The sequence below is a fragment of the Nocardiopsis ganjiahuensis DSM 45031 genome, assembly GCF_000341085.1.
GTDB lineage: Bacteria > Actinomycetota > Actinomycetes > Streptosporangiales > Streptosporangiaceae > Nocardiopsis > Nocardiopsis ganjiahuensis.
Window position 1 is genome coordinate 1 of the sequence record NZ_ANBA01000007.1, and the last position, 406,679, is coordinate 406,679.

The 406,679-nt window shown below is 71.4% G+C and carries 365 protein-coding genes, 4 pseudogenes, 1 CRISPR repeat array and 1 riboswitch; of the genes and pseudogenes, 200 read left to right on the forward strand and 169 right to left on the reverse strand.

Annotation, left to right across the window (positions count from 1 at the left end):
• Positions 1–409: 409 nt before the first annotated feature.
• A complete protein-coding gene (locus D458_RS0106695) occupies positions 410–1,780 on the reverse strand; it encodes a sensor histidine kinase (protein WP_017585952.1) in 1,371 nt (456 codons plus the stop codon).
• On the reverse strand, positions 1,777–2,472 hold the full coding sequence (locus tag D458_RS0106700; RefSeq protein ID WP_017585953.1) for a response regulator transcription factor: 696 nt from the start codon (positions 2,470–2,472) through the stop codon (positions 1,777–1,779). The genes D458_RS0106695 and D458_RS0106700 overlap by 4 nt, the downstream gene beginning before the upstream one ends.
• Positions 2,473–2,730: 258 nt before the next feature.
• Here D458_RS0106700 and D458_RS0106705 point away from each other — a divergent pair, with 258 nt between their 5' ends.
• The 4 genes from D458_RS0106705 (at position 2,731) to D458_RS0106720 (ending at position 7,672) form a co-directional block, all read left to right on the forward strand.
• On the forward strand, positions 2,731–3,927 hold the full coding sequence (locus D458_RS0106705; RefSeq protein WP_026119059.1) for an ABC transporter ATP-binding protein: 1,197 nt from the start codon (positions 2,731–2,733) through the stop codon (positions 3,925–3,927).
• 14 nt (positions 3,928–3,941) lie between these two features.
• Positions 3,942–5,285, forward strand: a complete 1,344-nt coding sequence (locus tag D458_RS0106710; RefSeq protein WP_017585955.1) for an ABC transporter substrate-binding protein — start codon at positions 3,942–3,944, stop codon at positions 5,283–5,285.
• A gap of 99 nt (positions 5,286–5,384) precedes the next feature.
• A complete protein-coding gene (locus D458_RS0106715; protein WP_017585956.1) occupies positions 5,385–6,764 on the forward strand; it encodes an ABC transporter permease in 1,380 nt (459 codons plus the stop codon).
• On the forward strand, positions 6,761–7,672 hold the full coding sequence (locus tag D458_RS0106720) for a carbohydrate ABC transporter permease (RefSeq protein WP_017585957.1): 912 nt from the start codon (positions 6,761–6,763) through the stop codon (positions 7,670–7,672). The genes D458_RS0106715 and D458_RS0106720 overlap by 4 nt, the downstream gene beginning before the upstream one ends.
• Before the next feature lie 216 nt (positions 7,673–7,888).
• Here D458_RS0106720 and D458_RS0106725 read toward each other — a convergent pair whose 3' ends face one another.
• Positions 7,889–8,452: a restriction endonuclease gene (locus D458_RS0106725; RefSeq protein ID WP_017585958.1), complete on the reverse strand. Its 564-nt coding sequence runs from the start codon at positions 8,450–8,452 to the stop codon at positions 7,889–7,891.
• Positions 8,453–8,687: 235 nt separating this feature from the next.
• Here D458_RS0106725 and D458_RS0106730 point away from each other — a divergent pair, with 235 nt between their 5' ends.
• Both D458_RS0106730 and D458_RS36920 read left to right on the forward strand, forming a co-directional pair.
• Positions 8,688–9,650, forward strand: coding sequence for a bile acid:sodium symporter family protein (locus D458_RS0106730; protein ID WP_017585959.1), 963 nt, complete (start codon positions 8,688–8,690; stop codon positions 9,648–9,650).
• Between the two features lie 81 nt (positions 9,651–9,731).
• Positions 9,732–9,896: a hypothetical protein gene (locus D458_RS36920; protein WP_017585960.1), complete on the forward strand. Its 165-nt coding sequence runs from the start codon at positions 9,732–9,734 to the stop codon at positions 9,894–9,896.
• An 809-nt stretch (positions 9,897–10,705) separates the two neighbouring features.
• On the opposite strand, the gene D458_RS0106740 is transcribed toward D458_RS36920, so the two are convergent.
• On the reverse strand, positions 10,706–11,347 hold the full coding sequence (locus D458_RS0106740) for a restriction endonuclease (RefSeq protein WP_017585961.1): 642 nt from the start codon (positions 11,345–11,347) through the stop codon (positions 10,706–10,708).
• Between the two features lie 384 nt (positions 11,348–11,731).
• Between D458_RS0106740 and D458_RS0106745 the strand changes: the two genes are divergently transcribed.
• Together D458_RS0106745 and D458_RS0106750 are read left to right on the forward strand one after the other, a co-directional pair.
• Positions 11,732–12,163, forward strand: a complete 432-nt coding sequence (locus D458_RS0106745; RefSeq protein WP_239647918.1) for a CU044_2847 family protein — start codon at positions 11,732–11,734, stop codon at positions 12,161–12,163.
• Between the two features lie 68 nt (positions 12,164–12,231).
• On the forward strand, positions 12,232–16,533 hold the full coding sequence (locus D458_RS0106750) for an nSTAND1 domain-containing NTPase (RefSeq protein ID WP_017585963.1): 4,302 nt from the start codon (positions 12,232–12,234) through the stop codon (positions 16,531–16,533).
• Positions 16,534–16,615: 82 nt separating this feature from the next.
• Here D458_RS0106750 and D458_RS0106755 read toward each other — a convergent pair whose 3' ends face one another.
• From D458_RS0106755 to D458_RS33100, 5 genes are all read right to left on the reverse strand, one after another.
• Positions 16,616–18,892, reverse strand: a complete 2,277-nt coding sequence (locus tag D458_RS0106755; RefSeq protein ID WP_017585964.1) for a GmrSD restriction endonuclease domain-containing protein — start codon at positions 18,890–18,892, stop codon at positions 16,616–16,618.
• A 98-nt stretch (positions 18,893–18,990) separates the two neighbouring features.
• Positions 18,991–21,099, reverse strand: coding sequence for a UvrD-helicase domain-containing protein (locus tag D458_RS0106760; protein ID WP_017585965.1), 2,109 nt, complete (start codon positions 21,097–21,099; stop codon positions 18,991–18,993).
• Between the two features lie 209 nt (positions 21,100–21,308).
• Complete coding sequence (locus tag D458_RS0106765) at positions 21,309–22,910, reverse strand: serine/threonine-protein kinase (protein ID WP_017585966.1); 1,602 nt, start codon at positions 22,908–22,910, stop codon at positions 21,309–21,311.
• Positions 22,907–24,826, reverse strand: a complete 1,920-nt coding sequence (locus tag D458_RS0106770) for an N-6 DNA methylase (protein WP_017585967.1) — start codon at positions 24,824–24,826, stop codon at positions 22,907–22,909. Before D458_RS0106770 ends, D458_RS0106765 begins: the two co-directional genes overlap by 4 nt.
• Positions 24,826–25,224 (reverse strand): phospholipase D-like domain-containing protein, encoded by a 399-nt coding sequence (locus D458_RS33100; protein WP_083936255.1) that lies wholly within the window; start codon positions 25,222–25,224, stop codon positions 24,826–24,828. The genes D458_RS0106770 and D458_RS33100 overlap by 1 nt, the downstream gene beginning before the upstream one ends.
• Before the next feature lie 485 nt (positions 25,225–25,709).
• On the opposite strand from D458_RS33100, the gene D458_RS0106780 reads away from it, so the two are divergent.
• On the forward strand, positions 25,710–26,792 hold the full coding sequence (locus D458_RS0106780) for a type I restriction endonuclease (protein ID WP_017585969.1): 1,083 nt from the start codon (positions 25,710–25,712) through the stop codon (positions 26,790–26,792).
• A gap of 618 nt (positions 26,793–27,410) precedes the next feature.
• Positions 27,411–28,193 carry a DUF4253 domain-containing protein gene (locus D458_RS0106785; RefSeq protein WP_017585970.1) on the forward strand — a complete coding sequence of 261 codons (783 nt, stop codon included), beginning with the start codon at positions 27,411–27,413 and terminating at the stop codon, positions 28,191–28,193.
• A 292-nt stretch (positions 28,194–28,485) separates the two neighbouring features.
• Here the strand turns inward: D458_RS0106785 and D458_RS0106790 are convergent, their stop codons facing one another.
• Complete coding sequence (locus D458_RS0106790; RefSeq protein ID WP_017585971.1) at positions 28,486–29,358, reverse strand: helix-turn-helix domain-containing protein; 873 nt, start codon at positions 29,356–29,358, stop codon at positions 28,486–28,488.
• 182 nt (positions 29,359–29,540) lie between these two features.
• Between D458_RS0106790 and D458_RS0106795 the strand changes: the two genes are divergently transcribed.
• From D458_RS0106795 to D458_RS0106830, 7 genes are all read left to right on the forward strand, one after another.
• On the forward strand, positions 29,541–30,404 hold the full coding sequence (locus tag D458_RS0106795; RefSeq protein WP_017585972.1) for an SDR family NAD(P)-dependent oxidoreductase: 864 nt from the start codon (positions 29,541–29,543) through the stop codon (positions 30,402–30,404).
• Between the two features lie 824 nt (positions 30,405–31,228).
• Entirely contained in the window at positions 31,229–31,684 is a 456-nt protein-coding gene (locus tag D458_RS0106800) for a hypothetical protein (protein WP_017585973.1), read from the forward strand.
• A gap of 189 nt (positions 31,685–31,873) precedes the next feature.
• Positions 31,874–33,778 (forward strand): NHL repeat-containing protein, encoded by a 1,905-nt coding sequence (locus tag D458_RS0106805; RefSeq protein ID WP_040702243.1) that lies wholly within the window; start codon positions 31,874–31,876, stop codon positions 33,776–33,778.
• A 694-nt stretch (positions 33,779–34,472) separates the two neighbouring features.
• Positions 34,473–34,724, forward strand: coding sequence for a metal-sensitive transcriptional regulator (locus tag D458_RS0106815; RefSeq protein WP_017585976.1), 252 nt, complete (start codon positions 34,473–34,475; stop codon positions 34,722–34,724).
• A 245-nt stretch (positions 34,725–34,969) separates the two neighbouring features.
• The gene (locus D458_RS0106820; protein ID WP_017585977.1) at positions 34,970–35,542 is read left to right on the forward strand and encodes a rhodanese-like domain-containing protein; all 573 of its coding nucleotides are present in this window, start codon (positions 34,970–34,972) and stop codon (positions 35,540–35,542) included.
• An 88-nt stretch (positions 35,543–35,630) separates the two neighbouring features.
• On the forward strand, positions 35,631–37,049 hold the full coding sequence (locus tag D458_RS0106825) for an MBL fold metallo-hydrolase (protein WP_017585978.1): 1,419 nt from the start codon (positions 35,631–35,633) through the stop codon (positions 37,047–37,049).
• A gap of 147 nt (positions 37,050–37,196) precedes the next feature.
• Positions 37,197–38,069 (forward strand): sulfite exporter TauE/SafE family protein, encoded by an 873-nt coding sequence (locus D458_RS0106830; RefSeq protein ID WP_017585979.1) that lies wholly within the window; start codon positions 37,197–37,199, stop codon positions 38,067–38,069.
• Between the two features lie 255 nt (positions 38,070–38,324).
• Here D458_RS0106830 and D458_RS35330 read toward each other — a convergent pair.
• Positions 38,325–39,332 (reverse strand): annotated as a pseudogene (locus D458_RS35330) (MFS transporter); the annotation flags it as partial.
• A 565-nt stretch (positions 39,333–39,897) separates the two neighbouring features.
• On the opposite strand from D458_RS35330, the gene D458_RS0106845 reads away from it, so the two are divergent.
• Complete coding sequence (locus D458_RS0106845) at positions 39,898–40,413, forward strand: lytic polysaccharide monooxygenase auxiliary activity family 9 protein (protein WP_017585982.1); 516 nt, start codon at positions 39,898–39,900, stop codon at positions 40,411–40,413.
• A 428-nt stretch (positions 40,414–40,841) separates the two neighbouring features.
• Here D458_RS0106845 and D458_RS37400 read toward each other — a convergent pair whose 3' ends face one another.
• Entirely contained in the window at positions 40,842–41,051 is a 210-nt protein-coding gene (locus tag D458_RS37400) for a hypothetical protein (RefSeq protein WP_239647907.1), read from the reverse strand.
• Positions 41,052–41,479: 428 nt separating this feature from the next.
• On the opposite strand from D458_RS37400, the gene D458_RS0106855 reads away from it, so the two are divergent.
• From D458_RS0106855 to D458_RS0106890, 8 genes are all read left to right on the forward strand, one after another.
• Positions 41,480–41,695, forward strand: a complete 216-nt coding sequence (locus tag D458_RS0106855) for a hypothetical protein (RefSeq protein WP_017585984.1) — start codon at positions 41,480–41,482, stop codon at positions 41,693–41,695.
• Positions 41,696–41,787: 92 nt separating this feature from the next.
• Positions 41,788–42,351: a MauE/DoxX family redox-associated membrane protein gene (locus tag D458_RS0106860; RefSeq protein WP_017585985.1), complete on the forward strand. Its 564-nt coding sequence runs from the start codon at positions 41,788–41,790 to the stop codon at positions 42,349–42,351.
• Positions 42,352–42,366: 15 nt separating this feature from the next.
• Positions 42,367–42,924, forward strand: a complete 558-nt coding sequence (locus tag D458_RS0106865; protein WP_017585986.1) for a TlpA family protein disulfide reductase — start codon at positions 42,367–42,369, stop codon at positions 42,922–42,924.
• Positions 42,924–44,846 (forward strand): ABC transporter ATP-binding protein, encoded by a 1,923-nt coding sequence (locus tag D458_RS0106870; RefSeq protein ID WP_017585987.1) that lies wholly within the window; start codon positions 42,924–42,926, stop codon positions 44,844–44,846. Before D458_RS0106865 ends, D458_RS0106870 begins: the two co-directional genes overlap by 1 nt.
• Positions 44,843–45,337: a S24/S26 family peptidase gene (locus D458_RS33105; RefSeq protein ID WP_017585988.1), complete on the forward strand. Its 495-nt coding sequence runs from the start codon at positions 44,843–44,845 to the stop codon at positions 45,335–45,337. The genes D458_RS0106870 and D458_RS33105 overlap by 4 nt, the downstream gene beginning before the upstream one ends.
• Positions 45,338–45,617: 280 nt before the next feature.
• Positions 45,618–46,430 carry an alpha/beta fold hydrolase gene (locus D458_RS0106880; protein WP_026119062.1) on the forward strand — a complete coding sequence of 271 codons (813 nt, stop codon included), beginning with the start codon at positions 45,618–45,620 and terminating at the stop codon, positions 46,428–46,430.
• A complete protein-coding gene (locus D458_RS0106885; RefSeq protein ID WP_017585990.1) occupies positions 46,427–47,776 on the forward strand; it encodes a PP2C family protein-serine/threonine phosphatase in 1,350 nt (449 codons plus the stop codon). Before D458_RS0106880 ends, D458_RS0106885 begins: the two co-directional genes overlap by 4 nt.
• A 92-nt stretch (positions 47,777–47,868) precedes the next feature.
• The gene (locus tag D458_RS0106890) at positions 47,869–48,228 is read left to right on the forward strand and encodes an MmcQ/YjbR family DNA-binding protein (RefSeq protein WP_026119063.1); all 360 of its coding nucleotides are present in this window, start codon (positions 47,869–47,871) and stop codon (positions 48,226–48,228) included.
• 30 nt (positions 48,229–48,258) lie between these two features.
• Here D458_RS0106890 and D458_RS0106895 read toward each other — a convergent pair whose 3' ends face one another.
• On the reverse strand, positions 48,259–49,902 hold the full coding sequence (locus tag D458_RS0106895; RefSeq protein WP_040702245.1) for an N-6 DNA methylase: 1,644 nt from the start codon (positions 49,900–49,902) through the stop codon (positions 48,259–48,261).
• Positions 49,903–50,067: 165 nt separating this feature from the next.
• Complete coding sequence (locus D458_RS34770; RefSeq protein ID WP_017585993.1) at positions 50,068–50,880, reverse strand: hypothetical protein; 813 nt, start codon at positions 50,878–50,880, stop codon at positions 50,068–50,070.
• 444 nt (positions 50,881–51,324) lie between these two features.
• Between D458_RS34770 and D458_RS0106905 the strand changes: the two genes are divergently transcribed.
• Both D458_RS0106905 and D458_RS0106910 read left to right on the forward strand, forming a co-directional pair.
• Complete coding sequence (locus D458_RS0106905) at positions 51,325–51,873, forward strand: hypothetical protein (protein ID WP_239647908.1); 549 nt, start codon at positions 51,325–51,327, stop codon at positions 51,871–51,873.
• Positions 51,874–52,005: 132 nt separating this feature from the next.
• Positions 52,006–52,569, forward strand: coding sequence for a maltokinase N-terminal cap-like domain-containing protein (locus tag D458_RS0106910; RefSeq protein WP_026119064.1), 564 nt, complete (start codon positions 52,006–52,008; stop codon positions 52,567–52,569).
• Between the two features lie 40 nt (positions 52,570–52,609).
• Here the strand turns inward: D458_RS0106910 and D458_RS0106915 are convergent, their stop codons facing one another.
• Both D458_RS0106915 and D458_RS0106920 read right to left on the reverse strand, forming a co-directional pair.
• Positions 52,610–53,149 carry a YdeI/OmpD-associated family protein gene (locus D458_RS0106915; protein WP_017585996.1) on the reverse strand — a complete coding sequence of 180 codons (540 nt, stop codon included), beginning with the start codon at positions 53,147–53,149 and terminating at the stop codon, positions 52,610–52,612.
• The gene (locus tag D458_RS0106920; RefSeq protein WP_017585997.1) at positions 53,146–53,553 is read right to left on the reverse strand and encodes a VOC family protein; all 408 of its coding nucleotides are present in this window, start codon (positions 53,551–53,553) and stop codon (positions 53,146–53,148) included. Before D458_RS0106920 ends, D458_RS0106915 begins: the two co-directional genes overlap by 4 nt.
• Positions 53,554–53,649: 96 nt before the next feature.
• Here D458_RS0106920 and D458_RS0106925 point away from each other — a divergent pair, with 96 nt between their 5' ends.
• Positions 53,650–54,606, forward strand: a complete 957-nt coding sequence (locus D458_RS0106925) for a helix-turn-helix transcriptional regulator (RefSeq protein ID WP_017585998.1) — start codon at positions 53,650–53,652, stop codon at positions 54,604–54,606.
• A 401-nt stretch (positions 54,607–55,007) separates the two neighbouring features.
• Positions 55,008–55,697, forward strand: a complete 690-nt coding sequence (locus tag D458_RS0106930) for a glycoside hydrolase family 11 protein (protein WP_017585999.1) — start codon at positions 55,008–55,010, stop codon at positions 55,695–55,697.
• 149 nt (positions 55,698–55,846) lie between these two features.
• Here D458_RS0106930 and D458_RS0106935 read toward each other — a convergent pair whose 3' ends face one another.
• The gene (locus D458_RS0106935) at positions 55,847–56,281 is read right to left on the reverse strand and encodes a hypothetical protein (protein ID WP_017586000.1); all 435 of its coding nucleotides are present in this window, start codon (positions 56,279–56,281) and stop codon (positions 55,847–55,849) included.
• A 189-nt stretch (positions 56,282–56,470) separates the two neighbouring features.
• Entirely contained in the window at positions 56,471–57,277 is an 807-nt protein-coding gene (locus tag D458_RS0106940; protein ID WP_017586001.1) for a hypothetical protein, read from the reverse strand.
• 223 nt (positions 57,278–57,500) lie between these two features.
• On the opposite strand from D458_RS0106940, the gene D458_RS0106945 reads away from it, so the two are divergent.
• Positions 57,501–58,358, forward strand: coding sequence for a poly(ethylene terephthalate) hydrolase family protein (locus D458_RS0106945; RefSeq protein WP_017586002.1), 858 nt, complete (start codon positions 57,501–57,503; stop codon positions 58,356–58,358).
• Between the two features lie 126 nt (positions 58,359–58,484).
• On the opposite strand, the gene D458_RS0106950 is transcribed toward D458_RS0106945, so the two are convergent.
• From D458_RS0106950 to D458_RS0106960, 3 genes are all read right to left on the reverse strand, one after another.
• Positions 58,485–59,147: a response regulator gene (locus D458_RS0106950; RefSeq protein WP_017586003.1), complete on the reverse strand. Its 663-nt coding sequence runs from the start codon at positions 59,145–59,147 to the stop codon at positions 58,485–58,487.
• Positions 59,129–60,532: a sensor histidine kinase gene (locus D458_RS0106955; protein WP_239647909.1), complete on the reverse strand. Its 1,404-nt coding sequence runs from the start codon at positions 60,530–60,532 to the stop codon at positions 59,129–59,131. The genes D458_RS0106950 and D458_RS0106955 overlap by 19 nt, the downstream gene beginning before the upstream one ends.
• A gap of 98 nt (positions 60,533–60,630) precedes the next feature.
• Positions 60,631–62,406 (reverse strand): PhoX family protein, encoded by a 1,776-nt coding sequence (locus tag D458_RS0106960; protein WP_017586005.1) that lies wholly within the window; start codon positions 62,404–62,406, stop codon positions 60,631–60,633.
• 178 nt (positions 62,407–62,584) lie between these two features.
• Between D458_RS0106960 and rpmG the strand changes: the two genes are divergently transcribed.
• The 7 genes from rpmG to D458_RS0106995 all read left to right on the forward strand — a co-directional run bounded on the left by rpmG (position 62,585) and on the right by D458_RS0106995 (position 67,724).
• On the forward strand, positions 62,585–62,749 hold the full coding sequence (gene rpmG / locus D458_RS0106965) for a 50S ribosomal protein L33 (protein WP_017582317.1): 165 nt from the start codon (positions 62,585–62,587) through the stop codon (positions 62,747–62,749).
• A gap of 47 nt (positions 62,750–62,796) precedes the next feature.
• Entirely contained in the window at positions 62,797–63,042 is a 246-nt protein-coding gene (locus D458_RS0106970) for a type B 50S ribosomal protein L31 (protein WP_017586006.1), read from the forward strand.
• A 228-nt stretch (positions 63,043–63,270) separates the two neighbouring features.
• A complete protein-coding gene (gene rpmF, locus D458_RS0106975) occupies positions 63,271–63,441 on the forward strand; it encodes a 50S ribosomal protein L32 (protein ID WP_017586007.1) in 171 nt (56 codons plus the stop codon).
• A gap of 188 nt (positions 63,442–63,629) precedes the next feature.
• Positions 63,630–66,020, forward strand: a complete 2,391-nt coding sequence (locus tag D458_RS0106980) for a lysylphosphatidylglycerol synthase transmembrane domain-containing protein (protein ID WP_017586008.1) — start codon at positions 63,630–63,632, stop codon at positions 66,018–66,020.
• 128 nt (positions 66,021–66,148) lie between these two features.
• Positions 66,149–66,919, forward strand: coding sequence for a MerR family transcriptional regulator (locus tag D458_RS0106985; protein WP_017586009.1), 771 nt, complete (start codon positions 66,149–66,151; stop codon positions 66,917–66,919).
• A complete protein-coding gene (locus D458_RS0106990) occupies positions 66,916–67,269 on the forward strand; it encodes a hypothetical protein (RefSeq protein ID WP_017586010.1) in 354 nt (117 codons plus the stop codon). Before D458_RS0106985 ends, D458_RS0106990 begins: the two co-directional genes overlap by 4 nt.
• A 41-nt stretch (positions 67,270–67,310) precedes the next feature.
• Positions 67,311–67,724: a hypothetical protein gene (locus D458_RS0106995; RefSeq protein WP_017586011.1), complete on the forward strand. Its 414-nt coding sequence runs from the start codon at positions 67,311–67,313 to the stop codon at positions 67,722–67,724.
• An 11-nt stretch (positions 67,725–67,735) separates the two neighbouring features.
• Here D458_RS0106995 and D458_RS0107000 read toward each other — a convergent pair whose 3' ends face one another.
• Complete coding sequence (locus D458_RS0107000; protein ID WP_017586012.1) at positions 67,736–69,532, reverse strand: acyl-CoA dehydrogenase; 1,797 nt, start codon at positions 69,530–69,532, stop codon at positions 67,736–67,738.
• 130 nt (positions 69,533–69,662) lie between these two features.
• Here D458_RS0107000 and aroQ point away from each other — a divergent pair, with 130 nt between their 5' ends.
• On the forward strand, positions 69,663–70,130 hold the full coding sequence (gene aroQ, locus D458_RS0107005; RefSeq protein WP_017586013.1) for a type II 3-dehydroquinate dehydratase: 468 nt from the start codon (positions 69,663–69,665) through the stop codon (positions 70,128–70,130).
• Between the two features lie 43 nt (positions 70,131–70,173).
• Here the strand turns inward: aroQ and D458_RS0107010 are convergent, their stop codons facing one another.
• The gene (locus D458_RS0107010) at positions 70,174–70,509 is read right to left on the reverse strand and encodes a hypothetical protein (RefSeq protein WP_017586014.1); all 336 of its coding nucleotides are present in this window, start codon (positions 70,507–70,509) and stop codon (positions 70,174–70,176) included.
• Between the two features lie 185 nt (positions 70,510–70,694).
• On the reverse strand, positions 70,695–71,330 hold the full coding sequence (locus D458_RS0107015) for a histidine phosphatase family protein (protein WP_017586015.1): 636 nt from the start codon (positions 71,328–71,330) through the stop codon (positions 70,695–70,697).
• 137 nt (positions 71,331–71,467) lie between these two features.
• Between D458_RS0107015 and D458_RS0107020 the strand changes: the two genes are divergently transcribed.
• Positions 71,468–72,706: an FUSC family protein gene (locus tag D458_RS0107020; RefSeq protein WP_051049621.1), complete on the forward strand. Its 1,239-nt coding sequence runs from the start codon at positions 71,468–71,470 to the stop codon at positions 72,704–72,706.
• Between the two features lie 384 nt (positions 72,707–73,090).
• Entirely contained in the window at positions 73,091–73,762 is a 672-nt protein-coding gene (locus D458_RS0107025; protein WP_239647910.1) for a hypothetical protein, read from the forward strand.
• Positions 73,763–73,785: 23 nt separating this feature from the next.
• On the opposite strand, the gene D458_RS34775 is transcribed toward D458_RS0107025, so the two are convergent.
• Positions 73,786–74,370 carry an SRPBCC family protein gene (locus D458_RS34775; protein ID WP_017586018.1) on the reverse strand — a complete coding sequence of 195 codons (585 nt, stop codon included), beginning with the start codon at positions 74,368–74,370 and terminating at the stop codon, positions 73,786–73,788.
• 136 nt (positions 74,371–74,506) lie between these two features.
• On the opposite strand from D458_RS34775, the gene D458_RS0107035 reads away from it, so the two are divergent.
• From D458_RS0107035 to D458_RS0107045, 3 genes are all read left to right on the forward strand, one after another.
• Positions 74,507–75,406 (forward strand): helix-turn-helix domain-containing protein, encoded by a 900-nt coding sequence (locus D458_RS0107035; protein ID WP_017586019.1) that lies wholly within the window; start codon positions 74,507–74,509, stop codon positions 75,404–75,406.
• A 233-nt stretch (positions 75,407–75,639) separates the two neighbouring features.
• On the forward strand, positions 75,640–76,539 hold the full coding sequence (locus tag D458_RS0107040) for an MBL fold metallo-hydrolase (RefSeq protein WP_026119065.1): 900 nt from the start codon (positions 75,640–75,642) through the stop codon (positions 76,537–76,539).
• A gap of 113 nt (positions 76,540–76,652) precedes the next feature.
• The gene (locus D458_RS0107045) at positions 76,653–78,158 is read left to right on the forward strand and encodes a carboxylesterase/lipase family protein (protein ID WP_026119066.1); all 1,506 of its coding nucleotides are present in this window, start codon (positions 76,653–76,655) and stop codon (positions 78,156–78,158) included.
• Here the strand turns inward: D458_RS0107045 and D458_RS0107050 are convergent.
• The gene (locus tag D458_RS0107050; RefSeq protein WP_193374599.1) at positions 78,155–80,440 is read right to left on the reverse strand and encodes an FdhF/YdeP family oxidoreductase; all 2,286 of its coding nucleotides are present in this window, start codon (positions 80,438–80,440) and stop codon (positions 78,155–78,157) included. The two genes, D458_RS0107045 and D458_RS0107050, sit on opposite strands and share 4 nt — an antisense overlap.
• A gap of 151 nt (positions 80,441–80,591) precedes the next feature.
• Here D458_RS0107050 and D458_RS0107055 point away from each other — a divergent pair, with 151 nt between their 5' ends.
• From D458_RS0107055 to D458_RS0107065, 3 genes are all read left to right on the forward strand, one after another.
• On the forward strand, positions 80,592–81,530 hold the full coding sequence (locus D458_RS0107055; protein ID WP_017586023.1) for a LysR family transcriptional regulator: 939 nt from the start codon (positions 80,592–80,594) through the stop codon (positions 81,528–81,530).
• A 211-nt stretch (positions 81,531–81,741) separates the two neighbouring features.
• On the forward strand, positions 81,742–83,130 hold the full coding sequence (locus D458_RS0107060) for an L-lactate MFS transporter (RefSeq protein ID WP_026119068.1): 1,389 nt from the start codon (positions 81,742–81,744) through the stop codon (positions 83,128–83,130).
• A 76-nt stretch (positions 83,131–83,206) separates the two neighbouring features.
• Positions 83,207–83,389, forward strand: a complete 183-nt coding sequence (locus D458_RS0107065) for an MFS transporter small subunit (protein WP_017586025.1) — start codon at positions 83,207–83,209, stop codon at positions 83,387–83,389.
• Between the two features lie 36 nt (positions 83,390–83,425).
• Here D458_RS0107065 and D458_RS0107070 read toward each other — a convergent pair whose 3' ends face one another.
• Positions 83,426–84,016: a hypothetical protein gene (locus D458_RS0107070; protein ID WP_017586026.1), complete on the reverse strand. Its 591-nt coding sequence runs from the start codon at positions 84,014–84,016 to the stop codon at positions 83,426–83,428.
• A gap of 193 nt (positions 84,017–84,209) precedes the next feature.
• On the opposite strand from D458_RS0107070, the gene D458_RS0107075 reads away from it, so the two are divergent.
• Both D458_RS0107075 and D458_RS0107080 read left to right on the forward strand, forming a co-directional pair.
• Positions 84,210–84,689 (forward strand): hypothetical protein, encoded by a 480-nt coding sequence (locus D458_RS0107075; protein WP_017586027.1) that lies wholly within the window; start codon positions 84,210–84,212, stop codon positions 84,687–84,689.
• Between the two features lie 103 nt (positions 84,690–84,792).
• Positions 84,793–85,155 (forward strand): hypothetical protein, encoded by a 363-nt coding sequence (locus tag D458_RS0107080; protein ID WP_026119069.1) that lies wholly within the window; start codon positions 84,793–84,795, stop codon positions 85,153–85,155.
• Between the two features lie 179 nt (positions 85,156–85,334).
• Here the strand turns inward: D458_RS0107080 and D458_RS0107085 are convergent, their stop codons facing one another.
• From D458_RS0107085 to D458_RS0107095, 3 genes are all read right to left on the reverse strand, one after another.
• Complete coding sequence (locus D458_RS0107085; protein ID WP_017586028.1) at positions 85,335–85,817, reverse strand: YbaK/EbsC family protein; 483 nt, start codon at positions 85,815–85,817, stop codon at positions 85,335–85,337.
• Between the two features lie 30 nt (positions 85,818–85,847).
• The gene (gene rox, locus D458_RS0107090) at positions 85,848–87,320 is read right to left on the reverse strand and encodes a rifampin monooxygenase (RefSeq protein ID WP_017586029.1); all 1,473 of its coding nucleotides are present in this window, start codon (positions 87,318–87,320) and stop codon (positions 85,848–85,850) included.
• A gap of 284 nt (positions 87,321–87,604) precedes the next feature.
• The gene (locus D458_RS0107095; protein WP_017586030.1) at positions 87,605–88,150 is read right to left on the reverse strand and encodes an AAA family ATPase; all 546 of its coding nucleotides are present in this window, start codon (positions 88,148–88,150) and stop codon (positions 87,605–87,607) included.
• Between the two features lie 555 nt (positions 88,151–88,705).
• Between D458_RS0107095 and D458_RS0107100 the strand changes: the two genes are divergently transcribed.
• On the forward strand, positions 88,706–89,491 hold the full coding sequence (locus D458_RS0107100) for a sporulation protein (protein ID WP_017586031.1): 786 nt from the start codon (positions 88,706–88,708) through the stop codon (positions 89,489–89,491).
• Positions 89,492–89,636: 145 nt separating this feature from the next.
• On the opposite strand, the gene D458_RS0107105 is transcribed toward D458_RS0107100, so the two are convergent.
• The 10 genes from D458_RS0107105 to D458_RS0107160 form a co-directional block, all read right to left on the reverse strand.
• A complete protein-coding gene (locus D458_RS0107105) occupies positions 89,637–90,326 on the reverse strand; it encodes an ElyC/SanA/YdcF family protein (RefSeq protein WP_017586032.1) in 690 nt (229 codons plus the stop codon).
• 53 nt (positions 90,327–90,379) lie between these two features.
• Positions 90,380–91,165 carry a 2-keto-4-pentenoate hydratase gene (locus tag D458_RS0107110; RefSeq protein WP_017586033.1) on the reverse strand — a complete coding sequence of 262 codons (786 nt, stop codon included), beginning with the start codon at positions 91,163–91,165 and terminating at the stop codon, positions 90,380–90,382.
• Between the two features lie 175 nt (positions 91,166–91,340).
• Complete coding sequence (locus D458_RS0107120) at positions 91,341–92,654, reverse strand: YeeE/YedE family protein (RefSeq protein WP_017586035.1); 1,314 nt, start codon at positions 92,652–92,654, stop codon at positions 91,341–91,343.
• A 1,686-nt stretch (positions 92,655–94,340) separates the two neighbouring features.
• Positions 94,341–94,781 carry a hypothetical protein gene (locus D458_RS0107130; RefSeq protein ID WP_017586037.1) on the reverse strand — a complete coding sequence of 147 codons (441 nt, stop codon included), beginning with the start codon at positions 94,779–94,781 and terminating at the stop codon, positions 94,341–94,343.
• A gap of 265 nt (positions 94,782–95,046) precedes the next feature.
• Positions 95,047–95,784: a DUF4097 family beta strand repeat-containing protein gene (locus D458_RS0107135; protein WP_017586038.1), complete on the reverse strand. Its 738-nt coding sequence runs from the start codon at positions 95,782–95,784 to the stop codon at positions 95,047–95,049.
• The gene (locus D458_RS0107140; RefSeq protein WP_017586039.1) at positions 95,781–96,065 is read right to left on the reverse strand and encodes a hypothetical protein; all 285 of its coding nucleotides are present in this window, start codon (positions 96,063–96,065) and stop codon (positions 95,781–95,783) included. Before D458_RS0107140 ends, D458_RS0107135 begins: the two co-directional genes overlap by 4 nt.
• A gap of 189 nt (positions 96,066–96,254) precedes the next feature.
• The gene (locus D458_RS0107145; protein ID WP_026119071.1) at positions 96,255–97,157 is read right to left on the reverse strand and encodes a glycoside hydrolase family 16 protein; all 903 of its coding nucleotides are present in this window, start codon (positions 97,155–97,157) and stop codon (positions 96,255–96,257) included.
• Between the two features lie 308 nt (positions 97,158–97,465).
• Positions 97,466–98,293, reverse strand: a complete 828-nt coding sequence (locus D458_RS0107150) for a class I SAM-dependent methyltransferase (protein ID WP_017586042.1) — start codon at positions 98,291–98,293, stop codon at positions 97,466–97,468.
• A 153-nt stretch (positions 98,294–98,446) separates the two neighbouring features.
• A complete protein-coding gene (locus tag D458_RS34780) occupies positions 98,447–99,199 on the reverse strand; it encodes a methyltransferase domain-containing protein (RefSeq protein ID WP_017586043.1) in 753 nt (250 codons plus the stop codon).
• Between the two features lie 147 nt (positions 99,200–99,346).
• Positions 99,347–100,603: an MFS transporter gene (locus D458_RS0107160; RefSeq protein WP_026119072.1), complete on the reverse strand. Its 1,257-nt coding sequence runs from the start codon at positions 100,601–100,603 to the stop codon at positions 99,347–99,349.
• A 285-nt stretch (positions 100,604–100,888) separates the two neighbouring features.
• On the opposite strand from D458_RS0107160, the gene D458_RS36035 reads away from it, so the two are divergent.
• The gene (locus D458_RS36035) at positions 100,889–101,284 is read left to right on the forward strand and encodes an ArsR/SmtB family transcription factor (RefSeq protein WP_051049615.1); all 396 of its coding nucleotides are present in this window, start codon (positions 100,889–100,891) and stop codon (positions 101,282–101,284) included.
• Positions 101,281–103,209 carry a heavy metal translocating P-type ATPase gene (locus D458_RS0107170; protein ID WP_017586047.1) on the forward strand — a complete coding sequence of 643 codons (1,929 nt, stop codon included), beginning with the start codon at positions 101,281–101,283 and terminating at the stop codon, positions 103,207–103,209. Before D458_RS36035 ends, D458_RS0107170 begins: the two co-directional genes overlap by 4 nt.
• Positions 103,210–103,366: 157 nt before the next feature.
• Here D458_RS0107170 and D458_RS0107175 read toward each other — a convergent pair whose 3' ends face one another.
• The 3 genes from D458_RS0107175 to D458_RS0107185 are packed head-to-tail and all read right to left on the reverse strand — an operon-like array spanning position 103,367 to position 106,571.
• Positions 103,367–104,428, reverse strand: a complete 1,062-nt coding sequence (locus tag D458_RS0107175; RefSeq protein ID WP_040702234.1) for a FecCD family ABC transporter permease — start codon at positions 104,426–104,428, stop codon at positions 103,367–103,369.
• Positions 104,425–105,516 (reverse strand): FecCD family ABC transporter permease, encoded by a 1,092-nt coding sequence (locus D458_RS0107180; protein ID WP_026119073.1) that lies wholly within the window; start codon positions 105,514–105,516, stop codon positions 104,425–104,427. Before D458_RS0107180 ends, D458_RS0107175 begins: the two co-directional genes overlap by 4 nt.
• 8 nt (positions 105,517–105,524) lie before the next feature.
• Positions 105,525–106,571: an ABC transporter substrate-binding protein gene (locus D458_RS0107185; RefSeq protein ID WP_017586050.1), complete on the reverse strand. Its 1,047-nt coding sequence runs from the start codon at positions 106,569–106,571 to the stop codon at positions 105,525–105,527.
• Positions 106,572–106,596: 25 nt separating this feature from the next.
• A riboswitch (cobalamin riboswitch) is annotated at positions 106,597–106,778 on the reverse strand.
• A 232-nt stretch (positions 106,779–107,010) separates the two neighbouring features.
• On the opposite strand from D458_RS0107185, the gene D458_RS0107190 reads away from it, so the two are divergent.
• Positions 107,011–108,066: a S41 family peptidase gene (locus D458_RS0107190; protein ID WP_026119074.1), complete on the forward strand. Its 1,056-nt coding sequence runs from the start codon at positions 107,011–107,013 to the stop codon at positions 108,064–108,066.
• Between the two features lie 15 nt (positions 108,067–108,081).
• Here the strand turns inward: D458_RS0107190 and D458_RS0107195 are convergent, their stop codons facing one another.
• Positions 108,082–108,729: a TetR/AcrR family transcriptional regulator gene (locus D458_RS0107195; protein ID WP_026119075.1), complete on the reverse strand. Its 648-nt coding sequence runs from the start codon at positions 108,727–108,729 to the stop codon at positions 108,082–108,084.
• A gap of 78 nt (positions 108,730–108,807) precedes the next feature.
• On the opposite strand from D458_RS0107195, the gene D458_RS33130 reads away from it, so the two are divergent.
• The 3 genes from D458_RS33130 (at position 108,808) to D458_RS0107210 (ending at position 111,510) form a co-directional block, all read left to right on the forward strand.
• Entirely contained in the window at positions 108,808–109,647 is an 840-nt protein-coding gene (locus D458_RS33130; RefSeq protein ID WP_152521072.1) for an arylamine N-acetyltransferase family protein, read from the forward strand.
• Positions 109,648–109,995: 348 nt separating this feature from the next.
• Positions 109,996–110,592: a hypothetical protein gene (locus D458_RS0107205; RefSeq protein WP_152521073.1), complete on the forward strand. Its 597-nt coding sequence runs from the start codon at positions 109,996–109,998 to the stop codon at positions 110,590–110,592.
• Positions 110,593–110,655: 63 nt separating this feature from the next.
• Complete coding sequence (locus D458_RS0107210) at positions 110,656–111,510, forward strand: transporter substrate-binding domain-containing protein (protein ID WP_017586055.1); 855 nt, start codon at positions 110,656–110,658, stop codon at positions 111,508–111,510.
• 12 nt (positions 111,511–111,522) lie between these two features.
• On the opposite strand, the gene D458_RS0107215 is transcribed toward D458_RS0107210, so the two are convergent.
• From D458_RS0107215 to D458_RS0107240, 6 genes are all read right to left on the reverse strand, one after another.
• Positions 111,523–112,950 (reverse strand): acyl-CoA synthetase, encoded by a 1,428-nt coding sequence (locus tag D458_RS0107215; RefSeq protein ID WP_017586056.1) that lies wholly within the window; start codon positions 112,948–112,950, stop codon positions 111,523–111,525.
• 119 nt (positions 112,951–113,069) lie between these two features.
• Positions 113,070–113,981: a shikimate dehydrogenase gene (locus D458_RS0107220; RefSeq protein ID WP_017586057.1), complete on the reverse strand. Its 912-nt coding sequence runs from the start codon at positions 113,979–113,981 to the stop codon at positions 113,070–113,072.
• Entirely contained in the window at positions 113,978–115,909 is a 1,932-nt protein-coding gene (locus D458_RS0107225; RefSeq protein WP_017586058.1) for a sugar phosphate isomerase/epimerase and 4-hydroxyphenylpyruvate domain-containing protein, read from the reverse strand. Before D458_RS0107225 ends, D458_RS0107220 begins: the two co-directional genes overlap by 4 nt.
• 137 nt (positions 115,910–116,046) lie before the next feature.
• A complete protein-coding gene (locus D458_RS0107230; protein ID WP_017586059.1) occupies positions 116,047–117,042 on the reverse strand; it encodes a DctP family TRAP transporter solute-binding subunit in 996 nt (331 codons plus the stop codon).
• 56 nt (positions 117,043–117,098) lie between these two features.
• Positions 117,099–118,373, reverse strand: coding sequence for a TRAP transporter large permease (locus D458_RS0107235; RefSeq protein ID WP_017586060.1), 1,275 nt, complete (start codon positions 118,371–118,373; stop codon positions 117,099–117,101).
• On the reverse strand, positions 118,370–118,909 hold the full coding sequence (locus D458_RS0107240) for a TRAP transporter small permease (RefSeq protein WP_239647911.1): 540 nt from the start codon (positions 118,907–118,909) through the stop codon (positions 118,370–118,372). The genes D458_RS0107235 and D458_RS0107240 overlap by 4 nt, the downstream gene beginning before the upstream one ends.
• Before the next feature lie 152 nt (positions 118,910–119,061).
• Between D458_RS0107240 and D458_RS0107245 the strand changes: the two genes are divergently transcribed.
• Entirely contained in the window at positions 119,062–120,066 is a 1,005-nt protein-coding gene (locus D458_RS0107245; RefSeq protein WP_017586062.1) for a LacI family DNA-binding transcriptional regulator, read from the forward strand.
• A gap of 9 nt (positions 120,067–120,075) precedes the next feature.
• Here D458_RS0107245 and D458_RS0107250 read toward each other — a convergent pair whose 3' ends face one another.
• On the reverse strand, positions 120,076–121,056 hold the full coding sequence (locus D458_RS0107250) for an NAD(P)-dependent alcohol dehydrogenase (protein ID WP_017586063.1): 981 nt from the start codon (positions 121,054–121,056) through the stop codon (positions 120,076–120,078).
• Between the two features lie 211 nt (positions 121,057–121,267).
• Here D458_RS0107250 and D458_RS33135 point away from each other — a divergent pair, with 211 nt between their 5' ends.
• Positions 121,268–121,810, forward strand: a complete 543-nt coding sequence (locus D458_RS33135) for a TetR/AcrR family transcriptional regulator (protein ID WP_083936258.1) — start codon at positions 121,268–121,270, stop codon at positions 121,808–121,810.
• Positions 121,811–121,840: 30 nt separating this feature from the next.
• Here D458_RS33135 and D458_RS0107260 read toward each other — a convergent pair whose 3' ends face one another.
• The 5 genes from D458_RS0107260 to aztB all read right to left on the reverse strand — a co-directional run bounded on the left by D458_RS0107260 (position 121,841) and on the right by aztB (position 126,960).
• Positions 121,841–122,347, reverse strand: a complete 507-nt coding sequence (locus D458_RS0107260; RefSeq protein WP_017586065.1) for a hypothetical protein — start codon at positions 122,345–122,347, stop codon at positions 121,841–121,843.
• A 299-nt stretch (positions 122,348–122,646) separates the two neighbouring features.
• Complete coding sequence (gene aztD, locus D458_RS0107265) at positions 122,647–123,840, reverse strand: zinc metallochaperone AztD (protein WP_017586066.1); 1,194 nt, start codon at positions 123,838–123,840, stop codon at positions 122,647–122,649.
• 80 nt (positions 123,841–123,920) lie between these two features.
• Complete coding sequence (aztC, locus tag D458_RS0107270) at positions 123,921–124,853, reverse strand: zinc ABC transporter substrate-binding protein AztC (protein ID WP_040702259.1); 933 nt, start codon at positions 124,851–124,853, stop codon at positions 123,921–123,923.
• 5 nt (positions 124,854–124,858) lie between these two features.
• On the reverse strand, positions 124,859–126,046 hold the full coding sequence (locus D458_RS0107275; protein ID WP_017586068.1) for a YncE family protein: 1,188 nt from the start codon (positions 126,044–126,046) through the stop codon (positions 124,859–124,861).
• A complete protein-coding gene (gene aztB / locus D458_RS0107280; RefSeq protein ID WP_017586069.1) occupies positions 126,043–126,960 on the reverse strand; it encodes a zinc ABC transporter permease AztB in 918 nt (305 codons plus the stop codon). Before aztB ends, D458_RS0107275 begins: the two co-directional genes overlap by 4 nt.
• A gap of 92 nt (positions 126,961–127,052) precedes the next feature.
• Between aztB and aztA the strand changes: the two genes are divergently transcribed.
• Both aztA and D458_RS0107290 read left to right on the forward strand, forming a co-directional pair.
• Entirely contained in the window at positions 127,053–127,757 is a 705-nt protein-coding gene (gene aztA, locus D458_RS0107285) for a zinc ABC transporter ATP-binding protein AztA (protein ID WP_017586070.1), read from the forward strand.
• Between the two features lie 149 nt (positions 127,758–127,906).
• Positions 127,907–128,293: a VOC family protein gene (locus D458_RS0107290; protein ID WP_017586071.1), complete on the forward strand. Its 387-nt coding sequence runs from the start codon at positions 127,907–127,909 to the stop codon at positions 128,291–128,293.
• A 28-nt stretch (positions 128,294–128,321) separates the two neighbouring features.
• On the opposite strand, the gene D458_RS0107295 is transcribed toward D458_RS0107290, so the two are convergent.
• Positions 128,322–129,320, reverse strand: a complete 999-nt coding sequence (locus tag D458_RS0107295; protein WP_017586072.1) for an ABC transporter substrate-binding protein — start codon at positions 129,318–129,320, stop codon at positions 128,322–128,324.
• Between the two features lie 112 nt (positions 129,321–129,432).
• Between D458_RS0107295 and D458_RS0107300 the strand changes: the two genes are divergently transcribed.
• Entirely contained in the window at positions 129,433–130,230 is a 798-nt protein-coding gene (locus D458_RS0107300) for a helix-turn-helix domain-containing protein (RefSeq protein WP_017586073.1), read from the forward strand.
• 144 nt (positions 130,231–130,374) lie between these two features.
• Here D458_RS0107300 and D458_RS0107305 read toward each other — a convergent pair whose 3' ends face one another.
• Positions 130,375–131,559, reverse strand: coding sequence for an RNA-guided endonuclease InsQ/TnpB family protein (locus D458_RS0107305; protein WP_017586074.1), 1,185 nt, complete (start codon positions 131,557–131,559; stop codon positions 130,375–130,377).
• Between the two features lie 287 nt (positions 131,560–131,846).
• On the opposite strand from D458_RS0107305, the gene D458_RS0107310 reads away from it, so the two are divergent.
• The 10 genes from D458_RS0107310 (at position 131,847) to D458_RS0107355 (ending at position 144,047) form a co-directional block, all read left to right on the forward strand.
• Complete coding sequence (locus D458_RS0107310; protein ID WP_017586075.1) at positions 131,847–132,872, forward strand: iron-siderophore ABC transporter substrate-binding protein; 1,026 nt, start codon at positions 131,847–131,849, stop codon at positions 132,870–132,872.
• On the forward strand, positions 132,869–133,912 hold the full coding sequence (locus D458_RS0107315) for a FecCD family ABC transporter permease (protein ID WP_017586076.1): 1,044 nt from the start codon (positions 132,869–132,871) through the stop codon (positions 133,910–133,912). Before D458_RS0107310 ends, D458_RS0107315 begins: the two co-directional genes overlap by 4 nt.
• Complete coding sequence (locus D458_RS0107320) at positions 133,909–134,943, forward strand: FecCD family ABC transporter permease (protein ID WP_017586077.1); 1,035 nt, start codon at positions 133,909–133,911, stop codon at positions 134,941–134,943. The genes D458_RS0107315 and D458_RS0107320 overlap by 4 nt, the downstream gene beginning before the upstream one ends.
• A complete protein-coding gene (locus D458_RS0107325; protein WP_017586078.1) occupies positions 134,940–135,752 on the forward strand; it encodes an ABC transporter ATP-binding protein in 813 nt (270 codons plus the stop codon). Before D458_RS0107320 ends, D458_RS0107325 begins: the two co-directional genes overlap by 4 nt.
• A 221-nt stretch (positions 135,753–135,973) precedes the next feature.
• Complete coding sequence (locus tag D458_RS0107330) at positions 135,974–137,572, forward strand: ABC transporter substrate-binding protein (RefSeq protein WP_017586079.1); 1,599 nt, start codon at positions 135,974–135,976, stop codon at positions 137,570–137,572.
• Entirely contained in the window at positions 137,572–138,531 is a 960-nt protein-coding gene (locus D458_RS0107335; protein ID WP_017586080.1) for an ABC transporter permease, read from the forward strand. The genes D458_RS0107330 and D458_RS0107335 overlap by 1 nt, the downstream gene beginning before the upstream one ends.
• Positions 138,528–139,439 carry an ABC transporter permease gene (locus tag D458_RS0107340; protein ID WP_017586081.1) on the forward strand — a complete coding sequence of 304 codons (912 nt, stop codon included), beginning with the start codon at positions 138,528–138,530 and terminating at the stop codon, positions 139,437–139,439. Before D458_RS0107335 ends, D458_RS0107340 begins: the two co-directional genes overlap by 4 nt.
• Positions 139,436–141,307, forward strand: coding sequence for a dipeptide ABC transporter ATP-binding protein (locus D458_RS0107345; RefSeq protein WP_017586082.1), 1,872 nt, complete (start codon positions 139,436–139,438; stop codon positions 141,305–141,307). The genes D458_RS0107340 and D458_RS0107345 overlap by 4 nt, the downstream gene beginning before the upstream one ends.
• A gap of 59 nt (positions 141,308–141,366) precedes the next feature.
• Positions 141,367–143,364, forward strand: coding sequence for a CocE/NonD family hydrolase (locus D458_RS0107350; protein ID WP_017586083.1), 1,998 nt, complete (start codon positions 141,367–141,369; stop codon positions 143,362–143,364).
• A complete protein-coding gene (locus tag D458_RS0107355; protein WP_017586084.1) occupies positions 143,361–144,047 on the forward strand; it encodes a TetR/AcrR family transcriptional regulator in 687 nt (228 codons plus the stop codon). Before D458_RS0107350 ends, D458_RS0107355 begins: the two co-directional genes overlap by 4 nt.
• Positions 144,048–144,197: 150 nt before the next feature.
• Here D458_RS0107355 and D458_RS0107360 read toward each other — a convergent pair whose 3' ends face one another.
• Genes D458_RS0107360 through D458_RS0107370 form a run of 3 tightly spaced genes read right to left on the reverse strand, consistent with a single transcriptional unit; the run spans position 144,198 to position 147,544 of the window.
• A complete protein-coding gene (locus D458_RS0107360) occupies positions 144,198–146,606 on the reverse strand; it encodes an ATP-binding cassette domain-containing protein (RefSeq protein ID WP_017586085.1) in 2,409 nt (802 codons plus the stop codon).
• Between the two features lie 58 nt (positions 146,607–146,664).
• Positions 146,665–147,075 (reverse strand): VOC family protein, encoded by a 411-nt coding sequence (locus D458_RS0107365; RefSeq protein ID WP_017586086.1) that lies wholly within the window; start codon positions 147,073–147,075, stop codon positions 146,665–146,667.
• 10 nt (positions 147,076–147,085) lie between these two features.
• Entirely contained in the window at positions 147,086–147,544 is a 459-nt protein-coding gene (locus D458_RS0107370) for a helix-turn-helix transcriptional regulator (RefSeq protein ID WP_017586087.1), read from the reverse strand.
• A gap of 175 nt (positions 147,545–147,719) precedes the next feature.
• Here D458_RS0107370 and D458_RS0107375 point away from each other — a divergent pair, with 175 nt between their 5' ends.
• Entirely contained in the window at positions 147,720–148,742 is a 1,023-nt protein-coding gene (locus D458_RS0107375) for a zinc-binding dehydrogenase (RefSeq protein WP_017586088.1), read from the forward strand.
• Positions 148,743–148,833: 91 nt separating this feature from the next.
• On the opposite strand, the gene D458_RS0107380 is transcribed toward D458_RS0107375, so the two are convergent.
• The 4 genes from D458_RS0107380 to D458_RS0107395 all read right to left on the reverse strand — a co-directional run bounded on the left by D458_RS0107380 (position 148,834) and on the right by D458_RS0107395 (position 153,565).
• Positions 148,834–149,484, reverse strand: coding sequence for a class II aldolase/adducin family protein (locus D458_RS0107380; protein WP_017586089.1), 651 nt, complete (start codon positions 149,482–149,484; stop codon positions 148,834–148,836).
• A complete protein-coding gene (gene otnK, locus D458_RS0107385; RefSeq protein WP_017586090.1) occupies positions 149,481–150,728 on the reverse strand; it encodes a 3-oxo-tetronate kinase in 1,248 nt (415 codons plus the stop codon). The genes D458_RS0107380 and otnK overlap by 4 nt, the downstream gene beginning before the upstream one ends.
• 61 nt (positions 150,729–150,789) lie before the next feature.
• Entirely contained in the window at positions 150,790–152,181 is a 1,392-nt protein-coding gene (locus D458_RS0107390) for a GntP family permease (RefSeq protein ID WP_017586091.1), read from the reverse strand.
• Position 152,182: 1 nt separating this feature from the next.
• On the reverse strand, positions 152,183–153,565 hold the full coding sequence (locus D458_RS0107395) for an NAD-binding homoserine dehydrogenase (RefSeq protein ID WP_017586092.1): 1,383 nt from the start codon (positions 153,563–153,565) through the stop codon (positions 152,183–152,185).
• Between the two features lie 162 nt (positions 153,566–153,727).
• Here D458_RS0107395 and D458_RS0107400 point away from each other — a divergent pair, with 162 nt between their 5' ends.
• Positions 153,728–154,561, forward strand: a complete 834-nt coding sequence (locus tag D458_RS0107400) for a DeoR/GlpR family DNA-binding transcription regulator (RefSeq protein ID WP_017586093.1) — start codon at positions 153,728–153,730, stop codon at positions 154,559–154,561.
• A 147-nt stretch (positions 154,562–154,708) separates the two neighbouring features.
• Here the strand turns inward: D458_RS0107400 and D458_RS0107405 are convergent, their stop codons facing one another.
• Both D458_RS0107405 and D458_RS0107415 read right to left on the reverse strand, forming a co-directional pair.
• A complete protein-coding gene (locus D458_RS0107405) occupies positions 154,709–155,137 on the reverse strand; it encodes a VOC family protein (protein WP_017586094.1) in 429 nt (142 codons plus the stop codon).
• 218 nt (positions 155,138–155,355) lie between these two features.
• Positions 155,356–156,594, reverse strand: coding sequence for an MFS transporter (locus tag D458_RS0107415; RefSeq protein WP_017586096.1), 1,239 nt, complete (start codon positions 156,592–156,594; stop codon positions 155,356–155,358).
• 392 nt (positions 156,595–156,986) lie between these two features.
• Between D458_RS0107415 and D458_RS0107420 the strand changes: the two genes are divergently transcribed.
• The 4 genes from D458_RS0107420 (at position 156,987) to D458_RS0107435 (ending at position 160,592) form a co-directional block, all read left to right on the forward strand.
• Positions 156,987–157,709 carry a class I SAM-dependent methyltransferase gene (locus D458_RS0107420; protein ID WP_017586097.1) on the forward strand — a complete coding sequence of 241 codons (723 nt, stop codon included), beginning with the start codon at positions 156,987–156,989 and terminating at the stop codon, positions 157,707–157,709.
• Positions 157,710–157,792: 83 nt separating this feature from the next.
• Positions 157,793–158,566 carry a Rossmann-like domain-containing protein gene (locus D458_RS0107425; RefSeq protein ID WP_051049624.1) on the forward strand — a complete coding sequence of 258 codons (774 nt, stop codon included), beginning with the start codon at positions 157,793–157,795 and terminating at the stop codon, positions 158,564–158,566.
• Positions 158,563–159,615, forward strand: a complete 1,053-nt coding sequence (locus tag D458_RS0107430) for a GHMP family kinase ATP-binding protein (RefSeq protein ID WP_017586099.1) — start codon at positions 158,563–158,565, stop codon at positions 159,613–159,615. Before D458_RS0107425 ends, D458_RS0107430 begins: the two co-directional genes overlap by 4 nt.
• Positions 159,573–160,592, forward strand: a complete 1,020-nt coding sequence (locus D458_RS0107435) for a pyridoxal-phosphate dependent enzyme (RefSeq protein WP_026119084.1) — start codon at positions 159,573–159,575, stop codon at positions 160,590–160,592. Before D458_RS0107430 ends, D458_RS0107435 begins: the two co-directional genes overlap by 43 nt.
• Positions 160,593–160,683: 91 nt before the next feature.
• Here D458_RS0107435 and D458_RS0107440 read toward each other — a convergent pair whose 3' ends face one another.
• Positions 160,684–161,349, reverse strand: coding sequence for a TetR/AcrR family transcriptional regulator (locus D458_RS0107440; protein WP_017586101.1), 666 nt, complete (start codon positions 161,347–161,349; stop codon positions 160,684–160,686).
• A 100-nt stretch (positions 161,350–161,449) separates the two neighbouring features.
• Between D458_RS0107440 and D458_RS0107445 the strand changes: the two genes are divergently transcribed.
• Positions 161,450–162,352: an SDR family NAD(P)-dependent oxidoreductase gene (locus D458_RS0107445; RefSeq protein WP_017586102.1), complete on the forward strand. Its 903-nt coding sequence runs from the start codon at positions 161,450–161,452 to the stop codon at positions 162,350–162,352.
• Between the two features lie 159 nt (positions 162,353–162,511).
• Here D458_RS0107445 and D458_RS0107450 read toward each other — a convergent pair whose 3' ends face one another.
• The 10 genes from D458_RS0107450 to D458_RS0107495 all read right to left on the reverse strand — a co-directional run bounded on the left by D458_RS0107450 (position 162,512) and on the right by D458_RS0107495 (position 172,806).
• Positions 162,512–163,831 (reverse strand): YjiH family protein, encoded by a 1,320-nt coding sequence (locus D458_RS0107450; protein ID WP_017586103.1) that lies wholly within the window; start codon positions 163,829–163,831, stop codon positions 162,512–162,514.
• Between the two features lie 152 nt (positions 163,832–163,983).
• Positions 163,984–165,069, reverse strand: coding sequence for an ABC transporter substrate-binding protein (locus D458_RS0107455; RefSeq protein ID WP_017586104.1), 1,086 nt, complete (start codon positions 165,067–165,069; stop codon positions 163,984–163,986).
• The gene (locus D458_RS0107460; RefSeq protein WP_017586105.1) at positions 165,066–165,851 is read right to left on the reverse strand and encodes an ABC transporter ATP-binding protein; all 786 of its coding nucleotides are present in this window, start codon (positions 165,849–165,851) and stop codon (positions 165,066–165,068) included. Before D458_RS0107460 ends, D458_RS0107455 begins: the two co-directional genes overlap by 4 nt.
• Complete coding sequence (locus D458_RS0107465; RefSeq protein ID WP_017586106.1) at positions 165,851–167,023, reverse strand: FecCD family ABC transporter permease; 1,173 nt, start codon at positions 167,021–167,023, stop codon at positions 165,851–165,853. The genes D458_RS0107460 and D458_RS0107465 overlap by 1 nt, the downstream gene beginning before the upstream one ends.
• A gap of 172 nt (positions 167,024–167,195) precedes the next feature.
• Positions 167,196–167,888 (reverse strand): haloacid dehalogenase type II, encoded by a 693-nt coding sequence (locus D458_RS0107470; protein ID WP_017586107.1) that lies wholly within the window; start codon positions 167,886–167,888, stop codon positions 167,196–167,198.
• Between the two features lie 112 nt (positions 167,889–168,000).
• Positions 168,001–169,209, reverse strand: coding sequence for a GDSL-type esterase/lipase family protein (locus D458_RS0107475; RefSeq protein ID WP_017586108.1), 1,209 nt, complete (start codon positions 169,207–169,209; stop codon positions 168,001–168,003).
• A gap of 87 nt (positions 169,210–169,296) precedes the next feature.
• Positions 169,297–169,866 carry a TetR/AcrR family transcriptional regulator gene (locus D458_RS0107480; RefSeq protein ID WP_017586109.1) on the reverse strand — a complete coding sequence of 190 codons (570 nt, stop codon included), beginning with the start codon at positions 169,864–169,866 and terminating at the stop codon, positions 169,297–169,299.
• A 267-nt stretch (positions 169,867–170,133) separates the two neighbouring features.
• On the reverse strand, positions 170,134–170,838 hold the full coding sequence (locus D458_RS0107485; RefSeq protein WP_040702236.1) for a hypothetical protein: 705 nt from the start codon (positions 170,836–170,838) through the stop codon (positions 170,134–170,136).
• Positions 170,839–170,921: 83 nt separating this feature from the next.
• Positions 170,922–171,923, reverse strand: coding sequence for an iron-siderophore ABC transporter substrate-binding protein (locus D458_RS0107490; protein WP_017586112.1), 1,002 nt, complete (start codon positions 171,921–171,923; stop codon positions 170,922–170,924).
• Positions 171,924–172,038: 115 nt separating this feature from the next.
• On the reverse strand, positions 172,039–172,806 hold the full coding sequence (locus D458_RS0107495) for a siderophore-interacting protein (RefSeq protein WP_017586113.1): 768 nt from the start codon (positions 172,804–172,806) through the stop codon (positions 172,039–172,041).
• Positions 172,807–173,095: 289 nt separating this feature from the next.
• On the opposite strand from D458_RS0107495, the gene D458_RS0107500 reads away from it, so the two are divergent.
• Positions 173,096–174,889, forward strand: coding sequence for an ABC transporter ATP-binding protein (locus D458_RS0107500; RefSeq protein WP_017586114.1), 1,794 nt, complete (start codon positions 173,096–173,098; stop codon positions 174,887–174,889).
• Entirely contained in the window at positions 174,886–176,724 is a 1,839-nt protein-coding gene (locus D458_RS0107505; RefSeq protein ID WP_017586115.1) for an ABC transporter ATP-binding protein, read from the forward strand. The genes D458_RS0107500 and D458_RS0107505 overlap by 4 nt, the downstream gene beginning before the upstream one ends.
• Before the next feature lie 42 nt (positions 176,725–176,766).
• Here D458_RS0107505 and D458_RS33140 read toward each other — a convergent pair whose 3' ends face one another.
• Together D458_RS33140 and D458_RS0107515 are read right to left on the reverse strand one after the other, a co-directional pair.
• Complete coding sequence (locus tag D458_RS33140; protein WP_017586116.1) at positions 176,767–179,565, reverse strand: tetratricopeptide repeat protein; 2,799 nt, start codon at positions 179,563–179,565, stop codon at positions 176,767–176,769.
• A gap of 85 nt (positions 179,566–179,650) precedes the next feature.
• Positions 179,651–180,130: a MarR family winged helix-turn-helix transcriptional regulator gene (locus D458_RS0107515; protein WP_017586117.1), complete on the reverse strand. Its 480-nt coding sequence runs from the start codon at positions 180,128–180,130 to the stop codon at positions 179,651–179,653.
• A 122-nt stretch (positions 180,131–180,252) separates the two neighbouring features.
• On the opposite strand from D458_RS0107515, the gene D458_RS0107520 reads away from it, so the two are divergent.
• Together D458_RS0107520 and D458_RS0107525 are read left to right on the forward strand one after the other, a co-directional pair.
• Positions 180,253–181,722 carry an MFS transporter gene (locus D458_RS0107520; protein WP_017586118.1) on the forward strand — a complete coding sequence of 490 codons (1,470 nt, stop codon included), beginning with the start codon at positions 180,253–180,255 and terminating at the stop codon, positions 181,720–181,722.
• Positions 181,723–181,727: 5 nt separating this feature from the next.
• The gene (locus tag D458_RS0107525) at positions 181,728–182,885 is read left to right on the forward strand and encodes a cytochrome P450 family protein (protein ID WP_017586119.1); all 1,158 of its coding nucleotides are present in this window, start codon (positions 181,728–181,730) and stop codon (positions 182,883–182,885) included.
• 44 nt (positions 182,886–182,929) lie between these two features.
• On the opposite strand, the gene D458_RS0107530 is transcribed toward D458_RS0107525, so the two are convergent.
• Positions 182,930–183,400: a hypothetical protein gene (locus D458_RS0107530; RefSeq protein WP_017586120.1), complete on the reverse strand. Its 471-nt coding sequence runs from the start codon at positions 183,398–183,400 to the stop codon at positions 182,930–182,932.
• Between the two features lie 342 nt (positions 183,401–183,742).
• Positions 183,743–184,141, reverse strand: coding sequence for a winged helix-turn-helix transcriptional regulator (locus D458_RS0107535; RefSeq protein ID WP_017586121.1), 399 nt, complete (start codon positions 184,139–184,141; stop codon positions 183,743–183,745).
• 115 nt (positions 184,142–184,256) lie between these two features.
• Between D458_RS0107535 and D458_RS0107540 the strand changes: the two genes are divergently transcribed.
• A complete protein-coding gene (locus tag D458_RS0107540) occupies positions 184,257–185,114 on the forward strand; it encodes an SDR family oxidoreductase (RefSeq protein ID WP_017586122.1) in 858 nt (285 codons plus the stop codon).
• A gap of 143 nt (positions 185,115–185,257) precedes the next feature.
• Here D458_RS0107540 and D458_RS0107545 read toward each other — a convergent pair whose 3' ends face one another.
• Entirely contained in the window at positions 185,258–185,779 is a 522-nt protein-coding gene (locus D458_RS0107545) for a hypothetical protein (protein WP_026119086.1), read from the reverse strand.
• A 312-nt stretch (positions 185,780–186,091) separates the two neighbouring features.
• Between D458_RS0107545 and D458_RS0107550 the strand changes: the two genes are divergently transcribed.
• The 4 genes from D458_RS0107550 (at position 186,092) to D458_RS0107565 (ending at position 190,244) form a co-directional block, all read left to right on the forward strand.
• Positions 186,092–186,886, forward strand: a complete 795-nt coding sequence (locus D458_RS0107550) for an SAM-dependent methyltransferase (RefSeq protein WP_017586124.1) — start codon at positions 186,092–186,094, stop codon at positions 186,884–186,886.
• A gap of 213 nt (positions 186,887–187,099) precedes the next feature.
• A complete protein-coding gene (locus tag D458_RS0107555; protein WP_017586125.1) occupies positions 187,100–188,368 on the forward strand; it encodes an ABC transporter substrate-binding protein in 1,269 nt (422 codons plus the stop codon).
• On the forward strand, positions 188,365–189,378 hold the full coding sequence (locus D458_RS0107560; RefSeq protein WP_026119087.1) for a carbohydrate ABC transporter permease: 1,014 nt from the start codon (positions 188,365–188,367) through the stop codon (positions 189,376–189,378). The genes D458_RS0107555 and D458_RS0107560 overlap by 4 nt, the downstream gene beginning before the upstream one ends.
• A complete protein-coding gene (locus tag D458_RS0107565; RefSeq protein WP_017586127.1) occupies positions 189,375–190,244 on the forward strand; it encodes a carbohydrate ABC transporter permease in 870 nt (289 codons plus the stop codon). The genes D458_RS0107560 and D458_RS0107565 overlap by 4 nt, the downstream gene beginning before the upstream one ends.
• Before the next feature lie 112 nt (positions 190,245–190,356).
• Here the strand turns inward: D458_RS0107565 and D458_RS0107570 are convergent, their stop codons facing one another.
• Positions 190,357–191,277, reverse strand: coding sequence for a ketopantoate reductase family protein (locus D458_RS0107570; protein WP_017586128.1), 921 nt, complete (start codon positions 191,275–191,277; stop codon positions 190,357–190,359).
• 234 nt (positions 191,278–191,511) lie between these two features.
• Between D458_RS0107570 and D458_RS0107575 the strand changes: the two genes are divergently transcribed.
• The 3 genes from D458_RS0107575 to D458_RS0107585 all read left to right on the forward strand — a co-directional run bounded on the left by D458_RS0107575 (position 191,512) and on the right by D458_RS0107585 (position 195,061).
• On the forward strand, positions 191,512–192,276 hold the full coding sequence (locus D458_RS0107575; RefSeq protein ID WP_338036974.1) for a DUF1963 domain-containing protein: 765 nt from the start codon (positions 191,512–191,514) through the stop codon (positions 192,274–192,276).
• 60 nt (positions 192,277–192,336) lie between these two features.
• Entirely contained in the window at positions 192,337–193,212 is an 876-nt protein-coding gene (locus D458_RS0107580) for a Rieske (2Fe-2S) protein (RefSeq protein ID WP_017586130.1), read from the forward strand.
• A 319-nt stretch (positions 193,213–193,531) separates the two neighbouring features.
• Positions 193,532–195,061, forward strand: a complete 1,530-nt coding sequence (locus tag D458_RS0107585) for a fatty acyl-CoA synthetase (protein WP_017586131.1) — start codon at positions 193,532–193,534, stop codon at positions 195,059–195,061.
• Positions 195,062–195,095: 34 nt separating this feature from the next.
• On the opposite strand, the gene D458_RS35340 is transcribed toward D458_RS0107585, so the two are convergent.
• On the reverse strand, positions 195,096–196,958 hold the full coding sequence (locus tag D458_RS35340; RefSeq protein WP_017586132.1) for a CPBP family glutamic-type intramembrane protease: 1,863 nt from the start codon (positions 196,956–196,958) through the stop codon (positions 195,096–195,098).
• 97 nt (positions 196,959–197,055) lie between these two features.
• Here D458_RS35340 and D458_RS0107595 point away from each other — a divergent pair, with 97 nt between their 5' ends.
• Positions 197,056–197,796 carry a TetR/AcrR family transcriptional regulator gene (locus D458_RS0107595; RefSeq protein ID WP_017586133.1) on the forward strand — a complete coding sequence of 247 codons (741 nt, stop codon included), beginning with the start codon at positions 197,056–197,058 and terminating at the stop codon, positions 197,794–197,796.
• On the opposite strand, the gene D458_RS0107600 is transcribed toward D458_RS0107595, so the two are convergent.
• Complete coding sequence (locus tag D458_RS0107600) at positions 197,768–198,679, reverse strand: LysR family transcriptional regulator (RefSeq protein WP_017586134.1); 912 nt, start codon at positions 198,677–198,679, stop codon at positions 197,768–197,770. The genes D458_RS0107595 and D458_RS0107600 overlap by 29 nt on opposite strands.
• A gap of 100 nt (positions 198,680–198,779) precedes the next feature.
• Here D458_RS0107600 and D458_RS0107605 point away from each other — a divergent pair, with 100 nt between their 5' ends.
• On the forward strand, positions 198,780–199,286 hold the full coding sequence (locus tag D458_RS0107605) for a PACE efflux transporter (protein WP_017586135.1): 507 nt from the start codon (positions 198,780–198,782) through the stop codon (positions 199,284–199,286).
• A gap of 97 nt (positions 199,287–199,383) precedes the next feature.
• On the opposite strand, the gene D458_RS0107610 is transcribed toward D458_RS0107605, so the two are convergent.
• Positions 199,384–200,295, reverse strand: coding sequence for a LysR family transcriptional regulator (locus D458_RS0107610; RefSeq protein ID WP_017586136.1), 912 nt, complete (start codon positions 200,293–200,295; stop codon positions 199,384–199,386).
• A 164-nt stretch (positions 200,296–200,459) separates the two neighbouring features.
• On the opposite strand from D458_RS0107610, the gene D458_RS0107615 reads away from it, so the two are divergent.
• The 5 genes from D458_RS0107615 to D458_RS0107630 all read left to right on the forward strand — a co-directional run bounded on the left by D458_RS0107615 (position 200,460) and on the right by D458_RS0107630 (position 203,997).
• Complete coding sequence (locus D458_RS0107615) at positions 200,460–201,194, forward strand: SDR family NAD(P)-dependent oxidoreductase (protein ID WP_026119089.1); 735 nt, start codon at positions 200,460–200,462, stop codon at positions 201,192–201,194.
• 93 nt (positions 201,195–201,287) lie between these two features.
• On the forward strand, positions 201,288–201,911 hold the full coding sequence (locus D458_RS0107620) for an NADPH-dependent F420 reductase (RefSeq protein ID WP_017586138.1): 624 nt from the start codon (positions 201,288–201,290) through the stop codon (positions 201,909–201,911).
• Between the two features lie 82 nt (positions 201,912–201,993).
• Positions 201,994–202,236, forward strand: coding sequence for a hypothetical protein (locus tag D458_RS36265; RefSeq protein ID WP_152521074.1), 243 nt, complete (start codon positions 201,994–201,996; stop codon positions 202,234–202,236).
• 139 nt (positions 202,237–202,375) lie between these two features.
• Entirely contained in the window at positions 202,376–202,999 is a 624-nt protein-coding gene (locus tag D458_RS0107625; protein WP_017586139.1) for an NADPH-dependent F420 reductase, read from the forward strand.
• 53 nt (positions 203,000–203,052) lie between these two features.
• Positions 203,053–203,997, forward strand: coding sequence for an SDR family oxidoreductase (locus tag D458_RS0107630; RefSeq protein ID WP_017586140.1), 945 nt, complete (start codon positions 203,053–203,055; stop codon positions 203,995–203,997).
• A gap of 150 nt (positions 203,998–204,147) precedes the next feature.
• Here the strand turns inward: D458_RS0107630 and D458_RS37405 are convergent, their stop codons facing one another.
• From D458_RS37405 to D458_RS0107655, 5 genes are all read right to left on the reverse strand, one after another.
• Positions 204,148–204,732 (reverse strand): hypothetical protein, encoded by a 585-nt coding sequence (locus tag D458_RS37405; RefSeq protein ID WP_026119090.1) that lies wholly within the window; start codon positions 204,730–204,732, stop codon positions 204,148–204,150.
• A gap of 241 nt (positions 204,733–204,973) precedes the next feature.
• Positions 204,974–206,176, reverse strand: coding sequence for an RNA-guided endonuclease InsQ/TnpB family protein (locus D458_RS0107640; protein WP_017586141.1), 1,203 nt, complete (start codon positions 206,174–206,176; stop codon positions 204,974–204,976).
• A 37-nt stretch (positions 206,177–206,213) separates the two neighbouring features.
• Positions 206,214–206,837 carry a hypothetical protein gene (locus tag D458_RS0107645; protein WP_026119091.1) on the reverse strand — a complete coding sequence of 208 codons (624 nt, stop codon included), beginning with the start codon at positions 206,835–206,837 and terminating at the stop codon, positions 206,214–206,216.
• Positions 206,838–207,067: 230 nt separating this feature from the next.
• The gene (locus D458_RS0107650; protein WP_026119092.1) at positions 207,068–207,808 is read right to left on the reverse strand and encodes a GntR family transcriptional regulator; all 741 of its coding nucleotides are present in this window, start codon (positions 207,806–207,808) and stop codon (positions 207,068–207,070) included.
• Between the two features lie 256 nt (positions 207,809–208,064).
• Positions 208,065–208,907 carry an alpha/beta fold hydrolase gene (locus tag D458_RS0107655; protein ID WP_017586143.1) on the reverse strand — a complete coding sequence of 281 codons (843 nt, stop codon included), beginning with the start codon at positions 208,905–208,907 and terminating at the stop codon, positions 208,065–208,067.
• Positions 208,908–209,154: 247 nt separating this feature from the next.
• On the opposite strand from D458_RS0107655, the gene D458_RS0107660 reads away from it, so the two are divergent.
• From D458_RS0107660 to D458_RS0107700, 9 genes are read left to right on the forward strand one after another with little or no spacing between them, the layout of a single operon-like run.
• Positions 209,155–210,159, forward strand: a complete 1,005-nt coding sequence (locus tag D458_RS0107660) for a Gfo/Idh/MocA family protein (protein ID WP_017586144.1) — start codon at positions 209,155–209,157, stop codon at positions 210,157–210,159.
• A gap of 44 nt (positions 210,160–210,203) precedes the next feature.
• The gene (gene iolC / locus D458_RS33145; protein WP_017586145.1) at positions 210,204–211,232 is read left to right on the forward strand and encodes a 5-dehydro-2-deoxygluconokinase; all 1,029 of its coding nucleotides are present in this window, start codon (positions 210,204–210,206) and stop codon (positions 211,230–211,232) included.
• Complete coding sequence (locus D458_RS0107670) at positions 211,222–212,097, forward strand: Cgl0159 family (beta/alpha)8-fold protein (protein WP_017586146.1); 876 nt, start codon at positions 211,222–211,224, stop codon at positions 212,095–212,097. The genes iolC and D458_RS0107670 overlap by 11 nt, the downstream gene beginning before the upstream one ends.
• A complete protein-coding gene (gene iolB, locus D458_RS0107675) occupies positions 212,094–213,047 on the forward strand; it encodes a 5-deoxy-glucuronate isomerase (protein ID WP_017586147.1) in 954 nt (317 codons plus the stop codon). Before D458_RS0107670 ends, iolB begins: the two co-directional genes overlap by 4 nt.
• Complete coding sequence (iolD, locus tag D458_RS0107680) at positions 213,044–214,936, forward strand: 3D-(3,5/4)-trihydroxycyclohexane-1,2-dione acylhydrolase (decyclizing) (protein WP_017586148.1); 1,893 nt, start codon at positions 213,044–213,046, stop codon at positions 214,934–214,936. The genes iolB and iolD overlap by 4 nt, the downstream gene beginning before the upstream one ends.
• Positions 214,937–214,954: 18 nt before the next feature.
• On the forward strand, positions 214,955–215,905 hold the full coding sequence (locus D458_RS0107685; protein ID WP_017586149.1) for a TIM barrel protein: 951 nt from the start codon (positions 214,955–214,957) through the stop codon (positions 215,903–215,905).
• Between the two features lie 58 nt (positions 215,906–215,963).
• Complete coding sequence (locus D458_RS0107690) at positions 215,964–216,941, forward strand: substrate-binding domain-containing protein (RefSeq protein ID WP_017586150.1); 978 nt, start codon at positions 215,964–215,966, stop codon at positions 216,939–216,941.
• Between the two features lie 2 nt (positions 216,942–216,943).
• On the forward strand, positions 216,944–218,032 hold the full coding sequence (locus D458_RS0107695) for an ABC transporter permease (RefSeq protein WP_083936259.1): 1,089 nt from the start codon (positions 216,944–216,946) through the stop codon (positions 218,030–218,032).
• The gene (locus D458_RS0107700; RefSeq protein WP_017586152.1) at positions 218,029–218,853 is read left to right on the forward strand and encodes an ATP-binding cassette domain-containing protein; all 825 of its coding nucleotides are present in this window, start codon (positions 218,029–218,031) and stop codon (positions 218,851–218,853) included. Before D458_RS0107695 ends, D458_RS0107700 begins: the two co-directional genes overlap by 4 nt.
• 7 nt (positions 218,854–218,860) lie before the next feature.
• Here D458_RS0107700 and D458_RS0107705 read toward each other — a convergent pair whose 3' ends face one another.
• Complete coding sequence (locus D458_RS0107705; RefSeq protein WP_017586153.1) at positions 218,861–219,478, reverse strand: stage II sporulation protein M; 618 nt, start codon at positions 219,476–219,478, stop codon at positions 218,861–218,863.
• A gap of 184 nt (positions 219,479–219,662) precedes the next feature.
• On the opposite strand from D458_RS0107705, the gene D458_RS0107710 reads away from it, so the two are divergent.
• A complete protein-coding gene (locus D458_RS0107710; protein WP_017586154.1) occupies positions 219,663–220,421 on the forward strand; it encodes a MerR family transcriptional regulator in 759 nt (252 codons plus the stop codon).
• Between the two features lie 54 nt (positions 220,422–220,475).
• Here D458_RS0107710 and D458_RS0107715 read toward each other — a convergent pair whose 3' ends face one another.
• Complete coding sequence (locus D458_RS0107715; RefSeq protein WP_239647912.1) at positions 220,476–221,075, reverse strand: hypothetical protein; 600 nt, start codon at positions 221,073–221,075, stop codon at positions 220,476–220,478.
• A 166-nt stretch (positions 221,076–221,241) separates the two neighbouring features.
• Here D458_RS0107715 and D458_RS0107720 point away from each other — a divergent pair, with 166 nt between their 5' ends.
• Complete coding sequence (locus D458_RS0107720; protein ID WP_017586156.1) at positions 221,242–222,606, forward strand: outer membrane protein assembly factor BamB family protein; 1,365 nt, start codon at positions 221,242–221,244, stop codon at positions 222,604–222,606.
• Positions 222,607–222,703: 97 nt separating this feature from the next.
• Here D458_RS0107720 and D458_RS0107725 read toward each other — a convergent pair whose 3' ends face one another.
• Complete coding sequence (locus tag D458_RS0107725; RefSeq protein ID WP_017586157.1) at positions 222,704–223,912, reverse strand: cysteine desulfurase-like protein; 1,209 nt, start codon at positions 223,910–223,912, stop codon at positions 222,704–222,706.
• Positions 223,913–224,088: 176 nt separating this feature from the next.
• Here D458_RS0107725 and D458_RS0107730 point away from each other — a divergent pair, with 176 nt between their 5' ends.
• Positions 224,089–224,673 carry a winged helix-turn-helix domain-containing protein gene (locus D458_RS0107730; RefSeq protein ID WP_017586158.1) on the forward strand — a complete coding sequence of 195 codons (585 nt, stop codon included), beginning with the start codon at positions 224,089–224,091 and terminating at the stop codon, positions 224,671–224,673.
• The gene (locus D458_RS0107735; RefSeq protein WP_017586159.1) at positions 224,670–226,037 is read left to right on the forward strand and encodes an MFS transporter; all 1,368 of its coding nucleotides are present in this window, start codon (positions 224,670–224,672) and stop codon (positions 226,035–226,037) included. Before D458_RS0107730 ends, D458_RS0107735 begins: the two co-directional genes overlap by 4 nt.
• Before the next feature lie 60 nt (positions 226,038–226,097).
• Here D458_RS0107735 and D458_RS0107740 read toward each other — a convergent pair whose 3' ends face one another.
• On the reverse strand, positions 226,098–226,562 hold the full coding sequence (locus D458_RS0107740; RefSeq protein ID WP_017586160.1) for an Lrp/AsnC family transcriptional regulator: 465 nt from the start codon (positions 226,560–226,562) through the stop codon (positions 226,098–226,100).
• An 82-nt stretch (positions 226,563–226,644) separates the two neighbouring features.
• On the opposite strand from D458_RS0107740, the gene D458_RS0107745 reads away from it, so the two are divergent.
• Positions 226,645–227,613 (forward strand): DMT family transporter, encoded by a 969-nt coding sequence (locus D458_RS0107745; RefSeq protein WP_051049616.1) that lies wholly within the window; start codon positions 226,645–226,647, stop codon positions 227,611–227,613.
• Positions 227,607–228,827, forward strand: a complete 1,221-nt coding sequence (locus D458_RS0107750; protein ID WP_017586162.1) for an aromatic amino acid transaminase — start codon at positions 227,607–227,609, stop codon at positions 228,825–228,827. The genes D458_RS0107745 and D458_RS0107750 overlap by 7 nt, the downstream gene beginning before the upstream one ends.
• Positions 228,828–228,855: 28 nt before the next feature.
• Here the strand turns inward: D458_RS0107750 and D458_RS0107755 are convergent, their stop codons facing one another.
• The 5 genes and pseudogenes from D458_RS0107755 to D458_RS37415 form a co-directional block, all read right to left on the reverse strand.
• Positions 228,856–230,130, reverse strand: coding sequence for an AI-2E family transporter (locus D458_RS0107755; protein ID WP_017586163.1), 1,275 nt, complete (start codon positions 230,128–230,130; stop codon positions 228,856–228,858).
• 197 nt (positions 230,131–230,327) lie between these two features.
• Positions 230,328–231,224, reverse strand: coding sequence for an MBL fold metallo-hydrolase (locus D458_RS0107760; protein WP_017586164.1), 897 nt, complete (start codon positions 231,222–231,224; stop codon positions 230,328–230,330).
• Between the two features lie 122 nt (positions 231,225–231,346).
• Positions 231,347–233,794 (reverse strand): hypothetical protein, encoded by a 2,448-nt coding sequence (locus tag D458_RS33150; protein ID WP_017586165.1) that lies wholly within the window; start codon positions 233,792–233,794, stop codon positions 231,347–231,349.
• A 76-nt stretch (positions 233,795–233,870) separates the two neighbouring features.
• Complete coding sequence (locus D458_RS37410) at positions 233,871–234,443, reverse strand: AMP-binding enzyme (RefSeq protein ID WP_017586166.1); 573 nt, start codon at positions 234,441–234,443, stop codon at positions 233,871–233,873.
• Positions 234,444–234,489: 46 nt separating this feature from the next.
• A pseudogene (locus D458_RS37415) lies at positions 234,490–235,497 on the reverse strand (AMP-binding protein); the annotation flags it as partial.
• Between the two features lie 193 nt (positions 235,498–235,690).
• On the opposite strand from D458_RS37415, the gene D458_RS0107790 reads away from it, so the two are divergent.
• The 3 genes from D458_RS0107790 to D458_RS0107800 are packed head-to-tail and all read left to right on the forward strand — an operon-like array spanning position 235,691 to position 239,021.
• Positions 235,691–236,938: an acyl-CoA dehydrogenase family protein gene (locus tag D458_RS0107790; protein WP_017586168.1), complete on the forward strand. Its 1,248-nt coding sequence runs from the start codon at positions 235,691–235,693 to the stop codon at positions 236,936–236,938.
• 53 nt (positions 236,939–236,991) lie between these two features.
• On the forward strand, positions 236,992–238,143 hold the full coding sequence (locus tag D458_RS0107795; RefSeq protein ID WP_017586169.1) for an acyl-CoA dehydrogenase family protein: 1,152 nt from the start codon (positions 236,992–236,994) through the stop codon (positions 238,141–238,143).
• Positions 238,140–239,021: an enoyl-CoA hydratase-related protein gene (locus tag D458_RS0107800; RefSeq protein ID WP_017586170.1), complete on the forward strand. Its 882-nt coding sequence runs from the start codon at positions 238,140–238,142 to the stop codon at positions 239,019–239,021. The genes D458_RS0107795 and D458_RS0107800 overlap by 4 nt, the downstream gene beginning before the upstream one ends.
• A gap of 50 nt (positions 239,022–239,071) precedes the next feature.
• Here D458_RS0107800 and D458_RS0107805 read toward each other — a convergent pair whose 3' ends face one another.
• Positions 239,072–239,710 (reverse strand): VOC family protein, encoded by a 639-nt coding sequence (locus tag D458_RS0107805; protein WP_040702275.1) that lies wholly within the window; start codon positions 239,708–239,710, stop codon positions 239,072–239,074.
• A gap of 154 nt (positions 239,711–239,864) precedes the next feature.
• On the opposite strand from D458_RS0107805, the gene D458_RS0107810 reads away from it, so the two are divergent.
• Positions 239,865–241,268, forward strand: coding sequence for an outer membrane protein assembly factor BamB family protein (locus tag D458_RS0107810; protein WP_239647913.1), 1,404 nt, complete (start codon positions 239,865–239,867; stop codon positions 241,266–241,268).
• Here the strand turns inward: D458_RS0107810 and D458_RS0107815 are convergent.
• The 4 genes from D458_RS0107815 to D458_RS37870 all read right to left on the reverse strand — a co-directional run bounded on the left by D458_RS0107815 (position 241,238) and on the right by D458_RS37870 (position 245,251).
• The gene (locus tag D458_RS0107815) at positions 241,238–243,691 is read right to left on the reverse strand and encodes a hypothetical protein (RefSeq protein ID WP_239647914.1); all 2,454 of its coding nucleotides are present in this window, start codon (positions 243,689–243,691) and stop codon (positions 241,238–241,240) included. The two genes, D458_RS0107810 and D458_RS0107815, sit on opposite strands and share 31 nt — an antisense overlap.
• A 175-nt stretch (positions 243,692–243,866) precedes the next feature.
• Positions 243,867–244,076, reverse strand: coding sequence for a hypothetical protein (locus tag D458_RS0107820; protein WP_026119094.1), 210 nt, complete (start codon positions 244,074–244,076; stop codon positions 243,867–243,869).
• A gap of 209 nt (positions 244,077–244,285) precedes the next feature.
• The gene (locus tag D458_RS0107825) at positions 244,286–244,585 is read right to left on the reverse strand and encodes a hypothetical protein (protein WP_017586174.1); all 300 of its coding nucleotides are present in this window, start codon (positions 244,583–244,585) and stop codon (positions 244,286–244,288) included.
• Between the two features lie 147 nt (positions 244,586–244,732).
• Positions 244,733–245,251 carry a pyridoxamine 5'-phosphate oxidase family protein gene (locus D458_RS37870; protein WP_017586175.1) on the reverse strand — a complete coding sequence of 173 codons (519 nt, stop codon included), beginning with the start codon at positions 245,249–245,251 and terminating at the stop codon, positions 244,733–244,735.
• 236 nt (positions 245,252–245,487) lie between these two features.
• Between D458_RS37870 and D458_RS0107835 the strand changes: the two genes are divergently transcribed.
• Positions 245,488–248,121 (forward strand): M14 family zinc carboxypeptidase, encoded by a 2,634-nt coding sequence (locus D458_RS0107835; RefSeq protein ID WP_017586176.1) that lies wholly within the window; start codon positions 245,488–245,490, stop codon positions 248,119–248,121.
• Between the two features lie 120 nt (positions 248,122–248,241).
• Here the strand turns inward: D458_RS0107835 and D458_RS0107840 are convergent, their stop codons facing one another.
• Positions 248,242–249,003 carry an SDR family oxidoreductase gene (locus D458_RS0107840; protein WP_017586177.1) on the reverse strand — a complete coding sequence of 254 codons (762 nt, stop codon included), beginning with the start codon at positions 249,001–249,003 and terminating at the stop codon, positions 248,242–248,244.
• 151 nt (positions 249,004–249,154) lie between these two features.
• Here D458_RS0107840 and D458_RS0107845 point away from each other — a divergent pair, with 151 nt between their 5' ends.
• The 4 genes from D458_RS0107845 (at position 249,155) to D458_RS0107860 (ending at position 255,775) form a co-directional block, all read left to right on the forward strand.
• Positions 249,155–252,310, forward strand: coding sequence for a BTAD domain-containing putative transcriptional regulator (locus D458_RS0107845; protein WP_026119095.1), 3,156 nt, complete (start codon positions 249,155–249,157; stop codon positions 252,308–252,310).
• 60 nt (positions 252,311–252,370) lie between these two features.
• Positions 252,371–252,835, forward strand: a complete 465-nt coding sequence (locus tag D458_RS0107850) for a GNAT family N-acetyltransferase (protein WP_017586179.1) — start codon at positions 252,371–252,373, stop codon at positions 252,833–252,835.
• A gap of 253 nt (positions 252,836–253,088) precedes the next feature.
• On the forward strand, positions 253,089–255,272 hold the full coding sequence (locus tag D458_RS0107855; protein WP_017586180.1) for a fibronectin type III domain-containing protein: 2,184 nt from the start codon (positions 253,089–253,091) through the stop codon (positions 255,270–255,272).
• 38 nt (positions 255,273–255,310) lie between these two features.
• Positions 255,311–255,775 carry a hypothetical protein gene (locus tag D458_RS0107860; RefSeq protein ID WP_239647915.1) on the forward strand — a complete coding sequence of 155 codons (465 nt, stop codon included), beginning with the start codon at positions 255,311–255,313 and terminating at the stop codon, positions 255,773–255,775.
• 217 nt (positions 255,776–255,992) lie between these two features.
• Here the strand turns inward: D458_RS0107860 and D458_RS0107865 are convergent, their stop codons facing one another.
• The gene (locus D458_RS0107865) at positions 255,993–259,901 is read right to left on the reverse strand and encodes a type VII secretion protein EccC (protein WP_040702237.1); all 3,909 of its coding nucleotides are present in this window, start codon (positions 259,899–259,901) and stop codon (positions 255,993–255,995) included.
• On the opposite strand from D458_RS0107865, the gene D458_RS37430 reads away from it, so the two are divergent.
• On the forward strand, positions 259,849–260,007 hold the full coding sequence (locus D458_RS37430; RefSeq protein WP_239647921.1) for a hypothetical protein: 159 nt from the start codon (positions 259,849–259,851) through the stop codon (positions 260,005–260,007). The genes D458_RS0107865 and D458_RS37430 overlap by 53 nt on opposite strands.
• Positions 260,008–260,229: 222 nt before the next feature.
• The gene (gene eccD, locus D458_RS0107875) at positions 260,230–261,576 is read left to right on the forward strand and encodes a type VII secretion integral membrane protein EccD (protein ID WP_040702238.1); all 1,347 of its coding nucleotides are present in this window, start codon (positions 260,230–260,232) and stop codon (positions 261,574–261,576) included.
• A gap of 65 nt (positions 261,577–261,641) precedes the next feature.
• Here the strand turns inward: eccD and D458_RS0107880 are convergent, their stop codons facing one another.
• Entirely contained in the window at positions 261,642–264,437 is a 2,796-nt protein-coding gene (locus D458_RS0107880) for a TPR repeat region-containing protein (protein WP_017586185.1), read from the reverse strand.
• 94 nt (positions 264,438–264,531) lie between these two features.
• Positions 264,532–264,951 (reverse strand): hypothetical protein, encoded by a 420-nt coding sequence (locus tag D458_RS0107885; protein WP_017586186.1) that lies wholly within the window; start codon positions 264,949–264,951, stop codon positions 264,532–264,534.
• Positions 264,952–265,379: 428 nt separating this feature from the next.
• Here D458_RS0107885 and D458_RS0107890 point away from each other — a divergent pair, with 428 nt between their 5' ends.
• The 8 genes from D458_RS0107890 (at position 265,380) to D458_RS35350 (ending at position 273,930) form a co-directional block, all read left to right on the forward strand.
• Positions 265,380–265,712, forward strand: coding sequence for a hypothetical protein (locus D458_RS0107890; protein WP_017586187.1), 333 nt, complete (start codon positions 265,380–265,382; stop codon positions 265,710–265,712).
• A gap of 73 nt (positions 265,713–265,785) precedes the next feature.
• Positions 265,786–266,082, forward strand: coding sequence for a WXG100 family type VII secretion target (locus D458_RS0107895; RefSeq protein ID WP_017586188.1), 297 nt, complete (start codon positions 265,786–265,788; stop codon positions 266,080–266,082).
• A gap of 23 nt (positions 266,083–266,105) precedes the next feature.
• A complete protein-coding gene (locus D458_RS0107900; RefSeq protein WP_063825705.1) occupies positions 266,106–266,486 on the forward strand; it encodes a hypothetical protein in 381 nt (126 codons plus the stop codon).
• 27 nt (positions 266,487–266,513) lie between these two features.
• On the forward strand, positions 266,514–267,548 hold the full coding sequence (locus tag D458_RS0107905; RefSeq protein ID WP_017586190.1) for an AAA family ATPase: 1,035 nt from the start codon (positions 266,514–266,516) through the stop codon (positions 267,546–267,548).
• Positions 267,548–268,678, forward strand: a complete 1,131-nt coding sequence (locus D458_RS0107910; protein ID WP_026119098.1) for a DUF58 domain-containing protein — start codon at positions 267,548–267,550, stop codon at positions 268,676–268,678. The genes D458_RS0107905 and D458_RS0107910 overlap by 1 nt, the downstream gene beginning before the upstream one ends.
• Positions 268,666–270,975 carry a transglutaminase-like domain-containing protein gene (locus tag D458_RS0107915; RefSeq protein WP_017586192.1) on the forward strand — a complete coding sequence of 770 codons (2,310 nt, stop codon included), beginning with the start codon at positions 268,666–268,668 and terminating at the stop codon, positions 270,973–270,975. The genes D458_RS0107910 and D458_RS0107915 overlap by 13 nt, the downstream gene beginning before the upstream one ends.
• Positions 270,972–272,918: a protein kinase domain-containing protein gene (locus tag D458_RS0107920; RefSeq protein WP_017586193.1), complete on the forward strand. Its 1,947-nt coding sequence runs from the start codon at positions 270,972–270,974 to the stop codon at positions 272,916–272,918. The genes D458_RS0107915 and D458_RS0107920 overlap by 4 nt, the downstream gene beginning before the upstream one ends.
• Before the next feature lie 229 nt (positions 272,919–273,147).
• Positions 273,148–273,930, forward strand: coding sequence for a DUF4352 domain-containing protein (locus D458_RS35350; protein ID WP_083936262.1), 783 nt, complete (start codon positions 273,148–273,150; stop codon positions 273,928–273,930).
• A 68-nt stretch (positions 273,931–273,998) separates the two neighbouring features.
• Here the strand turns inward: D458_RS35350 and D458_RS0107930 are convergent, their stop codons facing one another.
• The 5 genes from D458_RS0107930 to D458_RS0107950 form a co-directional block, all read right to left on the reverse strand.
• The gene (locus tag D458_RS0107930; protein WP_026119099.1) at positions 273,999–274,631 is read right to left on the reverse strand and encodes an MBL fold metallo-hydrolase; all 633 of its coding nucleotides are present in this window, start codon (positions 274,629–274,631) and stop codon (positions 273,999–274,001) included.
• Positions 274,628–275,713, reverse strand: coding sequence for an S-(hydroxymethyl)mycothiol dehydrogenase (locus tag D458_RS0107935; RefSeq protein ID WP_017586196.1), 1,086 nt, complete (start codon positions 275,711–275,713; stop codon positions 274,628–274,630). Before D458_RS0107935 ends, D458_RS0107930 begins: the two co-directional genes overlap by 4 nt.
• 105 nt (positions 275,714–275,818) lie before the next feature.
• Positions 275,819–276,709 carry a LysR family transcriptional regulator gene (locus tag D458_RS0107940; protein WP_040702239.1) on the reverse strand — a complete coding sequence of 297 codons (891 nt, stop codon included), beginning with the start codon at positions 276,707–276,709 and terminating at the stop codon, positions 275,819–275,821.
• A gap of 60 nt (positions 276,710–276,769) precedes the next feature.
• On the reverse strand, positions 276,770–277,591 hold the full coding sequence (locus D458_RS0107945; RefSeq protein ID WP_017586198.1) for an alpha/beta fold hydrolase: 822 nt from the start codon (positions 277,589–277,591) through the stop codon (positions 276,770–276,772).
• Positions 277,592–278,174: 583 nt separating this feature from the next.
• Positions 278,175–278,984, reverse strand: a complete 810-nt coding sequence (locus tag D458_RS0107950; protein ID WP_017586199.1) for a peptidoglycan recognition protein family protein — start codon at positions 278,982–278,984, stop codon at positions 278,175–278,177.
• Positions 278,985–279,371: 387 nt separating this feature from the next.
• On the opposite strand from D458_RS0107950, the pseudogene D458_RS38150 reads away from it, so the two are divergent.
• The 5 genes and pseudogenes from D458_RS38150 to D458_RS36270 all read left to right on the forward strand — a co-directional run.
• Positions 279,372–279,557 (forward strand): annotated as a pseudogene (locus D458_RS38150) (transposase); the annotation flags it as partial.
• Positions 279,558–279,570: 13 nt separating this feature from the next.
• The gene (locus D458_RS37435) at positions 279,571–279,783 is read left to right on the forward strand and encodes a hypothetical protein (protein ID WP_239647916.1); all 213 of its coding nucleotides are present in this window, start codon (positions 279,571–279,573) and stop codon (positions 279,781–279,783) included.
• Positions 279,784–280,355: 572 nt separating this feature from the next.
• The gene (locus D458_RS34785; RefSeq protein WP_160168045.1) at positions 280,356–280,559 is read left to right on the forward strand and encodes a transposase; all 204 of its coding nucleotides are present in this window, start codon (positions 280,356–280,358) and stop codon (positions 280,557–280,559) included.
• Between the two features lie 341 nt (positions 280,560–280,900).
• Positions 280,901–281,326, forward strand: coding sequence for a hypothetical protein (locus D458_RS33170; protein ID WP_017586202.1), 426 nt, complete (start codon positions 280,901–280,903; stop codon positions 281,324–281,326).
• Positions 281,327–281,421: 95 nt separating this feature from the next.
• Positions 281,422–281,967 carry a hypothetical protein gene (locus D458_RS36270; protein WP_152521079.1) on the forward strand — a complete coding sequence of 182 codons (546 nt, stop codon included), beginning with the start codon at positions 281,422–281,424 and terminating at the stop codon, positions 281,965–281,967.
• Positions 281,968–282,058: 91 nt separating this feature from the next.
• Here the strand turns inward: D458_RS36270 and D458_RS0107970 are convergent, their stop codons facing one another.
• Entirely contained in the window at positions 282,059–282,415 is a 357-nt protein-coding gene (locus D458_RS0107970) for a DUF3817 domain-containing protein (RefSeq protein WP_017586203.1), read from the reverse strand.
• A 278-nt stretch (positions 282,416–282,693) separates the two neighbouring features.
• Here D458_RS0107970 and D458_RS35360 point away from each other — a divergent pair, with 278 nt between their 5' ends.
• Positions 282,694–282,864 (forward strand): hypothetical protein, encoded by a 171-nt coding sequence (locus tag D458_RS35360; RefSeq protein WP_017586204.1) that lies wholly within the window; start codon positions 282,694–282,696, stop codon positions 282,862–282,864.
• A gap of 64 nt (positions 282,865–282,928) precedes the next feature.
• Positions 282,929–283,327 (forward strand): GNAT family N-acetyltransferase, encoded by a 399-nt coding sequence (locus D458_RS0107980; RefSeq protein ID WP_017586205.1) that lies wholly within the window; start codon positions 282,929–282,931, stop codon positions 283,325–283,327.
• A gap of 70 nt (positions 283,328–283,397) precedes the next feature.
• Here the strand turns inward: D458_RS0107980 and D458_RS0107985 are convergent, their stop codons facing one another.
• Positions 283,398–283,592: a DUF397 domain-containing protein gene (locus D458_RS0107985; RefSeq protein WP_017586206.1), complete on the reverse strand. Its 195-nt coding sequence runs from the start codon at positions 283,590–283,592 to the stop codon at positions 283,398–283,400.
• Entirely contained in the window at positions 283,589–284,041 is a 453-nt protein-coding gene (locus D458_RS36275; protein WP_152521080.1) for a DUF5753 domain-containing protein, read from the reverse strand. Before D458_RS36275 ends, D458_RS0107985 begins: the two co-directional genes overlap by 4 nt.
• 80 nt (positions 284,042–284,121) lie before the next feature.
• On the opposite strand from D458_RS36275, the gene D458_RS33175 reads away from it, so the two are divergent.
• From D458_RS33175 to D458_RS0108010, 4 genes are all read left to right on the forward strand, one after another.
• The gene (locus D458_RS33175) at positions 284,122–284,478 is read left to right on the forward strand and encodes an ATP-binding protein (RefSeq protein WP_017586208.1); all 357 of its coding nucleotides are present in this window, start codon (positions 284,122–284,124) and stop codon (positions 284,476–284,478) included.
• 2 nt (positions 284,479–284,480) lie between these two features.
• Positions 284,481–284,687: a hypothetical protein gene (locus D458_RS0108000; RefSeq protein ID WP_017586209.1), complete on the forward strand. Its 207-nt coding sequence runs from the start codon at positions 284,481–284,483 to the stop codon at positions 284,685–284,687.
• Positions 284,688–284,832: 145 nt separating this feature from the next.
• A CRISPR array of direct repeats spans positions 284,833–286,935; the repeat unit is 29 nt; unit sequence GTGAGCCCCGCGCACGCGGGGATGGACCG.
• A gap of 120 nt (positions 286,936–287,055) precedes the next feature.
• A complete protein-coding gene (locus D458_RS0108005; protein ID WP_017586210.1) occupies positions 287,056–287,433 on the forward strand; it encodes a hypothetical protein in 378 nt (125 codons plus the stop codon).
• A gap of 28 nt (positions 287,434–287,461) precedes the next feature.
• Positions 287,462–287,641 carry a hypothetical protein gene (locus D458_RS0108010; RefSeq protein ID WP_017586211.1) on the forward strand — a complete coding sequence of 60 codons (180 nt, stop codon included), beginning with the start codon at positions 287,462–287,464 and terminating at the stop codon, positions 287,639–287,641.
• A gap of 95 nt (positions 287,642–287,736) precedes the next feature.
• Here D458_RS0108010 and D458_RS35365 read toward each other — a convergent pair whose 3' ends face one another.
• Complete coding sequence (locus tag D458_RS35365; protein WP_083936264.1) at positions 287,737–288,309, reverse strand: CGNR zinc finger domain-containing protein; 573 nt, start codon at positions 288,307–288,309, stop codon at positions 287,737–287,739.
• 204 nt (positions 288,310–288,513) lie between these two features.
• Here D458_RS35365 and D458_RS0108015 point away from each other — a divergent pair, with 204 nt between their 5' ends.
• Together D458_RS0108015 and D458_RS0108020 are read left to right on the forward strand one after the other, a co-directional pair.
• Positions 288,514–289,137, forward strand: a complete 624-nt coding sequence (locus D458_RS0108015) for a LysE family translocator (RefSeq protein WP_017586212.1) — start codon at positions 288,514–288,516, stop codon at positions 289,135–289,137.
• A gap of 312 nt (positions 289,138–289,449) precedes the next feature.
• Positions 289,450–289,713 (forward strand): hypothetical protein, encoded by a 264-nt coding sequence (locus D458_RS0108020; RefSeq protein WP_017586213.1) that lies wholly within the window; start codon positions 289,450–289,452, stop codon positions 289,711–289,713.
• 112 nt (positions 289,714–289,825) lie between these two features.
• Here the strand turns inward: D458_RS0108020 and D458_RS0108025 are convergent, their stop codons facing one another.
• The 6 genes from D458_RS0108025 to D458_RS0108050 all read right to left on the reverse strand — a co-directional run bounded on the left by D458_RS0108025 (position 289,826) and on the right by D458_RS0108050 (position 295,676).
• Positions 289,826–290,509 (reverse strand): GAP family protein, encoded by a 684-nt coding sequence (locus D458_RS0108025; protein ID WP_017586214.1) that lies wholly within the window; start codon positions 290,507–290,509, stop codon positions 289,826–289,828.
• A gap of 12 nt (positions 290,510–290,521) precedes the next feature.
• Positions 290,522–292,189 (reverse strand): SulP family inorganic anion transporter, encoded by a 1,668-nt coding sequence (locus D458_RS0108030; RefSeq protein WP_017586215.1) that lies wholly within the window; start codon positions 292,187–292,189, stop codon positions 290,522–290,524.
• A 515-nt stretch (positions 292,190–292,704) separates the two neighbouring features.
• Positions 292,705–293,103, reverse strand: a complete 399-nt coding sequence (locus D458_RS0108035) for a VOC family protein (protein WP_017586216.1) — start codon at positions 293,101–293,103, stop codon at positions 292,705–292,707.
• Positions 293,100–293,393, reverse strand: coding sequence for an ArsR/SmtB family transcription factor (locus D458_RS0108040; protein WP_017586217.1), 294 nt, complete (start codon positions 293,391–293,393; stop codon positions 293,100–293,102). Before D458_RS0108040 ends, D458_RS0108035 begins: the two co-directional genes overlap by 4 nt.
• A gap of 631 nt (positions 293,394–294,024) precedes the next feature.
• Positions 294,025–294,513: a DUF4265 domain-containing protein gene (locus D458_RS0108045; RefSeq protein WP_017586218.1), complete on the reverse strand. Its 489-nt coding sequence runs from the start codon at positions 294,511–294,513 to the stop codon at positions 294,025–294,027.
• Between the two features lie 230 nt (positions 294,514–294,743).
• Positions 294,744–295,676, reverse strand: coding sequence for a sugar-binding transcriptional regulator (locus D458_RS0108050; RefSeq protein WP_017586219.1), 933 nt, complete (start codon positions 295,674–295,676; stop codon positions 294,744–294,746).
• Positions 295,677–295,852: 176 nt separating this feature from the next.
• Between D458_RS0108050 and D458_RS0108055 the strand changes: the two genes are divergently transcribed.
• The 4 genes from D458_RS0108055 (at position 295,853) to D458_RS0108070 (ending at position 300,118) form a co-directional block, all read left to right on the forward strand.
• Positions 295,853–296,854, forward strand: coding sequence for a zinc-dependent alcohol dehydrogenase family protein (locus tag D458_RS0108055; protein WP_017586220.1), 1,002 nt, complete (start codon positions 295,853–295,855; stop codon positions 296,852–296,854).
• Between the two features lie 98 nt (positions 296,855–296,952).
• Positions 296,953–298,278 carry an ABC transporter substrate-binding protein gene (locus tag D458_RS0108060; protein ID WP_026119101.1) on the forward strand — a complete coding sequence of 442 codons (1,326 nt, stop codon included), beginning with the start codon at positions 296,953–296,955 and terminating at the stop codon, positions 298,276–298,278.
• Complete coding sequence (locus tag D458_RS0108065; protein WP_026119102.1) at positions 298,275–299,231, forward strand: carbohydrate ABC transporter permease; 957 nt, start codon at positions 298,275–298,277, stop codon at positions 299,229–299,231. The genes D458_RS0108060 and D458_RS0108065 overlap by 4 nt, the downstream gene beginning before the upstream one ends.
• Positions 299,228–300,118, forward strand: a complete 891-nt coding sequence (locus tag D458_RS0108070; RefSeq protein ID WP_017586223.1) for a carbohydrate ABC transporter permease — start codon at positions 299,228–299,230, stop codon at positions 300,116–300,118. The genes D458_RS0108065 and D458_RS0108070 overlap by 4 nt, the downstream gene beginning before the upstream one ends.
• A 126-nt stretch (positions 300,119–300,244) precedes the next feature.
• Here the strand turns inward: D458_RS0108070 and D458_RS0108075 are convergent, their stop codons facing one another.
• Positions 300,245–300,916: a lysophospholipid acyltransferase family protein gene (locus D458_RS0108075; RefSeq protein ID WP_017586224.1), complete on the reverse strand. Its 672-nt coding sequence runs from the start codon at positions 300,914–300,916 to the stop codon at positions 300,245–300,247.
• Between the two features lie 304 nt (positions 300,917–301,220).
• Here D458_RS0108075 and D458_RS0108080 point away from each other — a divergent pair, with 304 nt between their 5' ends.
• Complete coding sequence (locus tag D458_RS0108080) at positions 301,221–301,631, forward strand: VOC family protein (RefSeq protein WP_017586225.1); 411 nt, start codon at positions 301,221–301,223, stop codon at positions 301,629–301,631.
• A gap of 36 nt (positions 301,632–301,667) precedes the next feature.
• Here D458_RS0108080 and D458_RS0108085 read toward each other — a convergent pair whose 3' ends face one another.
• The 6 genes from D458_RS0108085 to D458_RS0108110 all read right to left on the reverse strand — a co-directional run bounded on the left by D458_RS0108085 (position 301,668) and on the right by D458_RS0108110 (position 309,640).
• The gene (locus D458_RS0108085; protein ID WP_017586226.1) at positions 301,668–302,300 is read right to left on the reverse strand and encodes a trimeric intracellular cation channel family protein; all 633 of its coding nucleotides are present in this window, start codon (positions 302,298–302,300) and stop codon (positions 301,668–301,670) included.
• 147 nt (positions 302,301–302,447) lie between these two features.
• Positions 302,448–304,544, reverse strand: a complete 2,097-nt coding sequence (locus D458_RS33180) for a glycosyl hydrolase family 28-related protein (protein WP_017586227.1) — start codon at positions 304,542–304,544, stop codon at positions 302,448–302,450.
• Between the two features lie 73 nt (positions 304,545–304,617).
• On the reverse strand, positions 304,618–305,571 hold the full coding sequence (locus D458_RS0108095; RefSeq protein WP_204366890.1) for a carbohydrate ABC transporter permease: 954 nt from the start codon (positions 305,569–305,571) through the stop codon (positions 304,618–304,620).
• Positions 305,568–306,545, reverse strand: a complete 978-nt coding sequence (locus tag D458_RS0108100; RefSeq protein WP_017586229.1) for a carbohydrate ABC transporter permease — start codon at positions 306,543–306,545, stop codon at positions 305,568–305,570. The genes D458_RS0108095 and D458_RS0108100 overlap by 4 nt, the downstream gene beginning before the upstream one ends.
• Before the next feature lie 5 nt (positions 306,546–306,550).
• Positions 306,551–307,951 (reverse strand): ABC transporter substrate-binding protein, encoded by a 1,401-nt coding sequence (locus D458_RS0108105; RefSeq protein WP_017586230.1) that lies wholly within the window; start codon positions 307,949–307,951, stop codon positions 306,551–306,553.
• 66 nt (positions 307,952–308,017) lie between these two features.
• Positions 308,018–309,640, reverse strand: a complete 1,623-nt coding sequence (locus D458_RS0108110; RefSeq protein WP_017586231.1) for a glycoside hydrolase family 13 protein — start codon at positions 309,638–309,640, stop codon at positions 308,018–308,020.
• 253 nt (positions 309,641–309,893) lie between these two features.
• On the opposite strand from D458_RS0108110, the gene D458_RS0108115 reads away from it, so the two are divergent.
• Positions 309,894–310,934 carry a LacI family DNA-binding transcriptional regulator gene (locus tag D458_RS0108115; protein ID WP_017586232.1) on the forward strand — a complete coding sequence of 347 codons (1,041 nt, stop codon included), beginning with the start codon at positions 309,894–309,896 and terminating at the stop codon, positions 310,932–310,934.
• A 91-nt stretch (positions 310,935–311,025) separates the two neighbouring features.
• On the opposite strand, the gene D458_RS0108120 is transcribed toward D458_RS0108115, so the two are convergent.
• Positions 311,026–312,615 carry an MFS transporter gene (locus D458_RS0108120; protein ID WP_017586233.1) on the reverse strand — a complete coding sequence of 530 codons (1,590 nt, stop codon included), beginning with the start codon at positions 312,613–312,615 and terminating at the stop codon, positions 311,026–311,028.
• Between the two features lie 224 nt (positions 312,616–312,839).
• Here D458_RS0108120 and D458_RS37875 point away from each other — a divergent pair, with 224 nt between their 5' ends.
• The 4 genes from D458_RS37875 (at position 312,840) to D458_RS0108140 (ending at position 318,943) form a co-directional block, all read left to right on the forward strand.
• Positions 312,840–316,172: an AfsR/SARP family transcriptional regulator gene (locus D458_RS37875; RefSeq protein WP_017586234.1), complete on the forward strand. Its 3,333-nt coding sequence runs from the start codon at positions 312,840–312,842 to the stop codon at positions 316,170–316,172.
• Positions 316,173–316,295: 123 nt separating this feature from the next.
• The gene (locus tag D458_RS0108130) at positions 316,296–316,793 is read left to right on the forward strand and encodes a nitroreductase/quinone reductase family protein (protein WP_017586235.1); all 498 of its coding nucleotides are present in this window, start codon (positions 316,296–316,298) and stop codon (positions 316,791–316,793) included.
• Positions 316,790–317,323 carry a pyridoxamine 5'-phosphate oxidase family protein gene (locus tag D458_RS0108135; protein ID WP_017586236.1) on the forward strand — a complete coding sequence of 178 codons (534 nt, stop codon included), beginning with the start codon at positions 316,790–316,792 and terminating at the stop codon, positions 317,321–317,323. Before D458_RS0108130 ends, D458_RS0108135 begins: the two co-directional genes overlap by 4 nt.
• 261 nt (positions 317,324–317,584) lie before the next feature.
• Positions 317,585–318,943: a dihydrolipoyl dehydrogenase family protein gene (locus tag D458_RS0108140; protein WP_017586237.1), complete on the forward strand. Its 1,359-nt coding sequence runs from the start codon at positions 317,585–317,587 to the stop codon at positions 318,941–318,943.
• 119 nt (positions 318,944–319,062) lie between these two features.
• On the opposite strand, the gene D458_RS0108145 is transcribed toward D458_RS0108140, so the two are convergent.
• Together D458_RS0108145 and D458_RS0108150 are read right to left on the reverse strand one after the other, a co-directional pair.
• Positions 319,063–319,911: a siderophore-interacting protein gene (locus D458_RS0108145; RefSeq protein ID WP_026119105.1), complete on the reverse strand. Its 849-nt coding sequence runs from the start codon at positions 319,909–319,911 to the stop codon at positions 319,063–319,065.
• A gap of 218 nt (positions 319,912–320,129) precedes the next feature.
• Positions 320,130–321,110, reverse strand: coding sequence for an N-acetylglucosamine kinase (locus D458_RS0108150; protein ID WP_017586239.1), 981 nt, complete (start codon positions 321,108–321,110; stop codon positions 320,130–320,132).
• Positions 321,111–321,322: 212 nt separating this feature from the next.
• On the opposite strand from D458_RS0108150, the gene D458_RS33190 reads away from it, so the two are divergent.
• The 5 genes from D458_RS33190 to D458_RS0108170 all read left to right on the forward strand — a co-directional run bounded on the left by D458_RS33190 (position 321,323) and on the right by D458_RS0108170 (position 326,089).
• Positions 321,323–322,297 carry a GNAT family N-acetyltransferase gene (locus D458_RS33190; RefSeq protein WP_338036976.1) on the forward strand — a complete coding sequence of 325 codons (975 nt, stop codon included), beginning with the start codon at positions 321,323–321,325 and terminating at the stop codon, positions 322,295–322,297.
• Positions 322,207–322,566, forward strand: coding sequence for a sterol carrier protein domain-containing protein (locus D458_RS38060; protein ID WP_017586240.1), 360 nt, complete (start codon positions 322,207–322,209; stop codon positions 322,564–322,566). The genes D458_RS33190 and D458_RS38060 overlap by 91 nt, the downstream gene beginning before the upstream one ends.
• 101 nt (positions 322,567–322,667) lie before the next feature.
• A complete protein-coding gene (locus tag D458_RS0108160) occupies positions 322,668–323,957 on the forward strand; it encodes a GNAT family N-acetyltransferase (protein ID WP_017586241.1) in 1,290 nt (429 codons plus the stop codon).
• 151 nt (positions 323,958–324,108) lie between these two features.
• Entirely contained in the window at positions 324,109–325,431 is a 1,323-nt protein-coding gene (locus D458_RS0108165; protein WP_017586242.1) for a GNAT family N-acetyltransferase, read from the forward strand.
• 199 nt (positions 325,432–325,630) lie between these two features.
• On the forward strand, positions 325,631–326,089 hold the full coding sequence (locus D458_RS0108170) for a nitroreductase family deazaflavin-dependent oxidoreductase (protein ID WP_017586243.1): 459 nt from the start codon (positions 325,631–325,633) through the stop codon (positions 326,087–326,089).
• Between the two features lie 158 nt (positions 326,090–326,247).
• Here the strand turns inward: D458_RS0108170 and D458_RS0108175 are convergent, their stop codons facing one another.
• The gene (locus tag D458_RS0108175) at positions 326,248–327,312 is read right to left on the reverse strand and encodes an aminotransferase class V-fold PLP-dependent enzyme (RefSeq protein WP_017586244.1); all 1,065 of its coding nucleotides are present in this window, start codon (positions 327,310–327,312) and stop codon (positions 326,248–326,250) included.
• A gap of 121 nt (positions 327,313–327,433) precedes the next feature.
• A complete protein-coding gene (locus D458_RS0108180) occupies positions 327,434–327,973 on the reverse strand; it encodes a MarR family winged helix-turn-helix transcriptional regulator (protein WP_017586245.1) in 540 nt (179 codons plus the stop codon).
• 291 nt (positions 327,974–328,264) lie between these two features.
• Between D458_RS0108180 and D458_RS0108185 the strand changes: the two genes are divergently transcribed.
• The 5 genes from D458_RS0108185 to fahA all read left to right on the forward strand — a co-directional run bounded on the left by D458_RS0108185 (position 328,265) and on the right by fahA (position 334,476).
• Positions 328,265–329,227, forward strand: coding sequence for an MBL fold metallo-hydrolase (locus D458_RS0108185; RefSeq protein WP_017586246.1), 963 nt, complete (start codon positions 328,265–328,267; stop codon positions 329,225–329,227).
• 107 nt (positions 329,228–329,334) lie between these two features.
• Entirely contained in the window at positions 329,335–331,005 is a 1,671-nt protein-coding gene (locus D458_RS0108190; protein WP_017586247.1) for an FAD-dependent monooxygenase, read from the forward strand.
• A 123-nt stretch (positions 331,006–331,128) separates the two neighbouring features.
• Positions 331,129–332,358, forward strand: a complete 1,230-nt coding sequence (locus D458_RS0108195; RefSeq protein WP_017586248.1) for a homogentisate 1,2-dioxygenase — start codon at positions 331,129–331,131, stop codon at positions 332,356–332,358.
• Complete coding sequence (locus D458_RS0108200; protein WP_017586249.1) at positions 332,355–333,221, forward strand: hypothetical protein; 867 nt, start codon at positions 332,355–332,357, stop codon at positions 333,219–333,221. The genes D458_RS0108195 and D458_RS0108200 overlap by 4 nt, the downstream gene beginning before the upstream one ends.
• 40 nt (positions 333,222–333,261) lie before the next feature.
• On the forward strand, positions 333,262–334,476 hold the full coding sequence (gene fahA / locus D458_RS0108205; RefSeq protein WP_017586250.1) for a fumarylacetoacetase: 1,215 nt from the start codon (positions 333,262–333,264) through the stop codon (positions 334,474–334,476).
• A 68-nt stretch (positions 334,477–334,544) separates the two neighbouring features.
• On the opposite strand, the gene D458_RS0108210 is transcribed toward fahA, so the two are convergent.
• Positions 334,545–335,936 (reverse strand): alpha/beta hydrolase domain-containing protein, encoded by a 1,392-nt coding sequence (locus D458_RS0108210; protein ID WP_040702286.1) that lies wholly within the window; start codon positions 335,934–335,936, stop codon positions 334,545–334,547.
• 224 nt (positions 335,937–336,160) lie between these two features.
• On the opposite strand from D458_RS0108210, the gene D458_RS0108215 reads away from it, so the two are divergent.
• A complete protein-coding gene (locus D458_RS0108215) occupies positions 336,161–336,952 on the forward strand; it encodes an SAM-dependent methyltransferase (protein WP_017586252.1) in 792 nt (263 codons plus the stop codon).
• Between the two features lie 143 nt (positions 336,953–337,095).
• Here D458_RS0108215 and D458_RS0108220 read toward each other — a convergent pair whose 3' ends face one another.
• Positions 337,096–338,661 carry an alanine/glycine:cation symporter family protein gene (locus D458_RS0108220; RefSeq protein ID WP_040702287.1) on the reverse strand — a complete coding sequence of 522 codons (1,566 nt, stop codon included), beginning with the start codon at positions 338,659–338,661 and terminating at the stop codon, positions 337,096–337,098.
• Between the two features lie 604 nt (positions 338,662–339,265).
• Positions 339,266–340,153: an MmyB family transcriptional regulator gene (locus D458_RS0108225; RefSeq protein WP_017586254.1), complete on the reverse strand. Its 888-nt coding sequence runs from the start codon at positions 340,151–340,153 to the stop codon at positions 339,266–339,268.
• Between the two features lie 137 nt (positions 340,154–340,290).
• Between D458_RS0108225 and D458_RS37135 the strand changes: the two genes are divergently transcribed.
• Both D458_RS37135 and D458_RS0108235 read left to right on the forward strand, forming a co-directional pair.
• The gene (locus D458_RS37135) at positions 340,291–340,551 is read left to right on the forward strand and encodes an Atu4866 domain-containing protein (protein WP_017586255.1); all 261 of its coding nucleotides are present in this window, start codon (positions 340,291–340,293) and stop codon (positions 340,549–340,551) included.
• Positions 340,551–341,273 (forward strand): SDR family oxidoreductase, encoded by a 723-nt coding sequence (locus D458_RS0108235; RefSeq protein WP_017586256.1) that lies wholly within the window; start codon positions 340,551–340,553, stop codon positions 341,271–341,273. Before D458_RS37135 ends, D458_RS0108235 begins: the two co-directional genes overlap by 1 nt.
• Positions 341,274–341,432: 159 nt before the next feature.
• On the opposite strand, the gene D458_RS0108240 is transcribed toward D458_RS0108235, so the two are convergent.
• The 3 genes from D458_RS0108240 to D458_RS0108250 all read right to left on the reverse strand — a co-directional run bounded on the left by D458_RS0108240 (position 341,433) and on the right by D458_RS0108250 (position 343,555).
• Positions 341,433–342,674: an RNA polymerase sigma factor gene (locus D458_RS0108240; protein WP_017586257.1), complete on the reverse strand. Its 1,242-nt coding sequence runs from the start codon at positions 342,672–342,674 to the stop codon at positions 341,433–341,435.
• Between the two features lie 4 nt (positions 342,675–342,678).
• Positions 342,679–343,086, reverse strand: a complete 408-nt coding sequence (locus D458_RS0108245; protein WP_017586258.1) for a YciI family protein — start codon at positions 343,084–343,086, stop codon at positions 342,679–342,681.
• Between the two features lie 121 nt (positions 343,087–343,207).
• Positions 343,208–343,555: a VOC family protein gene (locus tag D458_RS0108250; protein WP_017586259.1), complete on the reverse strand. Its 348-nt coding sequence runs from the start codon at positions 343,553–343,555 to the stop codon at positions 343,208–343,210.
• A 230-nt stretch (positions 343,556–343,785) separates the two neighbouring features.
• Between D458_RS0108250 and D458_RS0108255 the strand changes: the two genes are divergently transcribed.
• The 9 genes from D458_RS0108255 to D458_RS0108290 all read left to right on the forward strand — a co-directional run bounded on the left by D458_RS0108255 (position 343,786) and on the right by D458_RS0108290 (position 355,863).
• Complete coding sequence (locus D458_RS0108255) at positions 343,786–344,448, forward strand: hypothetical protein (protein ID WP_026119107.1); 663 nt, start codon at positions 343,786–343,788, stop codon at positions 344,446–344,448.
• Positions 344,449–344,511: 63 nt separating this feature from the next.
• On the forward strand, positions 344,512–346,338 hold the full coding sequence (locus D458_RS37880) for a PASTA domain-containing protein (protein WP_017586261.1): 1,827 nt from the start codon (positions 344,512–344,514) through the stop codon (positions 346,336–346,338).
• A 94-nt stretch (positions 346,339–346,432) separates the two neighbouring features.
• Complete coding sequence (locus D458_RS0108265) at positions 346,433–349,132, forward strand: AAA family ATPase (RefSeq protein WP_017586262.1); 2,700 nt, start codon at positions 346,433–346,435, stop codon at positions 349,130–349,132.
• A gap of 41 nt (positions 349,133–349,173) precedes the next feature.
• On the forward strand, positions 349,174–350,013 hold the full coding sequence (locus D458_RS0108270) for a DUF2306 domain-containing protein (RefSeq protein ID WP_017586263.1): 840 nt from the start codon (positions 349,174–349,176) through the stop codon (positions 350,011–350,013).
• 314 nt (positions 350,014–350,327) lie between these two features.
• Complete coding sequence (locus tag D458_RS0108275; protein WP_017586264.1) at positions 350,328–350,897, forward strand: TetR/AcrR family transcriptional regulator; 570 nt, start codon at positions 350,328–350,330, stop codon at positions 350,895–350,897.
• A gap of 23 nt (positions 350,898–350,920) precedes the next feature.
• Positions 350,921–351,793 carry an alpha/beta fold hydrolase gene (locus D458_RS0108280; RefSeq protein WP_017586265.1) on the forward strand — a complete coding sequence of 291 codons (873 nt, stop codon included), beginning with the start codon at positions 350,921–350,923 and terminating at the stop codon, positions 351,791–351,793.
• Between the two features lie 549 nt (positions 351,794–352,342).
• On the forward strand, positions 352,343–354,523 hold the full coding sequence (locus D458_RS0108285) for a HelD family protein (RefSeq protein ID WP_017586266.1): 2,181 nt from the start codon (positions 352,343–352,345) through the stop codon (positions 354,521–354,523).
• A gap of 44 nt (positions 354,524–354,567) precedes the next feature.
• A complete protein-coding gene (locus D458_RS38155; protein WP_394296575.1) occupies positions 354,568–354,735 on the forward strand; it encodes a hypothetical protein in 168 nt (55 codons plus the stop codon).
• Between the two features lie 153 nt (positions 354,736–354,888).
• A complete protein-coding gene (locus D458_RS0108290; RefSeq protein ID WP_017586267.1) occupies positions 354,889–355,863 on the forward strand; it encodes a mechanosensitive ion channel family protein in 975 nt (324 codons plus the stop codon).
• A gap of 157 nt (positions 355,864–356,020) precedes the next feature.
• Here the strand turns inward: D458_RS0108290 and D458_RS0108295 are convergent, their stop codons facing one another.
• On the reverse strand, positions 356,021–356,461 hold the full coding sequence (locus tag D458_RS0108295) for a hypothetical protein (protein ID WP_017586268.1): 441 nt from the start codon (positions 356,459–356,461) through the stop codon (positions 356,021–356,023).
• A 546-nt stretch (positions 356,462–357,007) separates the two neighbouring features.
• Here D458_RS0108295 and D458_RS0108300 point away from each other — a divergent pair.
• The 5 genes from D458_RS0108300 (at position 357,008) to D458_RS0108320 (ending at position 361,989) form a co-directional block, all read left to right on the forward strand.
• Complete coding sequence (locus D458_RS0108300) at positions 357,008–358,285, forward strand: hypothetical protein (RefSeq protein WP_017586269.1); 1,278 nt, start codon at positions 357,008–357,010, stop codon at positions 358,283–358,285.
• A gap of 9 nt (positions 358,286–358,294) precedes the next feature.
• The gene (locus tag D458_RS0108305; protein WP_017586270.1) at positions 358,295–358,852 is read left to right on the forward strand and encodes a dihydrofolate reductase family protein; all 558 of its coding nucleotides are present in this window, start codon (positions 358,295–358,297) and stop codon (positions 358,850–358,852) included.
• 164 nt (positions 358,853–359,016) lie between these two features.
• Positions 359,017–359,673, forward strand: a complete 657-nt coding sequence (locus tag D458_RS0108310) for a DNA alkylation repair protein (protein WP_017586271.1) — start codon at positions 359,017–359,019, stop codon at positions 359,671–359,673.
• 179 nt (positions 359,674–359,852) lie between these two features.
• Positions 359,853–361,043 carry an NAD(P)/FAD-dependent oxidoreductase gene (locus D458_RS0108315; RefSeq protein WP_017586272.1) on the forward strand — a complete coding sequence of 397 codons (1,191 nt, stop codon included), beginning with the start codon at positions 359,853–359,855 and terminating at the stop codon, positions 361,041–361,043.
• Between the two features lie 10 nt (positions 361,044–361,053).
• On the forward strand, positions 361,054–361,989 hold the full coding sequence (locus D458_RS0108320; RefSeq protein WP_017586273.1) for a sigma-70 family RNA polymerase sigma factor: 936 nt from the start codon (positions 361,054–361,056) through the stop codon (positions 361,987–361,989).
• A 69-nt stretch (positions 361,990–362,058) separates the two neighbouring features.
• Here D458_RS0108320 and D458_RS0108325 read toward each other — a convergent pair whose 3' ends face one another.
• From D458_RS0108325 to D458_RS0108345, 5 genes are all read right to left on the reverse strand, one after another.
• The gene (locus D458_RS0108325; protein WP_017586274.1) at positions 362,059–362,589 is read right to left on the reverse strand and encodes a DUF3592 domain-containing protein; all 531 of its coding nucleotides are present in this window, start codon (positions 362,587–362,589) and stop codon (positions 362,059–362,061) included.
• A 116-nt stretch (positions 362,590–362,705) separates the two neighbouring features.
• Positions 362,706–363,539: a CPBP family intramembrane glutamic endopeptidase gene (locus D458_RS0108330; protein WP_017586275.1), complete on the reverse strand. Its 834-nt coding sequence runs from the start codon at positions 363,537–363,539 to the stop codon at positions 362,706–362,708.
• Positions 363,540–363,849: 310 nt separating this feature from the next.
• Complete coding sequence (locus D458_RS33195; RefSeq protein WP_017586276.1) at positions 363,850–364,527, reverse strand: radical SAM family protein; 678 nt, start codon at positions 364,525–364,527, stop codon at positions 363,850–363,852.
• A gap of 339 nt (positions 364,528–364,866) precedes the next feature.
• Positions 364,867–366,162: a glutaminase A gene (gene glsA, locus D458_RS0108340; protein ID WP_017586277.1), complete on the reverse strand. Its 1,296-nt coding sequence runs from the start codon at positions 366,160–366,162 to the stop codon at positions 364,867–364,869.
• Positions 366,163–366,301: 139 nt separating this feature from the next.
• A complete protein-coding gene (locus D458_RS0108345; protein ID WP_040702289.1) occupies positions 366,302–367,597 on the reverse strand; it encodes a glutaminase in 1,296 nt (431 codons plus the stop codon).
• 314 nt (positions 367,598–367,911) lie between these two features.
• Between D458_RS0108345 and D458_RS0108350 the strand changes: the two genes are divergently transcribed.
• Positions 367,912–368,826, forward strand: a complete 915-nt coding sequence (locus D458_RS0108350) for a YihY/virulence factor BrkB family protein (protein ID WP_017586279.1) — start codon at positions 367,912–367,914, stop codon at positions 368,824–368,826.
• Between the two features lie 129 nt (positions 368,827–368,955).
• On the opposite strand, the gene D458_RS0108355 is transcribed toward D458_RS0108350, so the two are convergent.
• Positions 368,956–369,870, reverse strand: a complete 915-nt coding sequence (locus D458_RS0108355) for an alpha/beta hydrolase (RefSeq protein ID WP_017586280.1) — start codon at positions 369,868–369,870, stop codon at positions 368,956–368,958.
• Positions 369,871–369,978: 108 nt separating this feature from the next.
• Between D458_RS0108355 and D458_RS0108360 the strand changes: the two genes are divergently transcribed.
• From D458_RS0108360 to D458_RS0108375, 3 genes are all read left to right on the forward strand, one after another.
• Positions 369,979–370,392 carry a MarR family winged helix-turn-helix transcriptional regulator gene (locus D458_RS0108360; RefSeq protein ID WP_017567935.1) on the forward strand — a complete coding sequence of 138 codons (414 nt, stop codon included), beginning with the start codon at positions 369,979–369,981 and terminating at the stop codon, positions 370,390–370,392.
• A 500-nt stretch (positions 370,393–370,892) separates the two neighbouring features.
• Positions 370,893–371,435, forward strand: coding sequence for a hypothetical protein (locus tag D458_RS0108370; RefSeq protein WP_017586282.1), 543 nt, complete (start codon positions 370,893–370,895; stop codon positions 371,433–371,435).
• 163 nt (positions 371,436–371,598) lie between these two features.
• Positions 371,599–372,045, forward strand: coding sequence for a DUF6653 family protein (locus D458_RS0108375; protein WP_017586283.1), 447 nt, complete (start codon positions 371,599–371,601; stop codon positions 372,043–372,045).
• 61 nt (positions 372,046–372,106) lie between these two features.
• On the opposite strand, the gene D458_RS0108380 is transcribed toward D458_RS0108375, so the two are convergent.
• Positions 372,107–372,748, reverse strand: a complete 642-nt coding sequence (locus D458_RS0108380; protein ID WP_017586284.1) for a TetR/AcrR family transcriptional regulator — start codon at positions 372,746–372,748, stop codon at positions 372,107–372,109.
• A 59-nt stretch (positions 372,749–372,807) separates the two neighbouring features.
• Between D458_RS0108380 and D458_RS0108385 the strand changes: the two genes are divergently transcribed.
• Positions 372,808–374,217: an aldehyde dehydrogenase family protein gene (locus D458_RS0108385; protein WP_017586285.1), complete on the forward strand. Its 1,410-nt coding sequence runs from the start codon at positions 372,808–372,810 to the stop codon at positions 374,215–374,217.
• Positions 374,218–374,268: 51 nt separating this feature from the next.
• On the opposite strand, the gene D458_RS0108390 is transcribed toward D458_RS0108385, so the two are convergent.
• From D458_RS0108390 to D458_RS0108400, 3 genes are all read right to left on the reverse strand, one after another.
• The gene (locus tag D458_RS0108390; protein ID WP_017586286.1) at positions 374,269–374,988 is read right to left on the reverse strand and encodes a polysaccharide deacetylase family protein; all 720 of its coding nucleotides are present in this window, start codon (positions 374,986–374,988) and stop codon (positions 374,269–374,271) included.
• Positions 374,989–375,199: 211 nt separating this feature from the next.
• Entirely contained in the window at positions 375,200–376,786 is a 1,587-nt protein-coding gene (locus tag D458_RS0108395) for a polysaccharide deacetylase family protein (protein WP_026119111.1), read from the reverse strand.
• Between the two features lie 179 nt (positions 376,787–376,965).
• Positions 376,966–378,075, reverse strand: coding sequence for a hypothetical protein (locus tag D458_RS0108400; protein WP_017586288.1), 1,110 nt, complete (start codon positions 378,073–378,075; stop codon positions 376,966–376,968).
• 226 nt (positions 378,076–378,301) lie between these two features.
• On the opposite strand from D458_RS0108400, the gene amaB reads away from it, so the two are divergent.
• The 3 genes from amaB (at position 378,302) to D458_RS0108415 (ending at position 380,999) form a co-directional block, all read left to right on the forward strand.
• A complete protein-coding gene (gene amaB, locus D458_RS0108405; protein ID WP_017586289.1) occupies positions 378,302–379,849 on the forward strand; it encodes an L-piperidine-6-carboxylate dehydrogenase in 1,548 nt (515 codons plus the stop codon).
• A gap of 174 nt (positions 379,850–380,023) precedes the next feature.
• Positions 380,024–380,512: a MarR family winged helix-turn-helix transcriptional regulator gene (locus D458_RS0108410; RefSeq protein WP_017586290.1), complete on the forward strand. Its 489-nt coding sequence runs from the start codon at positions 380,024–380,026 to the stop codon at positions 380,510–380,512.
• A 58-nt stretch (positions 380,513–380,570) separates the two neighbouring features.
• A complete protein-coding gene (locus D458_RS0108415; protein WP_017586291.1) occupies positions 380,571–380,999 on the forward strand; it encodes an organic hydroperoxide resistance protein in 429 nt (142 codons plus the stop codon).
• A 200-nt stretch (positions 381,000–381,199) separates the two neighbouring features.
• On the opposite strand, the gene D458_RS0108420 is transcribed toward D458_RS0108415, so the two are convergent.
• The 4 genes from D458_RS0108420 to D458_RS0108435 form a co-directional block, all read right to left on the reverse strand.
• Positions 381,200–382,210: a hemolysin family protein gene (locus D458_RS0108420; RefSeq protein ID WP_017586292.1), complete on the reverse strand. Its 1,011-nt coding sequence runs from the start codon at positions 382,208–382,210 to the stop codon at positions 381,200–381,202.
• Positions 382,207–383,595 (reverse strand): hemolysin family protein, encoded by a 1,389-nt coding sequence (locus D458_RS0108425; protein WP_017586293.1) that lies wholly within the window; start codon positions 383,593–383,595, stop codon positions 382,207–382,209. The genes D458_RS0108420 and D458_RS0108425 overlap by 4 nt, the downstream gene beginning before the upstream one ends.
• A gap of 229 nt (positions 383,596–383,824) precedes the next feature.
• Positions 383,825–384,385 (reverse strand): TrmH family RNA methyltransferase, encoded by a 561-nt coding sequence (locus D458_RS0108430; protein ID WP_051049619.1) that lies wholly within the window; start codon positions 384,383–384,385, stop codon positions 383,825–383,827.
• Between the two features lie 172 nt (positions 384,386–384,557).
• A complete protein-coding gene (locus D458_RS0108435) occupies positions 384,558–385,211 on the reverse strand; it encodes a class I SAM-dependent methyltransferase (RefSeq protein ID WP_017586295.1) in 654 nt (217 codons plus the stop codon).
• Positions 385,212–385,412: 201 nt separating this feature from the next.
• On the opposite strand from D458_RS0108435, the gene D458_RS0108440 reads away from it, so the two are divergent.
• A complete protein-coding gene (locus D458_RS0108440; protein ID WP_017586296.1) occupies positions 385,413–385,691 on the forward strand; it encodes a DUF1876 domain-containing protein in 279 nt (92 codons plus the stop codon).
• Between the two features lie 319 nt (positions 385,692–386,010).
• Positions 386,011–387,273, forward strand: coding sequence for an APC family permease (locus D458_RS0108445; protein ID WP_017586297.1), 1,263 nt, complete (start codon positions 386,011–386,013; stop codon positions 387,271–387,273).
• 6 nt (positions 387,274–387,279) lie between these two features.
• Here D458_RS0108445 and D458_RS0108450 read toward each other — a convergent pair whose 3' ends face one another.
• The 5 genes from D458_RS0108450 to D458_RS0108470 all read right to left on the reverse strand — a co-directional run bounded on the left by D458_RS0108450 (position 387,280) and on the right by D458_RS0108470 (position 392,018).
• The gene (locus D458_RS0108450) at positions 387,280–388,059 is read right to left on the reverse strand and encodes an NUDIX hydrolase (RefSeq protein ID WP_017586298.1); all 780 of its coding nucleotides are present in this window, start codon (positions 388,057–388,059) and stop codon (positions 387,280–387,282) included.
• A complete protein-coding gene (locus tag D458_RS0108455; protein ID WP_017586299.1) occupies positions 388,056–388,790 on the reverse strand; it encodes an HAD family hydrolase in 735 nt (244 codons plus the stop codon). The genes D458_RS0108450 and D458_RS0108455 overlap by 4 nt, the downstream gene beginning before the upstream one ends.
• Before the next feature lie 129 nt (positions 388,791–388,919).
• Positions 388,920–389,867, reverse strand: a complete 948-nt coding sequence (locus D458_RS0108460; protein ID WP_017586300.1) for a VWA domain-containing protein — start codon at positions 389,865–389,867, stop codon at positions 388,920–388,922.
• A 96-nt stretch (positions 389,868–389,963) separates the two neighbouring features.
• Positions 389,964–390,932, reverse strand: coding sequence for a DUF58 domain-containing protein (locus D458_RS0108465; protein WP_017586301.1), 969 nt, complete (start codon positions 390,930–390,932; stop codon positions 389,964–389,966).
• Between the two features lie 18 nt (positions 390,933–390,950).
• Positions 390,951–392,018: an AAA family ATPase gene (locus tag D458_RS0108470; RefSeq protein WP_017586302.1), complete on the reverse strand. Its 1,068-nt coding sequence runs from the start codon at positions 392,016–392,018 to the stop codon at positions 390,951–390,953.
• A gap of 258 nt (positions 392,019–392,276) precedes the next feature.
• Here D458_RS0108470 and D458_RS0108475 point away from each other — a divergent pair, with 258 nt between their 5' ends.
• Together D458_RS0108475 and D458_RS0108480 are read left to right on the forward strand one after the other, a co-directional pair.
• Positions 392,277–393,398, forward strand: coding sequence for a calcium/sodium antiporter (locus D458_RS0108475; RefSeq protein ID WP_026119112.1), 1,122 nt, complete (start codon positions 392,277–392,279; stop codon positions 393,396–393,398).
• Positions 393,399–393,678: 280 nt separating this feature from the next.
• Positions 393,679–394,395: a hypothetical protein gene (locus D458_RS0108480; protein ID WP_026119113.1), complete on the forward strand. Its 717-nt coding sequence runs from the start codon at positions 393,679–393,681 to the stop codon at positions 394,393–394,395.
• 205 nt (positions 394,396–394,600) lie between these two features.
• On the opposite strand, the gene D458_RS0108485 is transcribed toward D458_RS0108480, so the two are convergent.
• Positions 394,601–395,233, reverse strand: coding sequence for a helix-turn-helix domain-containing protein (locus D458_RS0108485; RefSeq protein WP_017586304.1), 633 nt, complete (start codon positions 395,231–395,233; stop codon positions 394,601–394,603).
• A gap of 520 nt (positions 395,234–395,753) precedes the next feature.
• Between D458_RS0108485 and D458_RS0108490 the strand changes: the two genes are divergently transcribed.
• From D458_RS0108490 to D458_RS0108505, 4 genes are all read left to right on the forward strand, one after another.
• Complete coding sequence (locus D458_RS0108490; protein ID WP_017586305.1) at positions 395,754–396,521, forward strand: HipA family kinase; 768 nt, start codon at positions 395,754–395,756, stop codon at positions 396,519–396,521.
• Positions 396,518–396,946, forward strand: coding sequence for a DUF3037 domain-containing protein (locus D458_RS0108495; protein ID WP_017586306.1), 429 nt, complete (start codon positions 396,518–396,520; stop codon positions 396,944–396,946). Before D458_RS0108490 ends, D458_RS0108495 begins: the two co-directional genes overlap by 4 nt.
• A gap of 156 nt (positions 396,947–397,102) precedes the next feature.
• Entirely contained in the window at positions 397,103–398,347 is a 1,245-nt protein-coding gene (locus D458_RS0108500; RefSeq protein WP_086002504.1) for a multidrug effflux MFS transporter, read from the forward strand.
• Positions 398,348–398,489: 142 nt separating this feature from the next.
• Positions 398,490–400,508: an AMP-binding protein gene (locus D458_RS0108505; protein WP_026119115.1), complete on the forward strand. Its 2,019-nt coding sequence runs from the start codon at positions 398,490–398,492 to the stop codon at positions 400,506–400,508.
• 68 nt (positions 400,509–400,576) lie between these two features.
• Here the strand turns inward: D458_RS0108505 and D458_RS0108510 are convergent, their stop codons facing one another.
• A complete protein-coding gene (locus D458_RS0108510; protein WP_017586309.1) occupies positions 400,577–401,224 on the reverse strand; it encodes a LuxR C-terminal-related transcriptional regulator in 648 nt (215 codons plus the stop codon).
• On the reverse strand, positions 401,176–402,447 hold the full coding sequence (locus D458_RS0108515) for a sensor histidine kinase (RefSeq protein WP_017586310.1): 1,272 nt from the start codon (positions 402,445–402,447) through the stop codon (positions 401,176–401,178). The genes D458_RS0108510 and D458_RS0108515 overlap by 49 nt, the downstream gene beginning before the upstream one ends.
• A 356-nt stretch (positions 402,448–402,803) precedes the next feature.
• Here D458_RS0108515 and D458_RS0108520 point away from each other — a divergent pair, with 356 nt between their 5' ends.
• The 3 genes from D458_RS0108520 (at position 402,804) to rnhA (ending at position 404,758) form a co-directional block, all read left to right on the forward strand.
• On the forward strand, positions 402,804–403,247 hold the full coding sequence (locus D458_RS0108520) for an SMI1/KNR4 family protein (RefSeq protein ID WP_017580370.1): 444 nt from the start codon (positions 402,804–402,806) through the stop codon (positions 403,245–403,247).
• 111 nt (positions 403,248–403,358) lie between these two features.
• The gene (gene def / locus D458_RS0108525; RefSeq protein ID WP_017586311.1) at positions 403,359–404,024 is read left to right on the forward strand and encodes a peptide deformylase; all 666 of its coding nucleotides are present in this window, start codon (positions 403,359–403,361) and stop codon (positions 404,022–404,024) included.
• A 260-nt stretch (positions 404,025–404,284) separates the two neighbouring features.
• Entirely contained in the window at positions 404,285–404,758 is a 474-nt protein-coding gene (gene rnhA / locus D458_RS0108530) for a ribonuclease HI (RefSeq protein ID WP_017586312.1), read from the forward strand.
• Positions 404,759–404,900: 142 nt separating this feature from the next.
• On the opposite strand, the gene D458_RS37885 is transcribed toward rnhA, so the two are convergent.
• The 3 genes and pseudogenes from D458_RS37885 to D458_RS0108545 form a co-directional block, all read right to left on the reverse strand.
• Entirely contained in the window at positions 404,901–405,911 is a 1,011-nt protein-coding gene (locus tag D458_RS37885; RefSeq protein WP_017586313.1) for a hypothetical protein, read from the reverse strand.
• Between the two features lie 91 nt (positions 405,912–406,002).
• A complete protein-coding gene (soxR, locus tag D458_RS0108540; RefSeq protein ID WP_017586314.1) occupies positions 406,003–406,467 on the reverse strand; it encodes a redox-sensitive transcriptional activator SoxR in 465 nt (154 codons plus the stop codon).
• A 9-nt stretch (positions 406,468–406,476) separates the two neighbouring features.
• Positions 406,477–406,679: pseudogene (locus D458_RS0108545) on the reverse strand (ABC transporter ATP-binding protein); the annotation flags it as partial.

Genomic DNA, 406,679 nt, shown 5'->3' on the forward strand with positions numbered 1-406,679 from the left:
CCCCGAGGAGTTCGACCCGGTCACCGAGCGGGCGCTGGGCAACCACCCGCAGGCCTACTCGCATCTGGGCCTGATCCGCTGCGCCCAACTCCTGGACCTGCGCCACTAGCTTCCGCGCCCGCCCCACCCCGGCCGGGGAAGGCACGCGGGCCCCACCGGTCGAAGGCGGTCGCTCTCCCCCCCCGCACCCGCGGCGGCGGGAGCGGCCGCCGTCACACAACGCAGGGCAGAAAACCCTGGACCTCTGGACCCCCGCCGGTCCAGAGGTCCAGTGGTTCCACCGTCCCCGTCGACACCGCCGGCTCCGCGTCGGCCGCCGTCCGCTGTGCCCGCCTACGCCGCCGGCTCCGCGCCGTCCGCCGTCCGCCGTGCCCGCTCCCACCCGCCTACGCCCCGACCCGCCTCCGCCTCAGCCCGAGCGGTGCAGCCGCCACGCCCGCGGCTGCTCCTCCTCGTGCGCGACGTCCAGCTGCGCGAACCGCGCCCGTACTCGGGCACCGCCCAATTTCCCGCGCTCCAGGTGCACGGTGCCTCCGGTCGCCTCCACCGCGTGCCGCACGATGTCCAACCCGAGCCCGGTCGAGCCGCCCCCGCTCGTGCCGCGCCGCAGCGCCCCCGCGGGGTCCGCGAAACCGGGCCCCGCGTCCTCCACGATGAGCGTCACCCATCCCGCGTACTCCACCAGTGCCACCGCGAACGGCCCGTCCGCCGGGGTGTACCGGAAGACGTTGCCCACCAAGGAGTCCAGGACCGCGACGCACTCGTCCTTGGTCAGCGCCACCCGGCAAGGGGACTCGGGCAGCTCCAGGGTCACTTCCCGCCCCTGGTAGGAGGCGAGCATCGACCAGAACCCCATCCGGTCGGCCACCGCTTCGGACAGGGCGCAGGCGCGCTCGGCCTCCGGCGCGGGTTCGTGGGGGCGCACGTCGCGGATGATGGCGTCCACGTCCTGCTCCAGGGTCGCGACGGCCTCCCTGATCCGCTCGCCCTCCGCTCCGGGCAGGGTTTCGGTGTCCAACCGCAGCGCGGTCAGCGGGGTGCGCAGCCGGTGTGAGACGTCGGCGGCCATCTCCCGCTCCTTGGTCAACAGCCCCTGCACACGCTCACCGATGGCGTTGATCGACTCGCCGAGCACCACCAGGTCACGCGGCCCGTGGACCCGTATCCGGGCGTTCAACCGCCCCCCGCCGATCGCCACCGCCGTGTCCGCCAGGGCGCGCAGCGCACGCCGCGCGGGCCGGCTCAGGCGGTCGGTGATCAGTACGGCCCCCAGCACCGCCAGCACCGCCACCAGCACCAGCCCGCCCAAGGCCCTGCCCAGACCGGTGGTCGCCTCCCACCGGGGCTGGTACACCTCCACCACGGACGCGCCGCCCTCGAAAGCCCCGCCTTCCCGAGCACCGTCCTCCGTGGCGACCACCGCCACCAGGTACGCCGTTCCGTCCTCGGCCTCGACCACGTCCTCGAACCCCGCGCCGGAGCCCCGCACGGCCGCCACGTCCGAACCCCGCGCCCGGCTGGCCCCCACGGTCGTGCCGTCGGGCAGGTGCACCGCCAGATGGCCGCGCGCCCCCGCCGAGGTCGAAGCCACCACGCGCCGCAACAGGGCGGGGTCGGGGTCCACCTCCGCCACCGAGGCCACCGCGCTCGCCTGGGCCCGCACGTCCGCCTCGGCCCGCTCGCGCGCCTCCCACCAGGCCCACAGCCCCGTCACGCCGATCATCACCATCGCGACCAGTACCGTGGCGAGGCTGACGGCGCGGGCCAGCAGCCGTCTCAAACCGGTTCCACCAGCTTCAACCCCACACCCCGCACCGTGTACAGGTACCGGGGCCGGCTCGCGCTCTCCCCGAGTTTGCGGCGCAGCCACGACATGTGCACGTCGATGGTCTGGTCGTGGCCCACGAACGGGTGCTGGTGCCAGACCGCCTCCACCAGTTCCCGTCGGCTCACCACCCGGCCCGTGTGCTCCGCCAGGTACGCCAACAGGTCGAACTCGCGGCGCGACAGCTCCAACGGGCGTCCCGCCAGCGTCACCTGGCGACGCGTCAGACTGATCGACAGCTCCCCGACCTTCAGGTCGCCCGGGGAGGCGGCGCCGGAGGAGGACTTGCCCGACCTGCGCAGCAGCGCGTTCATCCGCGCGGCCAACTGGGTGCTGGAGAAGGGCTTGACCACGTAGTCGTCGGCCCCGTCGTTGAGCAGGCGCACGATCGACTGCTCGTCGCCGCGCGCCGTCGCCACGATCACCGGGACGTCGCTGTGCCCGCGCAGCATCCGCAGTGCCGCCGCGCCGTCCAGGTCGGGCAGCCCCAGATCCAGGATGACCAGGTCGGGTTCGTGTTCGGCGGCCTCGCGCAGAGCGTCCAGGGCGGTGCCCACGGGCAGCACCACGTGCCCCAGACCGCTCAGCGCCCGAACCAGGGCTCCCCGCACCGTCTGGTCGTCCTCGACCAGCAAGACCGTTGCCATGCGCACACGTTAACCAACGATGAACGCCCGCACGAGCCCGGGAACCCCATCTGGGCAGGCGAAACGAAGCTGTGACCCGACCGTGGCACGGGCCGCTCGGTTTAAGTCGATAGAGATGTTGCGTTAAGGCTTCCTTAGGGAGCGCGACATTACTGTCGTCACACATCGCCGGTGGTGGTGCGCGTCACAGGGGCGCGTTCCCCCAACACCGGCCTGACCTACTACCGGGCGCTCCCGTGCCCGTTCCACGGAGGTGTCGTGGCAGAAATCGTGATCGACAGCCTGGGCAAGGTCTACCCGGACGGGACCCGCGCCGTCAACGACCTCTCGCTCGACATCCAGGACGGTGAGTTCCTGGTGCTGGTCGGCCCCTCCGGCTGCGGCAAGACCACCGCGTTGCGCATGGTCGCGGGCCTGGAACAGATCAGCGAGGGCACCGTTCGCATCGGTGAGCAGGTCGTCAACGACATGCCGGCCCGCGACCGGGACGTGGCGATGGTCTTCCAGTCCTACGCCCTCTACCCGCACCTCAACATCTTCGAGAACATCGCGTTCGGGCTGCGCCTGCGCAAGGTCCCCAAGGCCGAGATCGACAAGCGCGTCCGCGAGGTCGCGCGCGTCCTCGAACTGGAGGAGCACCTCACCCGCAAGCCGGGCAACCTCTCCGGCGGACAGCGCCAGCGGGTCGCCATGGGCCGGGCCATCGTCCGCGAGCCCCGGGCGTTCCTGATGGACGAACCCCTGTCCAACCTGGACGCCAAGCTCCGGGTACAGATGCGGGCCCAGATCGCCCGCATCCAGCGCGACCTCGGCGTCACCACGGTCTACGTCACCCACGACCAGACCGAGGCGATGACCCTGGGCGACCGGGTGGCCGTGATGAAGCGGGGCGTCCTCCAGCAGGTCGGACCGCCCCAGGAGCTGTACGACCACCCCTGCAACCTGTTCGTCGCCGGTTTCGTCGGCTCGCCCGGCATGAACCTGATCTGCGTCGAACTCCACGAGGAGGACGGCCGCTTCCGCGTCCGGATCGGCGAGCAGTACCTCGACCTGCCCGACAGCCTCCTGCACCGGCGCCCCGCCCTGCGCGGCTACGCCGGAGCCAAGGTCGTCGTGGGCATCCGGCCCGAGGACATGGAGGACGCCGAGATCGTCGGCGCCACCGAAGGGGCCACCCTCACCTCGGCGGCCGACCTCGTCGAGGCCATGGGCTCCGACGTCCTCGTGCACTTCCCCCTGGACGCCGCGCCCGTCGTCACCGAGGACACCCGCGAACTCGCCCGTGACGCCGGGACCGACGAGACCCTCCCCGCCACCGCCGACGGCGTCGTACTCGTCGGCCGCTTCAGCCCCCGCACCCATGTGTTCGAGGGCCAGACCATCTCCGTGGCCGTCGACACCGAACGACTCCAGTTCTTCGACCCGGCCACGGGCACCGCGATCCACGACTCCTGAGGAGCGTTCCCCCCATGTCAGCACGTACCACCCTTCACCACTCCCGTCTTCTCGGCGGCCACCGTCTCCTCAGCGGTGCGGCCGCGGCGCTCTGCCTCACCCTCGCCGCCACCGCGTGCGGCGACGGAGACTCCGCCGCCTCCGGCGCCGACCTCGACGGCCAGAGCCTGGAGATCGTCGGTCCCTGGGCCGGCGACGAGCAGAAGGCCTTCGAGGAGGTCCTCGCGCTCTTCGAGGAGCAGACCGGAGCCACCGTCTCCTACAGCGGTGCCGGGGACGACCTCCAGACCGTCCTCCAGACCCGCATCCAGGGCGGCGACGAGCCCGATGTGGCGCTCATCCCCCAGGCGGGGCTGATCGAGCACTTCGCGGACGAGGGCGTCCTGGTGCCGCTCTCCGACGAGGTCGTCGAGACCCTCGACCAGAACATGGCCGGGGCCTGGGCCGACATCGGCTCCGTCGACGAGACCCCCTACGGCGTCTACCTCAAGGTCGCCAACAAGTCCCTCGTCTGGTACAACGACGAGCTCTTCGCCGAGACCGGCGCCGTGCCGCCGGAGACCTGGGAGGAGTTCGTCGAGCTGTCGGAGAACCTGGCCGACGTCGGGATCAGCCCGCTGTCCGTGGCCGGCGCCGACGGCTGGGTCCTCACCGACTGGTTCGAGAACGTCTACCTCCAGACCGCGGGCCCGGAGATGTACGACCAGCTCGCCGCGCACGAGATCCCGTGGACGGACCCGAGCGTCGAGGTCGCCCTGGAGACCCTCGCCGAGGTGTGGGCCGAGGAACAGCTGATGCTGGGCGGCGGCAGCGGCAGCCTCCAGACCGACTTCCCCACCTCCGTGGTCAACGTCTACAGCGACGACCCGGACGCCGCCATGGTGGTGGGTGCCGACTTCATCGGCGGGGTCGTCACCGCCAGCACCAACGCCGCCGTGGGTGAGACCGCCCGGGTGTTCCCCTTCCCGAGCACCGGGGGCGAGGGCGACGCCGTCGTCGTGGCCGGCGACGCGGCGGTCGCGATGAGCGACAGGGAGGCCACCATGGAGCTGCTGCGCTTCCTCGCCACCGACGAGGCCGCACTGGAGTGGGCCGCCATCGGCGGGTTCGTCTCCCCGAACAAGAACCTGACCGCCGACGACTACGCCGACCCGGTCCTGGGCCAGGTCGCCGAACAGATCGTCCTCGCCGGTGACAGCGTGCGCTTCGACCTGTCCGACCTCCAGCCCGCCGCCTTCGGGGCCACCGTCGGAGACGGCATGTGGCAGACCCTCCAGGACTTCCTGTCCGACCCCTCCGACGTCGAGGGGACCATGGAGCGGCTCGAGGCCGAGGCCACCCGCGCCTACGGGAACTGACGTGCCCTCGGCAACCGACGACACGGTCACGGGAACCGACGCCCGTGCCCACGGGAACCGACTCGCGCCCATGGGAACCAACCGGAGCTCACCGACGCTATGACCACGACCAACGACCCCAAGGCCGCCGACGGCGCGACCCGCGGCGCCGGGACCCCGCCGGGGAACCCGCGCAGCGGTCCGCCGGACGGCAGCCGCCCCGGCTGGCGGCGCCTGTTCGGCCCCGCCACCCTGTTCCTGCTCCCAGCCCTGCTCTTCCTCGGCGTCTTCCTGGCCTACCCGGCCGTGTACTCCGTGGTGCGGAGCTTCTTCGACGCCTCCGGCTCGCAGTTCGTCGGACTCGACAACTACGCCCGGATGTTCACCGACGACCGCACCCTCACCGCGATCCGCAACACGGGTATCTGGGTTCTGGTCGCCCCCGCGCTGGTCACCGGCCTGGGCCTGGTCTTCGCGGTGCTCACCGAGCGCGTCCGCTGGGCCACCGCCTTCCGCGTGCTGCTGTTCATGCCCATGGCGATCTCCCTGTTCGCCTCCGGCATCATCTTCCGGCTGGTCTACGACGAGAACCCCGACCGCGGCGTGGTCAACGCCGCCGTGGTGACCGTGCACGACACGTTCGCCTCGCCCTCCGAGTACCCCGGGGCCCGGCCGCGCGGCGAGGAACTCGCCCCGGACACCACCCGCGGCGGGTTCACCACCACCCGGGGCTACGAGCCGGGGGAGACCGCCACCCTGCCGCTGGTCGGCATCCGCCCCACGGACGTGCCCGAACAGGCCGTCCAGGCCGCCGATCCCGAACCGGTCGGGGACACCATCGAGGGCGTGGTCTGGCTGGACGTGGCCCTCGGCGGCGAGGCGGGGGTCATCGAGGACGGCGAGAACGGCATGCCCCGCATGACCGTCGACGCCCTCCAGGACGGCCAGACCGTGGCCAGCACCACGAGCGGTGACGACGGCCGCTTCACCCTGACCGGGCTGGAGCCGGGCGAGTACGAGGTCCACCTGGCCGCGGACAACTTCACCGAACCCTTCCGAGGCCTGACCTGGCTGGGGCCCACACTGATCACCCCCGTGATCATCTCCTCGTGGGTGTGGATCATGACCGGCTTCGCCATCACGTTCATCGCGGCGGGACTGGCCGCCATCCCCAGGGACGCCCTGGAGGCGGCCCGGGTGGACGGCGCCACCGAGTGGCAGGTGTTCCGCAAGGTCACCATCCCCCTCCTGGGGCCGCTGCTGCTCGTGGTGTTCGTGACCCTGATGATCAACGTCCTGAAGATCTTCGACCTGGTGTTCGTGATCGCACCGGGGTCGGTCCAGTCCGAGGCCGGCGTGATCGCCCTGCAGATGTGGCAGGTGTCCTTCGGCGCCGGCGGCAACCAGGGGCTGGGCAGTGCGCTCGTGGTCCTCCTGCTGGTCCTCGTCCTGCCGATCATGTACTTCAACATCCGCCGATTCCGACGGGAGCGCTCGTGAACACCACGTCCCAGCAGTCTCCCTCCGTCGTGGAGGTGTCGGTCTCCGGCGCTCCACGCCGAGGACCGGCCTCCCGGCTCGTCTCCCGCCTGGGCTCGGGCACCCTCCAGACCGCACTGACCCTGGTCGCCCTGTTCTGGATGGTGCCGATCATCGGCCTGCTGCTGGTGTCGCTCCGCTCGGAGGCCGACAACACCAACAGCGGCTGGTGGACGGTCCTCCTCAAGCCCACCGAGTTCACGCTGGACAACTACCGGACACTGGTCGACAACGACGTCCTCGTCCAGTCGTTCCTCAACACCGTCTACATCTCGGTGCCCTCGACCCTGCTGGTCGTGGGGATCGGGGCCCTGGCCGCCTACGCACTGGTGTGGATGGACTTCCCCGGCCGGGACTGGATCATGGTGGCCGTCGTCGGCCTGCTGGTCCTGCCCATCCAGGCAGCTCTGATCCCCATCTCCCAGCTGTACGGGGCCCTGGGCATCTTCGGCTCCATCACCGGCGCGATCCTGTTCCACGTCGCCTTCGGGCTGCCGTTCGCGGTCTTCCTGCTGCGCAACTTCTTCGTGAACATCCCCCGCGACCTGCTGGAGGCGGCCCGCATGGACGGCGCCGGCGAGTGGCGGATCTTCCGCAAGGTTGTCCTGCCGGTGGCCCGCCCGGCCCTGGCCTCCCTGGCGGTCTTCCAGTTCCTGTGGGTGTGGAACGACATGCTGGTCGCCCTGGTGTTCACCAGCCCCGACTCGGCCCCGCTGACCGTGGCACTGCGTTCGCAACTGCGCCAGTTCGGCACCAACATCGACGTCCTGGCCTCGGGAGCCTTCCTGTCCATGCTGGTACCTCTGCTGGTCTTCTTCGCCTTCCAGCGCCACTTCGTCCAAGGGGTCTTCGCCGGCTCCGGGAAGTAGGTCCCCGCAGCAGACCCGGCAGAAGGCCCCCCGAACCAGACGGCCCCGGTCACACTCCCTCGTTCCCGACCGCTCCCGGCCGTCCCGGGCCCCGCGGGCTCACTCCACCCGCGGGGCCCGCCCCCGTGTCCCCGGCACCGACCCGACGCGGCGCCGCACCGGTACCGAAGGACGGGCCCACGCCCGGTACCGGCCGCTGGAGCGGATGCGCCGGCCTCAGAGCGGTGGCAGCTCCGGGGCGCGCTCCCCGGCCATCCACAGCCCCAGGTCATGCCGGTCCACGAGGACCATTCCGTCTCCGGCCTCGCGCACGGCCTCCCTGGTGAACCCGTTCGAGGCGACGAACATCCCCACGTAACCGCGGTGGCTACCGGCCAGCGCGCCGAGGAAGGCCCGGACCTCGTTGGGCGGAACCGGCTTGCGCCAGCGTTTGCACTGCACCGCCAACGGCCTGCCGCAGGGGGTCTGCGCGCGCACGTCCACCCCTCCGTCGGAGGCGCCGCCGACCACCGCCACCCGCGTGTAGCCGTGGGTGCGCAGCAGCCGCGCCACGTGTTCCTCGAACTCCGTCCCCGACATCGTGTCGATCCCCGCGATCCCGGTGCGCGAGACGATCCAGCGCTCCCGGGCCCGCCGGATCCGCGACCACGCCCACCAGCCCAGCACGGCAGCCGCGACCACGGACACCAGAGCGACGAACAGCCACACGAGCGGGCGATCGGCGTTCTCGTACAGCCACCCCAGCCCCACGAAGAGCGCCACCACCGTCAGCGGCAGCACGCCCCGGAGCCTTCGAGTCCACTTCCTCCCGCGCCGCCCCCGGCGCCTGCGTCCTCCACGTCGTACGACCACGTGCCTCCCAGCGCTCCGAAACCCGTTCGGAGGATACGGAGTCCCCGTAACGGAGCGGTGACCGTTCCTGCCCGCCCCGGTGGGGTGCCGTTCGCGGCGCGGGGAGTAGTGTGCCGTGGACTCGGACGGGACACCCCGGGTACGACGTGGGAAGAAGTGGACGATGAAGGTCATCAAGAAGGTCGCCGACTTCGTCGGCAAGTGGTTCGCGGTCCTGGTCCTGGTCGGCGCGATCGTGGGGCTCCTCGTCCCCGCGCAGACCGCCCTCATCGCCCCCCACGTGCCCCTGCTGCTGGGGATCATCATGTTCGGCATGGGTCTGACCATGCGCCCGGTGGACTTCGCGATCGTGGCCAAGCACCCCAAGGCCGTCCTGCTCGGCGTGGTCGCCCAGTACACGGTCATGCCGCTGCTGGCCTGGGGCATCGCCCACGCTTTCGCCCTGCCGCCCCTGCTGGTGGTCGGCATGATCCTGGTCGGCGCCTCACCGGGCGGCACCTCCTCCAACGTGATCGTCTACCTGGCCCGCGGTGACGTGGCGCTGTCCGTCGCGATGACCTCGATCTCCACGATGCTGGCGCCGTTCGTGACCCCGCTGCTGGTCCTGGGCCTGGCCGGTTCGACCCTGCCGGTCTCCGCGGGCGACCTGTTCCTGTCGATCCTCCAGGTCGTGCTGCTCCCCGTCGTCGCCGGCCTGCTGCTGCGCACCTTCGCCGACCGCTTCGTGACCCCGGTCCTCCCGCTGATGCCTCTGGTCTCGGTCACCGGCATCGTGCTGGTCGTCGCCGGAGTGGTGGGCGCCAACTCCGACGCCGTGCTGACCACCGGACTGCTGCTGGCCCTGGCCGTGATCCTGCACAACACCCTGGGCCTGCTCCTCGGCTACCTGGTGGGCTACTTCGGCAAGATGCCCGAAACCGCCCGCCGCGCCGTGAGCGTGGAGGTCGGCATGCAGAACTCCGGGCTTGCCGCCAGCCTGGCCACCACCCACTTCGAACCCGTCGCCGCGCTGCCCGGGGCCCTGTTCTCGGTCTGGCACAACCTGTCCGGTGCCGCCGTCGCCACCTACTGGGCCCGCAGGGCACCCAAGGACGCGGAGCCCGCGGAGGAAGCCGAGCGTTCCTGACACGCCGAGGGTTGCCCCGGCCCCGGCCCGCGTGACACGCTCTGCCTCCGGAATCCCCCGAGCAACACGAGGACGGATCACGTGGCCGCCCGAAAGAAGAAGCGCAAGCCCGGACGCGGGAAGAACGACATCCACCGCGGCCCCACCCGCGACCCGGGCCCCACGGGGAACGTGGGCTGTTACTTCATGTTCTTCGCGATGCTCGCCATCGGCCTGGTCGTGCTACTGCTGGAGCTCTTCGGCTAGGCGGCCGCGTATGCCCCACTTCACCCGGATAGGCGCACGTCAAGCGGTGCGGAGTTCCACGAATCCCGGATTCCACACCTCGTGGCCCTGACCTGAACCGGTCACCGGTGCTCACCCGAAGCAACCACGCGTGCACGCTGTGGCTGTAAGGCTGATCCCATGCCTGAGCGCCACCGACGCTTCGCCCCTTGCTCCGGGCTTCTCGTGCTCGCCCTCCTGGCGGCCCCGGGTGCCCTCGTCGAACGCCCTGTCGTGTGCATGCCGCCCCCGAACCCGCCGAACGCCTCCGCGCCCGCCCTCTGCCCGGGCCCTCGCCGCCCACCCGGACGCGTCCACGTCCCCCACCCGCGACGGCCTCCCCGCTGCGGTTACCAGTGACCCCGGAAAGGAAGAGCGTGCCGCACGCCCCCTCACCCAGAAGACCCGGCTTACCCCAACCCCGTGACGACAGATGCCCTCCGCCGACCCGCTGACCCGCCGGGCCGGGGCCCACGAGGGTCCCGGCACCTCCATGTCCCCGAACATGCCGCTGACCCCCGCCGACGGGCGGCGGGGGTACCAACACGGGAATCTGCCGGAGAAACTCGGGGCTCAAGGACCGGACGGGCCCCGCCGCGACCGGGACCCCACGGGGCACCCGAGCCAACGGCTGCCCCGTACGCCCCAACCCCTGAGCTGTGAGGAGCAGCAGAGGGACCGGGACTTCCCCGAGAGTCCCAAGGACTCCCGTGGTCGGAGTACCCCAAAGGTTTCGGAGCACCATCTCGAAAAAATCCGGAACCCTGCCCTGAACTGCGGTAAGTCCTCTGCTACCGGGATCGGCCCCGGGGCGGCTCCGGCGCCTCGATCCCCGCCATCCATCGGCGCAGACCCTCCCGGTCCACGAGCACCATGTGCGGTGACCCCTCCTGGGCCGCGGCCTCGGTGAAACCGTTCGAGGAGACGAAGAGCCCCTCGTAACCCTCGTAGCCGCTGTGGAGCACGCCGATGAAGGCGCGTACCTCGTTCGGGGGCACCGGAACGGCCCAGCGCTTGCACTGCACCACCACCGGATGTCCGTCGGGGGAGCGCCCCACCACGTCGGCGCCCCCGTCGTCGGCGCCGCCCACGACCGTCACGGCGGTGTAGCCGTGCACCCGCATCAGACCGGCCACGTGCTCCTCGAACTCCGTGCCCGGCATCAGGTCCACCTCGGACAGGTCGACCAGTTCCAGGGCCCGTCGCTGCCGCGACAGCCTCACGTACCCCCGCGCCCACCACAGCGCCGCGGCCACCACGAGCGCGCCCGCCAACCACACCCCCGGCGGTTCCGCGCTCTGCGCGATCCAGGCCCCCAGCATGAGCGCGATGACCGAGGCCAGTACCAGCGCGTACCGGTGGGCCCAGAGCCAGCGCCCCGTGTGCACGCCGATGTTCGTCCTGTCGTTCGTGGGGGAGGAGGTGTCCTTCATGTCACCCACCTTCCCTTTGTCGCCCGGTCATCACGGCCCGCGGGAAGCCGCCCCTGTGGCCCTCCCCACCGCCCCACCCCGTTTCGGGCAGGTTCCCGGGCAACGGGACAGCCGTCCCCACGGCCCTCGCTCGGGTACGGGCCCGCTGTGGCAGTGGCTCCGGTCCGAAGGAAGGATCAGCACCTGGCGAACCGACACCCGCTCCTGCCGCCTGACGCCGGAGGAGTTGTTCGGTCCGCACGGCGTCGGGATGCTTTCGCGCACGTCGGAGAGGGTGAATCGGAAAGGTTGTACCGAGGTCGTTCGTCGCTCTCCGGTTTTTCGGCCGGAGGGAGATGTCTTTCTCCCGCTTCTGGTTTTTCCGGAAAAGCGCAGGTGGAAGTGATGGCGGCTCGAGGCAGGGCTATGTTTTTCACGAATGGTGGCGCGGAGAACATCGGATTCGTTAGAATTTTCACCCCCAGACTGCTGGAGTCCGAAATGAATGAACGCTTTTCCCGCACGGTTGAAGTCCCCCTGGACGACGGTGGTACGGAAACGGTCCTTGTGCAGATCGTCGGTACGGACGACTCCCTTGTGCGGGTGGGACGTGGCGACCGTTCCGTGGCACGGGCCAAGCAGACCTTCGGGCACATGCTCGACACCGTGCGACCTGTGGCGGAGAACTTCGTCGGACGGTTCAAGGGCATGGCCGATGCTCCGGACGAGATCGCTCTGGAGTTCGGGATCTCGCTGTCCGCCGAAGCGGACGTGGTCATAGCCAGTACGACCACCGAGGCCAATTTCTCCGTGAGCCTGAAGTGGAAGAACGGGTGACCTGCCAGTTCAGCCGATGACCCGGGTTTTCGGAAACCGGGAGCCGACCCCGGAGCGTTGGGAGAACGATGACAGGGGCGTTGCCGCGGAGCACGGACCAGACTCTGGCCTCGGGAGTCGTCCGGCTCTCAGACCAGGACGGGCAGCCGTGCGGCACGGGCGCCCTTGTCGCGCCTGATCTGGTTCTGACCTGTGCCCATGTGGTGTCGGACTGCTTGGGGACTCCCCGACGGGACCTGGTGGAGTCTGGGGCCGGGGTCATGGTCGACTTTCCTCTGGCCGGACAGTACGCTCGCGACCTCGGCCCGAGGGTGGCCCAGGTGGAGCGGTGGATACCGGTCCGGGCCGACCGTACGGGGGACGTCGCGCTCCTGCGGATGCGGGAACCCGTCCCGGGTACCCACCCCCTGCCGTTGGCCGACCCCGAAGACATGTGGGAGCACCGGGCCCGGACGGTGGGGTTCACCGGTGGCGAGCCGACCGCGTTGTGGTTCCGCGGGCTGCTGAGCGGGACGACGGAGGAGGGCTGGGTTCAGCTTTCCCGAGCCGACGGGCAGACGGCGTACGCCAGGGAGGGGTTCAGCGGGGGGCCTGTCTGGGACGACGAACTGGGTGCCGTGATCGGTCTCGTGGTCGCGGCGCAGGCGGAACGGGAAGCCCAACAGGTCTTCGTGCTGCGTACCGGAACACTCCTGCGTGAGCTGCCCGAACTCGAAACCGTCCTGCTGCCGGCGGCCCCCTTCCGAGGGCTGGCCCCTCTGGGTGAGGAGGACGCGGACGTCTTCTTCGGTCGCAACGAGGACGTCGAGCGAGTGGTCACGGTGCTGCACGGCGGACATTCCGCCGTCACCGTGTACGGCCCTTCGGGGTGCGGTAAATCCTCCCTCGCCCTCGCTGGTGTGGTGCCGAGGATGCGTCAGGAGGGGCACGAGGTCCTGGTGCTCGACGCGGGGCGCACCTCCTCCACGGCGGCCGCCTTGGCGACGGAACTCTCCGCCCTGGTGGCGTCGGGCCGGTACGGTGCGCAGCGCGCGGAGCAGGCCGATCCGGACCGCATACGGCGGTGGTTGGACGAGCTGGGACCCGCGGATGCCTTCCACCGGGTGACCGGGCGTCAGGGAACGAACGTCCTGGTCGTGCTCGACCAGGCCGAAGCGCTGTTGAACCTCTCCGAACCGGAGATCGCGCGGGCCGTCGCGCTGCTCTTCCCTGAACAGCGGACGGACGGCCTTCGGGTGCTGCTCACCCTACGCGCCGATTTCATGGACACCGCTCTGAGCCATCCGGAGCTCGGCCCGGCGCTGAGGCGCGGCACCACGCTCCCGCTCACCCCGATGACGCGGGACCAACTGCGTACGGTGATCACCGAACCGGTCAGACGTGTCTCCGGGGTCGAGTACGACCCCGGGCTGGAGCAGCGCATCCTGGACGACGCGGGCCACGACCCGGGAGCCCTCCCGTTGCTCGGCTTCGTCCTGGCCAAGCTCTGGGAGAACCGGAGCGGTGGGCGGCTGCGGGCCGAGGCGTACGAGGAGCTGGGACGGGTACCGGGCGCGCTGCGCCGCCACGCCGCACAGGCGTGGCAGGCCTGTGTCAGACCGGGGGAGGAGGCCGAGGCGCGCCTGCTGCTGACCGGGCTGGTGCGCGTCCTCCCCGGCGGAGAGGCACCGCTGCGGCGCGTCCTGACCCGCGAAGAGGTCGGTGAGCGTCGCTGGGAACTGGTGCGGGCGTTCGCTCGGGCCGACTGGCGCCTGCTGGTCCTGCACGGCGGTGACGGACACCCCCAGAGCGCGGAGCTGTCCCACGAGGCACTGATCACCGCCTGGCCGGAGCTCGCCGAGGAGACCCGGGCCAGCGCCGATTTCCTCGCCGGGCGTGCGGAGGTGCAGCACGACCTGGAACGATGGCGCAGCGCGGGCCGTCCCGCGGACCTGTTACCCGGCCCTCTCCAGCTCACGGCTCTGGAGTCCAGCCTCCGCCAGCGGGAGACAGACCTGACCGGGGAAGAGCGGGAGTTCCTCGCGCAGGCGCGTCGGCGCCGTCGGCGGCACCGGAATGCCAGGAGGGGGAGCGTAGTCGCGGGCGCCCTGGCCCTCGCGCTGATCGCCGGATTGACCGTCTTCCTGGTCCAGGAGTCGAACGTGCGATCGCAACGGGAAGCCGAGGGGTTGTCGCGCTCGCTCGCCATCCAGTCGGACCAGATGGTGGAGGGCAATCCCGTCCAAGCGGCCCTGGTGGCACTCGCCGCCTACGAGGCCGCCCCGACCCAGGAGGCCCGCAGCGCGCTGATGCGCCGGTACCTGGGGTTCCAGGAGGCGGAGTGGTCCCTGTCCGGAGCGGAGGGGCAGATCCGGGAAGCGGACATGAGCGTGGACGGCATGGTGACACTGGTTCGGACCGAAGGCGGCCGCGCGACTCTGTTCGTGCGTACGGCCGAGGGCGGGGTCAGGCAGGAGCAGCTCGGACTCACCCAGAACGTCCTGGTCCCCGTGGTCAGCCGGGACGGTCGGCGGATCGCCTACGTGCACGACGTGGACGGGACCGTGGTCTGGCACGAGGTGACACCAGGAGGCCAGCGGTTGCTCGGCCCGCCGAACCGGCTCGAGGGGGCGCTGACGGAACGCTCGCTGGGAGTGACGTTCTTCGGTGACATGCACATCATGGACTTCTCCCCCGAGGGTCGGCAGCTGGTCGGGGCACCGGCAGCGGAGTCGGACCAGCCGGTCCAGGTCTGGGACCTGAAGACAGGGCGGCCACGACCGCTGCCGGAGGACACCCCCCGGCTGACGGAGGTGTGGTTCGGCCCGGACGAGGACACGCTGGTGGCTGTGACCGCCGACCCCGGTTCGATGGGAGGGTCGGTAGTGACCATCGACATCGCTACCGGGACGGTACGTGAGCTTGCGGAGGGTGCCGAAACCCAGTATGCCGGGATCGCGGGGGACGGCAGCGTGGTGGTGGTCTGCCGGGAGGAGGAGGGCATCGACGACTCTGACGGGTACGCGCCGGGCGAGGCCCGCTACCAGGCCGTACGAGTGGCGGACGGGCAGGTGCTGAGGGAGCACAGTGGAGAGGAATATTCCTCCTGTGTCGACGTAACCGTTTCAGAGCGGGGTGATCGGTTCGCGGTCCCGGACACGGACGAGGAGTGGGTGCTCGTCGACACCTCGGGGCAGGAGGAGGCAGCACGGTTCCTCGGTCCTTTGAGGTTCATGGACAAAGGTCTTCTATATATGAGAAGGGTTCCGCTGCTTCTGCTGGGGACGGCGAGTGCACCGACCCTCGTCACTTGGGAGGCGAACAGGGTTACCGGATGGCAGATGGCCGCAGACCGCGGTGAGACCGCCCACGGCAATCCGCAACTGATCGGTGACGGGAGCACCATGGTGGTCCGCCTGGGCCGGAACGGCGACAACCTGAGTGTCCTGGAGACCGAGGGCGAGAGGCGGACCCTGGCCAGCGTGGACCGTGACATCCCTGTTCCCGCGGAGATAGAGCAGGAACTCCAGGTCAACCGCACCGAGACCCTGGTGGCGGACATATCTGACCAGAACCGGATCACGGTCTACGAGCTGCCCTCGCTGCGACGGGTGAGCGAGTTCACTACAGTTCCGCCACCCTCCGACGCGGTGGAGAACGCGGATTGGCTGAGTATCCGGTTCCACGACGCGGACCAGCTCGTGACGGTCTCCGGAGGCAACCTCGAGCGCTGGGACGCTCACACCGGGCGCCGGTTGTCCTTCTTGGATCTGGACGGCCTGCAACTCACCGAAGAAGAGGAAACGTACTACACCGTCACCAGCCATCCCGAGCCAGGGCATGTGAGTGTCATCGCCGACGGGAAACAGCTCCTGCACGCGGTGGACCTGGCCAACGGTGAAAGGAAGGAAGAACTCGATGTCCGACTCGACGACGTCGAAGCGGCGATCTTCCTCGAGGATCCGCACTACATGGCCGTACTGACCACGGGCAGGATGGTGGAGCTGTGGTCGGTGCCTCCTGACCAGGACCCCGCCAGGGTGCTCGGCTCCCTAGGGCCTCTGAAGTCGAACCGGTGGTCGCTGACCACGCCTGGAGGTTCCGTGTTCTTCCTGGCCAGCGACAGCACCGCGCAGTTCCTGTGGGCGGACGACCCCACGCGCAGGGAGACCTACCAGTTCGACGAGCCCCAGGGTTTCTCAGCGGTGACCCAGGACGGCCGGGCGCTGTTGCGGACACCTCTCAAGGGTGGCTGGATGAGTCTGCTCCGCCTCGATCCGGAATTGTGGAAGCGGCACCTGTGCGTCGTCACCGGCCGCGAACTCACCGCCGACGAGGCCGGTGCGCTTCCTTCGGATGTGCCCGCCGAGGTCTGCTCCGGGGATTCCTGACCCCGGTGGACAAGATGAGGCTGGACCCGTGCTCTCCCCGCATGGGACTGCCCCGCAGAGACCCGAGCGGGGTCGATGGGCCCTACGCGTCCATGAAGCGGTACCCGAACTGCTCCAGCCGGGTCCTCGCCCTCGCCAGCTCCTCCTCGGTGAACAGCGGCGCGAACTCCGACCGCAGCACCAGCGCCTCCACGGTCAGGTCCAGACGGCCCCGTTCCCACAGGTTGGCGAACCCGTCCGAGACCGCGGGGGAGTTCAGCAGCTTGCGGGCGGTGCCCAGCGGTCCCAGTTCGGAGATCATGCCCAGGAAGAAGGAAGCGGTGTAGTCGGCCTCGTTCTTGGCCCTCTCGTACACCGACAGCATCGCCCGGCCGAAGTCGGCCGTCTCGGGACCGCTGCTGAAGTCCTCCTCCAGTTCCTCCCGCCCCGGCCCCACGGTGGCTTCCCCGGCCGCCTCCTGGCCCAGTCGGTTGACGAAGCCCAGCAGGGAGTCCACCGAGGTGAAGACCTCATAACCCAGCTCTTGCAGCCTGGGCAGATCCGCCTGTTCGGGATCCAGCTCCAGGACCACGGGCTTGCCCATGCCGTGCTGGAGCCCGTCCGGCCAGAACGCCTCCGCCTCGGCGATGGCCCTGCCCCGCTCCGGGTCGTTGATCTCGGCGTCCAGCTCCGGCTCGGCGTAGCCCTGGCGCAACAGCTCCCCGACCATCTCCCGAACCTGCACGCTGCGCGCGTCGTCGGATTCGCCGGCCACGACCGTCATCGGGCGCAGCGGAGCCTCCTCCGCCGAGGGCCGCGCCCCGGTGGCCAGCTCGTTCAGGAACGACTGGGCCGCCTGGGCCAGCAGCTCGCGGCGCGCTGCCAGGAAGTCCAGGTAGTTCTCCACCTTCCACAGTTCGGGGTCGGTGGGGATCCACTGCGAGGCCAGTACCCCCGGGTGGCGTTCCTCCACCTCCGGGAAGTACTCCTCGGGCCTGCGGTCGGACACCTCGAGGTTGGTCTGCTGGGTCAGGAAGCAGAAGTTGGCGATCGCGTTGACGTGACCTCGTTCGTACTCGTCCCGGAGAACGCGCTTGGGGAAGATGTGGTGGACCTGGAGAGAGGACAGCTTGCCGAGCGACTCCGCCTTCAGTTCGAGCCCGCTGCCGAAGTCCCGGGCACCCTTGACCCGGGTGAGCATGTACAGCAGAGGGTAGAACCGGGAGCCCCGTGTGGAACCCCCGAAGTCGTCCGGCCGGACATCCAGGTTGCCGCCCCGCCAGTGCGACAGGCGGCGGATGGCCCCCTCCACGCCGGACTCGGCGATCCCGTCGTAGTCCAGCTGGAGGAAGGTCTCCGTGGACCCCGCGTACCGCCCCCACAGGGCGCTGTGTACGTACCAGTAGAGGACCCGGTCCCGGTGGGCCGCATCGTCGAACCGGCCGCCGTTGAGCTCCAGCAGCCGGGCGGCCACCGGAAACGAGTAACGGCTCATCAGCACCCGGTCGTGGTCCAGGCCCAGACGCCCGGAGACCGCTTCCAGGAACGTCCCCACGTGGTCGACGGAGGCCTTCAACGCCCGCTGGAACTCCGAAGCCGTCACTTTTTCCAGCGACGTGAACAAGGCACGGCCGGTCGCCACGGCAGTGGCGTTGCGAAGCAGCCAGTCCAGGGTGAAGTTGAACCCCGACTCCTCCCAGTGGTTCAGGCTGGCCCGCATCGTCGAGCGCGCCTCCGGCCACTGCGCGCACAGCTTGGCCAGGGCCAGGTCGCCCTTGGACAACTTGGTACCGCCGGAGTTGACCCGGTTGAAGATGTCCACGACCTCGTCGACGGTTCGTTCGGCGCCGGTGATCTGTTCCTGCGGGAAGTCCTTGTCGAGGATCTGGCGCAGGGTGTTGAGCCGACCCAGGTAGAGGTTGGCGCTCTCCGGGTCCTCCGAGAACCGGCTCAGATAGTGGAACGGGCCCTGATCGAACAACTCGGTGACGTTCACCCAGTGCGGATTGTCGTTCATCTTCAGGGGGCGATGGAACTCGAAGACCTGGGTGTCCACGTTGAAGTACAGCCCGGTGAACGCCATGTCGTCACCCTCGAAGAACGCCGGCGCCCGCCCTCGGACCACCCCGTACAACGACGTGACCCGCTGCTGACCGTCCAGGAGGAGCAGATGGGTACCGCTCCCGGTGGTGCCTCCACGCACCGCCATCTCCTCGGCGGAGGTCTCCCACAGCAGCAGGCTGCCCACCGGGTGGCCCAGGTACATCGACCGCATCAGGCCGCGTACCTGGTCCCGATTCCACACGTAGCCGCGCTGGAACTCCGGGAGCAGGACCGTGCCCGCGTCGATCTGGTCGAGAAGGGTGGACAGTTTCGCCATAGGGCTGACTTTCTCGTCTGGGGGTTCTACGTCGGGTACGGGGGCCTCAACCAGTGTGAGGGGCAAGCACGAGGGGTCTCAATGGGCCCGGGAGGACCTCAACGTTCCAGGACCGCTTCGAGGAAAGGGCTCGGGGCGCGGTGCCAGCTCACGCTCAGCTGCTCCCGCGCCCGCGTGCACGCCACGAACAGCAGGCTCCGCTCCCGCAGCAGGTCGCGGGAGTGCGCCCCGGGGTCCTCGTCCTCGGGGGTGATGCTCCGCGGGGCGGGCAGCTGTTCCCCGCCCACGCCCACCACGGCCAGGCAGCGGAACTCCAGCCCTTTCATCCGGTGCATCGTGCCGACCGACACGCTGTCGGTGAGTTGCCCCTTGGCCAGCGACCGGGCGGAGATCCCCGCCTCCTCCAGCGCGAGGGCGGCCTGGTCCACCGCGTGGTTGGAGCGGGCGGCCACCCCGATCTCGTCGGGCAGCACGCCGGCCTCGATCCAGGACAGCACCGTCTCCTTGAGGTGCCCCAGCTCCGCCTCCCAGGTGGCGGCCCCGTGCAGGACCGGTTCGGCCCCGCGGATCTCGGACCGGCAGCCGGCGATCGAGTCCAGGCCGCCGTCCATGTCGTCGACCGGCTCTCCCAGGACCAGCCCCAGGCTCCAGCCGAGGATCTGTGCGGTGGTCCGGTAGTTGATCCGCAGCTTGCTGGACCGGCCGAGGATGTTCACGCCGACCTCGGCCAGGCTCACCTTGGGGCCGTACACCCGTTGGTGGGTGTCGCCCGCGATGAACAGGTCGTCGCGATCCTCGGGCGCCGCGGCCCGCAGCAGCCGCCACTGTCCCGCGTGCAGGTCCTGCGCCTCGTCCACCACCACGTGCCGGAACGGCTTCTCTGCACGCCCGGCCAGGATCCGGGCGGCCTCCTCGCTGACGGTCTCGTGGGTCCACAGGCCCCGTTCGGCCAGCAGGTTCCGGAAGGCGTGCACCGCCTGCCACACCCTGGCCTTGCGCGCGGCGTTCAGCCCGCGCCCGCGGCCGGTGCGCTTGGCCTCCAGGTAGGCCTGTGCGTCCCCGACCCGGCGGGTGAGCACCACCTGCCGCCACTCCTCGGCCAGGAACGAGGGGGACAGGTCCACCCCCAGGCCGTCGACGACCTCCTGCCACAGCCTGCGTTCACCCGAGTGGTCCAGCAGGTCGGGCTGGCCGTGCTCCTCCCTGAACACACGGTGTGCCAGCCGATCCACGTGCTCCACGCGGATCCGACCCATGACCTCCTCGGGGTGCTCACACCGGGACTCCACGAGGAGCCGCAGCTGGGTCTCCAGGGAGGCCGCGAGCGTGGAGGTGAAGGTGGTCAACAGGACCTCGCCGTCCCCCCGCTCCGCCAGCCTCTGGGCACGGTGCAGTGCCACCACGGTCTTGCCGGTCCCCGGGCCGCCGCTGACCCGGGCGGGGCCGCCGTAGGAGGCCTCGACCACGGCGCGCTGGGCGGGGTGCAGGTAGATCCGCCACAGGTCGAAGGGCGACTCCAGCGCGGCCACCAGTTCTTCGGGGCCCTCCACCAGCAGGACGCGGTCCGGGCTGCGCCGCACCGCCGCGTCCAGGTCCTCGGGGTCGACCTCGTCCTCGACGAGGGCCGTGCTCATCTCCTCCCAGACCTGCTCCGGGGTGAGCCCCGCCGCCAGCCCGTAGAGCACCTCCCACTGAATGGCGGGCAGCAGCCCGCGGGCCGCCTCCAGCTGGAAGACGTCGGTCAGGGTCTGGGCGAACACCATGGTCTGCTCGTCCACGCCCAGACGGCGCAGGTCGGCGTCGCTCACGTCCTCGAACAGCCGGGTCGGGACGCTTCGCGCCAGGCGTTCCAGGTGGGGAAGGCTGGCGTCCAGCGCGGCCACGTCGCGGAGCTCGATGCCGCCCGTGGCGCGGTTCACCGTTGCCCTGCGCGTCTTGGCCCAGTGGTAGGCGTCGTCGTGGGGCAGGACCTTCAGCAGCAGGTAGGTGTCGCCGCTCTCCGGAGCCAGCAGCACACCCCGGTAGAACTGGTCGATCCGGATGGTGCGGAAGCGGTCGTCGCGCGCACCGGTGATCTTCTCCAGGTGCAGGCCGGTGTGGGTGGCCTGCTCGAACTTGGCGAACACCTGGATGACGCGTTCACGGACGGGCTTCTCGAGGGCGGCGAACTCCGCCAGGAATTCCTTGGCGATGGCGAGCTGGGGCACGGCGTGCTTTCCTCGTCGTGGGGGCAGGCCCCGGAACCGCGGGGGTGCGGCCGGGAGCCACGGGGGCGTACGAGCGGTCGGGGGAGTCCGGAAAGATGGTTCCGGGTACCAACAAGTCCTTCCAACCTAGCCGGGCGTGCTCCCTCACGCACGGCCACGGTGAGATCTCCGGGCGACCCTGATGGAGAACCGACACGGCGCCCGGAGTGTCACTGCGTCAGGGATCCGTTCAACTGGTCGTTCAGCTGGGCCACGGTCGGGTGCCCCGGCCCGTGCAGCCGCACCAGGTCCTCACGCAGGTCCCGCAGGGTGTGCTCGGCGTCCTTCCGGCGCCCCGCCGCCAGCTCCAGCAGCCCGATCTGCCTGCGCAGCTCCAACGGCCGGTGGTCGTCGTGCCCGTAGACGTCGACCTCGTCGTCGAGCAGGTCGGACAGGATCGACAGGGCGGCGCCGGTCCGGCCGGAGAGGGCGTGGCAGGTGGCGTTCTGCAGGCGGCAGCGGAAGACCAGGCTCTGGTTCTCCTCGCCCTCCATCCCCTCCAGATCCTCCACCAGCTCCCCGTAGACCGGGGCGGCACCGCGGAAGTTCCCGCCCTCGAAGAGCACGTTCGCCCAGTCCATCCGGAGCCGCACCGTGTCCGGGTCAGTGGGCCCGAACGACGCGGTCGCGGAGGAGACCGCCTCCCGCAGCGTCTGTGCGGCCTGCTGGTAGCGGGCGGAGCTGCCCAGCTCCGCCGCCTCGTCGCGGGTGCGCTCGACCTCCACACGGCTCAGCGGAACCGCGTCGACCGTGCTCTCGGGGGCCTGGTCGGCGGGGGTATCGGGGGCGGCGGGCGCGCCGTCCCCGGCGCGAGAGTCGGCGGAGGTGTCGGCACCGGTGCCCGCGGGACCGAACACCCGGGCCACCGCGGCCCCGTACATCCGGTGCGGGCTGGGCAGGTGCGGCTGGTTCAGCTCTCCCGGAATGTGTTCCAGGCCGGTGGCGAAGCCGATCAGCCGCCCGTACACCTCGTCGGCGCCGGCCGGGCGGTCCTCCGGGCGCTTCTCCAACAGCGCGGAGACGACCTCCGCCAGATCCGCGGGGACGTCCGGCCGCAACCGGCGCACCCCCGTGGGAGCCTCGTTCACCTGCTTGGACGCCAGGGCGAACGAGGTCGAGGCGGTGAACACCCGCTGCCCGGTGAGCATCTCGTGCAGGGTGCAGCCCAGCGCGTACAGGTCGCTCAACGGGGTGCTGGACCCGGCCAGGAGCTGCTCCGGCGCCATGTAGGCGGGCGTCCCGGGGGTGTGACCGGTCCGGGTGATCTGCGACATGTCCGCGCGGTCCAGGGCGACCGCCAACCCGAAGTCGAGGACCTTCACGGTCCCCTCCCGCTCCAGCATCATGTTGGCCGGTTTCAGATCGCGGTGCACCAGCGAGGCGCCGTGCGCCGCGGACAGCACCGAGCACACCTGCGCGGCGACGCAGGCCGACCACCCCACGGAGAGCCGCCCCTGCTCGGAGACCAGGTCGTGCAGGCCGATCCCGTGCACGCGCTGCATCACCAGGTAGTGGTGTCCGTCCTCGGAGCCCCCGTCGAACACGGCCGGGACGCCCGGGTGCCGCAGGCCCGCGGTGATCCGCGACTCGCGCACGAACCGGCGCACCATGTCCGGATCCTGCTCGCCGTCGGGCAACCGCAGGAACTTGACCGCGATCTCCCGGTCCAGCCGGACGTCCCGGCCCACCATCACCTGGCCCATGCCGCCGCGCGCCAGTGGCGCGGTCAGCTCGTACCGATCGGCGAGCATCCGCTTCTCGGTCAACCTCATGCGTTCAACTCCCGTGGCCTCAAGTCACCCTTGCGCAGCCCATGGTGTCCCACCTGGGCCAGCTGTCCGCCCAGTTCGGCGATGTCCCGCAACAACCCCTCCATCCGCCGCAGGCGGTGCGCCGCCCCGCTGTGCGCGCGCTGCTCCACCGGGGACAGCGCGGGCAGGGACACCGCCCGCACGTCCAGCCGCCCGCTCGAGGTGCGGTCGGGGGCCTCGGCCGCCCAGGCCAGGGCCCCGGCGAGGAACTCAGGGTCCACCCCGCCCTTCGGCCTCAGGAGCAGCAGACGCGGTCCCAGCGCGGCGCCCTCCCCGACCCCTTCGGCGACCACCCGGGTGGGTGCGCCGCGCACGGTGTCGGCGACCACCACGTCTCCCGCACGGGCGCGCACGAGCCCGGGCACCTCCGAGCACCGGCCGCTGGGGGGCCGGTCCTCCCGGAGGTCACGAACCGTGAGCACCGGGATGTCCCCCTCGTCCGTGGCCGTCGCGAGCGGAGCCCGGTGCAGTTCCACCGACCCCGCGTCGACGAGGTCCCCCAACGTGGTCCGCGCCGTCTCGGCGGCCGGTGCGACCAACGTGAGGTCCCCGGTCAGCGTGCGCGCCTGCTCCAGGGCCTCGGACAGCTCCGCCAGCAGTGGCGGGTACAGGTGGGCGGCCCGGCCGGCGCGTGCGGACTCCAGGTGCCGCGCGGGCCGCAGGTCCACGTCGCCGTCCAGGAGGTCGACGGTGTCGACGCAGGTCCAGTCCGGTCCCTCCTCGCCCTCGGGAAGGCTCCCGGAGGCGAAGGACTCCCACACCCGGACCGCGTCCCCGGTCCGGGCTCCGCGCCCCACCAGCAGCAGCCGCTCCCCGGTTTCGACGCCCTCCTCGGGGCGGACCACCACCCACAGGTGGTGGCTGGCGGCCTCACCACCGGAAGGGACCTCCAACACGGCCCGCAGCACTCCCGCTCGCAGCAGGTTCGCACGGATCCTGCGGCCGCTCGGCCGCGAGGACACCGACGCGGGCAGCAGGACCACCGCGCGTCCGCCCTCGCGCAGCAGCGACAGGCAGTGCTGCACCCACGCCAGCTCGCCCTCGGTCTTGGGCGGGGTGCCGTGCGTCCAGCGCGGATCCTCGGCGAGCTCCTCGTGCCCCCACTCCCGGTCCCGGAACGGCGGGTCGCACAGGACCGCGTCGAACCCCTGACCCCGCGGGGCGGGCGCGCGCAGGGAGTCACCGACAGCGGTGGCACTGGTCCCGGGAAGCGCGGCCAACAAGGCGGTGGCCATCTGCCACAGATGGGGGTTCCGCTCCTGTCCGGACACCGAACCCGCCCCGTGCCTGACCGCCTCGGCCAACAGGCCGCCCGTCCCGCAGGCCGGGTCGTGCACCGACGAGCCCGCACCGATCCCGGCCAGGTCCGCCATCCACGAGGCCACCTCGGAGGGGACCTCGGTCCCGCCCCGCTCCCGCGTCAACCGCGCGCACAACCGCGCGTAGAGCTCCTCCGGTCCGTTCGGCTCCTGCGGTTCGAGAACGGCCTCGGCCAGGACGGTCCACGGCTCGGGGATCCCCGGCACGGACGGCCGGAGCGGGAGCTCACCGATCAGCAGCCGTCCGACATGGGCCAGGAACTCGGCCCGGCGCACGTCCGGAACCTCGGCCCGCACCCGCTGCCACAGCAGGTCGGCGTCACCGGCCTCGAACGGCTTGCCGTGCTTGCGGCACCACTCCCGGACCTGTTCCAGCGAGAACAAGGGCTGGGACGCGGCCCCCGCGACGGGTTCGGGGAAGTCGCCGAACCGCCGCCGCCAGTTGCTCACCGCGGGCCGCTTGACCCCGGTCAGCCGGGCGATGTCGGAGGCCCCGAGCAGTGCCTGCCCGGCCGGGGGTCTGTACTCGGCCTCTTCCCGGGTGTTCTCGTTCGCCATCAGTGGTCACCCACCCTGATCCGTTCCAGTACTCCCCGGGAGCGGAGTTCGGCGACGTGCTCGGCCACCCGCTGCGGGGCGGCCCCGCCGCGGACCAGCAGCCCGGCCTCCATGTTGGTGGACACCCCGGACTGGGTGAGGTTGGCGCTGGACACCAGCAGCGTCCGCCGGTCGGCCACCGCGAGCTTGGCGTGCGCCTTGGCCCCCCTGCCCTCACGCCGGCCCGCCGGCCAGTGCCACAGCCCGACCCCGCCGATTCCGGTGAAGGCCTGCCCGGGCTCGGTGCCGCTGATCGCCCCGCCCGCTCCGGCGAGGGTCTCCACCACCACCGACATCGCGACCCCGCGCGTCACGACAAGCGCACTCGATGAGGGGAGCTCGTCGGTCGTTGTCGGCATTCTTGGACTACCTCGCGCCTGTCAGAGGGCATGGAGGGCGAGGCCGGAGCTCCGAAATGGCTGCTCGGGAGGCTGCGCCGTACAGGGATAACACTAGGGCCGACGGCGGTGATCCGCCGATCACCGAGATCCTATTGTTAACCCGGTTAACAGGCAAGGCGTGTAGGTTGGGTCCGCGACGTCGCAATGAGCCCCTGACGAGCAGGACGACGAGCAAGGAAGGCGGGTTTACCCAGCCGCCGCAACTGGTGCATGTGAAGGACTTAGGGCCCGAGCCGGGCGCACGTTGTCCGCTTCGGACCGTTCCGCCGTTTTCCGCGTGGAGTCGGTGAGCGTCCATCACCCGCCTCCGTAAGAGACGGAGACGGGTTCCTTCCCGCTGGAACAAATGGCAGAACCGGTGGACATAACGAACTCGTCTATCTGTGGATACCGCCTTTTCCCCTTGCTAGGGTTCGCTGACCAGCCACGAAGAAGGGTCGTCAATGGAATTCGACGAGAAGGTCTCCGCCCTCAGCGCCAAGGTGCAGAAACAGCGGGATGTGACCCAGACGGAGGAAGCGGCGAAGAACGCGTTCGTCATGCCCTTCATCGCGACGGTTCTCGGATACGACGTCTTCGACCCCCGAGAGGTCGTCCCCGAATTCACCGCCGACGTCGGGGTGAAGAAGGGCGAGAAGGTCGACTACGCCATCATGCACGCCAACGAAGTGCAGATGCTCATCGAATGCAAGAAGGCCAACGGCGAGTTGAAGGTCGAGCACGCGTCACAGCTCTACCGGTATTTCTCCGTCACCAACGCGCGGATCGCGGTCCTCACCAACGGGGTGGAGTACCACTTCTACACCGACCTCGACGCGCCGAACCGTATGGACTCCAAGCCGTTCATGGTGCTCGACCTCAACGATGTCGACGAGAGCCTCCTGCCCGAATTGCGCAAGCTGACCAAGGCCTCCTTCGACCTGGGCTCGGTCGTCGACGCGGCGGAGAAGCTCAAGTACATCGGGGCGATCAAGCGCACGCTGACCGAACAGTTCCAGGAACCGGACGACGAATGGGTGAAGTTCCTCGCCGGCCGCGTCTACGACAAGGCCTTCACCAAGCGGGCGCGCGAGCAGTTCACACCGCTCGTCCAGGAGGCCGTCTCCGCCTTCCTCGACGACCAGGTCAACGTCCGGCTGAAGAAGGCGCTGGAGTCCACCCGCCCGCAGGCCGAGGAGGACGAGATCAGCAGCGAGGACGTCGCGGACGAGGACCTGGAGCGCGGGACGGGGATCGAGACCACCCTTGAGGAGCTCGAGGGCTACCAGGTGGTCAAGGCGATCGCGTGCAGCGAGGTCAAGCCCCAGCGGATCTCGCAGCGCGACTCCAAGAGGTACTTCGCCGTCCTGTTGGACGACAACAACCGGAGGCCGATCGCGCGCCTCCACTTCAACGCCAGGTCGAAGAAGTACCTCGGCACCTTCGACGCCGACAAGAACGAGACCCGCCACCCGCTGGCCTCCGTCGACGAGATCTACCTCCACGCCGAGAAGATCCGCGCATCGGTGCGGAACTACCTGGGCTGAGCCCTGGGCGGGGGCGGTCGCCGTGTCGCCTTTCAGGCTCCCCGAGTACCACCGCGAGTCCGTGGTTCCGCGCGAACGCTAGGCCGATTTGCCTGGCAAGGCACCGCTTCGTGCGCGGCTCAGGGACGGCCGTAGCCAGCCGGACTCCACAAGAGTGCTTGCCGCGCCGGGGCGGTGCAGTTCATGGCGGCTGGTCCTGCGGTGGCGACCACGCTCATCCAGCCCTGGCCGTTCCAGAAGGACGTGCGGCGGAGCCAGCCTTCGTTGAACTCCTCGACCACCGGTGGCAGGTCCCACTCGTCGGTGTACTCCTTGAAAAGGTCGAGCAGGACCTCACGGCGGTCGGGGAGGAAGGATTCGGGATCGCACCGGTGTTCGGCCGGTCCGGATAGGCGCCCAGCTCCTCGGACGGTCCCGTACGCTCCCCGGCGCTGAAAGAGAGTCCTGGTGGCCCCATGCGCAACCGCCGGACGAATGCCCACGCTTCATCGATCACGCGCGCCAGGTCCTCTGCCGGTTCGGGGCGCGACGGCGTCTTCCCGAACTCATTGCGCGCGGCTTGCCGCAGTGGTCAGAGGGTGCCGTTGAACGTCACCCCGGCCCTCTACCTTGGCTGCCATGAACCCTCAGGCGTCGCTGTCCGTTCCCCTTCCCGCTGGCCGCATGTTCTCCTCTCCCGAGGGGGAGCCCTTCCTCTGGGTGAGCGAGGAGCCCGTTGCGGTCGGTCTGTGGTCCCGGCTGTTCGCCGAGTCCCCGCGTTCGGGTTGGTGGCCCCTGCTGGTGGAGGGCTTCGACCGCGACCCGGACCTGCTCCTGGAGACGTCGGCGATCGAACGGTCCACCGCGCTCACGGACCACGATCCGGCCGGGCTCCTCGCCGCGTGGTGGGGGGAGTACACTGGCTCTTCCGAGCCCGGCGCGGAGGAGCCGGATCCCCACCCGGAGACCGCGCCCTTCGGGAGGACCTGGCCCGGAACGGTTCCCGCTGCTTCCCTGGCGGAGGGCGCGGCCGAGGCAACGGCCTCGGAGTGCGCCGAACTCCTCGTCGAGCACGGACGCCCCCAACGTCTGGGCCTGGTGCGCGCCTCCTCGGGAGCGCAGGCCCTCCTCTCGTGCGGATGGTCGGGGCCGGTCAACTACGACAACGACACCGCGGTGTTCGCCGCGGTCGTGGCCGACTGGGAGCGGCGTTTCGGAGCGCGCCTCCTGGGCCTGGGGTTCGACACCCTGCTGTTGAGCGTCGCCTCCGCGCCCACCGATATCGATCGGGCGCTGCGTGTGGCCGCTGAGCACTTCGCGTTCTGCCCCGACCTCGTCTGGCAGGGAAGCAGCCCTCACACGCTCCGGGGCTACGCCGAACGCCTCGTCGACCGCCCCGTCTGGAACTTCTGGTGGGACTGAGACGCGGTTGCTCGACCACGCGGTGCCGGGAGGCCGGTGTTCAGATCGCCACCGGATCCGCCGGGGCGTCAGCGCAGGACCTGGTTGCGTATGACGGTCGAAACCAGCGTCGAAGGTCGCGGGGAGACACCCGCCGGGCACCCTCATCGACCGCATCTGTCTCGAGCCAAGCCCTCCTGCGCCTGCATCCGGACGCCGGTCGGTTTTCCGTCGCGGCTCCCATCGCCTCACCCGTGCGGCCCACGCCTCGCGGGTCGCCTTCACCGCAGGCCCTATGGATCCGGAGAAGCATTCAGACCGTCGGAGTCTGAGATGCGGCCCCCGGTAGAGACCAGCTCGCGAGCAGGCCCAGGGCCCGTTCGGCCGGTGACCCGGGTTCCGCCGTGTACACGTACACCGTGGTGTCCGGGTCCCCGGGCGGGGTGAGTGTCTCGTAATCGACGGTGAGGTCTCCGACGACGGGATGGCGCAGGCGTTTCGCTCCGTAGGTGCGCTGGTAGACACGGTGTTCGTCCCACCACCGGCTGAACTCCGGGCTCTGGCCGCGCAGGTCGTCGACGAGGGCGGCCCGCTCCTCGTCGTGGGGGACGGCACCGGACTCCAGTCGCAGGCTCTCGACCACCGCGCGGGCCTGGATCTCCCAGTCGACGAACAGCGCACGTGCCGCCTCGTCGCAGAACATCCACCGTGCGTAGTTGGGCCGACCGGTGCCGAGGGCGTCGAAATCGGTGAACAGCGCGCGGGCCATCCGGTTGGTGGCCAGAACGTCGGTGCGTCGGCCGAGGGCGAGCGCCGGCTCCCCGTCGAGAGCGTCCAGGAGCTGATGGAGGCCGGGCCGGAGACGTTGCACGGTGTGGGGGAGGGCGCGCTTACCGACGCCGGCCGGCCCGATGAGGTCCTTGAGGTGGGCTCGGCCGGCCGCGTCCAGCTCCAGGGCCCGACCGATGGCGTCGAGCACCGCCGGGGTGGGAGTGATACGGCGGCCCTGTTCGAGTCGGGCGTAGTAGTCGGACGAGACCCCCGCGAGCAGTGCCACCTCCTCACGCCGGAGACCGGGGACACGGCGGATACGGGTGTCGACGGGCAGTCCGGACCGGGACGGTTCGCACTGGCTGCGGGCACGCCGCAGGAAGTCCGCGAGCTCCCGGTTCTTCTTCTCGGCCATGTCTTCCATTGTGCAGGGCGGCGGGAGGGCCCGCCTGGACCTGTGAGTCCTAGGCTGCTGCGGTCCAGGACCAGCAAGGCGTGCTGTGGCCTCCCCCGACGGCCCGCGCTGTTCCAGGGTGGAAGTCACACACCGGCGACGGGAACAGGCCCGCTCGCCGCTTCAGGAAAGAGGGATCCGCCATGAGTTACCCCGTTGACCGTCCCGCGGTCTGGTTCGTCACCGGCACCTCCCGCGGGCTCGGCCTCGAACTCGTCGCCCAGCTGCTCGAGCGCGGTGACGGCGTCGCCGCGACCACCCGGTCCGCCGAGCGGCTCTCCACCGCTCTGCGGGGGCGGCGGGTGGACACCACGCGGTTGCTTCCGCTGGAGGTCGACCTGCGCGACGAGGACGATGTCGACCGGGCGGTGCGCGAGGCCCTCGCCCGCTTCGACACACTCGATGTGGTGGTCAACAACGCCGGCTACGGTTTTCTCGCCGCGGTCGAGGAGACCGGTGCCGCCGAGGTTCGGCACATGCTCGACCTCCAGATCTGCGGTGTCTGGAACGTGCTGCGCTCGACCCTGCCGATCCTGCGCGCGAGGAACAGCGGGCACATCGTGAACGTGTCCTCGGTCCTGGGGCTGACCTCGATGCCGGGCTGGGGGTTGTACTGCGCGGGCAAGTACGCCCTCGAAGGGCTCAGCGAAGCGCTCGCCGGGGAGATCGCCGACTTCGGTGTGGAGGTCACCATCGTCGAACCGGGCTACTTCCGCACGGACTTCCTGACCCCCGACTCGCTGGTTCTGCCCGCCGCGACCTCGGACGCCTACCCCGCGATTCGCGACATGGTGCGGAGCCACCTCGATCTGCAGGGCAGCCAGCTCGGAGACCCGGTCGAGGGAGCCCGGCAGATCATCACCAACGTGGTCACCGGAGGAGGGCTGCTTCGCCAGGTGCTGGGTTCGGATTCGCACGCCTACGCAACGGCGAAGGTCGACGCACTGCGCGCCACCCTCGACGCGACGCGGGAGAGCGCACCGCTGACCGACTTCGCCTCCGCCTGAGTCTCTTCCGTGGCGTGACAACAGGGCTCGCCCGTCTGGCGGCCCGGGGTTCGACGCTTCGGCGCTGGGCGTTGGCTTCGCGATCAGGTCCAGGACCAGGTGCAGACGAGTTTCGCCGAGATGGTCGAGGCGGCAGGCGCCCCGCTGTCCGAGTCCGTCTACGACCACATCGCTGCCGTAGCCACCACAGCCACCGCAGCGCCCACGGCGAAGCGGCGCGGGGATGTTCTGTCCCGGTGCGGCCCTTCGCCGCCTTGCGGTTCAGCCGCATTCGGTGGGGATCGGAAAATAATTTGATGCACATCCGGAATCCTCGGAGATGCATGGATCATTATAATTTAACCGCATTGTCTGTTATGTCGATGCGACAAATTCGCCGAACCTATTGATTTGCTGCGTCCCCGTAGGCATGGTGGAAGAGTGATCCGCCGCCCAATGCCCCTGGGGAATCATGAAAGTCTCCGCTCTTGCCGCCCTGGAATTCCCGCCTCCGCCGAGTGTTGGGGCAGCGGTGCCTCCGGTGATCGAGGCAAACGGTCTCGGCGGTTGCCGTGGTTCGTTCGGTTCAGGCTCCTGCGGAATCAGACCCATCTTTCCTTGAGGCTGAGACGAAACGGCCCCAGGAAAACCAGGAGAACTCATTCCGTTGCCGGAGGCAGGCGCTTTTCGCAGGAGGGCAACGGGCCATTCCCTGGGCCTGGGACGGAGGGGGCCGCGGCCGGTGCGAGCTCCGGGCCCTGTCCGAAATCATTCGAGCGGGGGCGGGCGTGCCATCAGATGGAACCAGGGCTGGTCGTGTCTCGAGAAGATCATGAGGAGAATCCATGTCTTTCAAGAACATCTTCGACAACGGCGAGAACGAAGCCGGAGCCGCGGAGGAGTCGGCCCGCGCCGTGTACGACAGGATCCCGGGAGCGCGGCCCGAACGGGAGGGGATCGACCCGGAGCTCACCGAGGGGATCCCCGAGGTCGAGCGCGACCCCAAGATCGTTCGGGAGACGTCGCCTGAAGCGCTCAACGTCATGAGCAGCTTCATCTCCCCGATGTTCAGGAACACCCGGACCGCTGCCGCCGAGCAGCGGGAGACCAGCGAAGACCCCGCATCGACCACCGCGATGGCGTCCTCGGCCAAGGACGAGGCATTCGAGAAGGTGGAGGTGGAGATCAGCGACGAGGACCGCCCCGAGATCACCGATGAAGAGCGGGCGAACCTGAAGAAGGACAACCAGAAGTCCACCGGGAACCTCAAGAGGACCGAAAAAGGGTTCACCGAGGGGTGAGAGAAGTTCAACAGCCTGCTCCTCGATCCGGAGAGACGTTCACAGGGGCCGTTTTTCCGGTCTGGACCAGGTCTGAGGGAAACGGCTCGACCGCTGCCCCGGCGGTGCCGCGTCCGGTCGCGCCGGAACGGAAGTATTCCAAAGAACCGGCAGATGCTTGATTTCTGCTCTGCAAGGAGGTCGATGTTCATGGGCGAGGCCACCAAGAACCACGTGAGCACTGCTTATCTCGGTGAACGGTTCATGCGGCACCCGCTGACCGGGAGGAATCTGAAGGAGCTCGAAATCGCCGAAAAGGCGCCGGGCATCCTGGAGCGGAACAGGGAAAGGCTGAAGGCGAAGGCTGAGAGGAAGGCGCCCGACGGATCGGACCGATTCGTGTATCCCACCGGGTTCTCCCTGAACAGGGGACGGTTCGAAGAGTATCCCCATGCAGAGGACACGGCGCACCAGCGCGGGTGGCGGGCCTACATGACGGTGGGCGTTCCACTCGTCGAAGAACGAAACGACATCGTGCAGCCGCCGCCCGACGTGGTCTCCAAGCAGACGTACGTCAACCGGACGGACCCCAAGCCCACCACCTGGTCGCACACGGTGGAGTTCTCGGTCGCGAACACCATCAGCTGGTCGCTCCAGGGACAGGTGCAGCTCACCTTCGGGGCCAAGGCCATCGCGTCGCTGCAGCAGCAGCTGCAGAAGAGCATGGCGCTGAACAACTCCCAGAAGACCACCCTGAAGAACAGCAAGGACAACCAGGGTGTCGACATGGAGTCCCAGTCGCAGTCGACCAGCACGACCACGGCCACCAGCAGCGCCACGGGAACCGGAGAACTGTCGGCGCAGCTGATGCTGGGGATCACCGGTTCTGTCAGCGGTTCGCTGACGACCTCGTTCAAGACCTCGTCCACGTTGAGTGGGGAGGTCGGCAGCCGGGTCGATGTCCTGGCCACGCAGCGGCGCCAGGTGAGGAGGTTCGACTACGAATACCCCGTCTCCTTCGGCGGGGGAGTCGCTGTGTACTACCCCGAGCCGGTGGAGGTCAAGAGGGCCCGACCGGAGGGGCCACCGCCGAAGGAACCGGAGTACTCGCAGGTGATCCCGTGGGAACTCGGGGAATCCGGTGCTGCGGGAAAGACCTTCGACCTGAACGACGAGGGCAGGCCGTTCCTGCAGAAGGGCGAAGCCGAGCTGGTCTCCACGCTCGCCGGCGTGCACGAGGTCTTCGAGCTCGAGAAACTCCACTTCGAGATGAAGGACCACCCTCTGCACAAAGACGGTGGTGAAGAGGCCAGGAACCCGAAGGAGGCCCCCGTCCAGGTGCGCACCGGTCTGGGGACCGCGGACGGCCTGGCGTTGGACCCGGTGGCGCAGAAGGCCTACGTCACCGACCGGTACAACGGCGGAAAGCTCTACAAGGTGGACCTTGCCGGCGGTGGGACCGACTGGGCCCTGGAGAAACTCGGCGAAGTCAACGACGTGGCGCTGGACCTGCCCGGGAACAAGGCCTATGTGGCCGACTACGGCGGCCGGCGCGTGTTCACGGTGGACCTGTCCGACCACACCGCCTCCCCGGTCACGGTCGTCGAGGGCATCCGCGTGTACGGCCTCGCACTGGATCTGCCGGGTAACAGGCTCTTTGCCTCCGACTACGCACGTGGCGAGCTGGTCGAGTTCGATCTGAGCGGCGGAACCGCGCAGCGGCAGCGTGCCTGGGGTGTGCCGAACGCCGCCGGGGTGGCGCTGAACGGGGGAAAGGCGTACGTGGGACAGTACGACCGCGGCGGGCTGTATGAGATCGACCTGAGCACGGAGGGTGGTGCTCCGGGGGAGGTGGCCACCAACCTCGGGTACAGCGTCCGCGTGGCGCTGCACGACGGAGCCATCGCCTACGTCTGCGACTCGACCGGCAGGCTGCACGAGGTCGTCGTGGCCGAAGGCGAGGCCAAGGGCCTCCGCCGTGTCGTGGCGGACGGTCTCGGCCCGGTCTGCGGTCTCGCGCTGGACGGCGCCAACGGGCGGATCTACGTCAGTGACCGGCAGGGCAAACTGTCGCGGATCACCCGTGCGCTGCCCGACCGCTCGGCTGGATCCTAGGTGCACTGACCCCGAAACCGAAACGCTCACGGCCCGGGCGTTCGGACTCCACCGCCCAGTCCTCGCCCGCACACGACCGCCGTGACCGGCGAACCCGCGAACACGACTCCACCGAACTCAGAGCATGCCACCCGGCACCAACGCTTCGTCCTGCGTCGGTACCGAGTGGCATGCCGGCAGCCGCCTCATCAACGATGGCCAGTGGTGAACAGCGACACTGCGCGTCGTACGGCGGGTGGAACACCGTTGTTCGAGGGCGTCGGGGCCCGGCACGCGCGATCGACCGGGTTGGGGGAGCGGGAAGGCCGTCAGGATCAGCCCGTGTGGCTCGTCGGTAGCTGTGCGCGGTGCTCGCGAGCGGTGTCCATAAGGGCATCCAGGGCATTTCTGGCCTGACACGAGGGGCATGGTCGACGACCTGGTGACCCTGGGCTCGCCGCACCACGGCAGCACCGTGACCGACTGCACCACTGACGTCGAATGCCCGCCCGCGTTGTGAAGGACGACCGTCTACGTTCGGGTGCACGTGCTCAACGGCAGGGACTACGGCCTCGGGAGGCGGTGCGGCGTCCACCTCCACCACGTCGCTTCTGTGCAGGGTGTTGGAGGCCGAACCTGGGCGAGGTTTGCCTCCGGATACACCCGGGGGTATGTTGGGGCTCGCCGGTCGAAAGGAGGCCACATGAAGCCTGAAATGGTGGGCGACGCCATCACGCGACTCAAGCGCGCCCAGGGGCAGCTCTCCGGGGTCATCTCGATGATGGAGGAGGGCGAGGACTGCGCCGCCGTCCTCCAGCAGCTGGCCGCGGTCTCGCGTGCCCTGGACCGGGCCGGGTTCAAGATCGTCGCGAGCGGCATGCGGCACTGCAACACCGCGCGGGAGAACGGCGAGGAGCCGGAACTCACCGAGGCGGAGCTCGAGAAGCTCTTCCTGGCTCTGGCCTGAGGCTCCTGGGGGTCGGCGCCGGGCCGAGTGCTCGCGCCGCACCCCGGTGCGAGGGCTCTCGCGCCCTTGTCCTCGTGGTCCCTTCGGTCGCACCACGGCACACTTCTGCTCTCTGGATACTCCCCCCAGTATATGAAGATGAGTGCTCGACGGTCTGAAGTCCTCTAGATCCCGGGCCTTCCTGTGTTCGAGGGGTACCCCCGGGAGTATAAGAAGCAAATTTGTCACCACTCAAGGAGTTTCCTATGAGAGAGCACACCATCGACGCGCACACCGTGCGCGGGCTGCTCGAAACCGATCCCCACACCCTGCTCGTCGACGTGCGGACCCCCGCCGAGTACGAGAGCTCCCACATTCCCGGCGCGGTCAACCTGCCGCTGGGGCGGGTGGACGCCCACCTGGAGCGGATCGTCGCCGACGCCGGGGGCCGCCTGGTCCTGGTCTGCCAGTCGGGCGGCAGAGCGACGCAGTGCCAGGGCAAGCTGGCTTCCGCCGGTCTGGTCGACACGGTCGTCATGAACGGCGGCATGAACGCCTGGGAGTCCCAGGGCGCGCCGGTGCAACGCGGTCGCGAGCGCTGGGCCCTGGAACGCCAGGTGCGGCTGGTGGCCGGCGGAATCGTCCTGGCCTCGGTGCTCGCCTCCCTGGTCTGGCCCTCGGCGGTCGCGGTCGCGGGCTTCGTGGGAGCGGGACTGGCCTTCGCGGCCGTCACCGACACCTGCGCCATGGGCATGGCCCTGACCCGGCTGCCCTACAACCAGCCGAGCAACGACGTCGACATCGAGGAGTCCCTGGCGCGCATCGGTGCCCGCCGATGAGCGCCGCGGGCAGGGTACCCCTCTGTCTTCTGGATACTCCCCGGAGTATCTGAACAGCACGGACACATCACCTGACAAGGAGAAGGACATGCTGCTGGAACGCCTCTACGACAACGATCTCGCCCAGGCGGGCTACTTCATCGGCTGCCAGGCCAGGGGAGAGGCCCTCGTGGTCGACGCCCGCCGGGACATCGGCGACTACCTGGACCTGGCCGCCGAACACGGCATGCGGATCGTGGCCGTGACCGAGACCCACATCCACGCCGACTACCTCTCCGGCACCCGCGAACTCGCCGCTGCCACCGGCGCCACGGTGTACGTGTCCGGCGAGGGCGGCCAGGACTGGCAGTACGGGTTCGACGCCGAACGCCTCCTGGACGGCGACACCGTCACCATCGGCCGCCTCACCGTCCGGGCGCGTCACACCCCGGGGCACACCCCCGAACACCTGTCGTTCCTGATCACCGACGGAGCGTTCAGCCAGGACCCGGGTTACCTGCTCTCCGGGGACTTCGTCTTCGCCGGAGACCTGGGCCGCCCCGACCTGCTCGACGAGGCCGCCGGGGGTGTCGACACCCGGTTCGAGGGAGCGCACCAGCTGTTCACCAGCCTGCGCGAGGTCTTCCTGGAACTGCCCGACCACGTCCAGGTCCTGCCCGGGCACGGCGCGGGCAGCGCCTGCGGCAAGGCGCTCGGCGCGCTCCCGGCCACCACGGTCGGATACGAGCGGCTCAACGCCTGGTGGGGGCCCTACCTGCGCGACGACGACAGGGAGGGTTTCGTCCGGGAGCTGCTCGACGGGCAGCCCGACGCCCACGCCTACTTCGCGCGGATGAAGCGCCAGAACAAGGAGGGGCCGCGCGTCCTGGGCGCGCTGACCGCGCCGCCCGAGCTCACCGGCGAGCAGGTCCGGCGCTCCCTCGACGAGGACGCGGCCGTCCTCGTCGACACCCGAACCCACACCGAGGTGCACCGCGGCACCGTGTCAGGGGCGCTGAACATCCCCGGCCCGGCCAAGGCGGCCACCTTCGGCGCATGGGCCTGGGACCCCGAGGTCGAGACCGGGCCACTGGTGCTGTTCGCACCCGACGGGGACACGGCCCGACAGGTACGCGACCACCTGCTGCGGGTCGGTGTCGACCACGTGATCGGTTACACCACCGGCATGGAGGGACTGCCGACGGTCGTGCCGCGCCGCATCACCCCGGAACAACTGGCGGAGTCCGACCCCGAACTCGTCCTGGACGTGCGCGGCAGGAGCGAGCACGCCGAGGGGCACATCCCCGGATCACGGCAGATCAGCGCGGGCCGGGTGCTGTGGAACCTCGACGCCCTGCCGGTCGGCGGCACCGTCGTGAGCTACTGCCAGTCGGGTGCCCGCAGCTCCGTGGCGGCCTCCGCCCTGCGCCGCGCCGGACTCGACGTCGTCGAACTCGACCGCGGCTACCCGGGCTGGGCCGAGTGGAGGCGCGACTCGCAGGCCCTCGCGCAGAGCGCCGGCCGCTGAACGGGGGCAGGGGCGGTGCCTGCCGCGCCGGAGCGTGCGGGCCGGACGAAGGCGGGCACCGCCCCTGCCGTTTCCGGGGTGCTACGCCCCTTCCACTCCGTCAACGGCCGTCCGTGCGCGGCCGCGAACCATGGAAGCAGAGTCCACATGGAGTTTCAGATCGTCCTCGTCCTGGGCCTGGCCGTGGGGGTGGGACTCGCGCTCGGGCTGCTCGGGGGCGGCGGTTCCATCCTGATGGTTCCGCTCCTCACCTACGTCGCGGGGATGGAACCGAAGGAGGCCGTGGCCGCCTCCCTGTTCGTCGTGGGAGCCACCTCACTGGTCAGCGTCTTCGCGCACGCACGTGCCGGAAACGTCCGATGGCGCACCGGGCTGGTGTTCGGGGCGGCGGGCATGGCGGGCGCTTTCCTCGGCGGCCTCGCGGGCGGATATCTCCCCGGGAGCCTGTTGATGATCGCCTTCGCCCTGATGATGGTCGCCACTTCCGTGACCATGATCAGGGGCAGGCGGAAGGTGCCCGCCGGGAGCGGGGAGACCGGAGCGCTTCCGCTGCGGCGAGTCGTCCTCGACGGTCTGGCTGTGGGGGCGGTCACCGGCCTGGTCGGCGCGGGCGGCGGTTTCCTCGTCGTGCCCGCCCTGATGCTGCTCGGCGGTCTGGCGATGCGGGCCGCCGTCGCCACCTCCCTGCTCGTGATCGCGATGAAGTCCTTCGCCGGTCTCACCGGGTACCTGACGACCGTCAGCCTGGACTGGGCCCTCGTGGCCGCGGTCACGGCTCTCGCCGTCGCGGGGTCGCTCATCGGATCCCTCCTGACCTCGCGTGTGCCCGAAGCCGCCCTGCGCAAGGGTTTCGGGGTGTTCGTGCTGTTCATGGGCGTGTTCGTCCTCGCCCAGGAGCTCCCCGCCCCCTACGGCCTGCTTCCGCCCGTGCTGGTGGCCCTCCTGGCGGGCCTGGTGCTGGTGTGCCGCCTGATCGGTGAGTACTGTCCGCTGCTGCCGCTCCTGCGGCCGAGGACGTGATCGGCCCGGGTCCTCCTCGGGGAGGAGGTCGTTCGTCCCCTGATCCTCCGCCTTCCGGGCGCGAGGGCTCCGGTCGACCAGGGCGGTGCAGAACGCCGCCAGGAGCGCGAGTGAGGCCGGGACCAGAAGCAGCGCGAACAGGCCCTGGGGCGAACCCGTGCCACTGAGCCAGGGGCCGGACGCGGAGGAGATCAGCGCGCCGCCCCCGATGGACACCGCGGTGGACAGGCCCAGGGCGGTCCCCGCGAGATCGTCGCGCTCGGACATCACCCCCGTGTTCACGACGGGAGTGGTCAGACCGTTGCCGACGCCGATGGACACGCAGCAGAGGAAGAACACCAGGGGCGGGATCGCCGTCGATGCCGAAAGGAGCAGGCCGACCGACAACCCCAGGCAGGTCAGGGCGCGCGCGTGGACGAGGACGCGGCTCCTGAAGACCCTGGGGGCGAGGGTGCCGGTCAGGTAGCTGCCCAGGACGAACCCGGCCGGTACCAGCGCCATGTACAGGCCCAGCGCCGCGCTCGATCCGCCGGATCGGTCGCCCATGACCAGGGGCGCTCCGCCCAGGAACACGTAGAGCGTCCCCATCGAGCAGGCCATGCAGAGCGAATAGGCCCAGAACCGGGGCGAGCTCAGCACCTGCCGGACCGAGGAGGGGAAGTTCCCTTGGGAATTCGCTGCTGGGGAGGAGGTCTCCGTCATTCTCCGCAGCGACACCACGAGAACGGTTCCGCCGACGACCGCGAGGGCAGCGAAGATCGAACGCCATCCGAACAGTTCGTCCGCGATACCGCCCAGTGGGGCTCCGAGCATGGGGGCGAGCGCCCATCCCATGCCCGCGAAGCCCATTCTCCTTGTCGCGTCGCTCCCGTTCGATGTCTCCTTGATGGCGACCATGGCCACCGAGAAACACGCCGCGATCGACGCCTGGAGCATCCGGCAGGCGAGGAACACCCCGATGTGCGGTGCCAGCGCGCAGCCGATGGAGGAGGCGGTGAAGACCGCGACGGAGACCAGAACGACCGGTCGGCGCCCGTAGCGGTCCGACAGGGCGCCGGCGGCCGCCTCCACCAGGACGGTCGCGACCGCGTATCCGGCGATCGAGAGGTTGACCAGGGCGAAGCCGACCCCGAACGCGTCCGCGATGTCCGGCAGGGCGGGCAGGTGGACGGTGACCGGAAGTACCGAGAGCGCGGCCAGGAAGACGAGGAGCGCGCGGCTCGGCGGGGCTGTCGGCGTCTGTTTCCCGGAGGGTCTGGGCATGCCGCTTTCCTTCTCGTGTTCACCGGTCCGCCGGGGGAGTGCCCTTCCCGGGGGCCCCGTCTTCCCCGGCGGCCGGAGCGGGGGCGGCCGTGGTCAGCGGCGGGTGGAGGCTTCCTCCGAGGTAAAGGGAATCTGTCCTCGGCGCCAGTTCTTTCTGTCGGACGCGGCGCCGCGGTAAGGGAATTCGGGAAGGCTTTCCGTAGACCGGTGGGGGATCTGGCAAGAGTCTTTCCAGTTTGGCGGGCTGTGGTCCGCGAAAGTCGACAGTACCAGTGCGAATGCGACCCGGAGGGCTTCACCGGTCCGGTTCAACGGTACCCGATTACCAGGCGGGAACAGGCCTTGACCGCACAATTCGGGAATGCTTACCCTGCTCGGAAACAGGTTCGAGGAATTCCGGGGAAACTCGGAATTCCTGCGGACACCTCCCTTCACGGCACCGGGCAGAACCGAGCCCTGTGGCCGCGAACCGAGCCTTCCTGGGCCGGAGAACGGCCCCGGTCCCCCGCTACGGCTTGTCGGCACGTGCCGACAAGTCCGTGACCCCCGAGAAGGACGAAAGCCCATGATGAACCGCAAGCTCCGCTCCCTTGCCGCGACGGCCGCCTCCGCCGTGCTCATCTTCACGCTCATGCCGGCCGGTACGGCCAACGCGCACGGATACGTCTCCAACCCCGCCAGCCGCCAGGCCCAGTGCGCCGCCGGTGTCGTCCAGTGCGGCGGCATCCAGTGGGAGCCGCAGAGCGTCGAGGGCCCCAAGGGCCTGATGAGCTGCTCGGGCGGCAACGCGCGCTTCTCCGAGCTCGACGACGACAACTACGGCTGGCAGGTCGCCGACGTCGGCACCAACGCCACCTTCGACTGGATCATCACCGCCAACCACTCCACCGCCACGTGGGAGTACTTCATCAACGGCAACCTCGTGGCCAGCTTCAACGACCACGGTGCCCAGCCCCCGTCCAGGTTCAGCCACAACGTCGACCTGTCCGGGTACAGCGGCAGGCAGACCGTTCTGGCCCGGTGGAACGTGGCCGACACGGCCAACGCCTTCTACGTCTGCATCGACGTCAACATCCGGTGACCCCGAACCGCTGACTCCGAGCCCCTGACTCCGAGCCCCTGTCTCCGAGCCGCTGATTCCGGACGTGCCCCGGCCCGCAACTGTCTTGGGGCCGGGGCACGCTGTGTTCGATGAGCGCTGCCGGTCCGCCGGGTGTGAGTGGAGCTGGACCTAGGGGAAGGGAAGTTCGCTCTGGCCGTGCCTGGACGGAGCCTCGCGTGCTCTTGGGCCCACCGGAAAGACCTTGGCCCGGGTGAGATCGTCCGTGAGCGATGGCCCGCTCCCCGGGACCGCGGAGCTTGGCCTGGTCAGAGTCGGCGTTCTTCTTCCACTGCGGCTTGCCCCGGCCCTCGAACGGGCAGAACAGCACATCCGACAGGCTCACGTACCCCTTGTCCGAGGGTGGGTGCTTGCTGGGCGAGCAGGTCCGTGGCCTCGCGCACGTAGCGCTATGCGGTCGTGGTTCCCACCTCGAAACCGGCCGCGACCTGGGTGAAGGAATTGCCTTTGTACAGGTGGACTCCCGCCAGCAGTGCCTGCTGTGCGGGGCCCAAGCGGCGCCATCGGGAACCGGTGTTCTTACTATGGGTGCGGATGGTGCGGGCGGCCGAGTTCAATGTCCGGCGCGGCAACGGCAGGCAGGCGCGGTAAAACAGCATGTGGAGCGTCTGGTGCTGGGTTTTCTTGGTCGTTAACTCCTGTGCCAGGGGCTTCTTGCTGTTCAGGGGTGGTTTCGTCAGACCGGTACGGGGTGGTGACCTGCGCCTTCAGGTTGGAAAAGGCTCAGTGGAGTCATCGGCCTGACCCTCCTTTGCGGACGGGTGCGGCCACCCAGCCCAAGGAGCGGACGAGGCCCACTCGGCGAGGCGACTCAACGCCGGGCACCGACATTTCCGCACCGGCGGTCCGGATTCCGTCACGCTCCGATTGATGGGATCATCGAATGCACGGACTCCGCCACCCGTTTTCCTTGTTGCTTCTGTTAATTTCCGGTGACTGCGCCAATGGACCTGGCGCAAGGGCACATCAAACCTTTATGGTTCTGCTGTCGCCCCACAGCAGGGCGCGATGAGAGAAAGGCTGTTCCATGAAGGCTGCCCCCCTCCTTCGTCTCGCCGACCGGATTCTCGAACGCTTCATCCCCCGGGCCGAAGCCCAGGCCGCCGCCGCGCCGTGCGGCTACCAGTACCGCTGCGTCAGCAGCACCTGCACCCGCGGCGTGTACAGGCAGCGCCGCGAGTGCTGCCTGCAGGGCGGCGACGCCCGTTGCAGCTCGTGGGTGACCATCGCCTGCGACTGCTGACCCCCGGTCGGCGCGGCCCTGCCCTGTGACGGGGCAGGGCCGGCGCCGGTCCCCCTTCCTCCGATCCCCCGTGACCTGTGAAGCGGATCCCCTTGCTCGTACTCACCACGTTCTTCCTGCAGGCCGCGGTCGCCGGGATCTTCCTCACCTCCGGACTGTCCAAGGTTCGCGGTGAGGCCAACCTCCGAACCTGGGCGGACCTGGCCGAACGCCTTCCTGTTCCGCGTTTCCCCGCCCGCGCCGCCTCCCACACGCACATCGCGGTCGAACTGCTCGTGGGTGTCGCCCTGCTCGCCGGGACGTGGGTACGGGTGCCCGCCCTCGTCGCAGCCACCGTCCTGTTCGCGGTGTTCGCCCTACTCGCCCTGTACTCCGTGCGCGCGGAGAAGGCCGTCACGTGCTCGTGCTTCGGCAAGGCCGAATCCGTGCTGGGGTGGCCGCACGTGTGGCGCAACGCCGTGCTGACCGCGCTTGCCGCCGCCGGCCTGGGGTGCTCCCTCGCGCTCGGTCCCGAGCTTCCGACCCTGGGCGGGGCGGCCGTGGCGCTGGCGGCCGCCGTCGCGGTCACGGCGGCGGCGTTCTACTTCGACGACCTCGTCGACCTCTTCAGTCCCGGAGCGGGCGGTACGCCGTCCACGCCTCTCCCCCACGCATAGAACCTGGAGAACGTGATGGGAATCCTCATCGCGGCGGTCGTGGTGCTGACCGCTCTCACGCTGTTCAACCTGGTGCTGACCATGGCCCTGGTGCGCCGCCTGCGCCGGTTGGAGGACCCTGGGCATGGAGGGGCGTTCCCCGTGTTCCCGGACCTGGAGGAGGTCCCGGCCGGTAGGGCCGTGCCGGAGTTCACCGCCACGACCAAGGACGGGGTCGAGGTCTCCTCGAAGAAGCGGCTCGGCGACCGGGCGGTGTACGCGTTCTTCGACACCAGCTGCGGCACCTGCAAGAAGCAGCTCCAGCCCCTGGTGGACTTCGCCAAGGACGCGGGTCTGTCCCCCGAGCAGGTCATCGCGTTCGTGGGGCACGAGGACCCCGAGGCCGACGCGGACGCCTACACCTCCGTCCTGGAGGGGCACACCACCGTCGTCATGCAGAGCCTCGGCGACGAGGTCGGCCAGGCGTTCTCACCCGGTGGCATCCCCGCCATCATCCTCGCCGACTCCGGCGGTGTGGTGGTCCGCTCCGGTGTGGAGGTCAAGAACGTCGCGGCCGCCTTCCTGGAGACCTGATGCCCTCGGACGCACACGAGTCCGCCACCCAGGACAGGATGGGCCTGCGCACCGCGTGTGTGCGGGCCCTCCGCTCGCTGGAGATCGCCTGGCGGGCGGCCCCCTGGTCGCTGGCCCTGTACTCCGCCCTCACAGTGGTGACCGGTGTCCTCCCGGCCGGGATCACCCTCTTCACCAAGTGGCTTCTGGACGTCCTCCAAGCCGGTGACGGCGCCGGGGGTGTGCCGGGGCCGCTGGTGGAGGCGCCACTGCTGCTCGTGGTGTTCCTCGGAACGTTCACCCTGGTCTCCGCGCTGTCCGAGTACGTGTTGACCTACCTCAGCTCCCGGCTCAGGCGTGCGGTGGCGCTGCTCGTGCAGCAGCGCCTGTACGGCGCGGTCAACCGGATCGCGGGGCTGCGCCGGTTCGAGGACCCGGCGTTCCTGGACCGGTTGCGGATGGCGCAGACGTCGGCGACCACCGCACCGGAGGAGATCCTCGGGTCACTGTTCGGAACCGTGCGCTGGGCCCTGACGATCACGGGCTTCCTCGGAATCCTCCTCACCATCAGCCCGGTGATCACCGCGATCACGGTCGTGGCCGCCCTGCCGATGCTGTTCGTGCAGATGATGCTCAACCGCGAGCGGGCCGGGATGCTGTGGCAGATGAGTCCCCGCATGCGTCGGCAGATGTTCTACCAGCAGCTGATGCTGGACCCGGCAGCGATCAAGGAGACCCGTCTGTTCGGTGCCGGGGGGTTCCTGCTGGGACGGATGCGCGGTGAGCTGCTCCGGATCAACGACGCCGAGGAGCGCCTGGACCGAAAGATGGTCCTCACCCACGGGCCCCTGGCCCTGCTGGGCGCGTTGGTGTCCGCTGGCGGCCTGGTGTGGATGGTGGCGGGCGCGCTGCGCGGCGAGTTCACGATCGGTGACGTGGCGGCGTTCATCGCGGCGGTCGCGGGGGTCCAGTCGTCCCTGGGCGGCATCGTCGGGAGCCTGACCGGCGCCTACCAGTCGCTGCTGTTGATGGGCCACTACCAGGACGTGGTCTCCGCCCCGTCGGACCTTCCGGTACCGGCCGATCCACGCCCCGTCACGCGGCTGCGTGAGGGAATCGAGGTGGAGGACGTGTGGTTCCGATACACCGACGACGGACCATGGGTGCTCAAGGGGGTGTCGCTGACCATCCCCGCGGAGGGGGCGCTGGCACTGGTGGGACTCAACGGCGCAGGCAAGAGCACCCTGGTCAAGATCCTGTGCCGCATGTACGACCCAACCCGGGGCCGGGTGCTGTGGGACGGGACGGATGTACGCGAGATGGACCTCGACGCGCTGCGGAACCGGATGAGCGCGGTCTTCCAGGACTTCATGTCGTATGAACTGCCGGTACGGGAGAACATCGCGCTCGGGGCCCTGGAGGACAAGGACGACACCGACCGGGTTCGTGAGGCCGCACGGACGGCCGGTGCGGACAGGTTCATCGAGGAGATGCCGCACGGGTACGACACGGTGCTGTCCCGCGTCTTCTACCAGTCGGAGGACGGGGACGGAGACCTGGCATCGGGCACGACCCTGTCCGGCGGTCAGTGGCAGAAGCTCGCGATCGCGCGGTCGCTGATGCGGCGGGGCCGTGACCTGCTGATCGTGGACGAGCCGACCTCGGGACTGGACCCGGAGGCCGAGCGGAGGGTACAGGACCAGTTGCGGACCCTGCGCGACGGGGCCGCGACGGTGATGATCTCCCACCGGTTGGGGGCGGTACGCGGCGCGGACCGGATCGTGGTGCTGCAGGACGGTGTGATCACCGAAAGGGGCGACCACGGGGAACTGATGGAGAGGGGCGGGGAGTACGCCCGGTTGTTCTCCCTCCAGGCCGAGGGGTACACCGGCGACGACGCACCCGGCGCCCCGCCCGCGGAATCCGACGGGGTGATGGCGTGATCCTGGGTACGCTGCTGGGTCTGGTGGTGCTGGTCCTCACCGCCCTTGGGCCGGTGGCATGGTGGCTGCACCGCCACTATGTGGTGATCACCGTGCAGGGCACGAGCATGACACCGACCTACCGGCCCGGGGACCGGGTGCTGGTCCGCCGCGGCCTGTCCGGCCTGGTGACGGGCGATGTGGTGGTCGTGGGCGAGCCCGACCCGGTGACCGGTTGGCGCGAGTCGGACCCGTTGGACGGCATGGTCACCGGCCGGAGGTGGTACATCAAGCGGGTGGTCGCCATGGGAGGCGACCGGTACCCGGTGGAGGTCGGCCTCCGGGGAACCTGTCCGCGAGGGCATGTGGCACTGCTGGGCGACAACGTGCTGAGTTCGGACTCCCGCGACCACGGGTCCTGCCCCGAGAATCAGATCCTGGGGGTGGCGGTCCGACGGATGACACCCGCTCCCGGTGAACCGGAGGCGACGGGTGGATCCCCTCGGGTGTGAGGGGGGATCCGACCAATCTGGGAGGATGTGCCGCCGGCGGCTTCGGTCGGGTCCACCGGTGATTCCTGTGACAACGCCCTGGCCGAGGCGTTCAACTCGCTGTTCAAGGCCGAAGTGATCGTTCCCGGGTCGGGAGTAAACGCCGGGTTCGGTCGCGGCGTCGACTCGGAAAACCGCGTCGCCCCTCGGGATCCAACACGCGGGATTCGGTAACAAACATGGTCTGATGGGATCAGATACCTCTTCCGGTGCGCTGGACCAGGTGTGAGGGGTGAGCGGCTTGGATGTCCTCCGAAGGAACAACGTGACGATCACCGGAGCGGCCGGGGGGCCGACGGTGGTCCTCGCCCACGGGTTCGGCTGTGACCAGAACATGTGGCGCCTGATCGTGCCGGCCCTGGCCGAGCGGTACCGGGTGGTGCTCTTCGACTACGTCGGTTCCGGCGGGTCGGACCTGTCCTCCTGGAACGAGGAGAAGTACTCCTCGTTGGAGGGCTACGCCCAGGACGTGGTGGAGCTGTGCCGGGCACTGGACCTCGAAGGGGCGGTGTTCGTGGGCCATTCGGTCAGCGCCATGGTCGGTGTCCTGGCCTCTTCGGCGGTGCCGGAGCGAATCGGGGCCCTGGTGATGGTGACCCCCTCGCCCCGCTACATCGACGACGAGGGCTATCGCGGCGGTTTCACCCACCAGGACATCGACGAACTGCTGGCCTCGCTGGAGTCCAACTACCTGGGTTGGTCCTCGGCCATGGCACCGGTGATCATGGGCAACCCCGAGCGGCCCGAGCTGGGACAGGAGCTGGTCGACAGCTTCTGCGCCACCGATCCCGGCATCGCCCGGGTCTTCGCCCGGACCACCTTCCTCTCCGACAGTCGCGCGGATCTGAAGGGCGTGGAGGTGCCGACGCTTGTCCTGGAGTGCTCCCAGGACCTCATCGCCCCCCGCGGAGTCGGCGCCTTCGTCCACGAGGCGATCCCCTTCTCCCGGCTGGTCACGCTCGACGCCACCGGGCACTGCCCGCAGCTGAGCGCGCCGCAGGCCACCGCGGAGGCGATGCTGGACTTCCTCGACACCCTGCGGGACAGAGCGTGAACGGGACACCCGAACCGACCGGGGACCGCGGCCCGGCCGACACGGCCCTCGGCGCGCTGCTGGCCCAGGGCGCGGAGGAACTCTACGAGTTCGCGCCCTGCGGTTACCTGTCGACGCTCATGGACGGAACGGTCGTCCGGATCAACGCCACGCTGCTGCGATGGCTGGGCCTGGAGCGCGACGCCGTGGTGGGCCGTACGCGCTTCAGTGAACTCCTCACCGTGGGCGGCAGGCTCTACCACGAGACGCACTTCGCGCCGCTGCTGCACATGCGCGGCCAGGCCAGCGGTATCGCCCTGGAGATGAGGACGTTCGAGGGCGCACGTCTTCCCGTGCTGGTCTCCTCCGTGGTCAAGCACGACAGCGAGGGCGAGCCGCTGCTGATCCACACCAACGTCTTCGACGCCACCGAGCGCCGCGCCTACGAGGAGGAACTGCTGCGCCGCCGCAAGGAGGCCGAACGGGCCCGGAGCGAGGCGGAAGGGGCACAGGCACAAGCCGAGCGGGCCGGGGCCGAAGCCGAGCGGGCGCGGCAGCAGGCCGACACCGACCGGGCCCGTCTGCGGAACACGCTCACCGTTCTGCAGAAGGCCCTCCTCCCCGATGTCCTGCCCGCCGTGCCGGGCATGGAAGCGGCCTCCTACTACCACCCGGCCTCTCCCGACCGGTTGAGCGGGGACTTCTACGACCTCCTCCACCTGGAAGACACGCGCTGGGTGTTCTTCCTCGGCGACGTGCGCGGTAAGGGACCCGAGGCCGCGACCCTGACCTCCCGGGCCCGCTACGCGCTGCGCGCCGCGGCCCTGCACGTCCGCGATCCCGCCGAAGCCCTGAGAACGCTGAACACCGTCTTCCTGGAGGGTCACACCGACGAGGAGGAGCCCCGCTACTGCACCGTCGCCTTCGGCACCCTCGAACCCGGCGGCGACGGCGGACCCGCGCGGGTCCGCCTGGCCTCGGGTGGCCATCCCCCGGCCCTGGTCCTGCGCGCCGACGGCCGGGTCGATCTCCTGAACACCCCCGGAGGGATGCTCGTCGGTGCCCTGTCCGACGCCGACTTCGCCTCCGCAGAGACCATCCTGGAGCCGGGCGACACCCTTCTGCTCTACACCGACGGCCTGACGGAGGCCCGCACGGGACCCCGGCGCGACACCTTGTACGGCGAGGACAGCCTGCTCGCCTTCGCCGAGGAGCACGCACCCTCCAGCCCGTTCGAGGTGATCACCGCCCTGACTGATCTGCTCAGGGGTTTCGGCGAAGGCCTTGACGACGACACCGCGCTCCTCGCGTTCGGTGTCCCCGCGTCCGCGCGTATCGCCGAGGGGAGGGCGGACACCGCCCGGTGATCGGATGACCGGTACGCCACCACAGGGTCACGAGCCGACCGGGACCGGTGACAGGGGCCTGCGGTGTCGGTGGGGTGTGGTTGTCTCGTCCCATGAGTGTTGAGATCGAGCGGTTTCTGCGGTTGGTGGGCGCACTTCCGGAGAGCGCGGCCCAAGAGTCGGAGCGGTACACGACGTTCCGTGTGCGGGGCAGGCCCTTCGGCTACCTGTGGCCGCGCACCGCCACCGTGGGGTTGAAGCAGACCCTCCTGGAACAGACCGCGCTGGTGGCCGAACGGCCCGAGGTCTTCGAGGTGCAGTTCACCGCGGGCGGGTTCGGCTGGGTGGTGGTCCACCTGGACGGGATCGACCTGGACGAACTCAGCGAGCTCACTCTGGAGGCCTGGTACCTGACCGCGCCGGAGGAGCTGCTCGCCGCACCGCCGACGCCGCAGGCCCTGGTCGAAGCCTGATACCCCGGAGCCCGGTCCCGCGGGAGAGGCTCAAGGGCTCTCCTCAGGTGCCAGGGCCCCGGAGGTCAGCCCTTCCCGGGCCAGCCGGGCTGCCTGGTCGGCCAGGGCCGACAGCTCCTTGGCCCTGCGTTCGAGTTCGGCCACGGCGCGGAAGGCGGCACCGTAGCGGCGCTGCTCCTCGACACCCATCTGCGGGATCCGGGCCGCGCGGACGTCGGTGCGGAAGGTGCCGCTCGCGCTGGTGGAACGGCGGGTGTTCACCGGGCTGTGCAGGAATCCGTTGAGGAAGTCGCTGTCCACCCGGTCGTCCGTGGCGCGGAGACGGTTCCCGTCCAGTTCCACCATCCCGGCGTCGATCAGGTCGGAGACCTTGATCTGGGTGCCGGCCACCGGGGCGGTGCCGCCCTCCAGCGGAGGCAGGGTCCCGCCGAGCCCGGTGGCCGCGCGGCGCAGCTGCTCCCGGGCGTCCTCGAAGGCGCGGGGCAGGTCAGTGAGGTCCGGGGCCAGGTGTTTGGCCGGGGTCAGGTCGACCTCGTCGTCGAGCAGGTCGATGAGGGGCACCTCGGCCTCGGTGCTCTCGGAGAGATCCCAGGTGCCGTCGGGGTCGGCGCCGGTGAGGTCCCGCATGCGCACCGAGGAGGCGGTGTCGTGTTCGTGGAGGGGACGGCGCAGCAGCCACAGGTGCACGGGTTGCGAGTGGCCGGCGGCCAGTCCGGCGGGCAGGGCGATGACGCCGGTGAGCAGTCCCCGACGCACCAGCTCCGCGCGGATGCGCCGACCGGTCCTGCGGTAGGCGCAGGAGGTGGACATGACCATCGCGGTCCGGCCGCCCGGTGCGGTGTGGGCGTAGGCGTGCTGGAGCCAGGCCAGTTCGCTCTCGGCCTTGGGGGGCAGGGCCAGCTCCCACCGGGGGTCCATGAGGAGTTCCTCGCGCCCCCAGTCGGTGTGTGAGGGCGGCGGGTCGCACACCACCAGCTCGGCCTGGTGGCCGGTCCACCGGTCCGAACGCAGGGCGTCCCCCTCGCGGATCTCGACCTCACCCGAACCCTCAAGGGCGGCTCGCGCCGACGCGAAGCGGACCGCGTCCGGATCCAGGTCCTGTCCGGTCCGCCGCGCGCCGGGCCCTCCCAACGCGAACAGGAGGGCGCCGGTGCCGCAGGCCGGATCGAAGACGCTGGACGCGTCGGGACCGGTCAGCCGGGCCACCGCCCGGATCAGCCGGGTGGTCGAAGCCGACGCCGCCCCCGCGCGCTCGTTGGAGTTGAGGAAGCGCTCGGTCAGCCCGCGGACGACCTCCGCCGGGGAACCCTCCTCGGCCAGCGTGCGGATCAGGCCGACGGCCGCCTCGCTGAGCGCGCCCGGCCCCTGTCCGTCGAGGAACTCGGCGACGTCCGCCAATCCGCCGAGCATGCGGCTCGGGTAGTCGCCGCGCAGGGTGTGCCACATGCGGACCTCGGTGGACTCCTCGGTCCCCTTGTTCTGGCTGTCCAACCACGTCCGGACACCGGCGAGGGGGAAGAGCGGGCTGGAGGAGGTGCCGCCGGTGGGGGAGGGGAAATCGTCGTGCCGCCGCCGCCAGTTGGAGACGGCGGCACGGGTGACACCGGCCAGCCGGGCGATGTCAGCGGCGGTGATCTGCTGCTCGTCCGTGGTGCCGTGATCGCGGGAGTCCATGCGGTCACAGTACACGGGTGGCTAACTCCGGTTCGGAGGCGGATTGTTTGCTGTGTAAACAAGACACGGATCCGCTGCCAGCGGGGAGGGCGTCCCCTGCCTCGGCCGTCGACCCCGGGTCACGCAGCGCCGAGGCCCAGGTGTTCCAGGTGAGGCCGCGCGGATCTAGAGGACGAGATCGTCGTGGATACGGGCGATGCGCAGTGCGTCCTTCTGCGCGTCGACCAGTGAGGCCAGTGCCGCGTCCTGTTGCCGGCCACCCGCGCTCTCGGCCAGGAGTTCGTCGGCGATCCGATCGTATTCACCGACTCGCCCCAGATCATCCAGGAGGAGCTGGGCCTTGTGGACCCGGCCCGCGTAACCGCGAATCGCCTGCACCCGCCGGTCGGCTTCCGACCGGAGCTTATCGACCGCCTGGACCGCCCTTCGGTGAGCGAGGTTCGCCTGTTCCTGCTCACTGCGCGGGGCGCCGATCCTCAGCAGACCCACCGTCGCGTCCGACGCCTTGAGCAGATCGGAGGCGATCTGCCATTCGAGGTCGTGCAGTACGACGGAGTTGCGTGTGGTGTCCAGCAGTTGCCCTGACCGGTGGAGCGGGGAGTCCAGGACGGCGTCGACCGCGCGCTGCGCCTGGCCCAGCAGACTCTGGTCCTGGCCGGTGAGCATCTCGTACGTGACGTAGTCCCGGCCCGCCGCCTCTGCGAGCAGACGGAGCTGCTTGTTCCGGAGCTCCATTTGTGATTTCGGTCGGAAGTACCACCGGAACATAAGAATAATGAGTGCGACGAGAAGGACGATGATGACGGGAGCCGCTGGGGGAAGCGCTATCACGGCGAAGAAAGCGGAGGCCGAGGCGATCCAGAAAAACCAGCCGGACTTCGACTTGAAATCGATCCGGTCCTGGATCTCCTGCCTGGTGGGCGGTGCTGTGGGTTCGGGGATGTCCGCCCCCGGGCGAACGGTCATCCTGGCGCGCATGGCTTTCTCCCTCGGTGCTTCCGGAGTCCTCCCGTGCTGATCCGGCGGTGTTATTTTCCGCTCTGGTGGTTGATTGATCATACGCCGCTGTGGTTATGGGTTTCTCGGGCGGAAGCGTCAAAAGTGTTCCTGGGTTTTGTGGCCCGGGGACACGTCGGCGGGGCACGGCGCACGGCGCACGGGGTGCGGGTGTCTCGGGTGGACGGTTGGGCGAACGGGGATTCATTCGAGCCTGATGGATGCTGTTGGCGTAGTTAACAGGCTTAGGTGTATGGTGTGTGTACGAGGGTTGGAGGGGTTCGTTCCCCGAGGGGTGCTCTCCTCTCCCGTGGCGGCACCTGTCCTGACCGGCGCGCCTGGCACGCGTTCGGCTGTCCGGGCGGGCCGCATCCCTTCCGGACGACCCGACAACCGGGTCGCCCCCTACTCACACCGGAGACCACCATGACCACTCCCCAGCAGCCCCCCTTCGGCCCGCCCGTGCCGCCTGGTCCGCCGGTGCCCCCGAAGCCGGGCATGTCCACCGGTAAGAAGTTCGGCCTCGGATGCGGCGGCTGCCTCGGTCTCCTGCTCGTCCTGTTCATGTTCGCCGGCTGCGTGTCCGTCCTCAGCGGGGACACCTCCTCGACCCAGGGGGGAGACGCCGGAACGCGTGAGGAGGCCGTGAAGCCGGAGGAGGAGGCCGCCGCGGACGAGGAGGAGCCCGAGGAGGAGGCGGAGCCCGAGCCCGAACCGGAGCCCGAAGGGCCCGCCGCCATCGGTAACGGGGTCCACCGGGTCGGGGACGACATCGAGCCCGGCACCTACTCCACCGACGGGCCCGACCCCGACGACCTCCTTCCGATGTGCTACTACGCGCGGCTGTCCGGCCTGTCCGGGGAGCTGGACGACATCATCTCCAACAACAACATCGAAGGCCCCGGAACCGTGGTGGTCGCCGAAGACGATGTCGCCCTGGAACTCTCCGGGGGCTGCGAGTGGACCCTGCAGTAGCCGGTGCGACGGCTGTTGGCTGCGCTTGCCCCGTGGAGCGCGCGTTGGCGTAGTCGACAGCCCTGGTGCAGATCTCCCCGAACCCCGGCGCCGGGTCTGGGCGCGCGGCCGCGTTGGCGGATACTGGCCCCCATGGCGATCATTTACAGAGCTACCCTCACACCGAACAAGCCGACTCTGATCAGTGCCTGGCTGGACACCCGGCCAGGGTCGGGCCAGGGGCCCGACGAGGTGCTGGGCACCTACCGGTTCGACGACCCGGAGGGCGAGGTCGGCGTGGAGGCGTTCCTGCTCCGGCGCGGGGGCCGGCTGCTCCACCTTCCGCTGACCTACCGCGGCGCTCCGCTCGACGGCCACGACAGCGACCTCGTCGGTACCGTGGAGCACTCCGTCCTGGGGAAGCGATGGGTCTACGACGGAACCGCGGACGAGGTGGCTCTCGCGTGTTTCCGGCGGGCCCTGAACGGCGAGCAGGAGCAGGCGGAGCTGGAGGTCTGGGAGGGCGACCGTCCCGTGGAGCGGAGAGCGCAGCAGGTCGTGGTCACCAGGGAGAACGGCACCGGTGGTGACGACACCGGGGCGTCTCGGGGCGGGGAGCTGCTGCTGCCCCACGTGCTGGACGACGCCCCGGAGGGGCGGTCACGGTTGCGCGCGCGGTGGGCGGACCAGCAGGCGGTGGTCGCGGCACTGGTCTAGCCGGACCGGGGGCCCGGGTCCGGCCGGACCAGGGGCGGGCTCACCGCTCCAGGAGGGCTGAGACGGCCCTGTCCAGGCGGGCGGCCCTTCCGGCCGGGGTCCTGGCCTTCAGCAACGGCAGGACGAGGCCGTAACGGCTGGTCCTGTCGAGTTCGGCGAAGCGCGCGGCCGCTTCGGGCCGAGCGGCCAGGGCCTCGGCGAGGTCGGGTGGGACGGTGGCGTCGCGCTGGGCGGCGTAGGCCGAGTCCCATCGGCCGTCCGCCCGGGCGGCCTCCACCTGGGCCAGTCCGGGCGGTCGCACACGGCCCGCGCGCATCAGGGCCTCCACGCGTTCGACGTTCACCCGCGACCAGGCGCTGCCCCTGCGGCGGGGGGAGTACCGCTGCAGGTAGTGGCGCTCGTCGTGGGACCTGCGGTGGCTGTCGATCCAGCCGTGGCACAGAGCCACGTCCAGAGCCTCCCGCGCGGTGACCGAAAGGGCGCCCGAGCCCTTCTTGGCGATTTTCAGCCAGGCCTCGCCCGCGTCGTGGTGCCGGTCCAGCCACGCCTCCCACGCGGCGGCGTCGTCGAAGTGCATCATCGACCCTGAACCTCCAGGTAGTGGCGGTTGTACATGACGCCCAGCACGTTGCCGAACGGGTCGACCACCGACGCGGTGACGAAACCCGGCCCCCGCTCGGTGAGCGGCGTGTGCGGTGCGGCCCCCAGGGACAGCAGGCGGTCCAGGGCGGCCTCCACGTCGTCGACGTGCCAGTACAGGACCGCTCCGCCCGGGGCCGTGGCGGCTCCCGCCGGGGCGTAGCGCCGGTCGATGAGGCCGAGTTCGGTCTGCCGGTCGCCGATCCTGAACTCGTAGTAGGCGGCCGGCTCGCCGCCGCCGGGGCGCTCGAAGTACGGCTCCGCGCCCAGTACCTCCACGTACCAGTCCTTGGCGGCCTCCACGTCGTCGGCCCAGAAGCTGATGGTCGCGGGTCCTCGCAGCATGGTGGTTCTCCCTGTCGATTCGGTGACAGGAACGATCCTTCCTTCTAAAGTGCTCATCGACTGAGCACTTTCCACGGGAACTTTCGAGGGGGCGCGATGCGCGCGGACCGGCTCGTCGCGGGCCTGTTGTACCTGCAGTCCCGGGGGACGGTGACCGCCGCCGAGCTGGCCGAGGAGCTGGAGGTGTCCCTGGCCACCGCCCGGCGCGACCTCGAGGCCATGTCCGCCGCGGGCATCCCGGTGTACGCGCAGCCGGGGCGCGGCGGCGGCTGGTCGCTGGTCGGCGGGGCCCGAACCGATCTCACGGGCCTGACCGCACCGGAGGCGCAGGCGCTGTTCCTGCTCCTGGGGCCGGCCGCGTCCGGCTCGGACCGGACGAGGTCGGCTCTGCGCAAACTCCTGAGGGCCCTGCCCAGGACCCTGCGGGAGGACGCGGAAGCCGCGGCCGACGCCACGGTGGTCGACCCCGTGCGATGGGGTGAGCGGGACCGGCGGAGCCCCGAAACGCTGAAGGTCCTCCAGAACGCCGTGGTCCGCCGAACGGAGCTCCGCCTGACCTACGCGGGCAGGTCCGGTCAGCCCGGCGAACGCCTGGTCCACCCCTGGGGCCTCGTCGACAAGGACGGGACCTGGTACCTGCTCGCGGGGACCGAACGCGGACGTCGGACCTTCAGGGTCGATCGGATGCTCGGGGTGGAGCCGACCGGTCGTCCCGCCGAGCGCCCGGACGACTTCACGGTCGCGGCGGCCTGGGAGGAGGTCGTCGAGGAGATGGAACGACGGCGTTCACGCACCTGGGCCACGGTCCTCGCCGACGCCGGGTCCGTTCCGGTGCTGAGGTCCCACTTCGGCAGGCACTGCCACGTGGAGGCCGGGGGAGAGGGCGGTGACGGGCGTGTCCGGGTCCGCCTGGCCGCGCCGACCCCCCTGGACATCGCCCGCAACCTCGCGGGGTGGGGTTCGGCGGTCGAAGTGGTCGGGCCGCGCAGTGTCCGGGACGAGCTGGCACGGATCGGGGCGGAGCTCACCGGCCGCTACGCCGATCTGCCCTGAGCCCCCGGGCCCTCGAGCCCTTTTGGGCTCCGGAGCCCGCCCCTTCAGTGCCCGGGCAGATGTGTGATTCCGGAAGAGGTATCGAAAAGTTTCGGCAATCGACGTGGGTCGTGGACCGTTGTGGAACCGGATCTCAGTAGCGTTCCTTTTCGTGTCCCATGAGGGTGCGGATTGATCAGGGAAAACGCCAACTTAATGGTCGTTAATGTTTCCGAAATATTCCGGAAGTTATTGACGAGAGGTCCTGTGGAGCAGATACTCCGTGGCACGGCAATCCGCCACCCCCCGCCGCGCGGTAGGGCACCGACACCCGGTGAGCCTCTCCCAGGTTCCGGAGGTCCCTCCCGTCCGTACCGCGCCGTCCGGCCTCGCAGCCGGGCCACACCAGGAGGAAGCTGACCGTGAACGACATCCCCAGACCCCCGTTCAGCCGCAGGAACTTCATCGGCCTCGCCGGGGCCGGAGCCCTCGCGGCGGCGGCGCCTTCGCTGCTGCTCCCCGGCACCGCGCACGCCCAGACCATCACCGAGAACCAGACCGGCACCCACGACGGCTACTTCTACTCGTTCTGGACCGACGGAGGCGGCTCGGTGTCCATGACCCTGGGCTCCGGCGGTAACTACAGCACCTCGTGGACCGACACGGGGAACTTCGTCTGCGGCAAGGGCTGGAGCAACGGCGGGCGCAGGAACGTGAACTACTCGGGCAGCTTCAGCCCGTCCGGCAACGGCTACCTGTGCCTGTACGGCTGGACCTCGAACCCGCTCGTGGAGTACTACATCGTCGACAACTTCGGGACCTACCGGCCCGAGGGCGACTTCCGCGGCACGGTCTACAGCGACGGCGGAACCTACGACATCTACCACACGATGCGTTACGACTCGCCCTCCGTGGAAGGTGACAGCGAGACGTTCCCGCAGTTCTGGAGCGTCCGCCAATCCACCCGCACCGGAGGGACCATCACCAGCGGCAACCACTTCGACGCCTGGGGCGGCGCCGGGATGCAGCTGGGCGCGTTCAGCCACTACATGATCCTGGCGACCGAGGGCTACCAGAGCAGCGGCAGCTCCAACCTCAGCGTCAGCGGCTAGGAGCCCCGGGTCGGCAGGTCCGGTTGCCGGGGCCCGGGAGTCACCGCTCCCGGGCCCCGGGCCTGTCGACAGCGTCCCGGTACGCCTGCCCGAACCGCTGGGCCCGACGGCGGTCCGGCCTCTGCCCGCGGACGGGGCCCTCGGTCCGGTCAGGGATGGTCGAAGGCGGGCAGCTCCACCACGGGGGCACTCGTGTACTCCACACCGCGTTCGGGCGGGAGGGGTTCGCCCGAGGCCGAGTCGGTGCAGTGGGCGTCGAACATCTCCGCCTCGTCCAGGGGGATCAGGGAACGTGCCCCCAGGCGCCAGCCGCGGACCAGCTTGACCGGGACGGCGACCCCGTGGGGCAGCGTGTGGGAGGTCCGGTCGGTGAAGGTGCGCAGGACCAGGGCGGCGGGGGAGTCACCGGTGAAGGCGGTGTAGAGCCGCTCCGCCACCTCGGGGTGCTCGACCTCGAAGGCCTCTCCCCTTCGGTCGACGGCGGTGGACATCGGGTATCGGGCGTTCAGGGTGAGGATGTGGTGGTCGCCGGGCAGGTCGCGGAGGACGGCACGCAGCAGGGCGTGGGCGTTCGGGGAGAGCATCTCCCCAGTATGTGCCGGTCGCGCAGGCTGAAACGGGTTGTCCACAGGCCTGATCGGGTCGGAGCGGGGCCAGGACCCTGTGTGGGGGGACACCTCTGGTCCCGGCCCCGCCGCCTGGTGAACCGAACAGCCGGGCTGTCGTGCTGTCCGTCCCTTGTGGCTGATGCGCCCGCGGTCGGCGTTCCGGACTCAGGCGTTCGAGGCCACGTCCGACTCCGCCGGGGTCCGGAAGTACTGGTGGGGCTGGAAGACGCAGATGTTGGTCTCGCTCTGCACGTTGGCGTCGGTGACCTCGACGAAGTAGGAGTAGGGGGTCCCGGCCGCCAGGTCGGCCTCCACCCGGACCGAGGAGCGGTTCAGGCCCGCGTCGGCCCGGCCGCGCATGCGCTCGACGAAGATGTTGTCCCACCAGGTCAGGTTCTGGGTGTCGAACTCCCGGGCGGACCCGCCGGTGGACAACCGGTAGATGTAGTAGGCGTCCGGCCCCCGGGACCGGTTCAGCGTCTGCCAGGAGCACTCGAGTTCACCGCCGACCGGCACGGAGGCCAGCTCTTCGCGGGCCGCGGGGCGGAAGGACGCGACCAGCTCGTCGCGGCGGGCGGTGTAGTGCTCGACCATCGAGCGGGAGGCCGTGATGTCCTGGTGGCGCGAACGGCTCTGGACGCTGCCGTCGGTCCCCATCACTTCGATCGTGTACACGCCGCCCGGCAGGAAACCGGTGGGCAGGTTGACCATGTACCAGTAGTAGTCGAGGGTGCGGTCGTAGATGTAGCCGTCGGTGTCGGCCGGTGTGAACAGCTGGTTGGTGAACTCCACCCGGTATCCGTCCGGTCCGCGGGCGGTGATGGAGTGCACCAGCTCGGGGGTGGGTGTACCGGGGGTGGGGTGGAAGGAGACCAGGAACTTGTGCTGCTCCTTGGGAAGCGGGCTCCCGTCGAAGTCCCAGTAGACGTCGCAGGCCATGATGTCGTAGATGCGCAGAGGGCTTTCTTCCACGGTGGTTCTCCCTCGTCGGGGGCGGGTGCCGCCCAGTGTGGGGCGGGGTGGGCACCGTGCGCATCGGTGGAACGACCGTGCTTCCGAAGGCCCTGCGCGAGGGCATCGGTGATGTCACCCGTTGGCCCGGAACTCCCGTTGACACTCGTGTCAGGGCGGCGGATATTCGCTTCCCGACGCACCGGAGGACGCCGGTGCGGTCCTCCACCCGCAGGAGAACGCAATGGGAAACAGGAACCTCGCCCGACGCTGTCTGGCCGTCCTCGCAGGCCCGCTGATGGCCGCGGCACTCGTCTCGACGCCGTCGGCGGCAGCGGAGACCGAGTCCGTGGAGACCTTCGGCGGCACCGGACCCTACGAGGCCGGGTACGTCACCGACTGGCGGCTGCGCGACCACACCGTCTACCGCCCCCTGGAACTGCCCGACGACGAACCGCTGCCGGTCGTGGCCTGGGGCAACGGTGCCTGCCGTGCCGACGGGACGTGGTTCGAGAACATTCTCACCGAGTTCGCCTCGCACGGGTTCCTGGTGATCGCCAACGGCCGGCCGGGCGGCTCCGGAAGCACCGACGCCGAGATGCTCACCGAAGCCGTCGACTGGGCGGAATCCGCGAACACCCGCCTGTTCAGCGAGTACCGCGGCCGTATCGACACCGACCGGGTGGCGGTCATGGGCCAGTCGTGCGGCGGATTGGAGACCTACGAGGTCGCCGACGACCCCCGCATCACCACCACGGTGATCTGGAACAGCGGCATGTTCAGCGACCGCGATCCCCACCGGCTCTCGCACCTGCACGCGCCCGTCGCCTACTTCACCGGCGGTCCTAGCGACATCGCCTACGAGAACTCGCTGAACGACTGGCGGGACCTGCCGGAGGGGTTGCCCGCCTTCATGGGCCACCTCGACGTCGGCCACTACGGGACCTTCCCCGAGCCCGACGGCGGTGAGTACGGGCGGGTCGGGACCGCCTGGCTCAAGTGGTACCTCAAGGACGACGCCGAGGCCGCGGAACTGTTCGTCGGTGACGACTGCGGCCTGTGCGCCGACCCCGAGTGGGACGTCGAGCAGAAGAACCTGTGATCGCGCCCTGCCCCGGAACCGACTGACGGAGACGGCGCCCGGAGCGGTGCCTCCCGCCCGGGGCCGCTCCCGCGCCCCGAGGCCGCGGATCCGGTCACCCCGACCGGGTCCGCGGCCGGCCGCGCCCTACTCGGGTTGTTCGCGGAGGTAGGTGAGGACGGCCATGACGCGGCGGTCCACGTCGGTGCCGTCCGGGGGGAGGTCCAGTTTGGCGAGGATGTTGCCGATGTGCTTGCCCACGGTGGGTTCGGAGACCACGAGGTCCCGGGCGATCCTCGCGTTGGAGTGGCCCTCGGCGAGCAGGGCCAGGACCTCGCGTTCGCGTTCGGAGAGCCGTTCCAGGGGTGTGCTGCGACGGCGGACGAGCTGGCGTACGACGGCGGGGTCGATGACCGTGCCGCCTCCGTGGACGCGGCGCAGGGTGTCGGCGAAGTCGGCGACGTCGACCACGCGCTCCTTCAGCACGTAGCCGATGCCGCGGCCGTTCTGGGAGTCGAGCAGCTCCGCCGCGTAGCTGGACTCGACGTACTGGCTGAGCGCCACCACGGGCAGGGACGGGCGTCGCAGGCGCATCCGGACGGCGGCGCGCAGACCCTCGTCGCTGAAACCCGGCGGCATGCGGATGTCGGTGACCACCAGGTCGGGTTCGTGTTCGTCGACCGCCCCGACCAGGGCCTCGGCGTCCCCGACCGCGGCGGCGACCTCGAACCCGAACCTCTGGAGGAGGCCGGCCAGACCCTCGCGCAGCAGGGCGCCGTCCTCGGCCAGTACTACCCGGATGGAAGACAAGGGATCTCCGCTCGCAGCCGTGTGGGACCGCCGGGGGGACTGGACAGCCAGATCCGGCCGCCCACGACGGCGACCCGGTCGGCCAGACCGGTCAGCCCGGTGCCCCCTCCGGGGTCGGCGCCGCCCCGGCCGTCGTCGGTGGTTTCCAGGACCAGCGTGTCACCGTCGAGTACGGCGTTCAACCGGACCTCGGTGGCCCCGGCGTGTTTGGTGACGTTACTGAGTGATTCGGCGGCCACGTAGTAGGCGGTGTTCTCCACGTGCGCGGGCAGGCGCCCGGGCAGGTTCACGTGGGTGCGCACCGGGACGGCGGAGCGGTCGGCCAGCTCCGGGAGGGCCGCGGGCAGCCCTCGGTCGCTGAGGACCTTGGGGTGGATGCCGTGGACGATCTCGCGCAGGGAGCCGATGATCTCCTTGGCCTGTCCGTGCACCGAGGCGAGCGTGCGCTCCATCTCGCTGCCGGGCGGGGCGTCCATGCGGGCCAGGCCCACCTGCATGGCCAGGGAGATCAACTGCTGCTGGGCGCCGTCGTGCAGGTCGCGTTCGATGCGTCGGCGCTCGGCCTCGAAGGCGTCCACCAGGCGGGCGCGGGACCGGGTGACCTCGACCAGTTCCGAACGCAGCTCCTCGGTGCCGCGGTCGTCCAGCAGGACACGGGCCAGGGCGGCGTTCGCGTGGGCCGCGAGGGCGGCGGCGTAGGGGGTGAGCAGGAGGAGGAGGGTTCCGAGGGCGGCCAGGGGGAGCGTGCTCAGCGGGGTGTCGAACTCCCAGGGGAAGACAGCCACGGTCTCCCCGAGGGCGGTGATCACCGGGGTGGCGATCAGGAAGGGGCCCACACCGGCGAACCAGTACAGCACGGTCCAGCTGAGGACGTCGACGACGACGATCAGCAGGAGCAGGTAGGCGAACTCGCGCCAGGTCGCGGCCTCGGTGTAGCGGATCCGGGCCCAGCGGAGCACGCCCCTGCCGGTCGGCCGGTGCCCGCTGGTCAGCCGGGGGTGGACCAGGCGCAGCCGCCACCGTTCCAGTGCGGCGACGGGCACCGCGACCAGGGGGCCGAGAGCCAGCAGGAGGGCCAGCCCTGATCCCAGCAGGGCCGCCAGGAACCAGTCCGGACGGCTGTGGCCCCTGGCGATCTCCTCCACGGCGTCGGCCAGGACGAGGAGGGGGAAGGTGATCGGGACGATCAGCCCGGCGAGCACGGCCCCGACGGCCGCGGTCGAGGCCAGGTGGAGCAGGCTCCGCCAGGGCCAGGACGACAGCAGGAAGCGCCGATGCGGTAGCCGCCGCAGCGCCTCCAGGGGTGTGCGGGGCGGTGGCGGCTCCCGGCCCATCTCCGGCTGCGTTCCCCGGTACGGGTCCGGGGCGGCGCTCTCCTCACTCACGGGCCCAAACTACGGGAGCCACCGCCCCGGATGAAGACGGGACGCCCCACCCTCCGACTACGGGCCTGCCCTACCCGGGGCCTGTCGGCCCGGCCGGTTCAGGTGCCGATGATCCCGCCGTCGTCCTTGCGGACCACCACGACCGCGGACCGGGGACGCCCCGCGGGATCGAATCCGGGCCAGTTGCTCACCGCTCGGGGGTCGTCCACCGTGGGCTCGCCCAGCCGCTCCGCGGCCGAGCCCGGCCCCTGCACGGTGACGAACAGGGTGCGCCGGTCGGGTGTGGCCGTCGTCCCGGCGATCCCGCAGCCGCGCGGCCCGGTCAGGAAGCGCCGGACCTCCCCGCTCACGGGGTCGGCGCACAGCAGCGCGCTGTTGCCCGCCTGTTCGCGCGCCTCCTCGGGGATGTCGCCGAGCCGGGCCACGTCCGTGCGGATCCACAGACGGCCGTCGTCTCCGCAGTCGACCCCGCCCGGGGCGGCGAAGACCGTGCCCTGCCCGTCTCCGGACGGTGCTCCGGCCCGCGCGAACTCGTTCCAGGAGAACAGGGTCGCGCCGTGGTCGTTCGATCCCTCGGTCCACGACAGCACTCGCCCGCTCCCGCTCCCGGAGGTCTCGGGGCAGTACACCGTTCCGGTCTCGGGGTGCACGGTCGGGCCGCCCGGCCCCTGGAGTTCGGTGGCGCCCACCGAGTCGGCCGCCTCGCGGGCCCGCAACAGCACGTCGGCCTGGTCGGCGAAACCCTGGTCCGAGGTCAGACCGGACCTGCCGTGGACGAGGGGGAGCCAGGTGCCCAGGCCGTCCGTGGTCAGGCGGGCCGCGTAGAGGGTGCCCTCGGCCAACGGCCCCGGGGTGCGGCCCCGGGCCTCGCGCCAGGGCCGTTCACCCACGAACTTGTAGAGGTGGGTCCGGTCGCTCATGTAGACCACCGCGCGCCCGCGTGACTCGGTGACGGCCGTTCCGCCGTGGGCCAGCCGTCCCATCGCGGTGTGCTTGACCGGGGCCGCCGAGGGATCCATGGGGTCGACCTCGACGGTCCAGCCGAACCGGTGCGCCTCGTTGGGGTTCCGGGCCAGGTCGAACCGCTCCTGGTGGGTGTGCCAGCCGTAGGACGACCCTTCCGCGGTGAACCCGTAGCGGCGCTGGGAGGGCGTGGCGGACCAGCCCCGGGTATCGGTTCCGAAGACGTCGGCGAGGGTGTCCTCACCGGTCAGATAGGTCCCCCACGGGGTGATGGCGTGGGCGGAGCCGCCGATGACCCCGGCCGGTTCGGTGTCGCTCTCCAAGGACCTGTGGTCGGCGAGGGGGCCGGACAGGACGGTGGGTGACGTGGCTGTGAGCCGGCGGTTGAGTTCGTCGTCGATCACCCTCCAGCGCCCGTCGGTCAGCTCCACGCGGGCCACGGTCATGCCGAGGGAGGCCATCTCCTTGTCGGTGCGGGCGGCGTCGGCGGAGCGGCCGCCGTCCGCGTGCAGGAGTACCGGATCGATCCAGGAGTGGTTGACCACGAGCAGCCCGCGCCGCCCCCCGTCGTGGCCGGGGTGGAGGGGGACGTAGCGCAGCCCGCTGTGTCCGGTACCCGCCTGGCGGGCGGCGGCGGCCGCGGTGTCGGTGGCGTCGGCCCGCCATCGCGGGGAGCCGCGGTGCAGCGGTGCGCCCCAGGGGAGCAGGACCCTCGCGGTGTAGCCGGTCGGAACGGTGACCGTGTCGGCTCGGGCGACGGGGACCCCGGCGAAGGTGGGCGCGGAACCGGTGTCAGGGGAGGCCAGGGCGGGAAGGGAGGTATCACCCAGCAGAGCCGCGGCGGTGAGGGCGCCGAGCGCCGCTCCGCCGCGCAGGACCTGTCGTCGGCTGGGTCTGGATCCGGGCGCCATGGTTCTCCTCGAGCCGGGGGTGCGTGCCGCACCGACCACCATCATGTGTGATGAGATAATCACACAAAGTAGTTTTTCCCGTGTATTCGGGCATGTGGTGTCGCCGGGGTGCGTGCTCAGATGGGAATGAAAACGGTTATCATTCGGTTGACACGCTTGACACCCCGAGGAGGCGCCCATGGCACGCAACGACGTTCGGCCCATCATCAAGCTCAAGTCCACGGAGGGGACCGGGACCACCTACGTGACCCGGAAGAACCGTCGCAACACCCCCGACCGCCTGGTCCTGCGCAAGTACGACCCCAAGCTCCGCCGCCACGTCGAGTTCCGCGAGGAGCGCTGACCCCGCGAGGAACGCCGACCGACGGCCCGAAACCTACGGAGACCCGCATGCAGAAGAACATCCACCCCGAGTACCAGCACGTCGTCTTCCGCGACAAGGCAGCCGACTTCGCCTTCCTCACCCGGTCCACCCGGAGCAGCGAGAAGACCATCGAGTGGGAGGACGGCAAGACCTACCCGCTCGTCGACGTCGACATCTCCAGCGCCAGCCACCCCTTCTACACCGGTACCGCCCGCGTGGTGGACACCGCCGGCCGGGTGGAGCGCTTCCAGCGTCGCTACCAGCGCAAGTAATGGGCGCCGGCGGCAGGGTCCCTCCGGCAGGGGACCACGGGCGGTGGGCACGGACCGCTGGGTCCGTGCCCACCGCTCACCCGCTTCCCGCGCATGCCCCGGCCCTCGTGTACGGCTGAGAACCCGCCGCCGGGACGGATTCCCGCACCCTGACCCCGGGCCCGCGTCCGCGGCCCCGCTCCCGGAGTCACGCGACTCCGGAACCCCAGCAGAAAGGCAACAGGTCACATGGCCGTACCCAAGCGCAAGATGTCGCGGTCCAACACGCGCACGCGCCGCTCCCAGTGGAAGGCCAAGGCCCCCGAGCTGGTCACCGTCCGCATTCGCGGCGGCGAGTACCGCGTCCCCCGCAACCTCGTCCGCGCCTATCAGAGCGGACTCCTCCCCCTGCCCGAGTAGCTCCGCACGGGGCGAAACCGAACTCACGCCACGGCGCCGCCGGCCCTCTTCCGGCGGCGCCGCGGGTGTGCCCGGCCGCCCGCTCCGGTCCCGTCCGGGAGGGATCGGCGGAGGCTGACGGAACGGACCGGACGAAACACCCCCACCCCTGGTGCCCGAATCCCCATGAGTCGGGCAGTCTTGAACCCGTGACAACAACCCCTACCGACACACCGCCCCCCGCCCCGGGCCGTATCGCGGCACGCGCCCCGCGCAGCCCCGTCGACCTGCTGGCGGGGATCGCCGGCCTGATTCTGGTCTTCCTGGTCCTGCTCCTGGTCAGCGACGCGATCTCCGACGGCGCACCGACGGACGACGCCACCCAGCTCCGCGCGGTGATCCCGTCGTGGCTGCTCTTCGCCGCCGCTCTGGGCGCCAACCTCCTGCTCATCGTCCTGATCGTCTACGTCGTCCTGCGCACCCTGTTCGCCGGGGACCTGCGCGACCTGCTGCGAGCGATCGTCGCCGCCGTGTCGGCCTACGCCATGACGTCCTTCGTCAACTCGGTGCTGGAGACCGCCACCTACAGCGCCGACCCGCTCCCCGGGCTCCCCGACGACGTCCTGACCGCAGCCACCCTCGGCTACGTCGCCGCCGGTATCGCCTTCACCCGGACCATGCCCAGCGGACTGCCACGGGTGCGCTCCCTGCTGTGGGGCACCAACGCCGCGGTAGCGGTCACCGCGCTCATGGCCGGGGTCACCAGCATCCTCGCCGTCCTCTTCACCCTCCTCGTCGGCCTGACCTTCGCAGCCCTGGCCCGGTACACCGTCGGCTCCAGCGTGCCGCCGCCCGCCACCGGTCGCATCCACGCCGAACTCCACCGCTTCGACATGACCGCGGACCGGATCACCCTGGCGGGTACCGACCGCGAGGGAGACCCCCTCTACCTGGCCGACCTCGCCGACGGCCGCCAGATCGAGCTCTCCGTGCTCAACTCCGAGAACACCAAGGGGTTCTGGCAGCGGCTGCTGGCCCTGCTCATGCTCCGCGGCCCCGTCGCCCCCCGCATGCTCTACGGCGCGCGCAGACGCGCCGAACACGCCGCCCTGATGAGCTCCGCCGTCCGGGACGCCGGGGTGGACGCCCCCCGCGTCCTCGCGCTGGGCGAACTCGCCCCGGGCGCCGTCCTCCTGGCCCGAGAGCGTCCCCGCCTCACCAGCCTGGCCGCCCTGGACCCGCCGGAGATCACCGACGCCCTGATCGACGACCTCTGGCGCCAGCTCGGCCTGCTGCACCGGCGGCGCATCGCCCACGGCGACCTCGACAGCACCACCGTCGGCGTGCTCGCCGACACCCCCTGCACCGCGGCTCTGGCCGGGGTCGACCGGGGCGCGGTGGCCGCGCCCCAGATCCAGGCCTCCCTGGACACGGCCGCGATGATCACCCTGCTGGCGCTGCGGGTGGGTTCGGAACGCGCGGTGGCCTCGGCCGTGCGGGCGCTGGGCGTGCCCGCCACCGCCGCCGTCCTCCCCCTGCTGCAGGCACCGGGGCTGCCGCACGGGCTCCGCGCCGAACTCCGCCGCTCCGACCGGAACCTCCTGGGCGAGTTGCGGCGGCAGATCGCCGCGGTCGCCCCCGAGGCCCCCGCCCAGCCGGCACGCCTGGAACGGATGCGCCCGCGCACCATCGTCAGCGTCGTGGTCGTCACCCTGGTCGGGCTGGTGCTCGTCTACCAGCTCTCCGGGGTGGAACTGGGCGCGATCCGCAACGCCGACCCCGCCTGGGCGGCGGCCGCCCTCGCCATGGCCACCGCCTGCATGGTCGCCGCCGCGATGGTGCTGGTCGGCTTCGTTCCGGCGCCGCTGCTCTGGTGGCGGACGGTCCTGGTGCAGTACGCGGCGTCGTTCGTGCGCATCGCCGCCCCGGCCGGGCTGGGGTCGATCGCGATCAACAGCCGGTTCGTGATCAAGTCGGGCGTGCCCACCTCCCTGGCCCTGTCCGCGGTGGGCCTGACCCAGCTGGTGGGCTTCCTCGTCCACGTTCCGCTGCTCCTGGTGTGCGCCTACCTGACCGGCACCTCGTACTGGACCGGCTTCACCCCCTCTCCGACCGTGACCGGCATCGTCATCGCCGGAACCGCCTGCGTCGCCGCCGTCCTGCTGCACCCGAAGCTGCGCCGCGCCGTCGGCTCACGGCTGCGCCCCTACCTGGGCGGTGTCCTGCCCCAGGTGCTGGACCTGCTCCAGCGCCCGGCCAGCCTCCTGCTCGGAGTGGGCGGCACCCTGCTGCTGACCGTGGCGTTCGTGCTGTGCCTGCACTTCTCGGTCCTGGCCTTCGCCGGGCCCGAACTGCAGGTGAGCCTGGTCGCGGTCGCCGTGGTCTTCCTCGCGGGCAACGCGGTCGGTTCGGCCGCGCCCACCCCGGGCGGGCTCGGCGCGGTCGAGGCCGCCCTGATCGGCGGACTCACCGCGGTGGCCGCGATCCCCGCCGCCGTGGCCCTGCCCGCCGTGCTGCTGTTCCGGGTACTGACCTTCTGGTTCCCGGTCCTGCCCGGCTGGGCCGCCTTCAGTTACCTGCAGCGCCGCGAGGCGATCTGACCCCAGGGCTCGAACCCCGGTGACCACCGCTCCGGTGAGGGCGTGTTCCACCGACTTGCGGTTGACGTAACGTCAACGCCTAACGTCGTTTCCAGGCCGGACGGACCGGCCGGACGAGGGGAGACGGTATGTCGTGGTCGATGGGCGAGGTCTGCCGGATGAGCGGAGTGACCTCCCGGACACTGCGCCACTACCACCACGTGGGGCTGCTGCTCCCGGAGAGCACCGGGCCGGGCGGGCTGCGCCGGTACGGACAGCCCGAACTGCGCAGACTCCAGCGGATCCTGGTCATGCGCGAACTCGGACTGGGGCTGGCGGACATCCGTCGGGTCCTGGACTCCGAGCACGACGAGGTGGCGGCCCTGCGCCGGCACCTGCACGACCTCGAGGCCGAACGCGACCGTCTCAGCGTGCTCGTCGACACCGTGCGTCGCACCGTCGACGCCTTGGAGGGAAACGACATGGCCAGCAGACCCGAGGAGCTCTTCGCGGGCTTCGACACCGAGCACTACTCCGAGCGGGCACGCACCGAGTGGCCCGAGCAGTGGGAGCAGGCCAGGGCGGCGGGGGAGGGGGTCACCCCCGAGAACGCCGAGCGGCTCCGGGCCGAGGCGGCCGAGCAGATGGACCGGATGGCCGGACACCTCAGGACGGGGATCCCGCCCGACTCCCCGGCCGTCCAGGCGGAGATCGACCTCCACTACCGGCAGGTCTGCCTCATGTGGACCCCGGACACGGAGGCCTTCGCCCACCTGGGACAGGTCTATGCCGAGGACGGCCCCTGGCGAGAGGCGTACGAGCGGGTCGCCCCCGGGCTGGCCGACTACCAGTGCGAGGCCATGGAGGTCTACGCCGAGCAGCGACTGGGCGGCGGCCGGGACCCGGAGGGGCAGACGTGATCCCTGCTCACTGGAGGCCCCACCGCCGCGAGGAGGACGGTGAGGTACTGGGCTACCTGCGCCCTGAGGGCGGCGGCCACGTACCGGTCACCCCGTTCGGGCACCCGGTCGCCGGACCGGTCCCGGAGGCCGAGGCCAGGGCCGCCCTGGACGCACTGGGGTTGTCCTACCTGGCCGGGCCGTGGCTCCTGACCCTTCCCGGACGGGAGGAGCCGGTCACGGTCCGGATCGTGGAGGTCACCCCCGAGCGGATGCGGGTGGCCAACGCCGACTACGGGTACGAGGAGGCTGACATCGGGCACGTGTTCGTCCTCGACGTCCCCGAGCCCGGACGTCTGCGCGCCGCCTGAAGCCGACCGGGACCGACAGGAGGAGCAGAGGTGAGCGGGCGATGCTGATCACGGTGACCCGGGTACTGGAGGAACCCGGTTCCAGCGCCGGGCCCCTCGTCGAGTTCCGCTGCGCCGCAGGGAGGGCGACCGCCCGTTGGGCGGGGGCTGTGCGCCCCGGACTCGGTGATCACGACGTGGAACTGGACGTTCCCGAAACCGTTTCCGTGTTCGACCGTGGCGAGCCGGGGTTGGACCGTGTCGAGGGTGTGCTCGGCGCCCCCGGTGGAAGCCTCCCCGCCGGGGTCCGCCTCTGCGGACGTGTGGAGGAGGTCGGTGTCGGAGAGGACCCGATCGTGGTGTTGCGGGTGGGCGGCGGCCTCCTCATGACGGAGACGGACGGACCCAGACCCCTCCCCGGGGCCTGGGTCCGCCTCACCGTCACTGAGCTCGTGCTCTGTCCCACCGGTATCTGACGGAACAGGACCTAGAGGACCTCGGGGGACACGTCCAGGACGGTGCGGTCGCGGGAGGAGACCAGGTCGAACTGTGGGCCGGTGCGGGGCAGCTCGTGGCGGAAGAAGTACGCGGCGGCGGCCCGCTTGCCCTCGTAGAACCCGCCCTCCTTGCCGTGGGCGGTGACGAGCTGCTCCAGCCACAGCCAGGCCACCACCACGTGTCCGACCGCCTCCAGGTAGGGGGTCGCGTTGGCCAGGGCCACCGCCGGGTCGCCCTCGGACCAGGTGGCCGCGGCGGTCTCGGCGGTGCGGTTCAGGGCGGCGTCGAGCAGGTCGGCGTACTCGGCCTCGCGGCCGCCGAGCTTGCGGGCCCGTTCCGCGGTGGCACGGGCCGTGTCCACCAGCAGCGACAGTCGGGTGCCGCCGTCCAGGACGGCCTTGCGGCCCAGCAGGTCCAGAGCCTGGATGCCGTGGGTGCCCTCGTGGATGGCGTTGAGCCGGTTGTCCCGGTAGTGCTGCTCCACGTCGTACTCGCGGGTGTAGCCGTAGCCGCCGTGCACCTGGATGGCGAGGCTGTTGGCCTCCAGGCACCACTGGGAGGGCCAGCTCTTCACGATCGGGGTGAGCACGTCCAGCAGCAGCTGGGCGTTCTTCGCCGCCTCGGGGTCGTCGGTGCTGGCCTTCTCGTCCACGAGGCGGGCGCAGTACAGGACCAGGGCGAGGGCGCCCTCCACGTAGCTCTTCTGTGCGAGCAGCATCCGGCGCACGTCGGTGTGCTCGATGATGGGGATCTGCGGCTCCGCGGGGTCCTTCGCCCCGAGCGGGCGGCCCTGGAGGCGCTCGCGGGCGTACTGGAGCGACTTCAGGTAGGCGGTGTAGCCGACCGCCATCGCGCCCGCACCCACCCCGATCCGGGCGCCGTCCATCATGTGGAACATGTACTTCAGGCCCTGGTGGGGCTCGCCCACGAGGTAGCCGATCGCACCGGGGGAGCCGCCCGGGGTGTGCCGGCCCTCACCGAAGTTGAGGAGCGCGTTGACGGTGCCCCGGTAGCCCATCTTGTGGTTGAGCCCGGCCGGCACGACGTCGTTGCGCTCGCCGAGGGAGCCGTCCTCCTCGACGAGGTACTTCGGCACGATGAACAGCGAGATCCCCTTGACCCCGGGCGGACCGCCGGGGATCTTGGCCAGGACCAGGTGGACGATGTTCTCGGTCAGCTCGTGGTCGCCCGCCGAGATCCACATCTTGTTGCCGAAGATCCGGTAGGTGCCGTCGCCGGCGTCCTCGGCGCGGGTGGTGATGTCGGACAGGGAGCTGCCCGCCTGCGGCTCGGACAGGCACATCGTGCCGGTGAAGCGCCCTTCCACCATGGGCCGGACGAAGGTCTCGACCTGCTCGGGGGAGCCGTGCGCGACCAGCAGGGACGCGTTCCCGGAGGTGAGGAAGGGGTAGGCGGAGCTGCCCAGGTTGGCGGCCTGGAAGTAGGCGTTGCACGCGCTGGAGACGACCCGGGGGATCTGGTCGCCGCCCACGGAGGCGTCCATGGCGATGGAGGACAGCCCGGTCTCGGCGTAGACCTCCAGGGCCTTCTTCACCTCGGGGATGACGTGCACGCGCTCGCCGTCGAAGTGGGGTTCGTTGGCGTCGTTGGTCTTGTTGTGCGGGGCGAAGTGGTCGGTGGCCACGCGTTCGGCCAGCTCCAGGGCTCCGTCGAAGGTCTCCTTGGAGTGGTCCGCGTACCGGGGGCGCCGGGTGAGGGCCTCCGTGTCGAGCCATTCGTAGAGCAGGAACTGCAGGTCGCGTGCGGACAGCAGGGTGGACGCCACGGGTTGCCTCCCAAAGTGATGAACCGACTGGTCGGTATGCTACCTGGCCCGAACGATCCCCAGGTGACCGGGGCCACGCGGAGCCGCGGGTCTAACCTGGTCCCATCCGATCCGACACAGGAAGCCGCACATGACTGAGAAGACGCCCACCGTCCTGCTGCTCAACGGCCCCAACCTCAACCTGTTGGGCACCCGCGACCCCGAGCAGTACGGAACCACCACCCTCACCGAGGTCGAGCGTCGGGTGACCGCCCTGGGCAAGGAGCTGGGTGTGGAGGTCGTCTGCGCGCAGTCCAACAGCGAGGGCGGCATGGTCGACCACATCCACGCCGCGCGGCACTACGCGGGTGTGGTGATGAACCCGGGCGCCTACGCCCACTACAGCATCGCCCTGCGCGACGCCGTCGACGCGGTCGAGGCGCCCGTGGTCGAGGTGCACATCTCCAACATCTACGCCCGCGAGGAGTTCCGCCACACCTCGGTCACCGCTCCGGTCGCCGCCGGGTACGTGGCCGGGTGCGGCGTCCTCGGCTACGAACTCGGCCTGCGCGCGGCCCTCTCCCGCGCCGCCGAGCGCGCCGCGGAGTCCGGAGCCTGAGGCCGGCCGGGGCGCCGCCCGCGAGGGGCGCTCCGGAGCGGGGTCAGCTCCAGAGCCGCTCCTGGCCGGGGACCTGCTCGCCGCCGCTGCCCGACCTCCTGGAGCGGCAGCGCAGGCAGGTCACCGGGCCGCCCGAGGGGCGCAGGCGCATCGGGTCCGGGGCGGCGGCGCACACCACCGCCGGGATCTCCACGCCCACCCACACCCGGGTGGTGAGTTCGTGGACGATGCTGCCGTCGCCGATCCGGGCCGCCTTCGCCCCGGCCAGTTCGGAACGGCGGCGGCGCAGTGTGGCGGCTAGGTGTTCGACGTCGGGTCCGGCGGGGGCGGAAGCGGGGCCGGGGGCAGGGGCGGGTTCGGAGGCGGGGTGTTCGGTCATGCCCTCCAGGATGCCGTGCCGGGGCCGGACCCGCACCCGGGCACGCGGCCGGGCAGAGGCGCGGGGGAGGGGTGTGCCCCGCCTCGACCGCGCTCCTCACCCCCCAGGACGCCGAGGTCGGTTCCGGGACACCCGCAAATCCGGAACCGACTGGTCGGTATGTGATGGGCCCGAGAGAAGTCCGCTCAGCGGTAGGTCATCAGCTCCGGGCCGCCGTGTTCCAGGTGGGCGTGGTCGTTGAACGACAGCAGCTGCGTGCCGCCGCGGCCGTGCACCAGCTTGCTCACCGAACCGTTGACCACCACCCGGTTCATCGCGATGAACCCCGCGGCAGGGGTGTCCAGCAGCGTCGAGCAGACCGCGCCGATCACTCCGGCCGAGGTGAACACCAGGGCCGTCCGTCCCTTGCCCACGGCGGCCGCGACCTCGCCCAGGGCCGCCCGCACACCGTCACGGAACAGCGGCCACGAATCCTCACCCGCCTCACCCGTACCGGTCCAGGAGGTCAGGGCGGCGTCCAGCCGCTGCTGGAGCGATCCGGTTTCGATGGGATAGCGGTCCAGCAGGTTCAGGTGGTCGTACTCGTTCCACCGGTCGTCCACCACGGGCTCGACGTCGATCCCGGCCTCGGCCAGGGCGGTGGCGGCGGTCTGGCGCTGGCGACGCAGTGACCCCGACACCACGGGGCCCACGTCCAGCTCACGCCGTTTGAGCTCGGCGCCCAGCAGGCGCGCCTGTTCGTATCCGGTGGGGCTCAGTTCGTCGTAGTCCGCCGCCTCGGGGGAGGCCTTACCGTGGCGGATCAGGTAGATCGTTGGCATGCCGACACAGTACGGGTGGCCTCTCCCGACGCGAAACACCGGGCCGGGGAACCACACTTCTCCCCTTCTGGCCGGTATCAATGGAACCGGCGGCCCCCCAACCCCCGAAGGACTGTCCCTTCGTCGGTGAGGAGAACATGGGAGAGCTGCCCCCGGAGGGTCGCACCCTGCGGCACCGTGTCCGGGCCGTGGCGGTGGAGACACGCGAGCGCGTGTCCTCCCACGCCTCCCTGATCGTGCTGGCCGTCATCGCGGCCGCACTGGCCTGGACCATCGCGGGCGGTCTCATCAAGGACCACAGCCCCTTCTTCGCGCCGATCGCCGCGGTCATCGCGCTCAACGCCTCGGGCGCCGAACGCGGGGCCAACGCGCTCCGGCTGCTCATGGGGGTGTTCGTCGGCATCCTCGCGGGTGAGCTCGCGTTACTGGTCACCGACCGCAACGACGTGGCGATGGCGCTGGCCACCGCGGGCGCCATGACGGTGGCCGCGGCGATCAACGCCGAACGGATCGTGGTCGGCCAGGCCGCCGCGAGCGCCATCCTCACCACGATCTTCGTCGGGGCGGCCAGCCCCGGAATCGACCGGTTCGTGGACGCCCTCATCGGGGCGGGGGTGGCCCTCGCCTTCAGTCAGTTCTTCTTCCCGGCCCGGCTCGTGGCCATGCTGCGCCGGATCGAGGAGGACGCGCTGAAGGAGATGGCCAGCATGCTCGCCCTGGTCGGCCAGTCCCTCGGAGAGGAGGGCGACACCTCCAGCGAGCAGGTGGTCAACCGGCTCGGTGACCTCAGCAGACCGATGGCCCAGCTCAGCAAGGCCCGGGAGGGGAGCAGGTCCACGATCCGGCTCTCCACCATCCGCTGGGGCGACCCGCAGCCGGTACTGGACGAGGACGAGGTCATCGAGCGGCTCATCCTGCTGGGCGAGAGCTGCCTGTTCCTGTCCCGTACCACCACGTCCATGGGGGTGGAGGAACGCCAGGAGCTGGCGCCGATCGTGAGCGGCATGGCGGACGTGCTCGCCACCCTGGCCGACGACCTCAGCAGCCGCGAGGCCCGTGAACAGGCGGTGGAACAGGCCCTGATGGCGGCGCGCACCTACGGAGCGGGCTCCCCGGAGGACGACCCCGTCACCCACGCGACCCACCTCGCGGTGGAGATGGTCGCCAGCGACATCATGGTGTTCGCCGGGATCAGGTTCGACGAGGTCGAGGACGTCCTCCTGGGCGATCTGGAGGACCCCACGGTCCCGCATCCGCAGGGGGAGCCGTGGCTGCCCTGGCTGCGCTGGCGCCCCCGGTGGCGCCCGGAGTGGCGGCGGCCGGGCCGCCGCCGTCCCGGTCCCGATGAAGGTCCCCCGACGGAGGGATCCAGCTGAGCGGGCCCAGTTGAACGGGCACGGTCGAGCGGGCACGGTCGAGCGGGCCCTCACGAACGGTTCCCATGCCACGCGCCGAGTCGCGCCCGGGGCCCCCGGGTGCGGTACCGGGGCCCCGGGGTGGGGCAGGGACCTTGCGGCAGGACCGCTAGGCCGTGTTCTTGAAGCATTCCGGGCGCGTGACCGCCAGGCCTCTCGCTGTGCATCTGCGCTCGTGCAGCACCACCAGGCCGAACTTCGCACATCGGCTTGCGAGAGATTGCCTGACGACCGCGAGCTCATCCGAAAGCCTTCAGAAAAACACGACCTGGCCATGGTGGCCTCCGCACTCCTACAGTGGCGGAGCATCGACCAGAACAGAACGTCGGCGGAAGAGGCGGGCCCGTGCAGCGCGGAGTGGGAAAGAAGCATCCGGCGCGTCGGATGGAGCGCGGGTTCGGTTACGGCGCGCTGGCGGGCCTGGCGCTCCTCGGGCTGTCCATACCGATCGGCCTGGTGATGAACCAGGTCGAGGACGGCCTGAACAGCCCCGTGTTCGTGGTGCCGGTCCTCCTGGGCAGCGTGCTGACCATCGCGGGCTGGATCATGTGGGGTTCGTGGTCGGCGACGCTGGACCAGTACTCCGAACCGCTCAGCACGACCGCGAAGCTCACCCTGGCCGCCACCGCCGGGACCGTCCTGGGCCTGCTGTGCCTCCTGGTCGCCGGGTTTCCCCTCGCCATGTACCAAGAAACCGATCCTCCGGTCTGGGCGCTCCCCATGGTCCTCGGCGTCGGCGGCCTGGGCGTCCTCCTCTTCGGGGGCACCATCGTCGGGGCCGCCGTCTGCGGCGGGATCGCGCTGGGCGGCCCGCGGTGGTGGTGGGTGGGCGTACTCCTGTCCGGTGGCCTGGGCGCGGTCGGCGCCGGAGTGGCCCTGGCGTGGGTACCGCTCACCGTGCTGGGCGTCGTCGGTCTGGTCGCGGCCTGTTTCGGCTACCCCGCGGCGCTGCGGTCCGGCCTCAGGCAGCGCAGGCCGGACGCGGTGCGGGAGGCCCGGCGCAGGGGGGCCGGCTGACCGCCGCCCCGCGGGCCGCTCCTTCAGGCGCCACGGCCCTCCTGATCCCCGGACCGGACCGTGCCGCCGGTGGTGGCAGGCGGTGACCACCGGTGTGCCGCGATCCACTCCGCCAGGGACACCAGAGTGGTCTCCGCGCTGCTCGCCATATGGTCCCGTAGGGCACGGATGTCCTCGGGTGTGTCGCCCAGGACCGGATCTGCGCGCAGCAGGCGCCAGGACTGCTGGACGACGCTGCCGGCGCCCTGGGCGCACAGGCGCCAGTCCCAGCGAACGATGCCCTGCTCCGCGCCGCCGACGACGAAGGCGAACGCTGAGCCCGGATCGGCCTGGACCACTTCGGAGCGGGTGATCCATTCACGCCCGTCGCGGCGGTTGCGTCCGCTGAACCGGGCACCGACCCAAGGGCCGTCTCCCGGCGCGTAGCTCACGGCGCCGGCGCTCGGGCTCCAGGTCTCGATCAGGGACACGTCGCTGATCAGGGGATAGACGAAGTCCGGCGGCGCGTCGACCCAGCACCGCCTGGTGAAGGCGAAGGGCGTCAGATCGAGGTCGGCCAGCGGGTCCCGCGAGTCAGGGGTGGTGTTCTCGGATGTGGTCGTGCTCATCGGGGTCCCCAAGGGTGAAGGTGAGAGAGGGTGTGCGGCTCATCATGGCGACCGGCGCGGTGGGCGGCCACACCCTGTGGATCCGTACCCCGACAGGGTGAGGCGCGGCTCGGCGATGCCGCGCATACTCGGTCCCATGGACAAACACGGGCAGCTCGCCGACTTCCTCCAGGCACGCCGAGGCCTTCTGCGCCCCGAGGACGTCGGGCTGCGGACCTACGGCGAGCGCCGCCGGGTGCCGGGGCTGCGGAGGGAGGAGCTGGCGATGCTCGCGGGCATCAGCGCTCCGTACTACACCCGGCTCGAACAGGGGCGGTCGCGCAACGCCTCACCCGAGGTGCTCGACGCCATCGCGACCGCCCTGTGTCTGGACGGGTCCGAGCGGGCCCATCTGCACGAGCTCGCCCGTCCACCGAAACGGGGCAGGGCCGCGCCCCGGCCCCGCCCCGAGCACGTCACCCCGGCTACCAGCGCGCTGCTCACCGCCCTCGAAGGCACCCCCGCCATCGTCATGGGCCGCCGCAGTGACGTTCTGGCCTGGAACACCCAGGGCCACGCGTTGTTCGCGGGCCATCTCGACCGGGGCGGCCCCGCCGAACCGGGCACTCGGCCGAACATGGCCAGGATGGTGTTCCTCGACGCCCACACCCGCGACCTCTACGCGGACTGGCCCGCCAAGGCCAGGGCCGTGGTCGGCAATCTGCGTCTGACCGCCGGCCGCCACCCGGAGGATCCCCTGCTGGCCGGTCTCGTCGGCGAGCTGATCATTCGCAGTCCGGAGTTCGCCGCCATGTGGGCGGACCACCGGATCCTGGCCTGCGATGTCGCCGACTACGAGATGCGCCACCCCACGGTCGGGGCCCTGACCGTGACCCAGCAGACGGTCCAGAGCCCGCAGGGAAGCGGACCGGCCGTGGTGATCGCCACGGCCGCACCGGGGTCCCCGTCCGCGGCGGCCCTGGCTCTCCTCGCCCACGCCGGCGAGCCGAGCGGCGCGGCCCCGCTCCGCGAGAGCACCGGATCCCGACCAGCCTGACCCAGGAAGCCCTCACCACCCAGGAAGCCCTCACCCACCCCTTCCGCGGCCGGGCGCGCCCGAGGAGCGGGGCGACGCCGCCACGGTGCCGCCTGCGCCCGCCGGGCCCCCACCGGGCCGCGGCATGCCCGCACGCCTGACCACGGGTGCGGCACTCCGCAGGACCACCACTGAACGGTGCCGGGCCCCACTCGCCCGGCACAGGACGAACCACGGACATCAGGAGAAACGCCATGAGTAACATCACTCTCGGTGACGTAGAGATCACACGAGTCGAGGAAATGCACGGGCCGGTCGGCATGACACCGGCGGTCTTCATCCCCACGTCGACGAAACAGGAGTGGAACGAACACCGTTCCGTCCTCGCCCCGCACTTCCTCGACGAGGAGACCGATATCTGCAGGATCGCCGTGCAGACGTGGGTGCTGCGCAGCGAGGGCAAGACCATCCTGATCGACACCGGGATCGGCAACCACAAGGAACGCCCCTACGCCCCGGCCTGGGGGCACCTGGATCTGGACTTCCTCGGCAACCTGGAACGGGCGGGCGTCCAGCCCGACGATGTCGACATCGTGGTCAACACCCACCTGCACGTCGATCACGTCGGCTGGAACACACGCCTGGAGGGCCAGTCCTGGGTTCCGACCTTCCGCAACGCCTCGTACCTGATGCCCAGAGCGGACTTCGAGTTCTGGAACCCTGCGAACAACCCCAGGATCGCCGGAGGGGTCAACCAGAACGTCTTCGAGGACAGCGTCGCGCCGGTCCACGCCGCCGGCCAGGTGACGCTCTGGGAGGGGGACCACCGCATCGACGCGAACCTGCGTCTGCGGGCCGCGCCCGGCCACACCCCGGGGTCGAGCGTGGTGATGCTGGACTCCGGCACCGAGCGCGCGGTGTTCGCGGGGGACCTGCTGCACTCCCCGTTCCAGATCATGCACCCCGAACACAACAGCTGCTTCTGCGAGGACGCCCAGGCCTCCCGCAGGACCCGGCAGGAGATTCTCGGCTGGGCCGCCGATACCGGTGCGCTGGTCCTGCCCGCCCACTTCACCGGGCACGGCGCGCTGGAAGTGGAACGCAGTGGCGGCTCGTTCGGCATCAAGCGGTGGGCCGCGCTCGACCGGCTCTGACCCGAGGCCGGGTCCCGGCCTGCCGGCCGATGCCGGAGGCCGGACCCCGGTCCGGTTTCGTCTCGAACACCTTCGTTCCGGCCGCCCACCCGGGCCCGGGGAAAGGAACCGTCGTGCACCACGACACCGACGTCGTCACCACCGCTCAGGGGGCGGTCCGCGGAATGCGGAAGGACACCGCCACCGTCTTCCTCAACATTCCCTATGCCGCTCCGCCGCGCGGCGCCGGCCGATTCGCCCCGCCGAGGCCGCACGAACCATGGGACGGCGTACGGGATGCCACCGCGCCGGGGCCCAACGCACCGCAGGCCGCGCGCGGGCTCGGCGAGGTGGACATGTCCCCCTACTTCGGCACCGGCTGGAGCCGAGGGGAGGACCACCTCACCGTCAACGTCTGGAGACCCGCCGACGCGGACGGGGACCTGCCCGTCATGGTCTTCGTCCACGGCGGCGGCTTCGTCGCCGGATCGACCCGCTCCGCGCTCTACGACGGCGCCGCCTTCGCCCGCCACGGCGTCGTCCTCGTCACCGTCAACTACCGGCTCGGCATCCCGGGCTTCCTCGACCTGCCCGGGGCGCCCGCCAACCGGGGCCTGCTCGACGTGGTGGCCGCGCTGCGCTGGGTGCGGGAGAACATCACCGCTTTCGGCGGTGACCGCCGCAATGTCACGATCTTCGGTCAGTCGGCCGGGGCCACCATCGTCGGCGGGGTCCTCGCCGCCCCCGAGGCCACCGGCCTCTTCCAGCGGGCGATCGTCCAGAGCGGCAGCGGCTCGGGGGCGTTCACCCCCGAGCAGGCCCGCCGCGTCAGCGAGGCGGCGGCCGAGGCCCTGGGCGTCGAGCGCCACGCCGACGCCTTCGCGGAGGTCTCCGACGAACGGCTGGTCGAGGCCGTGGGCCGACTCGCGGCCGTCGACCTGCGGACCGGGACCCACTTCGACCCCCTGGTCGGGCTCAGCCCCGTCGGCCTGGTCCTGGACACGCAGCCCGCGCGATCCGTCGCCGCCGGCCTCGGTGCCGATGTCGACCTGCTCATCGGTACCAACGCCGAGGAGGGGAACCTCTACCTCGTCCCCGTGGGCGAGCACGCCGCCTCCACAACGGCCGACGTCCACGCGGTGGCGGCCCGCACGCACCCGGATCCGGAGCGGCTGGTCGAGGCGTACCGCGCGTCACGGCCGGAAGCGTCCCCCGGTGAGCTGAGGTCCGCGATCCTGGGTGACGCCGCGTTCGGTGCGGGCAGCCGGGCCCTGGCCGACGCGCACGCGACGCACCCCCGGTCCCGCACCTTCGGCTACGAATTCGCCTGGCGCTCCACCGCCATGGGAGGCGCACTCGGCGCCGCCCACACGGTGGAACTCCCCTTCGTCTTCGATCGCACGCACCTTCCCCGGCTGCACGGCCCGCACGGCCTGCTCGGCCCCCAGCGGCCGCCTGCCGACCTCGCCGCGCGGATGCACGGGGCCTGGGTCCGCTTCGCCCGGACCGGAGACCCCGGCTGGGAGCCGTACACCACCGAGCGCCGGGCCACCATGCGCATCGACGCGGAGTGGACCCTGATCGACGACCCCCGGGGCCAGGAACGACGAGCCTGGTCCCCCGGGAACCGCCACCCCTAGGCCGGCTGGGTGGAGGGCTCGAAGCGCACCACCACCGACTTGGACGTGGGCGTGTTGCTCACGTCCGCCGTGGAGTCCAGGGGCACCAGCACGTTGGTCTCCGGGTAGTACGCGGCCGCGCTGCCCCGGGCCGTGGGGTAGTGCACCACCCTGAAGTGCGGTGCCCGCCGTTCCCGGCCGTCCGACCACTCACCCACCAGGTCTGTGTAGGCCCCGTCGGCCAACCCCAGTTCACCGGCGTCCTCGGGGTTGACCAGCACCACCCGACGGCCGTGGTGGATGCCCCGGTAGCGGTCGTCGAGCCCGTAGATCGTGGTGTTGTACTGGTCGTGCGAGCGCAGCGTCTGCAGCAGCAGCCGCCCCTCGGGAACCTGCGGCGCGTAGGTGCCGTTCACGGTGAAGTTGGCCAGACCCGTCGCGGTCGGGAAGCGCCGGTCGTCGCGCGGGGCGTGCGGCAGCGCGAACCCCCCGCGCCGGCGCGCCTTGGCGTTGAAGTCCTCGAACCCGGGCACGACCGCGGCCACGTGGTCGCGCACCCGGTCGTAGTCGGCCATCCGGTCCCAGTCCACCGGGTCGTTCCCGAACAGCCGGCGCCCGAGTTCGCGGACGATGTCCACCTCCGAGCGCATGCCCTCCGACAGCGGTGGCAGCACCCCGTGCGAGGAGTGCACCAGCCCCATCGAGTCCTCCACCGTCACCCACCGCTGCTGGCCGTCGTACAGGTCGCGGTCGGAGCGGGCCAGCGCGGGCAGGATGAGGGCGCGCGCACCGGTCACCACGTGGGAGCGGTTCAGCTTGGTGGACACGTGCACCGTCAGCCCCACCCGGCGCATGGCCTCCTCCGTCACCTCGGTGTCCGGGCTGGCGGCCACGAAGTTGCCGCCCATCGCGAAGAAGACGCCCACCTCGCCGCGCGCCATCGCCCGGATCGCGTTCACCGTGTCGTGACCGTGCTCGCGCGGGGGCTCGATGCCGAACTCCGCGCCCAGCGCGTCCAGGAAGGACTCGGCGGGGCGCTCGAAGATGCCCATGGTGCGGTCGCCCTGGACGTTGGAGTGGCCGCGCACCGGGCACACGCCCGCGCCCGGCCGGCCCACGTTGCCGCGCAGCAGCAGGAAGTTGACCACCTCGCGGATGGTCGGCACCGAGTGCTTGTGCTGCGTCAGCCCCATCGCCCAGCAGACCACGATGCGCTCCGAGGCCACCACCATCGCGGTGATCTCCTCGACGAGCTCCCGGGAGAGCCCGGTGTCGCGTTCGGTCCGGGACCAGAACTCGTCCTCGGGCTCGGCCAGCAGCGCCTCGGCGAACTCCTCGAACCCGTGCGTGAAGGAGTTCACGAACCCGTGGTCCAGGACCTTCTCACCGCGCTGGTCGGTCTCCAGCAGCAGCCGGTTGACGGCCGAGAACAGCGCCAGGTCGCCGCCGAGCCGGATCTGCGCGAACAGGTCCGTCAGCTCGGTGCCGCGCCCCACCAGGCCCCGGGCGTACTGCGGGTTGCGGAACGCCTTCATGCCCGCCTCGGGCAGCGGGTTGACCGTGATGATCCTGGTACCGGACCGCTTGGCCTTCTCCAGCGCCGAAAGCATCCGGGGGTGGTTGGTCCCCGGGTTCTGACCGGCCACGATGATGAGGTCGGCCTGGTTGATGTCCTCCAGGGACACACTGCCCTTGCCCACCCCCAGCGTCTCGGTGAGGGCGGACCCGGACGACTCGTGGCACATGTTCGAGCAGTCGGGAAGGTTGTTGGTGCCGAGCTGGCGGGCGAACAGCTGGTAGGCGAAGGCCGCCTCGTTGCTGGTGCGCCCCGACGTGTAGAACACCGCGTTGTCGGGCGAGTCCAGCCCGCGCAGTTCGTCGGCGATCATGTCCAGGGCCCGGTCCCAGGAGACGGGTTCGTAGTGGGTGGCGCCCTCCGGCAGGTAGACCGGTTCGGTCAGGCGGCCCTGCTGCCCCAGCCAGTACCCGGAGCGGTCGAACAGCTCCGCGACCGGATGCCGGGCGAAGAAGTCCCCGGTCACGGTCTTGCGCGTGGCCTCCTCGGCGACCGCCTTGGCGCCGTTCTCGCAGAACTCCGCCTTGTGCCGCTTGTCCGGCTCGGGCCAGGCGCATCCCGGGCAGTCGAAGCCCTTCTTCTGGTTGACGGCGAGCATCGCCGGCAAGCCGCGCCGGATCCCGGCCTGGTCGTTCACGTGGCGCACGCTGTTGAGCACCGCGGGGATCCCGGCCGCACTTTCCTTCGGTAGTCCTACCTCCGGCGCGTCCTGGACGGGATCGGGCATGTCCGAGTCATGGTGTGTCACAGTTCGAATTCTCTCACCAAGTCGCCCTCTGTCCAGAGGTCCCGAATGATTGTGGCCTTGAATGGGGCGAACGATATCAAGGATTTGAACGTTGTTGTTGCAGGGGGCTCCGGCACTGTATTCTTGCGCGATGTTGCTGAGCCAGCTGAAGTACCTCACCGCGCTGGCCAAGGAACGGCATTTCGCCCGTGCGGCCCAGGCGTGCCACGTGTCCCAGCCCGCCCTGTCCGCCGCCATCCGCAAGCTCGAGGCGGAGTTCCGTGTCCCCATCGTCAGGCGGAACAACCGGTTCATGGGGTTCACCCACGAGGGGGAGCGGATCGTCGCCTGGGCCCAGCGCGTCCTGGCCGAGCACGACACCCTGGTCGAGAACGTCCGGAGCCTGCGCGAGGGGCTCAGCGGCCGCCTGCGCATCGGGGCCATACCCACGGCCCTGAGCTCGATATCCCTCATCACCGGTGCCTTCTGTGAACTCCACCCCCTGGTCACCCTGTCCGTCGTCTCCATGACCTCGAACGAGATCCAGCGGGGACTGGCCGACTTCCAGATCGACGTCGGGCTCACCTACGTCGACAACGAACCCGTGGAGCACGTGCGCAAGCAGCCGGTCTACCGGGAGCGCTACGCGCTGCTCACCGCCGAGCGGGGGCTGCTCGACGGCCGCGAGACCATCACCTGGGCCGAGGCGGCCGAGCTGCCGCTGTGCCTGCTCTCCCCGGACATGCAGAACCGCCGCATCGTCGACCAGGCGTTCCGCCGGGCGGGTGTCGAGCCCACACCCAGGGTCGAGACCAACTCGGTGACTGCGCTCTGCTCGTACGTCAACGAGAACCGCTGGTCAGCGGTCATGCCGCACGCGTGGCTGTCGCTGCACTCCGTTCCCGAGGGCATGCGCGCCATCCCCCTGGTCGAACCCGAGGTCTGCAAGGAGATCGGCCTGATCGTCGCGGACCGGGACCCCGAGCCCGTGCTGGCCCGCGCCCTCCTGGACGCGGTGGCCGCCGCCGACCTGGAGGCGCGGCTCGACCGCTACCACCCCGCCGGCCTCCCTCCGGGGGTCACCCTCTGACGCAGGCCGGATCGCGAGGCCCTCCGGAATCCGACCCCCCGACAGCACCCCGGGCAACCCTCGATAACCAACTCTTATCGCCCGACAATAAACATGTATTTGATTCTCGTCACATCAGGTGTGACGATGGCTCAGGCTTGTTCCCGCCGAAGCGGAAAAGCAGTGAAAGCGGAAGCGTATTCCGGTCGAAAAACAATCGTGAGGATGGGTTGTGCTGTCGTTTCTCGATCGTGATAAGAGTGTCGCTCCGCCCGGTTGCAGCCGTTGGTTCATTCCACCCGCCGCGCTCGCGGTCCACCTGTCCATCGGGCAGGTGTACGCGTTCAGCGTCTTCAAGACCCCGCTGGTGGAGCGCTTCGACACCACGCTGACCGCGATCGGCGTGGTCTTCAGCATCTCCATCGTCATGCTGGGCCTGTCCGCGGCCTTCGGCGGCAAGTGGGTGGAGCGCAACGGCCCCCGCAAGGCCATGTTCGTCTCCGGGCTCTGCTGGGGCGCCGGTTTCCTGGTCGGAGCACTCGGCGTGGCCACCGGCCAGCTGTGGCTGCTCTACCTCGGCTACGGCGTCCTGGGCGGGATCGGGCTCGGCATCGGTTACATCTCGCCGGTGTCCACCCTGATCAAGTGGTTCCCCGACCGCCCCGGTATGGCCACCGGCATGGCGATCATGGGGTTCGGCGGCGGTGCCCTCATCGCCTCACCCCTGTCCGCCGCGCTCCTCGAACGCTTCGGCGACACCCCCGCAGACGCCATCGTCCCGGCCTTCCTCGTCCTCGGCGCCGTCTACCTCACGGCCATGATGCTCGGCGCGATGACGGTCAAGGTTCCGCCGCCCGGGTGGCGGCCGGACGGTTGGGAGCCCCCGGCGGCCGCCGCGGGAGCTCCCACCACGGACCCGGCCACCGAGGGCGTGAGCGTGGAGAAGGCCTTCCGCACCCGCCAGTTCTGGCTGCTGTGGATCGTGCTCTTCTGCAACGTCACCGCGGGCATCGGCATCCTCGAGCAGGCCGCGCCGATGGTCCAGGACTTCTTCACCGGAGTCGGCCCCGCCGAGGCCGCGGGCTACGTCGGCTTCCTGTCGCTGTGCAACATGCTCGGACGCTTCGTGTGGTCCTCCACGTCGGACGTCCTCGGCCGCAAGCGCACCTACATCGGCTATCTGGGCATCGGCGGCCTGCTCTACCTGCTGGTCGCCGTGGCGGGCACCAACTCGGTGGTGCTCTTCGTCGCGGTCACCGGTGTCATCCTGTCCTTCTACGGCGGCGGCTTCGCGACCATCCCCGCCTACCTGAAGGACCTGTTCGGCTCCTTCAACGTCGGAGCCATCCACGGCCGCCTGCTCACCGCCTGGTCGTGCGCGGGGATCGCCGGACCGCTGATCGTCAACGTGATCGCCGACCGCCAGCTGGCGGCGGGCCACTCCGGTGCCGACCTGTACACCTTCTCGCTCTACCTCATCGTGGTCGTGATGGTGATCGGGTTCGCGGCCAACGCGCTGGTGCGCCCCCTGCCGAAGACGGCGCCCGCGATCGGGGAGGCGTCCGACCCCGAGGCCGCACCCGCCCCCGGGGCCGGCGCTCCGGCCCGTGAACGCGTGTGACGGAACCCCAGCACGCGGTGTTCCCGCCCCGGGGCGCCGTACCCGGACCCCCACCGCGCAGACAGAGGAGAGGCCGATGGAGTCGGTGAAGGAGAACCCGATGGAACAGAGCCCGCCGGAGCAGGGCCCGACCGAACGGAGGGCGCGCGACCAGGCGTCGAAGGCCGCCGCGATCTTCCTGTGGGTGGTCGTGATCGCCGCCCTGGGATACGGGGTGGTGCGGACCGCGATCCAGGCGGCCGCCCTGTTCACCGGTTAGGCGCCCCACCGGTGGCGCGGCACGGGACCGCCGGTCTCAGTCGACCGTCCCGACGAAGGTGACCGGCGGGTAGAGCGGGACGAAGTCCTGGTCGTGGAACTCGACCGTGTACTGGATCTGCCGGTCGTCCTCGTCCGCCCAACAGTCCTCGTCCCAGGACCCCGACTGGCCGGGGGCGAGGCTGTCGGGCGGGTTCACGCTGTCACCCAGGACCGGGGACCCGGACTCCCGCAGGGGGTCGCCCACCGAACACGACCTGGTCACCAGACCGGTCGGTACGGTCTCGGTGCCCTCGTTGGCGAGCTCCACCGTCCACGACAGGTAGGGCAGGTCGCCCTCCTCGCCGGTCGACGGGTCCACCCCGCCCTCCTCGACCCCGCGCTCGAAACGGCTCAGGCCGATGCTGAACCCGTCCCCGAAGTCGTGGGTCTCGTCCAGGTCGACGGTGACCGCGTCGAAGCCGCTCTCGGGCCGGTCCTCGACGTCGTCGGGGTGGGGGTTCTGGGCGGCGGACGGGGGCTCGGGCGGCTCCGAGGAGGCCTGCCGGGCCCACCAGCCGGCACCGAACCCGATGATCAGGGCGACCGCGGTGCCGACCGCGGCGACGATCCAACCGGTTCTGGTCATGTGGGGGTGTCCTTCCCGGGGCGGGCGCGCGGGCCCGAAGCTCAGGGTGACCGTATCGCACGGCGCCCGGCCGGAGCGGGTACGGCACGGGGGACGGGACGCCCGGAGGCGGGGGCCGATGACGCTCACCGGCGTAGGGGGTCGAGACCTGGGGCTGACGCGCTCCGCCCGCCGCGTTCCTAGCGTGGAGGACATGAACTCACCAGAACGCTCCACACCGTCCCGGCCCGAACGGTCCGCCCGGCGCACCGGCCTGGGCCTGCCCTTCGCGGCCGTCGTCGGCCTGGCCCTGCTGGCGGCGCCCCGGGTGGTCCTGCACGACCTCGGGATCATCCAGGAGGGCACCTTCGTCAACTCCCTGTTCGTGTTCGTGCCGCCGTTGGTGTGGATCGCGGTGGTGCTGTGGCGCCGGGTACCGAACCCGTTCCTGACGCTCCTGGTGGTGGGCGTCCTGTACGGGGTGTTCCTCATGCTCGGCCACCAGATCCTGTGGAACACGGCCTGGGAGGGCGACCCGCCGACCCTCGGCGGGAACCTCAGCGGACTCGCGCCCGGGGCGCAGGAGCTGATCGTGCGCGGCTTCGCTGGGTTGAGCAGCCTGGTCACCGGGACTCTCGTGGGCGCCGTCAGCGGCCTCGTCGCCTGGGGAGCGGGCAGGCTGATCCACCGCTGAGCGCGAGGCCGGTGGAGCCGAACCGGCCTTTCGAGGGGCGAGGGGCCGTCACGGGCAACCGGGGCGTCGGGGTCGACGTCTTCTCCAGTGACGGAGGAGACATATGCGTACGTTCCTGGTCGCCCTGGCGGCCCTCACCCTGACCCTCAGCTCCTGCGCTTCCGAATCCCCGGAGGAGGCGAAGGAACCGGAACAGGAGTTCTTCGTCGAAACCGAGGAGCGGGAGGCGCCGGAGCCGCGTGAACCGGAGGACCCGGCGGTCGCCACGGGCACGGGTTCGAGCGTGTACCGACCGCCCGCGCCACCGGTCGGGGAACCGGTCCCCGAGGAGCCGGCTCCCGAGGACCCCGCCTCCGATGATCCGTACCACCGGCCGCCGGGGATGGACCCCTGCGAGGAGGACGCCCACGGGCTGGTCGACAACGACGCCTGCCTGGAGCAGAACGGATTCCCCAGGGACGGCTGACCGGAAACCCGGGAGGACGATCCGGGGGTTTCTCGCGCCGAGCCGGTCCATCGCGGCCAGGAAGCCGTCGCGACGGGAGCGCCGCCTGCGGGTCGTCTGCCCTCCCCGCACGGACACGAAGGCTCGGCGGTCGGTGCCGGACGGGTCCTTCGCCCGGCGCCGACCGCCTCGCTGGTGGATCAGTTGACGGGGACCTCGGCGCCGCCGGTGACACGGACCAGTTCGGCGTGGTCGGTGGGGAAGATCGTGTTCGGGGTTCCGCCCGCCGCCCACAGCCGGGGGTAGTCCGCCAGGGCGGGGTCCACCACGGTCTCCACCGGGGCCGGGTGGCCGACGGGTGCGACCCCGCCGATGGCCTGGCCGGTCGCCTCCCGGACCTCCTCGGGGCGGGCGCGCCGGATCTTCGCCTTGCCGAGGCGCTCGGCCAGCAGGGCGACGTCCACCCTGTGCCGACCGCTGGTCATCACCAGCAGCGGTTTCCCGTCGGCCATGAACACCAGACTGTTGGCGATCGCGCCGACCTCGCAGCCCAGGGCCTCGGCGGCCTCCGCCGCGGTCCGGGTGGAGGCGGGCAGTTCACGGACCCGCCCGTCCATGCCGAGTGCGCTGAGGGCCTCCGCCACCCGGCGGCTGCGTTCGGGCAGGTCCTTGACCTCGTCCATGCTGATCCCTTCTTCGCTTCCGACCGCACGCTATCCGAGTGCGGCCGGGTCCGGGGCGCCGAACCAGCGCGGCAGCGCGGCGGCCAGTCCCCGCTGGTCCCCGCCGGCCCAGGCCACGTGGCCGTCCGGCCGCAGCAGCACGGCGGGCACGTCCAGTTCCTCGCCGGTGTCGACGACGAGGTCGACCCGGTCGGCCCAGCCCTCCACCGAGAGCCGTCCGGTCCGGTCGAGGAGCAGCCCGCGGCCGTCGTGCAGCAACCCGTACAGACGCCCCCGCGTCAGACCGATGTCCCGCATCCGCCTCCCGACCAGCTCGTGCCCGCCGTCCCCCGTGTTCTCCGCGTCACCCACGCCCCCGCTGAAGTCGTAGCGGACCCCGAGCGCGGTGATCTTCTCCGTCAGGAACCGGTTGACCTCGTTGCACCCGATCAACTGCGTCATCAGGCGCCGCACCGCCTGAGGGCCGGGTTCGGTGGACATCAGCTCCATCTGCGCTCGGGTGTTGTCCAGCACGTCGGCGGCGACCGGGCGGCGCTCGGTCCCGTAGCTGTCCAGCAGCCCTTCCGGAGCCCAGCCGTTGATCTCGGCGGCCAGCTTCCAGCCCAGGTTGAACGCGTCCTGGATGCCGAGGTTGAGTCCCTGGCCCCCGGTCGGCGGGTGGACGTGCGCCGCGTCGCCTGCCAGCAGCACCCGGTCGACCCGGTAGCGCTCGGCCAGCCTGGTGGCGTCGCCGAACCGGGACAGCCAGCGCGGTGAGTGCACGCCGAAGTCGGTTCCGGCGTACTTGGTCAGCTGCCGCCTGAACTCCTCCAGGGTCGGCGGGACCGCGCGGTCCTCGGCCACCCCTTCGGCGGGTACGACGACGCGGTGGACCCCGTCCCCGGAGGGCCCGACACCGAACCGCTTCTCGGTCTCGCGGACCTCGGCCGTCACCGCGGCCACCGTCTCCGGCGACGTGGTCACCTCCATCTCGCCCAGCAGTGTCTCGACCCTGGAGGGCTCACCGGGAAAGCCGACGCCGAGCAGCTTGCGCACCGTGCTTCGGCCGCCGTCGCATCCGACCAGGTAACGGGAGCGCAGCAGGGTGCCGTCGGCCAGCTCGGCGGTCACCCCGTCCTCGTCCTGGGCCAGCCCGACCAGCTCGCATCCGCGCCGGATGCCGGTGCCGAGCTCCACTGCGCGTTCGGTCAGCAGACGATCGGTGACGGGCTGGGGAAGACCGAGGACGTACGGGTGCGCGGTGTCCAGACCCTCCGGCGCCGGTGCGGCGATGCCCGCGAAGAAACCGCCGATCGGGTACTGCCGGCCGTGCTCGGTGAACCGCTCCAGGAGACCGCGCTGGTCCATCACCTCGATACTGCGCGCGTGCAGGCCGAGCGAGCGGACCACCTCGGTCGGCTCCGCGTCCCGCTCCAGCACGAGCACGTCCACGCCGTGCAGCCTCAGCTCGCCGGCCAGCATCATGCCGGTCGGACCGCCGCCGACCACGATCACGTCCATCATGGGATCCCCCGTTCGACGGGCCCGTCCCCGGGCCCGAGCAGCCGCCCCACACGCCCGCGCGCCCTTGACGGCACACGAGTCGAGCCCCCTCACCTGGGGGTTCGCGGCTGCGAAGGTCGATTGTGCGGCATGACCCGGGTCTTGCCGCAAGCCCCCGGGCGCGGTATAAATTGAGAGTGGAGAGGAGTTCTCTGAACCCCTCTCCTTTCGTGTTTTCCGGGGGTGGGTCGTCGGGAGCGCTGCGCCGGGGCGCTCTCGCGGGCGACCCGTTGCCCGTTGACCGCTCAGCCCCGGGCGCCGTGTCCGCCGCGCGGTTCCAGGCCGACCGCTCCCAGGATCTGTCGGGCGTGCTCCTCCGCTGAGGGACGCGGCCCCAGGATCTCCTCGACCCCGCCGGGCAACAGGTCCGTCTGTGCCCACCACTCGCGGAGCTCCTTCTCCCCGACGTGGTCGAGCCTCGGTTTCGTGGCGTGCCGGACCAGCGTCTCCTCGAAGGGCACGTCGAAGTAGTACATGCGTGAGGTCCCGCGGTGGTCGGCCACCAGCGACATGAGCATCTCCGCGTGCCAGCCGGCGTACATGATGCCCTCGACCACCACGTGACAGCCCTGGTCCAGGCAGTACCGGGCGGTCTGGTCGATCAGCCCGACATGGGGTGACCCCGGCCGGTCGCGCACGCGCAGGATGTCACGGCGCAGGTTGTCCTGGCCGACCACGGCCAGTCCGCGCCCGTACAGCGTGCGCAGGGCCGCGGCTGTCGTGCTCTTGCCGGAACCGGAGTTGCCTCGGAGCACGATCAGTCTGGTGTCGGGGGAACCGGTGGGTGGCATGGCCGGGAGGTTAGCTGCTGAAGGGCCCGCTCTGCTCACGACCGGGTGGAGTGCCCGCCGGGACCCGCGGCCGAACCGGTTCCGTGGAGCTTCCCCCGCGCGGCGAGGGACCCGCGCAGGCGCGGAAAACTCCTCGTCACCCGGAACCGGTACCGTCGGCGTTGCGTCCTACCGGCAGTGCCGGATTCCCCGAGGACTCCCATCGGTCCCCTCACCCGCGTTCCTTCCCAGGAAGCGGGTCCGGGTAGGAAGAGTCGCCTTGACCCTCAGGCGTGCGTTCACCAGTGTCCCCGCAGAGACGATCCCCGACGGCCCCGTCCGGGCGCCGCGGGTCGGCCGGTACGGGGCCACCTCCTTCGCAACCGTGCGCTGGTGAAGCACGACCGGGCCGAGCCCGGCACCCCCTCTCCCGACGGCCGCTCACCGGCCTGAGGGCCCCTGTCCACAGACCTCCCAGGACAGCCTGCCCGAGAGCCCTTCGCCGGACTCCGGACGCTCCACCCTCCCTGTGTCCCCGGTCGTACATCCGCCGGGAAGAACGAAAAGGAAGTATCCATGGTCATCAAGCGCCTGCTCGCCGGAATCGGGTTCGGCGGGGCAACGGTGGAAACCTCCCTGGACTCGTCGGTGTCCGTCCCGGGAGGCTCCCTCCGCGGCACCGTCGTCATCGAGGGCGGCGACATCGAACAGCAGGTCGAGCAGCTCACGGTCGGACTCCAGGCCCGGGTCGAGACGGAGGTCGGCGACCGCGAGGTCGACAACGACATGGAGTTCCACCGGGTACGCCTGGGAGAGGGTGTGACCCTGACCCCCGGACAGCGGTTCCAGGTGCCCTTCGAGCTCTCCGTGCCCTGGGAGACGCCCATCACCGCCTACCGCGGCCGGCACCTGCACCGCATGAACCTCGGTGTGAACACCCGGCTGCACGTGGCCAGGGCCGTCGACCCCGGGGACCTGGACCCGGTCGCTATCGAGCCCCTCCCCGCGCAGGCCGCGGTCCTGGACTCACTGACCTCTCTCGGATTCACCTTCAAGCACGCCGACCTGGAGCGGGGCCGCATCGCGCGGACCCGGCAGAGACTGCCCTTCTACCAGGAGCTGGAGTTCCGCTCTCCCAGCCGTTACCGGGGACTGAACGAACTGGAACTGTCCATGGTCACCGACGAGCGCGGAGTGGACGTGGTACTGGAACTGGACAAGAAGCCGGGCCTGCTCTTCTCCGAGGGACGGGACACCTTCCACCGGTTCACCGTGGACCACCACGACGGCGCCGGACGCGACTGGACGGGCCACCTGCACGGATGGATCGACTCCCTGGCCGGCCGGCGGGACCTGTTCTGAGCGTCCCCCGGCCGGGGAGAGCCCCCGGCTCCGGGCCCGGGCCCGTCTGAACACGAACCGCGGGCCGACGGCTGGTGCGGCCCCGGACGGAACCGGTCCTCTCAGCGCGGGAGCCGGTCCGGCCCGGGGCCGCCCGCGCGTCCGTTCAGTCCTGGACGAGGTGGCCGTCGAAACCGGCGGCCACCAGGTAGGCGTAGGCCTCCCTGACCTCGTGGGGGACCTCCTGGGGCACGGAGAAACCGCGGGCCGGGTACTCCATCACCCGTTGCAGGTCACCGACCATCGTGTCCATGACCAGCCGGTCGTCGCCCACGCTCCCCAGGTAGTCGTCGAACCCGGTCCGGGCCGAGGCGCACACCGTCTCCGCCTCGGGCCACAGCACCCGTGCGGTGGCGTGGGCGCGCCGCTCCATGTACGGCTTGCTCACGAGCATCACGCTCTCGGCCGCGACGCCCTCGCGTTCGAGCAGGGCGCGGGCGAAGCGGAGGTTCTCCCCGGTGTTGGTGGCCCGGTCCTCCACCAGGATCGCCTCGTCGGGGACGCCCAGCCCCAGTGCGTGTTCGCGGTAGTGCACCGCCTCGCCCCGGGGGAAGCGGGCCAGGGTCGAGGGGCTGTTGGCACCGGTGATCACCATCAAGGGGAAGAACCCCCGGTGGTACAGCTCCGCGGCGCATGCGGCCACGCCCAGATCGTGGCTGCCCAGGACCACCGCGACGTCGCACCGGCGAGGCTCCTGGTCCATGTGCTGGTAGTCCCAGACCAGCCGGGCCCGCTCCCGGATCTCCCCGGTCAGCTCGACACCCGTCCTGGAACCCGCACCGCTGTCCGACCCCACGCTGTTCCTCCTGTCGCCGTTCGCCTTCTCGTGTCCCCGGGGCGCACGAACGCTCACCCGCTCCGGACGACCTTCAGGGTGATCGATCCCAGGCCGTCGAACTCGGCGGTGAACACGTCGCCGTCGGCCATGGGCACGGCCCCGTGCAGGGAGCCGGTCATGACCAGGTGCCCCGGTTCCAGGGCCGCCCCGTGCTCACCCAGTTCGTTGGCCAGCCAGGCCACCACGGCCACCGGATCACCGAGGGCCTCCGCTCCGGTGCCGGTCCCGACGACCTCGCCGTTGCGGGTCAGCACCATCTCCACCAGTCGCGGCTCCAGGGCGTCCACCGCGACCCCGTGGCCGCTGACGGCCACGGCGGCCGTGGACGCCAGGTCGGCGATGGTGTCGGCCGACCTGATGCGCCACCCCGCGATCCGCGAGTCGACGATCTCCAGCCCCGCGTGGGCCCGGGCGATCGCCGCGCGGGCCTGTTCGAGGGTCACCCCCGGCCCCTGGAGCCGGGAACCGATCCGGAAGGCGATCTCGGCTTCGATCCTGGGCTCCACGAATCGATCCAGCGGCACGGTGGCGCCGTCGGAGAGGACCGCCGAGGCCAGCACGGGACCGTGGTCCGGGGAGTCGACCCCCATCTGCTCCCGTGCCGGCACGGAGGTCAGCCCCACCTTGTACCCGACGATCTCTTCACCGTCGGCCAGCAGCATCGACACCAGCTCGCGCTGGATCTCGTAGCCTTCGGCCGTGCCCAGGGCCGGGTCGGCGTCGGTGAACGGTTCGACGGGCTCTCGGGTGGCGCGTGCCCGGTACAGGGCACGGGCGCGTTCGCGGGAAAGCGGCATCAGGCGACTCACTCCTTCTCGGCCGTGGACCGCACGGCCGCGTCGATGAACCTGTCCTCCTGTCCGCCGACGCGGCCCGGATCGCCGCCGTGGTGCAGGATGTCGTACGCGGGCACACCCTAACGGGCGGCCGGTGCGGCCCGGCGGTCCGGTCACGGCGCAGGGGGCGAACGCCTCAGCAGACGCTGTCGCCCGGCTTGGGCACGCCCAGGCCGAAGAGGGTGCGGGCGCGCAGCCCGGCCCAGGTCCCGGCGAGCGCGAAGACCGCCCACAGCCAGCCGTGCAGGCTGCCCGAACCGATCCCGGCCAGGTAGGCGCCGATGTTGCAGCCGCCCGCCAGCCGGGCGCCGATGCCCATCAGGACACCGCCGACCAGCCCGGCCGCGACCAGCTTCCAGCTCAGTCCGCTGTGCAGCTTCCAGGTGCCCGCGGCCCCGGCGGCCACCGCGGCGCCCAGGATGATGCCGATGTTGGTCAGGCTGTTCTTGTCCTGCAGGACCGGGCCGGCCAGCTGCTCGGCCTGTCCTGGTTGGCTCCAGAACGCCCAGGTCTCGGGTTGGAGGCCGACCAGCTGGAGCGCCTTGGCGCCCCACAGGTTGAAGGCCGACGTGATGCCCCAGGCGCCACCGGAGACCGTGAGCACGGCGGCACCCAGCACGGCCAGGACCAGCGCGCCGACGAGCAGCGGCCAGCTGCCGCGCACGATCCGCAGCAGCCCTTCGGCCGAGGGCGGCGCGCCTACGGGCGGCGGGACGCGGCGGTTCTGCACGGCGCGGGTGATCACCACCAGGGCCACCAGCGCGGCGACGGTGACCAGCCAGGACCCGCCCCAGCCGACGTGGTCGGAGAGCAGGACCGGCGGGACCGCGGGCAGGTCGGCGACCAGCGGCCACGCGGCGCTGTAGATCACCGAACCCACGATGAATCCGAACAGCGTGATGAGGATGGCGGACTGGCCGGAGCCGACCGCGAAGAGCGTGCCCGAGGCGCAGGCGCCGCCGAGTTGCATGCCGATCCCGAACAGGAACGCTCCGGCGAACAGGGCGATGCCGATCGGCCCGGCCGAGGGGGCCGGTTCGTTTCCGAACAGTCCGGTGCCGGTTCCGAGGACCAGTGTGAACAGGGTGGCGGTGGTACCGAGCAGGACGGCGTGGGCGCGCAGGCCGGTGCCGTTGCCCACCGCGAGGAACTGGCGCCAGGCCGAGGTGAACCCGAACCGCGAGTGGAACAGGGTGAAGCCCAGGCCGGTGCCCAGGAGCAGCAGGACGGCGGGCAGTGCGCCGTGCTCGGACCACACGAAGGCGGCCAGGCCGAGCGCGCCCATCAGGGCGACGCCCAGCGGCCACCAGCGGACCGGTTCGGCCGCGGGGGCCCGGGGCGGCGGGACCGAGAGGGTGGGGCGCCACTTCAGTGCCAGAGCGGGTGAGACGTCGGGCGGGGTGTCGGTGGGGTCGGTGTTCCCGGTCGTTGCAGTGGGTGTTGCGGTCACAGGGATGGTGTCCAGACGTGACGGGGCGGGGACGGCCGGAAGGCAGGGGTCCGGGCCGTGAAGGAGGTCAGGGGGCGCACCGGTGCCGCGGCGGAGTGCGGGAGACGGTTCGGGTCAGCGCACGCGGAGACGACACCGGCGGCGACAGAGGCCGTCATCGGTGCTCGTGAGCGACATGGAGATCAGAGCCATGCGCAGGAAGCGTGCGGTACCGGACATGAGGAGGATTCTAGGACATAGGGCAAATGGCTTCCGCGTTCGGGGGGAGGCCTGCTCCGAACGCGGTGACGCGTTCGCCGCGGTGTCGAAACAGCTCCCACACGGGCAGCTCCCACACGCGCGGGTTCGGCCCGGGTGGGACCGTGTTTCGGGGTGGAGCGCGGACGATCTCCCCGGGTGCCCCCTTGCCCGTCCACCGAAGCACGGGGGAGCACGAAGGCCGCCGCACCTACTCCGGGGGTTCGGGAGCGCGGTGCCGGCCCGGGCGCCGACGGGGCGGTGGCTGCTCGGGTTGCCCCTGGGACGCAGGTGGAGGCTGTTGCCCGCCGGGATCCGAGAGCTCCGGAGGGGCGGGCTCGCCAGGAGCGCGGGACGCCGGACTCCAGGCAGGTCCGTACCGGTGGAGCGGTGCGGCAGGGGTCCCCGGCGCAGGTCCGGGAGGTGGTTCGGGCAGTGGTCCCGGAAAGGGCTCGTGCGGTGGTCCTGCCGTCGCCCCGGTGAACGGGCCCGCCGGTGGTGCGGAAGGTCGTTCAGGTGAGGGCTCGGGCCGCGGACCCGGGCGCGGTCCGGACGGTGCCCCCGAGGGTGCTCCGGGGGCCTGGGACCAGGCCGTGGTGTGCGGCGTGTGGGGCCTTTGTTGTCCTTGAGACCCTGACTGTTCCTGTGCCCCCTGCTGACCCTGTGGTGCCTGGGGGTCCCGGTTCCGCTGGTGCGCCTGGGATGTGGGTGGGCTCAGCCGGGCCTGGGATGTGGGTGGGCCTGACGAGGCCTGAGGAACGGGTGGGTTCGCTCGGGTCTGGGGAACGGGTGGGCCCTGCGGTCCGGACCCAGGGGTGCCGAAGTGCTCCGGCCCGCCCCGGTCCGGGCCGGAACGCGCGGGGCCGGTCCGAGGGGGCGGCGCGGCCGAAGGCCCGTGCCCGGGCGCGACCGGCTGCCGGGGCGGTCCGCCGTGGGGCGCGGGCCCCTGGGGCCGGGGACCTCGGTACTGCTCCCCGTGTGCGAGCTCCCCCTGGGGCCGACCGGCGTGGGGATCGGCCGGGTGAGGGGGCTGACCCGTGTGGGGCCCCGCGGGGTAAGGGGGCCGGGCGGCCGGGTTCGGCCGGGGCACCCTGTCCGGCGTGCGGGCTCGCAGCAGGGCGGCCAGCAGGAGCACGGCTGCGCCGAGCACCAGCAGATCGTTCGTGTGGTACCAGGCGGGTTGGAGGACGTCGTAGGTGAGATCGTGCAGCGGGGGCCGTGCCGGCACGGCAGCTTCGGGAGCGCCGAGGACCGGTGGGTACACGAGCCACAGGATCCGCATGGCCGCGGACCAGACCGCGTACAGGCAGACCAGTGCCCCCGCGGCCAGCAGGAGCCCGCGCGCCCGGGGCGCCCTTCCGGAGCGCACCAGCACCAGCACGCCCGTGACCCCGAAGAACAGTGACGCGGCCAGGGCCAGGACCGTGAAGAGCAGTGGGGACAGCACGGTCAGACACCTCCGTACGGTCGGTGCAGGCCGGGGGTGTCATCGCGCTGCCACCCGGGAGCGCGGTGCTCCTCGAAAGGACCGGAACGGACTTCGCCCCTGCTCGAGGGCCGGTCCCCGGGCGCGTGCCGGTCCTCCGGCACCCGCGTGCCGCGGGTGGCGGCCACCGCCAGGAACAGCAGCCCGGCGGCGAGGAGGAGCACGCTCAGGTGGCTCAGGGCGAAGACGGCGTCCGCCGGTCCCGCGGCGACCAGGAACCGGCCGAGCACGGTGTGGAGCAGCACGTCCGTCAGCGGCGCGGCCAGGAGCAGGACCAGGCCGGTGACCGCGGCGCCTCTGGGCCGGGGGAGCCGCCCGACCAGGCAGAGCCCGACCAGCCCGACCAGGGCGGGCAGGCAGCCGAGGGCCAGGTCGAGCACGGGTGCGGGATCGGTGGCGGACATGCGGGCTCCCGTCGGGGGCGGTCTACCGGTCAGAGCTCCGGGGGCGAAGGAGCACGCTCGGGTCGATCACGGGCACGCGCCGCGAGTCTAAGCCACCACCCGGCCCGATCCCATGGCATCCGGCCGTGCCGGGGTGGCCGGACCCGGCCGTGTCACCTCCCGGGTCCGGCGGCGAGCCCTCTCCCGGACATGCCTGCGGGGCCTTCCGCCCGGCCCGGCCGTAGGGAGGTAGCGCCCGGGACGAACCGGGTCCGGCGGGCGCGGGTCAGCCGGTCGGGGCCAGGGTGATGGCCCCGTTGTCGGTGCGGGCGTTGACGGTGTTGGCGCTGTTCGGGTCGGTCGGGAGGTCGTTGACGATCTCGCCGTTCTCGGAAGTCTCGAACACCGCGTAGGGGCCGCCGGGCAGCGCGACCGTCGCGTCGCCGTTGTTGGTGCTGATCTCCACCTCCTCCGGCTCCCTGGCGAAGGTGGCGTCGATGCCGCCGTTGTCGGTGGCCGCGCTCAGGCTCTCCGAGCCGATCCCCGAGAGGTTCATGTCCCCGTTCTCCGAGGTCAGGGCGAGGGGGCCGGTGACGTCGGAGACGTCGACGAGGCCGTTGTCCGAGGCGATCTCGACAGAGGAGCTGAACCCGGACACGGTGACGTCCCCGTTGTCGGTCCGCACCGCCAGCCCGGTGTCGGCCGGGACGAAGACCTGGTACCGGACCCGGCAGTCGGAGAGCGCGGCGCAGGTCGTCTCCAGGTTGAGGGTCTCTCCGGTCAGCTCCCAGTCCCCGCCCGCGCCGCCCGTTTCCGTGCGCGTGACCCGGACCTGTTCGGTGTCGTCGGGGACGATCTCCAGGTCGGCGTCGTCGACCTCGACGATGAGCAGCTCCGGTACGTCGTCGTAGGTCTTCTCCTCCGTCTCGTCCGGTTCGGAGCTCTGGCCGCACCCGGAGAGCAGGGCCAGGGCCAGCAGCGCTCCACCGGTGGCGAGAGCGGTGCGGGTGGAGGGCGGGTTCATACTGACTCCTCGTGCTCGGGGTGGGCCGCGAACCCGGCCGAAGTGGCGTGCGCGGCGGAGTCGAACTCGTCGGAGCGGGCGTCGAGCACGGCGGCGAAGAGGTCCTGTCGGCCTTCGGAGCCGGAGTGGACGGCACCCCGGGCGGAACACGCGGCGCGTGTGACGACCTCCGGCCGGCTGTCGGCGTGACCGTGTTCGGTGAACACGCGCGCGGCGGTGAGCAGCCCGCGCCGCACCTCCTCCCGGGGGGTGCGCGGTGTCGTGCCCGGCGGGCTGTCCATGACGTGAAACTAGCATTCCCACCGGTATCGGATACTCACGGGTGCACAAAGGAAGCGGGGACAGGGCCGAGACGGCGAGAGGTCTCCGGGCACACGGGAACGGGGCCCGCGGCGACGGCCGCGGGCCCCGTTGGGGAGTCCTGGGGTTCTTACGGGGCGGTCCGGTGCGGCGTCACCCCGCTCCGTGGATCACTCCGTGTCGTAGACGCGCACGTAGTCCACGACCATCTCCTGCGGGAACTGGGTGGATCCGTCCGGGTACCCGGGCCACTCCCCGCCCACGGCGACGTTGAGGATCATGAAGAACTCCTGGTCGAAGACCCAGTCACCGCTCACGTCGGCGGGGGTGACGGTGTTGAAGGGGACGTCGTCGACCGACCAGGTGATGGAGTCGGGCGTCCAGTCCACCGCGTACACGTGGAAGTCGTCCGGGAACGCCCCGCCGCCGGGGTGCTCGTAGGAGGCGCCGACGCCCCCGCCGCCGGAGTATCCGGGGCCGTGCACGGTGCCGTGGACGGTCCCGGGCTCGCTGCCGATGTGCTCCATGATGTCGATCTCGCCCGAGTCCGGCCACGGGGTGTCGGGGAAGTCCGCGCCGAGCATCCAGAAGGCGGGCCAGACGCCCTGTCCGGTGGGCACCTTGATCCGGGCCTCGATCCGGCCGAAGGCGTGCTGGACGTTGTTCTGGGTGGTCATGCGGGCGGAGGTGTAGCCGCCGTCGCTCTCCTGCCTGGCGGTGATGACGAGGTTGCCGTCGCCGTCCAGGGCGGAGTTCTCCCGGTCGGCGGTGTAGTTCTGGAGTTCCTGGTTGCCCCAGCCGTGGTCGCCGGTCTCGTGGTTCCAGTTCGCGGGGTCGGGGGCGGCGCCCGCCGCTCCGTCGAACTCGTCGGACCACACCAGCGCGGCCTGCGCGGTCTCTGTGGAGGTCAGTTCGCTGTTGTCGGTCACGTCACTTCCGGTCCAGGTCAGGGCGGTGGCCGTGAGAGCCGCGGCGGCTCCCAAGCCGACGGTGGCGGTCACGGTCCGCCGGGCGGTCCAGGTGTTTCCCCGGTTCCTTCCGTTCTTCCTGCTCGCGGTCGTTCGGCTGCTCATCGTTGCACTCCAGGGGGTTGCGGGGGTGCGGGAGACGAGCCCCGGGGGTACGCGCGGGCTAGCGGGTCGCGCACGGACCGAGGGGCCCGAAAGCACCTTGCTGAACAAGTGTTAAGCGACTGTACGATCGCGCTCCGTGTCGGAACAAGGGGTTTCCGGGAAGAATTTGGGAACGCTCCCATAAGTGGTATCGGGTGCCGGAGTGCCGGGCGGGACGGGAGTGAAGGGGAGCGGGACGGGGCCGTCGGGGCGGTGGTGCCCCAACGGCCCCGGGAGGCCGCGCCCGTACGGCGCGATCGACGGCTGGTCTACGGCTTGCTCGCACGCAGCGAGTACATCAGGGGGATGCGGGCGTGGGTGTCCGGGAAGCGGTAGTACCCGTCGGCCGACCGCTCGAAGGACGCGAACCGCGGGAAGAGCGAGGCGTCGTGCTCGTGGAGGAACTCCAGCCGCAGCCCGGCCGAGGCGAGCGCGGAGACCACATCGCCGAGCGGGTGCTGCCACTCCACGCTGCGGTTGTCGACGGTCTGGGCCCCCAGGTCCGCGTACGTTCCGGGCGCCTCCTCCACCTGGGCCCCTCGCGCGAAGTAGTCGCGCACGACCCGGGTGCCGGTCTCGTCGTCGAGGACGTCGGTGAGCGGGTGGAACTCGGCGAGGTACAGGAACCCGCCCGGGGCCAGCAGTGACGCCGCGGTCCGCGCCCAGCGCTCGATGTCGGGCAGCCAGCACAGCGCGCCGACACCGGTGTAGACGATGTCGTACGCCTCGTCCGGTACCGCCGCGGGGGCGTCGTACATGTCGGCCTCGACGAAGTCGGCCCGTTCGGGGGAGAGGCCGATCTCGGCGGCGAGTTCCCGGGCCGCCCGCACGGCCGGTCCGGAGAAGTCCAGGCCGACCACGCGCGCCGCTCCGTGCCGCGCCCACGACATCGTGTCCGTCCCGATGTGGCACTGGAGGTGCAGCAGGGTCTTTCCGGTGACGTCGCCGACCTCGGCGAGCTCGAAGTCCCGCAGTGCCTCCGCCCCGGCCCGGAACCCCTCCAGGTCGTAGAAGTCGCCGGCCACGTGCAGGGGGACGCGCTCGTCCCAGAGGGCCCGGTTGGCCGAGCGCCAGTCAGGCGGGGTGGGTGTGCTCATGGCGCTGCAAGCTACCAGAGGGGCGGGCGTCCGGTCCTGTGGTTTTCGCCCGGCACGAGCGCCCGTGCGTGTACCCGGAGGCCCCTTGCCGGAGGGTCTGAGACGGCAGGGGCCGAACCTCTGCCGAACCGCCCGGAGGCCGACCGGAGGCGGTCACACGGTCAGGGTGGTCACCAGGTAACCGACCGGGATCCTGAACGCGCCGCGGTGCTCCTCACCCGATGCGCGGACGACGTCGACGAGTCGGGCGCGGGCCTGCGGCCAGCGGTCTCCGATGGTGTGGGCTCCGCGGATGATGGGGGCGCTGTGACGGTGCATGAGATCGACGAACCCCTCCGGTGAGGCCACGGTCATGGTGAAGGCCTGCTCGGTGACCTCCGCACCCGGCCCGGCGACGGAGCCGATCTCCTCCGGGGTCTCGTGCCACGGCTCGGGCGAGTCGGGGAAGTAGGGCGCCAGGGTCTGGCGGATACGGCCGAAAAGGCCGGTGCCGGACCAGCTCGTGAACACGACGCGCCCGCCCGGACGGGTCAGGCGGCGCGCCTCGGACAGGGCGGCCCGCGGGTCGGCGGCGAAGATGATCCCGAAGGTCGACGTCACCAGGTCCGCGGATTCCGACGGCAGGGGGACGGAGGCCATGTCCGCCTCGAGCCAGGTGACGTCGACGCCCGCGGCGTCGGCCCGGTGCCGTGCCACCTCCAGGAGGGGCGGTGCCACGTCGACGCCCGCCACGGAGCGCGCCCGGTGCCGGGCCGCCGCGATCGCGGTCGCGCCGGTGCCCGTGGCGAGGTCGACGACGTCGCGTCCCCGGACGGGGAGGGCTGCGGCGAGGTCGCGGCCGGGGGCGCTCCACAGGTCTCCTACGACGGCGTAGTCGCCGGTGGACCAGAACTGGGCGGGGTCCATGTTCGATCGTTCCTTCGGTGGTCGGTCACGGCTCTCCGGTGGCGGAGCCGCTGTTCCCTCACGGGTGTGGGAGAGGAAGGGGGTGTGCGGGTGAGGGCCGCGCCCCGGTGCGGGTCGCACCCGCGCCGGCGCCCGAGCCGGTCCGGTTCACCGCGGTTCCTCCGACCGCCGCGTCTCGGCCGACGGCTGTCCGGGCACGCGGCGCAGCCGGGGGTGCAGCAGGACGAACGCGAAGACGCTGAGCATGACGGCCCCGCCGGTGAGGATGGGTAGAGGTGGCCAGAGGCTGTACAGAGCGGTGCTCGCGGTGGGGGCGATGATGAAGGTGAGTCCGATGTTGGCGCTGAGGAGTCCGGCCAGGCCGCCCTGTTCCTCCCGGGACACCAGCAGGGTGGGGCCCGCGGTGTAGCCGGGCATCGCGATTCCGAGACCGAGGCCGATCACGGCCATCGCGAGGACGAACCCGGTGATCCGGGCGTCGACCGCGAGGGCGGCGAACCCGACGACGGCGGTCGCGGTGCCGACCCGCAGCAGAGCCGGCGGCGACCACCGTGACAGGGGCACGATCACGGCCTGGGAGATCACGATGGCCACCCCGGCGGTCAGCAGGGCCCCGCCGGTGACCACTCCGGTGGCGGAGGCGTCGAGGCCGAACCGGTCCTGCGCGATGAACCCGGTGATCACCTGGATGAAACCGAGTGCGGTGAACATGCCGAACCCGGCGACGAGGAACGGCCACACGCGCGGATCGGCCGGCCTGACCGGGACGGGCGTCTCGATGAGCGTCGCCCTGGGCTCGCGCTCGAGCACCACCGCTGCGAGGAGGAGGCCTCCGGCCAGGAGAACGGGGACCGCGGCCAGGGAGGCCATCACGCCGAACCCGGCGAGGAGGCCGCCGATGAGGGAGCCGCCGATCATGGAGAGCCCCTGTGCGGCGCCGATGCGCGCCATGCCGGAGACCCGGCTCCGCTCGTCGTGGGTGACGTCGGCGACGTAGGCCTGCGCGGTGGGGACGGCCGCCGAGATCGCGATGCCGAACAGCGCGCCGCGCAGGAGCACGAACAGTGCGAACAGCGCGCCGCCGGCCAGCACCCCGGACATGCCCAGGTGGGCGACGAGCACGAACAGGGTCATGGCGGTCAGCGCGGTGAGCATCGAGGCGACCAGCACGGGTTTGCGGCCCCAGGTCTGGGACCGCCGCCCCCACAGGGCGGACGTGAGGACGAGCATGAGCGCGGCAGTGCTGATGGTGACCCCGATCTGCCATTCGGCCAGGCCCACCTCGCGTGCCAGCGGGGCGATGATCGGGTTGAGCGTCATCTGGCCGAGGTAGGTGACGAACACGACCGCCACCACGACGGAGACCTGGCGTGTGTCCGAGCCGTGTGCGTCGGCACTGCTCATGGTGTGCCCTCCTCGCGTTCCTGGCGGATGCGTCCGCCCCGCTCCGCCGCACGCGCCGTGCGTCGGTCACGGGGGACGTCCGCCGGGGCGGACGCGGTTCCGGGCGGGATCGGCGCCGCGGGCGACTGGGGTGAAAACGATTATCATGTTAATTTGAACGGTGTTCCCACCGCAAGGGCCTGCCGCCGGGCGGTGACCGCCGGTCGGAAGACGCTCCGGGGGGGCCGGAGCCGGTGGCGGGGGTGAAAGGTTGTCTTGTGACCTGCGTAGGCATAGTGTCTGCGTATGAACGCAGATGCGCATCCATGCAGTCTCGACGAGAACAGCCCCTACGTCGAGTACGCGGTGGAGATCCTCTCCCTCCTGGCCGACGCCACCCGGGTCCGCATCATCCTGGCCCTGCGCGGCGGTGAGCTGTCGGTCAACGAACTGGCCGCCCGCCTCGACAAACCCGGCCCCTCGGTCTCCCAGCACCTGGCCAAGCTCCGGATCGGGCGGGTCGTGGCCTGCCGCCGCGACGGCAACCGGATGTACTACAGCCTGGCCAACGAGCACGCGCGCAAGCTGGTCGCCGACGCCGTCTTCCAGGCCGAGCACGCCCTGGAGGTCGAGCCCGCCCACCACCGCGCCCGCATCGCGGCCCCGCGGCGCGACGACCAGGGAACGGACGGCCGCTCGTGACCGTCACCTCGTCCCCGGCCGCCCCCGCCTCAGAACACCCCCGGGTCCGCACTCCGTCACTGTTCACCACCGGAGCCCGCCTCGCCGAGGTGCGCTGGGCCGCCGCCGCACTGGTCCTGTTCCTGGCCGGCTGGGCCGCCCAGCTCCTGGGCGCCCCGGCCTGGGTGTGGTGGACCCTGTACCTGGCCTGCTACGCCACCGGGGGCTGGGACTCCGCCCTGTCCGGGCTGCGCGCCCTGAGGGAGCGCACCCTGGACGTGGACCTGCTGATGATCGTGGCCGCCGTCGCCGCGGCCTCCATCGGCCAGGTCTTCGACGGAGCCCTGCTCATCGTCATCTTCGCCACCTCCGGAGCGCTGGAGGCCGTGGTCACCCAGCGCACCGCCGACTCGGTCAGCGCCCTGCTCGACCTGGCACCCGAACGCGCCGTGCGGCTGAACACCGCCCCGGGCGCTCGGCAGGAGGAGCAAGAGGAGGTCGTGGAGACCTCAGAGCTGCGGGTCGGCGACACCATCCTGGTCCGCCCCGGCGAGCGCGTGGGCGCCGACGGCACCGTCGTCCACGGCCTGAGCGAGGTCGACCAGCAGGCCGTCACCGGGGAATCGGTCCCGGTGCCCCGCGGCGCGGGCGAGGAGGTCCTCTCCGGCACCGTCAACGGCACCGGAGCCCTCAGGGTGCGGGTGGACCGCCCGGCGGCGGAGTCGGTGATCGCCCGGATCGTCACCCTCGTCGAGGAGGCCTCGGCCACCAAGGCCCGGACCCAGCTGTTCATCGAGAAGATCGAACAGCGCTACTCCGTGCTGGTCGTCGTGGGCACCCTGCTCGTGCTCGGCGTCCCGCTGCTGTTCCTGGGCCATGACTTCGAGGCGGCCCTGCTGCGAGCGATCGTGTTCATGATCGTCGCCTCCCCGTGCGCGGTGGTGCTGTCCACCATGCCGCCCCTGCTGGCCTCCATCGCCAACGCCGGACGCCACGGAGTGCTCGTCAAGTCCGCCACCGTCATGGAACAGATCGGGCGCACCGACCTGGTGGCCTTCGACAAGACCGGCACCCTCACCCGGGGCGAGCCCGAGGTCGCCGAGGTGGTGCCCGAACCGGGACACACCGCACACGAGGTCCTGACCGCGGCCGCTGCCGCCGAACGCGACAGCGAGCACCCGCTGGCCCGCGCCATCCGCGCCCACGCCGACCGGCACGGCGCGGCACCGGCGGCCTCGGTGGAGGACTTCGAGTCCCTGCCGGGCATCGGGGTGAGCGCGACCGTGGACGGGGCGCGGGTCCGGGTGGAGCGCGCCCCCGTCGACCCCGAGGGGCCGGCGAGCACCCGGGTCCAGGTCAGCGTGGACGGTCGGGTACGGGGACGGATCAGCCTGACCGACACCCTGCGGCCGGAGGCCGCTCGCACGGTCGAGGAGATGGACGCGCTCACCAGCCAACCGGTACACCTGCTCACCGGGGACAACGCCGCCACCGCCGATCAGGTGGCGAGGGCCGTCGGCGTCGGCCGCGTGCACGCGGGGCTGCTGCCCCAGGACAAGGCCGCCCTGGTCAAGGAGCGGGAGGAGGCGGGCTCCCAGGTGCTGCTGGTGGGCGACGGGGTCAACGACGCCCCCGCGATGGCCGCGGCCACCACGGGTGTCGCCATGGGCAGGCGCGGCTCGGACCTGGCCCTGGACACCGCCGACGCCATCGTGGTGCGCGACGACCTGACGACCCTGCCCCGTCTGGTCGCCCTGTCCCGTCGGGCGCGCCGCTTCGTGATCGCCAACCTGTGCGTCGCGGGCACCTTCATCGTGGTGCTGGTGACCTGGGACCTGGTGGCCACCCTGCCGTTGGCGCTCGCGGTGGCCGGACACGAGGGGTCCACCGTCATCGTCGCCCTCAACGGCATCCGGTTGCTGCGCGAACGCGCCTGGACACGGTGATTCCGCCGACGTGCCGGTACCGGCCGTGGGGCGGGGCCGCACCCGCTGCCCCGCCCCACGGTGTCGGGCCCGGACCGAGGAGACCGTGCCGGACTCCGACCCGGACCCGAACCCGAATACCGACCCGAACCCGGGCCTGCGGCCGGGCCGCGTCCGCCTACCCGCTCCGGCCCACCCTGCTGCCGCGCGCCAGCAGGTAGAGCAGGTAGGGGGCGCCCATGATCCCGGTGACCACCCCGACCGGCAGCTCGCTTCCACCGAAGGCCGTACGCGCGATCAGGTCCGCGCAGACCACCAACAGCCCACCGCACGCCGCGGCGGGCCACAGCCCGGCGGAGCGCTCGCGCAGTATCCGCCGCGTGATCTGCGGGGCCACCAGCGCCACGAACGCCACCGGACCGGCGACGGCGGTGGCCATGGCCGCGAGCGCGGTCGCGGTGAGCAGCAGCGCGGCCCGGGCCGGCTGCACCCTGCCGCCCAGGGCGGTCGCGGTGTCCTCCCCGAGCTGGAGCAGGGACAGGGACCGGCCCAGCGCGAGCGCGACCGGCATCAGGACGGCGAGCGCCGCCCCGACCGTCACCGCGTGCGCCCACTCCCGGTTCGCCAGGCTTCCGGTGATCCAGAGCATGGCCCGCTGCGCCGTGGTCAGTTCCGCCCGGGTCAGCAGGTACGAGGTCGCCGCGCCCAGCATCGCGGTGAGCGCGATCCCCACCAGCACCAGCCGCTGACCGCTGACCCCGCGCCGGTAGGCCAGCAGGTACAGCAGCAGGGCGGTGGCCACGGCCCCGCCCAGCGCGCTGGCCGCGATCGACAGCGCCGTACCGCCGAAGACGACGATGGCCAGTACCGCCCCGGACGTCGCACCGGCGTTGATCCCGACGATGTCCGGACTGACCAGCGGGTTGCCCGCCAACCTCTGCAGCAGCGCCCCCGAGAGGGCCAGGGCCGCACCCACCCCCAGCCCGGTGAGAGCACGGGGCAGCCGCATCTCCACGATCACGTGCGTGGCCATCACGCTTCCGTGTCCGGTGAAGGCTCCCACCACCTCCTCCGGGCCCATCGCGAAATCACCCGCGGCCAGTGAGACCAGGGCCATGAACACGGCCAGAGCGCCGAGGAGGGCGCCGAGCGCGGCCTCGGGCCAGTGGACCCGCACCGAGAGGCCGCCGGCGCGGACGACCCCCGTGCCCGGGGGCAGCACCCCGGAAGAGCCCCTCACAGGCCCGCCGTCCTTCGCCGTCGCACCAGGAGGATGAAGAACGGCGCCCCGACGAACGCGGTGACGATACCGACCTGGAGTTCCTCCGGGCGGACCACCACACGGCCCACGATGTCGGCGGCCAGCAGCAAGGCGGGCGCCAGCACCGCCGACCAGGGCAGCACCCAGCGGTAGTCGGGGCCCACGAGGGCACGTGCGATGTGCGGCACGGCGACGCCGACGAAGCCGATCGGACCGGCCGCCGCCGTAGCGGCCCCCGCCAGCAACACCACTGCCAGCGCGCTCGCCCCGCGAACCAGCCACAGCCGCGTCCCCAACGACCGGGCGAGCTCGTCGCCGAGCGCCACCGCGTTCAACGGACGCGCCAGCGCCGCGGCCAGCAGCAGCCCGGCCCCCAGGAACGGCAGCGCCTGCAACAGCGCCGAGGTGTCGGCGCCGGCCAGGGACCCCACGATCCAGAACCGGTACTCGTCCAGGCTCGCCCGGTCACGCAGCACGATCGCCGATGTCAGCGAACCCAGCAGGGCCGTGATCGCGGCACCGGCGAGCGCGAGCCTGACCGGGCCGGCCCCGTCCGGGCCCAGCGAACCCACGGCGTACACCGCGCAGGCGGCCACGGCCGCGCCCAGGAAGGCGAACCCGACGTAGCCCAGCAGCGTCGACACCCCGAGCACGCTGATCGCGACGACAGCCGCCAGAGCGGCGCCCGCGTTGATGCCGAGGATCCCCGGGTCCCCGAGGGGGTTGCGGGTCACGCCCTGCACCAGGACTCCGGACACGCCCAGCGCCGCTCCCACGGCCAGCCCGGCGAGGGTGCGCGGTACCCGCAGGTGCCGAACGACCAGATCGGTGTCGGAACCGGTGAAAGCCGCGTAGGCGGCGTACACGTCGGCCGCGGACAGCGTCTGGTAGCCGATGAGTACGGAGGCCAGCGCGAGCGCGACGAGCACGGCCACTGCCGCGGCCAGCCCGGTGCCGCGTGCTCCGGGTCCGCTGAGCAGCCCGGTGCCGCCGGCCCGGGGCCGTGTCCGCCCCCCTGGCACGGCGGGGCCGGGGGAGGCGGGCCTTTCGGCCACGTGGTGAGCCATCGGCCGGCCTACTCGAACAGGTCGGAGTGGATGATCCCGGCGACCGTCGCCACCGCGGCTGCGCTGCGCACGCCCGCGGAGCGGTCGGCGAAGGTGAAGCCCTCCACCTGGCCCGCGGTGACCGCGGTCAGGTTGGCCAGTGCGGGATCGTCCATGATCTGCCCGATCTGGTCGGCGGCGTCGGCGGAGGTCATCTGCGCGTCGCAGCACACGTCGACCAGGATGAAGTCGGGGTCGCGCTCGATCACGTCCTCGGTGGCCACGGTGTGGTTGCGCCTGCTGTCGAGGTCGGCGAAGGCGTTGACCCCGCCGGCCAGGTCGATGATCTCGGTGGAGAAGTCCGGCCCGCCCGCGACCCGGAACCCTTCGTCGCTGGGCCGGCCGATCATCACGGTGGGCCGGTCCTCCGGCGCCACCCGGCCGTCCAGGGTCTGGGTGACCCCCTCGACGGTGGCCTCCATGTCGGCGATGACCTGTTCGGCCCGTTCCTCGGTGCCGAACACCGCGCCCAGGTCCCGCAGGTCGGCGTAGACGCTGTCCATCGTCACCGTCGCGGGATCGATGGTCTCGTCGGTGCGGCCGTCCTCGCTCGGGCACAGCGGGGACAGGATCCAGCTCTCGGCGCCCAGCTCGCGCAGGGAGGCCCGGGTGCCGAAGCTCTCGTCGGTGAACGCGTCGTTGAACCCGGAGAACACGAAGTCGGGTTCGTGGCTGAGCAGTTCCTCGCGGCTGGGCAGGTTCGGGTAGTACTCCTGGTCGGCCTGGGCACCGGTGTAGGCGTCCATGACCTGGGCGTCCAGGAACGCCGTCCCGACCAGCCGGTCGCTGATGCCCAGCGCGTGGGCGGTCTCGATGGCGGGCTGGTAGGCGGCGAACACCCGTTCCGGCGGGCCCGCCACGGCCACGTCGACGTCGCAGTTGCGGACCGTGTCCCCGGCTGCTTCGGGAGTGGGGGAGGAGGGGGTTCCACCGCAGGCGGTCAGTGCCAGCAGCAGGGCGAGGGCGGCGGCGGAACGGGCACGGCTCAGGGCCGCCCGTGCGTTGGTGGGCTTCATCGAACAAACCATCCTTCGTGGTTTGATGACGCGGACGGTCGCAGCCGGTCTCCTGGCTCCCGGAGTCGGGCTGTGCGCCCCGCGACCTCCCCCCTTCCCGGACCCGTGCGGGTCCGGTGGTGTCGGGGAGGCGCCCTCCGGTCACAGTGGCGAGGACCGCGCCGGATTTCCACCGGCTTCCCGTGCACTGCGACGTCGACGAAATGAACTTGTGTCGGTAATCAACGGATCACGGTAGTACATGGTTTCCCGTCCGGTGCTGTCCGCTCCCCCGAAGCCCGGCGGTAGGGCGGGCGGTGCCCGCGCGCCGACCGCGGACGGCGCACGTGGCCCGCGCCCCCGACCGCGTGCGGCGTATGACTTTGGATGGGGGCCGGGCATGAAAGGCCATGACTTTGGAGGGTGTCGGCGCTCGAAAGCGCCTCGTTACGCTGCCCCGGTGAAGACGATCAATGATGGTGGAGCGCCCGATCCCGTTCGTGAGGAAAGCCCGGCCAGGCCGCGGAGGAGGCTGTGGCGACGGGTCCTGGTGATCACCGCGGCCGTGGTGCTCCTGCTGGGCGGAAGCGGGGGCTGGCTGGTCCACACGTACGGTCCGTACTTCGGCTTCCACCTGTTCCCGCCCTCACCGCAGAGGTACGCGGACGTGGCACTCGACCTGATGGAGCAGGGCTACCACGCGGACGGAACGGAGTGGCGGGACGCACGGGAACGGGTGCTGGAGGCCGCTGACGGCGCCGAAGGCTACGCCGACCTCCACGGCGTCCTGGCCGAGGCCGCGGACGTCGCGGGTGGGAACCACTCGTTCTTCCTGACCCCGGACGAGGCCGTCGACTCGGCCGACTCCGCGGCCACCGGTTTCCGGGCTCCGGCGGTCACCGTGGACGGCTCGGTCGCGACCGTCGTGGTACCCGAGATCGGCAGCGTCTCCGAGGAGCTCCAGCAGCGCTACGCCGACGTGGCCGCCGCGGACGTCGCCGCAGCGGCTCCGGACGTGTGCGGGTGGGTCATCGACCTGCGCGACAACACCGGCGGCAACATGTACCCGATGCTGTCGGGGCTCTCCCCGCTGCTGCCGAACGGGACCGCGATGCACTTCCGGACGGCCTTCGGCGCGGAGATGGACGTGACCGTCCAGGACGACGGGGTCGGCATGAACGGCAACAGCATCATCAGTGTCGAGGAGGCGCCCAAGGTCACCGACCAGCCGATCGCCCTGCTCCAGAGCGAACGGACCGCTTCGAGCGGCGAGGCGGTCCTCACCGCGTTCCGAGGGCTGGATCCGGTGGAGTCCTTCGGATCCGACAGCGCCGGGTACACCTCGGGAAACACCGTGCACACCCTCTACGACGGCGCCGAGCTGGTCCTCACCAACAGCGTCTACGTCGACCGCGACGGCGTGAACCTCGACGAAAAGCCGATCCGGCCCGACCATCCCACCGACGCGGCCGAGGACGACGCCCGCCAGTGGCTCGCCGACGCGGACTGCGGGTGAGCCGCCGCCCGGGACTCAGGGCTCCAGGAACTCGGACAACGTGACGCCCTGCTCGGGCAGCCCCGAGTTCCGGGCACCCGCGCGCAGACCGTCGAGCATGAGGACGAGGTGCCGGTCCGTGCTCTGTCGTGCCAGCTCGACGGGCAGCCCCGGGACGGGCCGCAGCAGTGCGGCGAGCACCATGACGAGATCGGCCGCGTCGATGTCGGGGCGCAGGTCACCCTCCTCCTGCGCCCTGCGCACGATCCGGTCGAGGACGCGCATCAGGACACGGCGCAGCCGCTGGTTCTCGGGGTCCTCCCTGAGCTCGGCCCAGGTGCCGGCGAACCAGATCGAGAGCCAGGTCGCGAGCCGCAGCTCGGTGGCGGCCCGGCGGACGAACCGGGACAGCCCGCTCCAGGCGTCGGCCTCCTCGTCCTCGGCGGCCCGGGCGATCTCCACCACCCGCTCGAAACTGTCGAGCGCCACGCCGCGGATGAGCGCGGACCGGTCGGGGAAGTGGCGGTAGACCGTGCCGACCCCGACGCCGGCGCGGCGGGCCACCTCCTCGGTGGGGACCTCGGCTCCCCGTTCGGCGATGAGGTCACGTGCTGCCTCGACGATGCGCCGACGGTTGAGGCGGGCATCGGCCCGCATACCGCGCTGTGGTTGCTTCGTTGTCATGATCCCACTGTATCCGGAGGGATCTCTACTGTATATTGTCCATAAGTGGAGGGATGTCTATCGATTGGGGGTGTGGTCATGTTGGACGAGATGCTGACGCGGATCGACTACCACGGTGCTCTGTCCGTGCACGCGGACACGCTGAAGGCGCTCCACCGGGCGTGGCGCCGAGCGGTCCCGTACGAGAACCTCGACATCCAGCTCGGTCGGCCGATCAGGCTCGACGGGGAGGCGGTCTTCGACAAGTTCGTCCGGCGCGGGCGCGGCGGCTACTGCTACGAACAGAACGCCGCCCTCGCCATGCTGCTGCGGGCGGCCGGGTTCAGGGTGACGGTGGTCGAGGGCGCGGTTCTGCGGGAGTCGCGCGGTGAGGCCATGTGGGGGAACCACTGCGCGCTGCTGGTCGATGTCGGCGACGAGCGGTGGCTCGCGGACGCCGGGATCGGTGACGGCTTCCTGGAACCGCTGCCTCTGCGCGAGGGGCCCCATGTCCAGAGCGACCAGGAATACCGCCTCGAGCGGCTCGATCCGGACACCTGGCGCTTCCACCACCGTCCCGGCGCGACGATCGCCTCCTACGATTTCCGGCTGGAGCCGCGCGAGATCACGGACTTCGCCGAACACTCGGACCGGCTCTCCTCGTCCCCGGAGTCCGCATACGTCACCACACTGATGGCGGCGCGGCCCGTATCCCGGCACACCCACCTCCTGCTCTCGCGCACGGTCCGCGTGCTCGGCAGCGACAGCGCCCCATCGCAGATCGCGAACTCCGACGACTTCGCCGCCATCCTGCGGGACACCTTCCTCATCGCGCTCGGAGATCTCGGCCCCGGTGCGGTGGAGCGGCTCTGGGAGGCCGCCGGGAGCCAGCACGACCTGTGGCGATCGCGTGCCGCACGGGAGGCCGAGCGCGGCTGAACTTCGCTGACAGCCCGTCGTTCGGTCCCGGGGTCCAGCGCGGACCCGCGCGGGTGAAGGGAAGCAAGGCCGGCACGCCGGACCGGGCGTCTACCGGATGTGCGCCCCCCGCTGTTCCGGAATTGACGGAAACGAGCGGCCCGGGTCACCGGTCCGTGACCGCCCGGTGCTGGAGTCGGAGGAAGCCGGGAGCCGGCCCGATGGGGCAGGCCCCCGCTGACCGGACCTCGAACTGGCCCCCACCAGATCGGAGCAGCGATTTTGTCCTCCCCGCCCTCCGGCCCCAGTGACCGCCCTCCCCCGGAGGAGAACTCCGCCGAGGGGGTACCACCCGTCCCCCGATCCGCCGTGGTGGCGATCGTTCTCCAGGCGCTCCTCTACCCGGTCCTCCTGGTCTACGTGGGGAAGCTGATCGTCGGGTTCGGTGCGCTCCTGGCGCTCATGTTCCTCGTCGACCAGGTGTTCTTTCCGCTGCTCTTCGGAATCCCACTGATCCTGGTGTTCGGACCGGTGTCCTTGCTTCTCCGCCGCCACCTGAGGTCCACCGGGTTCCCGAACCCCACGCCGGCGACCGTGCTGTTGCTGTCGGCCTCGCTGCTGGGTGTGTTCCACGCGCAGAGCGCGGGCGTTCTGAGGTGGGAGGACTCCGGCTTGGCGGCCGCGGCCTGGGCCTCCGTCCACACCCTGACCGCGGCGTTCGGGCTGATCCTCGTCCGGCTCCACCTGGACTCGTACCCGATCGGCGCGATGGCCCTGATCATGGTCGGATCCGTGGCCCTGGCGGCAACGGTCTCCTGGGGAGCCACGTGGATGGCCCAGGAAAGCGAACTGGACCGCCGGGTCCAGCAGCACCCGGGCTACGAGCAGATGAGCCCGGTGGACCAGGACATGCTCCGCCAGCAGTACGAACGGGGTGAGGAGCCCGGCCGGATCGCCCCGCCGTAGCGGTGACTAACATGACCCGGATCACTCCACCGAACAGAAGCTGGGAACCCGCACGTGCCAGTCATGCCAGCCAAGTCGCGTACCGCCCTCGCCGCCTCGTTGACCGTGCTCCTCGCCGCCGGCTGCTCGGCGCCGGACACCGGAGAGGAGCCGGGCCCCGAGCTCGGGGAGGCGAGCAGGCTCGACGAGATCCTCGACCGGGGCACCCTCGACGTGTGCACGACCGGTGACTACCGGCCCTTCACCTACCTCGACCCCGACGCGGACGAGGCCGCCTACCTCGACCCGGAGGGCGACGGCTTCACCGGGATCGACGTCGACATGGCCCGCGACCTCGCCGAGGACCTGGACGTGGGGATCGAGTGGACCCAGACCAGCTGGGACGACCTCATGGACGACTTCCTCGCTCACTGCGACATCGCCGTGGGCGGCATCTCGGTCAACACCGACCGTGCCCGGCTGGCCTACTTCTCCGCCCCGCTCATGGAGGACGGCAAGACCCCGATCACCCTGTGCGAGAACGTCGACGACTACCGGACGATCGAGCAGATCAACCAGCCGGGGGTGCGCTCCATCGTGCCCAGCGGCGGAACCAACGAGATCTTCGCCGAGGAGCACTACCCGGACGGCGAGCTCATCCGCCACGACAACAACACCATCTTCGACGAGATCGTCGCGGGCAACGCCGACGTGATGACCACCGACGCCTCCGAGGTGCTCTGGGTCGCCAACGAGTACGAGGAGCTGTGCGCGGTCAACCCCGAAGAGCCCTTCGACTACTTCGAGAAGGCGTTCATGCTGCCCCGGGGCGACGACGTGTTCAAGCACTACGTCGACCAGTGGTTGAACACGGCCCTCAACGACGGCACCTACGACCGGATCACCGAGCCCTGGTTCGGGGAGGACGCGGACCTGTGACCGGCGCGCGGCTCAGGCCCGGAGCTCCCGCTTGAGGACCTTGCCCATGTCGTTGCGCGGCAGGGCCCCGACCACGCGCAGGCGGCGAGGGCGCTTGTGCGGGGCCAGCTGCGCGGCGACCAGGTCCGCGAGCTCCTCCAGGGTCGGCGGGACCGGCCCCGCCGGGACGATCCAGGCGACGACGCGCTCGCCCAGGTCGGGGTCGGGCTCTCCGGTGACCGCCGCCTCGGCGACGCCCGGGTGGGACAGGAGCGTGTTCTCGATCTCCCCGGTGCCGATCTTGTACCCGCCGCTCTTGACGAGATCGGTGCTCTTGCGTCCGACGAGCCGGACCCGCCCCTCGGTGTCCCGCACGGCCATGTCGCCGGTGCGGAACCACCCGTCGGCCATCGCCTCGGCGGTGGCCCCGGGCCGGTTGAGGTAACCGCTGAACAGGTGGGGTCCGCGCACCTGGACCTCGCCGATCTCCTCGGCGCCGGCCCGCAGGGGTACGCCGTGGTCGTCGACCAGGCGCAGCTCCACCTCGTCCAGGGGCGTGCCGACCGTGCCGGGCCGCGCCGGGTCGCCCGGGCGGACGCTGGTGTTCATGAGGGTCTCGGTCATCCCGTAGCGCTCGACCACCCGCTGCCCGGTGGCCGCGGTCAGCCGCTCGTGGTCGGGCAGCGGCAGGGCGGCCGAACCGGAGACGAGCAGGCGTGCCCGGGAGAGTTCCTTCACCAGCTCGGGGTCCTCGTCCACGGCCTCCGCGAGGCGGTGGTACATGGTCGGGACGCCGAAGAGCATGGTCGCGCCGGCCGCCAGGGCCCGGGTCAGCTCCGCCGTGTCGAACCGGCCCAGGTGGACCAGGTGGCCGCCCAGGCGCAGCGGACCGAGCACGCCCAGGACCAGGCCGTGCACGTGGAACAGGGGCAGGGCGTGCACCAGGGTGTCGTCGCCGGTCCATTCCCAGATCCGGGCGAGGGCGTCCAGGTTGGCCGCCACCGCGCGCCGGGACAGCAGCACCCCCTTGGGCGGGCCGGTGGTGCCGGAGGTGTAGACGACCAGGGCGGTCTCCTCGTCGTCCACCTCGCGTACGAACGGCGGGGCGCCCGGGGCGGGGGAGGCGTCCACCTCCAGGCGGGGCAGCGGCCCCAGGAAGCCGGGTGTCTCGGCGTCCGGAGCGCGGAGCAGGAGGCCGGGGGAGCTGTCGTCGACCACGTGCCGCAGTTCCCGCTCCCCGGAGCGCGGGTTCAACGGGACCACCGCGACCCCGGCCAGGGTCGCGGCGGTCACCGCCACGCAGGTCTCGAGCGAGGGGGTCGCCCACACCGCCACCCGGCCGTCCCGTGGGAGTTCGGCGGCCAACCGCGAGGCCGCTCCGGAGAGCTCCTCGTAGGAGAGTGTGCGTTCGCCGAAGGTCAGGGCGGGGCCGCCGCCGGGTGCGCTGACGAGAGGGAGCACGGGGCTCCTTTCCGGGGTGTGGGGCCACAGGGCGCCGGGTGTCGATCAGCACGAGCGTACGTTCCCCCGGACACCGGGTGCGGCCCCACCCGCCCCTTCCCCCTCCGGGAAGCCGGACGTCAGGCCCCGGTGACCGCGGCGAAACGGGCCATCATGCGGTCGTGGTCCGGGACCAGCCCCGTGATGAGCTCGAAGGCCTGCGCCGCCTGGAACACCGCCATGCCGCCGCCGTCCAGGGTCCGGCACCCGATCCGCTCGGCCTCGGCGAGCAGCGCGGTGCGCAGCGGCCGGTAGACGACGTCGGACACCCACAGGGACGGGCGCAGGTGTTCGGCCCCGACCGGCAGGCCGGGGTGGTGGGCCATCCCGATCGGCGTCGCGTTCACCAGCCCGTCCGCGTCGGCGAGGAGCCCGCCGACCTCGTCGGGGGAGGCCGCCCGGCAGCGGCGCCCGGGGAAGCGCTCCCCGAGGTCGAGGGCGAGACCGGTGGCGCGCCCGGTGTCGGTGTCCACGATCGCCAGGTTCCGCACTCCCGAGGTCATGAGCGCGTGGGCCACGGCCGAACCCGCTCCGCCCGCGCCCAGCAGGACCACGCTCTCCCTGCCGGCGGTCGGCAGGCCGAGTTCGAGGGACCGGGCGAACGCCGACCAGTCCGTGTTGTGCCCGACCGCCCGGTCACCGTCGAACACGACGGTGTTGACCGCTCCCAGCGCCGCGGCGTCGGGGGTGAGGTCGTCCAGGTGGGGCAGGACCAGCTGTTTGCAGGGGTGGGTGATGTTCAGGCCGTCGAACCCGTAGCGCGGGGCCGAGCGCACGAGTTCTCCCACGGCCGACGGCGGCAGGTCCCAGGTGTCGAGGTCGATCCTGCGGTAGACCAGGCGGTGCCCGAGCTCGGCGGCCTCCGCCTCGTGCATGGCCGGGGTCAGGGACGGGCCGATCCCCGAACCGATCAGCCCCACCAGGAAGGAGGGGGAGTCCTCCGCGGGGGACGGTGCTCGAACGGTTCCGCCGTTCCTCGCCCGGCCCGTCATGCCCCGCGCTCCGCACGGTGCTCCGCGCGGCGCTCCGCACGGTGCGCGGCCATCCGGACGTGCGTGTTGACCGCCCCGTACCCCTCGTACCCGTCGATCCGCTGCACCACCTCGAAGAACAGTCGGCCGTCCAGCAGGGGCGAGTAGAGGTGGAGGAACTCGCCCGCGCCGTCGCTGTCGTACAGGAGGCCCAGACCGCGCATGAGTTCGCACCGGGCCGGGGACAGGCCGGTCCTGGCGGCCAGGTCGTCGTAGTAGTTGTCGGAGACGCGGATGGGCGGTTCACCCGCGGCGGCCATCGCACGGGCGACCGCGACGATGTCGTCACAGGCCAGAGCGATGTGCTGGGCGCCCCCGGCCGCGTCGGCCTGCGGTCCGCGGCCCAGGACGGACACGTTCAGGGCGATCCGCGGCCCCGGCTCCGGGCCCGGCCGGGTCAGGACACGGCTGCGGACCAGGCCGTCGGGCGAGGCCAGGTCCGTGTTCTCCGACGGGGAGAGGCCGAACAGGGCCTGGTAGAACAGGGACGCCTCGTCGAAGTGGTCGAACGGCTGGTGCAGCCCGATGTGGTCGATCCCCGTGATCGGGGTCGGCGCCCCCTCGCGCCGGTGGTCCACCGCCGGCGCGGAGAAGTCCTCCGTCCAGTCCGCGCCCCCGGCGGATCCGGGCGGGCACAGGAACACGGCGGTGCCGTCGGGGGCGGCCACGGCTCGCAGCCGCGCCTCCGAGGGATCGCGGCGGCGGGACAGCGCGGGGGCCGACAGGCGTTCGGCCCGGGCCGCCACCTGTTCGGGGTCGGCCACGTCCACGCCCAGCGCGGTCACGGCGGCGTCGCCGCTCCAGGTGTGACCGAGCCGGGGGTCGGCGGAGTTGAGCAGAATCCGGGTACGCCCGTGCTCCCACAGCTCCACCGGCTTGGAGCGGTGGTCGCGGGTGTGCGCGAACCCCAGGGCGGACAGCACGGCGCGGGTGCGCGCCGAGGCGGGGTCGTCGGCGGCGACCTCCACGAATCCGAGCCCTTCGGCGGGTACGAGGTCCGGCAGCCGCTTCAGGCGCACGGAAGCGTTCCCGGCATCCGGGGAAGCGGCCCCGCCGCCCTGTTCGGGGGCCTCACGCGTCCGTGCCACCGCGTCCTCCAGCGCGGACAGCGACCGCAGCGCGTCCGCCGCGGTCCGGTCGGGGTCGGAGGCGCGGAAGACGTCGTTGAACACCTCCAGGGACAGCGGGCCCCGGTAGCCCGCCGCGATCACGTGGTCGGTGAAGGCGGTCAGGTCGAAGCCCCCCTGCCCGGGGAAGCAGCGGTGGTGGCGGCTCCACTGCAGGACGTTCATGTCCATCCGAGGGGCGTCGGCCAGCTGGAGGAAGAAGATCTTCTCCGCCGGGATGTCCCGGATGCCCGCGGGGTCGTCATCCCGGGACAGGATGTGGAAGCTGTCCAGGCACACGCCCAGGGAGGGGTGGTCGGCCGCCTCGACGATGCGCCACGAGTGCCCGTAGGTCGAGACGTGGCTGCCCCACGCCAGAGCCTCGTAGGCGACGCGCACACCGTAGGGTTCGGCGGTCTCGGCCAGGGCGCGCAGCTGGGTGGCGGACCGGGCGTCGTCGCCGATCGCGGAGGGTGTGGCGTTGGAGCAGACCAGGAGGGTGTCCACCCCGAGCTCGACCATGAGTGCGAACTTGGCCTCGGCGCGGCGCAGGTTGGCCGCCAGGCGGGTGTCGTCCACCCCCTCGAAGTCCCGGAAGGGCTGGTAGAGGTCGATGGTGAGCCCGAGCTCCCCGGCCAGGGCGCGGATCTCGCGCGGGGCCAGGGGCGAGGCGATGAGGTCGTTCTCGAAGATCTCCACGCCGTCGAAGCCGACCTCGGCGGCCGCGCTCAGTTTCTCTTCCAGGGTTCCGCTGAGGGAAACCGTGGCGATGGATCGCCGCATGTCGTTCAGACTCCGGTTCTGTTCGTGGGCGGCCCGGTGCGCGGGCGGCCCGTTCTGGCGCCGAAGGGGGGTGATGGTGACGGGACGAGCGGGGGGGAGGAGGGGCGGCGGTCCTGCGCGGCCGCCGCCCCGAGGGGTTACGCGGCGTCCCGGAAGGCCTCGTAGAGCTCCAGGTCCGCACCGTCGAGGTGGGACAGGAAGTACTCGTGGACCTGGTCGCGGAAGGCGTCCACGTCCACGTCGTCGACGACCTCCACGGCGCCGGAGGACTCCCACTCGGCGAGGATCTCCGTCTCGGCCTCCTCGATGCAGGCGCGGTTCTCCTCCCGGACCTCGGTCACCGCCTCCTGGAGCACCTGCTGCTGCTCCTCGGTGAGCTGTTCCCAGGTCTGGCCGGAGACCACGATCATCTGCGACCCGATCTGGTGTCCGGAGAGGCTGAGGTGGGACTGCACCTCGTCGAAGTTGTCGGCGTCGATGGTCGCGATCGGGTTCTCCTGGCCGTCGACGGTCCCCTGCTGGAGGGCCATGTAGACCTCCTCGAAGGCCACCGCCGTGGGGTTCGCGCCCATCGCCTCCGCGTTGGCCAGGTAGATGGGGGAGTCGGGGAAGCGCATGCGCAGGCCGGACAGGTCGTCGGGGGTGCGGATCGGCTGGTTGGCGGTGAAGTGCCGGTCGCCGAAGTACCAGACGTCGAGGATCTTCGCGCCGGTGGCCTCCTCGAAGCCCTGCTTCATGTCGTCGGAGGCCTCCGAGTCGAAGAAGGAGAACATGTGGTCGGCGTCGTCGAACGCGTAGGCGGCGTCGAAGACCCCGATCGGCTCGTAGGCCGAGCCCAGTGCCGCCGACCCCTGCACGTCCATGTCGATGTCGCCGGACATCACCGAGGCGAAGGTCTCGGTGTTGTCGCCGAGCTGGCTGCCGGGGAAGGTGTCGATGCCGAAGCCGGCGTCGGACTCCGCGACCCGTTCGGCCACGAGATCGATGCCGCAGCGGGTGTGCGGGTGGTCGTCGGTGTAGCTGGTGGAGAAGGTCAGGGTCGGGCCGCCGCTGTCGTCGCCGCCCGAACCGCAGGCGGTGAGGAGGAGCGCTGCGGCCGGCAGGAGTGCGGCGACACGGATTCCGGTGTTCATGGCGGAACCTTTCTCGGGGAGTGGGTGCGGGAAGGGGATCGGGGTGAGCAGTGCCCCTACAAGCCCAGGTGGCGGGGCAGGAAGAGGACGAGGTCGGGGACGAGAGTCAGCAGCACGAGCACCGCCAGGAGCGGGATCAGGAACGGCGCGGTGCCGCGGAACACCTCGTGCATCGGTGTGCGGGTCGCCGAGCCGAGCACGAAGAGCACACCGCCGAGGGGAGGCGTGAGCAGCCCGAGCATGAGGTTCACGATGGTGAGCACACCGAAGTGGACGGGGTCGACGCCGAACTGCACGGCGATCGGGAGCAGGACCGGGACCGTGATGACCAGCGCGGCGACGGGTTCCAGGACGGTGCCGACGAGAATGAGCGCCACGCTCACCATGAGCAGGAACACCACGGGGCTGTCCGTGAAGCCGAGCAGGAACGAGGCGATGTCCTGCGGCACCCGTTCGCGGGCCAGGACCCAGCCCAGCAGCCCCGAGGCGGCGAGGATCAGCGTGATCGACGCCGCGGTGGTCGCGGTCTCGACCGTGATGGACCAGAGGGAACGCAGGGTGAGGCGCCGGTAGCAGAACCCGAGGGCGAGGATGTAGGCGACACCGACGGCGGCCGCCTCGGTCGGGGTGAACAGGCCGCTGAGGATGCCTCCGAGAAGGAGGACCGGCGCGCCCAGCGGGCCGATGACGCGCACGGCCGCGGTGCGGAACTCGCCGGGCTGCGAACGGCGCCCGGCGAGCTGGGGCTGCTTGCGGCTCCAGACGAAGACGTACAGCGCCAGGCCGCCCGCGATGAGGAGGGCCGGGACCACGGCCGCGGCGAACAGCGCCGCGGTGGAGACCGCGGCCACCGAGGCGTAGATGATCGCGGGGATGCTCGGCGGCATCACCGGGCTGACCAGGCTGGAGGAGGCGGTCAGGCCGAGGGCGAAACGGCGGGGGTAGCCGCGGCTCGTCATGGCCGGGACGATCATCTTGCCCATGCCGGCGACGTCGGCCAGGGCGGTGCCGCTGATCCACGAGAAACCGACGCTGACGCCGATGTTCACATAACCCAGGCTCGCGCGGACCCGGCCGAACAGCACCTGGGCGAAGGCGAAGATGCGGTCCGCGATCCCCGTGTGGTTGGCGACCACCCCCAGCAGGATGAACAGCGGCACGGCCAGCAGGGGGAAGCTGTTGACCTCCTGTGCCGCCGTGCGCAGGCTCAGGCCCGTGGACTGGTCGGTCACGACCATGTAGAGCAGGGTGGGACCGAGGATCGCGAACGCCACGGGGACGCGCAGCAGCATGAGGACGAGGATTCCGGTGATGACCAGCGCGGCGCTCATTCGGCACGCTCCTCGGGGACGGACTCCACCACGGGAGGTGCGGGCAGGAGGGTGTTGGCCAGGGCCCGCAGTGCGGCCAGGGCCAGCCCGACCATGGGGATGACGTAGGTCCAGGACAGGGGGATGTCCAGGGCGGGTGTGGTCTGCGGGGAACCGCCGAAGACGAGTTCGGCGGCTTCGAACACGAACCCGACGGCCACCGCCGCGACGACGAGGTTGGCCAGGATCCAGACCGCGCGCAGGGCCCGGCCGCCGACCACGTGATCGACCAGCTTCAGGGTGACGTGCTCGTCCTTGCCGACCAGGTGGCCCGCCAGGGAGAAGGTCAGCCACACCAGTCCGAACCTGGCGAGCTCGCCGGTCCAGACCCAGCCGGAGACCGGCAGGTGGCGCTGCGTGGCCTGGACGAGCATCAGCGTGAAGATCACCGCCAGCAGCAGGGCACCGGTGACGAGTTCAGCGGTTTCCAGCCACCGGACCACCGCCGGTCTGGGGCGCGGCGGCCCGGTGTCGTTTGTTTCGGGGGATTGGCTCATCCCAGTCGGCTCCAGTCGGGAGAACACGGCTTTTCGCTGATCAGCGGCCGAGGGTGTGACGTGCGTCAAACTTTCGTGAACTCTAGGTTTCCGTTCGTGAGGATGGCAAGCGATTGCCAAAAGTTGTCACGAGCCGGTAGGAAGAGGAGGAGATGAACACTCCCAAACGCACGACCATCTACGACGTCGCCGCCGAGGCGGGGGTGGCGGCCTCCACGGTCTCCCGGACCTTCAGCAATCCACGCCGGGTGAACGCGGCCACCCGCGAACACGTGCTCCGGGTCGCCGAACGCCTCGGCTACCGGCCCAACCCCCTGGCCACGGCCCTGCAGTCCGGCCACAAGGCGACCATCGCCATGCTGGTCCCCGACATCACCAACCCGCACTTCTTCGGCACGATCCGAGGGGCGGAGCGGCGCGCCAGCGAAGCGGGTGTCACCTTCATCCTCGGCAACACCGAGGAGTCGGCGGCCAACGAACGCAACCAGATCGAACGACTGGACCACTCGGTGGACGGGTTCGTGCTGGCCGCCAGCCGCATGAGCGACGAGACGACCGTCGGGATCGCCCAGAGCCACAATCTGGCGCTGGTCAACCGCCAGGTCGACAGCCTGCCCAGCGTGGTGGTCGACAGCGGCCCGGGCAGCTGGCAGATCGTCGAGCACCTGGCCTCGCTGGGGCACCGGTCGATCGTCTACCTGTCGGGCCCGCACCAGTCCTGGCTGGCCGGCGAGCGCTGGAAGGCGCTGCGGGCGGCGGCGGGCCGGCGCGGGGTCGCCGTCTCCCGGCTCGGCCCGTTCCCGCCCAAGGTCGGCGGCGGCGGTGCCGCCGCCGACGCCGCCCTGGTCTCCGGTGCGACCGCGCTGGTGGCCCACAACGACCTGCTCGCCATCGGCGTCCTGCGCAGGCTCGCCGAACGCGGAGTGCCGGTGCCCGGCCGGGTCAGCGTGGTCGGCTACGACGACATCTTCGGCGCCGACCTGTGCGTCCCCGCGCTGACCACCCTCGCCGGACCGGAGGACGAGGCGGGCCGGGTGGCGGTGGAGCTCCTGTTGAGGAAGGGATCGCTGTCCGCCGACCACCCGGCGCCGCAGCGGGTGGTGCTCCCCACCCACCTGGTCATCCGCGACTCCACGGGTCCCGTTCCGGCCTCCTGACCGCGGACGTCAGCCGGTTGCCGCGTCCTCGGCCATCGACACCACGAGCTTGCCGCGGACCCCGCCCCGCTCCATGCGGTGGTGGGCGTCCCGGATCCGGCTCATCGGGAACACCTCGTCGACGTGGGGAGTGAGCCGGCCGGACTCCACGTACCGCGTGAGTTCGGCCAGGGTCTCGGGCGAGGGGTCGTTGCTGAACGGCAGGACCTGTCGGCGGTGGGCCACCGCCGACCACAGGACGTACGCGGCCGAGCGCAGGGGCCGTGAGGTGTCCATGGCCAGGGGCAGCATCCGCCCGCCGGGTCCGAGCAGCCGGCGGTACGACTCCAGGCGGGTCCCGACCACGTCCAGGACCACGTCGAACCGGCCCAGGTCCTCCGGGCCGGTCCGCCGGTGGTCGAGGGCCTCGTGCGCTCCCAGTTCGCGCACCCAGTCGAGGTTGCGCGCCCCGGCCAGCCCGGTGACGTGCGCCCCCAGCGCACGGCCGACCTCGACGGCCGCGCTTCCCACACCTCCGGACGCACCGCGCACCAGCAGCCGCTCTCCCTCCGCCAGCCGTGCCTTCTCGACCAGGGCGGTCAACACGGTGGTGCCCGTGGCCGGAAGGGCGGCGGCCCTGATCGGATCGAGGCCGCGCGGCGCGGGCGCGACCCTGCCGACGGGCACGGCGACGTACTCCGCGGTGCTTCCGAACGCCATGTGGGGCATGAGGCCCCAGACCTCCCGCCCGACCTGCTCGGGGGAGACCCCCGTCCCCACTCCGACGACACGCCCGCTGAAGTCCACACCGATCCCGCGCGGAGGCTTCGACCGCATGACCCGGCGCAGCCTGCCCTCCCGGATCGCGGTCTCACCACCGCTGACACTGGCGGCGTGCACCCGGACGAGGACCTGGCCGGGGCCGGGACGGGGGACCGTGATCCGTTCGATCTCCAGGACCTCGGGCGGGCCGAACCGGTCGTGACGGACCGCTCGCATGGTCGTCTCCATGGTGATCTCTCCTCTTGTGCGGTGGAGCCCACGATCGCCCCGCCCCCGTGTTCCGCGGTTCCCGGCGGGCGCGATCGCGCTTGCCTCCGGGCGAACACGCCGTGTTCCCGAGTCCATGGCCGAAAACGTGTAAGTGAGGGGCGGAGGCACCGTCGTCCCTCAGAACCCGAACGGCGGGAATGGGCTCCCCCGGAGAGCGGTTTCCCCGAAGATGGTGCGACGTGATGCGGTGGCGAACCGCCGACGGATTCTGAAGGCCGCCCGGGAGAGCTTCGACGCGGGCGGGCTGGACGTTCTCCTGTCCACGGTCGCCCGTCGCGCCGCGGTCGGCGAGGCGACGCTCCACCGCCGTTTCCCCACCAAGGACGCACTGGTCAGAGAGCTCTTCGAGGAGACCGTCGACTCCTACACGCGGATCTTCGACGCTGCGCGGGACCACTCCGACCCCTTGCAGGGGCTGGTGTACGCACTGCGCAGCAGCGCCGCCCTGCAGGTGCGGGGCCGGGTGTGCTCACCGGAGTTCGCGGAGCGGTTCCCCGTGCAGCAGGCGGAACACACGCGCGCGACCCGGGCGCGCATCGAGGAGATCCTGGGGCGCGCCCGGGATGCGGGCGCGGTGCGCGCGGACATCCGCCTGGACGACGTGGCCCTTCTCTTCTCCGCCGTCGCGGGAATCGTCGGGGAACCCGATCCGCATCGAAGGGCGCAGCGTGTGGTGGACCATTTCTTGGCCTCCTTCGCCGCAGGGAGGTGACCGGGGCCCGCGGGCGTGTTCCCGTGCGGGTCAGGGGGTGCGGGGACGCCGGAGGCGGTCGACCAGGAGCAGGGTCACCGACGCCGCCAGCAGGATCAGTCCCACGGGAACGAACAGGAACGCGGCGAGTCCCACCCCGATGTTGGCGCCGATCACCGGGGCGGTGGCGATCCCCCACCAGGCACCGAGCATCAGGGGCAGGGGCGCCGACAGCAGGATCGCGATCCCCGGCAGTCGGCGGAGCCGTCCGGTGGCCAGGGCCCGCACCAGCAGTGCGGCCGCGACCAGGGCGACGAGCAGCCCCGCGACGCCGACGGCGGTGACGGCCCCGTCGGGCACCGGCCAGGGTTCGAAGGCGTGGTCGGCCTCCTCCAGGGGCAGGCCCAGTTCCCGGACGGCCTGCTTCTCGGGGACGTGGGTGCTCCACCAGCCCGCGGCGGCCGATCCGACGAAGAGCGCCGCGGCCTGGAGGGCGTGCGCGGGGGAGCGCCGAAGGGCGGCGGGGGTACGGAAGGCGGTGTCGCTGGTGTCGCTCATAGGGACATGCTGCCCGTACCGGGACCGGGCCGCCTGAGTACCGGCACTCAGACGCGAGTGGGTACCCGGGCGGCCCGGCTCCGCGGCTTCCGGAGGTCCTAGGCCCTGTTTTTTGGATCATTCCGCGCTCGCGGCCACCAGGCTGCCTCTCGCTGCGCCGCCAATCCTGGCTGGCAGGTGCTCGGACAGCCAAACCCGGGCTGACCTTCGCTCATCGTCTGGCGAGAGATTGCCTGGACGGCCGCTCGCATCGATGTCGGCTCCGCCGACACGAGCGAAAGCATCCAGAAAAACAGGCCCTAGTGGGAGACCCCGCTGAGCTCGTTGGGCGCCTCGTCCAGCGTGGCCGTGCCGGTGACCTCACCGGAGCCCAGGTCCACCGAGTGGACCTGGTTGGTGGCCGGGTCGCTCACGTAGGCGGTGCCGCCGCGCACGAACAGCGCCGGACGCGGGTCCTGCCACTCCAGGGGCTCCTCCCACTCGTCCATCAGCTCGATGCTCTCGGTGATCTCCCCGGCCTCGGGGTCGATGACGTGCAGGGCGCCGTCGGTGCCCAGCACCAGGGCCTCGCCGTCCGGACCCCGGCCCAGAGAGCGGAAGGTGTAGCTGGAGGGCAGGTCGACCAGCTGCAGGTCGGCGTCGGTGGTGTCGATCAGGGCGATCTGCTCGGGGCGCTCCAGTTCGGCGTCGGGGTCGGTCTTGTAGTCGCCGAGGATGATCGGGGACTGCTCGGAGCCGGCCTGGTTGCCGATGCGCCCGTAGTCGTCGGGGCTCTCGACCTTGGTGAACTCGCCGTCCTTGTAGATCAGGGCGCCGTCCTCGCAGCCGATGGCGACGGCCTCGTCCTGGGCCGCGCTCTCGCCGTGGACGCCGGGGCAGTCCTCGCTGCGGGCGATCTCCTCCCGGTCCGCGTCGAGCACGAGCGCGCCCACACGCTCCTCCTCGTCCCCGAGGGTGAGCAGGAGCTCACCGTTCTCCAGTTCGACCGCGACCCCGTGGTGGGCCTCCTCCGCGGTGTGGACCTCGGTCTCCTCGGGCATCCCCTCGCCGAGCGCGTCGGTGTCGAAGGCGGTGATCTCCCCGGTGCCGTCGGCGAACAGGACGGTGCGGCCGCCGTGCCGCACCACGTGCCCGGGGGCGTCGGCGCTGAAGAGGGTGTCGGTCAGCTCGGCGCCCGCCGCGTCCAGGACCTGGAAGCCGTCGGACGTGGAGACGAACACGTGCCGGTCGTCCCCGGCCGGGTTGATCCGGTTGAAGCCCTCCAGCTCGATGTCGGCGACCACGTCGAGGGTCTGCCCGTCCAGGACGTACAGGCCGCCGTCGTAGGTGGTGACCACGGGCTCCGTGGCCACGATCTCCGCGGGGGTGCCCTCCGCGTCGGCGTCCGCCGCGGCGTCGTCGCTGTCGGCGCCGGTGCCGCAGGCGGTCAGCAGGAGACCTGCGGACAGCAGGGCGGGCAGGGCCGCCCCGCGGGTGATTCGGTTCGTACGCATGCTGCTTCTCTCTCAGGGGTGTGTCGTGCGGGAAACGGAAAACGGGGGGTACGTGGTGGGGCCGGGCCGCGGGGAGGGGCTCACTCGCCGCTGAGCCCGGTGGTGATGGCCTCGGTGTTGGAGCGCATCATCTCCAGGTAGGTCTCGGCACCGCCGCCCTCGGCGCTCAGGGACTCGGTGAAGAGCGGGATCACGTCGATCTCCACCCCGGCCTCCTCGGCCATGACCGTGGCCAGGCGGTCGGGTTGGGAGGAGTCGGCGAAGACGGCGGAGACGCCCGCCTCGGCGACGGCGTCCGACAGCTCCTTGAGGTCGGAGGTACTGGGCGAGGCCAGGGTGGTGCCGCTGGGGATCACCGCGCCGATGACCTCGAAGCCGTAGCGGTCGGCGAGGTAGCCGAAGACGTGGTGGTTGGTGACCAGCTTCCGGTTCTCCTCGGGCAGGGCGGCGAACTCCCCGCCCATCCAGGTGTCGAGTTCGGCCACCTCGGCCGCGTAGGCCTCGGCGTTGGCGCGCACGGTGTCGGCGTCCACGCCCGGGACCTCCTCGACCACGTTCTCGGTGATCAGGTCGATCGCCGTCAGCACCCGCTCGGGGTCGGTCCAGAAGTGCGGGTCGGGCTCGCCCTCGCTCTCGTCGGAGGTGTAGGGGAGGGGGTCCACGCCCGCGCCGACCTCCAGCGCGGGTACGCCCTCCTCCTCGGCGGCGGTGACGTTGTGCGCGACCCCTTCTTCCAGGCCGAGGCCGTTGTGGACGACGAGTGAGGCGTTCTCCAGGGTCGCGGCCTCCTGGGCGGAGATCGCGAAGGAGTGCGGGTCGGTGTCGGGTCTCATCAGAACGGTGACCTCGGCCTGGTCGCCGACGATCTGTTCGGTGATGTCACCGAGGATGTTGGTCGTCACGACGATCCCGGTGTCCTGGCCTTCGCTGGAGCACGAGGCCAGGGTGAGGGCGAGGCCGGTGGCCACGAGGGCGGGGAGGGTGCGTCCGGCGGGTGTGCGTCGGGGGCTCATGTCGGTCACTGTCCGGTCTCGACCATCAGGTGCGGTGCGATGCCCACGTCGAGGGTGCGGGCCACGCGCAGGTCGTCGTTGTAGTCGATTTCGTGGATGGTCCCGGCCTCGGGGTCGTTGACGTAGGCGCGGGAGGTGTCCACCTGGAGTGTGGGCGGGTGCTCGGGGTCCAGCCCTTCCAGCAGCGGGGTGTCGGCCTCCTGCTCGCCCGTCTCCGGGTCCAGGGAGTGCAGGGTTCCGTCCCCGGTCAGGGCCAGGAACGGCATGTCCTCACCGACCGCGGTCACCGCCACCGTGTCGTCGAGGTCGATGGAGCGCCACTCCCCGGCGGCCAGGTCCAGGACCCAGGGGTCGCCCTCGGTGGACAGCGCCGCGAGGACGGCCGAGCCGGAACGGTGGTGGAAGGCTTCGGTGCGTCCGGGCCCCGGGTAGGGGACCGTCTCGGCGTCGAGGGAGCCGTCGTCCTCGGTGAGGTGGAGGGTCCCCTCCTCGCATCCGACGACCAGGCCCCTCCGGGTGACGGCTGCTCCCTGGGGTGAGGCGCAGGTCTGGGACAGCGTCTGTCCGGGCTCGCCGTCCCGCTCCAGGGTCCGGACGGTGCCGTCAGCGGTGTCGACGGTGACCAGGACCCCCTTGTAGGGGTAGGCCGCGGTCCGCTCGTCGGGGAGGACGTCGGCGGTCTCGACCGACCCGTCCTCCAGTCCTTCGCGGGTCAGGACCAGGGAGCCGCCGTCAGCACCGGTGAGGGAGGTCAGGACGGTATCGGTGACCACCTCGGAGCCGATCGCCTCGTCCAGGGAGCCGACGCGGCCCGCACCGGTTCTGTAGTAGTGGCTGTGGTCGCCGTGGTCCACGGTCCAGGCGCCGCTGTCGAAGACCTCGGACATCCCATTACCGGATGACTGAAGATAGGCGAATCGGCTGTCCCCGGAGATGCCGTCCACCCCCGGAACGTTTCCGAGCTCGCTGATCTCCTCGGTGATCAGGTCCAACAGGACCACGTCGCCGCTGTCGCTGTCGGCCAGTACCAGCCGGGACTGCGGTTCGGCGGTCTCTTCCGCCCCCTCCACGTAGCCGTGGGGGGTCTCCTCGGCCTCGGGGGCCTCGGACTCGTCGGGCGCGCCGCCGAAGCAGCCGCCGGCGAGCAGGGTGATGAGCGCCGCCGCGAACGGGGCGATAGCGGTGTGTCTCAAGACGTCACCGGCCTCTCCGTAGTTGTGGTCAGGGAGGGGGTGGGGGCTGGGGCGGGGGAGTCGGGATACCGAGAGGGCTCGGTCCGGGGCCCGCCGGCCAGCCGTGCGTGCAGCGCCGCGGCCAGCGCGGAGACGAAGAAGAAGACCACCGCCGCGGCCGCGATGGTCGCTCCGGCCGCCGTGCCCCAGTGCCAGGACACGAGCAGACCGACAAAGGTCGCGGCGCCGCCCAGCAGGGCCGCGGTGAGCATGATCGCGGGGATGCGCCGGGCCCAGAGCAGGGCCGCGGCCGGCGGGGCGATGAGCAGACCGAACACCAGCAGGGTGCCGACCACGTGGAACGAGGCGACCACCGCGAGGGTGACCAGGCCCAGCAGGGCGAAGTGCGCCGTCCGCGGGGCCAGGCCCAGGGTGTGCGCCTTGCGGGGGTCGAAGGCCAGCGCGACGAAGGACCGGTGGCCGACGACCGCGACCACCAGCGCCACCGCGAGGGAGAGCCCCAGGTGGAGCAGGTCCTGCTCCCGTACGCCGAGGACGTCGCCGAAGAGGAAGGCGGTCAGGTCCACGGCGTAGGACGCCGAGTGCGACACCAGGATCACGCCCACGGAGAGCATGCCCACGAAGAGCAGGCCGATGCTCGTGTCCTGGGAGAGCCGGGGAGAGCGGCTCAGCGCGGTGACCCCGGCGGCCATGGCCCCCGCGGCCAGGGCGGCGCCCAGGAAGAGGCTCTGCCCGAGCAGGGAGGCCAGGGCCACCCCGGGCAGCATGCCGTGTGACATCGCGTCCCCCAGGAAGGCCATACCGCGCAGGACCACCCAGGTTCCGGCGATCGCACAGATCGCCGAGACCAGGAGCCCAGCCCACAGCGCACGCTGGACGAAGGTGACCCCGAAGGGTTCGATCAGTGCTTCCATAGTGGGACACTCTATAACGATAACCATTGTCGTTTTCACATCGGGTCGGGTCATCGTCCTCCGGGCGATCGGTGAGAAGAGGGGTGCGAGGCGTGAGACTGGACAACCTGTACGCGGGATACGGGGGGACGGACGTCCTCAGAGGTGTCACCGCCGAGATCCCCGAGGGTGCTGTCACCGCCCTCGTGGGGGCCAACGGAGCGGGTAAGTCCACGCTGCTCGGGGTCCTGGCGGGCACGCTCACCCCCAGAGCGGGCACGGTGAGTCCCGAGCGGGGCGCCCGTCCCGCCTTCGTGGTGCAGCGCAGCTCGGTTCCCGACGCCCTGCCCCTCACGGTGCGCGCCACGGTGGCCATGGGGCGCTGGGCGCACCGGGGGCTCTGGCGTCCGCTCACCCGCCGGGACCGCGCGGTGATCGCCCGCTGCATGGAGCGGGCCGGTGTCGCGGACCTGGCCGACCGGCGGCTGGGGGAGCTCTCCGGAGGCCAGCGCCAGCGCGCCCTGATCGCCCAGGGCCTGGCGCAGGAGGCGGATCTGCTGCTGCTGGACGAGCCCTCGGCGGGTCTGGACCGCGAGGCCAGGGAACGGATCCGGGAGACGGTCGCCGAGGTCGCGGCCGAGGGGGTGACGGTCGTCCACGCGACCCACTTCGCCGAGGAGGCGCGGGACGCGGACCACGTTCTCAGGCTGGAGGAGGGCCGGGCGGTCCTGTTGTCCGAGCCTTCGGCCGACCCCCTGGCCGCGGTCCCGGGCGGGGTCTCGACCGCCTCCCCGCCGCGTGTCCGTCCGGGGCTCTGAGCCCGACCGGACCGGCGCCCGGATCCGAGCCCGGGCCCCGGTACCCGGCACCGGCACCCGGGCACGGGGTCCGGCACCGCTCGAAGGACCGCCGAACCGCGTGCCGGGGGGCTTCCCCGTGCGGGGGAGGGGATGGGAGCATGCCCGGCATGGACGTTCTGAGCAGCCGCATCCTGTTGCGGCCCACCGACCTCCGGCGCAGCCGTGAGTTCTACCGCGACGTGCTGGGACTGGCGGTGCACCGTGAGTTCGGCGACCCCGAGGCCCTCGGCACGGTGTTCTTCCTGGGCAACGGGCTGCTGGAGGTCTCCGGCAGCGCCGAACCCTCCGGGGTGCCGCCGCTCTCCCTGTGGCTGCAGGTGCGCGACGTCGAGGCCGAGTACGCCCGGCTGGTGGCCTCCGGGGCCGAGGGGCTGCGCGAGCCCCGGACGGAGTTCTGGGGGTTGGTGGAGGCGTGGATCGCCGACCCCGACGGGGTGCGGATCGTCCTGGTCCAGATCCCCGAGGACCACCCCCTGCGCCGGGACCTGCGTTGAAGTCCGGGAGCAGGGGCCGGACCCGCCCCTAGCCGAGCTCCTCGACGACCGGGCGCAGCTCCTCGGCGATCCAGCGCAGGCTCATCGGGCCCGCGGAGTTGATGGCGTTGGCGAAGGCGAGGTCGGCGTAGTAGACGGTGCCCGCCTCGACCGCGGGCAGGTTCTGGAAAAGGGGGTCGTCGTCGAGCTGTTGGCGTTCCTCCTGGCTCGGCGCCCACACCGCGAGGAGGTCGGCGTCCAGGTCGGCGGTGTGCTCGCGGGACAGGGGGTCGGAGCCCTGGGTGTTGTCCTGGTTCTCGGCCGGCCGCAGTCCGAACAGTTCGAAGAGGGAGCCGTTGCCGAAGCCGTAGCCGTCCGCGTCGGCGCGGACCCACTGGTAGGTCCGCTCCTCGATGTCCGGTACGGTCGCGCCGATCTCGGTGAACTCCGCCCGGATCTGGCTGATGAGCTCCTCGGCCTCGGTGGGGCGCCCCAGTGCTTCGGCGGTCTTGAGCAGGCGCTCGTCCCAGTCCACGTTCAGGGCGTCGGTGGCGGGCAGGACGGTCGGGGCGATGGCGTTCAGGTTGTCGAAGGCCGTCTGGTCGGCCACCTGGTAGGTCTGGGCGAGGATCAGGTCCGGTTCGGCGGCGGCGATGGCCTCCAGGTTGGGCTCGCCGTCCGCGCCGAGCAGGCCCGGGTCGGCGGTGTCGGCGATCTCCTCGGCCATCCAGGGGACGCTCTGTTCGAGGGCGTCGGGGTCCTCGGCCACACTGACCGGTTCCACCCCGAGGGAGAGGGCCGCCTCGGCGGGGGCGAAGCCCAGCGCGACCACCCGCTCGGGGGTCTGCTCGACGGTGACCTCACCGAAAGCGGTCTCGACCGTCACCGGGTACGTCCCGTCCGAGGCGTTCGCCTCGGACGGGGACTCCTCCGCGTCCTGGGCCGTGCTGCACCCCGCGGCCAGCAGGACCGCGAGCGCGCCGGCTGCCGCCCCGGCCGCCGCACGGGCACCCGTCGTCCGGAATCGGCCCGTGTTCGTTCCTGTCACCGGAAACCTCCTGTTGGTGGAAATAAGGCAAGGCTAGCCTTCTTCTTTTCGGGGGTGACCATCGGGGCATAACCTTGGCGACGTGGTCATACGAGACACGGTGAAGAACCCTGTGAAAGGGCGTGGCCGGCGCGCGGGCGCGGTCGACAGCCGCAGGCTGCCCCGGTACGCCGCGGGCGAGATCGACGTGCCGTTCGTCGTCCACGGAACGGACGAGGTCATCTCCCGCGACACCTACTGGGAGGAACACTCGCACCCCACGCACGAGCTGCTCTGGAACCAGCGGGGCGCGTCCACGGCGACGGTCGGGGCGCGGGTCTGGACGATCACGCCGTCGCTCGGACTGTGGATCCCGGCCGGAACGCCCCACTCGGGGTGGACGTCGGCGGGTACGTGGCACCACGCCGCGCAGTTCGGCATCCACGCGGCCCCGGCGATCTCGGACGCCCCCGTCGCGGTGGAGGTCACCCCGCTCCTGCGGCTCCTGTTGGAGCGGCTCAACACCGAGGGCCTGACCGCCGACTCGCGTGCGAGGACCGAGGCGGTGGTGCTCGACCTGATGGCGCCCGCCCCGGTCGAACTGCTGCTGAAGATCCCCGACGCGCCGCTGCTGGCTCCCATCGTCGACGCCGTTCGCGCGGACCCCGCCGACGGCACGACCCTGGCCGCCTGGGCGTCGCGGCTCGGCGTGAGCAGCCGGACCGTCACGCGGGCCTTCCGGGCGCAGACCGGGCTCGGGTTCAGCCAGTGGCTGGCCACGGCGCGGGTGCAGCACGCGATCACGCTGCTCGCCGGGGGCGAGGAGATCGAGGAGGTCGCCGAGCGGGTCGGCTACCACTCGGCGAGCGCGTTCGGCACGGTCTTCCGGCGGGTGACGGGGATGAGTCCGGGACGCTTCCGCGCGCATTGACGTCCTCCCCGGGGTGAACCCCGGGGATTCCCACAGCCTCGCGGCTATAGGCGCGGTGCGCCTCACAGCGTCCGCTGGTTCCTGTTTCACCGGCCGGTGCCCCACCCGAAAGGATGGTGGTCTTACCCCGCCTCCGCAGGCGTTTCAACTCTCCGCTTCTCGCTCTCGGGCGAGTTTCCGTCCAGCGGCGAGCACGATCCGGGCCGCGTTCACGTCCCAGTCAAGCAGGGTCCCACAGGACCGGCACGTCCATTGGCGCACCTGCAAGGGTTTGGGTCCGTCCACCACCCAGCACACATGGCAGGTCTGCGAGGAGGCCAGAAACCGGTCCACCTTGATGAAGACCCGCCCGTACCGGGCGGCCTTGTACTCCAACATGTGCACGAACGCCGACCACCCGGCATCATGCACACTCTTGGCCAACCGGGTGCGCCCGAGCCCCTTCACACACAGATCCTCCACAAACACCGCTTGGTTCTCGCGGATGATCTGGGTGGAGAGCTGGTGGTGGAACTCGCGGCGGCAGTCAGCCACCCGCCCATGAGCGCGGGCGACCTTCACCCGGGCCTTGGCCCGGTTGGCCGACCCCTTGACCTTGCGCGACAGCGAGCGCTGGGTCTTCTTCAGTTTGCGTTCGGCGCGGCGCAGGAACCGGGGGTTGGCGACCTTGGTGCCATCGGACAGCACCGCGAAATGCGACAGGCCTAGATCGATGCCCACATCATCGGTACTCTCAGGCAGGGGCTTGTCGTCTGTTTGGACCACAAAGCTCGCGAAGTACCGCCCTGCGGCGTCCTTGATCACGGTCACCGAGGACGGGACCGAGGGCAGCGCCCTGGACCACTTCACCTTGACCTCACCGACCCTGGGCAGGGGCAGTTTGCCCTGGTCGGTGATCTTCCAGCGGGCGTTGGCGGTGAAACGGGCCGACTGGGTGCCATCACGGCGAGACTTGAACCGTGGCGCCCCCACCTTCGGCCCTTTGCGTTTTCCGGTCTTGGAGTCCTCGTAGGCCGCCCATGCCTGGTCCAGGTCCCGCAGCGCCTGCTGGAGCGGGACCGCCGACACCTCCGAAAGCCATTCCCGCTCCGGGGTCTTCTTGGCCTGGGCTATCAGCTCCCGTGACAGGTCCGCGTTCTTGGGCACCCGCTGGTAGGGGCCCTGAGCAGTCCGCGCCCGGGGCGGGCCGAGCAGCTTGTTGGAGGCCTTGATCGCGGCGGTGCGCTCCAGGGCGTCGTTGAACACCACACGCACACACCCGAACAGGCGGGCGAGCGCCAGGCGCTGCTCCCCGTCCGGGTAGATGCGGTAGGTGTATCGAAGGTGCACCCCAAAACCCTCACACCCGCCTAAGACAATCCGGGGACGACCCGTCCAGGCAGGCGGGCGGGTACGGGCTCGGATCCGCTTCACCCCCGGCGTGAACGCCGGGGCACTCTCGGACAAGACAGGTAGCAGGTGGCAGCGGGCGGAAGCGGACAGAGGTTTTGTCCGTTCTGCGAGGAACAGTGTCCTTTTCGCGCGATTGCGAACCTACTGAGTGCACCCTAAATTCGGTAAGGCAAACCTAACTCCCGGTTTCCGGGGGTGCACAGGGACACCACCGGAAGGAAACCATGCCCCGCGTCTCCAGGCTGGCCGCGCTCGCCACGGCCGCCCTCCTCCCCCTCTCCCTCGCCGCCTGTTCCTCCTCGGCCTCCGAAGGCGCCTCCGGGGACTCCGGCGACTGGACCCCCCTCACGATCGAGCACGCGCTCGGCACGACGACCATCGACTCCGAGCCGGAGCGGGTCGCCACGGTGAACTGGGCCAACCACGAGGTCCCCCTGGCCCTGGGCGTCGTCCCGGTCGGCATGGCCGCCGCCACCTTCGGCGACGACAACGACGACGGCGTCCTCCCGTGGGTCGAGGAGAAGCTCCAGGAACTGGACGCCGAGACCCCCGTGCTCTTCGACGAGACCGACGGCATCGACTTCGAGGCGGTCGCGGACACCCAGCCGGACGTCATCCTCGCCGCCTACTCCGGGCTGACCCAGGAGGACTACGACACCCTCAGCGAGATCGCCCCCGTCGTCGCCTACCCGGAGACCGCCTGGGGCACCTCCTGGCGCGACACCATCGAGCTGAACAGCGCCGCCCTCGGCATGGCCGACGAGGGCGCCGGGCTCATCGCCGAGCTGGAGACCGAGATCGAGGAGGCGGTCGCCGACCACCCGCAGATCGAGGGCTCGTCGGCGATGTTCCTGACCCACGTCGACACCAGCGACCTCAGCGAGGTCAGCTTCTACACCGTCCACGACACCCGCGCGCTGTTCTTCGAGGACATCGGCCTGACGACTCCCGACAGCGTCGCCACCGCCTCCGCCGAGACCGACCAGTTCTCCCTCACCCACAGCGCCGAGCAGGCCGACGCCTTCAACGACGTCGACATCATCGTCACCTACGGCGGCGAGGAGCTGGTGACCTCCCTCGAGGCCGACCCGCTGCTGTCCCAGATGCCCGCCGTGGAGAACTCCGCCGTCGTGAGCCTGCCCGGTGACAGCCCGCTCGGAACGGCCGCGAACCCGACCCCGCTGTCGATCTCGTGGGTCCTCGACGACTACCTGTCGCTCCTGGCCGAGGCCGCTGACGGGGCGCAGTGATCACCCGACAGGCACCCACCGACGCGGGGGCCGCCACCGTGCGGCCCCCGCGCCGGGGCAGATCCCTCTGGCTGCTCCTCGTCCTGGCCGTCCTGCTGGGGCTCATGTTCCTCTCGGTCGCGGTCGGCTCCCGCGACGTCCAGTGGGCCGACATCGTCGCCGCCTTCGGCGGTTCGGCCGAGGGCTTCAACGAGGCCGCGGTCGCCAAACGCATCCCCCGGACCCTGCTCGCCGTGATCGTCGGCGCGGCCCTCGGTGTCTCCGGCGCGGTCATGCAGGGCGTGACCCGCAACCCGCTGGCCGACCCCGGCATCCTGGGCGTGAACATGGGCGCCTCGCTCGCCGTCGTGGTGGGCATGGCGTTCTTCGGCCTGGCCACCGCCACCGGATTCATCTGGTCGGCGATCCTCGGCGCCGGGGTGACCGCGCTGTTCGTGCACGTCATCGGCTCCATGGGCCGGGGCGGCGCGACCCCGCTCAAACTCGCCCTCGCCGGTGCGGCCACCTCGGCAGCTCTGGCGTCGTTCATCCGGGCCCTCCTGCTCCCGCGCAACGACATCGCCGACGGCGCCCACTCCTGGCAGATCGGCGGGGTCGGCGGCGGCACGTTCGCGACCATCTCCCACGTGCTCCCGTTCCTGGTGGTCGGGTTCGTCGTCTGCCTGCTCTCCGCACGCGGGCTCAACCTCCTGGCCCTGGGCGACGAACTCGCCGCCGGGCTGGGCCAGCGCGTCGCGGCCTCGCGGATCACCGCCTCGGTCGGCTCCGTCGTGCTGTGCGGTGCCAGCACCGCCGTCACCGGGCCGATCGGCTTCGTCGGTCTGGTCATCCCGCACATGTGCCGCCTGCTCGTCGGTGTCGACCACCGCTGGCTGCTGCCGTTCTCGGCCCTGACCGGCGCCGCGCTGCTGACCGCGGCGGACGTGGTCGGCCGCATCGTGGCCCGCCCCGGACAGATCGACGTGGGGATCGTGACCGCCCTGATCGGCGCCCCGTTCTTCATCTACATCGTCCGCCGTCAGAAGGTTCGTTCCCTGTGAGCATCTCCACCGTCGAGACCGTCGCACGCGGTCGGGTGCGCCGCGCGCGCCGACGGCACCTCGTGATCGGCGCCCTCGCCGCCCTCATCGTCGCCGGTTTCGCCGTCACCCTCATGGTCGGGCAGACCTTCTACCCGCCCGGCGACGTCGCCCGGGTCGTCCTCGGCCAGGACGTCCCCGGGGCCTCGTTCACCGTCGGACGGCTCCGCCTGCCCCGGGCCGTGCTCGCGATCACCGCCGGGATGTGCTTCGGGCTCGCCGGGGTGACCTTCCAGACCATGCTGCGCAACCCGCTGGCCAGCCCGGACATCATCGGTATCAGCGCGGGCGCCAGCGCCGCCGCGACCTTCGCGATCGTGGTGCTCTCCCTGGACGGGGCCGGGGTGTCGGTCTTCGCGATCGCCGCCGGGCTCGGGGTGGCCCTGGTCATCTACGCGCTGTCGTACAAGGGCGGGGTCTCCGGGACCCGGCTCATCCTCATCGGCATCGGCGTCGCCGCCATGCTCGACAGCATCACGTCCTACATCCTGGACCGCGCGGCCACCTGGGACTTCCAGGAGGCGATGCGCTGGCTCACCGGCAGCCTCAACGGTGCCAGCTGGAACGCGACCCTTCCGGTCGTCGTCGCGCTGGCCGTGCTCGCCCCGATGCTGCTGGGACTGTCCGGAAACCTCTCCGCGCTCCAGCTGGGCGACGACACCGCCTCGGCGCTGGGCGTGCGCGTGGACCGCACCCGGCTCCTGGCGGTCGTCGGCGCGGTCGGGCTCATCGCCTTCGCCACCGCCGCGGCCGGCCCGATCGCCTTCGTGGCCTTCCTGTCCGGCCCCATCGCCGCCCGCCTGGTGGGCTCGGACGGGTCCCTGCTCGTGCCCTCCGCGCTGGTCGGCGCGCTCCTGGTGCTGGTGGCCGACTTCTGCGGACAGTTCCTCTTCGGGACCCGCTTCCCGGTCGGGGTCGTCACCGGCGTGCTCGGCGCTCCCTACCTCGTCTACCTGATCATCCGCAGCAACCGCGTGGGAGGCTCCCTGTGACCACGGACCACTCGCTCCTCGTCGAGGAACTGACGCTCGGCTACAAGGACCGCGACGTCATCGACTCCCTCGACCTCGCCGTCCCGCCCGGCCGGATCACCGCGATCGTCGGTGCCAACGCCTGCGGCAAGTCCACGCTGCTGCGCTCGATGTCGCGGCTCCTGGCGCCGCGGGCCGGCCGGGTCCTGCTCGACGGGGAGGAGGTCCACCGCATGCAGCCCAAAGCGGTCGCGCGCACGCTCGGACTCCTCCCGCAGTCGCCGGTCGCACCGGAGGGCATCACCGTGAGCGACCTGGTGGGGCGCGGCAGGCACCCCCACCAGCGGATGCTCGCGCGTTGGAGCAGGCAGGACGACGAGGCGGTCGCCGAGGCCCTCGAGGCGACGCAGACGGTGGAGCTGGCCGACCGACCCGTCGACGAGCTCTCCGGCGGGCAGCGCCAGCGCGTCTGGATCGCCATGGCGCTGGCCCAGCGCACGGACCTGCTGCTCCTGGACGAGCCGACCACCTTCCTGGACGTCAGCCACCAGGTCGAGGTCCTGGACCTGCTCACGGACCTCAACGCCTCGCGCGGCACCACGATCGTGCTGGTCCTGCACGACCTCAACCTCGCGGCGCGCTACGCCGACCACCTGATCGCGCTCGCCGACGGCAGGCTCCACGCGGCGGGCCCGCCCGAGCGGGTGCTCACCCCCGAGACGGTGCGGTCAGTGTTCGGGATGGAGAGCCAGATCATCACCGACCCCACCTCGGGCAAGCCGCTGATGCTGCCCATCGGCAGGCACCACCGCGCGGTTCCGGCGGGCTGACCGAGGATTTTCCGAGGACCCGTCGAGGGGCCCGCACACCCGGTGACACCGGGGAAGCGGGCCCCTCTTCGCTGTCCGGAGCCCCTCTCCGGCGCGCAGCCGACGTTGAACCCCGGCGTCCGACCCTCTATCGTTCAAGGATCGCATTAATCGTTCAATGAACGATTAATCCGTTCAGGGAACGCCAGGACAGTGAGATTCCAGGACACCGAGGGGAAGTCATGCCGCGCTCACCGGGTTCCGCGGGCAACCCGCCACAGGTCCCGCGCCGGACCGCGCTGCTGGGAGGGGCGGGCGCGTTCGGTGCCGCCGTCCTGCTGCCCGGCTGCGGTTCCTCCGGCAGGGACGAGGCACCACCGATCCCGGAGGGGGCGGCCACCGGGACCACCGCCGACGGCGGGGTGCTGAGGATGGCACGACCGCCCGCCTCCCAGGCCGAGACGCTCGATCCGGCCAGCTCGCTGTCGGCCTACGAGTACCTCGGAGCGCTGTACAACCGGCTGGTCAGGATGGACGAGTCCGGTCAGGTCACCCCCGACCTCGCCACGGAGTGGGAACCGAGCGAGGACGGCTCCACCTGGACCTTCCGGCTGCGCGACGGGGTCACCTTCCACGACGGCACGCCGTTCACCTCCGCGGACGCCGCCTACACCCTGCGCCGCATCGTGGACCCCGGCCTCGCCTCACCCCAGGGCACCGTGCTCGAGCCCCTGATAGACCCGAACGGACTCGGCACCCCCGAACCAGGTGTCCTGGTGGTCGGGCTCAAGGAACCCAACTTCGAGTTCCCCGCGCTGCTGACCAGCTATCACTGCTATGTCATCCCCGAGGACAGCGGCGACACGATCGGACGGAGCGGCATCGGAACGGGGCCGTTCCGGCTCGACACCTTCTCACCGGGCGGCCGGGGCCGGGTCGTCGCCAACGGTGACCACTGGGAGGGCCCGCCCGTCCTGGACGCCGTCGAGATGTTCGCGATGACCGACATCCAGGCCCGCGTCAACGCGCTGATGGCCGGACAGGTCGACCTCGTCTCCCAGACCAACCTGGACTTCGCCACCGCCCGCGTGGTGGGGGCCTCCGAACGGGCGACCATCGCCCGTTCGGTCAACGCCCAGTGGTACGTCCTGCCGATGCTCACCACCGCGGAGCCGTTCACCGACCCCCGGGTGCGCAGGGCCATGAAACACGCCTACGACCCCCGGCTCGTGATCGACGTCGCCCTCCAGGGCACCGGTGTGGTCGGCAACGACAACCCCGTCCCGCCCGACACCCCCTACTGGACCGACCACGCGCTCGAACACGACCCCGACCGGGCGCGCGCCCTGCTCGCCGAAGCGGGCCACGAGAACCTGCGGGTCGACCTCTACACCTCCAGCTACGACCCGGTCTTCACCCCGATGGCGCTGGCCTACCGCGACTCGGTGGCCGAGGCCGGTATCGACGTCACCGTGCGCAACGCCTCGGCCGACTCCTACTACACACAGATCTGGATGCAGCGGCCCCTGATGGCCACCTACTGGTACACCGGCCGCCCCGCCGACCAGCTGCTCAACCAGGTCTTCCGCAGCGGCTCCTCCTACAACGAGACCGCCTGGTCCAACGCGGACTTCGACACCCTCCTCGACGACGCCCGCCGCACCGCCGACGAGGACCGCCGCCGCACCCTCTACCAGGACGCCCAGCTCCTGGTCGTCGAGGAGGGCGGCGCGATGACACCGATGTTCGCCGACCGCCTGGTGGGCCTGTCCCGGGACGTCCTCAACTACCGCGAGTACGGGTTCGAGTTCGACTACCTCAACATCGGATTGAGGCCCTGATGCTGTTCTACGTCACGAGAAGACTGCTGTCCGCGGTCGTCACCGTCCTGCTCGCATCGGTCATGGTCTTCGCCGCCGTGCAGCTGCTGCCGGGCGACGTCGCCACCCAGGTGCTCGGCCAGGACGCCACCCCCGAGGCCGTGGCGGCCCTGCGCGACCAGATGGACCTGAACCGCCCCGCCGTCCTGCGTTTCCTGGACTGGATCGCCGGTGTGGTCCGGGGCGACTTCGGGGTCTCCCTGGTCTCCGGCGAAGCGGTGGCCGGGACGCTCTGGCTCCATCTGCGCAACACCATGCTGATCGCGGTGGCCACCGTGGCGGTCGCCGTCACCTCCTCCATCGTGCTGGGCGTGCTCGCCGGCCTGTACCGCGACCGCTGGCCGGACACCGTGATCTCCACCCTCACGCTGATCGGCATGAGCGTCCCGGAGTTCGTCGTGGCGACCCTGCTCGTGCTCGCCCTGTCCATCACGGTCCCCGTCCTGCCCGCCGTGGTCCTGGACGAGGCCTCCGCGCCCGTGGCCGACCTGCTGCCCGCGATCGTGCTGCCCACCGTCGCGCTGTCCGTCGTGATGACCGCCTACATCGTGCGTATGACCAGGACCAGCGTCATCGACGTGATGGCCGGCGAGTTCGTCACCACCGCCCGGCTCAAGGGCATCGGCACCGCGCGGGTGGTGGTGCGCCACGCCCTGCCCAGTGCCCTGCTGCCCACCCTCAACGTGATCGCCATGAACGTCGCCTGGCTGGTCGGCGGCGTCGCCGTGGTGGAGAACGTCTTCAACTACCCGGGCGTCGGCCAACTGATGCTGGAGGCCGTGCACAACCGCGACCTGCCGGTCCTCCAGGCCATCGCCGTGGTCAGCGCGGTCGTGTACGTCCTGTGCAACCTCGCCGCGGACCTCGGGGCGATGGCGCTCAACCCGCGCCTGCGCACCGGTGAGAGGAGCACCCGATGAGCGACCCCAGCCAGAACCGGGCCGGAGACGGCGGGCAGGGGGCCGGGCCCGCCCCGGCCACCGGAGCCCTGCGGCGGACCCTGCGATCGCTGACCCGGTCCACCCCGGCCATGGTCGGCCTGGGCCTGGTCGCCCTGCACGTCCTGCTGGCCCTGTTCGCGCCACTGCTCACCCCGTACTCACCCACAGCCAACACCCCGGACCAGGCGCTCCTCGGTCCGGGTGCCGACCACTGGGCGGGCACCGACGCCCTGGGCCGCGACGTGCTCACCCGCGTGCTCTACGGCGGGCAGTACGCGCTCGTCGTCTCCTTCGCCGCGACGGCGTGCGCCGTCGCCCTCGGCACCCTCCTGGGCTGCGTCACCGCGCTGCGGGGCGGTTGGTTCGACGACGCCCTGATGCGCGTGCTGGACGCCGTCCTGGCGATCCCGCCGATCCTGGCCCTGCTGGTGGTCGTCACCGTGCTCGGCGCAGGACCGGCGGTGATCGTCCTGGCGGTGACGATCGTCTACGCGCCCCAGGTGGTCCGCGTGGTCCGCGCCGCCGCCCTGGGCGTGGCCCCGCTCGACTACGTCACCGCGGCCCGGGCACGCGGTGAGCGCACACTCCCGATCCTCGTGCGCGAGGTCCTGCCCAACATCGTGAACGTGGTCGCCGTGGAGTTCGCGATGCGCGCCTCCTGGGTGGTCCTGCTCATCAGCTCGCTGTCGTTCCTGGGCTTCGGCGCCAACCCGCCGACCCCGGACTGGGGGCTGATGGTGTCGGAGAACCGGACCGCCATGGTCGTGGTGCCGTGGGCGAGCCTGGCCCCCATCCTGGCCCTGGCCACCCTGGTCGTCGGGCTGAACCTGTCCGCCGACGGCCTGTCCAAGGCCTGGGGCGTCGACCGCGTGAAGGAGAGCTCGTGAGCACCGCTGACCGACCCACCACAGCCGACCGGCGCACCGACGCCGCCTCCCGCGAACCGGTGGTGCGGGTGGACCGCCTCTCCGTGGCCTACCGGTCCGGCGGAGCCGACGTGACCGTCGTGCGCGAGGTGTCCTTCGAGGCCGCCGCCGGGGAGACCGTGGCCGTGGTCGGGGAGTCCGGCAGCGGCAAGTCCACCGTCGCCGGGACCCTGCTGGGGCACCTGCGGCACGGCTCCCGGGTCACCGGCGGCCGGGTCGAGGTGGCCGGCCGCGACGTACTCGCCCTCGACGCCCGCGGTCTGCGGAACCTGCGCGCCACCGACGTCGCACTCGTGGGCCAGAACGCGGGGAACGCGCTCACTCCGTCGATGCGGATCGGGCGGCAGATCGAGGAGTCGCTGCTGCCCCTGGGCCTGCCCCGCGGCCAACGGCAGGAGCGGGTCCGTTCCCTGGTCGCCAGGGTCGGGCTGCCCGACCCCGTGGGTATCGTCCGCCGCTACCCGCACCAGCTCTCCGGCGGACAGCAGCAGCGCGTGGCGATCGCCATGGCCCTGGCGGCCGAACCGCGCGTACTGGTCCTGGACGAGCCCACGACCGCGCTGGACGTGGTCACCCAGGCCCGCATCCTCGACCTGGTCGCCGGACTCAGCGACGAACTCGGCCTGACCTCGGTCCTGGTCAGCCACGATCTCGGCGTCGTGGCGCGGATGGCGGACCGGGTGGTCGTCATGCGCGAGGGCGAGGTCGTGGAATCCGCCGGCACCACCGCCCTGTTCACCGCCCCCGAGCACGCCTACACGCGGCACCTGCTCGCCAGCGTGCCCCGGATCTCCGACCACGGCCTGGCCGAGGTCGGAGAGGACGGCACCCGCACCGTACGCGCGCGCCGACCCGTACCGGACGGGGCGCCCGAAGTGGTGTCCATGCGCGACGTCACCATCGACTACGGGTCCCACCGCGCCGTGGACGGGGTCACCCTCGGTCTGCGCCGCGGAGAGGTCCTCGCTCTGGTGGGGGAGTCCGGCAGCGGCAAGTCGACCCTGGCCTGGTCCCTGGCCGGACTGCGCCCGCCCACCTCGGGGACCATGCGCCTGTTCGGCGACACCGGCGACGGAGCCGGGGACGACCTCGCCACCGGGGCGCGGGGCCGGCCCCTGGACGTCCGGCGCCGGATCCAGCTGGCCTTCCAGAACGCCGATACCTCGCTCAACCCGCGGCGCATCGTGCGCGACGCGGTGCGCAGACCCCTCCGGTTCTTCGGACTCGCCGACCGCTCCGGGGTCGACGGCCGCGCACACGAGCTGATCAGGGACGTCGCCCTGGATCCGGCACTCTCCGACCGGTTGCCCGAACAGCTCTCCGGAGGTCAGCGCCAGCGCGTGGGCATCGCCCGCGCCCTGGCCGGAGACCCGCGTGTGGTCGTCGCCGACGAGGTCACCACCGCGCTCGACGTGTCGGTCCAGGCATCGGTCCTGGCGCTCCTGGACGACCTGCGCGCCCAACGGGACCTGGCGTTCGTCTTCATCAGCCACGACCTGGCCGTCGTCCGCGGCATCGCCGACCGGGTGGCGGTCATGCGTGAGGGCCGCGTGGTCGAGGAGGGGCCGGTCGACGCCGTCTTCAACGGGCCCAACCATCCCTACACCAGTCGCCTCATGGCAGCGGTCCTGGAACCGGAACCGGTCGGGGGCGGGGGAACCGCTTCGGTTCCCGAAGAGGCGCGCCCTCTCACCGGGGCCTCGGAGGAGGTGCCTGCCGGGTCGCCCGAGGGGGCGGACGACCCCGACTGGATCGACCTGGGCGGGGGCCACCGCATCCGCCGCTGGGACCCCGACGCCCCTGACGGCGCCATTGCCGACGCCACCTGACACCGCGCGCCGCGAACCGGCGCCGCACACCGAACACCACACAGTACGAACGGGGGAGCATGCGGTACCGCGAGGACTTCGACAGAGAGGTCGAGGTACAAGAGGCCTGGATTCCGATGGCCGACGGCACACGCCTGCACGCGCGCCTGTGGCTGCCGACGGACGCGCTGGAGGACCCGGTCCCCGCGCTGCTGGAGTACCTGCCCTACCGCAAGGGTGACTGGACCGCGCCGCGCGACGCGCAGCGCCACCCCTACTACGCCGGCCACGGCTACGCGTCGGTACGGGTGGACCTGCGCGGATCCGGCAACTCCGAGGGCGTGATGCGCGACGAGTACGCCGAGCAGGAGCTCGCCGACGGCGTCGAGGTCGTCGAGTGGCTCGCCGCCCAGCCCTGGTGCACCGGGAAGGTCGGCATGTTCGGGATCTCCTGGGGCGGGTTCAACTCCCTCCAGATCGCCGCCCGGCGCCCCGAACCGCTCAAGGCGATCGTCACCGTGTGCTCGGCCGACGACCGCTACGACAACGACGTGCACTACATCGGCGGCTCGGTCCTGGGCATCGACATGATCGGCTGGTCCGGCACCATGCTGGCCTTCACCGCCCGACCGCCGGACCCGACCGCCGTCGGTGACGCCTGGCTGCCCATGTGGCGCGAACGCCTCGACGCCCTCGAACCGTTCGTCCACACGTGGCTGGACCACCAGGAACGCGACGACTACTGGCGCCACGGCAGCGTGTGCGAGGACTACTCCGCCATCGACGCCGCCGTCCTGGCCGTCGGCGGCTGGGCCGACCCCTACCGGGACACCGTGCTGCGGCTGACCGAGAACCTGCCCGGTCCGGTGCGCGGCATCCTGGGCCCCTGGGCCCACCAGTACCCCGACATCGCGCTGCCCCCGGGCCCGCACATCGGATTCCTGCAGGAGACCGTGCGCTGGTGGGACCACTGGCTCAAGGACGCCGACAACGGCGCCATGGACACACCGCGCCTGCGCTCCTGGATGCAGGAACCGGTCCCGCCCGCCACCGCCTACGACCAGCGGCCCGGCCGCTGGGTCACCGACGACGCCTGGCCCTCGCCGGACACCCGGTGGACCGAGCACACGCTCGGCGGCGGCGCCCCCGTCCAGGTGCGTAGCCCGCAGCACACCGGAATCGACGCGGGCCGGTTCTTCCCCTACGGCAACGCCACCGACCTGCCGCCCGACCAGCGAGAGGAGGACGGCCGCTCCACCTGCTTCGACACTCCCGCGCTCACCCGGCGCACCGAGATCCTCGGCCGCGCCCGGGTCCGCCTGCGAATGGACTCCGACCGGCCGAAGGGGACGGTGATCGTGCGCGTGTGCGACGTGGCCCCCGACGGCTCCTCCACCCTCGTCACCCGGGGCGTGCTGAACCTGGCCGGCCGCCGCGGCCGCGACCGCACCGAGCCCTGGACCCCGGGGACCCCGGAAGAGGTCGAGGTCGAGCTGACCGGCACCGGCTACGCCTTCCCGGCCGGTCACCGCGTCCGCGTGGCCGTGTCCACGGCCTACTGGCCGTGGGTGTGGCCCCAGCCGGACGACCCGACCCTGACCCTGTGGCCCGCCGACAGCGCCCTGCTCCTGCCCGAACGCCCCGAGGGCACCGACACGGGCCGGGCTCCGGTGGAGTTCGACGAGCCCGAACAGGCCGCACCGCTGCCGATCGTGCGGGGAACCGCCTCCGAGCGCCCCGAGCGCCTGGTCACCCACGACGTCGGCACGGGGGAGTGGGTGCTCGACGTCGACCCCAACTACGGGGGGACGCGCACCTACCCGGACGGCCTCGTCTACACCGAGAGCGCCCGCGAGCGCTACCGGATCCGGGTCGACGACCCGCTGTCGGCCGTGGCAGGATCCGAGTGGGAGATCAGCCTACGCCGTGAGGGATGGGACGTTCTGGTGCGCACATCCAGTGAGCTCAGCGCCACCGCCGAGCACTTCGTCGTGCACAGCACGCTGGAGGCGTTCAACGGGGGAGAGGTCGTCGAGGTCAAGGAGTGGCGCCGGGAGATCCCCAGGACGTCGGGATGACGGCCGCGCCGGAGGGCGCCGCCCCCGGTGGTCCGGGGCCCAAGCGTCGGGCGGTGGCCCCGGACAAACGCACCAGGCAGCCCACCGAGGTCCGCAGGAGGCTCATCCTGGAGGCCGCGGTGCCGCTGGTCTCCGAGCACGGAGCCGGCCGGGTGGGACTGCGGGACATCGCCCGGGCGGCCGGGGTGTCCGTCGGCACGGTCACCTACCACTTCGCCGGGGTCAAGGAGATCATCAGCGAGGCGGTGTCGATCGAGATCGACGGCTACTACCGCCCGCTGGGTGAGCGGATGCTGTCCGCGCCCACGGCGGCCGAAGGCCTGGAAATCCTGGTCGAGGGTGTGTTCAACGCCGAGACCGACCGCCACTGGCGGCTGTGGTTCGACAGCTGGCTCTCCTCGGCCACGCTCGCGCCCGACTCCCACCAGCACCGCCGCTACGAGCACTGGTCGGACCGCGTGGCCGAGCTGATCACACGCGGGCGGGACTCCGGCGAGTTCCGCTGCCCGGACGTGCAGGAGACCACCACCCGCCTCAACGCCCTGGTCGACGGCCTGGCCCTGCGCCGTCTGCGCGGAGCCCCGCCCCTGTCCCTGGAACAGGCGCGTACCCACCTGCGCGGCTTCCTCGCCTCCGAGCTGGGGCCGGCCCAGGTGCGGTCGGGGCCGCCACGGGCGGACTGACACCGGCCCGCCCCCGGGAGGTCCGTCTCCCGGGGGCGGGCGGCCGGTGCCCGTTCGCCGGAGGGGAGGGGTTGACAGATCCTTGACGCGGACGGGTGCCCGCCCGGTGGACCGGCACCGCGGCCGAGACCCCCGCACCTCCGGCTCCGGTCAGCCGCTGACGTAGTCCGCCAGGTGCCGGCCCGTGAGGGTGGAGCGGTCGGCGACGAGGTCGGCGGGGGTGCCCTCGAACACGACCCGGCCGCCCTCCTGACCCGCCCCCGGACCGAGGTCGATGATCCAGTCCGCGTGCGCCATGACCGACTGGTGGTGCTCGATCACGATCACCGACTTCCCCGACTCCACCAGCCGGTCCAACAGGCCGAGCAGGTGCTCGACGTCGGCCAGGTGCAGACCGGTGGTCGGCTCGTCCAGGACGTAGACGCCGCCCTGGTCCGCCATGTGCGTGGCCAGCTTGATCCGCTGGCGCTCACCGCCGGACAGCGTGGTCAGCGGCTGTCCGAGGCTGAGGTAGCCCAGACCGACGTCGGCCAGCCGGGCCAGGATCTTGTGGGCGGCGGGGGTGCGCGCCTCGCCCCCGCCGAAGAACTCGGCCGCCTCCGACACCGACATCGCGAGCACCTCGCTGATGTCGCGCCCGCCCAGGCGGTACTCCAGCACCGAGGTGTCGAACCGCTTGCCCTCGCACTCCTCGCAGGTGGTCGCGATGCCGGCCATGAACCCGAGGTCGGTGTAGACCACCCCGATGCCCTTGCAGACCGGGCAGGCCCCCTCGGAGTTGGCGCTGAACAGCGCGGGCTTGACCCCGTTGGCCTTCGCGAACGCCTTGCGGACCGGCTCGAGCAGTCCGGTGTAGGTGGCCGGGTTGCTGCGCCGCGAACCGCGGATCGGGCTCTGGTCGATGGACACCACACCCGCGTCGGCGGTCCCGGCCCCCTTGATCAGCGACTCCTGCACGAGGGAGCTCTTGCCGGAACCGGCCACACCGGTGACGACGGTGAGCACCCCCAGCGGGATGTCGACGTCGACGTCGCGCAGGTTGTGCGTGTCCGCGCCGCGCACCTTCAGGGCGCCGGAGGGCGTGCGCACCTTCTCCTTGAGGGCTGCCCGGTCGTCGAGGTGGCGGCCAGTGGCGGTGCCGCTGCTGCGCAGCCCCTCCACCGTGCCCTCGAAGCAGACGGTGCCGCCTTCGGCGCCCGAGCCGGGGCCCAGGTCGACGACGTGGTCGGCGATCGCGATCGTGTCGGGCTCGTGCTCCACGACCAGCACCGTGTTGCCCTTGTCCCGCAGCCGGAGCAGCAGGTTGTTCATCCGCTCGACGTCGTGCGGGTGCAGGCCGGCGGTGGGTTCGTCGAAGACGTAGGTGGTGTCGGTGAGCGAGGAGCCCAGGTGGCGGATCATCTTGGTCCGCTGTGCCTCACCGCCCGAGAGCGTGCCCGCCGCGCGGTCGAGCGAGAGGTAGCCCAGGCCGATCTCCACGAACGAGTCCAGGGTCTGCCGGAGCGCCGTCAGCAGGGGAGCGGCCGAGGGCTCGTCCAGGTCGCGGACCCACGCGGCCAGGTCGGTGATCTGCATCGCGCAGGCGTCGGCGATGCTGATCCCCTCGATCTTCGAGGACCGGGCGGCCTCGCTGAGCCGGGTCCCCTCGCACACGGGGCAGTCGGTGAAGGTGACCGCCCGTTCCACGAACTCCCGGATGTGCGGCTGCATCGCCTCCTTGTCCTTGGACAGGAACGACTTGCGGAGCTTGGGGATCAGCCCCTCGTAGGTGAGGTTCGACCGGTCGACCTTCACCTTGACCGGCTCGTGGTACAGGAAGTCGCGCATCTCCTGTTCGCTGTAGTCGCGGATCGGTTTGTCCGGGTCGAAGAACCCCGACGCCTTGTAGGTCCGCACCGTCCAGTAGTCGTCGGACTTCCACCCGGGGATGGTGAACGCACCCTCCGAGAGCGACTTGGAGTCGTCGTAGAGCTCGGTGAGGTCGAAGTCGGTGACCTTGCCCCGGCCCTCGCAGTTCGTGCACATGCCGCCGGTGCGGCTGAAGGTCTGCTTCACGGTCCTGCGGTCACCGCGTTCGACCGTGATCGCGCCGCTGGCCCGCACCGAGGCGACGTTGAAGGAGAACGCGTGCGGGGAACCGACGTAGGGCCGCCCCAGGCGGCTGAACAGGATCCGCAGCATCGCGTTGGCGTCGGTGGCGGTGCCGACCGTCGAACGCGGGTCGGCGCCCAGCCGCTCCTGGTCGATGATGATCGCGGTCGTCAGACCGTCGAGGACGTCCACGTCGGGCCGGGGCATGGTCGGCATGAAGCCCTGCGCGAAGGTGCTGTAGGTCTCGTTGATCATCCGCTGGGACTCGGCGGCGACGGTGCTGAACACCAGGGAGCTCTTGCCCGACCCCGAGACGCCGGTGAACACCGTCAGCCGGCGTTTCGGGATCTCGACGCTGACGTCCCTGAGATTGTTCTCGCGCGCTCCGTGCACCCGGATCAGGTCGTGGCTGTCGGCCACGTGCCGCTCGGGCGTGCTGGTGTTCTCGCTCATCTTGTCCTCGGGCATGGGGCAGCTGTCGCCGTGGCGGATCGGACGGTTCGGGCGCGGGTGCGCGCGGCCGCGGTCACTTCAGCCCCTTGATCCGGAGGAGGTTGCCGGCCGGGTCGCGGAAGGCGCAGTCGCGGACGCCGTAGGGCTGGTCGGTCGGCTCCTGCACCACCTCGGCGCCGCCGGCCTCCAGCCGCTCGAAGGCGGCGTCCACGTCGGGGGTGGCCAGGTTCAGGAAGGCGTAGGTGCCCTTGGCCATCATCTCGACGATGGTCCGGCGCTCCTCGTCGGTGACGCCGGGGTCGGCCACCGGCGGCTCCAGGACGACGGAGGTGTCGGGCTGGCCGACGGGGCCGACCGTGATCCAGCGCATCCCGTTGTAGCCGACGTCGTCGCGGACCTCGAAGCCGAGGACGTCCCGGTAGAAGGCCAGGGAAGCGTCCGGGTCGGTGTGCGGCAGGAAACTGGCGTTGATCGTGATGTCCATGCCGGTGATGTTACGACCGGCCCCTCGTCCGCGCTTCTTGATTCCTGATCGGTCTCGTCACCTGCTTGACCACGCACGAGGGCATGCCCTCGGTCTCGGGCTCCGCTTCCACCTGGCGCCGGTAGGCGCTGGGCGGAATCCCGACCAGTTCGGTGAACCGGGTGCTGAAGGTGCCCAGGGAGGAGCAGCCGACCTCGAAGCACACTTCGGTGACGCTGCGGTCGCCGCGGCGCAGCAGCGCCATCGCGCGCTCGATGCGGCGGGTCATCAGGTAGGAGTACGGCGACTCGCCGTAGGCGCGCCGGAACTCACGGCTGAGGTGTCCCGCCGAGATGTGCGCGTCACGGGCCAGCGCCTCCACGTTCAGCGGCTGCGCGTACTCGCGGTCGATGCGGTCGCGGACCCGGCGCAGGCGGGCGAGGTCGCTGAGGTGTCGTTCCGCTGCGGATGAACTGGTCACGTTGCTCATTGTGCCACTGCGGAGCGCTGGACCCCGGACTTCCGCCGTTCCGGGCGGCGCGCCGGGGCTGACCTCGGGAAACGCTCTCCGGGGCGGGTCGGGAAACGCTATCTTGCCACTGGTAACCGAAGAGTCACCGCTGGTCACACCCCCCGACCGCGGTCTGATCCGAAGGAGAGCCCCGATGCGAGCGGCCCTGATGTACGGCGCCGGCGAGGTGCGGGTGGAGAACGTGCCCGATCCGGTGCTGGTGGAGCCCACCGACGCCCTCGTGCGAGTGGTGGGCACCTGCGTGTGCGGCAGTGATCTGCACGCCTACCGGGCCATGGCCGCCTCCGCCGAGGGAGTCCGGACCGGGCACGAGCTCGTGGGTGTGGTGCAGGAGGTCGGCCGGGAGGTGTCCTGGGTCAAACCCGGCGACCTCGTGGTGTCCGCGTTCGCCTACGCCGACAACACCTGCGTCCTCTGCCGGGAGGGCCTGCACACCTCCTGCCCGAACGGAGGTCTGCTCAGCGGGGCCCAGGCGGAGGTGGTCCGGGTGCCCCGGGCCCAGGGAACGCTGGTCAGGCTTCCCGTACGGGAGGACTCCGCCCTGCTGCCCTCGCTGCTGACCCTGGCCGACGTCTACGGGACCGGCCACCACGCGGCCCTGACCGCCGGTGTCGGTCCCCGCACCACGGTCACCGTCGTCGGGGACGGCGCCGTGGGGTTGCTGTCCGTGCTCGCCGCGCGGCGGATGGGGGCCGAGGAGATCATCCTGATGGGCCGTCACAAGGACCGCACCGACCTGGGACGGGAGTTCGGGGCCGTCGAGGTGGTCGCCGAACGCGGTGAGGAGGGTGTGGAGCGTGTCCGTGAACTGACCCGCGGCGAGGGCGCCCACACGGTGATCGAAGCCGTCGGCCACCTCGACGCCTACGAGACCGCCCTGGGCGTGGTCCGCCCCGGCGGGACCGTCAGCCGGGTCGGTGTGCCCCAGTACGACCAGGGGCCGATCGGCTTCGCCCCGATGTTCGGCGGCAACGTCACCCTGACCGGTGGGCCGGCCCCGGTGCGCGCCTACATCGAGGAGCTGATGCCCGACATCCTGGAGGGGAGGGTCGAACCGGGGCTGGTCTTCGACCACCACACCGACCTCGACGGTGTTCCCGAGGGGTACCGGCTGATGGACCGGCGCGAGGTCCTCAAGGCCCTGGTCCGCCCCTGAGGGAGCGCCCGCACGGAGCCGCCGCGGCTGTCGCGCACTCGCGACAGCCGCGGTCAGGCCGTGATCAGGCAGATGGCCCGCCTTGGCGGGGTCACACGTCCCAGACGGTTCCGTAGCGGTCGGTCAGCTCGCGCACGTCCTCCGGGGAGAGCACCGAGAACCCGCTTCCCCTGAGCGAGACGACGATGCGCGCGGCCTCCTCCATCTCGACCGCCCCGTCCAGGGCCGCGGCTGGGTCCGCGGCCGCCATGAGGGAGCCGTGGTTGGCGAGCAGGACGGCGTCGGACCGTCCCGGCAGCCCGGCGAGGTTCTCCGCCAACCGCGCGCTGCCGGGAGCCGCGTAGGGAACCAGCGGCGCCTGGCCCACACGCATGACGAGGTAGGGCGTGATGGGCGGCAGCGCGGACGCCGCCGACCACGCGGGCATGCAGGAGGCCGCCGTGGCGTACGGCGAGTGGAGGTGGACGACGGCGCGGGAGCCCTCGGACCTGCGGTACATCTCCAGGTGGAGCGGGAACTCCTTGGACGGCGGCGGACCGGCGGTGTGCGCCCCCGAGTCGTCCAGCACGGCCAGGCGGTCGGGTTCCAGGTCCCGCAGGGAGACCCCCGTGGGGCTCATCAGGGTGAGGTCGCCGACGCGCACCGAGACGTTGCCCGAGGCCCCGGGGCTCAGCCCCAGGTCCACGGCGCGGTGGCCCGCCGCGCACAGCTCCTCCGCGGCCCGGCGTGTCTCCCGGTTCACGCGCCCTCCCAGGCCCGGACGAAGAGGTCCTCGGCACCGAAGTTCCCGGACTTCAGCATGAGGTGGATGTCCTCGCCGTCGCGGTGGCCGCGCGTCCACGCGACGCCCGGGTCGACCTCGGGGCCCAGCGCCAGGGATCCGACACCGAGGCGCCGCATCACGGCACCGCTGGTCTCACCGCCGGCGACCAGGAGCGAACGCACCCCGGCGGCGACCAGGCGCTCGGCGATCTCGGCCAGCGCCTCCTCGATGACCGGTGCGTCCGCGGCGTCGGTGACGTCCTCGGGCGCGGCGGTCGCGTACACGACGAACGGGGCCGCCCCGCCGGCCAGGGCCTGCTCGACGGAGGCGGAGACCACGGCCTCGAAGTCCTCACGCAGGTCAGCGGCGCGGATCTGCCTTCCCCCGCCCGCGGCGAGCGCGTGCCGCACCTGGCCCTGGGTCGCCTGTGAGGCACTGCCCGCCAGCACCACGCGCGGACCGCCGGGCAGGGTGATCGCCTCCTGCCCGGTGTCCCGGGGGCCGTCGAGCCCCTGGGCGAGGGCGCTGCCGCCGGTCAGCAGGCGCAGGCCGTCCGCCGCCGCGGCCAGCGTGGCGAGGTCGGCGTCGCACAGGGCGTCGACGACCACGAACCGGGCCCCGGCGGCGCGGGCCTCCTCGATGGCGGTGCGCACGGCGTCGGCGCCCCGGGACACCACCGGCCAGGGCACCAGGGCCACGTCGTCAGCGCCCCGGCTGACCTGCGGCGCGAGGAGGCGGAGCAGGTTCGAGTCGGTCATGGGCGTGAGCGGGTGGTGGCGCATGGGTGACTCGTCGAGCGGGTCGTCTCCCACGAACAGGTGGCCGCGGTACACGGTGCGCCGGTTCGCGGGGAAGGCCGGGGCGATGACCGTGACGTCCTCGCCCAGGGCTTCCAGGACCGCTTCGGCCACCGGACCGATGTTCCCGGTCGGCGTCGAGTCGAAGGTGGAGCAGTACTTGACGTAGAACCGCTCGCAGCCCGCCTGCCGCAGCCACGTCAGGGCGTCCAGCGACACCGCGACCGCCTCGTCGACGGGCATCGTGCGCGACTTCAGGGCCACGACGACGGCGTCCGCCCCGTCGGCGACGGCGTCGGCCGTGCGCTGTTCACCGTGCGCGTCCGTTCCCAGGACGACGGTGGTGCGGTAGCCGGCGGACGTGAGGGTGATGGCGAGGTCGGTCGCCCCGGTGAGGTCGTCGGCGATCGCGCCGAGAGCCACCATGGTTTCTCCTGTGGGTCGAATGTGTGGGTCGCGAGCGCGGAAGGGGCCAGAAGAACAGGCCCTAGACGAGGCCGGTCGCGATCATGACGTTGAGGACGGCGAACCCGGTGACGCCGGAGATGACCGAGGCCACCCCGATCGAGCGGATGCCCTGCCCCACGGTCATGTTCGACAGCGTCGTCGTGACCCAGAAGCCCGACGAGTTGGCGTGCTTCATGATCTGCGCGCCGGTCGCGCAGGCCAGGTAGACCACCAGCGGCTGCAGGTCGAGTGCGGGCAGCAGCGGCTGCATGATGGCCGCCGAGGTCATGACGCCCAGGATGTTGGAGCCGGTGATCGTGCACACCGCCGCGGCGATGAGGAACGGGATGATGACCGGGGACAGCCCGGTGCTCTCGATGGTCCCCGCGACGTTCTCGGCCACGCCGGTCTCCCGGATGATGGTCGCCAGCGCGCCGCCGACACCGGTCAGCGCCAGGGGCATCGCCGCGACGCGCAGACCGGCCTCGAAGAGGTCGTTGAGCGTGGACTTGTCCCGCCAGCGCCCCCGGAACAGGGGCAGGGCGAGCAGGCACGCGATGAACAGCGCCACCGTCGGTTCGCCGATGAACAGCACGGTCGCGGTGATCCACGAACCCTCCGGCAGCACCGGGCCCGCCAGGGAGGCGAAGACGATGAAGGCGATGGGGGTCAGGATCGGGAGCAGGGAGCCCAGGAGGCTGACGCGGGGGGCGTCCCCGGCGCTGTCGGATCCGGCGCCGTCACCACCGGTCCCGGAGGCCTCGGCCGGTCCGCCGCCGGAGGCGCCCGCCAGGTGTTCGACGAACTCGGGCTTGGGCGGCACGTACGTCTTGGTCCGGGAGAGGTAGAGCGTGGCGGCCAGGACGCCGGGGACACCCACGGCCAGGCCGTAGACGATGGCCTCGCCCATGCTGACGCCCAGCAGCGACGCCGACGCGAGCGGACCGGGGCCGGGCGGGATGACCGAGGTCATGACATAGGCGCCGAGGTAGAGGATCGGGCCGAGCTTCATCATCGAGATGCCCGTGCGGTAGGCCAGGGCGGAGACGATGGGGATGAGCATGACCACCGCGGTGTCCGCGATGAGCGGGATGCCGAGGACGGTCGAGGCCAGGGCGATGGCCCAGGGCACCTTGTTCTCGGAGAACAGCCGCAGGGCCGTCTCGGTGATCTTCATGGCCGCGCCGCTCAGTTCGAGCATCTTGCCGAGGACGCAGCCGAAGATGATCAGGAGGCCGACGCTGGCGAGCGTGCTCCCGAAGCCCTCCTTGACCAGTTCGATGGATCCGGTGCCGCCCATGCCCAGGACCAGGCCCAGAACCACGACGACGATGAACAGCGTGGCCACGGGGTGGACCTTGAAGCGCGCGATGAAGAGTACGAGCACGGCGATGGCGCCGAGGAACGCCAGGAGCGTGAAGAGGTCCGACACGTCACTGCCCTCCGTTGTCGAGCGGAGCGCTGTGGCTCCAGGCGTCGAGGAGCGTGTCCTCGGGGTCGGCCAGGTCGTCCAGGCGCAGCAGCTCGCCGGCTGCCACGTCGCGGGCCAGGGTGGCGTGCGCCGCCAGGTAGAGGGGCGCGACGCCGGCGGGGGAGTCGGCGGCGTCCAGCAGGACGGGCGCCACCCCGGTGACGTCGTGGTGGTGCCCGCCCATGTCGAGCCTCGTGCCGGCGGGCAGGAGGGTGCGGGCGCGTCCGGCCAGGACCGCGTGCCGGGCCGGGCGCCGCGCACCCGCCGCCCGGTGGTGGTCGGCGGCCGCCAGCACGCTCAGGGGGGTCTCCACACCCATGAGGTGGTAGGGCAGGTACAGGCAGGCGTAGCGTCCCGAGCGCGAGACGACGTGGCCCTTCTGTTCGAGGAGCTCCCAGGTGACGCGGTCGCCGGTGCGTACGACGGCGAACACCCCGCCCGCGAAGGAGGCCTCCTGCGGCAGGCGCAGGACGCTGAAGACGTCCACGACACCGGACCTGGTGAGGATCCCGCCGTCGTCGGCGAGCGAGTAGACGTCGGCCAGCTCGGCTGTGCGGGCGATGGGGTAGTGCAGCGTCTCCACGTCGGGCACCAGCCCCGTGTGGTTGGCGACCACACCCATCTCGCAGTAGTCGGCGGCGGCCGACCGCTGGATCCCGGCGACAGCGCGGGCGCGGGCGGCGAGCGTGGCGGGCACGTCCTCGCCCAGCGTGAGCAGGGAGCCCAGCTCCGGGGCGTCGATCTCCTGGTCGAGCTGGCGCACCCGCCCCGTGTCGGGGTCGAACACCAGGTCGTACTCGCCGGACTTGCCGATCGCGACGACGTCCAGTCCGAGGAGCCGGGTGCGCTCGTACCACTCGACGAGGTTGGCGGGCTGGTCGCCGATCCCGGGCGTGTACACCACGCCGCGCTCCTCGGCGAGAGCCGCCAGGGCGATGCCCGCGACGGAGTCGACCTCCTTGGAGACCATGACCACGTGGCGGCCGGTTCCGATGGCCAGGCGGGCCGCCCCGGTCCCCGCCACCGGGTTGCCGGTGGCCTCGACGAGCACGTCGTAGTCCGCGTGCCCGAGCAGGTCGGCGTCGGCGATCACGGCGATCTGGTCGCCGGTCAGCGCGGCCAGCTCGCCCGGGGTGGAACACGTCCTCAACGAGGCGGCCGGGTAACCGAGTTCGACGCACAGGTCGATGGTCCCCGCCGTGTCCAGATCGCACAGGACGGAGGGGCGCAGCCGGTCCATGCGCGGGGTCTGGGTCAGCAGGGTGCGGGCGAACCCGCCTCGCGCCCCGGTGATCGCGTAGCGCACGGTCGGCAGCGGTGTGCCCGTGGTGCTGGTGGCTTGCATGGTTCTCCTTCTCTCACGTCACGGTGAGCACGGTGCTCGCAACCGTGACGGCAACACGCCCTGTTTAACAGCAGAGGAACATGTGAGTCAATAATTATCACGCCTCGTATCATCTGGTAACACTCGCTACCATGGTCCTGTGAATGAAGACGAAGGAGGACGATGATCCCGGCGCAACGGCGTGAGCTGCTCCTGAGGGAGCTCCGCGGCACAGGCGTGCTGAGTGTGAAGGAGTTGTGCGACATCCTCGGCGTCTCGCACATGACGGTGCGCCGCGACATCATGACCCTGGAGGAGGAAGGGCGGGTCCGCTCCGTCCCGGGCGGGGTCGAGCTCGCCTCACAGGTGCGCTCCGAGCCCTCCTACCTGGACAAGTCGCGCGTCCACCTGGACGAGAAGCGCGCGATGGCCCAGGCGGCCGCGGCCCTGGTCGGGGACGGCCAGACCGTCTACCTGGACGCCGGGACCACACTGGGCCACCTCGTGCCGTCGCTGTGGGGGGTCACCGGCCTCACTGTCATCACGAACGACCTCACCACGGCGGCCGCCCTCAGCGACCACCCCGACCTGTCCCTGTACTTCGTCGGCGGGCAGATCGACCGCGAGAACCGCTCGGCGGTGGGCGACATCGCGGCCGACACCGTCTCCGAGTTCAACATCGACGTCGCCTTCGTGTCGACGAGCTCGTGGGACATCGGGCGCGGCTCGACCACGCCCTCCCGGGCCAAGGTCGCGGTCAAGCGCGCGGCGATGGCGGCGGCCTCGGCGTCGGTGCTGGTCGCCGGGGCCGACAAGTACGGGGCCTTCGGAACGTTCAAGGTCGCCGCGCTGGAGAGCTTCTCCTCGGTGATCACCGACGACCGGCTGGCGGATTCGTCCGCGCGCGCGATACGTGAGCTCGGTGTCGGGCTGGAGGTCGTGACGCCCCAGGGCGGGTCCGGCGAGGGCGCGGGCCCCGGTTCCGACGGCGTGGTGAGGCTTCAGCCCACGGTCTGAGCCCTTCGCCGGTTCCGGGGCCCGTGGAAACTGCTGCATCCGCCACTGGATAGCGCTTACCACGAGAGTCCGGGAACCTCCTTCTCCCTTCTCGCGCGCACGGCGGACTGGTCGGGCGGTACCCGGAGTGACGTCGTCGACTCGCCGTCAGTTCCCGGTCAGGCAGAAGGGGTGACCGGCCGGGTCCACCAACACCCGCCACCGGTCACCCCCGGGCTGTTCCTCGGCCTTGACGGCCCCCAACCCCAACAACATCGCCTCGGCCTCCGCCAGGTCGTCGACCGCGAAGTCCAGGTGGAACTGCTGCGGAGCCCCGGGATCAGGCCACTGAGGCGCCTGATAGTCGTCAACCCGCTGAAAACCGACCACCAACCCGTCCGGCCGCCGGAGAGCGGCGAATTCCGCACCGCTGTCCGGATGCGGCTCCCATCCGGTGGCCCGCTGATAGAAGGCGGCCAAGACCCGTGGATCAGGACAGTCAACGGTGATGGCGGTGAGTTCCAACTGCACTGGCACGAACGGCTCCTCTGCGAAATCGACCTCGGCGCAAGCCTGACCTATGGTGGTGAAGCCCATTGTCGGCGTTCATGCGAAAGGGTTCCCCCATGTCCCCCCTGTTGATGCTCACCCTCGCTGTCATCGGGATCGTCGGCGGCACGATCGGCTTGATCCGGTACATGCGGAACAGCTGAGTCCGAGACGCGAATCCGTGCGAAATCTTCTCGGGTTCAGTCGGTCGGGGCGATGGACACCCGGAAACGCATGAAAGGCTTTTTGTCTCCAGAGGCGGAAGTCTAGGCGCGGTGCGTGCGGAAGTCGCGGGCCCCCGGGGCCAGGGCGGCCAGGGCGGGGGCGGCGACGCACAGGGCGGCGCAGGCCAGGAGGACGCCCTGTGTGCCGAAGAGCTGGGCGGCGGGGGCGATCAGGGCCAGGCCGACCGGGGCGAAGCCGTAGGCGAACAGGAAGTCCAGTGACGACACCCGGGCCAGCTTGTCCGGGGCGACCTCGCGCTGGGCGGCGGTGAACCACGGGACGTTGAACAGCTCCACGCCCACGCCCACGACCGCGTAGGCGGCGAACACCCAGAACGCGCCGACCGGGAACACCAGGCTCAGCGGGGCCAGGGCGTACAGGGCCAGACCGAACAGGGCCCACCAGCCCTGGGCGCGCGGTTTCCACCGGGCGACCAGCAGCGCGCCGATCAGCGCACCGCCCGTGTAGGCGGTCAGGGCTCCGGCCAGGACCGCCTCCGTGCCGTAGTGGTCGCGGCTGGCGAGGGGGAGCAGGACGCTGGTCGCGGAGTAGCCCAGGGCGATGACCACGGTCAGGGCGCCCAGCCCGGCGAGGAACCAGGTGTGGCGGCGGGCCTCGGTGAGGCCCTCGGCGAACTCCACGTGGAACGGTGCCCGGGCGGGGCGGTCGGGGGGCGGGGCCCCGCCGCCCCGGGGCAGCAGTGCGGCGGCGAGCCACAGGGCCGCCGTGATCAGCAGGAGCGCCTGGGGTCCGGCGACCGTGGACAGCAGGGCGGTCAGCCCCGGTGCGATGAAGGTGACCCCCCGTACGGAGAAGGTCAGGGCCGCGTTGGCCTGCTGGCGGTCCTCGACGGCGACCACCTCGGCGGTCAGCGCCTGGAAGGCGGGCCGGCAGGCCCCCTGGCCCACGCCCACGACGGCGGCGGCCACGGCCATCAGCGCCGTGGAGGTGCCCAGACCCGCGGCGAGGACGGGACTGGCGGCGGCCGCCGCCAGCCCGGACCACAGGACCACCGCGCGGCGCGAGTGGCGGTCGGCGAGCAGCCCGCCGAGGGGGACCGCGACCAGGAACCCGGCGGTGCGGGTGGCCAGGACCAGGCCGAGCCCCACCGCGCTCAGTGAACCCTCCAGGACCGCCAGGCCCAGGATGAACGGCATGGCCCAGGTGGCCAGTCCGGAGGCGGTGGTTCCGCACCACAGGCGGACGAAGGACGGCCGGAGCAGAGGGGTGCCGCGGCGCTCCAGCTGGCTGGTCGTGTTCGGCGGTGTGGTCGGGGACACGAAGAGTACTCATCTCGGATCGGGGTGTGTTGGTCCTACTCTAGTGAAAACGATAATCACTTGCGCAATAATTGGCCAACTGACTCGCTGCCAAGGCGTGGGGTGCTTCGGGCGATAGGTCCGCCAGGTGCCAGATGTACCTCTCTGCAGGGGTTGGCGTCCGGGCGGAGGGGGCAACGATTTCGTGGAACGAGTGGGTTTACGGTGACAACGATTTTCATTTTCGCTATGGTTCCCGGGTCGGTCCGAAACCGGTGTCCCATCGGACGGGCCGTTGCCCGAACCCCTCCCCAGTAGGCCCTGCCGTAGCCCTGCCACCGGAAAGGCGGACACCCGAGAACCCGCCCCTCCGTCAGTCGAGCCCCCGAAAGACGAGCCCCGAAAGGCATCGCGTGCACCCCTCCCAGATCGCCCAGCTCCCCCCTCCGCTGCCGGCCGAGCAGATCATCGGCCTCAACCGGCCCAAGGTCGACCTGCACACCCTCCGCGGCTACTCCTGGAACGGGTGGGAGTTCGACGTCCCCCCTGAGGTGTTCCTTCCCGGTGCGACCAGCCGCATGATCCACCAGCGCATCCTCGACGACGACATCGACGTGCGCGGCCGCGTCTACGCCGCCATGGGCGTCGGGCTCGGGGTCGAGGCGGTGGTCGCCGGTCTGCGCGGGGCCGAACGCGTCCTCGCCGCGGACGTCCACCCCGCCAGTGTGAAGGCGGCCGAGCACAACTACCGGCGGCTCGTCGGTTCCGAGAGCCGGACCGAGCTCGTCCCACTGGTCTCCGACCTCTTCGCGGGGTTCCCCCCGCGACCCCGGCTCGACGTCGTCACCTTCAACCCGCCCGCCGTGAGCCAGCCGGTCAGTGAGGACCCCGACATCGTCCGCAACGTCTGCGCGGGCCGCCCCGTCACCGACGCCTTCTTCACCCAGCTCGCCGAACGCGACCTCCTGGCACCCGGGGGCGAGGTCTACTTCGTCGCCTCCAACACCGCCGACCTGCGCCAGATCATCGGCCACGCCGCCGACTGCGGATTCACCGCCCACGTCCACCACCTGCACGACTGGGACGACGGCGTCCTGACCTACCTGTTCCGCCTCACCAGGGAGACCGGCAAGTGAGCGACCCCCGAACCCCCGCCGCCCCGAGCGACAGCAGCCCTGACGCCCCCCGGCCCCCCAGCGGCCCGCGTGACCTCGAAGAGCTGCGCCTGTCCGTGCTCGCCACCCCCGACCTGCCTGTCGCCACCAGCGTGTTCTGGGTCCACCACGGCACCCGCCTGGCCGGGGGCGACGTCACCTACCTCAACCAGTACGTCCTGGTCCGCATCGGCCGGGCCTTCGGCGCGTGCGCGTTCGAGGCGGGCAGCCTGGAGCCCGAGGTGTGCGCCGAACTGTCCGGCAGACCCGTGGCCGACCTCCTGAGAGGCCCGGCCCCGGTACGGCTGGCCGCTCTGGACGCCTACCTGGGCCAGGCCCGACCGCACTCCGAGGACCCCCGAGCCGAGCGCCTCACCCTCCCGTACGGCACCCCCGAGGAGCGCGCCGTCGCCCGGGACCGCGCCATCGCCGGCCTGCTCCCCGAACCCGAGGGGCGGCGGATCGCGCTCATCGGTGTGGTCAACCCCCTCGTGGCCGCCATCCGGGAGCGGGGCGGCGAGTGCCTGCCCTGCGACCTGAACCTGCGCCGCACCCAGTGGGGCGACCCCGTCAGCCCGGACATGGAGGAGGTCCTCGCCGAGGCCGACGCCGTCGTGGCCACCGGCATGACCCTGGGCAACGGCACCTTCGACCGGATCCTGGAACGCTGCCGCGACCGGGGGGTGCCGCTGGTCCTCTACGCGCAGAGCGGCAGCGCGGTCGCCCGGGCCTTCCTCGGCTCCGGTGTCACCGCGGTGTCCGCCGAGCCCTTCCCGTTCTCGCAGTTCAGCGCAGAACCGACCCACCTCTACCGATATCGAGAAGGAACCGACGAGTGACCCTTGGAACTGGACAGGCGACCTGCCACCACGGCGAGATCCTCCAGGGCGTGTTCCTGGACGGGCGGGGACGCCCGACCCGTGGTCTGGTCACCCTGCCGATGGCCGACCCCCGCACCCGGGCGCTGTTCACCCCGTTCTCCGCGAGGGCGCCGCGCCGTGTCGTCGTCGACCCGCCGGACCGGGCCAAGGCGGCCCGGGCCGCCGAGCTCGCCGTCGCCGAGTGCGCGCGCGTGGGCGGGGTGCGGCCGGTGGGCGGATACCTCAGCGTCCGGGGCGGAGCGTCGCCCGGCCTGGGCATGGGGTCCTCCACGAGCGACGTGACGGCGGCGGTGCGCGCGGTCGCTGCGGGGCTCGGGGTGGAGCTTCCGCCGGACTCGGTCGCCCGGGTCGCGGTCGCCGCCGAAGGAGCCAGCGACCCGGTCATGTTCGGTGACCGGCCGCTGCTCTTCGCCCAGCGCGAGGGCCGGGTCCTGGAGGAGTTGGGGCCCGAGTTGCCGGAGATGGCGGTTGTGGGGTGTTTGACCGGAAGTGGCCAACCGGTCGACACCCTCTCCCTGGCGGGTACCGCACGACGGGGGGACATCGCCGTCTACGAGAGGTTGCGTGCCGCGCTGCGTACCGCCATCACCGAACGCGACGTGGCCGGAATCGGGCACGTGTGCACCGAGAGCGCCGTGCTCAACCAGCGTGTGCTGCCCAAGGAGGAACTGGGCACGCTGCGTGAGATCGCCCGCGGCTGCGGGGCGGTGGGGATCCAGGTGGCGCACAGCGGCAACGTCGCCGGGATCCTCTTCGACGCCGCCGACCCCGAACTCGGCGTCCGGCTCGACGCGGCCGTCGACCGGCTCTGCGGGGCGGGTCTCACCCCCCACCGCGTCTTCTCCACGGCTGCCGCGTCCGGAGCGGCCGCCTTCGCATCCGCACCCACCGTCCCCGAACCGGCCGCCCTCGCGGCGGTCTCGTCAGCACCGGCCCCTCCGACCCAGAGCACCGGGGAGCGATCTTGGACGACCATGTTTCCGAAGCCATTGCCAGACCTGACCTGATCGACCTCGGCGGGGGCCTGCTGTGCCTGCGCTTCGAGTCCATGAAGGTGGCCTCCGCCCTGGCGGCCGTACGCCACCTGCTCGACACCGGGGTGGTCCGACCCGGTGACACCCTGATGGACAGCTCCAGCGGCATCTACGCCTACGGGCTGGCGCTGGCCGCCCACCGGTACGGGCTGCGCTGCCACATCATCGGCTCCACCACCATCGACCACCCGCTCCGCCTGCAGCTCTCCGTCCTGGGCGCCACCCTGGAGCAGATGCCGCCCTCGGACGACCTGCGGCTCGACCAGAACCGCCGGGTCCGCAGGGTCAAGCAGGTGCTCCGGGAGCACCCGGACTACCACTGGATGCGCCAGTACCACGACGTCGTCCACGGCCTCGGCTACCGCGCGGTGGCCGACCAGATCCGCAAGGAGGCCGGTGACGGACCGCTGAGGCTGGTGGGCGGGGTGGGTTCGGGGGCCTCCACCGGGGCGCTCGCCCGCTATCTGCGGGAGAGCGCCCCGGACACCCCGCTGGTGGGCGTCCAGCCGTTCGGCAGCGTCACCTTCGGCAGCGACCGCGTCACCGACCCGCAGATCATCATCGCGGGCATCGGCAGCTCGATCCCGTTCGGCAACGTCGACCACACCCTCTACGACACCGTGCACTGGACCGGCTTCGACGCCGCCCTGGCCGGGAGCGTGGACCTGCTCCGCCGTCACGCGGTCTTCGCCGGACTCTCCGCGGGCGCCGCCTACCTGGTGGCCCGCTGGGAGGCGGCGGCCGACCCCGAGCGGCGGGTGGTGTTCGTCGCCGCCGACACCGGACACCGGTACGTGGACACGGTCTTCGCCCGCCACGAGGAGGCGCTCGCCGTCGACGACCTCTCCCCCCGGGAGGTCGGTGACCTGGAGGAGCTCTCTCCGCCCTGGTGCCGGATGGACTGGGGGCGCCGGACCGCCCCCGACCAGGCGGTCCACCGGGCCGACTGAGGTCGGGACCACGGAAGGCAGGGGCCCGGGCTCAGGGGGAGAGGAGCCCGGGCCCCTGTTCTCAGGCTCTGCCCTCCCAGCGCACGGGGGCTCAGGTGCGCGGCAGCACGCCCAGGAGCGTCGAGGTGAAGGAGACCCGTAGAGCGTCACGCAGCTCCATGTGGAGCGCGCCGAGGGCGGGCTCGTCCGCATAGGCGGCGAGGAGGCTGGGCGGAGGCGGGACGTAGGACGACAGGGCGCCCGCCGAGACGAGGCTTGTCAGGCAGAACAGTTGCGCGTCGTCCCCGAGCTCGGGCACATGGCCGCGCACGAGTTCGGACATGGCCGCGAGCTTGGTGAGGGAGGATCGCTTGTGCCGCTTGACCACCTCGACCGAGACGTTGTGCTCCAGGACGCCGCCCTGTGCGCCGAAGAGGTCGCACAGCACCACCCGGCTCGCCAGTGACCGACTGAGGACCTCGGCCAGCTGGCTCGCCCGCTCTTCCGGTGCCGCGTGTGCCTCGACACCCGCGGCCAGATCCTCCGCCAGCTCGGCGAGCCAGTCTCCCAGGAAGTCGTCCAGCAGTTCGAGCAGCACGGCCTCACGCGACTCGAAGTACCGCAGGACGTTCGACTTGGCCAGGCCCACCCTCCGGCTGAGCTCGTTGAGGCTCACCTCGGCCACGGGCATCTCGTCGAGCATCGCCGCCGCCGTGTCCAGGATCGCCCGGCGGCGGATCTGTCGTTGCTCCTCGCTTCGCGCCCGCTGGAATGCCATGCCCTCAGCCTAGCTTGGAGACCGCCGGTCCCTTGGCAAAAGACCACCGGTCCCTTATGCTTGCCGCAATAACAGACCGGTAGTCTTTTAGGAGTGTGCCATGAGCGACGACTGGACCGAGCAACACGTCCCCGATCAGCACGGCCGGGTGGCGGTCGTGACCGGCGCCAACACCGGGCTGGGCTTCGAGACCGCCCGGATGCTCGCCGCGCACGGGGCGGCGGTGGTCCTGGCCGTCCGCGACGTCGAGAAGGGCAAGCGGGCAGCCGCCCGCATCACCGGCGACGTGACTGTCCAGGCCCTCGACCTGACCTCCCTGGACTCGATCCGGTCCGCGGCGGCCGACCTGCGTGCCGGCCACCCGCGCATCGACCTCCTGATCAACAACGCCGGCGTGATGTACACGCCGAGGCAGACCACCGCCGACGGCTTCGAGCTGCAGTTCGGCACCAATCACCTCGGCCACTTCGCCCTCACCGGACTGCTGCTGGACCGCCTCCTGCCCGTCCCCGGGTCCCGCGTCGTGACGGTCAGCAGCACCGGCCACCGCATCCGCGCCGCCATCCACTTCGACGACCTGCAGTGGGAGAACTCCTACAGCCGCGTCGCCGCCTACGGCCAGGCCAAACTCGCCAACCTGATGTTCACGTACGAACTGCAGCGCCGGCTCGCACCGCACGGCACCACGGTCGCGGTGGCCGCGCATCCCGGGGTGTCCGACACCGAACTCCTCCGCAACGCACCCGCCGTGTTCCGCGGGCCCATCACCTGGCTCGCGCCGCTGCTCACCCAGAAGCCCGAGATGGGCGCCCTGCCCACCCTGCGCGCCGCCACCGACCCGGCGGTCCTCGGCGGGCAGTACTACGGTCCCGGCAACCGGGGTGAGATCCGGGGGTATCCGAAGCTGGTCGCCTCCAGCCCCGACTCCCACGACCAGGCCGTCCAGCAGCGCCTGTGGACCGTCTCCGAAGAGCTCACCGGAGTGGCGTTTCCCGTCGGGTAGAGCGGCGGTGGCTCCGCGGCGGAGGGGTTTTCCTGAATCCGCCTCCGAAGGGCAGACACCCCGACTCTGCCTCGGGCGTCCCGAATGTCTGCCCCGGCCCGGCGCCCTCGGGCTTCCACGCACTCACCCGAGCGCGCTCGGGGTCCTCACCTCCTGCCGTCAGAGGCCGACCAGCAGGTAGGCGAGCGGTCCGGCGACGAGGACGCTCAGGACCACCCGCTGGAACCAGATGACCACGAGCTTGCCCACCGTCAGCGGGATACGGGTGGCCAGGACACAGGGGACCAGGGCGGAGAAGAAGACGATCGCCGACACGGACACGACGCCGACCACGAGCCGGAGCACCAGGTCCTCGGAGCCCGCGGCGACGGTGGCGGGCAGGAACACCTCCGCGATCCCGACCGAGAGCGCCTTCGCGGCCAGCACGGGGTCGGAGAGCCCCACCACCCACGTGAAGGGCACGAAGACGTAGGCCAGCAGGTCGAAGACCGGGGTGGAGTGCGCCAGCACCAGGCCGATGGTGCCCACCGACATGATCGACGGCAGGATCGACATGGACATCCGCAGCCCGTCGGTGAAGTTCACCCAGACGTTGCGCGGCAGGGACGGCGCCGCGCGCAGGGTCCGCGCGGCCTCCTCCCAGGCGTGGCCCAGGCGGTTGCCGGTGATCTCCTCCTCCGGCCGCGGGTCCGCCCCGGGGAAGGTGTCGTCCGGGACGCGGCTCAGCGGAGGGATGCGGACGAGGATCGCGGTGACCGCGTAGGTCACGAAGAAGGTGAGGAAGAAGTAGGTCAGCCAGATGTCCATCAGGTCCAGCGTGTTCGCGATGACGACCATGAACGTCACCGAGACCGTGGAGAATCCGACCGCGATGATGGCCGACTCCCTGCCCGTGTACCTCCCGGACCGGTAGACGCGGTCGGTGATGAGCAGTCCCAGCGAGTAGCTGCCGACGAACGAGGCCGCGGCGTCCACGGCCGACCGGCCCGGGGTGCGCCACACGGGCCGCATGACGCGCTGCAGGAGCACCCCGACGAACTCCATCAGCCCGTACCCCACGAGCATCGCGAGGAAGACCGCGCCGACCGGGACCAGCAGGCCGACGTTGACGGCCACGGCGTTGAACAGGAAGGGGGCCAGGTCCTCGCCCATGAACCAGTCCGGGCCGATCCCGAGGACCACCATGGAGGCCACGGCCAGGCCCACGATGTTCAGCAGCGCGAACACCAGCTTGACCCGGCTCTGCCGCCAGCTCCCGGTGGCGAAGGGGAGCACCGTCCCGGCGGCGATGATCAGCCAGATCACGTAGGGCAGAGCCGGGCCGAGCGCGGTCTTGAGGAGGGTGACCAGATGGTCCAGCGGGATGGCGTTCTGGGTGCCGACGGTGATCGGGACGAAGAACATGAAGATGCCGATACCGCCGTAGACGGCCAGGCGCCATGCGCCGGTCGTCCTCCCAGCGGTGGCGTTGTCGCTCACGTGGTCTCCTACTGCCTCTGAAATGGGAACATTCCGGGCAGTGAAGCAGAACGTGACGCGGGACACCCGGGCCTGAGAGCAGAAAGAGTCTGGGATCTCGTACATCTCCGCCCTGGAGCGGCGGCTCAGGCCCGGGTCCTCACCCGGTGCGCCTACCCCTCCAGCTCACGCAGGTACTCGGCGAACTTCTCCAGGCCGTCGATGTTGCGCGGCCCGGAGATGCCCTCGTTGAAGTCCAGGACGAAGAAGTTCTCCTCGACCACGGCGGGCACCTCGGCCATGGCGGGGGAGGAGGTGAGGAAGTCGATCTTCTCCTCGGCGGGCTGGTCCCCGTAGTCCAGGATGATGATCACCTCGGGCTCGGCCTCCACCACGGCCTCCCAACCCACCTGGGTCCACCGCTCCTCCAGGTCGCCGAAGATGTTCTCGCCCCCGGCGTGGCCGATGATGTCGTCGGGCGGGACCTGGTTGCCCGCGGTGAAGGGCTGGTCGGTGCCGGAGTCGTAGAGGAAGACCGGGACCGGCTCGCCGTCGGGCGCCTGCTCCTCCACGGCCGCCACCCGCTCCTCGAGCTCACCGACCAGCTCCTCGGCGCGCTCCTCCACGCCGAAGATCCGACCGAGCCGCTCCAGGTCGGTGTACAGCCCCTCGAACGGCCTCACCTGCTCGGGGTGCCCGGGGTAGTTGTAGCAGGACTCGGCGTGCATGAAGCTCTGGATGCCGATCCCGTCCAGGATCTCCGGGGTGATGCCCCGCTGGTCGCTGAAGCCCGAGTTCCAGCCCGCGACGACCAGGTCGGCCTCCGCGTCCACCACCAGCTCTCGGTTGAGCAGGTCGTCGCTGAGGAACTCGACCGCCTCGTAGTCCTCGGCCCACGGCGACTCCGAGACCGGCGGGTTGGCCGGGGGCATCACGTAGCCGTGCACGTGGTCGACCAGGCCCAGCGAGAACAGCTTGTCGGCGCTGCCGCCCTCGTAGGCGACCACGCGCTGGGGGGTCGTGTACTCCACCTCCTCGCCGCAGCGCTGGACGGTGACCGGTCCGGCGCCCGCCTCGGAGACCCCCTCGACCTCGGCGCCGCACCCGGCGAGCAGGACCGAGGCGGCGGCCAGGGGGAGGAGCGCGCGGGGCCGTGCGAGCGGGCCGGACCACGTGCCGGAACGGGGCAGGGAGAGCGGGGCGGACCAGGGGCCGGTCCGGGGGAGGGGGTTCCTTCGGGTGTTCTTCCGGGGGTTCATCGGAGGCCTTTCCTCGCGGGTGGGAGTTGGTACAGCAGCTGGGGGTCCCCGGTGAGGGGGTGGGGGACCACGGACGCCTCGACCCCGAAGACCTCCCGGAGCAGGACCGGCGTCAGGACCTCCTTGGGGGAGCCCGCGGCCACCAGGGCGCCCTCGGAGAGCACCCCGAGCAGGTCGCAGGCCGAGGCGGCGAGGTTGAGGTCGTGCAGGACCACGAGCACGGTGACACCCGCGGCGCGCAGCAGGGAGAGCAGTTCGAGCTGGTGGCGCACGTCCAGGTGGTTGGTGGGCTCGTCCAGCACCAGTACGCGCGGTTCCTGGACCAGGGCGCGGGCCACCAGGACCCGCTGGCGCTCGCCGCCCGACAGTTCGAGCACACCGCGCCCGGCCAGGTGGGCCACGTCCAGCAGCTCCATCGAACGCCGGCACAGGTCGCGCTCGCGGGCGCTCAGGGGCTGGTTCCCCCGCAGGTGGGGCGCGCGGCCCAGGGCGACCAGCTCCTCGACCGTGAAGTCGAGGTCGCTCCCGCTCTCCTGGGTGAGCGCGGCGATCCGCTGGGCGCTCTGTCGCAGGCCCATCGCGGACAGGTCCTCCTCGCCGAGCAGGACCCGGCCCGCGCTGGGGGCCAGCGCCCGGTACACGCAGCGCAGCGCGGTGGACTTGCCGGAACCGTTGGGGCCGACCAGCCCCACCACCTGTCCGTCGGGGACGTCCAGGGTCAGCTGCCGCACGATGCGGGCGCCGCCCAGCTCCACGGAGAGTTCGTCGATGCGCAGGTCCATCAGCGGCCTCCGAACAGGTAGCCGCGGCGGCGCATCAGGGCGATGAACACCGGCACGCCGACCAGGGCGGTGATCACGCCGAGCGGGAGTTCGCGCGGGGCCACGACCACGCGGGAGACCAGGTCCACCCACACCATCAGCAGCGCGCCCGCCAGCGGCGCGACCGTGAGCACACGGCGGTGGTCGGCGCCCACGAGGATGCGCACGATGTGCGGGACGACCAGGCCGACGAACCCGATCGCCCCGCTGACCGCCACCATCGCGCCGGTCATCACGGCGGTCAGGACGAACAGCCGGCGGCGCAGGCGGTCGGAGTCCACGCCGAGGCTGGCGGCGGTCTCGTCACCCAGCGCCGTCACGTCCAGGGAGCGGGCCAGGGAGCGGAGCAGGACCACACCGAGGAGCACGGCGGCCGCGACCACCGGTAGGGATCCCCAGGTGGCCGCGCCGAAGCTGCCCATCGTCCAGAACAGGACGGTGCTGGTGGCCTCGTTGCTGGGGGCGAGGTAGACGATCACGCTCATGACCGCCTGGAACCCGAAGGACAGCGCCACCCCGGTCAGCACCAGCCGCAGCGGGGTGATGCCCATGCGCGAGTAGGAGATGGCGTAGACGAGCAGGGTCGCGGCCAGGGCTCCCGCGAAGGCGCCGACGGAGACCGCGTAGATGCCCAGGAACGAGAACCCGCCGAGCACGCCGACCAGGACCGCGCCCACCGACGCTCCGGAGGAGACACCGAGGATGTAGGGGTCGGCGAGGGCGTTGCGCACCATCGCCTGGATGGCCACGCCGACCACGCCGAGGCCGGCGCCGACGATCGCGGCCAGCAGCACCCGGGGGGTGCGGATCTGCCAGATGATCTGGTAGCGCGTGACCTCGTCGGCCTGGATGCTCCCGGCGCTCAGCGCGGCCCAGAGGTAGCGGACGGTCTCACGCGGGGGGACGACCGCCGAGCCCAGGCCGATCGCCAGGACCACGGACACGGCCAGGACGAGCGCCAGCACGAGGGCGGCGGTGGCGGTGCCTGCGGGGGTGGCCAGCCGGCGGACCTTCGGAGCGGGTCCGGGGGGTGTGGGGGTGTCGGGGGACGTGGGGTCGTCGCCCCGGCCGGAGGACGCGTCGTCGGGCGGGGGCCCGGTGTCCTCCCCGGGCGGAGCGGGGACGTGCCGCATCCGGCCTCTCTTTCTGTGGGGACGGAAGAACCAGTGGATATGAAAACGGTTTTCATTCTAATCACAGACTTGACCGCTTGCGTCCACTTTCGGCTCAGGACCGCCAGGGAACAGGAGGGGGAGGACACACGAAAAAAGCCCCGGTGGGGGGCTTTTCCGGAGACGGGACGCCTCAGATGGCGTTGAGCTGGATGGCCAGGTCGTCGAGGTTCTTCGCGGTCAGGTCGAAGGAGTCCGTCGTACGCGGAGGGTCGCCGACGGGGCGTTCGACGTAGGCGGTCCGCATACCCAGCGCCTGCGCGCCGCGCAGGTCCCAGGCGTGCGCGGCGACCATGAGCAGGCGCTCCGGCGGGCAGCCCGCGTTGGCGATCGCGAGCCGGTAGACGTCGGGGTGGGGTTTGTAGCCGTGCGCGTCCTCGGCCGAGAGCACCTGGTGCCAGCGCAGTCCGGCGTGCGCGCTGATCCGGGTCAGCGCCGCGTGGCTGGCGTTGGACAGGCCGACCACGGGGTAGCGCGAGGCCAGCCGGCCCAGCGCCCGGACGGAGTCCGGCCACGGGTCCAGGCGCCGCGCGGCGGACGCCAGCGAGCGCACCGCCTCCTCGTCCTCGATCCCGAACCCGGCCGCCACGCGTGCCGCCGCCTCCGCGTCGACCACCGTGCTGTCGGCGTAGGGACGGCGGCCCGCGAGCATCTCCTGCTGCTGCTCGTCCACGTACCGGTGCCACAGCTCGACCAGCGCCTCGGCCTCCGCGTCCCCGATGCCCGGCAGTAGCTCCCGAAGACCGCGCTTGATGCCGCCGGGTTCGTCGACCATGGTCCCGAGTACGTCGAAGACGACCAGGTCGATGTCGGGGAGTGCGGTCACAGCAGGAGCTCCTCGGGTTCGTGGGCCACCTGGGTGGCGGGGTCCGCCGACCGGTCGGTCCGCGGAACCCCTGGGTCCGTCGGCGAGCATAGCCTGCGTCCCCGCCGGCGGTTCAGCCGGTACGGGTGGCGAACCGGCCTCCGCTGCCGAAGGCGAGCTCCGCGAACCGGGTGCCGATGCGCTGGTGCGCGGCGGTGTCCGGGTGGAGTCCGTCTGGCAGCGGCAGTTCGGCGTGGTCCGCCTCGCCGTAGAGGTCGCGGCCGTCCAGGTAGCCCAGGTTCGGGTCCTCGGCCGCGCGCTCGCGCACGATGCGGGACAGCTCCTCCCGGATCGCGGTGAGCGTGAGCTGCCCGGCCGCGCGGCCCCCGGGGTCCCCGGTCGCACGGAACCGCTTCTCCCCGGAGCCCAGGGCCTCCGTGTCGAAGGCGCACGGGCCCGGCGTGTCCTCGTGGATGGGGCACAGGACGGGCGAGACCACCAGCAGCGGCGTGGTGGGGTGGCCCTCCCGGACGGTGTCGAGGAAACCGTGCACCGCGGGTGTGAACGCGCGCATCCGCATCACGTCGGCGTTGACCAGGTTGATGCCGATCTTGACGCTGATCAGGTCGGCCCGGGCGTCCCTGATGGCGCGGGCGGTGAACGGGTCCAGCATCGCGCTTCCGCCCAGACCGAGGTTGACCAGCTCCACGGGCTCGCGCCCGTCGGCTGCCAGGGCCGCGACCGCGGGCCAGATCTCGGTCGGGGCGGCGGCGTCGGAGCCGTGGCTGATCGAACTCCCGTGGTGCAGCCACACCCTGCGGCCCCGGTCCGGGACCGGCTCGACGGGGGCGTCCGCGCGCAGGGCGACGAGCTCGGTGGTCTCGTTGTGCGGCAGCCAGATCTCCACGTCCTTGACCCGGTCGGGCAGGCCGGTGAAGCGCGCGGTGCCGACCGGCCCGGTCCGGTGCTCGGCACCGCCGGTGGCCGTGTCGACGGTCAGGGTGTCGCCGCCGTCCACACTGGTCCGGGCGGCGAGGCGGCCGTCCACGAGCAGGTCGTACACCCCGTCGGGTCGGGGCTCCAGGCCCGTGTAGACCCGCTTGGTGGGCACCGTGTCCAGTTCGATCGCCCTCGCGCGGGTGCGCAGGAGCAGCCGTACCCCCGAGGGCTGGGCCTCGGCCATGGCCAGCTGGGGGTCGGTGTTCTGGGCGCGGGCCCGGGCGGGCAGCCGGTGCGGCAGGAAGCCGCGTTCGGTGCGCTCCAACTCGATCGCGCCGCGCACGAGCTCCGGTGTGAGGGGGACCGCGGTCCAGTCCTGCTGTGTGTGCGAGTGGGTGTGCATGGTTCCACCTGTGGGTCGGTGTGGTGGTCGGGACGGGTCCGGGCACGCGGCGGGACGTGCCCCGGGGCGGCCGGGGCCGCGCCGCGCTCAGGGCGCGGGCCAGTTCCGCAGCAGGGCGTCGAGGGCGTCCAGCGTCCGCGACCAGGTCTCCTGGGTGTCGGGGGCGCTGTGGCTGAACCCGCCGCCCATCTCCAGGGAGACGTAGCCGTGGAAGACGCTGCCCAGCAGGCGGACCGCGTGGGTCTGGTCCGGTTCGGTGAGGTCGTAGCCGCGCAGGAGCGCCCGGGTCATCCGGGCGTGCCGGACCCCGGCGCTGGCGGCCGCCGTCTCCGGGTCGAGCCTGAGCTGTGCCGCGGTGTAGCGGCCGGGGTGCTCGTGCGCGTAGTCGCGGTAGACGTTCGCGAGCGCGACCAGGGCGTCCTTCCCGGACCGGCCCGCGAGCGCGTCGGCGGCACGGTCGGCGAGCTCCTCCAGGGCGAGCAGGGCGATCCTGGTCCGCAGGTCCTGGGAGTTGCGCACGTGCGAGTACAGACTCGCGACCCTGACGTCGAACCGCCGGGCCAGCGCCGAGACGGTCACCTGGTCGAAGCCGACCTCGTCGGCGAGCTCCGCCCCCGCCAGGGTGAGGCGTTCCGGAGTCAGTCCTGCCCGTGCCATGTGCTTCCTCCCCTTTTCCGAAACTGATCCTACTTTTGCCTAAAGCCTTTAGGCAAATATCGATGTGTGTCAGGGAGGGTGAGGACGCACACGAAGGCCCCCGTGGCACCGGAGCGTCACGGGGGCCTGGGCCCGAGGGCCGGAAGCGGTGGGAGCTGGTCCTCCGGGGTGTCCTGGACGCGGGGACGATCTCGTCCTGGGCGTGGTGGAGGCCCGGGGTGGAACCGCTGGAGAAGGCGTCGGCCGGTTCCGGGTCGTCCGGGACGATCAGGCGGCGGGGTGGCCGATGAGCCTTCGCATGGCGCTGGGAGGGGCGAAGGACCGGGTGGCGGGGTCGAAAACCACGTCGTCGCGGGAGCAGTAGTACAGCCGCTGCCAGGCCTGCCAGGCGCGCTCACGGTGGGCGCTGCCAGCGTTGGCCCGCTTCCTCCTGGCCTCGGTTCTGCGCAGATCCCACAGGATCAGGGCCAGACCCAGTGCGGCGTGTGTGAGGCTCATGGCCAGAGTGAGCAGGAAGTCGGCCGTCCCATGGACGCTCAGGTCCGTGAGGAGGTAGGAGAGTACGCCCAGCAGGTAGAAGAGGCCGACTGCGGTGAGGAGGGCGGTCTTCGCTGACCCGCCTCCCCAACGGTGCACGAGCAGACCGGCGGCCACCGCGGGTACGAGCGCGAGGACGCCGTTGACGCTCATGGCCATCGTGGCCACCGCGAACAGGAGGATGCCGAAACCCCTGGCGAACCGAACCGGGGCCCTCGGCCCTGCGGGGAAGCTCAACTGTGCCGCGAGGTTGCTCTGGGAGCGCGTCGTGGTGTTGTGCCGCACGTGCCCGACGGTGTGGTTCAACCGGGTGAACTGGTCTCTGGCCCGGATCTTCGAGGAACCGGTCGTTCGTGTGGTCGTCGTCCCGGACCGGACCACCGCGGACACCTTGGTGGTCCGGTCCTGAGCGGAGCACAGCGGACAGCGAGCCATCGGTCCATCCACCCCCGAATCACACCGGCATCAGTGACCCGTCGAAGGGTAGCGCCCCGCATGGCTGCTCGGTCCTTCGGGCCTCAGTCCTCCAGGGTCTCCTGGAGGAGGGGGACGATCTCGTCCAGGGCGTGGTGGATGCCCAGGGTGGAACCGCTGGAGAAGGCGTTGGCCAGTTCCGGGTCGTCCAGGACGATCAGGCGGCCGGCCTCGGCGGAGCCGATGCCCTGGAGGACCGGGTCCTCGTTCAGGGTCTCCACGACGTCGCCGATCGGGAAGACGATGATCAGGTCGGCGTCCAGCTCCTCCACGCGCTCGGCGCTGAGGTCGGCGTAGAAGGCGCCGTCGGCCATCTCCACGAGCTCCGGCTTGTACTCGAAGCCCAGGTCGGTGAGCACGTCCGCGCGGGTGTCGCCCGGCACGTAGGCGCCGTACTGGCCGTCGAAGTAGGCGCCCACCGCGATGGTGAGGTCGGCGAACTCGGGGTTCTCCTCGCGCAGCTGCGCGAAGCGGTCCTCCAGTTCGGTGACCAGCTCCTCGCCGCGCTCCTGCTCACCGACGACCTGTGCGACCTGGCGGGTCTGCTGCTGCCAGGTGGTGCCGTAGGTGACCTCCACCCCCGGCGGGGGGCCGACCACCGGGGCGATCGGCTCGAGGAGGCCGTGGCGCTCGTCGGAGTTGTCGGACCGGGTGTCCAGGAGGACGTCCGGTTCCAGGGAGGCGATGGCCTCCACGTTGGGCTCCATGGTGTCGAGCAGGACCGGCTCGGAGTCGAACAGGTCGGCGGCCCACGGACCCACCCCGGCACCGCCGTAACCCTGCCAGTCGGCCACGCCCACCGGCTGCACGCCCAGGGCGAGCGCTGCCTCGGCGTCGGACCAGCCGAGGGCGACCACGTTCTCGGGCCGGTCCTCGATCTCCACGTCGCCGAAGATCGTCTCGACGGTGACGGGGAAGCCCTCCGCCGTCTCGCCCGAGGACTCCGAGGAGGCGTCGGAGCCGCCACCGCCGCAGGCGGCGAGCAGGACGGTGGACAGGGCACCGGCGGCGACCAGGCCGAATCGGGCGGGAAGACCGGAGTTCATGGGACCTCGCTGATGACGGTGAGCTTAGCCTTGCCTAAGCCGGATTTGACCAGGCTAGCGCCTTTTGTGAATGGCGTGACCACTGGGGGGAGCGTGACGTGTCGCGAGTCCGCGCTCAGTCGATCCCGCCCACGCCCGCGCGCCAGTAGCCCACGAACGTGATGTCGTCCTTGGGGACGGAGCGCTCTTTCACCAGAGTGCGTCGCAGCCCGGTGGGCAGGGCGTTCTCCCCGGCCACCCAGCAGTACGGTCGCCCCTCGGGCAGCGTCGCCGACCGGACCGTCTCCAGGGCCAGGCGCCCCGGGGTGGCGTGCGCGTCCTCGCGCGGCAGCCAGTGCACCTCGACGCCGGGCGGGGCCTGCACCGGGCGCACGTCCCTGGGGGAGGGGACCTCCAGGTAGACCTGGGCGCGCAGGTCCCGCGGGGCCTGTTCGACGATGGACAGCAGCGCGGGCACGGCGCTCTCGTCGCCGACCAGCAGGTGCCAGTCCGCGTCGGTCGAGGGCAGGTAGTAGATGCCTTCGGGGTAGAGGCCGACCTCGTCGCCCTCGCTCGCCGAGACCGCCCAGGAGGAGGCCGGGCCCCCGTCGTCGTGGGCCACGAACTCGATGTCCAGTTCCAGAGCCTCGGGGTCGAACCGGCGCATCGTGTAGTTGCGCACGTAGGGCCGCACGTCCTCGGCCATCTCGCGGTACTCGGGGTACCAGCTGTCGGGGTCGGAGTCCGGCAGGGTCAGCCGCTCCTGTCCGGGGCGGCGGAGGAAGACCCGCACGCACTGGTCCAGGCCGAGGAACTCGAACCGGGCCAGGTCGGGACCGCCGACGGTCACCGTGACGAAGTGGTCGGTGGTCCGCTCGGCGCGCACGACCCGGGCGCGGATCATCTGGCGGTGGCTCGGGGGCTGGATGCGCAAGCGGGTGACCCTTCGCGGACGTGTGCGTCGGTGGAACGTGAGGTTAGCCTAACCAATATCATGGCCGGTGGAAAATTACCTCATACGAGACAAGGCGGGTCATCCTGTGGTCGGAGCCCGTGCACAGGATGGCTAGGCTGGGCCAGTTGGGACGGCTGAACCGAGGGGACGGGAAACGGATGACCGCGCGTGAGGGACCGGGCCGACCGCCCTGCCCCGACGACCCCCAGGCCCCCCACGCCCCGAACGGAGTCGCCCCGTGACCGCGGTCCCCACCGCCGACGAACCCGCTTCCGGCGCAGCCGAACCCACACCCGCCACCGCCAAGGCCCTGCGTTCGCGCACCCTGCGCCGCCACCGCGGCCGGATCACCCTCGGCGTCCTCCTGCTCTCCCTGCACCAGGTCTGCGAGACGCTCGTCCCGGTCGCGATCGGCCTCACCATCGACCTCGCCGTCTCCACCGGTGACACCACCGCCCTCCTGTGGTGCGTGGGCGCACTGGCCCTGCTCTTCACCGTCCTGGCCTCCGCCTACCGCTTCGGCGCCCGCTTCACCCTCGGCGCCGTCGAACGCGAGGCGCACCTGCTGCGCCTGGAGTCCGCCCGCCGCGTCCTGCATCCCCGGGGCGAACGCAGCGGCCTGCGCTCCGGCGAGGTCCTGGCCGTGGCCACCTCCGACGCCGAACAGGCCGCCACCTACGCGCGCGCCTGGGCCGTGGGCATCGCCCAGGTCACCGGGATCGTCGTCACCACCGCCGTCCTGCTCACCATCAACGTCCCCCTCGGCCTCGGCGTGCTCCTCGGCGTCCCGCTGATGCTCCTGCTGCTGCGCGTACCCGCCGCCCGCATCACCCGCCGCACCGAGGCCAAACAGGCCACCGCCGCCCGCGCCACCGCCATGGCCACCGACCTCGTCAGCGGCCTGCGCGTCCTCATGGGAATCGGCGCCCGGCACAACGCCGCCCTGCGCTACCGCAGCTCCAGCGACCGGGCCCTGACCGCCTCCGTCGGCGCCGCCGCCACCAACGGCCTCTACAAGGGCCTGGTCACCGCCACCAGCGCGGTCTTCCTCGCCTGCGTCGCCGGAACCGCCGGCTGGATGGCCCTCCGGGGGCACCTCACCGTCGGCGAACTCGTCATCGTGGTCGGCCTCGCCCAGTTCCTCGCCGAACCCGTCCAGGTGCTCGGCATGGTCGGCCAGATGTTCGCGATCGCCCGCGCCTCCGCCCAGCGCCTGGTCCGCCTCCTCAACGCGCCCGCCGCCGTCGACCCCGGCGACCGCCTCCTCCCCGAGGTCCTGCCCGAGGTCCCGCACGCCGTGGAACTCCACGGGCTCACCCACCGCACACTTGACGGGGTCGACCTGACCCTGGCCCAGGGGGAGTTCGTCGGGGTGCTCACCACCGATCCGCGCGACGCCGAGGCCCTGGTCGACGTCCTCGCCGGACGCGCCGAGGGCGCCGGGGGCACCGTCCGCGTCGGAGGGATCCCCGTCACCGAACTCGACCTCGCCTCGCTGCGCGCCGCCGTACTGGTGGAGGAGCACGGCAGCGTCCTGTTCGAGGGAACGCTGCGCTCCAACCTGGAGGTCGGCCGGGGCTCCCGGGCCGGCACCGCTGACGGCCCCGGGGCCGTCGCGGACGACGGCCCCCTGCTCACCGCCCTGGCCGCGGCCGCCGCCGAGGACCTGGTCACCGGCCACCCCGACGGGCTCGACCGGCCCGTCACGGACCGCGCCGCCAACCTCTCCGGCGGCCAGCGCCAGCGCGTCGCCCTGGCCCGCGCCCTGGCCGCCGACCCGCCGGTGCTGGTCCTGCACGACCCCACCACCGCGGTCGACGCCGTCACCGAGGAGGCCATCGCCCAGGGCACGGCCGCGCTGCGTGCCGGGCGCGCACCCCTGGGCGCCACCCTCGTCATCGCCAACAGCCCCGCGCTCCTGGCCCGCGCCGACCGCGTGGTGGTCCTGCGGGAAGGCAGGCTGCACGCCCTGGGCACCCACGCACAACTGGCCGAGGACGACCCCCACTACCGCGAGGCGGTGCTGCGTTGAGCACGGAACCCACCACCGGGACCGACCCCCGGGAGCACGGGGACGGACCCCGGACACAGGACGGGGAGACCCCCCAGCAGCACGGTGGGGACGGTCCCGAACTCCTGCCCACCGCCACCGCCGAACGCACCTGGGCCGTGCTCGGCGACGGTGTCCGGGCCACCCCCTGGGCCACCGCCCTGGCCGTGGTCACCGTCCTCTCGGGCAGCGCCGCCGGACTCGTGGCGCCCTGGGTGCTCGGCTCGATGGTCGACGACATCTCCGCGGGTTCGGGTCTGGACGCGATCCTGCGCTCGGCCGGGCTCATCGCCGGGGCCGCCCTGGTCGGCGGCGTCCTCGTAGGACTCGGCGCCTGGCAGGTCAGCCGGGTCGGCGAGACCATCCTCGCCCGGCTGCGCGAACGCGTGATGGAACGCGTCCTGCACATGCCCGCCGCCCGGTTGGAGAAGGTGCGCATCGGCGACCTGCTCTCGCGGGTGGGCGACGACGTCGCCGTGGTCACCAACGCCATCGCCCGCAACGGCCCCGAGGTCGTCACCGCCCTGGCCATGGTCGTGCTCACCACCGCCGGCATGGCAGCCCTCGACTGGCGCCTGGGCCTGGCCGGCCTGGCCGCCATGCCCTTCTACGTCTGGGCGGTGCGCTGGTACATGCCGCTGTCGGGCCCCTACTACGCCCGCGAGCGCATCGCCATGGGCGAGCGCTCGCACGCGCTCATGGGCTCCCTGCGCGGCCGCGGCACCGTCCGCGCCTACCGCCTGGAGGAGGAGCACGAGCAGCGCATCGCCGACCGCTCCCGCACCGCGATGCAGCTGACCCTCGACGTCTTCCGCCTCTTCACCCGGCTCGGCGCGCGGATGAACGGCTCCGAGTTCGTGGGACTGGGCGCCGTGCTGGTCGTGGGCTTCTGGCTGGTCCGCGGCGACCTCGTCACCGTCGGCATGGTCACCGCCGCCGCCCTGTACTTCCACCGGCTCTTCGGCCCGCTGGGCTTCCTCGTGATGAACTTCAACGACGTCCAGCAGGCCGGGGCGAGCCTGGCCCGCCTGGCCGGGGTCGTCGACCTGCCGGTCGCCGACGACCCGCGCGCCGAGGAGGGCCCGGCCGGTTCCTCCCTGCGCGTGGAGAGGGTCAGCCACGCCTACGCCCCCGGCGCCCCCAAGGCCCTGGACGGGGTGTCGCTCAAGGTCGCCCCCGGCGAACGGGTCGCCCTCGTCGGCGCCAGCGGCGCGGGCAAGACCACCCTGGCCGCCGTCGTCAGCGGCCTGCGCACCCCCACCTCGGGGACGGTCCTCCTGGGCGGCATCCCCCTGGACGAACTCGGTGAGCAGCGCGTCCGCGAACACGTCTTCCTGGTCAGCCAGGAGACCCACGTCTTCGCCGGGACCCTCCTGGACGACCTGCGCCTGGCCCGTGCCGAGGCCGCTCCGGAAGAGGCGGAGGCGGCCCTGGAGGCCGTCGGCGCCCTCGACTGGGTGCGGGCCCTGCCCGAGGGGATGGAGACGGTCGTCGGCGAGGGCGGCCACGCGCTCACCGCCGAACAGGCCCAGCACCTGGCCCTGGCCCGCCTGGTCCTGGCCGACCCGGACCTGGCGGTGCTCGACGAGGCCACCGCCGAGGCCGGGAGCTCCGGCGCGCGCCGACTGGAGAACGCCGCTGTCGCCGCCACCAAGGGCCGCACCACCCTGGTGGTCGCGCACCGCCTCACCCAGGCGCAGACGGCCGACCGCGTGGTCGTCATGGACCAGGGCCGGATCGTCGAGGAGGGCACCCACGACGAACTGGTTGCCTCCGAGGGTCGCTACGCCCGCCTCTGGCGCAGCTGGCAGGGCTGACCCGGGGGAGCCGTCGAGGCGCCCTGCGGTCATGGGCCCGGGTCACCCCTCGGTGGGTCCGGGCCGGTCCCCCTCGGGGGCGGTTCCCCACCGGTCCAGGATCTGCATGCTCATGCGTGTGCGGGGATGGTCCCCGCCCAGGACCGTCATCTGGTCGTGGGAGACCTCCAGGAGCTTCAGCGCAGCGATCGTGGTGTCACCGGTCTCGTGGAGCATCACGCACAGGTCGGCGCGGGTGCTGAGGGTGTCCGGGTGGAGCCGGCCCAGCACCCGTTCCTGGTCCTCGGCCAGGCGCTCCAGGTCCCCGCGCGCCCCCTCCGGGTCCCCGGTCTCGTACTTCCAGGAGGCCAGGTTGTTGCGCACGCGCAGGAGGCTGGGGTGGTCGGGGCCCTCCACCGCGGTCAGGTCCGGCAGAAGCGCCTCCAGCTCCAGGACCGTTCCCCGCGCGTCGCCCAGGAACCCTCGCCAGTGGGCGAGGTTCTGACGGGTGCTCAGCGTGTTCGGGTGCCGCGCCCCCAACACGCGCAACTGGTCCGTGAGAAGCGCCTCGAAGGCGGACACGGCCCTGGCGGCCTGCCCGCTCTCGCCCCACCAGTGGGCCAAGGAGTTGCGGACCTCCAGAGTGGTGGGGTGGTCGGGGCCGTGGATCCGTTCCTGGTCGGCGAGCAGTTCCTCGTTCGCCCGCGCCGCTCCGGCCGGGTCGCCCGCCAGACCGAGCCAGGCCGAGACCGCCCTGCGGTTGAGCAGCACCGTGGGGTGGTCCGGGCCCAGGACCTCGATCCGCCGGGTGAGGAGGGCCTGCTGTTCGGCCGCGGCCCGGGCCGGGTCGCCCCTGTGCCCCCACAGGTCGGCGGCGTTGTGGCGGGAGGCGAGCGTGTCCGGGTGGTCGGGTCCCAGGAGCCGGATCTGGTCGTCCAGGAGGTCCTCGAAGGCCTGGGCCGCCCCCTCCAGGTCTCCGGCCTCGCTTCGGACCATGGCCAGGTTGTTCAGCAGCGACAGGGTCGAGGGGTGGTCCGCGCCCAGGATCACCGTGCGGTCGACCAGGAGGTCCTCCAGGTCCCGGACGGCTCCGGACGGGTCTCCGGCCCGGAGCCGGGCGAGGGCCAGGTTGTTGCGGGCGGTGAAGGTGGCGGGCCGCGCCCGGCCCGGACTCCGTTCCTGCTCGGCGATCAGCCGTGTGTAGGCCTGAATCGCCCCGGCCGGGTCTCCGACCGAGGCCAGCGACTGCGCGGCGTTGCTCTCACACATGAAGGTGGCCTCGTGGTGGGGGCCGAGGTGGTGGCGCGCCCGGTCCGCCAGCCCGCGCCAATGCCGCAGGGCCTCGGCGTCGCGTCCGGCCTCCTGGAGGTCGACCCCCACCTGGAACAGCAGCACCGGCCCGCGCACGCCCCACAGCCACTCCTCCACCGGGACGCCGCCGGCGGTGTGCGAGGTCAGGGTCAGGGCGTTGGACCGCAGCACCTGGGCCCGAGCGCCCACGGGCGCGCCCCACCGGTGCAGGAGTCCGTCGGACAGCGCCCGTACGCCCTCGGGAGTGGGGCGGGTGGACGGGTGTTCGCGGGCGGCCCGTTGGACCAGGGCGTGACTGCGTACGGTCGGCCCCGCGGGGCCGGACGGTCCGGACACGGCGCGGTCGACCAGGCTCGACCGGCGCAGTGAGGCCAGGGCCCGTGCCACCCCGTGCTCGGTCACCCCGGGTCCGTCTCCGGGGACGCCCGGCCCGGTCTCCCGAACGGACAGGTGCGCCAGGACCGGCGGTGCGGTGAGGACGTCCACGGGAACGGCCGCCCCGTCCAGCAGCGCGACCAGGCCCATCAGGGGCCTGGCCAGACCGCGGGGTTCGTGGGTGTCCGCCTGCTCGAGGGAGAGTTCCCAGGTCGCGGCGAGCGGAACCGGCCCGTCCCAGTCGGGGAACACCTGCTCCAGCGTGCTCACCCTGTCGTGGAACAGGTCCAGGTAGCCGGTGCAGCCCAGGCCGATCTCCGCCATGTAGGCCACCGCCTGCCCCAGCGCCAGGGGCAGGTACTCCAGGTCCCCGGCGAGGGCGTCGACCTCCTCGGGTGTGTACGGGACGTCCGCCTCGTCCAGCGCGCGGGAGAGGAAGGCGCGGGCCTCCTCGGGGGAGTACACACCGACGTCGACGACCTGCCGTCCCTGCGTGGTGAGGGAGTGGTCCCGTCGGCGGGTGGTGACCACGACCCGGCCCGGGGGCCGGTCCCGGGGCGGCCACAGGTCCCGTACCTCGGAGGGCTCGGCGAGGCCGTCCCACACCACGAGCCAGCGCAGGTGCGTCTCGCGCAGCTCCTGCAGGAAGAGTCCCGCGGCGTCCTCCTCGTCGTCGGGGGCGTCCGGCCGCAGCGCCCGTGCCGCACTCGCGTAGGCGTGGACGACGGAGCCGCGGCTCCCGGCGTCGGCCCACACCAGGACGTCGACACGGGGCACACCGTCCCCGTCGAGGGCCCGGCGGGCGTGGCGGGCGGCCAGCTGGGTCTTGCCGACCCCGCCCATACCGGAGAGCACCTGCCGTACGACCACGGTCCCCGATCCGTGGAGGGCCTCCTCGATCCGGTCGGCCACGGCGCGGTGCTGGTAGTGGGCGGCGGGCTCGGGGACGGTGCCGACCAGGACGCGGCCCCCGGCACCGGGAGAGCGGCGGTCCCGGTCGCCGACGACGGTGGTGTGGAAGGTGCTGCCCCGGTAGTCGTGGTGGTCGCCGCCGTAGACGGGCGCGTCCAGGTGCACGGACCCGCCTTGGACGACGGTCCCGCCGTACACGTCGCCGCCGAGGGTGTTCTCGACCGCCGGGGGTGAGCCGTCTTCGGGAGATCGGGGGGTGTCCATGGGCACGATTCTGGCGTCCGGGGCGGAACACTGCGACCCCGGTGCCGTCGAAGCGCACGTCGGCTGAGGGATCCTCGGCCGACGTTCAGTCCTCTCCGCCGGCGGCACGGAGACGCTCGACCTGGTCCGCGGTGCTGTGTTCGGCGGCTCGGACGAAGCGGAGGACGGCGTCGAGCTCCGCTTCGTCGAAGCCGGCCAGATCGGCGCGTGTGTCCGCGACCAGTCCGGCGTAGGCCTCGGAGACCCGCCGCAGTCCCTCCTGGGTGGGTTCGATGAGCACTCTCCTGCGGTCGTCGGGGTCGGGTACCCGCCGGACGCAGTCGGCCGCGACCAGCCGGTCGATCATGCGCGAGGCCGAGCCGGTGGTGAGGTTCACGCGCCCGGCCAGGGCGCCCGGGGTCGCGGGGCCGTGGTTGCCCAGTACGTGCAGGCACTGCACGTCGGTGTCGGTCACGCCCAGCCGGGCGGCGACGACGCTGTTGAGCTGGACGACCGTGATCGCCCATCCCGCTATCGCGCTTCCGGTGAGCTCGTCGACCAACGTGTCCCGCTTCGGCTTCGCCATCGGGGAGGCCACTCCGATCTTTGCTGTGTTGTGCAGTGAACCCATGCTACTTTAGCTGCGCGACACAGTAACTGTGTGACGCAGCAATATGTCACGAGGCCACCCCGGCAAGGAGCACCGACTTGACCACCTCCTCATCTCCCCGCGGCGGTATCGCGGACCGCGCCCTGCTCAGTGGGCGTACAGCCGTCGTGGTCCTGGCGGTCATCCTCGTCGCGGACTTCATGGAACTCCTCGACGCCACGATCGTCAGTGTCGCCGCCCCGGCCATCGCGGCCGACCTCGGCGCGAGCGAGGCCGCACTCCAGTGGATGGTCGCCGGATACACGCTCTCGGCCGGAGCGGGCCTGATCACCGGGGGCCGACTCGGCGACCAGTACGGCCGCCGCCGTGTCTTCCTGCTCGGGCTGGCCGGCTTCACCGCGGCCTCGGCCGGCTGCGGGCTGGCCCCCGACGCCGGAACGCTGGTCGGCATGCGCATCGCCCAGGGGCTGGCGGGCGGGCTGATGATTCCGCAGGTCTTCGGGGTCATCCGGGCCTCGTTCGAACCCGGTGCGCGGGCCCGGGCGCTCGGTGCCTACGGCGCCGTACTCGGCCTGGCCTCGGTGGCGGGCCCGCTCCTCGGCGGACTCCTGGTCGAGGCCGACGTCCTGGGCCTGGGCTGGCGGTCGGTCTTCTGGGTCAACGTCCCGGTCGCGGTGGCCGGGCTGGCGCTCGGTGTTCGCTTCATGCCCGAGTCCCGGGTCCCGGGCGCCGACCGGCTCGATCTGCCCGGCGCGGCCCTCGTCGCCGCCACGGTGACCCTCCTGCTCCTGCCCCTCGTCCAGGGGCGTGACTGGGGCTGGCCCTGGTGGGCGTTCGCGCTCCTGGCCCTGTCCGCGCCCACCGCGGCCCTCTTCCTCCGGTGGGAAAGCCGCCTGCGCGCACGCGGGGGCCAGCCCCTCCTGGACCCCGCGCTCCTCAGGACGAAGGCCTTCGCCTCGGGGCTGGCGGCCTCCCTGCTGTTCTTCGGTGCGCTCGGCTCCTACTTCCTCCTGCTCTCCCTGCACCTCCAACTCGGTACCGGGCGCACCCCTCTGGAAACCGGACTCGTGATCCTGCCCTACGCCATCGGTTCGGTCATCACCTCCGGAGCCGGGGTCCGGTTGGCCCACCGCGCGGGTCGCGCTCTCATCGTCTCCGGAGCGCTCGTGCTGGCCGCCTCCCAGCTCCTCCTGCTCCTCGTCGTCCGGGCGTTCCCCGATCCCTCCTACTGGGCCCTGGCCGCACCGCTGCTCGTCGGCGGCCTGGGGCTGGGGCTCACCGCCCCGTCCCTGATCAACGTCGTCCTCGCGGGCGTGCCCGCCCGGGACGCCGGTGCCGCGGGCGGTGTCCTCACCACCGTCACCCAGGTCGGCAACGCCCTCGGCGTCGCCGCCCTCGGGGCCGTGTTCTTCGCCCGCCTGGAACACGCCCTCGCCGCGGGCACCGCCGAGCCCGCCGCCTACGCCGACGCCCTCGCCGCGACCCTGCCCTGGCAGTGCGCCTGCTACGTCACGGCGGCGGCCCTGATGCTCCTCCTTCCACGACACGCCGACGCCGATCAGGAGTGACCCCGATGACCGAAGCAGCACGCCTCACCGCCGACCCGTTCGCCGCCACTGTCCGCGGGCTCGACCAGCCCCACCCCGCACGGGCGGCCCTGCGCGCCGCGGGTCCGCTCGTACGCGCCGAGGCTCCCGCCGGGGGCCCGGTGTGGATCGTCACCGAGGAGGCCCTGGCCCGCGAGGTCCTCGTCCACCCCCTGATCGTGAAGGACCCGGCTCAGGCGCCGCCCGCATGGGACCGGTGGACAGCGGGACTGGAACCGGCCGCCGCCGCGCAGCCCTCGCTGACCACCACGGACGGGGGCGCGCACGAACGGCTCCGCCGGGCGCACGCCCCGCTGTTCACGGCGCGTCGGACGGCCGCCTACACCGATCGGATCACCGGGTTGGCCCGATCCCTGCTCACCGGGCTCGCGGAGGCCGGGGGAGTGGTGGACCTGGCGGCCGACTTCACCACCCGTTACCCGCTCACCGTGGTCTGCGACGTGCTGGGTGTGCCCGCCGACCGGGTCGACCAGGCCGTCGGAGCGTGCCGGCGCATGCACTCCGACGACCCGGAGGAGGTGGAGGAGGCCATGGCGGCCTTCGCCGACCTGGCCGCCGCGGCACTGGAAGGCGGTCGGCCAGGTCTGGCGACCGAACTACGCGACCGGGTCCCCGACGACCTCACCGAGGCCGACCTGCACTACCTGTTGTTCACCCTGGTCTACGCGGGCCAGCTCACCACCGACCCGGCGCTGGGGTTCCTGCTCGCCCGGCTCCTCGACCCCGCCGACCCCGAGGCGGTGAGGGGCGCCCCGGCCGAGGAGAGGGTCCGGGAGGCGCTGAGGACGCACTCGCCGGCGCCCTTCAGCCTCTGGCGGTTCACCGCGGCCGAGGTCGAACTGGCCGGGGTCCGGCTGCCCGCCCGGTCGCCGGTGCTGGTCGACCTCCAGGGGATCAACACCGCTCCCGGACGGGGGGTCGGTCCGGACCTGGTCTTCGGGGTGGGACCGCACTACTGCACCGGTGCCCGGCTGGCCCAGCTCGAACTCACCGTGCTCGTGCAGGTCCTCGAGGCCGAGTTCCCCCGGGCGCGCCTGGCGGTGCCCTACTCCGAGCTCCGCCAGGCCGACATCGGCGGTATCCAGGGGAGCCGTCTGACCGCGCTTCCGGTGTCGCTCGGGTGAGGGGCCCGGCACCGCTCCTGTGCGTGTTCGGGAGTACTGATCGCTCAGGGGCGGCCCGGCTCGAACGAGTCCTCGTTGAGGATGACGAACGCGCCGTTCGGCACACACGCCTCGGGCAGGTCGACGTCCCACTCCGGGTCGGCGCCCCGGTGGCCGCCTGCGGCGGTGAAGCGGTCCCCGTCCAGGATCGCCCCCAGCGCGGGTTCCTCCACCCCGCCGCGCCCGTCCTCCAAGGGAACGACGTTGTCCGGCCAGAGCGGAGCCGCTGATTCCACCACTTCCCCGGATTCCTCGTCCCGAACGAGGACGAGGAGGCAGCGCTCCTCGGGCAGGTAGGCGAGTTCCCCGTGGACCAGGGCCTCCGGGGCGGACGAGAAGCCGTGGACGAGGATGCGCGTACCGTCCCCGACGGTGACGACCTCGTCCGTCCCCGGTGCGGGGGCCGCGCAGGAGGACACCAGTGCGGCGGTCAGGAGCGGTGGGAGGAGAGGAGGGAGGAAGCGTGCCTTCGCCACGGTGGGGCGCCTTTCGGGAAACGGTGGGGCCGAGGATCGGACGTTTGCGGGGCGGAGCCGGTTCCTGGTGCGGGTCGCACCGACCGTGGACCCCGAACCGAACACGGCCTCTGCGCGTCCTCCCTCGGGCTGCGACTGTGAGTCGCCCGGTGGAGGGCCTATGGGCCGGTGCGCCGCTCCGCGGGCGCCGATCCGAGCGCGCCTGACCCTCGGTGCCACGGACGGAGCCGGAACTCCGTGAGCGTCCGGCGATCCAGGACCACAGGACTTCCGCGGTCAGATGGACGGACCTTCGTGATCTACAGCGCAAAGGTGGCGAAGTGTGTCAAATACGGACAGGAGTCACCCCGGGAAGACGGAACTCCGGCCCTGGGAGGTGCGGACCTCGACCCAGTCCAGCAAGGGGAGGAGGAGGCGGGTGACCTCCTCGCCGTCGGAGGTCAGGCCGTACTCGACGTACGGCGGGACCACGGGCCTGGCGTCGCGGAACAGGAGGCCGTCCGCCTCCAGGGTGCGCAGGGTCTGGGCGAGCATCTTCTCGCTGATGCCGTCGATCCCATGACGCAGGTCGCTCCAGCGCCGGGGCCCCTCGGACAGCGCCACCAGGACCAGGACCCCCCACTTGCTGGTGACGTCGCGGAGCAGGGCGCGCTGGGGGCAGTCCGCGGGCAGGCTGTGCCCACCGATGCGGGGGAGTGGTGTCGGTTCCGGTTTCGGGTTCTTCCTCTCGGATGCGCTCATGCTTCCAACTTACCAAAAGGTGCGTACCCTACTTGTGGAATGTGAGGCTGGAACGGCTCGTTGACACCGACGAACCGCCGGGAGAAGATCCCGGCCCACCTCGAAGGGAAACCGCATGTCCGTCGTCGTCACCGGTGCCACCGGCCACCTGGGCCGCCTCGTCGTCGAGTCCCTCCTGGAGCGGGGGTACGCGCCCGGGGACGTCACCGCCACCGGGCGGGACACAGGGAAGATCGCCGACCTCGCCGAACGCGGCGTGAACGTCCGCCGCGCCGACTTCGAGGACCCGGCCTCGCTCCGGGAGGCCTTCCGGAGCGCGGACGCCGTGCTCCTGGTCTCCGGCGCCGAGCTCGGCAAGCGTGTGGCGCAGCACCGCAACGCCATCGAGGCGGCCGAGGAGGCCGGGGTCGGCCACCTCGTCTACACCAGCGCGCCCAAGGCCGACGACACCACGCTGATCCTGGCCCCCGAGCACAAGGCGACCGAGGAGATCCTCGCCGCCTCCGGGCTGAGCCACACCGTCCTGCGCAACGGCTGGTACAACGAGAACTACCAGCAGGACCTGGAGCAGGCCCGCGAGCACGGGGCCCTCATCGGCAGCGCGGGCGAGGGGCGGACCGCCAGTGCCGCCCGCCGGGACCTGGCCGAGGCGGCTGCCGTGGTGCTGGTCGACCCCGCGCCGCACGCGGGGGCCGTCTACGAACTCACCGGCGACACCGCTTGGACCAGGAAGGAATTGGCCGGGTACATCAGCGAGCTACTGGGGCGCGAGGTCCTCTACCGGGACCTGAGCCCCGAGGAGCACGGAGCCGTGCTGACCGGCGTCGGCCTGGACGCGGGCACCGCGGAGTTCGTCGTCGGACTGGACCGCAACACCCGGGACGGTGAGCTGGCCGCCACCCCGGGGACCCTGGCCAAGCTGATCGGCCGTCCCACCACGCCGGTGATCGAGACCCTGCGCGAACTCCTCTGAGTTCCCCGGCCCCGCTGACCCGCCTCTGGCGCCCGAGGGCCCGCCTCGCCTGGCTGCCGCGCCGCCCCACACCAAGCTTGGGGCGGCGCGGCGGGCGTGGTGACCACGACGGCGGGAACCACCGGTGGCCGGGCGCGGGTGTCTCAGCACTCGGGCGGGAAGTCGTCGGCTCCCACCAGTGTGCCGTCTCCGCCGGCGTCCGTGCCCATGTACACGCCGTCATCCTCCGCCATGAGTTCGGTGTCGAAGCGCAGAGAGGCGATATCGTGCTCGGAGTCGCTTTCGAGCGCGGCGACGGAGGTCACCCCCAGGGTGTACTCGATGTCCTCCGCGGCCGGGACGACCCGGTAGGCCGGGGCCCCGTCGGTATCGGTGATGCTCCAGTCCTCACCGGGGGCGGACAGGTCCACCTCGAGTTCGTTGCCGGGGAACTCGCGGACGGCGTTCAACCGCCACCCGTGCTCCTCCGAGGTCAGGTCGATGCGCGCCGGAGGGCTGTCCCCGCACCAGGACACCATGACGACAGGGAACTGGTGACGGGCGGAGAAGTGCCCGGTGGCGACCGCGCCCACGGCTCCTCCCTCGGCCGCACACGATGTCAGGAGGAGGCACGCGGGGGCCAGGAACGCCAGATGTCTGAGGGTGGCTCTGTCGAGGACTGACATGCCGCGATTGTGCCAACCGGTGTCGCGCGCCGTGCGGGGCACGCGGCGTGTCCGGGGGCTCGCGGGCACGAAGAACACAGGTCACGTCGGGCCTGCGGGGAATCCTCCGCGCGCGCTCGCTTCGGCGTGTCCTCCCTCAACGGGGGCCGACGGGCCGGCCCCCGTGACCACGTACCCCTCCGCCCGAGCCCGCGCAGGTGGGGCCGGGCGGGCGGGCGGTGCACGCATCCCCTGGGGCGCAAGGGTTCTGGTATTGCCGCAGGCCGTATGATCGGGGTCCCCGAACGGCTATGGGCAGTGAGGCACAACCCGATGAACGACCACCAACCGGCGATCGACACGACCGTCCCGCACTCGGCGCGGGTGTGGAACTACTGGCTGGGCGGCAAGGACAACTACCCCGTGGACCGGGAGGCGGGGGACCAGTTCCTGCAGGCCTTTCCGGGGATCGCGCAGATGGCCCGGGCCTCGCGCGCCTACCAGGAGCGGGCCGTCCGCCACCTCGCGGGTGAGCTGGGCATCCGGCAGTTCCTCGACGTGGGCACGGGGCTTCCCACCCACAACAACACCCACGAGGTGGCCCAGTCCGTGGCGCCTGACGCGCGCATCGTCTACGTGGACAACGACCCGCTCGTCCTCACCCACGCGCGGGCCCTGCTGACGAGCACCCCCGAGGGGCGCACGCAGTACGTCCACGCCGACCTGTACGACCCCGAGGCGATCCTCGAGCAGGCGGGCGAGCTCCTGGACCTCGACCAGCCGGTGGGCCTGATGCTGCTCGGCGTCCTGGGGCACGTGCAGGAGTACGACGAGGCGGTCTCCATCGTGCGGCGCCTGCTCGCGGGCCTTCCCCCGGGCAGCTACCTCACCGTCAGCGAGGGCAGCAACGTGCACAGCGAGGAGAACGTCGAGGCCCAGGACGAGTACAACGAGAGCGGCGCCGTGCCGTACATCCCGCGCAGCCCCCAGCAGATCGGCGGCTACCTGGAAGGGCTGGAGCTGGTCGAGCCCGGTGTGGTGTCGGTGACCCGTTGGCGCCCCGTGGTGACCGGCGACAACCCGCCCGCCGAGGTGGACCAGTACGGCGGTGTCGGCCGGAAGGTCTGACCCGCGGCCCGGGGCCCTGGCGGAGGCTTCCCCGGAGAAGCCCCGCCAGGGCCCCGGAACCCTCCGGGACCGCGTCTTCGATTCGTGATCCGCCCCGCCCTTGACCTTTGTTACTCGTGGTGCAAAGGATGGCAAAGTCGGATTTTGGTGACGTGAGACACATGGGGCGGTGCGTCGCCGTGGGACGGGTCGGCCGCCCGGAGAGGGATGCGTATGCGTTCACGGCGGTGGTCGGTCACGGCCGCGGGGCTGGGGTTGGTGCTCGTCGCTTCGGCCTGCGGTGACGGCGGCGGTGACGACGGGGCCGGCGGGCAGGTCGAGGTGTTCTCGTGGTGGACCGGCGGCGGCGAGGAGGCCGGGCTGGACGCGCTGATCGAGCGGTTCGAGCAGGAGAACGAAGGGGTCGAGTTCGTCAACGCCGCGGTCGCCGGCGGTTCGGGCACCAACGCCCAGGCGGTGCTGGAGGGGCGGCTGCAGAGCCAGGACCCGCCGGACTCCTTCCAGGGGCACGCGGGCGCGGAGCTGCAGGACTACATCGAGGCGGGCTACATCCAGCCGCTGGACGACTTCTTCGACGAGCAGGGGCTGCACGACGCCTACCCCGACCAGCTGGTCGAGCAGATCTCCTACGACGGCAGCGTCTACTCGGTCCCGGTCAACATCCACCGCTCCAACGTGATGTGGTTCAATCCCGCCCTGCTGGAGGAGGCCGGGGTGGACGGGCCGCCGGAGACCCTGGACGAGTTCGTCGAGGCGCTGGAGGCGGTCGAGGCCGAGACCGACGCGATCCCGGTGGCGGTGGGCGCCCAGTGGACCGTCGACCACCTGCTGGAGTCGGTGCTGTTGGGCTCGTTGGGCGCCGACGCCTACAACGCCCTGTGGGAGCCGGGCGCGAACTGGGACACCCCGGAGATGGCCGAGGCCCTGGAGACCTTCGAGACGATCATGGCCTTCACCCAGGAGGAGTCGGCGGCCGAGGACTGGCAGGAGGCCGCGCGCCGGGTCTCCGACGGCGAGGCGGCCTTCAACATCATGGGTGACTGGGCGGCCGGTTACTTCGACGAGCTGGGAGCGCTCCCCGGCGAGGACTACGACTGGGCGGCCTCGCCCGGCACGGACGGCACGTACATGTGGCTGTCGGACAGCTTCACCCTGCCGGAGGGGGCTCCGAACGAGGAGCAGGCGCTCTCCTGGCTCGAGCTGGTCGCCAGTCAGGAGGGCCAGGACCTGTTCAACCCGGTCAAGGGTTCCATCCCGGCGCGTGAGGACGCCGATCCGGCCGAGTACGCGGACAGTCCCTACCTGGAGTCCGCGCTGGCCGAGTGGCAGGCCGGCCCGCAGCTGGCGGGTTCCTTCTGGCACGGGGTGACCGTGGGCAACCGGTGGAAGAACGACATCGACACCGCGGTCGGCCTCTACCTCCAGAACGGGGACCTGGACGTGCTCAACGAGGCCCTGCACGAGGCCGCGCAGACAGAATGACCGAATCCAGCGCAACCGGGGCCGCCGCGCGCGGCGGCCCCGGCCACACGAAACGTTCCGCTCCGGCACGCCCGCGTGCGGGCCGCCCCGTCCGGCAGGGGCGGCTGCGGCGCGCGGTGACCAGGTCCCGCACGTGGTTGCCGGGTCTGCTGCTGGTCTCCCCGTCGATCCTGCTCATCGGGGTGTTCGTCTACGGCATGATCGGCTGGAACACCCGGCTGGCGCTGAGCGACAAGCACGCCCCGATCCAGGACGGCTCGTTCGTGGGGCTGACCAACTTCGTCCAGCTGTGGCAGGAGGCCCGGTGGCCCGCCGCGGTGGGCAACGCCGTGGTGTTCACCGTGGTGTTCGTCGGCGGTGCCCTGTTCCTGGGCTGGCTCCTGGGCCTGCTGCTGGACAAGGGCATCCGGGGCGAGGCGGTCTTCCGCACCCTCTTCCTGGCGCCGATGGCGGTCTCGTTCATCGCCACCGGGGTGGTGTGGCGGTGGCTGATGAACCCGGCCCCCGCCGAACGCGCCACCGGGCTCAACGCCCTGTTCGTGCACCTGAACATGGACTTCCTGGTCAACGACTGGTGGACCGCGCCCGACCTCGGGATGGCGGCGATGGCGCTGCCCGCGGTCTGGCAGCTGGCCGGGTACATCATGGCGCTGTTCCTGGCCGGTTTCCGGGGAGTGCCCGAGGAACTGCGCGAGGCGGCCCGGGTGGACGGCTGCTCGGAGTGGGGCGTGTACTGGCGGGTGGTCATGCCGCAGCTGCGCCCGGTCGTGCTGAGCGCGGTCATCATCCTGGGCCACATGTCGTTGAAGGTCTTCGACCTGATCATCGCGGTGGCGGGGCAGCAGATCGTGGCCGACGTCCCGGCGGTGTACATGTGGGCCATGGTCTTCGAGGTCCGCGACCCGGCGAAGGGGGCCACGATCGCGTCGTACCTGCTGTTCACGGTGGCGGTGTTCGTCATCCCCTACCTGGTGTGGACCGTGCGCAAGGAACGGAGCGAGGGCCGATGACCCAGAGCGCACCCGAGCGGGTGATCGCACCGGGCGGTGGCGGGACCGGGACCACACGGCGCGGCCAGGCGGTCAAGTTCACCGTGCTGTTCGTGTTGGCGGCCTTCTTCCTGCTGCCGATGTACGTGCTGGCGGTGACCGGGTTCAAGCCCTTCGAGGAGGCCACCGCGGCCCAGGCATGGCAGCTGCCGCGCAACTGGAGCCTGGAGGGGTGGTCGACGGCCTGGTCCTCGTTGGCTCCGGGGCTGTGGAACAGCGTGCTGATGGCGGTGCCGAGCGCCGTCATCTCGGCCGTGCTCGGGTCGATGAACGGCTACGTGCTGGCGCGTTGGCGGTTCCCGGGGGCGGACACCGTGTTCACGCTGTTCCTGTTCGGAATGTTCATCCCCTACCAGGCGGTGATGATCCCGCTCCAGCAGCTGCTGGTGAGCGCCGGCCTGATGGGCGGGCTGTTCCCGCTGATCCTGGCGCACACGGTGTACGGCATCCCGATCTGCACGCTCATCTTCCGCAACTACTACGCGAGCATTCCGCAGACCCTCATCGAGGCGGCGCGGGTGGACGGCGCCGGGCTGCTGCGCACCTACGCCTACGTGGTGCTGCCGGTGTCGGCTCCGGCGTTCGCGGTGACACTCATCTGGCAGTTCACCTCCGCGTGGAACGACTTCCTGTTCGCGGTCTTCCTGACCGGCCCCAACAGCTGGCCGGTGACGGTGCAGCTGAACAACGTGGCCGGTTCGATGGTGGTGCCCTACAACCAGCAGATGGCCGCGGCGGTGCTGGCCTCGCTGCCGACCCTGGTCATCTACCTGGTGTTGGGGCGGTACTTCATGCGGGGTCTGATGGCGGGCGCGCTGAAGGGCTGATCCGGGGTGCGGCCGCCGGGGCGGGTTCCCCGGCGGCCGCACCCGTCCGGGGTTCCCCGGGTCCCCTTCGGCGTCCTCCGGACTTCCCCTCGGCGGCGCCCCCGGCCCCTCCTCAGCCCCGGGCGGCGGAGTAGACGCTCAGATGGGTGTGGGCCAGGGAGAACAGCGGGGTGGGCACCCCGAGCTCGCGGCCCCGGGCGACCAGGTCGCCGACGATGTGGTCGCCCTCCACCGGGTTGCCGTGGGTCAGGTCCCAGTACATGGACGTGGAGGTCTCGCGTTCGGTGTCGGAGATGACCTTGTCGGCGAACCCTCTGATCCTGTCGCTGGGCGGGAAGCCGGCGGCGGTGGCCACGGCGATGGCCTCGGCGAACATCCCGCCGCTGAACTCGGAGCCGCCCGGGGCCCGGTTGACCCGGCCGATGGGGGCGCGCATGAGGCAGGTGACGGCGCCCAGGCTGGCCAGGAAGACCCACTTGTCCCACATCTCCTGGCGGATCTCCTTGGTGGGGCGGGCGGTGAACCCGGCCTCCTCCAGGGCCGCGTGGACACGGTCCAGGCCGGCCACGGGGGTGTCGGAGAGCGGGCCGTAGACGAGTTCGCCCATCTTGCCGACCTCGATGATCCCGCCGTCCTCGTCCAGGCGGGTCATCACCATGCACACCCCGCCGTAGACGCGGTCCTCGCCGAAGCGCTCCACCAGGACGTCCAGGTGGCCCATGCCGTTGAGGAAGGGCACCACCACGGTGCGCGGCCCCACCGCCGGGGCGAGGTCCTCGACGGCGCCGTCGAGCCCGTAGGACTTGACGGAGAGGATGACCAGGTCGTAGTCGGGGGTGAGCTGGTCCTTGGTGAGTGCGCGGACGGGGATGTTCTCGCTGCGGCCGTCGACGGAGCGGATGTTCAGGCCGTGCTCGTTGAGGAGCTCGGCGCGCGCGGGCCGGACTAGGAAGTCGACGTCGCGTCCGGCCTGGGCGAGCCGCCCGCCGAAGTATCCGCCGACCGCTCCAGCACCCACGACAAGGATCTTCATGTCTCTCCTGCGTTCGCCCAGCCCGATGAATCAGGCAAAACGTATGACGATGGGACGCGCGGTGGCAAGTGGGGTTCCGCCGGCCTGTGGACAACCCGGGCCCGGTGCTCGGGCCCGGCGCTCCGGCCCGTCCTCGGCCCCCGGTGGCCGGGGTCGGCTCCCGGGGGCGGGGACACCGGGTCCGGACGGTTCCGGGGAGCGGGAAGGTCGTTCACGAGCGGCAGTATGTTCGGCATGGACAGCTTTCAGACCTACCGTGATCACGCTCGCGGCAACGGCGTCCCCGAGGAGGCCGTCGACCTGGCGCTCCGGTTGGCCCGCCCGCAGATCGAACTGAGCTCGTCGGCTGAGGGCGGCGGTGTCCTCGCCGGGCGGTACGGCGGGCTCCCGAGCCTTCCCGCGGACATCGCGCGCAAGGACCACACCGACTTCATCGCGTCGGTCGACTGCGCGGCACTGCCGCCGGACGCACTCGACCTGCCGCTGCCACGCGACGGGCAGCTGCTCTTCTTCGCCACCAGGACCGACGCCGACGGGGCGGTGCCGGCGGACCGGGCGGGCAGCGTGGTCCACGTTCCGGCCGGAGCGGCCACGACCGAACGGGAGCCCGAAGAGGAGGGCGCCCCCAGCACGGAGCCCCGCCCCCTCTACGCCCGGGCGGTCTGGAGCCTGCCGATGAGCGGCGACGACGCCGTCCTCGCGGACGAGGAGGCACGGCGGCTCTACAAGGAGTACGAACTCGAGCACCTGGACAGGAGACGTCCCGTCTGGGAGGTCGACCTGCTCCTGGGCGGCTACTCCTGCTCGCCGCACGACCCGGTGCCCATGGGATCCTCCGGGGACGACGGGAAGGGCGGCTGGGTCCTCCTGGCCCAGGGGCAGTTCCCCGTCCACGAGGACCCGGACTTCACCGCGTGCCCGTTCTGGATCATCCGGTACGACGACCTGCGGGCCGTGGACTTCGGGGCCGCGGTCCTGGAGATGCCGACCTACCACTGAGCTGTTCCCCGGGTGCCGTTCGGATGACTGTAGCGGCTCGACCCGGGTAACCAACCAGGTATGAGACTCGGTGAACGGATCCGTGAGATCGAAGAGGACGACAGGTTGGACCCGGCGGCCTCCCGTATGAGGGCGCTCGCCGAACGGCTGCCCGCGGGGCCGGTGCGGGACATCCTGCACGGTGTGCAGCTGGGCCACCCGCTGCACCCGATCATGGTGCATCTTCCCCTGGGCTCGTGGCTCGCGGCCGTCCTGCTCGACACCCTGCCGGGGGATCACCGCCGCAGCGCCCGGGCGCTGGTCAACGTCGGGCTGCTCGCCTCCCTGCCCGCCGCCGTGAGCGGTCTGGCCGACTGGTCGAGCCAGCACGAACGACAGCAGCGCGTCGGTGTCGCGCACGCGGTGGCCAACGGAACGGGTGCCCTGCTGTTCGGCGCGTCCTCCGCGGCGAGGGCTTTCGGGCGCCAGGGCTGGGGACGGACCCTCGCTCTGGCCGGGATGGGAGCCGTCGGTCTCGGTGGTGCCCTCGGCGGCCACATCGCCTACTACCGGGCCGGAGGCGCCAACAGCGCCGACTACCTGCTCGACCGGGTGCCCGAGGGGTGGCACGACCTCGGCCGGCTGGAGGACTTCCCCGAGGGGGACCTCGGATCCGCCCACATCGAGGGTGTCCCCGTCGTGGTGACCCGCACGGGCGGTTCGGTGGCCGTGTTCCTGGACGTGTGCCCGCACATGGGCGCTCCACTGACCGACGGAGAGCTGGTCGACGGGTGCGTGCGCTGCCCGTGGCACGGGAGCGAGTTCCGGGCGGACGGCGGAACCGTCGCCCACGGCCCGGCGACCGCCTCTCTGGAGAGTCTGGACACCTCCGTCGTGGAGGGGCGGCTGAAGGCCCGTCTGCCCCAGCCGGACGCGGAGTCCGGCACCGGCACGTGACCCGTCCGGACCACCGGTACGGCGGACGCTCGGCAGGGGACTGAGAGGCCTCGGGCCCCCGGCCCCTCGCCCGGGCGTGGCAGAAGCAGGAACCACGCACCGGGCCGGCCTCCCGGCACGCGCGCTCCCCGGTCGGACGCTGCCCACGGGCCCGGGAGGCGCATCCCGGGCCCGGGCGCCGGACGAGAGCTTCCCCGGCGAGTGCGTCACCCCGTCCACCCGGTGGGCTTGCCGGTGCGATCCCCGGGGGCGCAGGATGGTTGCCGTGTGCGCGGCCTGGCTCCCGACGGGCCGCACGAACGGAAGAGAAACAGGTGCCATGAGCGTTCTGACGACCTCCAGCCGTGTGGACGACATCCTCCGGCGGAGCGCGGCCCGTACCCCCGCGAACACCGCGCTGGTCTTCGGCGGCCGCGAGTGGACCTACGCTGGCCTGGACGACGCGGTCACCCGGGCCGCCGCGCGGCTGCTGGGCCTGGGCGCGGTCAAGGGCGACCGGATCGCGGCCTACGGGAAGAACTCCGACGCCTACCTGATCGGCTACCTGGCCTGCGCGCGGGCCGGTCTGGTGCACGTTCCCGTCAACTTCGCGCTCCAGGGCGAGGAGCTCGCCTACCTGCTGGAGCAGTCCGGCAGCACCGTGGTCCTGGCCGACCCCGCGCTGCGTTCGGCGGTGGACGCCCTGCGCACCGAGACGGGCGTGGAGCAGGTCGTGGAGCTGCGCGACAGCGCCGGGTCGCTGCTGGCCGAGGCCTGCGAGGGGCCGGTCCCGGAACTGGACGTGGAGGTGGCCGACACCGACCTGGTCCAGCTGCTCTACACCTCCGGCACCACCTCCCGCCCCAAGGGCGCGATGATGACCCACCGGGCGCTGGTGCACGAGTACCTGTCCTGCCTGGTGGGGCTGGACCTGGACGCCGGGGACAACCCGCTGCACGCGATGCCGCTCTACCACAGCGCCCAGATGCACGTGTTCCTCATGCCGTGGCTGGCGGTGGGCGCCCGCAACACCCTGGTGGAGGCGCCCGACCCCGCCGACCTGTTGAACCGGATCGAGGCCGACGGGCACGGCGCGTTCTTCGCGGCCCCGACGCTGTGGGTGGCGCTGGCCAACCGCCCCGAGTTCGCCGAACGGGACCTGTCCAGCCTGCGCAAGGCCTACTACGGTGCCTCGATCATGCCCGGCCCGGTCCTGGACAAGCTCCGCTCCGCCCTGCCCGAACTGGGCCTGTACAACTGCTTCGGCCAGAGCGAGGTCGGTCCGCTGGCCACCGTGCTTCGCCCCGAGGAGCACGCGGACCGGCCCGCCTCGGCCGGCCGCTCGGCGCTGTTCGTGGAACTGCGGGTGGTGGACGACAAGGGCGAGGAGGTCCCGCCGGGCGAGCTCGGCGAGGTGGTCTACCGCTCACCCCAGCTGTGCCTGGGCTACTGGGACAAACCCGAGGAGACCGAGGAGGCCTTCCGCGGCGGCTGGTTCCACTCCGGTGACCTGGTGCGCGCCGACGCCGAGGGGTACATCGAGGTGGTCGACCGGATCAAGGACGTCATCAACACCGGCGGGGTGCTGGTGGCCTCCCGGGAGATCGAGGACGTGCTGTTCGCGCACCCGGACGTGGCCGAGGCCGCGGTGGTCGGGGTGGCCGACGAGAAGTGGATCGAGGCGGTGACGGCCTACGTGGTGCCCGCCCCCGGCACGGACACCGAAGCCCTGCCGGACCTCCTGGTCGCCCACGTCCGCGAACACCTCGCGCCGTTCAAGGTCCCCAAGTCGGTGCGGGTGGTCACCGCACTGCCCCGCAACGCCTCCGGGAAGATCCTCAAACGCGAGCTCCGCGACAGCACCGCCTGATCCGCGGCCGCTCGAGGCGCCCGGCCCGGGCCCCTCAGCCCTGGCCCGAACCGTTCGGGGCGGCCTCGACGTCGGCGCCGTAACGGCGGGCCAGGGCGTGGAAACCCTCCTTGGGCTCCCAGTGGCCGTCGTCGGGGGACAGGCCCGACTCCAGCGTGGGCGGGCGCACGATCCCGAATCCGGCCATGTCGCAGTCGCGGGCGGGGTCGGCGGAGGGGCGGCAGTCCCCCTCGACGAACATGCACAGGAACGCCCCGTGCACGTCCTCGGTCTCGTACACGTCGATCAGCCTCTCGATGGTGTCGGCCTGCACGCTCTCGTCGCGGACCAGGCCGCCGCGCACCCGGCGGTCGTCCAGGTCGCGCCAGTCCAGCGGGTCGGCGCCCGAACCGCCCTTGGTCTGGGCGCCCTGGTAGGAGCAGCAGCCGAACTCGGTGACCACGACCGGTTTTCCCCACCGGCGGCTCAGGGACCTCAGCCCCTGCCGGTAGGAGCCCTGGGTGAGTTCGTCCAGGTAGTAGTCCACCCCGACGAGGTCGAAGGGGGTCCAGTCCACGCTCTCCCAGGTGCCCGAGCCGTAGGTGAGCGGGCCGGAGAAGCGTTCCCGGGCCGTGGCGGCCAGGCGGCGGAGCAGGGTGTTGAGTCGCCGGTTGTAGTAGGAGGGGAACGCCCCGAACACGGACAGGGCGCGCGCTCGGCGGTCCATGTTCCGCCCGGGGAGGATGCCGCGGTTGAGCACGGTCAGCTCGCAGCCCACGTTGAGCACGATCCGGCCGGGGCGGTCGGCGGCCAGTTCCTCGGCCAGTTCGGCGGCGCGGCCCACGTGTTCGACGAGTTCGGTGTGTCCGGCGTCCAGGGAGCGGGGCTGCAGCCACACGTCCAGGCCCTGGTCGAGGGCGAAGCGGGCTGCCTGTCCCATCCGGTCCAGGTCGGGGCCGAACAGTGAGACGGCGGTGCAGTGCAGGTCCTCGTGGATGACGCGCATCTCCTCGCGGACCGCGTCCGGGTTCCAGCGTTCGCGTGAGTGCTGGCCGGGCACGTAGCTGGTGCCGAGGTCGTACATGATCCCGCGGACGGGGATCCTCCTGCGCGGCAGCGCGTTGCCTTCCGCGGGCGTCCGCACGAGTCCGGGGCGGGCGACGACCAGGAAGCGGATCACCAGGTAGACGGCCAGGCCGGCGCCCATGTTCATGCCCAGGTTCCAGAGCGGGGCGCTCGTGGTGAAGGTGAAGTCGGCGTGGCTCAGGACGAGGGCGGTCCCGGTCAGGGCCGTGCGCGTTCCCAGCCCGGCCCAGATCCCGCCGGTCGTCATCCGCAGCACTCCGAAGAAGACGCCCGCCAGCGCGAGGTCGAACAGCGCCCCGGCGTGGCCCAGTACCAGGGAGACGGCTCCGGCGAAGAGAAGGGCCTGGACCAGGACCGTGCTCAGCTGCGAGAGGTGGGAGCCCAGCAGGTGTTGGACGTACCCGCGGAAGACCAGTTCCTCGGGCAGGATCTGCGCGGTCAGCACCAGGGGGAGCAGGAGCAGGGCGGCCGGGACCGGGGCGGCGGAACCGAGGGAGGCGTTGCCGGTGAGCAGGGCGCCGGCCACGATCAGAGCGGTCGCGACCCCGCAGGTCAGGGCGCCGGCGATCAGCAGGGTCCAGGGACGTCCGCAGGTGGCCGGGCCGAGCTCCGGCAGGGTGGCGCCTCCGGTGCGGCACAGCAGCCGGGCCAGGGGCAGGAGGACCAGGAGGAAGGCGGCCGACTGCACCGCCAGTCCCAAGGGCTGGGAGGGGTCGGCGCCCAGGGCGCGGGCCAGGGCCTGCGCGGCCGCGGTGACCAGGGTGAACGCGAGCACCAGCAACCCGGCCCGGGCCAGGTGGCCGCGCAGCCGAGTCGGTTCGGGTTGCGACATGGGTCTCCTCAATAACTCCGTACACTGTTCGATTAAGGTAGAACGGTGTACGGAGTTTTGGCAAGGGGACGGGGAACAAGGGGCGAGGAGGAGCCGGATGGGCGTCACGCGCAAGAGCGTCGAGACCACCCTCGGCCTGCTGTGGTCCGGCCTGGGGCAGCCCCGGCGCGGCCCCCGGCAGCAGCTCACCGTGGAGCGCTTGGTCGAGGCCGCGACGGGTGTCGCCGAGGAGGAGGGGGTCGAGGCGCTGTCCATGCGCAAGGTCGCCGCCCGCCTGGGGGTCGGCGCCGCCACCCTGTACACCTACGTGCCCGACAAGGCCGCCCTGCTGGCCCTTGTGGTCGACGACATGACCGGCCAGGCGCCCCTGCCGCACACCCGGCCCGGGAACTGGCGGGAGAAGGTCGAGGCCTGGGCCCGCGAGGACCTGGCCTCCTTCCGGGAGCACCCCTGGCTCGTCGAGATCACCGGGGGCCCGTTCGTCGGACCCAACGGTTTCGCGTGGATGGACTCGGCCCTGCGCGTCTTCGACGGCACCGGCCTGAGCGCCGATGAGGCCTTCGCCGTGGTGGAGGCCGTAGACGGCCTGGTCCAGGGGCACGTCGCCAAGGTGGTCGCGGCCGACCGGGTCGACCGCTGGACCGATCCCGAGGGGCGGTCGTTCGCCAACGTGCAGGAGAGCTACCTGGCCACCCGCGCGATCGAGCCGGACCGCTTCCCCGCCATCGAGCGCCTGGAGTCGCCCCCCGGACCGGTCCAGGTCTTCGAGCAGGCCCTGGCCTGGCTCCTGGACGGGGTCGAGCGCAGGATCACCGAGGCCCGGACCGCCCGGGACTGACGGTGCCTCGACCCATCCGGTCGACCAGCTCCCCGGCCGCCTTCCGGAGCGGGCTGCCGCGCAGCCACACCAGCTGCACCGGCATGGCCAGGCCGTTCACGAGGTTCTCGAACTCCATCACGCGCACCGCCCCCGCTGCGGCCCGGCCCCGCACGACGGGCAGGGGAAGGTTGGCCCAACCGATCCCGCGCTCCACCAGGCCGAGCGCGGTCTCCACGGAGTTCACGCGCCAGTAGGCGTCCGAGACCACGAGCCGCCGCTCCGTCAACCGGTGTTCCAGGCTGGACACCACGATCTGGCGGGCCCCGGCGAGGTCCTCCAGGCGGCGCAGGCCGGCGGGGATCCCGAAGGTCTCCACGGAGGCGGACGCCACCGCCACGAACGTCTCCTCCGCCACGTTGAGGAACACCTCCTCCCGGTCGTTGCGGGTGCGGGCGAACATCAGCGCCAGGTCCACGGCCCCCGAGTGCAGCCGCTCCCGGACGTCGTCCTGCGGGGCGTCGGCGATCTCTACGGAGAGCAGGGGGTGGCGCGCCGCGACCTCCGCCACCGCGTCCAGGAGGGGCCGGTGGTCGACCCCCGCCGACACCCCGACCGTGAGCGTGCTCTCCAGGTCGTCGGAGAGCTCGACCGCGTGGGCCTGGAGCAGGCGCAGCCTGCTCGCGACCAGCCGGGCGTGCGGCACGAGGGCCTGCGCCCGCGCCGTGGGGACGGGTTCGCGCCTGGAGCGGTCGAACAGCGGGTAGCCGAGTTCGGCCTCGATGTTGGCGATGCCCATGCTCACCGCCGAGGGGACCCGGTTCAGCGCGCGTGCGGCGGCCGAGAAGGAACCGTGGTCGACCACGGCGAGGAAGAGGTCGATGTTGTCGCTGGACAGGCCCACGTTCTATCAACCGATCTGAAAGAAGCTGACTTTTTTCATCACCGTAGCTGACGTTAGCGTCGGAACCGTTGCATCCGGAAGATCCCGAGAAGAGTGCGAAGTGCAAGGTCTGAAGCGCAAGCTGGTGTACGTGGGCGGCTACGAGGTCATCGGCTTCGCCGTGGGCACCGCCGTCATGACGGCCCTGACAGGAAGCGGCCCGGGGACGACGGCCCCGCTCGCGATCATGATCGCCACGGTGGCGTCGCTGTGGAACGTGGCCTTCAACTACCTGTTCGAGGCGTGGGAGCGCCGACAGGTCAGCCGCGAGCGCACGGTGGGGCGCAGAATCCTGCACGCGGTCGCGTTCCAGCTGACGCTGGTGTGCTACCTGATCCCGCTGATCGCCTGGTGGCTGGACATCAGCCTGGTCCAGGCGTTCCTGCTGGACCTGGTGTTCATCGTCTACATCCCGTTCTACACGTTCGGCTACAACTGGGCCTTCGACAAGGTCTTCGGGTTGCCGTCCTCCGCGATCGCGGAGCCGGTTCCGGGGGCCGACGGCGAGGTGGGGGCCGGAGCTTCCGCTTCCACCGGGGAGCCCGCGCCCGCGGCCGAACGCCCCTGAGGGGCGGGGCGGGCGGTCTCCGACCCACCCCCGCGGGGGCCCAGCGCGGGTGGGGGCGGCCCATCGTCCCCGGCCCGGGGCGCGGCGTTCGAACTGGTCAACCGGGCTGTGAAATGGTCTCGTCCGCCAGCCGCCACATCTCGTAGTTCCCGCATTCCGCCGTGATCTCGGCCGTCGCCCGAGCCGCGGCGAAGAAGTCGTCGGCCAGCGGCGAGGCGCGCGACGCCGCCATCGCGAGGTAGACCTGGTCGGGCGCCAGATCCGTGACGGGCACGTAGCTGATGTCCGGACGTGAGTAGAACACGGTCTCCGAGCGCCCCACGAACGAGATGCCGCGGCCGGCCGCGACGTGCTCGAGCTTCTCCTCCACCCCGCGCACCCGGAGTCCGGAGTCGGGGTGCGGGCGGCTGGTGGGCTGCGTGCTCGCGTCGGCGTGCCAGACCAGCGGCTCACCGGCCAGGTCGGCCTCGGTGACCTCCTCCTTGTGGGCCAACGGGTGGTCGGTGGGCAGCACCACCATGAGGGGCTCGGTGTAGAGCGGCGTCAGCCGCAGGCCGGTCCCGTCGATGGGCAGCCGCACGTAGCCGACGTCGACGCGGCCGTCGAGCAGCATCGGGGCCTGGTCGTCCCATTCCATCCGCTGTACGTCCACGACCACGTCCGGGTGCTGTGCCTCGAACGCCCGCGTCGCCGGGATGACCGGGATCCCGGACCGGAAGCCGACCACCAGCCGTCGGCTGCCGAAGGCCGCCACGGCCACCCGGCGGCGGACCGCGTGTGCGGAGGCGAGCAGCGGACCGGCGTCCTCCAGCAGCTGCCGGCCCGCGTCGGTCAGCGCCACGCCGTGGCTGTCCCTGGTGAACAGCGCGGCGCCGAGATCCTTTTCGAGTGCGCGGATCTGACGACTGAGCACGGGCTGTGCGATGTGCAGCTCCTCGGCGGCACGGCCGAAGTGCAGCCTGTCGGCGACGGTGGCGAAGTAGCGCAGTTTGCGCAGGTCCAGATCCATGGGGCCTCCCGGTCCGGCAATGCCCTCAAGGTATCACCACGGCTGAAAAGGGTCTTGGACACCAGCTCGCAGCAATGACATTGTTCATGGAGGGCAAGCAATTTCGTTTCAGGAATTCTGCATCCGGATTTGATCGCCATATCCATCAATTCAACGGAGTGATCATGGGAAAGCTCGATGGCAAAGTGGCGGTGATCACCGGTGGATCCACCGGCATGGCACTGGCCGGCGCCAAACTGTTCGTCGAGGAAGGAGCGCACGTCTTCATCCAGGCCCGGCGACAGGAAGTGCTGGACGACGCCGTCGAGCTGATCGGTCGCAACGTCACCGCCGTCCAGGGTGACGCGGCGGAACTGCACGACCTGGACCGCTTGTACGACACCGTCAAGCGGGACAAGGGCTCGATCGACGTGCTGTGGGCCAGCGCCGGGACGGGCGAACCCGCAGTCCTCGGCGAGATCACCGAGGAACAGTTCCACCGCGCCTTTTCGCTCAACGCGCGAGGCACCCTGTTCACCGTGCAGAAGGCACTGCCGCTGATCAACGACAACGGGTCCATCTTCATGACCGGATCCAACGCCTCGCTCGGTGCCTTTCCCGGCTGGAGCCTCTACGCGGGAAGCAAGGCCGTCCAGCAGGCCTGGGCCCGCGTCTGGCTCAACGAACTGCGCGACCGCGGGATCCGGGTCAACGTCCTGACCCCCGGCCAGGTCGCCACCGCCAAACAGGAGGAACTGTTCGACGAGGCGACCATGGCCGCGTTCGAGTCCCTCATCCCCCGCGGAAAGATGGGCCGCCCCGAGGAGATCGCCTCCGTCGCCCTGTTCCTCGCCTCCGACGACTCCAGCTACGTCAACGGCATGGAACTGGTCACCGACGGCGGTGCCACCGCCATCTGAACCACACCAGAAATGCCGGGGCCGACGCCCTGCGCCCGCCCCGGCACGAACGACACAGAGCGACGCCTCAAGAACCGGAAGAGAGCACACCTCATGAGCAGCATCACCCTCATCGGCACGGGGAACATGGCCCGTACCATCGGCACGCTCGCGGTGGCGGGCGGCAACACCGTCGAAGTCATGGGACGTGACCGCTCCAAGGCCGATGACCTGGCCAAGGCCCTGGGAGGCGGCGCGTCGACGGGCGACTGGGGCGCCGTTCCGGTCGGGAGCATCGTCGTCACGGCCCTGCTCTACGACGGTGTCGTCCCGGTCGTCACCGAGTACGGAGACGCCCTCGCGGGGAAGGTCGTCGTCGACATCAGCAACCCCTTCAACGCCGCGTTCGACGGGCTGGCCCACAGCGGGCAGACCTCGATCGCGCAGGAAGCCGCCAAGGTGGCTCCGGCCGGCGCCAGCGTGGTGAAGGCGTTCAACACCATCTTCCGTGACGTCCTGGAGAAGGGGCGGCCCGACGTCTTCGTCGCCGGTGACGATGCGCAGGCCAAGGCGAGCGTGGCGGCGTTCATCGAGAGCCTCGGGCTGCGCCCGCTGGACGTCGGTGGCCTGAGGATGGCGCACTGGCTGGAAGGAATGGGGGTGGTCACCGTGGGCCTCGCCGGCAACGGGGTCGGCCACGGGAACTTCGCCCTCGGAGCCGACGAACTCACCGGCTGACCCCCGGCGCCGAACAGTCGGCGAACAGGGGGCCGTGCACCCTGGAAATGGTTGATTCGTCATCGACTCGCTGAAGACGGCCATGCGAATCGACCCCGGACCGGGCGCGTCCGCCGACTCGCTCGCGGACACGTCGCAGAGGTACGCCGAGCGCGGTGTTGGTGAGGAATTCTTCGATTTCTCCGCGGCATTCACCCACTTTGACCAGATGCTCGTATCCGCCATTCAGGTGATCGCACGCAACGTCCGGTCGTGGCCGCCGCAGAAACCACGGTATCTGCTGCCGAAAAACGCATCGCCCCGCGCGGTAAAAGATCCGAACTGACAGTTCCCGGAAACAGAACGAGCACGCCAGGAATCGATCCCCGTCCATCGCGCCGTACGACGGCGTCGACAGCGGGACCGTCGACGACGACGGGCCGGGCACGCCGTTCGATCCGTACCAGAGAAAGAGAGCACTCACCATGAGCAGCATCAGTTTCATCGGCCTGGGGACCATGGCCCGCGCCCTGGCCGCACGCGCGGTCGCGGGCGGCAACACCGTCGAGCTCATCGGCCGCGACCCGGTCGCGGCCAAGGGCCTGGCCGCCGAGCTCGGCGGTGGGGCCACCGCCGGGAGCTTCGGCGCCGCCCCGGCCGGCGACATCGTCGTCCTCGCCGTGCCGTACGCCGCTGCGGTGCCGGTCGTCGCCCAGTACGGCGAAGCGCTGGCCGGCAAGACCATCATCGACATCTCCAACACCTTCGACGCCGACGCCACGGGGCTCGTCGTCCCTGACGGCACTTCCGGTGCGCGGGAGATCGCCGAGGCGGCCCCGGCGAGCGCGCACGTCGTGAAGGCGTTCAACACCGTCTTCGGCCATGTCCTGGCCCAGGGGCGTCCGTTGGACGTGTTCTTCGCCGGAGACGACCCGCGGGCCAAGGCCGACGTGTCGGCGTTCATCGTGAGCCTCGGACTGCGTCCGCTCGACGTCGGCGGCCTGGAGATGGCCCGCTGGCTGGAAGGGGTCGGACCGCTGCTGATGGGCCTGGCCCGCCACGGCGCGGGGACCTTCGACGTCGCCCTCGGCGCCGACTTCCCCGGCTGACCGCGTCCCGCACCACCATCTCGTCCGCCGCACCACTCACAAGGAGAAGTAGCTTGCGCGTCTTCGTCACTGGCGGGACCGGCCATTCCGGTTCGTACATCATTCCCGAGCTCGTCACCGCCGGGCACGAGGTCACCGGCCTGGCCCGGTCGGACACGGCCGCGGCGGCGCTGTCCGCGCTGGGCGCGAAGGTGCGCCGCGGTGACCTCCGGGACCTCGACGGGCTCAAGGAGGCGGCCGCTGACTCCGAGGGCGTCATCCACGTCGCGCACAGGCAAGACCTGCTTCCGTCCGGCGGGATCGACGCCGTGGCCGCAGCGGAGCTCCCGGTCGTGCTCGCGTACGGCGAGGCACTGGCGGGAACCGGAAAGCCCCTGGTCGCGGCGGGGAGCATTGGATCGCCCGGGAACGGGGGGAGTCTGGGCCGGCCGGTCACCGAGGAGGACCCTGCCCTTCCCACCGGCGATGAGCACAAGGGCACCCTGCGGGCGCGCAACGTTGTGGAGACCGCTGTAGTCGGCCTCGCCGAACGGGGAGTACGGTCTTCGGTCGTGCGGATCGCCAACATCGCGCACAGCACGACCGATCGTGCCGGCTTCATCGTGCAGCTGGCCGCGCTCGCGAAGGAGAAGGGTTTCGTCGGCTACCCCGGAGACGGCGCGAACCTGTGGAACGCGGTGCACGTCCGCGATGTCGCATCCTTGTTCCGCTTGGCGTTGGAGAAGGGAGCGGCCGGCAGGTACTGGCACGCGGTCGGGGACGGGGGCATCCCGTTCCGCGAGATCGCCGAGGCCCTCGGGGGCCGTCTGGGCCTGCCCGTCGTGAGCATTCCCGCGGACGAGCTGATGGTGCCGGGATACTTCGGGTTCCTCGCGAACATAGTTACGCAGAGCTATCCGGCGTCCAACCTCATCACGCGCCGGACCCTCGGTTGGGAACCCGCTCAGCCCGGCCTGCTCGCCGATCTGGACAACGGTCATTACTTCCCCTCCGGATGACGGCGGGGACCCCGGACCACAACGTGTACGGCGTGGTGGACACGGGACCGATGGCCGGTAGCCGGCAGCAGGCGATGGTCACGCCGGGTACCCCTACAGGCGGTGAAGTCGGCCTGGGAGACTCGGAGTTCCGAACCCGGCGCCGTCGCCTCAGGGCGTGCGGCGGCCGATCCGGCGCAGCCGGGCCGACCGGTGCTGGAGCAGCACGTCCGGGTTGAGCAGGTACGCCAGACCGGTGCGTTCCAGGCGGGTGACCAGGTCACCGTGGCCGGTGCCCAGGGCCCGGGCGGCGAGGTCGGTGCGCCACCCGGACTCGTCGAGCACACGCAGCAGGTGGCCCCGGCGGATCTGCGCGGGGGACAGGCGGAAGCTGCTCAGGTAGGCGGCGGCGGCCGCGTCCATGTGCGCGCGCAGGTCGGCCAGGCCCAGCCGGCCCTCCCTGAACCTGGCCAGCTCCACCAGGGAGGGCAGGGTCGCCGGGTCGTGCAGACCGATGGTGGGGACCGCCGGGGAGAGGGTGCGCAGGCCCGTGCCGGCGGCGTCTAAGACCGGGTTGAGGTGCACCAGCGTGGTGGCGCGGTCCGGGTCCAGCCGCTGCCGCCACAGGAGCAGGGTGTCGGCGAGCAGCGCGGGTTCGGAGTCGTGTCCGTCGGAGACCACCACCACCCGCTCCGGTACGCCCCCCAGCGCGTCCAGGACCGCCTCGGCCAGATGGGTGGGGCCCAGCGGGTGCACGGTCAGGTGGTCGGTGCGCCCGGACAGCCAGTGGGTGGCGGCACCGGGCGAGAGTACCGAGACCAGGTGGTGGCAGGCCAGGGCGACGGCCAGCGGCCGGTTGCGTCGGGCGGGTGAGCCGACAGAGGATTGACGTCCTCTCCGTCGTGAACGACAGGGATTGCGACCCGCCCTCGCGGGCGGGTCGGTGCTCGCGCCTCACAGCGCGCGCTGGTTCCTGTTTCACCAGGTCCTGCCAGCCTCAAGCGGCTGGTCTTACGGTCCCTCCGCAGGCGTTTTGTCTGTCGGCCCGTCCGGCCGCCAGGACGATACGGGCCGCGTTCACGTCCCGATCATGAAGGGTCTGACACGCCTTGCAGGACCACTGACGCACCTGCAACGGCTTGGGACCGTCCACGGCCCAGCACTGCGAGCAGGTCTGCGAGGAGGCCAGGAACCGGTCGACCTTGGCGAAGTAGCGCCCGTACCGGGTGGCTTTGTACTGGAGCATGTGCACGAACGCCGACCATCCGGCGTCGTGCACACTCTTGGCCAGCTTCGTGCGGCCCAGGCCCTTCACACACAGGTCCTCCACATACACCGCTTGGTTCTCACGGATGAAGCGGGTGGACAGCTGGTGGTGGAAGTCCTTACGGGCATCGGCCACTCGCACATGAGCACGGGCCACCCTGCGGCGGGCCTTGGCCCTGTTGGCCGAGCCCTTGGCTTTGCGGGACAGGGCGCGCTGGGCCTTCTTCAGCCTGCGTTCAACACGGTGCAAAAATCGCGGGTTGGCCACCTTCGTTCCGTCAGAAAGCACCGCGAAGTGCGACAATCCGAGGTCGATCCCGACCTCCGGCGTGGTCTCAGGCAGCACCTCACCCGTGCCGGTCTCGACCACGAACGAGGCGAAGTACCGATCGGCGGCGTCCCTGATCACGGTGACCGAGGCCGGAGCCGAGGGCAGGTCCCGTGACCAGATGACCTTGACGTCACCGATCTTGGGCAGGGACAGCTTCCCGGCCCGGGTAATCTTCCAACGGGCGTTGGCGGTGAAGCGCGCCGACTGGCGTTGGTCACGCCGCGACTTGAACCGCGGCGCCCCCACCTTCGCGCCCTTGCGCTTGCCGGTCTTGGAATCCTCGTGGGCTTTCCATGCCTGGTCCAGGTCGCGCAAGGTCTGCTGGAGCGGGACCGCTGAGACCTGTGAAAGCCATTCCCGTTCCGGGGTCTGCTTGGCCTGGGCGATCAGCTCCCGTGACAGGTCGGCGTTCTTGGGCACCCGCTGATAGGGACCCTCCGCCACACGCTTTATGGGGTTGCCGAGCAGCTTGTTCGACGCCTTCACGGGATTCTGGCGTGCCAGAGCATCGTTCCACACCACCCGCACGCACCCGAACAGGCGGGCCAGCGCGGCGCGCTGGTCCCCGTCCGGGTAGAGGCGGTAGGTGTATCGAAGCTGCATGCCCTGAATCCTCGCACCCGCCTAAGACAAACCAGGATTACCCGCCCTGCCAGGCGGGTGCTGGTCCGGATCCGGTGCACCACCGGTCTGAAGGCCGGAGCACTCCCGGACAAGACGGGTAGCGGTGGCGGCGCCGTGCGGCGGGGGAGGAGAAAAGGAAGCGGCCGACGTCCTCGGGCAGGCGCAGCCGGGCGTGGCGGGCGGCGTCGCGCAGCCCCCTGCGGTACTTGACCGCGTCCAGGGTCAGGTCGGGGCGCCGGGCCAGCCACTCGCGGATGGTGGCCCGGGTGCGCCGGTTGTTGACCCGGTCGGCGGCCAGCCGGCGGAAGAGCCGGTAGACGCGCTGGGGCGGGGTGCGGGCGAGGCGGCGGCGGATGAGGGCGTTCTCGCGGGCCCGTTCGTGGGCGGGGGCGTCGGGGCGGGGATCGGCGAGCAGGGTGTACACGATGCGCAGCGCGTTGTGGTCGTTGACGTGCAGGGCCAGGGTCGCCGCGTACAGGTCCGGGAGGCAGTGGTGGACGTACTCGTGCAGGAAGTCCAGGGACAGGCGCTGGTGGTCGGCCCCGGAGTGGAACTCGCGCTGCCCGGTGGCGGAGATCGCCGCGCCGGCGAACAGCAGGAGGTCCTCGCAGGCCAGCAGGTCGGTGTAGGTGTCACTCATCGGTTCCGCCGGGGTGGTCGGGGGCCGGCCGGGGAGCGGCGGCGCGAACAGCGTGAAGGGTGCTTGCAGAGGCAGTTCTCGGAAGTCGCGGTCAAGTCCCACGGCCGACCTGAGCCGACGCTAGCAAACCGGGCGTGCGGGGGCGAGGCGGTTTCGGCCCGGGCCCGGGCGCACCGGTCCTTGTCAGCCGGTTCCGGTGGGCCACGGGCTCCGGTCGGACCGGTCCCCGGTCAACCGGTCAGGGTGAGTTCGAAGGAGTAGCGCGAGGCGCGGTAGACGTGCGAGCCCACCTCCACCACGCGGCCGACGTCGTCGTAGACGACACGGTCCATGGTGAGGAGGGGCGCGCCCCGGGGCTCGTCCAGGGCGCGGGCCTCAGCGGCGGTGGCGTTGCGGGCGCCGATGCTCTGCGAGGCGATCTTGAGGGTCACGCCCGCCCCGCGCAGCAGCTGGTAGAGGCCGCTGGCGGAGAGTCGTTCCTCGTCCAGGTCGACCAGCCCCAGCGGCACGTGGTTGCGCATCAGGGCGAGGGGTTCGTCCCGGGCCAGGCGCAGCCGTTCGATCACGTACACCTCGGTACCGGGGGACAGCTCCATCCGGGCGGCCACGGGGTCCGGGGCGGCCGCCACGGCCAGGCTCAGGACCCGGGTGCGCGGCTGTTCGCCGACCCGGTCGAGGTCGTCGTAGAGGCTGGACAGCTCCACCGGGCGGCGCACCCGCGGGCGCACCACCTGGGTGCCCACGCCGCGCTTGCGCACCAGCATGCCCCGGTCCACCAGGTACTCGATGGCCTGGCGCAGCGTGGGGCGCGACAACCCGAGCCGGCCGGCCAGGACCACCTCGTTCTCCAGCCGGGTGCCCGCGGGGATCTCGCCGGTCATGATCCGCCGCTCCAGCTCCTGGGCGACCTGGAAGTAGAGCGGCACCGGGCTGGTGCGGTCCAGCGGGATCGACAGCGGGGTCTGTGGCACGGGCTGTGTCACGGTCACGTCCTTCGGGTCCTGGATGTCGGGGCTCCCCGAAGGCAAGTGTAGCTACAACAAGGTTGCCCGGATATCAGAATGTCCGGACAAAGTAACGCTCGGTGCGCGCCACCCGGCTGCCGGAACCCGGGCGACTCCGCCCGGCAGCCGGGACTCCGCCGACCCCACGCGGCTGCCGGGACGCACCTGCGGCCGCCGGGCGGACGCGGGCACCCCCGCCGGGGTGCCCGCGCGGCGTCGGGGCCTACCCGGTGACGAAGGGGATCAGGACCTCGTTCACCTCGGCGGAGTGGGTCCACAGCAGGCCGTGGGGCGCTCCGTCGATCTCCACGTACTCGGCTTCGGGGAAGGCCTCGTGGAACGGCCGCCCCGTCGCGTCGATCGGGAGGATGTTGTCCCGGGTGCCGTGCATGATCAGGGTGGGCTTGCCCGCCGCCCGGACCGCGGCCACGTCCTCGCGGAAGTCCTCGAGCCAGGTCGGCACCACCGCGTAGGCGGCGACCGGGGCGCTGCCCGTCGCGGTGTTCCAGTTGGCGTCCACCACCTCCTGGCTGATCCGGGTGCCCAGGTTCTCGTCGAGGTTGTAGAAGTCTTTGTAGAACTGGGTGAACCAGGCGTAACGGTCGTTGTAGGCCGCCTCGGCGATGCCGTCGAACACGCTCTGGGGCACCCCGGTCGGGTTGTCCTCCGCCTGGAGCAGGAACGGCTCGAGCGAGGCGAGGAAGGCCAGCTTCGCCACGCGCCCGTGCCCGTGGTTGCGTACGTAGCGGGCCAGTTCCCCGGTGCCCATGGAGAAGCCGACCAGGGTGACGTCCCACAGGTCCAGGGCTTCCAGGACCGCGTTCAGGTCGGCGGCGAAGGTGTCGTAGTCGTATCCCTGGACGACCCTGCTGGAGCGGCCGAACCCACGGCGGTCGTAGGTGATCACCCGGTGTCCGGCCCTGATCAGCTCGCGGGTCTGCAGTTCCCAGCTGTCGCCGTCGAGCGGGTAGCCGTGGACGAGGACGACCGGCCTCCCCTGCCCGTGGTCCTGGTAGTGGATCTCGATGTCGGTGCTGTTCTCCTGGTCGACCTTGACGAACGCCATGTGAAGTCCCCCCTCGGTGCCGGGAACGGCTGTCCCCGGCTTGTGGGGACAGCCAAGGGAACGAACGGGCGCAATGCAAGGAGAAACTTCGCGGTTGGCGTCTTCGAGGTCATACGGGTCGGGCGCCCTTACATCAGTATGTCTGGACAAAGTATTGACAGTGGGAAGGCGGGCGGGTGAGCATGAGGCCCTGAATGTGACGCGCGCTACACCGCCGCCACACTCCAGCCGTCCCCAGGGAGCCCCCTTGCGCATTGGCCTGGTAGGAACCGGACGCATCGGACAGTCACACGCCGCGGCCCTCCGCGCCCGCCCCGAGGTCGAGGACCTCCTGCTCGCCGACGCCGAGCCCGAACGCGCCCGGGCCACCGCCGCGCGGATCGGTGCCCGCGCCGCCGACAGCGTCGCCGAACTCCTGAACCCCGGGGCGATCGACGCCCTGGTCATCGCCGCCGCCACCCCCGCACACCCCGACCTGATCCTCGCCGGGATCGCCGCGGAGATCCCCGTCTTCTGCGAGAAGCCCGTCGCCCCCACCGTCGACGAGACCCTGCGCGTGCGCGAGGAGGCCGACCGCGCCAAGACCCCCGTCCACATCGGCTTCATGCGCCGCTTCGACCCCGGATACGTGCGCGCCCACCGCGCGGTGCGCTCGGGCGAACTGGGCGCACTGCACCGCGTCCACGCGACCACCTGTGACATGGCCCCTCCGCCGGAGGCCTACGTGGCCTCCTCCGGCGGCCTGTTCCGCGACTGCCACGTGCACGACTTCGACATCCTGCGCTGGGTGACCGGCCGCGAGGTCGAGGAGGTCTTCGCCTACGGCGCCAACCGGGGCGCCGCCTTCTTCGCCGAGCACGGTGACGTGGACACCTCCGCCGCGGTCCTGCGCCTGGACGACGGCACCCTGGCCACACTCCAGGGGTCGCGCTACAACGGCGCGGGGTACGACGTCCGCATGGAGCTCGCCGGATCACGCTCGACCCTCGCCGTGGGCCTGGACGAGCACGTCCCCCTGCGCTCGGCCGAACCCGGCGCGGCCTTCCCCGCCGGGGACCCCTGGGAGGAGTTCTGGTCGCGCTTCACCCCCGCCTACGAGGCCGAGATCTCCGCCTTCATCGCCATGGTCCGCGACGGCACCCCCAGCCCCTGCTCGGTCACCGACGCCCTGGAGGCGGTGCTGGTCGCCGACGCCGCCGACCTCTCCCGCCGCGAACACCGCCCCGTCCGCCTGGCGGAGGTGCGCCCCTGAACCCGACGGACCCGCACCCGGTACAGCAGGACCGCAGGAGAGGAGTGACCGTGGACCGTACCCCCGCACCCGGACCCGCACCCGCACCCGGACCCGTCGCCGCACCCGGGCCCGTCCCCGCGCGGCCGCCGCAGGTCGTCACGATGGGCCGGGTCGGCGTCGACATCTATCCGCAGCAGGTCGGCGCGGGCCTGGACGAGGTGGAGTCGTTCGGCAAGTTCCTGGGCGGCAGCCCGACCAACGTCGCCGTGGCCGCCGCCCGCCACGGCCGCACCAGTGCGGTCATCACCCGCACCGGCCAGGACCCCCTCGCCCGCTTCGTCCACCGGGCCCTGCGCGGCTTCGGTGTGGACGACCGCTTCGTCACCGCCGTCCCGGGCACCGCCACCCCCGTCACCCTCTGTGAGATCTTCCCGCCCGACGACTTCCCCCTGTACTTCTACGGACGCGACCCCGCCCCCGACCTGCTCATCGAGACCGACCAGCTGGACCTGGCCGCCATCGCCGGGGCCGACCTGTTCTGGGCCACCGTCACCGGCCTGTGCCGCGACCCCGGCCGCACCGCCACCCTGGCCGCCCTGCGCGCCCGCGACCGCCGCCACCCCACCGTCCTGGACCTGGACTACCGGCCCGCGTTCTGGGACTCACGCGAGCAGGCCCGGCGCTGGGCGGCCGAGGCGCTCCCGCTGGCCACCGTGGCCTGCGGCAACCTCGACGAGTGGGAGACCGCCGTGGGCACCCGCGACCCCGACGAGGCCGCCCGGCGCGGTCGCGACCTGGGGCTCTCCCTGGCCGTGGTCAAACAGGGCCCCGAAGGCGTGCTGGCCGTGGACGGCACCGGTTCCCACCGCGAACCCCCGCTGCCGGTGGAGGTGGTCAACGGCCTGGGCGCCGGGGACGCCTTCGGCGGGGCGCTGTGCCACGGACTGCTCTCGGACTGGCCGCTCGGGCGCACCGTGCGCTTCGCCAACGCCGCCGGCGCCGTCGTCGCCTCCCGGCTGTCCTGCGCGGAGGCCATGCCCACCACCGCAGAGGTGTGGCACGCACTGGAGGAGGCCGCCCATGCTGGCTGACCGCCTGCGCGAGATCACCCGGACCCGGCTGCACCGCCCCGCCGCCTTCGGTGAGGCGGCCGCCGCGCGCAGACGCCCCGCCTCCCTCGTGGGACCCTCCGGGCGGGCGATGATCGTGGCCGCCGACCACACCGCCCGGGGCACCCTGCGCTCGGGCGCCCGGCCCCTGGCCATGGCCGACCGCGCCGACCTGCTGGACCGGCTGTGCACCGCCCTGGCCCGGCCCGGCGTGACCGGGGTGCTGGCCAGCGCCGACATCGTCGACGACCTGCTGCTGCTCGGCGCCCTGGACGGCAAGGCGGTCTTCGGCTCCATGAACCGGGGCGGGCTGTCCGGGGCCCGCTGGGAGGTGGACGACCGCTTCACCGGCTACACCGCGGAGGCCATCGTCCGCTCGGGGCTGGAGGGCGGCAAGATGCTCCTGCGCCTGGACTACGCCGACCGGAGCACCGCCCGCACCATGGAGAGCTGCGCCCGGGCGGTCAACGCCCTGGGCGACGCCGGGAGGGTGGCGATGGTGGAGCCGTTCGTGGCCCACCGCGCCGACGGCGTGGTCCGCAACGACCTGTCCACCGAGGCGGTGACCCGGTCCGCGGCCATCGCCTCCGGACTCGGCCACTCCTCCGCGCGGACCTGGCTCAAACTGCCGGTGGTGGCCGACATGGAACGCGTCGCCGCCGCCACCACCCTGCCCACCGTCCTGTTGGGCGGCGAGGTCTCCGCCGACCCCGACGCCGCCTTCGCCGCCTGGGCCGAGGCGCTCGAACTCCCGACCGTCGTGGGCCTGACCGTGGGCCGTTCACTCCTGTACCCGGCCGACGACGACGTCGAGACGGCCGTCGACACCGCAGTGGGGCTGTTGTGACACACACCGAACACCGTCCGAACGAACACGGCCCGGCCGCGCGCCGGCCGGCCGAACTCCACCTGTCCGCGCTGAGCACCGCCCAGCCGCCCTTCCGGACCGTGGTCACCCCCGACACCGCCGGATGGGGGTACTCCGGGCTGCGCGTGCTCGAACTGGAGCCGGGGCACTCCGCCGAGATCACCACCGGGGACTCCGAGACGCTCGTGCTGCCGCTCGACGGCGGGTGCACGGTCACCCTGTCCGAGAGCTCGGGAGCGGGTTCGGGGTCCTTCCGGGTCGAGGGCCGCCCGGACGTGTTCTCGAGGGTCAGCGACTTCGTCTACCTGCCCCGGGGGGCCCGCGCCACCGTCGCCAGCGCCTCGGGCGGCCGGTTCGCGCTCCCGGCCGCCCGCTGCGACCGGACCCTGCCCGCCCGCTACGGCCCCGCCGAGGACGTGCCGGTGGAGCTGCGCGGGGCCGGGCAGTCCAGCCGCCAGGTCAACAACCTCTGCCTGCCCGGGACCTTCGCCGCGGACCGGCTCCTGGTCTGCGAGGTCCTCACCCCGGCCGCGAACTGGTCCTCCTACCCGCCGCACAAACACGACGAGGCCACCGCCACCGAGTGCGAGCTGGAGGAGATCTACTACTTCGAGGTCGCCGACGGCCCGCACGGGCACGGCGTGGGCTACCACCGGGTCCACGGAACCCCGGGCCGTCCCGTCGAGGTGTTGGCCGAGGTGCGCCGCGAGGACGTCGTCCTGGTCCCGCACGGCTGGCACGGTCCGTCCATGGCCGCCCCCGGCTACGACCTGTACTACCTCAACGTCATGGCCGGCCCCGGGGACGAGCGGGCCTGGCGGATCAGCGACCACCCCGACCACGCCTGGGTGCGCGGCACCTGGGAGGACCAGGAGACCGACCCCCGCCTGCCCCTGTGCACCGCCGAGGGCCGGAAGGGCCGACGATGAGCACGCCCGCCGACACCGTCCACCTCACCACGGCCCAGGCCCTGGTCCGGTTCCTGGCCGCCCAGCACACCGAACGCGACGGGGAGCGCCACCGCCTCTTCGCCGGGGTGTGGGGCATCTTCGGACACGGCAACGTCGCCGGGCTCGGCCAGGCCCTGCTCCAGGCCGCGACCACCGGCGAGGCCGACCTGCCCTACCACCTGGCCCGCAACGAACAGGCCATGGTGCACGCCGCGGTCGGCTACGCCCGGGCGCGCGACCGCCTGTCCGCCTTCGCCTGCACCGCCTCCACCGGCCCCGGCTCCACCAACATGGTCACCGGGGCCGCCCTGGCCACCACCAACCGGATCCCGGTCCTGCTGCTGCCCTCGGACATGTTCGCCACCCGCGCCCCCGACCCCGTCCTGCAGCAGCTGGAGGACGCCCGGGCCGGGGACGCCACCGTCAACGACACCCTGCGCCCGGTCTCGAAGTACTGGGACCGGATCACCCGCCCCGAACAGCTCGTCCCCGCGGCACTGGCCGCGGCGCGGGTGCTCACCGATCCGGCCGAGACCGGCGCGGTCACCCTGTGCCTGCCCCAGGACGTCCAGGCCGAGGCCCACGACTGGCCGGTGGAGTTCTTCCGCGAACGCGTCTGGCACGTGGGCCGACCGCTCCCCGAACCCGACGCGCTCGCCCGCGCCGCCGAGGTGGTCCGGGGCGCCCGCCGCCCGCTGCTGGTGGCCGGGGGAGGGGTGGTCTACTCACGGGCCACCCGGGAGCTGCGCGCGTTCGCCGAGGCCACCGGGATCCCCGTCGCCGACACCCACGCGGGCAAGGGCGCCCTGCCCTGGGACCACCCGCAGGCCGTGGGCGGGCTCGGCTCCACCGGCGCCCGCAGCGCCAACACCCTCGCCCGCGAGGCCGACGCGGTCATCGGCGTGGGCACCCGCTACAGCGACTTCACCACCGCCAGCCACACCCTGTTCGCCCACCCCGGAGTACGGTTCGTCAACGTCAACGTGGCCCGCACCGACGCGGCCAAGCTCTCCGCCGTCCAGGTCGTGGCCGACGCCCGCGAGGCGCTCACCGCGCTGCGCGGGGCGCTGGACGGCTGGCGGGCCGACCCCGCCCACGAACACCGCTCCACCGGACTGGCCCGGGACTGGGCCGCCGAGGTCGACCGCGCCCACCGGGCCGGGGGAAGCGGCGGCCTGGCCGCCCAGAGTGCGGTCATCGGTGCCCTCAACGACGTGCTCGACGACCGCGACGTGGTCGTCAACGCCGCCGGAAGCATGCCGGGCGACCTGCAGAAACTGTGGCGCGCCCGCGATCCCAAGGCCTACCACGTCGAGTACGCCTACTCCTGCATGGGCTACGAGGTCGCCGCCGGGCTGGGGGTGCGGATGGCCGCCCCCGACCGTGAGGTGTTCGTACTGGTCGGCGACGGCTCCTACCTGATGATGGCCCAGGAGATCGCCACCATGGTCGCCGAAGCGGTCAAGGTCGTCGTCGTCCTGGTCCAGAACCACGGCTTCGCCTCCATCGGCGCCCTCTCCGAGAGCGTCGGCTCCCAGCGCTTCGGCACCGGCTACCGCTACCGCGACCCCGCCACCGGCTTCCTGGACGGGGACCCGCTCCCCGTCGACCTGGCCGCCAACGCCGCCAGCCTCGGTGCCCGCGTGATCCGGGTCCAGGACCCCGCCGACCTGCGCAAGGCCCTCCAGGAGGCCAGGGACGCCGACACCACCACCCTCGTCCACGTGGAGACCGACCCCCACGCCCCCGGCCCGCCCTCCAGCGCCTGGTGGGACGTGCCCGTCAGCGAGGTCTCCGAACTCGACACCACCCGCAGCGCCCGCCGCGAGTACGAGCGGCAGCGGCGCGAGCAGCGACACCACCTCTGAGCCCCCGCGAGGAGCGCCATGACCAGCAGCACCACGAGCACCGCACTCCGGACCGCGAAGGACCGCCTCGTCCTGGGGTCGGCACCCGACTCCTGGGGCGTGTGGTTCCCCGACGACACCCTCCAGACGCCCTGGCCCCGGTTCCTCGACGAACTCGCCGACTCCGGCTACGCGTGGCTCGAACTCGGCCCCTACGGCTACCTGCCCACCGACCCCGCACGCCTCAACGAGGAGGTCGGCGCACGCGGGCTGCGGGTCAGCGGCGGCACCGTCTTCGGTGACCTGCACAACCCCCGCAACTGGGACGACACCCTCGCCACCGTGCGGGCCGTCGCCGAGCTCACCGCCGCCGTCGGCGCCCACCACCTGGTGCTCATCCCGCCCATGTACCGCGACCAGCGCACCGGCGCCTTCACCGAGTCGCCCACCCTGGACGCCGGCCAGTGGTCCCACCTGACCCGCGCCGCCGACGAGCTCGGCCGCGTCCTGCTCGGCGACTACGACGTGCGGCTGTGCGTGCACTCGCACGCCGACACCCACGTCCAGACCCAGCCGGAGATCGAACGCCTCCTGAACGAGACCGACCCCGATCTGGTGTCGCTGTGCCTGGACACCGGCCACGTCGCCTACGGTGGCGGCGACGCGGTGGACCTGATCCGCCGATACCGTGAACGGATCGGCTACGTCCACATCAAGCAGATGGACCCGGAGATCATCCGCCAGGTCCGGCAGGAGCAGCTCGGTTTCGGTGAGGCGGTCCGTCGCGGGGTGTGTGTGGAGCCGCCCGCGGGGGAGCCCGCACCGGCCGCGGTGGTGGACGCGCTCGCCGAGGTGGACGCGAGGGTGTTCGTCATCGTCGAGCAGGACCTGTACCCCTGCGACTTCGAGACCCCCAAGCCCATCGCCGAACGCACGCGCCGCTACCTCAACAGCTGCGGCCTGGGCGCCCGGCACCAGCACCGACCCTGACACCGTGCCCGTACCGTGAGGCGGGCCGCACATCCCTCAGATCTCTCGGAGGTCACTGATGAAACACGCACGGTATTCCCCCGCGCTGGCCCTGGGCGCCGCCGGGGCGCTCCTGCTCGCCACGGCCTGCAGCTCCGAGGGCGGCCGCGAACAGCCCGCCGACGGCCCCGAGACCCCCGACCTCACCATCGCCATGATCACCCACCAGGTGCAGGGCGACACCTTCTGGGACATCGTGCGCACCGGTGCCGAGGACTCCGCCGCCAAGAGCGGTGTCGACCTGGAGTACTCCTCCGACCCCGAGGCCCGCGAACAGGCGAGCCTGGTCCAGAACGCGGTCGACCGCGGTGTGGACGGCATCGCCGTCACCCTGCCCAGCCCCGACACGATGGAGGGCGCCCTCGCCGCCGCCGAGGAGGCCGGGATCCCCGTGGTCGCCCTCAACGCCGGCATCGACCACTGGCAGGAGATGGGCGTACAGCAGTACTTCGGCACCGACGAGTACCTGGCCGGCGTCGCCTTCGGTGAACGCCTCAACGAGGAGGGCGTGGGCGACGTCGTCTGCGTCATCCACGAACAGGGCAACGTGGGCCTGGAGTCCCGCTGCGAGGGACTGGCCGAGGAGTTCGACGGCGACTCCGAGACGCTCTACGTCGACAGCGCCAACATGCCCGAGGTGCGCTCCAGCATCGCCTCCCGCCTGGAGGAGTCCACCGACACCGAACTGGTCGCCACCCTGGGCGCCCCCATCGCCGTCACCGCCCTGGACGCGGTCGACGACGCGGGCAGCGACGCCGGGGTCGCCACCTTCGACACCAACGCCGAACTGGTCGCCGCGCTCCAGGACGGGCAGGTGCTCTGGGCCGTGGACCAGCAGCCCTACCTCCAGGGCTACCTGGCGGTGGAGTCCCTGTGGCTGTTCAAGACCAACGGCAACACCCTGGGCGGCGGACAGCCCGTGCTGACCGGCCCCGCGTTCATCGACGAGACCAACATCGACGAGGTCGCCGAGTACGCCGAGAGGGGCACCCGCTAGCCATGGGACACACTGCGGTACCTCCGGCGCCTCCCACCGCGGACGGGGGAGGGGCACCGGACGGCGCGGGAGGGGAACGGGCGCTGCGGGTCAGCGGCAGGGGCCCGCTGCGCCGCTTCCTGACCCGCCCGGAAGTGGGTTCGCTGCTGGGCGCCGTGGTCGTCTTCGCGGTGTTCTTCACCATCGCCGACCCCTTCCGCACCGGGGCGGCCATGGCCACGATCCTCTACGCCAGCTCCACCATCGGCATCATGGCCGTGGGCGTGGCCCTGCTGATGATCGGCGGCGAGTTCGACCTCTCCGCCGGGGTCGCCGTCATCACCTCGGCGCTGTCCGCCTCCATGTTCGCGTGGTGGTTCTCGCTGAACGTGTGGGTGGGCGCGCTGTTCGCGCTGGCGGTCTCCCTGGCGGTGGGATTCCTCAACGGGTGGATCCTCACCCGCACCCGGCTGCCCAGCTTCCTGGTCACCCTGTCGATGTTCCTCATGCTCCAGGGCATCAACATCGCCACGACCCGCTGGGTCACCCAGGGCGTGTCCACCCGCAACATCGCCGACATGGACGGGTTCGACTCCGCCCGCGCCGTCTTCGCGTCCACCTTCAGCCTCGGCGGGGTCTCGGTGCGCGTCACCGTCCTGTGGTGGCTGCTGTTCGTGGCCCTGGCCACCTGGGTGCTGGTCCGCACCCGCGTGGGCAACTGGATCTACGCCGTCGGAGGTGACCAGGACGCCGCCCGCGCCGTGGGCGTGCCGGTGGCCAAGGTCAAGATCGGCCTGTTCATGACGGTGGGCTTCTTCGCCTGGTTCTCCGGCATGCACCTGCTCTTCGCCTTCAACACCGTCCAGTCCGGCGAGGGCGTGGGCAACGAACTGCTCTACATCATGGCCGCCGTGGTGGGCGGGTGCCTGCTCACCGGCGGCTACGGGACCGTGATCGGAGCGGCCATCGGCGCGTTCATCTACGGCATGACCCGCCAGGGCATCGTCTACGCGGGCTGGGACAACAACCTGGTCATGTTCTTCGTCGGCGCGATGCTGCTGGCCGCCGTCGTCATCAACGGGTGGGTCCGCACCCAGGCCAACCGGAGGTGAACGGGGTGAACGACCACGAGCCCCTGCTGGAGCTGCGGGGCATCGACAAGTCCTTCGGCAACATCCACGCCCTGAGCGGCATCGACCTGCTCGTCCGTGCCGGAGAGGTCACCTGTGTCCTCGGTGACAACGGCGCGGGCAAGTCCACCCTGATCAAGATCCTCGCCGGCCTGTACCCGCCCAGCTCGGGCGAGTACCTCGTGGACGGCGAGCCGGTGGCGCTGTCCTCCCCCCGCGAGGCCCTGGACCGGGGCATCGCCACCGTCTACCAGGACCTGGCCCTGGTCCGGCTCATGCCGGTGTGGCGCAACTTCTTCCTCGGCTCCGAACTCCGCCGCGGCCGGGGGCCGCTGTCGATGCTCGACACCGCCCGCATGAGGACGATCGCGGACACCGAACTGCGCCGGATGGGCATCGACCTGCCCGACATCGACGCCCCCGTCGGCAACCTCTCCGGCGGCCAGCGCCAGGTGGTGGCCATCGCCCGCGCCGTGTACTTCGGAGCCCGCGTCCTCATCCTGGACGAGCCCACGGCGGCGCTCGGCGTCAAACAGTCCGGGGTGGTCCTGCGCTACGTCGACGCCGCCCGCGACGCCGGACTGGGGGTCGTGTTCATCACCCACAACCCCCACCACGCCCACATGGTCGGCGACCGCTTCGTCATCCTCAAACTGGGCCGTGTCGAACTGGACCGGCCCCGGGAGCGGCTGAGCCCGGACCAGCTCGCCCACCACATGGCGGGCGGCTCCGAACTCGACACCCTCCAGCGGGAACTCGACCGCGGCGCCGTCCCGTCGGCGCAGGAGCCGAAGGGGGCCTGAGGCCGGATCAGCCCAGGAGCATCCGGGGAATGAGGTAGATGATCGAGAAGGCCTCGTAGACGGCGCCGACGACGAACAGCACCAGGGCGGGCAGGCTCAGCCAACCGAACCGCTGGAGTCCGCGCACGTACCCCCGGCGGCGGTTGGGCGCGTCGACTGATCCGGGACGCAGCCAGGCCATCGCGAAGACGTAGGAGCCGAGAGCGAGAAGGATGTAGGCCTGGAACTCGACGACCATGGTCACGGAGTGCGGGATCAGGACCGTCGCTATGGTCTCGTCGACCGGGGCCAGGATCACACCGCTCTCGAACGCCATGTGGAGGAGGAAGGCGATCCCGGCGAAGGGCACGACCAGCGAGGGCAACAGGATCTTGAGCACGCCGACCGTCAGCACGTTGACGCCGAAGATGGTCAGGGCGAACAGCCAGACGTTGCTGAGCAGCGACACCACGAGGTCCGCCGTCCCGTCCTCGTCCAGACCGTCAGCCAGTGACGTGTTCAGTTCGGGGAAGAGCATCCCCACCGCCAGACCGGCCAGCAGCACGCCGTACACGAGTGCGTTCAGTACGAGGTAGGCGCCGAGGTTCGCGCGGATGATCTGGAAGGGCCTGCGAAGGATGGTCATGGTTCCTGCTCCGTGGTCGGGAGGGGCGGCCGGTCGCTCGAACCCCTTCACCGACATTGCGCACTATGCCCTCGGGGCAGGGTCAAGCCCGAGGCGGACACTTGACCCTGCCCCGGGGGCAGGGTGTGGACTGTGGGCACGGCGCGGAACCCCCGCGACGGCGCGGCGCAGGAGGAGGCAACCCGTGGCCTGGAGCACCCAGCAGGTCGCCGAGCTCGCCGGGACCACGGTCAAGGCGGTCCGGTACTACCACCAGATCGGCTTGTTGGACGTGCCCGAGCGGGCGGCCAACGGATACAAGCGGTACGAGGTCCCCCACCTGGTCCGGCTCCTGCAGATCAAGCGCATGAGCGATCTGGGGGTGCCGCTGTCGGAGGTGGCGGCCATGGAACGGGCAGACGAGGACCCGGACGAGGCCATCCGTGTCCTGGACAGGGAACTGGAGGCGACGGTCGACCGGCTCAACCGGGTGCGGGAGGAACTGGCCCTCATCCTGCGCCACCGCGCGCCGGCCTACGTCCCCCCGGAGTTCGCTCCGATCTCCCGGGACCTCTCGGAACGGCAGCGGTCCCTGCTGATGGTCTTCTCGGCCGTGCTCAGCGAGGAGTCCGTCGGGAAGTTCCGGGAGCTGATCAGTGAACCCGAGGACATGGACGAGGAGTTCGAGGCGCTCCCGCCGGACGCGGACGACGCCGTGATCGAGACCCTCGCCGAACGCTTCCTGCCGGTCGTCCTCAAGGGCCGTGCGGAGAACCCGTGGTCACTGGCCCCGACGGCGGACGCGCCGGGCGGTGCCCGGCACGCCGCGGACACGATGGCCGAGGCGGTGACGCAGTTGTACAACCACGCGCAGCTGCGCGTGCTCAAACGCCTCAACGAGCTTCTCAGCGAGCACGCAGCCGGGGCCGAGGACCCCCGGGAGGGCAGCGACGAGGCCCCCTGACCGGCCAGGGCACGGGGCCCGCACGCCTGCGGGCCCCGGACGCTTCGGGTGGGATCAGCCGGGTACCGGCGCGGCGGCCTTCTCCCGCCGGTCCCGCAGGAAGGTGACGGCGGCGATGGTCGCGGTGGTGATCAGGCCGATGGCGGGCAGACCGAGCCAGGTGAGCCCCCATACGAGCTGCCGGTTCCTGGCGGTGTCGGCCACGTGGGTGGAGGCGATGCCGAAGTCCGCGTTCTCGTTGTCGCAGACGAAGCGGTAGGTGCCGGCCTCGGGGATCTCCATGGTGCGGATCAGATGCCACTCCTCGTCGCCGTAGTCGAACTGCGTCACCGTCTGCGACCTGCTCAGCCCGGGCTCCCCGGAGGGGGTGGTGAACGCGCACCCGCCCTCGTACAGCTGGCTGTAGAGCCCCAGCTCGCCCACGTGCTCCTCGCCGAGCTCCAACTCGACCTCGAGCTCGCGGTCGGGCTCGGCCAGGAAGTCCGGCGCGGGCTGGCGCGCGTCGACCCCCATCACGAGGAGGACGGCGAAGACCGCCAGGGTGGTGGCCAGCGAGACCAGGCATGCGATGTACCCCTTACGCAGGCGGCGCTCGCCTGTGGCCTGAGCGGCGGCAGGGGGTGGCGGGGGTTGGTTGTGGAGAGGGAAGGACATGTCGGCCATTGTGTCATTGCGGGATGGCGAAGAGTGAACGGTGCCGGGCGTGTGGCGTGCGGTGCGCGGCCGGTCGACCCGCGCGGACAGAGCCGTGGAGCCGGGGCCGGGCCGTGGAGGCCGGGGTGCGCTCGGGTGCCCGCCACCGCCCCGCTACGATGCGCGCATGCCCACCCCGCCCCTGTTCCGCGCCACCCCTGTGCTCACCGTCCTCCTCGCCCTCTCCCTGACCGGCTGCTCGCTCCTGGCCGAGGAGGAGCCCGTGGTCCTTCCCGCCTCGGCCATCAGCCCGGACACCACCGTCACCTGCGAGGACGTCGGGGACTGCGGTGAGGCCGGGGCGGTGCGCTGGTCACTGCCGCTGGAGGGCGACTTCTACGTGGAGCGGTCCGAATCGAGCGCCCCGGTGGTCCAACCGGCCGGCGTCTGGCTGGACCACGGTCACCCCTACCCGCGGGCCGTGGAGTCCGAGGGGGTCCTCTACCTGAGCACGTCCGACACGGTCACCGCCGTGGACACCGCCGACGCGGAGGTGCTGTGGACCCAGGCGCTGGGCCGGGAGATCGGGTTGCTGCGGATGGTCGGCCCCACCCTGGTGGCTCACCTCCCGGAGTACGGCGGCGACGTTGAGGACGTCCGTTTCCTGGAGGTGGACCGCGACGGCGCCCGGGTGTTCGGAGCCGACCTGCCGGAGGACTTCGAGCACCTGGGAGCCCAGGTCACCAGCGGCTCCCACCTGCTGTTCCGTGAGTACCTGCCCCCCGACGACGAGTCCGATCCCCGCTACTACCTGGTGGAGGCCGCCACCGGGAAGGTCGACTGGTCGGTGAGCCTGCCTCGGGCCGACGCCCACCTCCTCGTCGGCGACACCGCGTACCTGAAGTACGACCCGGAGGACGCCCGCGCCCACGTCGTCGCCGTCACCGGCGGGGAGCCGGGCGCGGAGTTCGACGCCCCCGAGGAGGCCGGTGACGCCTCCCTGCTCCTCGAAGTGCCCGACGGCCCGATCCTGTTCGACACCCCGGGCTGCGCGCCCTTCGGCAGCGGGTGCGACGGCGAGCGGATCACCGCCGTCGACCCCGCCGGCGGCGAGGTGCTGTGGAGCCACACCGAGCCCGGGGAGGTGGTCTCCGTCTCCGTGGACGACCAGCCCCTGGTGTACGTCCGCGACGAGGTCGGCTACCGCGCGCTGGACGCCGGCACCGGTGAGGTCCTGGCCGAGGACGACGAGGTCGCCCCGGCGGGCCTGCTGCCCGAGTTCGGCGCCGAGTCCGGGAAGGTGAGGGAGGAGATGGCGCTGGAGGAGTACGACCTGCTCCCGATCACTCCGACCGGTCCCGGTGTGGACGCCGAACCCCTCGACGGACTGGCGGTGGGGGCCGAGCACCTGACCGCCTACGCGGCCCCCGACGGCCCGGTGGTCGGCGTCTACCTCGGCTGTGCCCCGGACGGGGTCGGGGAGGCCTCCATGGGCGCGGCGATCGGTGGCGCCCCCTGCACCGCGCCCCGCCTGTTCACGGTCGACCACTGACCGGGGAGCGCGCGGACGCCGCCTCCGGTCTCCGACGTCGGAGCGGGCTCCGGCCGGTGCCGCCCCGGTCTCCGTCGCCGGGCCGGGCCTCGGGCGGTCAGGTCGCCAGGTGGTCGCCCAGTGCGTCGAGCAGCCGGTCGACGTCCTCCTCCGACAGGTACGGCGCCATGCCCACCCGCAGACCGGCGTCGTCGTCCAGGCCCAGCCGGGCGAAGGTCTCGTGGGCGTAGAAGCTTCCGGCCGGGGCGAGGACGTCGCGCTCGGCCAGGGCCCGGGACACGTCCAGGCTGCGCCGACCGGGGAAGGTCATGAAGAGGGTGGGGGTGCGCTCGGCCGCCCTGGAACGCAGGACGACCTTCTCGCCGAGGGTGGCCAGTCCCGCCTCCACCCGCTCCCGCAGGGCCCGTTCGTGCGCGGCGACCGCCGCGTGCGCGGCCACCAGCCGGTCCCGGCGGGTGCCGCGGCCCGGGGCCAGGTCCGCGAGCACCTCCACCGCCTCCGTCGCCCCGGCCAGGACCTCGTAGGGCAGGGTGCCGAACTCGAAGCGCTCGGGAACCTCGTCGGACGAGGGCACCAGCTTGTCGGGGGTGATGGTCTCCAACAGCGCGGGGGAGGCGGCCAGCACCGCGCAGTGCGGGCCGAGGAACTTGTAGGGGGAGCACACGAGCAGGTCGGCGCCCAGCTCCCGCAGGTCCACGACCCCGTGCGCCGCGAAGTGCACGGCGTCCACGTACACGAGCGCGCCCACCGCGTGCGCGCGGTCGGCGATCGTGCGCACCGGGGGTTCGGTTCCGAGCAGGTTGGAGGCGGCGGTCACCGCCACCAGCCGGGTGCGCTCGTTGACCACCTCGTCCAGGTCGGACAGGTCCAGTTCGGCCGTGGCCGGGTCCAGGTCGAGCCAGCGCACGGCGGCCCCCGCCCGCTCAGCCGCCTGGATCCAGGGCCGCACGTTGGAGTCGTGGTCCATCCGGGTCACGACGACCTCGTCGCCCGGCCCCCAGCCCTTGGCCAGGTGCCGGGAGAAGTCGTAGGTCAGCTGGGTGGCGCTGCGTCCGTGGACGATCCCCGACGGGTCCGCGCCCAGGAGGTCGGCGTAGGCGCTGCGGAAGGCGTGGACGGCCTCCTCGGCGTTGGTCTGCGAGACCAGTGAGCTCCCCCGGTTGGACAGGGGGCCGGTCAGGGTGCGCAGGATCGCCTCTCCCACCCGCGTCGGGGTCTGGGTGCCGCCGGGGCCGTCGAAGTACGCGATGCCTGACTTCAGGGACGGAAAGCCGGACCGGAACGAGTCGAGGTCGTAGGCGGGCATGGGGCTCCTTCGCTGCCGGGTGTACTCGCGGACCACATTCGCACACGGCTCCACGGGCCCGCGAGGGGCGGGGACTTGACTTATGGTCGGGATCGGCCGACCATACGGTCTCTGTCGAATGGTCGGCGAATCCCGACCATTCGAGCATTCGATGCCCCCGACCACTGGAGTCCCCTATGGCGGTCACCCCCGACTACGAGCTCGCCGAGTCATTGGAGCTCTCCACCCCCGAGCAGTACCGGGCCCTCTTCGAGGACACCCGGACCGAGATCGTCCAGCTCCTGCTGGAGCGCGCCGCCACCACCTCCGAACTGGCCGAGACGCTCGGCCGGCCCAAGGGCACCGTCGGCCATCACCTCAAGGTGCTGGAGGAGGCCGGGCTGGTGCGTGTGGTGCGCACCCGCAAGGTGCGGGCCCTGGAGGCCAAGTACTACGGGCGCACCGCGCGCACCTTCTACTACGCCCCGGTCAACGAGGCCCGCGGCCAGGCCCAGCGCATCGCCGCCGACGTGGCCGCCGAGGTCGCCCAGCTGTCCGAGGAACAGGCCTGGCAGGCGAAGGTCAACCTCCGGTACGCCCGTATCCCCGAGGCGCGGTACGAGGAGTGGGAGCAGCGCCTGCACGATCTGCTGACGGAGTTCGGAACCCAGCCGCGCGCGGGGGAGACCACCTACGCGCTGGCCTTCGCCCTCTACCCCACCGGCCGGGCCCCGCTGCCCGAGCACGGGGAGGCGTCGGAGGACGGACAGGGGACGGAGTGAGCACCGCCGAACCCGCCTCCGAACCCGTCCCCGAACCGGCGGCCCCGCCCCGGCTGGGCAGCGACTACTGGAAACTGCTGTCGGCCGGCGGAATGACCAACCTCGGCGACGGCCTCATGACGGTCGCCGTGCTCTGGCTCGCCTCCGCCCTGACCCGCGACCCCCTGCTCATCGCCCTGGTGGCCCTGGCCACCCGAGTGCCCTGGCTGCTGTTCTCCCTGCCCGCCGGGGTGATCACCGACCGCTTCGACCGGCGCCTGCTGGTGGCCTGGACGGACGCGGCCCGGTTCGCGGTGGTCGCGGCCTTCGGGGTGCTCGTGCTGTTCACCGAGGGCGGGCTGCCCACCCCCGGACAACTGGCCGCCGGTGAGGGGGTCCCCGCCTCGGCGACGCTCCTGCTCGCCGGGCTCTACGCGATGTCGTTCCTGGTCGGCTGCGCCGAGGTGATCCGGGACAACGCCGCGCAGACCCTCCTGCCCTCCGTCGTGGACCGGCGCCTGCTGGAGAAGGCCAACGGCCGCCTGTGGGGGATGGAGGTGACCACCAACCAGTTCGTCGGACCGCCGCTGGCCGGGGTGCTCATGGGCCTGGCACTGGCGGTCCCGTTCCTGTTCAACGCCGGGCTGCTCGCGGTCAGCGCCGCACTGCTGTTCGCCCTGGCCGGGACCTACCGCCCCCGGGGCCAGCAGGTGAGCAGCGGCCGCATCGCCTGGCGGGCCGAGATCGGTACCGGCTTCCGATGGCTGTGGGACAACCCCGTGCTGCGGGCCCTGGCCCTGCTCCTGGGCGCGCTGAACCTCGTCTCCGCGATGACCTTCGCGCTGATGGTGCTCTACGTCCAGGACGTGCTCGGCCTGTTCCAGGGCTGGCAGTTCGGTCTGGTCATCACCGGCGGGGCCGCCGGTGCGATCCTCGGCTCACTGCTGGCCGAACGGATCACCGCGAAACTGGGTGACGGCCGCTGCCTGCTGGGCGCGATCGGCCTCATGGGCGTGAGTTCCGCCGTCATGGGGTTCGTCCCGGTCGTGGGTGTGGTCTGGCTGGTCAGCGCGCTGAGCGGAACGGCGGGCGTGGTGTGGAACGTCATCACGGTCTCCCTGCGCCAGCGGATCATCCCGGACCACCTGTTGGGCCGGGTGAACTCGGTCTACCGCTTCTTCGGCTGGGGCACCATCTCCGTCGGCACCCTCCTGGGCGGTCTGCTGGCCGTTGTCCTCGAACCGGGCCTGGGTCGCGAGTGGGCGCTGCGCCTGCCGTTCCTGCTGGCCGGAGCGGTGCACCTGCCCCTGCTGGTCTACGCCTGGCGCCGGGTCAACGGGGAGCGGCTGGCCCGGGCCCGCTCCGCCGCACCCGACCCGACCTGAACCAGCGCCCCGGACCCGAACACCGGACACCGTGCCCCGGCCCCGGCACGGGGGCGCCCCTCAGCCGATCGGCAGCGGGGAACTGGGTTTGGTGACGCTGATGGCGAAGGTCGTCTCGATCGAGGCGACCGCCGGGATCGCGCGGAGCTTGGCGCGCATCAGCTCCTCGTAGGCGGGGAACGACCGCGCGGCCACCTTCAGCAGGTAGTCGTGGTCGCCCGCCAGGAGGTAGGCCTCCGTGACCTCCGGGATCCCGCGGATGGCCTCCTCCACCCGCTCCACCACACCGGTCCCGTGGGACTCCAGGCGCAGCCGCACGAACGCGGTGATGTCGAGCGCGACCGAGGCGGGGTCGACCACGGCGGTGTAGCGGGCCACCACACCGGCCTCCTCCAGGCGCCGCACCCGGCGCAGACACGGGGAGGGGGACAGCCCCACCCGGTCGGCCAACTCCTGGTTGCTGATCCGCCCGTCGCTCTGGAGCTCGTGCAGAATCCGCAGATCGATCTCGTCCAGTCCTTGCATGTGGCAGATTCTGCCAAAAAAGCCCTCCGAAGGGCAATATCTGGCAATCGTCAGCCCCGTCGTTCCCCGTACCTTCGCTCGTATGAGCAGACCTACCGCCGCGGCCCCCACCCTCGTGGTCGGGCTGGCCGCGATGGCGGCGACCGTGGTGCTGTGGGCCGGTTTCGCCCTGAGCATCCGCGGTATCGGCGCCTCCGGCCTCACCGCCCTGGACACCGCCCTCCTCCGCTTCCTGACCCCGCTGGTCGTCCTCGCCCCCTGGATCCCCCGCGCCCTGCGCCGGGTGCGCCACGAACGCCGGGGCGTCCTGTTGGCGCTCTGCGTGGGCGCCGGACTCCCGTACTTCCTGATCGCCGCCTGGGGCGGCGCACTGACCAGCGCCGCCCTCGTGGGCATCGTGATCCCCGGGACGGTGCCGCTGTTCGTCACCCTCCTCGTGTTCTTCCTCTGGCGCACCCGGGCCCGCCCCGCCCAACTGGGCGCGCTCGTGCTCATCGTCCTGGGCGTGGCGGTGACCGTGGTCGCCGCCACCTCCCCCGACCAGGTCACGGGGGTCGCGGTCCTGCTCGGCGCGGGACTGGTGTGGTCGGTGTACACCCTGGCGCTGCGGGAGACCACGCTCGACCCCGTCAGCGCCGCGATCGTGCTCTGCGCCCCCTCCGCCCTGCTGGCCGGGGTGCCGGTCCTGCTGCGACTGGTGCCGACCGCCCTGTTCGACGGCGCCGCCGCCCGCGACGTCCTGACCTTCGCCGCCGTCCAGGGTGTCGGCGTCGGCGTGCTCGCCGCCCTCTGCTACGCCACGGCCATCCACGCCCTCGGGGGTCCGGCCGCCGCCACCCTGGGCGCGCTGAGCCCGGTCCTCACCCTGATCCTCGCCGTACCGCTGTTCGGCGAGTCCGTCACCGTCGCGACCACGGTCACCCTGCTGCTGGTGCTGTCCGGCGTGATCGCCTTCAACCTCCTCGCCGCCCGCCCCGCCCCGCCCCTGCCGTCCGCGCCGCGCGCCGCCGAGGCCACGGACCGCCGCACCGAACTGGAGCCCTCATGCTGATGCCGACCATGCGGACCCCGCGCACCGACCCCCTCTGGCAGCTCACCGCGGCCTGCGACGCCGACCGGCGTCCCGACCGGCTCGACCTCATCGTCGGCGTCTACCGGGACGACACCGGCGCCTCGCCCGTCTTCGGCGCCGTGGCCGAGGCCGAGCGCCGCATCGCCGAACGCTCACCTTCCAAGGCGTACCTGGGCCCCGCCGGCAACCGTGCCTTCAGCACCGCGCTCACCGAGATGCTGTTCCCCTCCGAGCAGGTCCGCGAGCGCACCCTGGCGGTCCAGTCGGTCGCGGGCACCGGCGCTCTGCGCCTCCTGGCGGAACTGCTGGCCGAGACCGGGCCCGACCGGACCGTTCACCTGGGCACCCCCGCCTACCTCAACCACCGCACGATCCTCACCGCCGCCGGGCTGCGCGTACGCGAGTACCCGATGCTGCTCGCCGACGGCCGCCCCGACCCCGGCGCCGCGATCGAGGCGATCGCCACCGCCGCTCCCGGCGACGTCCTGTTGATCCAGGGCTGCTGTCACAACCCCACCGGCACCGCGATGCCGGCGCGGCGCTGGGAGGAGCTCGCCCACGCCATGGCCGCCCGCGGGGTGGTCCCCTTCGTCGACCAGGCGTACTTCGGGCTGGGGGACGGGCTCGACGCCGACCTCGAGGGCATGCGGCGCATGCTCGACCTGCTGCCCGAAGCGGTCGTCGCGGTCAGCGCCTCCAAGGCCTGGGGCCTGTACAACGAACGCACCGGCTGCGCGATCGTCGTCTCCGACGACCCCGCCCGCCGGGCCCACGCCTACGGCATCCTGGAGACGGTCGCCCGGGCCGGTTACTCCCAGCCGCCGGACCACGGAGCGCGGATCGTCCACGAGATCCTCCGGGACCCCGGCCTGTACACGGACTGGCGGGCCGAACTGGAGGGCATGCGCGGGCGCCTGGGCGCTCTGCGCGGCGGTCTGGCCGACGCCCTCGCCCACCGGACCGGCACGACGGTGTTCGAACCGCTCCGCGAACAGCGGGGCATGTTCCTGCGACTGCCCCTGAGCGAGCGGGACATGGGGCGTCTGCGCGAGGAGCACGCGATCCACGGCCTGCCCTCCGGACGGATCAATCTGGCCGGGACCCCCGCCCACCGCCTCGACCGGCTCGCCGACGCGATCGCCCGCGTCCACGGGGCCTCCGACCGGGCCGCCCGCCCCCTGCCGGTGGGGTGAGCGGACGCGCCGTGACGCGGGCCGGGGCTCAGGTGCGCTCGGCGGCCGGACCGTCCTTCGCCGGTCCGGTCCCCGCCTGCTCCGGTTCCCCTCCGGTGCCCGCGTCCGGGGACGTGCCCCGCGGCTCCGCCGTGCCCTCGGAGGGCGTCGCGGGCCGGTTGCGCAGGAGCGCGGCGAGCACCGCGGCGATCGGAGTGGCCAGGAAGAGGCCCGCCACCCCGCCGAGGATCCCGCCGACCGTGAGGGCGATGAGGACCACGGCCGAGGGCAGCTCCAGGGCCTGCCCGTAGATCCGCGGCGCGAACACGTTGCTCTCCAGCTGCTGCACGACGAGCACCGCCACCAGTACCACCAGGGCCACGACCCAGTTCTCGGTCACCAGGGCGACCAGAACGGCCAGCAGTCCGCTCAGGAAGGCGCCGATGATCGGCAGGAACGCACCCACGAAGGTGAGCACGATCAACGGGATCGCCAACGCGGTGTCCAGGAACAGGAGCAGCACGATGCCGATGCCCACCGCGTCGAAGACACCCACCAGGGCCACCCCGCGCACGTAGCTGCCCATCACCCGGTAGGAGACCTGCGCGCCGTGGCGCAGACCCGGGCGGGAACCGGGCGGCAGGAGGCTGGCGATCCAGTCCATGAGCTTGTCGCCCGAGTGCACGAAGTAGATGGTCAGGACGAGGATCAGGACGACCCCGAGCACGATGCGGGTCACGGCGGTGGTGGCCGTCCAGGCGCCGGTGAGGATCTGGTTGCTGTTCTCGGTGATCAGCGACTGGACCTGGGCCCAGGCGCTGTCGATCGTCTCGGTGAACAGCGCCGGCTCCAGCCCGAAGGGCAGATCCATGGTCTGGAGTTGGACGACGGCGTGGTTGACGCTGTCCACCAGACCGTTGAAACCGGCGACGGCGGGGGTCACGATCAGGGTGATGGCGGCGCTGTAGACGATCAGCGCGATCAGCAGGGTGAACGCCGTCGACGCCCCCCGGCCGAACCCCGCGCGCCTGATCACGTTGGGCCGGCGCATCCAGTTCGCCAGGGGCATCAGCAGCGCGGTGAGGAAGACGGCGATGATCAGCGGCAGGGTGACCACCGACAGGTAGGCGACCGCGTAGACCACCAGGCCCGCCAGCACACCGATGACCAGGATGCGCCAGGAGGCGTCGCTGACCGTTCGCAGCAGGTCGCCGGCGTGCGCCTCGTCCTGGGTGTCCTGCTCGGCCGCCAGCTCCTCCCGCTCGGCCTCCCGCCGGGCGCCGCGCTCGGCACGTGCCCTGCGGGCGGCGTTCCACTTGTTCACAAGGGAACTGACCCCTGGCCACTGTGCTTGCACATGAACTCCGTTCTCCGGGCGGCGCCCGCCTCGAGCGGGCCGTCCGCCTCCTCCACCGGTACACGCCGACGCGCGGTGGTACAGAGTCTGTCCGGCCCGGCGGGCTCAGGCCAGGAGGTTCGCGTCGAAACCCCTGGTGGGCGTGTCGCCGGGGCCGTCGGAGGTCACACCGCGCGGAACCGGCCCGGCGCGGTCTCGGTGACCCGCTCCTGGGCCGTCAGACGCTCCAGGTGCCGCCGCGCCGTGCGCCGCTCCACCGGGTCCACGTGCGGGCCCCGGACATGGGGCCGGTAGACCAGCCGGTGTCCGACGATCTCCTCGACGGTGCGCGGCTCGGCGAGGAACTCCAGCAGGGCCTCCTCGCGTCTGCGGATCACCCCGGCATAGGCGTCGAGACGGCTCCTGAACTCCTCGGCGCCCTCGATCACGCCCTTCTGGTGCGCGGTGCCGTACCAGCGCGCGTCGATCTCCCGGCAGCGGCGGATCGAGGACTCGAACTCCTCCAGGCTGCTGCCGGGGTCCCCGTAGTAGGGGCCGAACGACGTCAGGTCGACATCGGCCACGAACAGGAACCCGTCCGGCTCGACCAGGAAGCCGCAGTGCCCGGCGGTGTGGCCGGGCAGGTGCACGACCGTCACCGTGCGTCCGCCCAGGTCGAACACGGTGCCGTCCTCGAAGCCCCGGGCGTCGGGGCGGCCGCGCACGTGGAACCGCTCCCGCATCGCCGTGTCGGCCTCCGCGGCCGCCTCGGAAGGCAGGTCGAGGGAGGCGACCAGGGCCGCGGGTGAGCTCAGGGCCCGGAGTTCGCGCTCGTGGGCGTGGACCGGGACGTCGTAGCTCCCCAGCCCGGCGATGTGGTCCTCGTGGGCGTGGCTGACGAGCACCAGGTCCGCGGGCGGCGCCCCCTCGACCAGCGACAGCGAGGGGTCCACGACCAGCGACGCCCCGGTGCCGCGGACGAGCAGCGAATTGGCGTACGGGTAGGCACCCCGTTCGGCGCCGGTCAGCACGCGCACCGCGCCGTAGTCCGCCTCCGTGTAACCCGCCGGGTGTGTGCCCATGGTTCCTCCGCTCTTCGGGGATCGGTCGAACGTGTTGCACGGCCGGGGACCCGGCCGTTCCGGTCCTCGGCCACCGGGTCGGCGGGCGCCGGGGGCGCTGGGCCGGAGCCCCCGCCCGGCGGTCAGGCGGGCGGCGCGGCACCGCAGTGGGGGCGTTCGCAGCGCAGGCGGACCGCGTCTCCCTCGAAGCCGACCATGCCCGAGAAGCTGGTGGTGGAGTTCCCGTCCCCCCGCACCATGAGGGGGCGGTCCTGCTCGTCCAGGGCCAGCACGGTCATGAACGGTTCGTTCTCCCCGAGCTCCATCAGCGGGGTCGCCAGGGACTCCTCGCAGCTCCGGTCCAGACAGGTCAGCAGGGTCAGCCGCCCCTCGTCGAAGTCCGGGGTGAGCAGGTGGACCCGGTCCTGGGAGTCCACCGCGAGCCCCGGCACCGGCCGTGCCCAGCCGGTACCGCTGACCGGGGTGTCGGTGAACCCGGCGCACAGTGGGTCGTGGCAGTCCACGAGGTGGGCCCGGCCGCCCTGCGGCTCCCGGTAGGCCAGGACGGGGGTGCCGTCGGAGCGGTACTCCACGCGGACCCCGAAGCGGGGGCGCAGCCGCCCCTCGTGCTCTCGGAGGAAGCTGTCTCCGCGGACCTCGGTGACCTCGGGTTCCGAGCACGCGGTGTCGGCGCAGACCGCCAGGGCGAGTGAGCCCCGGGCGGGGTCGGACAGGGCCACGGCGTATCCGCCCGCGGGGGAGGCAGCCGTGGCGAGGTACTCGCCGCCGGTGAGGAAGCCGCCCGCGGCCAGGTCCGAGGGGAGCTCCACCGTCTCGGGGGCGGCACAGGAGGTGTCCTCGCACAGGTGCAGGTAGGCCCCGCCCCGGTCGCCGGTGACCTCGGCGTCCTGCTGGTCGTCGTGGCGCGCGTGGGAGGCCACCAGCAGTCGGCCGTCGGCCAGCGGGGTGATCGAGGACGAGAGGTCGAACTGCCTGCCCGAGAACCATCGGACCTGGACCTCGGTGTCGGGGGTCTCGCAGTCGGCGGCGTCCGCGCAGGACATCAGGTAGAGCCCCGAGTCCGGGTGCGGGTCGTAGCGTTCGTTCTCGTCCTTGTCGATCTCCTCGTGTTCGTACTCCCGCCAGGCCGTCCACAGGACGCCGTCGTCACCGACATGGATGCCGCTGCCGTACCTGGCGTGGTCCAGCTCGTAGGGCTCGCACTCGGGATCGCACACCTCCGCGTACACCTGGTAGGCGGCGTTGCCGATCAGCCCCGGAGCGATCCTCACCGTGCCCTCGTCGTGGTTCCCGCGCGAACCGACGCTGGTGACCGGGTGGGCCTCCATCCGGGGCAGCCCGAACGGGTTGGCGGCGACCAGGCCGGGGCCCAGCAGCGGCAGGCCGAACACGGCCAGGGCCAGTGCCGGGACCACCAGTCCCGGAGGGCCGTCGAACGCCGAGTCGGAGGCGCGCCCGGCGCGCCGGGGCGGGCTCTGGGGAAGCCGGTCGGAGACCAGGACCAGGTCCAGGTCGCGGGTGTCCGGCGTGCCCGTGTAGCCCTGCGAGACGGGCGTCGAGTCGGTCAGGCGCCAGGAGTAGGCCACCGGTGCGCAGCTCAGCAGAAGGGACAGCGGAGCGACGAGGATACCGACCGTCACCGTGATCACGGACAGCAGCGGCAGGCCCTCCCGCAGGTCGGTCCAGGCGACCAGTCCCTGCTCCAGGCCGGTACCGGCCAGCGCGGTCAGCGCGACGGAGGACCCGACCATGAGCAGGTGGGTGCCGAAGCGGTGGCGCGCCATGCGGCAGGCCTCCCACACGGCGCGGAAGGGGCCGTGCCCCTCCAGCAGCGCCAGGGGGAGGGACACCATGAGCGGAACGCACAGGAACAGCGCCGTCCCGAGCACCAGGATCGCGGTCAGGATCGTGGGCCAGTCCGAGAGCATCGTCGACAGGAGGAGGCCCACGGCGGCCGCGATCAACGCGATCATCAGGAAGAACCAGGTCAGGACCGTGAAGTAGCGGTTCAGCGCCCCTTGCCAGGCCTGCCGCGGGGAGAGGCGGCGGCCCAGGAGGTCGGCGCTGCCGAGCAGGACGGCCCCGCCCACGCCGACCGGGACGACCGCGGTCCCGAGCAGGAGGAGGACGCCGGTGGTGACCAGCACGGCGGTGGACAGCGGGTCGGTGGCGGACTCCAGGACCCCGTTGAGGAAGACCCCGTCACGTGCGGAAGCCACCCCCAGGACCTGGCCGAGCAGTACCACGGGAACGGCGGGCAGGGCCGACACCACCAGCAGGGCCCACAGCCGTCGGAGGTAGGTGGACAGGACCCGCCTGTACAGGGAGGACGGGTTCGGCTGCAGGTCGAGGTCGGGGAGAGGAGCTTCGGGGACCTCGGGTGTCTCGGCTGCCTCGGGGGGATCTGGGGCTTCGGAGTCCGCGGGGACCCCAGGAACCTCGGAGGTCTCGGCGGTCTCCGGGGTCTCCCGTGGGTCCGGCTGTGCCCCTGCCGTGGTGCCGGCCGTGTCCGGCCCGTCCTCGTTCGGTCGGTTCCGCTGCGCCGCGTCGTCGCCGTCCGGCCTGTCCATCGATCTCCCGCTTCGCTCGTGTGTGCGACGGAAGACTACTGGCTGTGTTCACCGAGCCCGCGCCCGGGGCGGATCCTCACGGTTCGGCCGGTGCGGCGGCGGGCTCGGTGTACCGCCTCCGGAGCCGGTGTTTGAGGAGCTTGCCGCTGGGGGTGCGGGGGAGTTCGCCGACGAAGTCGAAGGAGCGGGGCACCTTGTACCCGGCGATGCGCTCGCGCAGGTGGGCGCGGAGTTCGTCGGCGAGTTCGGGGGTGCCCGCCACCCCCGGCGGCGTCTGCACGACCGCCTTGACCGACTCGCCCATCTCCGGGTCGGGGACACCGATCACCGCCACGTCCAGCACCCGGGGGTGCAGGGCCAGGGCCCCCTCTATCTCCTGGGGGTAGATGTTCACACCGCCGCTGATGATCATGAAGTCCGTGCGCTCGGTGAGGAACAGGAAGCCGTCCTCGTCCAGGTAGCCCATGTCCCCGGTGGTGCTCCACTCCGGATGGTCCGGGTGCCGGGCGCGGGCGGTCTTCTCGGGGTCGTTGTGGTAGCTGAACACGGGTTCGTCGCGGGCGAAGTAGACCACGCCCGCCTTTCCGGCGGGCCGATCGGCGCCCGCCTCGTCGCACACGTGCACGGTGCCGAGCAGGGCCCGCCCCACCGAACCGGGCCGCTCCAGCCACTCCTGGGAGCCGATGTAAGGTCAGCCCGTTGGCCTCGGTCGAGGAGTAGTACTCGTTGACCACCGGCCCCCACCAGTCGATCATCGCCCGCTTGACCTCCACGGGGCAGGGTGCGGCGGCGTGCACGGCGAACCGCTGGCTGGACAGGTCGTAGGCCTCCCGCACGCGCGGGTCGAGCTTGAGCATGCGCACGAACATGGTGGGCACCCACTGGCTGTGCGTGACCCGGTGGCGCTCGATCGCGGCCAGCGCCCCTTCGGCGTCGAAGCGCTCCATCAGGACGACCGTGCCGCCCAGGGAGTGCACCGCCTCGGCGAAGCGCAGCGGCGCCGCGTGGTAGATCGGCGCGGGGGACAGGTACACGGTGTCCCGGTCGAAGCCGTTCAGGGCGATGATGCTCGCCACCATCGTGGGGAGTTCGCCCACGGGACAGCCGGGGAGCGGTTTGCGGACCCCCTTGGGCCGTCCGGTGGTCCCGGAGGAGTACAGCATGTCGTTGCCGCGCGGCAGGTCCTCGGGCAGGGGTTCGTCGGAGGCCGCGGCCAGTGCCTCGTCGTAGGAGGTGAAGCCGTCGAGGGCGTCACCGGGGGAACTCGCGGGGGATCCGCAGGGGAGGCCTGCGGGGGAGTCCGCGGACGCGTCGGCGTCGGCGGTGTCGCCGTAGACGAGCCGGACGCCGACCCCGGGGACGTCGAGCCGCCCGACCAGGTCGGCCAACCGGGCGGAGACGACCAGCGCCCCGGCCCCGCAGTCGTTCACGATGTAGCTGACCTCGGCCGGGGCGAGGTGGCGGTTGACGGCGGTGATGTGCAGGCCCGAGCGCAGGGCCGCCCAGTGGACCTCGAAGGCGCGCAGGGTGTTGTCCGTCAGCAGGGCGATGTGGTCGTCGGGGCGCAGGCCGCTGTCGTACAGGAAACGTGCCAGGCGTCGTGAGTTCTCCGCCAGGGCGCCGTAGGTGAGGACCTGTCCGGTCTCGGCCTGGACGGCGGCCGGCTTGTCGGGGGAGTGAACGGCATGGACACCTGGGTGCATGCGGGCTCCTTGTCGCGCGGGTGCTGGCCACGGACACTAGAACGGGGTTCGGTGAGCGTCAAGGGTCCGCTCGGGAAAGTCCGCGGGGGAGCCTTGCCGGGTCGGCGGTCGTTGGATAGCTTCTGGCGCAGGCCCGGTCGGCGCCGGCACCGGGGGTGGCGGCGCGAACCCGCGACGACGACAGGCGGACGTGATGGGTGAATCAGCGACCGGACCCTCCGGGGCCGCGACCGAGGAGAGCCCGGAGGGGTTCGGTGCCCGGGCCGGGCAGTGGCTCGCCGAGAACCTCCCCGAGGAAGCCGAGGGCGAGCCCCGTACCCCGGCCGAGGAGCTCGCGCACTGCCGCGCCTTCCAGGCCGCCCTGTACGACGCGGGGTTCGCCGGGATCACCTGGCCCGCCGAGTACGGCGGACGCGGACTGGGCCAGGCCCACCAGCAGGCCTTCAACGACGCGGTCCGGGACCTCACCCCGCCGGTCGGCCCGTTCGTCGTGGGCCTGGGCATGTGCGGCCCCACCCTCGCCGACCTGGGCACCGAGGAGCAGAAACAGCGTTACCTGCGCCCCCTGATGCGCGGCGAGGAGATCTGGTGCCAGCTCTTCTCCGAACCCGGCGCGGGCTCGGACGTGGCCGGCCTGCAGAGCCGGGCGGTCCGGGACGGCGACGGATGGGTCCTGGACGGCCAGAAGGTGTGGACCACGGGGGCCCAGCACTCCGACTTCGGTGCGATCCTGGTGCGTACCGACCCCGACGTGCCCAAACACCAGGGGCTCACCATGTTCGTGCTGGACATGCGCGCCCCCGGGGTGACCGTGCGACCGCTGCGCGACATGACCGGGTGGTCGGTCTTCAACGAGGTCTTCCTCGACGGGGTGCGCCTGCCCGCCGACAGCGTGATCGGCGAGGTCGGCCAGGGGTGGGCGGCGGCCGTGACGATGCTCGGCCACGAGCGGGTCTTCATCGGCGGGATGGCCTCCCGCCGCTCCGACGCGCTGTCCTTCACCGCCCTGGCCGGACTGGCCGTCGAACGGGGCGTCGACCGGGACCCGGTCGTACGCGAACGGCTGGCCCGCCTGTACGCCCGGCAGCGGGCACTGGGCCTGTTCACCCGCCGGATGCGCCAGGAGGCGGACGCCGGTCGCCCGCCCGGAGCGCGGGGTTCGGTCGCGAAACTGGTCGGGGCCCTCAACGACGCGCTGGCCGTGGAGCTCTCCGGGGACGTGGCCGGACCCACGGCGCTGGCCTGGGACAGCGCGGACACCCGCGCGACCGAACGCGCCCTGGCGGTCAACGGAGCCCCCTCCTCCTCGATCGCCGGGGGCACCAACGAGATCCAGCGCAACATCATCGGCGAGCGTGTCCTCGGGCTGCCCAAGGAGCCCTCGGCCGACCGCGGGGTGCCCTTCCGTGAACTGCGGGTCGGCACCCAGAGGTCCGAATGAGCCGGCGGCGTGAGCCGGCGACCCCTGTGACCCGAGCAGACTCCGGAGCCCCCATGCAGTTGGTCCTCGAACAGGAACAGGAAGACCTGCGCGCCGCGGTGCGCGCCTTCGCCCGGGAGGAGGCGCCCCGGTCCGTGCTCCGCGCGGTGGTGGACGGCGACCACGGCCCTGTCCCCGGGCTCTGGCGCGGACTGGCCGACCGGCTCGACCTGGTCGGGCTCACCGTGCCCGCCTCCCACGGGGGCTCCGGCGCCGGACACGTGGAACGCGCCGTGGCCCTGGAAGAACTCGGCCGCGCCCTGGTCCCGGTCCCGTACCTGTCCTGCGCCGTCCTCGCGGTCGACACCCTCTCGTCCCTGGCCGACGAGCGCGCCCGGGCCGAACTCCTCCCCTCGATCGCCGCCGGGGAACGGCTGGTCGCCGTCGCCGTCACCGAGAACGGCCGCTGGGACACCGAGGCCGTCACCACCCGCGCCGAACCCGTCTCCGACGACCCGGCGGGCGGGGCCGGCTGGGTCCTCACCGGACGCAAGGAGACGGTCCTGGACGGGGCCGGGGCCGACGTACTGCTGGTCCTCGCCGACACCCCCGACGGGCCCGGCTTCTTCCAGGTGGACCGCGACGCGCGAGGCCTCACCCGCACCCCGCTGGAGCCGCTCGACCCCACCCGCGCCTTCGCCCGGATCGGGTTCGACGCCACTCCGGCCCGGCGGTTGACCACCCCCGACGCCCGTGCCGCCCTGTCACGGGTCCGCGACCTGGCCTCGGTGGCCGTGGCCGCCGAATCCCTGGGCGTCCTCGCCCACGCACTGGAGACCGCGGTCGAGTACGCCAAGGTCCGGATCCAGTTCGGCCGCTACATCGGCTCCTACCAGGCGGTCAAACACCTGTGCGCGGACTCCCACGTCGACCTCGAACTGTCCGAGTCCGTGCTCCGCCACGCCGCCTGGGCCGCCGACCACGCCCCGGGCGAGTTCCCCGTGGCCGCCGCTCACGCCCGGCTCACCGTCCCCGCGGCCGCCTTCCGCACCGCCGCCCGCGCCGTCGAGGTGCTCGGCGGGATCGGCTTCACGTGGGAACACGACGCTCACCTGTACTACAAACGGGCCAGGACCCTGGAACACCTGCTCGGCGACCCCTCCGACGCCGCGCGCGTGCTCGCCGACCGCCTCCTGCCCGACACCGCCCCGGAGGCCGCCCGATGAACCACCGCGAGATCCGCTACGAGGTGGCCGAAGGCATCGCCACGATCACCCTGGACCGTCCCGAGAAGCTCAACGCGCTCACCGCCGTGATGGCGGCCGAACTCCTCGCCGCCTTCGACACCACCGACGCCGACGACGCGGTCCGGGCCGTGGTGCTGACCGGTGCCGGCCGCGGGTTCTGCGCCGGGGCCGACCTCGGCCGGGGCGCCAGGACCTTCGACGCCGCCGACGAGGGCCACCCGGGTTCGGCGGCGGACACCGAGACGGTGGACGGGGTGCCCCGCGACGGCGGCGGGGTGCTCGCGCTGCGCGTGGCGGCCTCGCTCAAACCGGTGATCGTCGCGGTCAACGGTCCCGCCGTGGGGGTGGGCGCCACCATGATCCTGCCCGCGGACATCCGGATCGCGGCGGACGGCGCCCGGTTCGGGTTCGTGTTCACCCGCCGCGGCCTGGTCCCGGAGGCCGCCTCCAGCTGGTTCCTGCCCCGGGTGGTGGGGATCTCCCAGGCGATGGAGTGGGTGGCCACCGGGCGGGTCTTCGACGCCAGGGAGGCCCTGGCCGGAGGGCTGGTCTCACGGATCGAACCCGCCGACGGGCTGCTCGCCGCAGCGCACGGGATCGCCCGCGAGATCGTCGAGAACACCTCGGCGGTGTCGGTGGCGCTCTCCCGCCGCATGCTGTGGTCGATGCTGGGCGCGGACGGCCCGTGGGACGCGCACCGGATGGACTCCCGGACGATCCACCGGCTCGGCGGCGGCCCGGAGGCGGCCGAGGGGGTGCTGTCGTTCCTGGAGAAGCGCCCGCCCCGTTTCCCCGGCCGGATCGACGAGTACCGGGACGTCCTCCCCGACTGGCCCGAACGCCCCGAGGACAGCTGACCGGGTGGGCGGGGCCCTGGGGTCGGAATCCCCGTGGCGCTCCCCGCGGCTCAGTGCCGGGCGTCCTGCCGGACGGCCTCCCAGGCGAACCCGTCCGGGTCGGTGAAGGCCGCGGTGTCGTTGCCGACCGTGAGCCGGGGCGAACCGGTGCCCTCGGGGGCGACCCCGGCGACCTTGGCCAGGCCCTTGCGCTTGTACAGCGCCAGCTTCACGGCACCGGACCCGGACGCGAACTGGACGTACTTGCCGCCGAAGCTGTTGGCCACGGCCAGGCCCTGCCCGACGTAGAACTTCTTGCTCTCGGTCACGTCCGTGACGCCCAGCTGGAGGATGAGGTCGTCGATCTCGCGGGTGGCCGGACCGGTGTCCTTCTTCGACGAGGACGCGATCGTGCAGATCGCCCCGTCCGGGGTTCGCACGGAGCCGCCGTAGCCCCACAGCGATCTCGCGACCGGGTTCAGCACCGTGGCCCCGGCCTCCAGCGCGGTGCCGACCAGGCTGTCGACGGTGGAGGGCTGCGAGACCACCATGGAGATCGTGAACCCGCGGAAGCCGGAGGTCGCCGGTTCGGCGGCCCGCGGAGTCACCTCGGAGCCCAGCCCGAAGGCGTCGGAGTAGAAGCGCCCGGCGGCCCCGGGGTCGGCCACGTCGAGGATCAGGGTTTCGATGGAAGTGAGGTCTGAGGTCATGTCCACGACACTAGTTCCGCCCTGGTCGGCGGTGCTTCTCGATTCCTGACCGGTTCGGTCGCACACCCGCACCCGCCGTTCCGGCGGCGGTCACGGGGACGCACGAGGGCGGGTGCCGGTCGGGACCCGGTGCCCGGCTCGCTACGATGCGCGCATGCTTTCCCCTGCCCCGTTCCCTTCGTTCTCCCCGGCCCGGACCCTCCCCGTGCTCGGACTGGTCTGCGTCCTCGCCCTCACCGCCTGTTCCGACGGGGAGGAGGCCGCCCCGGAGCTCCTGCCGCCCTCCGCGATCAGTCCGGACCGACTGGTCACCTGCGAGGACCCCGCAGACGCCGGAAGCACCGGCGACTGCGGCGAGCCGGGTTCGGTGCGCTGGTCCCTGCCGTTGGAAGGGGAGTACATGATGTACACCTACCCGGGTGATTCCTCGGTGGTCCTTCCCCGGGGGCAGGCGACCTCCAGCGATCACCCCTATCCCGGGGCCACCGTCCACGAGGGGGTTCTCTACCACCACGACCACGAACAGATCCTCGCGGTCGACCTGGAGAGCGCCGAGCCGCTGTGGACCGAGGAGGTCGACCCCGACCGGAACAAGAGCGTGCTCGGCCTCCATCCGGTGGGGGACCGGCTGGTCATGGTCGCCCGGGACAACCGTGAGTGGATGGGCCTGCTCTACCTGCTCGACCCCGCCGAGGACGGCCTGGAGTGGGAGTTCCTCGACCTGGAGACGCATACCGCGCTCCGGGAGGGGATCCCCGCCAACGACACCCACTTCCTGGTCACCACGGAACGGAACATCGGGTCCGGGGAGGACAGTGTGTACGCCCTCGTGGCGGCCTCCACCGGCCGTACCGAGTGGACCGCCCCACTGCCCGGCCGGGTGGACGTTGACGCCCTGACCGAGGACACCCTCTTCACCCTTGAACGGTCCGGCGACGACAGCGGCGAACCCGACCTCGTCCACCGGGTCGACCTCGCCGACGGGCGGGTGTCAGAGGGTTTCCCCGTCCCCGAGGGCCTGGACGCGAACGAGCTCACCGCGGTCGGTGGCGGCGGCCTGTTCGTGTCCGGAGGGGCCGTCATGGACACCGGGACCGGGGAACGGCTGTGGACCCTCGACGGCGGCCGCGAGTTCCATCGGGTCGTGGCGGGTGACCCCGGCCTGCTGCACCTGAGCCGGGGCGACGACCACTGGCTGGTGGACGCCCGCACCGGCGAGGAGGTGGACGACCGGGCCCTCGGATTCCCGCCGGAGAGCTACGGGGTCGACTACCACTGGTACCGCGACGGTGTCGACACCTCAGAACTCGACCCCCACACCCCTCCCGTCACGGCCGAGGGGCCGAACGCGGAGCGCTTCGAGATCGACACGGCCGCCGGAATCCGCCACCTGGCCTCGTATCAGACGGAGGAGGGGGAGTACGTCGGTGTGTACCGGGGCTGTGCCCCTGACGGGGTGCGCGAGCTCGGCTGGGAGTCGCCCACCGGGGGACCCGAGTGTGTCGCACCCCGTCTGTTCGCCGTGGACTACGGTGTGGCCGGGACACCCCCGCAGTAGGGTTCCGCGCAGCTCAGGTACAGCGACTCGGCGTCGAACCCGCCCCCGAACACGCCCTGCGCACCCTCGCCCCAGACCATGTGCGGTCGGTCGCGTGCGTCCAGGGCCAGGGCGGTGACCGCGGGCTCGCTCTCGAAACCGACCAGCCCGGTGCTCACCGTCTCCGTGCAGCTCCGGTCCAGGCAGGACAACAGGACCAGCTCCTGTCCCGCCATGTCCGGGGTCAGCAGCTGGGGCCGGTCCTGGGAGTCGACGGCCAACCCCGGTGTGGGGCGGGCCCAGCCCGGCCCGGTGACGGCGCGGTCGGTGAACTCCGAGCACACGGCGTCGTGGCAGTCCACCAGCCGGGCCTCTCCGGTGCGGACGTCGCGGTAGGCCGCCACCGGTGTGCCGTCGGAGCGGTACTCGATCCGCGCTCCGAACCTCGGCCTGAGCCTGGACTCGTACTCGATCCGGAACCGGTCCCCGAACACCTCGGCGACCTCCGGTTCCGCGCACTCGTTCTCCGCGCAGAGCACCAGGGAGAAAGAGCCGAAGTTGGGGTCCACCGCCGCCACACCGAACCCGCCTTCAGGGGAACCGGCCGCGTGCAGGAAGGCTCCGTCGGTGATGAATCCGCCCACCGTCAGATCGGGGGGCAGGTCCAGGATGTGCGGGTCCGCGCACGCGGCGTCCCCGCACACGTGCAGGCGCAGCCCGCCGCTGTCGCCGTCGACCACCTCGTCGAGGTCGCGCCGGTCGTCGTGGCGCACGTGTGAGGCCACGACCATTCCGCCGTCGGCCAGCGGTGCCACCGCGGAGTGGATGTCGTACAGCTTGCCGTCGAAGGGGCGCAGGAGCTCCGCGTCGGCGTGGTCGCACTCCAGGGCGTCCTCGCACACCGTCAGGTACAGGCCGGACTCGGGGTGGGGGGCGTAGCGGTCCTGGTCGGAGTCCTCGTCGTGTTCGAACTCCTGCCAGTGGGTCTGCAGCAGCCGCCCGCCTTCGACCGAGACCCCGCTGCCACCCCTGAGTGTCTGGGAGCCGGGCCCGACCGCGCAGTCGGGGTCGCACCACTCCAGCTGGGTTCCGCGCCGGGCCGTACCGATCAGTGCTCCGGCGTCGGTGGCGTCGACGTCCACCGTGAGGTCGTCGGCGCGCACGCTCTCCAGCGAGCTGGCGGTGAGCTCCATGAGACCGAAGGGGTTGGCGGCGAGGGCCGCCGGGCCCAGCAACGGGGGCGCGAACAGCGCCGCGACCGTCAACGGCACGGTCGCCAGGTGGTGGACGCGCGATCCGGCCGTCTCAGAGCGGGGACCGGGCAACTGTCTGCCGACCCGGGCAAGGTCCAGGTCGGTGAGCGGGCCGCTCGGCACGCCGAAAGCCGGAGCCGGGGTGACCGGTTCGCCGATCGGGCGGCCCTGGCTGTCGTAGGCCGAGAAGTGGACCGGGGTCTGGCCGATACCGTCCCCGGCGTAGAGCACGGGGGCGCAGAGCAGCAGCAGGGACAGCGGCGCTGTCAGCATCGACACCGTCGCGGTGATGCCCAGCAAGGCGAGATCGCCTTCGGCCATCTCGGTCCAACGCAGCAGGGACCGTTCCAGAACGGTCCCGAACAGCACGGACACGCCGTAGGAGACGGTCACGAACAGGACGTGTGTTCCCCTGCGGTAACGGCCGATCCGCCAAGCGGCTGCCAGCCCTCGGAAGGGGCCGTGCCCCTCCAGCAGGGCGGCGGGCAGCATGACCGACAGCGGGGTCAGCAGGAGGAGCAGCGGGGGCAGGGCCACGATCGCGATCCCGAGCAGGGGCCAGTCCCGGGACAGGAGCCACAGTGCCGGCGCCAGCGCCGCGGCCATCAGGAGGAGGACCATCAGTGCCCAGGCCAGAGTGGTGAAGTAGCGGCGCAGGGCTCCCCGCCAGGCGTCGCGCACGGTGACCCGGCGCCCCAGCAGGGCCCCGCCGCCGAGCAGGACAGAGCCGCCGAGGGGGATCGGTCCGACCAGCAGCCCCAGCACGCACAGCGCGCCCAACATGACCAGGGCGGTCGTTCCCACCGGGTCCGTGGCGGTCTCCAGCACCCCGTTGAGGTAGGCACCCTCGCTGGCGGGCCACACCACGTAGATCTGGCTCAGCAGCACCAGGGGCACGAGCGGAAGGCCCGCCACGACCAGCAGCGCCCACAGGTTCCGGACGTAGACCCGGAACACCCGTGCGAACAGGTCCGGAGTGTGCTGCTCGACCGACAGGTCCGCTGGGGTGTCCGTGTCCGGAGCGCTTTCGGAGTCCTCGTTCGGCCCCTCGGCTCCTGCGGCCCTTCCGGCCTCGAGGCGATGGCCTGGATCAGTGGGAGCTGGTCGCCCCTCCCCCTCCGACTCGGAACCGTCGTGGTTCGGCCGCTCGTCCGGCTCGCCCATCATCTCCCCTTGTGTCCCCTGTGGCATGTGCGTCGGCAGACTACTGGGGGCCGAAACGGCGTCCGTACTCAGGGCGAAGGGCTACGGCGGCCTGCGGAAGGGAGGAGGGCTCGGCACGGGTCGGGGCCGCACACCCTTGCTCGGGGTGCGCGGCCCCTGTGATCGGTCCGGCCCGTGCGGGTTCCGGATGGGGGGTCCCTGGTTACTCGGAGGGCTCGGGAAGATCCGGGCACTCGATGGCCGGGTTGACACCGATGTAGTTCAGAGGACCGATGAAGATGGTCGCCACAGTACTGCCCAGTGATGAGCAGGAGGCCTCTGAAGTGCTGAAGTATCCGCGTTGGACAGCGGCTGTGACGCCGACTGCCAACCAGATGAGGACGAGTACCGAAAGGGTGATGCTGGTACGCACTGTTGCCTCCTGGGGGGTGGGGCGTTATGCGGTCGCCGGGGTCCTGTCGACGGGGTCGGCGCTGAGCCGCTCCGTTCCGGCCGGACGCGTGGGCTCTGTGGGGGCCTCATACCCGCCAGGTCTCCTTCCTCACCTGGCTTCGGGCCCGGGGCGCCGCGCTTGCCCGGTCCACGCTGGTCGTGGGGCTCGGCCCGGGTGGTCGTGCGGGCTCAGTCCACGATGGTGCCGACGACCTCGAAGGTGTCCGGGTCCAGCAGGTCCAGGCCGTCGTCGGCGGTGACGGCGGCGATCACCTCACCGTGCGGATGCGGCACCGCCCGGTAGTGGTCGAGGCCGTCGGGGAGTACGTCCTCTCCGCTGTTCGGGTGCCAGGCGTGGTTGTGCAGAGTGTACTCGCCGGGCTCCGCCTCCTCCTGCCAGGAGACGAACACACGGTCGCGCTCGGCGACCCGCCGCCCCGCCTCGTCCGGGGAAAGCGCACCGGAGGTCAGCGCCGCGACCTCCTCCACCCTTTGGGAGTCCTCCCGGGGCAGGGGAACGGGAGGCAGGTCACCGTTCGGCCGGATCCGACCGAACGGCCGTGGCCGCTTGCGGACTCCGGCTGTGACGAGAAGCGTCCCGGGATGGTTCTGTGCCCACCGGCGGTCCGGGCCCGGCTAACGCGGCTGCGGGCCGAACCGCCACCGGGTGGGGCCGTGACCGACGTCGTCGGCGGGGAAGGCGTAGCCGGTCTCGGGCACGATCCCGTACACGGCGTAGGGCGGGGGACCCGCGGTCGGGGCGCCCTCCGGGCCGGTGATGAGTGCCCCCTCCGCGACGGGCTCCCACCCGTAGACGGCCGGGTAGGCCCCGGCCACCTCCTCGACCAGGCTCTCCTCCCGGATCCGCTCGGCCCGTCCCTCGATCACCACGTCCAGGCGGCCGGTGGCCACCGCGAGGCTCACCGGCGGGGAACCGGCCAGCAGCCGCGCTTTGCGGGTGCCGTCCCCGCAGGCGAAGTAGGGCCTCCCGCCCACCCACACCGCCAGCAGCGGCCGGGTGTGCACGGTCCCGTCCTCCCGGTTCAGGGTCAGCCAGTACGTCCGGTCCACCCCGGCCAGGTGGTCGAGCACCTCCTCCCAAGCCCCGGGAGAGTCGTCGGTCAGGGCTTCGGCCCGCGGGTTCCGCGCATCCATGGCATGCCTTCCGGGTGGTGTCCAGTGGTGCCGGTCACCCTAGTCATGGGCACTGACAGTCCGGAGCCGCCGAACCGCGGAGCGTGCGTGCACCGGGTCCCGTACTGAACGCCGGTGCCGGGCAGGGCCCCTCCCACAGGCGTGGATGTCCGACGAAACACGCTGTTGACAGCCTCATGTCTTGTTTCGGCCCGGCCGGGACGGTAGGAACGTCGAAGACCACAGGAGGAACCTTCGTGTCACAGCCCCCCGACGCAGCCCGCTCCGAAGCCCCGTCCCCCGCGACCCCGCCCGCTCCCGCCGCGTCCGCTTCGGGACCACGGGGAGCCCGCGCCGTCTCCCTGGCCGGGTTCGCGGCCGCCTTCGTCGCCCTCGGTCTGGTCGCCGCGCCCGCACCCGCCCTCGCCGAGCCGCGTGAGGACGCCAACGGCGCCGAACGCAACGAGACCGCCGCCGGCCCCGAGGCGCTGGCCGCGGAGCCCCTGGCCGCACCCCTCGACGCGGTCGGGGTCGACCCGGACGCCGCCTACCCCCGTCGGACCGAACTGCCGGAGCCGCCCGAGGACCCCGACGACAGGTCGGTCAAACTCGGCCTGCTCCCGTACCACGGCATCGCGCCCGCGCTCAACGACCTCCAGGAGACCTCCGACCGGGTCAGCGTGGAGGTCGTCGGGGAGTCCGTCGAAGGCCGCGACCTGTACCTGGTCACCCTCACCGAACCCGAGACCCGCGCCGAGGCCCGCCACCAGCAGCGCATGCGCGAGCTCATCGCGGAGAACCCCGACCGCGCGGCCCGCGACCGGACCCTGCCGGACCGGTACAAGACCCCCGTGCACGTCAACGCCAACATCCACGGCAACGAGTGGGAGGGGACCGACGCCTCCCTGCGGATCATCGAGGAGCTGGCCACCGCTGAGGACGAGCGGACCCGGGAGCTCCTGGAGGGGTCGCGCCTGTACTTCACCGTCACCGCGAACCCGGACGGGCGGGTGGCGGGCACCCGCGCCAACAGTGCCGGGTTCGACCTCAACCGCGACTTCGTCACCGTCTCGCAGCCCGAGACGGCCGCGATCCGCCAGGTCATGGTGGACACCCAGCCGCTGGTCATGATCGACCAGCACGGGTACGTGAACGGCACCCTGATCGAGCCGGCCACACCGCCGCACGGCCAGAACTACGAGTACGACCTGTTCATCAAGAACACCTACGCCAACGGCATCGCCATGGAGCAGGCCGTGCTCGACCTGGGGTACACCCCCGAGGACGACGGCGTGCAGCCCCCGCAGATCCCCTTCCGGGACCGGGAGGACGGCTGGGACGACTGGCCGCCGATCTTCACCCCCATGTACGCCCCCTACCAGGGCGCCGTAGCCGCGGCCACCATCGAGTTCCCGCTCCGGGTGAACAACGCCGCCTACGACCTGGCCGAGGAGGAGCTGCGGCGGCGCACCGCGATCAACACCGACATCTCCGCCGCCACCATCGAGGCCACCCTCGACTTCGCGCACGAGAACCGCGAGGAGCTGGTCGGCGACCAGATCGAGGTGTTCCGCCGCGGTGCCGCGGGCGAGGAGCAGGTGGTACCGCCAGAGGAGTGGGTGCCCGGCTTCGGCCCCGAGGACGTGTACACCACCGACTTCCCGCGCGCCTACGTGATCCCGGCGGGGGAGGGCCAGCGCTCCGCTCCGGCCGCCGCCCGCCTGGTGGACTTCCTCATCGCCAACGACGTGCGTGTGGAGCGCGCCGGGAACGCGTTCGAGCTCGACGGCACCTCCTACCCCGCCGGGTCCTACGTGGTGGACATGCACCAGCCCAAGCGCGGCATGGCCAACGTCCTGCTGGAGGACGGCCGCGACATCACCGGCGACGTCGAGGCGATGTACGACATCTCCGGGTGGAGCCACGGACGCCTGTGGGGCGCGACCGTCGAGTCCGCCGAGTCCGCCCCGCCGGGCGCCACCGAGCGTGTGAGCGAGGCAGCCCCCACCGGGGCGGTCGAGGGTGACGGCGGCTGGACGCTGCGCCTGGACGACGCCGCCGACGTGGCCGCGCTCAACGACCTGGTCGCCGCGGGGGCCGAGGCCACCTGGGGCGGCTCGGGCACGGTGCGGGTCTCCGCCGACGCGGCCGGCGCCGTGGCGGAGGCGGCCGACCGGCACGGCGCGGTCTTCCACCCCGCCGTCTCCGATGCCGCCACCGGGGCCCCGGCGCTGGACACGGTGAACGTGGCCGTGGCCGGAGCCGCCGACGAGGTTCTCACCCTCGGCGAACTGGGCTTCGACGTCGAGACGGTGTCCACGGCCGTCCTCAACGACGGTTTCGACTGGTCCGGGACCGACGTGCTCTACGTGTCGAGCGGCCTGGTGTACTCCAGCCTGACCGACGAGGCCCGTACCGGCCTGGACGCCTTCCTGGAGGAGGGCGGTGTGGTCGCCCGGGGCACGACCGGAGCACGCTTCAACGAGGAGGCCGGGCTGTTGGAGGTCCAGCACGGGGCCGGACGCTCGGACGCCAACGGCGTGGTCCTGATGGACGACGGCGAGGGAGCGCTCGCCGGGACCGGCGGATACGGGTTCGTGTACTCACCGGGCTGGTTCACCGACCTGGGCCCGGAGGTCACGGTCGAGCAGTCCTACGGTGCTGAAGGCCCGCTGGTGGCCGGTCACTGGCGGCCCGACGCCAACGGTTCGGGCGGCCAGGACTCGGCGGCCGGGCAGGCTGCCGTCGTCAGCGGTGTGGCCGCACCGGGCGCCTCCGTGGTGCTCTTCGGCACCGAACCGCTGTTCCGCAACCACCCCAAGGGGCTGTTCGGCCAGGTGGCCCAGGCGCTCTTCTGGACCTCGGCGGAGGCCGGCACCGAAGTGCGGTAGAACCCCCTCCCGGGGATCTCCTGAACCAGGGGCAGGCGCCAGTTCTCGCGGGGAAACCACCTCGGCCCCTCCTGCCGAGGCGGTTTCCCCTGGTACTTCGTCCGAGTGTCCGGGGTGCCGCTAGTCGAACGGCTGGAGGGCGGGGCCCAGACCGCCGTCCACGGGCAGCTCGGCGCCGGTGGTGAAGGTGGCCTCGAATCCGAGGAACAGCACCGCCCGCGCCACCTCCGCCACCGTCCCGTGGCGGCCCATCGGGGTGGCCTGGTCACCGGCGGCCTCGATCGCGGCGCGCTCCTCCGCGGAGGCCCCGGTGAACCCGCCCGACCGGGTGTGCACGAACCCCGGGGCGACGCTGTTCACCCGGATCCCGCGCGGCAGCAGCTCGGACGCGAAACTCCGGGCGAAGCCCGCCACTGCGGCCTTGGTTCCGGTGTACACGCTCATCCCGCCCGTCCCCGTCGCGTTGGTGACCGACGTCGTGAACACGATCGACCCGCCCTCGGCGATCAGCGGGGCCAACCGCTGGACGGTGAAGTACGCGCCCCGGGCGTTGATCCCGAACATCCACTCGTAGGTCTCCTCGGTGACCTCGGTGAACGGCTCCAGGGCGGCCACGCCCACGTTCACGTGCAGGAAGTCGATCCCGCCCAGGGTCTCGCGCACCGCCTCGGCCAGGACGTCGGCGTCCCCGACCCGCGCGGCGTCCGCGCGCACCGCCTGCACCCGGGGCCCGAACCTGCCCCGCACCTCCTCCAGGTTCTTCTCGTTGTTGCCGGTGAGCAGCACGCGCGCTCCACCGGCCAGGAGTTCCTCGACCACACCCAGGCCCATACCGTGCGTCCCGCCGACCACCACGGCCCGCTTGCCCTCGTAGGCACCCATGTCCGAACCCTCTTCCTTCTCCCCGGGCGGCCTGGTGACCGCCCCGACTGGTGACCACGGTGCCGGGCACTGCCACGGGTTCCCCACGGGTCCGCTACGGGATGGCCACGGGCCCGCCGCGGGGCCTCGGCGGGGCGGCTACGGTGAGGACATGCGATTCGGGGTGCTCGGACCACTGTCGGTACGGACCGATCACGGCGAACCCGTCCCGATCCCCGACACCAAGGTCCGCGCCCTGCTGCTCCGCCTCCTCCTGGCCCGGGGGCGCCCCGTCCCCGTCGACCAGCTCGTGGACCACCTGTGGGGCGAGACCCCGCCCAGCCGTCCCACCGCCGTCCTCCAGGCCCGCATCTCCCAGCTGCGCGGCGCACTGGACGCGGCCGAACCCGGCGCCCGCGCCCTGGTCCGCCACCGCGCCCCCGGCTACCTGCTGGTGGCCGACCACCTCGACGCCGCGCAGTTCGAGGAGCTCGTCGGACGGGCCGCCCAGGACCCGGCCCCCCGCACCCGCGCCGAACTGCTGACCCGCGCCCTGGACCTGTGGCGCGAACCGGCGCCGGCCGAGTTCACCGACACCGCGTCCCGGTCGGTCCCCGACGGACACGGAGAGCTGACCCGGTGGACGCAGATGCGTCTGACCGCCCTGGAGGACCTCGCCGAAACCCGCCTGGACCTGGGCGAACACAGCGCTCTGGCCGCTGAGCTCGCCGACCCGGTCGCCCGCAACCCCTACCGTGAACGCCTGCACGCCGCCTACCTGCGCGCCCTCCACGGGGCCGGACGCCACGCCGAGGCCCTGGTCGCCTACACGCGCCTGCGCTCCCGGCTGGCCGAGGAACTGGGCGCGGACCCCGGGCAGCAGCTCCTCGACCTGCACCAGGCCATGCTCGCCCGCGATCCCGCCCTGGACCCGGTGCCCGACCCGGCCCCAGCGCCCGGCCGCCTGCCCGAACCCGTGGACACACTGGTCGGCCGCGACCGCCCTCTACGGGACCTGGCCGACCTGCTCGCCGAGCACCGGCTCGTCACCCTCACCGGCCCGGGCGGTGTCGGCAAGACCCGCCTCGCTCTGGCGGCCGGAGCCGCGCTCACCCGCCGCGCCGAGGCCGGGGACGGCGCCTGGCTGGTCGAACTGGGCGGGCTCGCCCCCGACGGCGATCCCGTGCCCCTCCTGGCCGCCACCCTGGGCGTGCGGGACGGAAGCGCGCGGGAGGAACCCGAGGAGCTCGTCCGGATCGTGGCGATGCTGAGGGGCCGCAGCGCCCTCCTCGTCCTGGACAACCACGAGCACGTCGTCGCCCCGACCGCCGCCCTCGTCTCCCACCTCCTGGGCGCCCTGCCCCGCCTGCGTGTCCTGGCCACCGGCCGGGTGCCCCTCGACATCGCCGGGGAGCACCTGTACGCGGTGCCCCCGCTCGACCTGCCCGCCCCCGGCACCACCGACCCCGACGAACTCTCCGCCTCGGGCGCGGTCCGGCTCTTCACCGCCCGGGCCCGCGCCGCCCGCACGGCCTTCGTCCTGGACGCCGCGACCGCCCCTGCCGTGGCCACAATCTGCCGCCGCCTGGACGGGATCCCCCTGGCCCTGGAACTGGCCGCCACCCGCCTGCGCCACCTGGGAGCGGACGAGATCGCCGCCCGTTTGGACGACCGGTTCGCCCTGCTGGGCACCGGTCGCCGCGACGCCCCCGAGCGCCAGCGCACCCTGCGCGCGGTGATCAACTGGAGCTGGGACCAGCTCGACCCGGCCGAACGGGCCGTGCTCTCCCGCCTGGCCGTCACCGCCGACGGCTGCGAACCCGACACCGCCGAGGCGCTCTGCTCCGGACCCGGACCGAGCGCGGAAACCGGGACGGCGGAACAGGTGCACGTGCCCGCGAACACGGTCCTGGACGTGGTCGGTGCGCTGGCCGACCACTCCCTGGTCACCGTCGAGACCGCCTCCTCCCACACCCGCTACCGGCTCCTGGAGTCCGTGGCCGCCTACGCCCTGGAACACCTGGCCGCCTCAGGAGACCGCACCCGCGTCCGTGCCAGGCACGCCCGCCACCTCGCCGACCTCGCCGCCGGTGCCGACGCCCACCTGCGCGGCCCCGACCAGCACCGGTGGCTGGAGCGCCTGGACCGCGAGAGCGCCAACCTCACCAGCGCGCTGGACCACGCCGTGGCCGCTGACGACCCCGACCTGGCCCTGCGACTGGCCGTCGCCCCCTGCTGGCACCGCTACCTGCGCGGACGCTCGGGGCAGGCGCGCGCCGCCCTGGACCGGGCCCTCGCCCTGCCTGGACCGGACACCTCCGCCCGTGCCGAGGCCGCCCTGTGGCGCACCGCCCTGGCCGTGCCCGCCACCGAGGACGAGCAGAGCCGCCGTGCCCGGGTCCCGGAACACCTGGAACAGGTCAGCGATCCCGTCACGCGCGCCCGGCTCCTCTGGCTGATCGAACACCTGCGCTGGGGGCTGGGCGACCAGGACCGCGCCGCCGGTCTCGTGCGATCCGCCCACGAGGCGGCCGCCGCGGCCGGGGACCGCTGGGGCACCGAGGTCTCCCGCGTCACCCTGGCCTACGCGGCCCTGCGCCGGGGTGACATCGCCGAGGCCCTGGACGCGGCACGGCAGGCGGAGAAGGCGCTGCGGGAGATCGGCGACAACTGGGGCGCCCTCCAGGCCACCGACGCCCTCGCCCAGGCACTGGAGTCCCTCGGCGACCTCGACGGGGTCGCCGACCACCACGAACGCGCCCTGCGGCTGGCCGAGGAGCTGCGGTTGTGGGGCAACGCCACGCTCGCCCTGTCCGGCCTGGGCCGGGTGGCCCTGCTGCGCGGTGACCTGGACCGGGCCGACGTCCTGCACGCGCGGGCCGCGGCCCTGGCGGCGGAGCACTCGGACGCCGGGGCCGAACAGTTCGCCGAGGCCGGAACGGTACTGTCGGCCCGCCGGCGAGGCGACCTCGACCGTGCCGAACGCCTCCTGCGCCGCTGGGTGGACTGGAACCTGCGCGCGGACAGCCACATCGGGACGGCGTTCCTGCTCACCCAGCTGGGTTATGTCGCCGAACAGCGCGGGGACGCGGAGGCCGCCCTGGACCTGCACGCCCGGGCCCGGACCGAGGCCTGGGCCAGCGGTGACCCCCGCGCGGTCGCCGCCGCGCTCGAAAGACTGGCCGGGGCCCACGCCCTGGCCGGAGCCGGTGAGACCGCCGCCGCCCTGCTCGCCGAAGCCACCCGGGTTCGGGAGAGGACCGGGGCGCCCCTCACCGCACCGGAACGCTTCGACGTGGACCGGGCCCTCGCCCGCCTGGCCCGCTGAGCCCCCGGACCCGCCGAAAAAACGTGGCATCCCTTCGAAGGGGGCCATAAGGTGCGCCTCATGACAGAAACCCCCTCGCTCCGGCTCGTCGAGATCACCGACGACAATTTCGACGCGGCCGTCAAGGTCGAGGTCCGAGAGGACCAGAACCGCTTCGTCGCCCCGGTCCTGTACTCCCTGGCCCAGGCGTACACGAACCGCGGCACCGCCTGGCCCCGCCTGCTCATGGACGGTGACGAGGCGGTCGGGTTCCTCATGGTCAAGTTCGACCCCGAGGAGGAGGACCCGGACTTCCGCGCCGAGATCTGGCGGCTCAACATCGGTGAGAAGCAGCAGGGCAGGGGATACGGCCGGTTCGCGGTGGAGGCCGCAGTGGAGGAGGCCCGCCGCAGGGGATTCGGGCGGATCACGGTCTCCTGGGTCCCCGGTGAGGGCAGCCCCGAGGCCTTCTACCTGGGGATGGGCTTCCACAAGACCGGCCGGGTGGAGGACGGAGAGGTGATCGGCGAACTCCTCCTCGGCTGACACGCCCGCCCCGCAACGGCAGGGATTCCACACGCGGATCCGGAACCGCAGGCCGGGTCCGCGGCATCCGAAGGGACGTGACCCAGTTCCCTCGAACACGCGTTGACGCGGACCCCGCCGTCTGGTTTCGTACAGATGCCCGTCCCCCAAGGGCCCCCGAACCCCCGCGGGTCCCCACACACATGCGATACCGATCCCACCTCCCCTGCCGCCGGAGGCCGGACACGTCCGCGGTAGCCGAAGGAGTACGTGGATGGTGAGCCGTAAGACGGCGCCCACCGGTTCCGCCCCCGCCGAGCGGGGCCGTTCCCGGCGCCTGCTCGGTACCCTCGCCCGACGCACCCGCGCCGGATCCTCGGGTCTGGTGCTCGGCCTCATGGCCACCGCCCTGGTCAGCACCGCCTTCGGCGTCGGAGCGCTGGGGCAGTCGGACGACGTGTCCGACGGCGCCTCCTGGCTGTGGAACGCCGTCAGCAACGAGGCGGTCCGGGTCAACGGCAACAACGCGGAGATCGACCTGGTCGCCTCTCTGCCCGAGGCCGGGGGCGCCCGGGTCCAGGTCGAGCAGAACGACGACTACCTGATCCTCACCGACCCCGAAACGGGCAAGGTGACCTCGGTCGACCTCAACGAGCTCGGCTTCTCCGGCAAACTCGAACTGGGCTCCGGCGACTTCGGGGTCGTGCTCGGCAGGGAGAGCGCCGTGGTCATCGATCGCCAGGGCGGCGAGATCAGGGCCGTCGACCCGGCCACACTCCAGGCCACCGGTGCCTCGCTCACCCTGGAGGGGCCGCTGGTCGGCGGTGCCTTCGACGATTCCGACACCCTGTGGGTCGGCGCACCCTCCCAGGGGCACGCCGTCGGCATCACGGTCGCCGAAGGCGAGGCGACCGTCACCCAGACCGTCGCCGTGGCCTCCCCGGGCTCCGACATCGGCGTCACGGTCTTCGACGACGGAGCGCTCGCCGTCGACCGGGGCGGCGAACAGGTGGTGGCCATGCGCGAGGGCGACGACCCCGTGATGGTCAGGATGCCCGCGCCGATGACGGACTCGGTCATGCCCGCGCGCACCCGGGGCGACATGGCGGCCGTCACCAAGACCGAGGACGACGAGATCGTCACCCTCCTGCACCCCTACGGCGCCGCCGAGACCACCCTCTTCCCGGTGGAGAAGCCGGGCAGCGGGGTCGCGGTGCCCTTCGCCGGGCGCGTCTACGTGCCCTTCGAGGCCGAAGGACTGGTCCGCTCCTACGCCCCGAACGGCCGCGAGCTCGACACCGTCACCCTGCCGGGCGCCGAGGGGCCGCTGGAACTGGAGGCCCGGGAGGGCAACCTGTTCGTCAACGCCCCCGACACCGGTGTGGCCGCGGTCGTGGACGACACCGGCCAGGCCACCCTGGTGGACACCGAGGAGGTTCCGCCGGGACCCGGTGAGATCCGGGGAGACGCCCCCGAACCCCAACCCGAACCCGGAGCCCCGGCCCCCGAGCCCCAGACCGGCCAGAACCCCCAGGCCGAGGGCGGCTCCGGCGACCAGGGCGAGGGTTCGGGAGAAGGCGGCGGTTCCGGAGACGGCGCCGGAGAGGGCGACGGCCCCGGGGAGCAGTCGACCGGTCCGCCCGGGGCCCCGACACCCGTCACGGCCGAGGCCGGTGACGGCAGCGTCGAACTCAGCTGGCCCGAGGCCTACTCGCCGGACGCCCCCGTGGAGTCCTACGAGATCACCTGGGAGGACAGCGAGATCACCGTCGACGGCTCCGAGCTGGACACCGTGGTCACCGGTCTGGACAACGGCACCGCCTACCGGTTCCGGGTCCGCGCCGTCAACGAGCACGGAACCGGCCCCGCGGCGCAGTCGCCCCAGGTCACCCCGAGCCAGGAGGCTCCCGGCGCACCCGGGGCCGTCTCGGTGGAGGTGACCGGCAGCGAGAGCGCGACCGTGTCGTGGGACGGCGCGGAGAACGCCGTCGACTACCAGGTCTCCGCCTCCGCCGAGGGCGGTGCGTCCGCTCCCAGCAACCGCACGACGGGGGAGACCTCGTTGGAGGTCACCGGGCTGACAGCAGGGGCCACCTACACGTTCACGGTCACCTCACGGGGTTCGGGCGGGGTGACCGGTGAGTCCTCCACCAGCGACCCGGTGACCATGCCCGAGACCCAGGTGGGCACACCGGGGAGCGTCACCCACAGCGTCTCGGGCGCCACGGTGACCGTCACCTGGACGGCCGCCGACAACGCCGAGGGGTACCGGATCACCCCCCACGGCGACGGCGCCGTGGTCTTCGAGGAGGCGACCACGGGAGCGGAGGCCACTACTCACTCCTTCACCAAGGGCAACGAGCGGTGCTTCTCCTTCACCGTGACGGCCCTGGGAACGGGAGCCACTGAAGGCGGGTCCGTACGAAGCGCCCCGGCATGCCTCGCACCGTTCCAGTGACCAGCAATCACGACCACCCCTTGAAGGGATCCAAGTCGATGACCGCTATGAGAGGGCCGCGCCGCTGGGCGGTGTGGTCGGCCGCCTGCGCTCTGGGCGTGACCGGTCTCCTGCTGAGCGGGGCGACCGCCGCACAAGGCCAGGACCCGGCGCAGGTGTGCAGTGACGCCCACCCCAACGCGGGGGAAGCGGATGTCCCCAGGTACACCCAGAACCTGGAGGGAAACTGGCCGATGCCTATCCCGGGGGACCCGGGAGGACAGGTGCACCTCTTCTACGAGACCGTACGGGGCTACAACTGCGCGATCGCGGTCTCCAACGGTGGTGCCACCTATCTGGACGTAGGTATCCGCACCGAGGGCGGGACACCGGTCACCGACATCCAGTCATCGGGAACCTCGACACAGCCCGTGCTGATCCACGCCCCGGGTGTGTGCGTCCAGGTCACCGCAGCGGTTGGGGAGCGCTCGGTGATCTCCGGATTCACGAACTGCGAGACCTGACCGTCCCCGGCCGCCCCGCCTGAGCGGTGGCCGGGGACGGTGTCCGGCCTGTGCCGTCGGGCGTGGCGTTCGGGCTCAGCCTCGTACCGGATGGGGACGCTCGAACCGTCGCCCCTGACCTTCACCCCTCCCGTCTGGCTCTCCACTCCGGCTCCTCCGACGTGAACCCGGGGCGCCCGCCGCATCGGCGGGCGCCCCTTTCACTTTCCCGTGCCGGTCACCCCTCCGGGTCGGTCCAGGCCACCTGGACCTGCTCCGGCGGGACTCCGCGGCGGGCCAGCAGGGCGCGGCCGGGGGGCAGGCGCCGGGACGCGACCCCGTTGGCGAGCCGCCCCTCCATCCGGTCCCCGGAGAACAGCAGACCCGGGGTGGCCATGTCCACGATCGTCTGCGTCACCGGGTCGAACATCGACCGCGAGGCGCCACCGGTCCGTCTGGCCGTGACGATGTGCAGTCCCAGGTCGGCCCCCTGGCTGAGGAACTCGGCCAGGGGCTCCAGCGGGTTGCTGCGCCCGGCCACCAGGTCCAGGTCGTCGACGAACACGAACACCTCCAACCCGTCCCACCAGCTGCGCTCACGCAGCTGACGGGGGGTGACCTCCGGGCCGGGCAGCCGCTGCCGGATCATCCCGGCCAGCTCCCCGGCCATCCCCCTGGTGTGCTGGGGGCTGGTGCTGTAGGCCAGCAGGCGGTCCTCGGGCACCAGCCCCAGGTGCGCCCGCCGGTAGTCGACCATGACGATGCCCACCTCGCGCTCCGGCCTCTGGGCCACCTGCCGCACCAGGGTGCGGATCAGGGTGCTCTTGCCGGTCTGCGGGTCGCCGTAGACCACCAGGTGCGGATCCTCGTCCGGCCGGTACAGGGAGGGGGCGAGGTCGCTCTCGCCCAGCCCCATGACCAGCCCGGGACCCTGGTGGCGGGGGAGCAGTTCGTCCAGGGTGACCTGGGTCGGCAGCACCCGCACCCGGTGCACCGGGTCGTGCGGCCAGCGTTCGGAGAGCGTGCGCACCGCGTCGCGCACCCCGTCGCCCAGGTCGGCGTCCTCGGCCACCCCGTCCAGTCGGGGCAGGGCGATCTGCACGAACGACTCGTCGGAGCGCAGGCCGCGGCCCGGCACGTCCTTGGGCATCTGCTCGGCGACCTTGCGGCCCAGCTGGGAGTCGTAGGGGTCGGTCAGGCGCAGCTCGAACCTGCCGCCGAACAGCGACTGCATCTTGGAGCGGACCTGGTTCCCGGCCGAGGCGGTCAGCACCGTGTGCACGCCCAGGGCCGGGCCGCGCGAGACGATGTCGGTGAGGATGTCGTCCACGTCGGGGAACGCCTCCCGCAGCCCTGCCCAGCCGTCGATGAGCAGGTACACGTCGCCGTAGATCCCCGACGGCACCCGGCCCTCGGCCCGGGCCTGGCGCAGATCGGCCGGCGAGTCCAGCCGGGACCGCTGGAAGACGCGTTCGCGCTGTTCGAGCAGGCTCCGCACGTCGGCCAGGATGCGCTGGACCCGTTCCAGGTCCGAGCGCCCGGCCACACCCGCCACGTGCGGCAGCTCCTCGAACGGGGCCATCGAACCGCCGCCGAAGTCGATCGCGTAGACGGCGATCCGCCCGGGCGGGTACCGCCAGGCCAGGCTGGCGACGAGGGTGCGAAGCAGGGTGGACTTGCCGGACTGCGGGCCGCCCAGCACCACGATGTTGCTCTCGCCTCCGGTGAAGTCCAGGTCGGCGGCGGTCTGCGCCTGCTCCCGTGGCAGGTCGGCCAGCCCGATGATCGCCCGCGCCTCGGCCGGGTCGGGTTCCACAGGGCTCCCCTCGGGCCCGGTCAGGTCCTCTCCCAACTGCTCCAGCAGCCCGTCCAGGGTCATCACCGAGGGCAGCGGTGCCAGCCAGACCGGCCGCACCGGCGACGCACCCGATGCCACGAGCCGGTCCACCGTCACCCGCAGGGTCGTGGGGGTCTCCTCCTCGTCGTCACCGGCGTCCTGCCCCGCCTGCGGTCCCTCGTCCCGTGCGGAGTCCGGCGGCCGGGTCAGGGACGCCAGCCCGTTGAAGGAGATCAGCGGCAGAACCTGCGGAACCTCGTCCTCCCGGTCCTGGCTGGGCGGCACGTACGGCTGGGAGACCATGGCGGCCTTGAACCGCTCGAAGACGGTCGTGTCCACCTTCAGGTACCCCGAACCCGGCTCCGGGGGCAGGTGGTAGGCGTCGCCGACACCGATCGCCTCGCGGCTCTCGGCCTCGGAGAAGGTGCGCAGGCCGATCCGGTAGGACAGGTGCGACTCCAGCCCCTTGATCTTCCCCGAGTCCAGCCGCTGGGTGGCCAGCAGCAGGTGCACGCCGATGGAACGGCCGATCCGGCCGATGGCCACGAACAGCTCCGCGAAGTCCGGGTGCGCGGTGAGCAGCTCGGAGAACTCGTCGATGATCACCAGCAGGTGGGGGAGCGGTTCCAGCTCCGGGCGGCGGCCCCGCGCGCTCTCGTAGGCGTGCAGGTTGGGCAGGTTGCCCGCGTCCTTGAGCGCCTGCTGGCGGCGGGTCAGCTCACCGAACATCGCCTCCCGGAAACGCTCCACCAGGGAGTCGTCGTCGGCGAGGTTGGTGATCAGTCCGGCGCTGTGCGGCAGCAGGTCGGTGTCGGCGAAGGTCGCGCCGCCCTTGAAGTCCACCAGGAGCAGCGCGAGCTGGTCGGGGGAGTGGTTGATCACCAGGGAGGTGACCAGGGTCCGCAGCATCTCCGACTTGCCCGAGCCGGTGGCGCCCACCACGAGCCCGTGCGGGCCCATCCCGCCGAAGGCGGACTCCTTCAGGTCGAGCAGGACCGTGTTCCCCTCCGGTCCCACTCCGATCGGCACCCTCAGGAAGTCGCCGGTCCCCCGGGGGAGCCAGGTACGGCCCGTGTCCAGCTGGGCCACGTCGGGCACACCGAGGATCTCCGGCAGGCCGACGGTGGCGTGCATGGCGTCGGCGTTGTCCGCGGCGGCCAGCCGTACCGGGGACAGGGTTCGGGCCAGGGTGGTGAGCTGGTCGCGGTCGGCCTGGTCCGCGCGCCCCCGCAGCGGCGGGTCGGCCTCCTCCGGGCCGACCTGGCCGGGAGGGGGCTGCGCGGTCTCGCGGTCCTCCCGGAGGGAGCCGTCCGCCTCCACGTACAGGCGCGTGTCGACGTGCCCGGGCTCCTCGCGGCGTTCGCCCACGAGGAAGATCAGATGGATGCCGATGTCGGCCAGGGAGTGCACCGGCGGTTCGGCGGCCAGCCCGGAGAGGGTGGCCTGGAACTCGCCGTCGACGACCACGACCAGCCGCGAGGTCCCCGGCCCGGGGGGAGCGCCCCGTCTGCGCTGCATGTCGATGGTGCGCTGCTCGATCTCCGCCGACAGCAGTTCGGTCATCTCCACCGTGTTGGCCGCCACCAGGCGCGCGGGCATCGGGCCGTCGTCGACGCCCTCGAGCGTGTTGTGCGGCAGCCACTTGAGCCAGTCCCACTCCGGGACCAGCCGCTGGTGGCGCACCACGCCCAGGCGCACGTCTCCGGGTGCGGAGAAGGTCGCCAGTTGGGCGGCCACGGACCGGGCCACCCCTCTGGCCGCCGCCCGGTCGCCCACGATCGACACCACGCCGCAGTCGCGCAGGGGAAGGACCAGGGGCTGTTCGGCCACCTCCGCGTACAGGTCGACCAGCTGCTCGGCGATGCCCTGGCAGACGGGGTCGTAGACGATCAGCGGGTTGGCCCTGTCGATGTTCAGGCTCAGCCGCCGCGCCAGCGGTCGGGTGCCCTCACCGACCCGCACGTGCAGGAAGTCGGGATCGCCCACACGCCGCTCCCACCTGCGGGCGGGCAGCCGCGCGGCCTCGGCGAGCAGGCGCGGGGCCGGGTGCCGGAACAGGGCCGCCGCCCGTTGGAGCCCCGCGACCTCGCGGACCGTCTCACGCAGGTGGTCGAGGTAGTCCAGGTACCGTTCGCGCTGTTCGCGGATGCGCCGCCGGGGGCCGTTGCGCTGGGACACGAACATCACGATGCCCACGGCGACGCTGGCCATCATGACCATCGCCCCGATCACGGCGAACAGCGGACGGTTCCCGAGCGTGATCGTCATCAGCAGGGAACCCGAACCCGTGATGATCGGCATCATGATCATCGCCGAGGAACTCGACGCCGGCGGGTTCTCCGGAAGCTGCGGGGGCGTGGCGATCACCAGGGGCGAGCGCCCGGGGTCCGGGACCGCATGGCGCGCGGGCCGGTGAACCAGCGTTGTGGACACGAAGGGCCTCTCCGGTCGTGTGGGCCCCGAAGGTCCGGGACGCACCGATTGCTACCTTGATGATCCCGCGCCGCCCCGGCGCCGGACAAATCTGCTTTCGCGGCCCTGTGGAAAACCGGCCGCGGTTTCGTGGGATCCCATCCCCCGGTGTCCGGTTCTCCGCCGGACGCGCTTGATCCGAGAACCCGAGAACGGAGTGCGTTTCGTGAGCGGATACTGCCGGGTCACGGTCACGGGGCCCGACAAGTGGGCCGACCTCGCCCTGCCGGGCACCGTTTCCGTGGCCACGCTCATGCCCCAGGTGGTGCGGGTGTGCTCACCCGGACCGGAAGGGCTCCAGGCCGCCGAGTGGAGCCTGGCGCGAGTCGACGGGACCCCCCTGCCCGCGGGGGGATCCCTGCGTGAGGCCGGTGTCCTGGACGGCGACGTCCTCGTCCTGCGCAGGGAGGCCGCACCCGAACGCCCGACCTTCGTCGACGACGTGCGCGGTTCCGTCGAGGACCGCGTGGACGGGACCGCGTGGCTGTGGCGGCCCTCCACCACCCTCGGGCTGGGCCTGGCCCTGGCCGCCCTCGGACCCCTGCTGCTCGCCCTGGCCATGGCCGTGGTCCGCACCGCGCCCGTGGACCTGGCCGTCGCGCCCCTGGGCCTTCTGGTGTCCCTGGCGGCGCTGTGGCTGGCCGGTCGACGCTCCCTGCCCGGCGTCGCCCACGCGGTCCAGGTCGCGGCCTGCGGCTGGGGGGCGCTGGCCGCGGTCCTGGCTGTTCTCGCGGTGGGCGGGGCCCCGCCCGCACCCGTGGCGCTGGCCCTGTTCGCCTGCTCCGGCGCGCTGGCCGCCGCCGCGGCCGGATGGGCCCTGAACCAGGCGATGCTGCCCTACCTCGCCGGGCTGAGCGTGGTGACCGGCGGGTCGGTCGTGCTCGTGGCCCTGGGCCTGTTCGTGCACGGCCCGATGGCCCTGCGGCTGCTGGCGGTCCTGCTGGTCCTGGGCATCGGGGGCCTGCCCCGGATGGCCCTGGCCCTGGGCGGGCTCTCCGGCCTGGACTACGAGGTGCGCCAGGTCGGCCGGACCGACACCGCGAGGTTCGAGTCGGGCCTGGCCACCAGTGACCGGCTGCTGCTGGGAACGCTCCTGGGATCGGTGGCGGCGGCCGTCGCCGCGGTGGCGCTCCTGGCGGCCACCGGTGAGGGGGCCCGCGACCTCGTGCTGGCCGCCCTCGTGTCGCTGGTCCTGCTCCTGCGCTCCCGGCTCTTCGACCGGGTCTCCCACGTGCTGCCGATCCGGCTGGGCGGGGTGTGCGGGCTGGCCGTGACCGGCGCCGTCGCGGCGTCAGGGGCTGGCTGGTCCCTGGCCCTGGCACCCGCCGCGGCCCTGCTGCTCGGCACCGCGGTCGCGGCCCTGAGCGCGGTGCGCCTGACCGACGTGCCCCGCGCCTCCCTGAGGCGGATCCTCAACGGGGTGGAGGTCGCGGCCGTCATCGGCATGTGCGTCGCCGCGGTGTGGGCACTGGGCGTCTACGAGGCCGTGACCTCGATCGACCTGCCGTTCTGACCCAGCAGGGCCGCCCGCGCCCCCAGCCGTGGGGTGCGGGCGGCCCACCGCTGATCGTCAAGGGCTCACCGGCTCGCGTTCTCCTTGTAGTCCTCCTTGTCGATGTCGGAGCTGAGGCCCTTGATCACCTCGTAGTAGCCGGCGTGATAGGCCCGTGAGTACTGGTCGGCCACCTCGTGGGCCTCGCGCTCGGTCCCGTCCGGGAAGGCGATGGACGCCTTCTCGCTCTTCAACAGACGGTCGAGGGCGGTGTCGGGGCTGATACCGGTCTCGCTGTCCCGCTTGCCGGTCCGGTCGCCCTTGTCGAACTCGTAGTAATCCACGACCTTCTTCCCGTCGTCGGTGAGGAGCTGCGGGCTGACGTCCTCCACCTGCTGGACGTCGATCCGGCCACTGCGGACCATGGCGTCGAGGAGGTCCAGCTTGGTCTTGTAGTCGTGGTTCACCTGCGAGTAGGTCCGGCCGTGCTTGTTCGCGCCGAAAGCGTGCGTGGAGTCGTCCCCGACCCCGGCGTCCACCGCCTTCTCGTAGTTGTCACTGTTCACCGACTGGTCGACCCGATCGTTGAACTCGAACGTCGCCGCGGTGATGCCGGCGATCGCCAGGCCGCCCGGAGCGGAGGGCAGCACGTTGGCCACACCGAAGGCCAGGCCGCTCGCGACGGCGATGTCGCGCTTCTTGTCCACCGCGGCCTGGGCCTCGGCGTTGTCCATGTCGATGCTGCGGTCGAGAGTGTCGCCGCGTACAGCGGCGTCCAAGAGGGCACGGAACGTGGAGTTGCGGTAGGCGATGTCCTTTTGTTCGTCCTCCCCCAGGAGACGGTGTGTGCTGTCGAGGTCAAGCGCGCCCGCGGCTCCGTAGAGCTTTTGCACCGTGGTGTCCTCGGCCGCCGCGAACTGGAGGAACCGCTGGCGTTCCTCGAACCCGAGCTGTATCCCGTCATCGTCCTTGGGCTGGTTGGAGTTGTCGTAGGAGCTGAAGTCGTCCAGGTAGGCCAGCGCCACGTCGCCGAAGACACGGGACAACTCGGGGTTCACCCGACCGAAGGCGGCGTCCGGGTACTCCACCTCGATCTTTTCCCCGTCGACCTCGATCTTCTCCTTGACGGTGATTCCGGTGTTGGTCAGCGCGTCGTAGACGTCCTTGTCCCCGGCGGTCATCCGGATCAGGCCTTCGGCGGACTCCCGGGCCAGCCTCTGCATGCCGCCGAACTCTCCTTCGGCGGCCTCGGGGATCCATCCGGTGAGCCCTGCCGCCGCCTTCCCGCCGTCCTCCCAGTCGTGCGTGTACAGGCCCAGGAGCGCGTCGGAGGTCGAGCCGAAGTCCGGCATCGACGGGACCCGGTAGCGCGGGTTGTCGCTGTTCTCCCACGGCGGAGCGGCCGAATCGGTCAGGATCCGGTGGTTGGCCTCCTCGTTGCGGGTCGTCACGTCGAGCAGGTGGGAGATCGACGTGTCCTCCTCCGGGTTCGGTCCGCCGATCCGGTCGCCCTGGTTCAGGTGGTGGCCCAGAGCCAGCGTCGTGTTCGAGGAGAACTCGGTTCCGCCGCGCAGCTCCGGGTCGGCGTGCTCAAACAGGTCTCCCAGATCTCGGGCGTCCTTCATCCAGTTGTGCTTGTCGTTGGCGAAGATCCTGCCGTCGACGTGGTCGCCGTCCATGGTGGGGATACCGCCGGCGAAGTTCCGCACGCTCTCGGGCAGCAGGTCCTGGCCGCCGCCGACCTTCTCGTCGGAGAGCACCAGGAGACCGTCGGCCATGGCTCCGGCGAACTGTTCGCGTTCCGCCTCGCTCCAGCCGGGACCGTCGTTCCCCTTCAGCCACGGCATGAGTCGGACGACGCCGTAGGGCGACTGCTCCTCGAGTTCACCGTAGAAGGTCCGCAGGAAGTCGAGCTCGTCCTCGTCCAGCTTGGGACGGTGTGAGACCGCGCCGTACGGCAGTCCCGTGGTGGCCCTGCCGGCCTCCTGGAGCGCCTTGGCCTTGGCCGAGACCGCGCCGACCGCGGCGAGGATCTCGTGGTAACGGGCGTCCGGCTCCTTGTCCCCGCTCAGGTAGGCCTCCAGCTCCTTGGCCATCTTCTTGGCCTCGCCCGAGGAGACCGGGAGCGGGGTGTCGTGCTCCGGGCCCAGGACGTTGTACGCGCCCCAGCCGAGGACGCCGGCTTCGACGAGGGCCTTCAGGTTGCTCGGCTCGGGGCCGCCGTCCAGAAGGGCGGCCCGCTCCCCGGCGGTGTCCAGGAGCTCGCTCTTGAGGTCCTTGCCCTTCTTGTTGAACCGGGCGAGTACTTCCATGTAGGCAGCGCGCAGGCCGGCGTGCGGGTCGTGGGGCAGCGCCATGGGCGGCTGCGACGGGTTGAGGGGAAGGCCGGACCCGCCTGCCGAGGGGGAGAGCACGGGGGTGTGCGCCAGCCGCGCGGCAGTGATCGCGCTCCGGTAGTCCGAGATCAGGTCCTCCCGATCCTTCCGGAAGGCGGTGACGTCCTTGTGCCACAGATCGGCGATCGAGGCGGCGAAGGTGAGGACCATGCAGGCCTTCCGCCACTCCTGCTCGTTGTAGTCGCCGGCGGTGCTGATGTCGGTGCTGATCAGCTCGCTGAACTCCGTGGCGGATCCGGTGATGGCCTTGCGGCCTCCCTCGGCGCCTCCCAGGGCCCGGTCGGCGAGGTTCCACGCCGCCTTGGCCTCCGCCTGGAGGTCGGCCAGCTTCACGTCGGTGTCCGGGGGGTCGAACTCGGGAACCGGCACGGAGGTGGCCGGCGGGAAGGGGCTGTTGGGTTGGAGAGGATTGTGGGGTTGGAGGGGGTATTGGGGCTGGGGAGGGCCGCCGGGCAGGAAGTAGGGCGAGGGGTCGGTGGAGGTCATCGGGTGCCTTCCGTGGCGCGAGAAGGTGCGTACGTGGAGTGGGGGAGCCCTTCGGACCGGATACGGGCCGGGGCGCCGGGGGTTTCCCTGGACGTCAGGGCTTGTTGTTGATCTCGCGCAGGAGGATGTTGCGGTCGTAGTACTCCGGTGCCAGCACACCCACGGGCAGGTTCTCGGGCGCAGGGACGAGCAACGGGTTCAGGTACGGGAAGGCGGAGCTGTACTTCCCCTTGACCTCGACGTCGGTCCCCTCCACACGTGCGGCCGCCGCCACGACGTTCTCGGAGATGGTCACACCGTTCTTCTGCACCGTCTCCACCGCCTTCTTGTGGTTGAGGTAGTACTCCGAGAAGGCCTTGTTGAGCTTGGCTTCCACGCACTCGCTGTCGAGGTTCTCCATGGCGGTCCTGAAGGCGTTGGGGAGCCCCTCCAGCGCTCCGTTGATCCGCGCGCTGATCCGGCCCGCGGCCTTGCCCGCCTCGGTGTTGCTCGCGACTGTCGATGCGTCGCCCATGGCTGGCCCTCCTCGTCCTGGTTCGATGGGATGTCCGACCGGTGCAGCCGGAGCCTGGGGCACGAGGGGCCGGCCGACGCCGTGGGGGCGCGAACCCTATGAGAGTAGGCAATCCCCCTCGGGTGTTCCAGTGCGCCCCGTACCGCCGGTGGTGGCGGTGGTCACACGCGGCGACGCCGATCCCGGGCTGCTCGCGACCTCGCCGCGGTTTCACCCGGAGTCACCGTCATCCGCCTGGGATGCCGGGAACACCGCATTGGTTGGCGCGATCCCTAACGCGTTGACAGGGGTGCGAAGGTTCACTACCTTCCGATTTCGAGTGGTTTCAGAGCCGAACCGGACCGGCACCCAGAACTCCGCGGAGTGACAGCGCCCCTGAACCGGCGGTGAACGCAGGTCAGGGTGGTCGGCGGGGAAAGGACCGGTACATGAGTCAGAGGGTCGGAACCGAGGAGACCACCTCCCTTTCACAGGGGGGCAACCGCCTCGACGAGGAAAGCCAGGGGCTCACGGAGCGCCTGCGGTCGCTTCTCGACGTCCTCGAGCAGGACGGACAGGCACTGCAGGGAGGTGCCCTCCGGGCCTACCGGGAGGGCCAGGGCGAGTTGGTCACCGGCTTCAACGCACTCCTCAAGTGGTGCGAGAAGTACGGCGTCAACCTCAACCTCGGCCAGGCGAGGATCAACGAGACCGACGGCGACAGCGAGCAGGCCTTCGCCAAGGCCGAGCAGGAGCTCAGCTACATGAAGCCGATCAACTGATCTTGACTCCCCTTGCCCGGTCCCTCGGAGCCGGGCCTTCCGGAGCAGGCCACCTAGAGAGCGAGACCACCCCATGAGCGTGAACAGGTACGAGGTCGGCGCCGACATCGACCAGCTCAACGACCTGAACATCGACCAGCGGACGTACCTCGGCTACTTCCGCACGATCATGCAGGACATCGACACCCAGGCCAGGGGCCTCGTCGAGAAGTGGGAGGGCGGCGACGAGAAGTTCCAGGCCCGCGCCACCGAGTTCAACAACGCTTTCGACATGACCAACCGCGGCTTCACGAAGATGATCGACGCCGTGGACGGGACCGTGGACGGTTACCAGAACACCAAGAAGTACCTCGACGGCCTGTTCGACTGACCGGCTGACGGCCCCTGACGCACATGTCCCACCCACCCCGGACCCAGGGGGCGGTGCCGGAGGAACCGGTCCTGCCGCCCCCCACACAGCTTCCCCAGGCGTTCCAGACGACCCCCGACAGCGAGCGCTACGTCCTCCAGGCGGACGCGTTGCGCCGCAGGCAGCTGCGCGCCGCCATCCTGTACGGATCCAGCCGCTACTGGCGTGCCCGCCAGCGCGTGTGGCCCTCGGTTGTCGTCGGCCTGATCATCGCCGCCGTCGTGGCCGCGGTCATCGTGGTGTTCGGTGCCTTCCAGGCCCAACGCGACCTCAACGAGGAGCGCGGGCAGGGACAGACCCAGAACCCGCTGACGCCCGTGACCCCGCAGGAGAGGGACCCACAGGGGTCGGACCAGACACCCTGATCGCCCTCGCACATCCGAAAGACACCAGTGAACACCAACGACCAAGCAGGATCCTCCTCCCGCGGGCCCGGCCCGAACGTGCCGGTCTCGGTGGACGAGGCGGCGGTCCAGGCGGACGCCTTCGACACCATGGCCTCCTCCGTCGGGACCGCCCTCCTGGGCAAGGCCGAGGTGGTGCGGCTCGCCCTCGTCGCCCTGCTCGCCCAGGGCCACATCCTGCTGGAGGACGTCCCCGGCACCGGCAAGACCACCCTGGCCCGTGCGATCGCCTCGACCGTCGACGGCGTCTGGCGGCGCGTGCAGTTCACCCCCGACCTGCTGCCCTCCGACGTCACCGGCGTGACCGTCTTCAACCAGGCCACACGCGAGTTCGAGTTCCACCCGGGGCCCGTGTTCGCCAACGTCGTCATCGCTGACGAGATCAACCGGGCCTCCCCCAAGACCCAGTCCGCGCTCCTGGAGGTCATGGAGGAGGGCGCGATCACCGTGGACGGCGTCCGCCACGCGGTCCCCGTGCCCTTCCTCGTGGTCGCCACCCAGAACCCGGTGGAGATGTCGGGCACCTACCGGCTTCCCGAGGCCCAGCTCGACCGGTTCCTGATGCGCCTGACCGTCGGCTACGCGGACCCGGCCGCCGAACTGGCCATCATCCGCGGCGACCGCCTCACCTCCCCGGAAGCCCTGCTCCCGCACACCGACGCCGAACGCATGGACCAGGTACGCCGGGTCGCCCGCCGCGTCCACGTCGACGACGCCGTCTACGAGTACGTGCTGCGCGTGGCCCGCTCCACCCGCGACCACCCCGCGCTCAGCGTCGGCCTGTCGACCCGTGCCACCGTCGCCATGGCCCACACGGCCCGCACGCTCGCCCTGGTCTCCGGCCGCCCCTACGCCACACCCGAGGACGTCAAGACCCTCGCCCAGCCGGTGTGGGCGCACCGGCTGGTGCTCTCCCCGGAGGCCTCCGTCGGCGGTCGCAGCGGAACCGACGTCCTCGCCGAGATCCTCGAGGCGACCCCGGCCCCCCAGCCGGGCCACCCGGGGGCCACGGCGGTCCGCTGATGCCGACCACGAGAGGTTGGCTGGTGGCCGCGTCGGGCGCGCTGCTGCTCGCCGTGGGGATCCTCTCCCAGTACCAGGAACTCGCCCTGCTCGGCGCGCTCGCCGCCCTCGCGGTGGCCGTCGCGGCCCTGTCCGTGGGCCGCCCCGCCGCGGTGACCACGACACGCTCCCTGCCCACGGGCACCCGTACCGGCCCCGGCCGCTCCGTACGGGTGCACATGAGAGCCCGCAACACCGGCCGCCGCAACCTGAGGATCAGCGAACGCGTCGTCGGGCCCGACGGCGAACACGACGTCCCCCTCGCACCCCTGCCCGGCGGCGGCACCGGCGGTTCGGACTACTGGCTCCAGCCCTTCCGGCGCGGACTGATCGAACTCGGCCCCCTGCGCGCGGGCCGATCCGATCCGCTCGGCCTGGCCCGGAGCGTGCGCGCCCACGGAACCACCGACCGGGTCTGGGTCCATCCGGCCTGGCAGTACCTGCGGGCCATCCCCGTCGGCAACGTCGCCGACCCCGACGGTGAGGTCGACGGCGCCCGGGCGGGCACCCTCACCTTCCACACCCTGCGCGACTACGCGCCCGGCGACGACCTGCGCCATGTCCACTGGCGCAGCTCCGCCCGGCTGGACCGGCTCGTCGTCCGCGAGTACGTCGACACCTCCCAGACCCGTGTGTGCGTCCTCGTCGACGACCGCCCCACCGAGCAGGGAGCCGACCGGCTCGACGAGGTCGCCGGAGCGGCGGCCTCCCTCCTCGCCACCGGGGTACGGGCCGCACTCCACTGCGAACTGCGGCTGGTCAGCGGACGGGGCAGGGACAGCAGCGGCGGCCTGCCCTCCCTGCTCGACCTGCTCGCCGAGGCCGCGCCCACCCCCGGGGCGGACCTCGCCGACGCCCTCCACCTGGCCCGCACCCAGAGCCAGGGAGACACCGCCATCCTGGTCAGCGGATCGCTGGACGCCGCCGACCTGCGCCTGCTCGGCCAGCTCGGCGACCGCTACTCCGGCCTGTTCGCGGCCGTCATCGGCCAGGAGGAGCGCCCGGTCGCGCCCGCCTCCGTCACGCTCATCACCGCGGGGGACGCCGCGTCGTTCGCGGACCGCTGGAACGAGGCACCATGGCCACGATGACCGCCCCGGCCCCGGAACGGAGCACGACCCGCCCCGCGCCCAGCGCCCCCCGGCGCGGCCCCGCAGGTGCCTTCCGGCCCCGCCTCGGCATGCTCGCGGCCCACATCGGGCTGGTCCTGTCCACCGGCGCGGGAGGGGTGGCGCTGGCGTTCTCCTACGCCTCACCCCGCACGCTCCTGGCGGTCCTCACCGTCTGCGCGGCCGCCTCCGTCGTCCTCGCCCTTCTCCTGCGCTCCAGGTTCAGCGCGCTCCGCACGGTCCTGACCGGTGTTCCGCTGCCCCTGACCGCGGTCCTGGTGAGCGCCGTGTGGATCCCCGGGGAGGGGGACGGCGCCCTGCGCGGCGCGGGAGAGGCACTGCTGCACTCGGGGGCGCGCATCCTCACCAGCACCGCCCCGACCCCGCTCAGCGTCGACACCCTCACCCTGCCGCTGCTGGCGACCTGGCTCACCGGCACGGCCACCGCACTGGTCTGGCGCGCCGAACGCCGGGCGCTCGCCCTGTTCCCCGGGCTCCTGCTGCTCGTGGGCGCCGTCGTCCTCAACGGTCCGGCCGCCCCGCCCGGGTTCCCCTCGATCGCGCTGCTCGGCGTGGCCGCCGTCCTGGTCATGTCCGTCCGCCCCGCGAACGCGGCACACGGCGCCGCGGGCTCTGCCGCACTGGGAATCCAGGTGGACGAGCGCCCGGCGGGCCCCTCCCGGGTCCGCGACACGGCGGTCACCGGAGCCATCTGCGTGCTCACCGCCACCACGGCGGTGTTCGGCGGCCCCTTCCTGCTCGCCGGCTGGGCCGCCGAGCCCGGGGACCCGCGCGCCGTCATGACACCGCCCCTGGACCCCCATGCCGCCCTCAACCCGCTCAGCTACCTGCCCGGGTGGGCGGCCGAACCCGACGCACACCTGATCACCGTCGAGTCCGAGAACCCCGTCGAACTGCGCTGGGTCGCCCTCGCCGACTTCACCGGGACCACCTGGCTCCCCGAGAGCGGATACCGCAACGCGGACCGGATCCTGCCCGCACCCGTGCCTCCGCCGCCCGGAGCGGAAGAGGTCAGCGCGCGCATCACCGTCGGCGACGACCTCCCGGGCAGCTGGGCGCCGGTGGTCGGGGCACCCCGCCAGGTGGGCCTCGACGACCTCGGCTACGACGCCCTCACCGGCACGGTCGTCACCATGGACGGCGACGTCGCGGGCCGCAGCTACGAGGCGGTCGGCGACGTGGCCGACTGGGGCACGGCCGACCCCTCCAGGTCCGCCCCGCCCATCGGAGACGTGTACGACCTCTACCGCGACCTGCCCCCCGGCGCACCGCCCATCCTCGACGAGGTCGTCTCCGCGATCGCCTCCGAGGGCGACTACCACCACCGCGCGCGAGCCATCGCCGACTACCTCCGCGACTCCCACACCTTCGACCCCGAAACCTCCGGCGGACACGGCTACGCCCACGTCGACGCACTCCTGGCCGCGCCCGGCGGACAGGGGGGCGGCGGCACCTCGGAGCAGTTCGCGAGCGCCTTCGCCATGCTGGCGCGCGCCGCAGGCCTGCCCAGCCGGGTGGCGGTCGGCTTCGCCCCCGGAACACCGGACGGTGAGGGGCGGTACGAGGTGCGCACCGGCGACGCCCACGCCTGGGGCGAGGTCTACTTCGACGGCCTCGGCTGGGTGCCCTTCCACGTCACCCCCGGCGGTGAGGACGACACCGGCTCCGGCCAGAGCCCCGAGGGCGGGGACAGCTCCGACGGCCCCGAGGCCGAGGAGCTCGGCGGGTCCTCCGGCCCACAGAACCAGGGGGACACGGGTTCCGGGAACGGGAACGACGACGGCGACGCATGGGGATGGGCGGCGTTCGCGGCGGGCATCCCGATCACCCTGGTCCTGCTGGTCCCCGTCCTGAGGCTCGTGCGCCGCGCGCGACGTCTGGGCAGCGGGCCTCCCGCCGACCGCGTCCTGGGCGCCTGGCGCGAACTGCGCGACGCACTGAGGATGAGCCGGGTGCACCTGGCACCCGGGAACACCGTCACCGAGACCGTGGCGGCCGCCCGTGTCCTGGCCTCCTCCGGAACGCCCGCGTCCGGGCTGGACCAGCTGGCGGACGCCGTCAACAGCGCCGGTTTCGGCGGCGGTTCCGGTATCGACGCGGCTGTGGCGGCCGGGACCGCCGACACCGTCCGGGCCCACCAGCGGGCGCTGCGCCGGGGCCGGCCCCGGTTCGGGAGACTGACCTGGTGGTTCGACCCCCGCCCGCTGTTCTGGCGGGACGGCCCGAGCGACCACCGCCGACGGAGGGGACGCCGATGAGCGGCGAGGAACAGCAGAGCAGACTGGCTCCGGGATTCCACTCCACGGAGGTCCTGTACCGGGGATCGGCCTCGACCGTCTACCGGGCGCGGCGCGACGGGGACGACACCCCGGTCGCACTCAAGGTCATGCGGGACGACGCCGGAACCAGGGAGGCCGACCGGCTGGTCGAGCTGTCCGGAACCCCGGGCCTGGTCACCGCTCTGGGCGGCGGACGCACCTCCTCCGGCCGGGCGTTCGTCGCCATGGAGCTGCACCCGGAGGGCGACTACGCGTCCGCGTTGGACGACCGGGGCCCGCTGCCGCTGGAGGAGGTCCTGGGCGTGGGCCGGTCGGTGGCCGGGGCACTGGCCGCCCTGCACGGACGAGGGCTGCTCCACCACCGGATCGAACCGGGCAACATCCTCCGGGGCCCGGACGGCGCCGTCCTGGCGGACGTGGGCGGGCTGCTGCCCGCGGAGGAGCGGCCCGAACCGGTCGGGCTCGAACCCGTGGCCGTCGCCTACGCCTCCCCTGAAGCGCTGAGCGGCGCCCACCCCCTCACACCGGCGTCCGACGTCTACCGGCTCGCGGTGGTGCTCTGGACCCTGCTGGCCGGGCATCCGCCCTTCGCCCGGGAAGCGGGGACGACGGGCGACCCCTTCGCCTACCGGGAGCGGGTCCTGGCCGAGGACCCGCCGAGACTGCCGCGCGCCGACCTGCCCGCACCGCTGCGAGAGGTCCTGGACCGGGCCCTGTCCAAGGACCCCGCCGAACGCCAGGACGCCGCGGCCCTCGCCGCGGACCTGGACCGAGTGGCTCCCGGCACGGTCGCGGTCGGCCCGGACCCGGCCGACACGGGCGCCGAGGGCGCGGCCGGCACGGCTCCGGTCGTTGACGAGGCCTGCGCCGACCCCGAGACGGAGTCCGCGGTCCCGGACGGGCAGACCGCCCCCGGCGAACCCGCTCTCAGCACCTCCGTGGACACTGCCCTCGCGGCCACCGATCCCGCGCCCAGTGTCCCCGCGCCTACCGACCCCGCGGCCACTGGCTCCGCCCCCGGCGACCCCGCGCCCACCGACCCCGCGCCTACCGACCCCGCGGCTACCCACCCCGCTCCCGGCGACCCCGCGCCCACCGAGGCCGAGAGCACCGGTTCCAGCGCACCCCCGGTGCCCGCGGAGGGCCGAGCCGCTCCGACATCGGTCGACCGGTTCCTGGCCGACCGCCCGGAGCTCGCCTGGGCGGCCCTGCCCGGCTGGGCCGGAACCTCCACCCCCGAACCCCCGCTCGCCGCACAGTCTCCGGGTGCGGACTCGGACCCGGCACCGGAACCGTCCGAGCCGGAACAGGGATCCCCCGGTTACCACTGGGCGCAGACACCATCCGGGCCACCCGCGCCCCCCGAACCCCCGAAACCGCCCGAGACCGCGCCCCGGCCGCACGGGCCGGGCCCGCGACGCCCCCTGTTCATCGGCGTCACCGTCGCGGCCATCGCCTTCGTCGCCGTCACCCTCGGCGCGGTCGCCGTCCTCCGGCCCGGTGCCGGCGGAGACCTCCTGGAGCAGGTCAGGCAGGACACCCCGGCCTCTCCGGAGGCGTCGGACGACTCTGGGGGGTCGGGGACCGACGCCTCGCAGAACGGGCAGAGCGACGGCCCGGCGCCCCCCGCCGACCTGATCGAGGCCTCGGCTCCCACGGACCTCGCGCTGGAGGACTCCGGCCACACCGTTCTGGTGAGCTGGACCGACAACACCGACCCCGCCGCGGCCCACCAGGTGGTCGGCGGCCCGGAGGGGGAGACGCCCGGCAACCTGGCCGACGCCGATCCCGGTGCCGCGCAGGCTGGGGTCAGCGGCCTCGAACCCGGCCGGGAGTACTGCTTCATCGTCATCGCCGTCCTCAGCGTCGACGAGATCGCCCCCTCGGAGCAGGTGTGCACGAACCGGACCGGAGCCGCCTGATCCACTGACCGGAAATCCTTTTGTTCCGGCCGCTTCCGGCCAATGCAGAGCTCATTTCCAGGGAATGCGGAAAAAGGTTGCTGCCCGTCGGATTCAATTGTGCACCGATGCCTGTGTTCTCTTCTTTTCGAGGCGAAAACTGCCCTTCCGGTGCCCTTCTGTTTCAGGAAAGAGGGTGACTCTGGAGAGAGGGGTTCTTCACCCCGGTGCGGTTTCGGGAAGGTGAGCGATGAGCAGTGAGCAGGACGGTCAGCCGCAGTACGACCCCTGGTCGGGCGGTCAGCCGCCCTACGGTCCCCCGCCTGGTGGTCAGCCGCCCTACGGTCCCCCGCCTGGTGGCCAGCCGCCCTACGGTCCCCCGCCTGGTGGCCAGCCGCAGTACGGATACCAGCAGTACGGCCCGCCCCAGGGGCCTCCGCAGCAGTACGGGTACCCTCCGAACGTCCCGCCGCCGGTAGCCGCGCCGGGGAAGAGGAAGAAGTGGCCCTGGATTCTGCTGGCCGTGTTCGTGCTCCTCATGGGGATGTTCGCGTGTAGCGCCGGAGGTGGGGAGGACACCGAGACCGCTTCGGGCGGCGGAGAGGAAAAGGCCGGAACGGAGGAAGCGGCCGAGGAGGAGAGCACCCAGGCCCTGGGAATCGGGGAGGCCGGTCAGGTGGGTGACTGGAGGGTCACCGTGAACGGAACGGAGACCGCCCCCACCATGGGAGACGAGTACTTCGAGGAGCAGGCGCAGGGCGAGTTCGTCATCGTCGACCTGACGGTGGAGAACGACGGCAGCGAGGCGACCACCTTCGACGACTCCGCGCTCTTTTTGATCGACGCCGACGGCAACAGGCACTCCGCGACGACCAGTCTGAGCGACGACGCGTTCTTCCTCGAACAGATCAACCCGGGCAACCGGGCCACGGGCACGGCCGCCTTCGACGTCCCGGAGGGCACCGAGGCGGTGGCTCTGGAGGTGGAGGACATCTGGAGCTTCGAGGAGCCGATCGAGATCAGCCTCGACTGAGCGCCGAGAACCAGCGGGGCGGGGGTCCGTGCCGACCCCCGCCCCGCTCGTCGGTGTTCCGGCGGTCCCTACCGGCCCCGGTCCAACCACTCCTGCAGGTGCGGGGCCTCCGCGCCGATGGTCGTGGAGTCGCCGTGCCCGGTGTTGACCACCGTCTCCTCCGGCAGGGTCAGGAGCCTGCTGCGGATCGAGTCCACGATGGTCGGGAAGTCCGAGTAGGACCGTCCCGTCGCACCCGGGCCGCCCTGGAAGAGGGTGTCGCCGCTGAACAGCACACCCAGCTCCGGCGCGTACAGGCAGACCGCCCCGGGCGCGTGGCCCGGCGTGTGCAGCACGGTCAGCTCCGTGCCCCCGACCTTCACCGTCCGGCCGTCGGCGAGCTCGCCGTCCGGTGCCCGGTCCGAGTGGGTCATGTCCCACAGCACCCGGTCATCGGGGTGCAGCAGGATCGGGGCGCCCGTCGCGTCGGCCACCGCAGGGGCGGCGTTCACGTGGTCGTTGTGCCCGTGCGTGCACAGCACCGCGACGACCCGGCGCCCGTCCACCGCCGCGAGGATCGCCTCGGCGTCGTGCGGGGCGTCGACGACCACGACCTCCTCGTCGTCACCCACCAGCCAGACGTTGTTGTCCACCTCCCAGGAACCGCCGTCCAGGGTGAAGACCCCGGACGTGGTCAGGTGTTCCACTCGCGCGTCACTCACAGTCGCACCACCGATCGCAGTACATCGCCCCGCTCCATGCGGGCGAAGGCCTCTTCGACGTCACCGATACCGATCTCCTCGGTGACGAACCCGTCCAGGTCCAGCCTGCCCTGTGTGTAGAGGTCGATGAGCATCGGGAAGTCGCGGGAGGGCAGGCAGTCCCCGTACCAGCTCGACTTCAGCGCCCCGCCGCGGCCGAACACGTCCAGCAGCGGCAGCTCCAGGCGCATCTCCGGCGTGGGCACGCCCACCAGCACGACGGTGCCCGCCAGATCGCGGGCGTAGAACGCCTGCTCGTAGGTCTTGGGGATGCCGACGGCGTCGATCACCACGTCCGCGCCGAACCCGCCGGTGAGTTCGCGGATCGCCTCGACCGGGTCGGTCTGCGCGGCGTTGACCGTGTGGGTGGCGCCGAAGCCGCGCGCCCACTCCAGTTTGCGGTCCTCCAGGTCCACGGCGATGATCCGGTTCGCTCCGGCCAGCCGGGCCCCGGCCACGGCCGCGCTGCCCACGCCGCCGCAGCCGAGCACCGCCACCGAGTCGCCCCGGGTCACCCCGCCGGTGTTGACGGCGGCGCCGATCCCGGCCATGATTCCGCACCCCAGCAGCCCCGCCGCGGCCGGGGAGGCGGCCGGGTCGACCTTGGTGCACTGGCCGGCGGCGACCAGCGTCTTGTCCGCGAACGCCCCGATGCCCAGGGCGGGGGAGAGCTCGGTGCCGTCCTCCAGGGTCATCTTCTGGTCGGCGTTGTGCGTGTCGAAACAGTACTGGGGCCGTCCCCGCCGACACGCGCGGCACTCACCGCACACCGCCCGCCAGTTGAGGACGACGTAGTCACCGGGGACGACGTTGGTGACGTTCTCGCCGACGGACTCCACCACGCCGGCGGCCTCGTGGCCGAGCAGGAAGGGGTACTCGTCGTTGATCCCGCCCTCGCGGTAGTGCAGGTCGGTGTGGCAGACCCCGCACGCCTGGATCCGGACCACCGCCTCACCCGGCCCGGGATCGGGAACGACGATGGTGGTCAGTTCGACCGGTGCGCCCTTCGCACGTGAGATCACACCCTGCACCTTTTGGGACATGAGAACACTTCCTGGAGTTCGTGGCCGCCGACGCCGGAGGGCGTCGTCTCAGGTCACCCTGCCCCACCGGCGGTAGGCGTGTCCAACATGTGGAAAGCATGGGATTCAGCAGTGGGAGTCATCAATCGGATGTTTCTCTCCGAGGAGGTGGAGGAAGGCGCGTGTGGCCGCGGACGACCGGGCGGCCTCGGGCAGGGCCAGGGCCACCCGCCACCGCGTCGGCCCCGGGAGGGCGACGCTCCGGAGCCCCGCCGCCTGCGGTTTGCGGGTGACCGGACGGGGGACCACCGCCACCCCCATCCCCCGGTGCACCAGGTCCAGGAGCGTGTAGACGTCGTTGACCTCGAGTGCCACGCGCCGGACGATCCCGAAGTCGGCGAAGGCCCGGTCCGCGCAGTCGCGGGCGCCCCACCCGGGGTGCAGGTCGACGTATTCCTCCTCGCTCAGGGCCGAGGGGAGGGCCGCCCCGTCCACCGGGTGGTCGGCCGAGGTCAGGAGCATCAGGGGCTCTTCGGTGATCCGCAGCAGCCGCACACCCTCGCCCGCGTCGAGCGGCCCGGCCACCAGCGTGGCGTCGAGCCGGCCCGCGCGCACGAGGTCCAGCAGCTGACCGGTGGCTGCCTGCTGGAGGTTGATCGCCACCTCGGGGTGGCGTTCCCGGTACTCGTGCAGGAGGGGTGCGGCCTCCACCACGCCCATGCACTGCTCGGTGCCCAGGGACAGGGTTCCCCGGACCCCGTGGTCGTCGGTGACCAGCTCCCGCAGACCGTCGGTGGCGGCCAGGATGCTCTGCGCCTCGGCCAGCAGCAACCGCCCCGTCGGGGTGGGGGAGACCCGGCGGGTGGTGCGCAGCAGCAGTTGCGCGTCGAGGTCGCGTTCCAGGGCGCGGATCGAGGCGGACAGACCGGACTGGGTGATGCCGAGGTACTCGGCGGCCCGGGTGAAGTGCTCCTCCTCGCAGACCGCCACGAAGTGCCTCAGATGTCGTAGCTCCACACCGCGAAGCCTAACCGGGGCCGGCACGCGGCTCGCCGGCCCCGGGGAGACCGGCAGGGCCTACGCCTGGAGGAAGTCGACCAGGGCGGCGGTCAGCTGCGCCGGGGCGTCCAACTGGACGAGGTGGCCGGCGCCCTCGATCGGGCAGGTGCGCAGACCGGGGATCATCGCGGCCAACCGGCGGGAGCGCTCCGGCGGGATCCACGTGTCCTGCTCGCCCCAGGCGAGCAGGACCGGCATGGCGATGTCCGGATACAGCCCCTGGACCTCGTCGGTGTGCGCCTGGTCTGCCTGCTCGATCTGGCGGTAGAACGCCGCCTGCCCCTCGGGGCCGGTCCACGGCTCCACCAGCCGGTCCAGGACCCCGGGCCGCAGGCCCTGCGCGCTGGCCGAACTCACGTACTCGGCCACCAGGGCCCGGTGCAGTGCCGGGGGCAGCTGCTCGAAGACCTCGGTGTGCTCGCCCACCAGGCGGAAGAACGGCGAACCCCACGGGGCCAGCGCCACCGGCGAGACCAGGGCCAGCCGCGAGTACGCGGCCCCGTGCAGCAGGTGCGCGCGCAGTGCCACCGCACCGCCGAAGTCGTGCGCCACCACCCTGGGGCTCCGCAGGCCCCAGTGCGTGAGCAGTTCGGCGAACACCCGCCCCTGAGCGGCCAGGGAGACCGGCTGCCCCGAACGCATCTCCGAGGTCCCATAACCGGGCATGTCCCAGAAGTGGACCCGGTAGCGCGGTGCCAGCGCCGCGGCCACGTCCCGCCACACGAACGAGGAGAACGGGGTGCCGTGCAACAGGACCACGGGTTCCCCCGCACCGACGGCGCCCCAGCGCACCGTCCCCGCGCTCGACGCGAACTCCTCGGTCGGTCCTTGCACGTCCATTCCTGTCCCTCCGTCGCGGCCCGCCCGGCCCCGCACGGGATCGGGCGCACCGATCCTAGCCAGGAGGGCCGACGGTTCCACGGACGGTCGACTGCCGGAGGACGCCACCGCGCTCGTGCGGACGGCTGTCAGGGCATGCGGACCGGCGTGACCAGGGCCGGTGCGCTCCTGATCGGTGTCGGGCCGTTCGGGCGCGGGGTCGGACGGGGCCGCCTCCGCGCGGCTCGGGGAACGGTCACCGCCACCTGTTCTTCCGCGCGGTGTGCGCCGCCTCCGCCCGGTTCGAGTGACAGGAGCGCGATCGACGCGCCCCGGAGCGGGTGCTGGCCCTCGGCACCGGGAGCCGGAGCGTCGCGGCCGTAGGAAGGCCTCCACCCTTGCCGAACCGACGGAGTTTCCGATGGCAGGTGTCACCGAAATCCCCTTCGCCTGGGGGTGCGGATGCCGCCCGGGAAAACTGTGGGGCGGTGCCTTTGACAGCGGGCACCGCCCCTTTTCTTTTGTCGGGCTTTCCTGGCGGGTCGTGAGCGGCGTCGAACGGGGAGACGTCCTCACGGCACCGTGGTCGGGTCAGCCCTCGGGATCAGCGGGTGAAGTCGTCGGCTCCTCGGCCGGGACCGTGGTGGAACTCGCGCCGGGGCTCGTCCTCGGGTACGGGCGGGTAGGTGGGCCGGTCCTCGGCGGGCACCGTGCGGGCGCCGATCTCCAGTCCCTGGGCGAGCATCACACCGGCCACCGCGTTGCGCAGGTCCGGCAGCATCGCGTAGAGCACATCACCCGGGCAGGCGGTGGCGTTGAAGTCCCGGTGCCCGAGGATGGCGCTGTGCGGGTTCAGCCCGTAGGCGCCGCACAGCCAGGCCAGGGTGGCCACCAGCGAGTCGGTCAGGGCCTGGGTGGGCCCCACGTCCATGTAGGTGCCCTCGTTCTCGATACCCACGCAGGTGCTGTTGTTGTTGGCCACGTGCGCGCCCACGCAGTGGCTGCCCTCGCGTACGGCGGGGACGGCGCGGTCACGGCCCTCCATGATGTGGCCGCCGCGGCTGATGGTGAACTGCTGGCCCGCGTCGGCCCAGCCGTTGCTGTCCATGTGGAAGTTCTGGATGGATCTGGACAGGGCGAGGGCGTGCGCGTCGGAGTAGTCGGTGCTGTTCGCGGTCGCGGTGTGGTGCACGACCACGTAGGCGGGCGGGGTCGCCAGGACCTGGACGGGGCTCGACGGGGGGCGGGCGCCCCAGTCGGCGCGAAAGTACATCGGCGGTTCGGCGGCTGCGGCCGTGCCGGTGGCGGCGTGCGCGGTGGAGACACCGAACGCGCCTCCCACGAGCACGGCGCCGGAGGCGGCGGCCGCGCCCTGGAGGAGGGTTCGCCGGTCGGGTCCGTGGTGCTGTGACATGCGGGGAGCCCTTCTGGGTCGGTGGGGGCTGCTTGCCAGTTGCCAACTGAACATGGATCGCTCACCGTGCGCAAAGGGTCACCCGAAAGTTTTCTTTGTCCGACATCGGTCACATGTAAACTTCTTACCCCCCTATCCAGGATGGGGTTCCTGAGGTAGGGGAGTCGTGGTGATTCCCGTGTTGCCTGTGGTTTTCCTGTTCTTCTTCATGGAATGCAGAACGGGCCGCGGATGGTTCCGCGGCCCGTTCGTGTCCCGGTTTTCCGGAAATGCATGCGCCCCTTTTGTTGGCACCTTTCTGATGCCTCAGAGCGTGTTTGAGAAGGGTGGCTAACGGTCCGAACACTTCGCTCTGACCCACCCCCAGGCCCTGTGAGCCAGGCCTTCATGACCGGTGATCCGACTTACCCCTCGGACCTGACCGATGACCACTGGGCCCTGATCGAGCCCCTGCTCCCATCGGCCAACACCGGCGGCCGCCTGGAGAAACACTCCCGCCGCGAGGTGGTCGACGCGATCTTGTACGTGGTACGCACCGGCTGCTCCTGGCGGCACCTGCCCACCGATCTGCCGTCCTGGCAGAACCGTGTACTGGCACTTCACCCGCTGGAAGGAGGCGGGTGTCACCGACCAGATCACCGGCGCTCTGCGCCAACAGGTACGCGCGGCCGCCGACCGCGACCAAGAACCCTCGGCGGGGATCATCGACTCGCAAAGCGTCAAAGGAGCCAACACCGTCCCTGAAACGACACGGGGCTACGACGCGGCCAAGAGGATTGGTTTTGTCGGTGAAAGTTGACAGCGTTTCTCGATCAGTTTCGACAGCACCTGTTTTCAGCTCAGGGCAGTGTCGATGAGTTCTGGGAGCACCCCATGAGTCAGAGCAAACCTTGCCCTTCCTCGATAGTTGCCCACACCGCCGTGCGCGACGTCGCAGGTCAAGGTGGAGCGATCGGAGCGAAGCGAGGACGAACGACCTTGACGTGCGACGATCGACGGCCATACTCGGCGACGAGGAAGGCACCGTCGCTGTCGGAACTCATCGGCACTGTCGGTCACTGACAGCGTCAAGCGCTCTCAGAAGTCATCGACAAGTGCCGTCCGTTCTCACCGACGTAGCCAGAGGATCAACGGCCGCAAGCGGTTCATCGTCACAGACACCCTGGGGCTGCTGCTCATCGTGTGTGATGGCCGCCTCGGCCCAGGACCGCGAGGGGCCGAGACCACGCTGTCGAGCATGTATCTGGCTACGCCGGTGCGGTTCGTGTTCGCCAACGCGGGGTTCGCCGGGCCCCGGTGGCCTGGACAGCGAGGTTACTGGCCACGACGCTGCACATCGCGCGCAAGGACCCCGCTCAGATGGGGTTCGCGGTGATTCAGCCCCGGTGGGTGGTGGAGCGGACCCTGGCCTGGTTGACCTCCCACCGAGGACTGGCCCTGGACTATCAGCGCCAGCCCCAGGTGGCCGAGGAGATGGTGCGCTGGGCCGCGAACGGGCAGATGGCCCGTCGTTTGACCCGCGGCCGCAACGCTACCCACCAGCAGGCATGGACGGGTCAGGGCCCTGTTTCCTGATCCTCCTCAAACAGGCTCGCAGCCTGCTCCTGTTGATCGTTCGGCAACTTGGCCTAACTCCCTTTGCACTTACCTGCATAGACCATGGAACGGAGGTTGAGCTTCGCACCTGGGGCCAGATGTGGCCACGCAGGTTTTATGCGAGCAGCAATGGAAATAAAAATAAAATTTTCCTGAATTGACCAGCTGGAAATCCAAAAAGGAGCGCAGTCGGCTTGACCAGGCATTATGGGGTGAATGCCTTTCATGTTGACTGTGTGGCGCTATGCATGCAAGGGTTGGGATGACTTCCAAAGGAGCCAAATGCCAATCGGAGGATCAGCTTGAAACGTTTTATTGGCATGTTGACAGTCGCGTTCTCAGCGGTCATTGCGGTTCTGACCATGGCGGCGCCCGCCTCAGCGGACCCAGGCCAGTACGCCTCTGTTGAAATTGTCATTCTGGAAAGCGGAGAGATGGTTGAGAAGAGCGAGTACGAGACTCTCGACTACGACGAAGGATACCTTACCAACGGCACCCTTTCGGTTTATACTCAGTACTGTGATATCGTGACGGTGGATTTCTACAAGTCTGGCGGGTATGAGATCAGGGCGTCGCTCGGATATGTTTCCGGAATCAAGGCGCCGAACGCTGCATATGAGACCATGAACACTGGGGACCGAATCACAGAGACCTGGAATAACCAGAATCTCAGCGGTGACGTGATCGGGGCGATGACTGTGACTGGTCAGCGAACCTTCTACACGCCGGCAGTGCGCTGCGACTAGCCTTAGCGGGGGTACTTTAGCTACCCTGCTGCGACCGAGGGTCGATAGCGTCCGGGCCTTGGCTGCCTGGGCGCTTTGTCGTATAAAGGAAGACAATGACGGAGCTCACTGACAGCGTAAACACATTTTATTTCGTCCCCCTATTTATTGTGGCATGCGGATTTGTATCCGCCTTCTGGGGCCTCGCGTACCGCTTGAGGGGTGACATGAGACCCAGAACGGCGTATGCCCTGGTGGGATTCATGCTAGTGGGCTACTTTATTGCTGCAATTCGCCCGTGGTTCGGATGGATGGAGATTGGCAATTATCCTCCTCGCATCATCCTTGGCATAGAGGAGGCGCTTTCATTTAGTGGCGCTACAGAAGAATCCATTGTCTATGGAACTCTTTTTTTGCCAGTGGGCATCCTTGCTTCTTCCGTCCTGAAAGATTACAAGGCGTGGGGGTTGATTGTCCTTGGGTTCCCTCTGGGTATCGAGATTGCTCAGGCGCTCTTTGGCACAGGAAGGCCAGCTAGCATGCTCGATTATGTTTCGGCCAGCGCTGGCATCTTTCTCGGAATTGCCATATCATTTACCACAGGAGTGGCGGCACAGAGAATCATAGGCCACTCGAATGCTATTCAGTCAGAACATGTTTGAGCTTGCACCTGTGCATGCCAGGGACGAGCGAAGGCCCCTCACCTTCTGACCCTTCTCAAACACGCTCTCAGAGGAGAAAGGGGGAGTGGTCTCAGGCGACCTTCCGGGGCTCTTTCCCGTCCTGGTCCGCGTGCTCGGTCGGCGGGGTCAGGCGCCCGGTGCGGTGCAGCCACCAGTCGGCGGGCAGGGTGCCCAGGGGCGGGATGGAGGCGGCCAGCGCGACCAGGGTCGGCCACACGCCCCAGCGCAGCCGGTAGGCGGCGACCAGGGTCACCAGCACGTACACCATGAACGCTCCGCCGTGCAGCGGCCCGAAGACCTGCACACCCAGCTCACTGCCGTTGCCGAGGTACTTGAAGTACATGCCGACGAGAAGGCCGGCCCAGGTGAAGGCCTCGAAGACGGCCACCACTCGGAAGGATCGGGCGGTCAGGGTCGTGATGCTCAACGGGGTTCCTCGGGTTCGTCGTCGCTGTTCAGGAGGTGGCCGCGGGATCCTCTCCCGGACTCCGATCAGGCTAGGCCACCTTTTCCGAAGGTCGCTCCCGGGTGGCGCCGAAGGGCTTCTCCCGGGCGGGGGCCGGTCGGCCCCGTTCTTCGTGAACCGGTTCTGAGCTGGAGAGATGCCGTCGCTCTGGGTGTCGGCGGCCTTCCTGTTCCTGGACCGGCTGCGCGGACGGGTCAACTCGGTGTGGACCGCCCAGGCCACCATCGGAGATTCCGCCGGTGCGCTCACCCTCGGCGGACTGGCGCCCCTCACTCGGTGCGGCCGGCGCGCTCACCGTCGTCGGTACCCTCGCGGTGGCCTTCGCCGGACTGTGCACCGTCCAGGTACTGCGGGAACCCGCCGTTTCGCCGGGCGAACCGGCTTCCGGGGGACAGCTGAACCAGCAGTGACCGTGGGTGGCAACGGTGTGCCCGGAGGACACGCCTGTCGGAAGGCGGTGAATAGGCTCCCCGTATGCACGAGGAGATCCGGCTGCGGTTCCCCGTCGACGACGAGGAACTGTCCCGCCTGCACGCCGACGCCTTCGCCCACGAGTTCGACCTGGTCCCCTGGTCCGAGAGGTTGGAGCGCCACAGCCGATCCTGGGCGGGGGCGTTCGTCCGGGGGCGGCTCGTCGGCTTCGTGCACGCGGTGTGGGACGGAGGGAAGCACGCGTTTCTCCTGGACACCGCGGTGGCCCCGGACATGAGGGACCCGGGCGTGGGCGGGCGGGTCGTCACCGCACTGCTGGAGGACCTGCGGGGATTAGGTATTGAGTGGGTGCACGTCGACTACGAGCCCCATCTCGAAGCGTTCTACCGGCAGGCCTGCGGCTTCGGCCCGACACGGGCGGGCCTGCTCAGGCTCACCTGAGGTCTCTCTGCAGGCGAACCCCGGGCCGTGGAAACGGCCCCGGGGCTCGAAGAGTGAGATGGGGGAGGGGTCAGCCGGTGTGTGGAGCCTTCACGGAGGAGAGGAAGGCGTTCCAGCCACCAGAGGCGAACGCCAGGTGCCCCAGCTCGGGCTGCTTGGAGTCCCGCACCAGTGTCTTCGACGAAGCCTCGGCAACCTCTACGCAGTCTTTGCCGCCACCGCTGTAGCTGCTCTTCCGCCAACGGTCGGACTCGACGTCACTCACCCGTAACTCTCCTCAGCTAGCTTCTCGATCAGCGCCTGGGACTCTGTGGGGTTCAGCGCTGCATCGGAGGTATGCGCGGCACACACCTTATACCGGGCCGGATCGCCGGGATCCTCCACGTACACATCACCGAAAAGCCCTTCCTGGTAAGCGACAGGAGTGTCTTCTGCGTCAGGGAACTCGAAGAGAGTGAACTGTCCCCATTGGCCCATGTACAGGCCGGCGTCCAAGGGGATGATCCGAATGGTGATATTCGGACGTTTTGCCAGATCAACGAGTCGCGCCAGCTGATGCTTCTGAGCTGTTTCCGGCTGGACTCCTCGACGCAGAGCGATCTCGTCCAGTACCGCGAACACCTGTGGTGGTTCCTTCCGAGCAAGGATTCCTTGGCGTTCCATCCTTGCGGTCACCTGACGCTCGACTTCCTCCGTGGTGGCCTCGGGGACCATGGTGCGGATGACGATCCGCGCATATTCCTCTGAACCTGCGGCCCACGGCAGCTCGGATACCCGCGCCCATCACCGAGGACGTGCTGCTCATCACCAGCGAGATCACCACGAACGCCCTGCTCCACTCGCTCTCGGCGGGCCGGCGCGGGGCGTTCGTCGTTTCCGCGTTCTTCTACACCCACTGCCTGCGCGTTTCTGTCCGTAGCGTCAGTGCTGCCCGAACCCGCGCACCCCACCTGCGCGTGCTCCCGGTCAGCCCCGATGCCGAACACGGTCGCGGTCTCCTCCTGGTCAACGCCCTCGCCAGTACCTGGGGCAGCGAGCCCACCCGCAACGGCCCCGCCGTCTACTTCACCCTCGACTGGGAGCCCTCGGAACCGTCGCCCAAACCCCGGCCTCTGACCGCTTTCACCCGCTTGCCCCACCGGCAGGGATGAGCATGGTCGGTTACAGCGTCTTCCCCAGTCACGAGATCCAGCAGCTCCGCAAGGAGTTCCCGCACCACCTGATCTGCGAACTCCACAACCACCACGGCCAGCCGGTGTTCGTGGCGACCCTGCTCCGCCGTAGCTGCCCGTGCCCGCCGGACCTAGTCACCGCGTCCACGCCCACTGCTCTGCGCGAGGCCCTCGCCTCCATCCGTTGACAGCAAGGGCCGGGCAGCATTACCCCTGTCCGGCCTACTACGGCCCTCTATCATGTGATTCAGTGCAGGATCGAGGTCTCGGAAACCGTGGCCTGAGGCTAGGTTGCGGCAAGATAACGGCCCGCATCGTTGCAGGTCGTTAAGTGTGAGCCCCGCGCACGCGGGGATGGACCCGCGCCCGCTCGGGGTCCATCGTGTGCCGGTTCGTGAGCCCCGCGCACGCGGGGATGGACCGACCGGTGATCGCAGATACCTGCGCACATCCGCGTGAGCCCCGCGCACGCGGGGATGGACCGGGCCGGGAGTGGAGTCCCGGCCCGCAGTCATCGTGAGCCCCGCGCACGCGGGGATGGACCGGACGTGCGCGGCCAGCTGGACACCGTGGCCGCGTGAGCCCCGCGCACGCGGGGATGGACCGATCTCGGTGCGCCGCATGGTGTTGCTGGTGGTGTGAGCCCCGCGCACGCGGGGATGGACCGGCCCAACGGCCCCAGGCCCCGACGAGTCGACCGTGAGCCCCGCGCACGCGGGGATGGACCGTGGCATGTCCATGACAAATTGGAATGAGTGGGGTGAGCCCCGCGCACGCGGGGATGGACCGCCAACGCCTCATGACCTCTCGCCCGATCGGCTGTGAGCCCCGCGCACGCGGGGATGGACCGGTGGCGTTGGGGTCGGCTTTGAGTATCTGGTAGTGAGCCCCGCGCACGCGGGGATGGACCGAGCCAGGGTGTGGGAGCGGTAGCGCGCGGCCAGTGAGCCCCGCGCACGCGGGGATGGACCGCACGTCTCCGTCGTCGTTCTCCTCCAGGCCCTGTGAGCCCCGCGCACGCGGGGATGGACCGCACCGGCCTCGCGGGCGGCCGTGATCCGGTCGGTGAGCCCCGCGCACGCGGGGATGGACCGGCCGACACCGATTCCGCCTGGGTCCAGCCCTAGTGAGCCCCGCGCACGCGGGGATGGACCGGAGCATCGAGCGGGCGATGATGCTGGTGGAGGGTGAGCCCCGCGCACGCGGGGATGGACCCACGGCGGGGTCGGGGCGGCGGCCGCCGCGTCCGTGAGCCCCGCGCACGCGGGGATGGACCGTACGCCAGCGACGGATCACCCCCGGCCAGACCCGTGAGCCCCGCGCACGCGGGGATGGACCGGAGACGCGCTTGATGACCTCGCCGCCCGTCGCGTGAGCCCCGCGCACGCGGGGATGGACCTGCCCCGTACCGTCTCGTGACTGCTGACCACCGGTGAGCCCCGCGCACGCGGGGATGGACCGGCGCTGCCACTGGAACCGGCCCTCGGAGAACAGTGAGCCCCGCGCACGCGGGGATGGACCGAACCGGCACACGATGGACCCCGAGCGGGCGCGGTGAGCCCCGCGCACGCGGGGATGGACCGGCACCACCCGAGTGCAGGTGTGGCCCGTCGCCGTGAGCCCCGCGCACGCGGGGATGGACCGGACTTCTTCGGGTTCTCCGCGAACACGCTCGTGTGAGCCCCGCGCACGCGGGGATGGACCGGAGATCCCGGCGAACCTCTCCCTGTGAGTCCGGTGAGCCCCGCGCACGCGGGGATGGACCGGCCCGCTTCGCGCTCATCATCGCGCCCATCGGTGAGCCCCGCGCACGCGGGGATGGACCGTACACGACCGGCCGCGCCGGGGACCTCGCCCAGTGAGCCCCGCGCACGCGGGGATGGACCGGGGGGAGGGTCATGACCACCACCCAAACCGAAGTGAGCCCCGCGCACGCGGGGATGGACCGGCCGCTACAGCGGCGCCTGGTCGCGCCAGCGGGTGAGCCCCGCGCACGCGGGGATGGACCGGTGTCCCTGTCCGCCCAGGACGCGGAGCTGATGTGAGCCCCGCGCACGCGGGGATGGACCGGGCATGGGCGCCATCAGCGGCAACGTCTACGTGTGAGCCGCGCGCACGCGGGGATGGACCGGGCATGGGCGCCATCAGCGGCAACGTCTACGTGTGAGCCCCGCGCACGCGGGGATGGACCGATCCGCCGCGTCAAGGAGCTGCACGCCCAGGGGTGAGCCCCGCGCACGCGGGGATGGACCGGAGCCGTTCGAGCTCGACCTCGACGACGAACGGTGAGCCCCGCGCACGCGGGGATGGACCGAGCAAGGGAGCGCGCGCTGTGACGGACCGCTAGTGAGCCCCGCGCACGCGGGGATGGACCGAAGAAGACCAGCCCCACGCCCAAGCGCGACCAGTGAGCCCCCCGCGCGCGGGGATGGACCGCGTTACGGGAAAGCGAGCCTTGGTCTGCCAGAGTGAGCCTTGCGGACAGGCGACCCCGGTCGAAGCACGTTGAGGTTCATTCGCGAAGGTGGTGCGATACGGAAGCGGCGGTGGTTGCAGATGCCTCAGGTTGCGGAGTGCTTTGCCCTGGATCTCGTCGAGAGATTTCCACTGCTCGGGCAGAACATCGATTTCTACTACGACGGCCCGGAGGACTTTCTCGCGCACGTGTTCTTCGGGATTGAAGTGACCCCCGAGGTTGTCGCTGCATATGTCGCGGAGGTCAGCGGTGTACCGGTCGAGGAAAGGCTCAACTGGCGTGGAGTGCTCAGTTTCCTCAACCGCTGCCTGCAGTCCGAAGACAGGGTCATGAGGACCGTGATCGGCACGTCCTTCCTGTTTCAGCTTCCCGCGCCCGGCCAGGAAGGCTATGGCATCGTGGACGAGCTGGACGACGGGCTGGCGCGACTCTTTGAGGTGGCAAGGCCGAACGGCTGACCTCCTGGAGTCCATCCGGGGGCACACCATGAAGATCACCGCAGACCACATCCGCGGCCTGTTCGACGCCCTTGCCACCGACATCCAGGGCCGCAACGCGCCCGTGCTCGTCTTGGACGACGACGGCGGCGGCCCGTGCATCCTCCCTGTGGGTCGGCCCCTGGGTAGTGAGGCTCCGCGTGACCAACGGTCGCCTGGCCCCGCCTGATCGGCGGGCCGGTGGCGGTACCCACCTGATCACGGCGGTGGCCGCCTCATGCCCGGGGGTTCCTCAGGGCGAGCTCTCCGAGCGCGGCTTGAGCATCAAGTTCGAAGAGAGCTGTTGCGCTTGCCGGCGAGGAAGCGCGCCTTCTTCTCGCGATTCCCACACGTGCCCATGTCACACCATTTCCTTGTACGGCTTCGACTGGTGTCGAAGAATGCGGCCCGGCACGTTGGCGATGCACACAAAGCGACCCTTCCGTCACGTTCTCCCGCGATGATGCTGATCGCATCTGCGGCAATGACGCTGAGTGCGTCATCAACAGAAGCGGAACCCAATTGCCATTTCCGCATTCCTTCGGGCGTCAGGATCGCCGATGCCTGACCGTGAGTACTGCAGTCGTTGAGTACTCGGGTGGCTGAAGAGGGAATCGGTTCCTGTTCGGCAACGGCGGTAAGTGCTGCATGAATCGACTCCCTCAGCTCTCGCGCGCGGTCGAGCTGGGGCTGGGCGCAGGAGTCGACCGCGAGCCCATTGGCCGCCAGCCAGTCCGCGAGTCGCAGCGGCACAGGAATGCGTTCCACTGCTTTTCCGCAACGTTCCGTCAGGGTCCCGGTGAAGCTGGTCGCCAGCACGCTGCCATCACGGAAATCAGGGAAAGACATAGCAACCATGGAACCATCATAGAGGGTTCCCTCTGGGGGTGCAAGCATGATAGAACCGCCATAGATGGTTCTATTTCGACTTGGGGAGCTCATGACACCCTCCAAGGTCAGTGCTGGGTTGGTGGCCTCCAGCGGCGGTATCCCAGTATGGAGTGATCACTGTCAGTGCTGCGGAGTTCCCGTACTCCACGTCAGGGCCGGAGGTGTTCGACGATGCTGGATCTGACGGTGCTGCCGGCCTTCATCGCAGCGATCTTGCTCTTTCTTGTTTCGCCCGGTCCTGATATGGCCTACATGATCGCAGTGGGATTCGCAGGTGGCCGACGGGCAGCGGTAAAAGCCATCCTCGGTATCTGCACGGGCATGAGTGTCTACGCCGCCGTCGTCGTGGTGGGGATAGGGGGCATCGCCCAATTGCACCCGCTGGTATTTGACGCAGTGCGGATTTTTGGCGCGGGTTATCTGCTGTGGTTGTCATATGTGACAACACGCAATGCGCGTCGAACGATCGGAAATCATGGCGACCTCAAGGCCGGTGAGTGGTATCTCCGGGGTGTGCTCGTCAGCCTGGCAAACCCGAAGCTCATGTTGTTCTTCCTTGCGGTGCTCCCGCAGTTCACGGGAAGTGCGGATAACTATACTTTGCAGTTGGCGATGCTCGGTGCAGTTGACGTTCTCGTGGAGATGGTTCTTTATGGGGGTGTCGGGGTGCTGGCTGGATCTTTTCATGCGCGCCTTTCCGGTTCGTCAAAAGCGGTGGCTGTGCTGAACTATGCGGCGAGTGCCGTTTATTTTGTGCTGGCGACGGCGATCATTGCTGAGGTCGTCACTGCCTAGTGCTCCAGTCGAACTCGGAGGTCTCGGTGCCACGCCCGCGACGAGTTCTTCGCCGCCGGCCGTGTCGATCCGCAGCCGGTCGGTGATCCTGTTCCGGGTGTCGTCCAGGGGCCTGCATCGGTGGCGTCCGGGCGCGTTCGCCGAGCCTGCCAGGGCAGAGCCCGCATCGCTCCTACTGCGAAAACAGTGCCTGCCGATCGCCTGGGGGAATCGGCCAGTCGGTTCTGCGACGGGTCGAGCACGGACCGTTGCCTCTTCGTGCACGATCTGATACTTAGAGTGACTGTCGGTTTCCTTGATGATCGGAGCGCCATGCGTCGTGTCCTGGCTGTCCTGTCCCTGTCCGCCGCCCTCACTGCTGCGGCCGTGCCCGCCGCCGCAGAGAGCGATCAGGGGTGCACTCAGGCCTACAGCAGCATGTACCCGGGCCCCAACGGCGAGACCACGGGCGAGGGGCACTTCGCCCATGGGGAGAGCTACCAGGGACGCACCTGCAACAACGGCTGGTGGGTGGAGGACCACCCGGTGCTGGGCCCGTTTGTTCCGGAGGTCGGGTGGACACCGGCGGTCGGATGAGGCCAGAACGAACGACCCGGGTGGGCGGCCCGCTCGGGCCGCCCACCCGAGGGCTCCCGTCTTTGCGGGAGTGAGTGAACCGGCGGCGGGCACCCGAGCACAGGCACGCGGCTCAGCCGAGCAGGACCCCCAGGCCCTTGGCGGCGAACACGCCGCCGAAGACGAACAGCACGGTCATGGTCACGGTGTCGTTGTTGGCGGTCAGCCAGCTGCGGGCTCGCTCCAGGGCGTGCGCGCCGCGCTCGCCCCACACCGCGGCCGCGACCACGGGTGCGAGCAGGCCCAGGCTGCCCAGCACCGCGAACACCAGGGCGGCCAGCGCCGTACCACCGGTACCCAGGTCGAAGGCGGCGATGGCGGCACCGCCGCCGAGGATCATCGCCAGGCTCTTGGGGTTGGCCCCCGCCAGCAGTACGGCCAGGCCCACCACCCTGCCGCCTCCCATGGAACCGATCGCGGTCAACCACGCCGGAGGCTCCGGTTCGGTCCCCGAGGGCTGCCCCAGGCGGTCCCGCAGGTTCTTGACCGTCACCAGGAGCAGAAGCAGGCCCAGCAGGAGCTGCGCCCAACCCACCCAGACCGGCGATTCCCCCGAGGCGGTGGTGTCGCCGGTCCCGGCGGCGAGGCCCACCGCAGCGGACACCACCAGGACGACGGCGGCCCAGGTGAGGACGAACGCCAGTGCTTTGCCCCGCCCCGCGGGGGCCATGAGCAGCAGGATGACGGCGACGATCGGCAGCGGCGCGGCGATCAGGCCCACCACGAAGGGCAGCACCTGGGTGAGAGCGTTGAGCACGGTACCTCCGGGTCACTCTTCGGTTTCGGGGGACTGTGGAGGCCACACCCCCAGGGCGCGGACACCGGAGCGCACCGACCAGAACACGCGGTTCGGACCGAGTTCGTCGAGCACTCCGACACGTCGCAGCAGTTCCCGGACCGGAGCCTTCACCCGGGCCAGGGCCAGTTCGACCCCGTCCTCGGCCAGGTCGGCTCTCAGGTCGCGCAGCGCGTCCACGGCGGTGGAGTCCATGTGCGAGACCGACTCCATGTTCACCATGAACCAGCGCACCCGCTTCCCGTCCCGGCGGGACTCCGCCACCAGGCCCCGCACACGTGAGACGAAGTAGGGGGAGTTGGCGAAGAACAGGGGCGCGTCGAACCGGTAGACGATGAGCCCCTCGTGCGTGAGCGCCTTCGTGGTGGTGATGTCCCGGTAGCCGTCGATGCCCTCACCGGTGCCCAGGACCGCGTCGTGCGGGCGCACCGCGCGGTAGACGAACACCCCGATCGACACCGCGACCGCCACCCCCACCCCGTTGAGCACCCCCAGGAGGAGGACCGCGAGAAGGGTGACCGCTGCCAGCAGCGCCTCCACGGAGGAGACCCGGCGCAGCTCGCCGAAGCCGCGCACGTCCACCAGGCTCGCGCAGGCCACGATGATGACCACCCCCAGGGCGGCGGTGGGGAGGGGCTCCACCAGCGGCATGGCGAAGACCGCGACCAGGGCCACCACCACGCCGGCGGTCAGACCTACCACCTGGGAGGATCCCCCCGCTGAGCCGTTCAGGGCGGTGCGCGAAGCGCTGGAGCCGATGGGGAAGGCCTGGGTGAGCCCGGAGAGGAGGTTCGCCGCGCCGAGTCCGGCCAGTTCGCGGTCGGGGCTCACGGTGTACCGGAAGGACCGGGCGTAGCTCCGTGCCACCGCCGCCCCGTCGGCGAACCCCACCATCACCAGCCCCAACGCGGGCACCAACAGAACCGACAGGTCGCTCCAACCCACGTCGGGAACGCGCAGTGCGGGCAGGCCGCCGGTCACCTCGCCCACCACGGACACGCCTCTGCCGGGCAGATCCAACAGTACCGAGGCGCACCCGGCCGTGACCACCACGACCAGGGCGCCGGGGACGACCGGAACGAACCACCGCAGGGCCATGGCCACCCCCAGCAGGACGGCGCTGAGGACCAGGGTGGGCACATGGGTGTCGTCCAGACCGGTCACCGCCTCCCACAGGGAGGGGAAGAACCCCATGGCATCGCCCTCGATCCCGATCAGCTTGTCCAGCTGGGCCGCGGCGATGAGCAGCGCGGTGCCGTTGACGAAGCCGAGCAGCACCGGCCGGGACAGGAAGTCGGCCATGAACCCCAGCCGGAGCAGCGCGGCCACCAGGTACACCGAGCCGACCAGCAGAGCCAACGCGGCCGCGAGCGCGGCGTAGCGCGCCGCGTCCCCGCCCGCGAGCGGGGCGATGACCACCAGGGTCAGCGCCGACAGCACCCCTTCGGGTCCCACGACCAGATGGCGTGAGGAGCCGAACAGCGCGTAGCCCAGCAGCGGCAGCATCGTGGCGTACACCCCGGCCACCGGGGAGAGCCCGGCCAGCTCACCCATGGCCAGCCCGGCCGGGACGGCGACCGCCGCCACCGTCGCGCCGACGAAGACGTCCTTGGCCACGAGCGGGGCGGACCACCCGCCCACGGGCCGCAGTCCCGGCGGCGCGGGCAGAGGACGGAACCACCCTCGTCCGAGACCTCTCACGACGCTCGGCCCCGGGGGTCGCGAAGCCGCTCGTGCGCGACCCGCGCGGTCCCGGGGAGGGCGGTGCGACCCCTGGCCCCGGGTGTCGGCACCGACCGCGTCGACCCGCCGGTCACGTCACCGCCCAGCGGCCTCCCCCGGTGTCCGCACCGGTCCGGTGGCGCCCACGGTCCTGCGGTCCCCCCGCCGGTCGAGCCCATGGTCTTCCCCTCCGCTGCCGCCCGCCTTCCGACAAGGCTCACCCCACAGCATCCGGGAGCGGTTCACGGTCGGCGCCACGCCGAAATTCACTGTTGTGACCATCTGGGCCGAGGAGTCGTACCTGATGGGGAATGGTGCGCGCAACGGGTGCGTCGGCGCTCCGCCACACCGTGACGGACCGCGGGTGACGGCGGCTCCGGGCTTTTCGCTCCGGGGCGGGCCGTCGGCCGGGTCGCGCGGGGCGGCCGACGGGGCTACCCCTCCTGGATGATCTGGATGAGGTTGCCGCAGGTGTCGTCCAGTACCGCGGTGGTGACCGGCCCCATCTCCAGCGGCCCCTGGGTGAAGCGCACCCCGAGCCCCTGCAGCCGCTCGTACTCGGCCCGCACGTCGTCCACGGCGAACTGGGTGGCCGGGATGCCGTCGCTGACCAGGGCCTCCCGGTACGGTCCCACCGCGGGATGGCCGGCGGGCTCCAGCAGGAGCTCGGCGCCCTCGGGGTTCTCGGGTGAGACCACGGTCAGCCAGCGGTTCTCGTCCCCGGGTTCGCCCAGGGGGACATCGTGTTTCTTCACGAAGCCCAGCACGTTCGTGTAGAAGTCCAGGGCCTTGACCTGGCTGTCGACGAAGACGCTGTTGATGTTGATCCTCATGGGCTGCTCTCCTGTTCGGTCGGCTCGATCCACCGCTCGGTGATGTGCCTCAGCGGGGCCGGGTTCATGGTGTGGAACTTCTGGCGCCCCTCGCGCCGGCTCTCGACCAGTCCGGCGTCCTCCAGGACCGCGAGGTGCTGGGAGATCGCCTGGCGGGACATGCTGATCCCGTGTTTGTTGACCAGCCGCGCACAGATCTCGAACAGGGTCTGCCCGGACCGCTCCGTGAGCTCGTCGAGGATCTTCCTGCGCGTCGGGTCGGCGAGGGCCTTGAACATCTCGTCGGCCATGCCCCCACTATAGGCAAGTCCCTGCTTGCGTATCAACTCTCTGCCTGCGGAAAGATCGTCAATGACCGGTTGGCAAGGGGGTGCTCCCCGGACTCGCCGAAAAACGGTCCGGCCCGCCGGTCTCCTGGAGGGGGAGGCGGGCGGGCCGGATCCGTCAGGGTGGGTCGGTCAGGGCTCAGGCGTTCGAGGGTCGCCAGTTGCCGTACGGCGGTCGTCTTCCGGGGGAGCGCGGAGCGGGGGCACCCGGCTCGTGTTGTCGACCCGGCTGCGGACAAGGGCTCATGTGACAGGGCTGATCAGGTGGAAGGTCGATGTCGATTCCACAATCTGCCGGGCCCATCAGCACGCCGCAGGCGCTCGCCGTGACGGTCAGGCCCAGAAGGAACCACCCGGCGGATCCCGCACCGAGCCCGACGACCATGGCCCGGGCCGGACCCGGCCGACCCCGTTCCCGGCCACTGCGGGTGAGGGGTGGCCACCCGGTTCGACGAACTTGCGGTCCGCTTCGAGGCCACTGTCCTGATCGCCGCTATCAGCGAGTGGATATGACAGCCCTGAGCAGTCGGTTCCTGCACCAGCACGAGAACCAGGCTCTTGGCGCACCGTCTGCCAGGACGAAGCGCCGCCGTCCTCACGCTCGCGCAGCGGCGTGCCAGGCAGCGGTGACACACCCTTCTTCCCAGTGCCACCACTCCTTCGTCTCGCCGTGCTCCAACAGCTTGCGGATTTTCGGCAGGTCCGCCTGCGGCGGGACATCCAAGGCCACCATCCGGAACTGCTCGATGCCTTCGCCCGTCGTGCCGAGGCTGTGGAAGGCCTCCAGTGCGCTCTGCCGGGCGGCGGCAGAGCCGTCGTCCTTCAACACGATGAGCCGGATGGTGCAGTTCTGCGAGGCCTGAACCGTTTCCCCGGCCCACAGAACACCTTCGTCATCCGGTTGCACCCTGACGATGTCTCCGCTGGCGACTCCGCGGACGAACCAGGGTGTGTTGTCCAGCCGCACCGTGCAGTTGCCGAGGTCTACAGCCCACAGGCTCTCGACACTCGCCGGCGGCCAGCCGTCCTCGTCTGCCTCCATGCGGAAATGGACCTTCACGTGGTCGTCACTGATGTTCGTCACCGAACCATCATCCGCTTCGCATCCGACAGACCGGGCTGCGGAGTGCGGAAGGCGGGTGCCTTCGGATGCTGCTGAAAGTCCGCCGCGATCGCTGGCGGACACACCAGATGGTCAACTTCTCCAACACGACCTGGCCGACTGCCCACGGCCGAGTCCGCGGGTTCCCGGGCGCGGGCTCCCTCGCCGGGGGCCGGGGCGGTTCCTGCCGGTCGCGGCAGGACCAGAACCCGCTACCCGCGCGGTTTCCGGGCCAGCAGGACCTCGGCCACCGCGCTGTCGGTCACCAGGGTCGACACCAGCCCGCTCCGGAGTGCCGCGCCGACCGCCAGGGCCTTGGCCTCGTCGCCCGCCCCGGCGACCGCCACCACCTCAGGGACCTCGCGCAGCTGGTCCGCGCTGATACTGATGACCCGCTCGTCCAGGTCGCTGCGGACCTGGTTTCCGTCGGCGTCGAAGAGCTGGGCGGACATCTCCGCGCACACACCCATCCGGCTGTACCGCTCCCGCGCCTCGGGGGACAGGGCCGGGTAGACGGTCGAGTTGCGCTCGTCCCAGCCGCCGACGGCCACCACGGCCGTCGTCAGGCGGTCGAAGCGCGCGAACGCGGCCGCGATGCCCGGGTCCGCCCGCAACGTCGCCGCCGTCGCGGCGTCCGGCAGGATGAGCGGAGCGTAGATCGGGTAGGCGGGCCCGCCCGACAGGGCAGCCACCCGCCGCACCGTCTCGACCGATCCGCCCGCTTCGGTGTGCTCCGACAGCACCCCGTTCAGCTGGACCACCGTGCACCGCGGCAGTTCGGTCATCTCAGCGCCCATCGCCTGCAGTCCACGGCTCCAGGCGAGCCCCAGCACCTCGTCCGGACGCACGATCTCCGCCAGCAGCCGGGCCGCCACCGAGCCCAGGGCCCGGCGCGTCTCCAGCGGATCCTCCAAGGTGTCCACGACGATCGCCCGGCGCAGCCCGAAGGCCTCGCGCAGGCGCTCGGACCGTTCCGGGTCCAACCGCTCCGGCAGCCGGATGTCGATGTGCACGATCCCGTCGGCCCGGGCGGCCTCCAGGTCCCGGGCGACCCTGAACCTGCTCAGCCCGAACTCCTCGGCGATCTCGACCTTCGACCGCCCCTCCAGGTAGAACCTGCGGGCGATCGCGGCGAGCCGCACCATCTCCGCCGGGCCGCTCGGGGCCGCCGTCTCACTACGCCGATCGCTCATATGTGCAGGAGTGTACTCGATTGTGCTCTTTCCATTGACAGGGTGTTTCGGTTGGGTCTTCAATGAACGAGCATCTGTGATGCAGGTCGCTCAAACGAGCGGCTGACCCTGCCGGAAGGATTCCAACCGTGCGCGCCGCCATCATCACCGAACCGGGTTCTCTCACCGTGGGCGACCGACCAGAGCCGACACCCGCCCCGGACGGCGTCGTGGTCCGGGTCGGCGCATGCGGGATCTGCGGCACCGATCTCCACATCGCCGACGGGGAGTTCCCGCCCAGCCCTTACCCGCTGGTGCCCGGCCACGAGTTCGCCGGGACGGTGACCGCGGTCGGCGAGAGCGCGCCCGGCCAGCTGCGCCCGGGGGACCGGGTGGCTGTGGACCCCTCGCTGTTCTGCGGGCACTGCGGGTACTGCCGTGCCGGGCGAGGCAACCTGTGCGCCAACTGGGGGGCGATCGGCGACACCGTCGACGGAGCCTTCGCCGAGTACGTGGCGGTCCCCGCCGCCAACTGCCACCGCATGCCCGACTCCATGAGCATGCGTGAGGGCGCCCTCGTGGAGCCGCTCTCCTGCGCGGTCCACGGCGTCCGGCGCATCGGCGTCGAGGTCGGTGAACGCTTCCTCGTGGTGGGCGCGGGGACCATGGGCCTGCTCCTGCAGCAGCTGCTCCAGCGTTCCGGCGCACGCGTCACCGTGGTCGACCGCAACACCCGTCGCCTGGCCCTGGCGGCGGACCTGGGAGCGGAGGCCACCGCGACCGACGCCGCAGAGGTGAGCGGAGGGGGGTTCGACGCCGCGGTGGACGTCACGGGCGCGCCCCAGGCCATCGAGGCGGCCTTCGACTCCCTGCGCAGGGGAGGGCGCCTGCTCGTCTTCGGTGTCGCCGACGAGGCCGCCCGGGTCTCGCTGCCGCCGTTTCGCGTCTACAACGACGAGATCACCGTCGTGGGCTCCATGGCGGTGCTGAACAGCTACGGCGCGGCGGTCGACCTCATCGCCTCAGGGGCGGTGCGTACGGCCCCGCTGCTCACTGACGCCCTGCCGTTGGAGAAGTTCCCCGAGGCGCTGGCCATGATGCGCTCGGGCACCGGGGTGAAGATCCAGGTTGTTCCCGAAACGTCTGCCTGAGCAAGGAGTGCAGCACCGTGCGCACCACCCCCCGCACCACCACTTCCCGCACAACCGGTCCCCGCGCCCCCGCCGCCCGCACCACTGCGGCGACCGCGGTGGTTCTCGCCGGGCTGCTGCTCAGCGGATGCGCCGGAGCGGGCTCCACCGGCTCCGACGGAGGAACGGTCCGGCTGACCGTCGCGATCGTCTCCAACCCGCAGATGCAGGACGCCGTCTCCCTGCAGTCGCGCTTCCGTGCTGAGCACCCCGGCATCGAGGTCGACTTCGTCTCCCTGCCCGAGAACGAGGCCCGCGCCAAGATCACCACCTCCGTGGCGACCGGCGGGGGAGAGTTCGACGCCGTCATGATCAGCAACTACGAGACCCGCCAGTGGGCCGAGTACGGCTGGCTGGAGAACCTGCAGCCGTTCATCGACGCCTCCGGCGACTACGACCACGAGGACTTCGTCCCCTCCCTGCGGGAGGACCTGTCCCTGGGCGGTGACATGTACTCGGTGCCCTTCTACGGGGAGTCCTCCTTCCTCGCCTACCGCACGGACCTGTTCGAACAGGCCGGGGTCGAGATGCCCGCGGACCCCACCTGGGACGAGGTGGCCGAGCTGGCCGCCGAGCTCGACGGGGTCGAACCCGGGGTCTCCGGGATCTGCCTGCGCGGCCTCGCAGGCTGGGGCGAGGTCCTCAGCCCGTTCAACAGCGTCCTCAACACCTTCGGCGGGCGCTGGTACGACGAGGACTGGAACGCCGAGCTCGACTCGCCCGAGTTCCGGCGCGCGGCCGACTTCTACGTGGACCTGGTCCGCGAGCACGGCCAGCCGGGCGCCGCCAACAGCGGCTTCGGCGACTGCCTGAACCACTACGCCCAGGGACGGGCCGCCATGTTCTACGACTCCACCTCCATGGTCAGCACCATCGAGGACGACAGCACCGCGACCGTGGCAGGGCTCAACGGCTACGCCCCGGCCCCGGTGTCCGAGAGCGACTACGGCGGCTGGCTCTACGCCTGGACCCTGGGGATCCCCGCCACGTCCGAGCACAAGGACGAGGCCTGGGCCTTCCTGGAGTGGATGACCGACCGGGAGTACGTGCGCACCGTCGCCGAGGAGTACGGCTGGCAGCGGGTCCCGCCGGGCAACCGGATGTCCACCTTCGAGGACCCCGAGTACCAGGAGGTCGCGGGGGCCTACGCGGAACCCATGCTCCAGGGCATCGAACGCGCCGACCCGCAGGACCCGGGAACGCGCCCGGTCCCCTACGAGGGCATCGGCTTCCTCGCCATCCCCGAGTTCCAGGACCTGGGCACCAGGGTCAGCCAGCAGCTCAGCGCTGCCGTGGCCGGGCGGATCACCGTCGAGGAGGCGCTCGCGCAGGGCCAGGAGTACGCCGAGACGGTCGGCGCCACCTACAGGGAGGAAGGCCGATGAGTACGGCGACAGCGCCCCCGTCCGAGGCGCCCGTGAAAGCGGCCCGTTCCGCCCGGCCCACGCGGAGCGGGCGCGCCACCGGGTGGGCGCGCCGGGCACCACTGCTTCCCGCGCTGGTGTTCATGCTGGTCGTCACCCAGCTGCCGTTCCTGGCGACCGTCGTGTACTCGCTCAGGTCGTGGAACCTGCTGCGCCCCGACTCCCAGGCCTGGGTCGGACTCGCCAACTACGCGGCGGTCTTCACCGACAGGCAGTTCCTCGGAGCCGCGGCCAACACCGTGCTCGTCACCGCGTCCTGCGTCGTGGTCGCCATGCTGCTCGGCATCGGGCTGGCCCTGCTGCTGGACCGCCGGTTCTGGGGGCGGGGCGTGGTGCGCACACTCGTCATCACCCCGTTCCTGGTGCTGCCCGTGGCCACGGCGCTGCTGTGGAAGCACATCATGTTCGAGCCGGTCTTCGGACTGGTCAACTTCGTGCTCTCACCGCTGGGCGTGGACACCTTCGACTGGGTCTCCCAGATGCCGGTGTTCTCGGTGGTGGTCGCGCTGGTGTGGCAGTGGACACCGTTCATGATGCTGTTGGTGCTCGCGGGACTCCAGAGCCAGAACACCGACGCTCTGGAGGCGGCCCAGGTCGACGGCGCGTCCAAGCGGCAGATCTTCGTCTGGATCACCCTGCCGCACCTGCGCCGCTACATCGAACTGGGTGTGCTGCTGGGGTCGGTGTACGTGGTCAACACCTTCGACACGATCTACATGATGACCCAGGGCGGTCCCGGTACCGCCAGCGCCAACCTGCCCTTCTACGTGTACCAGCGGACCTTCCTCGGGTTCGACATCGGCCAGTCGGCGGCGATGGGCGTCGTGGTGGTGGTCGGCACCATCATCGTGGCGATGCTGGCCCTGCGACTGATCTTCCGCACCTTCATGAACGCACAGGAGGCGCGATCATGACCGCTCCGGCCCCCGGACGCACGGCGGACACGGTTTCCGCCACCACCCGCACACCGCGCATCCGGCGCGGCGCCACCACCCGCGCGGGCGGCACCGTCCTGACCGCCCTCACCTGGGTCATCGGCCTGCTGTTCGTCTCCCCGGTGCTGTGGCTGGTGCTGACGGCGTTCAAGGAGGAGAACCAGGCCGCGACCGACCCTCCGACGCTCTTCTTCCAGCCCACCCTGGACCGGTTCGCCACCGTGCTGGGGGCGGACTTCCTGCCGTACCTGGGCAACTCGGCGATCGCCACCCTGGCGTCCACGCTGCTGGTCCTGGTGCTGGGCCTGCCCGCCGCCTACGCGCTCTCGGTGGCCCCGGTCAAACGCACCCAGGACGTGCTGTTCTTCTTCATCTCGACCAAGATGCTGCCGGTCGTGGCGGTCGTGGTGCCGATCTACGTGGCAGCCGCGCACCTGTCGATGCTGGACAACGTGTGGACCCTGGTCGTGCTGTACACGGCGATGAACCTGCCCATCGCGGTGTGGATGCTGCGCTCGTTCTTCCTGGAGGTGCCCGCGGCGATCGTGGAGGCCGCCCGGATGGAGGGCGCGGGGCTGCCCAGGGTCCTGTGGTCGGTGATGGTGCCCATCATGGCGCCGGGCATCGCGGCGACCGCCCTGATCTGCATGATTTTCTCGTGGAACGAGTTCTTCTTCGCGGTGAACCTGACCGCGGCCCAGGCCGCCACGGTCCCGGTGTTCCTGACCGGTTTCATCACCAGTGAGGGACTGTTCGTGGCGCAGCTGTCGGCGGCCGTGGTCATGGCGTCCCTGCCCATCGTGGTGATCGGCTGGACGGCCCAGCGCCAGCTCGTGCGCGGTCTCTCCATGGGCGCGGTGAAGTAGCACGCAGTGCCCCGGCGCCTTCACGGCACCGGGAACGGAGGCGGCCGTCACGGGGACGGCGGTCGCCTCCGGCCGCGGCTGGGCGGCTGTGCGCAGGCCCGCGGACCGCCGTAGGCCCGGACCGGCCTACTCCTCGCTGCTGAAGTCGTTGTACTGGTCGGCGCGCTCCTGGCCGGACAGCGCGTGAATGGCGTCCATGACCCGGTCGGTGATGACGCGGCGGGCCTTGCCGGGGGCCATGCTGTCGAACCCGGTGGAGAAGTCCATCGGCTCGCCGAAGCGCACCGTGAAGGGGCGGGGGCGCGGCATGCTGGCGCCGATCGGCTGGACCAGCTGGGTGCCGGAGACCGCGACGGGGACGATGGGGGCCTTGGACTCCAGGGCGAGGTGGGCGACGCCGGTGCGGCCGCGGTAGAGGCGGCCGTCCCGGGACCGGGTGCCCTCGGGGTAGACCACGCAGGCCTCGCCCTCGTTGAGCCGGTCCAGCATCATCTCCAGCGACACCATGGCGTCGCGGGCGTTGCCGCGCCGGACCGGCATGGCGCCCAGGGAGCTGAACACGGTCTTGGTGAGCTTGCCCTTGACGCCCGGGGCCTCGAAGTAGTCGGACTTGGCGAGGAAGCGTACCGGGCGCTGCGTGACCGACAGGGGGATGACGACGCTGTCCACGAAGGACAGGTGGTTGCTGGCGAGGAGGACCGGTCCGGTGGCGGGGACGTTCTCACGGCCCTCGATGGTCGGTCGGCACAGAGTCCGGGCGAGGACCGCCGCGGTCTGCCGCAACGCACCGTAGAGCACGTGTTCTCCCTTTTTGTTGTCGGACGGGGCCGACCTCAATGTAATGGTGACCGACCAGTAATGATGACCTGCCGCACACAGAGTGCCCTACGTCACCAACCAGGAGAAACGGGAGACGCGGCAGGGGGCCGGCGCCCCGCCTCCGGACCGGTGCCCCGCCCCAGGGCCGGTGCCCCGCTTCAGGGCCGCTGCCTCCCGCCCCGGGGCGCGCGACACGGTTCCGGCACCCGATGAGTTTCGGCGCCGGCACCGGTCCGTACGGGAGACGATGCGGTGTGTCCGCACCCCGACGAACGGAGCAGCCATGTCCACGACCCCACCCAGCCCCTCGGTGGCCCTGCCGATCGACGACCGCATGAGGGCGATGGTCTTCTACCGCGACGCCTTCGGGTTCGAGCCCGTCGGCGAATCCGCCGAGGACGGCGTGCCCGAGCCGCTGATGTTCCGGATCGACCAGCGCACCGTGCTGCTGCTCATCCCCAGGGGCGGTTTCGGCTGGGTGCTCGGCGACGGCCGCGAACTGGCCCCGCCCGGGACCAGTGAGTGCCTCATGGGGATGGCGGTGGCCACCGAGCAGGAGGTCGACGACCTGGTCGCCCGGGTCCGGGACGCCGGGGGAGCGGTACTGGCCGAACCCGACCACCAGCCCTGGGGGTACACGGCCCTGTGCGCGGACCCGGACGGGCACGTCTGGCAGGTCCTGGTCACCCCCTGAGCGCGCGCCCCGCGGTGCGCCCCGCCGGGCGCGCCCCTACAGGGGAGGGGCGCCCGGCGGGCTCGGGGCGTTCCAGCGGTAGCGCAGCGCCAGGATCCGGATGGCGAAGCACAGCAGCGAGCCGACCACCGCGATCCAGCCCGGGCCGAACCCGGTCAGGTCCACGAGCACCACGAAGGCCGCCCCGACCATCGCCGGGATGGCGTACAGGTGCGAGTTGGCGCTGAGCACCGTCGGTACCCGGTTCAGCAGCACGTCCCGGATGGTGCCGCCGCCCACCCCGGTGATGACGCCCAGGATCACCGCCTGGAGGGGGCCGAACCCGAACTCCAGCGCCTTGGTCGCGCCGATCACCGCGAACAGGCTCAGCCCGGCGGCGTCGAACAGCAGGATGGGTTTGCTCAGGTGGGTGAGCTGGCGGCTGAGGAAGAACGCCAGCATGCTCCCGGCCAGCGCGGTCACCAGGTACCGCCAGTCCTGGAAGGTCGCCGGGGTCTCACCGAGCAGGACGTCGCGGATGACGCCGCCGCCGATGGCGGTCACCATGCCCAGGGCCATCACCCCGACGATGTCCACCCGCGCGGTGCGGATCGCCGTGAGGGAGCCGTCCAGAGCGAACGCGAAGATGCCCATCAGGTCGAGGACGAGGAGGATGTCGAGCGTGGACATAGGTGTGCGCCGGAAGCGGCGGTTCCCTTCGGTCGGACGGGTGCCAACCGGAAAGTAGATCACGAAACTACGCCGGTTTCCGCACCTCAGCGCTGTGAGGCCCCCCACGGGTCGTGCGGAGGGCCTCACGGGCGGACGGCTGAGAGGTCAGAATCCGCTGTTGCCCTCGCCGCGCACGACCTCGAAACCGCCGGAGGAGACCAGCCCGTCACCGCCGGCCCCGGACACGCTCACGTACTCGAAGTACGCGCTGCCCTCGGCCTCGATCTCGACGCCGTGGCTCCCGGTACCGTCCACCGTCACGTTCTCGAAGCTCAGCCCCTCCACCAGCCGCTGGTGGCTGACCAGGATGCCCTGGTAGGAGCTGTCCACGATCTCGGTGTCGGCCACGGTGATCGGCGCGGTGATGTCGGCGGTGTCGGCGAAGACCCAGATCGCGCCCAGCTCGGTCTCCCAGTTCGGCTCGTACCCGCCGGTGCGGGTGAGCGTGTTGCGCCGGAGCATCGTCTCGCCGCTCAGCGGCACCGGGTCGAACCGGGTGCCCACGGCGATCCCGGCCGAGCCGGTCAGGGTGTCGGAGAACAGGTTGTCCTCCACCCGATTGCCGTGCCCGCCGTAGATCCCGGCGCCGTTGCCCAGCAGCGGTGTGGACACGGTGTTGAAGGAGAACGCGCTGTCGGTGACCGGCGAGCCGTCCGACCACATCGCCAGGGCGTCGTCGCCGGTGTTGCGCACCACGCTCTGGCGCACCTCGGTGTCACGGACGTCGCCGTGCAGGTTGACCCCGTCGGCGAAGGTGTTGCGGATACGAAGCCCCAGGGCGAGCAGCCCGTCGGTGCCGTGGTCGGCCCACAGCCCCACCTTGGTGTGTTCGATCCACACGTTCTGGATCAGCGAACCCGTGCCGAAGTCACCCTCGAAGGCGGCGTCGAACCCGGCGTCGTCGCGGTACCGGTTGTCGCCGTCGATCATCAGGTCGGTCACCACCACGTCCGAGCCGGTGGCCATGAACCCGCCCTTGCCGTCCAGGCCGTGCAGCACCGAGTACCAGGGCCCGGCCCCGCTCACGGTCACACCTTCGACCTCGACCCGGTCGCTGATGGTGTACTCGCCCTCGGGCACCCACACGCCGGTGCCCTCGGACCTGGCCTCGGCGATCGCGGAGCGCAGCGCCTCGGTGTCGTCCGGACCCGAACCCGCACCGTGGTCGGTGAGGTCCACGAAACCCTCGGGGCTCTCCAGGGGGTCGGGCACGACCTCGGTCTCCACGAGGTCGATGTCGTAGTACTCCGCCGAGGAACCGGCGTCCTTCTCCAGCCGCAGGGTGGTCCCGGCCGGGAGCGGGCCTACTCGGAACCGCGAGTCGTCGAAGAACCGCTGGGCACCACCCTCCCGCGGGTCGTCGGAGTACGGGTACGTGCCGTACACCCAGCTGTACTCGCTGGTCAGCTCCAGGTCCTCGACCTTCTCGCCATCCGCGTACAGGCCCAGGGTGTGCCGCTCGCCGCCACCGTTCTCCGCGTCGGGAAGGGAGTAGCGCACGACCAGCGCGTCGGCGTCCTCGGTGAGCTCGAACTCCACGTGGTCGCCGGTCTCGGAGAGCCGGACCGCCTGGCGCCCGGACGCCTCGGCCTCCACGGTGCGGAACTCCCGGCCCGGGCCCAGGACCTGGGCGTTCGTTGCGCCGTCCTGCGCCTGGTAGGCGGTGTAGGGCACGGTCGCGCCGCGCTCGTCCAGCCGGGCCCCGGACGACAGCGCGATCCGGTCCAGGGCGATCGCCGTCGCGCCGTCGCCGCGCAGCTCCACGCTGCCCAGCCCGGCCGGGACGGTCACCCCTGTGTCGGTCTCGGCCCAGCCATCGGTGGCGGGCAGGTCAACCGGGCCGAGTGAGCGCCCGTTGACCAGCAGCTCCGGGGCGCTGTGGGTGTCGGAGGCGTAGGTGAGGGTGAGGGTCTGCTCGAGGGCCGAGGTGGAGGCGACCGGCACGACCACCCGGGCATCGGCGCCCAGGGTCGTGTAGGAGTCTCCCGAAGACCCGGCCATGGTGGTGACGGTTTCCCCCTCTCCGGTGAGGAAGGCGGTGCCGACGTCGTAGACGGCTCCGCTGCCGTCAGCGGACACCAGCTCGGTTCCGGGTTCGGTCGTGGTGGTCATGGTCCAGGCGGCGGCCGCGGCCAGGGTCAGGGCGCCCAGGGCGGCGCCGGTTCGGGTTCCGGCCGGGGTGTGGTTCGCACGTCGGTGCATGGGGGGTTCCGTTTCCGGGAGTTCTGTGAGGTGGTGTCCGGGCGGCCGATCGGCTGCGGGGGCCGCCCGGCGCTCAACCCTTGACCGCACCCCCCAACCCGCCACCGCGCAGGAATGTGCGCTGGAACATCAGGAACAGCGCGATGGGAATGACACTGGACAGGGCCAGGGCGGACAGGAACACGTCCAGCTCGACGAAGCTCCGCAGGGCGGGCAGGCGCACCGACAGCGGCTGGACCGCAGGGTCGGGAAGCACCAGCATCGGCCACAGGAAGTCCTTCCAGGACGCGATGACCGCGAACACCGACACCACGCCCAGGATCGGCTTGGACATCGGCAGCACCACCGACCAGAACAGGCGGAACGGGCCTGCGCCGTCCATTCGTGCGGCCTCGAACACCTCCCGGGGGAGGTTGTCGAAGAAGCGCTGCACGAGCAGCACGTTGAACGCGTTCGCGCCGGCCGGGAGCCATACCGCCCAGAAGCTGTTGACCAGAGAGGTGCCCAGCAGCGGCGGGTCCAGGACGGTCAGGTACAGCGGCACCAACAGGACCACCGAGGGCACGAACAGTGTCGCCAGCACGATCCCGGTGACGGCCTTGCGGTAGCGGGGCCGCAGTACCGACAGCGCGTACCCGGCGGTCGTGGCCACGACGATCTGTACCAGCCACGCGCCCGCCGCGATGACGACCGTGTTGAACATGTGCAGGTCGATGTCGAACCGCGCCCAGGCCGTGTACAGGTTGGCCCAGTCCAGCGGGTTCGACCACAGGGACAGCGGTTCGCGGAGCGTGTTCTGGGTGGGAGTGACCGCGGCCCGGGCCAGCCACAGCATCGGCCCCAGACCGACCAGGAACAGCAGTCCCAACAGGGCGCCCAGCACCAGCCGCATGGTCCGGCGAGTGCGTTCGTGTGCCCAGTCGGCCGCCGAGAGGACGCCGCGGAACCCGGCTTCGGCCGCGGGGCGGGTACGACGGCGCCCGGCCGCGGCGGGGGTTCGTGGAGCGGACAGGGGTCGGGTACTCACGAGCTGCTCCAGGAACGGGTGAGGCGGAAGTACACCGCGGACAGGACCGCCAGGAACACCGCGAGCATCAGGCTCAGTGCGGTGGCTGCCCCGTAGTCGCCGCCCAGGCTGGTGGCGAAGGCGTAGTCGTAGATGAGCAGCAGGACCGTGGTGGTGGAGTTGGCCGGCCCGCCCCCGGTGAGCAGGAACGGCTCCAGGAACACCTGAGCGGTCCCGATGATCTGCAGGATGAACGTGATGAGCAGGATCCCGCGCAGCTGCGGCAGCGTCACGTGCCACACCTTGCGCCAGATCGAGGCCCCGTCCATTTCCGCGGCGTCGTACAGGTCGGGGTTGACCGAGGTCAGCGCCGCCAGGTAGATGATGACCGTGCCCCCGGCCGCCGACCAGGTGGCCACCAGGACCAGTGACGGCATCGCCATCACGGGATCCTGGAGCCACCCGACCGGCCCGAACCCGAACCAGCCCAGCACCGTGTTGAACACCCCGGTGGAACCGCCGTCGTAGAAGAACTGCCACAACAGCACCGACACCACCGGCGGGACCACCACCGGCAGGTAGGCCAGCACGCTGAACAGCCCCCGCGCCCGCCGGACCTCGCTCATCAGCACCGCCGCCAGCAGCGGGATCGGATAGCCGAACACCAGCGACAGCACGGCGAAGTAGAGCGTGTTCGTCACCGCTGTCCCAAGGAGCGGGTCGGACAGGACGTAGGCGAAGTTGTCCAGCCCCACGAACGTCGGCGCGCTGACCAGGTTGGTCCGCTGGAAGCTCATGACCACCGCGCGGACGATCGGCCACCAGGAGAACACCCCGAACACCAGGAACAGGGGTAGGAGGAAGACCAGGCAGGCCGGTCCTCCGCCGCGCGCCCACGACCGAGGGGAACGGCGGCGCGGGCCCGGTGTAGCGGGCACGGCGGGAGGGGGACCGGGCGGCGGGGTGGCCGGCTCGGCGGTTCGGGTCAGGGACATGGCTGCTACTCCCGGTCGATCTGGGCCTGGGCGGCGGCCTCGGCCTCGGCGAGCAGGGCGGCCACGTCGGCGTCACGATCGGTCAGCACGGCCTGCACCACCGGGTCCAGCAGCGCGTACACCTCCTGGGTGGAACGCGTGGGCTCGTTGACCAGGGGCTGCTCGAACATGGCATCGGTGTAGGGGGTCATCTGCTCCAGAGGCACGTTCACGTACTCCTCCTGCCAGCCGAGCTTGGCCTCGTGTGTCTCCTGGTCGAAGACGGCCAGCTGTGGGGAACCGACCGGCTGCCCGGCCTCGGCCAGCGTCCGGGCGTCCAGGACCGAGGCCTCCTCGTCGGTGAGCTTGGCCAGGTAGTAGAAGTCGATCCAGCGCACCCCGGCGTCGACCACCTCGGGCTCGGCGTCGGCGCGGACCACCGCGAGGTCTCCGCCGCCCAGTACCCCGGCATCGGGGTGGTCGGCCAGCGGCAGCGCCGCGACCCCGTAGTCGTCGGGGTCGATGGCGTTCTGGGTGACGAGGTTGCCGTAGTTGCCGCCGCCGGAGACGTACATGCCGATCCGCCCGGACGAGAAGTCCTGGTTGATGGACTCCCACTCGTAGAGGAAGTTGGCGCCCATGCTGTCGTCCTCCCAGCGCATGGTCCGGACGAGTTCGAGGGCCTCGGCCATCTCCGGGGTGTCGATCGTGGCGGTGGCGTCGTCGCCGTCCAGGACCTCGGTGCGCCCGCCGAACGCGTAGTTCATGCTGGTCAGGATCCAGCCGCCGGTGTTGCCGGAGGTCATCATCGTGTACCCGGCCTGGCCGGTCTCCTCGGAAATGGTGTCCGCGGCCTCACGCACCTCCTCCCAGGTGGTGGGCGGGGTGTCCGGGTCGAGCCCGGCCTCCTCGAACAGGGTGCGGTTGTAGTGCAGGGCCTGTCCGTAGGCGGCGATGGGCACCGCCCACACGTTCCCGTCGTCGTCGGTCCCTGCCGAGACGACGGTGGGGTTGAAGGAGTCCCCGTAGGGCAGCTCGGCCACCTGGCCGCTGATGTCGGAGACCTGACGGCGTTCGATGAGGCCGCGCCCGTCGGTGAAAGGCACCGTGAACACGTCCGGGAGCGTGCCTCCGGCCAGCTGTGCGGTGAAGGTGGTGGCGGTCCAGGTGTACTCCTGGACCTCCACGGTGACGTCGTCGTTGGCGGCCTCGAACTGGGCGACGCGCTCGTTGAAGGCATCGACGGCGCCCTGCTCGAGCCCGGCGTCGATGGAGACGACGAGGCGGACGGTGCCGTCCTCGCCGGCGGTGTCGGAGTCCGAACCGCAGGCGGTGGCCACCAGGGCCAGGGCCAGGGTGGTGGCCGGCAGGAGGCGGCTTCGAGGGGACGGGTTTCGGAGGGCTCGGTTTCGGGGGGCGCTGATCATGGTCGTCCTTGCTGGGCGAAGGGGGAATGCAGGCAGCGGGAGCGGGTCCGGGTCTCGGGAAGTCGGTCAGGGGCGTAGCCAGACGGCGGTGTCCGGCGGCAGGTCGGTACCGTCCAGGGGGCCGCTGGAGAGCAGAACGCGGCTGTGCGGGGGCAGCGGCAGCGGTTTGCTGCCGAGGTTGACCGCGCACACCAGCGCCTGGGCTCCGGAGCCGCGGGTGAAGACCAGCGCGTCTCCCTCGTCCGTCCCGTCGAACCAGGCCAGCTCGGACCCGCGCAGTGCGGGTTCGGCGCGGCGCAGGGCGAGCGCGGAGCGGTACAGGGACAGCATGGATCCGGGGTCGTTCTCCTGGGCTTGGACCGAATAGGCGCCCCACCCCTCGGGCTGCGGCAGCCAGGGCGCTGCGCCGCCGTCCGGGCCGAAACCGAAGGAGGAACCCGCCTCGGTCCAGGGCAGCGGAACCCGGCACCCGTCGCGGCCCGGGTCGGTTCCGCCGGAACGGAAGTACATCGGGTCCTTCAGGGCGTCCAGGGGCAGGTCCTCGACCTCCGGCAGGCCCAGCTCGTCGCCCTGGTACACGTACACCGAACCGGGCAGAGCCGCGGTGAGCAGGGCGGCGGCCCGGGCCCGCCGCTGAGCGAGGCCCAGGTCGGCGGTCACTCCGAAGCGTTTGGCCGCGAAGTCGAACGAGGTCTCCTCGCGCCCGTAGCGGGTGGCCGGCCGTGTGATGTCGTGGTTGGACAGCACCCAGGTGGCCGGGGCGTCCACCGGGGCGTGTGTGGCCAGGGTGTCGCGAATGGCCGCGCGCAGCGCCCCGGCCTCCCACGGGCGCGTCATGAAGTCGAAGTTGAACGCCGTGTGCATCTCGTCCGGGCGCAGGTAGCGGGCCATCCGCCCGGGGTCGGCCAACCACACCTCGCCCACCAGAGCGCGGGGTTCGTCGTAGGAGTCGGCTACCCGTCGCCATCCCCGGTAGATCTCGTGGATGCCGTCCCGGTCCATGAAGGGGTGGGCGCCGGGGGAGCCCTCGCGCTGGGGGATCTCTCCCAGTTCGGGATCCTTGACCAGCATCGTCGCCGAGTCCACCCGGATGCCCGCGGCGCCGCGGTCGAACCAGAAGCGCAGGACGTCCTCGTGTTCGCGGCGCACGTCGGGGTGGTTCCAGTTGAGGTCGGGCTGCTGCGGGGCGAACAGGTGCAGGTACCACTGGCCGTCGGGGACCCGGGTCCAGGTACCGCCCTGGAAGCTGGAGGTCCAGTCGGTGGGCGGGAGCTCGCCGTTCTCCCCGCGCCCCTCCCGGAACCAGAAGCGCTCGCGTTCGGGGGAGCCGGGGCCGGCCGTCAGCGCCTCCTGGAACCAGGCGTGCTGGTCGGACACGTGGTTGGGCACGACGTCCACGATGGTGCGCAGGCCCAGCTCACGGGCTTCGGTTATCAGCGCCTCGGCCTCGGCGAGGGTGCCGAAGGCCGGGTCGATGGCGCGGTAGTCGGCCACGTCGTAGCCGCCGTCGGCCAGCGGGGAGCGGTACCAGGGGGTGAACCAGACCGCGTCCGCGCCCAGGTCGCGCAGGTGGGGCAGGCGGGCCCGGACCCCGGCCAGGTCGCCGATCCCGTCGCCGTCGCCGTCGGCGAAGCTGCGCGGGTAGATCTGGTAGACCACCGCGTCGCGCCACCAGTGTGGGGAGTTCAATCGGGCTCCGTTTCGGGGGAGTCGGGTTCGGGCGGAGCGCGGGAGATCCTCGGTGCTTTCAGAGCATTCCGAGCCGACGCGTCGTCGTCGCTGGTAGCGTTGGCGCGCCCGGTAGGTTTAGCGCTATACCTTGTGAAAGTACGGGCCGGTTTCCGGCGTGTCAATAGGGGGTGAACGCAAATGATCCGCGGCACCGGGACAGCGCGAATCCCTCGTACGATGAGGGAAAATCGATCAGAGGGGAGCCCGGCGAGTGCGGGTCACGTTGAAGGACATCGCCGAGGAGGCAGGTGTCAGTACGATGACCGTCTCCAACGTCATCAACGGAAACCGGGCCAGGGTCTCCGCGAGGACCATCGCCAAGGTGGAGCGCATCGTCGCCGAACGCGGCTACGTGCCCAGCGCCTCCGCCCGCAGCCTGGCCTCCAGCTCCTCCCGCCTGATCGGGCTGCTCATGCCGGCCGCCGACGAGGACAGCCTCACCCTCAGCCCGCACAACACCGCCATGCTCGGGCAGATGGAACGCCAGCTGCGCAAACGCGACTACCACCTGATCCTGCGCGGCATCTCCCGCCAGGCCGAGGTGGACGAGGCCCTCAAGTCCTGGAACCTCGACGGCGCCGTCCTGCTCGGCTTCCCCGACCGGGAGATCGACCGGCTCACCCCCGCCACCACCGGGAACGTGCGGGTCCTGGCCATCGACAGCTACTCCCCGAACCCCCTCACCACCGGGGTGCGCTCCGACGACCGGACCGGCGCCCGCCTGGCCACCGCCCACCTGCTGGCCCTGGGCCACCGTAGGATCGTCTTCGCCGGTCCTGGCTTCTCCGACGTGGGCGTGGTCCGCGAACGCTTCGAGGGTTTCCTCGACGCCCACAAGGAAGCCGGGGTGACCTGGGACGAGGGCCTGTTGGTCGCGGTCGGGTCCACCACCTACGCTCCGGGCCTGGACCTGGGCACCCGCCTGCCCGAACTCCACCCCGGGGCCAGCGCCGTCTTCGCCACCGCCGACATACTCGCGGTCGGGATCATCGCCGGGCTCGTCGGCGCAGGCGTGGCGGTCCCCGCGGAGGTCTCGGTGGTGGGCTTCGACAACCTCGACATCGGCGGCTACGTCACCCCCCAGCTCACCACCGTGGAACAGAACGTCCAGCGTAAGGCCGCCGTCGCCGTGAACCTGCTCGTGGACTCCATCGAAGGCGAGGAACGCCCCGACGCCCCCGTCACCCTCGGCGTGGACCTGGTCGAACGCGCCTCCACAGCACCCCCGCCCGAACCGGCGGGTCCGGCCTGAACCCGCGGATCCGGCCCGAGCGGCTGCCGGAGCCCGAACGGCGGCCCGTCACGGGAACCCGCCCCGTGACGGGCCGACCACCTCCGGACGATCAGACCCCGGCGCGCTCCTCCTCCGCTTCGCGGGTACCTGCCGCGGTGGCCTCGGCGGTGCCGGTGGGTGCCACGTCGCGGAGCAGGGCGATCGCCAGCACCGCGCCGGCCGCGGACAGGACCGCCGCGACGACGGCCGCGCCGTTCAGTCCACCGGCGAACGCCGCCTGCGCGCTCTCGACCAGCGCGGTGCCCGCCTCGGCGGGCAGGCCCTCGGCGACGTCCAGGGCTCCGGGCAGGGTGTCGGCCGCCTCCGCGGCCTGCGCCTCGGTGACGCCCTCCGGAGCGGCACCGTCCATCCGGAAGCGGTACACCGCCGTTCCCACACTGCCCAGGAGCGCCACGCCCAGTGCCACGCCCAGGTCACTGGCGGTGCTGTTCACCGCGGAGGCGGCACCCGCCTTCTCCGGCGGGGCGGAGCCCATCACCATGCCGGGGACCAGTGCCATCACCGGCGCGATACCGGGGTAGAGCACGTAGAAGCCGACGATGAGCAGGGCCATCCCCGCGGTGCTGTCCACCTGGGTCAGGAGCAGGTAGCCGACGGTGGAGACCACCAGGCCGACCGCGATGACGTAGGCGGGGCGCACCCGGCGGGCGATCACCGGGGTGACCGTGGAGACGACGACGAGCCCGATGGCGGCGGGCAGGATCCACAGCCCGGCCCGCAGCGGCGACTCCTGCGCGACCAGCTGGAGGTACTGGGTGAAGAGCAGGTACACCCCGCCCAGGGCCACGGCGGCGAGCATGTACACGCCCAGGGCCCCGCTGAAGGTCCGGTCGGCGAACAGGCGCATGTCCAGCAGCGGGTCCGCCAGGCGCAGCTGCCTGCGGACGAACACGGCCGCGAACAGCACACCGGCGACCAGAGCGGTCACCGTCATCGCCGACGGCCCGGCCTCCGCCAGCTTCTTGATCCCGTAGACGAAGGGGAGCAGCGCGGCCAGCGACAGCAGCACGCTCAGCGGGTCCAGCCTGCCCTTGTCGGGAGCCCGGTACTCCGGGACCAGCAGCGGGACGGCGACCAGGACCAGCACCATCACCGGTACCCCGACCAGCATGGCCGCCCCCCACCAGAAGGCTTCCAGCAGCAGGCCGCCGACCAGCGGTCCCAGAGCCACGCCCACCGACACCGAGGCCGCCCACATACCGATCGCCATCGCGCGCTGGCGGGCGTCGGAGAACATGACGGTGATCAGCGACAGGGTCGCGGGCATCAGCGCCGCCGCGCCCAGGCCCATCAGAGCGCGTGCGGCGATCAGCAGTTCGGGGTTGGGGGCGTAGGCCGCCCCCACCGAGGCGGCGCCGAACAGCGCCGCTCCGGTCAACAGCAGCCGGCGCCGACCGAGCCGGTCGCCCAGGGTCCCCATCGTGACGAGGAAACCGGCCATGACGAACCCGTAGATGTCGTTGATCCACAGCACCTGGGAGCCGCTCGGGCCCAGGTCGGCCGTGATGTAGGGGGTGGCGAGGAAGAGGACGGTCATGGCGAGGAAGAGCAGGACCGTCGGGAAGAGGAGAACGGTCAGGCCCAGCCACTCCCGCGGTGTGGCCCGGTGCGCGGAGGCATCGGAGGTCTCGGTGGACATCGGTGGGTTCCTTCCAGAGGTTCGGTGGAGACGGGAACCACCGTCGCGAACCCCGCTTCGGACACCCTCAGGACCGGCTCAGGGTCCTGCGCCCGGCCGTGTGGCGGACCGGTGCGTCAGCGCGCTCCGGCGGCCGGGGCGGCCTGCCGGGCAGCGGCCGCCCCGGCCGTCCCTTCGCCGTGGACCGCGGAGAACACCCGCGTCCCAGGGGCTATCGTGATCCCATGCGTTTCGGGGTGCTGGGGCCACTGGCGGTGTGGACCGACGGGGGAGACCCCGTTCGAGTACCCGAACTGAAGGTGCGGCTCCTGTTGGCCGGCCTGCTGGCCGACCCGGGGCGGCTGGTCCCCGCCGACCGCCTGGTGGAACACCTGTGGGGCGGTGACCTGCCCGCCAACCCCGCCGCTTCCCTCCAGACCCGCGCCTCACAGCTGCGCAGGGCGCTGGGCGAGGCGGAGGAGGGCGGCCGCACCCTGCTGGTCTCCCGTCCGCCCGGATACCTGCTCGACGCCGAACCCGGCTCCGTGGACTCACAGGCCTTCCACGAGCTGCTCGCCCGGGCCCGTGCGGCCGCCGACCCGTCGACCCGCGCCGCCCTGCTGGCCGACGCCCTGGCCCTGTGGCGCGGACCCGCCTTCGGCGACTTCGCCGACCACGAGTTCACCCGGGCGGTCACCACCCGCCTGGAGGACCAGCGGCTGACCGCGCTGGAGGAACAGGCCGAGATCCGGGTCGAGCTGGGCGAACACGATCTGGTCGCCGACGAGCTCGGCGACCTCATCGAGCGCCACCCGCTGCGCGAGCGGATGCGCGCCGCCCACATGCGGGCCCTGTACCGCTCCGGCCGCCAGAGCGAGGCACTGGACAGCTACCACCGGCTCCGCGCCCACCTGGCCGACGAGCTGGGTCTGGACCCGGGGCCGGGGATCACCGAGCTGTACCGGGCCGTCCTCACCCAGGAACTGGGCCCGGGCCGACCGCCCGCCCCCGCTTCCTCTGCCGGCTCCGCGCCCCCAGCGGCCCCCACCGCACTGGCCGTGCCCCGGCCGGGGCTGCCCGAACCCGCCACCTCCCTGGTGGGCCGGGACGCCGAGGCCGACCGGGTCGTGTCCGTCCTGGACGGCGCCCGCCTGGTCACCCTCACCGGTTCCGGCGGGGTCGGCAAGACCCGTCTGGCCCTGGCCGTCGCCGCGCGCGCCACCGCGTCGGACGGTGTCCGCTGGGTGGATCTGTCCGGCCTGGGGGCAGCCGACCCCGACGCCGACCGCGCCGGCCCCGACCGCGGCGGCACCGGTACGGCCGAGGTCGTCGAGACCATCGCGGCCGGGCTCGGGGTCCGGGACGACACGGCCTCCACCGGCGCCGCCCCCGCGCCCGTCGCTCCCACGGATCCGGGCGGACGGGGCCTGGCCCGCCTCGCCGAGGCGGTGCGTTCCCAGGACACCCTCCTGGTCCTCGACAACTGCGAACACCTGGTCGCCCCGGTCGCCGAGGTGATCGCGGCCCTGCTGAACGCGGCCCCCGGTCTGAGGGTGCTCGTGACCAGCCAGGCCCAGCTGGCACTGGCGGCCGAACACGTGTGGCAGGTGCGGCCGCTCTCGCTCCCCGCCCCCGGCGCCGACACGGAGACGGCGCGGGGCTCCGACGCGGTCCGGCTGTTCGTCGAGCGCGCCGCGGCGACCTCGCCGGGATTCGCGCTCACCGACACCAACACCGAGGCGGTCACCGCGATCTGCCGCCACCTGGACGGTGTCCCCCTGGCCCTGGAACTGGCCGCGACCCGGGTCCGGAGCCTGGGAGTGCACGCCCTCGCCGAACGGATCGACGACCGCTTCTCCCTGCTCTCCTCCGGCTACCGGGACGCCCCGAACCGCCAGCGCACCCTGCGCGCGGTGATCGACTGGAGCTGGGACCTGCTCTCCGACCCCGAACGCGCGGTCCTGCGCAGGCTCTCCGTGCACGCCGAGGGCTGCACCCTGGCCGCGGCCGAGGCGGTCTGCTCCGCCCCCGGCACAGCACCGGGCCAGGTCATGGACCTGCTGGCCGACCTGGTCGACCGTTCCCTGGTCGCGGTCACCGACCACCCGTCAGGGCCGCGCTACCGGCTGCTGGAGTCGGTCTCCGCCTACGGCCTGGAAAGGCTGCGCGAGGTGGGGGAGGAGGAAGGGGCCCGAACGCGTCATCTGGAGTACTACCTCCACCTGGCCGAGCGCGCCGATCCCCACCTGCGCACCGCCGTCCAGCGCGGCTGGCTGGACCGGCTGGACACCGAGTCCGCCAACCTGCGCCGGGCCCTGGCCACCGCCACCGCAGCCGGCGCGTCCGACCACGCCCTGCGGCTGGCCGACGCGCTGGCCTGGTACTGGCTGATCCGCGGCCGGCTCTGCGAGGGCAGCCGGGCCCTGGCCTCGGCTCTCGCCCTCGACGGCGGGGACCCCGACCGGCGGCGGACCGCCAGGCTGTGGCGGGCCTGCCTCGTCCACGGGTTCGCCCTGGAACCCGACCAGGCCGAGGAACCGGAGGAGCCCGGCTCCGACACCGTTCCGGCCTCCTCCGAACTCCGGGCCCGCTGGTTCCTGATGGACGCGCGCACCGGCTTCTCCCCGGCCGACCACGACGGCTACGGGCCCCGCCTCGAGCGCCTGGCAGCGGAGTTCGAGGAGCGGTCCGACCCGTGGGGGACCGCCGCCGTCGAGGTGACCCTGGCCCGCAGGGCGTTCGGCCGCAGCGATCTGGACGCGCTGCGCGCCCACGCCGTACGCGGCGCCGCCCTGTTCGCCGAGACCGGCGACGGTTGGGGGCAGGCACTGACCAGCGACCTCCTCGGGACCCACGCCGAGGTCACCGGGGAGTACGCCGCCGCGGCCCGCCACCACCGGGAGGGGCTGCGCGTGGCCGAGGGCCTGGGCCTGTGGACCGAGATGGGGGAACGGCTCATCTCGCTCGGCCGGATCGCACTGCTGGAGGGCGACCTCCGACGCAGCGAGGAACTCCACGAGCGGGCGCGCCTGCTGTCGGTGGAACACGGACACGTGGTGGGGGAGGAGGCCGCCGTCCTCGGCCTGGGCATGGTGGCGCGCCGCCGCGGCGACCTCGACACGGCCCGGTCCCACCTGGAGGCGTGGCTGGGGTGGCACCTGCGGATGCGCTCCGACTTCGGCGCCTCGCTCATCCTGGCCGAACTCGGCTTCGCCGCCGAACTGGGCGGCGACCCCGGCGAGGCCGAACACCTGCACCTGCGAGGGCTGGAGGCGGCTCGTCGGACCGGGGACCCGCGCGCCGTCGCCCTCGCCCTGGAGGGGCTGGCCGGCGCGCGTGTGCTGGGCGCAGCCCCCGAGCACGCGGTCCGGCTGCTGGGTGCGGCCGAGGCGCTGCGGGCGTCGGTGGGCGCACCACTGCCCGAGGCCGAACGCGGTGACGTGGACCGGGTCGAGGCGCGCATCGCGGCCGCCCTGGCGCCCGGCCCCCGGGAACGCGCACGCGCCCACGGACGCACCCTCGACCTGGCCGGGGCCCTCGCCGAGGCCGAGAACGGGCGGGTCGCGAGCCGCTCCTGACCCGTGCGGGCCCCGCCCGCCCCGCTTCCGTTCCACCCTTGGGACGCGGTCCCTGCACGGATCCTGAGCCGATCCTGAGCCGATCCTGAGGAGGTCCGAAGCCGGCGGGCGCAGTCTGTGGTCATGAACGACATCGCGAACGAACACAGCAGCGCCCCCGGCGGCTCCGTCGGCGGCACGGTCACCGTCACCGACAGCCCGGACCCCTCTGTGGCCGAGCACGTGCGGCGCTACCTCGCCACCGGGGGCGCCAGCGGCTACATGGAGGGCGGTTCCACCAACCTCGTCCTGACCACCGTGGGCCGGCGTACCGGACTGCGCCGCCGCACAGGGCTCTTCTTCGGCAGGGACGGCGACCGCCTCGTCCTGGTCGCCTCCGGGGCGACCTTCGGACACCTCGAACCGCCGCACTGGTACCGCAACCTCGTGGCCGAACCCGAGGCGGAGGCGCAGGTGCTCGCCGAACGGTTCCGGGTCCGGGCCCGGGAGGTCCGAGGCGAGGAGTACCGGCGGCTCTGGCACATGATGGCCGAGGCGTCCCCCGTCTACCACAGGCACGCCGAGACCGCGCGCCACCACATCCCCGTCCTGGTCCTGGAACGCGTTGAGGAGCAACGATGAACACGGCCGTGAACGAGCACGGAGAGCACGCCCTGCGCACCTGCGGGCGGGTCCACGCCTTCGCCGACATCCGGGAGGACTTCGACGCCATCGTCGGGTCCGTCGTCTACTCGACCATGACCACCGTCGACACCCGGGGCCGACCGCGCTCGCGTGTGCTGATCCCGGTGTGGGAGACCGACGGGGAGGAGCCCACCGGCTGGCTGGGCACCTACCGCACCCCGGTCAAGGCCGCGCACCTGGCCGACAACCCCCACGCAACCTTCTCGTACTGGTCGCCGGCCCAGAACACCGTGTCCGTGGACGTGACCGCGGAGTGGGTCGACGACCCCGGGATCAGGAAACACGTGTGGAACCTGTACCGCTACGGGAGCCCGCCCGGTGCGGGCTACGACCCGAAGGGCTTCTGGAAGGGGCCCCAGGACCCGAAGTTCCAGGTGCTGCGACTGGAACCGTGGCGGATCCAGGTCCTGCGCGGCCGCGACCTCGTCGCCGGGATCCCCTCCCGGATCTGGCGGAGCGAGGCCTGACCCCCTCGACCCGTCCTCTCCCGACTGCCCGTCCCCGGTCTCTCCGCCCCCGGCGCCGCCGACCCTGACCCGTACGCCCCCGCCCTCGGCGCCGCCGACCCTGACCCGCACGGCCCAGGCCCGGCAGAGAAGAGCAGGGGCCGTGCGGGACAGCGGTCCGGCCGCCCGGGCACGGTGTGTGCGTGTCGGGTCTTCCCGTGCACCGCCGGACCCGACACCATCGGGGGAGTGAACCACCGGACCACGGGCGGAGCGAGGCACATGGAGCACCTGGACGCGATCGTCATCGGGATGGGGCCGGGCGGTGAGACGGTCACCGACCGCCTGCTCACCGCGGGCAGGCGGGTGGCGGTGGTCGAACGCGAACTCATCGGCGGTGAGTGCGGCTACTGGGCGTGCATCCCCACGAAGGTGCTGCTGCGCCCGCCCGAGGTGCGCGAGGAGGCGGTCGGCGCCGCCGGGGTCGCCGACCCCGCGCTGGACTGGCCCGCCCTGCGCTCCTACCGGGACCAGATGATCCGCCACCTCGACGACTCCAAGCAGGTCGAGGGGTACCGGGAACGCGGTGCCCTGGTGCTGCGGGGCGAGGCGCGGATCGTGGGCCGCGACCCCTGGCGGGTGGCGGTGGGCAACACCGAGCACACGGCCGACCACGTGGTGGTGGCCACCGGTGCGAGGGCGCTGGTCCCGCCGATCGATGGCCTGGACGGCCTGGGCCCCGACGTGCTCTGGACCAACCGTGAGGCGACCGCCCTCACCGAGATCCCCGAACGCGCCCTGGTGGTCGGTGGCAGCGCGGTCGGTGTCGAGCTGGGCCAGTTCCTGGCCCGGATGGGCAGTCAGGTCACCATCGTCCAGCGCGGACCGCGGCTCCTGGACCGCGAGGATCCCCGGTTGTGCGAACTGGTCAGCGAGCAGTTCGAGCGGGACGGGGTCACCGTGCACCTGGGCAGCCAGGTCACCTCGGTGGCCAGGGAGGGCGACGGGATCTCCGCGGTCCTCTCCGGCGGTGAGCGGGTCCGGGCCGACGTGATGCTCCTGGCCACCGGCCGGGTGCCCCGGGGCGACCAGTTGGGCCTGGCCGAGCTCGGGGTGGAGCCGGACCGCGGGGCGCTGCCGGTGGACGGGCACTGCCGGGTCGCCCCCGGGCTGTGGGCCGCAGGGGACGTCACCGCGCGGTCGATGTTCACCCACGTGGCCAAGTACCAGGGGCGGGTGATCAGCGCCAACATCCTCGGCACGGACCAGGTGGCCGACTACACGGCCGTCCCCCGCGTGGTGTTCTCGTATCCGGAGATCGCGGCGGTCGGGCTGACGGAGGCCCAGGCGCGGGAGCGGGGGATCGACGTCGCCACCGCCGAGACGGACCTGACCGCGGCCCTGGCCCGTCCCTGGACCATGGACACGGACCCGCGCGGCACGCTGGGGCTGGTCGCTGACCGCGAGCGCGGGGTCCTGGTCGGGGCCTGGGCGTTCGGTCCGCTGGCCTCGGAGTGGATCCACACCGCCGCGCTCGCGATCCGCATGGGGCTGCCGATCGTCGCCCTGCGCGACACGATTCCGCAGTTCCCGACCTTCAACGAGGGCTACCTGATCGCGCTGGAGGCACTGGACGTCTGAGGGCGGACCAGGAGCGGACCGGGCGGGCAGGTGCTTCGGGCCCGACGCGCGGCGGACCCGGAGCGGGACCGGCCCCGCGAACGGACCGGCTCCGGAGAGAACCCGGCCCGGCGCGGGGATCAGCTCCGCAGGGCCGCGGCCTCCTCGGCCTCCACGCTCTGGTTCCACTCGGCCTTGGAGGCCTGCCAGCCGTCCTCGTCGCGGCCCAGACGCCAGTAGCCGGAGACCGACAGGCGCTCCTTGGGCAGGGAGAGGTCGATGCGCAGCAGGCGGCGCAGGTCGCGGACGAAGTTGGCCTCGCCGTGCACGAAGGCCTGCACGTCCCCGGGCGGGAACTCCAGGGCGCGCACGGCCGGGACCAGGAGCGACCCCGGGGCGCCGCCGTCGCGGTGCAGCCAGGTGACCCGGACGCCCTCGCGCACGGTCAGGGGCTGCTCCTCCTCGGCGTTCTCGACCTCGACGAACACGTGCGCCGGGCGTCCTTCGGGGAGGTGTTCGAGGGCGGCGGCGATGGCGGGCAGGGCGCTCTCGTCCCCGGCCAGCAGGTGCCAGTCGGCCTCGGGGGCCGGGGCGTAACCGCCGCCGGGGCCGAGGAAGCGGAGCCGGTCGCCGGGCTTGGCGCCCGCGGCCCAGGGCCCGGCCAGGCCGACCTCGCCGTGGTGCACGAAGTCGAGGGTCAGCTCGCGGGACCCCGGGTCCCAGGAGCGCACGGTGTAGGTGCGGGTGACCGGCCACTCCGCGCGGGGGCGCTCGGCCCGGATCGCGTCGAGGTCGTAGGGCTCGGGGTCGTCCGGGCCGGGCGCCGGGAACAGCAGTTTCACGTAGCTGTCGGTGGAGCCGTCGGTGGCGAACTCCGCCAGTCCCTCTCCGCCCAGGACCACCCGGATCATGTGCGGGGTCAGCTGCTCCACGCGCTCGACCCGGCCGGTGTGCACGGTCCTCTTCGGACGCGCCTGCCGTTCCGTCACGGCGTCCCCTCTCGTCAAGGTTAGGCAAACCTAACCAGACACACAGTAGGACACCGCGTCGGAGCGGGGCAAACCGGGTTTTTCGGTGGTGGGAGCGTCGGAGGCCCTGGGGCGTGACCCGTTCTCGCGTCGATCCCACCGACAGGAGTCCAGAGGACCGAATCACCGCTGTTCAGGGCCCGGCCTGCGCGTCACCGACCGGGCCGGATCCCGCCCCCTCAGCCCTCCGGGCGCGTGAACACCTCGTGCAGGTCCGGGTCGCGCTCGTCCGCCCCCGCTTGCAGCGCCGCCAGCCAGGCCGCGCCCCCGGCGGTGCAGCCGGCCATGACCACCGGAGCACCGGTGCCCATGGTCAGCTTGTGGGTCAGCGCCTCACGGACCGGGGCGGAACCCAGGAGCACCCCGCCCGACAGGACCACGGGAAGTGGCTCTCCCGGAACGCGTACCTGGTGCACGGACTGCGCGAGGTGTCCGGCGGCGGCGTTGACGATCACCACGGCCGCCCCGTCGTCGAGCGCGTGCGCGTCGGTCACCAGCGGGGCGAGTTCGGCGAGGCTGACCGGGGGAGCCGCGGTGAGGGTGCGGGCGAAGTTGCGCGCGTGCTCCTCGGGCCACCGGTCGGGCCCGCTGGGACGCTGGCCGGGGATGACGTGCTTGGCCACCGCGCGGGCCAGCGGACTGAGCTCACCGCCGCGGCCGAGCTGGCGGGCGGTCTCCCTGGCCGCCTGGTGACCGATCCAGAACGCCGAGCCCTCGTCACCGATCAGCCAGCCCATGCCGTCCGCGGACCTGGTGCGGCGCCGGTCCTCGATCCGGGCGGCGATCGCCCCGGTCCCCGCGATGAGGACGGTGCCGTCGCGCTCGAGCGTGCCCGCGGCGAAGGCGACGGTGTCGTCTCCGGTGAACTCCTGCCCGGTGGGGGCCAGTCCGGCCTTGGCCAGCGCGCGGTCCAACCGGGTCCGGACACTGTCGTCGCGCAGCCCGGAGTACCCGGCCAACCCGACCACGGTCGCCGCCACGGCGTCGCGGGCGGAGGGCCCGGCCCGGTCCAGGGCGGCGCCGATCGCCTCGGTCAGCTGTTCCCCCGCGTGTTCGGGGCCGTGGGTGTTGGGGTTGGCGCCGCCCGCCCAGGCCTCGCCCAGGCGCTCACCGTCCAGGGTGGTCACCAGGGCGCGGGTGGCGGTGCCGCCGGCGTCCACCCCCACGACCAGGGCGGGGGCGGAGGAGGAAGGGGGCGGGGGAGAGGCATCGGTCTGTCGTTTCGTCACATCCGGAGCCTGCCCTGCCCCGGGTCGCCTTATGCGCCCGGGAACCCGCTTCTGGAACCGGGTTCCGGAAGCCTCGCGGGGCCGGGCACCGCGTGCGGGAAAAGGGGTGGCCCGGACCGCTTCGGGACTGTGAGGGTGAGGTCATGGACACGCAGCGCACCCCCCGGCCCGAGCACCCCGACGGCACCGGCTGGAGGGTCAGGGGAACCACCGCCGAGGAGTTCCCCGACGTGGTCGAGGTCTACGCCGAACCCATGCTCGTCTCCGCCGCCGACGAACTCGAGGCCGAGCGCCGGCACCCGGTCGCCGAACACGACCGGATCCTGGTCGCCCTGGACGGCGAGCGCATGGTCGGCACCACCGCCGCCTACAGCCTGGAGATGACCCTGCCCGGCGGTCCGCGCACGGTCGCCGGGATCACCGGGGTCGGGGTGTGGCCCACCTACCGCCGCCGGGGCGTGCTCACCGCCCTCATGAGCCGCCAGCTCACGGACATCCGCGCCCGCGGCGAGGCCGTCGCCGTCCTGTGGGCCTCCGAGGGCGCCATCTACGGCCGCTACGGCTTCGGCCTGGCCGCCTTCGGGCTCTCCGCCCGGATCCGGAACCCCTACGCCGTGCTGCGTGACGCGCAGGGCGACCCCGAGCTCACCGTCGAACTCCTGACGGCCGAGGAAGCGTTTCCGTCCCTCACCCGGCTGCACCGTGAGGCCGCCGCCACCCGCATCGGCCAGTTCCAGCGCGGCGACTCCTGGTGGGGGCGCTTCCTCAAGGACGGCGCGGCCTGCGCGGCCGTGGTCAGCGGCCCGGACGGCCCCGAGGGCTACGCCCTCTACTCCATCGCCAACGGCCGGTCGCGGGAGGGCACCGACGCCCGCCTCACCGTCAAGGAGGTCGTGGCCGCCACCCCGGCCGCACGGGTCGCCCTGTACCAGCACGTCTTCTCCCGGGACCTGGTCACCCGCGTCGCCTTCAGCGCCCTGCCGGTCGACGACCCCTCACCCTCCTGGTCGAGGACCGCGACCGCCTGGTGGAGGAGACCGAGGGCTCCCTGCGGATCCGGCTGGTCGACCTGCCCCGCGCCCTCACCGACCGCCCCTACGCCGCCCCGGTGGAGGTGACCCTGGCCGTCCGGGACCGCTACGCGCCCTGGAACACCGGAACCTGGCACCTGAGCGCCGACGGCGATGGGTCCGCCTGCGAACGGGTCCCCCGGCCCGCCGACCTGACGCTGGACGCGGCCCACCTGGGCTCGGTCCACCTCGGCGGGCGCTCACTGTCGGCCCTCGTCGACGCCGGACTCGTACAGGAACACACCCCCGGCGCCGCCGCACGCCTGGACACCGCCCTGTACGTGCCGCGCACCGCCTTCTGCGGCCAGGTCTTCTGAGCCCCGGACCGACGCCCGGGCCGCGGGAGCGGGCCCGAAGGGCCGGCACCACGGTCAAAACCAGTGGCCCGAGCTCCGGGGCCGCTGATATGCCTGTCCTTATGAGCAAGAACCAGAACGCGGATACCGGCGCGCCCAAGCCGAGTTGGACCGTGCGCCACAGTGACGCCGACGAGCTCCCCAAGGTGGCCAGGGTCTTCGGGCAGGCCCTCCTGATCACCGACGACATCGACAGCATGCTGGAGCGGATGCGTCCGCTGCACGACGCGGTGGGCTACGAGCGGCTGCTGGTCGCCGTGGACGACCGCGAGGGCGAGGAGGAGGTCATCGGCACCGCCAACCACTTCCCCTTCGAGATGACCATGCCGGGCGGCCGTTTCCCCGTGGCCGGGGTGACCGGCGTGGGCGTGTGGCCCACCCACCGCCGCCAGGGGGTGCTGAGCTCCCTCATGCGCCGCCAGCTCGCCGACATCCACGCCGACGGGGTGCGCTACGCCGCCCTGTGGGCCTCGGAGGGCTCCATCTACGAGCGCTTCGGCTACGGCATGGCCTTCACGGAAGTGGAGACCAGCGTCACCCGCCCGCACGGCGCGCTGCGCGCCGACGCCCCCCGCGACCCGGACCTGCGGGTCGTCCTGCGCGAGCCGGAGCGGGTACGCGTCGACCTGGAACGCGTGCACGAAGCCGTCGCCGCGCAGCAGGTGGGCCAGTTCCGCCGCACCGAGCCCTGGTGGGACCGCCTCCTGCGCGACACACCGGCCCAGCGCGGGGACAAGGCCCCGCTGGCGGCCGCCGTCGTGGGCGGACCCGACGGCCCCCTCGGCTACGCCCTGTACCGGGTCAGGAACAAGTGGGAGACGAGCGGCTCCGAGGGCGAGGTGCACGTCCAGGAGATCACCGCCACCACTCCCGCCGCCTGGACCGCCCTGTTCGAGCACCTGTTCAGCCGCGACCTGGTCAGCAAGGTGGTCTTCGACTTCCTACCGGCCGACTGCCCGCTGCACCACCTGCTCGCCAACCGCGACCGGGCCGTCGCCACGCACCAGTCCGCCCTGTGGGTGCGCCTGGTCGACCTGGCCGGGGCCCTGTCCGAGCGGCCCTACGCCGCGCCCTTCGAGGGGGTCCTGGCCGTCACCGACCGCTACGCCCCCTGGAACGCCGGGCGCTGGCGGATCAAGGCCGACACCGGGGGCGCGCGGGTGGAGCTCACCGACGAGGAGCCGCACCTGTCCCTGGACGCGGCCCACCTCGGTGCCGTCCACCTCGGCCGGACCTCGCTCACCGGGTTCCTGCGCGCGGGCCTGATCACCGAGCACACCCCGGGCACGGTCGCCCGCCTCGACACGGCCCTGCACCGGTTCGACGCGCCTTTCTGCGGGGTCGTCTTCTAGGGTCCCCCTCGCCCGGTCCTTCGGGCAGGGACGGATCATGGTCGGTACACCTCCCCGGCCGACCGGTGCGCGGACTCGACACCGGTCGGCCGGGGAGGACCTCCGGCCCGCACACAGCGGTACGGGACACGAAGCCAGAGGGGACAGCGGCATGGGCCAGGCCGAGCGGTCGGAGCGGGTCGAGACGGTACCGGAGGGGTTCGCCGAGCGCGGCTGGACGATCCGCGCGGGCGGCAAGGACGACCTCCCCGCCGTGGTCGAGGTCGTCGCAGAGGCCCTGCTCACCAAGGAGGAGCCCGGGTTCTGGGTCGATCGCCTGGACCCGGTCCTGGCCGAGGACCACTACGGCCGCCAGCTGCTGGCCCTCGAAACGGACCGGCCGGGCGGGGCCGCGGAGTCCGGGGACGAGCGGCTCGTCGAGGGCGGGCGGGTCATCGGGGCGGTCAACGCCTTCTCCTTCCGGATGAGCGTTCCGGGCGGCACACGCGCGGCCGCCGGGGTCACCGGCGTCGGCGTGTGGCCCACCCGCCGACGCCGGGGCGTGCTCACCGCCCTGATGCGCCGCCAGCTCGCCGACATCCGCGACCGCGGCGAGAAGCTCGCCGTCCTGTGGGCCTCCGAGGGCGCGATCTACGGCCGATTCGGCTACGCGCCCGCCACCAGCGCGTACGAGATCGGCGTCGAGGCCGCCCACGCCCGGCTGCGCCCCGACGCGCCCCGCGACCCCGGCCTGACCACCGAACTGGTCCGGGTCTTCCGTGCCCGCGCCGCCCTGGAGCGGGTGCACGCGGCGGTCGCGGACCGCGAGGTCGGCCGTGTCCAGCGCTCGCGTGCCTTCTGGGACACCACCCTGCGCGACACCCCCGACTCCCGGCAGGGCCGCAGCCCCCTCAAGGCGGTCGTGGTCTCCGGCCCGGACGGGCCCCAGGGATACGCCCTCTACCGCACCGGGAACAGGGAGGTGTACGTCCAGGAGGTCCTCGCCACCGCTCCGGCCGCCCGGACCGCCCTGTACGAGCACCTGTTCAGCCGCGACCTCGTCACCAGGCTGGTCTTCACCCCCACCTCCCAGGACGACCCCCTCCGGCACCTGATCGCCGATCCCAAGCGGCTGTCCGTCACCTTCGACGACTCCCTCTGGTTGCGGCTGGTGGACGTGCCCGGTGCTTTGGCGGAGCGTTCCTACGCGGCGCCGGTGGACGTGGTCCTGGAGGTCTCCGACCGGCACGCGCCGTGGAACGAGGGGCGGTGGCGGCTGCGCGCGGACCGCTCCGGTGCCACCTGTGAGCCCACCGAGGACGCCCCCGACCTGTCCCTGGACGTGTCCCACCTGGGCGCCGTCCACCTGGGCGGGCGCACCCTCACCGGATACCTGCGCTCCGGCCTGATCACCGAGCACACCCCGGGGGCGGTGGGAGGCCTCGACACCGCCCTCTTCCGCCCCGACGCCCCCTTCTGCGACCTGGCGTTCTAGCGGCGGGGTCTCCCCACAGGTCTCCGAACGGGGAGTCCTAGGGGCCGTCGGCGGCTCCGCCGCGCTGACCTGGACCGCCCTGTGCGTACCGCGTGCGCCCCTGCGCGGGGTGGGGTTCCAGGGCATGTCGGGCTCCCCCGCGTGACGGCGGACGTGGCACGATCGGTGTGTCTTGCGTATCCGATCACCAAGGGGAGCGATGTCCGTGAGCGACGTCCTACAGGGCGAGTACGAACCGAGTTCGTCGAAGTTCGTCCGCGACCAGGTGGAGCAGTACGAGCGATCCGGCGGCCGTGAGGCCAACACCCTCATGGACACCGGCATGCCGGTGGTCATCCTGACCATGCGCGGCCGCAACAGCGGAAAGGTCCGCAAGGTCGCCCTCATGCGGGTCGAGCACGAGGGCGAGTACGCGGTGATCGGGTCGCAGGGCGGCGCGCCCCAGGACCCCGACTGGGTGCACAACCTGCGAGCGGCCCCCGACGAGGTCGCGCTCCAGGACGGGCCCGAACCCTTCGCCGCCCGCGTCCGGGAGGTCCAGGGCGAGGAGCGCCAGAGGTGGTGGGACCGCGCCGTGGCGGCCTACCCGCCCTACGCCGACTACCAGGAGAAGACCGACCGGCTCATCCCCGTGTTCGTCGTCGAGCCCACCGGCTGACCCGCTGACCCGCTGATCCGCCGGCCGGCGGCCGGTCCTCCCGTCCGGCCGCCTGCCGGGCCCGCCGCCGGTACAGGTCCGCCCGGCCCCCGCGGGCACCGCCGTCTCCGCCCCCGGCAGCACCGGTGCCGGTGTCCCGCCGTTTGTGTCCGGGGGCCTCAGCGCCCCCCGGACAGCACCTTGACCAGGCGGTCGACGTCCTCCTCGGTGTTGTACAGGTGGAAGCCCACCCGCAGCCGCCCGTCACGGATGGCCGCGGCGATCCCGGCCTCGGCGAGGCGTTCGGTGGTGCCCTCGGGCACCGGGAGCGACACGATCGCCGAACCCGTCTCCGCCAGCCCCATCGCGCTCCGGAACCGGTCGGCCAGGGCGGCGTCGTGCGCGTGGATCGTCGCCACCCCGACCTCGTTCAGCAGGTCCAGGCTGGGGGCCAGGCCGATCCACGCGGGCCACACCGGGGCCAGGTCCAGGCGGCGCGTCCCCTCGGCCAGGCGCAAGGGCCCGCCGTAGAGCGAGTTCCACGGTTCGGCTCCCGCGAACCAGCCGGGGGCCAGGGGGGAGAGTTCGGCGAGGGCCTCCCCGGTTCCGGTGAGGAAGGCCGCCCCTCGGGGGCCCAGCAGCCACTTGTAGGTGCTGCACACCACGTAGTCCACGCGGTCCAGGGGAGTGGACAGCCAGCCCGCCGCCTGACTGGTGTCCAGCATGAGCCGGGCTCCGTGGTCGGCGCAGGCGGTGATCAGGTCCTCGACGGGAGCGATCTTCCCGGTGGCCGACTGCACGGCGGCGACCGCGACCAGGGCGGTGCCCGGGCCGACCTCGTCGGGCAGGCGGTCGAGCGGCACCTCCCGGACCCGCACCCCGTGCTCCTGCCTGGCCATGAGCGGGAAGACCACCGAGGTGAACTCGCCCTCGGCGAGCAGGACCTCCGATCCCGCGGGCAGGATCGCGGCGATCGTTCCGACGAACTGCGAGGTGTGGGTTCCGACGGCGACCCGGTCGGGGGCGGTCCCGACCAGACGGGCGTAGGAGGTCCGGGCGGCGTCGACGACGCTGTCGACGGCACCGGCGGAGAAGCGGCCCGCGGCCGTCTCGCGGACGTGCGCCTCGAGGGCCGTCCGGGACGCGTGCGGGGTCAGGCCGTGGGTGGCGGTGTTGAGGTAGGTGTTCTCGGCGGAGAACTGGTTCTGTGCTTCGCGCAGGCGGGCGCGGCCGGTGTGGTCCATGGCCCGATGTTCACAGGCGCGGATCACGCGCTCAAGGGCCAATTCCGGTGGGTGGGCAGACCACTTGCTGCGAGGGCTGTCTCCGGCGGGGCCGCGGGATCACCCCGGCGGGGCCGCGGGGTCAGCTGCGGAACTTGGCCTGCGCGTCGGTGGAACCGGCCATCAGCTTGTTGAGCAGACGGACCAGTTCGCGGCGCTCCTCGGGTTCGAGGGCCTCCGCCCAGGCGCTCTCGCGGCGGTTGTGGGCCCGGAAGACGCCCAGGATCGCTCCGTACCCGGCCTCGGTGAGGCTGAGCTGGAGGGCCCGGCGGTCGTGTGTGGCGCGTTGGCGGCTGAGCAGTCCGTCGCGTTCGAGGGTGTTGAGCAGGGCGGACAGCGCGGCGCGGCTCATGCCGGAGATCTCGGCGGTGGTCTTGGCCTCCATGGGGCCGGCCAGCCAGAGCGCGAACAGCACGCGGAACCCGGGCCAGGTCCAGCCCCGGGGTCGGTGGACGGAGGATTCCAGGTCGTAGACGACCATGCTCGTCGCGCGGTTGAGGGTCAGGACCATGCGCATGGCCTCGGCGTTGACCGAGGGGAGCTCCCGTTCGGCCTTCTGCACCGCGTAGTCCACGAATGACCAGAAGGTGAGCTCGTCGGGGGGTGCGGTGTTGTGAGTCACGCCAGCCAGCCTAGTACGAGGGGTGTGTCCGGCGTTTGCTCTGGCTTTACTTCGCGGACCCCCGGGCGGACCCGTCCGTTGTCCTCGCCCGGGCGGGGATGTTCACGCGGGGATGTCCGGCCGGGGGGACGAGGGGGCAGCGGATAGCCTGGTGTTGTGATCTGCATCACGCACCAAGCGGTCGTACGCCTCTTGGTGCTGTGGCGCAGGGCACGTTATGGTCAGATTCATCAAACGTTTGATCATTTGGGTGGCGGCAGCCGCCCGCGACGAGTGAAGGGTCCTTCGACCATGGCAGCCAAGCCGTTCGCCTCATCCGCCGACACCGAGGCCAAGGAGCAGACCCTCGAGGTCCTGGCCGACGGCGTCTACGCACTCACCGCGGAGGGCGACCCCAACGTGGGCGCCATCGAGGGTGAGGACTTCGTGGTCGCCTTCGAGGCCCTGGCCACCCCCACCGCCGCCAAGGAGTGGCTCGCCAAGCTCCGCGAGCACACCGACAAGCCCATCCGCTACCTGGTGCTCTCGCACTACCACGCGGTCCGCGTCCTGGGCGCCAGCGCCTTCGACGCCACGGTCGTCCTCACCCACGAGAAGACCCACGAACTCATCCGCGAGCGCGGCAAGGAGGACTGGGCCAGCGAGTTCGGCCGCATGCCCCGCCTGGCCAAGGACGCCGACTCCGTCCCCGGTCTGACCTGGCCCACCCAGACCTTCGCCGACCGCACCACCATCGACCTCGGCGGCGACCGAGGCGAACTGGTCCTGGAGTACTTCGGCCGCGGCCACACCGAGGGCGACATCGTCGCCTGGCTGCCCAAGCAGAAGATCCTCTTCGCCGGCGACCTCGTCGAGGCCCAGGCCGCCCTCTACACCGGCGACGCCTTCCACAAGGACTGGGCCGGGCCCACCCTCGACAGCGTCAAGGCCCTGGAGGCCGAGATGCTCGTCGGCGGCCGCGGCGCCGTCAGCCGGGGCCGTGAGGAGGTCGACGCCGCCATCGAGCAGACCCGCAACTTCCTCGACGTGATGATCCGCGAGGTCGGCGCCGTCCACGAGCGCGGCGGCACCCTCAAGGAGGCCTTCACCGCCACCCACGACGCCCTGGTCGACGACTACGGCCACTGGCCGATCTTCGAGCACTGCCTGCCCTTCGACGTCTCGCGCCTGTGGGACGAGTTCCGCGGCATCGAGCGCCCGGTCATCTGGACCGCGGACCGCGACCGCGAGGTCTGGGACCAGCTGCAGGGCTGACCCGGCCGGGACCGAACCGCCGCGGGGCCGACCGGCCCGGGCCCGGGACGGTCCCTCCTCCACCGCCCACCGCGCCCGTACGGGGCGCCCCACGAACGGAGCCCGCCATGCGTCCCCCAGCACCCCGCACCCCGGCCGACACCGCCACCGACCCCGTCCTGGTGCTCGGTGCGGGGCCGGTCGGCCAGACCGCCGCCCTGCTGCTGGCCCGCCGCGGGGTCCCCGTACTGGTCGTCGACGGCCGCCCCGAACGCGACGCCGTCGGCTCCAAGGCCATCTGCCAACAGCGCGACGTCCTCGACGTCTGGGACTGGCTCGGCGGCGGCAGCATCATCGAGGAAGGGCTGACCTGGGACACCGCCCGCACCTTCTACCGGGGGCACGAACTGTTCAGCGTGCACCTGCCGGACCCGGGCGCCTCGTCCCTGCCCTCCTTCGTCAACCTCTCCCAGTCCCGCACCGAACAGGTCCTCGACGACCTCCTCGCGCGGGCGGGCGTGCACGTCAGCTGGGGCCACGAGGTCACCGGCATCGAACAGGACGCCGACGGGGTCACCGTCGAGTGCGCCACCCCCGGCGGCCCGGTGCGCCTGCGCGGCTCCCACGCCCTGTCCTGCATGGGCGCCCACGGCGGGGTCGTCCGCAAGGCCCTGGGCCTGGACTTCTCCGGCACCAGCTTCGACGACCGCTTCCTCATCTGCGACATCCGCGCCGACCTCGGCGACTGGGAACGCGAACGCCGCTTCTACTTCGACCCCGAGTGGAACCCCGGCCGCCAGGTCCTCATCCACCCCTGCCCCGACTCGGTCTTCCGCATCGACTGGCAGGTCCCCTCCGACTTCGACCTCGAAACCGAGGAGTCCAGCGGCCGCCTGGACGCCCGCATCCGACAGATCATCGGCGACACCCCGTACGAGATCGTGTGGCACTCGGTGTACCGCTTCCACACCCGGGTCACCGACCGCATGCGTTCGGGGCGGATCCTGCTCGCCGGGGACAACGCCCACCTGGTCGCGCCCTTCGGCGCCCGCGGGCTCAACTCCGGGGTCCAGGACGCCGAGAACGCCGCCTGGAAACTCGCCTACGTCCGCAACGGCTGGGCGGGCGAGGAGCTCCTGGAGAGCTACCACACCGAACGCCACGCCGCCGCCCTGGAGAACGCCGACGTCACCAGCGCCACCATGCGCTTCCTCGTCCCCCAGGACGACGCCGCCCGCGAACGGCGCGTCAGCGTCCTGGAACAGGCCGTCACCGACGCCCTGGCCCACCCGCACGTGGACTCCGGGCGCCTGGCCGAACCGTTCTGGTACACCGACTCCGCCCTGACCACGGCCTGCCCCGAACGCCCCTTCGGCGGCCGGCCCCCGCGCGGCCGGGCCCCCGCGCCCTGCCCCGGCGTGATCATGCCCGACGTACCCCTGGCCCTGGCCGACCGCCCCGACCTGCCCCGGTTGCGCCCGCTGCTGCGCGAGGGCCTGACCCTGCTGGTGGGCGCCGCCGCCGAGGGCACCGACGTCGAACTCCTGCGCGCCGCGGTGCACGCCGCCGCCACCGAGGCGACCCCGGCCCCCCTCACCACGTTCCACATGGCCGACGTCGATCCCACCGGAGCCCTGCACAGCGCCCTGGCCCCCGAACCCGGCCAGGTCTGGCTCGTGCGCCCCGACGCCCACGTCGCCGCCGTCGTCCCCGGCACCGACCTCGACGCCGTCCGGGCGGCGGTCCGCACCACCCTGGGCCACCCGGCGGCCGACACGGCCGACACCGTGCCGGCCTAGCCGGCCCCGGGCAGGAACGACCAGGACGCGCCCCGACGGCGCGGACCGGGACGGACAGGCGAGGCGGCGCCGAGCCGCGCTTCTCACAGACCGCTGGACACATCCAAGGAGGAAGAGCCGGACATGGCGTACTACCGCAAGATCGGCGAGGTGCCCCGCACCCGCCACACCCAGCACCACAACCCCGACGGCGGCCTGTACTACGAGGAGCTGATGGGGGAGGAGGGCTTCTCCGCCGACTCCTCCCTCCTGTACCACCGGGCCATCCCCTCGGCCATCGTCGACGCCGCCGAGTGGGAGGTCCCCGACCAGTCCCTGAAGCGCAACGCCCCGATGGTGCCCCGCCACCTCAGGCTCCACGACCTCTTCCAGGGCCAGGACTGGAAGGCGGCCGACGTCGTCGAGTCCCGCCGCCTCGTCCTGGGCAACGGCGACGTGCGCATCTCCTACGTGGTCGCCGGAGCGCCCTCGCAGCTGTACCGCAACGGCATCGGCGACGAGTGCGTGTACGTCGAGTCCGGCACCGCCCGCGTGGAGACGGTGTTCGGCCTGCTGGAGGTCGGCCGCGGCGACTACGTGATCCTGCCGCGCGCCACCACCCACCGCTGGGTGCCCACCGGCGACGAACCGCTGCGCGCCTACGTGGTGGAGGCCAACAGCCACATCGCCCCGCCCAAGCGCTACCTGTCCCGCTACGGCCAGCTCCTGGAGCACGCCCCCTACTGCGAGCGCGACCTGCGCGGACCCTCCGAGCCCCTGCTCGTCGAGGGCGAGAACGTGGACGTGCTCATCAAGCACCGCGGCGACGGCCCCGGCGGTATCTCCGGCACCCGCTACACCTACCCCACGCACCCCTTCGACGTCGTGGGCTGGGACGGCTGCCTGTACCCGTACGTGTTCAACGTCGACGACTTCCAGCCCATCACCGGCCGCATCCACCAGCCGCCGCCCGTCCACCAGGTGTTCGAGGGCCACAACTTCGTCATCTGCAACTTCGTGCCGCGCAAGGTGGACTACCACCCCGCCTCCATCCCGGTGCCCTACTACCACTCCAACGTGGACTCCGACGAGGTCATGTTCTACTGCGGCGGCGACTACGAGGCCCGCAAGGGTTCGGGGATCGGGCAGGGCTCCATCTCACTGCACCCGGGCGGGCACTCGCACGGCCCCCAGCCCGGCGCCTACGAGCGCAGCGTGGGCGTGCAGGCCTTCGACGAGCTCGCCGTCATGGTCGACACCTTCCGCCCGCTCGACCTCGGTGAGGGCGGCACCGCCGTCGACGACGGCAGTTACGCCTGGACCTGGGCCAAGGGCCAGCGGGACCGGCTGAACAAGGGGGAGGGGACGGCGTGAGCGCACCGCCCAGCCGCACCCTCTACCGGGCCCTGTTCGACGACGCCGCGCTGTTCCCGCCCGGCAACGCGCCCATGGGCGAGGCGCTGCCCGCCCACCGGGCGCACCGGGCCTCCCGGCGCTCCGCCTACGTGGGCCCGTTCCTGGTGGCGGACGCCCGCATCGCCGAACTGCGCACGGTGCTCGCCCGTGAGGACGGTGACCACGCGCCGCTCGCGCTCGGGGTCACCGTCCCCGGCGGGGCCGACGACGTGGCCGCCGCGGTGGACGCCGTGCGCTCCGACCCCGCGCTGCACCTGGTCGGCGTGGAGGTCGCGGCCGCCCCCGGGCGGGCCGCCGACACCGCCGCCACTGTGGTCAAGGCCCTTGCGGCCGGGACCGGCGGGACGCCCGACGCCGAGGGCTACGTGGAGGTCACCCGCGGGGAGAACGCGGCCGCCGACATCGCCGCCCTCGCCGGGACCGGCGCCAACGCCAAGTTCCGCACCGGCGGGGTGAGGGCCGAGGCCCACCCCGACGAACCCGAACTCGCCTCGATGCTCGCCGCCGCGGTCGGCGCCGGAGTGCCTTTCAAGTGCACGGCCGGACTGCACCACGCGGTGCGCCACACCACCCCCGAGGGTTTCGAACAGCACGGCTTCCTCAACGTGCTGCTGGCCACCCACACCCTCCTCGCCGGGGGCGGTGCCGCCGACGCCGCCGGGGTCCTCGCCGACCGGGACGGCCCCGCACTGGCCGCCCGCGCCGGAGCGCTCACCCCGGACCAGGTGCGGCGCGTCCGTTCGGGCTTCCGCTCCTTCGGCACGTGCAGCATCACCGAACCCCTGGACGACCTGGTCGTCCTCGGCGCGATCACCGACTGACCACACGCCCGTCCCGCCCACTCGCAGAAAGCCCCACTCCATGCCCGACAGCTGGCTCGACATCGCCCCGGACGCGCAGTTCGGCCCGGCCACCCTGCCCTACGGTGTGTTCTCCACCGAGGCCGACCCCGACACCCGCCCGGGTGTGGCGATCGGCGACCACGTGCTGGACCTGGGCGCCCTTGCCCGGGCACTCGGCGCCCCCTTCGCCGCCGCCGTCTCCGGCCCCGACCTGGACGGCCTCCTGGCCGCCGGGCGCCCGGTCTGGGACGAGGTCCGCGCCGCGCTCACCACCTGGCTCACCGACCCCGCCCACGAAGCCGACGTGCGCCCCCACCTGGTGGACCGCGCCTCGGTGACCCTGCACCTGCCGTTCACCGTCGCCGACTACGTGGACTTCTACGCCTCGGAGCACCACGCCACCAACGTGGGCCGCATCTTCCGCCCCGAGCAGGAGCCGCTCACCCCCAACTGGAAGCACCTGCCCATCGGCTACCACGGCCGCTCGGGCACCATCGTGGTCTCGGGCACCGACATCGTCCGCCCCACCGGCCAGCGCAAGCCCCCGACCGAGCCCGTCCCGGTGTTCGGCCCCTCGGCCCGCCTGGACATCGAGGCCGAGGTCGGGTTCGTCGTCGGGACGCCCAGCCCCATGGGCGAGCGCGTGGCGGTGGACGACTTCGCCGACCACGTGTTCGGGGTGTTCCTGCTCAACGACTGGTCCTCCCGCGACCTCCAGGCCTGGGAGTACGTGCCGCTCGGCCCGTTCCTCGGCAAGTCGTTCGCCACCTCGGTCTCGCCGTGGATCGTCCCGGTCAGCGCCCTGGAGTCCGCCCGCGTCGAGCAGCCCGCCCAGGACCCCGAGCCGCTGCCCTACCTGCGGGGCTCGCAGCCCTGGGGCCTGGACCTGCGCCTGGAGGTCCGGCTCAACGGACACCTGGTCTCGGAGCCGCCGTTCTCCCAGATGTACTGGACCGCCGCGCAGCAGCTCGCGCACATGACCGTCAACGGCGCCTCCCTGCGCACCGGCGACGTGTACGCCTCCGGCACCGTCAGCGGCCCCGAGGCCTCCCAGCGCGGCTGCTTCCTGGAGCTGACCTGGTCCGGCAAGGAACCGCTCAAGCTGCCCGACGGCACCGAGCGCACCTTCCTCGAGGACGGCGACGAGGTCACCATCACCGCCACGGCCCCCGGCCCGGACGGCACGAGGATCGACTTCGGCGAGGTCACCGGCAGGATCCTCCCCGCGAGGTAGCCGGTACGGGAAGCGGGAGGGGCGGCGGCGCCGAAGTGCCGTCGCCCCTCCCGCGGCCTCCGGGCGGTTCAGCCGCCGATGCCGGCCTCGCGGGCCTCCTGCCAGTTCTTCCGCGAGTCCTCACGGGTGACGTAGCCCGAGCGCACGTTCTCCTTCTCGGCACGCACCACCTCGGACAGGTAGGAGCCCCGGTTCGGATAGCGCTCGGACAGCTCCGCCTCGCTGTAGGGCTCGTGGCTGCCGAAGAGGCGGCAGAACGCGCTCTCGGGGGCGGCCCCGCTGTTCTCGCCGGTGTTCAGCGCGGTCGGCACCTCCACCTGGGAGAGCCTGATCCCGCCCAGCGCGTGCCCGTCGTCGGCGCGCAGGACCTCACCGGAGGCGGACCGTTCGATCGGCTCCGCCGACGGCGGCAGGGTCCCCCGCGCGGTCCAGGCCCGCAGGTGGTCGTAGGAGGCGCTCAGCGTCTGGCCCAGCGGCGCCCGGCTGAACGGCGGCAGGGTGCAGTCGAACTCGGTCTGGCCGCCCAGGTCGCGTTCCTCCACGCCCGCCCGTGCGGCCCGGCCCTCCCAGCCGGAGTGCCCGGTACCGGCGACCTCCCACAGACGGAAGGTGTCGGTGTCCTCCCGGGGGACGGTCCCGACCACGTCGGTCTCCGAGAGCACCTGGAAGACCGGCTCCGGGCGGTCGCCCTCGGGGGCGGGGCCGACCATGAACCCGTAGCCGTCGAAGACCGGTTCGGTGTACGGCAGGACCTGCTCGTAGTACGCGGTCATCCGGCCGGCCGACTGCGAGGCGCCGATCGCCAGGACCTGCTCGTACTCCAGGCCTCCCGCCAGCGGGCCGCCGCCGGGCACCCGCAGTGCCTGGGCGGCCTGCGCGAACACGTCGTAGGAGAGCTGGTCGCCGGCGACCGCTCCGCCGTCGGTCACGTCCAGGTCGCCGTAGCGGGCCGGGCTCCACTCCGTCAGCTGCGAGACGCCGACGTTCTGCGCCGAGACCCCCACCCAGGTGTAGCCCGAGCGCATGATGTGGTCGGCGCTGGGCACCCACAGGGCGTCGAGGTCGTTGCCCGCGGTGACGTTCTGCCACTCGACCAGGGCGGTCGCGTTCGAGTCGCGCTCCTGGGCGGGGCGGCGCACCAGCACCCGGGTCAGGTAGGGGTGCTCGGAGGCCACCGCGCCGTCGGAGTAGCGGTTGGCGGTCCCGGAGACCAGGAACTCCTCCTCGACGTAGCCGTGGGCGTCCAGGTCGGCGTCGGTCGCGAAGAACGGGTAGGTGTCCTCGATCCGGTCGGAGCCGGGGTCGCCGGGCGCCTCCCCGGGCAGGGGCCCCTCGACCTGTGGAACCGGCACCGGGATCGGTTCCGCGGGTGCGGGAGCGGCCGAGGCGGCCGAGGCCGTCAGCGCGAGTGCGAGGCCCAGGGAGGCGGTTGCCCCCAGTCGTCGTGCGGAAGCTGTCACAGCGATCACCCTTGTCTCTGGTGCTTGGACCTCCGGCGCGTGGGAGCGCGCCCGTTCCCGGTCGGCCCGGCGAACGTACAGCGCACGGAATCCCCCCACAACGGGGGCACAGACGGGTCGGAGCCGAACGGGTGATTTCCCGGATCCCTTCGGGGCGCGGGCCCATCCGCTACCGTCGGGGCGCGAGAACACGGTCGTCCACCCCGAAGGAAGGCGAACCCCCCATGAGCGAACGGCCCCCCGAGATCGACACGACCAAGGCCCACTCGGCCCGGGTGTGGAACTACTGGCAGGGCGGCAAGGACAACTTCGCGGTGGACCGGGAGGTCGGCGACTACGTCCTGCAGGCCTATCCCGAGATGGTCGGCGCCGCCCGCGCCGACCGGCAGTTCCTCATCAGAGCCGTCACCTACCTGGCCCGGGAGCGCGGCGTCCGCCAGTTCCTGGACATCGGCACCGGCCTGCCCACCCACAACAACACCCACGAGGTGGCGCACTCCGTGGCGCCGGGCGCCCGAGTGGTCTATGTCGACAACGACCCCATGGTGCTGGCCCACGCCCGCGCCCTGCTGACCGGGGGCGGCCTGGGCGAGGTGCACTACGTCGACGCCGACCTGCACCGGCCCGGGACCGTGCTGTCCGCGGCCGGGGAGCACCTGGACTTCTCGCAGCCGATCGCCCTGACCATCCTGGGCACGATGGGCCACACCCCCGACCACGAGCAGGCCTGTGCCGTGGTGCGGGCCTACGTGGACGCGCTGCCCTCGGGAAGCTTCCTGGCCATGTGCGACGGCACGGACACCAGCGAGCCGATGATCGAAGCCGCACGCCGCTGGAACAAGACCGCGGCGATCCCCTACCACCTGCGCTCCCCGAAGGAGATCGAGGACTTCTTCGACGGACTCGAACTGGTGGAGCCCGGGGTCGTCTCCGCTCCCCTGTGGCGCCCCGCGGAGACCGAGGCCGGCGAGGTCACCGAGGTCGACCAGTACTGCGGAGTGGCCCGCAAACCCTGAGGAGCCGGCTGTTGCCTCCGGCGGAATCCCGGCGGACCGGACCCGGGACCGCCCGGGGCCGGACCGGGAACACCGGTGCCCGCCCGGTCGGGGACCGGGCGGGCACTCTCACAGGGTGGTGCGGTGAACCGGGGAGGCCGTGACTACCTGACCAGTTCCTCGGCGGGGCCCTCAGGCTTGTCCGCCGACGCCTCGGGGGCCTTCTCGCCCTCGCCGCGCAGGTGGGCGAGCAGGCGGGCCAGCTCCTTCTTGACGACCGGGGCCAGCAGGTACAGGCCGATGATGTTGAACAGCGCCGCGGCGAAGACCAGGGCGTCGGCCATGTCCAGGACCGCACCCAGGGTCAGGACCGAACCGATGACCAGGAACACGCAGTAGATGACCAGGTAGACGCGCTCGCTGCGCTGCCCGCCGCCGAAGATGTGCGTCCATCCCTTGAGGCCGTAGTAGCTCCAGGTGATGACGGTGCTCAGGGCGAACAGCACGACCGCGACGGTCAGGACGTAGGGGAACCACGGCATGACGGTTCCGAAGGCGTCCGAGGTCAGGCTCACGCCGCCGGGCAGGGCCTCGCCCGCGGCGGCCGCCTCACGCGCGGCGATCCAGGACTGCGGGGAGGCGATGACGATGGTCAGCGCGGTCATGGTGCAGATGACGACCGTGTCGAGGAACGGGCCGAGCATGGCGACCAGGCCGGCGCTGGCCGGGTAGTTGGTCTTGACGGTGGCGTGCGCGATGGGCGAGGAGCCGATACCGGCCTCGTTGGAGAAGGCCGCGCGCTGGAAGCCGATGACCATGGCGCCCAGGGCGCCGCCCGCGACACCGGTCGGGGAGAACGCGCCGCTGATGATCTGGCCGACCGCGTCGGGCAGCATGGGGACGTTCGTGCCGATGACGATCGCGCAGGCGAGCACGTAGACGATCGTCATGCTCGGGACGAGCTTGCTGGTGACCTTGGTGATGCTGCTGATGCCGCCGATGACCACGACACCCACGAGCACGGCCAGGACCACGCCGAAGACGAAGGAACCGGTGCTGCCGCCGAGCAGGCCCTCCTCGCCGCCGGTGACCGACCGCAACTGCTCCAGGGTCTGGTTGGCCTGGAACATGTTGCCGCCCGCCACGGCGAAGATGAGGATGAACGCCGCGGTCATCCAGGCCAGGACCTTGCCGACGCCGGCCATTCCGCGCTCTGCCAGTCCCTTGGCCAGGTACTTCATGGGGCCGCCGCTGACCGTTCCGTCCGGGCCGATCTCCCGGTACCTCACCCCCAGGGTGCACTCGGCGAACTTGACGGCCATCATCAGCAGGCCCGCCAGGACCATCCAGAAGGTCGCGCCGGGGCCGCCGATGGTGACCGCGATGGCCACACCCGCGATGTTGCCCAGGCCCACGGTGCCGGAGACGGCCGCGGTGAGCGCCTGGAAGTGGGTGACCTCGCCCGGAGCGCCCTGGCCCAGGCCCTTGCGGGCGATCCTGAGGGCGGTGAGGGGGTGCCGGAACTGGACGAACCCGAAGTACAGGGTGAAGGCGACGCCCGCGGCGATGAGCCAGGCGACGATCCAGGGGAACGAGGCCCCGAACACGGTGACCTCGGCGAAGACCATGTTGCTGAGCGCGGTGGCGATGGGATTGAAGACGACATCGACGGCGTTCTCGATGGAACTGCCGATGCCCCCTTCCTGGGGGACGGCGTCAGCGCTGTGCATGTAGCGCACCTTTCGGCCGGACATGACGGTCAGGGCGGTTCCGCGGCCCGGTGGTCGGGCGCTGGGGACCGCACGGCCTCCTTGTGGGCGGCCGTGTCTGCTCCGTCGGACGGAAATGGTGGGACGAGGTTCCTGCCCTCGCCGGAGGCGGCGGGTTTAGCGCGCCTATGGCCGACGTTTAGCGGAACTTCACTTTCGGGATACTAGGCCCAAAAAGTGTCATCTGAGGCACAGGTCACGAAGCTTTACTTTTGCCCCGTGTTCAACACTAGGGCGAGAGCGCTGTGTCATCAGTGATGACACTGTGGCGCTCATCGGGCCCGATCCCTTGCAGGTCAAGGGATCGGGGGGAAGGGGAGCGCTGAATGCCGAGTGCTGGTCCAGACCGGAGAACGGCAGGATTCATTGACCGTTTTGTTATGTTCCGCCGCTGCCGTGATCAGCCACTCGAAAAGACCGATTATGGAATGATGGGATGAATTAAGGGTCGTTTTTCGAGGGTTCGCTCCGGCCGGGTACGCCCTCATCCGGTCCCGAACCCAGCCGCGCACCTCCCCGCCCGGTCCCGAGCCGCCCACACGACCTCCCACCCGGACACCCGGTGTCAGGTCGACCGTCTCTCCGCCGACGGAGCTTCGGCCGCCGCCCGATCCCCGGCGGCAGCGGGCGGCGTGTACGTCCCCGCCGAGACCGAGCCCAGCAGCCTCAGCGCCTCGGCGCTGCGGCTCCCCGGCTCCGCCTGGTAGCAGAGCAGCTGCTGGCCCGGCGCCTGGGCGACGTCGAAGGTGTGCATCCGCAGGGTCATCCCACCCACGGCCGGGTGCGCGAACTCCTTGACCTCCATGCGTTTGCCCCGCGCCCGGTTCTGCGCCCACAGCCGCGCGAACTCCGGGCTCGCCTCGATCAGGCCGTCGATCACGGCGCGGATGCGCGGGTGCTCCGGAGCCCGCCCCTCCGCGAGGCGGATACCGGCCACGGAGTTCTCCGCGGCGAGCCGCCAGTCGGCGTGGAAGCTCCGCGAGGCCGGATCCAGGAACACCTTCTCCAGCAGGTTGCGGCTGACGGTGAAACCGCTGAACAGGGCGTTGCCGAGCACGTTGTGGGCGAGCACGTCGTAGGCGGCGTTGACGACGAGCGCGGGTGTGCCGGGCCAGGAGTCCATCAGCTGCAACAGGTGCGGGTCCACGTTCTCGCCGGCCAGGTCCGCGCGCGGGCAGGGAGCGAGCCCGGCCAGGCGGTAGAGGTGACCGCGCCCGTCGTCGTCCAGGGCCAGGGCGTCGGCGAGGGCGTCGAGCACCTGGGCCGAGGGCCCCGTCTCGCGTCCCTGTTCGAGGCGGACGTAGTAGTCGACGCTCACGTCGGCGAGCATCGCGACCTCCTCCCGGCGCAACCCCGGTACCCGCCGCCGGTCGTTGCCGCGCAACCCCACGCTCTCCGGCGCGGTCGCGTCGCGGCGGGCTCGCAGGAACTGGGCCAGGGCCGGTGCTGTCATACCGCGACGCTACCCCGGGCCGCCCCGGACAGGGAGGGTGCGTCGCACCCAGGCTCACACCGGCCTGGTCCGGAGCGCGAGGTGAGCCGAGTGTGGTTACCACACCGGAGATTTCCGAGAAAGGGACGAGCAGCACCATGACGGACCACCACCCCTACGTCGGCCTGTGGGTCACCGCCGACGGCCGCATCCGCCACGAACTACTGCCGCGGGGCCGCTACGTGGAGGCCCGCGGAAACCGTGAACGCGCCTACACGGGCCGCTACACGGTCACCGGCACCCACATCGACTACGTCGACGACACCGGCTTCAGCGCCGACGGGGACTTCGTCGACGCCGACACCCTGCACCACGCGGGCATGGTGCTCACCCGCCGCACCGAGAAGGAGAACACCTGATGGACAAGATCGTGCTCATCACCGGAGCGTCCAGCGGTATCGGTGAGGCCACCGCACTGCACCTGGCCGAACGCGGCTGCACGGTGGTGCTCGGGGCACGCCGCCTCGACCGCCTGAAGTCGCTGGTCGAGCGCATCGATGCCGCCGGCGGACGGGCCCGGGCCCGCTCCCTGGACGTGACGGACGCGGGCGACGTGCGCGCCTTCGTCGAGGGCGCCGCCGAGGAACACGGCCGCGTGGACGTGCTCGTCAACAACGCGGGCGTCATGCCGCTGTCCCCGCTGGCCGCGCTCAGGACCGTCGAGTGGAACCGGATGCTGGACGTCAACGTACGCGGGCTGCTGCACGGCATCGCCGCCGCCCTGCCGGTGTTCGAGGCCCAGCGCGGCGGCCACGTCGTCACGGTCGCCTCGATCGGCTCCCACGAGGTGTCGCCGACCGCCGCCGTGTACTGCGGCACGAAGTACGCCGCGTGGGCGATCACCGAGGGCCTGCGCCTGGAGAGCGAACCCTGGCTGCGGGTGACCACGGTCACCCCGGGAGTGGTCGAGTCGGAGCTGGCCGAGACCATCACCGACGACACGGCACGCGAGGCGATGGTCGCCTACCGCGCGAACGCGATCCCGCCCTCGGCGATCGCCCGGGCCATCGCGTTCGCCGTCGAGCAGCCCGAGGAGGTCGACGTCAACGAGATCGTGGTGCGGCCCGCGGCCCAGCGCTGACACTCCTGACGGGGCGGCCTGATCACCCGGCCGACCGGGACAGCGCGTGGGCACCGGACAGGGGCCGGTGCCGGGGCCGGGGAGGGAGGACCGCCTCGGCCCTTCGGGAACGCCGGAGGCCGCGGCCGCTCCGCTTTCCATGACCCCGGGCGGTCCGGCTCAGGTCTCCTCGAGTCGGGCCGCCCGGGCGTTCAGGTACCTCTGATGCGGCAGGCTCTGCGCCAACCGGGCGGCCTCCAGGTAGCCCCGCCTCGCCGACTCCCGGTCCCCCGAGCGCTCCGCCAGGTGGGCGCGGGCCGCGTGGAAACGGTGGTCCCGGGTGATGCGGCCGTCCTCCGCCAGGTGTGCCAGGAGCCGCAGGCCCGCCTCGGGCCCTTCGGCCATCGCCACCGCGACGGCGTGGTTCAGGGAGACCACGGGGTTGTCGGAGAGCTCCGCGAGGAGTCCGTACAGCGCCCGGATCTGCGGCCAGTCGGTCTCCTCGAAACAGGGCGCTTCGTCGTGCAGGGCGGCGATGGCGGCCTGGAGCTGGTAGGCGCCCGCGTCCCCGCGCGACAGCGCCTCCTCCACCAGCGCGACCCCCTCCGCGATCATCTCCGCGTCCCACAGTCCCCGGTCCTGTTCCGCCATCGGCACCGGCTCCCCGCCGGGGCCGGTGCGCGCCGCGCGACGGGCGTCGGTGAGTAGCATCAGCGCCAACAGCCCCGTCACCTCCCCGTCCTCGGGCAGCAGGTGACGGAGCAGCCGGGTGAGTCGTACGGCCTCCGCGGAGAGCTCGGCCCGGAGCAGGCGCGGGCCCGACGTGGCCGCGTACCCCTCGGTGAAGACCAGGTAGAGCACGTGCAGTACCGAGTCCAGGCGGGCGCGCAGCTCACCGGCGGGCGGCATCCGGAAGGTCAGCCCGTCCTCCCGGATCCGCTGCTTGGCCCGGCTGATCCTGCGCGTCATGGTGTCCTCGGACACCAGGAAGGCCCTCGCGATCTCGGCGGTCTCCAGACCGCCCACCGCGCGCAGGGTCAGCGCGATCTGCGAGGGCCGGGGCAGCGACGGGTGGCAGCACAGGAACAGCAGGACCAGGGTGTCGTCCGGCGGTGTCCCAGCCCGGTCCGCCGGGGGAGCGGCGCGGTCCTTGGGCAGCACCCACTCCGCGGCCCGCTCCTCCCGGCGCCTGCGGGCCTGGTCGCGGCGGAGCAGGTCGGTCATCCGCCTCGAGGCCACCGTGATCAACCAGGCGCGGGGGTCCTCGGGCGGGCCCTGCTCCGGCCACTGTTCCGCAGCCGCCAGCAGGGCCTCCTGGACGGCGTCCTCGGCGGTGTCGAAGTTGCCGTAGCGCCGCACCAGCGCGCCCAGGACCTGCGGCGCCAGTTCGCGCCACAGGTCCTCGATCCCGCAGTCGGGCACGCGTTCAGACCTCGGTGTCCTCGATGCCGCCGGAGATCGGCCGCACGTCCACGTACTCGCCCTCGAACCCCTGGTGGAGCAGGTCGGCGGCGATCTCCGTGGCCCGGTCGTAGCTCGCGCAGTCCACGATCGTGTAGCCGACCAGGACCTCCTCGGTCTCGGCGTAGGGGCCGTCGGTGACCACGGTCGAGCCGCCGCGCAGCGTCACCCGGCGCGCGTGCGAAGGCGCGGAGAGGCCCTGCGCGTCCACCAGCTCGCCGGACTCCTCGAGCTTCTTGTGGTACTCCTCCATGAACGTGTACAGGTCCTGGACCTGCTCCGGGCTCATGTTCCGCGCGGGATCCGGGTTCGGCGTGCCCTCCAGCATGTCGAGGTCCTGCTGGGTCGCGTGCATCATGATCAGGTACTTCATGGCTCTGTCCTTCCCACATGAGGCGTCCCTCCGACGCTCTCACCCGGTACGTCGAAGCCGGGGGCGCGAACCGGACACCCCGGCGGAGACTTTTCCCGGGCCCTTCGGCGCCCGTCCGGGGTCACCGGTGGGTCAGCACGTTGACCACACGGCCGTTGGGGTCGCGGACGAAGAACCGGCGCACCCCCCACTCCTCGTCCCGCAGGGGATGCACGATCTCCGCGCCCCGCTCCAGCATCACCGCGTGGACGGCGTCCACGTCGTCCACCTCCACACTCATGTCGGGCACGACAGGAGCGGACTCGTCCCGGCTGGTCAACGTGATCTGCGCCGTCGGGTTGGACGGCGAGGCGAGCGTCATGACCCAGCCGAGGTCCATCACGGTCTCCAACCCCAGGTGTTCGTAGAAGCCCCGGCTCTCCTCCATGGCCTCGGACCGGATGTCGGGCACGACTCGGCGGACGGACACGGCTGCACCTCCTGGTGATCGGTGGTCGACGCATGACACCTGTCATGCCCGGCCCCTGCGGAACGCGGAGAAAACCCATGACGGGTGACACTCTGTCACGGCCCGGATCCCGGCTAGGTTCGAAGTACGGGCCCGAACGACACACGTTCTCCTTCGATACGGGCCTCGCCGCCGAGCCCTCGCCGGGGTGGGGCATCGAAGAGCCTCCGCGCGAAGACAGGGATCCTGGGATGTTCGAGAAATGGCGACGGCGTCGCGCCGCACTTCGGGTCAAACCCGGTGACGGCCGCGCACTGAAGCCTTACCGCTGGTGGCAGCCGACCTCGCGCTCCCTGTTCTATCTTCCGCTGAGGAACGCTGACGGACGGCAGGTGGTCTACGCCGTCGACACCGACCACGTGAAGCGGTTCTTCTCCGAGGAGGGGAAGGGGGAGGCCCACCTGTACCTCGACGGCAGGCATCACGCCGAGTCCGAGCTCCCCGCGGCCTTTCCCGTCGAGGGCGGCACGATCGAGGTGGCGGCGACGGACTTCGGCCTCAAGCGCTGCCACTACGTCACCGCGGAGGGGGCCGACCACCAACTCGTCCCGGACCGCAGGTCCGGCGAGGGCCGCCGGGCGCACCTGCACCGGGAACGCCCCGCGCTGAGCCGTTGGATCGCTGTCCTCTCGCTGTCCCTGCTGGTCGTCCCCGCGCTGCTCCTCATTCCGCAGCTCGTCGAAGCGGCCTTCCAGCTGCCTCCCGTGGCTCAGCGCCTCGGGACCTTCACCTCGCCCGTCCAGCTGCCGTTCTGGCTCAACGTCGTGCTCGGGCTCGGTGCCGCGACGGCCAGCGTGGAGCGCGCACTGCGCCTCCGGTACAACTGGCTGCTGGATTCCGCGGCACAGAGCTGACGGCGGCGCGAACACCCGGGAACGGCGGTCTTCCGGACCCCGCAGAGTCCATAAAATCCTTATATGGACCCCCTTTCCCCCCATACCTCCGGAAGTGCGGCGCTCGGTCGGCGTTTCCGCGTACACGGCGAGCGCCGGATCTCCGGGCGTACGACCCTGCTCGAAGCGGACGACCTCGAAACCCGGGGCCCGGTCCGCGTGGAGCTGTTCGACGTCTCCGGGTCCGACGGCGCCGAGCTGGTCAAGGACTTCCGGACCCGGCTGCGCGCCTTCGAGGAGCTCGAACACCCGGTCCTGTCACCCGTGCTGTCCGGCGGGATGCGCGGGGGGAGCGCCTACACGGTCACCGAGCCCCACCACGGCGCCTGGGTGGGCGACCTGGTCGGCGAACGCTTCCGGGAGAGGGTCTCCCGCAGGGAGGCGCTCGACATCGCCGACGTGCTCCTGGGGGCGTTGGAGACCCTGCACGAACGGGACCTGGTACACGGGCACATCGGCCCGCGGACCCTCTCCCTCGCCGACGACGGAGGAGTCAACCTCCTGCTCCTGGCGACACCGCCGCCCCCCGGTGAGGGCGGGGCCGCCTTCGGCCCACAGGACGACGTGGCCGCCGTCGCCGAGCTCCTGGAGACCATGGTCGCGGGGGAGGAGCCCGGGGACGACGGCGACTCACCCGCCGGACGCGACGCGGTGGGCGAGGCGATCAGCGCCCTGGTGGCCGACGGCACCGACCCCGACCCGCGGCGGCGTCCGGCCGACGCCTCCGAGTACCGCGCCCTGGTGCGCCGGGCCGCCGACGCCCTGCCCGCCCCGGCGGGCAGGCACGTGGCCCGCGGTGAGCCCGCCGAAGAGGAACACGTCCAGGACGAGCCCGAGCCGGCGCCCCGCCGCCGCCGGATGCTCTGGGCCGCCCTGGCGCTCGTGATCGCGCTGCTCGGCGCCGCCGCGCTGTGGGCCGTGACCAACCAGGGCTCGGACCCGGTCGGCGCGCGCATGCCCGACCTGGTCGGAACCACCCCCTCAGAGGCGGCCGACCGGCTCGCGGAACTCCCGGTCCCCCTGGAGATCTCCTACGAGGACGTGCGCAGCGACGACGTCGAGGCCGGGCTGGTCGCCTCCTCCAGCCCGGAGAGCGGAGGAGAGCTCTCCGAGGGAGCGGACGTGCGGCTGTCCGTGGCCGCGGGTCCGCTGACCGTCCTCATGCCCGAGGTGGTCGACTCCCCGGAACAGGAGGCCCGCCTGGCCCTGTCCGAGGCGGGGTTCACGGACGTCGAGATCGTCCAGGAGCCCGCGGAGGGACAGCCCGCCGGAACCGTCATCGGGAGCGACCCGGAAGAGGGCGAGCAGGTGCCCTACGACACCGCCGTCGTGCTCACCGTCGTGGAGGGCGTGACCGTCCCCGACCTGGTCGGCAGCACGGAGGAGGAAGCGGTCGGCGCCCTGGACGAACTGGGCCTGGAATCCGCTGTGGAGGAGGTCGAGGACTCCGCGCGCCCCGCGGGCGAGGTCGACCACCATTCCCCCGGAGCCGGGTCCGTGGTCGAGGAGGGCACGCTGGTCGTCCTCGGCGTCTCCACGGGGCCGGAGGAGGACGAGGACGAGGAGGAGGAGACCCCGGAGGAGGAGAACCCCCGGGCGGAGGGCGACCAGGACGACGGGCACACGGCGGCCGCACCGCCGGACCAGGACCAGCCCGACGAGCCCGAGCCGGGGGAGTCGGAGCAGCCGGAGCCCTGTACCTCCGGCGGCTGGTCGCAGGGCGACGTCTACCCGGAGGGCTCTCGGGTCGTCCACGACGGGACGGAGTACGAGGCCCAGTGGTGGAACAGCGACAGCTCACCCGAGGAGTCCAACGAGTGGGGCCCGTGGCGCCCGGTGTCCTCGTGCTGACCCGCCGCCCGCACACCACCTGAGGAGCGGGTAGGGCACGCCGGTCCGCTCACCGGTGGCGGACCGCGCGTGCCCGCTCACTATCGTTCTACCCATGCCTACCTCCCCGCGCCCTCCCCTCGTCGGCAGGCACGACGAGACCGGCCGCCTGCGCACCCTGCTCGACACCGCCCAACGGGGCGGGGGAGGCGTTCTCGTCCTGCGCGGCGAGCCGGGCATCGGCAAGAGCGCGCTGCTGGAGCACACCGCGCAGATCGCCGCGCCGCGCTTCCGGACCCTCCACGGCACCGGATCGGAGTTCGAGAAGGAGCTGCCCTTCGCCGGGCTCCACCAGCTCTGCGTCTCGGTCCTGCCCCACCTGGACCGACTGCCGCCCGATCACCGCGCGGTCCTCCGAGTCGCGTTCGGCCTGGCCGGAGGCGACCCGGATCCGCACCGCGTCGGCCTGGCGACCCTGGAACTGCTCGCCACCGCCGCCCGCGAACAACCGGTGCTGTGCGTCATCGACGACGCCCACTGGCTGGACACGGCCTCGGCCCGGGCGCTGGTGTTCCTGGCCAGGCGCATCGCCGCCGAACCCGTCGCCATGGTGTTCGCGATCCGGGCCCAGTCCGCCGAACACCGCCTGGACGAGCTGCCGGGCCTCACCCTCGACGGCCTGAGCGACACCGAGGCCCGCTCGCTCCTGACCGCGGAGAAGGCCACCACACTCGACACCCAGGTACGCGAACGCCTCCTCACCGAGGCCCGGGGCAACCCGCTCGCCCTGATCGAGCTGCCCAAGGCGGGCGGCTTCGTCCCGCCGTCCCCCTCCCCGCTCTCCCAGCGGATCCGGCGGAGCTTCCGCACCAGGTTCGAAGGACTCCCCGAACCGGCACAGCGACTGCTGGTCCTGGCCGGCGCCGACCCCACCGGCGACCCGCAGCTGCTCTGGGCCGCAGCCGAGCGCTCCGGGATCGATCTACGAGAGGCCGGACCCGCCGCGGAGGCCTCCGAACTGGTCGAGTTCGGCACACGCGTCCGCTTCTGCCACCCCCTGGCCCGCTCCTCGGTGTACTGGGAAGCCGGGTCGGACCGCCGCCGGGCCGCGCACCGCGCCCTGGCCGAGGTCACCGACCCGGCCACCGCACCGGACCGGCGGGCCTGGCACCGGGCCCAGTCGAGCGCCGGACCGGACGAGGAGGTGGCCACCGAACTCGAGTCGGCGGCCGCCCGCGCCCGGGCGCGCGGAGGAGCCGCGGCCGCGGCTGCCTTCCTCAAACGCGCGGCGACCCTGTCCCTGGACCCCGGCCGACGTGTCGAACGCACCCTCGCGGCGGTCCGGGCCGCACTCGACGCAGGGGAGGCGGACACCGCCGCCGACCTGCTGAACAGCGTCGACACCGACACGCTGCCCACACCCCGCCGAGCCGCCGTGGACCTGCTACGCGGCGAGCTCGCCCTGCTCAGAGGCGGGGAGGGGGTCGAGGACGGGCCGCGCCTCCTCCTGCGGGCGGCGCGCCGACTGGCTGCCACCGACCCGGAGCTGTCCCGTTCCTACTCGGTGCGGGCGCTGGAAACGGCACTCGCGATCGGAAGGCCCGCCGGAGTCATGGACCGGGTCCTCGAAGCCGTGGACCCGACCCCGCCGACCACACGCGCCCCGGACCTGCTGGACGCGCTGGGCCTGCTGCACAACGGGCGCTACGGGGAGGGCGTGCCGATGATCCGCCGGGTGCTCACCGGTGACGCCGCCGCGTGGACCCGATACCCGGGGCTGGCCAGCATCCTCTCGGCCGACCTGTGGGACCACGGCGTCCACACCGCCATCACCGCATGGATGACCGACACCGGACAACGGAGCGGATCACTGATCCTGACCAGGCTCGCCCTGTCCCAGACGGCCATCTCCGCGGTGCTCACCGGTGACTTCCGGCGGGCCACCGCCGCGATCGCCGAGGAGGAGGCGATCGCCGACGCCGTCGGAGACGCGCCGAAAATGTACCCGCGCGTCCAGCTGGCCGCGATGCGCGGCCGCCACAAGGAGGCGCAGGCGCTCCTGGCCGACGCACGGCACCGGGGCCGAGGGCAGCTCCCGGCCAACATGCACTGGGCCACGGCCGTGCTCCACAACGGTCTCGGCGACTACCCGGTCGCGCTGGACGCGGCCGTGCGCGGGGCGCGGATCGGGGGCCTGTTCCTGACCGGGACCCTCCTCCCCGAACTGGTGGAGGCCGCGGCCCGATGCGGACGCGGGGACCTCGCCGCGGACGCGCTGCGGGCCCTCACCGAGCGGACCGAACCGGTGGACACCCCCTGGGCCGGAGGTGTCCTCGCGAGTACCCGGGCACTGGTCACCGAAGCGGAGGCCGACCACCGTGAGGGCATCGAACAGCTGGAACGGAGCCCCGCCCGACCGGGGCTGGCCAGGTCGCACCTGCGCTACGGGGAATGGCTGCGCCGCCGGAACCGCCGCCGCGACGCACGCGAACAGCTGCGCACCGCGCACCGGATGCTGTCCGACCTCGGACTGGAGGCCTTCGCCCACCGGGCCGCCGACGAGCTGCGGGCGACCGGCGAGGTGGTGGGCGATCGCTCCGAGCGGCCCATCGACCGCCTCACCATGCAGGAGATCCACGTCGCCCGGCAGGTGGCGGCGGGCGCCACCTCCAAGGAGGTCGCCGCGCGGCTGTTCCTGAGCCCGCGCACCATCGACGCCCACCTCCGCAGGATCTTCCGCAAACTCGACATCACCTCCCGCAGGCAGCTCAGGGACCTGCCGGAGCTCGGCGAACCGAGGGAAGCGGTCGGTTAGGCGACGATCACCGACGCGAACGAGCCCGCCCCCGCAGGAGCATGACGGTGACAACCGCCTACTACTCCTTCGTGGGGGAGACCATGACCAGCACCATGACCGGATCGAAGCGCCGACGACGGTGGTGGGCCCTCTGGATCCTTCTGGCCGCGTCCGCGATCGGTATCGCCGTGTACTCGGCGGAGCCCTATCTGGTCGGCGACGTGGAACGCAACCGGATCCCGCTCAACGACCTGTTCGCCTCGCACTACGTGTCCATCGCCGTGCACGCGATCCCCAGCTCCCTGGCACTCCTCATCGGCCCGTTCCAGTTCGTCACCTGGATCCGTGTCCGCCACCCGAAGGCGCACCGGATCTCCGGTCAGGTCTACATGGTGTCCATCGTGCTGGGTTCGATCGCGGCCCTGTTCGCCGCGACCTACTCGGTCAGCGGGTTCTCGGTGCAGGTGGCCTTCTACATCCTCACCGCGGCCTGGCTGTACACCCTCTACCAGGCCTACACCACCATCCGCCGCGGCGAGGTCCAACTGCACCGCGTCTGGATGATCCGCAACTACGCGCTCACCTTCGCCGCGGTCAGCCTGCGGATCTACCTGATGACCGGCCTGGCGCTCCAGGAGAGCTTCTTCCCCTCCCTGAGCTTCGACGACGTCTACCACGCGAGCGCCTGGGCCTCCTTGGTCGTCAACGTGCTCATCGCGGAGTACTTCATCGTCCAGCGCGTCCTGAAGCCGTCGGCCGGGCGCCGGAGGACCAAGGGCAACACCGGACGAACCGTCCCCGGACCCGCGGCACGTCCTGGTAGGGAAGGCGCCGAGCCCGAGACCGGTTCGGAGGTCGAGGGTCCAGCGCCGATATCCGTCCCCGGCGCCCGCGCATAGCCGGAGGCGGTCCTTCGCCCGCTCTGAGCGGGCGCAACCGCTCAGCGGAGTGCGCTCCCAGCCGTGCTGGTCCCGCCCCTCCCTCCATGGCGTACATGAGGGCAGTTCAGGAACGGGGCCGGCATCGGCGTTCTTCACCTCCGCCGGTGCGGGGCCGACCGGATGCCGCCGCTCGCACCACCGGTACGAACACGGGGCCGACCACTTCCCCGCCTCCACCCGCACCGCCCGCGCGCTCAGCGGGCGAAAAAGGACTTGCCTGCGCCACGCATCCTAACCATCCTAGGAATCAACCTAGGAACCTTAGGATCACTATGCCGCGTGTGGGACTCACCCGGGACACACTGGTGTCCGCTGCCGCCGACGTCGCCGACGAGATCGGATTCGACCGCCTGACTCTCGCGCTACTCGCGGAGCGGTTCGGCGTCCGCGACGCCAGCCTGTACACGCATGTGCGGGGCCTGGCCGACCTCCGCGAGAGCGTGGCCCTGCTGGCACACGACGAATGGGCCGACACCCTGGGGCAGGCGGTGGCCGGGCGATCCGGCCACGAGGCCCTGAAAGCCTTCGCCGACGCCTACCGTGCCTTCGCGACCGGGCACCCGGGCCGGTACGCCGCCACCCGGTACCCGGTGCCACCCGAGAGGCTCGCCGAGTCCACCGGCGTGACCCGCATCGTCGAAGCGTGCTTCGCACTGCTGCGCGGCTACGGCCTCACCGATCCCGACGCCACCGACGCGGTCCGGCTGCTGCGCAGCACCTTCCACGGCTTCAGCGACCTGGAGTCCTTCGGCGGCTTCACCGCCGACCGCGGCCTCGACACCTCATGGCGACGCGCGGTCGACGCGCTCCACCACACCCTGACCCACTGGTCGCGGATCTGAACCCGCAAACACAGGAGCCACCCATGCCCACCAACACCCTCACCCTGAACGACACCACCGTCGACTACGACCGCCGCGGCAACGGCCCCGCGCTGCTGCTCATCCCCGGCGGCGTGGGCCACGGCGGCGTGTTCGACCGGTTCGCCGCGCACCTGGCCGACCACTACGACGTCGTCTCCATGTCCAGCCGCGTGGCCTCCACACGGCAGCCCGTCTCCGCGCCCGGCGAACAGCGCCCCGCAGACCACGCCCAGGACGCACGCTGCCTGATCGACGCGCTCTTCGACGAGCCTCCGGTCGTGTTCGGCTTCAGCTCCGGCGCCGTCACCACCGTCGAACTGCTGGCCGGCCACCCCGACCACGTCCGCACGGCCGTCGTCCACGAGCCGCCGCTGGTCAACCTGCTGCCGGACGCCGCGCGCCACCGCGCCGCGCTCGAATCGGTCCGTACCGCCGCCCGTGCCCAGGACCTGGCCGAAGCCGAAGCACTCATGTTCACCGCCATGACCGTCCCCGGCGCCGACACCGGGTCCGCGGAGCTCCGCCACACCGGGACCTGGCTCGACGGCTACGCCGACACCCGCCCGGAGCCGCCCGGCCCCGCACTGGTCGAACTCTTCGCCGTCCTCGGTGGTCTGAAGCCGGTGATGCTGGAACACATCCTGCTCCCGTTCACCACCCACGAACCCGACCTGGCCGCGCTGGAGGCGCAGACCGGCCGACTCGTCCCCGTGGCCGGCATCGACTCCCGCGGCCAGCTGCCCTACCGCTCCGCTGCCGCCCTGGCCACCCGGCTCGGCCTGCCCCTGACCGAACTCCCCGGCGGCCACCTCGGCCCGATCGAGCGCCCCACCCAGTTCGCCACCGCGTTCAGGTCGCTCCTGGAAGCCCTCTGAGCGCCCGCCCGGATCGGGACGGCCCCTGGAGAAACGGTGAGCACACCGCCGCGTGCGACGGATCCCGGGTCCGGTACCGGGTACGGCCGGTTCTCGTCGTTCGCGGGGCAGAACGCCGCCTCGTTCGCCTTCGGCTTGCCCGATCGATTCCTTTGTGCCCCAGGAACAGCGATCCCTCGCTTTGACAAAGGGTCCCTTTTGTGTTCTTCGAGAATTGCCCCTGAGGCGGCCCCACCGTATTCCGTGGCCTCCGGCAGGCGATACCGGTTTGTCGGCGGCGTCAAGAATTCAGGCTGTGATATTCGCCAACAGATCACCTCGATCAACGCCACGGGTCGAGGAGCGCCCCGGGATACGTATACTTCCATCGGCAGTCATCGCGGAGCCGGGAGAAGCCGCACCGTCAGCTTGCATTGGCGCCGAAGATGTGCCCTCTCCCGCAATGCGCCTCAGATGTGCCTTTCCTTGCGACCGCCCCGGATATTCGGCGGCACCGTCGTGATGTTTCGCTCCTTCCGATCATGGTGAAACGCAGAGAACGGAGTGCGAGTGCACCCACACAGTGTCTCCACACCAAAGAACGAGGACTCGGCCGCACACGCGGCGGCCGTAGCCGAGGAACAGCTGGTTCTCGACGAGGCCTTCGAACGCCGCGACGGGATCCTCCGCCACCTCGACACCGAGCTGGCCATCCCGGCGCGTGACGCCACGGGGCACGCCCGGATGCGCATGATGCTCAACCAACGCGAGGAGCTGCGCCGCGCGGACCAGGGCCTGATCTTCGGTCGGCTCGACGCGCTCGACCGGACCGTCCTCCACCTGGGGCGCGTCGGTATCTCCAGCGAAGGGGACGACAGCGACCCCCTGGTGATCGACTGGCGTGCGCCCGCCGCACGGGCCTTCTACACCGCGACACCGGTCGACCCCCAGGGTCAGGCCCGGCGCCGCCACATCCGCGTCGACGGGCGCGAGGTGACCGGCGTCGACGACGAGCCGCTCGACGGGTCGGGGGCCGGTGAGCTGGTCGGCGAGGGCGCACTGCTCGCCGCTCTCGACGAGCGGCGCACCGGCCGGATGGGTACCGCGGCGGCCACCCTGCAGCGCGAGCAGGACGACGTGGTCCGCGCTGACTCCCGGGGCCCGCTGGTCGTGCAGGGCGGACCGGGCACCGGCAAGACCGTGGTGGCCCTCCACCGCGTGGCGTACCTGCTCTTCACCCATCCGCAGCTCGCTGCGCAGGGCGTCCTGGTGCTCGGGCCCTCACAGCGTTTCCTGGACTACATCACCCAGGTGCTGCCGGCGCTCGGGGAGACCGCCGTGGTATCGGCGACCTGCGACACCCTCGTGCCGGGGATCGGCGTGGAGCACGCGGAGTCGCGCGACATCGCCGAGATCAAGGGCCGGGCGACCTGGCAACAGGCGCTCTCCCGGTACGCGGCCTCGTTCGTCCCCCGGCCCGCCGACCTCGAACTGGTGTGGGAGGGGGAGCGGTACACGATCGGCGAACAACGGATCGCCAGGGCCCTCGCCTCGGCCACCTCGGGGTACTCCTACCACGCGGCGCGCGCCGTCTTCAGCGAACAGATCCACCACCTGCTCACCGACGCGATCGCCGAGCGCAACGAAGAGGTGCTGGCACGGATGGAGGAGGGCTTCGAGGACATCCTCGGCCGACTCGACGCCGGACTCGCCGACTCCGACGACCGCGCCGCGAGCAACGGCACCACCGGCGTCGATGTCGACGGGGAACTCACCGAGGAGGACCTGGAACGCCTGCACGACCGGATCGCCGCGGACCCCGGCGTGGCCGCGACACTGGAGAAGTGGTGGCCGACCCGCGACACCCAGGCGGAACTCCGTCGGCTCCTGGGTGACGAGGCACTACTGCGCCGCTGGGTACCGGAGCTGACCGAGGCCGAAAGAGGAAGGGTCGCCGGCGAACCGCGAACCTGGGCGAGCAGCGACATCCCCTTGTTCGACGCCCTGGACGACCTGCTGGGTGAGGTGACTCCACAGGGCGAGCAGGGTGAGTTCCTGACCGACCGCGCCGCGGCACGCAGGGACTGGGTCTACGGGCACGTCGTCGTCGACGAGGCGCAGGAACTCTCGGAGATGCAGTGGCGGATGGTGCTGCGCCGAAGCCCCTCCCGGTCGGTCACCGCTGTCGGCGACATCGACCAGGCCGAAGCCCCGCACCGGCACACCACGTGGGAGGAGGCGGTCGGCGCGGCCTTCGGGGACAGGTGGGCCGAAGCCCGGTTGACCATCTGCTACCGCACTCCGCTGGAGGTCATGGCCCTCACCGGGCCGGTCCTGCGGAACGCGGGCAGCCGGAACGAACCGCCCCGCGCCGTCCGCGCCTCCGGCGTCCAACCCTGGGAACGCACCGTGGAGGAGAGCGACCTCGAGACCGAGGCGGCACGTGCCGTCGAGGAGCTGTCGGAACGCTGGGCGGGAGGGACGGTCGGCGTGATCGCTCCCCTCGAACGCGTGCCCGCTCTGTGCGCAGCGCTGCCCGAGGTGGCGGTGCTCTCCGCCACCGACGCCAAGGGCCTGGAATGGGACGCCACCCTGCTCGTGGACGCCCCCGGCATCGTCGCCGAACCGCGGGGCTGGAACGGGCTGTACGTCGCGCTCACCCGATGCACCCAGGAACTGGGGCAGTTGCTGGTGGGACAGCAGCCGGCGCGTCAGGACGCTCTGTGCTCCAGCCTTGAGGAGTGGGTCTGACCCAGTTGCAGTTGGCCAAGCAGTCCCAGACGGCTCATGCATCCGTGAATCGATGGGAAAAGGGTGGTTCGCTGCCGAAGCGGGACAACGTGGAAGCCCTGAACGATGCTCTTGGGGCTGAGGGGGCGTTGTTGGCCACTTGGCGATCCGTGACCACCGGGAACGGGCTCCCCGAGTGGGTGGCCCCGCTCAGCGGAACGCGCTCCCAGTAGTACCGGCCCTCGAACCCCTCAAGGGCCCTTCGCCCCGGCGGGCCCGTGGTGGAGCGGAGACCAATCGCACAGGCTTTGACCAGCGCGGAGATGCGCAAGTACGTTCTACGTCGATCGTCGCTCGTATCCCTCCGACACAGTGGAGCATTTTCCGTGACACCCGCCGAGCTCGACCTGGTGAACAGCGAAGTCGTTGATCAGGCCACCGCCCTGCCCGCGTGGTTGCAAGGCAACCTCGATGTGCTGATCGGTGTCCCCTTGCGGATCCTCCTGATCGTCGTCGTCGCGCTGGTCGTCCGAGCCCTGGCCAGACGCGCCATCTCCCGCCTCATGGAACGCGTCCTGCGGTCCGGGGAGGGCCGGAACGGGCAGCGCCGCCCCGCGCGGGGCCCCGCGGTCCTCCAACGCGACCCGGCGCGGGCCGACGAGCGGCGCCAGCAGCGCGCCAAGACCCTCGGCTCGGTGCTCAGCAGCTTCGCGACCATCGTCATCGTGGTGACGGCCATGGCGATGGTGCTCGGCGAGGTCGGCATCGCCCTCGGCCCGCTGCTGGCCAGCGCGGGCGTGGTCGGCCTGGCGATCGGCTTCGGTGCCCAGAGCCTGGTCGCCGACTACCTGTCCGGCCTGCTCATCATGGCTGAGGACCAGTACGGCGTCGGTGACGTCGTCGACCTCGGCGAGGCGGTCGGCGAGGTCGAGAACGTCGGTCTGCGCCTGACGCAGGTGCGCGACATCAACGGCGGCCTGTGGCACATCCGCAACGGTGAGATCCAGCGGGTGCGCAACGACAGCCAGGGCTGGGCCCGCGCCGTCCTCGACGTCTCCGTGGCCTACGAGTCCGACCTGGAGAAGGTCTACGCCGTCCTGGAGCGGACCGGTCGGGAGATGCGCGAGGACCCGGAGTTCGGGAAGTTCTTCCTGGAGGACCTGTCCGTCTGGGGTGTGCAGTCCCTGGACGCGGACGGCGTCGTCGTGCGCGTCGCCGCCAAGACCGTTCCCCTGGAGCAGTGGGGCGTGACCCGTGAGCTGCGCCGCCGGGTCAAGATCGCCCTCGACGCCTCGGGTATCGAGATCCCGTTCCCCCAGCGCACCGTCTGGATGCGGTCCGACGACAGCAGCGCCGTCTGACGGATCCGCTTCCGCCCCGCGCGGAGCGCCACCGGACAGTGGTCCGTGAGCGGGGGCGCCCACACGGAATCTGATCGGCCGTGTGGGCGGCCTCAGCCGCCGATCGAGAGATGGCTGCTGGGCCCTGTGAGCGTCGGCCGACGGTGGAAAAGCCCGGTCAGAGCGCCATGCGGCAGTAGAGGCCACGGTCGTGCGACCGAGCCCGTCCAGCCAGTGCGGCAAGCTCGTCGAGGAGGTCCGCGAGAGTACCGGGATCGGCACAGCCGTAGAACTCCTCCGCTTGCGACCACGGTACAGAGATCTCGGCCAACCGTTCGGAGGATGCGTCCGCCAAGGCGTCGCGCAGCTCGTCGGGCAGAGTGACGATCCAGGCGCTCTCTGCCTCCGGACTCGTCACCAGATGAACGAATCGGGGATGCCCGGTAACCCGTGACACGGGTTCACGAATCAGCAGCGCCACCGCCTGCCCGAGCAGGACAGCGGGGTCGATCGTCTTGACGCTGAGCGTGTCGAAGCCGGCGTCATCGGGTCCCTCTGCAAGGGCTGATGCCGCTGCTTGATCGCCGGGTGCGCTGAAGTAATCGTAGAAGGTGCTCACACCGAGGAGTTTGACAGTGCGCTCCGACAGTCGGCGAACTTTCGGGCCGCCAGTGTGAGTCGATGGTGTGAGGTCGGCGATTCCGGCCGCCTCCGCGCCGCCCCCCAGTCGCAAGACCACGATCCACGGCTGGAGTACCAGAAGGCGGAGGGTTGTTCTTGCGCGGACGGGGAGCTCTCGCACAAAGGGTTGAAAAGGGGCGAGTTTCGCTTTTTGGGTGTGCGGGTTTTTCTTCGGTTCTCTCGCGTGTGCGGATTTGAGAGAAAACCCCGCGAACTCTTGTTCGGCTCGCTAGGTTGGACGGTGTCAAGAAAAAACCCGACCCGGTGCGTCAACACCCGGTCGGGTCGTGGCCGACGCCTGCGCAAACAGGTTTGTCGACTGAGCCACTCCCTGCTAACCCCAGGAAGGCGACTCGTCGTGGAGTCTACCCTCGCGCGCCCCTCCAGCACATGCGAAACTCCGAATCCGCCCGGGTTCTCTGCGCCCCGCAAGCGCCCCCAGGGTGCACTCAAGGGGATCGGGTTCATCCTCCCCATCTGGGTCGTGCAGATCTTCAGCCAGGGCCTGCTGCCCACGCTGCGCTCACTGGCGGCGTTGACAGCCATCGCCAACGCGGTCGACGCCGACGGCCGTTGGTGCTTCTTCCTCCTGGAGAACCTGGCCCAGCGCTCCAGCGGCACCCTGAGTGTCAGCAGCCTCAAGCGCGCCATCGACGACCTGGCCGAGGCGGGTATCGTTCGCAAGCTCACGCGCTCGGAGACCATCGACTTCTTCGCCGAGGACATCCGGAAGGGCCGTTCCCCCTACCGGCTGCCGTGCGTGCTGGAGCTCCTCGTTCCGGCTGAGGACTACTCCGAGTTGGTGCTCGAAGAGATCAACGCCTGCCGCGCACGGCTGGGGGAGGAGCCGCTCACCGCGCACAATCGTCCGCGCTTGAAGCGCCGCCGGACCCCAGCTCAGATTGAACCCGCCCCCAGCTCAGATCGACCCACAGACTGTTTCCCTGGAGACGGTTCTGATGCCGAGGTGGACAGTTCCGTCCGTGGCACCTCGAGTACAGGAGAGCAAAATCGACAAAAGCCACGGAGCGGTCCATTCGGGATCATTGATCGAATACCCAACACACTTCTGGCCGACCCGGTGGCGGACCGGGAGCGGTTGGCGCTGGCCGTGGACAAGCTCCTGCGCCAGGGGCTGGGCGAGGCCGACGTACGCGCCCTGTTCTCAGGGATGGAACGGCTGCGCCGCCCCTTCCCGGCGCTGATGTGGCGGCTGCGCCACGTGAAGGCCGCATGCGACTACCTGAACGGCTCGCTGGGCCGAGGCATCCACGGGTCGGGGCTGCCGGTGCCGCCGCGGCTGGAGCCGGAGGAGGACGATCCGTTCGCCCGGCCGGAGCAGTTCCCGCTGGACAGCCAGGGGAAGGCCACCGGTACCTGCCCCGAGCACCTGACCGTGCGCAACGTCCCCGGCGGCACCTGCGCGATCTGCGGTCGGCTCTGCCGCTCGGTGCCCGGCGAGCTCGTGCACGAACCCGTGCCTGGAGCCGCGGCCCTGCCCGAGGGCGTGTCGGTGCTGAGGGCCGTGGACCGCCTCTCCCCGGAAGAGAAGGCCGCCCTGGACTCGGAGCTGCTGGAACGGATGGGCGAATCCCTGAGCGGGGCCGGGCGTGCCCACAGCTTCGAGCCGGTCCCACGGAACGTCCGCCGGGCCTCCTCCGGTGCGGGGCCGACGACCAGAGCCCGGACGTGGGCCGACCGGGCACGCGAGCAGTTGGAGAAGGCCCGCATGTGCGGCACGCGGTGGGACCCCATCGGTTAGATTCGCCGCATGGGACTCCTGACCTTCAGCATCAACGTCACCCTGGACGGCTGCGTCGACCATCAGGAGGGGATCGCTGACGATGAGTCACACGCCTTCTTCACCCGCCTCATGGACGAGGGCGGGGCGATGCTGTGGGGCCGTGTCACCTACGAGCTGATGGAGAGCTACTGGCCCGCGGTCGCCCGCGGCGACGAGGAGGCGCCTCCGGCGATGCGCGAGTGGGCGCTCAAGCTGGAGGCGAAGCCGAAGTACGTGGCGTCGTCGACGCGTACGGACTTCCCGTGGGCCAACAGCCATCACATCGCGGGCGACCTGCGCACGGGCGTGCAGCAGCTCAAGGACGCGACCCCGGACGGAGTGCTCCTCGGCAGCGGCAAGCTCGCGGCCGAGCTGGACCGGCTGGACCTGATCGACGAGTACAGGTTCCTGGTCCACCCCAGGATCGCCGGGCACGGCCCGACCCTGTACGAGAGCGGGCTGCCCAGCACGCGACGGCTCGAGTTGGTCTCGGCGGAGCCGCTGCGCAGCGGCGCGGTCGCCATGCACTACCGGCGCGCTCGCTGACTCAGCGGAACCCAGCCGGTGATGTCGGCCATCGCGGGCACCGCGCCCGCAACGCCCCGCAGTTGGTCGCGGGCCTGCTGGAAGTGTCCGACCTGCGGCGTAGGTTGGATGGCACGAACAGGGGAGGGGCGGCCGAGGTGGCTGAGACGACGGCGGATGAAGTGATGGCCGAGCTGGCCGAACTGGAGGACCCCAGGGTTCGGGCGGTCAACGAGAAGCACGGTGACGATCACGGCGTCAATCTCACCAAGTTGCGGGCCGTGGCCAAACGGCTCAAGAAGCAGCAGGACCTGGCGGTGGAGCTCTGGGCCACCGGGGACAGCGCCGCGCAACTGCTGGCGATCCTGATCAGCCGGCCCAAGGCGTTCGGCTCGGACGAGCTGGACGCCATGCTCCGCCAGGCCCGCGCCCCCAAGGTCCACGACTGGCTCGTGAACTACGTGGTGAAGAAGGGCCCGCACACCGAGGAGCTGCGCCTGGCCTGGTTCGCCGACTCGGACCCGGTGGTGGCGAGCGCCGGGTGGGCGCTCACCGCCGACCTGGTGGCCAAGAGACCCGAGGACCTGGACCTTCCGGGGCTGCTCGACCTCATCGAGCAGCGGATGCGGGACGCGCCGGACCGCCTGCAGTGGGCGATGAACACCTGTCTGGCACAGATCGGGATCGAGCACGCCGAACACCGGGCTCGGGCCGTCGGCATCGGGGAGCGCCTGGAGGTGCTCAAGGACTACCCGACCCCGCCCGGCTGCACGTCCCCGTTCGCCCCCGTCTGGATCAACGAGATGGTGAGCCGTCGGCAGGAGCCCGTGGGAGGTGTGTGAACCGCCGTCCCGGGATGGGGGCGGGTTTCTCGGTCGCCCCTAAGGCAATCAGTAGTGAATCTACGACGTAAAGGTGTCCACGCTGTTCAATCGACAGTGATGCAGGTCACATTCGCATCCTGTCAGGGACACGGCGCCTGTCCCGTTCAAAGGGCACACGAACGGACAGGAGCAAGCACATGCGGCACCGCATCATCGTCCTGGGCGCCGGCTACGCCGGAGCCGCCTCGGCCGGACACCTCGCCCGCCGGCTGCACCCCGACGACGTCGAGATCACCGTCGTCAGCGCCGACCCCGACTTCGTCGAGCGGATGCGCCTGCACCAGCTCGCCGCCGGACAGGAGCTGCGCCGCCTCCCGCTGACACGCATGTTCGCGGGCACCGGCATCCGGCTGCGCGTCGCCAGGGTCACCGCCCTGGACGCCGATCGGCGCACCGTCACCGTCACCGACGGGAAGGGCACCGACCAGCTCGAGTACGACACCCTCCTGTACACGCTCGGCAGCACCAGCGCCGACCACGGTGTACCGGGAGTCGACGAGCACGCCTTCAACGTCGCCGACCGGCCCTCGGCGCAGCGGTTGCGCGAGCGCCTGGACGAACTCGGCGACCGGGGCAGGGTCACGGTCGTGGGCGGCAACCTGACCGGGATCGAGGCCGCCACCGAGATCGCCGAGTCCCGGCCCGGTCTGCGGGTCGCCCTCGCCACCAGCGGCGAGGTCGGCGGCTGGCTGGGGGACAAGGCCCGCCGCCACCTGCTGCGCGCCTTCGACCGGCTCGGCATCGCCATCCACCAGCAGACCACCGTCGACGGTGTCGACGCGGCCGGTGTCCACGTCGACGGCGGCAGCGTCCTGCCCGCCGACGTGACCGTGTGGGCGGCCGGGTTCGCCACCCACCCCATCGCCGCCGCAAGTGGCCTGGAGGTCGAGGAGAACGGCCAGATCACCGTCGACCGCATGATGCGCTCGGTCTCCCACCCGGAGGTCTACGCCGCCGGGGACAGCGCCCACGCCATCGGGGACAACGGTGCGCCGCTGCCGATGTCCTGCGCCTCGGCCAACCTGACCAGGGCACAGGCCACCGCCACCGTCGTCGGGGACCTGACCGGCCGAGAGGTGTCCAAGGCCCCGCTCTTCTACCCCGGCAACTGCGTCAGCCTCGGCGGCAAGGACGCGCTCTTCCAGGTGGTCGACGGCGAGGCCAGGTCCAAGTCCTGGGCCCTGCGCGGCTGGGCGGCCACCCGGGTCAAGGCGGCCGTGCTCAGGACCGTCACCTGGAACACCGGCAACCCCACCTACGGGTTGCCCTCGCGCAGGCGCCGCCTGACCCCCGGACCGGTCCGTGCCGCGAAGGCGGTCGCCGACTAACGTGGCACGCATGGACTCCCTCACCGTGGAGCGCTTCGAGGCCAACCGGTCCCGGCTGGCCTCGTTGGCGTACCGCCTGCTCGGCTCGGCCGCCGACGCCGAGGACACGGTGCAGGACGCGTTCCTGCGCTGGCAGGCCGCCGACACCGAGCACGTCCGGGTCCCCGAGGCGTGGCTGACCAAGGTGGTCACCAACCTCGCCCTGGACCGGCTCCGTTCGGCGCAGGCGCGGCGCGAACGCACGGTCGGCGCCTGGCTGCCCGAACCGCTCCTGGACGGGGACCCGATGCTGGGCCCGGCCGAGACCGCCGAGCAGCGCGAGTCGGTGACCCTGGCGGTGCTGCTGCTGATGGAGCGCCTCTCGCCGGTCGAACGGGCCGTGTACGTCCTGCGTGAGGCCTTCTCCTACAGCCACGCCGAGATCGCCGAGATCCTCGACGTCTCCCGGGCCGCGAGCCAGCAGCACGCCCACCGGGCGCGCGAGCGCGTCGCGGCCGAACGCAAGGCCGGCGAGGTCGACCGGGCCACGGCGCGTCGCGTCGTCGAGGCGTTCGTCGACGCCGCCTCCTCCGGCCGCACCGGGCAGCTGGTGGCGCTGCTGACCGACGACGCGACCGGGGTCGCCGACGGTGCCGGGATGGCCGACAAGCTGCTGTGGTACACCACCCCGGAGCGGGTCGCCTCCGCCCTGCGGGCCGGTTTCAAGCCGACCCCGGCCAAGCGGCGGCTGGTCGGTGGCTCCCCCTCGATGCACGCCGGTGTGGTCAACGGTTCCCCCGCCCTGGTCGCCGTGCTCGACGACCGAGTGGTGGGCGTGGTGGTCCTGGGGGTGCGCGAGGGCAGGATCTCGGCCATGCACGGCATCGCCTCCCCGTCCCGGCTCGGCCGCCTCACCGAGCAGTGGCGGCGAGGCGGTCACCGCGACCCCCTCATCGATGCGTGGTGACCGCCGTGCCGGTCCGCCACCGCGAACGCGCCCCACAGGCCGGGCGCCCGGGGATCCGCTCGGGGGGTCCTAGCCGCAACCTTCGGCCCTGGACCGGGGCAGGCGGCGGGTCCACCACCGTGTCCGCACGGCGGAGACCTCGGCGGCCCAGGCCGGACCGGCCCAGACGAACAGCGCTCCGAAGAGCAGGGGCGCCAGGAGGCTCGTCGCCTTGCTGATCGGTCCCGGCCGGTCGAGGGTCTCCAGCGTGAACGGTATCCGGGGGTCCTCCGGGTGGTAGGCGACGACGAGGGTGTCGCCCACCGAATGGCCGAGGGCGCCGTCACCGCGCAGCCGGGCGCCGGTGATGGTCCTTTCCCCCGCGGTGTAGTCCACCCACACCCTCACCGCCGGCGGGTTGGGCCCTCCGCCGCCTCGCTCATCGCGGTCGGTCACGGTCGCTTCGGCGCGGCCCCTGAAGTCCTCGGGGTTCTCCTCGGCGAAGTAGACCCTGTGGACCACCCACGCGTTGCCCGCCACCGCGCCGGCGACGACGGCCAACGCGACCATCCACGGGAACACGACCTGGAGGATGAACGGGACGATGTTCTCCCGGGGCACGGCGGGCTCCTGACTCTGCACAGGGGGAGGGGCCCCGTCTGTGTACCCGCGGGAGCGTTCGCCATCCGTGCCCGGAGAACTCGGCTACCGGTGGCGGGGGAGGCGCTGGAATCAGGTCACTGGGGTGTGGGAGCGGCGGCGGTCCGTGCGCCACGCCGGCGGGCGGGGACGATCCGGCCGCGGCGGCGGGCGATCCACATGAAGACCACCGTGGCCATGACGCAGAACACCACGGAGTACACGCTGCCCTCGGGGCCGAACGAGCCGCCGGTGATCAGGGGGTGGCCGGACATGGTGGCGTCCAGCAGCCCCGGAGGCGTGTCGCTGCCGGAGACCGCGGTGCTGAAGAGCGCGGATCCGCCGAGGTTCCAGCCCAGGTGCAGGCCGATGGGCAGCCACAGGCTGCGGGTGGCGATGTAGGCGGCGGTGAGCATGCCGCCGGCCTCGATGGCGATGGCGATGGCGCCCCACAGGGTGGCGTGCGGGTTGATCAGGTGCACGAGCCCGAAGGCCAGTCCGGTCAGCGCGAGGGAGATCCAGGTCCCCGTGTACTCCTCGATGACGCGGAACAGCACACCGCGCCACATCAGCTCCTCGGACACCGCGACGGCGACCATGAAGCCGACCAGGCCCAGGGCGCCCATCGGGGAGCCCAGACCGTGGACCTGATAGCCGCCGAGAAAGGTGATGTTGACGATGACCAGGGAGAACAGGCCGACACCGAGGAGGGTTCCCCAGCCGGTGGCGGCGGTGGCGCCCGCCCAGGCCAGCTCGGTCACCTCGCGCTTCTCGGTGCGGCGCACCACCCACCGGTAGACGAACACCGAGGCGACGGCGAACACAAGGCCCAGGATCAGGCTGAGCCAGGGGTGGTCCTGGACCGCGAAGAGCGTTTGTCCGCCGACGAAGGCGACCGCGGCGACGGCCAGAAGCTGCCAGAGAAGTCTCATGGGGGTCTTTCCGGATAGGTGCGGACAGGGTGCCGCGACTGGTGAGAACGCTACTGATCCGGAGGGGGCGCGGTCGTCACCCCGGGGTGGACACCTGCGCGTAGCTCTCCCGGGGGACACGGGCCGGAAGGCGTGGCCCGACCCGCGCACCGGTCGCGGCCGGCGCCGGGGCGCGGGGCCGCCGTCCGGAGCCGTCCGGGTCTGTCGGGTCGAGCCGGTTACCGGTGCTCAGGCGCCCGGTCGGCTCCGCACGGTCCAGATCGTTGATGGGAAAATGTGCCCTGGTCAGTGGTCATCAGCGATCAAGGATCTAGGACCGGGGCAGGTCCAGGGGCAGCTGTGCGGCGGGTTCCGGGGGCACCTCGACCCGGGGCGGCGGTTTCCCCTTCCCGCTCCGGCCCCCGGGGCGGTCGAGGCCGTGGCGGGCGGCGATCTCGCGTACGGCCTCGGTGACGATGCGCTGGTAGGACTCGGGGGCGTAGGAGCCCCGGCCGTACAGCTCCCGGTAGAGCGGCAGCAGGCCGGGGTGTTCGCGGGTCAGCCATGCGCGGTACCACTCGCGGGCACCCGGGCGCAGGTGCAGGACGACCGGAGTGAGGCGGGTGGCCCCGGCCTCGGCGACGGCGGCGACGGTCTCCTCGATCTGCTCGGCGGAGTCACTCAGCCCGGGCAGGATCGGGGCCATCAGCACCGAACACTCCAGACCGCGATCGGCCAGACGGCGCACCACGTTCAGGCGGGCGCGAGGGCCGGGGGTGCCCGGCTCCACCGTGCGCCACAGGGTCTCGCTCACCGAGCCGACCGAGACCGCCATGCCGACCTCGGTGACCCGGGCGGCCTGTTCGAGGAGGTCGAGGTCGCGCAGTACGAGGGTGCCCTTGGTGAGGATCGAGAACGGGTTGGCGGCGTCGCGCAGGGCGGAGATGATCTGCGGCATCAGCCGGTAGCGCCCCTCGACCCGCTGGTAGGGGTCGGTGTTGGTGCCCATCGCGATGTGCTCGCCGCGCCAGGAGCGACGGGCTCGCCGTTCTCGCCCGCCCGCACCGGCCCGGGACCGGCTGTGTGCACCCCCGCCCGGCCGGTGCCGCGCACCGGCGGGGCGGGAGTGAAGTCGAACAGGGTGTCCTGCTCGGCAGTGGTTCCCGCTCTCAGGTTCTCCCAGCGCATGGGTTCAATTCGAACATGTTTTCGAACATCTGTCCAGTGTTTCAGCGGGGCCGGGGATCGCGTGGAACCGAGGCCGGGCCCGGCCGAGGACCGGTCAGACGGGGCTGGCGGTCGCGAGCCCGGAACGGCCCGCCGAACCCGGGCGGTGGCCCGGCAGGCTCTAGCCCGTTGACTCGCCCGGGTCCCTCAGCAGGCTCTGCTCCAGGCGTTCGCTCGTCCAGCGCTCCACCGCGCGGCCCCGCTCGGCCCGGACCTCGGGCACGGTCTCCTCCGCGTCGACGAGGACGACCTCGCGGCCTTCGTCGACGAGTTTCGCCGCGGTCTCGGCAGTGGTCCTGCGCGCGATCGGCAGGGCGCCGGTCACGCGGCTCATGTCCAGGACCACGGTGTCCGTCCGCGGAGGGCGGTCGACGATCTCGTGCACCAGCGACTCGACACCGCTCAGCCCCAGGTCGCCCTGGAGCGTGTAGACCGTCGCCGGGCGCCCCTCGACCGACACTCTGCGCGTTTCCCGCAGGGAGGACCGCGCCGGTCGGCCCACCTCCATCAGGTGCAGGCCCAGGTCGTCGGACAGGTGCTCCATCATGGCGATCCCCCGAACGCTGTGGCCGTGGGGGTCCAGGCGGGGGGAGCGGACGGCGACGCCGATCTGCCCCGGGAGCACCCCGATGATCCCCCCGGAGACCCCGCTCTTGGCGGGGATGCCGACGCTGGTGAGCCAGTCCCCGGCCGCGTCGTACATGCCGCACGAGGCCATGACGCTGAGCACGTGCTTGGTGGTGCGCCGGCTGAACAGCCGCTCGCCGGTGTCGGGCTGCACTCCGCCGTTGGCCAGGGTCGAGGCCATGAGCGCGAGGTCGCGGACGGTGACCACGGCCGAGCACTGCCGGACGTACCCCTCGGCGACGGTCGAGGGGTCCCGGGGCAGCAGGTCCGCGGCGCGCAGCAGGCGGGCGATGTCCCGGTCGCGCTCCCCGTCGGCGATCTCGCTGGCGGCCAGGGACTCGTCGACCTCGATCGGCCGCTGCGCCAGCCGGGAGAACAGCGCGAGCAGGCGGTCCACGGCCGGGGCCTCATCGCTCCGGACGAGCGCGTGCGCGGCGATCGCGCCGGCGTTGATCATCGGGTTGGCGGGCCTGCCGCTCCCGGGCTCCAACGACAGTTCGTCGAAGGCCTCGCCGCTGGGTTCGACCCCGATCCGCTCCAGCACCGCGTCGAACCCCCGGTCCTCGATCGCGAGCGCGTAGGCGAAGGGTTTGGACATCGACTGGATACTGAACCGGTCCTCGGCGTCCCCGCTGGCGTACACGGTTCCGTTGACCGTGCACAGGGCGACCGCCGCACGGTCGGGGTCGGCGGCGGCGAGCTCCGGTATGCCCTCGGGCAGGGAGCCGGAGTCGACGTGGCTCGTCTCCGCGATGATCTCGTCGAGGTAGTCCAGGATCGTTGAGTGCATCGGGGTTCCTCCCTCTCGGGATTCGGTGCCGCCGGGTTCTGGGGGCGCGAGCCGAGCGTGTCCCCGGGCGGCACGCCCGGAGCCGACCTCTCGGCTCTCCTGTCCGGTTTCGTGAGGAGTGGCGGGCGGGCCCCGCCCGTCAACCGATCGGCCCGGCCGGCTCCTTCAGCAGGCCCTGCTCCAGGCGCTCGCTCGTCCAGCGCTCCACCGCGCGGCCCCGGCTGTCCTGGAACTCGGGCACGGTCTCCTCCGGGTCGATCAGGATGATCCGGTGCCCGGCGTCGATGAGCTTGGTGGCCATCGCCGCCGAGGTGGTGCGCGCCACCGGCAGCACCTCGTCGACCCGGCTCATGTCGAAGACCACCAGCTCGGTCGAGGGCGGGTTCTCCACGAGCTCGTGCACCAGTGACTCGATGCTGCTCAGCACCATGTCGCCCTGGAGCACGTAGACCGTCGTCGGTTCCCCCTCCACCGTCTCCTTGCGGGTTCCGCGCAGCGAGGAGCGCGCGGGCCTGCCCGTCTCCATCAGGTGCAGTCCCAGGTCCTTGGAGAGCTTCTCCATCATCACCACGCCGCGCGCGCTGTTGCCGTGGGCGTCCAGGCGCGGTGAGAAGACCGCCACCCCCACCTGGCCGGGCAGGACCCCCATGATGCCCCCGGCCACGCCGCTCTTGGCGGGGATCCCGACGCTGGTGAACCAGTCCCCGGCCGCGTCGTACATGCCGCACGAGGCCATCACGCTCAGCAGGTGCCGTGTGGTCTCCCTGCTGAACAGCCGGACGCCGGTGTTGGGCTGCACTCCGCCGTTGGCCAGGGTGGAGGCCATGAGCGCCAGGTCCCGCACGGTGACGGTGGCCGAGCACTGGCGGATGTAGCCCTCGACAGCGGCCGAGGGGTCCCGGGCCAGGCGGCCGGAGGCGTGCAGCAGGTAGGCGAGCCCGAGGTTGCGGTCCCCGGTCGCGAGCTCCGAGGCGGCCAGGGACTCGTCGATCCCGATCGGCCGTTGCGCCAGGTCGGAGAACAGGCCGAGGAGCCGCTCCACGGCCGGGGCCTCCTCGCTCCGGATGAGCGCGTGGGTGGCGATCGCCCCCGCGTTGATCATCGGGTTGCGCGGTCTGCCGGTCTCCGGGTCCAGCGACAGCTCGTTGAAGGCCTCACCGCTGGGTTCCACCCCCACGCGGTCGAGGACGTACTCCAGGCCGTGGTCCTCGATCGCGAGCGCGTAGGCGAACGGTTTGGACATCGACTGGATGCTGAACTCCTGGTCGGCGTCCCCGCTGGCGTACACGGTTCCGTTGACCGTGCACAGGGCCACCGCCACACGGTTCGGGTCGGCGGCGGCGAGCTCGGGGATGTAGTCGGCCGTGGCACCGGAGTCCACGTGGCCGGTCTGCTCCACGATGGCGTCGAGGTAGTCGAGGATCGGTGAGCGCAGCAAAGGGTCCCCCGTCTTTCGGATCAGTGCTGCCAAGGGTGTCGCCCCACGGTTCTCCCCTGGCCCCGGGCGCCACAACCCTCACCCCGGTCACCGTCTCCCCATCGCGGTCCACACGAGAACGAGAGTTTCCCGTTTCTGGGAAAGAGAACAATCGTGCCTTTCACCGCTCGGTCCGGCTGGTCCCGGCGCCGTCGCGGCCCCACCGCTGCCCCTGAGCGCCTGCTGCTCCGACGGAGACGTGGATACTGGGGGTCCCCGGGGGTACCCGGGCCGGAGAGGGCACCTCGGCCGCTGGAGGGTGGGATCAGGACGTGGGAACACAGGGCGGGCGCGGCCGGGCGCGCGGTACCTCGGACGCCGCGGTCTCCCGGCCGACCCGGATCCCGGCGGCGGGCTGGCGCGCCGTCGTGGCACGGGTCTGGTCGGAGCTGGAGGAGGGCCGTGCCGGTCTGCTCGCCGCGGGCATGGCGTTCAAGGCGATGCTCGCCCTGTTCCCGGCCCTGCTCGCCGCGGTCAGCGTCTTCGGCATCCTCGCCGACCCCGAGGAGCTCACCGACCAGATCCGGGACTGGATGGCCGCCGCGCCCGACGAGGTGAGCACATTGGTCGGCGAACAGCTCACCGCGATCGCCGAGACCGAGACCGGCACGCTCGGGTTCACGTTCGCCACCGCCCTGACCGTGGCGCTGTGGAACGCGTCGGGGGCCATGGCGGGACTGATGGAGGGCTGCAACACCGCCTACGGCGAGGTGGACCACCGTCCCTTCCTCGTCAAGCGCGGTGTCGCCCTGCTCCTGTCCTTGGGCGTGGGAGCCTTCGTCTTCGCCGTGGTCGGCCTGATCACCCTGCTCCCGATGCTGCTGCACGGCGTCGGCCTGGGGGAGGAGATGGCCCTGGCGATCCGGATCGGCCAGTGGCCCCTGCTCGCCGTGGTGACCGTTGCCGCGCTGGGGGTGGTCTACCGGGTCGCGCCCCGGCGGCGGACGTCGACGGTCCGCTGGCTCACACCGGGCGCGGTCATCGCGATGGTGCTGTGGTTGGCCTGTTCGGGGCTGTTCGCGCTCTTCGTGCAGCGGTTCGGCGACTTCGGGGCGACCTACGGGACGATCGCCGGGGTCATCGTGCTGATGATCTGGTTGTGGCTGTCGTCGTTCGTCGTGCTGCTCGGCGCCGCGATCAACGCTGAACTCGAGACCCAGGCCGGAGTTCGCGGGGACAGCGCCTGACCAGCCCGGGGTACCCGCGGCCCCGGAAGGTCCTAAGCACCGGATCGGTCCAGAGCCGGAGGGCCCCGCCCCTGCCCCCGAACCGGTTCGCTGGTGCTCTGACCGGGAAGGCTCGCCGGTTCGGATGCCTTACAGGTTGTTCGCATAGAAGCCGGTGAGTCGTTCGACGGCAGCGTCGACGTATTCGGGTTCGTCGTACATCTCGTAGTGGCCGGCGCCGTCGATCACCATGAGGTCGACGGGGTCGGGGGCCAGCTTCCACAGCCGCATGCCGGTGTCGTAGGAGCCGGTGTTGCCGATGCGTCCGGCGAGGATGACCTGGAGTGGCTGGGTCATGAGTCGATCGGCCAGGTGGAACGCGTCGTAGCCCAGCAGGAGGGAGTCGCTGCGCAAGAGGCGCCGGTTCGTGGAGTGTTTGTTGCCGCCGCGCTCGGTGCGGTAGTAGGTGACGGCTTGAATGGTGTCGATGTCGGTCAGGCCCGCTGTTGTGGCGTCCTCCAGGGTGACGGGCAGCCAGTTCACGCGGGTCGTCTCGCCGGAGCGGGCCTCTTCGGTCCGTGCGTCCGCGAGGGCGTCGAGTGCTGCGGCCGGACCGTCGGGGGAGAAGCTGCGGAACGCGGCGCCGATGTTGACGGGGACGACCGTGCCGACCGCCTTGATGCGGTGGTCCGTGCGAGCGGTGTGCACGGTGTAGCCGCCACCGGCGCAGATGCCGAGGACGCCGATGCGCTGCGGGTCGATGCCGGGGGTCGTGGTGAGCGCGTCGATGGCGTAGGAGATGTCCTCACCTCGGCGGTAGGGGTCTTCGAGGTCGCGGGGCTCGCCCTCGCTCTGACCCTGATGGGCGGGGTCGAGGACGAGCGCCGCGATGCCGCGGGCGGCGAGACGGGAGGCGTAATTGGCGCCGATCTGCTCCTTCACGCTGCTGCCCGGGGTGGAGAGCACCACGGCGCGCAGCGGTGCGCTGCTGTCGGCGTTGTCGGGCAGGTGGAGGTCCGCGGCGAGGTTGATGGGACCGCGCGGGATCGTGAGGTGCTCAAGCATGCCTGGCTTCCTTCGTGAGATTGTTGTTCCATAGGAGTCCAGTACGAGCCAATGCATTGTACGATCTGAAACTAATACGAAACTGTACCTTATGGGCGGAGGGGTCGCATGTCAGTTGACGGGGCGCAGCTGTGGACACTGAACCAGCGGCTGCTGGGTGTTGTGATGGATGCCTGCACGGGAGAGCTGGCCGAGCTCGGGTTGGAGACGAAGGAGTTTTTCGTCCTGGCCGAGGTGGAGGCATCGCCGTATCCGGCCGAGATCGCGACGGCACTGCTGCTCCCCAAAGCGAGCGTGACGGTCTACGTCCGCAACCTCGTCGCCAAGGGGTTCATCCGGCGCGAGATCGACGACGCGGACCTGCGGCGTCACCGGCTCGTGCTGACCGCTGAGGGCACAGAGGCACGGGATCGTGCACTTGCAGCCCTCGCGGCGGAGTACGACCGCAGGCTGGCGAGGATCACTCCGCGGGACCGCACCGAGCTGCAGCGCATTCTTCAGGAGATGCTCTCGCCCGCATGAGTCCATGGTCACGAGCGGTTCGCCTGTCCGGTGACCCCCTGTTCGCCAGTGCTGTCGGCGGCCAGGACATCGCGGTGGCGGGCGTTGGCGTTGCGCCGGCGGAGGTCGGGGTGAAGCACAACTCGACCTTGTCCTTCTTCGCTCAGCGGCGGATGTCACTGCGCTTGTGGGTGGACCGGTTGTCCAGGATCACGTGGATCGGGGCGCCGTCCGGGCGGGCGGCCCGGATCGACTTCAGTGCAGCCAGGGTGTTCGCGGCACCCTCCTGCGGCGGTTGACGCCCCAGAGGGTGTCGTCGCCGATCGAGTAGCAACCGTGGAAGTACCGCACCCCGTGGGTGTGGTGGTAAGTCGCGGGATGCCGCTCGGGCCGGCCTTGCCCGGCCCGGCACGACCCGGCGCCGCACCGAGCGATGTATGAATCTACGTCGTACAGGTGCCGCCGGTGCTCTATTTTCCCCGATGACGGATCACGTCCGCCATGACGTCAGAATTAGTGTCATGGATCTGATGCCGTATGTCGACGAACTCCGCCGCCAACTCCTGGTCGCCGCCGAGACCGGGGGAGAGGAGACCCGGGCCACCGCCGAGCGCCTGGCCGCGGTACTGGAGTCCTCCGCCCGGTTGGCGCTGATGGACGCCCTGTCCGCGGCGGCGGACGAGATCACCCGGGAACTGGCCCCCGGCTCGGTCGAGGTGCGGCTCCGCGGCGGACGGACCGACTTCATCGTGACGTCACCGCGGACCGACGAGACCTTCGACACCGCGGCGGGGGACGCCGCGGCCCTCTCCCCGGAGCGTCACGGGCATGTGGCCCCGATCCGGGCCGAGGGTGAGGAGGGCAAGACCTCGCGGATCACCCTGCGACTCCCGGACCACCTCAAACCGCTCGTGGAAGAGGCCGCCAAGACCGAAGGGCAGTCCGTCAACGCCTGGCTGGTGCGGTCGGTCACCACGGCCCTGGAGTCCGGCGGCCGCCAAGCCCGGCGCGGCACCGGCACCGGCCGCCAGGTCGGCCGCGGCTACACCGGCTGGGTCCGCTGAGTCGGCCGCCGCGCACCCGCTGACCCGGGGCCGCCGCGCACCCGTTGACCCGGGGCCGCTCCACAAGGATGCGCGCCTGCCCCGCACGAGGTGTTGCGGGGGGTGTACCGTGCCTCTCCCGTCCTCCCCGGCATGGGGCGGGACCACTCAGAGCGGAGGATCGATGGCCGAGGAGCCCCGAGGCGGTTTCGCCCGGTTGCGCCGGGCGGTGTTCGCCCGGCACTCGAACCCGTGGAGCGCGTGGACCAGGTGGGCGAGCATTCCGCTGATCTCCGTCCCGGTGTGGAACCGCAGCTGGAAGCAGGCCGGCGTCCTCGCCGTCTGGTTCGCCCTCAACCCGGTGGTCTTCCCCCGGCCCGCACACGAACGGGCGTGGTCCACGAGGGCCATGCTCGGCGAGGAGCAGTGGATCGTGGACCGCCCGAGGGACGCGGCGCTGGCGGTCAACGCCGCGGCCGCGGCCGCCTCCGTCGTCGCGGTGGTCGGCGCCCGGTACCGCAGGCCCTGGACCACCGGGGCGGCCTGTGCGGTGCAGATGGCGCTCACACTCGTGTACTGGGAACAGATGGCCCGTTACCACGACCGGGGCTCGGAGCGGGGCGGGCACTGAGCGGCGGGCTGCGGCGTTCGTCCCTTCCGGTGGGCGTTGCGCCCTCCCCGGCCCGGTCTCCTCACGCCTCCCGCGCCCCCAGGGCCCGCAGGAGGTAGGGGAGCAGGCGCTGGGCGATGTCGGCGCCGGGGGAGGAGCCGGCAGCGCCCTCGGCCTCCGGCGGCACGAGGAAGGTGTGGCTGACCATCGGGCCGATGACCATCTCAGCGACGACCAGGGGATCCTCCACCGGGGGGACCTCCCCGCGTTCCACAGCCCGTTCCAGGAGGGCGAAGACCCGTTCCTGGAGGGGGATCACGAAGGCGCCGAAGAGTACGTCGGCCAGGGCCCGGTTGTGGGCGGCCTCGCCGAGCACGGCGCGCAGGAGGCGGCCCGAGGGGCCCTCCAGGGCGGTGGCCTTGTCCCGCAGCAGCGCGCCGAGGTCGGCCGCCAGGTCCCCGTGGTCGTGGTCGGGGCCCAGGTTCTCGGCCCAGGCCCGGGCGGCGCCGACCACCAGGTCCTCCTTGGAACGCCAGCGGCGGTACAGGGTGGCGGTGGAGACCCCCGCCCTGCGGGCCACGGCGGCGGTGGTCAGCCCGCTGTAGCCGTTCAGCTGGAGTTCGGTGAGGGTGGCGTCCATCAGCGCGCGGTCCCGGTTGGCGTCGCGGGGCCGGCCCCGTGGGGCGGCCCGGGCGGACGTCTCCGGCAGATGGTCCGTCGTCATGGGGAGATCTTATGCCAGGTGTCTATTGGAAACGAAACATTTTCGTTTAGTCTTGTGGCATGGCTAACACCGAGATCTCAGAGCCCCTGACTCTGACCACCGACATCCCCCCGGTCGTGGGCAGGCTGCGCATGGCCTTCGACAGCGGCCGGACCAAACCGATCTCCTGGCGACGGGCCCAGCTGCGCGCCCTGCGGCGCCTGCTCGTCGAGGAGCGGCCCACCCTGGAGAAGGCCCTCAAGGCCGACCTCGGCAAGCCGCCCGTGGAGGCGCACACCACCGAGATCGGGTTCGTGGTCAACGAGATCGACCACACGCTCAAGCACCTGGCCTCCTGGCTGCGGCCCCAGCGCGTGTCCGTGCCGATGGCGCTGGCCCCGGCCAAGGCCCGCCGCGTGCGCGAGCCCCTGGGCGTCGTGCTGATCGTCAGCCCGTGGAACTACCCCGTGAACCTGGCCCTGTCCCCGCTGGTCGGTGCGATCGCCGCGGGCAACAGCGCCGTGGTCAAGCCGTCGGAGCTCTCTCCGGCCACCTCGGGCGCGCTGGCCGACCTGATCCCGCGCTACCTGGACCCCGAGGCGATCGCGGTCGTCGAGGGCGGTGTCACCGAGAGCACCGCGTTGCTGGAGGAGCGCTTCGACCACATCTTCTACACCGGCAACGCCGCGGTGGCCCGCATCGTCATGGCGGCGGCGGTCAAGCACCTGACCCCCGTCACGCTGGAGCTGGGCGGCAAGAGCCCGGCGATCGTCGAGCCCGGCGTGGACCTGGCCACCACGGCCCGCCGCCTGGCCTGGGGCAAGTACACCAACGCGGGCCAGACCTGTGTGGCGCCCGACTACGTGCTCGCCATCGGTGACACCGCTGAGGGGCTCCAGAAGGAGCTGGGCGCCGCCATCACGGAGATGTTCGGGTCCGACCCGGCGCAGAGCCCCGACTACGGGCGCATCGTCAACGAGCGCCACTTCGACCGGCTCCGCGCTCTGCTGGAGAGCGGCGAGGTGGTCGCGGGTGGTCGGACCGACCGCGAGGACCTCTACATCGCCCCCACGGTGCTCGGCGACGTCTCCCCCGACACCCCGGTGATGGCCGAGGAGATCTTCGGGCCGATCCTGCCGGTCATCCGGGTTCCCGACCTGGACGCGGCGATCCGGTTCGTCAACGAGCGCGACAAGCCCCTGGCGCTGTACGGGTTCACCAACTCCGAGGCCACCAAGCGGCGCCTGACCACCGAGACCTCCTCCGGTGGTCTGGGCTTCGGTCTGCCGATCGCCCACCTGGCCGTCCCCGACCTGCCGTTCGGCGGGGTGGGGGAGAGCGGGATGGGCGCCTACCACTCGGCCGCGTCCATCGACACGTTCTCGCACACCAAGTCGGTGCTCGACAAGTCCCTGCTGATGGACACCATGCGGGTGGCCTACGCGCCGATCAGCCAGGTCAAGGAGAAGATCCTGCGCAGGATGCTCTGACCTGTCCGGCTCCGCCGCGTTCCGTCGCGGCAGGGGTGCCGGCCGGTCCTGTCATCCGGAGCGGGCGTCGCTGTAGGCGGTGCCCGCTTCGAGGTCTCCGTCGAACAGGTAGCTGACCGTCACGAAGTGGAAGTCGTCCCCCTTCAACTCGTCCAGGAGGCCGGGCACGGCGTCGACGCTGGTCTCGTGGATGTCGTGGAGCAGGATCACGCTGCCGTCGGCGGTCTCGTCCTTGGTGATGTCCAGGATCTTGTCGACGTCGCGGTTCTGCCAGTCCAGGGTGTCCACGTCCCACAGCACGATGGGCTGCTCGACGGCCTCGCGGGCGGTGTCGTCGAGCGAACCGTACGGCGGGCGCATGGTCCGGGGCTTCTCACCGGTGACCTCGGCGATGGCCTCGTCGGTGCGCTCGGCATCGTCCTTGATCTCGTCCGCGGAGAGCGTGGCCAGATCGTCGTGCTTCCAGGTGTGGTTGCCGACCTCGTGCCCCTCCTCGGCCATGCGCCGCACCTCGGCCTTGTGGCTGCCCACCTTGGAGCCCAGGAGGTAGAAGGTGGCCCTGGCGTTGTGCTCCTCGAGGATGTCGAGGAGCTCGTCGGTGTACTCGCCGGGACCGTCGTCGAAGGTCAGCGCCACGCACTTGACCTTGCTGCAGTCAGGGGACTTCGCGGAGACGTCGGAGGGCGCGGCCGCGGCGGGGGCCGCGGCGCCCAGGAGGAGCCCCGAGGTGATCAGTAGCCCGCCAGCCGTACCGACAGTGGTCCTGTGCATCAGAGAGGTAACGTTCACGCGTCGAAATGTATGTGAAGACCTTCGTGAGGGCAAAGGTAAGCCCAGCTCAGAGCTGTGAAGTGAGCAAGGACTCTTTGTTCCGGTCGGGGAATGGAACGCGGGATCGCCTGCTCTCACGGGACAGCGCGGGGCCCCGGCCGTCTCTGCGGCGGCCGGGGCCGGTTGGCTTTCTTTTACCTTCGGGAGCGGCTCAGCCGACCCGGGCGTCGGTGTGGACCTCGCCCGCCGTCATGCCGTCGAGTCCGAACAGGTCGCTGACGGTAACGAAGTGGTACCCCTGCGCGTGCAGCCCCTCCAGGACGGCGGGAATGGCGTCGACGCTGGACTTGTGGATGTCGTGGAACAGGACCACGCTGCCCGGGACGGTCTCGTCCAGCGCGTGCCCGGCCACCGCGGCGGTGTCGCGGCTCTGCCAGTCCATGGTGTCCACGTCCCACAGGATGATCGGGTGCGGGGTGGCCTTGCGTACGTCCCCGTTGAGCGCCCCGTAGGGCGGGCGCAGGGTGGGCGGGGCCTGTCCGGTGACCTCGGCGATCGCCTTGTCGGTGCGCTCCAGGTCCTTGGTCACCCCGTCGGCGGACAGGGTGGTGAGGTCGTCGTGCTTCCAGGTGTGGTTGCCCATCTCGTGGCCCTCGGCGTGGGTGCGCTCCACGACCTCGGGGAATTCGCTGACCAGTGAGCCCAGGATGTAGAAGGTGGCCTTGGCGTCGTACTCGCCCAGGGTGTCCAGGAGTTCCTCGGTGTGCTCGCCGGGGCCGTCGTCGAAGGTCAGCGCCACGCACTTGAGGCGCTGGCAGTCCAGGGTGCTGCCCTTGGCGGTCAGGGTCCCGTCGAAGGCGAGGTCCTCGGGGTCGGTGTGACCGGCCACGGCCGCGCTGCGGGCGTGGTAGCCCAGTTCGGAGAGGACCGGTTCGGTCTCCTCCGGCTCCACGGGCAGCAGGACCTCGCTGACCCGGCCCGCGCTGGGCACATCGGCGGGGTCCATCCGTACGGCCAGCCCGCCCGCGGTGCTGAAGGCCAGGTCGGCCAGGGGAGAGGCGGCCCAGCGCTCGGCGGCCTCCCAGGCCTGTTCGGGATCGCGCAGGTCGGCGTCGCCGGTTTCGGCCGCGTTCCCCTCCGGGCTTTCGGCCGCTTCCCCGGCGGCCTCCGAGGGCTCCTCCGCCGGCGGGGAGGCCCCCGCCGACACCGAGTCCTCCTCCTCCGCGGCGCGAGCGTGGACCTCGCCCACGAGGCCGGGGAGCTGTTCGTTGGAGAGCTGGTAGCCCTCCTGGAGGACCTTGGCGACCTCCAGGTGCGCGGCCTCCACGGACGCCTCGTCCTCGAAGAGCGCGGTCCAGGGCAGGACCTCGCCGCCGGCGGTGTCGTACCAGAGGGTCGAGGACGCGCTGTGCTCGCCGCGTGTCCCGGAGGAGTCGGCGGTGATCCTGATTCCGAGCACGTGCTCGGAGACGGCCAGCAGTTCCACGTCCTGCTCCAGTGCCGGGTCGCCGTGGTCGGGCAGGTCCTCCAGGAACGCGGTCTGGCGTTCGGCCATCGTGGTGCGGGCCTCGATGGTCAGCGGATGGGACTCGCCCAGGACCGGGTAGCGGTAGCTCACCGTGCTGTGGTCGACCTGGACCGACACCGTCTGGGTGGCCAGGTTCTCCAACGTGTCCGGAGAGAGCTGGATCGCCTCGGCGTAGGGCAGGGCCTGCTCCACGGAGTGGCAGCCGGGGACCAACAGCAGGCCCAGGGCGGCACTGACAGTGAGTTTTCGTTGCAGAGAGATAGCAGCCACGAGGGGACCATATCGGGGTCGTGCGAGGAAGTCGCAACCTCAGAGCGACGACATGGTGTCCCAGAGTGATGAATTGCCCCGGGCTGGCCGGAACATGCGTTTTGTCGTCCAGTACCCGCGTTCGGGCGTGTCACCGGGGGCCCGGTCGGCCACGGGACCCCCGGCGGAACACCGCGGCCTCAGTGCTCCTCGGACTCCACGGGTTCCCCCAGCCCTTCGGGACCCTCGGCCGCGACGACGGCCACCACGGCACGCGTCTGCGCCAGGGTGTCGGTGTGCTCCTCGGGGCGCGAGGTCAGGGGCAGGTGGACGTGGCCGGCCGCCACCCTCGCACCGGCCCGGTCGCGCAGGAGGGTGTTGCGGTAGGCGATCTCGTTGGACAGGTAGTCGCCCCCGCCCCCGCGACGCGCCGCCGAACCCTCGCTGGGCCCCTCGGAGCGCGTCACCGGCTCGTCGCCGCCGTCGGGCACCTCGGTCACCTCGGTGTTGGCCACGACCTCGTACGGCCCGGTCGCGGCGTCGAGGATCCGCTCCACCGGCAGGGAGGTACGCGTCCACTCCGGGGCCCCTTCCCCGGGCAGCGGAGCGCGCCCGGTCCGGGAGATCCCGAGGTTGTCCGGGCCGCCGCCCCGCCACACCCCGTTCCAGACCTCGAGGTCGAAGCGCCCGGGGCGGCCCCGGCTGAGCGTGACGACCGCGTCGGCCACCCCGTACTGGTCGGCCAGGGCCTCCTCCACCAGTCCGGTGTCGAAGTCGCTCCAGGAGACGGGGAAGACGGCGGCGCGCACCACCGCGGTGCGCTCACCCACGGGGAAGGTCCACCCGTGCAGGTCCAGGGCGGCCGCCCCGGAGGGGTTGGAGCACTCCGGATCCTGGTCCAGGTGGAAGGGGTCGAACCCGGTGACCACCACGCGCAGCCACCGGTCGCCCGGGGGGAAGTCCAGGTCGGTGATGCCCCTGGAGGCGGTCTCGAACAGGTGGAGCAGTTCGGCGCGGTCCGCCTCCGGCAGGGGGAAGGAGGGCTCCCAGGCGCGCAGCCGGGAACGGAGCACGAGACGGGCCCAGTACAGGGGTCGGTCGTCGACGGGGTCGGGTCCGGTGCGGGTGGACTCGGTCCACAGCCGGGAGGCGTGCGAGGCGACCACCTCCCGGGCCTGTCCGAGATCGGTGCTCGCGCGCAGGTCGGCGGCGAACAGGGGATCGGCGGCGCCGAAACCCGAGCGCGCCAGGATCCGGCGGGACTCGGGGCGGTCGGCGCGGTCCTCTTCGAGGGTGGTGTCGTGGTGCACGGGCCAGCTGTCTGGTTCGGTTACGGGCGGGGTGGGCTCCGCGAGTCTAGGGCATCTCCGGCGGGCGCCGGCCCTGCCGCGCGCCGCCCCGCGGCACTCCGGTGCGGGGCACGGGCACCACCCGCCGAACACGCCCCGCAACTGGACGGCAGGGGTGGACCGGGGGCTTCGGAGTTGGCAAGGTGTGAGGTGACCGCCTCCCCCTCTCAACGGAGAGAGAACACACATGCACACTGGTGCCCTTCCCGACACCGAGGTCCTCGCCGAGCGCGCGCGGACCGCTCTGGAACGGTGCGGCGCGACCCGCCTGCCCGACCCCCACGGGGCACCCGGCGCGGCCCGTACACCGATCACCGGCCAGGACCTGTTCCCCGTCGAGTTCGACACCCCCGCCTCCGCCGAGCGCGCCGTGGCCGCCGCGCACGCCTCCTTCACCTCCGCCTGGCGGGACACCCCCGCCCCGGTGCGGGGCCGGTTGGTGCACCGTCTGGGTGAGCTGCTGCGCGAGCACAAGGCCGACCTGGCCGAGCTGGTCACCATCGAGGCGGGCAAGATCCGCTCCGAGGCCCTGGGCGAGGTCCAGGAGATGATCGACATCTGCGACTTCGCCGTGGGGCTCTCGCGCCAGCTCTACGGGAGGACCATGCCCTCCGAGCGGCCCGGGCACCGGCTGATGGAGACCTGGCACCCGCTGGGCGTGGTCGGTGTCGTCACCGCCTTCAACTTCCCCGTGGCCGTGTGGTCCTGGAACACCTGTGTGGCACTGGTGTGCGGTGACACCGTGGTGTGGAAGCCCTCCGAGCTCACCTCCCTGACCGCTCTGGGCTGCCACGGCCTGCTCATGCGCGCGGCCGCGGACGTGGGGGCGCCCGCCGACGTCCACCGGGTCGTGCTGGGCGGCGCCGAGGTCGGCGAGGTGCTCGTGGACGACGATCGGGTGGCGCTGCTGTCGGCGACCGGTTCCACGGCGATGGGCAGGGCCGTGGCGCCCAGGGTGGCCGCCCGGATGGGCCGGTACCTGCTGGAGCTGGGCGGGAACAACGCGGCGGTGGTCGGCCCCTCGGCCGACCTGGACCTGGTGGTGCGCGGCAGCGTGTTCGCCGCGGCCGGGACCGCCGGGCAGCGCTGCACCACGCTGCGCCGTCTGATCGTGCACGAGGACGTGGTGGACCAGGTCGTCGAGCGCGTGGTGAACGGCTACCAGCAGCTGCGCGAGCGGATCGGCGACCCCTACGAGGAGTCCACCCTGGTGGGGCCGCTGGTGGGGGAGCGCGGGCACACGGCCATGCGCGAGGCCCTGGAGCGGGCCCAGGCCGACGGCGGCGAGGTGCTGGTCGGCGGTGAGCGGCGCCTGGAGAAGGACGCCGAGGACGCCTACTACGTCGAGCCCGCCGTGGTCCGGATGCCCGCCCAGACCGAGGTCGTGCGCCAGGAGACCTTCGCGCCGATCCTGTACGTGCTCACCTACCGCACCCTGGAGGAGGCGGTGGAGCTGCACAACGGGGTCCCCCAGGGGCTGTCCTCGGCGATCTTCACCCAGGACCAGGCCGAGGCGGAGCGCTTCCTGTCCGCGGCCGGGTCCGACTGCGGCATCGTCAACGTCAACATCGGCACCTCGGGGGCCGAGATCGGTGGCGCGTTCGGCGGGGAGAAGGAGACCGGCGGCGGCCGGGAGTCGGGTTCGGACTCCTGGAAGGCGTACATGCGCCGGGCGACCAACACCGTGAACTACGGCGGAGAGCTGCCCCTGGCCCAGGGAGTGCGCTTCCTCTGAGCCCGCTCGGGGCGTGAGCGCACCTCCTGCGGAGGCGACGGCGGGCCCGGGGCGTCGAACCCGGGCCCGCTGCCCGGAGCCCGCGCGCCCCAAAACGGTTGTGTCCAACACTGTTGTGCACAACCGTTTTCTGTTACGGTGGCGGAGACGGCGAGCGGACACGGGGGAGGAACCATGGCGGGCACCGACGAGGGCGACCCCCTCGCCCTGGACCGGCAGCTGTGCTTCTCCCTGTACACCGCCTCCCGGGCCCTGACCGGGCTCTACCGGGAGATCCTGGCCGACCTGGGGCTGACCTACCCGCAGTACCTGGTCATGCTCGTGCTGTGGGAGCGCGGCACCCTGCCGGTCAAGGACCTCGGCCTGGCCCTGAGCCTGGACTCGGGCACGCTCTCCCCCCTGCTGCGCCGCATGGAGGGGGCCGGGCTGCTCACCCGCCGACGCGGACCCGAGGACGAGCGGATCGTCCACGTCAGCGTCACCGAGGAGGGGGCCCGGCTGCGCGAGAGAGCCGGGGACGTCCCCGAACAGGTCCTGTGCGCCACCGACCTGTCGGCGGGGCGGGTCGAGGAACTCCGGGCGCTGCTCGACCACGTCACCCGTTCGGTGACCGACGCCTCGGGCCGCGGTGCCACACGCGCCGCCCGTGACGCCGACACCTGAACCACACCAGCACCACACACAGGCTCGGCGCGCGCCGAGCCGAGAGAGGGAACCAAGCATGGCTTACGACGTCCTCTACACCACCAACGCCACCGTCACCGGCGAGGGCCGCAAGGGCTCCGGCCGCAGCGACGACGACCGCCTCGCGGTCGACCTGTCCGTGCCCAAGGGCCTGGGCGGCGACGACGGCCCCGGCACCAACCCCGAGCAGCTCTTCGCCGTCGGCTACGGCGCCTGCTTCCACGGCGCCCTGCGCAACGTCGCCCGTCAGGCCAAGACCAAGGTCGACGGCGCCACCATCGACTCCCAGGTCAGCCTCGGCAAGTCCGACGAGGGCCTGGACATCGCCGTCGTGCTGACCGTGACCATCCCGGGCCTGGAGCAGGCCGAGGCCGAGAAGCTGGTCGAGGCCGCCCACCAGATGTGCCCCTACTCCCGCGCCACCCGCGGCAACATCGAGGTCGAGCTGATCACCAAGACCGCCTAGGTCCACAGGTGCCCACGGGGCCGGCCGCACCAACAGGTGCGACCGGCCCCGTCCCCGTGAGCGCGACGACCCCGTCGGGCCCGAACAGCGGGGGGCGTCCGCTGGAGCTCGAAGAGCGGGAAGATGGTCCGGAGCCGACCCGGAGCACAGAAAAATGGGGCGAAACCAACTGGTTTCGCCCCATCTGTCGTTCACCCCGCCTAGGCGGCGGTGTCCAGCAGCAACAGCCGGTCCAGGATGTCCTGGAGGGTCACCAGACCCATCAGCTCCCCCTCCTCCTCGACCAGGGCCAGGTGGCTCCGGCTCTCCCGCATGATGCCCATCGCCGCGTACATCGGCGTACCCGCCGCCAGCGTCAGGACCGGGCGCATGAGGTCGGCGGCGGTGGTCCCGGCCGGGCTGGTCAGCGCCTCACGCACGTGCAGCACGCCGATCGGCTCGCCTCGTTCCATCACCACCAGACGCAGGTGCGTGGACTCGCGCGAGACCCGCTTGATCTCCTCCACGCCCGCGTCCGGAGCCACCCACGCGATCTCCTCACGCGAGGTGTAGTGCTCACTCAGCGGCTGGGAGTTGACCTCCAGGGCCGTGGCCAGCTGGTCACGGCGCTCGGAGTCCAGGGCGCCCGCCTTGGCCGAGTGCTCGACCAGCTCACGGACGTCCTCCGGGTTGTGCCCGCTCACCAGCTCGTCCACCGCCTGCACACCGAAGCGGTGCAGCACCCAGTTGGCCATGCCGTTGAGCATCATGAGCAACGGGCGCGTCACCCACATGAACGCCTGCATCGGGATCGCCAGCATGGTCGCCGACTTCTCCGGGTGCGAGATCGCCCAGGACTTGGGTGCCATCTCGCCCACGACAAGGTGCAGGAACGTCACCAGGATCAGCGAGAAGGTGAACGAGAGCACATAACCCACCGAGGGCGGAAGAGCACCGAACAACGGCTCCAGCATGTGGTGGAACGCCGGTTTGGAGATCGCGCCCAGGGCCAGCGTGCACAGAGTGATCCCCAGCTGGGAGCCGGCCAGGAGCAACGACAGGTCGCGGGCGCTCTTGAGCGCCGCGCGCGCCGCCGCGCTGGTGTGCGCGGCCTCCTCCAGCCGGTAGCGGCGTGCCGCCACCAGGGCGAACTCGATCGCCACGAAGAAAGCGCTCAGGGCGATGAGTACCACGGTCAGCCCCAGGGCCAACCACACGTTCATGTCGCTCATGCCCGCACCTCCCGCTTGCCGTTCCTGTTCTCGGTGAGCTCGTGCAGCCGCAGTTCCACCGTGTTGGGAACGTGCCGCTGGACCCCGCTCACGGTCAGGGCCAACGCCATGTCGGGATCGCCGTCATGGGCGCTGGAGGGCCTGGGCAGCGGCAGGTCCACCCGGTCGCCGACCTGCGGCAGCCGGTGGAGTTCGTGGATGACCAGGCCGCCGATGGTCTCGTAGTCGCCCTCGGGCAGGTCGTGGCCGATCAGCCGCTCCACCTCGTCGATGTGCAGCGCGCCCGGGACGAGGTAGCCGTTCTCCCCGTCCAGGTGGGCGGGGGCCTCCTCCTCCGGAGTGTGCTCGTCGGCGATCTCACCGACCAGCTCCTCGGCCAGGTCCTCGGTCGTGATGACCCCGGCCAGGCCGCCGTACTCGTCCACCACGCAGGCGAACTCCTCGCCCGCCTCGCGCAGCTGGTCCAGCACACCCGGCAGCGGGAGCGAGGCCGGGACCATGACGGTCGGCCGCGCCACCTCGCTGACCCGGACACCGGACAGGTCGCGGTCGCCCAGCGCGAGCACGTCGCGCAGGCAGATCACACCCACGATGTCGTCCACGCCCTCGCCCAGGACCGGGAAACGGGAGTGGTCGGAGGCCATGAGCTCCACGACCCGGCTGACCGGGTCGCCTTCCTCGACGGTGGTCACCTCGGGGCGCGGGATCATCGCGTGCCCGGCGGTGCGGTCGTGGAAGTCGAGGGTGCGGTCCAACAGGGTGGACACCTCGGCCGGCAGGTCGCCGGTCTCGCGGGACTCGGCGATGATGCGCTCCAGGTCACGCGGGGTCGCCGCGTGCTGGACGTCCTCCACCGGTGTGATCCTCACGAGCTTGAGCAACCAGATCGCGGCCTGGTCGAACAGCCAGATGACCGGGCCGAAGACCTTCAGGTAGATCCCTGTCGACAGGGCCAGCCAGCGGGCCACCGGCTCCGGGTGCGCGATGGCGAGGTTCTTCGGGAAGAGCTCACCGAACACCATCTGGACGACGGTGGAGAGCAGCAGCGCGAACACGGTGCCGACCGCGACACCGGTACCGAGCGGTACGCCGACGCCGCCGAGCAGCACACCGATGCCGTCACCGATCATCGGCTCGGCGACGTAACCGACGAGCAGACCGGTGATGGTGATGCCCAGTTGGGCACCGGAGAGCATGAACGAAGTGCGGTTCGTGACGGCCAGGGCGCGTTTGGCTCCCGTGTCACCGGCCGCGGCGCGCGCCTTCAGGCGCGAGCGGTCCACAGCCATGTAGCCGAACTCCTGGGCGACGAAATAGCCGTTCGCCGCGATCAGCAGCAAGACGACGAAGAAGCCCAGGAGGATACTGAGGACGGTGCTGATCATCGGGCACACACCGCCTGGTTCCGCCTGCCGGCAAAGGTCCTGCGAAGGTGTGCGCCCTTACAAGAAGGGGGCTCGTCGGAGTCTGGGTCACAGCATCCCTGAGGGATGCTGCTGGTACTTCGGGACGGGTCCACTGTTCCTCTCTCTGCGCCTGTGCGCGTCGGGTGTGCGAAATATGTGGTTCTGGTCAATGAGGGGACGTACGGCGGAGGGAAAAGATTCCCCCGGCTCAGTTCCCGACGGGGGCGTCTGCCTCGCCGTCGAAGGTGGCCCACTCACGGCGGCGGGCCTCGGCGAGGGCGATCGCGGTGGCCACGGCCACGTTCAGCGATCCGACCCGGCCGATCTGCGGAATGTAGGTGACGGCGTCCGCACCGGCCAGTAGGGCGGGGGAGCAGCCGTGGTCCTCGGCGCCGACGGCCAGGCACACGTCGGGCTCCAACGGGGCGGCGTGCAGTGGCACGGCGCCCTTGGCCAGCTCCACGGCGACGACCTTGTAACCGTCGGCGCGGGCGGCGTCCAGGGCTTCCGCGGTCGTGGACAGGCGCGTGTGCGGGACCTTCGCGGCCGTCCCCAGGGCGGTCTTGCCGACCTTGGGGTCGTCGGGGTCCGCGCTGTTGCCGGTGAGCCAGAGCTGGTCGACGCCGAAGGTCGCGCAGGTGCGCAGGATCGATCCCAGGTTGTAGGGCTGGGTGACGGACTCGACGAGTAGGGCCAGACGCCCCTCGGTGCGCCTGCGCCACTGGCGGTTCAGGCGTTTGACGTCCGTGGGACGCAACTGCGTGCTCAACTGCGGTGTGTTCCTCGCGGGTGTGGGCCGGGCGGTCCCGGCGGCTGTCGGTACAGATTACCGGTCGGGGGTCACACGTGCACGTATGACCCGTGACACGTCCCGGTAAGTTCGGATATTCGGGCCCGGCTCGTCCGTGGGCCGGCTTCGGTCCGGGCCGGACCCGCCGTGGTCAGGGCTTTTCGGCTCTGCGCACGGCCAGGACACGGAAACCGGCCCTGGAGGCCACGCGCTCGGCGGGCAGACCCTGCGCGTCCAGCCACTTCTGGAGGGAGTCCGAACCCAGGTGGCGCTGGACCACCAGGTGGGCGACGCCCTCGGGAGTGAGCCGGTTCAGCCAGGTGCGCAGCATCGAGTGCAGCACGTCCTTGCCCACCCGGATCGGCGGGTTGGACCAGATCGCGTCGAAGGGGCCCAGCAGGTCCTCGGCGGTGGGCGCCCGCCCCTCGCCCTGTTCGACGGCCAGGCCGCCCTCGGGGGCGACCACGGCGAAGCGGGCGTTGTCCAGCCCGTGCTCGTCGGCGTTGCGCCGGGCCAGGCCCACGGCCCGGGCGTTGACGTCCACCCCCACCACACGGGCCCCCGGGGAACGCGAGGCCATCGTCAGGGAGACGGGACCGTAACCGCAGCCCAGGTCGAGCAGACGGCCCTCGGCCGGAGGCGCCGGAACGCTCTCCAGCAGCACCCGGGTGCCGAGGTCGACCTTGTCGGGTGAGAACACGCCGCGGTCGGTGTGCAGGCGCAGGTGCAGGTCGGGCAGGACCAGGTCGGCGGTGGAAGGCCGACTGGCGGCGCCGGGATCGGAGTCGAAGTAGTGCTGGGCCACGCCGTGACGCTACCAGGGACGGACGGGGTGTCAGGACGGCAAAAACCTCGCATACCACCGGAAACGAAAGGATCAACCCCCTGCCCAGGGGCGAAACACCACGGAAGATGGAGGCAGGCGGGGACTGTGGGGGACCCGCGTGAGCCGAACGCGCGCCCGCCCCGGGCGCGGACGGAGGCGGACGGAGAGGGAGCGGATGCCATGCAGACGATGAAGCGCTGGAACGTCGACGTGGTCGTCGCCGAGGAGAACGAAGGCGAGGCCGCACGCACCTGGGCGGAGGTCGGCCTGATCGCCGACGACGGCACGGCCCTGCGCGGCCACGGGATGGCCCGCAAGCACCCGGCCGACCTGGACGTGCCCGAGATCGGAGAGGAGCTCGCCGTCTCACGGGCTCTGTCAGACCTCTCACGTCAACTGCGCCAGGTGGCGGCCGAGGACATCAACGACAACACCGGTTCGCCCTGGCGTCCCACCTGACCCGGGCCGCCCGCGAACCCGGGCGGCGCCGCGCGTCGAGCGGCCCCCGGCCACGGCCGGGGGCCCTTTCCTGTCCCGGAGCGGGACCTTCCCGGAAGGGGCGCCGGACCGGAACCGGCCACGCCATCACGGGGGGTTCGCACCCGGCGGTCACCGGTATCGGGCACACTCGGAAGTCGGACACGACCTTCGTCCCGCCCCGGCGGGCCTCCCGGTCCCCGCGGCCCGTGCCCCCGTCAGAAGCGACAGGGCCGCAGGGGAGAGGGGGAAGCGCGTTCGCCGGTCGAAGGCCGGAGACACTGATTCCTAGGAGACCTTGTTGGCCACCTCTTCCGGACCGCAGGCCAGACCCGCCCGGACGCTGGGAACCGTCGACGCAGCCGCCATCGGTGCTGCGGCGATGCTCGGCGCCGGAGTGTTCTCGGTTTTCGCCCCGGCGGCCCTGGGCGCCGGGGCCTGGTTGCCCGTCGCCGTCCTCATCGCCGGGCTGGTCGCCTACTGCAACGCGATCTCCTCCGCACGCCTGGCCGCCCGCCACCCCGAGAACGGCGGCACCTACATCTACGGGCGCGAGCGCCTGGGCGACCTGTGGGGCTACCTGGCGGGCTGGTCCTTCGTGGTCGGCAAGATCGCCTCCTGCGGGGCGATGGCCCTGACCTTCGCCGCCTATGCGCTCCCGGGCTGGGAGAAACCGGTCGCGGTGGCCGCCGTGGTGGTCCTGGCCGCCGTGAACTACCGCGGGCTGCGCAGATCCACCCTGGTCGTCAAGGTGCTGGTGCTGCTGGTCCTGGGGGTCCTGGTCGCGGTGTTCGTCGCGATGCTCATGAGCGGGCGCCTGGCCGCCGTCGCCGAGGTGGACGGGCTGGGCCCCTGGCCCGGGTCCTTCGGCGTGCTGGGCGCCGCCGGGATGATCTTCTTCGCCTTCGCCGGGTACGCGCGCATCGCCACCCTGGGCGGTGAGGTCCGCGACCCGCAGACCACCATCCCGCGCGCGATCACGCTCTCCCTGGGCACGGTCCTGGTCGTGTACATGCTGATCGGCACCGGCCTGCTCATCGTGCTGGGCCGTGAACGCCTCACCACCAGCGAGGCGCCCATGGTCGACGCGGTCGTGGTCGCGGGGTTCCCCGCGATGGTGCCGATCGTGGTGGCCGGGGCGGCCCTGGCCAGCCTGGGCGCCCTGATGCCGCTGCTGATGGGGATCTCGCGCACCACCGCGGCGATGGCCGCCGACGGACACCTGCCGCGCCCTCTGGCCGCCGTGAGCGAACGCCACGGTGTGCCCTACCGGGCCGAGGCCGCGGTGGCCGCGGTGGTGGTCCTCCTCATCCTGGTCGCCGACCTGAGCGGCGCGATCGCCTTCTCCGCCTTCGGCGTCCTGGTCTACTACGCCATCACCAACGCCTCGGCGCTGCGCCTGGGCCCGGACGAGAACCGTCCGCCGCTGATCGCTCCGGTCACCGGCCTGGTGGGGTGCGTGGTCCTGGCGACCAGCCTGCCCCTCCCGGTGGTCGGGGCCGGGGTCCTGGTCCTGGGCCTGGGCGCGGGCCTGTGGTGGCTGCGCCACCACGTGCTCGCCTGAGCGGGGTCAGCCCCGGCGCCGGTGCCGGACCAGGAACTCCATGCCGCGCCGGGCGGTGGTGGACAGCCGCAGCTCCGTCAGCTCGGCGGGGGTGAACCACCCGCAGTCGGCGGTGGAGCCGTGTTCCTCGTTCACCCAGGGCTTTCCCGGGTCGGCCACGTGCACGTGGGAGAACACCCACACCGCGTAGATGTCGGTCCCCGTGGAGCCGGCCCGCCGGTGACTGGCCACGGTGATCAGCTCGCCGACCACACCGCTCTGACCGGTCTCCTCGAGCACCTCGCGCCGCAGCGCCGCGCGCACGTCCTCGCCGGTGTCCACACCGCCGCCGGGCAGGTGCCAGGTCCCCGCGCCGGGGAAACCCTCGGCGATCCGGCTCAGCAGGACGCGTCCGGCGGGATCGGTGACGATCCCGTAGGAGGCGAACCGGCGCAGCCGGGGGCGCGCGTCCTCCGGGGCGGGATCCTCCTCGGCGACCAGGGCGGGAACCGAGGGTGTCAGTCCCTCGACGGGTACGACCGCGGGCCAGGCCGAGACCAGGCCGGGCTCGGCGAAGACCACGCGGTCCACGTGCAGGGCGCACCCGCGGTACAGGCTCACGGTCTCGGTGACCACGTCCAGGGCCACCAGTGGCGCCTGCGGGGAGAGCCCGCCCAGTGCACGCGCGACCTCCTCGGGGTCCTGGCCGAACAGCACACGTGCGCCGACCAGGACCGGCCCCTGGGGGCCCGAGGTGATCAGGTGGACGGTGACCCTGCGGGCCATCCAGTCGTCGATCGGGTTCACAGCAGGCCCGTCGCGGCCACACTGCTGGGCAGGCCGACCAGGCTCAGGAGCTCGTCCAGGTTGCTCAGGGTGGTGACGCCCTCCACGGGCTGACGGGCCTGGCGGTCGACGATGACCGGGCGCATGCCCGAGGCCACGGCTCCCACGCCGTCGGCCTGGATCTGGTCGCCCACGTGCCAGCAGGCTCCGGGCTCCACGCCCAGGCGCTGGGCGGTGGCGTGGAAGATCCGCGGGTCGGGCTTGCCGACGCCCACGGTGTCGGCGCAGACCACCGCGTGGAAGTAGGGCGTCAGCTCCAGGGCCTGGAGCTTGGCGTGCTGGAGGGACTCGATCCCGTTGGTGAGCACGGCCAGCCGGTAGCCGGCGGAGGACAGGGCGGCCAGCACCGGGAAGGTGTCGGGGAAGACCTGCCAGCCGGAGCGGTGACCGTCCAGGTAGATCCGGTAGAGCTCGTCGCAGTGGTGGTCGGCGATGTCGGCGTGGCCGGCCTGGACGGCCAGGGCGCGGATGCGCTGGCGGCGCTGCTCCTCAAGGCTCAGGTCACCGCGCAGGTAGGCGCCGAAGGAGATCTCGGTCTGGGCGTCCCACAGGGCGCGGGCGGCGCCGAAGTCTGGGTGGCCGAGCCGCTCCATGACCGCGCGCAGACCCGCGGACGAGGCGGCGACGTCGTCGATGAGGGTGTCGTCCAGGTCGAAACAGATCGCGGCCGGGGGTGCGGGTGTGTTCGGCATCGTTCCTCGAAGTGGATGGTCATGACAAAACATGCCAACGCTAACTGGTGGCTGTACAGGAAAAGGTGTAAACCCGACCTAAAGGGATGTGACCAACATCACCCATGTCGGAGGTTGGGTCTCCTCGAATCAGGGAAGTCGCTGGAACCACAGCAGGGAGGTCAATGCGGTGGCCAGCGCAAGGACGATCGCCACCATCACGAACCGAGTGACGATCTCCTCATGTACCAGCTCCGAACCCAGAGAGGAACCGATGTCCTCGTAGACCTCGTTCAGCTCCGTCTCGCTCTCGGCCTCGTAGAAGTGACCCCCGGTGTCCTGGGCCAACCCCTGCAACGCCTCCTTGTCGATGTCGGCGGGTACCTGGTAACCGTCGATCTCGATCATCGCCGACCCGCTCCCGAACGCGATCGTGGACACCGGGACCTCCTCCTCCGCGGCCGCGGCCGACGCCTGGACGATGTCGCGCCCACTGGTGTTCTCCCCGTCGGAGAGCAGCACGATCGCCGACGGCGGCGGGTCCTCCTCGGCGTCCTCGTCGAAGCTGCGAATCGCCTCCATGGAGGCGAACACGCCCTCGCCGATCGCCGTCCCCGGGCCCAGCCGCAGGTTCTCGATCGACCCCATCACCGAGGCGTGGTCCTGCGTGGGCGGCGCCACCACCGTCGCGGTCGAGGAGAACGACACCAGCCCCACGTTGAACCGGTCCGGCAACGTCTCCACGAACCCGCGCGCCGACTCCTTGGCAGCGTGCAGCCGGTCCGGCTCGATGTCGTTGGCGGCCATCGACAGCGACACGTCCACCGCCACCATGATCGTCGCCCGCTCCCGCGGCGCCTCCACCGGCATGGCGGGCACCGCCATCGCGGCGATCAGCACCCCCAGCGCCAGCGTGAACAGGGTGGCGGGCACGTGCCGACGGATGTCCGGCCGGTGCGGCACCACCTGGTTCAGCAACTCCAGGTTGGTGAAACGCACCGTGTACTCGCGCCGCTGACGCTGCACGAACACGTACGCGCCCACCAGCAGCAGCAGTGCCAGCAGCCACCACAGCCGCTGCGGCTCAAGGAAGGTCATGGCTGCCTCACGTCCCCCGTGCTGCCTGTCCCGACGCGGGAACCTCCCGCGCCCCTGTCACCCTCGTGTGCCCCGCACCCGCGTCCCCCGAACCCGTCACCGGGGCACCCCCGGGGTGTGCCTGGCCATGTGGTGCGCGGTCCGGCGCTGGTGGATCACGAACCGGGCCGTGTCCAGGACCCAGTCCCGGTCGGTGCGCAACACCAGGTGCTGCACCCCGCAGCGGCGCAGGGCCCCCCGGACCGCGGCCCGTTGCGCCTCCGCCGCCAGACGGTAGCGCTCGCGCACCGCACGCGTCAGACGCACGTCCCGTACCCGTCCCGTGGTGGGATCACGCAACGCCACGTCACCCACATCGGGAACGTCCAGCTCCAGCGGATCCAGCACCTCCACCACCAGCACCTGGTGGCGCGAGGCGAGCTGGCGCAGCGGACGCTCCCAGCCCACCTCGCCCCCGAAGGCCGGGGTGTCCAGGAAATCGGAGATGACCACCCGCAGGCCCCGCCTGCGCCGGGTCCGCACCAGATCCGTGATCGCGTCGGCCAGGGTGGCCCGGCTGTCGTCCGCTGACCGCTCGTCGCCCCGCGGGGCCGCGGCCACCGTCGCCAACAGCGACAGCAGCGCCTCCTTGCCCGAACGGGCGGGCCAGCGCCGGACCTGCCCCCGGTGCAGGAAGTGGGCGCCGAACCGGTCGCCCACCCGCTGGGTGAGCAGGTTGGCCGCGACCAGGGCACCCACCGCGACGTCACGCTTGGACCGCAGACCGGTGCCGAAGTCCATGCTCGGCGACAGGTCCAGCAGCGTCCAGCTCTCCAGCTCGCGGTCGGCGACCAGGTCACGCACGTGCGGGGTGTCGGTCCGGGCGGTCACCGCCCAGTCCATGTGCCGGACGTCGTCCTCACCGGGCTGGTACAGCCGCGCCTCGGCCGCCTCGGAGCCCGGCCCCAACCGCAGCCCCAGGTGCTCACCGTGCAGCAGCCCCTCCAGACGGTGCACGATGCGCAGGTCCAGCCGGCGCAGCGCCGCACGGAGCCGGGGATCGGTACCGATAGCGGGTGTGTTCACACGATCACCTCCCCTCCTCTACCTCTGCGAGGCGAAGGAGGCGGTCTCACCCGTGGGGGGTTCGTCCCAGATCACCCGGGGCGCGGGAACGGTGGACAGGATGCGGTCGACCACCTGGTCGGGGGTGATCCCGTCGGCCAGGGCGTCGAAGGTCAGGACCAGGCGGTGCGCGATCACGTCGTGGGCGAGCACCCGCACGTCGTCGGGGAGCACGTAGTCGCGCCCGCGCAACAGCGCCAGGGCCCGGGCGGCCGCGACCAGGCCCAGGGTGGCGCGCGGACTCGCACCGACCTCGAGCGACTGGCGCAGGTCGGCCATCTGGTAGTTCTCCGGCTCACGCGTGGCCATGACCAGGCGCACCACGTAGTCGGCGATCAGCTGGTGGACGTGGACGCGCTCGGCGTCGGCCTGGAGCTCGCCCAGGGTGACCGGGTCCAGGACCTGGTGCGCGGTCGGCGGCGTCGAGGTCATCCGGCGCAGGATCTCCATCTCCTCGTGCGCCTGGGGGTGGCGCACGGTGACCTTCATCAGGAACCGGTCGCGCTGCGCCTCGGGGAGCGGGTAGACGCCCTCGGACTCCACCGGGTTCTGTGTGGCGATGACGATGAAGGGGGAGGGGAGCGGGTAGGTGGTACCGCCGATGGACACCTGCCGCTCGGCCATGACCTCCAACAGGGCCGACTGCACCTTGGCCGGGGCCCGGTTGATCTCGTCGGCGAGCACGAAGTTCGCGAAGACCGGTCCGAGCTCCACGTCGAACCGTTCGGTGGAGGGGTGGTAGATACGCGTGCCGACGATGTCGGAGGGGACCAGGTCGGGAGTGAACTGCACCCGCGAGAACGAACCGCCGGTGACCTTGGCCAGGGTGGACACCGCGAGGGTCTTGGCGATGCCGGGGACGCCCTCGATGAGGCAGTGCCCCTGGGCGACCAGGGCGATCAGGGAGCGCTCGACCATGCGCTCCTGGCCGACGATGACCGTGGACACCTCGTGCAGAGCCGCGCGCAGCAGCCGGGTCGGCTCGCCCGGAGTGCTCTCCGGCCCCGGTGCGGAAGCGGAGCCGTTTCCGGGTGAGGTTTCTGCCATGTCCCGCCTTCCCAGACTTGGCGCCCCGTGTGGGAACGCCGGTAAGGAGTAGCTTGTGGTTCACCTGTGGCGACACTACCTGTTTAGGTGCTCTCGGTCCGGTAGACAACGCGAGACCGGGACAGGGACCGACGGTGGGACCCGAACGAGCCGGGGAGGGGCGTGACATGACGGCGCCACCGGGTGGGGCACCCTCCGGAGGGACCCGACCCGGGATAGGTTGGGCGCGGTGTGCCGGGCGTCCTGTGGAGGGCTGAGTTGAGTGGGCTGACGGCCTTGGGACTGATCCTGGGTTTCGTGCTCCTGATAGTCGGAGGAGAGTCGCTCGTTCGGGGAGCGAGCTCGCTGGCCCGGACCCTGGGGATGTCCCCGCTGGTGGTGGGGCTGACCGTGGTGTCGTTCACCACGTCCGCACCTGAGCTCGCAGTCAGTGTCGGCGCGGTGTTCGACGGTTACCCGGGGTTGGCCGTGGGCAACGTCGTGGGCAGCAACATCGCCAACATCCTGTTCGTGCTGGGGGCGGCGGCGCTGGCCGCGCCCTTGGCGGTGAGGTCGCAGGTCGTACGCACCGACATCCCGGTGATGATCGTGCTGTCCGCGGGGATGTTCCTCCTGGCACTGGACGGAACCATCAGCAGGTTCGACGGCGTCCTGCTGTTCGCCGCGCTGTTGGCCTACGTCACCGTCACGGTGGTGCTCTCCCGGCGTCGGGCCTTCGCCGTTACCGCTCCGCTTCCCGGGACCGGTGACGTCGCGCCGGGCCCGGAACGCGGTTCCGGCGCACGTGCGCTCCGCGCCCTGGCCGACCTCGGCCTCGTGGTCCTGGGGGCCGCCCTGCTGGTGGCGGGTGCCAGGCTGCTGGTGGACGCCGCCAGCCAGATCGCGGCTCAGCTTGGGGTGAGCGACCTCGTCATCGGGTTGACCGTCGTGGCGGTCGGCACGTCGCTGCCGGAACTCGTGACCTGTGTCGTGGCGGTGGTCAGAGGCCAGCGCGACCTGGCCTTGGGCAATGTGGTCGGCAGCAACGTGTTCAACATCGGAGCTGTGCTCGGACTGAGCGCCGTGGTCGCCCCCGAGGGGATCGAGGTGGCGGCCAGCGCTCTTCGGTTCGATATACCGATCATGTTCGCGGTGGCGCTGATACTGCTGCCCATCGCCTTCACCCACCTCGCCGTGGCGCGGTGGGAGGGCGCGCTGCTCCTGGTCTTCTACTGCGCCTATATCGGCTACCTGCTCCTGGAAGCCGGGGGGTACGGGGCGCTCGACCTCTACGGTGCGGTGATGCTGTGGTTCGTCGTGCCCGTCACGGTCGTGTGGCTCGTCCTGACGGCCATGTCCGAACTGGGCCCCGAACGCGGCCGGCGGGGGAGGAGGCCGTGAGCCTGGGTCCGAGGGCAGGTGGCGCCCCTGCGGGAGCGGAGCCGTTTCCGGGTGAGGTTTCTGCCATGTCCCGCCTTCCCGGACCCGGTGCCCCGTGTACGGACGCCGATGAGGAGTAGGTTGTGGATCAACTGTGGCGGCACCACCCGCTGAGGTGCTCCCGGTCCGGTGGCGGACGCGGGAGCGAAAACGGCACGGACACGGAGAACGGCACGGGTACGCGGTACAGCACCGGGCAGGGAACGCATGGGATCGGCCCCGACGGGGGAAGGGACGTGACATGACGGCGCCGACAAGAGGGCTGAACGACGTCGACCCGCGTCAGCTCGGCGGGTACCGGCTGCTGGGAAGGCTGCACGAGTCCCGGCTGGGCGTGGTCTACCTGGGCCGGGATGCCGCCGGGGAGAAGATGAGCGTGGCGATGCTCAACGACGCCGCGGGCATCGACGAACCCACCCGGGCGCGGTTCGCGCGCGCGGTCCGCGACGGCTCCGGAGTGGTGTCCGCGCGGACGAGCGGACGCTCGGCGCTGTGGGTGGCGGTGCCCTACGAGGAGGGCGGCGCCGGGGCCGACCACTTCCTGGAGGAGGCCGGCCGGGGCGGACCCGTGGTCCGGCAGGGCCCTGTGGTGATGCCGCACTGGGCGGGGGAGCGGGGCGGGTCGGCGGTGCGCTGGGCGCCCTGGGCGGGGCGCCGGGACAGCGCGGTGGCCACCGGTGACGCCAACTGGTGGCTGATCGGAGGCCTGGGCGCGCTCCTGCTGCTGCTCCTGCTGCTGGTGTTCTTCCTGTACGCGTGGATGATGCAGTTCCCGCCGCCGGAGATGCCGACCTCGGGACAACCCGACTTCGAGCAGTCCGAGCCCGCCGAGGAGACCGAGCCGAGTCCCTCCTCGGAGGAGGGTGAGGGGGAACCGGCCAGCCCGGTTCCCACCGTCCCGAACCCGGGTGAGGACGGCGGCGACGAGTGGGGCGAACAGCCCGAGGACAACCTCTAAGAGGCGGAGTTCGTCTGTCGGGGGTGTGGTGTCGTCCTGCACACCGATGTCAACGCTTCACGCGACCTCGCCCACCGGGGCGAGGCGGTGTGGATCGCGGGTCGCCCGTCAACCGCGCCCGCGCCCTCCAGACAGGAGCAGCGGTGTCGGACGCGGGAGGCCGGACCCACCGGCCGGCTGAGCGCCTCCCCGCAAGCCCGTGGCTTCAGTCACGGGTGGTCGGCCGCTCAGCACCGGGCGGCTCCTGTGTGTTCTCCTTGCGCCTGGGACGGGCTCTGAGGTGGGCGCGTTCGCCCTGGCTGCCGAAGAGCACGAGCAGCTCCACCGCTTCGTCGTCGGCGGCCCCGAACCAGTGCGGCATGCGGGTGTCGACCTCGACCGCCTCGCCGGGGGTGAGCACCATGTCGTGCCGGCCCAGGAGGCACCGCAGGTTCCCGTCGAGTACGTAGATCCACTCGTAGCCCTCGTGGGTCTGGGGATCGGGTTCCCGGCCGGCGGTGCCGGCGGGGATGACGAGTTTGTACGCCTGGATACCGCCGACCCTGCGGGTGAGCGGGACCAAGGTCATGCCGTGGCGGGTCACGGGGCGCATGTGGACGCGGGGGTCCCCGGTGGGCGGCGCGTCCACGAGTTCGTCGAGGGTGACGCTGTGGACCCGGGCCAGGGGGAGGAGGAGTTCCAGGTTGGGTCTGCGGTCCCCGGACTCCAACCGGGACAGGGTGCTCACCGAGATACCGGTCGCCTCGGACAGCTCGGCGAGGGTGACCTCGCGCCGTCGGCGCAGTTCACGCAGCCGCGGGCCGACCGCGGAGAGGGTTTCGTCGAGGGCGTCGTCCATGCCCCCAGCTTGCCAGGGCGGCAGCGACGGGCGCGCAGGAGGAAGTGCCGGGGCAGGGGAGCGGGGCGGTTGCGGCGGAGGTGTGTCCGGTGGGGGAGAGCGGTGCGAATGCTGAGGCGAAGGGAGGAGGGGAGGGGAGAATGCGGCTCCCCGTTCCGCTCGGCGGAGAAGAGGGCACAAGGCCACGTGAAGAAGGGTTTCGGAGGTGCGCGTTTCGGGTGCGCTGCCGTTCGTGTTCCTCTGTAAATCTACGTCGTAAAGGTGGTGCAGCTGTTCTATAGAACGAGTAGTAGTGAAAAACGAATTCGCGCGGCTACGCCGCCCGCTTCCCAACTTTCCGTTCCGGAGAGGTTCGGCGTGTCGGGGCGAGGAGCACCGGTACCTAGAACGTGTTCAGCCTTGTTTAGCCGGACGCGGAGAAGGGTTCGGCAGTGTCCGGGTGGGTCGGGGAGGACGGGTCTTCTGTGTCCGTTACAGCGATCCCGCCGTCGGTGGAACGCGAGGGCTCCGTGCGGTGCCTATGCTGGCCAGCGTGCTGAAAAAGGTGATCGCGACGCGGTACGTGCTGCCGCTGCGCGAAGGAGGTTCGCTCCCGGGGTTGGTCGAGGCCGACGACCTGGGAATGTACGTGGTCAAGTTCATCGGTGCCGGTCAGGGGCGCAAGACCCTGGTGGCCGAGGTCGTCGCCGGTGAGCTGGGCCGGGCCCTGGGGCTGCCGGTTCCGGAACTGGCCCTGGTGGAGTTCGACGCGGTCATCGCCCGCGGCGAACCGGATCCGGAGGTCCAGGTGCTGCTCAAGGCCAGCGGCGGGCTGAACCTGGGGATGGACTTCCTGCCCGGTTCCCTGGGGTTCGATCCGCTGACCTTCGAGGTGGACCCGGCCTTCGCCGGGCGGGTGCTGTGGTTCGACGCCCTGACCGGGAACGTGGACCGTTCCTGGCGCAATCCGAACATGCTGCTGTGGCACGGGCGGCCGTACCTGATCGACCACGGTGCGACGCTGATCTTCCACCACAGCTGGGCCAACGCCGAGAAGTTCGTCGGCCGGGCCTACGACGCCTCCGACCACGTGCTGTCGGGGGCCGCCCCCGACCTGGCCGCGGCGGACGCGGCCCTGGCCCCGCTGGTGGACGAGGACCTGCTGCGGGAGGTGGTGGGTCTGGTGCCCGACGAGTGGCTGGTGGACGAGCCGGGCTTCGCCTCGGCCGGGGAAGTGCGTGAGGCGTACGTGAAGCACCTGGTGGCCCGTGTGGCGGACCGTTCCTGGCTGCCGGAGGTGTCCTCGTGAGCGAGCGGTACACCACGGTGACCACCGGACAGGTGGGTGTGGAGCGGGAACGCGCGGTGTTCGAGTACGCGCTGCTGCGGGTGATCCCGCGGCTGGAGCGCGGTGAGTGCGTGAACGCCGGGGTGATCGTCTACTCCCAGGAGCGGGCGTTCCTGGCGTCGCGTTCGGCCCTGGACGAGGTCAGGCTGCGGGCCGTGGACCCGGAGGTGGACGTCGCGGGGGTGCGGCGTGCGCTGGAGGCGGTCGAGGTGATGTGCCGGGGCGGTGCCGAGGCGGGGCCGGCCGGCCGTGAACGGCCGGGGCAGCGGTTCCGGTGGCTGACCGCGCCCAGGAGCACGATCGTGCAGCCGGGGCCGATCCACGGCGGTCTGACGGCGGATCCGGCCGCCGAGGTGGAGAGGCTGCTGGACCGGTTGGTGCGGTGACCGCGGCTCGGACGTAAGGGACGTCACAGGGTTTTCGGGGGTCGGGTGGGGAGCGAAAACCTCCCTTTCGGTGTTGATATGGAGTGGTCCATGTCTGTGGGCACGCTCCCACCACCCCTCGCCTGACTTCGAACTGGAGTGCCTGTGCAGTCCCCAATGTCCCCCTCTGTCGCCCCTGAGCAAGAGGCACGTCCGAATCCGCCGCGGTCGCGCAAGTCGCTCGCGCTGTTGGTGCTGGTCCTCGGTGTGCTGACGGCCACGGGGCCGCTGGCGACCGACATGTACCTTCCGGCCTTCCCCCAGATCACCCGGGAACTGGGGGCGACCGAGGGACAGATCGGGCTGACCCTGACCGCGATCATGCTCGGGTTGGCCGTGGGGCAGTTGATCATCGGTCCGATGAGTGACGCCTGGGGCCGCCGCGGTCCGCTGCTGGTGGGTGTCGCCCTGTTCACGGTGACTTCGGTGCTGTGTGTGTTCGTGCCGAACGTGACGGTGTTCATCGCGCTGCGTTTCCTGCAGGGTGTGGCCGGCGCCGCGGGTGCGGTGGTGGCCCGGGCCGTGGTGCGTGACATGTTCCAGGGTGATGACGCGGTGCGGTTCTTCTCCCGGCTGGCGCTGGTGATGATGTTGGCCCCGCTGCTTGCGCCGCTGGTGGGTGCGCAGTTGCTGCTGGTGGGTCCGTGGCAGCTGAGTTTCTGGGTGCTGGCGGCGATGTCGGCGCTGAGTTTCGTGCTGGTGCTGTTGTGGCTGCCCGAGAGCCTGCCGCCGGAGTCGCGGCGGAGTCAGGGGCCGCGTCAGCTGGCCTCGACCGTGTGGGGGCTGGTGCGTGACCGGAGGTTCGTCGGTCCGGTGCTGACGCTGGGGCTGAGCTTCGGCATGCTGTTCACGTATGTCTCGGCGTTCTCGTTCGTGTCGCAGAACGAGTTCGACGTGTCGCCGCAGACCTATGCGTGGTTGTTCGCGGTGAACTCGTTGGCGTTGATGGCCGGGACGCAGAGCAACGGTCTGCTGGTGGGCCGGGTGGACACTCCCCGCCGGTTGTTGATGGGTCTGGTCCTGGCGCTGGTCGCTGTGGTGTCGTTGCTGGTGGTGGCTCTGCTCGGGGTTTCGCAGTTGTGGGTCGTGGTGGCCCTGCTGGCGTTGATGATGCTCAGTGTCGGGTTCATCATGCCGAACGCGACGGTGTCGGCTCTGGACGGGCAGCCGGTGGCTGTGGCGGGTACGGCTTCTGCGTTGATGGGGTCGTTGCAGTTCGCTCTGGGTGGTTCGGTGGCGGCGATGGCGGGGCTGACGCCTTCGGGTGAGGCCTCGTTGGTGAGTATGGCCGTGGTGATGGCGTCTGTGGCGGTGCTGTCGTTGCTGGCCTTCGTGTGGGCGGCTCGGGTAAAGGTCCGATGAGCCCAGGTGTCTTGTGGTTTTCGCCTAAACGCTGAGGTTGCCGTTCGGTGGGGAAATGGGCACAGTAGGGCACAATTCCCCGATTGAGGCGGGCGGGAATCGTGTTGGACCCGCCTTCTGACGTAACAGAGGATGAGTGGGTATGGGCGAGACCCCTGGTTCGTTGGCTCGAGCACATTCCGGGTTGAGCGACGTGATCTATGAGGTGGCGACCTCTGACGCGCACGCGCACGTGTTCTCGGTCCTGGAGGGCGAGGGCTGGGAGCGCCGGACGGCCGGGGAGTTCGCGACGGAGGTGACCGCCCTGGCCAAGGGGTTGGTCGCGGCCGGTGTGGCGGAGGGCGACCGGGTGCTGTTGGTGGCCGGTTCCCACCACGACTGGGTGCGGGTGGCCTACGCGGTGTGGTCGGTGCGGGCGGTCCTGGTGCCGCTGCCCGCGGTGGCCTCGGCCGAGCGGGTGGCGCACGTGGTGCGTCAGACCCGCCCGGCGGCCGCTGTGGTCGAGGGTGAGCGCCAGTACCGGACCGCGGTGGGGCTGCAGCGCGAACTCCCGGACCTGGGGCGTGTGTGGCGCCTGGAGGAGGGGCTGCCCGAGCTGGTGAGCCTGGGGACGTACATGGACGCCTCGGCGGTGCGGTTCCGGCGCGATGAGGTGGTCTCCGAGGACGCCGCGGTGGTGCTGTACCCGATGAGTACGGTCTCGCGGCAGACGCGGGGTGTGGTGCTCTCGCACGGTGCGCTGTTGGTGGCGGCCGCGGATCTGGTTGACCGGATGTGGCCACGGTTGTCGGAGTTGCCCTCGGGCAGGGCGAGTGCGGTGTTGGATCTGCCGTTGTCGGAGCTGCCGGGGTTGGCTTCGCTGGTGGCGTGTGTGGTGGGCCGGGTGCGGGTGGGGCTGGTGGCTCCTGGGCGGTTGCGGTCGGAGCTGACACGGTTCAAGCCGACGGTGCTGGTGTGCCAGCCGAGTCTGTTCGAGCGGGTGCACGGTGCGGAGCGGGAGAGCGCGCACTCCACGGACTGGGATTCGGTGGGCACGTTCAACGCGGCCATGGACGCGGCGGTGCAGTTCGACCAGTCGCCGAAGAAGGGTGCCTGGCAGCGGTTGTCGCGGTCGATGTACGACTGGTCGTTCTCGAAGATCCGGGACCTGCTGGGTGGTCGGGTGCATCTGGCCGTGTGCTGGGGCGGCGGACTGTCGGAGCGGTTGGACAGTTACTTCAGCGGTGTGGGTGTGCCGGTGATGCAGGTGTTCGGGTTGCCGGAGACGGCGGGTGTGTTCGCCGCCAACGCGCCGGGGGATCGGGTGCCGGGCACGGTGGGGCAGGCGATGCCGGGCCGTGAGGTGTGGGTGTCGCGCGAGGGTGAGCTGTACGTGCGCGGTGGTGCGGTGTTCCTGGGCTACTGGGCGGACGGTGAGGGTTCGCGGGCGGCGTTCCGTGAGGGCTGGTTGGCCACGGGGGTGTCGGCCGAGACGGATGATGAGGGGTTCGTCCGGGTGCGGGGGCGGTTGCGGCCGCAGGCGTCGATGGCGGAGGTGCCGGGGCGGTTCGTGCCTCGGGGTGCGGCTCCGGCTGTGGAGGCGGTTCCGGTGGTGATGGCTGAGCCCGTGGTTCGCCCGGAGCCCCGGGCGGGGGCTGCGGGTGCGCTGCCGGCGGTGGAGGCCACGCGGGAGTTGGAGGTGGCTCCGGTGGCTGAGCCGGTGGAGCGGTCGCGGGCGGGCACGGGTGAGTTCGCGGCGGTGGCCGGTGGTGAGCGGTTGGACGATGCCGAGGTGGTGGCGGGGTTCGAGGCCCGGTTGCGGGCGCATCCGCTGATCAGTCAGGTGTTGGTGATCGTGGAGGGTCGGCCGTTCGCGAGTGCGTTGGTGACGTTGGTGCGTGACCAGTTGGAGTACTGGCGGTTGGTGAACGGGCGTCCGTTGTCGATGGCGCCGGAGGAGATCGCGGGGGATCGGGATCTTCTGCGTGAGGTGCAGGGGTTGGTGTACGAGGCCAATCGGAGTGTGCCGCGGCATTTGGCGGTGCGGTCGTTCCATGTGTTGGCGGAGGAGTTCACGGTGCAGTCGGGGTTGGTGCATCCGACGGGGGAGTTGCGGCGTGAGGCGGTGTTGCGTGCGTTCTCCGAGGAGATCGACGGGTTGTACCGGGTGCGTCGTGATTAGCGTGGTGTGGTGTGTGTAGTTCTTGAGTGGGTGTGTGGCCGCGGTCCGTTGGGGACCGCGGCCTTTTTCTATTGGCCGTTGAGGTAGGCCAGGACGGCGAGGACGCGGCGGCTGTCGTCGGAGGAGGGGGGCAGGTCGAGTTTGGTGAAGATGTTGTTGATGTGCTTGCTGACGGCTTTTTCGGTGATGTAGAGGCGTCCGGCGATGGCGGAGTTGGAGCGGCCTTCGGCCATTTCGGAGAGGACTTCGCGTTCTCGGGGGGTGAGTTGGGCGAGGGGGCCGCTCTGGTCCTGGCGGGCCAGGAGTTGGGAGATGACGGCGGGGTCCATGGCGGTGCCGCCGGCGGCGACGCGGCGGATGGCCTCGATGAACTGGCCGATGTCGAAGACGCGGTCCTTGAGGAGGTAGCCGACGCCGCCTCCGTCGTCGGAGAGGAGTTCGCGGGCGTAGAGCTGTTCGACGTGTTGGGAGAGGACGAGGATGGGCAGGCCGGGGAGTTGGGTGCGGGCTCCGATGGCGGCTTGGAGGCCTTCGTCGGTGAAGGTGGGGGGTAGGCGGACGTCGACGACGGCGACGTCGGGTCGGTGTTCGATGAGGGCTGCGTGTAGGTCGGGTCCGTTGTCGACGGCGGCCACGACGGTGAATTCGTGGGCTTCGAGGAGTCGGATCAGTCCGTCGCGGAGGAGGGCAAGGTCTTCGGCGATGACAACGCGCACGGGATCTCCAGGGTCACGATGGTGGGTCCGCCTGTGGGGCTGGTGATGTTCATCGTGCCATCGAAGGCGTCCAGGCGGCGTGCGATGCCGGAGAGGCCGCTTTCGGGTGTGGGTCTGGCGCCTCCTTGTCCGTTGTCGGTGATGGTGATGACCAGTCGTTGGCGGCCGTGGTTGATGTGGACCCAGGCGTGGGTGGCGTGGGCGTGTTTGGCGGTGTTGGTGAGGAGTTCGGCGATGGCGAAGTAGGCGGCGGATTCGACGGGGTCGCCGGGGCGTCCTTGGAGGCGGGTGGTGACGGTGATGGGGAGGTGGTGGGTGAGGGCGAGTGCGTGGACGGCTCCGTCGAGTCCGCGTTCGACGAGGACGGGTGGGTGGATGCCGCGGACGAGGTCGCGGAGTTCGGTGAGGGCGTGGCGGGTGGTTTCGCGGGCTTCGGCGAGCATGTGTTTGGCGGTGTCGGGTTGGGTGTCGATGATTTGTTCGGCCATGCCGAGGTTCATGCCGAGGGCGACGAGGCGGGCTTGGGCTCCGTCGTGGAGGTCGCGTTCGATGCGGCGGATTTCGGCGGCTTGGGTGTCGATGGTGTCGGCGCGGCTGGTGGCGAGGTGGGCGACGCGTGCGGTGAGTCGGGCTTTTTCGGAGGGGGCGAGGATGAGGCGGGTGAGTTTGGTGTAGGCGCTGATGGTGAGGGGGGAGAGGGCGTAGGCGAGGAGGAGGGTGAGGGTGGCGGGGATGAGGATGATGAGGGCTTGGAGGGGGGTGTGGGGGGTGATGAAGCCGTAGAGGTCGGGGAGGTAGGGCCAGAGGAGGAGGGCGTAGAGGGTTTGGTAGAGGGCGTGGGCGTAGAGGGCGTAGCTGGTGAGGGCGAGGGTGGTGAGGAGGGGGGCTGAGGTGAGCCAGAGGAGGTCGCGCCAGGTGGCGGGGTCGGTGAGGATGATGCGGACGCGGGCGTGGACGCCGGTGGGTGGGAGGGGGTGGTAGGCGGTGTGGACGGGTTGGTGGGGGTTGATGCGGGTGAGGGTGGTGCGTTGGGCGTTGGCGATGGTGCGCAGGGTGGTGGCGGTGAGGATGGTGAAGGGGAGGCCGATCCAGATGAAGGTGAGGAGGGCGGAGGCGATGACGAGGGGGAGGAGGAGGAAGGCGGCGATGTTTTGGGAGATGAGGAGGAGGATGTAGGCCAGGGTGGTGAGGGGGCCGGCTCTGTGGGGGCTGGCGGTGGCCATGGTGGTCTCTTCCGTCGTGGGTGGTGCGCCTTCCTTTTCTATTTTGGGGGGTGGGGGTGGGTGGTTTCGGGGGTGGTGGCTCCCCTTGTTGGTGGGTGGGGTGTGGTGGGGTTGGTGGTTTTCATTGTGTGCGATTGGTGGTGTTGTGTGCACGCACGGTGACTTTTTTGGCGGTTCTGGGGCATTGGTGGGTGAAAGGTGCGGGAGGTGCGGGGGTTGGGGGTGCTGGTTCGGGGGTTTGGGGGTGGGTGGTTGTGGGGTCCTGATGGTGTTTTGTGCGGGTTGGGGGTGGGGGTTCGGTGGATTTTCGGCGCAACTCGCCGCCCGCGATTTCCCGTGTCTTGCCACGACCTGTGATGATCGTGGGTGTGTGGCGTGAACTGATCCTGGAGATGTATCCCGAGGCCGATCTGAGTGATCCGGCTGACGAGGTGACCCTGGCCGAGGTCGAGAAGCACTTGATGCTGCCCTTGCCGTTCGAGTTGGCCTCTTTGTTGAGGGAGACGGACGGGGTGACCAACGAGTACGGGGACGCGGTGGTGTGGAGTGCTCGCCGGTTGGTGGAGGACAACCTGGCGATGCGTGGGGAGCCGGACTATCTGGAGTTGTACGCGCCCTTCGACGAGATGATCTTCTTCGGTGATTCGGACATGGGTCCGCAGTTCGCCTACGTGCACACGGACTACGGTCCGGGGATCGTGGTGTGGGATCATGAGAGTGACCGCAGGCGGCTGGTGGTGGTGTCGTTGCGGGACTACCTGGCTCGGTGTTTCATCCAGGGCAACGCGTGGTTCCGTTAGTTGTGGGTGTGGGGCCTTGGTGCGCTGGTGACCTGCCGGTTCGTGCTATTTTTCATGGTTGGTGGTGTTGTGGCCGCCAGATCCCCTTGAGCCCGCCTTGAGAGAAGGACCATGTCGGAGCAGTCCATGCCCGTGCCCGTTACCGTTGTCCAGGGCCGGGAGGTGTCGGACTTTCCGGAGCTGGCCCCCGAGGCCGCCCGGGGCCGTGTCCTGCGGGTCACGGTGACCGGTGAGGAGGTCCTGCACCGGGTCAACGCCGATGTTCCCGAGTCGATGCTGGGCGGCGCCGAGCTGTCGCAGCTGATCGACGACATGTTCGTGACGATGTACGCCGCCGAGGGTGTGGGGTTGGCCGGCAACCAGGTCGGTGTGGACCTTCGGGTGTTCGTCTACGACTGCCCCGACGACGACGGGGTGCGGCACGTGGGGCACGTGGTCAACCCGGTTCTGGACGAGCGCGATCTGGACGATCCGGTGGTGGTGGAGAGCGAGGGGTGCCTGTCGGTGCCGGGGCCGCACGCGGATCTGGGGCGGGCCGAGCGCGCCACGGTGCGGGGTGTGGACAAGGACGGCAACGAGGTGGTGCTCACCGGCAGCGGTTACTTCGCGCGGTGCCTGCAGCACGAGACCGACCACACCTTCGGCAAGCTCTACATCGACCGGCTCTCGGCGCGTGAGCGCAAGCGGGTGCTGAAGAAGATGAACGAGATGGCCGACAGTGTCTTCGCCCGTCGCGAGGAGCGCGCCCAGGAGTTGGAGCGTGAACTGGCCGGGTAGTTCTTCGGTCCTGGGCGGGGGCGTGTCGGGTTCTTCCCGGCGCGTCCCCGTCTTCGTGTTCAGGGGTGATCACTGTGGGTAGGTGGGGTGGTGGTCATCAACTGGTCGGTGGCGTCGGGTCCCGGGGGCGCCTTTGGTCGGGCCGGTGGTCCGCAATGGTTGGTTTGTGGGCTCCACTGGTGTGGATTGGCGCCGAAAGTGGCTCTTGTGGTGGGGGCTGTGGCCTTTTTGTGACCCGGGTTGGCGGTAGATTGCCCGGCATGCACAACGGGGACGAGGTCGACCAGGGGTCGACGGAACGCGTGGTCATCTACACCGACGGGGCCTGCAGCGGCAACCCCGGCCCGGGGGGCTGGGGGGTGTGGCTGCGCTACGGAGAACACGAACGCGAGCTGTTCGGCAGCGAGGCCCAGACCACGAACAACCGGATGGAGCTGATGGCGGCCATCCAGGCGTTGGAGAGCCTGACCCGCGAGGTGCCGGTGCTGTTGCACACCGACTCCTCCTACGTCAGCAACGGCATCACCTCGTGGGTGCACGGGTGGAAGAAGCGCGGGTGGAAGACCGCGGACAAGAAACCCGTGAAGAACGTGGACCTGTGGCAGCGCCTGGACGAGGTGGCCGCACGCTATGACGTGGAGTGGAAGTGGGTGCGCGGGCACAGCGGCGACGAGGGCAACGAGCGCGCCGACGAGTTGGCCCGGCGCGGGCGTGATGAGGCCGCCGGGTTGTAGGCGCCGACCCGGGGCCGGCCCGGCCCGGTCGGGTCATGGGTCTGGTGGGGGCGTGAGCCCGTGCGGGGTGCGGGCGGGTGCAGGAGTGTGTGGCGGCGGTGCCCTGTGGGGGTGCCGCCGCTTCGTCGTGTGCGGGGGTGGTTCAGCGCCGTTGGCAGGTGGGGCAGGCGGGTCGGGTCCGGCGGGCATAGGCGTAGGTGGCCACGGCCAGGCCGGCGCCCCAGATGACGTAGGAGCCGATGCTGGCCCACCAGAACCAGTCCGGGTAGCTGGGGTCGTAGGCGTCGGTGCCGCGCAGGATCAGACCGGCGAGGTTGAGGCCGAAGTAGAGGTTCATGCTGATGGCGGCGAAGAGGGCGGGCAGGAGCAGGAGGGGTCGGGGCAGGGGGCGGTGGGCCAGGAGGGGGACCCAGGCGGGCCAGATGCGGCCGAAGCGGTGGACCAGGGCCAGGGGGAGCAGGATGCCGGCGGAGGCCAGGAGCAGGAGGAGGCCGGTCATGGCGGCGGCTGCGGTGGTGGGGTCGGGAGGGGTGATGGGGGTGTCGGGGCCGGTGGTCAGGGCCTGGGCGCTCAGGCGGGTGATGAAGGCGGCGATGGTGAGGTAGGCGGCGGCGTAGGCCCAGGGGGGTGTGTGGTGCAGGGCGGGGCGGGTGCGGGGGGTGCGTCCGCAGGTGGTGCAGTCGGCGATCCAGCGGCGGTGGGCGGCGCGGGTGGTGGCGGCCAGGAGCAGTGCCAGGGCCAGGGCGCCCAGGCGGGTGGCGAGGGCCAGGGGGTGCAGGGCGATGCCGGAGGAGTTCAGGAGGAGGAGGCCGACCACGTCCAGCAGGAGGAGGACGGTGGTGGCGGTGGTGAGTGCGGCGGTGGTGGCGGCCGCGGTGATGAGGGTCTTGGGCAGGCGTGGGGGGTGGGTGCGGGCCAGGAGGGGGGTCAGGGCCAGGGTGGTGGCGCCCAGGGTGATGATGCCCCAGTCGGAGGCGATGAGGAGGTCGTCGCCCACGGGTGGCAGGTGGGGGCGGGTGTGGGTGAGGGTCCAGTACAGGCGTAGGGCGGTGTAGAGGGCGGCCCAGAGCAGGGTGGTGAGGACGAGGGCGCGGGGTGGGTCCTGGTGTGGGCGCGTGGTGGGTGGTGCGGGGTGGGTGTGTGCGGTGGTCATGTCTTTCAGGGTGGGTGTTGGGGGTGGGGTGGGGCCTCCCTCCGGGGTGGGGTGTGTCTCCCCCGTGCGGGGGAGGGTGCGGGTGGGGTGTTCAGTCCTCGTCCTTGAAGGGGTCGACCATGAGGCGGCGGGGGCCGGGGCCGGCGGAGGCGAGTTCGTCGTCGGGGTTGGACAGTACGCAGGTGTCCAGGGACAGGCAGCCGCAGCCGATGCATCCGGTGAGGTCGTCGCGTAGGCGGATGAGCTGGGTGATGCGGGCGTCGAGTTCGTCGCGCCACTGTGCGGAGACCGCGGCCCAGTCGGCGCGGGTGGGGGTGCGGTTCTCGGGGAGTTGTTCCAGGGCCTGGCGGATGCGGGCCAGGGGGATGCCCACGCGTTGGGAGATGCGGATGAAGGAGACGCGTCGGAGGGTGTCGCGGCGGTAGCGGCGTTGGTTGCCGGTGGTGCGGCGGCTGTGGATGAGGCCCTGGCGTTCGTAGAAGTGCAGGGCGGAGACGGCGACTCCGGCGCGTTCGGCGACCTGGCCGACGGTGAGTTCCTTGGTGATGGGTGGCACGGGCCCAGTTTAGGGCGTGGTGGTGGGTGGGGCCGGGGTGCTGTGGAGGGCGTACAGGCGTGCGTAGGCGCCGCCGCGGACGAGGAGTTGGTGGTGGGTGCCGGTTTCGGTGGTGTGTCCGTCTCGTAGGAGGAGGATGCGGTCGGCGGTGCGGGCCATGGCGGGGTGGTGGGTGAGGGTGAGGTGGGCGGTGGTGGGTGTGGGTCTGGGGG

What these genes read in the sequence shown, in the direction of transcription:
- D458_RS0108195 (WP_017586248.1), top strand. Translation starts at nt 331,129, where the DNA reads ATGGCGTACTACCGCAAGATCGGCGAGGTGCCCCGCACCCGCCACACC.
- D458_RS0106700 (WP_017585953.1), bottom strand. Translation starts at nt 2,472, where the DNA reads ATGGCAACGGTCTTGCTGGTCGAGGACGACCAGACGGTGCGGGGAGCC.
- D458_RS0107920 (WP_017586193.1), top strand. Translation starts at nt 270,972, where the DNA reads ATGAGCGGCGAGGAACAGCAGAGCAGACTGGCTCCGGGATTCCACTCC.
- amaB (WP_017586289.1), top strand. Translation starts at nt 378,302, where the DNA reads ATGCACACTGGTGCCCTTCCCGACACCGAGGTCCTCGCCGAGCGCGCG.
- D458_RS0108050 (WP_017586219.1), bottom strand. Translation starts at nt 295,676, where the DNA reads ATGGTGCGGCTCGCCGCGATCGCCCGCAGGTTCTACCTGGAGGGGCGG.
- D458_RS0107620 (WP_017586138.1), top strand. Translation starts at nt 201,288, where the DNA reads ATGAGCAGCATCACCCTCATCGGCACGGGGAACATGGCCCGTACCATC.
- D458_RS0106820 (WP_017585977.1), top strand. Translation starts at nt 34,970, where the DNA reads ATGAGAGAGCACACCATCGACGCGCACACCGTGCGCGGGCTGCTCGAA.
- D458_RS37870 (WP_017586175.1), bottom strand. Translation starts at nt 245,251, where the DNA reads ATGGATGCGCGGAACCCGCGGGCCGAAGCCCTGACCGACGACTCTCCC.
- D458_RS0107640 (WP_017586141.1), bottom strand. Translation starts at nt 206,176, where the DNA reads ATGCAGCTTCGATACACCTACCGCCTCTACCCGGACGGGGACCAGCGC.
- D458_RS0108265 (WP_017586262.1), top strand. Translation starts at nt 346,433, where the DNA reads ATGCCTACCTCCCCGCGCCCTCCCCTCGTCGGCAGGCACGACGAGACC.
- D458_RS0107490 (WP_017586112.1), bottom strand. Translation starts at nt 171,923, where the DNA reads ATGAACTCCGGTCTTCCCGCCCGATTCGGCCTGGTCGCCGCCGGTGCC.
- D458_RS0106765 (WP_017585966.1), bottom strand. Translation starts at nt 22,910, where the DNA reads ATGAGGTTGACCGAGAAGCGGATGCTCGCCGATCGGTACGAGCTGACC.
- D458_RS0106920 (WP_017585997.1), bottom strand. Translation starts at nt 53,553, where the DNA reads ATGCTGCGAGGACCCGCGACCATCAGCTTCTGGGCCGACGACGTGGAG.
- rpmF (WP_017586007.1), top strand. Translation starts at nt 63,271, where the DNA reads ATGGCCGTACCCAAGCGCAAGATGTCGCGGTCCAACACGCGCACGCGC.
- D458_RS0106865 (WP_017585986.1), top strand. Translation starts at nt 42,367, where the DNA reads ATGGGAATCCTCATCGCGGCGGTCGTGGTGCTGACCGCTCTCACGCTG.
- D458_RS0107625 (WP_017586139.1), top strand. Translation starts at nt 202,376, where the DNA reads ATGAGCAGCATCAGTTTCATCGGCCTGGGGACCATGGCCCGCGCCCTG.
- D458_RS0107260 (WP_017586065.1), bottom strand. Translation starts at nt 122,347, where the DNA reads ATGAGCGACACCAGCGACACCGCCTTCCGTACCCCCGCCGCCCTTCGG.
- D458_RS0107900 (WP_063825705.1), top strand. Translation starts at nt 266,106, where the DNA reads ATGTCCCACCCACCCCGGACCCAGGGGGCGGTGCCGGAGGAACCGGTC.
- D458_RS0107290 (WP_017586071.1), top strand. Translation starts at nt 127,907, where the DNA reads ATGGACGTTCTGAGCAGCCGCATCCTGTTGCGGCCCACCGACCTCCGG.
- D458_RS0108385 (WP_017586285.1), top strand. Translation starts at nt 372,808, where the DNA reads ATGGCTAACACCGAGATCTCAGAGCCCCTGACTCTGACCACCGACATC.
- otnK (WP_017586090.1), bottom strand. Translation starts at nt 150,728, where the DNA reads ATGGTGGCTCTCGGCGCGATCGCCGACGACCTCACCGGGGCGACCGAC.
- D458_RS0106815 (WP_017585976.1), top strand. Translation starts at nt 34,473, where the DNA reads ATGGTGGGCGACGCCATCACGCGACTCAAGCGCGCCCAGGGGCAGCTC.
- D458_RS0108170 (WP_017586243.1), top strand. Translation starts at nt 325,631, where the DNA reads ATGTCCGTGAGCGACGTCCTACAGGGCGAGTACGAACCGAGTTCGTCG.
- D458_RS0108390 (WP_017586286.1), bottom strand. Translation starts at nt 374,988, where the DNA reads ATGCACAGGACCACTGTCGGTACGGCTGGCGGGCTACTGATCACCTCG.
- D458_RS0107850 (WP_017586179.1), top strand. Translation starts at nt 252,371, where the DNA reads ATGACAGAAACCCCCTCGCTCCGGCTCGTCGAGATCACCGACGACAAT.
- D458_RS0107230 (WP_017586059.1), bottom strand. Translation starts at nt 117,042, where the DNA reads ATGAACACCGGAATCCGTGTCGCCGCACTCCTGCCGGCCGCAGCGCTC.
- D458_RS0107895 (WP_017586188.1), top strand. Translation starts at nt 265,786, where the DNA reads ATGAGCGTGAACAGGTACGAGGTCGGCGCCGACATCGACCAGCTCAAC.
- D458_RS0107310 (WP_017586075.1), top strand. Translation starts at nt 131,847, where the DNA reads ATGCCCCGCGTCTCCAGGCTGGCCGCGCTCGCCACGGCCGCCCTCCTC.
- D458_RS0107595 (WP_017586133.1), top strand. Translation starts at nt 197,056, where the DNA reads ATGGGCGTCACGCGCAAGAGCGTCGAGACCACCCTCGGCCTGCTGTGG.
- D458_RS0107705 (WP_017586153.1), bottom strand. Translation starts at nt 219,478, where the DNA reads ATGACCATCCTTCGCAGGCCCTTCCAGATCATCCGCGCGAACCTCGGC.
- D458_RS0108280 (WP_017586265.1), top strand. Translation starts at nt 350,921, where the DNA reads ATGCCCACCAACACCCTCACCCTGAACGACACCACCGTCGACTACGAC.
- D458_RS0108105 (WP_017586230.1), bottom strand. Translation starts at nt 307,951, where the DNA reads ATGATCAGCGCCCCCCGAAACCGAGCCCTCCGAAACCCGTCCCCTCGA.
- aztC (WP_040702259.1), bottom strand. Translation starts at nt 124,853, where the DNA reads ATGAGCCCCCGACGCACACCCGCCGGACGCACCCTCCCCGCCCTCGTG.
- D458_RS0107340 (WP_017586081.1), top strand. Translation starts at nt 138,528, where the DNA reads ATGAGCGACCCCAGCCAGAACCGGGCCGGAGACGGCGGGCAGGGGGCC.
- D458_RS0106925 (WP_017585998.1), top strand. Translation starts at nt 53,650, where the DNA reads ATGCGCGCGGACCGGCTCGTCGCGGGCCTGTTGTACCTGCAGTCCCGG.
- D458_RS0107040 (WP_026119065.1), top strand. Translation starts at nt 75,640, where the DNA reads ATGAGTAACATCACTCTCGGTGACGTAGAGATCACACGAGTCGAGGAA.
- D458_RS0107795 (WP_017586169.1), top strand. Translation starts at nt 236,992, where the DNA reads ATGCAGTTGGTCCTCGAACAGGAACAGGAAGACCTGCGCGCCGCGGTG.
- D458_RS0107095 (WP_017586030.1), bottom strand. Translation starts at nt 88,150, where the DNA reads ATGCCACCCACCGGTTCCCCCGACACCAGACTGATCGTGCTCCGAGGC.
- D458_RS0108270 (WP_017586263.1), top strand. Translation starts at nt 349,174, where the DNA reads ATGACGGTGACAACCGCCTACTACTCCTTCGTGGGGGAGACCATGACC.
- D458_RS0108235 (WP_017586256.1), top strand. Translation starts at nt 340,551, where the DNA reads ATGGACAAGATCGTGCTCATCACCGGAGCGTCCAGCGGTATCGGTGAG.
- D458_RS0108175 (WP_017586244.1), bottom strand. Translation starts at nt 327,312, where the DNA reads ATGGACCACACCGGCCGCGCCCGCCTGCGCGAAGCACAGAACCAGTTC.
- D458_RS35340 (WP_017586132.1), bottom strand. Translation starts at nt 196,958, where the DNA reads ATGTCGCAACCCGAACCGACTCGGCTGCGCGGCCACCTGGCCCGGGCC.
- D458_RS0107980 (WP_017586205.1), top strand. Translation starts at nt 282,929, where the DNA reads ATGCACGAGGAGATCCGGCTGCGGTTCCCCGTCGACGACGAGGAACTG.
- D458_RS0107945 (WP_017586198.1), bottom strand. Translation starts at nt 277,591, where the DNA reads ATGGACGTGCAAGGACCGACCGAGGAGTTCGCGTCGAGCGCGGGGACG.
- D458_RS0106770 (WP_017585967.1), bottom strand. Translation starts at nt 24,826, where the DNA reads ATGGCGAACGAGAACACCCGGGAAGAGGCCGAGTACAGACCCCCGGCC.
- D458_RS0106945 (WP_017586002.1), top strand. Translation starts at nt 57,501, where the DNA reads ATGGGAAACAGGAACCTCGCCCGACGCTGTCTGGCCGTCCTCGCAGGC.
- D458_RS0108410 (WP_017586290.1), top strand. Translation starts at nt 380,024, where the DNA reads ATGGCGGGCACCGACGAGGGCGACCCCCTCGCCCTGGACCGGCAGCTG.
- D458_RS33100 (WP_083936255.1), bottom strand. Translation starts at nt 25,224, where the DNA reads ATGCCGACAACGACCGACGAGCTCCCCTCATCGAGTGCGCTTGTCGTG.
- D458_RS0107950 (WP_017586199.1), bottom strand. Translation starts at nt 278,984, where the DNA reads ATGTCACAGCACCACGGACCCGACCGGCGAACCCTCCTCCAGGGCGCG.
- D458_RS0106970 (WP_017586006.1), top strand. Translation starts at nt 62,797, where the DNA reads ATGCAGAAGAACATCCACCCCGAGTACCAGCACGTCGTCTTCCGCGAC.
- D458_RS0107815 (WP_239647914.1), bottom strand. Translation starts at nt 243,691, where the DNA reads ATGCCACAGGGGACACAAGGGGAGATGATGGGCGAGCCGGACGAGCGG.
- D458_RS35365 (WP_083936264.1), bottom strand. Translation starts at nt 288,309, where the DNA reads ATGGTTGCTATGTCTTTCCCTGATTTCCGTGATGGCAGCGTGCTGGCG.
- D458_RS0106895 (WP_040702245.1), bottom strand. Translation starts at nt 49,902, where the DNA reads ATGGACTCCCGCGATCACGGCACCACGGACGAGCAGCAGATCACCGCC.
- D458_RS0108320 (WP_017586273.1), top strand. Translation starts at nt 361,054, where the DNA reads ATGGACTCCCTCACCGTGGAGCGCTTCGAGGCCAACCGGTCCCGGCTG.
- D458_RS33135 (WP_083936258.1), top strand. Translation starts at nt 121,268, where the DNA reads ATGGTGCGACGTGATGCGGTGGCGAACCGCCGACGGATTCTGAAGGCC.
- D458_RS0106750 (WP_017585963.1), top strand. Translation starts at nt 12,232, where the DNA reads ATGACAGGGGCGTTGCCGCGGAGCACGGACCAGACTCTGGCCTCGGGA.
- D458_RS0107585 (WP_017586131.1), top strand. Translation starts at nt 193,532, where the DNA reads ATGAGCGTTCTGACGACCTCCAGCCGTGTGGACGACATCCTCCGGCGG.
- D458_RS0108160 (WP_017586241.1), top strand. Translation starts at nt 322,668, where the DNA reads ATGAGCAAGAACCAGAACGCGGATACCGGCGCGCCCAAGCCGAGTTGG.
- D458_RS0106985 (WP_017586009.1), top strand. Translation starts at nt 66,149, where the DNA reads ATGTCGTGGTCGATGGGCGAGGTCTGCCGGATGAGCGGAGTGACCTCC.
- D458_RS33140 (WP_017586116.1), bottom strand. Translation starts at nt 179,565, where the DNA reads ATGGACACCCCCCGATCTCCCGAAGACGGCTCACCCCCGGCGGTCGAG.
- D458_RS0107810 (WP_239647913.1), top strand. Translation starts at nt 239,865, where the DNA reads ATGCTTTCCCCTGCCCCGTTCCCTTCGTTCTCCCCGGCCCGGACCCTC.
- D458_RS0108380 (WP_017586284.1), bottom strand. Translation starts at nt 372,748, where the DNA reads ATGACGACGGACCATCTGCCGGAGACGTCCGCCCGGGCCGCCCCACGG.
- D458_RS0106740 (WP_017585961.1), bottom strand. Translation starts at nt 11,347, where the DNA reads ATGAAGGACACCTCCTCCCCCACGAACGACAGGACGAACATCGGCGTG.
- D458_RS0107355 (WP_017586084.1), top strand. Translation starts at nt 143,361, where the DNA reads ATGACGGCCGCGCCGGAGGGCGCCGCCCCCGGTGGTCCGGGGCCCAAG.
- D458_RS0107460 (WP_017586105.1), bottom strand. Translation starts at nt 165,851, where the DNA reads ATGGACCTGCGCATCGACGAACTCTCCGTGGAGCTGGGCGGCGCCCGC.
- D458_RS0107555 (WP_017586125.1), top strand. Translation starts at nt 187,100, where the DNA reads ATGCGTTCACGGCGGTGGTCGGTCACGGCCGCGGGGCTGGGGTTGGTG.
- D458_RS0107845 (WP_026119095.1), top strand. Translation starts at nt 249,155, where the DNA reads ATGCGATTCGGGGTGCTCGGACCACTGTCGGTACGGACCGATCACGGC.
- D458_RS33180 (WP_017586227.1), bottom strand. Translation starts at nt 304,544, where the DNA reads ATGCACCGACGTGCGAACCACACCCCGGCCGGAACCCGAACCGGCGCC.
- D458_RS35350 (WP_083936262.1), top strand. Translation starts at nt 273,148, where the DNA reads ATGAGCAGTGAGCAGGACGGTCAGCCGCAGTACGACCCCTGGTCGGGC.
- D458_RS0108085 (WP_017586226.1), bottom strand. Translation starts at nt 302,300, where the DNA reads ATGTCCACGCTCGACATCCTCCTCGTCCTCGACCTGATGGGCATCTTC.
- D458_RS0107550 (WP_017586124.1), top strand. Translation starts at nt 186,092, where the DNA reads ATGAACGACCACCAACCGGCGATCGACACGACCGTCCCGCACTCGGCG.
- D458_RS0108375 (WP_017586283.1), top strand. Translation starts at nt 371,599, where the DNA reads ATGGCCGAGGAGCCCCGAGGCGGTTTCGCCCGGTTGCGCCGGGCGGTG.
- D458_RS0106710 (WP_017585955.1), top strand. Translation starts at nt 3,942, where the DNA reads ATGTCAGCACGTACCACCCTTCACCACTCCCGTCTTCTCGGCGGCCAC.
- D458_RS0107890 (WP_017586187.1), top strand. Translation starts at nt 265,380, where the DNA reads ATGAGTCAGAGGGTCGGAACCGAGGAGACCACCTCCCTTTCACAGGGG.
- D458_RS0108185 (WP_017586246.1), top strand. Translation starts at nt 328,265, where the DNA reads ATGGCAGCCAAGCCGTTCGCCTCATCCGCCGACACCGAGGCCAAGGAG.
- D458_RS34780 (WP_017586043.1), bottom strand. Translation starts at nt 99,199, where the DNA reads ATGGACCCCGCCCAGTTCTGGTCCACCGGCGACTACGCCGTCGTAGGA.
- D458_RS0107445 (WP_017586102.1), top strand. Translation starts at nt 161,450, where the DNA reads ATGAGCGACGACTGGACCGAGCAACACGTCCCCGATCAGCACGGCCGG.
- D458_RS0108135 (WP_017586236.1), top strand. Translation starts at nt 316,790, where the DNA reads ATGAACACGGCCGTGAACGAGCACGGAGAGCACGCCCTGCGCACCTGC.
- aroQ (WP_017586013.1), top strand. Translation starts at nt 69,663, where the DNA reads ATGACTGAGAAGACGCCCACCGTCCTGCTGCTCAACGGCCCCAACCTC.
- D458_RS0107110 (WP_017586033.1), bottom strand. Translation starts at nt 91,165, where the DNA reads ATGCCGCTTTCCCGCGAACGCGCCCGTGCCCTGTACCGGGCACGCGCC.
- D458_RS0107645 (WP_026119091.1), bottom strand. Translation starts at nt 206,837, where the DNA reads ATGAGTGACACCTACACCGACCTGCTGGCCTGCGAGGACCTCCTGCTG.
- aztD (WP_017586066.1), bottom strand. Translation starts at nt 123,840, where the DNA reads ATGCGTACGAACCGAATCACCCGCGGGGCGGCCCTGCCCGCCCTGCTG.
- D458_RS0108420 (WP_017586292.1), bottom strand. Translation starts at nt 382,210, where the DNA reads ATGAGCGACATGAACGTGTGGTTGGCCCTGGGGCTGACCGTGGTACTC.
- D458_RS0108000 (WP_017586209.1), top strand. Translation starts at nt 284,481, where the DNA reads ATGGTCGGTTACAGCGTCTTCCCCAGTCACGAGATCCAGCAGCTCCGC.
- D458_RS0108020 (WP_017586213.1), top strand. Translation starts at nt 289,450, where the DNA reads ATGCGTCGTGTCCTGGCTGTCCTGTCCCTGTCCGCCGCCCTCACTGCT.
- D458_RS0108490 (WP_017586305.1), top strand. Translation starts at nt 395,754, where the DNA reads ATGCTGGCCAGCGTGCTGAAAAAGGTGATCGCGACGCGGTACGTGCTG.
- D458_RS0107575 (WP_338036974.1), top strand. Translation starts at nt 191,512, where the DNA reads ATGGACAGCTTTCAGACCTACCGTGATCACGCTCGCGGCAACGGCGTC.
- D458_RS0106870 (WP_017585987.1), top strand. Translation starts at nt 42,924, where the DNA reads ATGCCCTCGGACGCACACGAGTCCGCCACCCAGGACAGGATGGGCCTG.
- D458_RS0107570 (WP_017586128.1), bottom strand. Translation starts at nt 191,277, where the DNA reads ATGAAGATCCTTGTCGTGGGTGCTGGAGCGGTCGGCGGATACTTCGGC.
- D458_RS0106795 (WP_017585972.1), top strand. Translation starts at nt 29,541, where the DNA reads ATGAGTTACCCCGTTGACCGTCCCGCGGTCTGGTTCGTCACCGGCACC.
- D458_RS0107180 (WP_026119073.1), bottom strand. Translation starts at nt 105,516, where the DNA reads ATGGCTCACCACGTGGCCGAAAGGCCCGCCTCCCCCGGCCCCGCCGTG.
- D458_RS0108455 (WP_017586299.1), bottom strand. Translation starts at nt 388,790, where the DNA reads ATGCCGAACACACCCGCACCCCCGGCCGCGATCTGTTTCGACCTGGAC.
- D458_RS0107615 (WP_026119089.1), top strand. Translation starts at nt 200,460, where the DNA reads ATGGGAAAGCTCGATGGCAAAGTGGCGGTGATCACCGGTGGATCCACC.
- D458_RS37400 (WP_239647907.1), bottom strand. Translation starts at nt 41,051, where the DNA reads ATGCTGTTTTACCGCGCCTGCCTGCCGTTGCCGCGCCGGACATTGAAC.
- D458_RS0108485 (WP_017586304.1), bottom strand. Translation starts at nt 395,233, where the DNA reads ATGGACGACGCCCTCGACGAAACCCTCTCCGCGGTCGGCCCGCGGCTG.
- D458_RS36035 (WP_051049615.1), top strand. Translation starts at nt 100,889, where the DNA reads ATGAACGCAGATGCGCATCCATGCAGTCTCGACGAGAACAGCCCCTAC.
- D458_RS0108370 (WP_017586282.1), top strand. Translation starts at nt 370,893, where the DNA reads ATGGATCTGATGCCGTATGTCGACGAACTCCGCCGCCAACTCCTGGTC.
- D458_RS0107560 (WP_026119087.1), top strand. Translation starts at nt 188,365, where the DNA reads ATGACCGAATCCAGCGCAACCGGGGCCGCCGCGCGCGGCGGCCCCGGC.
- D458_RS0108065 (WP_026119102.1), top strand. Translation starts at nt 298,275, where the DNA reads ATGAGTACGGCGACAGCGCCCCCGTCCGAGGCGCCCGTGAAAGCGGCC.
- D458_RS0107750 (WP_017586162.1), top strand. Translation starts at nt 227,607, where the DNA reads ATGCTGATGCCGACCATGCGGACCCCGCGCACCGACCCCCTCTGGCAG.
- D458_RS0107015 (WP_017586015.1), bottom strand. Translation starts at nt 71,330, where the DNA reads ATGCCAACGATCTACCTGATCCGCCACGGTAAGGCCTCCCCCGAGGCG.
- D458_RS0108245 (WP_017586258.1), bottom strand. Translation starts at nt 343,086, where the DNA reads ATGAAGTACCTGATCATGATGCACGCGACCCAGCAGGACCTCGACATG.
- D458_RS0107250 (WP_017586063.1), bottom strand. Translation starts at nt 121,056, where the DNA reads ATGGAGACGACCATGCGAGCGGTCCGTCACGACCGGTTCGGCCCGCCC.
- D458_RS0106785 (WP_017585970.1), top strand. Translation starts at nt 27,411, where the DNA reads ATGAACCCTCAGGCGTCGCTGTCCGTTCCCCTTCCCGCTGGCCGCATG.
- D458_RS0107695 (WP_083936259.1), top strand. Translation starts at nt 216,944, where the DNA reads ATGGGACACACTGCGGTACCTCCGGCGCCTCCCACCGCGGACGGGGGA.
- D458_RS0108460 (WP_017586300.1), bottom strand. Translation starts at nt 389,867, where the DNA reads ATGACCTTCCTTGAGCCGCAGCGGCTGTGGTGGCTGCTGGCACTGCTG.
- D458_RS0107935 (WP_017586196.1), bottom strand. Translation starts at nt 275,713, where the DNA reads ATGTCCCAAAAGGTGCAGGGTGTGATCTCACGTGCGAAGGGCGCACCG.
- D458_RS0106845 (WP_017585982.1), top strand. Translation starts at nt 39,898, where the DNA reads ATGATGAACCGCAAGCTCCGCTCCCTTGCCGCGACGGCCGCCTCCGCC.
- D458_RS0108515 (WP_017586310.1), bottom strand. Translation starts at nt 402,447, where the DNA reads ATGGCCACCGCCAGCCCCCACAGAGCCGGCCCCCTCACCACCCTGGCC.
- D458_RS0107915 (WP_017586192.1), top strand. Translation starts at nt 268,666, where the DNA reads ATGGCCACGATGACCGCCCCGGCCCCGGAACGGAGCACGACCCGCCCC.
- D458_RS0107020 (WP_051049621.1), top strand. Translation starts at nt 71,468, where the DNA reads ATGGGAGAGCTGCCCCCGGAGGGTCGCACCCTGCGGCACCGTGTCCGG.
- D458_RS0107480 (WP_017586109.1), bottom strand. Translation starts at nt 169,866, where the DNA reads ATGGCACGGGCAGGACTGACTCCGGAACGCCTCACCCTGGCGGGGGCG.
- D458_RS0107475 (WP_017586108.1), bottom strand. Translation starts at nt 169,209, where the DNA reads ATGCACACCCACTCGCACACACAGCAGGACTGGACCGCGGTCCCCCTC.
- D458_RS0107730 (WP_017586158.1), top strand. Translation starts at nt 224,089, where the DNA reads ATGGCGGTCACCCCCGACTACGAGCTCGCCGAGTCATTGGAGCTCTCC.
- D458_RS0107185 (WP_017586050.1), bottom strand. Translation starts at nt 106,571, where the DNA reads ATGAAGCCCACCAACGCACGGGCGGCCCTGAGCCGTGCCCGTTCCGCC.
- D458_RS0107210 (WP_017586055.1), top strand. Translation starts at nt 110,656, where the DNA reads ATGCCAGCCAAGTCGCGTACCGCCCTCGCCGCCTCGTTGACCGTGCTC.
- D458_RS0107465 (WP_017586106.1), bottom strand. Translation starts at nt 167,023, where the DNA reads ATGCGGCACGTCCCCGCTCCGCCCGGGGAGGACACCGGGCCCCCGCCC.
- D458_RS0108305 (WP_017586270.1), top strand. Translation starts at nt 358,295, where the DNA reads ATGGGACTCCTGACCTTCAGCATCAACGTCACCCTGGACGGCTGCGTC.
- D458_RS0107910 (WP_026119098.1), top strand. Translation starts at nt 267,548, where the DNA reads ATGCCGACCACGAGAGGTTGGCTGGTGGCCGCGTCGGGCGCGCTGCTG.
- D458_RS0108120 (WP_017586233.1), bottom strand. Translation starts at nt 312,615, where the DNA reads ATGTCCACCGAGACCTCCGATGCCTCCGCGCACCGGGCCACACCGCGG.
- D458_RS0107580 (WP_017586130.1), top strand. Translation starts at nt 192,337, where the DNA reads ATGAGACTCGGTGAACGGATCCGTGAGATCGAAGAGGACGACAGGTTG.
- D458_RS0108310 (WP_017586271.1), top strand. Translation starts at nt 359,017, where the DNA reads ATGGCCGAGCTGGCCGAACTGGAGGACCCCAGGGTTCGGGCGGTCAAC.
- D458_RS0107485 (WP_040702236.1), bottom strand. Translation starts at nt 170,838, where the DNA reads ATGGCTCGCTGTCCGCTGTGCTCCGCTCAGGACCGGACCACCAAGGTG.
- D458_RS0107050 (WP_193374599.1), bottom strand. Translation starts at nt 80,440, where the DNA reads ATGCCCGATCCCGTCCAGGACGCGCCGGAGGTAGGACTACCGAAGGAA.
- D458_RS0106830 (WP_017585979.1), top strand. Translation starts at nt 37,197, where the DNA reads ATGGAGTTTCAGATCGTCCTCGTCCTGGGCCTGGCCGTGGGGGTGGGA.
- D458_RS0106905 (WP_239647908.1), top strand. Translation starts at nt 51,325, where the DNA reads ATGACCACTCCCCAGCAGCCCCCCTTCGGCCCGCCCGTGCCGCCTGGT.
- D458_RS34770 (WP_017585993.1), bottom strand. Translation starts at nt 50,880, where the DNA reads ATGCGCGCCAGGATGACCGTTCGCCCGGGGGCGGACATCCCCGAACCC.
- D458_RS0108440 (WP_017586296.1), top strand. Translation starts at nt 385,413, where the DNA reads ATGCAGACGATGAAGCGCTGGAACGTCGACGTGGTCGTCGCCGAGGAG.
- D458_RS0107225 (WP_017586058.1), bottom strand. Translation starts at nt 115,909, where the DNA reads ATGCGGCGATCCATCGCCACGGTTTCCCTCAGCGGAACCCTGGAAGAG.
- D458_RS0108500 (WP_086002504.1), top strand. Translation starts at nt 397,103, where the DNA reads ATGTCCCCCTCTGTCGCCCCTGAGCAAGAGGCACGTCCGAATCCGCCG.
- D458_RS33195 (WP_017586276.1), bottom strand. Translation starts at nt 364,527, where the DNA reads ATGGGCACCAACACCGACCCCTACCAGCGGGTCGAGGGGCGCTACCGG.
- D458_RS0107805 (WP_040702275.1), bottom strand. Translation starts at nt 239,710, where the DNA reads ATGACCTCAGACCTCACTTCCATCGAAACCCTGATCCTCGACGTGGCC.
- D458_RS0107195 (WP_026119075.1), bottom strand. Translation starts at nt 108,729, where the DNA reads ATGACAACGAAGCAACCACAGCGCGGTATGCGGGCCGATGCCCGCCTC.
- D458_RS0107335 (WP_017586080.1), top strand. Translation starts at nt 137,572, where the DNA reads ATGCTGTTCTACGTCACGAGAAGACTGCTGTCCGCGGTCGTCACCGTC.
- D458_RS0107725 (WP_017586157.1), bottom strand. Translation starts at nt 223,912, where the DNA reads ATGCCCGCCTACGACCTCGACTCGTTCCGGTCCGGCTTTCCGTCCCTG.
- D458_RS0106790 (WP_017585971.1), bottom strand. Translation starts at nt 29,358, where the DNA reads ATGGCCGAGAAGAAGAACCGGGAGCTCGCGGACTTCCTGCGGCGTGCC.
- D458_RS0108005 (WP_017586210.1), top strand. Translation starts at nt 287,056, where the DNA reads ATGCCTCAGGTTGCGGAGTGCTTTGCCCTGGATCTCGTCGAGAGATTT.
- D458_RS0107800 (WP_017586170.1), top strand. Translation starts at nt 238,140, where the DNA reads ATGAACCACCGCGAGATCCGCTACGAGGTGGCCGAAGGCATCGCCACG.
- D458_RS0106805 (WP_040702243.1), top strand. Translation starts at nt 31,874, where the DNA reads ATGGGCGAGGCCACCAAGAACCACGTGAGCACTGCTTATCTCGGTGAA.
- D458_RS0106780 (WP_017585969.1), top strand. Translation starts at nt 25,710, where the DNA reads ATGGAATTCGACGAGAAGGTCTCCGCCCTCAGCGCCAAGGTGCAGAAA.
- D458_RS0108040 (WP_017586217.1), bottom strand. Translation starts at nt 293,393, where the DNA reads ATGGCCGACGAGATGTTCAAGGCCCTCGCCGACCCGACGCGCAGGAAG.
- D458_RS0108080 (WP_017586225.1), top strand. Translation starts at nt 301,221, where the DNA reads ATGTCCACGACCCCACCCAGCCCCTCGGTGGCCCTGCCGATCGACGAC.
- D458_RS0107405 (WP_017586094.1), bottom strand. Translation starts at nt 155,137, where the DNA reads ATGGGCTTCACCACCATAGGTCAGGCTTGCGCCGAGGTCGATTTCGCA.
- D458_RS0107565 (WP_017586127.1), top strand. Translation starts at nt 189,375, where the DNA reads ATGACCCAGAGCGCACCCGAGCGGGTGATCGCACCGGGCGGTGGCGGG.
- D458_RS0107790 (WP_017586168.1), top strand. Translation starts at nt 235,691, where the DNA reads ATGGGTGAATCAGCGACCGGACCCTCCGGGGCCGCGACCGAGGAGAGC.
- def (WP_017586311.1), top strand. Translation starts at nt 403,359, where the DNA reads ATGTCGGAGCAGTCCATGCCCGTGCCCGTTACCGTTGTCCAGGGCCGG.
- D458_RS0107145 (WP_026119071.1), bottom strand. Translation starts at nt 97,157, where the DNA reads ATGAGCAGCCGAACGACCGCGAGCAGGAAGAACGGAAGGAACCGGGGA.
- D458_RS0107375 (WP_017586088.1), top strand. Translation starts at nt 147,720, where the DNA reads ATGCGAGCGGCCCTGATGTACGGCGCCGGCGAGGTGCGGGTGGAGAAC.
- D458_RS0107745 (WP_051049616.1), top strand. Translation starts at nt 226,645, where the DNA reads ATGAGCAGACCTACCGCCGCGGCCCCCACCCTCGTGGTCGGGCTGGCC.
- aztB (WP_017586069.1), bottom strand. Translation starts at nt 126,960, where the DNA reads ATGGAAGCACTGATCGAACCCTTCGGGGTCACCTTCGTCCAGCGTGCG.
- D458_RS0108035 (WP_017586216.1), bottom strand. Translation starts at nt 293,103, where the DNA reads ATGAGGATCAACATCAACAGCGTCTTCGTCGACAGCCAGGTCAAGGCC.
- D458_RS0106855 (WP_017585984.1), top strand. Translation starts at nt 41,480, where the DNA reads ATGAAGGCTGCCCCCCTCCTTCGTCTCGCCGACCGGATTCTCGAACGC.
- D458_RS33130 (WP_152521072.1), top strand. Translation starts at nt 108,808, where the DNA reads ATGTTGGACGAGATGCTGACGCGGATCGACTACCACGGTGCTCTGTCC.
- D458_RS37885 (WP_017586313.1), bottom strand. Translation starts at nt 405,911, where the DNA reads ATGACCACCGCACACACCCACCCCGCACCACCCACCACGCGCCCACAC.
- D458_RS0108520 (WP_017580370.1), top strand. Translation starts at nt 402,804, where the DNA reads ATGATCGTGGGTGTGTGGCGTGAACTGATCCTGGAGATGTATCCCGAG.
- D458_RS0107055 (WP_017586023.1), top strand. Translation starts at nt 80,592, where the DNA reads ATGTTGCTGAGCCAGCTGAAGTACCTCACCGCGCTGGCCAAGGAACGG.
- D458_RS0106800 (WP_017585973.1), top strand. Translation starts at nt 31,229, where the DNA reads ATGTCTTTCAAGAACATCTTCGACAACGGCGAGAACGAAGCCGGAGCC.
- D458_RS0107395 (WP_017586092.1), bottom strand. Translation starts at nt 153,565, where the DNA reads ATGCAAGCCACCAGCACCACGGGCACACCGCTGCCGACCGTGCGCTAC.
- D458_RS0107855 (WP_017586180.1), top strand. Translation starts at nt 253,089, where the DNA reads ATGGTGAGCCGTAAGACGGCGCCCACCGGTTCCGCCCCCGCCGAGCGG.
- D458_RS0107350 (WP_017586083.1), top strand. Translation starts at nt 141,367, where the DNA reads ATGCGGTACCGCGAGGACTTCGACAGAGAGGTCGAGGTACAAGAGGCC.
- D458_RS0108225 (WP_017586254.1), bottom strand. Translation starts at nt 340,153, where the DNA reads ATGACAGCACCGGCCCTGGCCCAGTTCCTGCGAGCCCGCCGCGACGCG.
- D458_RS0108070 (WP_017586223.1), top strand. Translation starts at nt 299,228, where the DNA reads ATGACCGCTCCGGCCCCCGGACGCACGGCGGACACGGTTTCCGCCACC.
- D458_RS0108190 (WP_017586247.1), top strand. Translation starts at nt 329,335, where the DNA reads ATGCGTCCCCCAGCACCCCGCACCCCGGCCGACACCGCCACCGACCCC.
- D458_RS0108355 (WP_017586280.1), bottom strand. Translation starts at nt 369,870, where the DNA reads ATGCTTGAGCACCTCACGATCCCGCGCGGTCCCATCAACCTCGCCGCG.
- D458_RS0107760 (WP_017586164.1), bottom strand. Translation starts at nt 231,224, where the DNA reads ATGGGCACACACCCGGCGGGTTACACGGAGGCGGACTACGGCGCGGTG.
- D458_RS0107150 (WP_017586042.1), bottom strand. Translation starts at nt 98,293, where the DNA reads ATGAGCACACCCACCCCGCCTGACTGGCGCTCGGCCAACCGGGCCCTC.
- fahA (WP_017586250.1), top strand. Translation starts at nt 333,262, where the DNA reads ATGCCCGACAGCTGGCTCGACATCGCCCCGGACGCGCAGTTCGGCCCG.
- D458_RS0107720 (WP_017586156.1), top strand. Translation starts at nt 221,242, where the DNA reads ATGCCCACCCCGCCCCTGTTCCGCGCCACCCCTGTGCTCACCGTCCTC.
- D458_RS0107455 (WP_017586104.1), bottom strand. Translation starts at nt 165,069, where the DNA reads ATGAACCCCCGGAAGAACACCCGAAGGAACCCCCTCCCCCGGACCGGC.
- D458_RS0108165 (WP_017586242.1), top strand. Translation starts at nt 324,109, where the DNA reads ATGGGCCAGGCCGAGCGGTCGGAGCGGGTCGAGACGGTACCGGAGGGG.
- D458_RS0107740 (WP_017586160.1), bottom strand. Translation starts at nt 226,562, where the DNA reads ATGCAAGGACTGGACGAGATCGATCTGCGGATTCTGCACGAGCTCCAG.
- D458_RS0108315 (WP_017586272.1), top strand. Translation starts at nt 359,853, where the DNA reads ATGCGGCACCGCATCATCGTCCTGGGCGCCGGCTACGCCGGAGCCGCC.
- D458_RS0107235 (WP_017586060.1), bottom strand. Translation starts at nt 118,373, where the DNA reads ATGAGCGCCGCGCTGGTCATCACCGGAATCCTCGTCCTCATGCTGCTG.
- D458_RS0107160 (WP_026119072.1), bottom strand. Translation starts at nt 100,603, where the DNA reads ATGAGCAGTGCCGACGCACACGGCTCGGACACACGCCAGGTCTCCGTC.
- D458_RS33190 (WP_338036976.1), top strand. Translation starts at nt 321,323, where the DNA reads ATGGACACGCAGCGCACCCCCCGGCCCGAGCACCCCGACGGCACCGGC.
- D458_RS0108220 (WP_040702287.1), bottom strand. Translation starts at nt 338,661, where the DNA reads ATGCACAGCGCTGACGCCGTCCCCCAGGAAGGGGGCATCGGCAGTTCC.
- D458_RS0106745 (WP_239647918.1), top strand. Translation starts at nt 11,732, where the DNA reads ATGGCGGCTCGAGGCAGGGCTATGTTTTTCACGAATGGTGGCGCGGAG.
- D458_RS0106755 (WP_017585964.1), bottom strand. Translation starts at nt 18,892, where the DNA reads ATGGCGAAACTGTCCACCCTTCTCGACCAGATCGACGCGGGCACGGTC.
- D458_RS0107065 (WP_017586025.1), top strand. Translation starts at nt 83,207, where the DNA reads ATGGAGTCGGTGAAGGAGAACCCGATGGAACAGAGCCCGCCGGAGCAG.
- D458_RS0107545 (WP_026119086.1), bottom strand. Translation starts at nt 185,779, where the DNA reads ATGTCAGTCCTCGACAGAGCCACCCTCAGACATCTGGCGTTCCTGGCC.
- D458_RS0108010 (WP_017586211.1), top strand. Translation starts at nt 287,462, where the DNA reads ATGAAGATCACCGCAGACCACATCCGCGGCCTGTTCGACGCCCTTGCC.
- D458_RS36270 (WP_152521079.1), top strand. Translation starts at nt 281,422, where the DNA reads ATGACGGAGCTCACTGACAGCGTAAACACATTTTATTTCGTCCCCCTA.
- D458_RS0107085 (WP_017586028.1), bottom strand. Translation starts at nt 85,817, where the DNA reads ATGGACGAGGTCAAGGACCTGCCCGAACGCAGCCGCCGGGTGGCGGAG.
- D458_RS0107330 (WP_017586079.1), top strand. Translation starts at nt 135,974, where the DNA reads ATGCCGCGCTCACCGGGTTCCGCGGGCAACCCGCCACAGGTCCCGCGC.
- D458_RS0107525 (WP_017586119.1), top strand. Translation starts at nt 181,728, where the DNA reads ATGACCGAAGCAGCACGCCTCACCGCCGACCCGTTCGCCGCCACTGTC.
- D458_RS37875 (WP_017586234.1), top strand. Translation starts at nt 312,840, where the DNA reads ATGCGTTTCGGGGTGCTGGGGCCACTGGCGGTGTGGACCGACGGGGGA.
- D458_RS0108415 (WP_017586291.1), top strand. Translation starts at nt 380,571, where the DNA reads ATGGCTTACGACGTCCTCTACACCACCAACGCCACCGTCACCGGCGAG.
- D458_RS0107865 (WP_040702237.1), bottom strand. Translation starts at nt 259,901, where the DNA reads ATGATCATGATGCCGATCATCACGGGTTCGGGTTCCCTGCTGATGACG.
- rnhA (WP_017586312.1), top strand. Translation starts at nt 404,285, where the DNA reads ATGCACAACGGGGACGAGGTCGACCAGGGGTCGACGGAACGCGTGGTC.
- D458_RS0107220 (WP_017586057.1), bottom strand. Translation starts at nt 113,981, where the DNA reads ATGACGGGCCGGGCGAGGAACGGCGGAACCGTTCGAGCACCGTCCCCC.
- D458_RS0107400 (WP_017586093.1), top strand. Translation starts at nt 153,728, where the DNA reads ATGATCCCGGCGCAACGGCGTGAGCTGCTCCTGAGGGAGCTCCGCGGC.
- D458_RS0107360 (WP_017586085.1), bottom strand. Translation starts at nt 146,606, where the DNA reads ATGCCCGAGGACAAGATGAGCGAGAACACCAGCACGCCCGAGCGGCAC.
- D458_RS0107035 (WP_017586019.1), top strand. Translation starts at nt 74,507, where the DNA reads ATGGACAAACACGGGCAGCTCGCCGACTTCCTCCAGGCACGCCGAGGC.
- D458_RS0108015 (WP_017586212.1), top strand. Translation starts at nt 288,514, where the DNA reads ATGCTGGATCTGACGGTGCTGCCGGCCTTCATCGCAGCGATCTTGCTC.
- D458_RS0106960 (WP_017586005.1), bottom strand. Translation starts at nt 62,406, where the DNA reads ATGGCGCCCGGATCCAGACCCAGCCGACGACAGGTCCTGCGCGGCGGA.
- D458_RS36275 (WP_152521080.1), bottom strand. Translation starts at nt 284,041, where the DNA reads ATGGTCCCCGAGGCCACCACGGAGGAAGTCGAGCGTCAGGTGACCGCA.
- D458_RS0107670 (WP_017586146.1), top strand. Translation starts at nt 211,222, where the DNA reads ATGCTGGCTGACCGCCTGCGCGAGATCACCCGGACCCGGCTGCACCGC.
- D458_RS0107610 (WP_017586136.1), bottom strand. Translation starts at nt 200,295, where the DNA reads ATGGATCTGGACCTGCGCAAACTGCGCTACTTCGCCACCGTCGCCGAC.
- D458_RS0107495 (WP_017586113.1), bottom strand. Translation starts at nt 172,806, where the DNA reads ATGATCCGCGCCCGGGTCGTGCGCGCCGAGCGGACCACCGACCACTTC.
- D458_RS0107075 (WP_017586027.1), top strand. Translation starts at nt 84,210, where the DNA reads ATGAACTCACCAGAACGCTCCACACCGTCCCGGCCCGAACGGTCCGCC.
- D458_RS0108215 (WP_017586252.1), top strand. Translation starts at nt 336,161, where the DNA reads ATGAGCGAACGGCCCCCCGAGATCGACACGACCAAGGCCCACTCGGCC.
- D458_RS0107240 (WP_239647911.1), bottom strand. Translation starts at nt 118,909, where the DNA reads ATGAGCCAATCCCCCGAAACAAACGACACCGGGCCGCCGCGCCCCAGA.
- D458_RS0107365 (WP_017586086.1), bottom strand. Translation starts at nt 147,075, where the DNA reads ATGGACATCACGATCAACGCCAGTTTCCTGCCGCACACCGACCCGGAC.
- D458_RS0107440 (WP_017586101.1), bottom strand. Translation starts at nt 161,349, where the DNA reads ATGGCATTCCAGCGGGCGCGAAGCGAGGAGCAACGACAGATCCGCCGC.
- D458_RS0107080 (WP_026119069.1), top strand. Translation starts at nt 84,793, where the DNA reads ATGCGTACGTTCCTGGTCGCCCTGGCGGCCCTCACCCTGACCCTCAGC.
- D458_RS0106995 (WP_017586011.1), top strand. Translation starts at nt 67,311, where the DNA reads ATGCTGATCACGGTGACCCGGGTACTGGAGGAACCCGGTTCCAGCGCC.
- D458_RS0107100 (WP_017586031.1), top strand. Translation starts at nt 88,706, where the DNA reads ATGGTCATCAAGCGCCTGCTCGCCGGAATCGGGTTCGGCGGGGCAACG.
- D458_RS0107860 (WP_239647915.1), top strand. Translation starts at nt 255,311, where the DNA reads ATGACCGCTATGAGAGGGCCGCGCCGCTGGGCGGTGTGGTCGGCCGCC.
- D458_RS0106910 (WP_026119064.1), top strand. Translation starts at nt 52,006, where the DNA reads ATGGCGATCATTTACAGAGCTACCCTCACACCGAACAAGCCGACTCTG.
- D458_RS37880 (WP_017586261.1), top strand. Translation starts at nt 344,512, where the DNA reads ATGGACCCCCTTTCCCCCCATACCTCCGGAAGTGCGGCGCTCGGTCGG.
- D458_RS0107715 (WP_239647912.1), bottom strand. Translation starts at nt 221,075, where the DNA reads ATGTCCTTCCCTCTCCACAACCAACCCCCGCCACCCCCTGCCGCCGCT.
- D458_RS0108480 (WP_026119113.1), top strand. Translation starts at nt 393,679, where the DNA reads ATGACGGCGCCGACAAGAGGGCTGAACGACGTCGACCCGCGTCAGCTC.
- D458_RS33170 (WP_017586202.1), top strand. Translation starts at nt 280,901, where the DNA reads ATGTTGACAGTCGCGTTCTCAGCGGTCATTGCGGTTCTGACCATGGCG.
- D458_RS0107690 (WP_017586150.1), top strand. Translation starts at nt 215,964, where the DNA reads ATGAAACACGCACGGTATTCCCCCGCGCTGGCCCTGGGCGCCGCCGGG.
- D458_RS34775 (WP_017586018.1), bottom strand. Translation starts at nt 74,370, where the DNA reads ATGAGCACGACCACATCCGAGAACACCACCCCTGACTCGCGGGACCCG.
- D458_RS0107070 (WP_017586026.1), bottom strand. Translation starts at nt 84,016, where the DNA reads ATGACCAGAACCGGTTGGATCGTCGCCGCGGTCGGCACCGCGGTCGCC.
- rpmG (WP_017582317.1), top strand. Translation starts at nt 62,585, where the DNA reads ATGGCACGCAACGACGTTCGGCCCATCATCAAGCTCAAGTCCACGGAG.
- D458_RS0106715 (WP_017585956.1), top strand. Translation starts at nt 5,385, where the DNA reads ATGACCACGACCAACGACCCCAAGGCCGCCGACGGCGCGACCCGCGGC.
- D458_RS0107535 (WP_017586121.1), bottom strand. Translation starts at nt 184,141, where the DNA reads ATGAGCGCATCCGAGAGGAAGAACCCGAAACCGGAACCGACACCACTC.
- D458_RS0107540 (WP_017586122.1), top strand. Translation starts at nt 184,257, where the DNA reads ATGTCCGTCGTCGTCACCGGTGCCACCGGCCACCTGGGCCGCCTCGTC.
- D458_RS0108330 (WP_017586275.1), bottom strand. Translation starts at nt 363,539, where the DNA reads ATGAGACTTCTCTGGCAGCTTCTGGCCGTCGCCGCGGTCGCCTTCGTC.
- D458_RS37135 (WP_017586255.1), top strand. Translation starts at nt 340,291, where the DNA reads ATGACGGACCACCACCCCTACGTCGGCCTGTGGGTCACCGCCGACGGC.
- iolD (WP_017586148.1), top strand. Translation starts at nt 213,044, where the DNA reads ATGAGCACGCCCGCCGACACCGTCCACCTCACCACGGCCCAGGCCCTG.
- glsA (WP_017586277.1), bottom strand. Translation starts at nt 366,162, where the DNA reads ATGCACTCAACGATCCTGGACTACCTCGACGAGATCATCGCGGAGACG.
- D458_RS0107685 (WP_017586149.1), top strand. Translation starts at nt 214,955, where the DNA reads ATGACCAGCAGCACCACGAGCACCGCACTCCGGACCGCGAAGGACCGC.
- D458_RS0107010 (WP_017586014.1), bottom strand. Translation starts at nt 70,509, where the DNA reads ATGACCGAACACCCCGCCTCCGAACCCGCCCCTGCCCCCGGCCCCGCT.
- D458_RS0108275 (WP_017586264.1), top strand. Translation starts at nt 350,328, where the DNA reads ATGCCGCGTGTGGGACTCACCCGGGACACACTGGTGTCCGCTGCCGCC.
- rox (WP_017586029.1), bottom strand. Translation starts at nt 87,320, where the DNA reads ATGATGGACGTGATCGTGGTCGGCGGCGGTCCGACCGGCATGATGCTG.
- D458_RS0106730 (WP_017585959.1), top strand. Translation starts at nt 8,688, where the DNA reads ATGAAGGTCATCAAGAAGGTCGCCGACTTCGTCGGCAAGTGGTTCGCG.
- D458_RS0107135 (WP_017586038.1), bottom strand. Translation starts at nt 95,784, where the DNA reads ATGAACCCGCCCTCCACCCGCACCGCTCTCGCCACCGGTGGAGCGCTG.
- D458_RS0106915 (WP_017585996.1), bottom strand. Translation starts at nt 53,149, where the DNA reads ATGATGCACTTCGACGACGCCGCCGCGTGGGAGGCGTGGCTGGACCGG.
- D458_RS0107655 (WP_017586143.1), bottom strand. Translation starts at nt 208,907, where the DNA reads ATGGCGTTCGTCAAGGTCGACCAGGAGAACAGCACCGACATCGAGATC.
- D458_RS0107140 (WP_017586039.1), bottom strand. Translation starts at nt 96,065, where the DNA reads ATGGACAGCCCGCCGGGCACGACACCGCGCACCCCCCGGGAGGAGGTG.
- D458_RS0106890 (WP_026119063.1), top strand. Translation starts at nt 47,869, where the DNA reads ATGAGTGTTGAGATCGAGCGGTTTCTGCGGTTGGTGGGCGCACTTCCG.
- D458_RS0107515 (WP_017586117.1), bottom strand. Translation starts at nt 180,130, where the DNA reads ATGGCGAAGCCGAAGCGGGACACGTTGGTCGACGAGCTCACCGGAAGC.
- D458_RS0108425 (WP_017586293.1), bottom strand. Translation starts at nt 383,595, where the DNA reads ATGATCAGCACCGTCCTCAGTATCCTCCTGGGCTTCTTCGTCGTCTTG.
- D458_RS36265 (WP_152521074.1), top strand. Translation starts at nt 201,994, where the DNA reads ATGCGAATCGACCCCGGACCGGGCGCGTCCGCCGACTCGCTCGCGGAC.
- D458_RS0108255 (WP_026119107.1), top strand. Translation starts at nt 343,786, where the DNA reads ATGTTCGAGAAATGGCGACGGCGTCGCGCCGCACTTCGGGTCAAACCC.
- D458_RS0107245 (WP_017586062.1), top strand. Translation starts at nt 119,062, where the DNA reads ATGAACACTCCCAAACGCACGACCATCTACGACGTCGCCGCCGAGGCG.
- D458_RS0108360 (WP_017567935.1), top strand. Translation starts at nt 369,979, where the DNA reads ATGTCAGTTGACGGGGCGCAGCTGTGGACACTGAACCAGCGGCTGCTG.
- D458_RS0108100 (WP_017586229.1), bottom strand. Translation starts at nt 306,545, where the DNA reads ATGTCCCTGACCCGAACCGCCGAGCCGGCCACCCCGCCGCCCGGTCCC.
- D458_RS0107130 (WP_017586037.1), bottom strand. Translation starts at nt 94,781, where the DNA reads ATGTCCGCCACCGATCCCGCACCCGTGCTCGACCTGGCCCTCGGCTGC.
- D458_RS0108130 (WP_017586235.1), top strand. Translation starts at nt 316,296, where the DNA reads ATGAACGACATCGCGAACGAACACAGCAGCGCCCCCGGCGGCTCCGTC.
- D458_RS0107370 (WP_017586087.1), bottom strand. Translation starts at nt 147,544, where the DNA reads ATGAGCAACGTGACCAGTTCATCCGCAGCGGAACGACACCTCAGCGAC.
- D458_RS0107885 (WP_017586186.1), bottom strand. Translation starts at nt 264,951, where the DNA reads ATGGGCGACGCATCGACAGTCGCGAGCAACACCGAGGCGGGCAAGGCC.
- D458_RS0108140 (WP_017586237.1), top strand. Translation starts at nt 317,585, where the DNA reads ATGGAGCACCTGGACGCGATCGTCATCGGGATGGGGCCGGGCGGTGAG.
- D458_RS0108470 (WP_017586302.1), bottom strand. Translation starts at nt 392,018, where the DNA reads ATGGCAGAAACCTCACCCGGAAACGGCTCCGCTTCCGCACCGGGGCCG.
- D458_RS0107880 (WP_017586185.1), bottom strand. Translation starts at nt 264,437, where the DNA reads ATGACCTCCACCGACCCCTCGCCCTACTTCCTGCCCGGCGGCCCTCCC.
- D458_RS0106825 (WP_017585978.1), top strand. Translation starts at nt 35,631, where the DNA reads ATGCTGCTGGAACGCCTCTACGACAACGATCTCGCCCAGGCGGGCTAC.
- D458_RS0108505 (WP_026119115.1), top strand. Translation starts at nt 398,490, where the DNA reads ATGGGCGAGACCCCTGGTTCGTTGGCTCGAGCACATTCCGGGTTGAGC.
- D458_RS0106935 (WP_017586000.1), bottom strand. Translation starts at nt 56,281, where the DNA reads ATGCTCTCCCCGAACGCCCACGCCCTGCTGCGTGCCGTCCTCCGCGAC.
- D458_RS33150 (WP_017586165.1), bottom strand. Translation starts at nt 233,794, where the DNA reads ATGGACAGGCCGGACGGCGACGACGCGGCGCAGCGGAACCGACCGAAC.
- D458_RS0107840 (WP_017586177.1), bottom strand. Translation starts at nt 249,003, where the DNA reads ATGGGTGCCTACGAGGGCAAGCGGGCCGTGGTGGTCGGCGGGACGCAC.